This is a genomic window from Arthrobacter sp. (assembly GCF_048266065.1).
Lineage (GTDB): Bacteria > Actinomycetota > Actinomycetes > Actinomycetales > Micrococcaceae > Arthrobacter_H.
Genome location: NZ_JBLXAH010000002.1, coordinates 114,492 through 497,433, shown reverse-complemented (window position 1 = coordinate 497,433; position 382,942 = coordinate 114,492). Strand labels below are relative to the sequence as shown.

At 66.7% G+C, this 382,942-nt stretch carries 339 protein-coding genes, 5 tRNA genes and 5 pseudogenes (1 of these 349 running past the window's edge); 218 read left to right on the top strand and 131 right to left on the bottom strand.

Annotated features, from left to right (window positions below; translation table 11 throughout):
- Positions 1-649: 649 nt before the first annotated feature.
- Positions 650-2,257, top strand: a complete 1,608-nt coding sequence (locus ACN0TP_RS05430; protein ID WP_417217470.1) for an RNA-directed DNA polymerase — start codon at positions 650-652, stop codon at positions 2,255-2,257.
- Positions 2,258-2,565: 308 nt separating this feature from the next.
- On the opposite strand, the gene ACN0TP_RS05425 is transcribed toward ACN0TP_RS05430, so the two are convergent.
- Positions 2,566-3,915, bottom strand: coding sequence for an MFS transporter (locus ACN0TP_RS05425; protein WP_417217514.1), 1,350 nt, complete (start codon positions 3,913-3,915; stop codon positions 2,566-2,568).
- A 375-nt stretch (positions 3,916-4,290) separates the two neighbouring features.
- Between ACN0TP_RS05425 and ACN0TP_RS05420 the strand changes: the two genes are divergently transcribed.
- The 6 genes from ACN0TP_RS05420 (at position 4,291) to ACN0TP_RS05395 (ending at position 9,672) form a co-directional block, all read left to right on the top strand.
- Entirely contained in the window at positions 4,291-5,514 is a 1,224-nt protein-coding gene (locus ACN0TP_RS05420; protein ID WP_417217469.1) for an acetyl-CoA C-acyltransferase, read from the top strand.
- Positions 5,515-5,516: 2 nt separating this feature from the next.
- Positions 5,517-6,341: an enoyl-CoA hydratase/isomerase family protein gene (locus tag ACN0TP_RS05415; RefSeq protein ID WP_417217467.1), complete on the top strand. Its 825-nt coding sequence runs from the start codon at positions 5,517-5,519 to the stop codon at positions 6,339-6,341.
- Entirely contained in the window at positions 6,338-7,213 is an 876-nt protein-coding gene (locus ACN0TP_RS05410) for a 3-hydroxyacyl-CoA dehydrogenase family protein (protein WP_417217465.1), read from the top strand. Before ACN0TP_RS05415 ends, ACN0TP_RS05410 begins: the two co-directional genes overlap by 4 nt.
- A gap of 55 nt (positions 7,214-7,268) precedes the next feature.
- Positions 7,269-7,970 (top strand): tyrosine-protein phosphatase, encoded by a 702-nt coding sequence (locus tag ACN0TP_RS05405; protein WP_417217463.1) that lies wholly within the window; start codon positions 7,269-7,271, stop codon positions 7,968-7,970.
- 10 nt (positions 7,971-7,980) lie between these two features.
- Positions 7,981-8,571 (top strand): GNAT family N-acetyltransferase, encoded by a 591-nt coding sequence (locus ACN0TP_RS05400; protein ID WP_417217461.1) that lies wholly within the window; start codon positions 7,981-7,983, stop codon positions 8,569-8,571.
- 96 nt (positions 8,572-8,667) lie between these two features.
- Positions 8,668-9,672 carry an NAD-dependent epimerase/dehydratase family protein gene (locus ACN0TP_RS05395; protein ID WP_417217459.1) on the top strand — a complete coding sequence of 335 codons (1,005 nt, stop codon included), beginning with the start codon at positions 8,668-8,670 and terminating at the stop codon, positions 9,670-9,672.
- A 7-nt stretch (positions 9,673-9,679) separates the two neighbouring features.
- Here the strand turns inward: ACN0TP_RS05395 and ACN0TP_RS05390 are convergent, their stop codons facing one another.
- The 3 genes from ACN0TP_RS05390 to ACN0TP_RS05380 are packed head-to-tail and all read right to left on the bottom strand — an operon-like array spanning position 9,680 to position 15,017.
- Positions 9,680-12,088 carry a GNAT family N-acetyltransferase gene (locus ACN0TP_RS05390; protein WP_417217457.1) on the bottom strand — a complete coding sequence of 803 codons (2,409 nt, stop codon included), beginning with the start codon at positions 12,086-12,088 and terminating at the stop codon, positions 9,680-9,682.
- Positions 12,085-13,458 carry a lysine N(6)-hydroxylase/L-ornithine N(5)-oxygenase family protein gene (locus tag ACN0TP_RS05385; RefSeq protein WP_417217455.1) on the bottom strand — a complete coding sequence of 458 codons (1,374 nt, stop codon included), beginning with the start codon at positions 13,456-13,458 and terminating at the stop codon, positions 12,085-12,087. The genes ACN0TP_RS05390 and ACN0TP_RS05385 overlap by 4 nt, the downstream gene beginning before the upstream one ends.
- Complete coding sequence (locus tag ACN0TP_RS05380; protein WP_417217454.1) at positions 13,458-15,017, bottom strand: pyridoxal phosphate-dependent decarboxylase family protein; 1,560 nt, start codon at positions 15,015-15,017, stop codon at positions 13,458-13,460. The genes ACN0TP_RS05385 and ACN0TP_RS05380 overlap by 1 nt, the downstream gene beginning before the upstream one ends.
- Positions 15,018-15,329: 312 nt before the next feature.
- Here ACN0TP_RS05380 and ACN0TP_RS05375 point away from each other — a divergent pair, with 312 nt between their 5' ends.
- Positions 15,330-17,021 (top strand): ATP-binding cassette domain-containing protein, encoded by a 1,692-nt coding sequence (locus ACN0TP_RS05375; protein ID WP_417217452.1) that lies wholly within the window; start codon positions 15,330-15,332, stop codon positions 17,019-17,021.
- A gap of 57 nt (positions 17,022-17,078) precedes the next feature.
- Here the strand turns inward: ACN0TP_RS05375 and ACN0TP_RS05370 are convergent, their stop codons facing one another.
- Complete coding sequence (locus ACN0TP_RS05370) at positions 17,079-17,504, bottom strand: hypothetical protein (RefSeq protein ID WP_417217450.1); 426 nt, start codon at positions 17,502-17,504, stop codon at positions 17,079-17,081.
- A gap of 229 nt (positions 17,505-17,733) precedes the next feature.
- Complete coding sequence (locus ACN0TP_RS05365; protein ID WP_417217448.1) at positions 17,734-18,627, bottom strand: serine protein kinase RIO; 894 nt, start codon at positions 18,625-18,627, stop codon at positions 17,734-17,736.
- Between the two features lie 219 nt (positions 18,628-18,846).
- Between ACN0TP_RS05365 and paaZ the strand changes: the two genes are divergently transcribed.
- Positions 18,847-20,973: a phenylacetic acid degradation bifunctional protein PaaZ gene (paaZ, locus tag ACN0TP_RS05360; RefSeq protein WP_417217446.1), complete on the top strand. Its 2,127-nt coding sequence runs from the start codon at positions 18,847-18,849 to the stop codon at positions 20,971-20,973.
- A 91-nt stretch (positions 20,974-21,064) separates the two neighbouring features.
- Here the strand turns inward: paaZ and ACN0TP_RS05355 are convergent, their stop codons facing one another.
- On the bottom strand, positions 21,065-22,762 hold the full coding sequence (locus tag ACN0TP_RS05355) for a thiamine pyrophosphate-dependent enzyme (protein WP_417217445.1): 1,698 nt from the start codon (positions 22,760-22,762) through the stop codon (positions 21,065-21,067).
- 209 nt (positions 22,763-22,971) lie between these two features.
- Here ACN0TP_RS05355 and ACN0TP_RS05350 point away from each other — a divergent pair, with 209 nt between their 5' ends.
- Positions 22,972-23,391, top strand: coding sequence for a GNAT family N-acetyltransferase (locus ACN0TP_RS05350; RefSeq protein ID WP_417217443.1), 420 nt, complete (start codon positions 22,972-22,974; stop codon positions 23,389-23,391).
- A 172-nt stretch (positions 23,392-23,563) separates the two neighbouring features.
- Here ACN0TP_RS05350 and ACN0TP_RS05345 read toward each other — a convergent pair whose 3' ends face one another.
- The 11 genes from ACN0TP_RS05345 to ACN0TP_RS05295 form a co-directional block, all read right to left on the bottom strand.
- Entirely contained in the window at positions 23,564-24,172 is a 609-nt protein-coding gene (locus ACN0TP_RS05345; protein WP_417217441.1) for a GrpB family protein, read from the bottom strand.
- A 49-nt stretch (positions 24,173-24,221) separates the two neighbouring features.
- Positions 24,222-24,914: a nicotinamide mononucleotide transporter gene (locus tag ACN0TP_RS05340; RefSeq protein ID WP_417217439.1), complete on the bottom strand. Its 693-nt coding sequence runs from the start codon at positions 24,912-24,914 to the stop codon at positions 24,222-24,224.
- Between the two features lie 117 nt (positions 24,915-25,031).
- Positions 25,032-25,640: a TetR/AcrR family transcriptional regulator gene (locus ACN0TP_RS05335; RefSeq protein WP_417217437.1), complete on the bottom strand. Its 609-nt coding sequence runs from the start codon at positions 25,638-25,640 to the stop codon at positions 25,032-25,034.
- A gap of 9 nt (positions 25,641-25,649) precedes the next feature.
- Positions 25,650-26,969 (bottom strand): AMP-binding protein, encoded by a 1,320-nt coding sequence (locus ACN0TP_RS05330; protein ID WP_417217435.1) that lies wholly within the window; start codon positions 26,967-26,969, stop codon positions 25,650-25,652.
- A gap of 75 nt (positions 26,970-27,044) precedes the next feature.
- Complete coding sequence (paaI, locus tag ACN0TP_RS05325; RefSeq protein ID WP_417217433.1) at positions 27,045-27,497, bottom strand: hydroxyphenylacetyl-CoA thioesterase PaaI; 453 nt, start codon at positions 27,495-27,497, stop codon at positions 27,045-27,047.
- Positions 27,498-27,627: 130 nt separating this feature from the next.
- Positions 27,628-27,900 carry a hypothetical protein gene (locus ACN0TP_RS05320; protein ID WP_417217431.1) on the bottom strand — a complete coding sequence of 91 codons (273 nt, stop codon included), beginning with the start codon at positions 27,898-27,900 and terminating at the stop codon, positions 27,628-27,630.
- 104 nt (positions 27,901-28,004) lie between these two features.
- Entirely contained in the window at positions 28,005-28,625 is a 621-nt protein-coding gene (locus tag ACN0TP_RS05315; RefSeq protein WP_417217430.1) for a nucleotidyltransferase domain-containing protein, read from the bottom strand.
- A 99-nt stretch (positions 28,626-28,724) separates the two neighbouring features.
- A complete protein-coding gene (locus ACN0TP_RS05310) occupies positions 28,725-29,765 on the bottom strand; it encodes an adenosine deaminase (protein ID WP_417217428.1) in 1,041 nt (346 codons plus the stop codon).
- Positions 29,766-29,856: 91 nt separating this feature from the next.
- Entirely contained in the window at positions 29,857-32,019 is a 2,163-nt protein-coding gene (locus tag ACN0TP_RS05305) for a S9 family peptidase (RefSeq protein WP_417217427.1), read from the bottom strand.
- Between the two features lie 67 nt (positions 32,020-32,086).
- Positions 32,087-32,377, bottom strand: coding sequence for a hypothetical protein (locus tag ACN0TP_RS05300; RefSeq protein WP_417217426.1), 291 nt, complete (start codon positions 32,375-32,377; stop codon positions 32,087-32,089).
- Between the two features lie 58 nt (positions 32,378-32,435).
- Positions 32,436-33,218: an SDR family oxidoreductase gene (locus ACN0TP_RS05295; protein ID WP_417217425.1), complete on the bottom strand. Its 783-nt coding sequence runs from the start codon at positions 33,216-33,218 to the stop codon at positions 32,436-32,438.
- A gap of 212 nt (positions 33,219-33,430) precedes the next feature.
- Here ACN0TP_RS05295 and ACN0TP_RS05290 point away from each other — a divergent pair, with 212 nt between their 5' ends.
- Entirely contained in the window at positions 33,431-34,090 is a 660-nt protein-coding gene (locus ACN0TP_RS05290) for an HAD family hydrolase (RefSeq protein ID WP_417217423.1), read from the top strand.
- 68 nt (positions 34,091-34,158) lie between these two features.
- On the opposite strand, the gene ACN0TP_RS05285 is transcribed toward ACN0TP_RS05290, so the two are convergent.
- On the bottom strand, positions 34,159-35,790 hold the full coding sequence (locus tag ACN0TP_RS05285; RefSeq protein WP_417217421.1) for an alkaline phosphatase D family protein: 1,632 nt from the start codon (positions 35,788-35,790) through the stop codon (positions 34,159-34,161).
- 87 nt (positions 35,791-35,877) lie between these two features.
- Here ACN0TP_RS05285 and ACN0TP_RS05280 point away from each other — a divergent pair, with 87 nt between their 5' ends.
- The 3 genes from ACN0TP_RS05280 (at position 35,878) to ACN0TP_RS05270 (ending at position 39,715) form a co-directional block, all read left to right on the top strand.
- Complete coding sequence (locus ACN0TP_RS05280) at positions 35,878-37,338, top strand: serine hydrolase domain-containing protein (protein WP_417217420.1); 1,461 nt, start codon at positions 35,878-35,880, stop codon at positions 37,336-37,338.
- Positions 37,339-37,529: 191 nt separating this feature from the next.
- Positions 37,530-38,960: an amino acid ABC transporter substrate-binding protein/permease gene (locus tag ACN0TP_RS05275; RefSeq protein WP_417217418.1), complete on the top strand. Its 1,431-nt coding sequence runs from the start codon at positions 37,530-37,532 to the stop codon at positions 38,958-38,960.
- A gap of 32 nt (positions 38,961-38,992) precedes the next feature.
- The gene (locus ACN0TP_RS05270; RefSeq protein ID WP_417217512.1) at positions 38,993-39,715 is read left to right on the top strand and encodes an amino acid ABC transporter ATP-binding protein; all 723 of its coding nucleotides are present in this window, start codon (positions 38,993-38,995) and stop codon (positions 39,713-39,715) included.
- Between the two features lie 81 nt (positions 39,716-39,796).
- Here ACN0TP_RS05270 and ACN0TP_RS05265 read toward each other — a convergent pair whose 3' ends face one another.
- Positions 39,797-40,255 carry an iron chaperone gene (locus ACN0TP_RS05265; protein WP_417217417.1) on the bottom strand — a complete coding sequence of 153 codons (459 nt, stop codon included), beginning with the start codon at positions 40,253-40,255 and terminating at the stop codon, positions 39,797-39,799.
- A gap of 210 nt (positions 40,256-40,465) precedes the next feature.
- On the opposite strand from ACN0TP_RS05265, the gene ACN0TP_RS05260 reads away from it, so the two are divergent.
- The 8 genes from ACN0TP_RS05260 (at position 40,466) to ACN0TP_RS05225 (ending at position 46,995) form a co-directional block, all read left to right on the top strand.
- Entirely contained in the window at positions 40,466-40,870 is a 405-nt protein-coding gene (locus ACN0TP_RS05260) for a hypothetical protein (protein WP_417217415.1), read from the top strand.
- Positions 40,871-41,005: 135 nt separating this feature from the next.
- Positions 41,006-41,995 (top strand): 1,2-phenylacetyl-CoA epoxidase subunit PaaA, encoded by a 990-nt coding sequence (paaA, locus tag ACN0TP_RS05255; protein ID WP_417217413.1) that lies wholly within the window; start codon positions 41,006-41,008, stop codon positions 41,993-41,995.
- On the top strand, positions 41,996-42,319 hold the full coding sequence (gene paaB, locus ACN0TP_RS05250; protein WP_417217411.1) for a 1,2-phenylacetyl-CoA epoxidase subunit PaaB: 324 nt from the start codon (positions 41,996-41,998) through the stop codon (positions 42,317-42,319). It begins immediately after the preceding gene.
- A complete protein-coding gene (paaC, locus tag ACN0TP_RS05245) occupies positions 42,316-43,173 on the top strand; it encodes a 1,2-phenylacetyl-CoA epoxidase subunit PaaC (RefSeq protein WP_417217409.1) in 858 nt (285 codons plus the stop codon). Before paaB ends, paaC begins: the two co-directional genes overlap by 4 nt.
- Before the next feature lie 10 nt (positions 43,174-43,183).
- Positions 43,184-43,672: a 1,2-phenylacetyl-CoA epoxidase subunit PaaD gene (gene paaD, locus ACN0TP_RS05240; protein ID WP_417217408.1), complete on the top strand. Its 489-nt coding sequence runs from the start codon at positions 43,184-43,186 to the stop codon at positions 43,670-43,672.
- Complete coding sequence (gene paaE / locus ACN0TP_RS05235) at positions 43,669-44,856, top strand: 1,2-phenylacetyl-CoA epoxidase subunit PaaE (protein ID WP_417217406.1); 1,188 nt, start codon at positions 43,669-43,671, stop codon at positions 44,854-44,856. Before paaD ends, paaE begins: the two co-directional genes overlap by 4 nt.
- Before the next feature lie 10 nt (positions 44,857-44,866).
- Positions 44,867-45,646, top strand: a complete 780-nt coding sequence (locus ACN0TP_RS05230; RefSeq protein ID WP_417217404.1) for an enoyl-CoA hydratase/isomerase family protein — start codon at positions 44,867-44,869, stop codon at positions 45,644-45,646.
- A 320-nt stretch (positions 45,647-45,966) separates the two neighbouring features.
- Positions 45,967-46,995 (top strand): Fic family protein, encoded by a 1,029-nt coding sequence (locus tag ACN0TP_RS05225; protein ID WP_417217402.1) that lies wholly within the window; start codon positions 45,967-45,969, stop codon positions 46,993-46,995.
- Positions 46,996-47,074: 79 nt separating this feature from the next.
- Here ACN0TP_RS05225 and ACN0TP_RS05220 read toward each other — a convergent pair whose 3' ends face one another.
- On the bottom strand, positions 47,075-47,446 hold the full coding sequence (locus tag ACN0TP_RS05220; RefSeq protein ID WP_417217510.1) for a ClpX C4-type zinc finger protein: 372 nt from the start codon (positions 47,444-47,446) through the stop codon (positions 47,075-47,077).
- Between the two features lie 123 nt (positions 47,447-47,569).
- On the opposite strand from ACN0TP_RS05220, the gene ACN0TP_RS05215 reads away from it, so the two are divergent.
- Positions 47,570-48,829: an MFS transporter gene (locus ACN0TP_RS05215; protein ID WP_417217401.1), complete on the top strand. Its 1,260-nt coding sequence runs from the start codon at positions 47,570-47,572 to the stop codon at positions 48,827-48,829.
- Positions 48,830-48,858: 29 nt separating this feature from the next.
- Here ACN0TP_RS05215 and ACN0TP_RS05210 read toward each other — a convergent pair whose 3' ends face one another.
- Complete coding sequence (locus ACN0TP_RS05210) at positions 48,859-49,308, bottom strand: Lrp/AsnC family transcriptional regulator (protein ID WP_417217399.1); 450 nt, start codon at positions 49,306-49,308, stop codon at positions 48,859-48,861.
- A 221-nt stretch (positions 49,309-49,529) separates the two neighbouring features.
- Here ACN0TP_RS05210 and pdhA point away from each other — a divergent pair, with 221 nt between their 5' ends.
- Genes pdhA through ACN0TP_RS05195 form a run of 3 tightly spaced genes read left to right on the top strand, consistent with a single transcriptional unit; the run spans position 49,530 to position 53,265 of the window.
- On the top strand, positions 49,530-50,717 hold the full coding sequence (pdhA, locus tag ACN0TP_RS05205; protein ID WP_417217397.1) for a pyruvate dehydrogenase (acetyl-transferring) E1 component subunit alpha: 1,188 nt from the start codon (positions 49,530-49,532) through the stop codon (positions 50,715-50,717).
- Positions 50,714-51,829 carry an alpha-ketoacid dehydrogenase subunit beta gene (locus tag ACN0TP_RS05200; protein ID WP_417217395.1) on the top strand — a complete coding sequence of 372 codons (1,116 nt, stop codon included), beginning with the start codon at positions 50,714-50,716 and terminating at the stop codon, positions 51,827-51,829. Before pdhA ends, ACN0TP_RS05200 begins: the two co-directional genes overlap by 4 nt.
- A gap of 2 nt (positions 51,830-51,831) precedes the next feature.
- Positions 51,832-53,265, top strand: coding sequence for a dihydrolipoamide acetyltransferase family protein (locus ACN0TP_RS05195; protein ID WP_417217393.1), 1,434 nt, complete (start codon positions 51,832-51,834; stop codon positions 53,263-53,265).
- A gap of 47 nt (positions 53,266-53,312) precedes the next feature.
- Here ACN0TP_RS05195 and ACN0TP_RS05190 read toward each other — a convergent pair whose 3' ends face one another.
- Positions 53,313-54,254 (bottom strand): NAD-dependent epimerase/dehydratase family protein, encoded by a 942-nt coding sequence (locus tag ACN0TP_RS05190; protein ID WP_417217392.1) that lies wholly within the window; start codon positions 54,252-54,254, stop codon positions 53,313-53,315.
- A 133-nt stretch (positions 54,255-54,387) separates the two neighbouring features.
- Here ACN0TP_RS05190 and ACN0TP_RS05185 point away from each other — a divergent pair, with 133 nt between their 5' ends.
- From ACN0TP_RS05185 to ACN0TP_RS05175, 3 genes are all read left to right on the top strand, one after another.
- Complete coding sequence (locus tag ACN0TP_RS05185) at positions 54,388-55,128, top strand: TetR/AcrR family transcriptional regulator (RefSeq protein ID WP_417217390.1); 741 nt, start codon at positions 54,388-54,390, stop codon at positions 55,126-55,128.
- A gap of 153 nt (positions 55,129-55,281) precedes the next feature.
- Complete coding sequence (locus ACN0TP_RS05180) at positions 55,282-56,121, top strand: MBL fold metallo-hydrolase (protein ID WP_417217388.1); 840 nt, start codon at positions 55,282-55,284, stop codon at positions 56,119-56,121.
- A gap of 49 nt (positions 56,122-56,170) precedes the next feature.
- A complete protein-coding gene (locus tag ACN0TP_RS05175; RefSeq protein WP_417217386.1) occupies positions 56,171-57,394 on the top strand; it encodes an MFS transporter in 1,224 nt (407 codons plus the stop codon).
- A gap of 6 nt (positions 57,395-57,400) precedes the next feature.
- Here ACN0TP_RS05175 and ACN0TP_RS05170 read toward each other — a convergent pair whose 3' ends face one another.
- Positions 57,401-58,309, bottom strand: a complete 909-nt coding sequence (locus ACN0TP_RS05170; protein ID WP_417217384.1) for a phosphatase PAP2 family protein — start codon at positions 58,307-58,309, stop codon at positions 57,401-57,403.
- A 135-nt stretch (positions 58,310-58,444) separates the two neighbouring features.
- Here ACN0TP_RS05170 and ACN0TP_RS05165 point away from each other — a divergent pair, with 135 nt between their 5' ends.
- Together ACN0TP_RS05165 and menD are read left to right on the top strand one after the other, a co-directional pair.
- Positions 58,445-59,455 (top strand): o-succinylbenzoate synthase, encoded by a 1,011-nt coding sequence (locus ACN0TP_RS05165; RefSeq protein WP_417217508.1) that lies wholly within the window; start codon positions 58,445-58,447, stop codon positions 59,453-59,455.
- Between the two features lie 10 nt (positions 59,456-59,465).
- Positions 59,466-61,271 (top strand): 2-succinyl-5-enolpyruvyl-6-hydroxy-3-cyclohexene-1-carboxylate synthase, encoded by a 1,806-nt coding sequence (gene menD, locus ACN0TP_RS05160; protein WP_417217382.1) that lies wholly within the window; start codon positions 59,466-59,468, stop codon positions 61,269-61,271.
- A 58-nt stretch (positions 61,272-61,329) separates the two neighbouring features.
- On the opposite strand, the gene ACN0TP_RS05155 is transcribed toward menD, so the two are convergent.
- The 4 genes from ACN0TP_RS05155 to ACN0TP_RS05140 form a co-directional block, all read right to left on the bottom strand.
- Complete coding sequence (locus ACN0TP_RS05155) at positions 61,330-62,085, bottom strand: amino acid ABC transporter ATP-binding protein (protein ID WP_417217380.1); 756 nt, start codon at positions 62,083-62,085, stop codon at positions 61,330-61,332.
- Positions 62,086-62,090: 5 nt separating this feature from the next.
- Entirely contained in the window at positions 62,091-62,876 is a 786-nt protein-coding gene (locus tag ACN0TP_RS05150) for an amino acid ABC transporter permease (protein WP_417217378.1), read from the bottom strand.
- Positions 62,877-62,945: 69 nt separating this feature from the next.
- Complete coding sequence (locus tag ACN0TP_RS05145; protein WP_417217376.1) at positions 62,946-63,758, bottom strand: basic amino acid ABC transporter substrate-binding protein; 813 nt, start codon at positions 63,756-63,758, stop codon at positions 62,946-62,948.
- A gap of 140 nt (positions 63,759-63,898) precedes the next feature.
- Entirely contained in the window at positions 63,899-65,254 is a 1,356-nt protein-coding gene (locus tag ACN0TP_RS05140; protein ID WP_417217374.1) for an isochorismate synthase, read from the bottom strand.
- A 71-nt stretch (positions 65,255-65,325) separates the two neighbouring features.
- On the opposite strand from ACN0TP_RS05140, the gene ACN0TP_RS05135 reads away from it, so the two are divergent.
- The 3 genes from ACN0TP_RS05135 to ACN0TP_RS05125 are packed head-to-tail and all read left to right on the top strand — an operon-like array spanning position 65,326 to position 68,557.
- Complete coding sequence (locus ACN0TP_RS05135; protein ID WP_417217373.1) at positions 65,326-66,102, top strand: demethylmenaquinone methyltransferase; 777 nt, start codon at positions 65,326-65,328, stop codon at positions 66,100-66,102.
- Positions 66,103-66,123: 21 nt separating this feature from the next.
- Complete coding sequence (locus ACN0TP_RS05130; RefSeq protein ID WP_417217371.1) at positions 66,124-67,467, top strand: geranylgeranyl reductase family protein; 1,344 nt, start codon at positions 66,124-66,126, stop codon at positions 67,465-67,467.
- Positions 67,460-68,557: a polyprenyl synthetase family protein gene (locus tag ACN0TP_RS05125; RefSeq protein WP_417217369.1), complete on the top strand. Its 1,098-nt coding sequence runs from the start codon at positions 67,460-67,462 to the stop codon at positions 68,555-68,557. The genes ACN0TP_RS05130 and ACN0TP_RS05125 overlap by 8 nt, the downstream gene beginning before the upstream one ends.
- Before the next feature lie 15 nt (positions 68,558-68,572).
- Here ACN0TP_RS05125 and ACN0TP_RS05120 read toward each other — a convergent pair whose 3' ends face one another.
- The 3 genes from ACN0TP_RS05120 to ACN0TP_RS05110 are packed head-to-tail and all read right to left on the bottom strand — an operon-like array spanning position 68,573 to position 70,933.
- Positions 68,573-69,058, bottom strand: a complete 486-nt coding sequence (locus tag ACN0TP_RS05120) for an HIT family protein (protein WP_417217367.1) — start codon at positions 69,056-69,058, stop codon at positions 68,573-68,575.
- Between the two features lie 5 nt (positions 69,059-69,063).
- The gene (locus tag ACN0TP_RS05115) at positions 69,064-69,498 is read right to left on the bottom strand and encodes a hypothetical protein (RefSeq protein WP_417217365.1); all 435 of its coding nucleotides are present in this window, start codon (positions 69,496-69,498) and stop codon (positions 69,064-69,066) included.
- A gap of 25 nt (positions 69,499-69,523) precedes the next feature.
- Positions 69,524-70,933 carry a PucR family transcriptional regulator gene (locus ACN0TP_RS05110; protein ID WP_417217363.1) on the bottom strand — a complete coding sequence of 470 codons (1,410 nt, stop codon included), beginning with the start codon at positions 70,931-70,933 and terminating at the stop codon, positions 69,524-69,526.
- A gap of 122 nt (positions 70,934-71,055) precedes the next feature.
- Here ACN0TP_RS05110 and ACN0TP_RS05105 point away from each other — a divergent pair, with 122 nt between their 5' ends.
- The 3 genes from ACN0TP_RS05105 (at position 71,056) to gabT (ending at position 74,317) form a co-directional block, all read left to right on the top strand.
- A complete protein-coding gene (locus tag ACN0TP_RS05105) occupies positions 71,056-72,642 on the top strand; it encodes a sodium-dependent transporter (protein WP_417217361.1) in 1,587 nt (528 codons plus the stop codon).
- Complete coding sequence (locus tag ACN0TP_RS05100; protein ID WP_417217359.1) at positions 72,639-72,779, top strand: methionine/alanine import family NSS transporter small subunit; 141 nt, start codon at positions 72,639-72,641, stop codon at positions 72,777-72,779. Before ACN0TP_RS05105 ends, ACN0TP_RS05100 begins: the two co-directional genes overlap by 4 nt.
- 197 nt (positions 72,780-72,976) lie before the next feature.
- Positions 72,977-74,317 (top strand): 4-aminobutyrate--2-oxoglutarate transaminase, encoded by a 1,341-nt coding sequence (gabT, locus tag ACN0TP_RS05095; RefSeq protein ID WP_417217506.1) that lies wholly within the window; start codon positions 72,977-72,979, stop codon positions 74,315-74,317.
- Between the two features lie 75 nt (positions 74,318-74,392).
- On the opposite strand, the gene rarD is transcribed toward gabT, so the two are convergent.
- Genes rarD through ACN0TP_RS05070 form a run of 5 tightly spaced genes read right to left on the bottom strand, consistent with a single transcriptional unit; the run spans position 74,393 to position 82,163 of the window.
- The gene (gene rarD, locus ACN0TP_RS05090) at positions 74,393-75,394 is read right to left on the bottom strand and encodes an EamA family transporter RarD (protein WP_417217357.1); all 1,002 of its coding nucleotides are present in this window, start codon (positions 75,392-75,394) and stop codon (positions 74,393-74,395) included.
- 28 nt (positions 75,395-75,422) lie between these two features.
- Positions 75,423-79,406, bottom strand: coding sequence for a type VII secretion protein EccCa (gene eccCa / locus ACN0TP_RS05085; protein WP_417217355.1), 3,984 nt, complete (start codon positions 79,404-79,406; stop codon positions 75,423-75,425).
- Between the two features lie 3 nt (positions 79,407-79,409).
- Positions 79,410-80,486 carry a hypothetical protein gene (locus tag ACN0TP_RS05080; RefSeq protein WP_417217353.1) on the bottom strand — a complete coding sequence of 359 codons (1,077 nt, stop codon included), beginning with the start codon at positions 80,484-80,486 and terminating at the stop codon, positions 79,410-79,412.
- A gap of 15 nt (positions 80,487-80,501) precedes the next feature.
- Entirely contained in the window at positions 80,502-81,848 is a 1,347-nt protein-coding gene (gene eccD / locus ACN0TP_RS05075) for a type VII secretion integral membrane protein EccD (protein WP_417217351.1), read from the bottom strand.
- 6 nt (positions 81,849-81,854) lie between these two features.
- Positions 81,855-82,163 (bottom strand): hypothetical protein, encoded by a 309-nt coding sequence (locus tag ACN0TP_RS05070; protein ID WP_417217349.1) that lies wholly within the window; start codon positions 82,161-82,163, stop codon positions 81,855-81,857.
- 197 nt (positions 82,164-82,360) lie between these two features.
- On the opposite strand from ACN0TP_RS05070, the gene ACN0TP_RS05065 reads away from it, so the two are divergent.
- The 3 genes from ACN0TP_RS05065 (at position 82,361) to ACN0TP_RS05055 (ending at position 84,739) form a co-directional block, all read left to right on the top strand.
- A complete protein-coding gene (locus tag ACN0TP_RS05065) occupies positions 82,361-82,705 on the top strand; it encodes a WXG100 family type VII secretion target (RefSeq protein WP_417217347.1) in 345 nt (114 codons plus the stop codon).
- A gap of 101 nt (positions 82,706-82,806) precedes the next feature.
- Entirely contained in the window at positions 82,807-83,109 is a 303-nt protein-coding gene (locus ACN0TP_RS05060) for a hypothetical protein (protein ID WP_417217346.1), read from the top strand.
- 199 nt (positions 83,110-83,308) lie between these two features.
- Complete coding sequence (locus tag ACN0TP_RS05055) at positions 83,309-84,739, top strand: FAD-dependent oxidoreductase (protein WP_417217344.1); 1,431 nt, start codon at positions 83,309-83,311, stop codon at positions 84,737-84,739.
- A gap of 86 nt (positions 84,740-84,825) precedes the next feature.
- Here the strand turns inward: ACN0TP_RS05055 and ACN0TP_RS05050 are convergent.
- Together ACN0TP_RS05050 and ACN0TP_RS05045 are read right to left on the bottom strand one after the other, a co-directional pair.
- Positions 84,826-86,313 (bottom strand): annotated as a pseudogene (locus tag ACN0TP_RS05050) (catalase).
- A 50-nt stretch (positions 86,314-86,363) separates the two neighbouring features.
- The gene (locus tag ACN0TP_RS05045; protein ID WP_417217342.1) at positions 86,364-86,828 is read right to left on the bottom strand and encodes a Fur family transcriptional regulator; all 465 of its coding nucleotides are present in this window, start codon (positions 86,826-86,828) and stop codon (positions 86,364-86,366) included.
- A 96-nt stretch (positions 86,829-86,924) separates the two neighbouring features.
- Between ACN0TP_RS05045 and ACN0TP_RS05040 the strand changes: the two are divergent.
- The 5 genes and pseudogenes from ACN0TP_RS05040 (at position 86,925) to efeB (ending at position 92,793) form a co-directional block, all read left to right on the top strand.
- Positions 86,925-88,327, top strand: a pseudogene (locus ACN0TP_RS05040) (MFS transporter).
- A gap of 13 nt (positions 88,328-88,340) precedes the next feature.
- Positions 88,341-89,200 (top strand): annotated as a pseudogene (htpX, locus tag ACN0TP_RS05035) (zinc metalloprotease HtpX).
- 219 nt (positions 89,201-89,419) lie between these two features.
- A complete protein-coding gene (gene efeU, locus ACN0TP_RS05030) occupies positions 89,420-90,262 on the top strand; it encodes an iron uptake transporter permease EfeU (protein WP_417217340.1) in 843 nt (280 codons plus the stop codon).
- A 45-nt stretch (positions 90,263-90,307) separates the two neighbouring features.
- Positions 90,308-91,477, top strand: a complete 1,170-nt coding sequence (gene efeO, locus ACN0TP_RS05025) for an iron uptake system protein EfeO (protein ID WP_417217339.1) — start codon at positions 90,308-90,310, stop codon at positions 91,475-91,477.
- A 2-nt stretch (positions 91,478-91,479) separates the two neighbouring features.
- Entirely contained in the window at positions 91,480-92,793 is a 1,314-nt protein-coding gene (gene efeB / locus ACN0TP_RS05020) for an iron uptake transporter deferrochelatase/peroxidase subunit (protein WP_417217504.1), read from the top strand.
- A 93-nt stretch (positions 92,794-92,886) separates the two neighbouring features.
- Here efeB and ACN0TP_RS05015 read toward each other — a convergent pair whose 3' ends face one another.
- Complete coding sequence (locus tag ACN0TP_RS05015) at positions 92,887-93,375, bottom strand: YajQ family cyclic di-GMP-binding protein (protein ID WP_417217337.1); 489 nt, start codon at positions 93,373-93,375, stop codon at positions 92,887-92,889.
- Positions 93,376-93,550: 175 nt separating this feature from the next.
- Between ACN0TP_RS05015 and ACN0TP_RS05010 the strand changes: the two genes are divergently transcribed.
- A tRNA-Tyr gene (locus ACN0TP_RS05010) sits at positions 93,551-93,632 on the top strand.
- Positions 93,633-93,729: 97 nt separating this feature from the next.
- On the opposite strand, the gene ACN0TP_RS05005 is transcribed toward ACN0TP_RS05010, so the two are convergent.
- Positions 93,730-94,143, bottom strand: coding sequence for a hypothetical protein (locus tag ACN0TP_RS05005; RefSeq protein ID WP_417217335.1), 414 nt, complete (start codon positions 94,141-94,143; stop codon positions 93,730-93,732).
- 150 nt (positions 94,144-94,293) lie between these two features.
- Between ACN0TP_RS05005 and ACN0TP_RS05000 the strand changes: the two genes are divergently transcribed.
- Both ACN0TP_RS05000 and ACN0TP_RS04995 read left to right on the top strand, forming a co-directional pair.
- A complete protein-coding gene (locus ACN0TP_RS05000; protein ID WP_417217333.1) occupies positions 94,294-94,662 on the top strand; it encodes a thioredoxin family protein in 369 nt (122 codons plus the stop codon).
- A gap of 98 nt (positions 94,663-94,760) precedes the next feature.
- Positions 94,761-96,458: an AMP-binding protein gene (locus ACN0TP_RS04995; protein WP_417217331.1), complete on the top strand. Its 1,698-nt coding sequence runs from the start codon at positions 94,761-94,763 to the stop codon at positions 96,456-96,458.
- Between the two features lie 9 nt (positions 96,459-96,467).
- On the opposite strand, the gene ACN0TP_RS04990 is transcribed toward ACN0TP_RS04995, so the two are convergent.
- On the bottom strand, positions 96,468-97,499 hold the full coding sequence (locus ACN0TP_RS04990) for a DNA-3-methyladenine glycosylase family protein (RefSeq protein WP_417217329.1): 1,032 nt from the start codon (positions 97,497-97,499) through the stop codon (positions 96,468-96,470).
- A 113-nt stretch (positions 97,500-97,612) separates the two neighbouring features.
- Between ACN0TP_RS04990 and ACN0TP_RS04985 the strand changes: the two genes are divergently transcribed.
- Entirely contained in the window at positions 97,613-98,989 is a 1,377-nt protein-coding gene (locus ACN0TP_RS04985) for a cystathionine beta-synthase (protein ID WP_417217327.1), read from the top strand.
- A 49-nt stretch (positions 98,990-99,038) separates the two neighbouring features.
- A complete protein-coding gene (locus tag ACN0TP_RS04980; protein WP_417217326.1) occupies positions 99,039-100,196 on the top strand; it encodes a cystathionine gamma-synthase in 1,158 nt (385 codons plus the stop codon).
- 90 nt (positions 100,197-100,286) lie between these two features.
- Here the strand turns inward: ACN0TP_RS04980 and ACN0TP_RS04975 are convergent, their stop codons facing one another.
- The 3 genes from ACN0TP_RS04975 to ACN0TP_RS04965 all read right to left on the bottom strand — a co-directional run bounded on the left by ACN0TP_RS04975 (position 100,287) and on the right by ACN0TP_RS04965 (position 104,487).
- Positions 100,287-101,789 carry a carboxyl transferase domain-containing protein gene (locus ACN0TP_RS04975; RefSeq protein WP_417217324.1) on the bottom strand — a complete coding sequence of 501 codons (1,503 nt, stop codon included), beginning with the start codon at positions 101,787-101,789 and terminating at the stop codon, positions 100,287-100,289.
- A 2-nt stretch (positions 101,790-101,791) separates the two neighbouring features.
- Positions 101,792-103,030, bottom strand: a complete 1,239-nt coding sequence (locus tag ACN0TP_RS04970) for a CaiB/BaiF CoA transferase family protein (protein ID WP_417217323.1) — start codon at positions 103,028-103,030, stop codon at positions 101,792-101,794.
- 92 nt (positions 103,031-103,122) lie between these two features.
- Positions 103,123-104,487, bottom strand: coding sequence for an SLC13 family permease (locus tag ACN0TP_RS04965; RefSeq protein WP_417217321.1), 1,365 nt, complete (start codon positions 104,485-104,487; stop codon positions 103,123-103,125).
- Between the two features lie 139 nt (positions 104,488-104,626).
- Here ACN0TP_RS04965 and ACN0TP_RS04960 point away from each other — a divergent pair, with 139 nt between their 5' ends.
- The gene (locus tag ACN0TP_RS04960) at positions 104,627-105,325 is read left to right on the top strand and encodes a FadR/GntR family transcriptional regulator (protein WP_417217502.1); all 699 of its coding nucleotides are present in this window, start codon (positions 104,627-104,629) and stop codon (positions 105,323-105,325) included.
- Here the strand turns inward: ACN0TP_RS04960 and ACN0TP_RS04955 are convergent.
- Both ACN0TP_RS04955 and ACN0TP_RS04950 read right to left on the bottom strand, forming a co-directional pair.
- On the bottom strand, positions 105,322-106,509 hold the full coding sequence (locus ACN0TP_RS04955; RefSeq protein WP_417217319.1) for an amidohydrolase: 1,188 nt from the start codon (positions 106,507-106,509) through the stop codon (positions 105,322-105,324). The two genes, ACN0TP_RS04960 and ACN0TP_RS04955, sit on opposite strands and share 4 nt — an antisense overlap.
- A gap of 90 nt (positions 106,510-106,599) precedes the next feature.
- Positions 106,600-107,025: a hypothetical protein gene (locus ACN0TP_RS04950; RefSeq protein WP_417217317.1), complete on the bottom strand. Its 426-nt coding sequence runs from the start codon at positions 107,023-107,025 to the stop codon at positions 106,600-106,602.
- A 271-nt stretch (positions 107,026-107,296) separates the two neighbouring features.
- On the opposite strand from ACN0TP_RS04950, the gene ACN0TP_RS04945 reads away from it, so the two are divergent.
- The 10 genes from ACN0TP_RS04945 to ACN0TP_RS04900 all read left to right on the top strand — a co-directional run bounded on the left by ACN0TP_RS04945 (position 107,297) and on the right by ACN0TP_RS04900 (position 114,380).
- Positions 107,297-109,198, top strand: coding sequence for a DEAD/DEAH box helicase (locus ACN0TP_RS04945; protein ID WP_417217315.1), 1,902 nt, complete (start codon positions 107,297-107,299; stop codon positions 109,196-109,198).
- A 240-nt stretch (positions 109,199-109,438) separates the two neighbouring features.
- Positions 109,439-109,510, top strand: a tRNA-Thr gene (locus ACN0TP_RS04940).
- A gap of 71 nt (positions 109,511-109,581) precedes the next feature.
- Positions 109,582-109,655: transfer RNA gene (locus tag ACN0TP_RS04935), tRNA-Met, on the top strand.
- Positions 109,656-109,734: 79 nt separating this feature from the next.
- Positions 109,735-110,703, top strand: a complete 969-nt coding sequence (locus ACN0TP_RS04930) for a DUF2797 domain-containing protein (protein WP_417217313.1) — start codon at positions 109,735-109,737, stop codon at positions 110,701-110,703.
- 18 nt (positions 110,704-110,721) lie between these two features.
- Positions 110,722-110,979: a hypothetical protein gene (locus ACN0TP_RS04925; protein WP_417217311.1), complete on the top strand. Its 258-nt coding sequence runs from the start codon at positions 110,722-110,724 to the stop codon at positions 110,977-110,979.
- 79 nt (positions 110,980-111,058) lie between these two features.
- Positions 111,059-111,511: an FAS1-like dehydratase domain-containing protein gene (locus ACN0TP_RS04920; protein WP_417217309.1), complete on the top strand. Its 453-nt coding sequence runs from the start codon at positions 111,059-111,061 to the stop codon at positions 111,509-111,511.
- The gene (locus tag ACN0TP_RS04915) at positions 111,508-111,954 is read left to right on the top strand and encodes a MaoC family dehydratase (RefSeq protein WP_417217307.1); all 447 of its coding nucleotides are present in this window, start codon (positions 111,508-111,510) and stop codon (positions 111,952-111,954) included. The genes ACN0TP_RS04920 and ACN0TP_RS04915 overlap by 4 nt, the downstream gene beginning before the upstream one ends.
- The gene (locus tag ACN0TP_RS04910) at positions 111,951-113,021 is read left to right on the top strand and encodes a UDP-N-acetylmuramate dehydrogenase (protein WP_417217500.1); all 1,071 of its coding nucleotides are present in this window, start codon (positions 111,951-111,953) and stop codon (positions 113,019-113,021) included. The genes ACN0TP_RS04915 and ACN0TP_RS04910 overlap by 4 nt, the downstream gene beginning before the upstream one ends.
- A gap of 1 nt (position 113,022) precedes the next feature.
- Positions 113,023-114,120, top strand: coding sequence for a winged helix DNA-binding domain-containing protein (locus ACN0TP_RS04905; RefSeq protein ID WP_417217305.1), 1,098 nt, complete (start codon positions 113,023-113,025; stop codon positions 114,118-114,120).
- A 68-nt stretch (positions 114,121-114,188) separates the two neighbouring features.
- Positions 114,189-114,380, top strand: coding sequence for a hypothetical protein (locus ACN0TP_RS04900; protein WP_417217303.1), 192 nt, complete (start codon positions 114,189-114,191; stop codon positions 114,378-114,380).
- A 70-nt stretch (positions 114,381-114,450) separates the two neighbouring features.
- On the opposite strand, the gene ACN0TP_RS04895 is transcribed toward ACN0TP_RS04900, so the two are convergent.
- The 13 genes from ACN0TP_RS04895 to ACN0TP_RS04835 form a co-directional block, all read right to left on the bottom strand.
- Entirely contained in the window at positions 114,451-115,389 is a 939-nt protein-coding gene (locus ACN0TP_RS04895; RefSeq protein ID WP_417217301.1) for a class II glutamine amidotransferase, read from the bottom strand.
- A gap of 62 nt (positions 115,390-115,451) precedes the next feature.
- The gene (gene asd / locus ACN0TP_RS04890; RefSeq protein ID WP_417217299.1) at positions 115,452-116,570 is read right to left on the bottom strand and encodes an aspartate-semialdehyde dehydrogenase; all 1,119 of its coding nucleotides are present in this window, start codon (positions 116,568-116,570) and stop codon (positions 115,452-115,454) included.
- Between the two features lie 109 nt (positions 116,571-116,679).
- Entirely contained in the window at positions 116,680-116,907 is a 228-nt protein-coding gene (locus tag ACN0TP_RS04885) for an NF038396 family protein (RefSeq protein ID WP_417217297.1), read from the bottom strand.
- Positions 116,908-117,498 carry a dihydrofolate reductase gene (locus ACN0TP_RS04880; RefSeq protein ID WP_417217295.1) on the bottom strand — a complete coding sequence of 197 codons (591 nt, stop codon included), beginning with the start codon at positions 117,496-117,498 and terminating at the stop codon, positions 116,908-116,910.
- Entirely contained in the window at positions 117,495-118,298 is an 804-nt protein-coding gene (locus tag ACN0TP_RS04875; protein WP_417217293.1) for a thymidylate synthase, read from the bottom strand. Before ACN0TP_RS04875 ends, ACN0TP_RS04880 begins: the two co-directional genes overlap by 4 nt.
- Positions 118,299-118,336: 38 nt before the next feature.
- Positions 118,337-119,083, bottom strand: a complete 747-nt coding sequence (locus tag ACN0TP_RS04870; protein ID WP_417217291.1) for a DUF1648 domain-containing protein — start codon at positions 119,081-119,083, stop codon at positions 118,337-118,339.
- A 10-nt stretch (positions 119,084-119,093) separates the two neighbouring features.
- On the bottom strand, positions 119,094-119,507 hold the full coding sequence (locus ACN0TP_RS04865) for a GntR family transcriptional regulator (protein ID WP_417217289.1): 414 nt from the start codon (positions 119,505-119,507) through the stop codon (positions 119,094-119,096).
- Positions 119,504-121,342, bottom strand: coding sequence for a hypothetical protein (locus ACN0TP_RS04860; protein WP_417217287.1), 1,839 nt, complete (start codon positions 121,340-121,342; stop codon positions 119,504-119,506). The genes ACN0TP_RS04865 and ACN0TP_RS04860 overlap by 4 nt, the downstream gene beginning before the upstream one ends.
- A 106-nt stretch (positions 121,343-121,448) precedes the next feature.
- A complete protein-coding gene (locus ACN0TP_RS04855; RefSeq protein WP_417217285.1) occupies positions 121,449-121,799 on the bottom strand; it encodes a GNAT family N-acetyltransferase in 351 nt (116 codons plus the stop codon).
- Positions 121,800-121,880: 81 nt separating this feature from the next.
- Positions 121,881-122,849, bottom strand: coding sequence for an NUDIX hydrolase (locus tag ACN0TP_RS04850; protein WP_417217283.1), 969 nt, complete (start codon positions 122,847-122,849; stop codon positions 121,881-121,883).
- Positions 122,849-125,059, bottom strand: a complete 2,211-nt coding sequence (locus ACN0TP_RS04845) for an RNA degradosome polyphosphate kinase (protein ID WP_417217282.1) — start codon at positions 125,057-125,059, stop codon at positions 122,849-122,851. The genes ACN0TP_RS04850 and ACN0TP_RS04845 overlap by 1 nt, the downstream gene beginning before the upstream one ends.
- Positions 125,060-125,154: 95 nt before the next feature.
- Positions 125,155-126,138, bottom strand: a complete 984-nt coding sequence (gene mshD / locus ACN0TP_RS04840; protein WP_417217280.1) for a mycothiol synthase — start codon at positions 126,136-126,138, stop codon at positions 125,155-125,157.
- Between the two features lie 19 nt (positions 126,139-126,157).
- Positions 126,158-126,862: a winged helix-turn-helix domain-containing protein gene (locus tag ACN0TP_RS04835; RefSeq protein ID WP_417217278.1), complete on the bottom strand. Its 705-nt coding sequence runs from the start codon at positions 126,860-126,862 to the stop codon at positions 126,158-126,160.
- 124 nt (positions 126,863-126,986) lie between these two features.
- Between ACN0TP_RS04835 and ACN0TP_RS04830 the strand changes: the two genes are divergently transcribed.
- The 3 genes from ACN0TP_RS04830 (at position 126,987) to ACN0TP_RS04820 (ending at position 129,776) form a co-directional block, all read left to right on the top strand.
- Entirely contained in the window at positions 126,987-127,904 is a 918-nt protein-coding gene (locus tag ACN0TP_RS04830) for a permease (RefSeq protein WP_417217277.1), read from the top strand.
- 197 nt (positions 127,905-128,101) lie between these two features.
- A complete protein-coding gene (locus tag ACN0TP_RS04825) occupies positions 128,102-128,701 on the top strand; it encodes an FABP family protein (protein ID WP_417217275.1) in 600 nt (199 codons plus the stop codon).
- Position 128,702: 1 nt separating this feature from the next.
- Complete coding sequence (locus ACN0TP_RS04820) at positions 128,703-129,776, top strand: YgfZ/GcvT domain-containing protein (protein WP_417217273.1); 1,074 nt, start codon at positions 128,703-128,705, stop codon at positions 129,774-129,776.
- A gap of 41 nt (positions 129,777-129,817) precedes the next feature.
- On the opposite strand, the gene ACN0TP_RS04815 is transcribed toward ACN0TP_RS04820, so the two are convergent.
- From ACN0TP_RS04815 to ACN0TP_RS04795, 5 genes are all read right to left on the bottom strand, one after another.
- Entirely contained in the window at positions 129,818-130,549 is a 732-nt protein-coding gene (locus tag ACN0TP_RS04815) for a GNAT family N-acetyltransferase (RefSeq protein ID WP_417217271.1), read from the bottom strand.
- A 43-nt stretch (positions 130,550-130,592) separates the two neighbouring features.
- Positions 130,593-131,621, bottom strand: coding sequence for a 6-phosphofructokinase (locus ACN0TP_RS04810; RefSeq protein ID WP_417217269.1), 1,029 nt, complete (start codon positions 131,619-131,621; stop codon positions 130,593-130,595).
- Positions 131,622-131,791: 170 nt separating this feature from the next.
- Positions 131,792-132,043 carry a PspC domain-containing protein gene (locus tag ACN0TP_RS04805; RefSeq protein ID WP_417217267.1) on the bottom strand — a complete coding sequence of 84 codons (252 nt, stop codon included), beginning with the start codon at positions 132,041-132,043 and terminating at the stop codon, positions 131,792-131,794.
- 53 nt (positions 132,044-132,096) lie between these two features.
- Positions 132,097-132,465 (bottom strand): hypothetical protein, encoded by a 369-nt coding sequence (locus ACN0TP_RS04800; protein ID WP_417217266.1) that lies wholly within the window; start codon positions 132,463-132,465, stop codon positions 132,097-132,099.
- Positions 132,462-133,799 carry a PspC domain-containing protein gene (locus ACN0TP_RS04795; RefSeq protein ID WP_417217264.1) on the bottom strand — a complete coding sequence of 446 codons (1,338 nt, stop codon included), beginning with the start codon at positions 133,797-133,799 and terminating at the stop codon, positions 132,462-132,464. Before ACN0TP_RS04795 ends, ACN0TP_RS04800 begins: the two co-directional genes overlap by 4 nt.
- Before the next feature lie 125 nt (positions 133,800-133,924).
- Here ACN0TP_RS04795 and ACN0TP_RS04790 point away from each other — a divergent pair, with 125 nt between their 5' ends.
- Positions 133,925-135,253, top strand: a complete 1,329-nt coding sequence (locus ACN0TP_RS04790; RefSeq protein ID WP_417217262.1) for a PspC domain-containing protein — start codon at positions 133,925-133,927, stop codon at positions 135,251-135,253.
- Positions 135,250-135,924 (top strand): LuxR C-terminal-related transcriptional regulator, encoded by a 675-nt coding sequence (locus ACN0TP_RS04785; protein WP_417217261.1) that lies wholly within the window; start codon positions 135,250-135,252, stop codon positions 135,922-135,924. Before ACN0TP_RS04790 ends, ACN0TP_RS04785 begins: the two co-directional genes overlap by 4 nt.
- A gap of 78 nt (positions 135,925-136,002) precedes the next feature.
- Here the strand turns inward: ACN0TP_RS04785 and ACN0TP_RS04780 are convergent, their stop codons facing one another.
- A complete protein-coding gene (locus tag ACN0TP_RS04780) occupies positions 136,003-137,202 on the bottom strand; it encodes a pyridoxal phosphate-dependent aminotransferase (protein ID WP_417217260.1) in 1,200 nt (399 codons plus the stop codon).
- A 233-nt stretch (positions 137,203-137,435) separates the two neighbouring features.
- Between ACN0TP_RS04780 and ACN0TP_RS04775 the strand changes: the two genes are divergently transcribed.
- The 9 genes from ACN0TP_RS04775 (at position 137,436) to ACN0TP_RS04735 (ending at position 144,361) form a co-directional block, all read left to right on the top strand.
- A tRNA-Trp gene (locus tag ACN0TP_RS04775) sits at positions 137,436-137,508 on the top strand.
- 124 nt (positions 137,509-137,632) lie between these two features.
- Entirely contained in the window at positions 137,633-137,899 is a 267-nt protein-coding gene (secE, locus tag ACN0TP_RS04770; RefSeq protein WP_417217258.1) for a preprotein translocase subunit SecE, read from the top strand.
- Positions 137,900-137,988: 89 nt separating this feature from the next.
- Positions 137,989-138,849: a transcription termination/antitermination protein NusG gene (gene nusG, locus ACN0TP_RS04765; RefSeq protein ID WP_417217256.1), complete on the top strand. Its 861-nt coding sequence runs from the start codon at positions 137,989-137,991 to the stop codon at positions 138,847-138,849.
- 136 nt (positions 138,850-138,985) lie between these two features.
- Entirely contained in the window at positions 138,986-139,417 is a 432-nt protein-coding gene (gene rplK, locus ACN0TP_RS04760) for a 50S ribosomal protein L11 (RefSeq protein ID WP_343900046.1), read from the top strand.
- A gap of 149 nt (positions 139,418-139,566) precedes the next feature.
- Complete coding sequence (gene rplA / locus ACN0TP_RS04755) at positions 139,567-140,274, top strand: 50S ribosomal protein L1 (protein WP_417217254.1); 708 nt, start codon at positions 139,567-139,569, stop codon at positions 140,272-140,274.
- 209 nt (positions 140,275-140,483) lie between these two features.
- Positions 140,484-141,599, top strand: coding sequence for a GNAT family N-acetyltransferase (locus ACN0TP_RS04750; RefSeq protein ID WP_417217252.1), 1,116 nt, complete (start codon positions 140,484-140,486; stop codon positions 141,597-141,599).
- Positions 141,600-141,895: 296 nt separating this feature from the next.
- Positions 141,896-142,465 carry a 50S ribosomal protein L10 gene (gene rplJ / locus ACN0TP_RS04745; protein ID WP_417217250.1) on the top strand — a complete coding sequence of 190 codons (570 nt, stop codon included), beginning with the start codon at positions 141,896-141,898 and terminating at the stop codon, positions 142,463-142,465.
- A gap of 68 nt (positions 142,466-142,533) precedes the next feature.
- A complete protein-coding gene (gene rplL / locus ACN0TP_RS04740; protein ID WP_372697007.1) occupies positions 142,534-142,908 on the top strand; it encodes a 50S ribosomal protein L7/L12 in 375 nt (124 codons plus the stop codon).
- A 172-nt stretch (positions 142,909-143,080) separates the two neighbouring features.
- Positions 143,081-144,361, top strand: a complete 1,281-nt coding sequence (locus tag ACN0TP_RS04735) for an acyltransferase family protein (protein WP_417217248.1) — start codon at positions 143,081-143,083, stop codon at positions 144,359-144,361.
- Positions 144,362-144,375: 14 nt separating this feature from the next.
- Here ACN0TP_RS04735 and ACN0TP_RS04730 read toward each other — a convergent pair whose 3' ends face one another.
- Positions 144,376-145,569, bottom strand: a complete 1,194-nt coding sequence (locus ACN0TP_RS04730; protein WP_417217246.1) for an acetyl-CoA C-acetyltransferase — start codon at positions 145,567-145,569, stop codon at positions 144,376-144,378.
- A 368-nt stretch (positions 145,570-145,937) separates the two neighbouring features.
- Here ACN0TP_RS04730 and rpoB point away from each other — a divergent pair, with 368 nt between their 5' ends.
- The 39 genes from rpoB to glmM all read left to right on the top strand — a co-directional run bounded on the left by rpoB (position 145,938) and on the right by glmM (position 179,325).
- Positions 145,938-149,444 carry a DNA-directed RNA polymerase subunit beta gene (gene rpoB / locus ACN0TP_RS04725; protein ID WP_417217245.1) on the top strand — a complete coding sequence of 1,169 codons (3,507 nt, stop codon included), beginning with the start codon at positions 145,938-145,940 and terminating at the stop codon, positions 149,442-149,444.
- Positions 149,445-149,576: 132 nt separating this feature from the next.
- Positions 149,577-153,467, top strand: a complete 3,891-nt coding sequence (locus ACN0TP_RS04720; protein ID WP_417217243.1) for a DNA-directed RNA polymerase subunit beta' — start codon at positions 149,577-149,579, stop codon at positions 153,465-153,467.
- A 594-nt stretch (positions 153,468-154,061) separates the two neighbouring features.
- On the top strand, positions 154,062-154,436 hold the full coding sequence (gene rpsL / locus ACN0TP_RS04715; RefSeq protein WP_417217241.1) for a 30S ribosomal protein S12: 375 nt from the start codon (positions 154,062-154,064) through the stop codon (positions 154,434-154,436).
- Positions 154,436-154,906, top strand: a complete 471-nt coding sequence (gene rpsG / locus ACN0TP_RS04710) for a 30S ribosomal protein S7 (RefSeq protein WP_417217240.1) — start codon at positions 154,436-154,438, stop codon at positions 154,904-154,906. Before rpsL ends, rpsG begins: the two co-directional genes overlap by 1 nt.
- Positions 154,907-154,990: 84 nt before the next feature.
- Positions 154,991-157,105, top strand: a complete 2,115-nt coding sequence (fusA, locus tag ACN0TP_RS04705) for an elongation factor G (RefSeq protein ID WP_417217239.1) — start codon at positions 154,991-154,993, stop codon at positions 157,103-157,105.
- Between the two features lie 232 nt (positions 157,106-157,337).
- Entirely contained in the window at positions 157,338-158,528 is a 1,191-nt protein-coding gene (gene tuf, locus ACN0TP_RS04700) for an elongation factor Tu (protein ID WP_417217237.1), read from the top strand.
- 560 nt (positions 158,529-159,088) lie between these two features.
- Entirely contained in the window at positions 159,089-159,397 is a 309-nt protein-coding gene (rpsJ, locus tag ACN0TP_RS04695) for a 30S ribosomal protein S10 (protein ID WP_013349689.1), read from the top strand.
- Between the two features lie 17 nt (positions 159,398-159,414).
- On the top strand, positions 159,415-160,065 hold the full coding sequence (gene rplC, locus ACN0TP_RS04690; RefSeq protein WP_417217234.1) for a 50S ribosomal protein L3: 651 nt from the start codon (positions 159,415-159,417) through the stop codon (positions 160,063-160,065).
- 4 nt (positions 160,066-160,069) lie between these two features.
- Positions 160,070-160,675: a 50S ribosomal protein L4 gene (gene rplD / locus ACN0TP_RS04685; RefSeq protein ID WP_417217232.1), complete on the top strand. Its 606-nt coding sequence runs from the start codon at positions 160,070-160,072 to the stop codon at positions 160,673-160,675.
- Positions 160,672-160,977 (top strand): 50S ribosomal protein L23, encoded by a 306-nt coding sequence (gene rplW / locus ACN0TP_RS04680; protein ID WP_417217230.1) that lies wholly within the window; start codon positions 160,672-160,674, stop codon positions 160,975-160,977. Before rplD ends, rplW begins: the two co-directional genes overlap by 4 nt.
- A 29-nt stretch (positions 160,978-161,006) precedes the next feature.
- Positions 161,007-161,846 carry a 50S ribosomal protein L2 gene (rplB, locus tag ACN0TP_RS04675; RefSeq protein ID WP_343900022.1) on the top strand — a complete coding sequence of 280 codons (840 nt, stop codon included), beginning with the start codon at positions 161,007-161,009 and terminating at the stop codon, positions 161,844-161,846.
- A 12-nt stretch (positions 161,847-161,858) separates the two neighbouring features.
- Positions 161,859-162,140 carry a 30S ribosomal protein S19 gene (rpsS, locus tag ACN0TP_RS04670; RefSeq protein ID WP_309851676.1) on the top strand — a complete coding sequence of 94 codons (282 nt, stop codon included), beginning with the start codon at positions 161,859-161,861 and terminating at the stop codon, positions 162,138-162,140.
- Between the two features lie 56 nt (positions 162,141-162,196).
- Complete coding sequence (gene rplV / locus ACN0TP_RS04665; protein WP_343900021.1) at positions 162,197-162,562, top strand: 50S ribosomal protein L22; 366 nt, start codon at positions 162,197-162,199, stop codon at positions 162,560-162,562.
- A complete protein-coding gene (gene rpsC, locus ACN0TP_RS04660; protein ID WP_417217227.1) occupies positions 162,563-163,381 on the top strand; it encodes a 30S ribosomal protein S3 in 819 nt (272 codons plus the stop codon).
- A complete protein-coding gene (gene rplP, locus ACN0TP_RS04655; protein ID WP_372696992.1) occupies positions 163,382-163,798 on the top strand; it encodes a 50S ribosomal protein L16 in 417 nt (138 codons plus the stop codon). It begins immediately after the preceding gene.
- A 2-nt stretch (positions 163,799-163,800) separates the two neighbouring features.
- A complete protein-coding gene (gene rpmC, locus ACN0TP_RS04650) occupies positions 163,801-164,118 on the top strand; it encodes a 50S ribosomal protein L29 (protein ID WP_417217225.1) in 318 nt (105 codons plus the stop codon).
- Positions 164,118-164,408, top strand: coding sequence for a 30S ribosomal protein S17 (gene rpsQ, locus ACN0TP_RS04645; RefSeq protein ID WP_343900016.1), 291 nt, complete (start codon positions 164,118-164,120; stop codon positions 164,406-164,408). Before rpmC ends, rpsQ begins: the two co-directional genes overlap by 1 nt.
- A gap of 396 nt (positions 164,409-164,804) precedes the next feature.
- A complete protein-coding gene (gene rplN / locus ACN0TP_RS04640; RefSeq protein WP_343900014.1) occupies positions 164,805-165,173 on the top strand; it encodes a 50S ribosomal protein L14 in 369 nt (122 codons plus the stop codon).
- A 2-nt stretch (positions 165,174-165,175) separates the two neighbouring features.
- On the top strand, positions 165,176-165,538 hold the full coding sequence (rplX, locus tag ACN0TP_RS04635) for a 50S ribosomal protein L24 (RefSeq protein WP_417217222.1): 363 nt from the start codon (positions 165,176-165,178) through the stop codon (positions 165,536-165,538).
- Complete coding sequence (gene rplE, locus ACN0TP_RS04630) at positions 165,538-166,107, top strand: 50S ribosomal protein L5 (protein WP_417217220.1); 570 nt, start codon at positions 165,538-165,540, stop codon at positions 166,105-166,107. The genes rplX and rplE overlap by 1 nt, the downstream gene beginning before the upstream one ends.
- Before the next feature lie 62 nt (positions 166,108-166,169).
- Positions 166,170-166,568, top strand: coding sequence for a 30S ribosomal protein S8 (rpsH, locus tag ACN0TP_RS04625; protein WP_343900011.1), 399 nt, complete (start codon positions 166,170-166,172; stop codon positions 166,566-166,568).
- 18 nt (positions 166,569-166,586) lie between these two features.
- Positions 166,587-167,123, top strand: coding sequence for a 50S ribosomal protein L6 (gene rplF, locus ACN0TP_RS04620; protein ID WP_417217218.1), 537 nt, complete (start codon positions 166,587-166,589; stop codon positions 167,121-167,123).
- A gap of 2 nt (positions 167,124-167,125) precedes the next feature.
- Complete coding sequence (gene rplR, locus ACN0TP_RS04615; RefSeq protein ID WP_343900009.1) at positions 167,126-167,497, top strand: 50S ribosomal protein L18; 372 nt, start codon at positions 167,126-167,128, stop codon at positions 167,495-167,497.
- Positions 167,494-168,210 carry a 30S ribosomal protein S5 gene (gene rpsE, locus ACN0TP_RS04610; protein WP_417217215.1) on the top strand — a complete coding sequence of 239 codons (717 nt, stop codon included), beginning with the start codon at positions 167,494-167,496 and terminating at the stop codon, positions 168,208-168,210. Before rplR ends, rpsE begins: the two co-directional genes overlap by 4 nt.
- A 3-nt stretch (positions 168,211-168,213) precedes the next feature.
- On the top strand, positions 168,214-168,420 hold the full coding sequence (rpmD, locus tag ACN0TP_RS04605) for a 50S ribosomal protein L30 (RefSeq protein WP_417217213.1): 207 nt from the start codon (positions 168,214-168,216) through the stop codon (positions 168,418-168,420).
- A 2-nt stretch (positions 168,421-168,422) separates the two neighbouring features.
- A complete protein-coding gene (gene rplO / locus ACN0TP_RS04600) occupies positions 168,423-168,875 on the top strand; it encodes a 50S ribosomal protein L15 (protein ID WP_417217211.1) in 453 nt (150 codons plus the stop codon).
- A 236-nt stretch (positions 168,876-169,111) separates the two neighbouring features.
- The gene (gene secY, locus ACN0TP_RS04595; protein WP_417217210.1) at positions 169,112-170,416 is read left to right on the top strand and encodes a preprotein translocase subunit SecY; all 1,305 of its coding nucleotides are present in this window, start codon (positions 169,112-169,114) and stop codon (positions 170,414-170,416) included.
- The gene (locus ACN0TP_RS04590) at positions 170,413-170,988 is read left to right on the top strand and encodes an adenylate kinase (RefSeq protein WP_417217208.1); all 576 of its coding nucleotides are present in this window, start codon (positions 170,413-170,415) and stop codon (positions 170,986-170,988) included. The genes secY and ACN0TP_RS04590 overlap by 4 nt, the downstream gene beginning before the upstream one ends.
- A gap of 124 nt (positions 170,989-171,112) precedes the next feature.
- Positions 171,113-171,943 (top strand): type I methionyl aminopeptidase, encoded by an 831-nt coding sequence (map, locus tag ACN0TP_RS04585; RefSeq protein WP_417217207.1) that lies wholly within the window; start codon positions 171,113-171,115, stop codon positions 171,941-171,943.
- A gap of 207 nt (positions 171,944-172,150) precedes the next feature.
- Positions 172,151-172,372 carry a translation initiation factor IF-1 gene (infA, locus tag ACN0TP_RS04580; protein WP_068731548.1) on the top strand — a complete coding sequence of 74 codons (222 nt, stop codon included), beginning with the start codon at positions 172,151-172,153 and terminating at the stop codon, positions 172,370-172,372.
- A gap of 81 nt (positions 172,373-172,453) precedes the next feature.
- Positions 172,454-172,567, top strand: a complete 114-nt coding sequence (gene rpmJ, locus ACN0TP_RS04575; protein WP_071894985.1) for a 50S ribosomal protein L36 — start codon at positions 172,454-172,456, stop codon at positions 172,565-172,567.
- A 157-nt stretch (positions 172,568-172,724) separates the two neighbouring features.
- Positions 172,725-173,099, top strand: coding sequence for a 30S ribosomal protein S13 (gene rpsM / locus ACN0TP_RS04570; protein WP_343899998.1), 375 nt, complete (start codon positions 172,725-172,727; stop codon positions 173,097-173,099).
- A 37-nt stretch (positions 173,100-173,136) separates the two neighbouring features.
- A complete protein-coding gene (gene rpsK, locus ACN0TP_RS04565; RefSeq protein ID WP_343899997.1) occupies positions 173,137-173,538 on the top strand; it encodes a 30S ribosomal protein S11 in 402 nt (133 codons plus the stop codon).
- Between the two features lie 170 nt (positions 173,539-173,708).
- Entirely contained in the window at positions 173,709-174,719 is a 1,011-nt protein-coding gene (locus tag ACN0TP_RS04560) for a DNA-directed RNA polymerase subunit alpha (RefSeq protein WP_417217204.1), read from the top strand.
- An 86-nt stretch (positions 174,720-174,805) separates the two neighbouring features.
- Positions 174,806-175,489: a 50S ribosomal protein L17 gene (gene rplQ, locus ACN0TP_RS04555; protein ID WP_417217201.1), complete on the top strand. Its 684-nt coding sequence runs from the start codon at positions 174,806-174,808 to the stop codon at positions 175,487-175,489.
- 130 nt (positions 175,490-175,619) lie between these two features.
- On the top strand, positions 175,620-176,519 hold the full coding sequence (locus ACN0TP_RS04550; RefSeq protein WP_417217498.1) for a tRNA pseudouridine synthase A: 900 nt from the start codon (positions 175,620-175,622) through the stop codon (positions 176,517-176,519).
- A 298-nt stretch (positions 176,520-176,817) separates the two neighbouring features.
- Positions 176,818-177,261, top strand: coding sequence for a 50S ribosomal protein L13 (gene rplM / locus ACN0TP_RS04545; RefSeq protein WP_417217198.1), 444 nt, complete (start codon positions 176,818-176,820; stop codon positions 177,259-177,261).
- Positions 177,262-177,302: 41 nt separating this feature from the next.
- Positions 177,303-177,803, top strand: a complete 501-nt coding sequence (rpsI, locus tag ACN0TP_RS04540) for a 30S ribosomal protein S9 (protein WP_417217195.1) — start codon at positions 177,303-177,305, stop codon at positions 177,801-177,803.
- Positions 177,804-177,978: 175 nt separating this feature from the next.
- On the top strand, positions 177,979-179,325 hold the full coding sequence (glmM, locus tag ACN0TP_RS04535) for a phosphoglucosamine mutase (RefSeq protein WP_417217193.1): 1,347 nt from the start codon (positions 177,979-177,981) through the stop codon (positions 179,323-179,325).
- 109 nt (positions 179,326-179,434) lie between these two features.
- On the opposite strand, the gene mscL is transcribed toward glmM, so the two are convergent.
- Both mscL and coaA read right to left on the bottom strand, forming a co-directional pair.
- A complete protein-coding gene (gene mscL, locus ACN0TP_RS04530; RefSeq protein ID WP_417217190.1) occupies positions 179,435-179,824 on the bottom strand; it encodes a large conductance mechanosensitive channel protein MscL in 390 nt (129 codons plus the stop codon).
- Positions 179,825-179,914: 90 nt separating this feature from the next.
- Positions 179,915-180,874: a type I pantothenate kinase gene (coaA, locus tag ACN0TP_RS04525; RefSeq protein ID WP_417217187.1), complete on the bottom strand. Its 960-nt coding sequence runs from the start codon at positions 180,872-180,874 to the stop codon at positions 179,915-179,917.
- A 129-nt stretch (positions 180,875-181,003) separates the two neighbouring features.
- On the opposite strand from coaA, the gene glmS reads away from it, so the two are divergent.
- Positions 181,004-182,878, top strand: coding sequence for a glutamine--fructose-6-phosphate transaminase (isomerizing) (glmS, locus tag ACN0TP_RS04520; protein WP_417217184.1), 1,875 nt, complete (start codon positions 181,004-181,006; stop codon positions 182,876-182,878).
- A 59-nt stretch (positions 182,879-182,937) separates the two neighbouring features.
- Here the strand turns inward: glmS and ACN0TP_RS04515 are convergent, their stop codons facing one another.
- Complete coding sequence (locus ACN0TP_RS04515; protein ID WP_417217180.1) at positions 182,938-183,513, bottom strand: mycothiol transferase; 576 nt, start codon at positions 183,511-183,513, stop codon at positions 182,938-182,940.
- A 149-nt stretch (positions 183,514-183,662) separates the two neighbouring features.
- Between ACN0TP_RS04515 and ACN0TP_RS04510 the strand changes: the two genes are divergently transcribed.
- Both ACN0TP_RS04510 and ACN0TP_RS04505 read left to right on the top strand, forming a co-directional pair.
- Positions 183,663-184,013, top strand: a complete 351-nt coding sequence (locus tag ACN0TP_RS04510; RefSeq protein ID WP_417217178.1) for a holo-ACP synthase — start codon at positions 183,663-183,665, stop codon at positions 184,011-184,013.
- Positions 184,014-184,016: 3 nt separating this feature from the next.
- The gene (locus tag ACN0TP_RS04505) at positions 184,017-185,501 is read left to right on the top strand and encodes a bifunctional ADP-dependent NAD(P)H-hydrate dehydratase/NAD(P)H-hydrate epimerase (RefSeq protein WP_417217176.1); all 1,485 of its coding nucleotides are present in this window, start codon (positions 184,017-184,019) and stop codon (positions 185,499-185,501) included.
- On the opposite strand, the gene ACN0TP_RS04500 is transcribed toward ACN0TP_RS04505, so the two are convergent.
- The 3 genes from ACN0TP_RS04500 to rfbB all read right to left on the bottom strand — a co-directional run bounded on the left by ACN0TP_RS04500 (position 185,502) and on the right by rfbB (position 189,409).
- Complete coding sequence (locus ACN0TP_RS04500; protein ID WP_417217174.1) at positions 185,502-186,836, bottom strand: UDP-glucose dehydrogenase family protein; 1,335 nt, start codon at positions 186,834-186,836, stop codon at positions 185,502-185,504.
- Between the two features lie 126 nt (positions 186,837-186,962).
- Positions 186,963-188,408: a sugar nucleotide-binding protein gene (locus ACN0TP_RS04495; RefSeq protein WP_417217171.1), complete on the bottom strand. Its 1,446-nt coding sequence runs from the start codon at positions 188,406-188,408 to the stop codon at positions 186,963-186,965.
- A gap of 2 nt (positions 188,409-188,410) precedes the next feature.
- A complete protein-coding gene (gene rfbB / locus ACN0TP_RS04490) occupies positions 188,411-189,409 on the bottom strand; it encodes a dTDP-glucose 4,6-dehydratase (RefSeq protein WP_417217496.1) in 999 nt (332 codons plus the stop codon).
- 74 nt (positions 189,410-189,483) lie between these two features.
- Here rfbB and rfbA point away from each other — a divergent pair, with 74 nt between their 5' ends.
- The 7 genes from rfbA (at position 189,484) to rimI (ending at position 194,753) form a co-directional block, all read left to right on the top strand.
- Positions 189,484-190,368, top strand: a complete 885-nt coding sequence (gene rfbA / locus ACN0TP_RS04485; protein ID WP_417217169.1) for a glucose-1-phosphate thymidylyltransferase RfbA — start codon at positions 189,484-189,486, stop codon at positions 190,366-190,368.
- 111 nt (positions 190,369-190,479) lie between these two features.
- Positions 190,480-191,595 (top strand): alanine racemase, encoded by a 1,116-nt coding sequence (gene alr / locus ACN0TP_RS04480; RefSeq protein WP_417217494.1) that lies wholly within the window; start codon positions 190,480-190,482, stop codon positions 191,593-191,595.
- Between the two features lie 25 nt (positions 191,596-191,620).
- Positions 191,621-192,157, top strand: coding sequence for a tRNA (adenosine(37)-N6)-threonylcarbamoyltransferase complex ATPase subunit type 1 TsaE (gene tsaE / locus ACN0TP_RS04475; protein ID WP_417217167.1), 537 nt, complete (start codon positions 191,621-191,623; stop codon positions 192,155-192,157).
- A 132-nt stretch (positions 192,158-192,289) separates the two neighbouring features.
- Complete coding sequence (locus tag ACN0TP_RS04470; protein WP_417217164.1) at positions 192,290-192,799, top strand: hypothetical protein; 510 nt, start codon at positions 192,290-192,292, stop codon at positions 192,797-192,799.
- Positions 192,796-193,563: a hypothetical protein gene (locus ACN0TP_RS04465; RefSeq protein WP_417217163.1), complete on the top strand. Its 768-nt coding sequence runs from the start codon at positions 192,796-192,798 to the stop codon at positions 193,561-193,563. The genes ACN0TP_RS04470 and ACN0TP_RS04465 overlap by 4 nt, the downstream gene beginning before the upstream one ends.
- A gap of 45 nt (positions 193,564-193,608) precedes the next feature.
- Positions 193,609-194,310 carry a tRNA (adenosine(37)-N6)-threonylcarbamoyltransferase complex dimerization subunit type 1 TsaB gene (gene tsaB / locus ACN0TP_RS04460; protein ID WP_417217161.1) on the top strand — a complete coding sequence of 234 codons (702 nt, stop codon included), beginning with the start codon at positions 193,609-193,611 and terminating at the stop codon, positions 194,308-194,310.
- A gap of 11 nt (positions 194,311-194,321) precedes the next feature.
- On the top strand, positions 194,322-194,753 hold the full coding sequence (gene rimI / locus ACN0TP_RS04455; protein WP_417217493.1) for a ribosomal protein S18-alanine N-acetyltransferase: 432 nt from the start codon (positions 194,322-194,324) through the stop codon (positions 194,751-194,753).
- On the opposite strand, the gene ACN0TP_RS04450 is transcribed toward rimI, so the two are convergent.
- Entirely contained in the window at positions 194,750-195,154 is a 405-nt protein-coding gene (locus ACN0TP_RS04450; RefSeq protein ID WP_417217158.1) for a hypothetical protein, read from the bottom strand. The two genes, rimI and ACN0TP_RS04450, sit on opposite strands and share 4 nt — an antisense overlap.
- A gap of 187 nt (positions 195,155-195,341) precedes the next feature.
- Between ACN0TP_RS04450 and ACN0TP_RS04445 the strand changes: the two genes are divergently transcribed.
- From ACN0TP_RS04445 to ACN0TP_RS04405, 9 genes are all read left to right on the top strand, one after another.
- A complete protein-coding gene (locus tag ACN0TP_RS04445; RefSeq protein ID WP_417217156.1) occupies positions 195,342-195,887 on the top strand; it encodes an alternate-type signal peptide domain-containing protein in 546 nt (181 codons plus the stop codon).
- A 52-nt stretch (positions 195,888-195,939) separates the two neighbouring features.
- Entirely contained in the window at positions 195,940-196,485 is a 546-nt protein-coding gene (locus ACN0TP_RS04440; RefSeq protein ID WP_417217153.1) for a hypothetical protein, read from the top strand.
- Between the two features lie 49 nt (positions 196,486-196,534).
- Complete coding sequence (locus tag ACN0TP_RS04435; RefSeq protein WP_417217151.1) at positions 196,535-197,305, top strand: signal peptidase I; 771 nt, start codon at positions 196,535-196,537, stop codon at positions 197,303-197,305.
- The gene (locus ACN0TP_RS04430; RefSeq protein WP_417217150.1) at positions 197,302-197,829 is read left to right on the top strand and encodes a hypothetical protein; all 528 of its coding nucleotides are present in this window, start codon (positions 197,302-197,304) and stop codon (positions 197,827-197,829) included. Before ACN0TP_RS04435 ends, ACN0TP_RS04430 begins: the two co-directional genes overlap by 4 nt.
- 116 nt (positions 197,830-197,945) lie before the next feature.
- Positions 197,946-199,202 carry a response regulator transcription factor gene (locus ACN0TP_RS04425; RefSeq protein WP_417217149.1) on the top strand — a complete coding sequence of 419 codons (1,257 nt, stop codon included), beginning with the start codon at positions 197,946-197,948 and terminating at the stop codon, positions 199,200-199,202.
- Positions 199,199-200,797, top strand: coding sequence for an EAL domain-containing protein (locus tag ACN0TP_RS04420; protein WP_417217146.1), 1,599 nt, complete (start codon positions 199,199-199,201; stop codon positions 200,795-200,797). The genes ACN0TP_RS04425 and ACN0TP_RS04420 overlap by 4 nt, the downstream gene beginning before the upstream one ends.
- Complete coding sequence (gene tsaD, locus ACN0TP_RS04415) at positions 200,794-201,861, top strand: tRNA (adenosine(37)-N6)-threonylcarbamoyltransferase complex transferase subunit TsaD (RefSeq protein ID WP_417217144.1); 1,068 nt, start codon at positions 200,794-200,796, stop codon at positions 201,859-201,861. The genes ACN0TP_RS04420 and tsaD overlap by 4 nt, the downstream gene beginning before the upstream one ends.
- 171 nt (positions 201,862-202,032) lie before the next feature.
- Positions 202,033-202,155 carry a hypothetical protein gene (locus ACN0TP_RS04410; protein WP_417217141.1) on the top strand — a complete coding sequence of 41 codons (123 nt, stop codon included), beginning with the start codon at positions 202,033-202,035 and terminating at the stop codon, positions 202,153-202,155.
- Complete coding sequence (locus ACN0TP_RS04405; protein ID WP_417217138.1) at positions 202,149-203,219, top strand: hypothetical protein; 1,071 nt, start codon at positions 202,149-202,151, stop codon at positions 203,217-203,219. The genes ACN0TP_RS04410 and ACN0TP_RS04405 overlap by 7 nt, the downstream gene beginning before the upstream one ends.
- 191 nt (positions 203,220-203,410) lie before the next feature.
- Here the strand turns inward: ACN0TP_RS04405 and ACN0TP_RS04400 are convergent, their stop codons facing one another.
- From ACN0TP_RS04400 to ACN0TP_RS04390, 3 genes are all read right to left on the bottom strand, one after another.
- A complete protein-coding gene (locus ACN0TP_RS04400; protein ID WP_417217135.1) occupies positions 203,411-204,553 on the bottom strand; it encodes a glutamate--cysteine ligase in 1,143 nt (380 codons plus the stop codon).
- Positions 204,554-204,628: 75 nt separating this feature from the next.
- A complete protein-coding gene (locus ACN0TP_RS04395; RefSeq protein WP_417217132.1) occupies positions 204,629-205,873 on the bottom strand; it encodes a THUMP-like domain-containing protein in 1,245 nt (414 codons plus the stop codon).
- Positions 205,874-205,943: 70 nt separating this feature from the next.
- Complete coding sequence (locus tag ACN0TP_RS04390) at positions 205,944-207,977, bottom strand: glycosyltransferase family 2 protein (protein ID WP_417217491.1); 2,034 nt, start codon at positions 207,975-207,977, stop codon at positions 205,944-205,946.
- A gap of 588 nt (positions 207,978-208,565) precedes the next feature.
- Between ACN0TP_RS04390 and ACN0TP_RS04385 the strand changes: the two genes are divergently transcribed.
- The 19 genes from ACN0TP_RS04385 to ilvA all read left to right on the top strand — a co-directional run bounded on the left by ACN0TP_RS04385 (position 208,566) and on the right by ilvA (position 229,487).
- Positions 208,566-210,092: a chitinase gene (locus ACN0TP_RS04385; RefSeq protein WP_417217130.1), complete on the top strand. Its 1,527-nt coding sequence runs from the start codon at positions 208,566-208,568 to the stop codon at positions 210,090-210,092.
- 231 nt (positions 210,093-210,323) lie between these two features.
- Complete coding sequence (locus ACN0TP_RS04380; protein WP_417217128.1) at positions 210,324-210,728, top strand: hypothetical protein; 405 nt, start codon at positions 210,324-210,326, stop codon at positions 210,726-210,728.
- Complete coding sequence (locus ACN0TP_RS04375; protein WP_417217126.1) at positions 210,725-212,308, top strand: putative bifunctional diguanylate cyclase/phosphodiesterase; 1,584 nt, start codon at positions 210,725-210,727, stop codon at positions 212,306-212,308. Before ACN0TP_RS04380 ends, ACN0TP_RS04375 begins: the two co-directional genes overlap by 4 nt.
- Positions 212,309-212,631: 323 nt before the next feature.
- The gene (locus tag ACN0TP_RS04370) at positions 212,632-212,925 is read left to right on the top strand and encodes a hypothetical protein (RefSeq protein ID WP_417217123.1); all 294 of its coding nucleotides are present in this window, start codon (positions 212,632-212,634) and stop codon (positions 212,923-212,925) included.
- Positions 212,926-213,051: 126 nt separating this feature from the next.
- Complete coding sequence (locus ACN0TP_RS04365) at positions 213,052-213,528, top strand: hypothetical protein (protein ID WP_417217120.1); 477 nt, start codon at positions 213,052-213,054, stop codon at positions 213,526-213,528.
- 397 nt (positions 213,529-213,925) lie between these two features.
- Positions 213,926-214,387: a hypothetical protein gene (locus ACN0TP_RS04360; RefSeq protein WP_417217117.1), complete on the top strand. Its 462-nt coding sequence runs from the start codon at positions 213,926-213,928 to the stop codon at positions 214,385-214,387.
- Between the two features lie 187 nt (positions 214,388-214,574).
- Entirely contained in the window at positions 214,575-214,871 is a 297-nt protein-coding gene (gene groES / locus ACN0TP_RS04355) for a co-chaperone GroES (RefSeq protein WP_343899959.1), read from the top strand.
- Positions 214,872-214,935: 64 nt separating this feature from the next.
- Positions 214,936-216,543, top strand: a complete 1,608-nt coding sequence (groL, locus tag ACN0TP_RS04350; RefSeq protein ID WP_417217113.1) for a chaperonin GroEL — start codon at positions 214,936-214,938, stop codon at positions 216,541-216,543.
- Positions 216,544-216,683: 140 nt separating this feature from the next.
- Positions 216,684-217,076, top strand: a complete 393-nt coding sequence (locus tag ACN0TP_RS04345; RefSeq protein WP_417217111.1) for a hypothetical protein — start codon at positions 216,684-216,686, stop codon at positions 217,074-217,076.
- A complete protein-coding gene (locus tag ACN0TP_RS04340) occupies positions 217,066-217,413 on the top strand; it encodes a hypothetical protein (protein WP_417217109.1) in 348 nt (115 codons plus the stop codon). Before ACN0TP_RS04345 ends, ACN0TP_RS04340 begins: the two co-directional genes overlap by 11 nt.
- 43 nt (positions 217,414-217,456) lie before the next feature.
- Complete coding sequence (locus ACN0TP_RS04335; protein ID WP_417217106.1) at positions 217,457-218,251, top strand: phosphotransferase; 795 nt, start codon at positions 217,457-217,459, stop codon at positions 218,249-218,251.
- A 42-nt stretch (positions 218,252-218,293) separates the two neighbouring features.
- A complete protein-coding gene (locus tag ACN0TP_RS04330) occupies positions 218,294-219,916 on the top strand; it encodes a phytoene desaturase family protein (protein WP_417217104.1) in 1,623 nt (540 codons plus the stop codon).
- A gap of 97 nt (positions 219,917-220,013) precedes the next feature.
- Positions 220,014-222,128: an acyltransferase family protein gene (locus ACN0TP_RS04325; protein ID WP_417217101.1), complete on the top strand. Its 2,115-nt coding sequence runs from the start codon at positions 220,014-220,016 to the stop codon at positions 222,126-222,128.
- 111 nt (positions 222,129-222,239) lie between these two features.
- Positions 222,240-223,745, top strand: a complete 1,506-nt coding sequence (gene guaB, locus ACN0TP_RS04320; RefSeq protein WP_417217098.1) for an IMP dehydrogenase — start codon at positions 222,240-222,242, stop codon at positions 223,743-223,745.
- 5 nt (positions 223,746-223,750) lie between these two features.
- A complete protein-coding gene (locus ACN0TP_RS04315) occupies positions 223,751-225,073 on the top strand; it encodes a DUF4872 domain-containing protein (RefSeq protein WP_417217095.1) in 1,323 nt (440 codons plus the stop codon).
- Between the two features lie 65 nt (positions 225,074-225,138).
- Entirely contained in the window at positions 225,139-225,945 is an 807-nt protein-coding gene (locus ACN0TP_RS04310) for a Bax inhibitor-1/YccA family membrane protein (RefSeq protein ID WP_417217092.1), read from the top strand.
- Between the two features lie 124 nt (positions 225,946-226,069).
- Entirely contained in the window at positions 226,070-226,987 is a 918-nt protein-coding gene (locus tag ACN0TP_RS04305; protein WP_417217090.1) for an aldose 1-epimerase family protein, read from the top strand.
- On the top strand, positions 226,978-228,189 hold the full coding sequence (locus tag ACN0TP_RS04300) for an AI-2E family transporter (RefSeq protein WP_417217087.1): 1,212 nt from the start codon (positions 226,978-226,980) through the stop codon (positions 228,187-228,189). Before ACN0TP_RS04305 ends, ACN0TP_RS04300 begins: the two co-directional genes overlap by 10 nt.
- Positions 228,190-228,215: 26 nt before the next feature.
- Positions 228,216-229,487 (top strand): threonine ammonia-lyase, encoded by a 1,272-nt coding sequence (gene ilvA, locus ACN0TP_RS04295; protein ID WP_417217084.1) that lies wholly within the window; start codon positions 228,216-228,218, stop codon positions 229,485-229,487.
- Between the two features lie 74 nt (positions 229,488-229,561).
- On the opposite strand, the gene greA is transcribed toward ilvA, so the two are convergent.
- Both greA and ACN0TP_RS04285 read right to left on the bottom strand, forming a co-directional pair.
- On the bottom strand, positions 229,562-230,053 hold the full coding sequence (greA, locus tag ACN0TP_RS04290; protein WP_417217082.1) for a transcription elongation factor GreA: 492 nt from the start codon (positions 230,051-230,053) through the stop codon (positions 229,562-229,564).
- 215 nt (positions 230,054-230,268) lie between these two features.
- Positions 230,269-230,598 (bottom strand): DUF4307 domain-containing protein, encoded by a 330-nt coding sequence (locus ACN0TP_RS04285; RefSeq protein WP_417217080.1) that lies wholly within the window; start codon positions 230,596-230,598, stop codon positions 230,269-230,271.
- Between ACN0TP_RS04285 and mca the strand changes: the two genes are divergently transcribed.
- Together mca and ACN0TP_RS04275 are read left to right on the top strand one after the other, a co-directional pair.
- Positions 230,588-231,700 carry a mycothiol conjugate amidase Mca gene (mca, locus tag ACN0TP_RS04280; RefSeq protein WP_417217078.1) on the top strand — a complete coding sequence of 371 codons (1,113 nt, stop codon included), beginning with the start codon at positions 230,588-230,590 and terminating at the stop codon, positions 231,698-231,700. The two genes, ACN0TP_RS04285 and mca, sit on opposite strands and share 11 nt — an antisense overlap.
- Positions 231,701-231,775: 75 nt before the next feature.
- On the top strand, positions 231,776-232,135 hold the full coding sequence (locus ACN0TP_RS04275; RefSeq protein ID WP_417217075.1) for a hypothetical protein: 360 nt from the start codon (positions 231,776-231,778) through the stop codon (positions 232,133-232,135).
- A 201-nt stretch (positions 232,136-232,336) separates the two neighbouring features.
- Here the strand turns inward: ACN0TP_RS04275 and ACN0TP_RS04270 are convergent, their stop codons facing one another.
- Complete coding sequence (locus ACN0TP_RS04270) at positions 232,337-233,047, bottom strand: DUF2249 domain-containing protein (RefSeq protein WP_417217074.1); 711 nt, start codon at positions 233,045-233,047, stop codon at positions 232,337-232,339.
- Positions 233,048-233,191: 144 nt separating this feature from the next.
- Between ACN0TP_RS04270 and ACN0TP_RS04265 the strand changes: the two genes are divergently transcribed.
- From ACN0TP_RS04265 to ACN0TP_RS04255, 3 genes are all read left to right on the top strand, one after another.
- Positions 233,192-233,839 carry a hypothetical protein gene (locus ACN0TP_RS04265; RefSeq protein ID WP_417217071.1) on the top strand — a complete coding sequence of 216 codons (648 nt, stop codon included), beginning with the start codon at positions 233,192-233,194 and terminating at the stop codon, positions 233,837-233,839.
- A gap of 65 nt (positions 233,840-233,904) precedes the next feature.
- Positions 233,905-235,005, top strand: a complete 1,101-nt coding sequence (locus ACN0TP_RS04260) for a hypothetical protein (RefSeq protein ID WP_417217068.1) — start codon at positions 233,905-233,907, stop codon at positions 235,003-235,005.
- Entirely contained in the window at positions 235,002-237,692 is a 2,691-nt protein-coding gene (locus ACN0TP_RS04255; RefSeq protein WP_417217065.1) for a multicopper oxidase domain-containing protein, read from the top strand. Before ACN0TP_RS04260 ends, ACN0TP_RS04255 begins: the two co-directional genes overlap by 4 nt.
- A 21-nt stretch (positions 237,693-237,713) precedes the next feature.
- Here the strand turns inward: ACN0TP_RS04255 and trhA are convergent, their stop codons facing one another.
- Positions 237,714-238,370: a PAQR family membrane homeostasis protein TrhA gene (gene trhA / locus ACN0TP_RS04250; protein ID WP_417217062.1), complete on the bottom strand. Its 657-nt coding sequence runs from the start codon at positions 238,368-238,370 to the stop codon at positions 237,714-237,716.
- 155 nt (positions 238,371-238,525) lie between these two features.
- Here trhA and ACN0TP_RS04245 point away from each other — a divergent pair, with 155 nt between their 5' ends.
- Together ACN0TP_RS04245 and ACN0TP_RS04240 are read left to right on the top strand one after the other, a co-directional pair.
- Positions 238,526-239,287, top strand: a complete 762-nt coding sequence (locus tag ACN0TP_RS04245) for an isoprenyl transferase (RefSeq protein ID WP_417217059.1) — start codon at positions 238,526-238,528, stop codon at positions 239,285-239,287.
- A gap of 344 nt (positions 239,288-239,631) precedes the next feature.
- Positions 239,632-240,990 (top strand): PhoH family protein, encoded by a 1,359-nt coding sequence (locus ACN0TP_RS04240; RefSeq protein WP_417217489.1) that lies wholly within the window; start codon positions 239,632-239,634, stop codon positions 240,988-240,990.
- Here the strand turns inward: ACN0TP_RS04240 and ACN0TP_RS04235 are convergent.
- Both ACN0TP_RS04235 and ACN0TP_RS04230 read right to left on the bottom strand, forming a co-directional pair.
- Positions 240,987-241,556, bottom strand: a complete 570-nt coding sequence (locus ACN0TP_RS04235; RefSeq protein ID WP_417217057.1) for a DapH/DapD/GlmU-related protein — start codon at positions 241,554-241,556, stop codon at positions 240,987-240,989. The genes ACN0TP_RS04240 and ACN0TP_RS04235 overlap by 4 nt on opposite strands.
- A gap of 25 nt (positions 241,557-241,581) precedes the next feature.
- Positions 241,582-242,478 (bottom strand): hypothetical protein, encoded by an 897-nt coding sequence (locus ACN0TP_RS04230; RefSeq protein WP_417217054.1) that lies wholly within the window; start codon positions 242,476-242,478, stop codon positions 241,582-241,584.
- 63 nt (positions 242,479-242,541) lie between these two features.
- On the opposite strand from ACN0TP_RS04230, the gene ACN0TP_RS04225 reads away from it, so the two are divergent.
- From ACN0TP_RS04225 to ACN0TP_RS04210, 4 genes are all read left to right on the top strand, one after another.
- Positions 242,542-243,048: a prepilin peptidase gene (locus tag ACN0TP_RS04225; protein WP_417217051.1), complete on the top strand. Its 507-nt coding sequence runs from the start codon at positions 242,542-242,544 to the stop codon at positions 243,046-243,048.
- Positions 243,049-243,052: 4 nt separating this feature from the next.
- Positions 243,053-243,523 carry an NUDIX hydrolase gene (locus tag ACN0TP_RS04220; RefSeq protein WP_417217048.1) on the top strand — a complete coding sequence of 157 codons (471 nt, stop codon included), beginning with the start codon at positions 243,053-243,055 and terminating at the stop codon, positions 243,521-243,523.
- Between the two features lie 205 nt (positions 243,524-243,728).
- The gene (locus ACN0TP_RS04215) at positions 243,729-244,145 is read left to right on the top strand and encodes a hypothetical protein (protein WP_417217046.1); all 417 of its coding nucleotides are present in this window, start codon (positions 243,729-243,731) and stop codon (positions 244,143-244,145) included.
- Entirely contained in the window at positions 244,142-244,960 is an 819-nt protein-coding gene (locus ACN0TP_RS04210; protein WP_417217043.1) for a family 1 encapsulin nanocompartment shell protein, read from the top strand. Before ACN0TP_RS04215 ends, ACN0TP_RS04210 begins: the two co-directional genes overlap by 4 nt.
- Positions 244,961-245,071: 111 nt before the next feature.
- On the opposite strand, the gene ACN0TP_RS04205 is transcribed toward ACN0TP_RS04210, so the two are convergent.
- From ACN0TP_RS04205 to ACN0TP_RS04185, 5 genes are all read right to left on the bottom strand, one after another.
- Positions 245,072-246,736: an MDR family MFS transporter gene (locus ACN0TP_RS04205; RefSeq protein WP_417217041.1), complete on the bottom strand. Its 1,665-nt coding sequence runs from the start codon at positions 246,734-246,736 to the stop codon at positions 245,072-245,074.
- Between the two features lie 37 nt (positions 246,737-246,773).
- Positions 246,774-247,466, bottom strand: coding sequence for a TetR/AcrR family transcriptional regulator (locus ACN0TP_RS04200; RefSeq protein ID WP_417217038.1), 693 nt, complete (start codon positions 247,464-247,466; stop codon positions 246,774-246,776).
- 139 nt (positions 247,467-247,605) lie between these two features.
- The gene (locus ACN0TP_RS04195; RefSeq protein WP_417217036.1) at positions 247,606-249,024 is read right to left on the bottom strand and encodes a class II fumarate hydratase; all 1,419 of its coding nucleotides are present in this window, start codon (positions 249,022-249,024) and stop codon (positions 247,606-247,608) included.
- Positions 249,025-249,099: 75 nt separating this feature from the next.
- Positions 249,100-249,738 (bottom strand): carbonic anhydrase, encoded by a 639-nt coding sequence (locus ACN0TP_RS04190; protein ID WP_417217033.1) that lies wholly within the window; start codon positions 249,736-249,738, stop codon positions 249,100-249,102.
- Between the two features lie 31 nt (positions 249,739-249,769).
- Positions 249,770-250,378 (bottom strand): DUF4245 domain-containing protein, encoded by a 609-nt coding sequence (locus tag ACN0TP_RS04185; RefSeq protein ID WP_417217030.1) that lies wholly within the window; start codon positions 250,376-250,378, stop codon positions 249,770-249,772.
- 133 nt (positions 250,379-250,511) lie between these two features.
- Between ACN0TP_RS04185 and glpX the strand changes: the two genes are divergently transcribed.
- Positions 250,512-251,534 (top strand): class II fructose-bisphosphatase, encoded by a 1,023-nt coding sequence (gene glpX / locus ACN0TP_RS04180; protein WP_417217028.1) that lies wholly within the window; start codon positions 250,512-250,514, stop codon positions 251,532-251,534.
- A gap of 89 nt (positions 251,535-251,623) precedes the next feature.
- Here the strand turns inward: glpX and manA are convergent, their stop codons facing one another.
- From manA to ACN0TP_RS04160, 4 genes are all read right to left on the bottom strand, one after another.
- Entirely contained in the window at positions 251,624-252,883 is a 1,260-nt protein-coding gene (gene manA, locus ACN0TP_RS04175) for a mannose-6-phosphate isomerase, class I (RefSeq protein ID WP_417217026.1), read from the bottom strand.
- 239 nt (positions 252,884-253,122) lie between these two features.
- Positions 253,123-254,781, bottom strand: coding sequence for an LCP family protein (locus tag ACN0TP_RS04170; RefSeq protein ID WP_417217023.1), 1,659 nt, complete (start codon positions 254,779-254,781; stop codon positions 253,123-253,125).
- Between the two features lie 3 nt (positions 254,782-254,784).
- On the bottom strand, positions 254,785-255,321 hold the full coding sequence (purE, locus tag ACN0TP_RS04165; protein WP_417217021.1) for a 5-(carboxyamino)imidazole ribonucleotide mutase: 537 nt from the start codon (positions 255,319-255,321) through the stop codon (positions 254,785-254,787).
- The gene (locus ACN0TP_RS04160) at positions 255,318-256,508 is read right to left on the bottom strand and encodes a 5-(carboxyamino)imidazole ribonucleotide synthase (RefSeq protein ID WP_417217019.1); all 1,191 of its coding nucleotides are present in this window, start codon (positions 256,506-256,508) and stop codon (positions 255,318-255,320) included. The genes purE and ACN0TP_RS04160 overlap by 4 nt, the downstream gene beginning before the upstream one ends.
- A 191-nt stretch (positions 256,509-256,699) precedes the next feature.
- On the opposite strand from ACN0TP_RS04160, the gene ACN0TP_RS04155 reads away from it, so the two are divergent.
- Positions 256,700-257,263: a GtrA family protein gene (locus ACN0TP_RS04155; RefSeq protein ID WP_417217016.1), complete on the top strand. Its 564-nt coding sequence runs from the start codon at positions 256,700-256,702 to the stop codon at positions 257,261-257,263.
- Positions 257,264-257,273: 10 nt separating this feature from the next.
- Here the strand turns inward: ACN0TP_RS04155 and ACN0TP_RS04150 are convergent, their stop codons facing one another.
- On the bottom strand, positions 257,274-258,011 hold the full coding sequence (locus tag ACN0TP_RS04150; protein WP_417217014.1) for a TIGR03089 family protein: 738 nt from the start codon (positions 258,009-258,011) through the stop codon (positions 257,274-257,276).
- A 306-nt stretch (positions 258,012-258,317) separates the two neighbouring features.
- Here ACN0TP_RS04150 and ACN0TP_RS04145 point away from each other — a divergent pair, with 306 nt between their 5' ends.
- The 3 genes from ACN0TP_RS04145 to ACN0TP_RS04135 are packed head-to-tail and all read left to right on the top strand — an operon-like array spanning position 258,318 to position 263,925.
- Positions 258,318-258,863: a WhiB family transcriptional regulator gene (locus ACN0TP_RS04145; RefSeq protein WP_417217011.1), complete on the top strand. Its 546-nt coding sequence runs from the start codon at positions 258,318-258,320 to the stop codon at positions 258,861-258,863.
- Positions 258,809-262,330, top strand: coding sequence for a glycosyltransferase (locus tag ACN0TP_RS04140; protein WP_417217488.1), 3,522 nt, complete (start codon positions 258,809-258,811; stop codon positions 262,328-262,330). Before ACN0TP_RS04145 ends, ACN0TP_RS04140 begins: the two co-directional genes overlap by 55 nt.
- Positions 262,327-263,925: a DUF5719 family protein gene (locus tag ACN0TP_RS04135; protein ID WP_417217008.1), complete on the top strand. Its 1,599-nt coding sequence runs from the start codon at positions 262,327-262,329 to the stop codon at positions 263,923-263,925. Before ACN0TP_RS04140 ends, ACN0TP_RS04135 begins: the two co-directional genes overlap by 4 nt.
- Positions 263,926-263,938: 13 nt before the next feature.
- Here the strand turns inward: ACN0TP_RS04135 and ACN0TP_RS04130 are convergent, their stop codons facing one another.
- A complete protein-coding gene (locus ACN0TP_RS04130; protein WP_417217005.1) occupies positions 263,939-264,463 on the bottom strand; it encodes a metallopeptidase family protein in 525 nt (174 codons plus the stop codon).
- Between the two features lie 108 nt (positions 264,464-264,571).
- On the opposite strand from ACN0TP_RS04130, the gene ACN0TP_RS04125 reads away from it, so the two are divergent.
- From ACN0TP_RS04125 to ahcY, 3 genes are read left to right on the top strand one after another with little or no spacing between them, the layout of a single operon-like run.
- Entirely contained in the window at positions 264,572-264,988 is a 417-nt protein-coding gene (locus ACN0TP_RS04125; protein WP_417217003.1) for a DUF3499 domain-containing protein, read from the top strand.
- A 17-nt stretch (positions 264,989-265,005) separates the two neighbouring features.
- Positions 265,006-265,212 (top strand): Trm112 family protein, encoded by a 207-nt coding sequence (locus tag ACN0TP_RS04120; RefSeq protein ID WP_417217001.1) that lies wholly within the window; start codon positions 265,006-265,008, stop codon positions 265,210-265,212.
- Positions 265,209-266,696: an adenosylhomocysteinase gene (gene ahcY / locus ACN0TP_RS04115; protein WP_417216998.1), complete on the top strand. Its 1,488-nt coding sequence runs from the start codon at positions 265,209-265,211 to the stop codon at positions 266,694-266,696. Before ACN0TP_RS04120 ends, ahcY begins: the two co-directional genes overlap by 4 nt.
- A gap of 40 nt (positions 266,697-266,736) precedes the next feature.
- Here ahcY and ACN0TP_RS04110 read toward each other — a convergent pair whose 3' ends face one another.
- Positions 266,737-267,537 (bottom strand): RDD family protein, encoded by an 801-nt coding sequence (locus ACN0TP_RS04110; protein WP_417216995.1) that lies wholly within the window; start codon positions 267,535-267,537, stop codon positions 266,737-266,739.
- A 108-nt stretch (positions 267,538-267,645) separates the two neighbouring features.
- Here ACN0TP_RS04110 and ACN0TP_RS04105 point away from each other — a divergent pair, with 108 nt between their 5' ends.
- Together ACN0TP_RS04105 and ACN0TP_RS04100 are read left to right on the top strand one after the other, a co-directional pair.
- Positions 267,646-268,638, top strand: coding sequence for a stage II sporulation protein M (locus ACN0TP_RS04105; protein ID WP_417216992.1), 993 nt, complete (start codon positions 267,646-267,648; stop codon positions 268,636-268,638).
- Positions 268,639-268,671: 33 nt separating this feature from the next.
- The gene (locus tag ACN0TP_RS04100) at positions 268,672-270,198 is read left to right on the top strand and encodes a TIGR01906 family membrane protein (protein WP_417216989.1); all 1,527 of its coding nucleotides are present in this window, start codon (positions 268,672-268,674) and stop codon (positions 270,196-270,198) included.
- A gap of 88 nt (positions 270,199-270,286) precedes the next feature.
- On the opposite strand, the gene ACN0TP_RS04095 is transcribed toward ACN0TP_RS04100, so the two are convergent.
- A complete protein-coding gene (locus tag ACN0TP_RS04095) occupies positions 270,287-271,900 on the bottom strand; it encodes a dolichyl-phosphate-mannose--protein mannosyltransferase (protein ID WP_417216986.1) in 1,614 nt (537 codons plus the stop codon).
- 41 nt (positions 271,901-271,941) lie between these two features.
- Between ACN0TP_RS04095 and rsmI the strand changes: the two genes are divergently transcribed.
- Positions 271,942-272,841, top strand: coding sequence for a 16S rRNA (cytidine(1402)-2'-O)-methyltransferase (rsmI, locus tag ACN0TP_RS04090; RefSeq protein ID WP_417216983.1), 900 nt, complete (start codon positions 271,942-271,944; stop codon positions 272,839-272,841).
- Here the strand turns inward: rsmI and ACN0TP_RS04085 are convergent.
- A complete protein-coding gene (locus ACN0TP_RS04085; RefSeq protein ID WP_417216981.1) occupies positions 272,805-273,248 on the bottom strand; it encodes a hypothetical protein in 444 nt (147 codons plus the stop codon). The genes rsmI and ACN0TP_RS04085 overlap by 37 nt on opposite strands.
- A gap of 75 nt (positions 273,249-273,323) precedes the next feature.
- Positions 273,324-273,689 carry a hypothetical protein gene (locus ACN0TP_RS04080; RefSeq protein WP_417216978.1) on the bottom strand — a complete coding sequence of 122 codons (366 nt, stop codon included), beginning with the start codon at positions 273,687-273,689 and terminating at the stop codon, positions 273,324-273,326.
- Between the two features lie 172 nt (positions 273,690-273,861).
- Here ACN0TP_RS04080 and ACN0TP_RS04075 point away from each other — a divergent pair, with 172 nt between their 5' ends.
- Complete coding sequence (locus ACN0TP_RS04075; protein ID WP_417216975.1) at positions 273,862-275,343, top strand: NAD-dependent succinate-semialdehyde dehydrogenase; 1,482 nt, start codon at positions 273,862-273,864, stop codon at positions 275,341-275,343.
- A 103-nt stretch (positions 275,344-275,446) separates the two neighbouring features.
- Here the strand turns inward: ACN0TP_RS04075 and ACN0TP_RS04070 are convergent, their stop codons facing one another.
- The 3 genes from ACN0TP_RS04070 to ACN0TP_RS04060 are packed head-to-tail and all read right to left on the bottom strand — an operon-like array spanning position 275,447 to position 280,301.
- Positions 275,447-277,879 (bottom strand): transglutaminase TgpA family protein, encoded by a 2,433-nt coding sequence (locus ACN0TP_RS04070; protein WP_417216972.1) that lies wholly within the window; start codon positions 277,877-277,879, stop codon positions 275,447-275,449.
- Positions 277,876-279,297 carry a DUF58 domain-containing protein gene (locus ACN0TP_RS04065; RefSeq protein WP_417216969.1) on the bottom strand — a complete coding sequence of 474 codons (1,422 nt, stop codon included), beginning with the start codon at positions 279,295-279,297 and terminating at the stop codon, positions 277,876-277,878. The genes ACN0TP_RS04070 and ACN0TP_RS04065 overlap by 4 nt, the downstream gene beginning before the upstream one ends.
- A gap of 23 nt (positions 279,298-279,320) precedes the next feature.
- Positions 279,321-280,301, bottom strand: coding sequence for an AAA family ATPase (locus tag ACN0TP_RS04060; protein ID WP_417217486.1), 981 nt, complete (start codon positions 280,299-280,301; stop codon positions 279,321-279,323).
- A gap of 151 nt (positions 280,302-280,452) precedes the next feature.
- Between ACN0TP_RS04060 and ACN0TP_RS04055 the strand changes: the two genes are divergently transcribed.
- The 11 genes from ACN0TP_RS04055 (at position 280,453) to ACN0TP_RS04005 (ending at position 297,691) form a co-directional block, all read left to right on the top strand.
- On the top strand, positions 280,453-281,388 hold the full coding sequence (locus ACN0TP_RS04055) for a TatD family hydrolase (protein WP_417216966.1): 936 nt from the start codon (positions 280,453-280,455) through the stop codon (positions 281,386-281,388).
- Positions 281,389-281,753: 365 nt separating this feature from the next.
- A complete protein-coding gene (locus tag ACN0TP_RS04050) occupies positions 281,754-282,911 on the top strand; it encodes a transglycosylase family protein (RefSeq protein WP_417216963.1) in 1,158 nt (385 codons plus the stop codon).
- Between the two features lie 132 nt (positions 282,912-283,043).
- The gene (gene rsmA / locus ACN0TP_RS04045; protein WP_417216961.1) at positions 283,044-283,988 is read left to right on the top strand and encodes a 16S rRNA (adenine(1518)-N(6)/adenine(1519)-N(6))-dimethyltransferase RsmA; all 945 of its coding nucleotides are present in this window, start codon (positions 283,044-283,046) and stop codon (positions 283,986-283,988) included.
- The gene (locus ACN0TP_RS04040) at positions 283,985-284,905 is read left to right on the top strand and encodes a 4-(cytidine 5'-diphospho)-2-C-methyl-D-erythritol kinase (protein ID WP_417216958.1); all 921 of its coding nucleotides are present in this window, start codon (positions 283,985-283,987) and stop codon (positions 284,903-284,905) included. Before rsmA ends, ACN0TP_RS04040 begins: the two co-directional genes overlap by 4 nt.
- A gap of 41 nt (positions 284,906-284,946) precedes the next feature.
- Entirely contained in the window at positions 284,947-286,767 is a 1,821-nt protein-coding gene (locus ACN0TP_RS04035) for an ABC-F family ATP-binding cassette domain-containing protein (protein ID WP_417216955.1), read from the top strand.
- Positions 286,768-286,817: 50 nt separating this feature from the next.
- Positions 286,818-286,889, top strand: a tRNA-Gln gene (locus ACN0TP_RS04030).
- A 138-nt stretch (positions 286,890-287,027) separates the two neighbouring features.
- Entirely contained in the window at positions 287,028-289,448 is a 2,421-nt protein-coding gene (locus ACN0TP_RS04025; RefSeq protein WP_417216953.1) for a helix-turn-helix domain-containing protein, read from the top strand.
- Between the two features lie 201 nt (positions 289,449-289,649).
- On the top strand, positions 289,650-292,343 hold the full coding sequence (locus tag ACN0TP_RS04020; RefSeq protein ID WP_417216950.1) for a response regulator transcription factor: 2,694 nt from the start codon (positions 289,650-289,652) through the stop codon (positions 292,341-292,343).
- A complete protein-coding gene (locus tag ACN0TP_RS04015; protein ID WP_417216948.1) occupies positions 292,340-295,015 on the top strand; it encodes a response regulator transcription factor in 2,676 nt (891 codons plus the stop codon). Before ACN0TP_RS04020 ends, ACN0TP_RS04015 begins: the two co-directional genes overlap by 4 nt.
- Before the next feature lie 606 nt (positions 295,016-295,621).
- Positions 295,622-297,190, top strand: coding sequence for a sugar transferase (locus ACN0TP_RS04010; RefSeq protein WP_417216945.1), 1,569 nt, complete (start codon positions 295,622-295,624; stop codon positions 297,188-297,190).
- A gap of 57 nt (positions 297,191-297,247) precedes the next feature.
- Positions 297,248-297,691 (top strand): adenylyltransferase/cytidyltransferase family protein, encoded by a 444-nt coding sequence (locus ACN0TP_RS04005; protein WP_417216943.1) that lies wholly within the window; start codon positions 297,248-297,250, stop codon positions 297,689-297,691.
- Positions 297,692-298,110: 419 nt separating this feature from the next.
- Here the strand turns inward: ACN0TP_RS04005 and ACN0TP_RS04000 are convergent, their stop codons facing one another.
- On the bottom strand, positions 298,111-299,301 hold the full coding sequence (locus ACN0TP_RS04000) for a DUF1972 domain-containing protein (RefSeq protein ID WP_417216940.1): 1,191 nt from the start codon (positions 299,299-299,301) through the stop codon (positions 298,111-298,113).
- A 239-nt stretch (positions 299,302-299,540) separates the two neighbouring features.
- Here ACN0TP_RS04000 and glmU point away from each other — a divergent pair, with 239 nt between their 5' ends.
- The 6 genes from glmU (at position 299,541) to sufU (ending at position 305,627) form a co-directional block, all read left to right on the top strand.
- Positions 299,541-301,004, top strand: a complete 1,464-nt coding sequence (gene glmU, locus ACN0TP_RS03995; RefSeq protein ID WP_417216937.1) for a bifunctional UDP-N-acetylglucosamine diphosphorylase/glucosamine-1-phosphate N-acetyltransferase GlmU — start codon at positions 299,541-299,543, stop codon at positions 301,002-301,004.
- Positions 301,005-301,085: 81 nt separating this feature from the next.
- Positions 301,086-302,066, top strand: a complete 981-nt coding sequence (locus ACN0TP_RS03990) for a ribose-phosphate diphosphokinase (protein WP_417216934.1) — start codon at positions 301,086-301,088, stop codon at positions 302,064-302,066.
- 264 nt (positions 302,067-302,330) lie between these two features.
- On the top strand, positions 302,331-302,957 hold the full coding sequence (locus ACN0TP_RS03985; RefSeq protein WP_417216931.1) for a 50S ribosomal protein L25/general stress protein Ctc: 627 nt from the start codon (positions 302,331-302,333) through the stop codon (positions 302,955-302,957).
- Between the two features lie 17 nt (positions 302,958-302,974).
- The gene (gene pth / locus ACN0TP_RS03980) at positions 302,975-303,556 is read left to right on the top strand and encodes an aminoacyl-tRNA hydrolase (protein ID WP_417216928.1); all 582 of its coding nucleotides are present in this window, start codon (positions 302,975-302,977) and stop codon (positions 303,554-303,556) included.
- A 293-nt stretch (positions 303,557-303,849) separates the two neighbouring features.
- Positions 303,850-305,166 (top strand): aminotransferase class V-fold PLP-dependent enzyme, encoded by a 1,317-nt coding sequence (locus ACN0TP_RS03975; protein ID WP_417217484.1) that lies wholly within the window; start codon positions 303,850-303,852, stop codon positions 305,164-305,166.
- On the top strand, positions 305,163-305,627 hold the full coding sequence (gene sufU / locus ACN0TP_RS03970; RefSeq protein WP_417216925.1) for a Fe-S cluster assembly sulfur transfer protein SufU: 465 nt from the start codon (positions 305,163-305,165) through the stop codon (positions 305,625-305,627). The genes ACN0TP_RS03975 and sufU overlap by 4 nt, the downstream gene beginning before the upstream one ends.
- 3 nt (positions 305,628-305,630) lie before the next feature.
- Here sufU and nhaA read toward each other — a convergent pair whose 3' ends face one another.
- The 3 genes from nhaA to ACN0TP_RS03955 all read right to left on the bottom strand — a co-directional run bounded on the left by nhaA (position 305,631) and on the right by ACN0TP_RS03955 (position 308,074).
- Positions 305,631-306,962, bottom strand: a complete 1,332-nt coding sequence (gene nhaA, locus ACN0TP_RS03965) for a Na+/H+ antiporter NhaA (RefSeq protein WP_417216922.1) — start codon at positions 306,960-306,962, stop codon at positions 305,631-305,633.
- Positions 306,963-307,064: 102 nt separating this feature from the next.
- Positions 307,065-307,595, bottom strand: coding sequence for a VanZ family protein (locus ACN0TP_RS03960; RefSeq protein WP_417216921.1), 531 nt, complete (start codon positions 307,593-307,595; stop codon positions 307,065-307,067).
- Entirely contained in the window at positions 307,574-308,074 is a 501-nt protein-coding gene (locus ACN0TP_RS03955) for a DUF2505 domain-containing protein (protein WP_417216919.1), read from the bottom strand. Before ACN0TP_RS03955 ends, ACN0TP_RS03960 begins: the two co-directional genes overlap by 22 nt.
- A 136-nt stretch (positions 308,075-308,210) precedes the next feature.
- Here ACN0TP_RS03955 and mfd point away from each other — a divergent pair, with 136 nt between their 5' ends.
- Positions 308,211-311,816, top strand: a complete 3,606-nt coding sequence (mfd, locus tag ACN0TP_RS03950) for a transcription-repair coupling factor (protein WP_417216918.1) — start codon at positions 308,211-308,213, stop codon at positions 311,814-311,816.
- Between the two features lie 109 nt (positions 311,817-311,925).
- On the opposite strand, the gene ACN0TP_RS03945 is transcribed toward mfd, so the two are convergent.
- From ACN0TP_RS03945 to ACN0TP_RS03925, 5 genes are all read right to left on the bottom strand, one after another.
- Positions 311,926-312,351: a hypothetical protein gene (locus ACN0TP_RS03945; RefSeq protein WP_417216915.1), complete on the bottom strand. Its 426-nt coding sequence runs from the start codon at positions 312,349-312,351 to the stop codon at positions 311,926-311,928.
- Positions 312,352-312,537: 186 nt separating this feature from the next.
- Positions 312,538-312,798, bottom strand: a complete 261-nt coding sequence (locus tag ACN0TP_RS03940) for a hypothetical protein (RefSeq protein ID WP_417216913.1) — start codon at positions 312,796-312,798, stop codon at positions 312,538-312,540.
- Between the two features lie 50 nt (positions 312,799-312,848).
- Positions 312,849-313,535 (bottom strand): deoxyribose-phosphate aldolase, encoded by a 687-nt coding sequence (gene deoC / locus ACN0TP_RS03935; RefSeq protein WP_417216910.1) that lies wholly within the window; start codon positions 313,533-313,535, stop codon positions 312,849-312,851.
- Positions 313,536-313,564: 29 nt separating this feature from the next.
- Entirely contained in the window at positions 313,565-315,340 is a 1,776-nt protein-coding gene (locus ACN0TP_RS03930; RefSeq protein ID WP_417216907.1) for a phospho-sugar mutase, read from the bottom strand.
- Between the two features lie 44 nt (positions 315,341-315,384).
- Complete coding sequence (locus ACN0TP_RS03925) at positions 315,385-316,185, bottom strand: purine-nucleoside phosphorylase (RefSeq protein ID WP_417217482.1); 801 nt, start codon at positions 316,183-316,185, stop codon at positions 315,385-315,387.
- Positions 316,186-316,278: 93 nt separating this feature from the next.
- On the opposite strand from ACN0TP_RS03925, the gene ACN0TP_RS03920 reads away from it, so the two are divergent.
- Both ACN0TP_RS03920 and ACN0TP_RS03915 read left to right on the top strand, forming a co-directional pair.
- Entirely contained in the window at positions 316,279-317,682 is a 1,404-nt protein-coding gene (locus ACN0TP_RS03920) for an NAD(P)H-quinone dehydrogenase (RefSeq protein ID WP_417216904.1), read from the top strand.
- A gap of 159 nt (positions 317,683-317,841) precedes the next feature.
- Positions 317,842-319,239, top strand: a complete 1,398-nt coding sequence (locus ACN0TP_RS03915; RefSeq protein WP_417216901.1) for an MFS transporter — start codon at positions 317,842-317,844, stop codon at positions 319,237-319,239.
- 69 nt (positions 319,240-319,308) lie between these two features.
- Here ACN0TP_RS03915 and ACN0TP_RS03910 read toward each other — a convergent pair whose 3' ends face one another.
- From ACN0TP_RS03910 to ACN0TP_RS03890, 5 genes are all read right to left on the bottom strand, one after another.
- Entirely contained in the window at positions 319,309-321,075 is a 1,767-nt protein-coding gene (locus tag ACN0TP_RS03910) for an acetyl/propionyl/methylcrotonyl-CoA carboxylase subunit alpha (RefSeq protein ID WP_417216898.1), read from the bottom strand.
- A gap of 510 nt (positions 321,076-321,585) precedes the next feature.
- Positions 321,586-322,926: a phenylacetate--CoA ligase family protein gene (locus ACN0TP_RS03905; RefSeq protein WP_417216896.1), complete on the bottom strand. Its 1,341-nt coding sequence runs from the start codon at positions 322,924-322,926 to the stop codon at positions 321,586-321,588.
- A gap of 474 nt (positions 322,927-323,400) precedes the next feature.
- Positions 323,401-324,378, bottom strand: a complete 978-nt coding sequence (locus ACN0TP_RS03900) for an acyltransferase family protein (protein ID WP_417216893.1) — start codon at positions 324,376-324,378, stop codon at positions 323,401-323,403.
- A gap of 382 nt (positions 324,379-324,760) precedes the next feature.
- Positions 324,761-325,732 carry a glycosyltransferase family 2 protein gene (locus tag ACN0TP_RS03895; protein WP_417216891.1) on the bottom strand — a complete coding sequence of 324 codons (972 nt, stop codon included), beginning with the start codon at positions 325,730-325,732 and terminating at the stop codon, positions 324,761-324,763.
- Between the two features lie 347 nt (positions 325,733-326,079).
- Positions 326,080-327,030: a glycosyltransferase gene (locus ACN0TP_RS03890; RefSeq protein WP_417216888.1), complete on the bottom strand. Its 951-nt coding sequence runs from the start codon at positions 327,028-327,030 to the stop codon at positions 326,080-326,082.
- A gap of 324 nt (positions 327,031-327,354) precedes the next feature.
- Between ACN0TP_RS03890 and ACN0TP_RS03885 the strand changes: the two genes are divergently transcribed.
- Positions 327,355-327,987 carry a CDP-alcohol phosphatidyltransferase family protein gene (locus ACN0TP_RS03885; RefSeq protein WP_417216886.1) on the top strand — a complete coding sequence of 211 codons (633 nt, stop codon included), beginning with the start codon at positions 327,355-327,357 and terminating at the stop codon, positions 327,985-327,987.
- An 86-nt stretch (positions 327,988-328,073) separates the two neighbouring features.
- Here ACN0TP_RS03885 and ACN0TP_RS03880 read toward each other — a convergent pair whose 3' ends face one another.
- The 6 genes from ACN0TP_RS03880 to ACN0TP_RS03855 form a co-directional block, all read right to left on the bottom strand.
- Entirely contained in the window at positions 328,074-329,048 is a 975-nt protein-coding gene (locus tag ACN0TP_RS03880) for a Coenzyme F420 hydrogenase/dehydrogenase, beta subunit C-terminal domain (protein ID WP_417217480.1), read from the bottom strand.
- Between the two features lie 269 nt (positions 329,049-329,317).
- On the bottom strand, positions 329,318-330,394 hold the full coding sequence (locus ACN0TP_RS03875; protein ID WP_417216883.1) for a polysaccharide pyruvyl transferase family protein: 1,077 nt from the start codon (positions 330,392-330,394) through the stop codon (positions 329,318-329,320).
- 37 nt (positions 330,395-330,431) lie between these two features.
- A complete protein-coding gene (locus ACN0TP_RS03870) occupies positions 330,432-331,913 on the bottom strand; it encodes a lipopolysaccharide biosynthesis protein (protein ID WP_417216880.1) in 1,482 nt (493 codons plus the stop codon).
- An 883-nt stretch (positions 331,914-332,796) separates the two neighbouring features.
- Complete coding sequence (locus ACN0TP_RS03865) at positions 332,797-334,260, bottom strand: polysaccharide biosynthesis tyrosine autokinase (RefSeq protein WP_417216878.1); 1,464 nt, start codon at positions 334,258-334,260, stop codon at positions 332,797-332,799.
- On the bottom strand, positions 334,257-335,534 hold the full coding sequence (locus ACN0TP_RS03860; protein WP_417216876.1) for a hypothetical protein: 1,278 nt from the start codon (positions 335,532-335,534) through the stop codon (positions 334,257-334,259). Before ACN0TP_RS03860 ends, ACN0TP_RS03865 begins: the two co-directional genes overlap by 4 nt.
- Positions 335,535-335,644: 110 nt before the next feature.
- A complete protein-coding gene (locus ACN0TP_RS03855; RefSeq protein ID WP_417216873.1) occupies positions 335,645-336,586 on the bottom strand; it encodes a glycosyltransferase family 2 protein in 942 nt (313 codons plus the stop codon).
- A 521-nt stretch (positions 336,587-337,107) separates the two neighbouring features.
- Here ACN0TP_RS03855 and ACN0TP_RS03850 point away from each other — a divergent pair.
- The 6 genes and pseudogenes from ACN0TP_RS03850 to ACN0TP_RS03825 all read left to right on the top strand — a co-directional run bounded on the left by ACN0TP_RS03850 (position 337,108) and on the right by ACN0TP_RS03825 (position 342,743).
- Positions 337,108-337,497 (top strand): DUF4352 domain-containing protein, encoded by a 390-nt coding sequence (locus ACN0TP_RS03850; protein ID WP_417216871.1) that lies wholly within the window; start codon positions 337,108-337,110, stop codon positions 337,495-337,497.
- Positions 337,494-341,105, top strand: a complete 3,612-nt coding sequence (locus ACN0TP_RS03845; protein WP_417216869.1) for a PKD domain-containing protein — start codon at positions 337,494-337,496, stop codon at positions 341,103-341,105. The genes ACN0TP_RS03850 and ACN0TP_RS03845 overlap by 4 nt, the downstream gene beginning before the upstream one ends.
- 394 nt (positions 341,106-341,499) lie before the next feature.
- The gene (locus tag ACN0TP_RS03840) at positions 341,500-341,901 is read left to right on the top strand and encodes a hypothetical protein (protein ID WP_417216867.1); all 402 of its coding nucleotides are present in this window, start codon (positions 341,500-341,502) and stop codon (positions 341,899-341,901) included.
- 13 nt (positions 341,902-341,914) lie between these two features.
- Positions 341,915-342,040, top strand: a pseudogene (locus tag ACN0TP_RS03835) (PKD domain-containing protein); the annotation flags it as partial.
- Positions 342,041-342,138: 98 nt separating this feature from the next.
- A pseudogene (locus ACN0TP_RS03830) lies at positions 342,139-342,339 on the top strand (PKD domain-containing protein); the annotation flags it as partial.
- A complete protein-coding gene (locus ACN0TP_RS03825) occupies positions 342,336-342,743 on the top strand; it encodes a hypothetical protein (RefSeq protein WP_417216864.1) in 408 nt (135 codons plus the stop codon). The pseudogene ACN0TP_RS03830 and the gene ACN0TP_RS03825, both read left to right, overlap by 4 nt.
- Positions 342,744-342,972: 229 nt before the next feature.
- Here ACN0TP_RS03825 and ACN0TP_RS03820 read toward each other — a convergent pair whose 3' ends face one another.
- Positions 342,973-343,596, bottom strand: a complete 624-nt coding sequence (locus ACN0TP_RS03820) for a hypothetical protein (protein WP_417216861.1) — start codon at positions 343,594-343,596, stop codon at positions 342,973-342,975.
- Positions 343,597-343,733: 137 nt separating this feature from the next.
- Between ACN0TP_RS03820 and ACN0TP_RS03815 the strand changes: the two genes are divergently transcribed.
- Entirely contained in the window at positions 343,734-344,978 is a 1,245-nt protein-coding gene (locus ACN0TP_RS03815) for a glycosyltransferase family 4 protein (RefSeq protein WP_417216858.1), read from the top strand.
- A 3-nt stretch (positions 344,979-344,981) separates the two neighbouring features.
- On the opposite strand, the gene ACN0TP_RS03810 is transcribed toward ACN0TP_RS03815, so the two are convergent.
- From ACN0TP_RS03810 to ACN0TP_RS03765, 10 genes are all read right to left on the bottom strand, one after another.
- The gene (locus ACN0TP_RS03810; RefSeq protein WP_417216855.1) at positions 344,982-345,308 is read right to left on the bottom strand and encodes a winged helix-turn-helix domain-containing protein; all 327 of its coding nucleotides are present in this window, start codon (positions 345,306-345,308) and stop codon (positions 344,982-344,984) included.
- Positions 345,305-345,748 (bottom strand): hypothetical protein, encoded by a 444-nt coding sequence (locus ACN0TP_RS03805; RefSeq protein WP_417216853.1) that lies wholly within the window; start codon positions 345,746-345,748, stop codon positions 345,305-345,307. The genes ACN0TP_RS03810 and ACN0TP_RS03805 overlap by 4 nt, the downstream gene beginning before the upstream one ends.
- Before the next feature lie 2 nt (positions 345,749-345,750).
- On the bottom strand, positions 345,751-345,987 hold the full coding sequence (locus ACN0TP_RS03800; protein WP_417216852.1) for a hypothetical protein: 237 nt from the start codon (positions 345,985-345,987) through the stop codon (positions 345,751-345,753).
- A gap of 106 nt (positions 345,988-346,093) precedes the next feature.
- On the bottom strand, positions 346,094-346,798 hold the full coding sequence (locus ACN0TP_RS03795) for a Maf family protein (protein WP_417216849.1): 705 nt from the start codon (positions 346,796-346,798) through the stop codon (positions 346,094-346,096).
- Positions 346,799-346,802: 4 nt separating this feature from the next.
- Positions 346,803-350,327 (bottom strand): MMPL family transporter, encoded by a 3,525-nt coding sequence (locus tag ACN0TP_RS03790; protein ID WP_417216846.1) that lies wholly within the window; start codon positions 350,325-350,327, stop codon positions 346,803-346,805.
- A 3-nt stretch (positions 350,328-350,330) separates the two neighbouring features.
- On the bottom strand, positions 350,331-351,008 hold the full coding sequence (locus tag ACN0TP_RS03785) for a TetR/AcrR family transcriptional regulator (RefSeq protein ID WP_417216843.1): 678 nt from the start codon (positions 351,006-351,008) through the stop codon (positions 350,331-350,333).
- A 117-nt stretch (positions 351,009-351,125) separates the two neighbouring features.
- Complete coding sequence (locus ACN0TP_RS03780) at positions 351,126-352,559, bottom strand: dicarboxylate/amino acid:cation symporter (protein WP_417216841.1); 1,434 nt, start codon at positions 352,557-352,559, stop codon at positions 351,126-351,128.
- Positions 352,560-352,706: 147 nt separating this feature from the next.
- Positions 352,707-354,398, bottom strand: coding sequence for a DUF885 domain-containing protein (locus ACN0TP_RS03775; RefSeq protein WP_417216837.1), 1,692 nt, complete (start codon positions 354,396-354,398; stop codon positions 352,707-352,709).
- Between the two features lie 63 nt (positions 354,399-354,461).
- On the bottom strand, positions 354,462-354,731 hold the full coding sequence (locus tag ACN0TP_RS03770; protein ID WP_417216834.1) for an acyl-CoA carboxylase epsilon subunit: 270 nt from the start codon (positions 354,729-354,731) through the stop codon (positions 354,462-354,464).
- On the bottom strand, positions 354,728-356,341 hold the full coding sequence (locus ACN0TP_RS03765; RefSeq protein ID WP_417216831.1) for an acyl-CoA carboxylase subunit beta: 1,614 nt from the start codon (positions 356,339-356,341) through the stop codon (positions 354,728-354,730). The genes ACN0TP_RS03770 and ACN0TP_RS03765 overlap by 4 nt, the downstream gene beginning before the upstream one ends.
- A 197-nt stretch (positions 356,342-356,538) precedes the next feature.
- Between ACN0TP_RS03765 and ACN0TP_RS03760 the strand changes: the two genes are divergently transcribed.
- The 15 genes from ACN0TP_RS03760 to ACN0TP_RS03690 form a co-directional block, all read left to right on the top strand.
- Positions 356,539-357,414, top strand: coding sequence for an SDR family oxidoreductase (locus ACN0TP_RS03760; RefSeq protein ID WP_417216829.1), 876 nt, complete (start codon positions 356,539-356,541; stop codon positions 357,412-357,414).
- A gap of 74 nt (positions 357,415-357,488) precedes the next feature.
- Positions 357,489-358,268, top strand: a complete 780-nt coding sequence (locus ACN0TP_RS03755) for a class I SAM-dependent methyltransferase (RefSeq protein WP_417216826.1) — start codon at positions 357,489-357,491, stop codon at positions 358,266-358,268.
- Between the two features lie 64 nt (positions 358,269-358,332).
- Positions 358,333-358,500: a hypothetical protein gene (locus tag ACN0TP_RS03750; RefSeq protein WP_417216823.1), complete on the top strand. Its 168-nt coding sequence runs from the start codon at positions 358,333-358,335 to the stop codon at positions 358,498-358,500.
- A gap of 64 nt (positions 358,501-358,564) precedes the next feature.
- Positions 358,565-359,443, top strand: coding sequence for a biotin--[acetyl-CoA-carboxylase] ligase (locus ACN0TP_RS03745; protein ID WP_417216820.1), 879 nt, complete (start codon positions 358,565-358,567; stop codon positions 359,441-359,443).
- A 113-nt stretch (positions 359,444-359,556) separates the two neighbouring features.
- Complete coding sequence (locus ACN0TP_RS03740) at positions 359,557-360,117, top strand: PH domain-containing protein (protein ID WP_417216817.1); 561 nt, start codon at positions 359,557-359,559, stop codon at positions 360,115-360,117.
- Positions 360,098-361,408, top strand: coding sequence for an adenylate/guanylate cyclase domain-containing protein (locus tag ACN0TP_RS03735; RefSeq protein WP_417216814.1), 1,311 nt, complete (start codon positions 360,098-360,100; stop codon positions 361,406-361,408). The genes ACN0TP_RS03740 and ACN0TP_RS03735 overlap by 20 nt, the downstream gene beginning before the upstream one ends.
- Positions 361,409-361,525: 117 nt before the next feature.
- A complete protein-coding gene (locus ACN0TP_RS03730) occupies positions 361,526-367,642 on the top strand; it encodes an Ig-like domain-containing protein (RefSeq protein WP_417216811.1) in 6,117 nt (2,038 codons plus the stop codon).
- A gap of 193 nt (positions 367,643-367,835) precedes the next feature.
- The gene (locus ACN0TP_RS03725) at positions 367,836-373,937 is read left to right on the top strand and encodes an Ig-like domain-containing protein (RefSeq protein ID WP_417216808.1); all 6,102 of its coding nucleotides are present in this window, start codon (positions 367,836-367,838) and stop codon (positions 373,935-373,937) included.
- A gap of 42 nt (positions 373,938-373,979) precedes the next feature.
- Positions 373,980-374,963 (top strand): AAA family ATPase, encoded by a 984-nt coding sequence (locus ACN0TP_RS03720; protein ID WP_417216805.1) that lies wholly within the window; start codon positions 373,980-373,982, stop codon positions 374,961-374,963.
- Positions 374,964-374,990: 27 nt separating this feature from the next.
- Positions 374,991-376,394 (top strand): DUF58 domain-containing protein, encoded by a 1,404-nt coding sequence (locus ACN0TP_RS03715; RefSeq protein WP_417216802.1) that lies wholly within the window; start codon positions 374,991-374,993, stop codon positions 376,392-376,394.
- The gene (locus tag ACN0TP_RS03710) at positions 376,391-378,784 is read left to right on the top strand and encodes a transglutaminaseTgpA domain-containing protein (protein WP_417216800.1); all 2,394 of its coding nucleotides are present in this window, start codon (positions 376,391-376,393) and stop codon (positions 378,782-378,784) included. Before ACN0TP_RS03715 ends, ACN0TP_RS03710 begins: the two co-directional genes overlap by 4 nt.
- Before the next feature lie 3 nt (positions 378,785-378,787).
- Positions 378,788-379,996, top strand: a complete 1,209-nt coding sequence (locus ACN0TP_RS03705; protein WP_417216798.1) for an RDD family protein — start codon at positions 378,788-378,790, stop codon at positions 379,994-379,996.
- On the top strand, positions 379,993-380,829 hold the full coding sequence (locus tag ACN0TP_RS03700) for a PP2C family protein-serine/threonine phosphatase (RefSeq protein WP_417216795.1): 837 nt from the start codon (positions 379,993-379,995) through the stop codon (positions 380,827-380,829). Before ACN0TP_RS03705 ends, ACN0TP_RS03700 begins: the two co-directional genes overlap by 4 nt.
- Complete coding sequence (locus ACN0TP_RS03695) at positions 380,826-382,571, top strand: FHA domain-containing protein (protein WP_417216793.1); 1,746 nt, start codon at positions 380,826-380,828, stop codon at positions 382,569-382,571. Before ACN0TP_RS03700 ends, ACN0TP_RS03695 begins: the two co-directional genes overlap by 4 nt.
- A protein-coding gene (locus ACN0TP_RS03690; RefSeq protein ID WP_417216790.1) for a protein kinase domain-containing protein crosses the window boundary here: on the top strand, positions 382,568-382,942 show its start. 1,341 nt of this gene lie beyond the right edge of the window; 375 of the gene's 1,716 nt are visible here — the first part of the coding sequence; the start codon lies at positions 382,568-382,570; the stop codon falls past the right edge of the window. The genes ACN0TP_RS03695 and ACN0TP_RS03690 overlap by 4 nt, the downstream gene beginning before the upstream one ends.

The window sequence follows — 382,942 nt, the reverse complement described above, 5'->3', positions numbered from 1 at the left end:
CTGCCCACTCGGTAACTTCCGAAAAACTGCTTCCAGGCTGGGCTAGTTACCGAACCCTCCAGGAAGCTCGGTTCACTCTCCCATCTCACGACATATAGCGCCGCCAAAATGCCGCCACCTAACGCAAACATCCACACTTATGGAACTAGAGAAGAGCAAACTTACGGCCCTTCGAGCGCTCATAACGGAGTGCCTGCCGTACGAGCTCCCGCTCGAGATGGCGAGTCACTGGCTCTATGACTATCTAGAATCGATAGCTGTCGCGGTAAAACCCCGCACCTTAACGGTGCGCATCAGTCGCCAGACCGACCTACTCTTTATGGTGCTGCTGGGGGGAGTGGACCTTTCAAATCACGCGGGCGCAGCGCGCTCGCACCCAGCTATTGTCCAAATCACGTCGGTAAGCGACAAGTGGAGAGCTCCAGCCTCCATTACGGTTCGACGCGATCGGATGCGTACTCGAGACCTAGACTTGCTCTCCATCAGATCTCAATTGGACTTTGCGTACCTGTATTTTTCTCATCAGGACACAATGCTTCACTTTACAAGGCTGGACAAAAGCTCGCTTAGGCATCCGGCGCGTGTAAATACCCACGGTAAGTACCTGGCAAACAAGCCGCGGACAACTCGTAAGGCCCCGGCGGTTTCCGTGGAGACCGTAGCGCGGGCGTTGAATACATATAATTCGTACTTCGTCTACGACAAGTATGCGTTTGTAGGGCAGTTCTACGATTCAAATCGCTGGCATGCATTGGAAGCACATTGGACCTTCATGCGTCGGTTGGACGTAGCCAACTGCTTCAGAAGTATCTACACGCACTCCGTAGCTTGGAGCACCGGAACGGATTTCTTCAGCAAAGAGAACTTAGGCGAGAAGAATCCAGAAGATCTTGGGCGTCAACTGGACTCTGCGATGCAGAGGGCAAATTGGGGCGAGACCCACGGCATCTTGATTGGACCAGAAATCTCCCGGATATTCGCTGAAATTGTCTTTCAGAAAATGGCGGCGGAAATGGAAGCGCGGATCCAGCGGAATGGTATCAAACGCGGTCAGTACGAAATCCTCCGCTACGTAGACGATTATTTTGTTTTCGCATCAGACGAACAGACAATTGTGGACGTGTCGTCGGTGGTTGAATCCGTATTGTCAGAGCATCGATACTCGATGAATCCCGCCAAAACTCGAGATTACTCCACGCCGTTTACGACCAATATCTCGGTCAAGAAGGCTCACCTGAAGAGCTTTCTTCTTACAGCCCTACCGCCCGAGGGGGATCTGCCCGCTCTGGATAGCCGAAATATTGCCGTACAACTAAAGTCCCTTTTGATAGATGCCGACAATGAGTCTGCGACCGTTGGCTCGGCATTGAGCTACATAGAGCGGGAACTAGCAAGATTCGTCGTCAATCGAGGCAAGAAACCATTGACTGCGGCCAAGGCCGCGGAACTTTCGGTGTATACGTGGGACTTCATCCATAACATGCTTTTTCAGTATCTCTCACATCCATCAGTCGCTTCGGCGATGAAAGTGGTACGTGTGCTGAGAATGTACATCCGCGCACCCGAGCGGATGTCAGTGGACGACCGAACTAGGGCAGCGCTACTCTTCAGGGCCGGAGAATATGTTCACTACGCGGTGCAGAAGGCACTTGAACGCCTGGTAGAAGTAGGAAATTCCGAAATCGAGATTTGCCATTTCCTCTCGCTTGCTCGAGCTTGCGATGTGGAAATCGATAGCAAGTCGCGGCTCGCGAAGTCACTCATTAGACAAATTGAGCAGGGACTAGAGAGTGTCCCTAGTCCCAAGGGAAATCAAGCACCGGTTCTGCTGCTTCTTTCGCTCATGAAGTACTTCATGAGTTGGGATGGGTGTGACGCTGAATATCGTGCGAGATTGATCGATCTCGCGTTAGGGGTCTCGGAGGTCGTCCTTGATCCGAGTTATCTTCCCCGTTCAAACGTGAAGAGGCACGCGATTCAAGAAGTTTTTATTCTTGCCATTGCGTCTTGTCCGTTCTTGGACCCGGAAGAACGACTGAAAATTTTGGCTCAAGCGTGGCTTTTGGGGGAAATCCAACTCCTGATCTTTGCCGGTAAGGCAACGCCGAAGGCCTCCAAGCGTTTCCTCCGGCGGTGTCTGCACGAATTGACGTCTGCGAGCGGAGAGAACAGCGGGACCTGGCCCGAGATTTTTTCTTGGTCGGGATCGAATTTTGACGAGCAGCTTTTTGAAAAGCAGCCACAGTTCTTATACTGAGATCGGTTCGTTGAAATGGTTCGTCATCGAAGCATTACTGCGGCGTGGATAGTTTGTCTACGAGGAGACACCGTTCTCCTACTCACACAATGGAAAATGAAGCTGCCTCGAGCGGCCTTCGGCACCCGGATGCCCTCAGGTGAAATCGATTCGCATGAGGCTCCGGGTGCTCCGTGTACGTGTGCCAGATCACGGCGTTTTCGTCTTGTTGCTTTTGGACACGATCAATGTCGCCGTTCAGGCTGGCAACGCGGGCCCGGAACCATCGCGATGATGGTTCCGGGCCCGCGTTCGTTCAGCTGGGGACGCTAGCTGACCTCGTCCGCCAGGATCCCGGTGTCGTGGGAATCCGGGATGTCGGTGCCGCGCAGCGAGGCACCTGCGGTTTCGGTCATGAACTTCACAGCGATGACTCCGAAGACCGCGGCGATCATCATGTAGACCGCGGGGAAGAGCACGAACCCGGTGCTCTCGATGACTGCCTCGTTGACCATGGCCGCCGTGCCACCGAGCAACGCGGTGGCCACGTTGTAGGTGATCGCGAAGCCGGCGAACCGCACCTGGGAGGGAAACATGGCCGGGAAGGTGGCCGTAATGGTCGCCAGCTGCGGGATGTAGAGCAGGCCGAGCACGGCGAAGCCGACGATGGCCAGCCCGAAGTTCTGGCCCATGAGCCAGAACATCGGCAGTGCGAAGATGAACAACCCGACCACCGAGGTCAACCACATCGGCTTGCGGCCGACCTTGTCGGAGAGCCGGCCGGCAAGCGGGATGACCGCCATCATGGCCACCTCGCCGACGATGATCACGATCAGCGACAGGTTCGAATCCAGGCCGAGCTGGCTTTCCAGGTACGTGGGCATGTAGCTCAGCAGCGTGTAGTTCACCATGTTCAGGCAGGCGACCAGTCCGAACATGATGAGCATCGGGCGCCAGTACTGCGTGATCAGCGCCTTCATGCTGTTGCTTTCCTCGACCTCCCCGCGCTCCTCGAGCTCCTGGAACACCGGGGTGTCCTCCAGCTTGGACCGCAGGTAGAGGCCAACCAGGCCCATGGGCAGGGCCATCATGAACGGGACGCGCCAGCCCCAGGCGTTCATCGCTTCCTCGGGGAGCAGCAGCTGGAAGACCAGCATGACCGCGGCGCCGAGGGCGAAACCGCCCAGCGTGCCGAATTCGAGGAAGGACCCGAAGAAGCCGCGCTTCTTGTCCGGGGCGTATTCGGCCATGAACGTGGCGGCACCGCCATACTCCCCGCCGGTGGAGAAGCCCTGCACCATGCGCAGCAGCACCAGCAGGATCGGCGCGAGCAGGCCGACGCTCTGGAAGGTCGGCAGAACGCCGATGAGGAAGGTGGCGCCCGACATCATGAGGATGGTCATGGTCAGCACCGCCTTGCGCCCCATGCGGTCACCCAGCGGGCCCCAGACCAGGCCGCCGAGCGGGCGGACCACGAAGGACAGGGCCAGCGTGGCCAGGGTCAGGATGCGGCCGTATTCACCGGGGAAGAAGTGGAGGGTGATGTAGGTGACCGCCACCGAGTACACGCCGTAGTCGAACCACTCGGTCATGTTGCCCATGGCGGAGGCGGCGGTTGCCTTGCGGATCATGCTCCGGCCCTCGGGGGTCGAGGTATCCGGGCCGATGTCGTCGGTCATGTCGATGGATTCGTTGGGTTCCGCTGACGGGTTGCTGCCCGTGGGGAAACTGTTGTGCTTGCTGTCTTCCGGTGGCACTGATGCCTCCCAAGTTTCTTCAGCTTGCGTCGACCGGCCGCCGTTCCGTGCCCTGCTGGTGATCGGAACGGGTCGGTCCACGATCCGGCAAAAGCACCGGAGTCGGTCAAAGCACATTATATTACCGGCGGGTGTACTAACGGTCAATTTCGTCATGACCCCACGGCGGAGTTGACCACCGGCTGCCGGGGTGGGAATCTACTTAGTGAACGATTGGTCGGTAATTGTGTCCTGTGACGCACTTCCGAACGACGGCAACGAGGCCTGGATGACGGGTCATCCGAAGAGGAGTAGTGCATGTCCGAAGCATTCCTGGTGGGCGGAGCCCGCACCCCGGTCGGCCGCTACGGCGGGGCCCTGAGTTCCGTCCGCCCCGATGACCTGGCAGCGTTGACCGTGCAGGCCGCCGTCGAACGGGCCGGCGTCGACCCGGCACTGGTCGACGAGGTCATCTTCGGCAACGCCAACGGCGCCGGCGAGGAAAACCGCAACGTCGCCCGCATGGCCTGGCTGCTCGCCGGCTACCCCGACACCGTCCCGGGCATCACGGTCAACCGCCTCTGTGCCTCGGGCATGTCGGCCATCACCATGGCCTCGCACATGATCAAGGCCGGTGCCGCCGACATCGTCGTCGCCGGTGGCGTCGAATCCATGTCCCGTGCCCCGTGGGTCATGGAGAAGCCAACCAAGGCCTTCGCCAAGCCCGGAGCCACCTACGACACCTCGATCGGCTGGCGCTTCCCGAACCCCGCCTTCCTCTCCGGCGAACTCTCCCGCGAGGGCAAGGCCACGTTCTCCATGCCGGAAACCGCCGAGGAGGTCGCCCGGGTCTTCGGCACCTCCCGCGAGGACTGCGATGCCTTCGCCGTGCGCTCGCATGAACGCGCCCTGGCCGCGATCGCCGCCGGACGCTTCGCCGAGGAGATCGTCCCCGTCACGGTCACCGGCCGCAAGGGCGCCACCACCATCGTGGACACCGACGAGGGCCCCCGCCCGGGTACCACCCAGGAGGTCCTCTCCGGCCTGCGCCCGGTCGTCAAGGGCGGAACCGTCGTCACCGCCGGCAACGCCTCGACCCTCAACGACGGCGCCTCGGCGATCATCGTCGCCTCCGAGGCGGCCATCGAGAAGTACGGGCTGAAGCCGCGCGCCCGCATCCTTGACGGTGCCTCCGCCGGTGTCGCCCAGGAGATCATGGGCATCGGCCCGGTGCCCTCGACCCGCAAGGTCCTCGAGCGCACCGGACGCACCGTGGACGAGCTCGCCGCGGTGGAACTGAACGAGGCCTTCTCCTCGCAGTCCCTGGCCTCCATGCGCGAACTCGGCCTGGACCCTGGCATCGTGAACAACGACGGCGGGGCCATCGCCCTGGGCCACCCGCTGGGCTCCTCGGGCTCCCGGATCGTCATCACCCTGCTCGGCCGCCTCGAACGCGAGGCCGCCGCCGGCTCCAAGCTCGGGCTGGCGACCATGTGCGTCGGCGTCGGCCAGGGCGCGGCCCTGCTCGTCGAGGGCGTCTAGGCGTGGGCGCCCCCACACCAGGGCACGACGGCGGTGCCCGGCTGGATCCCGCGGCCTTCACCACGTTGCTGGTCACCGAGGCGGCGGACCGGGTGTCGGTGCGGCTGCACCGCCCCGAGGTCCGCAACGCGATCGACCAGGTCATGGTCGATGAACTCCACGTCGTCTGCACCTACCTGGAGACGACCCCGAAGATCCTCATCCTCTCCGGCACCCCCGGCGACGCGGCGACGGGAACGAAGGGGATCTTCGCCTCGGGCGCCGACATCGCCCAACTGCGGGCCCGCCGCCGCGACGATGCACTGGCCGGGATCAACTCCACCTTGTTCGACCGCATCGCGCACCTGCCGATGCCGGTGATCGCCGCCCTGGACGGCTACGCGCTCGGCGGCGGGGCGGAACTGGCCTATGCCGCGGACTTCCGCATCGGCACACAGGCCCTGCGGATGGGCAACCCGGAGACCAACCTGGGCATCATGGCAGCGGCCGGGGCGACGTGGCGGCTGAAGGAACTCGTCGGGGAACCGATGGCCAAGCACCTGCTGCTCGCCGGGAAGGTCCTGCGCGGGGAGGAATGCCTGCGGATCGGCCTGGTCACCGAACTCGTCGAACCCGCCGACCTGGACGACGCGGCGAACACCTTGGCGGATTCGATCGCCGCCCAGGACCCGCTGGCGGTGCGTGTTTCCAAGGCGGTCTTCCACACCCCCCGGGCAGCGCACCCGGTGATCGACACCCTGGCGCAGTCGATGCTGTTTGAATCCGAGGCCAAGTTCGAGCGCATGCAGGCGTTCCTGGACAAGAAGAACGACGGGAAGAAGAAATGAGCCCCCTGACCAGTACCAGCACCACGACCGGCCTGCCCTCACGTGTGGGGGTGCTCGGTGGCGGGCGCATGGGCGCCGGCATTGCCCATGCCTTCCTCATCCACGGCGCCGACGTCCAGGTCGTCGAACGCGACGAGGCCAGTGCCGAAGCGGCCCGCGAGCGGGTCGCGACGGCGGTCGGCAAGTCGATCGAGCGCGGGCTGGCCGGCACGGCGGAGGAGCACCTGGCGCGCCTGGCCGTGTCCACCGACTACTCCCGTTTCGGGGACCGGGAACTGGTGGTGGAGGCCGTCCCGGAGATCTGGGACCTGAAGGTCTCCTCCCTGCAGGCCGTGGAGGCCGAGCTGTCCGGGGATGCCGTGTTGGCGTCGAACACCTCCTCGTTGTCGATGAACGGGCTGGCCGGGCACCTGCAACGTCCCGGCTCGTTCCTGGGGCTGCATTTCTTCAACCCGGTTCCCGCCTCGACGCTGATCGAGGTCGTCATCGCCGAACAGACCCGCCCCGAACTGGTGGGTACCGCCCGTGGCTGGGTTGCGGGGTTGGGCAAGACGGCGGTGGTGGTCCATGACGCCCCGGGGTTTGCCTCGTCGAGGTTGGGGGTGGCGATCGCGTTGGAGGCGATGCGCATGCTCGAGGAGGGTGTCGCGTCCGCGGAGGACATCGACAACGCGATGGTGCTGGGCTACAAGCACCCGACGGGTCCGTTGAAGACCACCGACATTGTGGGGTTGGATGTGCGGTTGGGGATTGCCGAGTATTTGCATGAACACCTGGGGGAGCGGTTTGCGCCGCCGGAGATCCTGCGGGCGAAGGTCGCCGCGGGGGAGTTGGGCCGCAAGTCGGGGAAGGGCTTCTACGACTGGTCCTGACCCGGCAGGCGACCCGTTCCGGGACCCGTCCGCGCACCCGTGGCAGGATGGTCGGATGAACGAGGTGGACTGGGAAGGCGCGGTCAACGCCCACCACGTGGCCGGCCGGTTGTACCGGATGGGCCGCAGCGAATGGCTGACCGAACGCGGCTGGCGGCAGGCCCATGCCGACGGCATCCGCACCGTGGTGGACCTGCGCAACGCCGACGAGCGACGCCGCCGCCCCACCGACCCCGCAGTCGGTCCCGGGGCCCTGGCCGGGATCACCGTGCTGCACTGCCCCACCGAGGACCAGTCCCACGCCGGATTCATGGCGGCAGCGGCCTCGGCCGACACCCCCTACCTGAGCGACCCGCGCTACTATCCGGCGAACCTCGAGCATTTTCCAGAACTCATCGCCGGGGTGTTCCGCGCCCTGGCACATGCCCGGGGTTCCGTCGTCGTGCATTGCTCCGCAGGGCGGGACCGCACCGGGCTGATCGTGTCCCTGGCGCTGAGCCTGGCCGGGCGCCGTGAGGCGGTGGCCACCCAGTATGACGCCGGGGCCCGCGGCATCAACGAATGGCACCGGATCAGCCCGGTCAAGCACCCCTACGAACGGCACCTGGCGCCCGCTGAGCTGGAGGCGGCGCTCACCGGACGGCAGGCGGCACTGGCCGAGTTCGTCGACGGGGTCGACGTCGAGGCCTTCCTGCTCGGGCAGGGCCTGGAGCCGGGCGAGATCGACGCGGTCCGCGCGCTGCTGACCGGACCGTAGGCTGGGAACCATGAAAGCGCTCGAACCGGTCACCCTGCAGGGGGAACTCGTCACCCTCGAACCCCTGTCCGCCGACCACCACGATGGGCTGGTGGATGCGGTGCGCGACGGCGAACTCTGGAACCTCTGGTACACCGCCGTCCCGCGCCCCGAGGAGATGGCCGCGGAGATCGAGCGGCGCCTGGCCCTGCAGCGGGCCGGCAGCATGCTTCCCTTCGCCGCCCGGCGCACCTGCGACGCGGTGCTGCTGGGCATGACCACCTACATGAACATCGATGCGTCACTGCCGCGGGTGGAGATCGGATCCACCTGGAACCGCGCCTCGGCCCAGGGGACGGGAACCAATCCCGAGTCCAAGCTGCTGCTGCTCACCCACGCCTTCGAGGCGCTGGGCTGCCCCGCCGTCGAATTCAGGACGCACTGGATGAACCAGCAATCCCGCGCCGCCATCGAACGCCTCGGTGCCAAGCTCGACGGCGTCCTGCGCTCCCACACCCGCACGGCGGACGGGGCATTGCGCGACACCTGCGTCTATTCGATCACTGCAGCAGAATGGCCACAGGTCCGCTCCGGACTGCGGTTCCGCTTGTCACGGCGCTGAGGTCCCGCCGGCCACGAACCGACACGGGGGGACACGCACCAACATTTTCCCCCGGCGACTTGCCAGAACCCAGCCCGGGGGAGTTGGCTGGTTGGCATGGCAAAAATCCTCATCCTCGGTGGAACCCAGTGGCTTGGCCGGACCATCGCGCTGCAGGCCCTGGGGGAGGGGCACGAGGTCACCTGCCTGGCCCGTGGAACCACCGGCGGATTTCCGGACGGGGCCACGGCCATCACGGCGGACCGGGAGACCGACGGCGCCTACGATCTCGCAGCGGCCTCGAGCTGGGATCTGGTCGTCGAACTGACCCGCAAGCCGGCCCATGCCAAGGCAGCCGTCGAGGCGCTCTCGCCGCACGCCGGGCACTGGGTCTACGTTTCCTCCTGCTCGGCCTACGCCCTGCATTCGAAACCCGGGGCCGCCGAAGCCGCCCAGCTGCTGGCCGCCCTGGACTCCAGCGCCGAATACACCGACGAGCAGTACGGGGCCGCGAAGGCCGGCTGCGAATGGCTCACCGTCGCCTCCCGCGGAAACGCAGCCCTGCTGGTCAGGCCGGGCCTGATCGGCGGACCCGGGGATCCGAGCGGACGCACCACCTACTGGCCGCTGCGCTTTGCCGACGGGCGGGAACCGGTGCTGGTCCCGCAGGACGAGGACGATGCCCGTTACGTCCAGATCGTCGACGTGCGGGACCTGGCGGCCTTCATCCTTCGCGCCGGCCTGGACGGACGCCACGGCCCGGTGAACGCCGTCGGCGCCGAGATGCCCCTGGGCGATGTCATCGCCAGCGCCCAGAGCGCTGCCGGCTACACCGGTGAGGTGATCGCCTATCCACTGCACCGCATGCAGCAGGACGGGGTGGAACCGTGGGCGGGGCCGTGCTCGCTGCCGCTGGTGTTGCCGGCGGGGAACGATTTCGCCGGATTTGCGCGTCGTTCGGACCGCAAGGCCCTGCGGTGGGGACTGGTGCGTCGTCCGCTGGCTGAGACGTTTGCCGACATCATTGCCGCCGACGGCGCCGTGGTGGTGGCCGGCGCCGATGGCCCGCGCTCGGGATTGAGCGCGGACCACGAGGCGGAACTGATCGGCCAGCTCGCCTGAGCAGCGGCTACCTGCCGGCCCACGGGTTGGCCAGGGACCCCGCGTAGAGCAGGCCCTCGGACTGGTTGCCAATGTCGAGCATCTGCTGGTTGTTGCGCAGCTGCAGCCGGTTCAGGCAGGACAACTCGAACTCGTCCCCGAAGAGATCCAGCGCGTCGAATGACTGCGCGGTCCCGGGGTTCCGTGCGCGGTAGGCGCGCAGGCTGTTGGCCGCCGCCTCCCAGAAATCCGCCTCGGTGGCCAACGCCTCGCGCTCCAGCAGCGGGGCCAGGAACCGCAGGAAGCAGTCCACGATGTCGGTGAAGACCACCAGCCGGCGTTCGGCGTCCGGCACCTGGGCCCGGATCCTCTCGACGGCTTCGGGCAGGGCAGTGCGATCGCCCAGGACGGCGACCTCCTCGGCCAGGTCCTTCAGCAGCACCCGCTGCGGAACGCCGTCACGCAGGACCAGGATCACGTTCTCCCCATGCGGCATGAACACCAGATCGTGGGCGGCCAGGCAATGCACCAGCGGCACCAGGTAGGCGTCGAAATAGCGGCCGAGCCACTCGGTGGCCTCCAGGCCCGATGTGCGGATCATCGCCGCCGCGACGGACTTCCCCTCGGCGTCCACGTGCAGCAGGGAAGCCATCGTGGCCAGCGACTCCCCGTCCTGTAGCTTCTCCACTGGCGATTCGCGCCACAGCGCCGCCAGCATCTTGCGGTAGGGCGAATGCTGGTCGGTGGCCGCATGGAACAGCGGGTTGGCGTAGCCGACGGCAGCCACCTCTCGGATCAGCTGCGCACGGCTGCGTCCCAGTTCCGGGTCGGCGTCGAAGAGTTCCTGCAGCCATTCGTTGATGGCCGGTGTTGCCTTCATGTAGTCGGCCGAGAGTCCGCGCATGAATCCCATGTTGACCACCGACAACGCCGTCTTCACGTAGTGCCGCCGGGGCGCGCTGCGGTTGAAGAACGTGCGGATCGACTGTTGCGGTTGGTAGAGGTCCCCGGAGGATCCCAGATGCACCAGATGCCCGGTGGCGATGTCACCGGCGAAGGTGACCGACAACTTCTTCTCCCACTGCCACGGATGGACCGGCAGGTACAGGAAGTCCTCCGGATCCAATCCGGTGGACAGGCAGGCCTCGTCGAGGCGTTCGGAGAAGACGGCACGCCGACCCGGATCCAGCTCAGTGTCCAGCAGGGCATCGACGTCCAACCCGCTGATGGCCGAGAAATGCGTGCGCGTGCTGTGGGCGGCCACCCACTCGAGTTCGATCACCGCACCGGTTTCCGGTGCGTAATCGAGGTAGTCGGCGGTGCCCAGTCCGGCGCGTCCGTTGTTGGCGACGAAGCAGGGGTGCCCCTCGGTCATGGACGCCTCGATGCGTTGGAAATCGGCGACGGGATCACCGGTTCCCACCGCCAGCTCGGTGGCGGTCGCCGTGGAGTGCAGCTGCTTGAAGCAATGCCCGGCCAGCGTGCTGCCCAGCTCCTCCAGATACAGGGGCAGCTGGGCATCGGCCAGTCCCAACTCGGTGCGGAAGCGCACCACGAACTCCTGGACGTCGGGAACGCCCGCTGTGGACCCGCTGCCGTCCGGGGTGGTGGTCCGGACCTCGATCGATGCCGGGTCGACCATCCAATGCTCCAGGGCATGCACTGTGGCCGAAAACGCGTACTCGACGCCGTGGCCGCGCAACACCCATCCGCCGGTCGCCGGCTCGGGGTGGAGCAGGCGCTCATGGGCGAACTCGCCGATGGCCTTGGCCAGGACGTGGCGCTGGGCGGCGTCCCATCGTCCGGGGGAGAGGTGGGTGGCCGACGTCGACGGGGAACCGGTGGCCGCCGCGAAGGCAGCCCGGGTGCACCAGGACACCAGTGCCGTCTTGGCCGGTGCACCCGGCAGTTCCGGCAATTCGATGCGTTGGAATGGAACGAAACCCAGCCGGGAATTGAGCGAATGGACCGCGGTGTTGCGGGCATCGGGTTCGACGACGACGCGCAACACGGCAGGGTCGGCGAACAGGTGCTGCAACGACGCGCGCAACGCGTCTTCGCTGAAGCCGCTGCGGGCGACGGTGTCGTTGTCGGCCGGCGCCGGCAGCAGCAGATGCAGGCCGGCATCGCCCGGGCGCCGGGGATACGCGCCGGCTAGCTGCGAGTGTTCGGGGGCGTAGGTCTCCAGCAGGAAGACGGGTTGGCCTTCTTCCTCGGCGACCAGCGCCTGGTGATGGGGGTTCGCCGCGATGGTGCGGTGCTCCTCGCGGACCTCGTCGAGCGTGGCATCGGACATGCCCCAGAAACGGGCATGTTCGGTGGCGATCCACCGATGCAACAACGCTGCGTCGGCGGCGGGGTCGACGGGGCGGAAGGTGAACCGGGCCGGCGTGGTGTCGCGGGTACCGGTGCGGGCGCTCGGCATCTGGGCGGTCATGCGGTGGCCTCCTGCAGGGGTGTGGTGGACGGGGTGGGCGAGGGGTTTGACGGGTCCGCCGGGGTGCCGAATTCCTGGAAGGCGATGCGTCGTTCGACGGAGTAGTGCTCGACGCCGGTGATCCGGTTGATGATCACCGAGTTCCGGTAGGCACCCATCCCCAGGTCGGGGGCGGTGAATCCGTGGGTGTGCAGTTCGGCGTTCTGGACCAGGATGTCCCCGCAGACGCCGACCGAGTAGTCCCGGTCCACATCCAGGCGTCCATCGGGCAGCCGCTGCAACCGGTCGGCGATGCCCGCGAGGAAGTCCGGCTCACGGTAGGAGTATCCGGTGGCCAGGACCGCTGCGTCGACCTCGATCACCTGGGGTCCGCCGTCGTCCTGGTTGCGCAACCCCAACTGCCAGTGCCCGTCCTCCTGCTCCAGGGACTCCAGCGAGGTCGCGGCCAACAGCCGCACCGGGGGTGCCCCCTCGACGCTGCGTCGATAGAGCATCTCGTGGATCCCGTTGACCAGATCGGCGTTGATGCCCTTGAACAGCGCTTTCTGGGTGGCGTTGAGCCGGTCGCGGCGATCCTGGGGCAGGGAGTGGAAATGATCGATGTACTCCGGCGAGGTCATTTCCAGGGTGAGCTTGGTGTACTCCAGCGGGAAGAACCGTGGCGAGCGGGTGATCCACACCAGCTCCTGGTCATCACCGAGCCCGCCGAGCAGGTCGGCGAAGACCTCGGCAGCACTTTGGCCGCTGCCGACGACGGCGAGGCGGCGGCGGGAACGCAGCGCCTCGCGGTGCCCCCGGTAGGCGGAGCTGTGCACGAGCGGTGCGGTACCGGCTGCACCCTCTGCCCCCGTGGCGGCCACGGCGTGGCGGGCCGCAGCGGGGACCTCCGGGGTGGTCCCGGTGCCCAGGACCAGCCGCCGCGTGCGCACCTGGGAGGTGCCGCCGTCGTGCTCCACGTCCAGGGTGTAGACGCCTGCCTCGAAGGAGGCGCCGACCACGCGTTGGCCGAAGCGGACCGAGGCGAGCCGTTCGGCGGCCCAGCGCAGGTAGTTGTTGTATTCGGCGCGCAGCGCGTAGAAGTCCTCGCGGATGTAGAACGGGTAGATCCGACCGGATTCCTTGAGGAAATTCAGGAATGAATGCCGGTTGGCCGGGTCCGCGAGGGTGACCAGGTCGGCCATGAACGGGACCTGCAGGTGGGTGCCTTCAAGCATCATGCCGGGATGCCAGGCGAGTTCCGGCGCGGCCTCCAGGACCAGGATGTCCAGCCCGGGGACGTTGTCCGCCAAGGCTGCGAAACCCAGGTTGAAGGGGCCGGCACCGATGCCGACGGCATCCAGGATCCGGTCGGCGGTGGCTGGGGTTTGCATCAGTGGCGGCCTCCTGTGGTCATCGGGGTGGATGCGGCGGCCAGGTGGTCGCCATGGTCGCGGGCGGCGGTGATAATCGAGGCGATCTGGGCCGCGGTGGTGCGGGGATTGAGCAATGTCAGCTTCAAGTGGCGCCGCCCGTCGAGGGTGGTGGCGGCCACCATGGCCTCGCCCGAGGCATAGAAACGGGCGCGGATGGCGTCATTGAGCCGATCGGCGTCCTCCTCCGCGTGCGGGCGGCCCGGCGGTGGGATGTAGCGGAACACCACGGTGCTCAACTGCGGTTCGGCGGCCAGCAGCAATCGGGGCGTCTGGCGCACTGTGTCGGCGGCCGACCGGGCCCGGTCGAGGACTTCGTCGAACATGGCGCCCAGCGGGCCGGCGCCGATGGAGCGCAGGGTGATCCAGAGTTTGAGGGCGTCGAAGCGGCGGGTGGTCTGCATCGATTTCTCCACCTGGTTGGGGGCCTGGCCGGCCTCGCGGGCGGGGTTGAGGTATTCGGCATGGTGCGTGATGTGCCCGAAGGCCGCCCCCTCGCGCAGGAGCAAGGCGCTGGATCCGATGGGCTGGAAGAATGACTTGTGGAAGTCGACCGTCACCGAATCGGCCGATTCGATGCCCGACAGGCGATCGCGGTGTTGCGGCGAGACCAGCAGCCCGCACCCGTAGGCGGCGTCGACATGGAACCATGCCCCGTGCGATCGTGCCAGCCCGGCGACATCGCGCAGGGGATCGATCGCGCCGAAGTCGGTGGTGCCGGCGGTGGCGACGATGGCCATGGCCTGCTCGCCCGCTGACGCGCCGTGGGCCAGCAGGCGGGCCAGCTCGCGTGTGTCCATGCGGTGGTCGGCATCGACGGGAACCGATACCACCGCCTCCTCGCCGAGGCCGAGTGTGGCCGCCGCACGGCAGACGCTGAAATGGCTCTCTGCCGAGGTGTAGATCCGTAGTCCTTCGAGCCGTTGGGGCAGGCTGCCGGAGCGCCCGGCGGTGGCCCGGTTGCGGGCGATCAGCAGGGCCTGGAGATTCGACTGGGTACCCCCGGAGGTGAAAATGCCGTCTGCCGAGCCGCCCAGGCCCGCCAGCTCGCCGGTCCAGTCGATGAGGCGGCGTTCGATCAGGGTGGCTCCTGCGCTCTGGTCCCAGGTATCCATCGACGTGTTCAGGGTCGTCACCAAGGATTCGGCGGCAACGGCAGGGATGGTGACCGGGCAGTTCAAATGGGCGGCGTAGCCGGGGTGGTGGAAGTAGACGGCATCCCGGGTATACAGCTCGGCTGCTTCGGCCAGGGCGGCCTCGGTGTTGCCCAGGGGCTGTTCCAGGTCCACCGCGTCGACGGCTCCGGACAACAGGTGCGGCGAGGGGCCGGTAGTGGGTCCTGCCGCGGTGGCGATGGCCTCGGCGGCCGCCAACGTCGCAGCGTTGGACTCTCCCACGTAGCGATGGGCGGTCTCGCCGCACAACAGGGAATCGAGGCCGACGGCCAGGTCGGCCGCCGGATCGCCGGCCGGCTGCTGGAGCGTGGCGGTGGAGGCCGCGCGTGGGGTCGAAGAGTTCATGGGGTTCCTTCGAAGTCGATGATCATGCAGGGTAGCCTTACCTAATGCGGTGTCATTAAAGGCATAAAAACTCTTCTCAATACAATTTATGTAACATTCTTCACGCCATGCGGGACTTTTGGCGACATCGATCCGGCCGTCGCGAACGTCTGATTGACATCCCCCAATGAGTCATGGAATGCTGGTTTCGTTCTGTCCCCGACGTGAGGATTCCCCGGTGAACATCTCGGCTGCCTTCGCCTGATCCGGCGCCGAGACCACCCGCGACAGACAGCGGGTCCTCCTGGCGCACCAGCCCTCCAGGAGACCGAGATGCAGAACAACCACCCCATTTTTCTTGACCACGTCGCGTTCGCCTGGCCCGACGGCCGGCAGGTCTTCGAGGACCTCGGTGCCACCTTCGGCGCCGGAACCACCGGACTGATCGGCCCCAACGGCACCGGGAAATCCGCATTGCTGCGGCTGATCTCCGGGGATCTGGTCCCTGACTCCGGCACGTTGGGCGTGTCCTCGCCGCCGGCCTACCTGGACCAGAAGCCGATCCGGGATCCGGGCCAGACCGTCGCGTCGCTGCTCGGGGTGTCCGAGCGGCTCGATGCGCTGCGGCGCATCCTGGGCGGGCAGGCGGCCGGGTGGGAAGAGGACCTGGCCACCGTCGGCACCGACTGGGACCTCGAGGAGCGCTCCGTGGCGCTGCTGGCGGGTTACGGCGTGGCCGGGGCCGGCCCCGGATTCCTCGACCGGACCGCCGGGACGCTGTCCGGGGGCGAAGCGATGGTCATTGCCCTGGCCGGCATCGAATTATCCGGGCGTCCGATCACGCTGCTCGATGAACCGACCAACAACCTGGATCGGGAGGCCCGCCGCCGGTTGTATGCCGTCATCGAACGATGGCGCGGGACGTTGCTGGTCGCCACCCACGACAAGACGTTGCTGGGTCTTGTGGACGGTATCGCCGAGCTGCGTCCCATCGACGTGCGGGCAGGACGCCCCGGAGCCGTGGAGCTCCACCTGCACGGTGGAGGCTGGGACCATTACCAGGACGTCAGGACCGCGGAACGCGAGCGCGCCGAGCGCCGCGTCCGTGACGCCAGCGCCAAGAGCGCCCTGGAGCGACGGCAGCAGGTCGAAGCCGAAACGAAGCTGGCCCGGCGGGCCAAACAGGGCAGGAAGGCCGCAAGTGGACTCCCGAAGATTTTGGCCAATGAGCTGCGCAAGCGCGCCCAGGAAACCGCGGGACGCACGCGTCAAACCATGGCCGCCAGCAGCGACGCCGCTCAGGCCGAACTGGATGCCGCCCGGACAGAGCTGCCGCCGGACCTGTCGATCACCATCGACTTGCCGGACACCTGCGTTCCCGTGGGCCGGGACCTGGTGCGCCTCGTCCCGTCTGCCGAAGCACGGTATGAGGTCACCGAGGACGGCCTCGAGCTGGTGCCGGGCCCGGGACTCCTCATCCGCGGACCGGAATGGATCGCCCTCTCCGGCCGCAATGGCGCGGGCAAGACAACACTGCTGCAGGACATCGAACGGGTGGCGTCCGTGCCGGTGGGCGTGCTGCGCCAGGACCTCGCAGTGGACGGTGGGGGCTGGGAAGGAGTGGACGTTTCGGCGACGGTCCTCGAGAACGTGAAGGCCGTGGCGCCACAGGCCGCGATGGAGGAGGTCAGGGCGAGGCTGGCCCACTTCCACTTCCGCGGGGCGCGCGTCGGGCAACCCGTGGCCCAGCTCTCCGGCGGTGAGGTGTTCCGCCTGGCCCTGGCGCGCCTCCTGTTGGCCGATCCGGCACCCCAGCTACTGCTGCTGGACGAGCCGACGAACAACCTCGATGTCGAGACCACTGGCCAGTTGCTGGGGGCCTTGCGCGCCTATGCGGGTGGTCTCGTGGTGGTCAGCCATGACGAGGAGTTCCTGGGGGAACTGGGGCGGGTGGGCGGACCGTCGCCGCGGCCATGGCATGTGCGGCGCGCCGAACGCGGGGGTTCCGGAATCGTGGCTACCTGAGCCGGGGGTGCATGGGCGGGGCCGGGGCGCAGCTTCCGTCCCGGCCCCGTGGTGGTGTCAGTGCGCCGGCCTGACGCGGGCCGCCCGGGGCGCGCGTGCCGGGGCATGCGCCACCTGCCAGGCCCCCACCTCGGCCAGGACGATGATCCCGAAGGCGACCAGGCCGTGCAGGAGTCCGATCGCGGGGGCGGAAAATGCTGCAATGGCCAGGCCGATCTGGACGACGACGGCCAGTACGAGCCAAGCGGCCCACTGGATCCCGGCGTGCGCGATCAGTGCGATGACCAGCAGTGCCAGGACCAGGATCGGGATGACATACATGCCGAGGGTGCCGTGGATCATGGCGGGTAGTGGCGGTCCGGCGATTTCCGTGCCGGATTCGATGGCTCCGATGGCCATGAACGTTGTCCAGGCAATCAGGGCTGCCTGGACGACCACCGCCGCGGCGATGACGTGGGCGAGGATCTTGTAGGTTTGGCGCATGATGCGGTTCCCTCCAACGGGAAGGGGGCGGATCCGGTAGGGCCCGTCCCGATGTGGGCCGGTGGGCCCGGGTAGGTCGTCGGATGTGGGCCGACCACGAGAACGTCCCCGGCCCAGCGTGACCGGTGAGGTCACCTTAGACCCGGCGGCGCAGGCAGGCAATGGGTTGACAGGATATTTATGCGGAATTCATGTCAACTTCGTGGGGAACCAGTGGAGCCCCAGGGCGTCATGACCAGGCAGCCGCCAGGAGTTCGCCCAGCAATTCGTCGGGGTCATGGTCGATGCCCCGTCCGGCGAACCAGGTGCAGGCATTCCGGCAATCCCGAGCCAGCAGTTCGGCACCGAGTGGGTTGGCCGCCAGGTCGACCAGCTGGGGCAAGTCGATGACGACGAGCCGGGGCCCGGCTGCCAGCAGGTTGTAGGCGGAGAGGTCGCCATGGGCAAACCCGAGTCGGGCCAAGCCGCGCATTGCCTCCATGAGCTGCTCGAAATAGGACCGCAGCAATGCCGGTTCCGGGCGGGCCTGGTGGAGTCGCGGGGCTGCTGCTCCGGGGTGCTCGGGGTCCATGATGAATTCCATCAGGATCTCCGTCCCGTCGATCTGTACGGGGTAGGGAACCGGGATCCCGGCTTCGTGGGTTCGGACCAGGTAAGCCCATTCGGCGCTGGCCCATTGGGCTGCCTCCACTTGGCGGCCATAGGTGCTGCCGTTCTTCAGGGCCCGGGCGTCGCGTGTGCGGCGCACCGAACGACCTTCGGTGTAGATCGTGGAGCGGTGGAAGGAGCGCCGGTCGGGGGCTCGATAGCGTTTGGCGGCCAGGAGGGCGCGCCGGTCGCCGGTGGCCCGCTCGACCAGGAAGACGTCGGCTTCCTTGCCGGTCTTGAGGACACCGAGTTCGGTGTCGATGGCCGCGGCATCCTCGATGACGAATTCCGGGTAGGGCTGCGGGCCGCGCATCGATTTCTCGATGCTGGGCCAGGTGGACCAGCGCTGGTCCGCGGACAGGGCGTCGTCGAGGACGTTCCAGTCGGCGGGGCGTTCGGCGGCCGGCTGGGCTCGGCGCTGGCGGGATGGTGGCTGGAAGGTTTCAGGTGCGTCGTGCTCGATGCGAGACGTCATGGCGTGGGGTGCTCCCGGGATGAAGGTGGTGGATGAGCGGGGCGTGCGGTGCGGTGCGGACCGTCATGACGACCTCCCGGGAGTAGGTGATGGTGTTAGGCCTTCCCATCAAACAATAGTGATCGGCAAAAGTCAATCACTGAATCGATCCCCGCGCCGGGCCTTCATGTAAGCTGGATCCCAAATACTGACCGATCGTTCAGGAAGGACGTGTCGACGATGACAACGCAGACTGCCGAGCTCGTTCCCAGCTACATCAAGGACTCGTGGTGGACCCCCGGGAACACCGAGGGCGCCACCCGGGTACTCGATGCAAATACCGGTGAAGAGCTGGCCTTGGTCAGCGCCGATGGCCTCGACCTGGCCGCAGCCGTCGAACATGGGCGGACCGTGGGGCAGCGGGAACTCGGTCGGATGACCCTTCATGAACGCGCCCTCAAGCTCAAGGAAATGGCGCAGTACCTCAACGAACGCCGCGAGGAGCTCTATGAGATCTCCTACCGCACCGGAGCCACCAAGATCGACAACATGGTGGACATCGACGGCGGGATCGGCGTGCTGTTCACGTTCTCCTCCAAGGGTCGGCGCGAACTGCCGAATTCCAACGTCATCCAGGATGGAACCGCCGAATCGCTCTCCCGCGACGGGTCCTTCCTGGGTGGACACATCTACACCCGCATTCCCGGCGTTGCCGCCCAGATCAATGCCTTCAACTTCCCGGTGTGGGGCATGCTGGAGAAGTTCGCCCCGGCCTTCATCGCCGGGGTCCCCACCATCGCCAAGCCGGCCACCCCCACGGGCTACCTCTCGGAGGCCGTGGTGCGGATGCTGGTGGAATCGGGGCTGCTGCCGGATGGTTCACTGCAGCTCGTCTCCGGTTCGGCACGCACCCTGCTGGATGTCCTCGACTACCGTGACATGGTCTCCTTCACGGGGTCCGCCTCGACGGCCAATTCGCTGAAGTCACACCCGAACGTGATCTCCGGCGGCGTCCGCTTCACCGCCGAGACCGATTCGCTCAACGCAGCCATCCTGGGGCCCGACGCCACCCCGGGCACCCCGGAATTCGACGCCTTCATCAAGTCGGTTGCCACGGAAATGACGGTCAAGGCCGGCCAGAAGTGCACCGCCATCCGGCGGACCATCGTCCCCGCGGCGCTGCGCGACGACGTGGTGGCCGCGGTGGGGCAACGGCTCACCCAGCGGGTGGTCGTCGGTGACCCGCGGGCGGAAGGCGTGACCATGGGGGCCCTCGCGTCCCTGGAGCAACTGCGCGACGTCCGCGGTGCCGTCGAGGCCATGCTGGCCGCCGGTGGAGAACTGGCCTACGGCACCCTCGATGCGCCGGTGGTACGCACCGCAGCCGGGGAGGAACGGGAGGTCGCCGACGGCGCGTTCATGTCGCCGGTCCTGCTGACCTGGGCCGATGCGGACGCCGAATCCGTCCATTCGCTCGAGGCCTTCGGTCCGGTGACCAGCGTGCTGGGCTACACGGACCTGGACGATGCGATCCGCCTCGCGGCCCGCGGTTCCGGCTCGCTGGTGGCCACCGTGTGCACCAACGACGCGGACACGGCACGCGAGCTGACGGTCGGCATCGCCGGGCACCACGGCCGCGTGCACATCCTCAACCGGGAAACCGCCCGCACCTCCACGGGCCACGGCTCCCCGGTCCCGCACCTGGTCCACGGTGGACCGGGTCGCGCCGGTGGTGGCGAGGAGCTCGGCGGCATCCGCTCCGTCAAGCACCACATGCAGCGCACCGCCATCCAGGGCTCCCCGAACCTGCTCACCGCAGTCACCGGGATCTGGCACACCGGGGCGGACCGGGTCATCGCCGGGGCCGCCGAATTCGGTGCGGTGGACGGGGCCATCCACCCGTTCCGCAAGTCACTGGCCGAGCTGCGCATCGGCGATGCGTTCGCCTCGCCACTACGTGAGGTCACCCTGCAGGACATCACCGACTTCGCCCATACGACCGGCGACACGTTCTATGCCCACACCGATGCGGCAGCAGCGGAAGCCAATCCGTTCTTCCCGGGCATTGTCGCCCACGGGTACCTGCTGGTGTCCTGGGCCGCCGGCCTGTTCGTCGAGCCGGCTCCGGGGCCGGTCCTGGCCAACTACGGGGTGGAGAGCCTGCGGTTCATCACCCCCGTTCCGGCGGGGGACAGGATCCGGGTCACCCTGACCGCGAAGAAGATCACCCCGCGCGTGACCGACGAATACGGGGAGGTCGCCTGGGATGCCATCATCCACAACCAGGACGACGACATCGTGGCCACCTACGATGTGCTGACCCTGGTGGAGAAGGACAACGTCACCTACGGGAACTGGGCTTCGTAGCCGGGGCCCCGCGCCAACTGGAGGAGGACCCGCCCACCGGGCAGGTCCTCCTCCACGTTTACCGGGCCCCTGACGTCCGGGAACGGGGCGGTCAGTAGGCCTTCACGCGCTGCTCGACGACCAGGTGGATCAGGGCGAAGCGTCCCTCATCGTCGATGGCGGAAAGTGCCGCCTCCAGCGCAGCCGGCACCTCGGCGTCGTGCTCCACGCGGACCCCGAAGCCGCCAAAGGCCTGCGCCATGGTCGCGAAGTCGGGGTTCTTCAGCTGCGTACCTGAAATGCGCTCGGGGTAGTCCCGTTCCTGGTGGGTACGGATGGTGCCGTACTCCTGGTTGTCCATCACGATGACCAGCGGGGTCGCCCCGTATTGGGCGGCAGTGGCCAGCTCCTGGCCGTTCATGAGGAACTCGCCGTCACCGGCAATGGTCACCACGCGGCGTCCCGGGGTGGCCAGCGAGGCGGCGACAGCGGAAGGGATCGAGTAGCCCATGGAGCCGTTGCGCGCGCTGATCATCGAGGCGTAGCCGTTGGTCGGGAAGTACCGGTGGGCCCAGTTGGTGTGCTCGCCGGCGCCGAAGGTGACCATCGCGTCCTCGGGCAGCGAGGCGACGAGGTGGGCCATCAGCGTGGCCATCCTGGCCTGGCCGTCTCCGGGGGTGGCGTCGGGCAGGGCGGCGAACTTCACCTGCTCCGCGCGCATGCGGGTGGTCCATTCGCGCCAGGAGTCCTTGACCGGCAGGTCCATGCGGACCAGGTCGCGGACGAAGACGTCGGGTTTGGCGACGATCTGGTGGGACACGGGGCCCGACCGGCCGCGCAGCGAGGGGTCGATGGTGACCAGGAAGTTCTTCTTGTCCCAGTTCTGCCGGATGGCGAAGCCATCGGTGATCACGTCCCCGGGCACCGTGCCGACGAACACCAGCAGGTCGGTTTCCTCCAGCAGGTCATAGGTGGGCTTGGGCCGGCCGTAGCCGATGGGGCCGACGTACGACGGCGAATCGAACGGCACCGTGCCCTCGCAGCGCCACTCGGCCGCCGCCGGCAGATCGTGCTCTTCGAGCCAGGTGGTGAACGCCTGGGCCCCTTCGGTGCTCCAGTCATTGCCGCCGAAGATGAACAACGGCTTGTCGGCTTCCTTCAGCGCGTCGTGCAGGGACTTCCAATCGGTGACCGTCATGCCGCCGCTGGCCACCGGGATCCTGGGGTGGACCTCGGCGGGGACCTGGCGCTTGATGATGTCCTCGGGCAGGCCGACCACCACGGGACCCGGGCGTCCCGACATGGCGGCGAACATGGCCTCGGCGACGACCTCGGAGGCGCGTTCGGCGTGGTCCAGGATCATGACGCGCTTGGCATTGGTGCCGAACCAGGCCTTCGGGTCGAACTCCTGGAACGCCTCCTTTTCGCGGTGCTCGAAGGGGATCAAGCCGACGAAGAGCACCATCGGGGTGGAGTCCTGCCAGGCGGTGTGGAGGCCGACGTGGGCATTGGCCGCGCCGGGACCGCGGGTGACCATCGCGATGCCGGGCAGCTGGTTCATCTTGCCGTCGGCTTCTGCCATGTAGGCGGCGCCGCCTTCGTGGCGGCAGACCACGGTATCGATCGGGGAGTGGTGCAACCCATCGAGGACATCGAGGTAGCTCTCGCCCGGGACGACATAGGTCCGCTTCACGCCGTGGGCCACCAGGGTGTCCACGATCATGTGTCCCGCTGACTTGGTGGCCGGTGTGGCCGCGTCGCGGGCGGGGGACGGGTCCTGCCCTGCGGACTCGGTCTGGGTGGTTGTCACGGGGTGACCTCTTTCGCCGTTGAAATGGGTGTCACGGAAGGGCGCGGGGCACCCGCAAGGGGCCGCGGCGCCATTGCCTGCTGATGGCCAAATTACAGGACAGTCGACGGCGACCCCAGTACGGGGGAAACGTTGCCGTCATGTATGCGATGCGGGTCACTTTCGCTTGACCCCATCGAGTGGGTCCGCAGTCCCCTAGGCTGGAGCGCATGAGTGCCCAGCAGCAGGGCCTGGCGCCGGCACTTCCCCGCGCCCGCCTGCGTCCGTGGACCGCCGCGGATGCCGACGTGCAGGCAGTGCTCCGTGCCTTCGCCGGGCCCGGCATGGCGGGCCAGTCCCACGGGCCGATCGCCACGGAGGCCCAGGCGCGCGGCTGGATCGCACCGCTGGTGCCCGATCCACTGGGATTGCAACCTCGCACCGTGGCCTTCGCGATCGAGCTCGACGGGGAAGCCGTGGGGAACGTGATGGTCTCGGCCATCGAGCGACGGCATCTCACCTGCTGGATGTCGTACTGGGTGGCCCCCGGCGCCCGCGGGGCGGGACTGGCGGGCGCAGCGGCCACGGCGCTGGCCGGGCACTGCTTCACCGTGCTGGGCCTGGAACGCCTCGAGCTGGGCATCGGCTGAACAACCCGGCATCCGGTCGGGTCGCCGCGGCGGCAGGGTTCACGCGCGAAGGCATCGAACGGCAGAAGCTGCGCTACCGGGACGACGACGGTGCCTGGCACCGGTTCGACACGGTGCTCTGGGCGCGGCTGGCCACCGACCCGCCGCGCGGCACTGCGGCACTGGAGATCGTTCAGTCGGAGCCGGCCAGCCCTGCCGATGCGAAGGCCCGTGCGTAGATTGCGCGGATGACCCCTTCCTTGCGGGCGTTGTAGTCCATCACGGTTCCGCCCTCGTCGTTGGTCACCGCTGCTGCAGCTTCCTTCGCCGCCCGGTACAGCGCCCGATCCCCAGGATGGCCGCGCAGCCAGTCCCTGAACATCCGGTGCCTGACCGTCTCGGGGCAGTCGGGTCCGAAGACGTGGAGATTCGTCGCGGGGGCCTCGAGCCGGAAGCAACGGTGCTCGTGCCACCCGGGGTCCCGGACCACCAGGATGAACCCGGCGGCCTCCAAGGCCCCGCGGTACGCCGCTTCGTCGGAGGGATCGGCGACGGTCAGGTCGATGTCGATCACCGGTTTTGCGGCCAGCCCGGGAACCGCAGTGGACCCGACATGTTCAACGGACAGGGCACGTGGGCCCAGCACGGTGCGGATGCGCGCCGCCAGGGTGGTGAAGTGCGTGTGCCACGCGGGATCGTGCCCGACGATGGCCACCGGCCCCGGCGTGGGTCCTCCGGTGAGCCAGATGGCATCGTCTGGATCCGCGTCGTGGTGCCGGATGATGTCGTCGTCGGTGGGCATGGAGACCATGCTAGCCACTGGCCGTTCCGACCAGCGCTCGCCTGCCGGGTTACGCCTCCTGGTAGGGGCTCGGCGGGTACTCAGCCGAGTCGTCCTGGGTGGCCTCGGCGGGGAGCTGGCGCCAGGACCACCAGCCGAAGAGCGAGGCCCCGAACTGCAGGACCAGGACCGCCAGGGTGGCCAGCGCCGGCTGGTTGCCGAAGAAGACGATGACCTGGGCCACCGCAGAGGCGGCGATGACCAGCCACGGCCAGCGCAGGCCGTTGGCCACACCGACCAGACCGGCCGGGACCAGGGCCGAGAAGACGAGGGTCAGCCAGAAGCTGGCGGGGATGCTGCCCAGATCCAGTCCGCTGAAGATCGTGGGCAGGGCGGAGGCAAACGCGATCAGCACGGTGATGACGAATCCCCACACCAACGAGGAGGCGGTGAATGGCTTCACGTCGACGGAGCGGCCGAACTTCCCCCGCAGCCGGTACTTGCTGAAGCGCCACAACCCGTAGATCGGGACCAGCAGGTAGGGGACCGCCTTGAACAGGCCGTCGAACCCGAACTGCAGGGCGATCACCAGGGGGCCGGCGAAGACGGCCAGGATCTGGATCCACCAGCCCAGGTCGTTGCGGCGGGCCAGCAGCAACAGGGCGATCCCGGTCAGGAGCACACCCAGGGAATCGAGCGCCACAATGGTTGCGGTGTCGGTGCCCAGGGGCTGGTTGAACAGGGACTGGAAGAGCTGGTCCACGAAAGGCTGCCTATCGAACGGATGAGTGCATGCGCGGGCCACGGGCCACACACGGGGAACTCATCGATGGTACCGCCGGGCCGTCGTCGTGCCCGAATCCGCCCCTGGGTGGTGGGTTCAGGCGCGCAGCCCGTCCAGCATCATGGCAATCGCGTTGTCCTCCACCTGCTGCGGGGTGGAGGGCCCATCCGGGCGGTACCACTCGACAAGCGAGTTGATCGTGCCGAACATCAGGCGGGTGGTGGTCCGCGGGTCGATGTCGGCGCGCAGGGACCCCTCCTGCTGGGCGCCGACCACCAGATCGGCCAGGCGCCGGTCCACCGCACGACGGCGTTCGAGTGCACGACGTTCGATCTCCGTGTTCCCCCGCAGGCGCAGCAACAGGGTCACGTAGGGCTGGCGTTCGACCAGGACCCGGATCGTGGAGCGCAACACGAATTCCAGGCGCTCCGCCGCAGTGCCCATGGTGGCCCGGGGATCTTCCCCGAGGGCCTCCAACGGGATCAGCGCCTCATCCAGTGCCTTGTCCAGCAGGTCGCCCTTGGAGGGGACGTGGTGGTAGATCGCGGATTTGCTGATGCCCAGGTTGTCGGCCAGCGTGCCCATGGATGTCGCGTCGTAGCCGTGCTTGTTGAAGACCTGCACGGCGATGGACAGGACGGAATCCTGGTCGTGGCCGGGACGGCCGCGTTTGGCCCCGGAGGGCTTGCTGGCGATGGTGGGCATCCCCCGATCCTACTTGTCGCGCAGGTCGTAGATGCGCCGCAGCTTGCCGACCGAGCGGGGCAGCGACTCCGGATCCACCACATCGATGCGGCAGCTGGATCCCACATTGATCTTGATGGCCTTCTGCAACTCGGCGGCGGCGGCGATGGCGCGGTCGGACGTGCAATCGGCACGGCGCTCGATCTTCACCGCCAGCTCGTCCATGCGGCCCGGGCGGGTGATCTCCAGCTGGAAGTGCGGGGACAGCCCGGCGACCTTCAGCGCGAGCTCCTCGATCTGGCTGGGGAAGAGGTTCACACCGCGCAGGATGATCATGTCGTCGCTGCGCCCGGTGATGCGTCCCATGCGCCGGTGCCCGGGGCGTGCGGTGCCCGGCAGCAGCCGGGTGAGGTCATGGGTGCGGTAGCGGATGATCGGCAGCGCCTGCTTGGTCAGCGAGGTGAACACCAGCTCGCCGGGTTCCCCGTCGCCCAGCGCCTTCGAGGGGTCGAACGCGTCGATGATCTCCGGGCGGAAATGGTCCTCCCAGATGTGGCTTCCGTCCTTGGTCTGGTTCGATTCACCGGCGACTCCCGGGCCCATGACCTCGGAGAGGCCGTAGATGTCGCAGGCATCGATGTCGAACATGACCTCGAGTTCGTGGCGCATCTCCTCGGTCCACGGTTCGGCGCCGAGCACGGCCACCTTCAGCGAGGTCGAGCGCGGGTCGATGCCTTTCCGCTGCATGGCGTCGCCGATGGTCAGCAGGTAGGTGGGGGTGCACAGGATCGCGTCGGGGGCGAAGTCCTGGATGAGCGTGATCTGCTTCTCGGTCTGCCCGCCGGACATCGGGATCACCGTGGTGCCCAGGCGTTCGGCCGCGGCATGGGCACCGAGACCACCGGTGAACAGCCCGTACCCGTAGGCGTTGTGGACCTTCCAGCCCGGCTTCACCCCTGACAGGCGCAGGCAGCGTGCCCCGAGCTTGGCCCAGTCATCCAGGTCCTGCTGCGTGTAGCCCACGACCGTTGCGCGTCCCGTCGTCCCGGAGGAGGCGTGGATCCTGGCGACCTCGTGCTGCGGCACCGCGAACATGCCAAACGGGTAGGTCTTGCGCAGGTCCTCCTTCTCGGTGAAGGGGAACTTGGCCAGGTCGGCGAGCTCCTTCAGATCGGACGGGTGGACCCCGGCGGCGTCGTACTTCTCCCGGTACAACGGGACGCGGTCGTAGGCGTAGGCCACGGTCTCCTGCAGGCGGGTGAGTTGCAGCGACTCGATCTGGTCGCGGCTCATCGTCTCCTCGGGATCGAGGGGGTTGGGAAGCTCGGTTTCCGGTGCTGTCTGCGTCATGGCTGGACCTTTGGGTGATTGCTGGGGTGGGGGGAACGGGCACGACGCCGGACAACGGCTTCCGGCGCCGGATGCCTAGCGCTTGGGGACGGTGCGCGAGCGGCCGCGGAACTCGGCGACGATCTCCTCGCCGCCGTCCGGGGTGGTCTGGCGGATCTGGATGTCGTAGATGCCGCTGCGGCCCGACTGCTGTCGGCGGGTGGCCTCCGCGGTGAGGATCCGCCCGGGGATCCCCGGGCGGATGAAGTTGATGTCGACGCCGGAGGCGACGGTGATCGTGTCATCGGAGCCCTCGGCCGGGTTGCAGGCCATGGCAAATGCCGTGTCCCCGAGGGCGAAGATCATGCCGCCGTGCCCGATTCCGAAGCCGTTGAGCATCTCCGGGCGCAGGGTCATGGTGATCGTGGCCTCGCCGTCGGCCACGTGCTGGACCTCGATGCCCAGCCACTGGGAGGCGGTGTCGTTGGCCAGCACCGCGTGGCGCAGTGCGGCGTCGGTGCCCGTCGATTCGACGTCGGTGTCGGTCATGCTGGAGCTCCATTCGCGAATTACTGAACGTTCATTAGGTAATCCTGAAATGTGACTCAAGTCAAGCCATGGGCGCCCCGGGTCGGGACTGTGACGTCGCGGCGGGAATCGCCGCGACGGGCCCGGTCGATCAGGAGCGAGCGGACAGGACGAGGGCGTCCATGGCCCGGACGGCCTTTTTGAGCTGTTCCCGGGAGATCGGGGTGTAGCCGTAGCCGGCGCGGGTTTTCATGCCAAGAAGAAGGTCAAGTTGCCGGGCCGCGTTCGTATCGACCCTCTTGAGGAGTTTGACTGCGTCCCCATGGCCCTTGCCTTGGTGGAATTGTCCGAGGGAGGCGATGCAGAGCGCGTCGGAGGCAGCGATTCCGGCGTGGACCGCCAGGGTGACGACGGCGTCGGCCACGTCTTGATCCTCATCGGAGAGGTCAAGAACAACATGGGCTGCCGACTGAAACTGACGTGCCTTGTCCAGTCGCCCCTGCCGTATCTGGCCATTCGCTGCGGGAGTCATTGGGGAACCCTGCGGGTGGCGAGCCTGGCTTCGAGCCAGCGGCAAGCGGGAAGCACGGGGATTCCATCGGCGAGGACGTTCAAGAAGAGCGGATCCGCTCCCACCTCCGACTCCCGGTATACCAGCGGCCGTGTGTCATTGCCGGTCCAAGAGGCGACTTTCAAGGAGAGATCAGAGAGGTGCGACGCCGCCAGATCCTCGTCGTAGCCGTCCGGGAAGACGAAGAGGAGGTCGATGTCGCTATCGTCGCGCATCTCGCTCCGGGCAGCTGAGCCGAACAGGCGAACATCCAGTGGCTCCAGCTGCCAGTCGCGGATCTCGCCTCGTAGTTGTACGAGAAGCATGTCTTTTGCGCGGGCCATTTCCATGATGGCCGCCGCGAGAAGGTGCTGCCGATTGAGACGGTAGGAGCGCGTTTGGCCGACAACGTCCTCCAAGGCAATGCCTTGCTTAACGAGCCGGGCCAAGGCATTGCGTACACCGCTTTCAGAATTCTTGTCGGGGCTGAGCCGGTGAACGGCCGGCGCGGTGAAACCGGAGTCGGCGCGCGCCAGGACATGGAGTACCGCGGCATCGACGGTGGGCGTCAATGCTGCGATCGGGTTCTGCAGTCTCACGAATCCTCCAAGTGCAGAATTCTACATGTACATGCACTATTCTACAGGGTGCGCCGGGAATTCACCCTGGTGCTGGTGGGCACGGCGGTGGCTAGCCGGCTACGGTGCGGTTGCTGTGTGGTGTCCGTTGAGCCACGCGTCAATCTCGGCCAGGAGCTCGACTTTCCGTTGCTCCGGCAGGAAGGCGGAGCGCACCGAGTTGGCGGCCAGGTGCGCCAGCGTCGTGGCATCGAAGGCAAACGTCCCGACCACCTGGTCCAGGTTGTCATCGAGGTAGCCGCCGAAATATGACGGATCATCGGAGTGGATCGAGACGTTCAGCCCGGCCTCGAGCATCCGTGGCAGGGGATGGGACGCCAGGTTGGTCACCGCGCGCAGCCTGACATTGGAGAGCGGGCAAACGGTCATCGGGACCTGCTCTTCGACCAGGCGCCGCACGAGCGCGTCGTCCTCCATCGCCCGGATCCCATGGTCGATGCGGGACACCTTGAGCACGTCGAGGGCCTCACTGATGTAGCCGGGAGGGCCTTCTTCGCCGGCATGGGCGACGCACTCGAGCCCTGCGGCGCGGGCGCGGTCGAAGACTGCCGTGAATTTCGACGGCGGATGGCCGACCTCGGCGGAATCCAGGCCGATCCCGATGATCGGGGCCTCCATGGCGATCAGGTCCTCCAGCACGGCGAGCGCATCCTCCGCCGGCTGGTCCCGCAGGAAGGCGGCGATCAGCGACGTCGAGATCCCGAAGTCGGCGCTGCTGGTGGACAGCGCCCGGGCCACGCCGCCGATGCTCGTGGCCAGGTCCACTCCCCGGGCCAAATGGGCCTGCGGATCGATGAAGATCTCTGCGTGGCGCACCCCGGCCCCCGCGGCCCGGCGCAGGTACGCGGTGGTCATTGCCGCGAAGTCGTCCTCGGTGACCAGCACCGCCATGTTGGCGTAGTAAAGGTCAAGGAACGACTGCAGGTCGGTGAACTCGTAGCGGGCCCGCAGGTCGGCTACGTCCCGGTAGGGCAGTTCGATGCCGTTGCGGGAGGCCAGCTCGAAGATCAGCTCCGGCTCCAGGGTGCCCTCGATATGCAGATGCAGTTCCGCCACGGGCAGCGGGGAGGACGAAGGAGTCGGGACAGTTGAAGCAGACAAGGGGGATCGGCCTTTCGCGGGGAAAAAGTCCTCCCATGATGCCAGAAGCCGGCGGGGCACCACGCCCCGCCGGCTTCCCAGCGCAGAACGCCTACACTCGTTCGGTCGCCCCCAGGGCGTCCAGGGCGAAGGCGTAGTCCCAGGCCCGGTCCTTCCACGCCTCGTACCGGCCGGAGGCTCCGCCGTGGCCACCATCCATCTCGATCTTCAGCAGGATCGGCTCGGACCCGGTGGTGACCTCGCGGAGCCGCTGCACCCACTTCGCCGGCTCGACGTAGAGCACGCGGGTGTCGTTCAGCGACGTGACGGCGGCAATCCGTGGGTAGGGGACCGCCTCGATGTTCTCGTACGGGGTGTAGGACTTCATGTACTCGTACACCTCGGCGTCCGTGATCGGGTTGCCCCATTCCTCCCATTCCAGGGCCGACAGGGGCAGGTCGGGATCCAGGATGCTGGTCAGCGCGTCGACGAACGGAACCTGGGCGATGATCGCGGTGTAGAGCTTCGGCGCCAGGTTGGCGACGGCACCCATGAGCAGCCCGCCGGCCGATCCGCCCATGGCGACCACGCGCTGCGGATCCGCCCACCCGGTGGCGACCACGTGTTCGGTGGCGGAGACGAAGTCGCTGAAGGAGTTCTTCTTCGCGAGCTTCTTGCCGTCGTCGTACCAGTGGCGTCCGAGTTCGCCGCCCCCGCGTACGTGGGCGATGACGAAGACGACGCCGCGGTCCAGCAGCGATAGTCGGGGGATGGAGAACCCGGGGTCCATGCTCATCTCGTAGCTGCCGTACCCGTAGACGAGTGCCGGGTTGGTCCCGTCGCGCTCGATGCCACGGCGGCGGATGACCGAGAGCGGGATGCGGGTGCCGTCGGCGGCGGTGGCCCACTCCCGCTCGGCGAGGTAGGTGCCGGCGTCGTACCCGCCCTTGACCGGGGTCTCCTTGCGCAACGACAGCCCGCCGGTGGCCAGGGTGTAGTCGTAGACGCGCGGCGGGATGAGGAAGCTGGTGTAGGCCAGGCGGATGACGGGGGAATCGTATTCGGCGCCGGCGAGCGAGCACGTGTAGAGCTCCTCGTCGAATGCCGGCTCGACGACGGGTGACTGGGAGTCGGTGCCCAGCCCGTCGAGTGGGAGGACCTGGATGCGCTCGATGGTGTCCTGGCGGACCGAGATGACCGCGTGGGTGGCGGTGACCGCTGTGCCCTCGATCTTCACATCGTCGCGGTGGGCGAAGACCGTGGCCCAGTGCTGGTCGGCCAACGGCTTGGTGAACTCGTCGGCGCGGACCACCGAGACCATGTTGTTCACCGCGTTGCGGTTGTGCGTGAGCAGGTAGGCGCGCTCGCCGTCGACCGTCACCGGGTCCATCCCGTGCAGCAGGTGTGCCTCGCGGCCCAGCAGCAGCCGCGGTGCGGCCAGGGGATCGACGAGGTCCAGGGTGTGCGTCTCGGCGAATTCGGAGTTCCCGATGGAGATCATCAGCTCGCGGCGGTCCGGTGAGAGCTCGAAGCCCATCCACATGCCGGGATCGTCTTCCTGGAGCACGACGGTGTCCTGGGACGGGTCCTGCCCGAGGGTGTGGGACTTGATCTGATGGGGACGCCAGGAATCGTCCACGACCGTGTAGAAGATGCGGGTGCCATCGGGGGAGAAGGCCAGGCCGTAGAAGACGTTCTCGATGACGTCGGGCAGCAGCTCGCCGGTGTTGAGGTCCTTGATGCGCAGCGTGAAGCGCTCGTCTCCGGCATTGTCCACGGCGTACGCGAGCAGGTTCCCGTCCTCGGTGACTGCCATGCCGCCGACGGAGAAGAAGGGCTGGCCCTCGGCCTCGGCGTTGCCGTCCAGCAGCACCTGTTCCCCCGCAAACGGTTTCCCGGGTTCGATGACCGGGGGAGTCCAGTCGGCGACGGGATCCCCGGTGTCGGCGGCGGCGACCCGGCATTGGACCGCGTACTGCTGGCCTTCGGCGGTGCGGGCGAAGTACCACCAGCCGCGCTTGCGGGCCGGCACCGAGAGGTCGGTTTCCTCGGTGCGTTCCTTGATTTCGGCGAAGATCGCCTCCCGCAGACCCTGCTGGTCCGCGGTTACGGCCTCGGTATAGGAGTTCTCCGCTTCGAGGTGGGCGAGGACCTCGGAGCTCTCTTTGTCGCGCAGCCACTCGTAGTCATCGACGAACGTGTCGCCGTGGTGCGTGCGTTCGGTGGGGACCTTACGTGCGACTGGGGGCTGCTGAGGTGTGGGGGTTTCGCTCATGGGCACCATTCAACGCCATGCGGGCCCGCCGTCGTCGGGTGTTCGCCAGCGGCGTGTTGGCATGGAGTCAGGCGAGCGTCCGTCGAACCAGGTCGAGGAGGGTGACCAGGACGGACAATGAACCGATGGCGTAGCCGATGGACAGTGCGGCCCGGGCAAGGACCTTCCCCCGGCCGCCACGCTCACGGATTTGGCCGAGCGCGATGTGTCCGGCGCCCACGGCGAACACGGCCACGAGGGTGACGCCGGTGAAGACCAGCGCCACGAGGCAGATTGCGGCGAGGACGGCCGCGGCCACCGACCACCTGTTGACGACCGTCGTCAGCTGTGATGGTTCCTGCGAAATGTCTGCGACCACGTGAATTCCCCCCATTGTCGTCTGTTCCCCGGAGCCTAGCCGAGTCTTCCCCACCTGCCTAGGACGTCTGGAAGCCGCCGTTGCTGTGCAGGAGCTGGCCGTTGATCCAGGAGCCGGCATCCGAGAAGAGGAAGCGGACTAGGTCTGCGGTGTCCCGTGGTTGCCCCAGCCGGCCGGCCGGAGTCGCCCGGGTCAGTGACCGGCGAAGCTCGTCGTCCATCCACCCGGTGTCGATGGGTCCTGGATTGATGAGGTTGGACCGGACGCCGCGGTCTGCCAGTTCCAGGGCCGCCGCGATGACGAGGCGGTCCAGGGCCCCCTTGCTGGCACCGTAGGGAAGGTTCCCGGCCGTGTGGTCGCTCGTCAGTGCCACGATCCTGCCGGTCGCGCCATCGTCGGGTTCGGCCGGTGCGGGAAGCTGCTCGGCGAAGGCCTTGATGAGCAGCCACGATGCGCGGACGTTGACGTTGAAGTGCCGGTCCCAGCTGGTGACGTCGGTGGTGAGGATCGAACTGTCCACCGACTCGCAATGCGAGAGCACCAAGCCGTCCACTCGGCGACCTGTTGGGCGGGTAGCAATCAACTGCTCCGGAAATTCCGGGTCGCCTAGGTCGCCCGGGACGAGGGTGACTTCGGCGCCGAGGATGCGGCAGTCATCTGCGATGGAATCAGGGTCGTCTGTGCCGCGCTCGAGATCGAGTCGTTCATCGTAGGGCTGCCAGAAGTTCAACACCAGGTCCCAGCCATCCTCGGCGAGGCCACGGGCGATGGTGGCGGCGATCGACCGGCGTCTCCCGACGCCGGTGACTACAGCAAGCGGCCGCTGCTTGGAAGGTGACATGGGATCGACCTTAGCGAACCGTCGTCGCGCAGTCAGCGTCTCCCCTGGGGAACCGGTCAAGGTCAAGGCCTATCGCCGATCCGGCCCGAGCGGGGAGCACCGTCAGGAGGCGGACACCGCGCGCCGGAATGAGGCCAGGTCGCCCCATGCATCCGGTTCATCATGAGGATGCTCCTCATAGGCGATGTTGCGATGCCGGGTAGTCTTCCCCCATGATCGGACGGCTTCCGGCGGGAATTGAAGCAGTTGTCTTCGACGTTGGGGAGACGCTGATCGATGAAACCCGGGCGTGGACCGAACGCGCCCATGAGGTGGGGGTCACGCCCTTCACCTTGATGGCGACACTGGGAGACTTGATCGATCGGCGTCGTGATCATCGTGAGGTATGGCCGCTGTTGGGGGTGGATCCACCGACGAGCGGTGCGCGCTTCCGGCCGGACGACCTCTATCCCGATGCGCTGCCGTGTCTGGCCGCGGCGAAGGTGGCAGGATACGTCGTCGGCATTGCCGGCAACCAACCAGACGATGCCGAGCGGGCCTTGGCACGTCTGGGCGTGGACGTGGAATTCGTCGCGTCGTCGGCTCGATGGGGTGTGGCGAAACCATCTCCTGCCTTTTTCCAACGCGTCACCGAGGAAGCGGGAGTCACTGCAGGGTCGATCGCGTACGTCGGCGATCGGCTCGACAACGACGTGATGCCCGCGCGGGCGGCCGGGATGTTCACGGTCTTGCTGCGACGCGGCCCGTGGGGAACGCTCCACGCCGGATGGCCTGAGGCCGGGGACGCCGATCTCCGTGTTGATGGTCTGGACGAACTCGCGACGTATTTCCGGGGTGGACCCCCAAGAGTCGGGCACACCCGGGATGATTAGGGGACACCGAACTGAAACAATGACAGGGCCTCGTAGTCCGCATCAGCAGCTTACGGATCGTCACCGCCCTACCGCTGCGGCGTCAACGTCCGCGTGTACTGCACCTTTCCGTTGGCGTTGATGAGCTTGACGGTGAACTCCGATCCGTCCCCGGCGACATCCACGTGGCCGAAGTACTGGTGTTCGCCCGAGCGCGGGGAACCCAGCGGGGGTCCGGCCTGCTGGAAGTCGACCCGTGGCCCGAAGGTCAGGTCCAACTCGTTGGGCCCGAACGACCCGGCGTTGATGGGTCCGGCCACGAACTCCCAGAACGGGGTGAAGTCGCGGAAGGCGGCACGCTCGGGGGAGTAGTGGTGGGCCGCGCAGTAGTGGACGTCGCCGGTCAGGAACACGACGTTCTTGATCTTGTGCTTCTTGATCGCCGACAGCAGCCGGGCGAGTTCGAGCTCACGGCCCAGCGGCTTGCCGTGATCCGCATTGGCGATCGATTCCTGCCCCGCTCCGTCGGGCACGATGAGCCCCAACGGCAGGTCGTTGCCGATGACCTTCCACGTCGCCCGCGAGGAGCGCAGCGAGCGGATCAGCCACTGCAGCTGATCTTCGCCCAGGATGCGGGTCTGCTCCGTTTCCTGGCCGTCGGTGTTCGGCGACTTGTGCGAGCGCATGTCCAGCGCGAACAGGTCAAGGTGCGGGCCGCGCTCGACGTGCCGGTAGATCCGGGTCGGTTCGAATCCGGTGCCGGGCCGCAGGGCCCGTCGGTCCGCTATCGGCATGTATTCCTGCCAGGCCCGGCGACCGCGGGTGGCGAGGGTGTCGACGTCGCGCACCGTGTACCGCGGGTCATCGAGGATCTCGCCGGGATACCAGTTGTTGACCGTCTCGTGGTCATCCCACTGCGCGATCACCGGGACCTCGGCGTACATGGCGCGCAGGTTCGCATCCATCATGTTGTAGCGGTGGCGTCCCCGGTACTCGTTCAGGGTCTCGGCGACCTTGGAGACCTCCTCGGTCACGACATTGCGCCAGATCGCACCGTCCGGCTCCTTCATCTGCGCGGCGATCGGCCCATCGGCATAGATGGTGTCGCCCGAGTGCAGGAAGAAGTCGGGCCGCGTGGCGTGCATCGCCGCATAGCCACGCATCCCGCCGATCTCCTCGTTGATGCCATACCCCTGCCCCGCGGTGTCGGCCGTCCAGACGAAGCTCTGCGGTCCTGCTTCGTGCCACCGCCCACGGCCGTGCGCCGGAGCGGTGGAGAACGACCCGCGCCCGGTCTCACCCCGCCGTCCGTGCTCGTCCTCGAAACAGAGTTCGACGGCGAAGCGGGCTCCCGCCGGCAACCTCCTGGCGTCGATCTTGGCGGTGAAGTCCGTGGCGGCACTCGCGTACGAGCCCCGCAGGTGCAACGTGCGGCCGTGCCTGCCCCGCAGCTCCCGTCCGTCGGCGTCGAGCAGGCGCAAGGTCGCGTGCAGCCGCCCCGGCCCCGAAGCCCGCGACCAGAACACGGCAGCGTCACTGGAGACATCACCCATCGAGATCCCCGAGGGCAGCCTCAGCCGCCGCGCGGCCAACGGCACGGCGGCCGGGCGTCCCGATGCCAGGGCCGGGGGAGCCGACAGGGACGTGGCGGCCAGCGCCGAGACGGCGGCGGCCCCCTTGAGCAGGGTGCGGCGGGCGGGCTGGGTGCTGTTGGGGTCCATGGCCACCAGCCAAGCGCATCCGGACGACGAGCACGTGGCGGGCAGATGAACCGGGGCCGAACGGCGCCCGGGTGGGAGGATGAACCCATGGCCACCGATGACGCTGACTCCGCACCCGCCCGCTCCGCCAACCCCGCGATCCCCGTCTGGACATCGGTCCTCGCCTACGCCCCGCGTTTCCTGGAGCACCTGCGCGGCGTCGAACGCCAACCGGGATTCCAGCTCGCCGTTGCCGTCGACGGGACACTGATCGGTACGTGCAGCGGCGGATTCTCCGACGTCGCCGCCGGCACCCGGATGGGAGACGACCACCAGTTCCGCATCGCCTCCCATTCCAAGATGTTCACCGCCACCGCCATCCTGCAGCTGGCCGAAACCGGACGGCTGACTCTCGAAGACGCGCTCGCCGACCACCTGCCCGAACTCGCGGGAACCGACGCGGCGGACGTCACGGTGGGGGAACTGCTCTCCCATTCCTCGGGGCTGACCCGCGATGGCGGCGATTCGGACTTCTGGGTCCTGGGCCGCCCGTTCCCCGACCGCTCCGCCCTGCTGGAGACTGCGGCCTACGGACGGATCATTTCCCGGCACGAGCATTTCAAGTACACAAACATCGGATACGGCCTGCTCGGCCTGGTCATCGAGGCAGCCAGCGGGCAGGACTACCGCGACTATGCCCGGGAGCACCTGGTCCGGCCACTGGGGCTGACGGGTACCGGCCCGGATCTGGAGGCCGGCGCCGACCGGTTGGCCACCGGCTACGGTTCGCTCATGGTGGCGGGGGAACCCTACACCCTGGAACGCCGCACGGTGATCGAACACATCGACACGGCGGCATTGAGCGCGGCCACCGGCTTCTACTCCACGGCAGCCGACGTGGTCCGCTTCCTGTCGGCGCTGCTGTCCGAAACACCTGATCGTCCGGGGGACGGATCCCTGGTGGGCGAACATTCCAAACGACGCATGCAGCGCAAGGTCGAGTCCGCCGGCGTTCCCGGCCGGCACTACGGACTGGGCCTGATCTTGCAGGACGTCCACGGCCACGCCACGTTCGGCCACAGCGGCGGCTACCCCGGGCACCTCACCCGCAGCTGGGCGCTGCCCGAAACCGGAGTCGCCCTCAGCGTCCTGACCAATGCCATCGACGGGCCGGCCACGTCCTGGGGCGAGCAGCTCATCGCGTTGGCGACCCTGGCCGCCCGGGAGGCACCGGCGTCGTACTCCGGCCTGGCACCACGGGAGCTGGCACGGTACACCGGACGGTTTGCGGGACTCTGGGGTGTGCAGGACATCGTCGAGCTCGGCGGCAAGCTGTTCTGCCTGGATGTGGGCAGTGCCCCGGACCCGGCGACGACCGAGGCGTTGGAGGTCCTGGACGGCTCGCGCCTGCTCTCGAAGGACCCCAACGGTTTCGCCGGTTATGGCGAGGAACTGGTCTTCGAGTTCGACGACGCCGGGGCAGCCGCCTTCCGCGGACCGGGTGGGATGCGCATGGTGCGGCAGGCGGACTTCGCGGTGCCGGAACGGTTGGCCAACCCAGCGGGCTGATGCCGCTTGCACTCCCAGGTGTGCGGAAGTACCACGCGCCGCTGAACACTCCCTGTGAGACGGAGCACGATGCTCTATTGTCTAAGGAAGTCAAAGTCCCGTAAACACGGGCCGCACCACAAGGGAATGGGGTACCGACCTTGCGTCACCATCAGAGAACGGCCGCTCCGGGCCGTCGTCGGACGGGGGCGGTGGTCGCGGCATTCCTGGCCGTGGCCGCCCTGCTGTTCGGCGCCTCCGGAGCCACAGCCGACACCGCGACATCCAGCTCGGCCGTCGAGGGCAAGACCTTCGTCATCGGCACCGACACCACGTTCGCACCCTTCGAATTCCGTGACACCTCCGGCGAACTGACCGGCATCGACATGGACATCCTGCGGGCCATCGCCAAGGACCAGGGATTCAAGGTGGAGATCCGCTCGCTGGGCTTCAACGCAGCCCTGCAGGCCCTGACCTCCGACCAGGTGGACGGCGTCATCGCCGGCATGTCCATCACCGACGAGCGCAAGCAGGTCTACGACTTCTCCGAGCCCTACTTCGAATCCGGCGTCCAGATGGCCGTCGCCAAGGACAACGACGACATCAAGGGCTACGAGGACCTCAAGGGCAAGACGGTCACCGCCAAGACCGGTGCCGAGGGCGAGACCTTCGCCAAGTCCATCGCCAAGAAGTACGACTTCACGGTGAAGTCACTGGACCAGTCGGCCAGCATGTACGAATTGGTGAAGTCCGGCAATGCCGTGGCCGTCTTCGACGACTACCCGGTGCTGGCCTACGGCATCGCCCAGAACAACGGACTGAAGACGGTCACCGACAAGGTTCCCGGCGGTTCCTACGGCTTCGCAGTGAACAAGGGCAAGAACGCCGACCTGCTGGCCGCCTTCAACGACGGCCTGGCCAAGATCAAGGCCAACGGCGACTACGACAAGATCGTCGACGGCTACCTGGCCGATCCGACGGCCGCCCAGCCGACCACCTTCTGGCAGCTGCTCGGGCAGTCGCTGCCCGCACTGCTCAAGGGCCTGAAGAACACCCTGCTGGTCACCGGCATCTCGTTCGTCGTCGCCATGGTCATCGGCCTGGCTGCGGGCTTCATGAAGATTGCCCGCAACATCGTGGTGCGGGGCATCTCCACGACGTTCGTGAACATCTTCCGCGGCACCCCGCTGCTGCTGTGGGCTTTCATGTTCTACTTCGGCATCCCCCAACTGACGGGCGTGCCGATCAACATCTGGGTGGCAGCGGTGCTGACCCTGTCGCTGAACTCGGGGGCCTACGTCGCCGTGATCGTCCGCGGCGGCATCCAGTCGGTTGATCCCGGCCAGATGGAGGCCAGCCGGTCCCTGGGGCTGGGGTATGGCAAGTCCATGCAGAAGGTCGTCGTCCCGCAGGCGTTCAAGATCATGACGCCGTCGCTGATCAACCAGCTGATCATCATGCTCAAGGACTCCTCGCTGCTGCTGGCCATCGGCTTCGCCGAACTGCTCTACCAGGGCCAGCAGATCTACGCGGCGAACTTCCGCGTCACCGAGACGCTGTTGATCGTCGGCGTCATCTACTTCGTGGCGGTCATGCTGCTGACGAAGCTCGCCAACTTCGCTGACCGGAGGTTCAACAAGTGAGCACATCGACTACGGATACGGCCCGCAAGCCGATGATCGAGGTGAAGGGCCTGCGCAAGTCCTTCGGCTCCAACGAGGTCCTGCAGGGCATCGATGCCGAGGTCGCCGAGGGCGAAGTCGTCTGCGTCATCGGGCCCTCGGGCTCGGGCAAGTCGACCTTCCTGCGCTGCCTGAACAAGTTGGAGGACATCTCCGGCGGCACGGTGGTGGTCGACGGGTTCGACCTGACCGACCCGAAGGTGGACATCAACGAGGTCCGCCGCCACATCGGCATGGTCTTCCAGCACTTCAACCTCTTCCCCCACATGTCGGTGGTGGAGAACGTCATGCTGGCACCCGTCGAGTCGAAGAAGGCCTCCAAGGCGGAGGCCCGGAAGAAGGCCATCGAGCTGCTCACCCGCGTGGGATTGGCCGAGAAGGCCGACGCCCGCCCGGCGGCATTGTCAGGCGGGCAGAAGCAGCGGGTGGCGATCGCCCGTGCGCTGGCCATGAACCCCGGCATCATGCTCTTCGACGAGGCCACCAGCGCCCTGGACCCCGAAATGGTCGGCGAGGTCCTGCAGGTCATCCGCGACCTGGCCACCTCCGGCATGACCCTGGTGCTGGTCACCCACGAGATGGGCTTCGCCCGCGAAGTGGGGGACCGGGTGATCTTCATGGCCGACGGCGTCGTCTGTGAAGAGGGCACCCCGGACCAGCTCTTCGGCAACCCGCAGCAGGAACGCACCAAGGAATTCCTCTCCAAGGTGCTGTAGCGACGCGGGCTATCACGACGACGGGGGGAACCGGGCACAGGCCCGGTTCCCGCCGTCGTTGGTGTCGGGGACGCGTGCTCCTCAGCCGGCGGCCCGGATGATGAGTTCGCGGATCCGCTCCTCGGCCTCGGGCGTCATCTCCGACAGCGCGTAGGAGTTCGGCCACAAGGGCCCGTCGTCCAGTGCCGCCTTGTCGCTGAATCCCAGGGTGGAGTACCGGGCCTTGAACTTCCCGGCGTCCTGGAAGAAGACCACGACGTCCTTGCCCCGCGCGTAGGCGGGCATGCCGTACCAGGTCTTCGGGGCCAGCCCGGGGGCCGCTTCCCGGACGATGGCATGGATCCGCTCCGCCATGGCGCGGTCGGCATCGTCCATGGCGGCGATCTTGGCCAGCACGTCGGCCTCGCCGTCCGCCGCCTTCTTCGAGGTGCCCCGGCGGGCGTCCTTCTTCAGTTCCTGCGAGCGCTCCTTCATGGCCGCGCGCTCGTCGTCGGTGAAGGCGGGGCCGCTGGAATTCCTTGCGCTGGACTTCTGCGCCATCGTCGTGCTCCTCGTCGGTCGGTCCGGTGTGATGGATCCACCGTAGGCCCGCCGGCCCGGGTTCGGCTTCTTCGATCCTGCTCAAACGCGGCCCCTTGTCCGGGGCGACACAGCGTGCCTACGGTGATCTCGGGTCCACCCCGTCAGCCAGCGGGACGGACGACGGCGGCATCTGCCGCCGTGACCAGGCCCCGACCGAAGGAGCAGCACATGAGTTCCACTACCCCAGACCGCGACCCCGCCATGGAACCGGTGCCCGACGCCGGTTACGGGCTCGACCCCGAAGAGTCCACCGGCGATCCATTGGAACCGGTGCCGATGGACGGCCGCGACGGGCAGCCCGCCGAGGGATCCTCCGATGATGAAGTGACCATGGCCGAAGACGACCCGCTCCGTGCGCCGGCGTATGTCGAGGAGGAGGATCCCGCGTACGTCGACGACGAGGCGGACCTCCTCGAGGACGACGGCACGTTGGAGGATCCGGAGGCCGACGAACTGGCCAATGAATCCCTCCGCGGGGACGGCAGCAGCGGGCTGGACCAGCAGCTGGACGAGGACCTGGACGAGGACCTGGCCGAGGAGCTGGGCGACGACCCCGACTCCGCGTCGAACTGATCCGACGGGCCCGTCCCTCCAGGGGGCGGGCCCGCGGTCTGTTCCCCGACGCGGCAATTGACGAATGGGTGACGGACCACATATCCTGACCGAACGGTCAGTAATTAGATTCTTGTCACAGTGAGGTGAGCCCCCATGGCTGCACAGAACGACCCGAAAGGCCCCCTGTCCACGGTGCTGACGCCCGGGGAAGAGGCGGCACAGGAGCATTTCGACGCGGTCATCGCCGACGACTCGCGCATCGAGCCGCGAGACTGGATGCCGGAGGGGTACCGCAAGACGCTCACCCGCCAGATCTCCCAGCACGCGCACTCCGAGATCATCGGCATGCAGCCGGAGGCCAACTGGATCACCCGCGCCCCGAGCCTGAAGCGCAAGTCGATCCTCATGGCCAAGGTCCAGGACGAGGCGGGCCACGGCCTCTACCTCTACTCCGCGGCCGAGACCCTGGGCACCCCGCGCCACGTGCTCAACGACCAGCTGCTCACCGGCAAGGCCAAATACTCCTCGATCTTCAACTACCCGGCCCGCTCCTGGGCCGACATGGGCGCGATCGGCTGGCTGGTCGACGGCGCGGCGATCGTGAACCAGGTCCCGCTCTGCCGCGCCTCGTTCGGCCCCTACGGCCGTGCCATGGTGCGGGTGTGCAAGGAGGAGTCCTTCCACCAGCGCCAAGGCTTCGAGATCCTCATGGAACTCGCAGCCGGCACCGAGGCCCAGAAGAAGATGGCCCAGGACGCCATCAACCGGTTCTACGAGCCCTCGCTGATGATGTTCGGCCCGCCGGACGGCGATTCGCCCAACTCCCAGCAGTCCATGAAGTGGAAGATCAAGCGCTTCTCCAACGACGATCTGCGCCAGCGCTTCGTTGGCATGATCGCCGAACAGGTCAAGGTCCTGGGCCTGACCCTGCCCGACCCGGAGCTGCGCTTCGACGAGGAGACCGGGAAGTGGCTCCACAAGGACCTGAACTGGGACGAGTTCAAGGCAGTGATCTCCGGCAACGGACCCTGCAACTCCCAGCGCCTGCAGCGCCGCCGCGACGCCCACGCCGAGGGCGCATGGGTCCGCGAAGCCGCAGCGGCCTACGCCGAGAAGATGGAACAGAAAGCCGAGGTGGCCTAGGTGGCCCAGGAAAACAACCAGCACGACGCCGGTACCCCCTCCACGCGCGAATGGCCCCTCTGGGAGGTCTTCGTCCGTTCCTCCCGTGGGCTCTCCCACGTGCACGCCGGATCCCTGCACGCACCCGACGCCGAGATGGCGGTGCGCAACGCCCGCGACCTCTACACCCGCCGCAACGAGGGCGTATCCCTGTGGGTCGTGGCGTCGGAGGACATCGTCGCCTCCGATCCGGACTCCAAGGGCCAGTTCTTCGAGTCCCCGCAGGGCAAGGACTACCGCCACGCGACGTACTACAAGAAGAGCGAAGGCGTGAAGCACCTGTGAGCCACACCGAGACCCACGAGGCCGACAGCTACGGCGACTCCACCGCCTCGGCCACGCGCATCACCCCCGGCAACGCCCTGCGTCCGGAGGACATCCAGTTGCAGAAGGATGCCCCGTCCGAGCCGGTCGCCCAGTATGCGCTGCGCCTGGGCGACGACGCCCTGATCCTGGCCCAGCGGCTGTCCCATTGGATTTCCCGCGGACCGGAGATCGAGGAGGACATCGCCCTGGGCAACATCGCCCTGGACGAGCTCGGCCACGCCCGCTCCTTCCTCTCCTACGCCGGCCTGGCGTGGGGCAAGAGCGAGGACGACCTGGCCTACTGGCGCGAGGAGTCCGAGTTCCGGTCGCTGCACCTCTTCGAACAGCCCAACGGCGACTTCGGCGTCACGATCGTGCGCCAGCTGGCCGTGGCGATCTACCAGCACCTGCTCTACACGGCACTGCTGGACTCCTCCGATCCGACGATCGCGGCGATCAGCGCCAAGGCCGTCAAGGAGGTCGACTACCACCGCGACCACGCCATCATGTGGACGCGCCGGCTGGGCATCGGCACCGACGAATCGGCGGCCCGGATGCGCCACGCCCTGGAGGTCATCTGGCCCTATGTCGACGAGCTGTTCGGCGACGAGGACCTGCACGACGAACTCGGCGACGCCGGCGTCCGCCCCTCCACCCTGCGCGAGCCGTGGCTGGCCGAATTCACGGCAGTCCTGGAATCCGCAGGGCTCGAGGTCCCGACCGTGCCGTTCGCGATGTGCAACGGCCGGCGCGGCGAACATTCGGAGCACCTGGGCTACGTGCTGGCGGAGATGCAGGTGTTGGCCCGCCAACATCCCGGCGCCAGCTGGTAAGGAGCACCCCATGAGCAGCACCATGACCGATCTGCAGGCCATTGCCGCCCGCGTGACCGACCCGGAAATCCCGGTGTTGACCATCGAGGACCTGGGCATCCTGCGCGGTGTCCACCTCGAGGACGACGGCGGGGTGCGGGTGGTCATCACCCCCACCTATTCGGGTTGCCCGGCCATGGATGCCATCCGTGAGGACCTCCAGACGGCCTTCCGTGCCGAGGGCTACCAGGACGTCTCAGTCGATCTGGTGCTCTCACCGGCCTGGAGCACCGACTGGATGACCGAATCCGGCAAGGCCAAGCTCGAGGAGTACGGGATCGCCCCGCCCACCGGCACCGGCCACCGTGGCCCGGTGACGTTGGGGATGGCGGTCAAGTGCCCGCGCTGCCACAGCCTGAAAACCAAGGAACTCTCCCGCTTCGGGTCCACCTCCTGCAAGGCGCTGTACCAGTGCCGGGAGTGCCTGGAACCCTTCGACTACTTCAAGGTGCTTTCATGACAGAGACGACCCAGACCCCCGACAGCGACGCCGCGGGAGTTGCGCCCCGCCGTCGTGCCTCCTTCCACACGCTCACCGTCGGGGAGGTCCGCCGCCTGACCGCCGCGGCCATCGAGGTCACCTTCGAGGTGCCCGACGAACTGGTCGAGGACTACGACTACCTGCCCGGCCAGTACGTGGCCCTGCGCAAGGAGCTGGAGGACGCCGACGGCCACGTGGCCGAGGTGCGGCGCAGCTACTCGATTTGTGCCGAACCGAAACCCGGCGAGATCCGGGTGGCCATCAAGCGCGACCTCGGTGGGCTGTTCTCCACGTGGGCCAACGAATCGCTGCGGGCCGGGGACACCATGGACGTGATGAGCCCCTCCGGTGCCTTCATCTCCAAGCACAAGATGACCGGGTTGAACGACCCGGAATCGATCGACACCAGCACCAGCCACAACTTCGTCGCCGTCGCCGCCGGATCGGGCATCACCCCGGTCATGGCGATCGCCCGGACCGTGCTGGCTGCCAACGACAACGTGCACTTCGACCTGGTCTACGCCAACCGTGCGGCCATGGACGTGATGTTCCTCGAGGAACTGGCCGACCTCAAGGACCGCTACCCCTCACGCTTCGCGCTGCACCACGTGCTCTCGCGCGAACAGCGGATCTCGCCGCTGCTCTCGGGACGGATCGACGCCGAGAAGCTCACCACCCTGCTCGGCTCGGTGATCCGCACCGACCAGATCGACGAATGGTTCCTCTGCGGGCCGTTCGAGCTGGTCCAGCTGGTCCGCGACAACCTCTCCGAGCAGGGCGTCCCGGCAGAGAAGGTCAGATACGAGCTCTTCACCACCGGGACGCCGACCCGCCCCGAGGGCCACAGCGGCCGCCCGGTCGTCGAGGATGAGTCCGGGGAGAACTACGAGATCGAGTTCAAGCTCGACGGACTCCAGGGGCAGGTCAAGTCCCCGATGTCCGCACGCGAGACCATCCTGAACGCCGCACTGCGCGTGCGCCCCGACGTCCCCTTCGCCTGCGCCGGCGGCGTGTGCGGCACCTGCCGGGCCAAGCTGGTGACCGGTACGGTTCAGATGGAGGAGAACTACGCGCTGGAGCCCGAGGAGATCGAGGCCGGCTACGTGCTGACCTGCCAATCACACCCGACCTCGGACGCCGTGTCCGTGGACTTCGACGCCTAGGAGCGCCCGCATGATCGAGTTGACCATCGCCGACGGCATCGCCGAAGTCGTCCTCAACGCCCCGCAGAAGATGAACGCGCTGGACGCCGACGCCCTGCGCGAGCTGTCCCGGGTCTACGAGAACGCGGCACTCGCAGTCTCCACCGGCGAGGTCCGTGCCCTGCTGTTGCGCGGGGAGGGGCGGGGCTTCTGCGCCGGCCGCGACATCTCCGGGGTGGTCCCCGCCGACGACGACGTCCAGGGGTATCTCGGCGGGTTGGTCGAACCGCTGATGCGCCAGATGGCCGATTTCCCGGCGCCCACCTTCGCCGCCGTGCAGGGCGCGTGCCTGGGCGTCGGCCTGGGCCTGGCGATTGCCACCGATGTGGTCTACGTGGCGGAGAACGCCAAGATCGGTTCCCCCTTCGCCAACCTGGGGGCCACCCTGGATTCGGGAGGGCACTGGTTGTTCACCGAACGCCTCGGCGCGCACCGCACCCTGGACATGGTCTACACCGCCGAACTGATCTCCGGTGCCGAGGCGGTGCGCTCGGGGCTGTTCAGCCGCGCCATGCCCGCCGATGAGCTGCTGGAAACCACCCGGGGCATTGTCGGCAAGGTAGCCCGCGGGGCCACCCAGGCGTTCGTTGCCTCCAAGCAACTGGTCGCCGAGGTCCGCGACCAGCGATTGGGGCTCTGGGAGTCCATGGCCAACGAGAACCGCGCGCAGGACGCGCTGTGTGCCACGGACGACTACGCCGAGGGATTCAAGGCCTTCCAGGAGAAGCGCACACCCGAATTCAAGGGCTGAAGCGCGAGGCAGTCACCCACCGGCCTGTCCCCGTGCGGGGTATGCGCCTCCCCGCCGGAGCCGTGGGGGTTGTTACTCATAAGATCCCATGTGAAGATTATGAGTAACTCCTTATGTCATAATTCCGGAATGGGTGCTTTATGGGTAACGAATCGTCCCGTGCGCACGGTGCAGGCCGGTGGCCCGGCATTGCCTGGGAACCACAAACGTGGGTGCCTGCCGCTGCCGGATTTGGAGGCCAGTCTGCGTCCCGGGCTGGGCGCTATGAGTCGGCACTCCCTGCGCGTATTGCCGAGCAATTTCCGGATCCAGGCGGCGAAGTGCTTCAACTGGCCCATGAAGCCTCAAGCGAGCTCACCAGGCTCGATGCTGAGATCGGGCACAAAGTCGCACAATTTGCGCCAGTACTGCTTCGGGCCGAATCTGCCTCTTCGTCGCAGATTGAGAACCTGACGGCTAGCGCCCGGGCCATCTTCAGCGCCGAACTGGGTGTCAAGAAGAGCCGGAATGCCCTGTTGGTTGCGGCGAACACGCGGGCAATGTCGGCGGCCTTGCGGCTAGCGGAGAACATTTCGGCCACGGCGATTCTGGAGATGCACCAGGTGCTCATGGCTGGACAACACATTCATCCCGCAGGTCAGTGGCGCGATGAGCCGGTCTGGATCGGTACGCGTGGTGATACTCCCCTTGGCGCCGACTATGTAGCACCGCACCACGAACGGGTTCCGGCCTTGGTCGATGACGTAGCCACCTTCTCCATGCGTCTCGACATCCCACCACTCGTCTCGGTCGCTGTGAGCCATGCCCAGTTCGAGACAATTCACCCATTCGCCGACGGCAACGGCAGAACGGGGCGGGCTCTGGCCCAGTCGATCCTTCGGTTCCGCGGTGTGACGAGGAATGTGGCTGTTCCCGTCTCCGCGGGACTGCTGGCCGACATCGACGGTTACCACCAGGCGCTCACCGCCTACCGCGCCGGAGACATCACGCCCATCATCAGGGCATTCGCCAACGCCGCCTTGAGGGCGGCGGCGAACACGCGTCAACTGGTCGATGAAATCGAAGACATCCAGGAATCGTGGACGGAGCGCCTTCGTGTCCGCAAGAGCAGCAATGCGTGGCGGCTTCTGGATCTCGTGGCCCGACGACCGGTGATCGACTCGGCTACGGCGGCAGCCGAACTCGGCGCGAAGCAACCAAATGTTTATCCCCCGTTGAAAGCCCTGGTTGAAGCAGGCATCTTGCAGTCAAAGGCGGAACACCGGCTCGGGCCGTTCTGGCGTAGCGATGAGATCCTGGATGCCATCGATCGTTTTGCCCAACGTGCAGGCCGCCGACAGAAGACCTAGGCGGGCATCCATCCCGATCGCCAGGTGGCCTGCACTGCTGTGAAGGCCCGCGGTAGGCCAGCCAGACTGGTCGGAGCGGCTACCGTGGGGACTTTTCGGGGCCGCCCCTTCTCGCGGATGTCTCCCTGAATCGTTCCCACGCCGACTGGCGTGACATGCCGAGCGCTTCTCCTATCGCCGCCCAGCTGATACCCCGCCGTCGCGCGGCATGCACCCACGTGCGCAGGTGGTGTTCGACGTCGTCGCGCGCGTGGGCGACGCGGGGCAGCTGTGCCAGCAACTCGAGTTCGTTGAGCCGATCCCAGGGAGCCCCGTGGAAGTCCGCGGGCTCCGTGGGCGCCGACCGGAGCAGTTCGAGGGCGGACTCCGAGCATGAACGGCAAATGGAGGCGGTAGGCGCTCCCACCAGCCAGCCGGTCTCCTCGCGTGGGCGGAGGCAAAAGGAGCACATGAAGGGGTGGTCGCTATCGGCCGCGTCTTCAATCTGCATGTTTCCGCCTTTCCATGAAGCCAGCCTACGTTCTCTTGCCATGTCAGGCTAAACCTGACAATCTGTCAGGAACAACCTGACGCGATGGAGAGGATGATGATGACCGCCAACGATTTGGCCGCCCGACGGACTACCTGCGGCAAGTCCTCTGCCTTTCGCCATCTTCTGGCAACAGGGGCCGCCGAAGACTTTGGTGACACCCTGACCCGCACCGTCCTGCCCATCCTCGCGGTCGCGGTTCTGGGCGCCGGGGCCGGTTTCGTCGGCGTGCTCAACGCCATCGGCCTGGGCGCCTTCCTCCTGTTGGGCATGCCGATCGGACGATTTGTCGATTCCCGTCGGGATCGGCGCGCGGTCATGGCCTGGGCGACGTCGGCCCGTTGTTGCACGCTGGCGGCATTGGCCCTGGCATATATCGGCGGTTGGATCTCGACGCCGGTGCTCGCAGGAGGGGCGGTACTCGTCGGTATCGCCGACGTCGTCTTCACCACAGCGCATGGCACGGTGGTCCCCGCACTGGTCCACCCCGAGGGACTCAAGGGCGCCTACTCGCGGTTGGCCGTCGTCGGACAAAGCGCATCCATTGCAGCGGTGGTGGCTGGAAGTGCTCTCTTGGCATCGCCCGGGATCCTGGTTGTCCTGGTCGTGGCGGCAAGTGCCTACGCGGCATCGGTCCTCCTGCAGCGTGGGATTGCGATGGCTCCGGTCGCCGTCGCCCCGCGTGGCGCAGGGCGGCGGCCAGCGCATCTGCTGGACGGCTTCCGTACACTGCGTCGCCGACCGGCATTGTGGAGGCTGACGCTTTCCGGAAGCCTGACCAATGCAGGAGCGATGGTCGGCAACACGGTCATGCCGGTCTTTGTGATGCGGGATTTGTCCATCGCCCCGGCGGTGTTCGCCGCGTTGGGGCTGGTTGCGGCCGTCGGGGCGATTCTCGGGGCGGCGGCTGGACCATGGCTCACGAAGAAGTTGGGCCTGCGCCGGCTGCGGATGGGGACCGCCGCGTTGTCGATGCCCGTGGTTGTCCTGGCCATTTTCTGGCATCAGCTCCCCGGCCCGGATCTGCTCTGGCTGGCTGTCGAATCCTGGGGCTGGGCGTTCCTGGTATCCGCGGCGGCTGTCGCCGGAGCCGAGGTCCTTCCGCGCAGCGTTGATCCATCCGAGCTGGCCTCGGTGGGGTCGGCCCAGCGCACGGTGACCCTCGGCGTCATGCCGGTCTCAGCGTTGGCAGGCGGCGCGGTGGCGACCCTGGTGGGAAGCATCCCGGTGCTCTGCCTCTGGGTTCTCCTGGCGGGTGCCGCTGCGGTTCCCCTGCTGCGACGAGACTCCCTGGCTTCCTTCTGAGGATTCCCGCGCCGGTCCGCCTGCCGGCGTCAGCGGGTGTCGACATCCTCGAAGATCAGGAACGTCTGCGTGTCCAAAACTCCGGGCATCGATTGGATGTTCTCGAACACCACGCGTCGCAGGTCCACGTTGTCCTTGGCCCGCACCAGCAGGATGACATCGAAGTTCCCGCCGACGAGTCCGATGTGGTGGACCTCGGGCAGGGCGGCCAGGCGTTCGCGGAGTTCCCTCCACGAGTGCTGGCGCAGTTTCAAGGTCACGTAGGCCGAGGAGCGCAGGCCGGCCTTCACGGGATCGACCACCGCCATGTAGCGGGTGATGACCCCCTCGTCCTGCAAGCGGTTGATCCGTGAATAGGCATGGGCGCGGGAGACATGGACATTCTGCGCCACCGTCGTCACGGACTGCCGGCCGTCACGCGTCAGCTCCGCCAGGATGCGGTGGTCGACATCGTCGAGCCGCACGGGGATCGAGTCCATGGGTCCTCCCAGATCCGGGCGTCCACAGATCTTCGTGTAACGCCACTCACATTGACAATATGTCTTTGAGAATACGCTCTTTGTTCGCAATATTCCAAGCATTTTTGAACAAGTGGATACGATCCGTTCGCAGTTCGCATACTTGAGTCACGAAGTGCTTTCGACGATGCACGCCTTCATGCGGTTCGTCGGGCGTCCGGGAGACTACAAAGGAGTACATCATGAGCGCCGAGCCAGGTGGGCATCACGCCGCCGAAGCTGCCGACCTCGACACCGTTTGCCGCCACTTCGGCATCTCCGTCGAGGACTACCTGCTGCCGTCCCGCGGCCAGATCCAGATCGTCGACGAGACCGGCAAACTGCGTCCCGCGGAGGACCAGGGGACCGAGCCCGGGCATGAGTACCCGCTGCCCGATGACGAAACCCTGATGAACGCCTACGAACAGCTGGTCATCGGCCGGCGCGCGAACGACCAGAACTCGGCATTGGTGCGCCAGGGCCGCATGGCCGTCTACCCCTCCAGCCACGGCCAGGAAGCCTGCCAGGTGGCAGCCGCCCTCTGCCTGGGCGCCGATGACTGGATGTTCCCCACCTACCGCGACTCGGTGGCCGTGATGGCCAAGGGCGTCGATCCGCTGGAGACGATGATCCTCTTCCGCGGCGACTGGCACGGAGGCTATGACCCGCGCCAGTACAAGGTCGGCATCCAGTCCACCCCGTTGACCACCCAGCTGCTCCACGCCGTCGGCGTCGCCCACGCGGCCAAGCTGCGCGGGGAGGGCACCGTGGTGTTGGCCATGTGCGGCGACGGCGCCACCAGCGAGGGCGACTTCCACGAGGCGCTGAACTTCGCCGCGGTGTTCAACCTGCCGGTGATCTTCTTCGTGCAGAACAACCAGTACGCCATTTCCGTCCCGCTGGCCCAGCAGTCGGTGGCCCCATCGCTGGCCCACAAGGCCGTTGGCTACGGCATGGCCGGCGAGCGGGTGGACGGCAACGACCTGGTGGCCCTCATGGCGGTCTTGGGGCGCGCCGTCGAGCTGGCGCGCACCGGCTCCGGCCCGCTGCTGGTGGAGGCCCACACGTACCGCATGCAGGCCCACACCAACGCAGACGATGCCACCCGGTACCGGCAGGACGCCGAGGTCCAGGCCTGGCAGGCCAAGGACCCGCTGAACCGCATGACCGCCTACCTGCAGGGCAAGGGCCTGCTCGACGATGCCGCTTCCGAGCGGATCGCCGCCCACGCCGAGGAGACCGCCAAGGCCCTGCGCGACGGGCTGAACCAGGACCCCGAGGTCGATCCGCTGGAATTGTTCGCCCACGTCTACGCCCACCAGACCCCGCAGCTGGCCGAACAGGAAGCCCTGCTGGCCGATGAACTCTCCCGGGAAGGGGACGCCAAGTGAGCCCGCATATCACCACCTCCTCCGAGGCCAACGGCAACGTCAGCGCCGCCACGGCCCAGGCCACCGTCCGCGCCGCAGAACGCGCCGAGGCCTCCGGACCGAAGCCCGTCACGTTTGCCAAGGCCCTGAATGCAGCACTGGCCGATGCCATGGAAGCCGACACCGCCGTCGTGCTCTTCGGCGAGGACATCGGAACGCTCGGTGGCGTCTTCCGCATCACCGACGGGCTGACCGCCCGCTTCGGCGAGCAGCGCTGCTTCGACACCCCGCTGGCCGAATCCGGCATCGCGGGCATGGCCATCGGCATGGCCATCAACGGCATGCGCCCGGTGATCGAGATGCAGTTCGATGCGTTCGCCTACCCGGCGTTCGAGCAGATCGCCTCGCACCTGGCCAAGATGCGCAACCGCACCCGCGGCGCCCTGGACATGCCGGTGGTCATCCGCATCCCCTACGCCGGTGGCATCGGCGGGGTCGAGCACCACTGCGACTCCTCCGAGGCGTACTACGCGCACACCCCGGGGCTGAAGGTCATGACCCCGTCCACGGTGGCCGACGCCTACACGATGATGCGCGAGGCCATCGACTCCGATGACCCCGTGGTGTTCCTGGAACCGAAGAAGCTCTACTTCTCCAAGGACCCGGTGGACCTGGACGCGCTGCGCACCGCGTACGACGCCGCTGCCTCGGCAGGGGAGCACCCCACCGAGGGCCGTGCCGCCATCGCCCGCCCCGGCACCGACGCGACGCTGATCGCCTACGGCCCGTCGGTGTCCACCGCCCTGGCCGCGGCCGAGGCGGCCGCGCAGGAGGGCCGTTCACTGGAGGTCATCGACGTGCGTTCCATCGTCCCCTTCGACGACGAGACAGTCTGCGCCTCGGTCCGCAAGACCGGCCGCGCCGTGGTCATCGCCGAGGCGCCCGGGTTCGCCTCGGTGGCCTCGGAGATCACCGCCCGCGTGCAGGAACGCTGCTTCCATTCGCTGGCGGCCCCGGTGCTGCGCGTGACCGGGTTCGATGTCCCGTTCCCCTCGCCGAAGCTGGAGCACTACTTCCTGCCCAGCGTGGACCGCATCCTGGACACCGTCGACCTGTTGCAGTGGGAGGACTAGACATGGCCATCAAGGTATTCCTGCTGCCCGACCTGGGCGAGGGCCTGACCGAGGCCGACCTGGTCAACTGGCTGGTGGCCGAGGGCGACTCCGTGGCCGTCGACCAGCCGATCGCCGAGGTCGAGACCGCCAAATCGCTCGTCGAGGTGCCCAGTCCGTTCGCCGGCACCGTGCACCAGCTCCACGGAGCACCCGGTGACACGATGGATGTGGGCAAGCCGCTGGTATCCGTGGAGGACGGCGCCGCCGCTGCCGCCGAATCCGCAGCGCCGGCACCCGCGGCTCCCGCCGCGGGTGACGAGCGGGCCCAGTCCTACCGCGAGGAGGAAAAGGCCGGGGCCTCCGAGGGGTCGGGCAATGTCCTGATCGGCTACGGGACCCCCGGCGGTGCCGGAGCCACCCGGCGTTCCCGCGCGCCCCGGGGCGCGACGACGCCGCAGGCCGCGACGCCCGCAGCGGTCCTGCCCGCGGACACCGCAGCGCCGCAGGCCCCTCTCCGCGCCGTGGCGCCCACTGTCATTTCGCCGCTGGTCCGCAAACTGGCCCGCGACAACGGCATCGATGTGGCCACGCTGACCGGCAGCGGGACGCAGGGGCTGGTTCTGCGCGCTGATGTGCAGACGGCCATCGACTCGGGAGCGGGCACGTCGGACGCGAGCCCGGAGACTGCCCCGGCAGTGCCCCTGCGGACGGCAGCGTCCGTGGACGACGCGGACGCGCGCTCCGGTCTGGGGATTGCTGCACGGACACCGCTGAAGGGCGTCCGGAAGTCGATCGCCCAGGCCATGAGCACGTCGCGTCGGGAAATTCCCGAGGCCACCGTGTGGGTGGACGTCGATGCCACCGAACTGGTGCGGATGCGCTCCAAGCTCAAGACGGCCGATCCCCACAACACCCCCGGGCTGCTGGCCTTCATCGCCCGGTTCACCCTCGCCGGACTGGACCGGTACCCCGAGCTGAACACCCGGGTCCAGGAAACCGGGGACGGCGGCCAGGAGATCATTTCGTTCTCCGGCGTCAACCTGGGCATTGCGGCGCAGACCGACCGCGGGCTGATGGTGCCGAGCATCGCCAACGCGCAGCAGATGAGTGCCCGGCAGCTCGACGCCGAGGTCCGGCGGCTGGCAGCCGTCGCGCGTGAGGGCAAGTGCACGCCGGCCGAGCTCACCCGTGGCACGTTCACCCTGAACAACTACGGGGTCTTCGGCGTCGACGGTTCCGCGGCGATCATCAACTATCCCGAGGTGGCCATCCTCGGGGTGGGCCGGATCATCGACCGCCCGTGGGTCGTCGACGGGGAGTTGCAGGTCCGCAAGGTCACCGAACTGACCCTGACGTTCGACCACCGGGTCTGCGACGGTGGCACGGCCGGGGGCTTCCTGCGCTACGTCGCCGACGCCATCGAAAACCCGGGATCGGTCCTCGCCGACCTGTGAACCCGACGGGGCCCGGACCGTTGTCACGACGACGGCCCGGGCCCTCGTCAGGCTTGCTGCAGCGCACGCTGCCTCGTCCACCAGGCCACGGTGGAAGCGGCACCTTCCTCCAGTGGCGTCGGCAGCAGTCCGAGCACTGCCTCGCTGTCGCTGGAATCCATGACGAAGGGCTTGTCGAACTGATAGGCCATTTCTGCCAGCTCCCGGCTGCCGGAGTGGACCAGTCCGAGCGCGCGTAGCAGCGGTGAGGGGATGCCGGTGATTTTCGGTGCCTGCAGGCCTGCGGCCCGGGCGTAGGCGGCGGCCATGCCTTCCTGCGTGCTGGGCGGAGCCGTGGGGGCGTGGAGGACACGGTTCCATGTTTCGGGCAGGTCGGCGGCGCGGATCATCGCTGCGGCGAGGTCGGGGGCGTAGGTGAATGAGTGCGGCAAGCGGGGGTTGCCGAAGGCGTAGAGGCGCCGTCCGGCGAATACCGCCTCGAGCATCCTGGAACCGGCATGGGCAGTTTCAGCGTGGGGCCCATAAAAGTCAGACGCGACCATGCTGACGGTCGGGGTGGATGATGCTGCGCGGGCAGCCAGCAGTTCGGCCCGAATGCCGCGCTTCCCGCCGGCCGCCGTCCGCGGGGAACCTTCGTGCATGATCTGGTCCGGTCGGGAGTAGGAATAGAGGCTTTCGGGGAAAACAACGGGAATGCCCTGGACGCCCGCGGCGGCCAACACCACCTCTTCGGCCCGGGGGAGCGTGGCGCGCCACGCCTGGACGGTGTAGGCGGCGTGGATGCAGTGGAAGACCGCTGACGCACCGAAGATCGCGGATTGGACCGCTGCGGGATCGGTGGCGTCCAGGCGGACGCGGGTGATGAGCGGATGGGTGGGCCCTGAACCGGAGCGCGTGGCCAGGGTGACCTGGTGGCCGTCGCCGGCCAATTGAAGCGCGATCGTGGTGCCGACCGGGCCCGACCCGGTGACGAGGTACTGCTGTGCCATGGTGTACTCCAACGTAGATTCAAAAAGGAAGAGCGGTGCTCTCGCTTTTGAGGTTAAGCTTGTGTCGTCATCGCGTCAAGAGCAGTGCTCTCTAAAGTTGACGGCGCTCACGCTGATGACCTTTGATGGGTTCATGAGCGAGACGAAGACACCGCGCCAGCGGGCCCGCGAACAGACCATGGCAGACATCCTGCGCATCGGCAGGGAACACCTGACGAGCCAGGGAGCCGCCGCCCTGTCGCTCCGTGCCGTTGCCCGTGACCTCGGTGTGGTCTCCTCCGCCGTCTACCGTTACGTGTCCAGCCGCGACGAATTGCTCACCTTGCTGATCGTCGACGCCTACAACGACCTCGGGAACCGGGTTGATGCCGACATTGCCGAGGCCTCCGCGGATCCCTTGGCCCGGTTTTTCGCGTTGGCGGGCGCGGTCCGCAGCTGGGCGCTGGGGGAACCGGCACGCTACGCGCTGCTGTTCGGCACGCCCGTGCCCGGCTACCAGGCTCCCGCCGAGCGGACGAACGACGCCGGAACCCGCGTCGTGGTGGCCCTGATCGCGATCATCGAGGATGCGTGGCAGGCCGGCGACCTCCACTGGCCGCCCGCCCAGGGAAACAGGACTGTGGACCTGCCATCCCCGCTGGCCACCGACCTGGAAACGCTCAGGAACGAGTACGGGCTCACCGTGCCGGTCGAACTCATCGCCCGGGGCATGAGTTGCTGGTCCGGGCTTTTCGGCGCCGTGAATTTCGAGGTCTTCGGACATTTCGGGGATTCGACCTTCACCGACGCCGGCGAGATGTTCCACCAGACGATCCGGCTGCTGGCCCTCCAACTGGGCCTGGCTCCGGAGGCTGATCCGCGGGAAGCACCCTAGCCACGCACAAGATTTCAGTGGTTTACGCGGCCCCGCCCTCCGGGACCCCGCTGACGGGCCCGGGGGGATTAGAGTCGGAACAACACTGCCGACACGATGCGGGCGCAGCCGTCTCCTCCAGGGGCTCGGCCGACGCCGGGACAGGGATGGGCCATGCCAGAAGAGGAAACCCCGGGACGTTGGACCCAGGCGGGGGAGCGCACGTGGTTCCTGCGGCTCGACGCGTTCGGCGTCAACGCCGGACTGGTGATCGGCGACGACCGGGCCGCCGTCATCGATTCCGGGGCCGGACCCACGGAAGCCGCACAACTGCATGCAGCGGTCCGCGAACTCACCGACCTGCCCCTGGTGCTGGTCAACACCCACGCCCACGGCGACCACTTCTTCGGCAATGCGTACTTCGCTGCCCACGGGGTCGAGGAGATCTGGGCCCATGCCCGCGCGGTGGACACCATGGCGGCCACGGGGGCGGAACAACGCGGGCTCGTGGAAACCGCGGATCCGGCGATGGCAGCCGGCGAGGGCGAGCATACCGCCGTCGTGCTGCCCAGCCACCGCGTGGAGGCACAACCGGTCGACCTGGACCTGGGCGGGCATTCCATCACCTTGTTCCACCTGGGCCGCGGACACACCGACGGCGACCTGCTGGTCGGTTCCGGCACCGTCCTGTTCGCCGGGGACCTCGTAGAGGAGGGGGCAGACCCCTCGTTTTCCGACTCGTTTCCCCGCCAATGGGGCCAGACCCTGGGCAAGATCATCGCCATCGACGAGCTCTACCCCGCGATCGTGCCGGGTCATGGCCGGATGGTCGACATGGACTTCGTGCGCACCCAGCTGGCCCAGCTGCGCCAGGGCATCAGGATGTGCGCCTCGGCGATCAGCGAATCCTCGGCCGACGCGACGAAGGCGATCCCGATCCTGCCGTACACCCCGCTGCAGTCCCGCTACCTCGTCGAGCGGATGAGGGACACCGCCGGCGTCCAGGGGGCGTAGGGGCATCGCCGCCGCAACATCCCCGGAGGGCAGGGGCCGCCTGGGGTCCATGGTGTTCCGCGTCTACGCGCCGTCGCTGCTCTACGCCGTCGGACAGGGATGCATCCTGCCGGTGATCGCCCTCAGCGCCCGCGACCTGGGCGCCAGCGTCGCGCAGGCGGCACTGGTCATCACGTTGATCGGCATCGGGTCGCTGGTGACCAACGTCCCCGCCTCCCTGCTGGTGGCCCGGCTGGGGGAACGCGTCGCGATGATCGGTGCGGCAAGCTGGGCCACCGTCGGGATGGCCGCCTGCCTCGCCGCCGGGAACCTCCTGGTCTTCGCCGCCGGCGTGCTGATGATCGGAATGGCCGGTTCGGTCTTCAACCTGGCCCGGCAGAGCTACCTGACCGATGCGGTGCCGCTGAGCCACCGGGCCCGCGCCATGTCCGGGCTGGGCGGGACCCTGCGCATCGGCCTGTTCATCGGGCCCTTTGCCGGGGCGGCGGCCATGCACTTCCTCGGGCTGTCCGGCGCGTACTGGACCGGGCTGGGCGCCATGGTCGCCGCCACCCTGGTGTCCATCCAGATCCCCGAGCTCGAAGGGCACGACACCGCCGGTCGGCAGGGCGCAGCCACGGGGGAGCCCGGGCGGGACCAGCACGACGCCGGCTCCGTCACCTTGCGCGGGATCGTCGCCGCCCACTGGCGCATCTACGCCACCGTGGGCCTGGGCGTTGTGATGATCTCCGCCGTCCGCGCCACCCGGCAGGCAGTCATCCCGCTCTGGGCCGAGCAGCTGGGGATGGATGCCTCGTCCACCTCGCTGGTCTACGGAGTCTCCGGGGCCATCGACATGCTGGTGTTCTACCCGGCCGGCAAGGTGATGGACCGCAAGGGCAGGACCTGGGTCGCTGTGCCGTGCATGCTGGTCATGGGCATCGCCCTGGCGCTGATGCCGCTGACCGGCGGGCCGTGGACCCTGCTGCTGGTCGCCATGCTGCTGGGATTCGGCAACGGCATCGGTTCCGGCATCGTCATGACGCTGGGGGCGGACCACTCGCCGGCGGTGGGTCGACCCCAGTTCCTGGGGTTCTGGCGGTTGATTTCCGACGCGGGCGTCATGGGTGGGCCGGTGCTGCTCTCGGCCGTCACGGCGGCAGCGACCCTGGGGGCCGGGGTGGTGGCCGTCGCCGTCGTCTCCCTCGCCGGGGCCGGGCTCTTCGCCTATTTCATCCCCCGGGCAGCGCCGCCGGGAAGCCTCGACGAACGCAGACCCCGACGGGCCGGATAACGGCGCTCAGCGCCAGCGGCCGCGCCGCCGCGTCTGGTGGGAGAAGACGCCGCAGAGCAACCCGAACAGGCACCCCGCCGCACCGATGACCAACAGCGCGCCGGAGACCAGGAACCAGTTCTGTTCGGTGGTCCCTGCCGTCGGCCCCAGCTGGGAGACGAAGAAGTAGACGCCCACGGCACCGATGAATCCCACAACCCCGGGGAACCACAACAGGGTCGGCCAGGTTCCCGAAGAGGCCCAGAACGCGTCGGGTCCATCCCAGCAGTTCCAGGACGGCTGCCGGCGCAGGATGACCAACCCGGCCAGCAGGCCCCAGAAACCGGCCACCAGGTAGGCCGCCACGATGTCAGAGGGGCGGTGCCAGCCCAGCGCGAACGTCGAGATGCCGGTGACCGCGGCGTAGAGTCCCCCGCAGGTGGCGATCAGCGGCCGCCACCGCGGGGACGTTACCAGGAAGACGGCGATCAACGCCGAGGTCGCCACCGTGGTGTGGCCGGAGGGGAACGAATTCATCGTCGCCTCCGAGATGCCCATGTCGGGGCGGGTGAGCACCAGGTGCTTGAGCAGCTGGGTGCTGCCCGCTGCCGCACCGAACGCCAGGGCGGCAACGAGCGGGGCATACAGGCTGCGCCGCACGATCGCCGCGGTCAGCAGGGCCAGCAAGGCGATGCCTCCCGAGACCAGGGGAAGCTCATTCAGGAAGGACACCGCCGCCGAGCGCGTCCGGCCCTCGTTGACGAAGGAGATGGCCCCGCGCAGGGCATTGTCGTCGGCCTGCTGGCCGGTGGGCGTGAGCACGAACGCCCAGTAGGCCACGCCGAACAACCCGGCCAACACCAGCATCGCCAGGATCCAGAGCCCCGGGTTGCGGGCAGCCCGATGGGAACCGCCTCCCACAACCGGTATTTCCATGGTGTCGTTCATTTGCCTATAGCGTCCCACAACCGGCCCTCTCTGCGGCGGAGCCGACGCCGATACGATGTGTTCATGGTCATCCCGCACAACGCATCCGCCGCCGACGCAGTTCCCGAACGGAACCGCGCCGAGATGAAGACCACGTCGGCGCCCGGTCCCAGCGTCGCCGAACTGGTCGCCGCGGCCCACGTGGTGTCGCTGCCCATGCGGGTGCGCTTCCGCGGGGTCACCCACCGGGAGGTGCTGCTGTTGGACGGCCCCGCCGGTTGGTCCGAGTTCTCCCCGTTCCCCGAATACGACGACCACGAATCGGCGCCCTGGCTGCGCTGCGCCATCGAAGCCGGCTGGCAGGGATTCCCCGCCCCGGTCCGCACCACCGTGCCGGTCAACGCCACCGTCCCCGCAGTGTCCGCCGCGCAGGTCGAATCCGTGCTGTCCACCTTCGACGCCGCTCACACCGTGAAGATCAAGGTCGCCGAAAAAGGCCAGACACTGCACGACGACGTGGCCCGGGTTGCCGAGGTCCGCCGCCTCCTGCCCGGCGCCGCACTGCGGGTGGACGCCAACGCCGGCTGGACGCATGAGCAGGCCCTGGCCGGGCTGGAGGCACTCGCGGGCTTCGAGCTGCAGTACGCCGAACAACCGGTCGCCGGCATCGAGGGGTTGGGCCGGCTGCGCGCCGAGGTCATCCGCCGCGGCCTGGGGATCCGGATCGCCGCCGACGAATCGGTGCGCAAGGAATCCGACCCGCTGGCCGTCGCCCGCGCCGGCGCCGCCGACCTGATCATCGTCAAGGCCCAACCGCTCGGCGGCATCCGCCGCGCCCTGGACCTGGTCGCCGAGGCCGGGCTCCCCGCCGTCGTCTCCTCGGCACTGGACTCCTCAGTGGGCATCCGCGCCGGCGTGGCCCTGGCCGCAGCACTGCCCGAACTGCCCCATGCCTGTGGGCTGGGCACCGTGTCCCTCCTCGAAGCCGACGTCAGCGTCGAGCGCTACGAAGCCCGTGATGGCGTCCTGGACCTGCGCGATGTGCAGGCGGACCCCGACCTGTTGCGCCGCCACGCAGCCCCGGCCGACCGCCGGCAGTGGTGGATCGACCGGCTGCGCCGTTGCGCCCGGCTGCTGGGAGCCGAGCCGTCCTAGGATGGTTCCCATGACCTCGCCCGATGCACAGCTGACCTCGTTCGACGCCGCCCGCTCGGCGGTGCGGACCCTGTCGCATGAGGGCGTCCGCGACGTCGTGTTGTGTCCCGGGTCCCGCAGTGCGCCGCTGGCCTACGCGCTCGCCGAGGCCGAACGACGCACCGTGCTGAGGGTCCATGTGCGCATCGATGAACGCGACGCCGGATTCACCGCGCTGGGGTTGTCCCTGGCCACCAGCCGTCCGGTCGCCATCGTCACCACCTCCGGCACGGCAGTGGGCGAACTGCTGCCCGCCGTCATGGAGGCCAACCACGCAGCCGTCCCGCTGGTGGTCGTCTCCGCGGACCGTCCCGCCGAACTGCGCGGCACCGGTGCGAACCAGACCACCCGGCAGGCGGGGCTCTACGGCACCCACGTGCGCTGCAGCGTCGACGTCGAGGCCGGCCTGGACCCGGCAGCCGACATCCGCAGGGCCCTGCTGGCCAGCGAGGGCATGACGCTCACCGGCGGCGACGCCGACCTGAACCCCCTCGCCGCGGGCACCAACACCCCGCCGCCGGCGACGCAGCACACCCATGTCCAGCAGTCGGTCCGCGGGCCGGTGCAGGTCAACCTCGCCTTCCGCGACCCGCTGGTTCCCGGGGACGATGACGCTGCCCCGGATGCGGGGGATGCCCCCGGCCTCCCCGCCCCGACCCCCACGGGCGCCGGCGCACCAGACGGTGAAACCAGCCTGATGGACCTGGTCCGCGAGGCCGACCTGCCCGAACGCCGCACCGTGGTGGTGGCCGGCCACGACGCGACAGCCCTGGCCGAGCGCTTCGCCCGGGCGCTGGACCTGCCCCTGCTGGCCGAACCGAGTTCCAACGCGCGCTTCGGCCCGCAGGCCATCGGCCCCTACCGCGTCCTGCTGCGGGAGTTCGATGACCGGATCGAACGCGTGGTCGTCTTCGGCCGCCCGACCCTCAGCCGACCGGTCGCCCGGCTGCTGGACCGGCATGCGCACCCCTCGGCGCTCTACGTTCCGGAACCGGTTGCCTGGTTCGAGCCCGGGCGCCGCGATGACCGGGTCATCACCGAACTGACGGAACTTGCGGCGTTCGCCGGCCGGGCACCCGCGGCATGGCTGGATGCATGGCAGCGTGCCGCGGCGCGGGCCGCCGGCATCATCGACACGGCGATCGCCGGGGAGGCCCCGACCGGACTGGAACTGGCGCGGCTGGTGTGGGACGCCGACGCCGGGCCCCTGGTCCTGGGCTCCTCCAACGCGATCCGTGACGCCGATCTGGCGGCGGCCCCCGGGGCAACGGGGCGCCCCGTCTATGCCAACCGCGGTCTCGCCGGGATCGACGGGACCCTGGCCACCGCCACGGGAATCGCCCTGGGCTCACCGGACCACACGGGGGAGCGCACCACCGTCCTGGTGGGCGACGTGACGTTCCTGCACGATGTCGGCGGCCTGTTCATCGGGGTCGGCGAAGACGTCCCACCCATGGACCTGGTGGTCCTGAACGACGCCGGGGGCGCCATCTTCTCCACGCTCGAACACGGTGCCTTGGCCGAACGGCCGGCGTATGCGGGGACCGTCGAACGCTACTTCGCCACCCCGCAGGCCGTTGACCTGCGGGCGCTGGCCGCGGCCTACGGGTTGGACTACGTCCGGGTTGAGGAACACCGGGCGCTGGGGCCCGTGCTGGCCGCCGGGCCCACGGCCACCTCACCGGTGCGTCGGCGCATCGTGGACGTGCGGATCGACCGCGGCGGCATCCGCGCCCTTCACCAGGGCATCATCGAACGGGTCGCCGCGACTGCATGAAGAAGGCGTGGCCCCCGCCAGAGCGGGGACCACGCCGTCGTGCTGTCGTTTTCCGGACTCAGAGGACCTTGGAGAGGAACAACTGGGTGCGTTCGTGCTGCGGGTTGCCCAGCACATCGTCCGGCTTGCCCTGCTCCACGACGACTCCGCCGTCCATGAACACCACGCGGTCACCCACCTCGCGGGCGAAGCCCATCTCGTGGGTCACGACCATCATGGTCATGCCCTCGTCGGCCAGCTGGCGCATGACGGCCAGGACGTCGCCGACGAGTTCGGGGTCCAGCGCGGAGGTCGGCTCGTCGAAGAGCATCATGTCCGGATCCATCGACAGCGCGCGGGCGATGGCCACCCGCTGCTGCTGCCCGCCGGAGAGCTGCGAGGGATAGGCGTCACCGCGGTCGCCCAGCCCGACCTTGTCCAGGTTCCCCTGGGCGATCTTGCGGGCCTCGGCCTTCCCGCGCTTCTTGGCGCGGCGCTGGGCCAGCACCAGGTTGTCCAGCACGTCCAGGTGCGGGAAGAGGTTGAACTGCTGGAACACCATGCCGATCCGCATGCGGACCTTGTCCAGATCCGTTTCCGGGTCGGTGATGTCGATGCCCTCGACCAGGATCGTGCCCTGGGTGGGCTCCTCGAGCCGATTGACACAGCGCAGCAACGTCGACTTGCCCGAGCCGGAGGGGCCGATCACGCAGACCACTTCGCCCTGGCCGACGTGGAAGTCGATGCCGGTGAGGACCTCCTTCTCGCCGAAGCTCTTGTGCAGGCCACGGACCTCGATGGCCGGGCGGTTCTGATCGGGAATTTCCGTACTCATGATCGTTACCGTCCTCTGTTTTGGTGGCGTTCGAGCTTGGCCACCAGCTGGGTCAAGGGCAGCGTGACGACCAGGTACATCAGGCCCGCGACAATCAACGGGGTCGAGTTCGCGGTCTGCGATGACATGTCCCGGGCAAAGGTCGTGAGGTCCTTGTCGCCCATGGCCATGCCGGCGATGAACAGCAAGGAGGTGTCCTTGATGATGATGACCAGCTCATTGGTCAGGGGAGGCGTGATGATCCGGAACGCCTGCGGCAGGACCACCGACACCATGGTCCAGGCCGGGGCCATGCCCAACGAGCGGGCCGCCTCGGTCTGGCCCGGAGGGACCGCCTGGATGCCCGCACGGATCGTCTCCGCGATGTAGGCGCCGGACACCAGGATCAAACCGAGTAGACCCGCCCCGACGCCGCCGCCGGGAGGACGCCAGGAAAAGGCCAGCGGCACGGCGAAGGCCATGCCGAAGATGACCAACAGGGCCGGCAGGCCACGGAAGAGCTCGATGTAGGCGGTGGCGATCCACCGGTAGGGGCCGATCGGTGCGAGCTTCATCAACGCCAGGATCAGGCCCAGGATGAGGCCTCCGACGAAGGCGATGGCCGTGAAGATGACGGTGTTTTTCGCGGCGGTGGTGATGATCGCCGGGAATTGTTCCTTGGCGACCTCGAGGTCGAGGAAGTTGAACTTGATGGCCTTCCAGTCCGCGACGAACAGGAGGGCGGCCACGGCGACGAGGAGGATGACATAGAGGCTGCCCCGGAAGAGGCGCCTACGGGTGGAGGGTTTCAACGGTCTGGCCTTCCAGCTGGTGTCAGGGGTTCGCCCCGGGGAACGAACCCCGGGGCGAACCCATCTGGACTACTTCGTGGAGAAGTACTTGTCGTAGATTTCCTGGTACTGGCCGTTGTCCTTGAGCCCGGCGAGCTTGGCGTCGAGCTCCTTCAGCAGCGCCTCGGTGCCGTCCTTCTTCACCGCGAAGCCGTACTGTTCATCCGTCTTGTACTTCGCGACGATCTTGAACTTGCCGTCCTGGGTGTGTTCCAGGTTGACCGGCAGGTCCTGCAACACGGCGTCCACGCCCTTGGACTGCAGCGCCGGGAAGAGCTCGGCATCCGAGGGGTAGTCCTGGATCTTGGTGTCGGAGGGCACGTGTTCCGTGGCGTACTTCTTGCCCGTGGTGCCCTGCTGAACGCCGACGGTCTTGCCCGCCAGGTCATCGATCGACTTGATGTCCGAGTCCTTCGGGACCAGGAGCGACTGCTCGGAGTCGTAGTAGCCGTCGGTGAAGCCCAGGTGCTTCTTGCGGTCGTCGGTGATGGTCATGGCACTGGCCCCCATGTCGCACTGGCCCGAAGCGAGCACGACGCCGGACTGCAGGCCATCAAAGCCCACGTCCTTGACTTCCAGTTTCAGATCCATGGCCTTGGCGATCGCGCCGACCAGGTCCATGTCGAAACCAACGTATTTCCCATTCTCTTCGTATTCGAAGGGCTTGTAGGGGATGTCGGAGCAGACGGTCAGCGTGCCGGCCTGGACCAGGCCCAGGTCGCTGCCGGCACCGGTTGCCGCCGGAGCGTCGGCTCCGCCGTCGGAGCCGCCGCAGGCGGTCAGGGACATCAGGGCGACGGCCGAAACGGCCAGGGCCTTGGTGAAGGTGGAGTGAATCCGCATGTGTAAATTCCTTCTCGAGTGACCCGACGGGCATCCACGCCGGAAATGACATCATAGACCGGAAAATCGCCGGATGAGATGTTCATCACAAGCTACAGGAGTGTCTTGCAAGTAAACAAGTGGTTCGGGTGACAAAAAATTTACAAGTTGAGGGCCTCCCGCATCGGGCGCATCTTGGCCCACGACTCGGCCAGTTCGGCGGCCGGATCGGAGGCCGCGACGATGCCGCAGCCGGCATACAGGCGGACCCGGGTGGGGGATTCGACCACGCCGCCACGCAGGGCGATGCCGAATTCACCGTTGCCTGAGGTGTCGACCCACCCGACGGGTCCGGCGTAAGGGCCGCGGTCCATGCCCTCCAACCGGAGGATGAGCTCGTCGGCCACGGCGGTCGGTGTTCCGCACACGGCCGCGGTGGGGTGCAGGACCTCGGCGAGATCCAGTGCCGACGGCGAGGTGCCGTCGTCGTGCACCCGCAGTTGTGCCTCGACATCGGAGGCCAGATGCCAGACATTGGGCAGCTCCAGGACGAACGGCTCGTCGGGGGACGCCATGCCGGTGACCAGTGGCCCCAACTCAGCGGTGAGCGAATCGATGGCGAGCCGGTGTTCGTGGCGCTGCTTTTCGCTGCCCGAGAGCATCCGTGCGGCGTAGCCATCGTCCCCGGCGGGGGCCGTGGCGCGATCCAGGGTCCCGGCCAGGACGCGGGCCCGCGCCGTGTCGCCGGTGACCTTGACGAGCATTTCGGGCGTGGAGCCGATGAGCCCGTCGACCGAATAGGTCCAGCAGTCCGCATAGCGCAATGCCAGCTCGCGGAGCACCTGGGACACGGCAATATCCGCCCCCAGCTCGGCCACGGCGTCGCGGGCGAGGACGAGTTTTGTCAGGTCGCCGGAGTCGATGGCCCGGACTCCGGCGCGGACCGACTCCTCATATTGTGTTTCGGAGACCTGTCCGGGAACCAGCCGGTCCTCACCGGGGGCCAGGTCGCGTTCGGGGGAGCGGTCATCGAGGAGGTCGGCCAGCAGCTGTTCGGCGGCTGCCGCGCTGAGCTCGGCCTCCGGGTCAGCGGTGGTCAGGGTGATCCACCCGGTGTCACCGCTGCGGCCGACCACCAGGCGGGGGACCACCAGGCGCGAGGCGTAGGGGCTGGCGGCCGAGAACGCTATCGCGGAGAAGGCAACGGGGCCGGTGCCCGGGAGGCCGACGGCATCCTCCACCGAGGCCGCGGCGGAGATGTCGGACCACCAGCGGCGCAGGGTGGCAAATCGATTGGGCCCGGTGGCGGTGAACCGTGCCACTTCGCCGAACCCCACCAGGCCCTCGCCGCGACGGCCCCACACCAGGGCGTCGTCCCGGACCAGCAGGTCCAGGAAGCCGTTGTCCTGCACTGCGGCCCGGGGGAAGGTGATGCTCCGCAGGACGGGCAGGGGGGAGTCCGCCGCCGGCGGCGCGCCGGTTTTCGGCACGGTGGAGCCGGGAAATTCACTGTTCATGATGGCACCAGCCTACCTGCGGCCACGCACCGGTTTTTCGCGACTGCGTCGAACTTTGAGACACTGGGTAGGTGAGCCGTGCATCGCTGGAAAAGCGTCCCGAAGAAGTCCAAGCCATGTTTGACGACGTCGCGCCCCGGTACGACCTGGTCAACGACATCCTCTCGATGGGCCAGACGCGTCTGTGGCGCAAGGTCGTGGTTGACGCCGTGGGCGCCGAGCCCGGACAGCGGGTCCTCGATCTGGCGGCCGGCACCGGCACCTCATCGGAGCCCTACGCCGATGCCGGCATCGAGGTCGTGGCCTGCGACTTCTCGCTGGGCATGCTCCGGGTGGGCAAGCGCCGCCGCCCCGACATCGACTTCGTGGCCGGTGACGCCACCAACCTGCCCTTCGCCGACGAGAGCTTCGACGCCACCACCATCAGCTTCGGGCTGCGCAACGTGGGGGATCCCCAGAAGGGGCTCGCCGAGATGCTGCGGGTGACCAAACCGGGAGGCACACTGGTGGTCTGCGAGTTCTCCCACCCCACGTTCGCCCCCTGGCGCACCGTCTACACCGAATACCTGATGCGGGCACTGCCGCCCATCGCCCGCAAGGTCGCCTCCAATCCGGACGCCTATGTCTACCTGGCCGAGTCCATCCGGGCCTGGCCGAACCAGGACGGGCTGGCCTCCTGGATCGCCGACGCCGGCTGGGAATCGTGCAGGTACCGCAACCTCTCGGGCGGCATCGTCGCCGTCCACCGGGCCACCAAGCCGCTGGACGCCGATGCCGCCACGGCCGCCGAACGCCAGGCCAAGGCCTCCCAGTACCTGCGTCACCGGGCCTCCCGGTCGACGCTCTAGCCGCCCCGGACAAGGAACGACGTGTCTGTACTGATCGTGGGGGCCGGTCCTGCCGGTTCGACCGCCGCCAGCTACCTGGCCCGCGCCGGGGTGGAGGTCACCGTCCTGGAAAAAACCTCCTTTCCCCGGGAGAAGGTCTGCGGTGATGCCCTGACCCCGCGCGCCGTCCGCGAACTGGCGCGTCTGGGCGTGGACCATGCCGACACCGGCATTTGGCGCAGGAACCAGGGTCTGCGGTTGGTCGCCGGCGGCCGATCGATGGAGATTCCGTGGCCCGAGCTCGGGGACTTCCCGGACTACGGGCTGATCCGCACCCGGCACGGTTTCGACGAGGCCCTGGCCCGTCACGCCCAGGCCGACGGCGCCCGGCTGCTCGAAAACCATGCGGTCACCGACGTCATCCGCGACACCACCGGCCGGGTGGTCGGCGCCGTCGCGAACATCCTGGATGAACGCGGCCGCAAGACGGGGGAGACCCGCGAATTCCGTGCCGACGTCGTCCTCGCCGCCGACGGGAACTCGACGCGTACCGCGGTCAGTGCCGGATTGCACAAGCGCGATGACCGCCCGTTGGGGGTGGCCTACCGGACCTATTTCACCTCGCCGCGGCACGACGACGACTGGATGGAAGGCTGGCTGGAGCTCCCCGACAAGGCGGGTCGTCCCCTGCCCGGCTACGGCTGGGTCTTCGGAGTCGGCGATGGCACCTCCAACGTCGGGCTGGGCATCCTGAACTCCACCCGCGAGTTCGGCAAGCTCGACTACCGCCAGGTCCTGCGCGACTGGACCGCCGCCATGCCCGGCGAATGGGGCTTCAGCGAGGAGAACCAGGTCGGACCCATCCGGGGGGCAGCCCTGCCCATGGGCTTCAACCGCACCCCGCACTACACCCCGGGGCTCTTGCTGCTCGGTGACGCCGGCGGCATGGTCTCGCCGTTCAACGGCGAAGGCATCAGCTATGCCATGGAATCCGCCCGCATGGCGGCCGAGCTCATCCTCGACGCGTGCTCCGGCCTGCACGGCACAACACCGGGGTCCCGTGACGCGGTGTTGGCCTCCTATGCGGAGGTGGTCCGCCAGGCATGGGGCAGCCACTTCACGCTCGGGCGCGTCTTTGCGCGGTTGATCGGCAACCCCCAGGTGATGAAACTGGCGCTGCGCACCGGCATGAGCACCCCCGTCCTGATGCGATTCGTCGTGCGGATGCTCGCGAACCTCACCGACGACGGCGGCAAGGGGTTTGAGGATAGAGTGATCCATGTGCTGGAACGGCTGGCCCCGCCCACGGGGAACAGCCAACCACAACGGGCGCGGCCCGAGAAACGATCCACCCCGACGACAAGCAGGTCCCAGAACCGTGAATGATTCCCCGACCAACTGGACGACCGCCGGCCACGGCGTGCCGGACTCCGTTGACCTGTTCGCGGAAACCTCGGCGCTCGCCGCGGGCATCAACCTGCCTCCCGGTTTCCGGGCCGTGGCCGAGGACCCCGATTTCGGTCCCGCCATCTCCCAGGGCATGGCCAAGGTCGAAAAGGTGCTGCGGGCCGCCGTGGCCAATTCCGACCCGCTCATCGATGCCACCAGCCGCCACCTCATGGAAGCCGGAGGCAAGCGCGTCCGCCCCCTGCTGGTCATCCTCACCGCCCTGCTGGCCGACGGCGTGACCCCCGAGGTCATCAAGGCCGCTGCCATCGTCGAGCTGACCCATTTGGCCACGCTCTACCACGACGACGTCATGGATTCCGCGCCCTACCGGCGCGGAGCGCCCACGGCGCACGAAGTCTGGGGGAACTCCACGGCGATCCTCACCGGGGACCTGATCTTCGCGCGGGCATCCGTTCTCGGCTCCGAGCTCGGGGCCGAGGCCGTCCAATTGCAGGCCCGCACCTTCGAGCGCCTGTGCCTGGGGCAACTGCACGAAACCGTTGGACCCCGGGACGGGGAAGACCCGGTAGCGCACTACCTGGACGTGATCGCCGACAAGACCGCCTCGTTGATCTCCACCGCCGGAGTCTTCGGTGCCCTGTTCGGCGGCGCGACGGAACACGTCGAGGTGATGCGCGACTACGGGGAAAAGGTAGGAGTGGCCTTCCAGCTGGCCGACGACGTCATCGACGTCACCGGTGCCCAGGCCAACTCGGGCAAGACGCCCGGAACCGACCTCCGCGAAGGTGTGCCGACCCTGCCGGTGTTGTTGCTGCGCCAGGCGTCGGCTTCCGGCGATGACTCGGCCACCGAGCTGCTGGGACTGGTGGACGGCGACTTGTCCTCCGACGAGGATCTGGCCCGCACCGTCTCGGCCCTCGCCGCGCACCCGGTGACGCAACGGTCATGGGAAGTGGCCCACCAGTGGTCCGCCGACGCGATCGAGGCCCTGGTTCCCCTGCCGGAAGGCCCCGTGAAGGCTTCGCTGGCTGCATTTGCCCACGCCGTCGTCACGCGAGAGAACTAGCCGGGGGGGAGCGCGTCAGCCCAGCTGTTCCAGGGCCACAGCCAACTCGCGGGACTTCCGGGCCCGGACCTCGACCGGCACGCGATGCCGCAGCTGGCGATACAGGTCGTCGTCGGCGTACCGCGGAAAAACGTGCTGGTGGTAGTGCCACACGTGCTGGTTGCCGGCCGGCTCGTTGTGTTGGCGGGTCGAGGTGCCCTCCGGATTCCACGCCAGCTTCATGGCCAGGGCGATCCTGCGGGTCATGATCATGATCGAGGCGGCGACGTCGTCATCCAGATCGTAGAGCGATTCCAGATGGGCCGTGGGGATCACCATGGCGTGCCCACCGTAGTTGCCGAACCCGTCGCACGCCATGATCACCGCCACCTGCCGGTCCCGGTATACCAGGTCCGATGGCACGCAGAGGTTGTCCTCGGACAACGGCCCTCCTGCCAGGAGCTCGCAGAACGGGCACACATAGCCCGGCGGCTGGTGGTGGCCAAAGAGGCGGGCCGGCATCTCGGCTAGTTCTCCAGTTCGGGTTCCAGTTCCTCGAAGACCCACTCGAACATGTCGAGCACGTATTCGCTGAAGGTGCCTTCTTCGCTTTCCCAGGTCCCGCGGTCGTTGCGGCGCCGGTGGACGATGGGGTCGGGGATGTCCAGCTGGTCCTCGCGGATGCCCCAGACGTACTGCTCGTCCTCATCTTCCATGAACAGCAGGTAGCCGTCCTCGACCTCCAGCTCGTCGGGGTCGAAGAAATAGTAGTACGCCTCCATGAGGTCATCACAAGCGCCGACGGCCAGGTAGAACTCCCCGAGGACCTGCGGGATGTCGACCCGTGCATCCTCAAGCTGTTCGCGGAGCTCCTGCGGGGTCAGGCCATCCTCGGATACCCACTGGTCATCGAGGTATTTGGGGACCAGGGAACGGAACTTCTCAACGAACATTTCAGCCATGCCTAAATACTATCCGCCCCCGGGCTCAGCGAACGTCGTGGGCGGACAACGCCAGCCACAACTGGACCCGGTCGGGGGTGTTGGAGGGGTCGTACCCGCTCAGGTCTGCGATCTGCTGCAGCCGGTAGCGCACCGTGTTGCGGTGCAGTCCCAGATCCTCGGCGACCGTTCCCACGCTGCCGTTGAGTTCCAGGAAGCGCCGCAACGTGACCAGGAGGTCGGCACCGTGCGCCGCATCGAAGTCCGCGAGCGGCTCCAGGGCCTCGGCGGCCAGGGCCTGCAGGGGAACGTCGTGGGCCGCCAACAGCAGCGACGTCAGGGAGATCCTCGAGGGATGGTTGACCAGGCCTCCGTGGCGCAATGCCTCGACGGCCTCGAAGTAGCTCCAGCGCAGCCCGGTGACCTGGGCGTACGAGCCGCCATAGGACACCCGGGCCGGGACTCCTGCCCCCGTGAGGTACGCGGCGAATTCCGTGGCGGCCGCCTCGCCGTCGCCGGCATCCAGCACCACGGCCAGGCGGTCCTCGACCATGGCCGAGACCCATTTCTCCCGGCCCGGCGGCAGCGGCAACGAGGGGATGGTCCGTGAGGTGGGCCCCACGGGCTCGACCAGCAGGATCGTGTGGGCCGCGTTCGGGGCGATCCCCACCGATTGAAGCCGCAGCGCAGCGTCCTGGCCCTCGATGACGCCCCGGGTCAGATCGGTGAGGACCTGGCCACTGACCGTCCGCCGTGATTCACGCAGTCGTGCCCGGTTGGCCAGTTCGACGCTGATCAGGGACTGGGCGTACTCGATCAGCCCGCCCCCGGTTCCCAATCCCTCCAGGAAAAGGGTGCACCGGTCCTGCAACCCGGTGGGGATGGGCACCGTGAGCCAACCGTCGGCGGCCGGGGCGGGACCGTGGATCCGGGCTCCGTATTGGCTCAGCGACACCGTCCGCTGCAACTGGGCGCCGAGCTCGCGAAGCAGCCCATGAAGGCCGCCTCCGCCCAGAAGCGCCGCCGCCAGCCGCTGGTGGCCCTTGAGCAGGCGCTCCATCCGGGCCACATTGTCAGCGGCCAGTTCTTCGGCCACGATGCGGGTAATGGCCACGAACGGTGTCTGGTAGGGGACTTCGAAGAGGGGGAGCCCGACTTCCTCGGCTCGGCGGACGACGGCGGCCGGCACCTTGGCATGCGTCAGCCCCGTTCCGTAGCCCAGCGCCACCACTCCGGCACGGATGGCGTGGTCCACGAACTCCGCTTGCGCTGCCAGGGTCTTCTGACGCACCCCCGTGGTGAGCAGCACTTCGCCACCTGCGAGAAAAGGCGTGGGATCGGCCAGCTCGGTGACTGCCGCCCACGAAATCGGGGTATCCGCAGCGTTGTCGGGCTCCGTGAGGGCCCTCAAGTGCAAGGTCGGGGAAGCCAGCAGGCCGGAGAGCGTCATTGCCATGCTGGTCATTCTACCCGCGGGCTGTGCATCGGCCTCAAGAAAGTACGCGGCATTGGATGAAATGACGAACGCGCCATCAACGGTCTTTGTGACGTGTTCAACAGCCGTCTACGGTATAGGGCATGACCACTCCATCGAAGGGCGGGGCCGCGACAGCCCCGACCCTTAAACGAGAAACCTTTTCATCCCGAAAACTGTTCATCCTCTCCGCGATCGGTTCCGCCGTCGGCCTGGGAAACATCTGGCGTTTCCCCTATGTTGCCTACGACAACGGCGGCGGCGCCTTCCTGATCCCCTACCTGTGTGCGTTGCTGACCGCTGGCATCCCGCTGCTGTTCCTGGACTACTCCATCGGCCACAAGTTCCGTGGTTCGGCGCCACTGGCCTATCGCCGCATGCACCGTGCCGCCGAGCCGCTGGGCTGGTGGCAGGTCCTGGTCTGCTTCATCATCGCCATCTACTATGCGGTGATCATCGCCTGGGCCGGGATGTACACCTTCTTCTCGGTCACCAAGGCCTGGGGGGACAACGCCGGGGACTTCCTGATGGGCGACTTCCTGCAGGTCGCCGAAACCCCCACCCTGGGCTTCGACTACGTGCCGGGCGTCTTCTGGCCCCTGCTCGTGACCTGGATTGTCGTCATCGGCATCATGATCGCCGGCGTGAACAAGGGCATCTCCCGCGCCAACGCAGTGTTCCTGCCGTTGCTCATCGTCATGTTCATCCTGCTCGTGGTCGCCTCCCTGTTCCTGCCGGGCGCAGCCGACGGGCTCAATGCCTTCTTCACCCCCAACTGGGAGGCGCTGGGCGATCCCGGAGTGTGGGCCGCAGCCTACGGCCACATCTTCTTCTCCCTGTCCGTCGCCTTCGGCATCATGATCACCTACTCCTCCTATCTCAAGCGCAAGACCGACCTGACCGGTTCCGGCATGGTCGTCGGCTTCGCGAACTCCGCCTTCGAGATCCTCGCCGGCATCGGCGTCTTCGCGGCCCTGGGCTTCATGGCCCAGGCCTCCGGAGGCGACATCACCGAGGTGGTGGATGCGGGCATCGGCTTGGCCTTCGTGGCGTTCCCGACCATCGTCTCCCAGGCTCCCGTCGGGGCCCTGCTCGGCGTGCTGTTCTTCGGCTCGCTGGTCTTCGCGGGCATCACCTCGCTGATCTCCATCCTCGAGGTGATCGTCGCAGCGATCCAGGACAAGATGGGCTGGCCGCGCGTGAAATCCGCGCTGGCCGTCTCGATCCCCGTCGGACTGATCTCCATCGTCCTCTTCCCGACCACCACCGGCCTGTACCTGCTGGACACCTTCGATGCCTTCGTGAACAGCTTCGGCATCATGCTCGGCGCCCTGGTCGCGGTCATCGTCGTGGCCTGGTTCCTGCGCAAGCTGCCGCTGCTCTCACGCCACCTGAACCGGTTTGCCAGCATCAAGATGAAGAGCGTCTGGATGCTCCTGGTTGCCGTGGTGGCCCCGGTGGCCCTGGGGTACATGCTCATCAACGAATTCATCACCAAGATCCAGACGCCCTACGAGGACTACCCCATCTGGTTCCTGGGTGTCTTCGGATGGGGGATGGCCGGGGCGCTGGTCGTGGTGGCCATCATCCTCACGTTCATCCCGTGGAGCCGCAACTCCAAGGCCAACCACGATCCCGAGTACGACGCCGTCAAGGCCGAAGAAGATGCAGAAGAAGGGGCACTCCGATGACACCCATCGCGATCACCATGATGATCATCGCCATCCTGACCGTTTGGGGCGGCCTGGGCCTGTCCCTGGTCAACCTGTCACGCCATCCCGAGGAACCGGAGGGTGACCTGGAAAATTTCGTCCCCCAGGACTCCTGACCTCGGATTTCCCTGTCAGCGCGTGGCGGTCCCATCTCCGGGTGGGGCCGCCACTGTGCTGTGCGGATGCATAACGGCCGGCGAATTGGCCTGTGCCAAGCACCCTAGCGTCGGTGGGGAGTCGAACCGTAGGCTCGGTGTCGACGCAGGGCGCCCCCAGCCAGTGGCGCCAGGACACCGATAGGAAGGAAGCCGTCGTGGAGATCCAGTACCGGCTCGAACAGAAGCGCAACATCACCGGGGCCTTCCCCGGGCCTCACTCCCGGGCCCTGGCCGAACGACGCTCCGCAGCGGTGGCCGCCGGTGTTGCCTCGTCGGTTCCCGTTTTTGCCGCCGATGCCGACGGCGGTGTCATCCTCGACGTCGACGGGAACTCGTTCATCGATCTTGGATCCGGGATCGCCGTGACGACCGTGGGTGCCTCCAACGCGAAGGTCTCCGCTGCCGTCGCCGAACAGAGCGCACGTTTCAACCACACCTGCTTCATGGTCACCCCCTATGAGGGGTATGTGGAGCTCGCCGAGAAACTGGCAGAGCTCACCCCCGGTGAGCACGCCAAGAAGAGCGTCTTCTTCAACTCCGGTGCCGAAGCCGTGGAAAACGCGGTCAAGGTGGCCCGCGTGGCGACCGGCCGCAGCGCAGTGGTCGCGTTCGACCACGCCTACCACGGACGCACCAACCTCACCATGGGGCTGACGGCCAAGGCCGCACCCTACAAGCGCGGATTCGGCCCCCTGGCTTCGGAAATCTACCGGATGCCCATGAGCTACCCGTTCCGTGAGGAAAACCCCAACATTTCCGGCAAGGAAGCCGCCGAGCGCGCCATCCTGGCCATGGAGAAGCAGGTGGGGGGCGACCAGATCGCAGCGATCATCATCGAACCCATCCAGGGCGAGGGCGGGTTCATCGTCCCAGCCGACGGCTTCCTGCCGCGCATCGCAGAATGGGCGAAGGAACAGGGCATCGTCTTCATCGCCGATGAGGTCCAGTCCGGATTCTGCCGCACCGGTGACTGGTTCGCGGTGAACCACGAAGGCGTTGTCCCGGACATCATCACGCTGGCCAAGGGCATCGCCGGCGGGCTGCCGCTCTCCGGCATCATCGGCCGCGCAGAACTTCTCGACGCGGTCCACCCCGGCGGACTCGGCGGAACGTATGGGGGAAACCCCGTAGCGGTTGCCGCGGGGCTGGCCGCCGTGGAGTACATGGCCGAAGCTGACCTCAATTCCCGGGCCAAGGCCATCGAGGAGGCGTTCTATGCGCGCCTGCGGCCGCTGCAGAAGGAGGTCCCGGCCATCGGCGACCTGCGTGGACGCGGGGCCATGTTGGCCATCGAGTTCGTCAAGGCGGGAGGCAGGGAACCGGATGCGGACCTGACGAAGAAGATCGCCGCAGACTGCCTGGCCGCCGGTGTCATCATCCTGACCTGCGGAACCTACGGCAACGTCGTTCGACTGCTGCCGCCGCTGGTCATTTCCGATGAGCTGCTGGCCGATGCCTTCGATATCCTCGAGGAAGCCATCCGCAAGAACGCCTGATGGGCACTTCGCCTGCGGTGGTGCGTCGGTCCCTCGGGGCCGCTGCACCGCCGCAGGCGTTTCCGGGCCGTGCGGCTAAGCCGTCGGTTCCGAGGCTGCGGTCTGGGCGGTCGACGAGGCCGTTCCTGCCGGGACAGTGGCCCGGACACGAGGGCGCCTGAGCATGTCGATGGCCAGCAGGATGATGGCCACCCAGACCAGGGCGAATCCGGCCAACCTCTCGATGGGCATGTCCTCGTGGAAGATCGCCACCGCGATGATGAACTGCATCACCGGGGTCAGGAATTGCAAGGTGCCGACCGTGCTCAGCGGCAACCGGCGCGCTGCACCGGCAAAGAGCAGCAAGGGAACTGCTGTGACGACGCCGCTCGCGGCCATGAGCCAGAAGTGCCCGGCACCGTTGGTGAAGACCGTGGCCTGGCCGTGGAACATCAGCCACGCCATGTACGCCAACGCGGGCAACGTCAGGAAGGCCGTTTCGACGGTGAGGCTCGTTGCGGCGGTCGCCGTGCGTCCGACCCGGTTCTTCACGAAGCCGTACAGCCCGAACGAGAAGGCCAGTGTCAGGGCGATCACCGGGATCGAACCGTAGGCGAACGTGAGCACCGCGACGGCAGCCAGCCCGAACCCCAAGGCGGTCCACTGGAGCCGCGACAGCTTCTCCTTCAGGAACACCACACCCAACGCCGCAGACACCAGCGGGTTGATGAAATAGCCCAGGGAAGCTTCCACCGTGTGGCCGTGCAACACCGCGTAGGCATACGTCACCCAGTTCACGGTGATCAAGACCGCGGCGACCGCCAGGCGCCTCATCGCTCCATGATCGCGGATCAGGGTACGGAGTTCGCCCCACGACCGGGTGGCGGCGATGAGGATGATGCAGAAGACCAGGCTGAACACGATGCGGTTGGCCACGATCTCGGTCGCGGAGGCGATCGAGATGGTCATGAAGTACAACGGCAGCACGCCCCAGAGCACATAGGCACCGAGGCCCTGCATCAGCCCGGCACGACTCGGCGCCGCGGCACCGGTTGTGGGCTGCCGTGTGGTGGGCGGGGTGGGGGCATGACGGGGCATAACCTTGACAACCCGCTTGGTGGCCGGGCTATTCCGAGTCGGCGTTCAGATACGTTTGGATCGTCTGCAGCGGCCGCCCGGTTTGCACCAGCTGGCCACGGCCCGGCGGGAGCGGCCTGGCCCGGATGTTGTTGATCAAGCCGCCCTCCGAGCGGTCCCCGCTCATGATCAATGCCGCGGTGCCGGCATCGCGCAACGTGGAGAAGAACGACTCGTACATGCCGCGGCTGGCGCTGCGGACCTTGCGCGTGAGGATGACGTGCAGGTCCAGCTCATCTGCCATCGGCAGGTAATTGGTGAGGCGCCCCAGCGGTGAGGAACCGCTGGCCGTCAACACGTCATAGTCGTCGGCGATGACGACGAGCTTGGCCTTGCTTGGCTGGTGTTCCTCATCGCCGCCCGTGGTGCGCAGCTGCAACTCGGAAGCCAGGGCGCCCGAGAGCTGTTCGCCCACGATCGCACTGCCGGCGTACCCCCCGAGGTAGTCGTCGGGGACGACGTCGTCGAGTCCCTTGCGCGGGTCGTACACGCCGAAGAGCAACTCGTCCGGGGTGTGCTGGGAGACCAGGGTGGCAATGAGGTTGCGCAGGATATTCGACTTTCCACACTCCTCATCGCCCAACACGATCAGGTGGCGGTCCTTCGCCTGCAGGTCAAGCACATGATCGCCCAGATCGGTTTCGCGCAGGCCCAGCGGGAAGTGCCCGGGGCTCGAGGGCTTCGGGGCATGGTCCCAGCCGATGGCGCCCGGCAGGACCCTGACCTTCATGGCGGTCTCGTTCGTGTGCTCGGCGACCTGCGCGACGAGATCGCGGAGGCCATCGGACATGTCCTCGGCGTCGTCGACGCCGTCGATCCGCGGAAGTGCCACATGGCCGATGAGTTTGCGGTCCGACAGGGCCCGGCCGGGAGCCTCCGGGTTGACCCCGGGGGCGATCTTCCGGTCGATCTGCGAATCCGTCGGTTCCGCCAGCGCGGTCTCGATCTTGTTGCCGAAGAATCCCTGTTGCGCCATGCGCAGTTCGGCATTGCGGTTCAGGGTGGTCACGACGTGCATGCCGTAGCCGCCGCCGCGCATGATCAGCGCATTGACGCTCTCACGGATCTCCTCGAAATCGTCGGCGATCTGCCCGTAGCCATCGATCACCAGGAAGATGTCGGCGCTGGGCAGCTCCGGCAGCTGGCCCTGGGCGTGCATGCGCCGCATGGTGGCCTGGGAATCGATCTGGTGGTTCTCGAACGCCCGCTCGCGGATCAGGAGCATGCCCATGAGCTCCTCCACGGTGCGCCGGACGACCTCGCGGTTGGTGCGGATGGCGGTCCCGCCCACATGGGGCAGCCCATTGAGCGGCAGCAGGGCCGAACCGAGCAGGTCGATGCAGTAGATGCCGACCTCCTTCGGGGAATGAGTCAGCGCCATCGAGGCGACCACAGTGCGCAGCAGGGTGCTTTTGCCCGATTGCGGCCCGCCCGTGATCATGAGGTTTCCGCCGCCTGCTGTGAAATCGATCTCCCAGAGGCCCTGCCATTGCTTGGCCGGATCATCGAGCAAACCGATCGGCACGCGCAGCTTGCCCCCGGCTCCCAGGGCCAAGCCGTGCTCGGCCGGATGGACCCCGCCGGTGGCCGCGTCCAGGGAGATGGCCGCCGGCAACGGGGGCAACCAGATCTCCTGGACCGAGCGGGGGAAGGAACGCAGGGTGTCCATGAGCGTGGACATCACGGTGGGTCCCGTGGTGCGTTTCGCGGCTTCGTCCTTGGCAGCAGCCGCCGCCCCGTCGTCGTTCCCGGCGGTGGATTCCCCGGCATAGCGGGGGATCGGAAGGACATCGGAGACCTCCTGGATGGGCTGGTCCTCGGGATTGTCCTCCTGGACGTCTTCCAGCGGACCCGAGACGTAGCCTGCCTTGAATCGGGTGTACACGGTGGTGTCGACCTTGAGGTAGCCATAGCCGGGGACCGGTGGCAGGTGGAAGGCATCCGGGGTATCCAGGACGGTGCGTGATTCGGATTCCGAGAGGGTGCGCAGGCCGAGCCGGTAGGACAGGTAGGTTTCCAGGCCCTTGAGCTTTCCCGACTCGACACGCTGGCTGCTCAACAGCAGGTGCACGCCGATGGACCGGCCGATGCGCCCGATCGACAGGAACAGGTCGATGAAGTCGGGGCGGGCCGTGAGCAGCTCGCCGAACTCGTCGATGATCACCACGAGGTGCGGCAGTGGTGCCATGTCCTCGCCGCGGGCCAGACGCTCGTTGCGGTGCACCTGGTAGTCGGTGATGTTCGCGATGTTGCCGGCGGCCTTGAGCACTTCCTGGCGGCGCAGGATTTCGCCGTTGAGGCTGGCATAGACGCGTTCGACCAGCGAGAGGTCGTCGGAGAGGTTCGTGATGATGCCCGTGACCTGGGGGGCGCCCTCGAACGGGGCAAACGTGGCGCCGCCCTTGAAGTCGACCAGCACCATGGCCAGCATGTCGGGGGAGTGGGTGGCGAGCAGGCCGAAGACGAGCGAGCGCAGCATTTCGGACTTGCCGGAGCCGGTGGCCCCCACACACAGGCCATGGGGGCCCATGCCGAACTGCGCCGATTCCTTCAGGTCCAGGACCGTCGGGCGGCCGGAGTCGTCGGGCCCCAGGGGGATGCGCAGGAACTCGGCGTCACCGCGTGGCCTCCACGTTCGTTCGATGTCGGCGCGGCTGAGCTCCGGGGAGAGCCCGAGCATGCCCAGGAAGCTCTGGGCCCCCTCACTGGAGCCGCCGTGCTCCAAGGAATCCGAGGAGAGCCGCAGCGGGGCCAACTCATGGGCCAGGGCATCCGCCGTCGCCACCGACAGCGGATCAAGCGTTCCGCTGGACACGACAGGGTGCACGGCGTCGGAACGGTAGTCCTGGACCTGGAATCCGTCAGCGGTTTGGGTGATGCGCACGGAGACGTCGCTGGGTTCCTCGCTGCGGTCGTGGACCAGGTGCAGGACGGTCAACCCCACGTCGGCCGGGGACAGGAACCGGTCGGACAGGGGCAGTTCCTGGGACTGGGAGCCGTGGGTGTCGGAGACGACCACCAACCGGGCCAGCGGCTGTCCGGTGTCCAACCCGACCTTCTTGGCCTCCACGGCGATCTTGGCCCGGCGCTGCAGGTCCCCGCTCATCGCTTCCGTCAGGGACGCGAGATCGGGGGCGATGCGTCGAGTCAATTCGACGCCCGAGGTCTGGGACTGGTCCGCCAGGTGGGGCAGCCACGTCGCCCATTGCCAGTCATCCCGGAAATGCTCGGGAGTGCCGATGCCCAGGCCCAGGTCCTCGGGGGAGTGAAACGCACAGGCCGAGACGATCAGGTTCCGTGTGGCGGCCAGGACAAAGTCCCGGTCGCCGATGATGCTGACATTGCCCACGGAGTCCAACGGGATGGTCACGGGCATGTCGGGGCTGGTGGAGAAACGACGTTTGAGGATCTCTGCTTCGGCCGCCATGAAGGTGTCGGTCTGCTGCGTGGCCCCGGCGAAGTCGCTAACGGCGATGTCGCGGCAGGGCCGCTCGCCGGATCCCAGACGCACGTCGAGGAAGTCCTGGTTTCCGCGCCGGCGCTCCCAGAGGCGCATGGGCGTGCGGACGATGTCGAAGAGCGCTTCGGGCGGTGGCGCGCTTTCACGGGCCACCGCCAGTGCCTCGAGCTCATCGGAGCGCATCTTCACCCGGGACCGCTCCAGGTAGCGCATGTAGTTGTCCCGGGCCACCGTCCGGGTCCGGACCGCCTTGCCGCGGTTGGAGAACATCATGAAGATGCCGATCACCACGGTCAGGATCATCATCATGGCGCCAATGGCGGCAAACGGCGAGTTGCGGAACATCATCATGGCCGTCATGGAGACGGCGCCGCCGAGCATCGGGACGATCGTCATCAGGTTCAGGCCGGGAGCCTCGCCGTCGACCGGAGGAGGCCCATCGAGGTGGAAGGGACGGAAGTCCCGCAGCGGTGTCGAGGTCCGCGCGGGGCGGTGGATGATTCGCTGGGACATCGGCTACCGGACCTCGTTGGCGCGGGAGAGGATGCGCCCGGCCAGGGCGATCGCTGCCTCACGGTGGGCGGGCAGCAGCAAGGACGGCGAGATCGCGGCGCCGGCTGCCAGATGGCGGTCGTAGCCGATGGCGTGCGCGTCGAACCCGAGCCGGGACAACCGACCCGCCTGGTCCAACGCGTCCAGGGCCGATGAACGGTCCTGTTGCATGACCAGCACCGTGAGGGGGATGGCGGCAACTGCCGGCCACGTCTGCCACGTGGCCAGGGCCGCGAGGGCATTGTCCATGCCCGAGAGGTTCGCGGGGACGATGAAGACGGCACCGTGGCAGTCGGCCAGTGCGGCCTGGGTGTCTGCCTGGTCCAGGCCGGTGGGGCAGTCAAGCAGCGTGATCGGGAAATAGCGGGAGATGGTCGACGTGGCTTGACGCAATTCGGCGCCGGAGGATCGTGTGGGGGCCGCAGCCCGGGCGCCGGTGGCATACAGGCCGTCGGAGGCCTGCGCGAGCATTTCCGCGAGGTGGGAAGCTCCCGGCTGGGCGCCGCCTGTCAGTTCGGGCACGATGGCGTCGAGGGCGGGCGCGTTCTCCAGTCCCAGGCGCAGTGCGAGGCTTCCGTGCCCGGGGTCCATGTCAAGGACGCAGGTGCTGTCAGGTCGCAGCGCGGAATAGACACCCGCCAAGAGGGCGGCAGCGGTGCTCTTGCCCGCGCCACCGCGGGTGGAAACTACGGCGATACGGCGTCCCGTCGTCACCGGGATCTGGACGCTGGCCGCCTGCTCGCCGGCGATCGTGGCGGGATGCCGGCCGCCGAAGAGCGCAGCGAGCGTGCGCGTCACGGAGCCTCCGGTGGCCTTGACGCGTGAGAGCCGGCGGCGGTCGTGTTCCAGCGGTGATCCGAGGGAGCCGGTGGCGGCGCCCGGGGCCGGGGAGGTGCCGGGCCGGGACCCGGTGTCCGGAGTCTGGCGGTGCCGGTCACGGCGGGACGGAGGGGGCGTTCCCCACGGGTCGTTGACGGGCTGTCCCCAGGGATCGAGATTCTGGCCCTCGACCGTCGGGCCCTGGTTGTGTGATGCACTCATGGGAGGTCCTCCGGGCTAGAACGTGGCCAGCATTTGGGTGTACACGCCGAAATACCCGACAAGCAGCGGGAGCGTGGCGAGAATGGCCAGCATTTCGAGTCGTTCGCAGATCTGGCGGATCCGCGCTTCAACGTGGTCCGGCAGGTCGACGGCCAGACCCAGTCCTGTCAGGATGGCGACGACGAAGATGGCCAGGCCCACGACCCATACCGTGTCCGGATTCAGCCGGGCCAGCGCGTTGGCGCCGGCCACCACGCCGACGGCAGTCGCCGCATACAGTGCGTACCTTTCGATGGCCAACGGAAAGGCGCGGGAGCGCAGCAACGTCGCCAACGCCAGCGCCAACAACAGGGGAAGCGTCCATTTTGGGCTCCGGTCGTCGGAGGCGACGAGCCAGAGGCCAACGGCTGTGGAGGCGGCGGCAGCCACCGTGGCCAGCGTCAAACCCGAATGTGCCGATCGAATGGCGGCCAGGGCATCGCGCCTCCAGATCGAGGATCCGTTGGCCCGTCGATCATCCAGGGCCGCCAATCCCGACAACGACAGGGCCAACGAGGGCAGCATGCCCAAGGCAAGAATCGAACAGATGCTGGCGATGGCACCGGCCCCGACGACCAGATCGGCGTCGGCAACCCCCGCAGCCCACCGGGCCAGGGGCACCGAGCCGGCCCAGACGCCGGTCAGCACTGCCAGCACGCCGGAACCGAGCAGCACGGCGCGCGGATACCGCAGGACGGTGGCCAGGCAGGCCACGAACACCGCAGTTCCCGCCGCAGCCAGCAGCAGCCTCAAGGGTGCATCGGCCGGCCAATGGATCAGGCCGATCATCCCGGCGCCCCACCCGGCGCCCATCAGGGCGGAGGCCACCGGACGCGAACCGGCGGATACTGCAGCACCCAGCGCCAGGAGCCCGGCGCCCACGGCGAGCAGGATCCACCAGCGGGCATCCGGCAGGTAGCGACCGAGGACCAGATCCAGTGACAGCCAGAGGCCCATCGCTGCGAAGATGCCCGACGCGGTGACCAGGTGGGTCCGGTTCCAGGATCCACCCACCTCGCGGGTCTGCTCCACGACGGTGTCCGAGATGTCATAGACGACTGCCGGAGGGGGAGCCTCGCTGTTGCTGACCAGGGTCAGTCGGGCGCCGTCGTGGATTTGTGCCTGGGCCAGTGAATCCTGGGACGCAATCGGTTCGCCGGAGGCGGTCAGCAGGACCTTGGCGGAGACACCGTCGCCTGGGGCATCCCCGAGCAGGTCAAGGATCTGGGGCATCAGTGTGCCCACCGCCTCGGAGGCAGGCAGGAGCAGGTCGGCGTTACGGCGGTCTCCGACGAGGGTGACGCGGGTGTAGGGCTGTGCCATGGTGGGCTAGTTCCCCATCCTTCCGGGGGTCGGGACGCTGTCAGGCAACACGAGGGCATGGACGGAGCGCTTCTGGAGCTGTTCCTGCTGTTGCCGTTTTTGCTCTGCCTGTTTGGCAATCATGTTGGAAACGAACGAAACCCCGATGCAGATCGCCGTGATCATGGCGGCGGCGACGAGGCTGAACAGGAACTGCTTCGTCGTGGCCTTCCACCGGCGTTCGGTGGGGTTGTCCCCATAGAGCAGCGCATCCGTCACCCGGTTTCGGCGGACGGCGACCGACTCGATGAGTTGGCTGTCGAATTCTGTCGCCACGTGGTCCTCCCAGTCGGCTGCATGGCTGTTGTGAGTCCATCATGTCAGGTCGATGGATGAAAAGTCGTCGAATCGGCCGGGGATGGGGAGTTCTCCCCATGCAGGACGCTTGACCGCGTTTGTTGCGGTGGCGTTAGCTGGTTATCAGCAAGGGGGATACGGGGCAACGGATCCCACATCGACGAAAGGAAGAGCACATGGGCTTCAAGGGAAAGATGGACACCAACGCCATTGGAAACGCGGCGGAGCAGGCGAGCGGTTCGGGTGACGAACTGGTGCGTCTGGTCGAGGAACTGGTCGACGGGGTGGAAGACCTGCGCACGACCTTCACCGGCGACGGCGGCGTCTCCTACCAGAACTTCATGGTGGAATCCCAGCGCGTCCAGAACGACCTGATTACCGCGCTGAGCGGCATCTCGCAGGGCCAGGCCCAGTCGGCGAAGGAATACATCACCATGGACGACACCATGGCATCGGGTGGCAAGAAGGCCGAGGGCGTCGCAGCGGGCGCCAAGGGTTCGGGTTTCAAGTTCGGCGTCTAGCCGGCAGGCCACGTCGGGGACCTCTTCACTGAGGCGTCCCCATCGCGCGGAGCGCACCACACCACGACCGGCCACTGGGGCCACCACGGAAGGATTTGAACATGGGAAAAAACGACGACGTCATTGGATTCGACAGCGACCACGCCTCGCGCATCGAGGGTGACATCATCCGTATCGCGGGACGCATCGAGAGCATCATCGGCGATCGTGAAACCCAGGTGAAGTTCGTCAAGGACAACTGGGATGACAACAACGCGGGCGATACCTACTCCTCCGTGGAGCAGGACTGGAAGGACGCCGCCGACGAGACGCTGCAGCTCGTGCACGATGCACGTCGGCTCCTGGGCGAGAACTCCGTCACCGCCACCGATGCCAGCGGCAAGGTCGTCGGCATCTGGTCCTGATCACCTGATCCGGCGCCGCGGCTGAACCGGCGCGCGCAACCACTGCAAGGGGCGGATGGCCACCATGGCCATCCGCCCCTTCATGTGTGCGCTCCCACAGGAATACGCGGTGTGCTCTGCGTGCAATTAGACTAGGTGGCTGTGCGTTAATTCCCGTTCGGGTGGCGCACCTCGAGGAGTACCGCCGAAAGGAATACCAGTGTCCAACCCAGCTGCAGACCGACCGCTGCGCGTCGCCATCATCGGGGCCGGCCCGGCGGGCGTGTACGCCGCGGACATCCTGACCAAGGCCGAGCGCGAGTTCGAGGTCAGTATCGACCTGTTCGACGGCTACCCGGCGCCCTATGGGTTGATCCGCTACGGGGTTGCTCCGGACCACCCGCGCATCAAGGGGATCGTCAAGGCACTGCACAAGGTCCTGGACCGCGGTGACATCCGCTTCCTGGGCAATGTCACCTATGGGCGCGACATCACCCTGGCCGACATCCGGGACATGTATGACGCGGTCATCTTCGCCACCGGCGCCATCAAGGACGCCGACCTGGCCATCCCGGGCATGGACCTGGAGGGCTCCTACGGTGCCGCCGACTTCGTCTCGTGGTACGACGGGCACCCCGACGTGCCCAGGGAGTGGCCGCTGGAAGCGAAGGAGATCGCGGTCATCGGCAATGGCAACGTGGCACTGGATGTCGCCCGGGTGCTGTCCAAGCATGCCGAGGACCTCCTGGTCACCGAAATCCCGGACAACGTCTACGCGGGGCTCGCCGCCTCGCCGGTCACCGACGTGCACATCTTCGGCCGCCGCGGCCCGGCCCAGGTGAAGTTCACCCCCCTGGAACTGCGTGAACTCAGCCACTCCCGCGACGTGGACATCGTGCTCTATCCGGAGGACTTCGAGTTCGACGAGGCCTCGGACGAGATGATCAAGACCAACAACCAGGCCAAGACCATGGTCAACACCCTGACGAACTGGCTCGTGGAGCAGGAGGACCGGGAGGAGCAGGAAGAGGCCGGAAAGCGGGTCCCGGCTTCCCGGCGCCTGCACCTGCACTTCCTGCATACCCCGGTGGAGATCACCGGTGCCGACGGGAAAGTGCAGGGAATCCGTTTCGAACGCCAGGAACTGGACGGCACGGGAAACGTGCGCGGAACCGGTGAACTGGTGGACTACCCGGTGCAGGCTGTCTACCGGGCCATTGGCTATTTCGGGTCAGAACTCGTCGAGGTCGGCTTTGATCCGCGCCGCGGGGTGATCCCCAACGACGGCGGCCGCGTGCTCGACGATGACGGCCAGCATGTAAAGGGCTTGTACGCCACCGGGTGGATCAAGCGCGGCCCCGTGGGCCTGATCGGACACACCAAGGGCGATGCCCTGGAGACGATCGGGAACCTGCTCGAAGACCGGTTGGAACTCCCAGCCGCCGTCCACCCCGATGAACAGGCCATCATCGACCTGCTGGACGAACGCGGGATCGCCTACACGACGTGGGAGGGCTGGATCGCCCTGGACGCCCACGAACACCGTCTCGGCGAGGCCGCAGGAACCATCCGGACAGCTGCCGGCGAGATCACGCGCGAACGCATCAAGGTCGTCGAGCGCGACGAGATGGTGCGCATTTCGCAGCAGTAGCCCCCGCAAACGCCAGCGGCCCGGCTCCCCCGTGTGGGGAAGCCGGCCCGCTGTGCTTTCACCGGCACCAGCCGTCGGGCCAGGGGCTAGGCCTTGCCGGCCATCTCGGAGGCTCCGTCGGTGGTTCCCTGGGCGTTGGCGGCGTAGCCATCACGCAGGATCTTGCCGAGGTTCTCGTCGACGTTCGTCCAGTACTGGAAGAAGCGCTCGCGGATGTCATCGCGGGTGATGCCCCGACCTGACCGAGCAGGTTCTGGTGGAACCGTTCCTTGGACTCGGCGGTGAAGACGTCGCGGTACAGCGTTCCGGCCTGGCCGAAGTCGCTGTCCTCGCTGCGCAGGGTCTGCGCGGCGCGAACCAGCTCGCCGTCGGTCTCCCAGCTGCCCTCGCCGGCACGGGCCGGCTCGGCTGCGGGCCCGCCGAAGGAGTTCGGGGCGTAGACCCGTGCATCGGCGTCGTTGAGTGGTACTGCATGCTGCCCTCGTGCATGTAGGTCGTCACGTGGGAGGCATGCGGCTGGTTGACCGGCAACTGGTTGTAGTTGGTGCCGATGCGGTTGCGCTGGGCATCCGGGTAGGAGAACACGCGGGCCATCAGCATCTTATCGGGGCTGATGTCGATGCCCGGGACCAGGTTCGACGGCGAGAAGGCAGCCTGCTCGATCTCCGCGAAGAAGTTCTTCGGGTTGCGGTTCAGCGTGAAGTGGCCGACCGGGATCAGCGGGTAGTCCGCGTGCGGCCAGACCTTGGTGATGTCGAACGGGTTGAACCGGTAGGTCTTGGCGTCCTCGTACGGCATGACCTGGACGAACACATCCCAGGTCGGGAAGTTCCCGGCCTCGATGTTCTCGTAGAGGTCGCGACGGTAGTAGTCGGCGTCGGAGCCCGCGAGCTTCTCGGCCTCGTCGTTGTCCATGCTGTGCACGCCCTGGCGGGACTTGAAGTGGTACTGCACCCAGAAGCGCTCGCCCTCGGCATTGATCCACTGGTAGGTGTGCGAGCCGTAGCCGTTCATCTCACGCCACGAGGTGGGCAGCCCGCGGTCGCCCATGACGTAGGTGACCTGGTGTGCGGACTCGGGGAGAGGGTCCAGAAGTCCCACTGCATGTCGGCGTCGCGCAGGGCCGATCCGCCCAGGCGCTTCTGCGAGTGGATGAAGTCCGGGAACGATGCCATCGCGGATGAAGAAGACCGGGGTGTTGTTGCCGACGATGTCGTAGTTGCCCTCGGTGGTGTAGAAACGCAGTGCGAAACCGCGCACGTCACGCCAGGTGTCGGGGAGCCCTGCTCGCCGGCGACGGAGGAGAAGCGCAGCAGCGTCTCGGAGGTGGCGCCGGGCTGGAAGACCGCGGCCCGGGTGTACTTCGAGACGTCTTCGGTGACGGTGAATTCGCCGAAGGCTCCGCCGCCCTTGGCGTGGGGGTTGCGCTCCGGGACGCGTTCGCGGTTGAACGAAGCGAGCTTTCGACCAGGTAGCGGTCATGCAGCGCGGTGATGCCGTCCGGTCCGGTGGTCAGCAGTGGGCGTCGCTGGCGACGGGGCACCGCTTTGCGTGGTGGTGAAGTTCTCAGACACGAGGTTCTCCTTCGGGATGGGGGTTTGCTGGTTCGGTGGCTGGGTGGCTCTCAGGCAACGCGCCCGTGGGATAGCCCCCGGGGTGCGGAGGCCTCGGCGGCCTGCGCCGCCTCGCGGCATGTGGCGCACACCCCCTGGTAGACCACGTCGGCAACCTGGATGCTCATGCCGTGCGAGTCGGAAGGAGTCAGGCAGGGTGCGTGTCCAACCGCGCACTCCACGTCCTCGATCCGGCCGCATGACATGCACACCGCATGGTGATGGTTGTCGTCCACGCGCGTCTCGTGCAGAGCCGCGGAGCCGGGCGGGGTGAACCGCCGGAGCATCCCCAGCGCCGTGAGGTCGTTGAGCACGTTGTAGACGGATTGCATGGACAAGTCCGGCAACTCATCGCGCACTCCGGACACGACGGTGTCGGCAGAGGAGTGCGGATGCGCCTCCAGGAAGCGCAACACTGCCAGGCGCTGGCGTGTCACACGCAGCCCGTGGTCGTGTAGTTGCCTCGTGTAGTCCATATCCCCATTCAACGCCTTATTTTGATGAAGTCAAGATAGGGAGGCTAAGTTCTGGGGCAGCAGCCGCCCCCATGCCGGAGCGGCACCCTCCCGGCTATGATCGGGCAGTGGCCCGACTCTTCGCCGATCTCACCGTTGCGCGTCAGCCCCGCGTTCCGTCGGCTCTGGCTCGGGAACGCGCTGTCCGCCGTGGGCAGCCAACTGACCCTCATCGCCGTGAGCCTGGAGGTCTACCAGCTGACCTCCTCGAGTTTCCATGTCGGCCTGCTCGGGCTCTTCGCCCTGGTTCCCCTGGTGCTGACCGGCCTCTACGGAGGCGCGATCGCCGATGCGCATGACCGCCGCAAGGTGGCCTTGGGGTCCGCGATGGTGTTGTGGTGCACGACGGCGGCCATCGCCGCCCAGGCCTGGCTCCACGTCGACAACGTGTGGCTGCTCTATGCACTGATTGCCGTGCACTCCGGTGCGACGGGCATCAACCAGCCGACCCGCGGCGCCATCATCCCGGCCTGGTGGGGATCCGGCTGCTGCCGTCGGCGAACTCGCTGAACATGGTCACCTTCGGGATTGCGATGATGGTCGGGCCACTGCTCGGCGGTGTCCTGGTCGCGCAGGTCGGTTATGCGTGGACCTACACCATCGACGTCGTCACCTACCTGGCGGCGGTGGTCTCCGTCTACCTGTTGCCCCCGCTGCCACCGCAGGCCGTCGCCGGGCGGGTTTCCGCTCGGTCGTCGAGGCTTCGGCTTCCTGGCCGCCAGTCGAACCTGCGCATGACGTTCCTGATCGACCTGACGGCAATGATCCTCGCCGCACCGCGCGCTGCTGCCGGCCATTGGTGCAGTGCTGATCGGCGGCGGAGCCACCACCGTCGGGGTCCTGCTGGGCGCCACGGCCCTGGGGCGTTCCTCACCGGGCTGTTCTCCGCCGCTGGGATCCATCCATCGCCAGGGCGTGGCGGTGTACTGGTCAGGTCACCGCGTGGGGATCAGCATCGCGGCCTTCGGCGCCGTCGTCCTCGGCGCGGTCCGGGCGGGACCGGCCCCGCCGACGGCGGTGCATCGGTTTGGCTCTGGGCAGCAGCTGGCTGCATGGCCGCCGCCGGCATTTCGGACGCCATCAGTTCCGTCTTCCGCACCACGATCCTGCAGACGGCGACGCCGGACCACCTGCGGGGACGGCTGCAGGGGGTGTTCATCGTGGTCGTTGCCGGCGGACCCGCGTGGGGAGCTGTTTTCCGGAACGCTGGCCGGTGGAGTGGGCGAAGGGTGGACGCTGTTGGCCGGGGCCTGGCCTGCGTGATGGTCGCCGCCTTGCTGATGCGCCTGACCCCGGGTTCCTGCGCTACGACGCGCGGAACCCGGTGCCCTGAACTGCAGGGATGCGTGCCGCCGCCCTGCCGGCGCGGGTGTGATCCGCGGCGCATCCGGAACACCATGCACGTGCGGGACGTTATGCAGACAACCACCGATAACGACGGCGGGCCGGAGCACTACTAAGGAGCGAAACCCGGTGCACAACCATTTCAACGGTCTCAAGACGGCTGCCCTGCTCGGCGGCATGTTCGCCCTGCTGCTGGTCATCGGATCGCTGATCGCCTCCGGAACCGGAAACTCGGCCTTCATCTGGATCTTCGCGCTGATCGGCCTGGGCACGACGGCGTACGGCTACTGGAACAGCGACAAGATCGCCATCAGGTCCATGCAGGCCTACCCCGTCTCCGAACAGGAGCAGCCGGCCATGTACCGCATCGTCGGACAGCTCTCCTCAGCGCCGCCAGCCGATGCCGCGACTCTATGTCTCTCCGACGGCGGCCCCCAATGCCTTCGCCACCGGCCGGAATCCGCAAAACGCGGCAGTGTGCTGCACGGAGGGCATCCTGAACCTGCTGGACGAACGTGAACTGCGCGGCGTGCTGGGCCACGAGCTCATGCACGTCTACAACCGCGACATCCTGACCTCCTCGGTCGCCGCCGCCGTCGCCGGAGTGGTGACCTCGGTGGCCCAGTTCATGCTCTTCTTCGGCGGTGGGGATCGCCGCAACGCCAACCCTTGGCGATGATTGCCACCGCGCTGCTGGCCCGCTGGCGTCGTTGATCCAGATGGCCATCAGCCGCACACGCGAGTACGACGCAGATGAGGACGGTGCCACCCTGACCAACGACCCCTTGGCGTTGGCTTCGGCCCTGCGCAAACTGGAAACCGGCGTCCAACGGGCGCCGCTGCCGGAGGACCAGCGGCTGCTCAACACCTCCCACCTGATGATCGCCAACCCCTTCCTGGGCGGTGCGAAGAAGCTCTTCGCCACCCACCCGCCGATGGCCGACCGCATCGCCCGGCTCGAAAAGATGGCGGGCCGGCCCCTGGGCTGACCCCGGCCACACGTCGGCTGGGCAGGGCCGGTCCCTGGTGTTGCCACCCCTCGGGTGGAACACCTGGTGGACCGGCCCTTTTTCGTTTCCGAAAGCGACCGGGGTCCGGGCCATGACGCCCGCGGACATCCATTTGGTGATTGCGTCAGATCGGCGTAACCTCAGCAAGCAAGGTAAGCCTTGCTTACCTCCCCGTTTGGACCACCCGGAAGCCCACTGATGATCGCGAATTTCCTGATTGGCCTGCGTGAAGGACTTGAAGCCGTCCTCATAGTGGTCCTGCTCTTGGCCTATCTGCGCAAGACCAACCGCCAACACCTGGTCCCCCGGATCATGGTGGGCGTCGCCGTTGCCGTGGTTGTGTCCTTGGCATTCGGCGCGTTGCTGACCTTCGGGCCACGGGGTTTGACCTTCGAAGCACAGGAAGCCATCGGGGGATCGTTGTCGATCATCGCCGTCGGGTTCGTCACCTGGATGATCTTCTGGATGGCGCGCACCTCCCGGTCGCTGGCCAGCAACCTCCATCACCAGGTGGATGCCGCGGCCGACGGCAGCGCCTGGGTGCTGGTTGTCGTCGCCGCGCTGTCGGTCGGACGCGAAGGCCTGGAAACCGCGCTGTTCATCTGGGCCGCGGCACGGGCCACGGGGGAAACCTGGCAGCCCATCGTCGGTGCCGCCGCCGGGTTGGTCATCGCCGTCGTCGTGGGGACCCTGATCCACCGCGGCGCACTGCGCGTGAACCTCTCGGTCTTCTTCACCTGGACCGCCGCCGCACTGATCATCGTCGCCGCCGGAGTCCTGGCCTACGGAATCCACGACCTCCAGGAGGCCCGTTTCCTTCCCGGCCTGAACAACCTGGCCTTCGACGTTTCGGCCTCCATCCCACCGTCCAGCTGGTACGGCACACTGCTCAAGGGCATCTTCAACTTCTCCCCGGCAACCACCTGGCTCCAGGCCATTGCCTGGGTCGCGTACGTGGTCCCCGTGTCGTTCCTGTACGTCAGGGGCCTGCGCGGGCGTTCGCGTTCGACCGGCAGCGTGAAGACCGCCGCCCACGCCTGAACCGGCCCCATTCATCCAACGCTCCACCACCACCGAGGAACCCCCATGACCCGATACCGATCGCTGACCACCCTGGCGGCCCTGGCCGTGGCGTCGTTGGCTCTGGCCGGCTGCACCGACAATACGAATGCCGATGCGGCATCGGGCGGCGACGGCACCATCGCCGTCACGAGCACCGCAGACGCCTGCACCACCAGCACCGACAGCGCACCGGGGGGCGCGCTGAAGTTCTCGGTCAAGAACGAGGGCAACCAGGTCACCGAGTTCTACCTGCTCGCCGAAGACGGACTGCGCATCGTGGGCGAAGTGGAGAACATCGGCCCCGGGCTCAGCCGGGACCTCGTCGTCTCGGCTCCCGAGGGGAAGTACATCACCGCCTGCAAGCCCGGCATGGTCGGGGACGGAATCCGTGCGGACTTCACCGTCAGTGCGCCCCCTGCCGGCCAGTCGGTGAGTGCGGATCGTGCCGCCCTGCAGAAGACCGCCACCACCCAATACGCCAGCTATGTGAAGGACCAGACGGAACAGCTGGTTGCGGGGACCCGGGAATTCGCTGATGCGTTCTCCGCCGGCGACACAGCCCGCGCGAAGGAGCTGTATGCGAACGTGCGCATGCACTGGGAACGCATCGAGCCCGTGGCCGAGTCCTTTGGGGACCTCGATCCCCGCTTGGACCTGCGTGAAGCGGACCTGGAAAAGGGCCAGGAATGGACCGGATGGCACCGTGCCGAAAAGGACCTGTGGCCGCCGAAGACCGGTTACACGGCCATGACCACCGCCGAACGCACCAAGATCGCCGACCAGATGGTCGCCGACACGGATGACCTGAACACGCGCACCCGGGAACTCGGATACACGCCCGACAAGCTCGCCAACGGGGCCAAGGAACTGCTCGATGAGGTCGCGACCGGCAAGGTCACCGGCGAGGAGGAAGCCTGGTCCCATACCGACCTGTGGGATTTCCAAGCCAACGTCGACGGGGCCCGTATCGCCTACGAGGACCTCAAGCCTCTGCTGGCCGAAAACGACAAGGACCTCGACCAGAGCCTTGCCAAGAACTTCGCCGACGTGCAGTCGCTGCTGGACCAGTACAAGAAGGGCAACGGTTTCGCCTACTACACCGAGCTGACCCAGAGCCAGGTCAAGGAACTGGGCGCCGCGGTGGACGCGTTGGCCGAGCCGCTCTCGAAGCTGACCGCAGCGGTCGTCAACTAATGATGGAACCCCGGCATGACGGTGAAACGACCCCCGCGGGATCGACCCCGGCCCGCCAGCGGCTGAGCCGCAGGTCGCTGTTTGCCGCGGCCGGGATCGGCGGGGTGGTGGGCCTTGCCGCCGGCGCTGGAGGTGCCCAGGCACTGGAGCGGCGGGGCACGGAAAAGCCGGTCAACGACGTCGTGCCCTTCCGCGCCGAACACCAGGCAGGCATCGACACCGCGGCGCAGGACAGGATGCATACCGCCGCTTTCGACGTCACCGGCACGGACCGCGCATCGCTGATCTCGCTGCTGAAGGACTGGACGGAGGCCATCGAGCAGATGACCGCCGGCCAGCCGGTGGGAGGGCCCGACGGTGCCACCGGCGGGGTGTACGAGGCGCCGCCGGAGGACACGGGCGAGGCCCTGGGGCTCTCGGCCAGCCACCTGACGGTCACCGTCGGCTTCGGCAGGACACTGTTCACCCGGGACGGCAAGGACAGGTTCGGGATCGCCGACCGCCTGCCCGAGGCCCTCATCGAGCTGCCGCACTTCCCCGCCGACGCGTTGGAGGAGGCCCGCAGCGGTGGGGACCTGATCGTTCAGTCCTGCGCCGATGACCCGCAGGTCGCCGTCCATGCCATCCGCAACCTGGCCCGGATCGCGTTCGGGCGCGCCACGGTCAGGTGGAGCCAGATCGGGTTCGGGCGCACCTCGTCCACCACCCGCGACCAGGCCACCCCGCGCAACCTGTTCGGCTTCAAGGACGGAACCGCGAACATCAAGTCAGAGGACTCCGACGTGCTCGCCCAGCATGTCTGGGTTTCCGGTGCGACCGGCAGTGAATCGTGGATGAACGCCGGGACCTACATGGTCGTCCGCAGGATCCGGATGCACATCGAGACCTGGGACCGCACCTCATTGCGCGAACAGGAACAGGACATCGGGCGGACCAAGCGTGATGGTGCACCGCTGTCTGGCGGCAGCGAATTCACCGAACCCGATCTGGCCATGCGCGGCACCGCCGGACCACTGATTCCCGCCGATTCGCACGTCGCGCTGGCCCACCCGACCCGCAACAAGGGGGTCCAGATGCTCCGCCGGGGCTTCAACTACACGGACGGATCCGATGGGCTGGGCCGGCTGGATGCCGGGCTGTTCTTCATCGCGTTCGTCGTGGACCCCCGCACGCACTATGTGCCCATGCAGACGGCGATGGCCAAGCACGATCTGCTCGCCGAATACCTCAGGCACACCGGCTCCGGATTGTTCGCCGTACCACCGGGCCTGCCCGGCTCCGGCGGGTACCTGGGCCAGGCCCTCTTCGAGGCCTGAGTCCGCCGACCCATGCCGGGAAGCCACTGCCGGACGCGAGAACGCCGCGCCCCCGAGGGGAGCGCGGCGTTCCGGCATCCGAGGATCGGCCGATCAGCGCATGTTCACGAACTGCAGGTCCGCTTCGTCGAACTTGCGCAGCAGCTCCATGGTGGCCTGCAGGTCATCGCGTGACTTGGAGGAAACACGCAACTCGTCGCCCTGGATCGTGGACTTCACTCCCTTGGGGGCCTCATCCCGGATGAGCTTGTTGATCTTCTTCGCCACGTCCTGCGCGATGCCTTCCTTGATGGAGGCCTCGATGCGGTACTCCTTGCCGGAGGCGAACGGCTCGCCGGCGTCCAGGGACTTCAGGGAGATATTGCGCTTGACCAGCTTGGACTGGAAGATGTCCAGGACCGCTTTCACGCGTTCCTCCGAGTTGGCCTTCATCAGGATCTTGTCGCCGCTGAAGTCGATTTCGGCGCCAACTCCCTTGAAGTCGTACCGCTGGGCGACTTCCTTCTGGGCCTGGTTCAAGGCGTTCGAGACTTCCTGGCTGTCGACCTTGCTCACGACGTCGAATGTGGATTCGCTGGCCATGGGTCCTCCTCGGTAGGTTGCTGTTTGCCCATCAGCCTATCTGTCCCACCGCGCGCCGGCACGTCAGGGGTCCCGGGGACGGCGCCCGGGGCCAACCGGCGGGACCGGCAAACCGCCGATTCGATTCCTGGCCAAAACTTCGGTAAAGTTTCTACTCGTTCCACGCGGAACGTTCGGCAGATTACCCGAGCGGCCAAAGGGGGCTGACTGTAAATCAGCTGGCATTGCCTTCACTGGTTCGAATCCAGTATCTGCCACATCCGGTCCCGGCCAGGACCGACAAGAACCCCGGACCCACCAGTCCGGGGTTCTTGCTTGCCCACAGGGCCCCGATTGCGACCGCGGCACCGGCATTCAGGCGGCCAGGTCGTTGCCGATCTGGCGGACATACACGTCCCACAGGATCAGGTGCGCGTCCCGCGACGCCGACATGACGGCGTCGTAATGGGCCCACTGCCAGGCGGTCGCCCCATTGGAATCCGGGGGAGCAGGAGGGCAATCGCCGGGAGTCCGCCACCCGCCCTCGGACCAGATGGCCTGGATCTGGCCCGCACTCGTGGCCGCGGAGGAAACATCGTCCAGCGGATGGGGCAGCCGCATGCGGCGTTGGATGCGAGGTGCCTCGCCCACGGCAAACAGCTCCGAGGCGGACACTTCCATCACGTGCGGCAACAGGCGTTGGTAGGCGTCCGCCAGGTCCAGGCTCATCCGGATGGATTCGCGCAGGAGCTCGCCCTCGATGACGAACAACAACGTGCAGCGCGGCATGGTGGTCCTCCTTGGAGCCATCGGTGGTGCATGGCCCGAGCGTAGGCCCGCGCCGGCCCCGGGGAACAGGCCCCACCGCAACCTGTGGATATCGCCGGAAGCCGCTGGCCGCAGGAGACAGAGGACCGGTGGGGCGGCTACCGTGGGGGCATGGCTACCATCGACATCACCGAAGACCAGTTCCAGCAGACCATCGAAGGCAACGACATCGTCTTCGTCGATTTCTGGGCCTCCTGGTGCGGCCCGTGCCGGCAGTTTGCCCCCGTCTTCTCCGCGGCATCGGAAAAGCACGAGGACATTGCCTTTGCCAAGGTCGACACCGAGGCGGAGCAGGGCCTGGCGGCGGCCGCGGGAATCACCTCCATTCCCACCCTGATGGCCTTCCGCGACCGCGTTCTGGTGTTCTCACAGCCCGGTGCCATCGGTGCCGCGCAATTCGATGACCTCATCGAGGCGGTCAAGGGCATCGACATGCAGGAAGTGCACGCACAGCTGTCCGAGCAGTCAGCGGGCCAGTAGGCACATCGCCCGACTGCCCCGGGAGGGGTACCCCGGGACAAACCGGCTGGTATGTTGTGGATCACCTACTTGGGCTACAGCAGTGAAAGGTGCCGTCGATGACCCCGTCAGAGCCTCCAGCCAGCAGCGATTCATACACCCACGGGGGCACGGAACCCGCGGTCCTGCTGGAGACCATCGGGACGAACTTCCGGAACACCGCCGCCCGTTTTCCGCACAGTGAGGCCCTCATCGAGGCGTCGACGGGCCGTGCCTGGACCTACGCCGAGATGGAGCAGGTCACCGACGAGTTGGCCAGGGCACTGATCGGTGCCGGGATCACACCCGGCGAACGGGTGGGGGTCTGGAGCCCGAACTGCGCCGAGTGGACCTTCCTGCAGTACGCCACCGCCAAGGCCGGGATCATCCTGGTCAACGTGAACCCGGCTTACCGCCTCGAGGAGCTCTCCTTCGTCGCCGCCCAATGCGGCATGCGGGCCCTGGCGGTGGCCCCCTCCGACACGCAAAGCGACTTCACGGCCATGGCGCGGACCGTTGCCGCCCAGGACAACGACCTGCGCGAGCTGATCCACCTGCCGGCCGCCGGGGGACCGGTGGCCGAGGCGGCCGGGGAGCCGGCGGATGGGATCCGCGAATTCGACTGGGCCACCCTGCTGGAACTGGCCTCCGATGTGCCACCATCCAAGCTGGCCGAGGTGATGGAATCGCTGGACCCCCACGACGCCATCAACCTGCAGTACACCTCTGGCACCACGGGATTCCCCAAGGGTGCCACGCTGAGCCACCACAACATCCTGAACAACGGCTTCCACATCGCCGAGATGCTTTCCTACACCGAACGGGACCGCGTGGTGCTGCCCGTGCCGTTCTTCCACTGCTTCGGGATGGTCATCGGCAACCTTGCGGCGCTCTCCCACGGGGCGGCGACCATCCTGCCGGGACGCTCGTTCAAACCCGCCGATACCCTCCAAGCGGTGCAGGAGCACCGCGGCACCAGCCTGTACGGGGTGCCCACGATGTTCATCGCCGAGCTGGCCCTGCCCGACTTCGGCGACTACGACCTCTCCACCCTGCGCACCGGGGTGATGGCCGGATCGACCTGCCCGGTGGAGGTGATGGAGCGGGTGATCTCCGAAATGAACATGGGCGAGGTGGCCATCTGCTACGGCATGACCGAAACCTCACCCGTGTCGACCATGACCAGGACCGACGACTCCCTCGAGCGCCGCACCCAGACGGTGGGCCGGACCATGCCCCAGCTGGAATCCAAGATCGTGGACCCCGTCAGCGGCGACATCGTGGCCCGCGGTGCCACCGGGGAGCTGTGCACGCGCGGATACGCGGTGATGAAGGGGTACTGGAACGAGCCCGACAAGACGGCAGCCGCCATCGACGCCGACGGGTGGATGCACACCGGCGACCTGGCCTCGATGGACGCGGACGGCTACGTCCGGGTCGAGGGCCGGATCAAGGACCTGATCATCCGCGGTGGGGAAAACGTCTCGCCGCGGGAGATCGAGGAGTTCCTCTACCGCCACCCCGACATCCAGGACGTGCAGGTCATCGGTGTCCCCGACGAGAAGTACGGCGAGGAGATCATGGCGTGCATCATCCTCACCGAGGGCGCCGCCGCGATGACCCTGGAGACCGTGAGGGAATTCTGCACCGGCCGGATCGCCCACTACAAGATCCCCCGCTACGTGCAGATCCGCACCAGCTTCCCGATGACGATTTCCGGCAAGATCCGCAAGGTCGAGATGCGTGAGGAAGCCGCCCGGCTGGTCGAGGGCAACTGACCCTGCCAATCACCGCCCGCGGTGGTCCAGCGGCGCCAGCCGCGGGCCGAAGGCCGGTTTGCGGAACCCGGTGAGGCCCAGCAGCCGAACCACGCGTTGGCGGTGCCCGGCATAGGGGGCCAACAGCTCGAGCATGCCCGCGTCGTCGGTGGCGCGGCCGGTGAGCGCATGGCCGATGTAGGACGCCAGATGGAAGTCCCCGACGGACACGGCATCCGGGTGGCCGTGCGTGCGCTGCAGGGTTTCCGCAGCGGTCCACGGGCCGATCCCGGGGATCGACTGGAGCTTGCGTCCGGGATCCTCGCCCAGGGCCAACGCCCCGAGGCGGTTGATGCCGGAGGCCGCCTCGGCGGCACGCAGGATGGTACGACGGCGGGAGTCATCCACGCGTGCACCGTGCCAGTCCCAGCCGCCAATGCGCCGCAGCCGGTGCGGGCCCGGGGCAATGGCCATCCGCGCCGGTGCCGGCCCGGGGGCGGGTTCGCCAAACCGGGAGGCCAGATACCGCCAGGCATGACGGGCCTCGATCGTGGTCACCTTCTGCTCGAGGACGACCGGGACCAGCGCGTCGAAGACCCTCCCCGTGGAGGGCAAGCGGAGCCCCGGATGCCGCCGTCGTGCCTCGGCGATCCACCCGGGCAGCAGGGCCCGCGGACCGGCGTCGAACCCCGACCAGTCGTCTCCGGCACCCAGGAGGGCGGGACCCGTGGCGATCGCCGATGCGGCCCCCGGGCCCCAGGCCCGCAAGCGGATGACGGGGCCAGCGGCCGGGTGGTCGGCTGCTTCCGCGGCCGGTGGCAGGTCGGCGGTGGCCAGCAGCGTGGCCGGGCCGTCCGCCGTGGCAAAGCACAGCCACGCCCGGTCGGCCCCGACCCGGGTGCAGGGGTCATGGGTGCCGCGCTGCAGCACGCCCAGGGTCGAACGCAGCTCGAACCCCGGCGGCGCGGACCAGGAGCCCTCGGCATCCGGGGCGTCCACGGGCCCGGTGGGCACCAGCAGGTCTGCACCCGCCAGGGAGGCGCGGCGCGTGGAGGAGGTCATCCCCCGATGATCCCACCTGGCACCGACACCGTGCACACCCGGGCGCCACCGACGATGACCTGAGGTTGCGCCAGACCGGGACCAGCCGGTTCCGCGGCGGTAGAGTCGACCCCATGAAATACGCTGAATCCGTCCTGGAGCTCATCGGCAACACCCCGCTGGTGAAGCTCACGAAGGTCACCGAAGGCATCCGGGCCACCATCCTCGTCAAGCTCGAATACCTCAACCCCGGCGGGTCCATCAAGGACCGCATCGCGTTGAGGATGATCGAGGAGGCCGAGAAGTCAGGGGACCTGCAGCCCGGGGGAACCGTCGTGGAGCCGACGTCGGGCAACACCGGGGTGGGCCTGGCCCTGGTGGCCCAGGCCAAGGGGTACAAGACCATCTTCGTGACCCCGGACAAGGTCGGCGAGGAAAAGCGCGACGTGCTGCGCGCCTACGGTGCCGAGGTCGTGGTCACGGCGACGTCGGTTGCCCCCGATTCCCCCGACTCCTACTACGGGGTCTCGGACCGGCTGGTCCGCGAGATCCCCGGCGCCTACAAGCCCGACCAGTTCAACAACCCGGCGGCCCCGGACAGCCACTACGGCTCCACCGGCCCGGAGATCTGGACCGACACGGACGGCCGGCTGACCCATGTGGTCATCGGCGCCGGCACCGGAGGGACCATCACGGGGACCGGCCGGTACCTCAAGGACGTCTCGGCCGACCGCGCCTCGGGGCCGGTGAAGGTCATCGGCGCGGACCCCGACGGTTCCGTCTACTCCGGCGGCACCGGGCGCCCGTACTTCGTCGAGGGCGTGGGCGAGGACATGTGGCCGGGCAACTACGACCCCTCGGTCCCCGATGAGGTCATCGCCGTCACCGACGCCGAATCGTTCGCCATGACGCGCCGGCTCGCCCGCGAGGAGGGCCTGCTGGTCGGCGGGTCCTCCGGCATGGCGGTGGTCGCCGCGCTGCGCGCCGCCCAGGACCTGGGCGAGGACGACGTCGTCGTCGTCATCCTGCCCGACGGCGGCCGGGGCTACCTGGCCAAGATCTTCAACGACCCCTGGATGAAGGCCAACGGCTTCCTGCCCGACGGGGAGTCCGGCACCGTCGCCGACGTGCTGGCCGCAAAGCCCGCCGGGCTGCCGGAGCTGGTCCACACGCATCCGGGCGAATCGGTGCGCGAGGTCATCGACATCATGAACGAATACGGGGTCTCCGCGCTCCCGGTGCTCTCCGCCGAGCCGCCGGTGCGCCTGGGCGAGGTCGTCGGCGCCGTCGACGAACGCACCCTGGCCTCCAGCCTGTTCGCCGGGCAGGCCAGCCCCACCGACACCGTGGAGGACCACGTCGGGGAGGCGCTGCCGCTGATCGGCGCCCAGGAGTCCATCGCCGCGGCGCGCACCAAATTGCAGCACGCCGACGCCCTGCTGGTCACCCGCGACGGCGCCCCCGTCGGCGTGCTGACCCGTCACGACCTGCTGAACCACCTCACCCACTGACACCGACGCGCACCACCACCGACGCACCACCCAGCGAAAGGCAGACCCCATGAGCACCCCGGGAAACGGCTTCAACACCCGCGCCATCCACGCCGGACAGGCCTTCGAACCGAACACCGGCGCCGTCGTGCCGCCCGTGCACTTCTCCACCACCTACGCCCAGGACGGGATCGGCGGGTTGCGCAACGGCTACGAATACGGCCGCGGCACCAACCCGACCCGCGACTCGCTGCAGGAACAGCTCGCAGCGGTGGAAAACGGCACCCACGCCTTCACCTTTGCCTCCGGCCTGGCCGCCGAGGACTCGCTGATCCGCGCGCTGATGCGCCCGGGCGAGAACATCGTGCTCGGCAACGACGCCTACGGTGGCACCTACCGCCTCATCTCGCGGATCTTCGGCGACTGGGGCATCGGCAACACCCCGGTGGACATGGCCGACCCGGACGCGCTCGCCGCCGCGATCGCAGCGCAGCAGACCCGCCTGGTCTGGCTGGAGACCCCCTCGAACCCGATGATGAAGATCACCGACATCGCCGCCGTCGCGCAGGCAACGCACGACGCCGGTGCCCTCCTGGTCGTGGACAACACCTTCGCCACCCCCTACCTCCAGCAACCGCTGGACCTGGGGGCGGACATCGTGGTCCACTCCACCACCAAGTACATCGGCGGGCACTCGGACGTCGTCGGCGGCGCAGTCATCGTCAAGGACGCCGGGCTGGCGGAGAAGATCGGGTTCCTGCAATTCGCCGCCGGCGCCGTCAACGGGCCCATGGACGCGTTCCTGACCACCCGCGGGCTGAAGACCCTGGGCGTGCGCATGGACCGGCACTCCGAGAACGCCCAGCAGGTGGCCGAGTGGTTGCAGCGCCGCCCCGAGGTGGAGAAGGTCCTCTACCCGGGCCTGCCCGACCACCCGGGACACGACCTGGCGAAGCGCCAGATGAAGCGCTTCGGCGGCATGGTCTCCGTCCAGTTCACCGGCGGCGAGGCGGCGGCCCGCACCATCGCCGAATCCACCCGGGTCTTCACCCTGGCCGAATCCCTCGGCGGCATCGAGTCGCTGATGAACTACCCCTCGGAGATGACGCACGCCTCGGTGAAGGGCACCGAGCTGGCCGTCCCCGAGAACCTGCTGCGCCTGTCCTGCGGCATCGAGGACGCCGCGGACCTGATCGCGGACCTGGACCAGGCCTTCACCCAGCTGTAGGCGACACCCCGGGGCCACCCGGCAGCACGACGAAGGACCCCGGTCCGCGCCCCGGCAAGCGCGGATCGGGGTCCTTCCTCGATGTGGTGGCTACAGGCCCAAGGTGGCGAACTTGGCGGCCCTCCGCTGCCGCCGTTCCCCGGAGGGCACCGCGGCGGCGACGGAGAGCTCGTACTCGATGGCCACGGCCAGGTCGGCGCAGAACCCCCGCGGATCCACCGCCGCCTCGCGCTCCTCCGGGACGATGTGGTCCACCAGCCCGATCCGGTGCAGCGACGCCACGTTGACCCCCTGTTCGGCGGCCAGCTGCGGGGCGTGGGCGGCATCCCGGTACACGATGGCGCTGGCTCCCTCGGGCGGCAGCGGGGACAGCCAGGCGTTCTCCGCGGCGAGCACCCGGTCGGCGGGCAGCAGGGCCAACGCGCCGCCGCCGGAGCCCTGGCCCAGCAGCACGGCGACGCTGGGCGCCGCCAACCCGATGAGGCTGTTCAGCGAGCGGGCGATCTCCCCGGCCAATCCGCCCTCCTCGGCCTCGGGGGAGAGGTCTGCACCTGCGGTGTCGATCACTGTCAGCAACGGCAGCTGCAGTTCCTCGGCCAGTTGCATGCCCCGGCGTGCCTCGCGCAGCGAACCGGGCCCCATCTCGCGGCCGCCATGGCGGGGCCGCTGGTGGCCCAAAACGATGCACGACTGGGTGCCGAACCGGGCCAGGGCCAACCCCAGGCCCGGATCGTTCTCGCCCTGGCCGGTGCCGTTCAGGGGCAGGGCGTCATCCGCCCCGGCGGCCAGCAGCCACCGCAGGTCGGGGCGGCGGGGGTGCCGGGAGATCCCGATGGACTCCCAGGCATCCCGCGTCCCGGGAACCGCGTCCACGCTGGCCGGAACCGCAAGGTTTCCCGCCGGTTGGGTGGGCAGCAGGATCCGCAGGGCACGGTCGATGATGTCCGGGAGGTCCTGAGGGGGTACCACCGCGTCGATGAGCCCACAGCGGTAGAGGTTCTCGGCGGTCTGGACCCCCTCCGGGAAGGGGCGGTCGTACAGGATCTCGTAGACCCGCGGGCCCAGGAAGCCGAGCAGGGCCCCGGGTTCGGCGACTGTCATGTGCCCCAGCGAACCCCAGGAGGCCATCACCCCTCCGGTGGTCGGGTGGCGCAGGTACACCAGGTACGGCAGGCCCTTTTCCTTGTGCCGTCGCACCGCATCGGTGATCGCCACCATCGACAGGAACGCCAGCGTGCCCTCCTGCATGCGGGTGCCGCCGGAGGCGGGGCCGGCCAGCAGGGGCAGCCCCTCGGCGGTGGCCCGCTCGATGGCCTCGGTGATCCTTTGGGCGGCGGCGCGGCCGATCGAACCGGCCAGGAAGGTGAACTCGGAGACGATGACGGCCACCCGGCGGCCGCGGATCCTGCCCTCCCCGGTGAGCACCGACTCGTCGTGGCCGCTCTTGTCGCGGGCGGCCTCGAGTTCCGCCGAGTACTTGATCCCGGCCGGTGGCTGTTCGGCGGGGGCGTCCCAGCTGCGGAACGAGTCCTCGTCCAGGACGATGTTCAGCAGGGCGGTGGCCGTCAACCGCCGCGACGTCGTCGAGGCCATGCTCAGGCCCCGGTTCCCGTGCTGCTGCCGTGGCCGGCCGCCAGCCAGGACCTGATGGAGGCTGCGTCGGCGTCGAGCCCAGGTGGGGCGGTGTGCGCGGTGCGGGTGCGCTCCTCGGCGGTGGCGGCGTCGAAGAAGCGCAGCGGCGGGCCGGGCAGGGTGATGTTGCCGAGCACCGGATGCTCCACCTCCAGCAGCAGTCCCTGGGATTTGACCTGGTCCCAGGCGTAGACCTCGTCCAGCGTGCGGACCTTGCCGGCGGGCACCCCCGCCTCGTTGAGCTTGTCCAGCAAGGAGGCGGGATCGTAGGCGCTGAAGGCATCCTCGATGACGCCGATGAGCTTGTCCCGGTGCGCGACGCGGTCGGCGTTGGTGGCGAAATCGGGATCGGTGGCATCGATGCCGAAGGCGTCGGTCAGCGCCCTCCAGAGCTTGTCGCTGCCCACGCTGATCTGCACGTTGCCACCCCGGCAGGCGAACAGCCCGTACGGGGCGATCGAGGGGTGGTGGTTTCCCTGGGCGCGGGGGACTTCCCCGGCGACGGTGGCGCGGGTGCCCTGGAACGCGTGGACGCCGACCACTGAGGCCAGCAGCGAGGTGCGCACCACCTGGCCGCGTCCCGTCCTTTCGCGTTCGAGCAGGGCGGCCAGCACGCCATACGCCCCGTACATGCCGGAGAGCAGGTCGGAGATGGGCACGCCGACGCGCTGCGGGTCATCGGGTCCGGAGCCGGTCAACGACATCAGGCCGGCCTCGCCCTGGACGATCTGGTCGTAGCCGCTGCGGGTGGCCTCGGGACCGTCGTGGCCGAACCCGGTGATGGAGAGGATGACCAGCCGGGGGTTGATCCGCTGCAGCTCCTCCATCGAGAAGCCCAGCCGGTCCAGGACCCCGGTCCTGAAGTTCTCCAGCAGTGCATCGGAGCGTTCGATGAGCGAGGTGAGCGTGGCACGCCCGTCATCGGACTTCAGGTCCAGGGCGATGGATTCCTTGTTGCGGTTGCACGAGAGGTAGTAGGTGGCCTGCCGGTCATCCTCGGGCCCCACGAAGGGCGGGCCCCAGCTGCGGGTGTCGTCACCGGTGCCGGGGGTCTCCACCTTGATGACGCGTGCGCCCAGGTCGCCGAGCATCATGCCGGCGTGCGGGCCGGCCAGTGCGCGGGTCAGGTCCAGGACGGTGTAGCCGGTCAGGGGACCGGTGGAGCCGGACGGGGCCGGGGTCGATGCAGTCGTGGGGTTCACGAGGGCTCCTTTCGGGGCGGGGTAGAACGGGGGGAACAGGCCCGGGAGCGCCCGCAGGTGGGCGCTCCCGGGCAGCGAATCGTGGCGGCGGGTCAGAGCCAGCCGGGCACGACGAGCGTCAGCCAGGCCAGGACCGGTCCGACGACGACCACGATGCCGCCATACGCCAGGATCTGCTTGTAGAACCTGTCGGCGTCGATGCCCTCGGGGGCGTTGGCCAGCACCAGTGCGCCGTTGGTGGAGAAGGGCGAGACATCCACGATCGTGGAGGCGATCGCCAGGGCGCACACCACGCCGACGGCACTGACGGCACCCGAATCCAGGAACGGGATGGCCAACGGGATCAAGGCGGCCAGGATCGCCGTGGAGGAGGCGAAGGCCGAGACGACGGCACCGATGTAGCAGATCATCAACGCGGCCAGCAGTGGCATGCCCATCTGGGCGACGCCATCGGAGACGTAGGTGATGGTGCCCGCCTCCTCCAGCACGCCGACGAAGGTCAGCATGCCGCAGATCAGCAGCACGGTGGACCAGCTGATCTTGTTCACTGCGCCCTTCTGCGCCTGCGGGGAGACCAGGGCCAGGACGACGGCGATGGTGATGGAGACGAATCCGACGTCGACGCCGAAGCCCAGGGCGACGACGGCCAGGACGATCAGGCCGATGATCGTGGCGACCTGCGGGAAGGTGACCCGGCTGGCCACGGCGCTGGAGGGGCCGTCGCCTGCGGGATCGCGGGGGCCGTAGGTGCCGCTGCCGGCGCCCTTGTAGTCGACGCCGGCGGCACGGGAACCCACGGAGGCACCCATGCGGGCCTCGGAGACGGTTTCGGCGAAGTGCGCCACACGGCTCCCGGCCAGTGCTTTGCCGCCCAGGACGAAGAAGAGCACGACGGCGATGACCGTGTTGAAGATGAAGGAGCTCAGGAACAGTGCTGTGGGGCTGAAATCGAAGCCGGTGTCGGCGATGAGCCCGTTGACGATCACGCCGTAGACGGCGATGGGGGAGAAGCCGCCGGCCTGGGCGCCGTGGACGATGAGCATGCCCATCATCAGCGGGTTGATCTTGTACTTCGCGGCGAAGCCCAGGCCGATGGGGGCCATGATCGCCACGGCTGCAGGGCCCAGGGCGCCGACCGCGGTGATGACCGCGGTGATCGCGAACATCACCCACGGGATCAGGGCGATCCGGTTGTCCACGAGCTTCACCGCCTTGCGGATCAACAGGTCGATGGTCCCGTTCCCCTGGGCGATGGCGAACAGGTACGTCACCCCGACCAGGGTGAGGAACAGCCCGCCCGGGAACTGGGCGAGGATGTCCTTGGTGTCCATCCCCAGGAAGAGCGCGCCGAGGACGAAGGCGCCGACGAAGGCGAGCGCACCCATGTTGATGGGCAGGACCGTGGCCAGCAGGAACATCACCGCCAACACGATGATGGAAAGTATCGGAGCAGACATGTGGGGGTTCCTCCAGGAGTCGATGCGATGGGCGATGTGTGTTGTGTGTCACTCTCAGTGGCCTAGCCTCCTAGACCCTCTGTCACTTTGTCAATAGGATGACGTGTGTAGGCTGGGGGGAACGAAGGGCAGGTGCATGATGCGGGACGCAGGAAAGACGATGTTGGGCAAGGTGGCGCGTCCGCGGCTCTATGAACAGCTGATGGAGCAGATCCTCGGCTATGTCGAGGCCGAGCAGCTCGGTCCCGGGGACCGGCTTCCAGCCGAACGCGATCTGGCCGACCAGCTTGGCGTCTCGCGGGCCACCCTCGCCCAGGCGCTCGTGGCCCTCGAGGTCCTGGGCGTCATCGACGTCCAGCATGGCACCGGCGCCGTGTTGGTCTACCGGCCCAGCATGGCCACCCTGCTGCGCAAGCTCCGCGACCACCAGAACCGCCTGCCGGAAATCGTCGAGGCGCGCAGCACCCTGGAGGTCAAGCTGGCGGCCCTGGCCGCGGAACGGCGGACGGATGAGGACCTGGCGGCGATCGACGCGGCCTTGGACGAGATGGCCGCCGAAATCGCTGCGGGGGACCGCGGGGTCCACGGCGACGAGCTCTTCCACCAGGCCATCACGGCGGCGGCCCACTCGGCGGTGCTGGCCCAGATGATGGGATTCATCGGCGAGATGATCCTGGAGACCCGCATCGAATCCCTCGGCCAGCCGGGGCGTCCCGAGGTCTCGCTGGCGGCGCACCGCGGCATCACCGAGGCCATCCGTGCCGGGGATCCCGACGCCGCGGCCGCGGCCATGGGCCGGCACATCGACGTCGTCTCCGACGTCCCCCTGCTGCGCTAGGCGACCGGCAGCTTGCGGTCCACGACGACCGGAACCCGGGTTTCGGCGTCGTACTCCATGACCTGGCGGCCGCCGATGAACACGCGCAGCGCGCGCTGCATGACGTCGAGGGGATCGCCTGACCACAACACCAGGTCCGCGTCCTTGCCCGGTTCGATGGACCCGATGCGGTCGGCGAGCCCGAGCACGCGGGCGGGGTTGATGGTGATCGAGCGCAGGGCGGCCACCGGGTCCAGCCCCTCCTTGATGGCCAGGGTGCACTGGTGGACCAGGAAATTGATCGGGATGACCGGGTGGTCGGTGATGATGGAGATCTCCACCCCGGCGTCGTGCAGCTTGCCCGGGTTGGCCAGCGAGCGGCCGCGCAACTCGACCTTGGACTTGGTGGTGAACAGCGGCCCGATCAGCACCGGGATGTTGCGTTCGGCGATGACGTCGGCGATCACGTGCGCCTCGGTGCCGTGGTCCAGGACCAGGTCGTAGCTGAACTCCTCGGCCAGGCGCAGGGCGGTGGCGACGTCGTCGGTGCGGTGGCAGTGCTGGCGCCAGGGGATCTCGCGGCGCAGCACCATCGCCAACGCCTCCATCTTCGGGTCGATGGCCTCCGGGTCGGCCTTGGCCATGTAGTTCCTGGCCTCGATGAAGGCCTCGCGGATGACCATCGCGGTGCCCAGGCGGGTGGACGGGGTCTGCTTCTTTTCGCCGTAGACCCGCTTGGGGTTCTCGCCCAGGGCCGACTTCAGGCCGCTGGGGGAGCGCAGCACCATCTCGTCGATGTAGCGCCCGTGGGTGTGGATGGCGACGGCGAGGCCGCCCACCGGATTGCCCGACCCCGGATTGACGTTGACCGTGGTCACGCCCCCGGCCAGGGCCTCGTCGAAGCCGGGATCGAACGGGTCCACGGCGTCGATCGCCCGGACTGCGGCCATGATGGGGTTGGTCATCTCGTTCACGTCGGCGGTCGAGCCGACCTCGCCCTCGGGGTGCATGCCCAGGTGCACGTGCGCATCGACGAAACCGGGCAGCAGCCACTGGCCCCCGCCGTCGAGGACCTCGGCGCCATCGGGCACCTGGAGGTCCGGCCCGCAGGCCTCGATCCTGCCGTCGCGGATGACGACTGAGCCGTCGAAGGGCTCGGACTCGATGGGGACGACGTGGACGTTGGTGATGGCCAGCAGACTCATGGTGGGAGCCCTTTCGGAAGATCCAATGGGTTCTCCGAGCCTATCGCCGTCCGGTGACCCATCCCACATCGGGCGGGGCGCAGGCCTTGCCTAGCGCCGCGGAAGCCCCTTCACCCTGCGGCGCTCCGCCTGGCGGGCCGCACGTGCCGCCCGCGCCTGCTCCTTGAAGTAGGCCAGGCTCGGGGGCAGCCACAGCAGCACGACGCCGATGAGCAGCGTCGCGCCCAGGATCCCCAGGCGCGGTCCGCGCAACACCAGGGGGACACCGCCGATCAGCCCCATGGTCGTCAACCAGGCCCGGCCGGCCAGCTGGCCGCGCAGCAGCCGCCAGGCGCCGTACCCCACGCCCACCGCCAGCAGGGCCAGCAGCAGCGCCAGGGCGATCAGCCCGGACCGGCTGCCGCCGGCGAGCAGCCGGGAATTGCCCCACGAGGCGATGCCGAAACCGAGCAGGGCCAGGGCCACTACGGCCCACGAGATGACGGCCACGCGCAGGGTGACGGGAAGCTTTTTCACAGCAGCCAGCCTACCGGGTGTGCCCAACCGCACAGGCCCGCGCATCGTCGTCGTGCCCGCTCCTCCTGTAGACTGGAACCTCACCGATATCCGGCTTCCCTCGCATCCTGCCCAATTCTTGAGGCAGGAGCTCATCGTGTGTGAGTCCGCAGCGTGCGGGCAGTTTCTTCATAGGGGAGCGGCCGGACTGGTGTTTGAGTCCGAATGTGCCGCGGATCCCGCCTCTTGATGAGTGCCGGGCGCTCCGCCCCTATGAACGAGGTAATTCACTATGTCTTCCGACATGTCCACCAACGCGCCCGAAACCGCCGCCGAAGAGAACCCGGTCAAGTTCACCGACCTGGGCATCGACCCCCGGGTCCTGGCCGCCGTCGAGGACCTCGGCTACGAGAAGCCGTCCCCGATCCAGGCAGCCACCATCCCGCTGCTGCTCGAGGGCCGCGACGTCGTGGGCCTGGCCCAGACCGGCACCGGCAAGACCGCTGCCTTCGCGATCCCTGCCCTGTCCAAGATGGCCGAACTGGCGGACCTGCACGGCACCGCCCACCACACGCAGGTCCTGGTGCTCGCCCCGACCCGCGAGCTCGCACTCCAGGTCGCCGAGGCCTTCACCTCCTACGCCAAGCACATGGGCGACTTCACCGTCCTGCCCGTCTACGGCGGCTCCCCGTACGGCCCGCAGCTTTCCGGGCTGCGCCGTGGCGCGCAGGTCGTCGTCGGCACCCCCGGCCGCGTCATCGACCACATCAACAAGGGCTCGCTGGACCTGTCCAACCTGCAGTACGTCGTGCTCGACGAGGCCGACGAGATGCTGCGCATGGGCTTCGCCGAAGAGGTCGACAAGATCCTCGAGGCCACCCCGGAGGAGAAGCAGGTCGCCCTCTTCTCCGCCACGATGCCCGGCTCCATCCGCCGCATCTCCAAGCAGTACCTGCGCAACCCGCAGGAGGTGTCGGTGAAGTCCTCCACCACCACCGGCAAGAACACGCGCCAGCGCTACGTCCAGGTCATGGGGGCCCACAAGCTCGACGCCATGACCCGCATCCTCGAATCCGAGGAGCACGACGGCGTCATCGCGTTCGTGCGGACCAAGATGGCCACCGAGGACCTCGCCGAGAAGCTGAAGGCGCGCGGGTTCACCGCGGCGGCCATCAACGGCGACATCCCGCAGCAGCAGCGCGAGCGCACCGTGGAGAACCTGCGCAGCGGCAAGATCGACATCCTGGTTGCCACCGACGTCGCGGCCCGCGGCCTCGACGTGGAGCGCATCAGCCACGTCATCAACTTCGACATCCCCCACGACACCGAGTCCTACGTCCACCGCATCGGCCGCACCGGCCGCGCCGGACGCAGCGGCGATGCGATCCTGTTCATCACCCCGCGCGAGAAGTACCTGCTGCGCGCCATCGAGAAGGCCACCCGCCAGCCGGTCGAGGCCATGAACCTGCCCAGCGTGGACATCGTCAACGACAAGCGCCTGGAGAAGTTCGCCGGCCAGATCTCCGAGACCCTGGCGGCGGAGGACCTGACGGTCTTCCGCAACCTGGTCGAGAAGTTCGAGGCCGAGCACGACGTGACGGCAGTGGAGATCGCCGCAGCACTGGCACACATGGCCCAGGGCGGCCGACCGCTGCTGATGGAGGAACTGCCCACCCCGCCGGCCAAGCAGGCCCGCATGTCCAAGGGGGCCAAGGACGGCTTCGGCTCCCGCGGCCCCTCGCGCGCCCTGACCGAGGGAAATGCCACCTACCGCATCGCCGTCGGCCGCCGCCAGCGCGTCATGCCCGGCTCCATCGTCGGTGCCCTCGCGAACGAGGGCGGCTTCAACTCCGGCCAGATCGGCGGCATCGACATCCGCGCCGACCACACCCTGGTGGAACTGCCCGCCGAACTCTCCAAGGACCAGTGGAGCGCCCTGTCCCGCACCCGGATCGGTGGCGAACTGATCCGCTTGGAACTGGACACCGGCCGTGCCCCGCGCCGCGAGCGCGAAGGCGGCGGCCAGGGTGGCTACCGCAAGGACCGCGGCAGCTTCGATGGCAACCGCGGCGGGGACCGCGGCGATCGTGGCGGTTACCGCGGCGACCGGGGTGACCGGGGCGGCTTCGGCGGCTCGCGCAAGCCGCGTACCTCCTCGCGCAACTTCGAGGGCGGGCGCGGGCGGAGCTTCTAGCACCCCTGGGCCCCCCTCGCGGGGGCCGCGTCGACACCACCCGGACGGCCGGGCCATTCCCCCCGGGGAGCGGCCCGGCCGTCCGGCGTTGGGGCGCCGTCTTCCGGCTCCGGCCGGGCGCGGAGGCCGGGTGCCAGGGGGCGTTTCGACGCCGCCGGCGGGACGGCGATGTGGCGTCCAGCACAGGGGGCCACCTCGATTTCATGCGGGCGCAAATTGCTGGTAAAGTTTTTTTCCGTTGCCCCCCTAGCTCAGTGGTAGAGCGCGTTCTTGGTAAGAACGAGGTCACCGGATCGATTCCGGTGGGGGGCTCTGAGTAGGAAAGCCCGCGTCCGTGTCGACTCGCGAGAGAAACCGACGCAGACGCGGGCATTCCCATTCGTGGCGGTGTAGCTCAGCTGGTTAGAGCGCACGACTCATAATCGTGAGGTCCCGGGATCGAGTCCCGGCACCGCTACCCACAGGAATCCGTCCCGCACCGCGGGGCGGATTCCGTCATTTCCGCAGGGTTCCGGGGGCCCGCCTATGCTGGGTGGATGACCTCCGCGGCCCCCTTCCTGCTCAGTGCGGGCATCGACTGGCCCGCCGACCAATCCACGCCGCGCTGGAGCCTGCGGGCCGACGACGGCACCCGAGCCGACCAGCTGCTCGAGCCAGGAACCCGTTGCTCCTTTACCGTGCAGCCCGGCCGCTGGTGCCTGGGACACACACGCGTCGCCGACGCCACCGTCTGGTCCCACATCGGGTGCCCCGACGGCGCCCCGGCCGAACGCGGCACCCAATGCGGGTCATGCTTCGCCCGGGACGACGCCCGCCACATGCACGACTTCCACCGTTCCGGCATCGCCCCGGCCGGCTTGCGCGCCTACCTCGCTAAACCGCAGTGGCTCTACGTCGCCACCTTCGCCCAGGGCGCCTCGAAGATCGGCACAGCGGGCGAGGGCAACAAATGGCGTCGACTGGCCCAGCAGGGGGCTGTCATCGCCACCTACGTGGCGCTGGCCGCCGACGGGCGCGTCGTCAGGGTCCTCGAGGACCTGGTCACCGAACGGCTCGGGTTGGGCCAGGCGGTGCGCGCCTCGGCGAAGACAGTGGGACTCACCGATCCCGGACAGGGCGGGCCGTCCCCGTCAGGGGTGTACGACGCCGGATCCCTGGCCACCATGCACCGGACCCAAGTGGAGCGGGTGCACGCGTTGCTCGCCGAGGACCCCGCCGCCACCGGGCTGGACGTGGAGCCGGTGGACGAGGACTTCACCCCGTCGGCGCTGGCCGGACCGCTGCTGAAGGCCTGGAACGACGGGGACCTGCACCCCTACCCGGGCTGGCTGAGCGCCAGCAGCCACGGGTTCACCGTCGAGGCGGTCCTGGGACAGACGCTGGGCGTGCGGTTGGACGGTTCCGAGCGGCTCTACGCAGCGGACGCCTCGGTCCTGAAGGGCCGCAGGGTGGTGCCCGGCGAGCACTCCACAGCGGTCCCCGTGGCGCAGGACTCCCTGTTCTGAACCGATAGACTGGTCAGCATGATCAGCACACCCTGGGAATCGGCGTCGGGCCTCTACAAGGTCCTGGTCATCGTCTCCATGGCCGTCTCCGGGCTCGGGATCATCCTGGCGCTCGTCGGAGCCAACACCGGCAACCGGCCGCTGATGTACACGGCGGTGGGGATCATCCTCGTCGGCCTGCTCACGCACGTCGCCGGACTCATGGTCCGCGGGCGCGACGTCAAGGCGTACCGCAAGCAGAACCCGCCCGTGCCGAAACAGCGGCAGGGCCGCTAGAACCGACCGAAACTGGCGTAGCCTAGGCTCGGACACCGGGCCGCCAACGGCCACCCACCCGCCCCACAGCGAGGACAGCATGAGCATCAACCCGGCCCTGGAAGGGCGCAGCTACCCGGCGGGGGAGGCCTACGTGGTCTCCCGCGAGAAGATCCGCGAATTCGCAGCGGCCACGAAGGCCACCCACCGCTCCCACTACGACCTCGAAGCAGCGGCCGGCCTGGGCCACGCGGACCTCGTGGCACCCCCCACCTTTGCGATCATCGTCGCCCAGCGGGCCGACGCCCAGCTGATCGCCGACCCCGCCTCGGGCATCGACTTCTCCCGGGTCGTGCACGCCGACCAGCGGTTCACCCTGCACCGCCCCATCGTCGCCGGCGATGAGCTCGTCGCCGAACTGCATGTGGACAAGGTCCGCGGCATGGGCGGCGGCGCCATGATCACCACCCGGTCCGAGATCAGCACCACCGACGGGGCTGCCGTCGCCACCACCACCTCGTCGATCCTCGTCCGCGGGGAGGAAGCAGCATGAACCCCATCGAATTCTCCACGCTCGAAAAGGGCCAGGACATCGGCAGCACGACGCTGCACGTGAACCGCGCCGACCTGGTCAGGTATGCCGGGGCCAGCGGGGACTTCAACCCGATCCACTGGAACGAACGCTTCGCCACCGACGTCGGCCTGCCCGGTGTCATCGCCCACGGCATGTTCACCATGGGGGCAGCGATCACCCTCGTCGAGGACTGGACCGGGGACCCCGGCGCCATCGTCGACTACCAGACCCGCTTCACCAAGCCGGTCGTCGTACAGGACCCCGACGGCACCAACCCCTCCGACGCCCCCGGCACCGCGCTGGAGGTCAGCGGTGTCATCGGCGCGCTCGACGAGGTGGCGCGGACGGCCCGCGTGGACCTGACAGTGGTCGCCGACGGCCAGAAGGTGCTCGTCAAGGCCCAGGCCCTGGTCCAGTTCTGATGCCCCAGTTGCTGTCCGGGCTGACCACCACCGGCGTCGGAGGCCCCGCCGCCCAGGTCATCGAGGCGGGGACCGAAGCGGAGATCCTCTCGGCAGTGCGTGCAGCGGACGATGCCGGAACCCGCCTGCTGATCGTCGGCGGCGGATCCAACCTGGTCATCTCCGACGACGGGTACGACGGCACGGTCCTGCGCATCACCACCCGCGGCGTTGGGATCACCCCCACGGCCGACGGCACGCATTCACGGGTGAGCGTGGCCGCCGGACACCCCTGGGACGACGTCGTGCGCACCACCCTGGAGGCCGGGCTCTCCGGGCTCGAGGCGCTCTCCGGGATTCCCGGCTCAGCCGGGGCAACCCCCGTGCAGAACGTCGGGGCCTATGGTGCCGACGTCTCCAAGACCCTCGAATCGGTCAGGGCATGGGACCGCCAGGAGTCCCGGCTGGCCGACTTCACCGCCACCGACCTGGACTTCGGCTACCGCGATTCGCTGCTCAAGCGCACCACGGTCCAGGGCTCCCCACGCTACGTCGTCCTCGACGTCGTCTTCGTCCTGGAATCCTCGCCGCTGGGCGCACCCATCGCCTACGCCGAACTGGCACGCACCCTCGGCGTCACCGCCGGGGAGCGGGCCACTGCCACCGCGGTCCGCTCCACCGTGCTGCGCCTGCGCGCCGGCAAGGGCATGGTCCTTGACCCGGAGGACCGCGACACCTACAGCACCGGGTCGTTCTTCACGAACCCCGTCGTGGATGCGGCGTCGGCGGCGTCGCTGCCCGAGGACGCTCCGCGATTCCCTGCGGCGGGCGGGACCAAGCTCTCCGCGGCGTGGCTGATCGACCGCTCCGGGTTCCCCAAGGGATATGGGCTGGCCGGCACCGAAGGCGCTGGCCTCGCCGACGGCCGCGCCGCCCTGTCGACCAAGCACACCCTGGCGATCACCAATCGCGGTGGGGCCACGGCCGCGGACATCCTCGCCATCGCCCGCACCGTCCGCGACGGGGTCAGGGAACGCTTCGGCATCACCTTGCACAACGAACCGCTGCTGATCGGCATCGAGCTCTGAGATGAGCGCCGCGCCCACTTCATCCACGGTCGTGAAGCGGGCGCGGCTGACCGCCCAGGGCCTGCTCGTCGTTCCCGGGCAGAAGCCCACGCCAGGCTCCGTCGTCCGAAACCTGGGCCTCGTCCAGGCCCAGGACCTGCGCCAGGCCCTCTGGGCCCTGGGCGCGCGCGCCCCCGGCAGCACCGCCTCGCAGGTCCGCGCCGCCTTCGACGCCGGCACCATCGTGCGCACCTGGGCGGCCCGCGGGACGCTGATGCTGGTGTCCCCGGAGCTGGTCGACGACGTCCTCACCATCACCGCGCCCCGCATGCAGACCCAGGCGGCCACCGGGTTCCGTGACGCGGGCATCGGCCCCGAGGTCGTCGCCTCCCTGGGACCCGCCGTCCGCGAGCGCTGCACCGGTGGCGCCACGCGGGGCGAGCTGCTCGAGGCCATCCGCGCCGCCGGACAGGACACCTCGGGCCAACGGGGCTACCACCCGCTGATGGCCCTCTCGCTGGCCCGCACGATCGTCCAGGGGCCCATGGACGACTCCGGGGGAGTGCGGCAGCTCTTCGTCCCGTATCGGGAATGGATCGGCGGGACCGGACACGACGACGGCGACCGGCAGGCGGTCCTGGAACGGCTGGCGCTGGGCTACTACGCCGGCCACGGGCCGGCCACCGACGCCGACTTCGCCTGGTGGCTCGGCCTGCCCCTGACACCCGCCCGTGGGGCCCTGGCCCGGCTGGAACAGGACGGGCACATGGCCTCCCGGCGGCTCGGGACCACCACCTATTGGATGTCCCCGGAGACCGCAGTGGACCTCGACGGCGGCGGGCAGCCACCCGGCGCCCGGTCCGTGCTCGCGCTGCCCGGCTTCGACGAGTTCCTCCTCGGGTACCGCGACCGCTCCGCCAGCCTCGCGCCGGAGCACGCCTCCCGGGTCGTGCCCGGCGGAAACGGGGGCTTCCGCCGGACCATCGTGCGGGCCGGTGCGATCGTTGGCACGTGGGATCCACCGGAAACCACCGAATACTTCGGCCCGGCCCCCGGGGCAGCGGGAGAACGGGCCCTCGCGGCCCGGCTGCTGCGGTATCGGGACTTTTGGGCACGGTGAGGTCACAATTGCGCCCCCGTGCAGGTCACCGTGGACTTTTGCCGGGCCCCTGACGCACTATTGGAGGCATGGAACACGAGACAAGCCTGGAACACGCGATGGATCTGGCCGAAGGCAACATGAAGGAAGCCAAGCGCCTGCTCGACCAGGGCAAGGCAGCGCACGCTGCTGGGGAAATCACCGACGAGCGGATGGCAGCCCTGCAGCGCCTCTACGACACGGCCAACGAGGACGTGGGGCGCGTCCGGCACGAGAACTAGGATCCGGGCCAGCGGCCCGTACATCCGCCACACCAGGGGTGCCACCGGCTTCGGCCGGGGTGCCCCTGGCTCATGTGGCGGGCCGCTGGCCCGGCTCGCCGGCCGGGGTGTACCCGGTGGTATCCAGCGGGGTGAACACCGGTTCCTGGCCGCGGGTGAAGACGCCGATCGTCGCCGGCGGGATGTGTACCCAGTGGCGTTTGCTCCAATGCAGCTCCAGCGGCTCCGAGGCCACCAGCTGGGTGTCCGGTGGCAGTTCCTCCGAAGCCCCCGTTCCCGGCCCGAAGCCCTTCCCGACATGCAGGCTCACGCGTCCGAAGGAGTGGAACAACGACGGCGCCACCGCCCCCGGGACGTCGGGGCTGACCCAACGCAGGACGACGAGCTGGTTGCCGTCGGAGGCGGCGACGGTAGCGCGGAACGGTTCAACCTGGCCGTGCTCCCGGCGTGCCCGTTCGACGCGGGAGACCATCCGCGTCAGGGCACCCAGCGGATCGTTGGCCAACCCGTAGGTCAACGCCAGGAAGAAGCAGACCTCGGTGTCGGTGTTGCCCTGCAGGAAGGGGTAGAGCGCTGGATCGACGTCAAGGGTCAACTCGCGCTTCAGGTCGGGAAACCCGTTGATCTCGCCGTTGTGCTGGAACATCCAGCCGCCATGGACGAACGGGTGGCAATTCTCCTGCGAGATCGTTCCCCCGGGGGCCGCGCGGACGTGGGCCAGAAAGCATCCAGACTCGATCTGGGCCGCAAGATGCCGCAGGTTCTGGCTATCCCAGGCCGGCGTGATCTCGCGGTATTGCCCCAGCTGGCTGCGGAGCCCGGACCAGGCCAGGCCGAATCCGTCGCCGTTGGTGGGGAAGGCCCGGTGGCGGAATTGGGAGCTGATCTCCCGGCGTGGCAGGTAGAGGTCCCGGGCCAGCAGGCTCTGGTCCAGCAGCGAGTGGTTGGGCCGGGTCAGCACCGTCTCCAGCGTGATCGGTGACCCCAGGTAGGCAAGCCAACGGCACATGGTCCCCTCCGGAGCTGGATGTTCGGTTCTGTCTCGACCCTAGCGCCGCGGGGCCAAGCGTCCTAGAGGCGGCCGAGGGCGATGGCGAGCATGCGCCGCAAGGGCTCCGCGGCACCCCACAGCAGCTGGTCGCCGACCGTGAAGGCCGAGAGGTACTGCGGGCCCATTTCCAGCTTGCGCAGCCGCCCCACCGGGATGTCCAGGGTGCCCGACGCGGCGACAGGGGTCAGCTGCTTCATCGTGGCATCCTTCGAGTTCGGCACGACGGTGGCCCACTCGTTGTCCGCGTCGATCAACCGCTCGATCTCGTCCAGGTCCAGGTCCTCGGTCAGCTTCAGCGTCAGGGCCTGGGAGTGGGAGCGCATGGCGCCGATCCGCACGCACAATCCGTCGAGCATGACGTGGTTGTCGGCTCCGGTGCCCAGGATCTTGTTCGTCTCGAGCCCTGCCTTCCACTCCTCCTTGGACTGCCCGTTGCCCAGGTCCGCGTCGATCCAGGGGATCAGTGATCCGGCGAGCGGGACGCCGAACTCCGTGGAGTCCAGGCCGCCACGCTGGGTCGTGAGCACCTTGCGGTCGATGTCCAGGATCGCGGAGGCCGGGTCCGCCAGCTCATCGGCGACCGAGTAGTTGATGTCGCCGAACTGGTTGATGAGTTCGCGCATGTGCCGGGCGCCGCCGCCGGAGGCCGCCTGGTAGGTCATCGCGGTGCCCCACTCGACCAGGCCGTTGCGGAACAGCCCACCCAGGCCCATGAGCATGCAGGAGACGGTGCAGTTGCCGCCGACGAAGTCCAGGGTCCCGGCGGCCAGTCCGGCGTCGATGACGTTGCGGTTGACGGGGTCCAGCACGATGATCGAATCGTCGTTCATGCGCAGCGTCGAGGCTGCGTCGATCCACAGGCCCTTCCAGCCGCGGGCCCGCAGCTCGGGGTGCACCCGCTGCGTGTAGTCACCGCCCTGGGCGGTGACCAGGATGGGCAGCTTCGCGAGTTCGTCGAGGTCATGCGCGTCCTGCAGCACTCCCGCGCCGGAGGCGAAGGCCGGTGCCGGCCCGCCGGGGTTGGAGGTCGAGAAGAAGACCGGGTCGATGCCCTCGAAGTCGCCCTCGTCGAGCATGCGTTGCATGAGCACGGAGCCAACCATGCCGCGGTAGCCAATGAATCCAACGGAAGAAGTCATTCATCCATCGTAAGGCGACGACGGGGTCGAACCCCAGCCGGGTTACGCGCCGCGGGGCACGGCTGCCGGGGATCGGGGGTCGTGGAGGAACTGACGGGGAGGTGGTGCCCTACTGGTCGGCGAGGATCCTGGCGCGGCGGTTGATCGCCCAGAACGCGCCGAAGGCGAAGACCTGGGTGATGGTGAACAACACGATGATCCCGCCGATGACGGTGCCGGTGATGATCATCCACAGACCCAGCGCCGCGCAGATCAGCCCCAGGAGGGGGAAGAGCATGAAACCGAGGGCGAAGAGCGGTTCTGGCTTGGACGTCAGTTCCCTGAAGGCTTCCTTCACCTAGCTGCGCTCCCAGAGTTCGTGGCGGTATTCGCTGCCGTTGGCTGCGGTGAGCCAGCCCTCAGCGGGCTCACTGAGCACGAGTTTCCAGGACTCCGGCAGCCGGGGCGCGCGGGTGTCGCCCTCCGCGTCGATGTTGATGACCGTAACCATCGCGGTATCGGCGTACGGCTCGTAGGCCTCATAGACCTGTCCGCCGCCGCAGATCCAGATCTCGTCGGCCCCCTCGGCGCCCGCAGCCGTTTCGAGTCCCTCCTGGGGGGAATGCACGACGGCGGCGCCGACGCTGGTTGCCTCGGCCGCGGTGGCGGCATCGGAGGTCAGCACGATGTTGGTGCGTCCGCCGAAGGGGCGGAACCTGGCGGGGATCGAATCCCAGGTGCGTCGACCCATGATGACCGGGTGGCCCCAGGTGGTGTTCTTGAAGTGGGCCATGTCCTCGGGCAGATGCCAGGGCATGGATCCCTCGTTGCCGATGATCCCGCCGGAGGTCTGGGCCCAGATCATCCCCACGCGCGCCGTCCCGGGGGACCGCTCGCCGCGGTGTCCCGGCTCGGCCGACGGCGCGGCAACTGCTGCGTGGCGACTCATACGGCCACCGGCGCCTTGATGGTGGGGTGGTGTTGGTAGCCGACGACCTCGAAATCCTCCAGGGCGTAGTCCAGGATGCTCTGCGGTGTTCTGGCCAGACGCAGTTGCGGGTAGTCGTAGGGCTCGCGTCCGAGTTGTTCGTTGACCTGGTCCAGGTGGTTGTCGTAGATGTGCACGTCCCCGCCGGTCCAAATGAATTCGCCGACCTCGAGGCCGACCTGCTGGGCGACCATGTGGGTCAGCAGGGCGTAGGAGGCAATGTTGAAGGGAACGCCGAGGAACATGTCGGCGCTGCGCTGGTAGAGCTGGCAGGACAGCTTGCCGTTGGCGACATGGAATTGGAAGAACACGTGGCACGGTGGCAACGCCATGTTCTCCAGCTCGGAGACATTCCAGGCGGAGACCAGGTGGCGACGCGAATCCGGGTTGGTCTTCAGCGCTTCGACCACCTGGGTGATCTGGTCGATATGCCCACCGTTGGCCGTCGGCCAGGACCGCCACTGGACCCCGTAGACCGGGCCGAGTTCGCCGTTCTCGTCGGCCCACTCGTTCCAGATCCGCACGCCCTGTTCCTGCAGCCATGACACGTTGGATTCCCCGCGCAGGAACCACAACAGCTCGGCGGCCACCGACTTGAAGTGGACACGTTTGGTGGTGATCAACGGGAAACCCGCGCCCAGGTCGAACCGGATCTGCCGGCCGAACACGCTGCGTGTCCCGGTGCCCGTCCGATCGGATTTGGGGGTGCCGTTCTCCAGCACATCGCGCAGCAGGTCCTCGTACGGGGTAGGAATAGTCACGCCCGACAGTCTACCGGCCTGGTGCAACCCATACTTGGCTACGTCCCCAGCATCAAGCCGGCGGGTAGTCCGACGAGGAGCAACAGGAAGACCGCCACCGCCCACTTCCCGCCCCGGCTCCCGACATTGACGGTCAAACCGGTTCCGGTGCCTTCGCGTTTGGCCACCATGATCTGGGGATCTGCGGGGTTGTTGTAGAAGATCCCTCCCCAGAGCCACAGGCGATCCTCGGCTGCCTCATCGGCGTCGGGACGGATCCCGGCCGTTTCGGCCCGCTGCGCGGCCCACCGGGATCCACGCCAGAACGCCCAGGCGATGGCCACCAGGATGATCGCGGCAAACAGCACGGCAAACCAGCCGCCCATGTACTCGGGACGCAGCCAGCTCTCGATGGCCAGGCTGGAAAAGAGGGCGGCCAGCAGGACAGTGGTGATTCCCAAGCCGCCCATGGTTCCGCGGATCATGCCCTCGCGCTGGATCCTGCGATACTGCGAGGGCTCGGCCCGGGCCGGCGATAAGGCGGGGATGATGGCGGCAAGGAAGGCCATGAGTGCCGTCATTCCGAGGCCGATCCACAACATGCCGAAGACGGTGGCGGGGGACTTGGCATCAAAGGCATCCGGGGCACCGGAGGGCCCCCAGTGCGTGGGAATGGTATCGGGCAGGCCCGCGTACAGGGACAGGCCATAGAGGTGGGTGCCCAGCAGGATGACAGCGGCCAGCGGGAAGGCCACCCACAGGTGCCAGCGTCTGCGGGTGAGTTCCTGCTCGGTGACGGTCCCCATGCCGTCGAGTCTACGGTGTCTGGGCGGTCCGTCCGGATTGCGCGAGACTGCCCCGAACCAGGTCGACGACGGTTTCGTCGTCCACTGCGGACCGTCGGGCAGCGTCGATGAGGGCGCGGATGGCCGTTTCCAGCTCCGCGTTGCCGCCGTCGGCTGGAGCTGCTGTTGGGGTCCGTGGCTGCCGGGGCGCAACGGTGGTGCCGAGGCGACGTCGCGACTGCAGGACCCCGGAGCCCTCCAGCTCCTTGTAGGCGCGGCTCACCGTCCCGACGGCAACCCCCAGGTCGGCTGCCAATGCGCGGACCGTCGGCAACCGGTCTCCGGGAGCGAGTTCACCAATGGCGATGAGGGAGGCGATCTGCCGGCGGATTTGTTCGAAAGGAGGGACGGCCCCTTCCAGGTCGACGGTGATCGAGGTGGTCATCGCTTCAGTCCGTTCCCCGGCTGGGGGAGGTTGCCCTCGGTCCGGCCTGTGCCCGGCTCCGGACCGGAGGAATCCTGCGCCGTCCGGGAGAACTCCGCGGAGGGCAGGAACATCGTCAGCGCCGCCACGGTGAACAGCAGGGAGCTGCCAGTCCAGCGGATGGCCTGCCACGTCAGCGGGCCGCCGTCGTTTCCGAGCATGGCGGCGCCATGGAACCAGGATGCCGAATCCATCAGCACGATCATTCCGGTGGCCATGAACAGGTTTGCCGCGCCCAGTCGGAGGATTCGATGCCGGCTGAGGCCCCGCAGCCGGAGGTCTTCGTGGGTGCTCGCACGGCCCAGGGGCGGGCGGTTCCGCACCATCAGCCACCAGCCCGCCGCGGGGAGCGATGAGACCACCAGGCCCACGGACAGCGAGACGACAAGTGACCGGTCCCCGTGGGGCGTGAGCACTGAGAGGACGAGCGCCACGGTGTACGCGATGACGCCCACGCGCCACGCCCAGGCCGGAAGACGTGTCGGCGGAAATTTCGACGTCGCCGGGCGCGCGCCGCGTGGCGGGCAGTGGCCGCGACGCAGCAGCGCCTCGACACCCGACATGCAGAGGAAATAGAAGGCAAAGGGAAGGCTCGCGAAGACCAGGGGACCTTCGATCCCGGACAAGGCGGGAGCCGGGAAGCGCATGACGGGATCGACGAAGCCGGGAAGGGCCAGCAGCGCGCCGGCCAGGGGGATGGTGGCAAGTGCCACCGCGAAGACGTGGGTCCTGGTGAGCAGCTGGAGCCCGGCGGTGAAACTTCCCGGGAGGTGCGCGGTTCCCAGGGTGCCCACGGGTTCGTCAGCCGCCCGGAGCCGTGGCGGGGCCGCGGCAGCCATGGCGACCAGGACCGCGTACTGGCCGATGGCCAGTACCGTGACCAGCCACCCCCAGGGCTTGTCCGCGCCCGACGCCGCGGCACCGACCATCAGGCCGCCGCGGTTGCTCCAGGCTTCGGTGTCCAGCGCAGCATATTGGGCAGCTGCCATGGCTGAACCGGCAGCCGTGACCATGATGCCTCCCACCACGAGGATGGCAGTCCGCAACAGGCGGTTGAGCCCGATAAGGCGGAGAGTGTGGTTGCCGTTGCCGGAGAGGCCGGACAGCGGGCGCCGCTTGACGATCACCAGGGCGGCGATCCCGGTGGCGGCGACGGCCAGGAGAAGCGCCGACAACAGCCAGGGGCCGGACTCTGTCCCCGGGCGGAGGCCGTCGATGGCCCGCACCGATGTGGAGACGACCGTGCCGCCGTCGGCACCGTCTTGGGTCACCTCACGTCCCGGAATCGGCGGAACGGCCGGGCTGGCCCAGGCCCAGGCGACGGCTCCGAGGCCCAGGAGGGAGAAGGAGGCGAAGATCCCCGTCAAGACGGGAGGCAGATGGTCCCGCAGTGTCCTGGCTTCCAGCGTTGCGGTCCGCACGCGCGTGTGGGGCCGCGGCCAGGTGAACTGGGCCAGGATGTACACGAGGCCGAGCCAGAGCCCGGGGGAGGCGGCGATCCATGCCAGGCCCAGGGTCGTGTGGCCCGCGGGGTCGATGGAGGTCCAATAGGTGCCGTGGCCGTCGGTGCCCTGGGTCGGCGCGGGGACCCGCACCAGTGCTGTCAACGCCGAGGTGCTGGAGGCGAAGAACGCAATGATGGCGGTCCACAAAGCGTGGGTCCGGGCCGATCTGCGGGGATCGCCGGAGACCGGGGTCCGGGCCTGGAGCCGGAGGAACCCGTACAGCAGTACGGCACCGACGGCGATCATGAGGGCAATGGCGGGTGCCTGGCCCGTGGTGGCCCATTCGTTCATGGCTCAGCCCTTCCCAACGTTTGTATCAATGTATTGAATCATTGACACAAACGTTGTGCAAGGGGAGAGCTGGGTTGTATCGGCGGGGGACCGCCGTCGTGCCCTGCTATTCGGCGACCATGTCCTGGTATTCGGGGTAGCGGTCCAGATAGTCCTGCACGTAGCTGCACTCCGGGATGATCCTGGTCCCGGCCGCCCGCAACTCGTCCAGCACCATCGTGACCAGGGCGCGGGCATAGCCGCGGCGGCCGTGGGCCTCGTCGATGATGGTGTGCTGCAGGGTCACGATGCCGGTGGCCGGGTCGGTGCTGTAGCCGAGGATCCCGATGAAGACATCGCGGTGCCATAGTGCGTAGCGTCCGCGGTCGGCGTCGTGCTCCATGCGCAGGGCCTCATGGACGATCTTTTCCGGGCGCTGGCCCGGTACGGCCGGCTGACCTGGGTGGTCGGCGTTCACGTTACCTCCTGGGGGCGGATACCTGGTCCCCCGAGCCTACTCGGCGCCGCGGCCGGGGGACCAGAGCAGGCCGGTGGCGGATCAGTCCTCGAAGGTCTCGAAGACCTCCACGGACACCGGTTTGCGCAGCTTCTGAACCGGCTGGTGGATGACCACCAGCGCGCCGGGGCGCAGGTACGGGTCGATGGACGGCAGGATCCTGGCCAGTTGGCCGGGAAGCCGCTCGGCCAGGGCAGCGAAGACGATCGGCAGCACGGGCCGGTGGGTGCACAGGGCCTGGGCGATTCCCTTGTTCATCAGCTTGCGCACCGCCTTGCGCACGTTCTCCGGCTTGCGCAGTGCCTCGTGTTCGGTCAGGGCCGTCACCAGCTTGACGCCCAGGTCGTTGCGCTTGAGGTAGGGGGAGACCGTTTGGATGCAGCGCGTCCAGGGGCTGCTGGCGACGCGGCGCGGTTTCCAGGCGGACAAGAGGGCGTCGACCTCCAGGGCCTGGCGTTTGCCGGTGGCCGCGAGCGGGCGCTTGCCCTCTTCCTGCGTCCAGCTGGCCCGCGGCTTGGCCTTGGCATGGCGGATGACGATGAAGGGAACCGTCGCCAGCCGGCCGGCGATGTAGGCGGCCTCCAGCGCGTCCAGCGGGTCGATGTCCGAGGGGTTCGCCAGCCAGCGGCGGGCCTCCGCCGGAGACACCCAGCGGCACGAGTCGACTTCGTGGCCGTCGGGGACGGCCACCAGCCCCGTCGCGTCGGCCGCCCAGTAGTAGACGACCTTCTGGCCCGAGGCCACCGGGTAGCGGATGGCCGGCAGGGGAATGCCGAGGGCGATCTCCAGGCCGACCTCCTCGCGGACCTCGCGGACCGCGCACTGCGGGATGGTCTCGCCGTTATCGAGCTTGCCCTTGGGCCAGGACCAGTCGTCGTACTTGTCACGGTGGATCATCAGGACCTGGAGGCCCCCGTCACCGACACGCCACGGCACGGCCCCGGCAGCGAACACCTTCACGGCGCCCCCGGTGACGATCGGGTCATCGGAGGATCGCAGGACGAGCGGCATCAGCGGCGCGCCGCCCACCGCTGGCGCGATTCGAGCAGCCAGGACTGGACATCGGAGAGCGGCTCGCCATCGGGGCCGACATGGTGGCGGGTCCAGGCGCCGTCGGCATCCAGGTGCCAGCTGGCGGTGCGCTCGTCGAGGTACCGGTCCAGGATGCGCATCAGTTCGGCGATGTCGTCCTTGTTGGACAACCGGACCAGGGCCTCGACCCGGCGGTCCAGGTTGCGGTGCATCATGTCAGCCGAACCGATGTAGACGACCTGTTCGCCGCCGTTGTGGAAGGCGAACACCCGGGAGTGCTCCAGGAAGCGGCCCAGGATGGAGCGGACCCTGATGTTCTCGCTCAGCCCCGGGACGCCGGGGCGCAGGGAGCAGATGCCGCGGACGACCACGTCGACCTGGACGCCGGCCTGGCTGGCCCGGTAGAGGGAGTCGATGATGGCCTCGTCGACCATGGAGTTGACCTTGATCACCACACGGGCGTCATGGCCTGCTTCACGCTGCTGGATTTCCTGTTCGATCCGGTCCAGCAGGCCCGAGCGCAGCGACCGCGGTGCCACGAGCAGGCGCTTGAAGGTGGAACGTGGCGCGTAGCCGGAGAGCTGGTTGAACAGCCGGGACAGGTCCTCGCCGACCTGCTCATCGGTGGTCAGCAAGCCCAGGTCCTCGTAGTACCTGGCCGTGCGGGGGTGGTAGTTTCCGGTGCCGATGTGGCAGTAGCGGCGCAGCCGGTCCCCTTCCCGGCGGATCACCAACGAGAGTTTCGAGTGGGTCTTCAACCCGACGATGCCGTAGACCACGTGGACGCCGGCTTCCTCGAGCTTGCGTGCCCAGGAGATGTTCGCCTGTTCATCGAAACGGGCCTTGATCTCCACCAGGGCCAGCACCTGCTTGCCGGCTTCCGCCGCGTCGATCAGGGCATCGACGATGGGGGAATCGCCGGAGGTGCGGTACAGGGTCTGCTTGATCGCCTGCACCTTCGGGTCGGCGGCCGCCTGTTCCAGGAACGCCTGGACGGAGGTGGAGAATGAATCGTAGGGGTGGTGCAGCAGGATGTCGCGCCGCCGCATGGCGGCGAAGACGTTGGCCGCCTTGGAGGTCTCTGATTCGTTGAGGAACCGGCTGGTGTGGGCCAGCTGCTTCGGGTAGTGCAGGTCCGAACGGTCGATCCCGGCGATGACCGAGAGCCCGCGCAGGTCAAGCGGCGCGGGCAGTTCGAACACCTCGTCCTCCTCGACGCCGAGTTCGCGCACCAGCAGGTCACGGATGGTCGGGTTGATGTCGCTGGCGACCTCCAGGCGCACCGGAGGGCCGAAACGGCGGCGAAGCAGCTCCTTTTCGAGCGCCTGCAGCAGGTTTTCGGCGTCGTCCTCCTCGACCTCGAGGTCCTCGTTGCGGGTGACGCGGAACGTGTGGTGTTCGACGACCTCCATGCCCGGGAAGAGGTACTCAAGGTGCTGGGAGATGACGTCCTCGAGCGGGATGAACCGTGCCAGGCGGCCCGCCGAGTTCCCGGCGCGGGGACCATCGACGGAGATCAACCGGGGCAGCACGCCCGGGACCTTGAGCCGGGCGAAGAGCTCCTTGCCGCTGACCGGGTTGCGGACGATGACCGCAAGGTTCAGGGACAGGCCGGAGATGTAGGGGAAGGGGTGGGCCGGGTCGACAGCCAGCGGGGTGAGGACGGGGAAGACCTGGGCGACGAACCAGCGGCTGATCTCCTCCTGGGCTGCCTGGTCCAGCTGGTGCCAGCGCGTGATCTGCAGCTGTTCGGCGGCCAGCGCCGGGCGCAGTTCCTCGGCAAACACGCGGGCATGGCGCAGCTGCAGGTCCTTGGCGCGTTCCAGGATCTCCTGGAGCTGGTCGATCGGGCTCACCCCGGCGGCGGACGGCACCGCCAGACCGGTGGCGATGCGCCGCTTGAGGCCTGCCACGCGCACCATGAAGAACTCGTCAAGGTTCGAGGCAAAGATCGACAGGAAGTTGATCCGCTCCAGCAGGTACAGGTCGGGGTCCTCGGCCAGTTCGAGCACCCGGGCATTGAAGTCCAGCCAGCTGGTCTCCCGATCCAGGAAACGGTCGAGCGTGAAGTTGCCCTCCGGGGCCAGCGGCGGATCGAATTCGGGGAGCTCGATGCGGTCCTGGGTAGCCCGGGCCGAGGGCATGTCGCCGTCGCCGAAACTCGCGGCCGTAACGGGGGTGGTGTCCATCGGGTCCGTCCTCACGTGCACATCGTCTGGGGGAGTAGCAGCAATCGTCGTGCCCACACCACCGGCGCAGGCGCGCCTATGCGTACGCAAATACCTTACCCGGCGGTGGGGGTCCCCTGCGCGTACATCACGTCGACGTCCCAGCGGGTGAAACCGAGCTGGCGGTAGAGGCCGACGGCCGCCGTGTTGTCGGCATCCACGTAGAGCATCACCGCTGACAGCCCCCGGGAGCGCAGATGTTCGATGCCGGCAATGGTCAGGGCGCGACCGAGCCCCGTGCCCTGGGCGGAGGGCACGACGCCGACGACGTAGACCTCCCCGACCGCCTGGTGCTCCCCGGTGGTGGGGCTCTTCATGGCCGGGTGGACCTTGGTCCAGTGGAACCCGGCAATCGAGCCGTCGGCGGCCTCGGCGAGCAGGAAGCCCTCCGGATCGAACCAGTCCTCCTCCATGCGGGCCCGCAGGTCACCGGCGGTCATCGCCCCCTGTTCGGCATGGTGGGCAAAGGCAGCGGCGTTGGCGTCCAACCAGGGTTGCTCGTCCTGGCCGGGAACGAAGGTGCGCAACCGGTATCCGTCGGGCATCCTCGCAGCCGGCAGGCCGGCGTCGTGCATCAGGCGCATCTTCCACAGCTCGCGCACCGGGGCGTACCCGTGGTGCTGGGCCAGCCGGGCCGCTGCCTCGTGGTTGCCGTGGGACCAGGCCTGCAGCTGCCCGGCGGGCTTCTGCGCGGCGAGGGTGGCCAGCAGGGCGGCGCCGATGCCGTCGTTGCGGTATTCGGGGTGGACGACGATCTCCAGGGTGCCCGGCTCCCCGCCGGAGGAGACGACGGCGACGGCCACGCCGATGAGTTCGCCGGAGGGCTGGCCCTCGTCATCGGCCAGCCAGGCGGCAACGAGCAGCAGGCCGCCGTCGGCCTCGCACGTGCGCAGGTCCACCAGCGTCTGTTCGCTCAGCGGTGGGTTGCCGTCGGTGTCCTCGGCGTCGGCGGCCAGCGTGGCGATCCGCCGCAGCAGCCCGCCATCGGGGCGGCCGGTCGCGGTGGTGATGGTCCAATCGGTGCTCTGGGTCGCGCTCATGGAACCAACATAGCCGCGCTCAGCCCTCTTGTGCAGCCGGGGCCTCGTCCTCGGTGCGTGCCGGGGCGAACCGGTAGCCGACGTTGCGCACCGTGCCGATGAGCTGCTCGTGGTCGGCGCCGAGCTTGGCGCGCAGCCGGCGCACATGCACATCGACGGTGCGGGTGCCTCCGTAATAGTCGTAACCCCACACCTCATGCAGCAGCTGGTCGCGGCTGAACACGATCCCCGGATGCAACGCGAGATGCTTGAGCAGCTCGAATTCCTTGTAGGTCAGGTTCAACGGCGCCCCGTGTACGCGGGCGGTGTAGCTGGCCTCGTTGATGACGACGCCGCCGGCCCTGATCTCGGCGGCCTCCTGGTTGGCGGTCGCCGCCGACAGGGAGGTCACCAGGCGCAACCTGGCCTCGACCTCGGCCGGACCCGCCGTCTCCAGGACCACGTCGTTGGCCTGCCACAGGGCCGAGACGGCCGCCATGCCGCCCTCGGTCAGGATCAGGATGACAGGGGTCTCCACGCCGGTGCTGCGCGCCAGCTGGCACAGGGAGCGTGCGGTGGCGAGGTCCTTGCGGGCGTCGAGCATGATGATGTCGACCACGGGCAGCTGCAACAGGGTCGCCGAGGCGGCCGGCAGGATCTTCACCTCGTGCGAGAGCAGCTCCAAGGCTGGCAGCACGCCCACTGATGAGCCGGGCGCGTTCGTGAGCAACAGGATGCTGGCCATGCGGTGACGTCCTTTCCCACGCCTTACGGACCGATGCGCGACGTTGGGACCGGAAGTTGTTGACAGTATATGTGGGGTGCCCCGCCGCCCCACAGCCAGCGGCCGATGAGGCAGGATGTATGACGTGAGAACCAAAACCTTTGCCGCCGCGTCACTGCTGTCGATCGCCGCCCTCGTTGCCTCAAGTTATGCCGGTCCGGTGGCCGGCAGCTGGGCCATGTGGGCCGTGCTGTGTGTCTGCGTCGCGGTCTTCGCCCTGGGCTTTCCCCGGCTGATCGGGCTGCCGGCCCCGCTGCCGCTGGGACTCGTCATAGCGCTCGCCGGCATCGGGTCGGCGACGACTGCGGCATTGGCCGCCTCCTTGTCGCCGCTGCAATGGATGGGGTCCTTCTGCGCCGTGGGGGTGGTCCTGGTCTTTCTCACGCAGCTGTTGCGCGGCACCGGTGAGAGCCGGCGGCTCGAATCGACGCTGGGCGGGTGCGTGGGGGTTCTCATCGCTGTCTTCGGCAGCGGCTGGGTCGGGGCCGACCGGTTGGCCCCCAACGCCGCGGATGGCTCGATGATGCTCCTGTCGGGGTTCAGCCTGGCCGCAGCGGTGCTGGTCTGCTCCCTGAACTGGCCGGCCCGCATCACTGCACCGTTGGGACTGCTGGCAGCGGTCCTGGTCGGCGGCATCTCCAGCGGCCTCTCCGCCGACGTCAGCGTGCTGCCCGGTGCGGTCGTCGGCGCGGTGGTGGGCGCCGTCGTCGTGTGCCTGCGTGTGATGCTCGTCTCCGAGGCCTCGGTGCTGCGCGGCAGCACGATCGCCCCGGCCGCCCCCGGAGTCCCCGGGGCACCCACTGAACCGGTGGTCCCAGCCGACACCGAACCGGGGGACGAGGACGACGCCGCCGCGGGATCGCCGGTACCGGCCGCCACCGCCGCGAACGCCGGCCCGGCCACCGCCGTCCTTGACCCCTGGGGGGCGATTGCCGGTGGCATCGCGGCAGTGATCGCCTCCGGAGCGCTGGTCTACTACACGGAGCGGCTGCTGCTGCACTGACCCCGGTGTCCACGGTCCGTCACCGAATCCATTTCCCCTCGGCACGGCGTTAGGATGGTGGCATGGAATCGAATTACATGGCTCTCGAGATCTTCTTCATCACCCTCCTGGTGCTCGCCGGACTGGGCATGGCCGGGTTCGCGGGCCTGGTCGTCACCCGCCTGTTCAAGGGCCAGAAGTAACCAGGCCGATACTGCATGCCCATTGAGATCCCCACAGATCTGACCCCCGAGCTCGTCCCGCTCTCCTGGCTCATCGGGACCTGGGAAGGTGCCGGCCGGCTGGGCGAAGGCGAGGGCGAGGACGCCCACTTCGTCCAGCACGTCGAATTCATCGACGACGGCTCGCCGTACCTGACCTACCGGGCCGCCAGCTGGCTCAGCGACGAGCAGGGGAACAAGCTGCGCCCATTGGCGACCGAACAGGGATATTGGTCCCTGGACCGTCCCCTGCAGGATGCCGACGGCGGACCGGGCATGGTTCCCGGGGAGATCGTCCCGGCGCTGCGCTCGGCCGACGACGTCGAGGCGTTGCGGGCCCCCGAAGGCGGCTTCAACATCGTGGTGAACATCGCCCACCCGCGCGGGGTGTGCGAGCTGTACTACGGCAACATCAACGGGCCACGGATCGAATTGGCCACCGACATGGTCGTCCGCGGACCGAACTCGCGCGACTTCACCTCCGCCACTCGCATGTACGGTCTGGTCAATGGCCAGCTGTTCTGGCGCTGGGACGTCGCAGCCGGCGGCGAACCGCTGGCCGCCCATGCCTCGGCGGCCCTGGCGAAGCAGGCCTGAGATGACCTGGCGTTCACCCCTGTTGGACCGGCCCGGGGCCGTGGAGGGCACCGGCAGTGATGCCGGCGTCGCGTTGCATTACGGCGAACCGCTGCCGGAACAGCGGCGGTTGGACCGCGGGGAGGCCGTCGCGGACCTGTCCCACCGTGGTGTCGTCACCGTCACCGGCCCCGACCGCCTGTCGTGGCTGAACAACCTGTCCAGCCAGTTGCTGCTGGGCCTGGAGCCGGGACAGGGCACCGAGGCACTGTTCCTGACCCTGCAGGGACGGGTCGAGTACGACTGCCGGGTCGTGGACGACGGCGACAGCACCTGGCTGCTGGTCGAGGGCGCTGAGGCGGCCCCGCTGGCCGCCTGGCTGGATTCCATGCGCTTCATGCTCCGCGTCGAGATCCACGACGTCACGGACGACTGGGCGGTGATCGGCGCCGGGGCCCCCATTGCCTCGCTGGCCCCGCGCCTGTCCTGGCGGGATCCCTGGCCCGGAGTGAGCCGCGGCGGGTATGCCTACTCGGCGCCCGGGCACCCGGCCACCGGACGGGTCTGGATCGAATACCTGGTCCCGCGTGCGGAACTGGAGACCGCCGTCGGTGACCTGCGGCTCGCCGGGACCATGGCGGTTGAGGCCCTGCGCATCGCGGCCTGGCGGCCGCGCGTGAGCACTGACGCCGACGAGAAGTCGATTCCCCATGAGCTGGACCTTCTGCGCACCGCAGTGCACCTGGAGAAGGGGTGCTACAAGGGCCAGGAGACCATCGCCCGCGTGCACAACCTCGGGCATCCGCCGCGTCGGATCGTGTTCCTGCACCTGGATGGCAGCGTGCATACCCATCCCGCCGTTGGCAGCGAGGTGCGGCTGGGGGAGAAGGTCGTCGGCAAGGTCACCTCGGTGGCATTGCACTATGAGGCGGGCCCCATTGCGCTGGCCACCATCCGGCGCAACACCGATCCCACAGCGACACTGACCGTGCGCGACGGCGACGAGGACTACCCGGCCAACCAGGAGACCATCGTGGCCACCGATGCCGGACAGGTCGTCGGACGGGCCACAGGCTTCCTCCGCCCACCCCGGTAGGCACAGCCGGGGGCGAAGGTGCCGTGTCGGCGTCGTGCCCTCTATTGGCTGCCCAACCCGACGCGCGTGAGCGATCCGGCCAGCGCGAATCCGAGCGCATCGGCCATCAGCTGGGCTGCCTTGTTGTTGATGTCCGCCCGGAACTGCGCCACGAACCCCTCCGCCAGTGCATCGTCGGCGGCGATGGCTGCGATGTAGGTGCCCAGTCCGTGCCGACGCAACGACGGTGCCGTGAGCACCGCCAGGTCGGCGATGAGCCCCTCCCACACCGTGTAGCCGCCCCCGGAGAGGGGCGCATTCCCGTCTTCGGCGACCAGGGTGAAGGTCTTGGCCTGCTCGGAGAGGTGGACGCCGGCCAGGTCATCGCGCGGGCACAGGGCCTCGAGCTCGACGGCGGTGCCCGGCTCCTGCGAGACGAGCGTCGAGGTCGACTCCTCCACGGCGGGCGGCTGGTCCGAGTAGTACAGCAGGGATTCGCCCAGCCCGCGGGCCGCCATGTCCCCGTGGGAGCGGATCAGCCCCAGCAGCACCGACTCGGCGGCCAGTTCCTCGTCGTGGATGCCGGCGGCGGCCCGGAGCAGCCACTGCGGCCCGGCCAGCACCGAACCGCCCATGAAGCGCACGAAGGTGACAGCCGTGGCGTGCTCGTCACGGTGGTTGATGCGCACGTCCTCGGTGCCCAGGGCCACGGTGGCCAGTGCGGAGTCGGCCATGTGCAGGCGCCGAGCCCAGGCCAGGGCGATGATGGCACGCGTGCCGGTCTCCAATTCCATGCCTCCCAGCCTACTGACCTGCCCGGGAGGGGGCGGGCAGCGGCTATCCGAAGAGGACGGCTGCCTCGTCGTAGCGGTGCTGGGGGACACGTTTGAGGTTGTTCAGGGCCGCCTGGAAGGGGACACGGTGGATGTTGGTTCCGCGCAGGGCGACCATGTTCCCCCACGCCGAATCGTGGACTGCATCGACGGAGGCCATGCCCAGGCGGGTCGCCAGGACCCGGTCAAACGCGCTGGGGACGCCGCCGCGCTGGATGTGTCCGAGCACCGTGGCCCGTGATTCGATGCCCGTCTCCGCCTCGATCCTGAACGCCAGCTGCTCGCCGATCCCCCCGAGCCGGGGGCGTCCGAAGGCGTCCAGGCCGCGATCGGAGTAGGCCTCATCCGCACCCTCGGGGACGAAGCCCTCGGCGACCACGACCAGCGGTGCTCGCCCGCGGTCCAGTGCCTCACGGACCCATTCGTTGATCTGGTCCATGCTGATCCCCTGCTCGGGGATCAGGATTGCGTGGGCCCCGGCGGCCATGCCGCAGTGCAGGGCGATCCAGCCGACGTGGCGGCCCATGACCTCGGCGACCATGCACCGGTGGTGGGATTCGCCGGTGGTGCGCAGCCGGTCGATGGCCTCGGTGGCGATGGCGACCGCGGTGTCGAAGCCGAAGGTGTAGTCGGTGGCGTCCAGGTCGTTGTCGATGGTCTTGGGGACGCCGACGATCTTCAGGCCCGCGTCGGTCAGGCGCTTCGCGGCGGCCAGGGTCCCTTCCCCGCCGATGGCGACCAGGGCGTCGACGCCAAGCCGGTCCAGGGTCGCGGAGATCCGTTCGGGGCCACCGTTCTCGCCCTCGAACGGGTTGGTGCGGGAGGTGCCCAGGATCGTTCCACCCTGTTTGGAGATGCCACGGACCCGTTCGCGGGGCAGATCCACGGTGTCGCCCTCCACGACACCGCGCCAGCCGTCCAGGAACCCCACGAATTCGTGGTCGTAGCTCTTGATGCCATTCAGGACAGCCCCACGGATGACGGCGTTGAGGCCGGGGCAGTCGCCGCCGCTGGTCAGGATTCCGATGCGCATGATGATGGTGTGCTTTCGTCAGGTTCACGTCCCGGCTTCGGGACCTTGCTCGGAGCGCGACACTGAGCTCATCACCGTTGATGCTAGCAACTGGGCGGTGAGACGGCCACCACACCTGCGGCGGCGGCCGTCACATGCCGGGCCGCGGCCCGGCGGAGGGGGCGCTGGCCCTACCGGCGGGACTGGCCGCCGATGATGCGCTCCAACGGGATGGAGTCGTCGTGGAAGGGCAGCACCAGCCACAGCACCAGGTACAGCGGCAGGCCGATGAAGGGCAGCAGGAAGCTGAGCAGGATGGCGATGCGCACGATCGTCACGTCCCAGCCGGTGGCGCGGGCGATGCCGCCGCCGATGCCGGCGACCACGCGCTGGGGGCCACGGCGGAACGAGATGGAGCGGAGGGTTCGGTAGACGGATTCCATGGGGAAGTCCTTTCGGTGGGGTGCAACGGCGGTGTCAGGGGAGGACGAGGGTATCAGGAGCCGGATCCGCCGGTGCCGGCGGATCGGCGGGCGGCAATGATCCCGCCGATGATCAGGACCAGGCCCGCGCCGAGGAACAAGGCGATGGCCACTGCACTGCCGCTGAGGGTGATGTCGTAGAAGACGGACACCAGGATGAGCAGCCCCAGGGCCACGACGACAAGTCCGAAGACCAGCGTCCCCAGGGGGACGCCGCTGGGTTCGGGCGTCGGGGTGTCCCATGCGGCCGGTGCCGTCGAGGTGGCGGTGTTCTCCGTGTCGATGGGTTCGGTGGGTTGGGTGGGGTTCGCGGTTTCCGCGGGGGCCGGCTCGGGGCCGTCCTGGTCGCCGTGGGGTGCCGGGTGGGCTGTGGGGTCGCTCATGGTGTGGCCTCCTCGGAGGTGATGGTGATGGAGTTGAAGGCGCCCTCGATGTCCAGCCGCAGGACCGGGCCGGTGGCATCGGGGTTGATGTCCAGTGAGTCGTCACGGGCGATCCCCGAGTACTTCTGGACCCCGTCATTGGTGTGGACTTCCAGCGAGTAGAACGCCGAATCGCCGGTGACCTGGATGGGGACGTCGTTGGGGACGGTGATGTCGAGGCTGCTGAACACGTTGGTGACCGATAGCGTCGTGTCCTGGACCAGGTCCTGCGAATAGTGGGTCAGGTCGAGGTTGCCCTTGTTGAAGACGTAGGTGTAGTCGTTGCCGGAGCGTTCAGCCACCGGTCCGGGCCAGCCGCGGTCCGCCGAGCCGGTGAACCCCAGGCCACCGACGAGGATGGTCGGCACCAGCAAGGCGATGGTGAATCCGGTCAGGGCGCCACCGCGCAACCGGCGGATCGAGGCCCCGATGAGGCCCGCACCCAGGACCGTGGCGGCGGCTGCCAGGGCCACCGTGACCTCGCGGTCCCTGTAGTCCAGCACCGAGTTCATCGACGTCAGGATGACGGCGCCGGCGACCAGCACCGCCACGCCCAGGACGATGGCAACGGTGGGTCCCGACAGGGCGGGGCGGGGTGGCGTGTGTGGCCGGCGCGGTGCCGGCCGTTGGATGGGGGCACGCTCCGTCACCGGTGAGGCACCGGGGGCAGACGGCGCGTACGGCCAGGTGCCCCTGCCGGGTTCCGTCGGGTCGGTGGCGGGTTCGGTGCCCGGCGTGGTGGCGTCCCAGCCGGCGGGGTCCCAGGCGGCGGTCTGTGGATCGGCACCGGGTGCCGGGGCAGCCGGGGAAGCCGGGGCAGAACCGGGGGCACCGCCGTCGTTCCCTGGGTGGGAGACGCCGCGCCGGGACTGCCGCGAGGAGACGAACCAGATGACGGCGCCGACGACCAGGACGGTCCAGACGAGTTCGCCCCACCAGGAATCGCCGTCGTTGAAGCGCCAGCCGCCGAGCACCAGGGGCCCGTTGAGCAGGCCGACTGCAGCGAAGACCACGGCGCCTGTCATGCCGGAGCTCCAGTGTCCGCGCCCCGCCTCCTGGGCGTGGATGCGGCCGTCGGGACCGGGCAACAGGGCCCAGGCCGCGCCGTAGAGCAGCAGCCCGACGCCCGAGAAGATGACGATGAGCAGGACGAGCCCCCGGGACAAGGCGGTGTCGAGGCCGAAGCGCCGGCCGAGCCCGGAGGAGACGCCGCCGATCCAGGAGCGTTCGCCGCGGTGGACGCCCAGCCCCCGGATCCAGCGGAAGAAGGGACTTTCTGCAGGTGCGTGGTTCATGTCTTCCATCCTTCCGTGCGTTCGGAGCCTCCACCATCGGGGTCTGCCCTGAACGGCCCCTGATCCTGGGCGGGGGAACCCCCGGTTCCGGGCCCCGCGGTGGTGCGGCGTGCTTGGATGGACCCATGACCGAATTTCCCCCCGTCAGGCCCCCGCTGGTCCGCGCGGAACCGCGCGTGCTGGGCGGGGTATGCGCCGGGCTCGCGCTGCACCTGGGCCAGCCAGTGCGCACCATCCGGATCGGGATGGCGCTGCTGACCCTGGTCGCCGGGGCGGGAATCGTGCTCTACGCCTGGTTGTGGATCATGGTCCCGTCCCGGGAGGACGCACTGCACGACGCCGAACGCTCCCGGGCCGGCCGGCCCGTCTCCCTGGCCCGCGAGGACGGGGTCCACGGCCCGGCGGCGTCGCCGGAACCGGGATCGCCGACCGGGGCAGGGACCGGGAACAACGCCCGGGCCTGGCCGGGCGTGCGCTTCGGCGGACTGGCCGGGCGCGAGATCCTCGCCGGCGCCGGCCTGCTGCTGGTCGGGGCGCTGATCTTCGCGCAGATGCAGGGCCTGCCGGTGGCCTGGGGGTTGATCTGGCCGGCGGTGCTGATCATCGCCGGGGCCGTGCTGGCCTGGCTGCAGCTCGACGCGGGCAGCCGCAGGGGACTGCGCAAGGCCGCCGGGGCGGATCGCGCCGTCGGGGTGGTGCGGCTGGTCGGTGGCCTGGCGCTGGTGGTCCTGGGGCTGATCTTCCTGGTGTCCGGGGCGGTGAGCCTGGAGGCCCTCTGGAACGGGGCCTTCGTCGCGCTCGTGGTGCTGGCCGGCATCGTGCTGGTCCTGGCCCCGTGGGGACTGCGGTTCTGGAGGGACTATGAATCCGAACGCGCCAGCCGGATCAGGGTCGGCGAACGGGCGGAAATCGCCGCCCACCTGCACGATTCGGTCCTGCAGACGCTGGCCCTGATCCAGAAGCGCGCTGGCGACGAGGCCCAGGTCCTGCGGCTGGCCAGGGCCCAGGAGCGCGAACTGCGCCAATGGCTCTACCGCGAGTCGCCGGTGGCCGAGGGCGGCATCTGCGAGGCCATCCGCGCCGAGGCCGTCCAGCTTGAGGAATCGCATGCCGCGGTGATCGACGTCGTGGCGGTCGGTGAGCTGGAGGGCCTCGAGGGCCACGACGCAGTGGTCCAGGCGGCCCGCGAAGCCATGCTCAACGCGGCCAAACATGCTGGAGGCACCGTGTCCGTCTACGTGGAGGCCTCCGCCGGGGGAGTCGACGTGTTCGTGCGCGACCGCGGTGCGGGATTCGACCCGGAGGCGCTGCCCGGGGACCGTCTCGGAGTCAGGGAATCCATCGTCGGACGCATGCAGCGCAACGGCGGGAACGCCTCGATCACCAGCAACGCCGGCGGAACCGAAGTCCACCTGGCCATGAAACACGAGGCACCTGAGGAGCAGAACCGATGAACAGCGGCGAAACCCAACCGGCAGACCGGCAGATACGCGTCGTGGTCGTCGATGACCACGCGATCTTCCGCTCGGGGCTGAAATCCGACCTGGACTCCCGCCTGCTGGTGGTGGGGGAGGCGGCAACGGTGGAGGGGGCCATCCGTGCCGTGACCGAATTGCGGCCCGACGTCGTCCTGCTCGACGTCCACCTGCCCGGCGGACGGGGCGGGGGCGGCGCCGAGGTCGTGGCCGGCTGCGCGGGGATGCTCGGCGACGTGCGCTTCCTGGCCCTGAGCGTCTCGGACGCCGCCGAGGACGTCGTGACGGTCATCCGCTCCGGGGCGCGCGGATACGTGACCAAATCGATCTCGGGGCGGGACATCTCCGACGCCGTGGTCCGGGTGGCCGCTGGCGACGCCGTCTTCTCGCCCCGGCTGGCAGGATTCGTGCTCGATGCCTTCGGCACACAGGCCGCCGTGGGTGCCGACGACGAACTGGACCTGCTCTCGGCCCGTGAGCTGGAGGTCATGCGCCTGATCGCCCGTGGCTACACCTACAAGGAGGTCGCCAAAGACCTGTTCATTTCCGTCAAGACCGTCGAAACCCACGTCTCCAAGGTGCTGCGCAAGCTGCAGCTCTCGAACCGACACGAGCTCACCCGATGGGCGGTGGACCGCCGCATCCTCTAGGCAGCGAAATGCCCTGCGGCCACCACCACCGGTTCGATGGCGTGGCCGCAGGGCAGCGGCGTCACAGCAGAGGCGGGGTTACCGGGCCCGGCCCAGCAGGTCGGCGATGCGGGCGACGCCCTCCGCCAGGTCGTCGTCCCCCAGCGCATAGGACAAGCGCAGGTATCCCGACGGGCCGAAGGCCTCACCCGGAACGACCGCCACTTCGGCCTTCTCCAGGATCAGTGCGGCCAGGTCGGCCGAGGTGGCCGGGCGCGTTCCATCGATGTCCCGTCCCAACAGCCCCCTGACATCGGCGTAGACGTAGAACGCGCCCTTCGGGGTCGGGCAATCCACCCCGTCGATGGCATCGAGGGCAGCGACGATGGCCTGGCGCCGGCGGTCGAACGCGGTGCGCATCTCATGGACGGCGTCCAGTGGCCCGGAAACTGCGGCGAGGGCTGCCATTTGCGAGACGTTGGCGACGTTGGAGGTGGAGTGCGATTGCAGGTTCGTGGCTGCCTTGATGACATCGGTGGGACCGATCATCCAGCCCACCCGCCAACCGGTCATCGCGTAGGTCTTGGCCACGCCATTGAGGATGACCACCCGGTCGCCGAGTTCGGGGGCGGCCGTCGCGATCGAGGTGAAGACCGCGTCGTCGTAGGTCAGGTGCTCGTAGATCTCGTCGGTGACGACCCAGAGGCCCCGGGCCGCCGCCCACTTGCCGATGTCGGCCACCATCTCCGGCGGGTAGACGGCTCCGGTGGGGTTGGACGGGGAGACGAAGACCAGGACCTTGGTCCGGTCGGTAACGGCTGCCTCGAGCTGCTCGATGGTGACCAGATAGCCCTGTTCGGGGCCGGCGAAGACCTCGACCGGCACGCCCCCGGCCAGTCGGATGGCCTCCGGGTAGGTCGTCCAGAAGGGGGCGGGGACGAGGACCTCGTCGCCCGGATCCAACAAGGTGGCGAACGTGTTGTAGACAGCCTGCTTGCCGCCGTTGGTGACCAGCACCTGGGACGGGTCGACGGTGTACCCCGAATCGCGTTGGGTCTTCGCCGCGATGGCCGCCTTAAGCTCCGGCAGCCCGGCGGCGGGGGAGTAGCGGTGGAACCGCGGATCGCGGGCCGCCGCGACGGCGGCCTCCACCACGTAGTCGGGGGTCGGGAAATCCGGTTCGCCGGCACCGAATCCGATCACCGGCCGCCCGGCGGCCTTCAGCGCCTTGGCCTTGGCATCCACGGCGAGCGTGGCTGATTCGGCGATCGATCCGATGCGTCGGGAGATGCGTGACATGGGGTCGCTTCCTGGGGTCGGGGAGGGGGGCCTAACAGCTTCCAGCTTAGCGGCGTCGCGGCACGCGGCCCAGAATGAGTCCCGGCCCGGACCCGGGCGGGTCCGCCCCTGTCGGAAGCGTTCGGTTCGACTTGTGGGGGGTCGAGTGCGTAGACTAATTCCTCGGTGTTGGAATACGCCTCGATGCGGTGTGCTTGAAGGCAAGCTGCGGCGGGGAGGACCACCAATCCCAAAGGGTAGTGGCGCAATTGGTAGCGCAGCGGTCTCCAAAACCGCAGGTTGCAGGTTCGAGTCCTGTCTGCCCTGCGCAGTGGCAACCCACGCAACAGGTGTGGGGGCTCGGCGAAATCCACGTCACGGTGTGTTGTGGCCGACAGGCTGCGGTGCACCGTGATTGTTTCAAGAAGCGATGAACGCGAATCGAGGCACAGTGACCGAAGCAACAGCGGGAAGCTCCAAGGGCTCTCCCCGCGGCGGCAAGCCGGCCAAGGCCGGCGTCTTCGCGCGTCTCGCCTTGTTCTTCCGCCAGGTCATTTCCGAGCTCAAGAAGGTCGTCACCCCGACCCGCAGCGAGTTGGTGAACTACACGCTGACCGTTCTGGGGTTCGTGATCCTGGTGATGCTCATCGTCAGCGGGTTGGACCTGCTGTTCGGCAACGGCGCGATCCTCGTGTTCACGAATCCGCCGGAGCAGTAGGAACGCCCACGTCCCCGGGCGTCCGGTGGCCCGAGGCCACGCCACGAAGAAATGTTCTGGTTTACCAGTCAAAGAAAGCAGGAACCGCAGTGTCCGAGCAGGAACTCGAACCGCAGGCCAACGACGAGACCGTTGAGCAGGCAAGCGAGGCCGACGCCGTAGAGGTGTCGGCCGATTCCGTCGTTTCGGAAGAGGCATCGGCCGCCGAGGCGTCCGAGGACACCGCAGGCGACGACGTGGCGCCCGCCGCGGACGACGAGCCCGCCGACGCCCCGGCGTCCGACGTTGAAGCCGCCGAAGACGGTGCCCCGGAGCTCTCCCCCGAGGAGGCCGTCGCCGCCGCCAAGGAGGAATTCCGCACGCAGCTGCGTCGCCAGCCCGGCGACTGGTATGTCATCCACTCCTACGCCGGCTATGAGAACCGCGTGAAGGTGAACCTCGAGACCCGCGCCCAGACGCTGGGCATGGAGGAGTTCATCTACGAGATCCAGGTCCCCATGGAAGAAGTCGTGGAGATCAAGAACACCACCCGCAAGATCGTCCGCCGCGTGCGCATCCCCGGCTACGTGCTGGTGCGCATGGAACTGACCGACGCCTCCTGGGGCACCGTGCGGCACACGCCGGGCGTGACCGGCTTCGTCGGCAACGCCCACGATCCGGTGCCGCTGAGCCTGGACGAGGTGTACTCGATGCTCGAGCACACCATCGTGACGGAGGAGCCGGCACAGGCCGGTGGCTCGTCCAAGCCGGGCCGCCTGCCGATCTCGGAGGTCAACGTCGACTTCACCGTCGGCGAGTCGGTGACCGTCAACGACGGCCCGTTCGAGACCCTGCCGGCGACGATCAGCGAGATCAAGCTCGAATCGCAGCAGCTCGTGGTGCTCGTGTCGATCTTCGAACGCGAGACCCCGGTGACCCTGTCGTTCAGCCAGGTCACCAAGATCCAGTAGGGATCACCGAAGACTTCGTCTCCCGCGCGGCCGCTTTCCGCCGCGGGAAACGATCCGGCCGCCGCGCCACGGCGGCCACCAGCCCCGGACACGCTCCTGTGTTCCGTGGGAAACGCAATGAGTAGAAGGACCCGAAATGGCCCCCAAGAAAAAGGTCACCGGCCTCATCAAGCTGCAGATCCAGGCAGGTGCCGCCAACCCGGCCCCGCCGATCGGTCCCGCACTTGGTCAGCACGGTGTCAACATCATGGAGTTCTGCAAGGCGTACAACGCCGCAACGGAATCCCAGCGCGGCAACGTCGTGCCGGTGGAGATCACGGTCTACGAGGACCGCTCCTTCACCTTCATCACCAAGACCCCGCCGGCAGCCGAGCTGATCAAGAAGGCTGCGGGCGTCGCCAAGGGTTCGGCCACCCCGCACACCGACAAGGTCGCGAAGCTGAGCCAGGCCCAGGTCGAGGAGATCGCCAACACCAAGATGGAGGACCTGAACGCCAACGACATCCAGGCCGCCGCCAAGATCATCGCTGGCACCGCCCGTTCCATGGGCATCACCGTCGAGGGCTAAGACACCCCACCGTTTCCGCCACCGGCGGGAACACCCACAACATCAGAGAACGACGACGGAACCTCCATCCGGGGGATGCCACCGGCGTCGTAGTGGCAGGGTCCAGCGCGACCCACGAATGACCACGACTGCATAAGGAGAACAAGCAGATGGCAAAGCGCAGCAAAGCATTCAAGGCAGCTGTCGCCAAGATTGATGGCGACAAGCTGTACTCCCCGACCGAGGCCATTGCCCTGGCCAAGGAGACGGGTTCGGCCAAGACCGACTCGACAGTTGAGGTGGCCTTCCGCCTCGGCGTGGACCCCCGCAAGGCCGACCAGATGGTCCGCGGCACCGTGAACCTGCCGCACGGCACCGGCAAGACCGCCCGCGTGCTGGTCTTCGCCAACGGCGACAAGGCAGAAGCGGCCATCGCCGCCGGCGCCGACTTCGTGGGCTCCGACGACCTGATCGCCAAGATCTCGGACGGCTGGACCGACTTCGACGCCGCCGTCGCCACCCCTGACCTCATGGGCAAGGTCGGCCGTCTGGGCAAGGTCCTCGGACCGCGCAACCTGATGCCGAACCCGAAGACCGGCACGGTGACCATGGACGTCGCCAAGGCAGTCAACGACATCAAGGGCGGCAAGATCGACTTCCGCGTCGACAAGCACTCCAACCTCCACTTCATCATCGGCAAGGTGTCCTTCGACGCCGAGAAGCTGGCGGAGAACTACGCGGCAGCCCTCGACGAGGTCCTGCGCCTGAAGCCTTCGGCTTCGAAGGGCCGCTACATCTCCAAGGCCACCGTCGCCACCACCTTCGGCCCCGGCATCCCCGTGGACCCGAACGTGACCAAGGTCGTCACCGGCGCCTAGCGGCGGCATCGTCCGGATACCGGACGGCCTGAAGATCCCCGTCTCCTGCTCCTGCAGGAGGCGGGGATCTTCTGTTGTACCCAGCGGGTGGCGAAGTGGACCCGCCGGGCCTCTTTACGCGGCGGGACGAGGAACGTAAGCTAATGATTGACACTTCTCAATCAGTGATGCGACCCCGGTCGCTTCCCGGACCTCCCGCGGAGGAGATCATGACCAGCCAACTCACGATCGAGGACCTGCCGGTCCCCGCCACGCTCGACGCGCCAGGGGGACGGCAGTTCTTGGCCGTCCAGCAGTTGTTCCGCGATGCCGCCATCGAGGAACTGGGGCACGACGACCTGGTTTCGCCCGATGCCGTGCAGCTGGCCCGGCTCCAGCCGAGCCCCTACGGGCGCTATTTCCTGCTGGTGGCACGTTCGGGAACGGAACCGGCGGCGGCGGTCATTGCCGCCGTACTGGTCTTCCTGCCGTTGGCCGAGAACCTGAATGCCGCCGACATCGAGCTTGTTGTTGCGCCACGGTGGCGTCGGCAGGGGGTCGGGTCGCGGCTGTTGGAGCGGGCCGCGGAACGGTGCGCCCAGCAGGGGCGCACCATCCTGAACGGGTACGCCGGGTTGTCCTTGTCCAGTGGGGACTCCGTGGGGACTCCCGGGGCGGGGGTCGCGCCCGCGTCTCCGCAGTCGGGGGCGGGCTGGGTGGACGCGCACGCGCCATCGACGGCCTTCGCCATCACCCATGGCTTCACCTTGGGCCAGATCGATCGTGGCAGCCGCGTGGATGTGGGGGAGGGCGATGCCCCGAGGCTGCGGGCGCTCGAGCGCGACGCGGAGAGCGTCTCGGGGGACTACGACACCGAATCCTGGACCGGCCCCGTCCCCGAGTGGGCCGTGGAGGACTACTGCCGCATCATCGAACGGATGGACACCGATCCGCCCATGGGCGGGCTCGAGTTCGAACCGTCCCGGTGGGATGCGGCCCGGCTGCGCACCATGGAGGCCCGGCGCCGGAGGCAGGGGACGACCTCTGTCGTGACGGTGGCCCGGCATCGGGCCAGCGGTACCTTGGTGGCCTACACGGAACTGGTGGTCTTTGCCGGGAACGAAGCGGTGGCCTTCCAGGAAGGGACCCTCGTCCTGCCCGAGCACCGTGGCCACCGTCTGGGGCAGCTGGTGAAAGCCAGGAACCACCTGGGGTTGGGCCGCCTGCAGCCATCGGTGGAACGCATCTACACCTGGAACGCCGCCGAAAATGCGTACATGCTGCGCATCAACGAGGCGCTGGGGTTCACCGCCTGCCTCGTCGAGGCGGGCTGGATCCGCAAGTAGCCCCTGTCGCCGACGGGATCCGGACTCCGCGATTTTGCGGGGCCGGACCCGTCGGGCTATACTGGACGAACCAAAGACCGTCGGTCGGTGGTGCCCCATGCCAGCATGGGGAATCATCCGAAAGTCCCAGCTACTGGGCGGCCTACGCAGGTGAACGAAGTTTTCCTCCCCCTGGTGGTTCATGCCGCCCGGGATTGAGAAGCCCCGTGCATCTGCGCGGGGCGTTTTTTATGCCAGCCCTCCGGGGTTCGGGGACCGGATAGATCGACTCAGAGACAATCCCCGGAAGGAGGGTTATGGCAACGCAGATTAAGATTTCCGCAGTTGAGGAAATCACCAACGACTTCAAGGAGTCGGGCGCCGCTGTCCTGACCGAATACCGTGGGCTCACCGTTGCACAGCTCAAGGAGTTGCGCCGTTCGCTTGGTAAGGACACCAAGTTCGCGGTCGTGAAGAACACTCTGACGGGCATCGCAGCCAAGGAAGCCGGCATCGAGGCATTCGATGGCCAGCTTGCCGGCCCGACCGCCATCGCCTTCATCAAGGGCGATGCAGTGGCCGCAGCCAAGAGCCTCACGGATTTTGCCAAGTCCAACGACAAGCTGGTCATCAAGACCGGTTACTTCGAGGGCAAGGCCATGGACGCATCCGAGGTGGCCGCTTTGGCCGCACTCGAGTCCCGCGAGCACCAGTTGGCCCGCGTGGCCGGCGTCCTCCAGGCCCCGGCTTCCGCCGCGGTCCGGATCATCGACGCCCTGCGTGCAAAGCGTGAAGAAGAGGGTGGTGCAGCAGCGGCTCCGGCCGAAGCTCCCGCCGCCGAGGCCGAGGAAGCACCTGCTGCCGACGCTGCCACCGAAGAAGCCTAAGGGCCCTTCACACCACCAAACATCTCGCGGCACCCCAGCGTGCCGCCCCATGGAAAGGACGCCACATCATGGCGAAGCTCACCACCGAAGAGCTCCTTGAGGCCTTCAAGGAAATGACCATCGTCGAGCTCTCCGAGTTCGTTAAGACCTTCGAGGAGACCTTCGAGGTCACCGCCGCTGCTGTCGCCGTTGCCGGCCCCGCCGCCGGTGGCGCCGAGGCTGCCGAGGAGCAGACCGAATTCGACGTCATCCTCGAAGCCGCTGGCGACAAGAAGATCGCAGTGATCAAGGAAGTCCGCGCCCTGACGTCCCTCGGACTGAAGGAAGCCAAGGACCTCGTCGACGGCGCCCCCAAGGCCGTGCTGGAAGGCGCTGCCAAGGACGCTGCAGAGAAGGCCAAGGAGGCCCTCGAGGCCGCCGGCGCGACCGTCACGGTCAAGTAGCCTCAACGCAATTCCCGGGGAACCCCGCACACCCATCCGGTGTGCGGGGTTCCCTGTTTAAGTCCCCCCACTGGTGTCGCAGGCGTCACACTCCGCCGGGACGGCGGCCCATATTTGTTATCGTGGTAGATAACGACTTGGTAACGCACGGTGAGGTAGGGAGGTGGTGGGCATGGCCAGCGCGACGGCAACGGAGACACGCCCCACGGCCGAGGGCGCGGTCAGCAGCGCGGCGCCAACCGCCCAGAGCAGTCCGGCGCCGGCCGCCGACAGCCCTCGGCGGGGGACCCGCCTGGCACTGTTGGACGGCGTCCGTCTGCTGGCCGCGATCGGTGTCATCCTCTACCACTACACCGCTTGGCACCACGGCTACTGGGGTGTCGAGCCGGCAAAAGCGGCGTGGCCCTACCTGTCCCGGGTCACGGTATTCGGCAACATGGGTGTGCAGCTGTTCTTCGTGATCAGCGGTTTCGTCATCCTGCTCTCGGCCTACGGGAAGCGTCCGTCCCAATTCATCGGATCGCGGGTGGGGCGCCTGTTCCCCGCCTATTGGGTGGCAGTGCTGGCCACCGGAGTGCTGATCTTCTTCATTTGGCCCTCGATGGGCGAACATCTGTCCTTCGCCGACTGGGCAGTGAACCTGACCATGATGCAGAACGGCTTTGGAGTCCCCCATGTCGACGGGGTGTATTGGACCTTGTGGGCAGAGATGCGCTTCTACGGGATCGTCCTGGTCCTGATGATGCTCGGATGGGTGACCCGCAAGCGCATCCTGGCCTTCGCAGCCATCTGGCCACTCGTGGGATTCCTGGCTCCCCTGATTTCGAGCAACTTCGTCCGCCAGGCACTGATTCCGCAGCACGCTGCACTTTTCGCCGGGGGGATGTGCCTGTTCCTCATCTACCGTTTCGGCCATACCCCGCTGCGGTGGGCGGTGCTGGCTCTCAATGTCGTCCAGGCCGCCTGGCTGACAGGACGTACCGGAAGTTCGGAAGCGCTGGACCTGGTGGGCTATGCCATTCCCGAACAGGTGTATTGGGGGATCGTCGTGGGGATTTTCGCCCTGGTGGCCGCCTTGGTGTTGTCACCGCTGCGCCGGGTGAATCTCCCTGGACTGGCACTGGCAGGGGCACTGACCTACCCGATCTACCTGCTGCATGAAATCTGGGGCTGGTGGATCATCGACCAGCTCAGCGGACTGCTCCCGCGCCCTGTCGTTTTGGGCATCGCCATGGCGATCTCCGGAACGGCCGCCTACCTGGTCTACCGGTTGGTCGAGCAAAAGTTCGGACGTCGTCTGGGCAAAGCAGTCACCGCCGGGGTCGACGCCCTGGTAGCCCTCCGCGAACCGGCCCGTGAATTTGCCCATCGTGCCCGGAGGGTCGAGGACGACGGCAAACCAACCACCCGGGTGATACCGCATAACCAGGGCGGAATCACCCGGGGGCTGTAGCCGCTATTGCGGGCCTATGAGTCGCGGGACAGCAGCAGTGCCTCGCCCTGTCCGCCGCCGCCGCACAAGCTCACCGCCGCCTTGCCGCCGCCGCGGCGTTGCAACTCCAGCGCGGCGTGTAGCGCCAAACGGGCCCCCGAGGCTCCGATGGGATGCCCCAAGGCGATGGCACCGCCATGGATGTTCGTCCGTTCCAACGGGTAGTCCAGATCCTTCAGGGATTGGCAGGCGACGGCGCCGAAGGCCTCATTGATCTCGATGAAGTCCAGGTCGGAGACCGACCATCCGGCAGTGCCGAGGGCCGCGTTGATGGCGTTGGACGGCTGCGAGTGCAATGAGGTGTCCGGGCCGGCCACCTGGCCGGGAGCACCGATGACTGCGAGGATGTCCAGTCCCTTGCGGTCAGCATATTCACGGGAGGCGACGACGACGGCAGCTGCCCCATCCGAGAGGGGGGAGGAGTTCCCGGCGGTGATCGTGCCGTCCTGGGCGAAGGCAGGACGCAAGCCGCCCAGCGTGTCGGTGGTGGTCTCGGGGCGGATGCCCTCGTCCGTATCCACGATCACCGGATCGCCCTTGCGCTGGGGGACGGAGAGGGCGACGATCTCGTCGCCGAACACCCCGGATTCCCGGGCTGCGGCGGCCCGCTGATGCGAGGCCGCGGCCACCTCGTCCTGGGGGAGTCGTTCGATGCCCAGCTCGCCGTTCTTGGCTTCGGTGCTCACCCCCATGGACTGTCCGTCGAAGGCGTCGGTGAGCCCGTCATGGTCAACGGAATCGATGGCCGTGAAGCTGCCGTAGTTCCATCCCTTGCGGCTCCCGGGCAGGATGTGCGGGGCGTTGGTCATGGACTCCTGGCCGCCGGCGACGACGACGTCGGCCTCGCCAAGCCGGATGAGACGGGCGGCATCGGTGATCGCGGCCAGGCCCGAGAGGCAGACCTTGTTGATGGTCACCGTGGGCACGTTCCATCCAATGCCGGCCTTGACGGCCGACTGCCGGGCAGGATTCTGCCCGCACCCGGCCTGGACGACGTGGCCCATGATGACGGCCTGGACGTCCTCCGCCGGGACGCCGGCCTTGTCCAGGGCGCCCGTGATGGCGGCGGCACCCAGTTCCACTGCGGTGAAACCAGCCAACTGGCCCTTGAGCCGGCCGAAGGGGGTACGGGACCCGGAGATGAGGACTGCGTCGCGGGGATCGGACATGATGCGCTCACTTTCGTCGAAAGAACTCTTCCTTCCCCCAATTATCGTGACGTGGACCATAAAGACCAAAGCGCGGCAGCGGGCGAGGGGAACGCGGTGAACCGCCGGGGGAGTGTCGGCACGGAAGTGCGGAATCCCGCGGTGAACCATGGGGCGGGCAAAGTTTTTTGGCCGCGATGCGGGTCTTTTTCGACAACATCTAGTATGGTGGACAGATTCGCCCGGGTCGTGTAATGTGGATCCTTGCGTCTTCCCTCTTTCCAGTCGGCCTTCATATAGCGGTGGGCCCGATGTTTGGTGGTGTTCCGGGTTCCTCATCCCGGGCGGGGATGGCGTCGGAAACCTGACGGTCTGTGGAAGGATCCATCTTGGTCGCCTCGAGCACCTCAAATCATCAAACCGCTAGTTCGGCCCGCACCGCGGAAGCGGCAGGCCGAATCACATTCGCAAAGATCCACGAACCCCTCGACGTGCCCAATCTGCTGGCACTTCAGGTCGAGAGCTTCGACTGGCTTGTCGGCAACGAGAACTGGAAGTCCCGGCTGGAGAAGGCCCGTGCCGAGGGCGTCGCCGGCGTCGCCGACACGTCGGGCCTGGCCGAGATCTTCGAGGAGATCTCCCCGATCGAGGACTTCCAGGGCACCATGTCCCTGAGCTTCTCGGAGCCCGAGTTCGCGGACCCGAAGTACACCGAGGCCGAGTGCAAGGACCGCGACGCGACCTATGCGGCCCCGCTGTACGTCAAGGCCGAGTTCATGAACAACAACACGGGCGAGATCAAGCAGCAGACCGTGTTCATGGGCGACTTCCCGCTGATGACGGGCAAGGGCACGTTCATCATCAACGGCACCGAGCGTGTCGTGGTTTCCCAGCTCGTGCGCTCCCCGGGCGCCTACTTCGAGCGCACGCCGGACAAGACCAGCGACAAGGACATCTTCACCGCGAAGATCATCCCCTCGCGTGGTGCCTGGTTCGAGCTCGAAATCGACAAGCGCGACCAGGTCGGCGTTCGCCTCGACCGCAAGCGCAAGCAGTCCGTCACCGTGCTGCTCAAGGCCCTCGGCTGGACCGAAGGACGCATCCTCGAGGAGTTCGGCCAGTACGACTCCATCCGCGCCACCCTGGAAAAGGATGCGACGGAAACGAAGGAAGAGGCGCTGCTCGATATCTACCGCAAGCTGCGTCCGGGCGAGCCGCCGACGGTCGATGCCGCCCAGGCCCTGCTCGACAACCTCTACTTCAACGCCAAGCGCTACGATCTGGCCAAGGTCGGCCGCTACAAGATCAACCGCAAGCTCGGCGTCGAGACCCCGCTGGATTCGCCGGACGCCTCGGTGCTGAACATCGACGACATCGTCGCCATGATCAAGTTCCTGGTGGCCCTGCACGCCGGTGAAGCCACCGTGCCCGGTGTCCGCAAGGGCGAAAAGGTCGACATCCGCGTCGAGGTCGACGACATCGACCACTTCGGCAACCGCCGCATCCGCGCCGTGGGCGAGCTCATCGAGAACCAGGTCCGCACGGGCCTGTCCCGCATGGAGCGTGTGGTCCGCGAACGCATGACCACCCAGGACGTCGAGGCGATCACGCCGCAGACCCTGATCAACATCCGTCCCGTCGTGGCCGCGATCAAGGAGTTCTTCGGAACGTCCCAGCTCTCGCAGTTCATGGACCAGAACAACCCGCTCGCCGGACTGACGCACAAGCGCCGCCTGTCCGCGCTGGGCCCGGGTGGCCTGTCCCGTGACCGCGCCGGCATGGAAGTCCGAGACGTGCACCCCTCGCACTACGGACGCATGTGCCCCATCGAGACCCCCGAAGGCCCGAACATCGGCCTGATCGGTTCGCTGGCAACCTACGCCCGGATCAACAACTTCGGATTCATCGAGTCCCCCTACCGCAAGGTCGTCAACGGCAAGGTCACCGACCAGGTCGACTACCTCACCGCGGACGAGGAGCTCGAGGCGATCATCGCCCAGGCCAACGCCCCGATGACCGAAGACCTGCACTTCGTCGAGGACCTGGTCCTCTGCCGTGAGCGTGGCGGCGGCGGCGAGCCCGTGCTCGTCGAGCCGGCCGAAATCGACTACATGGACGTTTCCCCGCGACAGATGGTCTCCGCGGCCACCGCGTTGATCCCGTTCCTGGAGCACGACGACGCCAACCGCGCCCTCATGGGTGCGAACATGCAGCGCCAGGCCGTGCCGCTACTGGCCTCCGAGGCGCCCCTGGTCGGCACCGGCATGGAGAAGTACGTCGCGGTCGACGCCGGTGATTCCATCACCGCGGCCAAGCCCGGCGTGGTCACCGAGGTCTCCGCCGACCTGGTCACCGTCATGAACGACGACGGCACCGAGTCCGCGTACCCGATCATGAAGTTCGCGCGCTCGAACCACGGCAACGCCTACAACCAGCGTGTCCGTGTCGCCGAGGGGGATCGCCTGGAGTACCAGTCGATCATCGCCGACGGCCCGTCCACCGACAACGGTGAGCTGGCCCTTGGCAAGAACCTGCTCGTGGCCTTCATGTCCTGGGAAGGCCACAACTTCGAGGACGCGATCATCCTCTCCCAGCGCATGGTCTCCGACGATGTGCTGACCTCGATCCACATCGAGGAGCACGAGGTCGACGCACGCGACACCAAGCTCGGCGCCGAGGAGATCACCCGGGACATCCCGAACGTCTCCGAAGAGGTCCTGGGCCAGCTCGACGAGCGCGGCATCATCCACATCGGTGCCGAGGTCGAGGCCGGGGACATCCTGGTCGGCCGTGTCACCCCGAAGGGCGAAACGGAACTGACCCCGGAAGAGCGCCTGCTGCGCGCGATCTTCGGCGAGAAGTCCCGCGAGGTCCGCGACACCTCCCTGAAGGTGCCGCACGGCGAGTCCGGAACCGTCATCGGCGTGCGCATCTTCGAACGCGACAACGACGACGAGCTGCCCCCGGGCGTGAACCAGCTGGTTCGCGTCTACGTGGCGCAGAAGCGCAAGATCACGGACGGCGACAAGCTCGCCGGACGCCACGGCAACAAGGGCGTCATCTCCAAGATCCTGCCGATCGAGGACATGCCGTTCATGGAGGACGGCACCCCGGTCGACGTCGTCCTGAACCCGTTGGGTGTTCCTGGCCGCATGAACGTCGGCCAGGTGCTGGAGATCCACCTCGGGTGGGCCGCCAAGCAGGGCTGGAAGATCGAAGGCGAGCCGGACTGGGTCAAGGACCTGCCGAACCTGCCGCGCGAATCCGGTCCGACCACCGTCTCCACTCCGGTGTTCGACGGCGCACACGAGGACGAGATCCGCGGACTGCTGGACCACACCAACGTCACCCGTGACGGTGAGCGCCTGATCGGCAACTCCGGAAAGGCCCGCCTGTTTGACGGCCGCTCCGGCCAGCCGTTCCCGGACGAGGTGTCCGTGGGCTACATGTACATCCTGAAGCTCCACCACCTGGTGGACGACAAGATCCACGCCCGCTCCACCGGCCCGTACTCGATGATCACCCAGCAGCCGCTGGGTGGTAAGGCACAGTTCGGTGGCCAGCGCTTCGGTGAGATGGAAGTCTGGGCCCTCGAGGCCTACGGCGCCGCCTACACGCTGCAGGAACTGCTGACGATCAAGTCCGATGACATCCATGGCCGCGTGAAGGTCTACGAGGCCATCGTGAAGGGCGAGAACATCCCGGAACCGGGCGTTCCGGAGTCCTTCAAGGTGCTCATCAAGGAAATGCAGTCGCTGTGCCTGAACGTGGAGGTCCTCTCCACCGACGGCAATCCCATCGAGATGCGGGACTCGGACGAAGAAGTGTTCCGGGCTGCGGAAGAGCTGGGCATCGATCTCTCCCGTTCGGAGCCGAGCTCCGTCGACGAGGTTTAGCACGACGGGCGGTGGCCCGGCATCCCTGCCGGGCACCCGCCGTCGTACCCCTTCCTTTTCCCCTCCCCGGCAGGTCAAGCACCTGCCGATGAACACCAGACTTCTTCAGAACAAGAGAGAGACAGGGACCATATGTCCAGCGAATCCTCATTCGGCACCATGCGCATTGGCCTGGCCACCGCGGAAGAGATCCGCGATTGGAGCTTCGGCGAGGTCAAGAAGCCGGAGACCATCAACTACCGCACCCTGAAGCCCGAGAAGGACGGTCTTTTCTGCGAAAAGATCTTCGGTCCTTCCCGTGACTGGGAATGCTACTGCGGCAAGTACAAGCGCGTGCGCTTCAAGGGCATCATCTGTGAGCGCTGCGGCGTCGAGGTGACCCGTGCCAAGGTGCGTCGCGAGCGGATGGGCCACATCGAGCTCGCCGCTCCCGTGACCCACATCTGGTACTTCAAGGGCGTTCCCTCGCGCTTGGGCTACCTCCTGGATCTGGCACCGAAGGACCTTGAAAAGGTCATCTACTTCGCCGCCTACATGATCACCTCGGTTGACGAGGAGCGCCGCCATGCGGAGCTTCCGAACCTGCAGGCCCAGCACGACGTCGAGCGCAAGCAGCTCGTCGACAACCGCGACTCCGACATCGCGGCCATCGCCCGCGACCTGGAGAACGACCTCGCCAAGCTCGAGGCCGAGGGCGCCAAGGCGGCCGAGAAGAAGAAGGCCCGCGACCTCGCCGACAAGACGATGGCCCAGGTGCGCAAGCGTGCCGACGCCGAGATCGAGCGCCTCGAGCAGGTCTGGGACCGCTTCAAGAACCTCAAGGTCGCCGACCTCGAGGGCGATGAGGGCCTGTTCCGCGTCCTGCGCGAGAAGTACGGCCTGTTCTTCGAAGGCTGCATGGGTGCCGAGGCAATCCAGAAGCGCCTGGAGACCTTCGACATGGCTGCCGAGGCGGAGCTGCTGCGCGACATCATCAAGAACGGCAAGGGACAGCGCAAGACGCGTGCCCTGAAGCGCCTGAAGGTCGTCAACGCGTTCCTGACCACGTCCAACAGCCCCATGGGCATGGTGCTGGACGCCGTCCCGGTGATCCCGCCGGAACTGCGCCCGATGGTCCAGCTCGACGGTGGACGCTTCGCGACCTCCGACCTGAACGACCTGTACCGCCGCGTGATCAACCGCAACAACCGCCTGAAGCGCCTGCTGGATCTCGGGGCCCCCGAGATCATCGTGAACAACGAAAAGCGCATGCTCCAGGAAGCCGTTGACTCCCTGTTCGACAACGGTCGTCGTGGCCGTCCGGTCACCGGACCGGGCAACCGCCCGCTGAAGTCGCTCTCTGACATGCTCAAGGGCAAGCAGGGACGGTTCCGCCAGAACCTGCTCGGCAAGCGCGTTGACTACTCCGGCCGTTCGGTCATCGTGGTCGGCCCGCAGCTGAAGCTGCACCAGTGTGGCCTGCCCAAGCAGATGGCACTCGAGCTCTTCAAGCCGTTCGTGATGAAGCGCCTGGTCGACCTGAACCACGCACAGAACATCAAGAGCGCCAAGCGGATGGTCGAGCGTTACCGCCCGCAGGTCTGGGACGTGCTCGAGGAGATCATCACCGAACACCCGGTGCTGCTCAACCGTGCACCCACCCTGCACCGTCTGGGCATCCAGGCCTTCGAGCCGCAACTGGTCGAAGGCAAGGCCCTCCAGCTCCACCCGCTCGTGTGTGCGGCATTCAACGCCGACTTCGATGGTGACCAGATGGCAGTCCACCTGCCGCTGAGCCCGGAGGCCCAGGCAGAAGCACGCATCCTTATGCTCTCGAGCCACAACATCCTCAAGCCCTCCGACGGTCGCCCCGTGGCGCTGCCGTCGCAGGACATGATCATCGGCCTGCACCACCTGACCACCAAGCGTCCGGGTGAAGCAGGAGAAGGCCGCGCCTTCAGCTCCGTGTCCGAGGCCCTGATGGCCCTGGACCGCGGGGATCTGCACCTGAACGCACCGGTGAAGATCCGGGTGGAGGGCTTCGTGCCGTCCGCCGAGCAGGAGGCACCGGAGGGCTGGCAGGAAGGCACTCCGGCGCTGATCGAGACCTCCCTCGGGCAGGTCCTGTTCAACGAGACGCTGCCCGCGGACTACCCCTGGGTCGCCCGTGTTGCAGGCAAGGACGCCCTGTCCGACATCGTCAACGACCTGGCCGAGCGGTACCCGAAGGTTGTCGCGGCGGCGACGCTGGATAACCTGAAGGACGCCGGTTTCAAGTGGGCGACCCGCTCGGGCATCACCGTGGCCATCTCGGACATCACCTCGAACATGGACAAGACCGCCATCCTGGCCCCCTACGAGGAGCAGGCGCTGAAGGTCCAGTCGCAGTTCGACAAGGGCCTGATCGCCGATGACGAGCGTCGTTCGGAACTGATCGACATCTGGACCAAGGCAACCGACGAGGTCGCCGAGGCCATGCGTGCCGGCATGGAAGAGCTGAACACGATCAACCGCATGGTGACGTCGAAGGCCCGTGGCAACTGGCTGCAGTTGCGCCAGATTGCCGGTATCCGTGGTCTGGTGTCCAACCCGAAGGGCGAGATCATCCCGCGTCCGATCAAGTCCTCCTACCGTGAGGGCCTGTCCGTTCTCGAGTACTTCATCGCCACCCACGGCGCCCGCAAGGGCCTGGCGGACACCGCGCTGAAGACTGCCAACTCGGGTTACCTGACCCGTCGTCTGGTGGACGTCTCGCAGGACGTCATCGTTCGCGAAGCCGATTGCGGCACCGAGCGCGGCCTGACCGTGCCGATTGCCTACGTCGACGAGATCGGTACCGTGCGCATGCACGAGACCGTCGAGAACTCCGCGTACACCCGCACCCTGGCAGTCGACGTCGTCGACGAGTCCGGGAAGGTGCTGGCCGAGGCCGGCTCCGACGTGGGAGATGTGGTCATCGACGAGCTCTTCGCCGCGGGCGTCCAGGAGATCAAGGTCCGCTCCGTGCTGACCTGCGAATCTGCCGTCGGGACGTGTGCGCTGTGCTACGGCCGTTCGCTGGCTACCGGCAAGACGGTGGACATCGGAGAGGCCGTGGGCATCATTGCCGCACAGTCCATCGGTGAGCCGGGAACCCAGCTGACCATGCGTACCTTCCACACCGGTGGTGTCGCCTCCGCGGAGGACATCACCCAGGGTCTGCCCCGTATCCAGGAGCTCTTCGAAGCGCGTACCCCCAAGGGTGTCGCTCCGATCTCCGAGGTTGCAGGACGCGTCACGATCGAAGACGCCGAAAAGCAGCTCCGGATCGTCATCACCCCCGATGACGGCTCCGAGGAAATCGCCTACCCCGTGCTGCGCCGTGCGCGCATGCTCGTGGCAGACGGCGACTCGGTGGCGGTGGGCCAGCAGCTCGTGGCTGGCGCCATCGACCCGAAGCAGGTGCTGCGTGTTCTCGGACCGCGTGAGGCCCAGAAGTTCCTGGTCCGCGAAGTCCAGGAGGTCTACCAGTCCCAGGGCGTGGGCATCCACGACAAGCACGTGGAGGTCATCGTCCGTCAGATGCTTCGCCGCATCACGGTCATCGAATCCGGCGAGACGGGCCTTCTGCCCGGCGAGCTGGCCGATCGCAGCCGTTTCACCAGCGAAAACCGCAAGGCGGTTTCCGAGGGCAAGACTCCGGCATCGGGTCGTGACGAGCTCATGGGCATCACCAAGGCCTCGCTCGCCACGGATTCCTGGCTCTCCGCAGCGTCCTTCCAGGAGACCACGCGTGTCCTGACGCAGGCCGCGATGGAAGGCAAGTCGGATCCGTTGCTGGGCCTGAAGGAGAACGTGATCATCGGCAAGCTGATCCCGGCCGGCACCGGCCTGGACCGCTACACGCAGGTCACTGTCGAGCCGACGGAGGAAGCCAAGGCGAACCTCTTCACCGGTCCGAGCGCCTTCACGGGCTTCGACTACGAAGGAGTCGAGCCGGGCATGAGCCCCGAATTCCACGCCATCCCGATGGATGACTACGATCTCGGGAACGACTTCCGGTAATTCCGGCAGTCCTGTCCAGGCAATGGCCGGCATCCCCTCGGGGTGCCGGCCATTGCCATGTCCGGAGCTTGGCGTCACGTACTTTAGGCGACTAATCCACTGGTAGATTAATCAACTAGATCGTCGCGGCGGGACATGACCGACGCCGGTGCGGTGCGTCTGGGGGAGGGCCGCCGTGCCGTATTCAGGGGTTCGGGCCCGCGCAGCTCCGGGCGAAACGGCTGCGGCTGGGGGCCTGGGGTCGACCGGACCCCGGCCCCGGTTCCGGGCTGGCCAACGCAGCGGGGCCTGCGGGGAGGAGGTCGGCGGAACGAAGGCCGTGCTCCCGGCCAACGGGGTGCCAGCGGGCGCGGACGGGCGTCGTTGGTTCGGTTACCGAACCCCTTCGCCGACATGTTAGGATATGGGTAATTGTTTTTATGTGTGGCAAATGGACACGGTCCGGGTTGCGGGGAACTTGCGCAACAAATGCCACACTTTTGCACGCCTACGGTCGACTCCGCAAGCGCTGCGATGAAACGACCAAAAGCGCAGTGTCCGGTAGCCGCATGTGGGCCCGGGCGCAGCAGAACCAAGAAACCGGAGGACACGAAAGTGCCTACTATTCAGCAGCTGGTCCGCAAGGGCCGCTCGCCGAAGGTCAACAAGACCAAGGCCCCTGCCCTGAAGGGCAACCCGATGCGTCGTGGCGTGTGCACCCGCGTGTACACCACCACCCCGAAGAAGCCGAACTCCGCACTGCGTAAGGTCGCCCGCGTGCGCCTGGCCGGCGGCGTCGAGGTCACCGCATACATTCCCGGCGTCGGCCACAACCTGCAGGAGCACTCCATCGTGCTCGTTCGCGGCGGCCGCGTGAAGGACCTCCCGGGTGTCCGTTACAAGATCGTCCGCGGTGCACTCGATACGCAGGGTGTGAAGAACCGTAAGCAGGCTCGCTCCCGCTACGGCGCCAAGAAGGAGAGTAAGTAATGCCACGTAAGGGTCCGGCGCCCAAGCGCCCCCTCGTTTCCGATCCGGTCTACGGTGCACCCCTGGTGACCCAGCTGATCAACAAGGTCCTGGTCGACGGCAAGAAGTCCACCGCCGAGCGCATCGTCTACGGTGCCCTCGAAGGCGTCCAGGCGAAGACCAACTCCGATCCGGTCGTCACCCTCAAGAAGGCCATGGACAACGTCCGCCCGGCCATCGAGGTCAAGTCACGCCGCGTCGGTGGCGCCACCTACCAGGTGCCGATCGAGGTCAAGCCGGGCCGTGCAACCGCCCTGGCACTGCGCTGGCTCGTGGGCTACTCCAAGGCCCGCCGCGAGAAGACGATGATCGAGCGTCTCATGAACGAGATCCTCGACGCGTCGAACGGTCTGGGTGCCGCTGTGAAGCGTCGCGAAGACACCCACAAGATGGCCGAGTCCAACAAGGCATTCGCCCACTACCGCTGGTAACCGGCCTCATGCACGACGGCGGGGCGGGGCACCCCAGGTGCTTCCCCGCCGTTGTGCAGGAATCCACAGAAAAAGGGAGACAACGTGGCACAGGACGTGCTCACCGACCTCACGAAGGTCCGCAACATCGGCATCATGGCGCACATCGATGCCGGTAAGACCACTACTACGGAACGCATCCTCTTCTACACGGGTGTGAACCACAAGATCGGCGAAACGCACGACGGCGCATCGACGACCGACTGGATGGAACAGGAAAAGGAACGCGGCATCACGATCACGTCTGCCGCCGTGACCTCGTTCTGGGACAACAACCAGATCAACATCATCGATACCCCGGGCCACGTTGACTTCACGGTCGAGGTCGAGCGCGCGCTGCGCGTGCTCGATGGCGCCGTTGCCGTCTTCGATGGCAAGGAAGGCGTCGAGCCCCAGTCCGAGACCGTCTGGCGCCAGGCCGACAAGTACGATGTTCCGCGCATCTGCTTCGTCAACAAGATGGACAAGCTGGGCGCCGACTTCTACTACACGGTTGACACCATCGTGAAGCGCCTCGGCGCCAAGCCGCTGGTCATGCAGCTGCCGATCGGCGCCGAGAACGACTTCATCGGCGTCGTCGACCTCGTCAAGATGAAGGCCCTCGTGTGGCCCGGCGATGCCAAGGGCGACGTGACCATGGGTGCCGCGTACGAGACCCGCGAGATCCCCGAGGATCTCCAGGCCAAGGCCGAGGAATACCGTGCCAAGCTGATCGAGGACGTTTCCGAGTCCTCCGACGAGCTCATGGAGAAGTACCTCGAGGGTGAGGAAATCACCAACGAGGAACTGGTCGCCGGCATCCGCAAGATGACCGTCAATTCCGAGGCCTACCCGGTCTTCTGTGGTTCGGCCTTCAAGAACCGCGGCGTGCAGCCCATGCTCGACGCAGTCGTGTCGTACCTGCCCTCGCCGCTCGACGTCCCCCCGATGATCGGGCATGACCCGCGCAACGAGGACATCGAAATGACGCGTAAGCCCAGCGAGGACGAGCCGTTCTCCGCATTGGCGTTCAAGATCGCTGCCCACCCGTTCTTCGGACAGCTGACCTTCATCCGCGTCTACTCCGGCAAGGCATCCTCCGGCCTCCAGGTGATGAACACCACCAAGGGCAAGAAGGAACGCATCGGAAAGCTCTTCCAGATGCACGCCAACAAGGAGAACCCGGTGGAGGAAGCACACGCCGGTCACATCTACGCAGCGATCGGCCTGAAGGACACCACCACCGGTGACACCCTCGCCGCCATCGACGCGCCGATCGTGCTCGAGTCGATGTCCTTCCCCGAGCCGGTGATCTTCGTGGCCATCGAACCGAAGACCAAGGGTGACCAGGAGAAGCTCTCCACGGCCATCCAGAAGCTTTCGGCCGAGGACCCCACGTTCACCGTTTCGCTGAACGAGGACACCGGACAGACCGAAATCGGCGGCATGGGCGAGCTCCACCTGGATATCCTGGTGGACCGCATGAAGCGCGAATTCCGCGTCGAGGCCAACGTGGGCAAGCCCCAGGTCGCCTACCGCGAGACGATCAAGAAGGCCGTCGACAAGGTCGATTTCACCCACAAGAAGCAGACGGGTGGCTCCGGCCAGTTCGCCAAGGTCCAGATGGCTTTCGAGCCGCTGGACACCAGCGATGGCGTGTTCTACGAGTTCAAGAACGCCGTCACCGGTGGACGCATCCCGCGCGAGTACATTCCTTCGGTGGACGCCGGTATCCAGGACGCCATGCAGTTCGGCGTCTTGGCCGGTTACCCGATGGTGGGCGTGAAGGCGACGCTGCTTGATGGCGCCTACCACGACGTCGACTCGTCCGAAATGGCGTTCAAGATCGCCGGTTCACAGGTGTTCAAGGAAGGCGCACGCCGCGCCAACCCGATCATCCTCGAACCGCTGATGGCCGTTGAGGTCCGTACCCCGGAAGAGTACATGGGCGACGTCATTGGCGACCTGAACTCACGCCGTGGTTCCATCCAGTCCATGGAGGATGCCGCTGGCGTGAAGGTCATCAAGGCGAGCGTTCCGCTCTCGGAGATGTTCGGCTACATTGGCGACCTGCGGTCCAAGACCCAGGGCCGTGCCGTGTACTCGATGGCCTTCGACAGCTACGCCGAGGTCCCCAAGGCAGTTGCCGAGGAGATCATCCAGAAGTCCCGCGGCGAATAATCGCCACGGGGATCTAGACTGGTCGCTGACCGCAAGGTGAGTGGCTCCGGGTTTGCCGGCCGGGCAGGGATGTCCGGCCGGCCTCCCCAAGGCGAACGAAGGGTTCCCTAGCGGAGCCGGACGGAAACCGCAATTTCAAAAAGTAAACAAGCCCACAGTAGACTTTATTAAGTTTCGCCTGCGAACCGCGCAGGCGGGGTAAGTCTTCTGAAAAACGTTCTAGGAGGAACCTGTGGCGAAGGCAAAGTTCGAGCGGACTAAGCCGCACGTTAACATCGGCACCATTGGTCACGTTGACCACGGTAAGACGACGTTGACGGCTGCCATTTCGAAGGTGCTTGCTGACAAGTACCCCGATCTCAACGAGCAGCGTGATTTCTCGGCGATTGACTCCGCCCCGGAAGAGCGCCAGCGCGGCATCACGATCAACATCTCCCACATCGAGTACCAGACGGAAAAGCGCCACTACGCGCACGTCGACGCTCCGGGTCACGCTGACTACATCAAGAACATGATCACCGGTGCCGCCCAGATGGACGGTGCGATCCTGGTGGTTGCAGCAACCGATGGCCCGATGGCCCAGACCCGCGAGCACGTTCTGCTGGCCCGCCAGGTTGGCGTTCCGACGCTGCTGGTGGCCCTGAACAAGTCCGACATGGTCGACGACGAAGAGCTCCTCGACCTCGTGGAGATGGAAGTTCGCGAACTTCTGTCCTCGCAGGAATTCGACGGCGACAACGCCCCCGTGATCCGCGTTTCGGGCCTGAAGGCCCTGGAAGGCGATCCGAAGTGGGTCAAGTCCGTTGAGGACCTGATGGAAGCTGTCGACGAGTTCATCCCGGACCCGGTCCGCGACAAGGACAAGCCGTTCCTGATGCCGATCGAGGACGTCTTCACGATCACAGGTCGTGGCACCGTCGTCACCGGCCGCGCCGAGCGTGGCACCCTGGGTATCAACTCCGAGGTCGAGATCGTCGGCATCCGCCCGGTCCAGAAGACCACGGTGACCGGTATCGAGATGTTCCACAAGCAGCTCGACGAGGCATGGGCCGGCGAGAACTGTGGCCTGCTGCTCCGCGGCATCAAGCGCGAAGATGTCGAGCGCGGCCAGGTCGTCGTGAAGCCGGGCTCGATCACCCCGCACACCGAGTTCGAGGCCAACGTCTACATCCTGTCCAAGGATGAAGGCGGACGTCACAACCCGTTCTACTCGAACTACCGTCCGCAGTTCTACTTCCGCACCACGGACGTCACCGGTGTCATCACCCTGCCCGAGGGCACGGAAATGGTCATGCCTGGCGACAACACCGAAATGAGCGTTGTGCTGATCCAGCCCATCGCCATGGAAGAGGGCCTCGGCTTCGCCATCCGCGAAGGCGGCCGCACCGTTGGCTCGGGACGCGTCACCAAGATCACCAAGTAGTCACTACCTGATGGTCTGACCAGCAATGGTCGACAAGGGCCCCGTCGCATTTGCGGCGGGGCCCTTTTCCATGCCCGTCGGATGGCCAGGTCCCTGATATCGGCGCGGATCCTGGTGCAGTGGACGCGCCGGCAAACACGGAGGCGGGCAGGACCGGGCACACCGAGCCGGGCATCGGGGGCCGATTGGCAAATCCGGGCCCAACATGACACACTGGATAAGTTGTTCAAGCGCCTCTTTGTGCCTTGTGCTCGCCGATCGGTTCGCCGATACCGGAGCCGGGGCCCGTTTCGACTGAGATTGCGTCCCGCCCGGGATAATGCCCGGGGCAGGGGCGGATACGACGGAAACACCGAGGCCCAAATATGACCCGCCCCCCATTCTTGAGGGTCGTGTGGCCGGAACAAGGCGACACGCCCGACTACGGGGGTCGGAGCTTCGGCGGAGTGAGGAACCCGGGAATGCCCGGATTCAGTTCGTGCGAAGTGTGCCGGTCCGCAAGGGCCCGTTAGTGCACAGTAACTGTACAGAGAGTGCTACTTAGAAAGAGGCATGACGCCATGGCGGGACAAAAAATCCGCATCCGGCTGAAGTCGTATGACCACGAGGTCATTGACGTTTCTGCCCGGAAGATCGTTGAGACGGTCACGCGCGCAGGCGCAACCGTAGTCGGCCCCGTGCCGCTGCCGACGGAGAAGAACGTGTACTGCGTGATCCGTTCGCCCCACAAGTACAAGGACAGCCGTGAGCACTTCGAAATGCGCACGCACAAGCGTCTGATCGACATCGTCGATCCGACCCCGAAGGCTGTTGATTCGCTGATGCGTCTCGACCTGCCGGCGGACGTCAACATCGAAATCAAGCTTTAGGGAGGTGCTGAGAAACTATGACCGCAACCCGTAATGTGAAGGGCCTGCTGGGCACGAAGCTCGGCATGACCCAGGTCTGGGACGAGAACCACAACCTCATCCCCGTCACTGTCGTGCAGGTAGATTCCAACGTTGTGACCCAGCTCCGCAATGCGGACCGGGACGGCTACGCAGCCGTGCAGATCGGCTACGGCCAGATCGACCCGCGCAAGGTCACCAAGCCGCTGGCCGGCCACTTCGAGGCAGCAGGGGTCACCCCGCGTCGCCACGTGGTCGAGCTGCGCACCGCGGACGCCGAGACGTACAACCTGGGCCAGGAACTGTCAGTGGATGTCTTCGAAGCCGGCCAGAAGGTCGACGTCGTGGGCAAGTCCAAGGGCAAGGGATTCGCCGGTGTCATGAAGCGTCACGGCTTCTCCGGTGTCGGAGCCTCGCACGGTGCCCACAAGAACCACCGCAAGCCCGGTTCCATCGGCGGAGCCTCCACCCCCGGACGCGTTTTCCAGGGCCAGCGCATGGCTGGCCGCATGGGCGCCGAGCGTGTGACCACCATGAACCTCACGGTCCATGCAGTGGACGCCGAGAAGAACCTCCTGCTGATCAAGGGTGCCGTTCCCGGCGCCCGCGGCCGTGTCGTCCTCGTACGCACTGCCGTGAAGGGAGCATAAGCAAATGGCTAACACCGCACTGAAGGTCGAGCTTCCCGCATCGATCTTCGATGTCCAGACCAACGTTCCGCTGCTGCACCAGGTCGTCGTGGGCCAGCTTGCTGCCGCCCGTCAGGGTACGCACAAGACGAAGACCCGCGCCGAGGTTTCCGGTGCAGGCCGCAAGCCGTTCAAGCAGAAGGGCACCGGCCGAGCCCGTCAGGGTTCCATCCGCGCTCCTCATATGACCGGTGGTGGCGTGGTCCATGGACCGACGCCCCGCGACTACTCGCAGCGCACTCCCAAGAAGATGAAGGCTGCCGCCCTGCGCGGAGCCCTCTCTGATCGCGCCCGCCACGATCGCGTCCACGTGATCGAAAACCTGGTTGCCGGCACCGCGCCGTCCACGAAGGAAGCGCTGGCCACCCTGCGCGCTCTCACCGAGCGCAAGAACCTGCTCGTAGTCATCGACCGCGCCAACGATGTTGCAGCACTTTCCGTGCGCAACCTCGTGAACGTCCACGCTCTCTACGTCGACCAGCTGAACACCTACGATGTTCTGGTCGCCGACGACGTGGTCTTCACCAAGGCCGCATTCGATGCCCTGGTCAACAAGGAGGACGCCAAGTGAGCGCCACCTTCTCCAAGTCCCCGCACGACGTCATCCTGGCGCCGGTCGTTTCGGAAAAGAGCTACGGCCTGATCGACGAAGGAAAGTACACCTTCCTGGTCGACCCGCGCTCGAACAAGACGGAAATCAAGCTGGCGGTGGAGAGCATCTTCTCCGTCAAGGTTGACTCCGTCAACACACTCAACCGTGCCGGTAAGCGCAAGCGCACCCGCTTCGGATGGGGAACGCGCAAGGCTACCAAGCGTGCGATCGTCTCCCTTAAAGAAGGCACGATCGACATCTTCGGCGGTCCGCTTTCCTAAGCGGAGACCACTTTAACGAGGAATAAAACATGGCAATCCGCAAATACAAGCCGACTACCCCGGGCCTGCGTGGCTCGAGCGTAGCCGACTTCGCAGAAATTACCCGGACTACCCCGGAAAAGTCGCTGCTTCGCCCGCTCACCAAGACCGGCGGCCGCAACAACTCCGGAAAGATCACCACGCGCCACAAGGGTGGTGGACACAAGCGCCAGTACCGTCTGATCGACTTCCGTCGTCATGACAAGGACGGGGTTCCGGCAAAGGTCGCTCACATCGAGTACGACCCGAACCGCACCGCCCGCATTGCGCTGCTCCACTACATTGATGGCACCAAGCGCTACATCATCGCCCCGAACAAGCTCTCCCAGGGCGATGCTGTTGAGGCCGGCCCCAACGCCGACATCAAGCCCGGCAACAACCTGCCGCTGCGCAACATCCCGGTCGGTACCGTGATCCACGCAGTGGAGCTGCGTCCCGGCGGCGGGGCCAAGATGGCCCGCTCCGCAGGCGCCTCGGTCCAGCTGGTCGCTCGTGAGGGCCGCTTCGCGCAGCTCCGCCTGCCGTCCGGCGAGATCCGCAACGTTGATGTGCGCTGCCGCGCCACGATCGGCGAGGTCGGCAATGCCGAGCAGTCGAACATCAACTGGGGCAAGGCCGGCCGCATGCGCTGGAAGGGCGTCCGCCCGACCGTGCGTGGTGTCGTCATGAACCCCGTCGACCACCCGCACGGTGGTGGCGAGGGCAAGACCAGTGGCGGTCGCCACCCGGTCAACCCGAACGGCAAACCGGAAGGCCGTACCCGCCGTCCGAACAAGGAAAGCGACAAGCTCATTGTGCGTCGCCGTCGTACCGGCAAGAACAAGCGATAGGAGCCTGGAAACATGCCACGCAGCCTGAAGAAAGGCCCCTTCGTCGATCAGCACCTGTATGTCAAGGTGGCTGCTGAGAACGAAAAGGGCACCAAGAACGTCATCAAGACGTGGTCCCGCCGTTCGATGATCGTCCCCGACATGCTCGGGCACACGATCGCCGTGCACGACGGACGCAAGCACATTCCGGTGTTTGTCACCGAGTCGATGGTCGGGCACAAGCTCGGCGAATTCGCTCCCACGCGGACTTTCCGCGGCCACGTGAAGGACGACAAGAAGGGCAAGCGCCGCTAACCCGCAAGGGTTAACGAGTGCTTAGCACTTCTTCGATAGACGAGAGAAGGAAAGCAATGGAAGCCAAGGCAATTGCGCGCCATATCCGCGTAACGCCTATGAAGGCCCGGCGCGTCGTCGACCTTGTTCGTGGCAAGCAGGCGAATGAGGCTCTGGCGATTCTGAAGTTTGCCCAACAGGCAGCTTCGGAGCCGGTATTCAAGGTAGTAGCGTCGGCCGTGGCAAACGCCCGGGTCGCCGCAGATCGTGACGGCGTTGGATTCAACGAGGACGAGCTGTTCATCAGCGAAGCCTTCGTCGACGAAGGTGCAACGATGAAGCGGTTCCAGCCGCGTGCCCAAGGTCGCGCTTACCGCATCAATAAGCGCACCAGCCACATCACCGTGGTTGTTTCAACCCCGGAGAAGGGTGGGGAAAAGTAAATGGGACAGAAGATCAACCCGAATGGGTTCCGACTGGGCATCACCACGGATCACATTTCGCACTGGTACGCCGATAGCAACAAGCCCGGTCAGCGCTACAAGGATTTCGTCCGCGAGGACATCAAGATCCGCGAGCTGATGACCACCGGCATGGAACGCGCCGGCATCGCCAAGGTCGAGATCGAACGCACCCGTGACCGTGTCCGCGTGGACATCCACACCGCCCGTCCGGGCATCGTCATCGGTCGCCGCGGCGCCGAAGCCGATCGCATCCGTGGCGAGCTGGAGAAGCTCACGTCCAAGCAGGTGCAGCTGAACATCCTCGAGGTCAAGAACCCCGAGATCGAAGCGCAGCTGGTTGCCCAGGGCATTGCCGAGCAGCTTGCTTCCCGCGTGGCCTTCCGCCGCGCCATGAAGAAGGCCATGCAGTCGGCCATGCGCGCCGGAGCCAAGGGCATCCGTGTCCAGTGCGCCGGTCGTCTGGGCGGGGCCGAAATGTCCCGCAAGGAGTTCTACCGCGAAGGTCGTGTGCCGCTGCACACCCTCCGCGCGAACATCGACTACGGCAAGTTCGAGGCCAAGACCACCTTCGGCCGCATTGGCGTGAAGGTCTGGATCTACAAGGGCGACCTGACCAGCAAGGAACTTGCTGCGCAGAACGCCGCTGCCCCGGCACGTGGCCGTGGCGACCGCCCGGGTGGCCGTCCGGCCGCCGGTGGCGACCGCCGCCGTCGCAACGACCGCAATACCGGTGCTCCGGCAACCGGGGCTGCTCCGGCAGCCCAGGCTCCGGCGGCCGCAGAAGGAGGACAGGCTTAAATGCTTATCCCACGCCGAGTGAAGTTCCGCAAGCAGCACCACCCGTCCCGCACGGGCGCTGCAAGCGGCGGCACCACGGTCTCCTTCGGTGACTACGGAATCCAGGCCCTTACCCCGGCCTACGTGACCAACCGTCAGATCGAAGCAGCCCGTATCGCCATGACCCGCCACATCAAGCGTGGCGGCAAGGTCTGGATCAACATTTATCCGGACCGCCCGCTGACCAAGAAGCCTGCCGAAACCCGCATGGGTTCCGGTAAGGGTTCGCCGGAGTGGTGGGTTGCAAACGTCAAGCCGGGCCGGGTTCTGTTCGAACTCTCCGGTGTTACCGATGAGGTAGCTCGCGAGGCCCTGCGCCTGGCGATCCACAAGCTGCCGCTGAAGGCACGCATCGTGCGTCGTGAGGGTGGTGAATAGGAATGGCAATTGGATCCAAGGATCTCGCCACCGAACAGCTGGACGGTTTGGATAACGCCCGCCTGGTCGAAGAGCTGAAGAAGGCCAAGGAAGAGCTGTTCAACCTGCGCTTCCAGTCCGCCACCGGACAGCTCGAGTCGCACGGCCGCCTGAAGTCGGTCAAGCGTGACATCGCCCGCATCTACACGGTGCTGCGTGAGCGTGAACTGGGCATTCGCCCGGAAGCCACCGCCCCGGTCGAAGACGTCAAGGCCGAGAAGAAGGCCAAGAAGTCCTCGAAGAAGTCCGAGACGGACGAAGCACCTGAGGAAGCCAAGTAATGAGCGAGAAGGAGAACGCAGTGGCTGAAGCAGCAGAAGCTCGCGGTTACCGCAAAACCCTTCGCGGGTACGTGGTTTCCGACAAGATGGAAAAGACCATCGTCGTTGACGTCGAGGACCGTGTGAAGCACGCCCTCTACGGCAAGGTCATGCGTCGCAACAAGAAGATCAAGGCCCACGACGAGACCAACACCGCCGGCATCGGCGACCTGGTCATCATCGCGGAGACCCGTCCCTTGTCCAAGGACAAGAACTGGCGCCTCGTTGAGATCGTGGAAAAGGCCAAGTAGCCACCCACGATCCCGCGTGGATCTCGGCACGACGCCGGTGTGCACCCCCTCGGGGGAGCGCGCCGGCGTCGTGCTTTTTGCATTCCACGGCACGTGCGGGTCCCATATCATGCGATTGGCCCCCAGCGCATTCCTGCCGTAGACTTATGTTTCTGTGCGCTCTGCGGCGGGGACTATCCACCTTCGCTGCAGGCATTCGTGCGCGGCCCGGTGTGATCCGGAGCCGGCGTGCGGCACGGCTCTGCGGCATAACGCCTCGGCCCTGTCTCCCCAGCAGCATGCGGATTCCTGGTGAATCCCTCCTGTTTGGAGATGGGGGTAAGCGAGCGTCGCAGATGGACCATATCCGTTCCGCAAGGCTCCCTGGGAGAACCGGCGAGACGACAGGAGTTGAAAGTGATTCAGCAGGAGTCGCGACTCAAGGTGGCTGACAACACCGGTGCTAAGGAAATCCTTACCATCCGTGTTCTCGGTGGATCCGGACGTCGCTACGCAGGCATCGGCGACGTCATCGTCGCCACCGTCAAGGATGCAATCCCTGGCGGCAACGTCAAGAAGGGCGATGTGGTCAAGGCCGTCATCGTCCGCACCAAGAAGGAACGTCGCCGCGTCGACGGTTCCTACATCAAGTTCGACGAGAACGCAGCGGTCCTCCTCAAGGCGGACACCGAGCCGCGTGGAACCCGTATCTTCGGTCCCGTCGGTCGTGAACTTCGCGACAAGAAGTTCATGAAGATCGTTTCGCTGGCTCCGGAGGTGCTGTAACCATGGGCGCAAAGATCAAGAAGGGTGACCTGGTTCAGGTCATCACCGGTGCCAAGGCCGAACGCGGTGGAGACCGCGGGAAGCAGGGCAAGGTCCTGAAGGTATTCCCGGACTCGAACCGCGTGCTCGTCGAGGGCATCAACCGCGTCACCAAGCACACCCGTGCCGGCCAGACCGAAAGTGGCGCCTCAACCGGCGGCATCCAGGTCGTCGAGGCTCCCATCCACGTGTCGAATGTCGCGGTCCTTGACCCCGAATCGAAGAAGCCGACCCGCGTTGGCTTCCGCGAAGAGACCGTGGAAAAGAACGGCGTGAAGAAGACTGTGCGTGTTCGCTACGCCAAGGCTTCCGGAAAGGCACTCTAATGACTGAAGCAGCAGTAAAGGTTCAGCCGCGCCTGAAGGCCAAGTACGCCTCCGAGATCCGCGAAGCCCTGCAGGCCGAGTTCAAGTACACGAACGTCATGCAGGTTCCCAGCCTGGTCAAGGTCGTCGTGAACATGGGTGTTGGTGAAGCTGCCAAGGATTCCAAGCTCATCGAAGGCGCCGTGCGCGACCTGACGGCCATCACCGGCCAGAAGCCGCTCGTGACCAAGGCGCGCAAGTCGATCGCCCAGTTCAAGCTGCGCGAGGGAATGCCGATTGGCACCCACGCAACGCTGCGCAACGATCGCATGTGGGAATTCGTTGACCGCCTGGTGACCCTGGCCCTGCCCCGTATCCGCGACTTCCGCGGTCTGAGCGGCAAGCAGTTCGATGGCAACGGCAACTACACCTTCGGCCTCACGGAACAGGCAATGTTCCACGAGATCGACCAGGACAAGATTGACCGTGTCCGCGGCATGGACATCACTGTGGTGACCACTGCCAAGACCGACGAAGAAGGCCGCGCGCTGCTTAAGGCGCTGGGCTTCCCGTTCAAGACCGACAACTAGATCAACTACGTTACAGGTCCGCGTTTGAGCGGAAACCGTAGCGAGGAAGGGCCTTAGCCCAAATGACAATGACAGATCCTGTCGCAGACATGCTGACTCGTCTGCGCAACGCGAACTCGGCATACCACGACACCGTGTCCATGCCTTCTTCCAAGCTGAAGGTGCGCGTTGCCCAGATCCTCAAGGCGGAAGGCTACATCGGCGATTTCGTCGAGGAAGCTGCCGAGGTAGGCAAGAAGCTGACCATCAACCTGAAGTTCGGTCCGAGCCGTGAGCGTTCCATCGCTGGCGTCCGCCGCATTTCCAAGCCGGGCCTGCGCGTTTACGCGAAGTCCACCAACTTGCCGCACGTCCTTGGTGGACTCGGCATTGCCATCCTGTCCACGTCCTCGGGTCTTCTGACGGACCGCCAGGCAGCCAAGAAGGGTGTAGGTGGGGAAGTCCTCGCCTACGTCTGGTAACGGGAAGGGAGAAGAACCATGTCACGTATTGGACGTCTTCCAATCACTATCCCTGCCGGCGTTGACCTGAAGGTCGACGGTTCCGAGGTCTCCGTGAAGGGCGCCAAGGGCGAGCTCAGCCTCACCGTTGCGTCCCCGATCACGGTCGCCCTCGAGGAGAACACCCTCACGGTGTCCCGTCCGAACGACGAACGCGAATCGCGTTCGCTGCACGGCCTGACCCGCACCCTGATCTCCAACCTGATCACGGGCGTCACCGAGGGCTACTCCAAGCGACTGGAAATCCACGGCACCGGTTACCGCGTGCTGGCCAAGGGCGCCAACCTGGAGTTCGCTCTGGGCTACTCCCACCCGGTCCTCGTCGAGGCTCCGGAGGGCATCACCCTCGCTGCCGAGGGCAACACCAAGGTGGTTGTCTCCGGTATCAACAAGCAGCAGGTTGGCGAAGTTGCAGCCAACATCCGCAAGCTCCGTCGGCCGGATCCCTATAAGGGCAAGGGCATCCGCTATGAAGGCGAAGTTATCCGCCGCAAGGTCGGAAAGGCTGGTAAGTAAACATGGCTCTTTCAATCAAGGGTAAGAGCAAGGCCGCAGCGCGCGGTCGCCGCCACCTGCGTGTACGCAAGCGCATCACGGGCACGGGTGTCCGCCCGCGTCTGGTCGTCAACCGCTCGGCACGCCACATCTTCGTCCAGGTTGTCGATGACAGCCAGGGTGTCACCGTGGCGTCCGGCTCCACGATGGAAGCCGACCTGCGCTCCTTCGACGGTGACAAGACCGCCAAGGCCAAGCGCGTTGGCGAACTCGTTGCCGAGCGCGCCAAGGCCGCCGGCATCGAGTCCGTGGTCTTCGACCGCGGCGGCAACAGGTACCACGGCCGTGTGGCCGCGGTCGCCGATGGTGCACGGGAAGGTGGGCTGGCACTGTGAGCGAAGCTACTAACGAGAAGGAAACTCAGGTGTCTGAAGCCACTGAGGCAGCTGCGACGACCACGACGACGGAGAACACCTCCGGCGCCCGTCGCAACGAGAACCGCGGCGACAACCGCGGTCGCGGCGAAGGCCGTGGCCGGGGCGAGGGACGTGGCCGTGGCCGCGACTCCAAGGACAGCCGCAACGACGACAAGGACAAGTTCCTTGAGCGCGTCGTGGCCATCAACCGCGTGTCCAAGGTCGTCAAGGGCGGCCGTCGCTTCAGCTTCACCGCACTTGTGGTGGTCGGAGACGGCAACGGCATGGTCGGCGTCGGCTACGGCAAGGCCAAGGAAGTTCCCGCGGCCATCGCCAAGGGCGTCGAGGAAGCGAAGAAGTCGTTCTTCCGCGTTCCCCGCGTCGGCTCCACCATCCCGCACCTGGTGCAGGGTGAGGCAGCCGCTGGCGTCGTGCTCCTGCGTCCGGCTTCCCCGGGTACCGGCGTTATCGCCGGCGGTCCGGTTCGCGCCGTCCTCGAGTGCGCCGGAATCCACGACGTTCTCTCGAAGTCCATGGGCTCCACCAACCAGATCAACATCGTCCACGGAACCGTGGCCGCGTTGAAGGCACTGGAAGAGCCGGCAGCCGTGGCAGCACGCCGTGGTCTGCCGATGGATGAAGTCGTGCCGGCCCAGATGCTGCGTACGATCAACCAGAAGGCAGGTGCGTAAGCAATGGCGAAGAACATCGTCCCGAGCGACGCAAAGCTGACGATCACCCAGACCAAGTCCACCATTGGTGGCAAGCAGAACCAGCGCGACACCCTGCGTTCACTGGGATTGAAGCGGATCGGCCACACCGTGGTCCGCGACGCCGATCCCGTGACCGTGGGCATGGTCAACACGGTTCCGCACCTCGTGAAGGTTGAGGAGGCGAAGTAATCATGGCCAATGAAAAGGCACTCAAGGTCCACCACCTGCGTCCTGCCGAAGGTTCCAAGACCGCAAAGACCCGTGTGGGTCGCGGTGAGGCATCCAAGGGCAAGACCGCTGGCCGTGGCACCAAGGGCACGAAGGCCCGCTACCAGGTCAAGGCCGGCTTCGCGGGTGGGCAGCTTCCGCTGCACATGCGCCTGCCGAAGCTGCGTGGCTTCAAGAACCCGTTCCGCGTCGAGTACCAGGTCGTGAACCTGGACAAGATCTCGGAACTGTTCCCCGATGGCGGCGACATCACCGTCGAGAACCTGGTCGAGAAGGGCGCCGTTCGCAAGAACCAGCCCGTCAAGGTCCTCGGTTCCGGCGACATCACCGTCAAGGTCAACGTGAAGGCCAACGCCTTCTCGTCGTCCGCCGCGGAAAAGATCGCCGCTGCCGGCGGTTCGGTGACCTCGCTTTAAGGTCCCCGTGACAGCACGGCATAGCTGAAAGGTCCCCACCTCCCGGGCACAGCCCGGAGAAGTGGGGACCTTTCGCGTCCCCGATCACCTGCGGTATTCCACCGCCGTCTGCCCCGGGCCTTGGCCCAACGGATCGGCACCAGACCGCTTCACTGCTTCGAAGAGCACCGACAACCGGTAGACTCTCAGAAGTCCATTCCGGCATCAGGCCGAAACCACACCTTTCAGGAGGACGCTTGCTCCGCGCCATTGCCCGGGTATTCCGGACGCCTGACCTGCGACGTAAGTTGTTGTTCACGCTCGGCATCATCGCCATCTACCGTCTTGGCGTCTACACTCCGGCACCCGGAGTCGACTACGGCAACGTTCAACAGTGCCTGGAAATGGGCAACACGTCGGGCGGCCTCTACCAGTTCGTCAACCTGTTCAGCGGAGGCGCACTGCTGCAGGTGTCGATCTTCGCGTTGGGCATCATGCCCTACATCACCGCCTCGATCATCGTGCAGCTGCTCCGCGTCGTCATCCCCCGCTTCGAGGAGCTGCACAAGGAGGGCGCCTCCGGGCAGTCGACCCTGACGCAGTACACGCGGTACCTGACCATCGCCCTGGGTCTGCTGCAGGCAACCACACTGGTTTCGCTGGCCCGCAGTGGCAACCTCTTCCAGGGCTGCGCGCTGCCGATCGTGCCGGACCAGAGCATCATCCACATCCTGCTCATGGTCATCGTCCTGACGGCCGGAACCGGCCTCATCATGTGGATGGGCGAACTGGTCACGGAAAAGGGTGTCGGAAACGGCATGTCCATCCTGATCTTCGTGTCCATCGCCTCGGGCTTCCCGTCCTCCATGGGGACCATCGCCCGCACCCAGGGATGGGGCGTCTTCACCGGCGTCATCCTGATCGGGCTGTGCGTGGTGGCGCTCGTGGTCTTCGTGGAGCTCTCGCAGCGCCGGGTGCCCGTGCAGTACGCCAAGCGGATGGTTGGACGCCGGACGGTCGGAGGCAGCTCCACCTACATCCCGATCAAGGTCAACATGGCCGGCGTGATCCCCGTGATCTTCTCCTCCTCCATGCTTGCCCTGCCGCAGATGCTGGTGCAGTTCAACATGCGCCCCGACGGATCCCTCCCGGGATGGGCCGTCTGGATCCAGGCCAACTTCAACGGCAGCAGCCCCCTCTACATGGCTGTCTACCTGGTCCTGACCATCTTCTTCACCTACTTCTACGTGGCGATCACCTTCAACCCGACCGAGGTCGCCGACAACATGAAGAAGTACGGTGGCTTCATTCCGGGGATCCGAGCCGGCCGCCCCACCGCGGACTACCTGTCCTACGTGCTGAGCCGTATCACGTTCCCGGGAGCCATCTACCTTGGCTTCATCGCCCTGACGCCACTGATCGCCTTCGTCCTGATCAAGGCCGACCAGAACTTCCCGTTCGGTGGCGTCTCGGTCCTCATCATGGTTGGTGTGGGCCTCGAGACGGTCAAGCAAATCAATGCCCAGATGCAACAGCGACACTACGAAGGACTTCTGCGATGACAAGACTCTTGATCATTGGCCCGCCCGGTTCGGGCAAGGGAACCCAGGCCGTTCGCATCACGGACCGCCTGGGTATCGTGGCCATTTCCACCGGTGACATCTTCCGGGCCAACGTCAAGGGCGGAACGCCACTCGGTCTTGAAGCCAAGAAGTACATGGACGCGGGGGACTACGTCCCCGACTCGGTCACCAACCGCATGGTGCGTGACCGGCTCCAGCAGGATGACGTGGCCAACGGATTCCTGCTCGACGGCTACCCCCGGACCTCCGCGCAGGTCGACGAGCTCGACGACATCCTCAAGGAAGCGGGCGTCGAACTGGACGTGGTGCTGCAACTGACCGCGGATTCCGACGAGCTCGTGGCCCGCTTGCTCAAGCGCGCAGAGATCGAAGGGCGGGCTGACGACACCGAGGACGTGATCCGGCACCGCCTCGATGTCTACGAGAAGCAGACCCAGGTCGTGGTGGACCGGTACCTGGAGCGCGGCATCGTCCGCCACGTCGACGGACTCGGCGACATCGACGAGGTCACCGCCCGCGTGCTGACCGTCCTGGACGTGGACCCCGCCTAGGTGCATTCCCCTGGGGGAGAGACGGCCGTCACCGCACCCAGTGCGCACGTGGCGGCCGTCTTGGCTTCCCCGACCAGCGGCCGCAGCGCCGCCCATCGCTTGACCACCGAACCGGAGGAACCACATGGCATTCGGCCAGCCCAAGATCGAGTACAAGTCCAACGACCAGATCCTCACCATGCGCAAGGCGGGACTGGTCCTGGCCGAAGCGCTGGACACCGCGGTAGCCGCCGCCCAGGCCGGCACCACCACAGCCGAGCTCGACCGGGTGTTCGAGGCAGTGCTCGACAAGCATGGGGCCACCTCCAACTTCAAGGGCTATTACGGGTTCCCCGCGACCATTTGCGCCTCGGTCAATGACCAGGTCGTCCATGGATTCCCCTCGGACTACGTGCTCGCCGATGGCGACGTACTCAAGATCGACGGCGGGGCGATCATCGAGGGGTGGCACGCCGATTCCGCCCGGACGGTGATCGTCGGAACGGCCGCTCCGGAGGACCAGCGCCTCTCGGACATCACGGAAGAGGCCATGTGGCGAGGGATCGCAGCACTGGCAAATGCCCGCTTCGTCGGCGAGATCGGTGAGGCCATCGACGACTTCGTCTCCTCCCGCGACGGGGCGCCACTGGGAATCCTGGAAGACTATGTCGGCCACGGGATCGGTACCGAAATGCACCAGGCCCCGGACGTGCTGAACTACCGTTCCGGGCATCGTGGCCCACGCGTTAAGCCGGGCATGTGCCTGGCCATCGAGCCGATGCTGGTGCGCGGGGGCATCGAAACGCGGGTACTCGATGACGACTGGACGGTCGTGACCACCGATGGTTCGCGTGCCTCGCAATGGGAGCACACCGTGGCTGTGCACTTGGGGGGCATCTGGGTCCTCACGGCGCACGACGGCGGTGCCGCCGGCCTGGCGCCCTTCGGCATCACCCCCTCGCCACTGCAGGGATAGCTCCACCCCACGGCACAGGGGAGTGGCGGAGCCCGATGCAGGATTTCGCAAAATCGGATCAGCCGCGTAGGATTGTTTGTTGGTTGTCTCTACGTTTGTGCCCAAAAGAACTCCCGGTTAAACACCGGCTGCCGGGCACGGGCGCTCGTCAGCCAAGAACATACACGCCGGAAGCACCAGCGACCGGCACAAACGTTAGCGGAGGATATGGCCAAGAAAGAGGGTGTCATCGAGGTAGAAGGCACCGTATCGGAAGCACTTCCCAACGCGATGTTCCGCGTTGAGCTGCCGAACGGACACGTGGTACTTGCCACTATCTCGGGAAAGATGCGTCAGCACTACATTCGAATCCTTCCGGAGGACCGTGTAGTGGTGGAACTCAGCCCGTACGACCTCAATCGTGGACGCATCGTCTACCGCTACAAGTAAGGACTTCCGCGTCCCCGGTCCGCCAGGGACGCGAAGGTAGTTACAGTTCCACTGAAACAGCAACCGCAAAGGACCCAAACCGTGAAGGTTAACCCTAGCGTGAAGCCGATCTGCGACAAGTGCAAGGTGATCCGCCGTAACGGGCGGGTCATGGTGATCTGCGAAAACCCACGCCATAAACAGCGTCAGGGCTAAGTCTCCTTCGGGAACCTGAACCTGCGCGTAGTAATCGAATATCGGCAGTACAGCGTCCATTACGCGGGACGCACACCCCCGGCACGGAGGCCGGGGACCTGGAAACAGGGTGTGTACTGCTCCACACCTCCGCGAAACATGTGAGGAAGACACCAATATGGCTCGTCTCGCAGGCGTAGACATCCCGCGCGAAAAGCGCGTTGTCATTGCGCTGACATACATCTACGGCGTGGGCAAGACCCGTGCAGAACAAACCATTGCCGAGACCGGGATCACCCCGGAAACTCGTGTCAAGGACCTCAGTGACGAGCAGCTGGTCCAGCTGCGTGACTACGTCGAGGGAAACTTCAAGGTTGAGGGTGACCTCCGCCGCGAAGTAGCAGCCGACATCCGCCGCAAGGTCGAGATCGGATCCTACGAGGGCATTCGCCACCGCAAGGGCCTGCCGGTCCGCGGACAGCGCACCAAGACCAACGCTCGTACCCGCAAGGGCCCGAAGCGCACCGTCGCCGGTAAGAAGAAGACCCGCTAAACAGCGGTCCCAGCCAAACATCTCGTAGGAGTTAGCAATGCCCCCAAAGACTCGTGGAGCGGTCCGCAAGCCGCGTCGCAAGGACAAGAAGAACATCGCGCTGGGTCAGGCGCACATCAAGAGCACCTTCAACAACACCATCGTGTCCATCACGGACCCGACCGGTGCCGTCATCTCGTGGGCCTCGGCCGGCGAGGTTGGCTTCAAGGGCTCCCGCAAGTCGACCCCGTACGCCGCGCAGATGGCAGCCGAGTCGGCAGCCAAGCGCGCCCAGGAACACGGCATGAAGAAGGTCGACGTGTTCGTGAAGGGACCGGGCTCCGGTCGCGAAACCGCCATCCGCTCGCTGCAGGCCGCCGGCCTCGAGGTGGGGTCCATCCAGGACGTCTCCCCGAGCGCCCACAACGGTTGCCGCCCGTCGAAGCGTCGCCGCGTCTAGTTTGACCCGATGCCGGAGTGTGCCGCCGTCGTCCCCTCGAACAGGGGACGACGGCGGCGCGCGCCACATGCGGTTCACTCGCCCGATCTAGACGGACGCCAGACGGCAGACGTCGTTTCCACCCACATGTGATGCGTCATATAGCGGATGCACGCTGAAAGGAAATGTAAGTGCTTATTGCACAGCGCCCCACCCTCACCGAAGAAGTAGTAGCACCGAACCGTTCGCGGTTCACCATTGAGCCCTTGGAGCCGGGTTTCGGCTACACCCTGGGCAACTCGCTGCGCCGCACCCTGCTGTCCTCGATCCCTGGTGCAGCTGTCACCAGTGTTCGCATTGATGGCGTGCTGCACGAGTTCACGACCGTCCAGGGTGTGACCGAAGACGTCACCGAGCTGATCCTGAACATCAAGAACCTCGCTGTGTCCTCCGAGCACGACGAACCCGTCGTCGCCTACCTGCGCAAGCAGGGCCCCGGCGTCGTCACGGCCGCGGACATCACCCCGCCGGCCGGCGTCGAGTTCCACAACCCGGATCTGCACATCGCGACATTGAATGCGAAGGGCAAGTTCGACATGGAGCTGACCATCGAGCGTGGCCGCGGCTACGTCTCGGCGGCACAGAACAAGAGCCTCGAGGCAGAGATCGGCCGCATCCCGGTCGACTCCATCTACTCACCCGTTCTGAAGGTGACCTTCCGTGTGGAGGCCACCCGTGTCGAGCAGCGCACCGACTTCGACAAGCTCATCGTGGACGTCGAGACCAAGGATTCCATCCTGCCGCGCGACGCCGTCGCCTCGGCCGGTACGACCCTGGTCGAGCTGTTCGGGCTGGCCCGTGAACTGAACTCTGCAGCAGAAGGCATCGAGATCGGCCCGTCACCGACGGACGCCGCACTCGCCGCCGACATGGCGCTGCCGATCGAGGATCTCGAGCTGACCGTTCGTTCGTACAACTGCCTCAAGCGCGAGGGCATCCACACGGTGGGCGAGCTCGTGGCCCGTTCCGAGGCCGACCTCATGGACATCCGCAACTTCGGTGCCAAGTCCATCGACGAGGTCAAGGCGAAGCTCATTGAACTGGGTCTGTCCCTGAAGGATTCCCCTCCCGGGTTTGACCTGGCCGCTCGTGCTGCCGCCATCGACGAGGACGACGCCGAATACGGTGACGAAGAGGCCTAAGGCCGCCTTCAAAGTAATGTACTTTGCCCGAGGGACCCGCGCGGTGACGCGCTGGCCGGCGGGCTCCATTTGAGGAGAAAACAACAATGCCTACCCCAACCAAGGGAAAGCGACTCGGAGGCGGAGCATCCCACGAGCGCCTCATGCTGGCGAACCTGTCCGCCCAGCTCTTTGAGCACAAGTCGATCACGACGACGGTGACGAAGGCCAAGCGCCTTCGCCCGTACGCCGAGCGTCTGATCACGTTCGCCAAGCGCGGGGACCTGTCCTCACGCCGCCGCGTCCAGGCAGCCATCGCCTCGCGCAGCCGGACCAACAAGTCCGTCGTGCACGAGCTGTTCACCAACATCGCCCCGGCCATGGCCGAGCGCGAAGGTGGCTACACCCGCATCACCAAGATCGGCAACCGCAAGGGCGACAACGCCCCCATGGCCGTCATCGAATTGGTGCTGGAGCCGGTATCCCCGAAGCAGGCCGTGGTGAAGGAAGCCGAAAAGGCTGCCGAGACGTCCGCTCCGGTCGAGGCCGAGGCCACCGACCACGCGGCAACCGCCGCCAAGTTCGAGGGTGCCGTTGCAGCCACCGAGAGCGGCGACGCTCCCGAGGGCGCAGACATCAAGGGCAACGTGGACTCGATGAAGTACCACGTTCCCGGCTCGCGCTGGTATGACGCGACCGTTGCCGAGGTGTGGTTTGCCACCGCCGAGGCAGCCAAGGCCGCGGGCTTCGAGCCCGCCGGTGGCGACGAGGCACAGCAGATCGCCGAGTAGCACCCTGTCGGCGTTCGCGCCGTAGCGAAAGGACCCCCACCCTTCGGGATGGGGGTCCTTTCGCGTCACCAACCGGCGGCATCCTATGATGAAGGCCATGCCACCTACATCCGCAGTACACACCGACGCCATGGCCGCCACGAGCGCCATCGACGCCTCGACCAGCGAGCCCGCCACGGTGCGGATCCGTTTGCGGCTGGCCTACGACGGTTCGGCCTTCTCGGGGTGGGCAGTGCAACCCGGGCGCCGGACCGTGCAGGGCAGTCTTGAAGACGTCCTCGCCCTGCTCTTCCGCCGCCCCGTGCGCACCACGGTGGCTGGACGAACCGACGCCGGGGTCCACGCTCGCGGTCAGGTGGCCCACTTCGACCTCACCGAGGCGGAATACCGTGCACTGCCCCGGGGCAAGGACCTCACCGAGGACGAGGCACTGCTGCGCAGGGTCCGTGGAGTGAGCACCCGGATTGGCGGCGACGTCTTCGTGCACGAGGCCCAAGCCGCCGCGCCCGGGTTCGACGCCCGTTTCTCCGCGCTGTGGCGGCGCTACACCTATCGCATCGCTGATGGGCCCGCGCTGTGGGATCCGCTGACGCGCGCCACGACACTCTGGCACCCGAACGCCCTGGATCCTCTACAGCTCAATGCCGAAGCCCAGGCGGCGATCGGACGTCACGACTTCCTGTCCTACTGCCGTCCCAAGGATTTCGCCACCACCATCCGCACACTGGAGGAGTTCTCCTTCGCCCGTCATGACGACGGGATCCTCGTGGCCAATCTCCGCGCCGACGCCTTCTGCCACAACATGGTCAGGACCCTCATCGGCGCCGTCCTGCGGGTGGGGGACGGCCAGGAACAACCCGGATGGATCGGGCATCGACTGGCGGCTCCGCTTCGGGACCACAGGACGCGCATGGCCGCCCCCCATCCGCTGGTCCTGGAGGAAGTCGCCTACCCCCCGGACCACCAGCTGGCCGAGCGTGCGGAGTCGACCCGCGCCCGGCGTCGGCCGGAGGACATCGGGCGCCCTTGACGGCCGCCCCGGGGGTGAAGCCGTCTCCTGGCTTTTGGAGCGTGGGCGCGGATGCGGTAAAGTTGGCAGCTGTTGTGCGTGTCCTATGCCTGACACAACTTTCTCCGCGTGACGGCCCAGTTGCAGGGCCCTGGTCTGAGGAGACTGCAGGCAGCTCATGGATGGCCGGTTGAATTCAGACCTCACCTGAAGAACTGGTACAGCGCATCGAAAACACAGTGTTCTTCTTGCCGGTGGATCTCACAGCCACCGCGGGCGGAACGCTTGACCAGTATCCAAGGAAACGAAGGCAATAACCGTGCGTACGTACTCTCCGAAAGCCGGCGACGCAGTTCGCCAGTGGCACGTCATTGACGCCACTGACGTCGTTCTGGGCCGTCTCGCCAGCCAGACCGCAACTCTGCTGCGTGGCAAGCACAAGGCAACATTCGCCCCCCACATGGACATGGGCGACTTTGTCATCATCATCAACGCCGAGAAGGTCGCCCTCACCGGTGCCAAGCTCGAAAAGAAGCGCGCGTACCGCCACTCCGGTTTCCCGGGTGGCCTGAAGTCCGTGAGCTACGCCGAACTGCTCGAGAAGAACCCGGTTCAGGCTGTGGAGAAGGCCGTTCGCGGCATGCTCCCGAAGAACTCGATTGCTGCAGAGCAGCTGTCCAAGCTGAAGGTCTACCGCGGTGCCGAGCACCCGCACGCTGCCCAGCAGCCCAAGACCTTCGAAATCACCCAGGTCGCGCAGTAGCGCTGGGCCCCGAAACAAGAGACTAGTTTTCAAGGAGAATCGTGGCTCAGAACACTGAAGAGCTGAATGAATTTGAGGGTGCGGCTCCGACCGCTTACACCTCCGAGTCGTCCGCGGCCGAAGAGACCGTCGTCAAGGAGCGCCCGGCGCTGACCGTTGGCGGTTCGGCCGTCGGCCGCCGCAAGCAGGCCATCGCCCGCGTGCGCCTCGTGCCGGGAACCGGTAGCTGGGTCGTCAACGGGCGCACGCTCGAGGACTACTTCCCCAACAAGCTGCACCAGCAGGAAGTCAACGAACCGTTCAAGCTCCTCGAGCTCGACGGCGCGTACGACGTCATCGCCCGCATCCACGGCGGTGGCCCCTCGGGCCAGGCCGGTGCGCTGCGCCTGGGCGTTGCCCGCTCGCTGAACGAAATCGACCGCGAGAACAACCGCCCGTCGCTGAAGAAGGCCGGCTTCCTGACTCGTGACGCCCGCGTCATCGAGCGCAAGAAGGCAGGCCTCAAGAAGGCACGCAAGGCCTCGCAGTACTCCAAGCGCTAAGCCGCTTCGGCGGAACCACACCGTTCCGCGCCAAGGACCCCAGGGCAATGCCCCGGGGTCCTTGGTCTTTAACTGCTGTGTACCACCACACGGCCGCCCACGGCGCGTGGGAAGTGTGTCCGGATCGTAGCTGGAACACGCATCATTCGATCCAACGGACGATAAGATGGGCGGGATGGCTACATTATTTGGCACCGATGGCGTGCGCGGAAAAGCAAATGTCCTGATCACCCCGGCGCTGGCCATGAACCTGGCAGAAGCCGCCGCAGTGGTGCTCGGGCTGCAAAACGTGCCCGAGGGCAAGCGGCCGCTGGCGGTCGTCGCGCGGGACCCCCGGATCAGCGGCGACTTCATCGCCTCGGCGATTGAGGCAGGGTTCGCCTCGGTGGGCGTCGACGTGTTCGACGCCGGCATCCTCCCCACACCTGCCGCGGCGTACCTCATCGCCGACATGGAAGCTGATTTCGGCGTCGTCATCTCGGCATCGCACAACCCGGCGCCCGACAACGGCATCAAGTTCCTGGCCCGCGGCGGACAGAAGCTCTCGGACGCCCAGGAAGACGCGATCGAGGCCCAGCTCCAGGAGGAGTCGCCGCGTCCTGTCGGAGCCGATGTGGGGCGCATCAAGCGTTTTGCCGACGCCGAGGACCGCTACGTCGTGCACCTGCTCAAGACCCTGCCGCATCGCCTCGATGGCCTCAAGGTCGTCTTGGACTGCGCGCACGGTGCGGCCAGCGGATGCTCGCCGGAGGCGTTTGCCGCAGCAGGCGCCGAGGTCGTCGTCATCGGGGCCAGCCCGGACGGGAACAACATCAACGAGGGCTATGGCTCCACCCATCTGGAGAAGCTCCAGGAGCGGGTCGTGGCCGAAGGCGCCGATCTGGGGATCGCCCACGACGGCGACGCCGACCGCTGCCTGGCGGTCGACCATGAGGGAACCGTGGTGGACGGCGACCAGATCATGGCCATCATGGCCCTCGCGCTCAAGGAGGCCGGGGAACTCAAGGACGACACCCTGGTTGCCACGGTCATGAGCAATCTGGGGCTGAAGATCGCCATGGAGAACGCCGGCATCCACGTCGCCGAAACGGGAGTGGGGGACCGATACGTCCTGGAGGAGATGCGCTCGGGCAACTACACGCTGGGCGGCGAGCAGTCCGGCCACGTCATTTTCTCGGACTTCGCGACCACCGGTGACGGGGTGTTGACCGGACTCCAGCTCGCTTCCCGCGTGGCGGCCACCGGAAAGTCCCTCAAGGACCTGGCATCGGTCATGACCGTCCTGCCGCAGGTCCTCATCAACGTCAAGGGCGTCAACAAGTACGGCGCCCACACCAACACGGTGGTCTCCGAGGCCGTGCAGGGTGCCGAAGCCGAACTGGGTGGCTCCGGCCGGGTACTGTTGCGTCCCTCGGGCACCGAGCCCGTGGTGCGTGTCATGGTCGAGGCGACCGACCATGCGGTGGCAGGGGACGTGGCGAACCGGCTGGCCGACGTCGTCCTGGCCGAACTGGCGCTCTAGGACTTTGGCCGCCGACGATCCGGCCCGGACATGAAGGTGGGCCCCATCCGTTGGATGGGGCCCACGAGGTCGGGCCGGATCGCTGCTGCGACCGGTGGTTCTTCGGTGGTTAGCCGCGTGTCTTGAGTGAATCGCGGATTTCGGTCAGCAGCAGTACCTGCGGGTCGACTTCTTCCTCCTCCGGGGTAATGCCCATGCGGGCGTTGCGGCGCTCGATGATCTTGTTCATCGGCATCACCACCACGAAATAGATCGCCGCGGCAACCAGCAGGAAATTGACGACGGCGGTGAGGAGGACACCGATCTTGATCGCATGTTCCGGGCCGACGGCCAGGAAGTTGTCAAAGTTCGGCGTACCCACGAGCACGGAGATCAGCGGCATGAGCACGCTGTTCACGAGTGCATCGACGACGGTGGCGAAAGCTCCACCAATCACAACAGCGACGGCAAGGTCTACGACGTTGCCCTTCATGATGAATTCCTTGAATCCCTGTAACATGCGGATCACTCTACCCAGACCGACCGGTGATTGTAGGGAAATTGGACGAAATTCGGCATGAACTTTTCCCGGGAAGTGGATTTTGTCGGATCAGATCTTCCGGAGCAGCATGCGTCGGATGGAATGGTCGCTGTCCTTCGTGAGCACCAACTGGGCCCGGCCGCGCGTCGGGAGCACGTTTTCGCGCAGGTTGGGTTCATTGATCCGACGCCAGATTCCCAGGGCGGTCTCCTGGGCTTCCGAATCGGTCAGGCTGGCGTACCGGTGGAAATAGGATGCCGGGTCGGCGAAGGCGCCGCTGCGCAGTTTCATGAAACGCTTCACGTACCAGTTCTCGATGGCCTGCGTCCGGGCATCGACGTACACGGAGAAATCGAAGAAGTCGCTGAGCGCCAGTCCCGCCGTGCCGTCCGACCTGACCTGTGCGGGGGCCAGGACGTTGAGGCCCTCGACGATGAGCACGTCGGGCCGATGCACCACGACCTCCTTGCCCGGGACGATGTCATAGGTCAGGTGTGAGTACCAGGGGGCACGGACCTCTTCGGCCCCGGACTTGACCGTCGAGACGAAGCGCAACAGGGCGCGGCGGTCGTAGGACTCGGGAAAGCCCTTGCGGTGCATCAGCCCACGTCGTTCCAGGACGTCGTTCGGGTAGAGGAACCCGTCGGTGGTCACCAGCTCGACGTTGGGGGTGTCCGGCCAACGACGCAGCATTTCCTGGAGCACCCTGGCGGTGGTGGACTTGCCGACGGCCACCGATCCCGCGACACCGATGACGAAGGGGGTCCGGCGCGTGGACTCCCCGAGGAAGGTGTTGGTCGCCTGGTGCAGCCGGCCAGCGGCCTGGACGTACAGATTCAACAGGCGTGACAACGGAAGATAGACGTCGCGGATTTCCGTCAGGTCCAGCTTTTCGCCGAGCCCGCTGAGGCGGATCAGATCGCCTTCGTCCAGGGGCTGGGTGATCTCGTTGGACAGCCGGGCCCACGTCTGGCGGTCCAACTCCACATAGGGGGAGACGCCGGCGTCATTGTCACGGGGTGAGGTCACCCATGAATTGTGCCAAGGGCTGTGTGTTATTCCCAAACCGGAGGCGGCGATGGCCGCACGCCAATGGGCCGGGCCGGGCGATGCCGTGGGTGACCGTGGGAGGGCCCCGGGCACGGTATTCTTGGATCCATGTGTGGAATTGTTGGCTACGTAGGCCGCCCAGAAAAGACGACCGGTGACCACGGCGCCCTCGACGTGGTGCTCGAAGGCTTGCGGCGGTTGGAATACCGTGGCTACGACTCCGCCGGAGTCGCGGTACTCGGAGAAACCGGTGTGGAGTCCCGCAAAAAGGCGGGCAAGCTCGTCAACCTCATCGACGAACTCGAGGCCAACCCGCTCCCGGCCTCGTTGACCGGCATCGGCCACACGCGCTGGGCCACCCACGGCGGGCCATCGGACAGCAACGCCCACCCGCATCTGGCCGACGGCGGCAAGCTGGCCATGATCCACAACGGCATCATCGAGAACTTCGCGGACCTGCGCCAGGAACTGCTCGCTGCCGGATACCACTTCGAATCCGAAACCGACACCGAGGTCGCCGCCGTACTGCTCGGCGACATCTACACCCACGCCGGTGGGCGGGATCTGGCCACGTCGATGCAATTGGCCTGCCAACGCCTGGAAGGCGCCTTCACGCTGCTTGCCATCCACGAGGACCAGCCCGGCGTCGTCGTGGCCGCCCGACGCAATTCCCCGCTCGTCGTGGGGCTCGGCGACGGGGAGAACTTCCTGGGATCCGACGTCTCCGGGTTCATCGACTTCACCCGGCGTGCTGTCGAACTGGGGCAGGACCAGATCGTGACGATCACCCCGGACGACCACACCATCACGGACTTCCACGGCAACCCCGCAGAGGGCACCGAGTTCCACGTGGACTGGGACGCGGCAGCCGCGGAAAAGGGCGGCTTCGATTCCTTCATGGAGAAGGAGATCTTCGACCAGCCCGCGGCCGTCGCCGATACGCTGCTGGGCCGCTACGACGCCGACGGGAAGATGACGCTGGACGAATTGCGCATCGACGCCTCGGAACTGGCAGGCATCTCCAAGATCATCGTGCTGGCCTGTGGCACGTCAGCGTACGCGGGCTCCGTGGCCAAGTACGCGATCGAGCACTGGTGCCGGATTCCGGTTGAGGTCGAGCTCAGCCACGAGTTCCGCTACCGCGACCCGATCCTTGACGCGAAAACGCTGATCGTGTCGATTTCACAATCCGGTGAAACCATGGACACCCTCATGGCGGTCCGGTACGCCAAGGAGCAGGGCGCCAAGACGCTCTCCATCTGCAACACCAACGGGTCAACGATCCCGCGCGAATCCGACGCCGTGCTCTACACGCACGCCGGACCGGAAATCGCAGTGGCCTCCACGAAGGCCTTCCTCGCCCAGATCACCGCCACCTACATCCTCGGCTTGTACCTGGCCCAGCTGCGCGGCAACCTGTTCACCGGACAGATCAAGGACATCCTGTCCGACCTGCAGGACATCCCGGCGAAGATCCAGGACGTCCTGGACCGGGCCGACGTCATCAAGGAACTGGCCCGCTCGATGTCCGGTGCCAGCTCGGTGCTGTTCCTGGGCCGACACGTCGGGTACCCGGTGGCCATGGAGGGTGCTCTCAAGCTCAAGGAGATCGCCTACATCCACGCCGAGGGCTTTGCGGCCGGGGAGCTGAAGCACGGGCCGATCGCGCTGATCGACGACGGCCAGCCGGTCTTCGTCGTCGTGCCCTCCCCCCGGGGACGGCACTCGTTGCACGCCAAGGTGGTCTCGAACATCCAGGAGGTCAGGGCCCGCGGAGCCAAGACCCTGGTGATCGCCGAAGCCGGCGACGAGGCGGTGCGCGATTACGCGGAGTTCGTCTTCCACGTCCCGGAGACACCGACGCTGCTGATGCCGTTGCTGGCCACCGTTCCCTTGCAGCTCTTCGCCTGCGAATTGGCCAGTGCCAAGGGATTCGATGTCGACCAGCCGCGGAACTTGGCGAAGTCGGTCACGGTCGAGTAGTCCCGGCCAGCAAGCGCTGCAACGCCCCGGTACCCTTCGGTCCCGGGGCGTTCGCCCGTCTACCCGTGGGACCGTTCGGCCAGGCCCGCGACATAGGCGGCCTGTCCGGCGTGCTGGGTCGTGTCGTTCAGGACGCTGACCAGCCGGGACGCGGCGGTCACCTCCGGCTGCCAGTGTCGATCCACGACGCGGGTGAAGTCGGGTTCCGTCAACGATCCGACAATTTCCAGCGTGGCCTCGTGCACTGCAGCGTGGTAACCGGCCAACAGTTCTCCGTCGGTGGCCGAAAAGGCAGCAACGTCGCCGGACGCATGGCCATACCCCGTGTCGTGTGGACCGTAGGGGAGGCCGAACCGGGCGGCCCAACCACCCTGCTGCCACAGTTGTCCCTCGGGGATCCGGTGTTCGCCGGCTTCGGCAGGATCTGCCCGTCCGGCGAGCACCGCCGCGAGGTCGGCCAGGTGGTCATCCTGCACCCGGCTGAGATGCCACACCAGCCAGGCCACGGAGTTCGAGGCCTCATCCGGCCGGTACGACAACACCCGGGAACTGGCGCCGGTGACGAGCGTGGTGACGGTTTCGGCAACGCGTCCGAAGCCATCGGTGAGCAGGGCCAGGGCTGCTGGAGAGGACATGTGGGCTCCTTGGTCGTGGGGAAACCGAGGCTACTCCTGCACCTCCGGTGGCCCAACTTCCCGCCGTCGCGTTCTCCCTCGCTGTACCGGGAGCACGGGGCTGAAGGGTCGCGACAGTTCGCACCGGCAACACCGGATAAGCTGGTGGCATGATTGTCGGCATTGGCGTTGATGTAGTGCAGGTTTCCCGGTTCCGAGCCCAACTCGAACGCACCCCAGCCCTGCGCGAACGGTTGTTTGTCCCGGCCGAACGCGAATTGAACATGCGTTCGCTGGCAGCACGGTTTGCCGCCAAGGAGGCCATTGCCAAGGCCCTGGGCGCCCCGGTCGGGATGAATTGGCAGCACTGCCAGGTGGTCGTCGACGCCGCCGGGGATCCCCAGGTGCAGGTGGACGGCACGGTGGCCGAGGCCGCGGTGGCCAAGGACGTCCAATACTGGCACCTCTCCCTCAGCCACGATGGGGACCTGGCCACCGCCATGGTCGTTGCGGAGCGCTAGACGATGCTGAACGCCTACACGGGAACACAGATCCGTGCCGCCGAAGCCGGCCTCCTCGAATCCGGGGACGGCGATGCGCTCATGCGCACTGCGGCCCACGGACTCGCACACCACGTCATGGCCCTGCTCCGCGCCCGCTATGGTGCCGTCTACGGGGCCCGGGTCGCAGCACTGATCGGCACCGGCAACAACGGAGGCGACGGACTCTATGCCCTGGCCCGCTTGGCAGGCCGCGGTGTGGCCTGCACCGCGATCCTGCTGGGGGACCGGGCCCACCCGGAGGCCCTGGCCGCCTTCCGCCGCACCGGCGGACGCGTGATCGATGGCGGAGTACCCGCCTCGGGGGCGCGGGGCAAGAGCCGCCGATTCCGGGCCGCCACCGAGGCGCTGCGCGGCGTCGACCTGGTGATCGACGCGGTGCTGGGTACCGGTGCGCAGGGGCGCCTGTCCCGGCCCGAGGTGCCCGATGACCTGCCGGTGGTTGCCTGCGACCTTCCCTCCGGGGTGGACGCCGACACGGGGGCCGCCCTGGGCAATGTCCTGCCAGCTGACCTGACAGTGACGTTCGGGGCGCTGAAGACCGGGCTGTGTGTCGGGGCCGGGCGGCTGTTGGCCGGCCGCGTCGAGATCGTTGACATCGGCCTGGAGGCGGTGCTCGGCCAACCGGACCTGAGGGTCACCACCCGTGCCGATGTCGAGTCCGCCACGCCCCGGCCCACCGGAAGCCAGCACAAGTATTCCCGCGGGGTCCTCGGCCTGGTCGCCGGTTCGGACACCTATCCCGGCGCCGCAGTATTGGCGGCAACTGCGGCGGTGAACACCTCGGTCGGCATGCTGCGCACCCTGGCCCCTGAGCGCCCCGCCGCACTGATCGCCGCGGCGGTCCCCGAAGCCGTTCCCGCCGCCGGGCCCGACGTGCGCGTCGACGCCTGGGCCATGGGCCCGGGCATCGCGGAGGACGCGGCGCAATTGGCGGCCGTCGAACAAGTCCTGGGGTCCGGCCAACGGGCCGTCGTCGATGCCAGCGCGCTGCGTGCCCTGCAGCCATCGCAAGGGCACTCGCGGCTCATCCTGACCCCCCATGCCGGTGAACTCGAGGACCTGCTGGGCCGGGCCGGAGTGAGGGTCACGGCCGCCGACATCGAGGCCGATCCGGTGCGGTGGGCCCGGTGGGCCTCCGTCGGCTATTCGTCGGTGGTCCTGCTGAAGGGCCACTCAACGATCGTCGTGGCTCCCGACGGCTACACGGTGGTCAGCCTCAACGGACCGGCCCAGCTGGCGACGGCCGGTAGCGGGGACGTGCTGACCGGGATGCTCGGGGCCATGCTGGCCACCTCCGCCGCGGGGGACCACTCGACCCACGGCCTCGTCGAACTGGCCGCCGCCGCAGCCTACCGGCAGGGCGATGCCGCCCGGGTGGCCGGCCGCGATGGCGGCTTCGGGGCCGGACGGCTGGCCCAGGCGGCCGGACGGGACGACCTGGCGTAGTCAGCCCGCCGGGTCGAACCTGCGCCCCAGTGCCGCGATGGTCCAGCCGGCCTGCTCCCACTGGGCGTGGTCCAGCACGTTGCGTCCGTCGACGAGCCGGGTGCCCCGGACCTGCGGGGCCAGGTCGGCGGGTGTCAGCGCCTTGAATTCGTTCCACTCCGTGAGCAACAGGACCAGGTCGGCGTCGCGGGCGGCGTCGGCCACGGAGTCCACATAGCCCAGGCGCGGGAACCGGCGTCGTGCATTGTCATTTCCCTCCGGGTCGTAGACGGTCACCTCGGCACCGTCGTTGTAGAGCCGCCCGGCCACGTCGAGGGCCGGGGAGTCGCGGACATCGTCGCTGTCCGGCTTGAAAGCGACGCCGAGCACCGCGATGCGGCGGCCGGCCACCGAGTTGTCCAGCATCTGGTGCGCCAGGGAGACCACCCGGTCCCGTCGGCGCAGGTTGATGTCGTCCACATTGTGCAGGAAGTCCATCGTGTGGTTCAGCCCGAGCTCGCTGACCCGTGTCTGCAGGGCCCGGATGTCCTTGGGCAGGCAGCCGCCGCCGAAACCGATCCCGGCGTTGAGGAACTTGCGGCCGATGCGTGCGTCAAATCCCAGCGCATCGGCCAGGGTACGGATGTCGCCGCCCACGGTCTCGGTGACCTCCGAGAAGGCGTTGATGAAGGAGATCTTGGTGGCCAGGAAGGCGTTGGCCGCGACCTTGACCAGTTCCGCCGTCTCGAAATCGGTGACGACCAGCGGGGTGTCCTGGCCCAGGGCCCGGGCGTAGACCTCCCGCAACCGGGCCTCGGCCGCGCCGGAGTCGACGCCGAACACGAGCCGGTCGGGGGACACCGTGTCCTTGACCGCGAAGCCCTCGCGCAGGAATTCCGGATTCCAGGCCAGCTCCACGTTGACGTCGGGCCGTGACTCGGCGGCGAGGACACCTGCGAGGCGACGCGCTGTGCCGACCGGGACCGTTGACTTGCCCACCACGAGGGCATCGCGGGTGATGTGCCGGGCGAGCGACTGGATGGAGGCGTCGACATAGCGCAGGTCGGCACCGCGGTCCGCTGCCCGTTCCGGGGTTCCCACACCGATGAAGTGGATGTCGGCCCACCCGCCGACCTCTGCGTAGTCCGTGGTGAAACGCAGGCGCCCCGAGCGCACGTGCTTGACCAGCAGTTCCGGCAGGCCGGGTTCGTGGAAGGGCAGGTCGCCCTGGGACAAGCGGTTGATCTTGTCCTGGTCGACGTCCACGCCGATGACCTCGAACCCGAGCTCGGCCATGCAGGCAGCATGGGTGGCGCCGAGGTATCCGGTGCCGATCACTGAAATCCTGAGCGTCATGTGGACCTAACTATGCGGTGGTGGGCGGTGGACTTCGACCATGCTAACCGTGGCCGGTGGGTGGTGCGTGGCCATCCGGTGAATGCGCGCCGTCGACCGGTGGAAGACCGGGCGTGGTGGCCGGACTCAGGTGGGGGAGGGCCCTCCGGGGGACCTGGAAGCCAGGTAGGCGTGCAGTGCCTCGTGCTGGTCCCGTGGTGCGAAGCCTGCGGCATGGATCCGGTTCAGGTCCAGGACCGAGTTCAACGGCCGGGGGGCTGCCTGCTTGCCGGCGAAGTACTCGGCGGTGCTGATCCCGGTGACATCGGCCCGGTCCCGGCCGGCGGCGGCGAAGGCCTCCGCGGCGATGTCGGCCCAGCTGGCCGGTTCCCCGGCGTTGGTCAGGTTGTAGGTCCCGTATGGGGCGCCGGTGGCCAGCAGGTGGGCGATTCCTGCGGCGATCGTGTCGGTGAAGGACAGGCGCCCGAATTGGTCGTTGACGACCGAGGGGCTGATCCCGCGTTCGGCCAGGGAGAGCATGGTGGCCACGAAGTTGTTGCCGTCCCCGATGACCCAGCTGGTGCGGATCAGGTAGTGCCGCGGCACGGTTCCCACGGCCAGGTCCCCGGCGGCCTTGGATTGGCCGTAGACGCCCAGCGGGGACAGCTCGGCGTCCTCGGGGTAGGGGGACGGTGAGGTCCCGTCGAAGACGTAGTCGCTGGAGACATGGACCAGGGTGAGGTTCCTCGCGGCGCAGATCCTGGCCAGGGCGGCGACACCAGTGGCGTTCGCGGCCCAGGCCGCGGTGCGCCCGTCGGGGGTCTCGGCGTCGTCGACGCGGGTGTAGGCGCCGGCGTTGATGATGGTGGAGTAGCCGGAGAAGTCGCGGGCCGCCAACCCCGCGGCGTCCGTGAGGTCCGCCTCGGCGCGGGTGGCGTAGTCGACGTCGGCGCGGTCGGCGAAGTGCCGGCGCAGTGCGGTTCCGAGTTGGCCGCCGGCACCCAGGACCAGGGTGCGCAACGGCTGCACGGGTTCGACGTCGGCCAGCGCCGGATGGGCACGGTCCTTGGCGGAGAGCTCGGCCCGCTCCAGGGGGATGGGCCAGTCGATGGCCGCGCTCTGATCGGCCAGGTTCACGAATGCATAGTTGTCGGTGGCTTCTGCGGACCAGTGGTCGTTGACCAGGTAGGTGTAGGCGGTGTCCTCGGCGAGGGTCTGGAAGGCGTTGCCGACCCCGCGCGGGACGAACACCGCGGTGTCGGGGCCGAGTTCGGTGGTGAAGACCTCCCCGAAGGAGTCCCCGGCGCGCAGGTCGACCCAGGCGCCGAAGATCCGCCCGGTGGCGACGGAGACGTACTTGTCCCAGGGTTCGGCGTGGATGCCGCGGGTGGTGCCGATGGCTGCGTTGAAGGAGATGTTGTTCTGCACCGGCCCGAAGTCGGGCAGGCCCAGGGCCGTCATCTTCGCGCGCTGCCAGTTCTCCTTGAACCAGCCGCGGTTGTCCCCGGGCACGGGAAGGGTGAGCACGAGCATCCCGGGGATGTTCGCCACCGGTGTCACGGCCAGGGGTGCCGGGGGTGGGTTCTGGGCCATGTTCAGTGTCCTGCCTGCTGGTACTTCGCCTCGGTGGCCGCCTTCTGCGGGCGCCACCAGGCCTCGTTCTGGCGGTACCAGGCGACGGTGTCGGCCAGGCCGGCGGCGAAGTCCGCGCGGGCCGGGGCCCAGCCGAGTTCGGTGCGCAGCTTGGTCGAGTCGATCGCGTAGCGCAGGTCGTGGCCTGCCCGGTCGGTGACGTGGTCGAACGCGTCGGGATCGTGGCCGAAGACCTCCAGCAGGGCGCGCACGACGTCGAGGTTGTTGCGTTCGCCGTCGGCGCCGATCAGGTAGGTTTCCCCGATGCGTCCGTGCTGCAGGATGGTCCAGACGGCGCTGGAGTGGTCATCGGCGTGGATCCAGTCGCGCACGTTGGCCCCGCTGCCGTACAGGCGGGGGCGCACGCCGTCGATCAGGTTGGTGATCTGGCGGGGGATGAACTTCTCCACGTGCTGGTAGGGACCGTAGTTGTTCGAGCAGTTGCTGATCGTGGCCCGCACTCCGAAGGAGCGGACCCAGGCCCGCACCAGCAGGTCCGAGCCGGCCTTGGTGGAGGAATACGGGCTGGAGGGGTTGTAGGGGGTGTGCTCGGTGAAACGCTGGGGGTCATCGAGTTCCAGGTCCCCGTAGACCTCGTCGGTGGAGATGTGGTGGTACCGGGTGCCGTGCCGGCGGGCCGCCTCGAGCAGGGTGAAGGTGCCGGTGATGTTCGTGTCCAGGAACGGGCGGGGATCGTGCAGGGAGTTGTCGTTGTGGGACTCGGCGGCATAATGCACGACGGCGTCTGCCTCACCGACGAGGCTGTCCACCAGGGTTGCGTCGCAGATGTCGCCCTCGACCAGGCGGAACCGTTCCGGGTCCAGGCCGGCCAGGGAGGCGGTGTTCCCCGCGTAGGTCAGCTTGTCCAGGACGGTGACCCGGGCATCGGTGTGCTCCAGGACGTAGTGCACGAAATTCGAACCGATGAAGCCGGCACCGCCGGTGACCACGAGGTTGTCCATGACCATGACATTACCCGGTGGGGAGGCCGTCATGCCCTACCGTTCCGCGCACGTGACACAGTACGGTGGGGCCCATGAGGGGAATCATTCTTGCCGGGGGAACCGGCTCGCGGTTGCATCCGATCACCCAGGGCATCAGCAAGCAGCTCGTCCCGGTCTACGACAAGCCGATGATCTACTATCCGCTGGCCACGCTCATGTTGGCCGGCATCCGGGAGATCCTGCTCATCACCACCCCGCACGACGCCGACCAGTTCCACCGGCTGCTCGGTGACGGGTCGCAGTGGGGCCTGGATTTGACGTATGCGGTGCAGGAATCCCCGGATGGCCTGGCCCAGGCGTTCTTGATCGGCGAGGAGCACATCGGCGACGGCAAGGTCGCCCTGGTGCTCGGGGACAACATCTTCTACGGGTCCGGGTTGGGGACCCAGCTGCAGAAGCTGGCCGATCTGGAGGGCGCGGCGGTCTTCGGGTACCACGTGGCGGATCCGCAGGCTTACGGCGTCGTGGAGTTCGATGCGGCAGGCAACGCGGTGTCCCTGGAGGAGAAGCCCGAGCACCCGCGGAGCAACTATGCGGTCCCGGGCCTGTATTTCTATGACAACCAGGTCGTGGAGATCGCCCGCGCGTTGAAGCCCTCACCGCGGGGGGAGCTGGAGATCACCGATGTGAACCGCCGCTACCTGGAAGCAGGTGAACTGAAGGTTTCGGTGCTGCCCCGGGGGACCGCCTGGTTGGACACCGGGACGTTCGAGTCCCTGAATGACGCCTCGAACTACATCCGCACCATCGATGCCCGGCAGGGCCTGAAACTCAGTGCCCCGGAGGAGATCGCCTGGCGGCAGGGCTTCATCACCGATGGCGAGCTCGATGCCCTGGCCCGGCCGCTGGTCAAGAGCGGCTACGGGCGGTACCTGCTGAACCTGCTGGAGCCGGCCAACCAGCGCGTGGGCAGCTGATGCGAGAATGATGGAGTGACTTCGCAAACTGAGCGCCGGGGAGAACACGGCGACACCACGCCCACGGCCCACGGATTCGCTCCCGGCCCCGAGTACGAACGACGGGCGGAAATCGACCTCTCGGCGATCCGGGACAACGTCAAGCGGGTGATCGAGCTCGCCGCGCCGGCCACCGTCATGGCCGTGCTCAAGGCCGATGCCTACGGGCACGGTGTCCTGCCGGTCGCGGCCGCGGCGTTGCAGGCCGGTGCCGGTTGGCTCGGGTTCGCCCACATCAGCGAGGCGCTCGTGGTCCGTGACGCAGGCATCACGGCGCCGACGCTGGCCTGGCTGCACACCACCGATGCCCCGTTTGCCGAGGCCATTGCCCGCAACGTCGACCTCGGGGTCTCCGGCTGGGAACTCGACTACATTGCAGCAGCCGCAAAGCAGGCCGAACGCCCGGCACGGGTCCACTTGAAGATCGACACGGGTCTGGGGCGCAACGGCTGCCCGCCGGCCCAGTGGGAACGGCTGCTCGGAGCCGCCGCTGAATACCAGGAAGCTGGGCTGCTGCGGGTGGTCGGGGTCTTCACCCACCTGGCAGTGGCCGATGAACCGGATCGGGGCGAGACCGACGCCCAACTGGAATTGTTCCGCGAGGCCGTGAGTCTCGCCGAAGATGCAGGGTTCGACCTGGAAGTACGCCATGCGGCCAATACCCCGGCGATCCTCTCCCGTCCTGATGCACACTTCGACCTGGTCCGGCTGGGTCTGGGCATGTACGGGCTGAGTCCCTTCGCGGACCAGACGTCCCGCCAGTTGGGGCTGCGCCCGGCGATGCGCCTGGTGGCACGGGTCGCCAACGTCAAGGAAGTCCCCGCCGGACAGGGTGTCTCCTACGGGTTGACCTACCGGACCGCCGAAGCCACCACGTTGGCCCTCATCCCGATGGGGTACGGCGACGGGGTGCCCCGGTCCGCCGTGGAGGGCCCCGTGCTCATCGGCGGGCGCAAGTTGCCCAGCCGGGGGCGAATCGCCATGGACCAGTTCGTCGTCGACCTCGGGGACGTTCCCGATCCCGCGGCACTGGTGGGTACCGAGGCCGTGTTGTTCGGCGGTGAGGGGCCCTCGGCCGACGAGTGGGCGGCCGCGGCCGGCACCATCAACTACGAAATCGTCACGCGGATCTCCCCGCGCGTGCCCCGACTGTATGTCGAGGGGTCCTGGGGGCCCAAGGATGTCTGATGCCACGGCAGGCGCGCCCCGGGGCGTGCAGCCACCCGAACCGCTGTGGAGTGCCGAGCTGAACACCTGCGGCCCGGAGTCCACGCAGGAACTCGCGGCCCGCATCGGCTCCTCGCTGCGGGCCGGTGACCTGCTGCTGCTCACCGGCGAACTCGGGGCCGGCAAGACCACTTTCACCCAGGGCCTGGGAGCCGGGCTCGGGGTGCGGGAGGGCATCATCTCCCCGACCTTCGTCCTGTCGAGGATCCACCCGTCGCTGACCGGAGGGCCCGACCTGGTCCACGTGGACGCCTATCGGCTCTCCGGCATCGATGAGCTCGAGGACCTCGACCTGGAACAGGGCATGGACCGTTCGGTCACCGTCATCGAATGGGGTGCTGGCAAAGCCGAGCAGTTGAGCGACTCGCGGCTGGAGGTCACCCTGACCCGTGAGAGCGGTTCGACCATGTCCGGCAGCGGGGAACCCCTGCAACTCGATTTTTCGGAGAGCGAGGACGACGAGCCCCGCACGATCACGGTGGCGGCCTTTGGTCCCGCCTGGATGGATCGCCGCCTCTTCTGACGCGCGGGATGCCAAGCATGATCCATCCCGGGGCTTCGTCACCGGTCCTCGGGCGCGTCGATGGGGAGTTCTCCCCATCGCGGTGACGCCGTGCCCGTCCTAGGCTGGTCCGGATGGAGAGGCGGGCAGGCTGTGAGATTGGTTGAGGTGGAGTTGCCCGTGGGCTGGAAGCGGCTGGAGGCCGAGGGGTGCAACTACCTGGCCTATCGTGCCGGGGATGGCGGAACGGGCCGGCCGGGTACGGCAGGCGATGCAAACGACCTGACCGGCGACGCCGTTCCGGTGACCGTCCAGGGACTGGACATCCTCTCCCAACCGGTGGACATCCGTGCTGCAGGTCTTCCCCGGGGTCTTGTCCCGGCGAGCAGCATCATCGCCGTCGAGTACACGTCCGGCAATGTCATGCAGGGAATCGGCGGGCTCTACGTGGTCGATGTCAGCAAGGGCCATCTTGCCGGGTTCCCGGCCAGCCGCATGGATCTGACGCACCGGAGGAGCGGGGTGGCACTGTTCACCCGACGTTGGGTGCTGGGCCAGGGAGAACGTACGCTGGAGATCGCGGCGACCTGCCCCCTGGACCATTTCCGCCGCCATATTCAGGACTTCGACGAACTTGAAGACAGGATCCATCTGGCAGCATGAATGCCCCATCGAACGGCGCCCACCAGGCCGCCGATGCCGCCTGGCCGAGCGGACCGCTGGTCCGCCCGACCGCCTGGGAATTGATGGTCCAGGCGTGGCCCCGTCAGCGGTTGCGTCGCTCCACCGTGCGCCGGCATCGGTCGATGATCGCGGAGCTGGCCACGCAGGGATGGGTCGACGACGCCGGCCGGTTCGGTGAACAGGCACTGGACTTGGTTCCGGCAGCTGCCGAAGCCACCTCCAGGTGGCATGCGACCGGTCGGCACCAGGGGCTGACCTCCGAAGTGCTCATCTACGCAGGCGGGCAGGAGTGCATCCTGAGTGTCGGGCCGGACGCGGCGACGTTGCGGTCCGCCTCGGGGGAGCATGCGCCGGTGCAGGGGGCCGAGTTGCCCGTGGCCATCAGGAAACTGCACGCCACCGAGATCCCCACCATGCTCTGCGCCTGGGCGGGCGTCCGCCCCGGGACCACGCCGGAGGGGCGAACGTTGGAGCTGCCGGTTCCCGTGTTCACCGCACGCGCCCACGGGACGGCGGGTGCCCCGCCCCACGAATTCGGCGATGCCCAAGCCCTGTGGAGGGACGACTGGTTCGTCTGGGACGTGGTGACCCCCACGGGGGCGGAACACGGCTTCATCGGGACCGCCGAACACGGCCACTACGCCTTCGGTCAGGTCTCCTCGGCCGCCGGACCCGTGATCCACCTGGTGCCGATCCGCAGTGGCGAGATCTGGCGGATCCTCGAGGCAGCCCAGGGCACGTGAGGTCGCGCGGCTGACAGGGGTCCGTGGCACGCATACGATGGAGCGGTGCTTATTCTGGCCATTGACACCTCCGCCACCGCTTCCGCCGCCCTGTTGGAGAGCCGCCCCCCGGGGGGCGCGCCCCACCTGCTGGCCTCCTTCCAGACGGACGAGACAACCACACATGCCGAGGTCCTCGCCCCCGGCATCCGGGACCTGCTCGCCGAAGCCGGCACCACCGGAGCCGACCTGGATGCCCTGGTGGTCGGAGTGGGCCCGGGGCCGTTCACCGGGCTCCGCGTAGGCATCGCCACTGCACGGGCCCTGGGGTTCACGTGGGGTGTCCCCGTCCACGGTGTCATGAGCCTGGACGCCCTGGCCCACGACGTCATGGGTGAATCGGCCCCTGGTGGATTTCTCGACCAGGGCTTCACGGTGGCCATCGACGCCCGCCGCAAGGAGCTCTACTGGGCGCGGTACGCCGCCGACGGGACCCTGCGCGATGGACCCCACGTCGGCGGCGCCGAAACGCTGCCGGCGGTTCCCGTACACGGTGCCGGTGCCGGGATCCAGGCCGAACGGCTGGCCGCGGCGGGGGTGCCGGTGGTGGAGTCGTTCGCCGACCGCCAGCCAACTGCCGCCTCGTTGGGCACCCGGGCCCTGGGGGTCCTCGGTGCCGGCGGTGAGCTGCTGCCCACGACGCCGCTGTACCTGCGTGAATCAGATGCCAAGGTCCCGGCGCAGATGAAGGGCCAGCCGACGTCGTGATCTATCGCGAGATGACCACGGCCGACATCCCCGCCGTGTGGGAACTTGAGCTGCGGCTCTTCCCCGAGGACGCCTGGCCGCTGGAGATGTTCCATGACGAGCTGCGGCAGACGGCCACGCGCAGGTACTGGGTAGCCGAGGAGCAGGAGCGGATCGTCGCGTATTGCGGGATGATGTGCGTGCTCCCGCTGGCCGACGTGCAGACCATTGCCGTCCTCCCGGAATTCGAAGGCCAGGGCATCGGGTCCACCCTTTTGCGCCAGCTCATCGACGAGGCCCGCGACCGGGGGGCCGAGGACGTCCTGCTGGAGGTCCGCGCCGACAACCCCCGCGCCCAGGGCCTCTACACGCGGTTCGGGTTCGAACACATCCACACCCGCCGCGGCTACTATCCCGGCGGTGTTGACGCGTTGATCATGCGCCGGCACCTCACACGGGCCTAGCCGCCCGGACAGATCTCCCGTGCCAGGCGGGCCACCTCCGCCACCGACAGCCCGCCGAGCCGGTCCAGCTCATCGATGAGCTCCGCCGCCCGGGACCAATCCGCGGGCCGGGCGGTGGCCGGCATGCGGGCATGCAGCAGGGAACCCAACTCTGCCAGCCGGTGTGCTCCGGCCAGGGTGGCGCTGGAGACCAGTGACAGGGCGGCGTCCCGGCCGTCAGCGCCATCGCACCGCTCCACCGCCAGGTGCAGGCGAGCGCACCTCACCGGCCAGAGCCGGACGAACCGCCCGGCGAAGTCAGACGCCGCCGTGGTGCCCACCTGTTCCACCAGCGACCGCAGCCCGGACGGGCACACGAAGGCACCGGCGGTGGGGGCGTCCTCTGCTGCGGTGTGCGTCATGGATCCATGGTTGCCCGCGGACCAGCCGGAAGTGCTCAAACGATGCTCAAGATCGGCTCAAGATCTTCGGGACGACCTTGTGTGGAAATTTTGTCAATCCCGGGGTGCTTCTTGATGTGCGACGGAGATGCTGTCTCCAACAGCCGGTGAAGCAGATCTCCGGCACTCACTTCCAAGGGGACACAGCATGAACAAGATGACCAAGGGCGCATTGGCCACCGGACTCGGCGTCGCACTGCTGATCGGCGGCGGCGGATCGCTGGCCGTGTGGAACACCAGCGCCCAGGCCAACGCCGGAACCATCGTCGCCGGCGACCTGGGGCTGGAAGCCGGCGCCGGGACGTGGAGGAACTCGGCAGGCACCGACGTGACCGAGAAGGTGCAGGGCGGGAAGTACAAGATCGTCCCCGGCGACTCGCTGACCTTCACGCAGCCGGTCACCGTGGAGCTCTCGGGCGAGATGATGAAGGCCAAGCTGTCCGTCACCGGAGCCCCGCAGGGCACCTTCACGCAGGGGAACTACGACATCAGCGGCGACGTGGTCGATGCGAACGGGAACACGGTCTTCGACCAGATCCTGACGAAGTCCGGCTCCTACACCGCCTCGGCTACCTTCACCTTCAAGGAAGGCACCACGGGCGTGCAGGACACCGGGGCCTCCTACGACTTCAGCAACATCGCCTACAAGCTGGACCAGGTGGCCTCCTCCAGCAACCCCACCACCGCCCCGTAGCAGCGGCACGAACGCACGGTAGACAGCATCACCATCACCCCGGGAGGCAGGCATGAGGACGACGACGGCGCTGAAGACAGCTGCGGTGCTCGCAGCCGCCGTCGTGCTCGGGTTGGGCACGGTCCAGGGCAGTCTCGCCGTGTGGAACGCCACCACCGCCTCGGCCGCGGGAACGGTCAGGGCCGCGGACTTCGACGTGGTCCTGACCCCCGCGGCCGGCACGCCACAACGCCTGAGCGCCAACGGCCGGCCTGCCACCGTGGCCCTGCCGGCCATCACTTCCCTCCAACCGGGACAGGCGCGGACCATCCCGGTCACCATCACCAACGCGACAGACGCCGGCAGCGGAAACTTCACCATCCAGGTCAACACCGCCGCTCCGACGGCGACCGGTGAGGCGGCCGGCTACCTGAAGGCCACCGCCGGGCTGACGGGCTCGCGCAGCTGCGCTGGCTCGGGAGTCCACCCGTCGGCACGGCTGGCCCAGGGCGCCTCGGCCACCCTGTGCGTCACCGTCGAACTGGACGCGCACGCTCCGGCAACGGCCGGCGGCCGGGACGGATCGATCGCCGTGAAGCTCGCAGCCACACAGCTCTGATCCCCGCACCCGCACCCACACACCACACCGGCTTCCACGAAAGGACATCATGGCCCAGCACCTCGCATCGCAGACCCGGCCCCGGCGCCGCGTGCCCGCCGTGGTGGGAAGCGTCCTGGGCCTGGTGGCACTGGTGCTGGCCGTCTTCGCCGCGCTGGTGCTGATCATCGTGCCGGTGGCCACCGGATCCCAGACCTATTCGGTGCTGACCAATTCCATGCGACCCCACCTGCCTCCGGGAACGCTGGTCGTCTCCCGGCCCATCGCCTTCCAGGACCTGGAGGTCGGCGATGTGATCACGTACCAGCTCGAATCGGGACGGGCCGACGTCATCACCCACCGCATCGTCTCCACTACCGCCGACCAGAACGGCAAGACCCTGCTCATCACGCAGGGGGACAACAACGACCTGGCCGACGACGCGCCGGTGCGCGAGGTCCAGGTCCGCGGCAAGCTCTTCTACGCCGTGCCGTACGCCGGGTTCCTGGCCAACTGGCTCGGCAACCAGGACCGCGGGATGGGGGCCCAGATCGCCGCCGTCGTGCTCATCGGCTATGGGGCCTGGAACGTGGCCTCGGGGATCCTTGCCCGCCGGAAGCCCTCGCCCGGGTCCGCCGATGCCCCCGCGGCGCAGGAGGCAACGGCACCGGCCGGCCCGGACACCACGCGGGAGGCACCCCGGGATGTGTGGGCCAACGACGAGAAGCGCATGCCGTCCGCCTTCGGGCCCCGCTCGTTTCCGGCCCGCCCGGCTTCCCGCCATGCGCACGAGACCCCACGGCGTTCCACACGCCAACACCACGAAAGGAATCCCCGGTGAACCACCACGGCCTGCCAGCCGGTGCCCCGGCCGAAGCCGGCACCTCCCCGCGCCGCCCGATGCGCTGGCGCCTGTCTGCGGTCGTGTATGCCGTCGTGGTCATCCTGGGACTGGCCGGCACCGGAGCACACGCGCAGTGGAGCCAGAGCGGGACGGCCGCGGCCAGCGTCTCCACCGGCCAGTGGGGGCCAATGGGGAACCTGGCCTGGACGGGATGCTCGGCGCGCAAGGATGGACGGCTGGGCACCGACCACCTCGTCATCTCCTTCACGGCCCCCGCCGACGCCGATCACCTCCGCGCCGACCTCACCGGTGACATCACCGCCCGGGCCACCAAGGACCTGCCGGTGGGGACGCCGCGCGCCTCCAGCGTCGAATTCACGGTGAAGAGCCAGTGGCTCTCCCGCCACGACTACGAGGTGACCTTGACCCCCGCCTACGCGGGCATCCCCGGCCAGCCGGTCAAGCGCACGGTCACCCTGCGCATGGGCTTCTTCGGCAACGTCGAAGCCTCCTGCGGCTAGGCGCGCTGCCCCGGCTCGGGTCCCGTGCGCCGACGTGGTGGGGTGTCCGCCCGGGGTATCTCCATCGATTCCGCCCGCCCCGCTACACTGGCGACGAGGCCGAACAATCTGGGGAGATGACAGTGCAGGAACGTCGAGTGGCAGTCGTCGTCGAAGATGACGAGGACATCAGGGGCCTGCTGGAGGCCGTCCTGCTGCAGTCAGGGTTCGAGGTCCACCAGACCGGAAGTGGGGTGGCGGCCGTCGAATTGGTGGCCCAGCAGGACCCGGAACTGGTGACCCTGGACCTCGGCCTGCCCGACATCGACGGTTTCGAGGTCGCCCGGCGGATCCGCAGGGACTCCGATGCCCACATCGTCATGCTGACGGCGCGAACCGACGAGATCGACACCGTCCTGGGCCTGGAGACCGGGGCCGATGACTTCCTCACCAAGCCCTTCAGCCCGCGTGAATTGCGCGCCCGGATCGAAGCCATCATGCGTCGTCGTGCCCGGGACCGCGCCGCCTTCCAGACGGCCGCGGCCCATCCCGCGGCCGAAGCAGCCTCGCCCGGGTTCCACGCGGCGGCGGCAGGCAACGCCTCGGGGCCAGGCCCCGACCGGAACCACGACGCGGGGGGCAGCCTGCGCCTGAACGGGCTGGTCCTTGATGCGCCCACGTATTCGGTGACGGTCGATGGACGCGATACCGCTGTGACCCCGACCGAATTCACCCTGTTGCACGCGATCCTCGCCGGCGGCCGCACCGTCAGGACGAAGACCTCGCTGGTCCGCCGGCTGCGCGACGAGGAGGCGGACTCCGGAACCTTCGTCTCGGACGCCGACGAGCGCAGCATCGAAGTCCACGTGGGGAACCTGCGGCGGAAACTCGGCGACGACGCCAAGGCACCACGCTGGATCGAGACGGTCCGCGGCGTCGGGTATCGCGCAGCCCCCGAACGGGCCGCGCCGCAGCCTGCCCGCTCCGGGACCGGCCTTCCCCCGGCCGTCGGTGCGCCGGCCACCCGGCAGGAACCGGCGGCCGATGATGCCGGACCCGCCGGCCTGTCGATGCGCACCTGCCCCGATCACCTGGAGGTGTCGTTCTCCGAGGGGACCCGACTGGACGAACACCACTTGAAGGCGATCAGCAACGGGCTGGTGGAGTGCGGATCCAGGTCCCTGGTGGTGGTGTGCACCGGATTGTCCTCGATGGGGACGTCGGTGGCGGCCTGGGATCTGCACGGCCGCAACATCAGGGCGGCCTTCGTCGGGGCGGGGCCCACTGATCGGCTGCTGGTGCACCTGTTCAACCGCTCGGATGCCGAGTCCTACACCTGGGAGTACTTCGAGGACCTCGACCAGGCCCGCTCATGGTCGGTCGGCCCGCGGTGAACGGGAAACCCGACCGCAGCTGGGGCGGTCGCATCAACCAGATCTTCGACGGCCTGCTGCGGATCGCCAACGAGGATTTCAGCCAGCCGCTCCAGCCCAGCGACCAACGGGACGAACTCGATGCCATCATCATCGGGATCAACGCCATGGCGGAGGACTTGTCGACCAATCTCCAGGTGCTGGACCGCCGGGTCGCCGAACGGACCCGGGACCTGAAATCCGCCACCGACGCACTGCGACAGTTGACCATCACCGATCATCTGACCGGCGTGGGGAACCGCAAGGCCATGGAACTGGCGCTGGAACACCGTCTCGTGGAGTACCGGCGCGGTGAAGCCCCACCGGTGGTGGTTTCGTTGGACCTGGACCACTTCAAGGAGGTCAACGACCACCTGGGACACCACATGGGCGACCTGGCGCTGCGTGGCGTGGCCGACCTCCTGACCCGATGCATGCGCGAGAACGACGGCGCCTACCGGCTCGGCGGTGACGAGTTCGCTGTGCTGTTGGCAGGAGATGCCGACGTGGAGGGGGCCGAGGCGCTCTGTCGACGGTTGATGCGGGCCATCGAGGCGACCCCGGTGGTCCCCGACGCCCAGGCCAGGCGGATCGGCTTCAGCTGTGGAATCTCCATCGCCCGCCCCGACTCGACCCAGGAGAGCCTGATGCTCGAGGCCGATACCGCCATGTACGTCTCCAAACGCTCCCGCGGAACCAAGATCCACGTCTTCGAGGACTCGATGTTGTGGGCCCGACGCAGGGCCGCCGAATTGACCAACCAACTACGTGGTGGCCTGGCCACCGAACGCATCGTCGTGCCCTACTACCAGCCCATCGTCGACTTGGCGTCCGGCCAGACGGCAGCCGCCGAGGCACTGATGCGTTGGGACCACCCGGTGTACGGGCTCATCAGCCCCGATGAGGTCCTTCCGCTGGCCCGCCAGGCGGACCTGATGAAACCCCTGACCGAATCCATGGTCAGACAGGTCCTCGACGACGTGTCCGAGTGGAAAAACGACGGACTGGTCGGCGACGGTTTCCGCGTCAGCGTCAACGTCGAGGCCGACGAACTGAAGAGCTTGTGCTTCGTGGACTTCATCACCGGCGAACTGCGCGCCCGCGACCTGCCCGGCGACGTCCTGGTCCTGGAGATCACCGAGAACCTGGAGCTCCACGGCGCCGCCGAGGAGCTGTTCGCCATGGAGAGCCTGCGCCGACTCGGAGTCAGGCTGTCCATTGACGACTTCGGGACCGGATATTCGGCGATTGCCTACCTGCGCTGCCTGCCGGCCAAATCGGCCAAGGTCGATCGATCGCTCATCGCGGGAATCGACACCGATGAACGCCAACGCGGGATCGCCGCGGCAGTGCTCCAGCTGATCCAGGTCAGTGGGCTGCTCAGCGTCGCGGAGGGGATCGAAACCGAGGCCCTGGCGGCCGAAGCCGGCCGGCTCGGATTCACCTTGGGCCAGGGCTACCATTTTGGCCGCCCGATGCCCGCGGTGGCGTTTCGTGGCGTCCTCCGTGTGGGAGGGCAGACGTCGGGCTGGCCGGCCGCCGGCCAGGGCTTGGACACCACTAAACTGGGATCATGACATCCCCCGCACCGCTGGTCCTCGGCATCGAATCCTCCTGCGACGAAACCGGAGTCGGGATCGTCCGGGGTACCGAACTGCTGGCCAACACGGTGTCCTCCTCGATGGAAGAACACGTCAGGTTCGGCGGCGTGATCCCCGAGATCGCCTCGCGCGCGCATCTGGACGCCTTCGTCCCCACCCTCCAGGAGGCGCTCACGACTGCCGGTGTCACCCTGCAGGACGTCGACGCGCTCGCCGTGACCTCCGGTCCCGGACTCTCCGGAGCACTGATGGTCGGGGTCGCCGCGGCCAAGGCGGTCGCCTTGGCCGCGGGGAAACCGCTCTATGCGATCAACCACCTGGTGGCCCACGTGGGCGTGGGAGTGCTCGACGGCGGCAAGTTGCCTTCCAGCCTCGGCGCACTGCTGGTCTCCGGCGGGCACACAGAGATCCTGCGCGTGAACTCCCTGAGCTCGGACATCGAACTCCTCGGGGCAACCATCGACGACGCCGCAGGGGAGGCCTATGACAAGGTGGCGCGGCTCCTGGGACTCGGCTATCCAGGGGGACCGGTCATCGACAAGCTCGCCCGGGAGGGGGACCCGAAGGCCATCCGCTTCCCGCGTGGACTCACACTGCCGAAGTTCCTGGGAACCGCCGAAGCCCCGGGAAGGCACCGCTACGATTTTTCCTTCTCCGGGCTGAAAACAGCAGTGGCCCGATGCGTGGAGCAGTACCAGGCACGCGGGGAAGAGGTCCCGGTCGCCGACATCGCCGCATCGTTCCAGGAGGCAGTCGTGGACGTGGTGACGAAGAAGGCGGTCATGGCCTGCACCGAGAATGGTCTGGAGAACCTCCTGCTCGGCGGGGGAGTGGCAGCCAACTCACGGCTTCGTGAACTCCTGGCGGCCCGCTGTGCATCGGCCGGCATCACCTTGCGGGTCCCCCCAATCGGCCTGTGTACCGATAACGGGGCCATGGTTGCGGCCCTGGCCGCGCAATTGGTGCTCAACGGAGTCCGGCCCACGGGCATCGACTTCTCCGCCGACTCGGGTCAGCCGGTGTCGCAGATCAGCCTGTAGGCGCGAAGGGTAGTTCTCCCCATCGCGTGCGAAACCGCAATGCCTTAGCGTGGGGTGAAGCCGGACGGGATTTCCTGTCGATACGCGCCTCCGCACGACAAGATGGGGTTGTTCATGGGTCTCGAGGGATGCCAAATTTCCGTCAAGGCATTCAGAAATGTCCTCGAATTCATGGCATTGCATGCCTCACGTCGTCGTGGGGGACGATTCGAGCCCTGGATGGAGCTGTTGCGCGCCTACGGCGAGGTCCTGACCGGGCGATCGAACCCCGCACGTGCCCAGGGCGAATGGTGAGGGCTCTGGGACCCGAGGGAGCCGAGTTCGCCTCCAACGCCTCCGCGGCGACAGGAACCGTAGGGGCCGGCGTCATCCTGGTCGTCTTGGGGGCACTACTCGTCTACCTCGGAGTTCGAGCCTATCGGGGCACCTTTCGCCGCTGGCGAGGACGGACCGCCTACGCCGGATACCTCGGGCCAGGACTGCTGTACCTCGGAGCGGCGCTCGCCCTCCTGGGGCTCGTGCTCTTCATCCCTGGTGGTGACGAAGTCCGCAACGGAGCGCTGGGCGTCATTGCCGCAGTCCTCTTCGGGGCGGCGTTCATCGGAGGGTTGGCCGGCGGCACCTTTGCTTTCGTGTGGATGCCTCGATTCCTCCGACCGCGCTGGGTCAGACAAGTGGAAGGCGACGCCACGGAAGGCGTTTCGCCCGGAGCCCCCTTGCCGGAATGGACCTGGGCCATCAGGCGCGAATCTGTGGCGCAGGATCCCCGGGACGGCGGGAGGGCCGATGCCGTGGAACCGGGAGTGGAGCTGTCGGCCAGCCGCGGGCCACGCCTGGAACGCCGCGGCCTGGACTACCTCGATCGAATTTCGTTCCACGACCGCCGGGCCTGGGCGCGGGCCGGCGCCTCCTGTGGTCAACTGGTCGACGCGGGCCTGGCGGAACCGGATGGCGCCCCCACACCCGCTGGGCTTGCCCTGACCCAGCCACGGCGTGCTGGCGCACCGATCCTGCGTGTGACCACGGACCACGCCGGCGAACCGCTGGAACTCTCGCTTTTTCGGGCTCCCAAGTTCTCCTATGCCATCTGGGTGGAGGCCGGTACCTACCGGGTTGACGCGCTGGACCACCGGGATGTTCCGGGAGCGGTGATCTCCTGGCTGCACTCCCACCGGGAAAGCTCAGGCTGGAACTTCATCCGCGGTACGCACGAGCTACTCGGATCGTTCGCCATGGTCGACGGTGTGGTCCACGACGTGACGGCGATGCCGGAGGGAACGGCAGTCCGTGAGGGACAGGCGCTGGACGACGGGGATCTGTTTCGCCGTGTCAGCGAGATGACGTCCACCAACGGCTAGGAGGCTGCTGGAGACTTTCGCAGGCCATCGGGGTGTCGCCAGGGCCAGCGAGCCCAACCGGCTGATGGTTCGTGGCTGAAAGAGCCACGGTGTATTTCGACGTCCACTGCCACGACGACGGGATCCGGGGGAACAAGGAGGGAGATGACCCACCTCCGGTGGGTGTCCAGGAGGACTGGCGTCTTGCGCCGTTAGGCGATGTGCATCCGCGCGATGTTGTCCTGGACGACGGCGCGCAGGTCCCCGCCGTTGGCCGCGGCGACCTTGCGCTGCCATTGATAGCCTGCCCCGCCGCGGATGATCCGTTCGACGTCGCCGAGCTCGTCGCTGCAGCCGAGCTTGCGGGCCACGGATTCGAGTCGGTTCAACTCCCGCATCAGGTGGTCGGTCACCAGCATCTCGTCGCCGGCTGCGTTGAGGATGATGATCGCCTCCATGCCGTAGCGTGCAGCACGCCATTTGTTCTCGGTGCGGTGCCACGGCGGCATGACGTCGATGGTCCCGCCGTTGTCCAGGGTGCTGGACATGTCATCGACCAGGCACTGGGTCAGCGCGGCGATGGCCCCGATGTCCTGCAGGGAGGACAAACCGTCGGCGATGCGCATCTCCACCGTGCCAAAGCGGGGGACCGGGCGGACGTCCCAGCGGATTTCCGAGATGTCGTCGATGACCCCGGTGTGCACCATGTCCCCGACGTAGCCCTCGAACCCCGACCAGTCATCGAAATGGTACGGCAGGCCTGCGGTGGGCAGCTGCTGGAACATCAGCGCCCGGTGCGAGGCATATCCGGTGTCCTCGCCGCCCCAGAACGGGCTGGATGCCGAAATCGCCTGGAAATGCGGTTGGTAGTTCACCAGTCCGTCGACCACCGGCAGGGCCTTCTCCCGGCGGTCCAGCCCGACGTGGACGTGCACCCCGTAGATGACCATCTGCTGGCCCCACCACTGCGTGCGGTCGATGAGGCGGGCGTAGCGTTCCTTGTCCGTGACCGGCTGCAGCTTCGGGGTGGCAAACGGGTGGGACCCCGCGGAGTAGAGGTCGATGCCCATCGGATCGGTGACCTGGCGGATGACGCCCAGATTTTCGTGCAGCTGGTTCTTGGCCTGATCCACGGTGTCGCAGACCCCGGTGACGATCTCCACCGTATTGAGCAGTAGTTCCTGCTTGATGTGCGGGTGCTCCGCGTCCGGGGCCAGCCCGCCATGGGCTGCGTGGACGCCCTCGAGCACCTGCTGCGCCACCGATCGCAGGTCGCCCGTGGTGTGGTCAACGAGCGCGACTTCCCATTCGACGCCGAGGGTGGATTGCCGGGAGTCGGCGAAATCGATCTGCATCCGCATTCCTGACGTCTGGGGGAAAAGTACCGGACCAGTCTATCCGGGTGCCGCGGACATCCCTGCTCTCTCGGATCAGACGGGGTCGACCTCGATGGCCACACGCCGGTCGCCGATCCGGGTCAGGACCAGCGTTGCCCGCCGTTTGGACTTCTTCCCGGCGCCGGCCAGCAGGAGCCTGCGCAGCTCCTCGGGTGCCACATCGAGTCCGCGCTTCTTGATGTCCAGCACGCCGATGCCCGCCGACTTCACCCACATGCGCAATGCCTTCACGTTGTAGGGGTGCACGCGCAGCACCTTGTAGGCCCGGGCGAACGGGGTGTCCAACAACTCGGGCGCGCAGAAGTAGGCGATATGCGGGTCCACCAGGTGTCCGCCCACCTGCTCCAGTGCCTCGGCCACCAGACCGGCACGGATCACCGCACCATCGGGCTCGTACAGGTATCCCTCGATATCTCCCACCGGCACCTCGCCGCGGAGGGCTGCCCCGGGATCGAAGTCGTCGGAAGCGGTGAGTTCGTGCGACCCGCCCCCGGACAACACCAGCGCCGCCCGGCGTACCTCCGGTCGGGCCAGCGGGCCGAACCAGAGTGCAGCCTCGGTGACGTCCCCGTTGACCGAGACCCATTGGGCCTCGCACTTCGCGGGAACGGATTCGTGCGGGATGCCTGGACCGAGCTTCACCCCCACCGGAAGACCGCGGTCGGCCAGCGATTCGACATAGGACAACGGCGGGCTGAAGGCCTCGGGGTCGAACAGGCGGGAGGTCCCCGAGGTGGAGGTGGTGCGCCGGGCCGGATCGAGCCAGACGGCGTCGAACCCCTCCAGGTCGAACCCGGTGGCGTCGGCGTTGACCACGCGGGCGTTGGGCCAGGGCATAAGGTTCACGGTGGCCGCCGCGGCGGTGGTCTCATCCAGTTCGACCGCGGTCACGTCCAGCTCCAGCGAAGCCATGGCCATCGCATCGGCTCCCAGGCCACACCCGAGGTCGGCAACTTTCGCCAGGCCGGCGTTGACGAAGCGCCGGGCGTGCAGCGCGGCAACATTCAGGCGGGTCGCCTGCTCCAACCCGGCACGGGTGAACACCATGTGGGAGGCAAAAGGGCCGAGCTTCAGGGCGCCCTGGGCGCGGAGCCGCGCCTGGTGCACGACGGCGGTGACGAGCTCTGCAGCCTGCCCCTCCTTGCGCAGGCGCAGGTTCAGCTCAAGTGCTGCCTGGTCGCTGGCCGCAGCATCTGGCGGCAGGGAATTGAGCAGACCGAAGCCTTCGGGGGAGAGGACAGCTGCAAGATCTTCCGTGGCGGGTGCGGGGGAGGGCATGGGAACAACCCTAGCTGCCAACGGGAGTTCCATCCCCGGCTTTGGAAGGAGCCGCAGGCGCGATGAGAACCTATTTCACGCCGATCCGGCGCCGCCGATCGCCCGTGCCACGTAGATCCCGGTTCAGCCGGCGATCCCCTTGATAGAGGATCGTGGACCAGTCGGTCGTCTCGGGCGTCGCGACGGGTCGCTCGGTGGCCTGCTGCTTCGGCTTTTTCGGGGCGACGAAAAGCCAGTCCACGAAACCGAGTGCGACGTCCACGATCGAGTTCCGCACCCCGATGTAGGAGTGGATGGCATAGGTGGCCAGCACCGCGTTGACGGCGGCGAAGGCCGCATTGCCCCAGTTCTGGTCCATGAAATCGCGCCACAAGGTCAGCAGGGAGAACGCGACGATCAAATACGGGACGACGACGTAGAGGGCGGGTGCGGCGGTGCGGCCCTTGACCTTGGGGGTGCGCGCGAAGGGGATCTTCTCGCCGCTGAAGGCCTGTTGGATGGATTTGAGCACACCTGCCACGTTGACGGGGAGCAGCACCAGGTTGAAGCCGTAGATCCGCAGTATGTCGAGGTAGCGGTGTCCGCTGTCCTTGAGGTCCATGCTTTGGCAGATGAAGTAGGGCAGGGCAGCGATCAGGATCAGCGGGCTCAGCAGCCGGCTGTCGTACGGGTAGGCGAGCAGGAAGATCAACCCGAAACTGGCCCAGGCGATGGATGACATGTAGTTCACGCGCAGCAGCAGCTCGCGAAACGGGACCGGCTCGTGGCGGAATCGACGCTCACGGATCTGCTTCCAGAGTTTGGGGAGGATGAGCAGCCCGCCGTTCGCCCACCGACGGCGCTGGACCACCAGGGACCCGAAGTCCGGCGGCGTGGCGCTGTAGCTCAAGCGTTCGGGGTAGTTGGACAGGACCCAACCGTGTGTTCCCAGGTCGACGCTGGACTCGGTGTCCTCGATCACGGTCCGATCCTGGATATAGGTCCGGATCTCGTAGCCGCCGACGGTGTTGACCTCTTGGATGTCCAGCAGGGCCCGCTTGCGGATGACGGCATTGGCTCCCACCCAGAAAGTCGCCCCGTACCGTGTCATGCCCTGGTGCTGGATGTGTTGGATGTCGGTGGTGGCACCGGCAACCCGTTCGATGCGCGTCGGTGCGCCGCGGAACGAGGAATAGGGGGTCTGGGTGACGGCGACATGCGAGTTTTCGCTGGATTCGAGGAAATACACCAGACGTAGGCAGTAATCGCGCAAGAGCAGCGAATCGGCGTCCAGGGTCAACAGGTATTCGCTGTCCGGGATGTGCAGGACGGCGCGTCCCTCTTCGGTCACCGGGCCGGCGGTGGCATCCGGTCGCAGGACCAGCGCATCGCCGCGCTGGTCGGGCAGCCAACTGCCGCCCATGAGCGAAATGTAGGAATTCAGGTTCATGGCCTTGTTGGCCTCCTGCGAGAGGCTCGCATACCTTTTGCGCTCGAAGTAGGCCATCTCCGCCCCGAAGATGCGGACCAGGCGCAGGTGCAACTCGTCCATGCGATCGAAGGCCGGGGCAGCGTTCTGTGCCGCTGCCGCGGTCAGGGCGAGCAGGGTGAGCCTGAGTTCGCGGGCGAGCCCCATGAGCACCGAATCGACGAAGAACTCATCCACGTGGTCGTTGACCTGCTCGCGTGCTGCCATGTCCTCCAGCCACTCGGCCGCTTCGGTATAGCTGCGGGAAAGGGAGGCCAGCAGATCGGTTGGCTCGTCCCCGGCGGCAGCGTGCCGGCGGAAGTCCTCGAGCGCGGCCGTGGCACGTTCACAGGGTTCGAGGAGGGCCGTGTGGATTTCGCCGGCCAACGCCCGGGTCGCATCGAGTTTGGCCGCGACGGAAGGATCGGACGGTTCCGGATCGTCGTCGATCAGGAGCACGACGCGGACGCTGGGGAATTCCTGGAGGGCAGCGGACCACAGTGTTTGGCGAACGACGCCGGGTTCCTCCGCATAGCTGGGCACCAGGACCGTGATGGAGTGCTCGTAGTCGTGGAAATGGCGGTCAAGTTCCCCGCGGGGAGCGCGGCTGTGTTCCGCGAAGCGGTGGAGGGCGCCCTGGCGTGCGGTGAGGTACATCAACGCGGAAAATGTCAGGAAGGTGACGACCATCAGATACATCACGGCTTCGAATTGGAAGCGGAAACCTGCGTTCGGGTTGTTGGCCAGCTGACGCAGGATCGTCGAGACGACGTAGGCGATCCAGGCAACCACCGTGACGGTGATCGCGACACGTCCGCCGGCGATCTTCCGCTTCGAGGGTGCCGGGTGGATGATCGACAACGGCTCGGATCGCTTTTCCGATCCCCACTGCCTGCGCCGGGTGTCCGGCTCTTCACTGGGCGTCGTCGGGTTGGCCGATGCAGCGTCGATCGTACGATTGTTCAAGAGTGTGCCCCCACCTCACAACCTGCCGGCCAGATCCGGCAGGAACAGCGTGTCTATACAACGATTTGACACGGATTAGTCTGAGTGTAATACAAAGTCGTATGATTCAGCCCATGCGCTTCTAAAGCGCGTCAGGACTCCGGCCCAGGGGGGAACGCCGTAGTCCGCTGGTCAGTCAGCCATCCCCCACCATCATGTCCAGGGCCATGTGGCTTTTTCAGGGGGAGATCAATGCAACGGTTCGAGGGAAGACGGCTTTCCTGGCCACGGGTGGTCATCGTGGTGATCGTGATTGCCGTCGTGGTGGCGGGCAGCCTGCTCATGTGGGGCCGCCAGCAGGACAGTGCCAAGGCCAGTGCCACCGGACGGTGGTTCGGCGCCTACATCGACGCGACGTCAACGCCGTTCTATCCGATCGGCGACGACGTAGGAAGCGGCGAACGCGTTGTCCTGGGCTTTGCCGTTGCCGACCCGGAACAGCCCTGCACACCGTCCTGGGGGACGTTCTACACCATGGATGGTGCAGCCGAAACGTTCGACCTGGACCGGCGCACTGCCCGGGTGCGCGAGAGCGGTGGGGAAGTCGTCGTATCCACCGGCGGATTCCTCAATGATGAACTGGCCACCGCCTGCACCGACCCCGCCGCCCTGGAGGCCGCCTATGCGGATCTGCTGGATCGGTATGAGTCCCACACCCTGGACCTGGACGTCGAAGGCGATGACCTGACATCGGCCCAGGGTGGAGAGCGCCGGGCTGCAGCCATGAAGTCACTCCAGGCCGAGCGGGCAACACAGGACGAGCCGCTGGAAGTCTGGTTGACGCTCCCCGTGGCCACCGGCGGATTGACTGCCGACGGGCTCGCGGAAGTCAGGCGGATGCTGGAAGCGGATGTCGACGTCTCGGTGAACTTGATGACCATGAACTTCGGGCAGACCCGCGGCGCCGGGCAGTCGATGGCAGATGCGTCCATCCAGGCGGCCCGGAGCACCCACGCCCAGCTGGCGTCGCTGTACAGCGACGTGGGCAGGGGCATCGGCGAACAAACGTTGTGGAGCCACATGGGGATCACCCCCATGATCGGCCAAAACGATCTCGTGGGCGAGCGGTTCACCCTTGACGATGCCGCGGAGGTCAATCGCTTCGCCGTTGAGACCGGGCTGGGACGGGTCTCCATGTGGTCGGCCAACCGGGACGACAACTGCGGAGCCAACTTCCCGGATCTGACCCGCGTGTCCAACAACTGCAGTGGTGTCAAGCAGGACCCGGGGGCCTTTGCTTCCGCGCTGGCTGCCGATATTGGATCTGCGTCGCCGTCCAGTGAAGCGGCCCGCCCCAGCGAGGTGGAGGCGGCGCAGGCCACGGCCATCGTCGATGACCCCGCGACGAGCCCCTATCCCATCTGGAACGAGGAAGCTGCCTACACCAAGGGCGACCGTTCCGTCTGGAGAGGCAATGTCTACGAGGCCAAATGGTGGAACCAGGACGAGGTCCCGGATGCGCCAGTGGGTGATTCCGGAACGGCCCCGTGGTCGTTGGTTGGTCCGGTCCTGCCCGGAGACCGGCCGGAGCCGAAGGCCTCCGTACCTGCGGGGCTCTACCCGAAGTGGTCGGCCAAGACCGTTTACACCAAGGGGGACCGGGTGCTCTTCGATGGGCGGATCCTGGAAGCCAAGTGGTGGAACCAGGCAGCGAGCCCTGAAGCAGTCCTGCAGGGTTCCCCGGAATCCCCGTGGAAGACGTTCACCAATGCCGAAACGCGGTCAATCGTCGAACGCGCTGCCCAGGCCAAGAACCCAGGCAAGTAGGACTTCGCCGATCCAACAGGGAGAGCCCGGACCGGCGCGGATCGCCACCAGCGGCCGGCGTTGCCGCTACTCGATGAAGGCACGCGACACACGTGCATTCTTGCCGCGATCCCGGGGTTAGACTCCCATGAGTAGCGACGGAGTGGCCCACATGTGCGGGCTGTTGGGGGGAACCGGAGTGGGGGGACAAACATGACAGTGGTATGCAGTGAACCGTCCGAGGAAGAACGCATGGAGCCGGCGGAGTCTTCCGGCCATGCCCACCGGGTGGCCGGGGAACTGATCGAGACGGGCAACCGCGAGGTGGTGGTGCGGCGCCTGCCGAAGTACTACGACGTGTCCTTTGCGCAGGACGTCAGGGTCACCGTGGACCACGTTCTCGATATCTCCCGTGCGCTCCCGCCCGATCGGACTGCCAATTTCCTGATCCGCTGCATGGGGCTCACCGCTGTTGCCTCGACCGCGGTCGACAGCTATTCACGATTCACGCAGATCGGGCGGGTTGCCTTCCTGGGAGCCGGGCACGCGGACCGCATCCTCGAACGGTTCTTCACGCGGTCGGTGGTATCGACCCACGAATCGGAGTATTTCGAGGATGAGCAGCAAGCCCGCGCATGGCTGGAGGGGCGGGCGTGACGGAACCTTCGGCGTCTGCGGATGACCGGATCGGCAGCATCATCGAGGCGCTGATCCATATTGCCGACGGCCAATTCGTCAAGCCCCTGGAGCCCAGCGCTTCCCGTGATGACGTCGACGCCGTGATGATCGGCATCAACGCCATGGCCGAGGAACTCGGCGCCACCTACGAGCAGCTGGAATGCCGGGTCAGACTGCGCACCCAGGAACTTGCCGAGGCACGCGATTCCATGATCGAGCTGGCCATGACGGACCATCTCACAGGTCTGGCCAACCGGCTCCAGCTCGAACGCGAACTCGAGCGCAGACTGGAAGCTCTCCCTACCGGTGGGGCACTTCCATGTGTCATCGCCATGGATCTTGACCACTTCAAGGAAATCAACGACACGCTGGGCCATCAAGCAGGTGACGTCGTGTTGAAGGTCGTTGCCCAGCGGCTGAGGGCCTCCATCCGGTCGGCCGACCTGATCGCCCGCCTGGGCGGGGACGAATTCGCCGTATTGCTTGCAGACGGTGCGGGGATCGAAGACGCCGAGGCCTTATGCAAACGTGTCCTGGCCACGCTGGATACGGAATTCCCCGTCGACCAGCTCACGGTGCGCCCGGGCATGAGCTTCGGAATCGCCCTGGGGCGCCCGGACTCAACGGTGGGCGAGCTCATGTTGGAAGCCGACACGGCCATGTACCAATCCAAGGGCAGCGCGACGAGCAAGGTCCACGTCTTCCGAGACCACATGCTGTGGGCACGACGCCGAGCCGCCGAGCTGATCGAGGAACTGCGGACCGAGCTTGAGCACGGCTCGGATGTCGTGGCGTATTACCAACCGATCATCGACCTGAAAACGGGCGAATGCGCCGCTGCCGAGGCCCTGGTGCGATGGGAGCACAAGACCCGCGGAACCATCATGCCCGCGGAGCTGCTGCCCTTGGCCCATCAGGCGCAGCAGTTCATGCGGCTGACTGAAGTGATGTTGTCCCACGCACTGTCGGACGTGGCGTCATGGCGGGCCAAGGGCCTGGTCGACGATGAGTTCCGCGTCAGCGTGAACGTCGACGCCGAAGCGCTGGCAGATCTGCGGTTCGTTGAGTCGCTGGCCGGCATGCTCCGTCGCGAAGGTGTGCCCGGCACCTGCCTGTCCTTGGAGATCACCGAGGACCTGGCGCTGTCGCGGGCTGCCGAGGAACGTTACGCGCTCAAGTACCTGCGCAAATTGGGTGTACGGCTGTCCATCGACGATTTTGGAACGGGATACTCGTCCATCGGATACCTCGATACGCTGCCGGCAAATTCGGCGAAAGTCGACAGGTCGCTCATCCAGGGCATCGAGTTGGACTCCCGCAAAGCGGGAATCACCGCGTCGGTCCTGCAACTGATCGCCGTCAGCGGACTCGACAGCGTCGCCGAGGGGCTGGAGACGGCCGAACAAGTTGATGCGGTCACGTCCATGGGCTTCGATTACGGGCAGGGTTTCCACTTCGGCCGGCCCTCGCCGGCTGCAGAATTCGAAGCCCACTTGGAGCAACAGTCGGCCGCAGGGACCCCTGCCGGCCGAGGCAATGCCCGGTCCGGGGTGCTCTAGAACGGTCCGGGCCCGGGTAGTTGCCCTCCGAGGCCGCGACGTTCAGCCGGGTGGCCTGCTGCAGTCGGTGGGGGCGAACAGGTGAGGGCAAAATGGCCGAGCTTCAGGGCGCCTTGTGCCCGGAGCCGGGCGTGGGGAACGACGGCGGGGACCAGCTTTTCCTCGTGCCCTTCCTTTTACAGGCGCGAGTTCAATTCCAGGACTGCTCGGTCGGTCGCTGCGGCGCCGCCATGGGGAGTTCTCGCCATGGCTGACCGCGAGACACGTGGTTAGGGTTGGCAATGGCCCTAGTCGGTCGAGTCTGGATCAGCCGTTGGCTGACCATGCGCAAGAAGGGGCAGGTTGCTCGAGTGGGCGGCATAAAAAGTTACGACGTCAATCCGGTCCGGCCGGCACTGAAAAATGTAACGACCGAACGTGAGGACATAGCGCCCAAACGCGAGGCCATGTTCCAGAACATGGAAGACCTGATGGAGGCCGCCAAGATGCGTGCCGTCACCACAGCGTTGTCCTCCGTGTGGAACGACCTGATCGCCATGCAACGGGGTTCAATGATTGGGTCAAGGACACTGCCCAAGGCGTGTGGGATTGGGGTTCTGAAATGGCCGAGCCGATGACAGATGCCATGGGGGCGGCTTGGAATTGGGCATACGGCTAGTGCGGGGCGCTGCTGGTCTGTCGTGGGCTCCTGTTCCACGGCATCGGTCCACGTTTCGAATTCCGCAACGACAAGGAGGCCATTCATGACGGTCGAACAATGGGGGCCATGGGCGGCGGCAGCCCTTGGCCTGGTGAACCTCGTCGCCGGAATCCAGGCCTATCGTGGCCGCTACCGTGCTTGGCTGGTTCTCAAGGGGTCCATCGCGCCCGGATGGCCAGGACTGGCCTCCCTCTATCTGGGCGTATTTTTCGTGCTGATAAGTATTTCAGGGTGGATCCTGGAACGAGGGGCGGCTGTCCTGGATTTCATGGTCTTCGTCTTCGCAGTTCCGTCACTGGTTGTGGGAATCATCGCCATGTTCTGGCTGCCATCATTCATGTTGCCGACATGGGTCAAGGAGACGCGTCGGAAGATCCGATCGGGCGAGGATCGGCTTTCCCGGGACTTGGCACCGGGAGGAGCGCTGTACGGGCGACTTGGGGTAGATACGGAGGACCAGCCGCGGACCCCTCCGGACGGGGAGGCTGCCGACGAAGATGGGAAGGGTCAACGGCGCTGATGGCCGAATTTGATGCCCGAGAGTGGGCCCGGGATGGAGAGGTCATGGCTGAACGCCGGGGCGGTGCGGCCACTTTGCCATTGGCCGCACCGCCCGGGCAACCATGATGGTCCAAGCCACTCCTTCAGCCCTTGTCTGGAAGACGCTGAGCCAGGAGATCGGTTTGGCCCTGCAACTTCATGAGGCCGACGTCGAACCCACAGCGGCTTCGACCGGTGCCACTGTCTCACCGGGCAGAGACAAGAGATCCTTGGCCGCGTCGGCCTCCCATCGGATGGTCCGGTGGGCATCACCTCCTGAAGGCGGTCCAGGCTTGGCCGGGAGCCAACCGGCCCGGGCCGTTCACGCGTCGATCCAACACCATGGCATGACGCGTTCTGGAAGGTACCGTTGGGGCATGCGTTCCCACCACGAGACCCCCGGCTTCCCGACAGCGACGCCTGCGGTGGCGGGAGCAGCCGAGGGAAGGGGAGAACCCACCCTGCCCGGGGATGACGACGGATTCCTGGGCCGCTTCCCCGAAGCGGTGGCTGCCGATGCGCTCGCCGATGGATCCCCGGGGCGTCAAGGTGGCCTGGTCTTCCACATCATGCTCTACGTGGCGTTGGCCGTGGGCGCCGTGACCGGGCTGGCGCTGATCGCCGCGTGGGTCCTCCAAGCCGTCCTGGCGGGTTCCTACATCCGCGCCGGGGGCGATTACCTCGGCACCGGCATCGAGGCCACGGCGGCCCGGGAGCTGCTCTCCGTGCCGGTCGGCGGTTTCGTGGCGGTCCTGCTGCTGTGCCTGGTGGGGATGTGCGTGGGCGCCTGGGGCATCCAGCGGGGCAGGGCACGGGCCGCGGCGCAGCCCGGCAGGTGACGAACCGCCGTCGTGCATTTTGGCACTCGCCTTGACCGAGTGCCAACGACCTCATAGAGTCAGTGTTAGCACTCGAACCCATCGGGTGCTAATAGCCTGAGGTACTTGCCAGCTGGCACCGCGACGACGGTTGGTACACCCCAACGGCCCCGTAACCATTGGTAACTCACGCAAAGGAGAGATCCGCATGTCGGTCTCCATTAAGCCTCTCGAGGATCGCATCGTTGTTCAGCCGCTCGAGGCCGAGCAGACCACGGCTTCCGGCCTGGTCATCCCTGACACCGCCAAGGAGAAGCCCCAGGAGGGCAAGGTCGTGGCAGTGGGCCCGGGTCGCGTTGACGACAACGGCAACCGCGTTCCCGTCGATGTCGCCGAGGGCGACGTCGTCATCTACTCGAAGTACGGCGGCACCGAGGTCAAGGTCGGCGGCGAGGAGTACCTGGTGCTCTCCGCCCGCGACGTGCTGGCCATCGTCGTCAAGTAGTTCCCCAGTGTGAAGCCCCGGCCGCCCAGGTCGGGGCTTCACTCGGTTACCAAGGAGTAGCAGCATGGCTAAACAGCTTTCATTCAACGACGACGCCCGCAAGGCGCTCGAGGCCGGCATCAACAAGCTGGCCGACACCGTCAAGGTCACCCTCGGCCCGCGCGGGCGCAACGTGGTCCTGGACAAGAAGTGGGGCGCCCCCACGATCACCAACGACGGCGTGACGATCGCCCGCGAGATCGAGCTCGACGACGCCTACGAGAACCTCGGCGCCCAGCTCGCCAAGGAGGTCGCCACCAAGACCAACGACGTCGCCGGCGACGGAACCACCACCGCCACCGTGCTCGCCCAGGCCCTGGTCACGGAAGGCCTGCGCAACGTCGCGGCCGGCGCCGCACCGGGTGAGATCAAGCGCGGCATCGAGGCCTCCGTCGAGGCGGTCGCCGCCCGCCTGGCCGAGAACGCCCGCCCCGTCGAGGGCCAGGACGTGGCCAACGTGGCAGCCATCTCCGCCCAGAACGACGAGATCGGCGAACTGCTGGCCAAGGCCTTCGGCACCGTCGGCGCCGAGGGTGTCATCACGATCGAGGAATCGAACACCACCTCGACCGAGCTGGCCATCACCGAGGGCATGCAGTTCGACAAGGGCTACCTGTCCCCGCACTTCGTCACCGACGCCGAGCGCCAGGAGGCAGTCCTCGAGGACGCGCTGATCCTGGTCAACTCCGGCAAGATCTCCTCCGTGCAGGACTTCCTGCCGCTGCTGGAAAAGGTCCTGCAGGCCAACAAGCCGCTGTTCATCATCGCCGAGGACGTCGAGGGCGAAGCCCTTTCCACCCTGGTCGTGAACAAGCTGCGTGGCACGCTGAACGTCGTGGCCATCAAGGCCCCCGGCTTTGGGGACCGCCGCAAGGCCATGATGCAGGACATCGCCATCCTCACCGGCGCCCAGGTGGTCTCCCCGGACCTCGGACTGAAGCTGGACCAGGTCGGCACCGAGGTCCTCGGTTCCGCCCGCCGCATCACGGTCACCAAGGACAACACCACCATCGTCGACGGCAACGGCGCCACCGCCGATGTCGACGACCGCGTGGCACAGCTCAAGGCCGAGATCGAGCGCACCGACTCCGACTGGGACAAGGAGAAGCTCCAGGAACGCCTGGCCAAGCTCTCCGGTGGTGTCGGCGTGATCCGCGTCGGCGCGGCCACCGAGGTCGAGCTCAAGGAACGCAAGCACCGCATCGAGGACGCAGTCTCCGCAACGCGTGCCGCGATCCAGGAAGGCATCGTCGCCGGCGGCGGCACCGCCCTGGTCGACGCGCTCTCCGTGCTCGACACCGACCCGACGGTCACCGCCCTCGAGGGCGACGCCGCCGCTGCCGTGGGCATCGTGCGCCGCGCCCTGGTCCAGCCGCTGCGCTGGATCGCGCAGAACGCCGGTTTCGACGGCTACGTCGTGGCCAACCGCGTGTCCGAGTCCGCCGTGAACTCCGGCTTCAACGCCAAGTCCGGGGAGTACGAGGACCTGCTGGCCGCCGGCGTCATCGACCCGGTGAAGGTCACGCGCTCGGCACTGCGCAACGCCGCTTCCATCGCCGCCCTGGTGCTCACCACCGAGACCCTGGTCGCCGACAAGCCGGAAGACGACGAGAACGACGGCCACAACCACTAAGGCCGAAGCACGACGCCGGCCCCTCCTTCCGGGGTCACTCTAGGAGCCCTCCCACCACATGGATCATGTGGTGGGAGGGCTTTCCGTCTGTCCCCAACCACCCCCTATCCACGCTTCGGGGCGCGGGTTAGGGTTCATTTATGGATCTTGCGGGGGTAGCCACGGCACCAGTGCCGCTGTCTGTTCATTGGTGGGAAATTGCCGCCGGGTTATCTCCCATTGCCGTTTTGGTGGCCGCTCTTTTGGCGACCTATGTCGCTATCAAGACACTCAAGCAGCGCAGGGTGTCCGACGACAGTTCGGAATGGTGGCGGCGGACCCAGTGGGCGCTCGACAAAGCCGTCGCAGGTGACGGGTACGAGAAATTGCTGGGACTGGACACACTGAATGTCCTTTCCACGAGTGAGCTGGCCAGGGAAGAAGAATGGCTGCTGATCGACACCGCCTGGGAGTCGGTCTTGCCTGACGAGCTCGTTCCCGAGGATACTGGGAGAAAAGGAGGCGACGGGGCAACCCCACACCATGAGCATTAATGGCGATACCGGTCAGGACAAGGACCGCCGCAAGTCCCGTGTCCGGAACAACCGGGCCAGATACCTTCGGGGCCGTCGCGGTGGCACTCTCCGTGCTGCCAGGATCGAGTACCGCTTGCCCGGAGGGGCGACGGTGCTGAAACGAATGGGCCCAGAAGACGTCAAGGTGATTGAAACAGCAGTGGAACCTGCCGGGCAGCCCGTGCAGACCGCCGAAGATCGTGTGCTCGAACAACGTATTGAACGTTCCGCCGCCCGCCTGCGCATCACTCTCGATGGCAAATTGGGCCGGCCGACACCGGACAGCGTCAAGAAGCTTGCCCGCGGTACCGCCTGACCTACCGTCGCGATGGCAAAGCCTTGCGGCGTCGCTTCGCCCCATGGACCAGCACGAACATCCCCTCGAGGGCGGGAACGTCTCAGTGGGCGTGGTGCGCGTGGCCGGAACCGTGCGCAAGCGCGCCACCGACGCGACGCCTGCCGTCGGTGACCTGCTCCGCCACCTCGAAGCGGCGGGATTCGCGGGAGCTCCACGCTTCCACGGCGTGGACGGGCGGGGACGGCAAATCCTGGATTACGTGGACGGTCCGCTCGCCGACACCCTGGCCCCGATGTCCTTGCAGGAACTGGCCCGGGTGGGTCGGTTGATCCGGGACCTGCACGACGCGACGTCGACGTACGTTCCGGCCGGGGATGCCATGTGGTCGGTCGCGATCGCCCCGGACCGGGAAGAGATCATCTGCCACCACGACCTGGCCCCCTGGAACCTGGTGTGCGGTGAGGCCGGATGGGTCTTCATTGATTGGGATGGCGCCGGGCCCGGGTCGAGGCTGTGGGACCTGGGCTACGCGGCCCACGGGTTCGTTCCCCTGCGCGCCGGCGGCGACCCGGGCGTGGACGGGATGCGATTGCGCGCCCTGGTGGAAGGATATGGCCTGGCCGCCCCGGACCGCAGGCAGTTGCCCTGGCTCATCGAACGACACGTCCGCGGCATGCATGACCTGCTCCTCGACGGCCACCGTACCGGCCGCCAGCCCTGGGCGCGGCTGTACGCCGAAGGGCACGCCGACCATTGGCTGGGTGCCGCTGACTACATCGCAGCGCATCTCCACCTCTGGCGCGAGGCGCTCGCCGAAGACCCGGAGCCCGAACCCGACGGAGCCAACGGCCGGTAGCATGGCGTGCGTCACGGTTTCCCGGCCCCGGAAGGTTTCCCGATGAGCATGCCCGACTCCCGCTTCGGCGTCGTCATCGTCGGCGGCGGACACAACGGCCTCACCGCCGCCGGCTACCTGGCCCGGGCCGGGAAATCGGTGCTGGTGCTGGAGAAGCTGGACCAGGTCGGCGGCGCAGCGGTGTCGGCCCGCGCCTTTCCCGGCATCGACGCCAACCTCTCGCGCTATTCGTACCTGGTGAGCCTGTTGCCCCAACAGATCGTCGATGACCTGGGCCTGGAGGTCTCCTTCGTCGGGCGCCGCTACTCCTCCTACACACCGGATCCTGCCAACCCCGCCACCGGTCTGCTCATCGACGAAGGCTCCCCGGATGCCACGGCGGCGTCGTTCGCCTCCATTGGAGCGCCCCACGACGAGGCAGGGGCCTTTGCGGCGTTTTACCAGGACTGCCACCGGCTGACCCGCGCCCTGTGGCCGACCATGACCGATCCGCTGGTCACCCGCTCCCAGGCCCGTGCCATCGCCACCCGGGCCGGCGCCGGTGACGTCTGGGACCGGCTCATCGAACACCCGCTCGGTGAGGCGATCACCGGGGCACTCCACAGCGACCTGGCCCGGGGTGTGGTGCTCACCGACGGCCTCATCGGGACCTTCGCCCAGGCGCACGACGCGGACCTGCAGCAGAACATCTGCTTCCTCTACCACCTCATCGGCGGCGGAACAGGGGAGTGGAGGGTTCCCCGCGGCGGCATGGGTGTTGTCTCGGCGGAACTGGAGCGTGCCGCGCGTTCCGCGGGAGCCGTCATCGCCACCGGCGCCCAGGTCCTGGCCGTCGCCTCCCACCGAACCCACCAGACGGTGACCTACCGCCAGGAGGGTTCAGAGCACCTGGTCACCGCCGGCATCGTGCTGGCCAACGTGGCCCCGGACGTGCTGGACCGCTTGAGCGGAGACCAACCCCCGGCCGCCCCGAAACGCCCGAACCACCAGCGCGAGGGCGCCCAGGTCAAGGTGAACCTGCTGCTCAGGCGCCTCCCACGCCTGCTGGATGAAACGGTCACCCCCGAAGCCGCCTTCGGGGGCACCTTCCACGTCAACGAAACCTATGGGCAGTTGCAACACGCCTACGAGCAGGCCGCGGCCGGCCGGGTGCCGGACCCGCTGCCGTGTGAGATCTACTGCCACTCCCTGGCCGACCCCAGCATCCTCTCGCCCGCGTTGCGGGACGCCGGTGCCCACACCCTCACCGTCTTCGGCCTGCACGTACCCGACCGGCTGGTCACCGAGGACAACAACGAAGCCCGGCGCAACGAACTCCAGGCAGCGGTCTTCGCCTCCATCAATTCGGTGCTCGCCGAGCCCCTTCAGGACCTGCTGATGCCCGACGCCGAGGGGAACCCCTGCGTGGAAACCAAGACCACCCTGGACATCCAACGGGCGCTGGGCATGCCGCGCGGCAACATCTTCCATGGCGGCCTCGACTGGCCGTTCGTCGAGGACGACGCCCCACTGGATACCCCGGCACAGCGGTGGGGCGTGGCCACCGGGGATCCACGGATCCTGATCTGCGGTTCCGGAGCCCGGCGCGGGGGAGCGGTCAGCGGGCTCGGCGGACACCATGCGGCGATGGCCGTCCTGGAGATGGCGGAAGCCACCCAACTGTAACGTTCCGATAACGCAGCCCTGCTAACATGGATGGCCGCGGGCGGCCCGACGCCCGCCCGGGGGATGACCAGACCAGCCAGCAGGAAGGCAGCTCGCCATGGCCAATCCACGCCACGCGTCGCGGCGCCCGGCGGCCGTCACCGATCGGCCCATCCCCCCGAAACCGCACCACCGCCCCGAGGTCCAGGGGCTGCGTGCCTTCGCCGTGCTCATGGTGGTCACCTACCATGTGTGGCTGGGGCGGGTCTCCGGTGGCGTCGACGTCTTCCTGCTCATCTCCGCGTTCCTGCTGACCTCATCCTTCGCCTACAAGGTGTCCTCGGGCCGGCCGCTCGGCCTGCTCGCCTACTGGCTCCACCGGTTCAAGTCGCTGCTCCCGGCAGCCGTCGTCGTGCTCCTGACGGTGCTGGTGGCCACCGCATCGCTGCTTCCCCGCACCCGCTGGGCCGAGGTCTTCGAACAGAGCTGGTCGACGTTGTTCTACGTCCAGAACTGGACCCTGGCCCGCGAAGCGGTGGACTACTACGCCGAGAACCACGGGGCAACCAGCCCATTGCAGCACTTCTGGTCACTGTCGATCCAGGGCCAGGTGTTCATCCTCTGGCCCCTGCTGATCGGCGCGGCGGCACTGGCGTGGAGGGCCCTGCGCAGGGTGCGCCCCACGCTGGGGTTCGGCACCGTCCTGGCTGTGGTCTTCGGGCTCGTCTTCGCCGGCTCCCTGGCCTACTCGGTCCACCTCACCGCCACCAGCCAGGCATGGGCCTACTTCGATACCGGTGCCCGGCTCTGGGAATTCGCCCTCGGATCGCTGCTGGCCGTGCTGATCCCGCGGGCCGGCCGGCTCCCGCTGGCGGTGCGGATCCCGCTGGGGTGGGTGGGGTTGGCGGCCATGCTCTCCTGCGGGATCCTGCTGCAGGTCCAACAGCAGTTCCCCGGGTACATCGCCCTGTGGCCGACCCTGGCCGCCGCCGCGATCATCATTGCCGGCCGCACCGGCCACCCGCTGGGCGTCGACCGGATCCTCGCCGCAAAGCCGCTCACCCGGCTGGGCGACATCTCCTACGCCCTCTACCTGTGGCACTGGCCGATCCTGGTGGTCTTCCTGTCGACCCGCGACCTCGAGAAACCGGGCTTCCTCGGCGGTCTCGGCGTCATCGCACTGTCCCTGGCCCTGGCGTGGGCCACCACCAAGGTCATCGAGACACCGTTCCACGCGTGGTCCTGGCCGACGGCCCACCGGCACCGGCTCGGGCTGGTGGTGGGCCTGCTCATCGGCGTCGTGGCCGTGCCCCTGGGTGGCTGGCAGGCCCGCGTGGCCGCGTTCGAAACCAGCGCAGCCTCCCAACCGGCGGCGGACAACCCCGGTGCCGCCGCACTGGAGGCCGGCTTCACGTTCACGGGAGACCCCGACGCCGCAGTGCTGCCGCTGGACAGCCAGCTGGACCAGGAATGGTCCAACTACGGAGGCGAGTGCACCCACGGGTACGAGCTGACCGACCCGGCCATGGAGTACTGCCAAATGGCGGGGGCCCCGGCGACCGCGCAGAAGACCATCATCGTGGTGGGCGATTCCCACGCCCAGCACTGGACCGCCGCGCTGGACGCAGTGGCCGACCGGAACGACTGGGCCTGGGTGCTGCTCACCCGCCCCGCCTGCCGGTTCGGCGCCGAGAGCGTCGAACGCGATGCCGACTGCAACGCCTTCAACGCCGCGGCCTCCCGGTACGTGCTGGAGCACGACGCCGATGCCGTCCTCACGCTGGGAACGCAGACCTCGTTCTACCCGGCCACGGAGGGCGGGACGCCGGCCGAGGCCGAAAAGCCCGTCCCCGGGTACGCGGAAGGAATCCGCCCGTTCCTGGCCCAGGGCAAGCAGGTGGTCGCCATGCGTGACACCCCGCGCTTCACCTACAGCGTCCCGGAATGCGTCGACCTCCACGGCGCGGATTCACCCACATGCCAGGCACCCGCCGATGAACAGGTGGCCGCCCACTCGCCTTTGGCTGATCTGCGCCGGGAGAACGCGGACGGACGCCTCCCCGGGAAACTGGGGTACCTGGACATGACGGAGGCACTCTGCCCGGAGGGCATGTGCCGGCCCGTGGTGGGCAACGTGCTGGTCTACATGGACGAATCGCACCTGACCAAGACGTATGCGCGCAGCACCGCTGACATTTTCGAACGCAGATTCCGGGCGGCGCTTCGCTGGTGAAACCCGGCGGAAACGTTGCGTTGCACACACTGCCGGACACGGGGCATACCGGCGGGGCGCGGAAGGTTCTAGGATGTAATGAATCCCCCGCTGGCTCGCGAAAGGTTCCACGTGTCCGAGTTCAATCCCTTTGCCCTTGAAGGCCTCACCTACGACGACGTGCTCCTGCTGCCCGGCCCGACGGACGTGATCCCCTCCGAAGCCGACACCTCCACGCGGTTGACCAAGCGGATCAACATCAACATCCCGCTGCTCTCCGCCGCCATGGACACCGTCACCGAGGCGCCGATGGCCATTTCGCTGGCCCGGCAGGGCGGCATCGGCATCATCCACCGCAACCTCTCCATCGATGACCAGGCCCGCCAGGTGGACCAGGTCAAGCGCAGTGAATCCGGCATGATCACCGACCCGGTGACCATCAGCCCGGACGCGACCCTGCACGAGCTCGACGACCTGTGCGGCCACTACCGGGTCTCCGGGCTGCCCGTCGTCGACGAGAACAAGAAGCTGCTGGGCATCATCACCAACCGCGACACCCGGTTCATCCCCCGCGAGCAGTTCATGACCACGCGCGTCTACGAGGCCATGACGGCCATGCCGCTGATCACCGCGAAGGTCGGAGTGCCCCGCCAGGAGGTCATCGACCTGCTGAGCAAGCACCGCATCGAGAAGCTCCCGCTGGTCAACGATGCAGGCATCCTGCAGGGCCTGATCACCGTGAAGGACTTCGACAAGGCCGAGCAGTACCCGATGGCCACCAAGGACGACGAGGGCCGGCTGCGCGTCGGTGCGGCCGTCGGCTTCTTCGGCGAGGGCTACGACCGCGCCATGACCCTGGTCGACGCCGGGGTGGACGTGCTGGTCGTCGACACCGCCAACGGCCACAGCCAGGGCGTGCTGGACATGATCGCGCGCCTGAAGAAGGATCCCGCGGCAGCACATGTGGACGTCATCGGCGGGCAGGCGGCCACCCGTGAGGGCGCCCAGGCCATCATCGATGCGGGAGCGGACGCCATCAAGGTCGGCGTCGGTCCCGGATCCATCTGCACCACCCGCATCGTCGCCGGCGTCGGCGTCCCGCAGATCACCGCCATCTACGAATCCGCGAAGGCCGCCATCCCCGCCGGTGTGCCGCTGATCGCCGACGGCGGCCTGCAGCACTCGGGCGACATCGGCAAGGCGCTGGTCGCCGGAGCCGACTCCGTGATGCTCGGCTCCCTGCTCGCCGGCACCGCCGAATCCCCGGGCGACCTGGTCTTCATGAACGGCAAGCAGTTCAAGGCCTACCGCGGCATGGGCTCCCTCGGCGCCATGCAGACCCGCGGCAAGAACACCTCCTACTCCAAGGACCGCTACTTCCAGGCCGACGTCCCCTCCGACGAGAAGCTGATCCCCGAGGGCATCGAGGGCCAGGTGCCCTACCGGGGCCCGGTCTCCGCCGTCGCCCACCAGCTGGTCGGCGGGCTGCACCAGACCATGTTCTACGTGGGCGGGCGCACCATCCCCGACCTGAAGGAACGCGGGAAGTTCGTGCGCATTACAGCGGCGGGCCTGAAGGAATCGCACCCGCACGACATCATGATGACCGTCGAAGCCCCGAACTACCGGTCGCGGTAGGACCGGTGGCCCCCTCGCCCGTCCAGCTCAAGAAGCTCGCCCGCGCCCGCATGGAGCGCACCGGCGAAAGCTACACGACGGCCCGCAAGGCCATCCTCGATGGCCGGCCCGAACGGCCCTCGGCGCGCCCGGTGCCTGCAGGACAGGCGGCCTCCGGCGGGAGGAAGGGCAACGGCGGTGGCCGTCCCGTGGTGGCGGCCCCGGCCGCACCGGAGCCGCAGGACCTGCCCGAATACCCGGCACCGGGCGACGTCACCCAATACGACGCAGGACTGTGGCAGCGGGTCCTCACCCAGGCCGGCGTCACCGACCCGTCGACCGGGGAACCCTTCAGCGAGGCCATGCTGGCCGGGCTGGCCGGCGGCATTGGCTTCATGGTCTTCGTCTTCGAGTACGAGCAGACCACCACCGCCAGCGTCGTCACCCGGGCCCATCCCGAGCCCTACACCGAGAACCTGTTGGCCCGCTGCGGCGCCGCCGTGCGCGAGCAGAAGACCGGCAGCGCCCGCCTGGCGGCCCAGTACCTCGACGAGGGACTGGACGCAGGGCGCGCCGTGGTGGTCCGCGTGAGCCGGGCCGCCCTTCCCTGGGTTCACGGTGGCATCGCCGACGCCGATGAACCCGTCGATGTCGCGGTGCTCGGGGAGCACGACGACGGGAACCTGCTCATCGACGACGGTTCCGGCGGGCTGCAACTCATCTCACCCGAAGACCTGTCGGCGGCCCGCGGCCAACGCAAGGCCGGCAAGAACTGGCAGGCCTGGATCCCCGCCTCCACGGGGCCCGATGTGCAGACGCTCTCCGCGAACGTGCTCGCGGCCATCGGGGAAACCACCGGGCGGCTGCTGGGCACCCGTGAACTGGACGGCATCCCCGCCCACTTCGCCAAGAACTTCGGCGTCGCCGGACTGCGCACCTGGGCCGGACGGCTGCTGGACACCACGACGGCGGCCGGCTGGACGCGGATCTTCTCGGCACCCGGACGGCTGGCCCACGGGTTGGAAATGGTTGCGCTGTTCCTCACCGACGGCCGCTACGGTGGGCCCGGGGGACTGCGCGGCCTCTACGCCGACTTCCTGGACGAGGCCGCCGCGTTGCCCGGCCTGGCGGCGCTGGGCGAGTGCTCGGCCGCCTACCGCGGGTTGGCGGAACGCTGGGACGCGCTGGCCGAACTGGTCGACCCCGATGTGGACCCCGAACTGCGCAGCAGCCACTTCGCCGACATCGCGCATGCGGCGACCCGGATCGCCGACGCCGAGGAGGCCGCCGCCCGGCGGCTCGCCGACGTGCTGGCAGGGCTGGAAAACTCCTCGTCACCCCGGGGATAGTTTTTCCCCGCCCGTGCGTTGTACCCAGTAGGCTTATCCAAACGAACCTATAGAGGAGACCAGTTATGGCCACCGGGGGCAATCCGATGTTCCAGTCCAAGGCGTTCCGCGAACAGATGCGGCCCGCCGGGGACTCCACAGCCAACGCCCGCACCGCGGAGCCGATGAGCGCGCAGTCCCTGCAGGACCTGTACAACTCGCCGTCGGCGGGCCCGGCCCAGACCGGCCGGCTGACCTACAACGACGTCGTCTCCAAGACCGTGTTGATGTTCGGTGCGCTGGTCATCACCGCAGTCATCGGCTGGCAGATCCCCGCGTTGATGCTGCCCGGTGTCATCGTCGGCTTGGTGCTGGGGCTGGTCAACAGCTTCAAGCGCGAACCCTCGCCGGTGCTCATCATGCTCTACGCCGCCGCCGAGGGCCTGTTCCTGGGCGGCCTGTCACAGGTCATCGACGCCCTCTACCCCGGGGCCGCCCTGCAGGCGGTCGTTGCGACCTTCTCCGTCTTCGCCGTGACCCTGGCGCTGTACCGCTCCGGCAAGTACCGGGCGACCCCGAAGATGACCCGCATGTTCTTCATCGCCATGGGCGCCTACCTGGTCTTCAGCCTGGTCAACCTGGGGTTGATGCTCTTCGGCGTCACCGACTCCATGTTCGGTCTGCGCACGGGCTGGCTGGGCCTGGCCATCGGTGCCCTCGCCGTTCTGTTGGCCACCTACTCGCTGGTGTTGGACTTCACCCAGATCCAGCGCGGCGTCGAGCAGGGCGCCCCGGCGAAGTTCGCCTGGACCGCTGCGTTCGGCCTCACCGTGACCATGGTGTGGCTCTACGTGGAGATCCTGCGCATCATTGCGATTCTGCGCGAGAATTAGCAGCATCACCACCCAGGACGACGGCGGCGCCCGAGGCGGGCACCGCCGTCGTCGTCATGTATTGAACCCCCGATCCGCCACGGCGCTACCGTAGGGGGATGTCCAAGCAGGAAGGGACCATCGCATGAGTGCACCCACGTCAGCGCCCACGGGACGGCAGTTCACGATCAGCCGTGGAGGCGCCACCGCGGTCGTCACGGAGCTGGCCGCAGCGCTGCGCAGCTACCAGCGCGACGGGATCGACCTGGCCGAGCCCTTCGGCGAGGACACGTTGCCGCCGGCCGGCTCGGGCATCCTGTTGGCCCCGTGGGGGAACAGGATCCGCGACGGCCGCTGGGAGCTGGACGGCGCCACCCAGCAGCTGGACATCACCGAGGTGCCAAACAACAACGCCACCCACGGCCTGCTGCGCAACACCGGCTACCGGGTCGAGGCCTGGGGTGATTCCTCCATCTGCCTCGCCGGGGAGATCTTCCCCCAACACGGCTTCCCCTTCCGCATGACCCACACGGCCACCTACGCCCTGGATGCCGAGGGTGGGCTCTCGGTCACCCAGGACCTGGTCAACCACAGTGACCGGCCCGCCCCCGCGGCGCTCGGCGCCCACCCGTACCTGCGCGTGGGCGACGTCCCCACAGAGGACCTGGTCCTGACCATCGATGCCGACACCGAGCTGCTGGTCGATGACCGCCTCATCCCCACCGGCACCGCACCGGTCTCGGGGGACCACGACTTCCGCACCGGGCGGCGCGTCGGGGACATCCGCGTGGACGTCGGCCTCACCGGCCTGACCCTGCACGACGACGTGGTGCACCGGCACCGGCTGATGGCCCCGGACGGGCGCGGGGTCGGCATCTGGGCCGATGCCACCTTCGGGTACGCGCAGGTCTTCGTGACCGGGAAGCGGGCCGGAACCGCCCTGGCGGTGGCCATCGAACCCATGAGCGCCCCGGCCAACGCGTTCAACTCGGGCCACGGCCTGGTCTGGCTGGCACCGAACGAGCACCTCATCGGACGCTGGGGCATCGAGTCATGGCTCTAGCCACCGACCCGCAGCGACGCGACGTCACCGGGGACATCCCCTACGGTGTGCGGATGGCCGCTGCCTGGAGCTGGCGGATCGCCATCATCATCGGCTGCACCGGCCTGCTGCTGTGGCTGCTCAGCCACGTGTCCCTGCTGGTCATCCCGTTGATGATCGCCGCCCTCCTGGCCGGGTTGCTGATGCCGGTGGTCCGGCTGCTGCGGCGCTGGCGGGTGCCCAATGGGCTCGCCACCGGGCTGACCATGGTCGCGTTCCTGGCGGTCATCACCGGCCTGCTGCTGCTGGTCGGGCGGACCATGGCAGCGGGCATGATGAGCCTCTGGCAGCAGGCTCTGACCGGCATCTCCCAGGTCCAGCACTGGCTCTCCACCGGGCCGCTGCACCTGACCAACCAGGACGTGGACCGCTACGTCGACGGCGCGTTGAAGCAACTGCAATCCAACAGCGACACCATCCTCAGCGGAGCCGTCTCCTGGGGCAGCACGCTCGGCCACTTTGCCGCCGGCCTGCTGCTGGCCTTGTTCTCGCTCGTCTTCTTCCTGCTCGAGGGAGAACGCATCTGGACCTTCATCGTGCGGCTCATGCCCCGCAAGGCCCGGGCAGCCACCGACGGTGCCGGACGCAAGGGCTGGGTCAGTCTGGTCAACTACGTGCGCGTTCAGCTCTTCGTGGCGTTCATCGACGCCGTCGGCATCGGCGTGGGCGCCGCCATTCTGGGCGTGCCGCTGGCCCTGCCGCTGGGCGGGCTGGTCTTCGTCGGTTCCTTCATCCCGGTCATCGGCGCCCTGGTGACCGGTGCCCTCGCCGTGTTGCTGGCCCTGGTCGCCAACGGCTGGGTCAACGCGCTGATCATGCTCGGCGTGGTCCTGCTGGTCCAGCAGGCCGAATCCCACATCCTGCAGCCACTCGTGATGGGCCGGGCGGTGAGCCTGCACCCGCTGGCCGTCGTCCTGGCCGTCGCCGGTGGCTCGCTCATTGCCGGCATCGCCGGGGCACTGTTCGCGGTGCCCGTCCTGGCGGTGCTGAACACCATGGTCCGCTACATCTCGGCACGCGGCTGGGAGACCCCCGGCTCCGACGCCACCGATGGCGACCCGCCGCCCGGACCCGCTACAGCGCTCACGGCACCGGCAGACCTCGACGGCGAATCCGAAGCCGTCCCGCCGCAACGCCCCCGCACCGGAGAGCCACCCCGGTGACCCCCACCCTTCACGAAAGCGCCACCATGCAGCAGCCCCTGGAAACCACAGCACCCGATACCCTGCCCGTCAGCCTGGCCGACATCGAAGCCGCGGCCGAGCTCCTGGAAGGCGTCATCGCCCACACGCCCGTCGAGCACTCGCGTGCCCTGGGCGTCTTGACGGGCAGCGATGTCCACCTCAAATGCGAGAACCTCCAGCGGGCCGGGTCCTTCAAGGTCAGGGGCGCCTATGTGCGCATGGCCCGGCTGACCGAGGAGGAAAAGGCCCGCGGCGTCGTGGCCGCATCCGCCGGCAACCACGCCCAGGGCGTGGCGGTGGCAGCGGACCGCCTGGGCATCAAAGCGCGCATCTACATGCCCCTGGGCGTCGCCCTGCCCAAGCTGACGGCGACGAAGGACCACGGAGCCGAGGTCGTGCTGCACGGGCACAACGTCGATGAGGCCCTGGCGGAGGCACAACGCTTCGCCGATGCCACCGGCGCGGTGTTCGTGCACCCCTTCGACAACGCCGACATCATTGCAGGGCAGGGGACCATCGGGTTGGAACTGCTCGAGCAGCTGCCCGACGTGGACACCGTGCTCATGGGCGTTGGCGGCGGCGGGCTGCTGGCCGGGGTTGCGACCGCGGTGAAGGCCAAGGCCGCCGAACAGGGCCGGGAGATCCGGGTGATCGGCGTCCAGGCCGAGAACGCAGCGGCCTACCCGCCCTCGCTGGCTGCCGATGCGCTGGTCCCGCTGGAGAAGGTCTCCACCATCGCAGACGGCATCGCCGTGGGCCGTCCGGGCCAGTTGCCCTTCCAGATCATCCGCGAACTCGTCGACGACGTCGTCACGGTCAGCGAGGACGCTCTGGCGCGGGCCCTGGTGTTCCTGCTGGAGCGCTCCAAACTCGTCGTCGAGCCCGCCGGAGCGGTCGGGGTTGCGGCCCTGTTGGAGGGCAAGCTGGCCGAACTGGGCATCGACTCCAAACGCACCGCCGTCGTGCTCTCCGGAGGCAACATCGACCCGTTGCTGATGCTCAAGGTCATCCAGCGGGGCCTCGCCGTCGCCGGACGCTACCTGACCGTGAGGATGATGCTCGATGACCGGGCCGGCGAACTGGCCACCATCTCCCGGGTCATCGCCGAATCCGACGCCAATGTCACCGGTGTGGACCACACCCGCATCGGTGGTTCCCTGTCGATGGGGGATGTGGCCATCACCATCGACATGGAGACCAAGGGCCACCTGCACTCCGAACAGGTATTGGACAACCTGCGGGCCGAGGGCTTCCAGCCGGTTGTCATCACCACGTAGGCAACGGGTCCCAAACGCCTGCGGGCCGCATCTCCGTGACGGAGATGCGACCCGCAATGGCGTGTGGCGTGCCCTTAGCCCGTGTAGGGCTTGGCGGCCAGGATCTCCACGGCGATCGACTTGCCGTTCGGAGCGGTGTAGCTGAGCTTGTCGCCCACCTTCTTGCCGTGCACGGCGGCGCCGATCGGGGACTTCTCGCTGTAGACCTCCAGGCCCGAATCGCCGGCGACTTCGCGGCTGCCGAACAGGAACGTGGTCTTGTCCCCGGCGATGGTGGCATCGACCAGCATGCCCGGTTCGACGATGCCGTCGTCCGCGGGGGCGTCGCCCACTTCGGCCTTCTGCAGGAAGTCCTTGAGGTAGGTGATACGGGCTTCCGCCTTGCCCTGCTCTTCCTTGGCTGCGTGGTAGCCGCCGTTCTCCTTCAGGTCGCCCTCGGAGCGTGCCTGTTCGATGCGGTCGACGATTTCGGCACGTCCGGGACCCTGCAGGTGCTCGAGCTCAGCGGACAAGCGGTCGTAGGCCTCCTGGGTGAGCCAGAGAGCCGGTTCATGGTTGGTGGTCACGGTTACTTCTCCTTGTAGTAAGGGCCGGTCAGGTGACCGGCCGCCGAACTGCAGTGTTTGCCACGTCAGCGACGATGCAAGCAAAGACCCCGCCATGCGTGGTGAAGAACCGCGGTCCGTCACCAAGTCAAGGCGGGGTGGATCGTATTAGATCGATTTTACCCATTATGCGGCCAAAACCCCAAGTAGGGACTACCTGGCGGGTCATGAGTGGCTTATCCGGCCACCCAGCAGGTCGTTGCGCCGCCGGTCACACCCAGGGATTCGGTGCGCACGTCGAAGTCCTGGATGATGCTCTGGCGCCCGGTTCCCTGCGTCGCGTCGAAGGTGACTGTCTTCCAGCCGACGATTGCGTAGGACTCGTTCATGACCTGCAGGTTGCAGGAAACCTTGTCCTGGCGCTTCTTCTCCAGCTGGATGGTGACGTTCGCCGTGGTGTCGGAGGTGATGTCGAAGGCGACATCCTTGCTCGTATACGGCTTGAAGTTCCACCATGCCATGAGGCCGGCCACGGAGATCCCGAAGACCAGTGCGATGCAGATCACGATGATTCTGCGCCGGGCGTTGACCGGGCGCTTGGGTGTGCCATACCGATTGGCTACGCTGGAGGGTGGCGCAGCGTCCCATGGGGGAGTCGGCGCCGGCTGTTGGGTGTTCATCCCCTCCAGTCTAGGTCTTTTCGCAGGGCGGCCGATCGCCTTCCCTGCCGGCATCGAGGAGCAGGTCATCGTGGAAGAAGCCCGGGTCGTTCCCGTCACGCCGTCGGAAGGGTTCCGGCTCCTTGCGGTCCATGCACATCCGGACGACGAATCCAGCAAGGGTGCCGCCACGATGGCCGCCTATGCCGCAGCGGGAGCCCGGGTCATGGTCGCGTCCTGCACCGGCGGCGAGCGGGGCGACATCCTCAACGCCAAGGCCGGGGAACTGGCCCATGCCCACCGTGACCTGGCCGGCCTGCGCCGCAAGGAAATGGCGGAGGCCGCAGCGGCGCTGGGCATTGAGCACCGGTGGCTCGGATTCGTGGATTCCGGGCTGCCCGAGGGGGACCCGCTGCCACCCTTGCCGCATGCCTCGTTCGCGACCCAACCGGTGGAACGTGCGGCAGTCCCACTGGTGAAGCTGCTGCGTGAATTCCGTCCGCAGGTCGTCACGACCTATGACGAGAACGGTGGCTACCCGCACCCCGACCACATCATGACCCACAAGGTCACGATGGAGGCCGTCGAGGCCGCCGCGGATCCGGACCGCTATCCGGAACTGGGCGCCGCCTGGCAGGTCTCCAAGGTCTACTACGACAGGGCCTTCAGCCCCGATCGCTTCCGCACCCTGCACTACGCCATGCAGGAGAACGGGATCGAGTCCCCCTACGAGGAGCGGATCAAGGCGTTTGAAGAGCATCCCGATGAGGAGATGTTCCGGTGGGTCAAGCACCATGAGACGACAACACAGATCGCCTGCGCCGACTTCTTCGACGCCCGCGACCGCGCGTTGCTGGCACACCGGACGCAGATCGATCCCGACGGCTTCTTCTTCGCCGTGCCCACTGACATCTACCGGAAGTCCTGGCCGTGGGAGGACTTCGTTTTGGTCTCCTCCCGGGTGGAGACGCAGATCCCGGAATCCGACCTCTTCGCCGGTCTGCGCTAGACCCCGACTCCACGCCGGCGCGGGTAGACTGGATGGGCCGGTCGACGCCGGTCTCCGTCAAGAAAGAGCGTGTTCGTGAACCTGTTGTCCTCGCTGGTGGTCGCCGCCAGTTCCGCCCCGGCCGTCCCGACCGGAGACGCCGCGCGTGAGATCGGCCCCGGTTTCGCCGGCTTCGTCGCGACGGCGGCCATGGTCATCGTGGTCATCTTCCTGATCCGCGACATGTCCCGTAGGATCCGCCGCGTCCGGTACGCGGGAACTGCAGAGGAGCGCCAGGCCGAACTCGTCGAACGCGGACGCGAACGCCACGCACAGACCGAGGAATTCCCGCCGCGTGGCAACCCCGGCCCGGATGGCGTCATCGGCTCGGGATCCAACAATGCGCAGGACGACGACGGCGAAGGCCCGGACGCGGGGCACGGCCAGGACCGCTAGCCTCTGCCCCCAGGGCAGCCGGGTCCGTTGCGCTGTTCTGGCGGGTCGGCGGCCTCGACGGACTCCGACTTTGCGTCAGTCGGGTCTGGATGCCAGGCGTCGTGGCGCAACGACCACCCGCTCCCCGTCAGGGACCGGATCCATCCGGCGTGTGCGGCCACCCGGTGGTGGCCGCACACGCCGGATTTTTCGTCTCCGCAGCTAGTTGCGGATCATCGACAGGCGGAAGGTCTCGGGCCCTTCCTCGAGGTATTCCACGGTGAATTTCCCGGCAGCGCGCTGCTCGAGCTGGGCCAGGAGCGGTAGCGGATTGTGGTTCGCAATCAACAGGATCCCGCGCCCCGGGGCCAACCCGTCCAGGGCGCCAAAGATCGTGGCGTGCCGGATGGCGTGGGGGATGACCCGGGTATCGAGTTCGGCCAGCCCCTCCTCGTCGTGGCCGCCACAGGCGCAGCCACCAGCGGCAGGTGCCGCCGACCCCGCCTCACGTGACGTCCCAGCAGCCTCCAGCGTGGCCAGCAAACGGCCCAGGTCGGCGGTGGGGGCGGCCGCCAGTACGGGCAGGACCTCGGCATTGGCGATCTCCAGTGCCGTTCCGGCCGCCTGGGCGGCGGCCGCGGAGCCGGCCTCGCCGTGTTCAGTGGACAACCGGGTGCCGGCAGCGCTGGCGGCCGCGGTGAGATGGTCGAAGATCCGCGCCAGCAGGGCTGTCTGGGCGGTATTGCCGGCAGCCGCCAGCTCACGGGCCAAGGTGTCCAGCCCCGGCAGGACGGTGGACTGGAGGGTTCCTTGAAGTGCCGCGGCGTCAGGGGCCTGCATGGCGACTTTGGCGGTCCATTCGCTCAACAGCGAGCTGGTGGATTCGAGCGCGGCGGCCGATTCGCGCGATGAGGCCAGGGTGAGGTTTTCCACGGTGTTCTCCTGGGTTGGTGGGGCGGATGGTGTCCCGGCTCGAACTTTACTACAATAAATTCCGTGGTAAATAGAGATGCCGGTCCTTCAGGACGGTCCGCAGGCCGGGGCCCCCTGCCAGTGCCCACCGGTGAGCCCCCGGCGATGTCCCGAGCGCGCCGGGACCTGTTGGCCCGGCTGCGGGCACTCGATGAGGCGACCACCGTCGAGACGCTCGCCCGGATCAGCCGGCAGCACCCCAATACCGTGCGCGAGCACCTGGAAGCACTCGTTGACTCCGGGGAAGTACAGCGCGTCGCCGCTGCCGCGCCAGCCGGGCGAGGCCGCCCCGCACGGCTCTACCTGGCCGCCGACCGGCCGGTGGCACCGGCGGCCGCCGCCACCCTGGCGTCGGTGCTCGCCGCCCAGCTCTCCACCCGCCCCGATGCCCGGTCGGAGGGCATCTTGGCAGGGAAGGCCTGGGCCGGGGTACTGCGTGGCGGCGGTGGCCACCCCGCTCCGGAAGATCCCCAGCCCACGCCAGCTGCCGTCCGTGGGCGCATCGCCTCGACCCTCACCCGGACCGGCTTCGCCACCGAGGAGGATGCCGCCGACCCCACGATGTTGCGCCTCACGCGTTGTCCCTTGCTGGAGGCGGCCCGCGACAACCCCGACGTGGTGTGCTCGGTCCACCTCGGACTGATCCAGGGACTGCTGGAAGACGCCGGAGACACCACGACCTCCGTCCGCCTGTTGCCCTTTGCCGCGGACAATGCCTGCCTGTTGCACCTGGGCGCCGGGGCAGAGCGGTGAATGCCGCTGGCCCAGCCAATGCACCCGCGAACGCCGACCGGCGAGCACCCCGCCGGAAGACCCCCGTGGTGCGCCGCACCGGCATCCGACTGCTGTTCCTGATCCCCGGTGGACTGGGAATGCTGATGGGCCTGAATGCCGCCCTGGTCCTGCTGGGACTTCCCCACGCCCCGATCGGGGATCACCTCGCGGCCAGCCATGGCATGCTGATGGTGTTTGGCTTCATCGGCACCGTCATCGCGCTGGAACGTGCAGTGGCCCTGGGGGTCGTCGCTGGATTCGCCGCTCCCGTCTTGATGGGATGGGGTGGCCTGGTGTTGGTCTCTCCGCTGCCGCAACGGGTGGGCCAGCTCGTGCTGTTGGGCGGATGCCTGGCCATGACCGGGGTCTACATCCCCCTGTGGAAACGCCAGCGTGAAGTCGCCGTGCTGATCCAGATACTGGGCGCCGTGGCGGGGATCTGCGCCACCGTGCTGTGGCTGCGCATTCCCGACACCGCACCGCTGATCCCGCTGCTGGTCGTCTTCGTGGTGTTGACCATCGCCGGTGAACGGCTGGAATTGGCCCGCATCCACATCCACTCCCGAATTGCCGAACCACTGCTGACCTGGGCCTCGACCGTGTTGCTCGCCGCTGGTGTGGCGACGCTGCTGTGGCCACGCACGGGTTTGGTGCTTTTCGGTGTGGTCTTGGGCCTGATTGTGGTGTGGCTGGCCGTCTACGACGTGGCCCGGCAAACGATCCGCTCCACCGGATTGCCCCGATACATCGCCGGGTGCCTGCTGGCTGGCTATGGCTGGCTCGCGGTGGCAGCCGTGGTCTTCATCGCAGCCGGCCTGCGCGGGGGCGGGCTGTCCGGCAGCGCCTACGATGCCCTCACCCATGCCGTGTTCCTGGGGTTCACCCTGTCCATGATCATGGCCCACGCGCCGGTGATCCTGCCCGCGGTGTTGCGCCATCCACTGCCCTACCACCCCGTTCTGGTCCTTCCGGCGGTCCTGCTGCATGTCTCGTTGGCCCTGCGCGTCTTTGCCGCTGACGTCCTCGACGATGCGCCGACCCGGCAATTCGCCGGGGTGCTGAACATCGTGGCGCTTCTGCTGTTCGCGGGGCTGGCCGTGGGTCTGGCGAAGACCGCACCACGAACGAAGGCCGGGCCACGATGAAGATTTCAGCACCCGGATCCGGAGCGCCGGTCAACGGGCCGGATCCGGCACGGTTTTCGCGCGCCGGGTGGCACCTGCGTGCCAACGCCGCCATGTTCTTCTGGCTGGTGGCGTTGGCTGCCGCCGTGGTGTTCCATCGCGTCCTGCCGATGCCCACCTGGCTGATGGTGCACCTGCTGCTGTTGGGGGCGATCGGCAACGCCATCATGGTGTGGAGTGCACATTTCACCGAGGCACTGCTGAGGGGACCCAACCCGGGGCGCACGGCGCTGGCATGGCGCCTGGTCGCCCTGAACGCCGGAGTCGTGGCGGTCGTGGTCGGCATGCTCACCACGACCTGGCCGGTGGTGCTGGGCGGAAGCCTGGTCGTGGGCGGTGTCTACGCATTCCACGGCTCCTCCTTCGCACTCCGCGCCGCCAAGGCGCTGCCGTCGCGGTTTGGGGCGACAGTGCGGTACTACATCTGCGCGTCCTGGTTGTTGCCCGTTGGTGCACTGCTGGGATGCCTGCTGGCGGTCGGATTCGCCGGTGAGCTGGGGGACCGCCTGCTCGTTGCCCATGCGGTGGTCAACGTCCTGGGGTTCATCGGGTTGACAGTGATCGGGACGCTGGGCACCTTGCTGCCGACGATGCTGCGCACCCGGGTGGCCGAGGGAGCCGAAGGCGTGGTGCGCAACGGCTGGGTGCCGCTGCTGGGCGGCGTCGCCCTCGCCGCCGGCGGGGCGGGCCTGGGGTGGATGTGGTTGCTGGCAGCAGGCCTGGTGGCCTATGCGGGCGGCATAGCCTATGCCGCTGTCCCGCTGTTCCGGGCCCTGGTCGCCAAACCGCCCATGGACCACGCGCCGCTGTCCGTGGGCGCCGCGGTGCTGTGGTTTGCCGGTTCGATCCTCACGCTGGCCGTCATGGCAGGCCGCGGAGGATCCTGGGCACAATTGCACGCCGGCATCCAGCTGGTGGTTCCCGCGCTCGCCGTCGGCTTCGCCGCCCAGGTCCTCCTGGGCGCCCTGGGATACCTGATTCCCGTGGTGCTCGGCGGCGGCCCGGCTACCTCCAAGGCGCGCACCGCCGTCTTGAATTCCGGGGCAGGGGCCCGGTGGGTGATGCTCAACGGCGGGCTGGCCCTGGCGCTGCTGCCCGTCCCGAGCTGGATCAAGGTGAGCACCTCGCTGCTGGTCCTGCTGGCCGGGATATGGTTTCTGGTCCTGGTGGGCGTGGCCCTGCGGACGGGTCCCCAGGCGGCGACGGCTTCGGCGGCCCCGACCTCCGGGCAGCAGGGAGTGCGGCTGATGATGAGTGGCGTTGCCGGTGTCGTGGCCCTCGTCCTGGCGGTCGTCCTCGGCGTGGCAGCGGACCCGTCAGCCGCCGGGGTCGGCCCCGGAGCCGGCATCGGTGCCGGGGCGGCGGATCCGGGGACCGGGCCAGTGGCTGCCGACGCGACAGGACATACGACCCGGGTGGCCCTGTCCATGAAGGACATGCGTTTTACCCCCGACGCCATCCACGTTCCGGTCGGCGACCGGCTGGTCATCACCGTGTCCAACGACGATGACCGGGTACACGACCTGGTGACGGCAAACGGTGCAGCATCGGGCCGCCTGGCGCCGGGGGAGCACACCGAAGTCGATGTCGGAGTCATCCGGGGTGACCTGGAGGGCTGGTGTTCGCTGGCCGGACACCGACAGATGGGGATGGTGTTCCACATCGTCGCCGACGGGGCGGCCGCCACTGCCGGCGGCGACGACGCGTCGGCACACGAGGGCATGGCCGGCATGCCGGGCATGGAAGCGGATGCCGATTCCGCTGCCACGGCCACGGGATTCGATCCCCTGCGCACACCGGACCGCGGATTCACGGCCCGCGATGCCCGGCTCCCCGCAGCCCCGCAGGGAACTGTGCACCGCTACACCCTGACGGCACGCGACGCGCTCCAGGAGGTGGGAGCCGGTTATGCGCAGACGCTGTGGACCTACAACGGCAAGGCCCCGGGCCCGACCCTGCGCGGCAAGGTCGGCGACACCTTCGTGATCACCCTGCGCAACGACGGGACAACCGGGCACTCGATCGACTTCCACGCCGGAGCGCTGGCACCGGATCGGCCGATGCGCACGATCGAGCCCGGGCAGGAGTTGACCTACACGTTCACTGCAACGCGCGCCGGGGCCTGGCTGTACCACTGCTCGACGATGCCGATGTCGTTGCATATCGCCAACGGCATGTTCGGGGCCGTCATCATCGACCCGCCGGATCTGGCCCCCGTGGATCGTGAATTCATCCTCGTCCAAAGCGAGCTGTACCTGGGCAAGGACGGCGGCAGGGCCAGCCAGGCCAAGATCGACGCGGAACGGCCCGACGGTGTGGCCTTCAACGGCTATGCCTCGCAGTATGCCTTTGCCCCCTTGAAGGCCAAGGCAGGAGAGCGCGTGCGCTTTTGGGTGGTGGCCGCCGGACCAAATCGGGGCTCCGCCTTCCACGTCATCGGAGGCCAATTCGACACCACCTACAAGGAAGGCCGCTATCTGCTGGACGGATCGGATCCTGCAGCCGGCTCGCAGACCCTGGATCTGGGGGTGGCGCAGGGCGGCTTCGCCGAACTGGAGTTCACCCAGCCGGGCACCTACCCGTTCGTCTCGCATTCGATGGTCGACGCCGAACGCGGAGCCCGCGGGCTCATCAAGGTCACCCGGTAGCCCGGCACGGCACCGGGACGGTCAGCGCACGGCCAGCATGGCCAGCATGATCGCTATGTAGTGGCAGGTGAACCCGCCGACGGTGAAGGCATGGAAGAGCTCATGGAACCCGAACCACTCGACGTGGATGTTCGGCCGTTTGAGGGCATAGAAGACGGCACCGGCGATGTAGAACGCCCCTCCGGCGCACAGCAGCACGGCAGCCGGGACGCTGGCTGCAAAGAAATCACCGATGAAGATCAGGCAGGCCAACCCCAGGGCCACATACACCGGTGTATACAGCCACCGGGGCGCATCGGTCCAGAACAGGCGGAAGGCCACGCCCAGGATGGCACCGATCCAGACCAGCCACAGCAGGAACTCGGCCTTGCCCTGCGGGAGCAGGGCCCAGGCCAAGGGGGTGTAGGAGCCGGCGATCACCAGCATGATGTTCGTGTGGTCCAACCGTTTGAGGACCCGCTTGACCTGTGGCGTCCAATTTCCGCGGTGGTACACCGCCGAGATCGTGAACAACAGCAACCCGGTGAACGCATACACGGCCGAGGCGATCTTGCCTGCAGGGCCAGGGGCCAGGACCACCAGCACGACGCCGGCTGCCAGGGCCAACGGGGCGGTTCCGGCATGGATCCAGCCGCGAAGATGCGGTTTGGTCTCCTCGAGCGGGGGATGAGGCGTCATGAGCCGATCCTAACGGAGGGCAACCACCGGCCGGACGGGTTGGAGGGGCCCACAGGCGTGCCGTAGGCCACGCCGGTCCGGCCACCCGGTAACCTAGAGACGCGGCAACCGCTCGGTGGTGGTCCGCGTCGGCCGAATGACTGGAAGGGGACAACGTGCGGTTGCCCGAGGTCCTCTATCGCCTCTACGCCAAGGTACTCACCAAGGACATCCCGGCCGAGAAGCTGCCCGGGCACATCGGCATGGTCGTGGACGGGAACCGCCGCTGGGCCAAGCTCGCCGGTGCCCCCACCGCCCACGGCCACCAGGCCGGAGCCGACAACATCGTGGAGTTCCTGGGCTGGTGCAAGGAACTGGATATCGGCACGGTCACCCTGTACATGCTCTCGACCGACAACATGTCGAGGTCCAATGACGAGCTGGACGCGCTGATGGGGATCATCGCCAACATGCTGGACCGGCTCGCCGAACAACGTGATCTCTGCATCCAGCCGATGGGCGCCTACGACGAGCTGCCCGACTACCTCTCCGACAAGCTCCACGCATTGGGCGAGTCCTCCAAGGACGCGGCGGGACTGCACGTGAACATCGCCATCGGCTATGGCGGGCGCCGTGAGATCGTCGATGCCGTCAAGGAACTGCTGCTCGACGCCGACGCTTCGGGCCGGACGTTGACCGACGTGGCCCGCGACCTGGAGATCGAGGACATCTCCCGGTTCCTCTACACCCGTGGCCAACCAGATCCCGACCTGGTCATCCGCACCTCGGGTGAACAGCGGCTCTCCGGGTTCCTCACCTGGCAGAGCGCCTACAGCGAGTTCTACTTCTGCGAGGCGCTCTGGCCTGACTTCCGCAAGGTCGACTTCCTGCGCGCCCTGCGTGACTTCACCGATCGCCAGCGTCGTTTCGGCAGCTGAGGCAGGGCACCGGCGTCGTTCATCGCCGCGTTACCGCAAATCCATGCCCGCCGGGTGTGTCGGGTCCCGGGATTTAACCTTTCGGGGCTAGCTTGAAGGCATTGGAGGGCACACCCGCCCACCAATGCGGAAAGGCCACCGAACGTTGAGACGTGCTGTCAACGCGGGGAGGCCGGTCCCGGCCCCGTGGCCCGACCGGATCACCCGCAGAACGGTTACCTAGGGGCGCAACGCCCCTGTTGGGAGTCATCGTGGCAGTAGAAACCCAGTCCAAGAACGGTGCGGAAATCGCGGTCTTCGAATCCGAAGCCGCCGCGGAGACCACTGCGGGAAAGGCGGGGCACCTGTCCACCGCCGCTCCCGACCGGGCCGTCCCGGATGCCGCCCACGGGGCAGGACAACGGCAAAGCGTCGGGACGAAATCCTACGTCCTGGACACCTCGGTCCTCATCGCCGATCCGCGGGCCGTCCTGCGTTTCGCCGAGCACGAGGTGATCGTCCCCATCGTGGTCATCAGCGAGCTGGAGAAGAAGCGCCACGACCCCGAGGTCGGCTACTTTGCCCGCAAGGCACTGCGGCTGCTCGACGAACTGCGGATCGAACACGGGGGCCTGGACAAGGCCCTGCCCATCGGGGACGACGGCGGGTCGCTGCGGATCGAGCTGAATCACATTTCCACCGAGGTGCTGCCGGTGGGCTTCCGCGGCGCGGACAACGATTCACGGATCCTCGCGGTGGCGAAGAACTTCTTCGACGAGGGCCGCGACGTCACCGTGGTCTCCAAGGACCTGCCCATGCGGGTGAAGGCCTCGGCCATGGGCCTGCAGGCGGACGAATACCGCAACGGCCTCGTCGCCGACTCCGGGTGGACGGGCACCGCAGAACTCGATGTCGCGGACGCCGACGTGGAGGAGCTGTACAACAACGAGCCGGTCCTGGTGGAGGCGGCGGCCGAGATGCCGGTCAACACGGGGCTGGTCCTGCTTTCCAACCGCGGCTCGGCCCTGGGCCGGGTCGGCTCGGACGGATTCGTCCGGCTCGTCAAGGGTGACCGCGACGTGTTCGGGCTCCATGGGCGTTCGGCCGAGCAGCGGCTGGCCATCGACCTGCTCATGGACCGCGATGTCGGGATCGTCTCGCTCGGCGGGCGGGCCGGAACCGGCAAGTCCGCGCTGGCCCTGTGCGCCGGCCTGGAAGCGGTCCTGGAGCGCGGGGAACACAAGAAGGTCGTGGTTTTCCGGCCGCTGTATGCGGTCGGCGGGCAGGAGCTGGGGTTCCTCCCCGGATCCGAGGACGACAAGATGAACCCCTGGGCGCAGGCGGTCTTCGACACCCTGGGTGCGCTGGTGTCCAAGAACGTCATGGACGAGGTCATCGACCGCGGCATGCTCGAGGTCCTGCCGCTGACCCATATCCGCGGCCGGTCGCTGCACGATTCCTTCGTGATCGTCGACGAGGCCCAGTCGCTGGAGAAGAACGTGCTGCTGACGGTGATGAGCCGGATCGGGCAGAACTCAAAGATCGTCCTGACCCACGACGTCGCCCAACGCGACAACCTGCGGGTGGGACGCCATGACGGCGTGGCCGCCGTGGTCGAAACGCTCAAGGGGCATCCGCTCTTCGGCCACATCACCCTGACCCGGTCCGAGCGCTCGCCGATCGCCGCCCTGGTGACCGACATGCTCGAGGAGTCGGGGGCCTAGTCGTCCACGGAGCGAACCACCCGGGCGGGGGAGCCCACGACGACGGATCTGGCCGGCACGTCGCGGGTGACGACGGCAGCGGCGGCCACGACGGCGTCGTCGCCGATCGTCACCCCCGGCAGGATGGTGGCGTTGGCGCCGATCCATACGTTGCGGCCGATCCACACGGGTGCCGGGTGCATGTCCGCCCGCCGGCCAGGGGCCACGTCGTGGTTGAGCGTGGCGATGACCACGTTGTGCCCGATCAGGCAGTCATCGCCGATGGTGATCCCGCCCTGGTCCTGGAACTTGCATCCGGCGTTGATGAAGACGCGGCATCCGATGCGGGTGTTCTTGCCGAAGTCGGAGGAGAAGGGCGGGAAGAGCGTGACGGATTCGTCGATGGGCGTGCCCGTCAGTTCGGAGAGCAGTTTGCGTACGCGTTGCGGCTCCTGGTAGCCGCCGTTCAGTTCGCCGGTGATGCGCAACGCCTCCTGGCTGGTCCGGTGCATGAGGAGATGCCAGGGTGAATCGCCGGGGATCGCCTGGCCGGCATTGAGCGCTTGCAGGAGGTCGTCGAGTTCCATGGTGTCCTTGCGGTGTCGCGGATGGCTAGCCGCGGTTGCGGCCGCGGATGATCCAAGGGATGTGGTCCCGCACATCGGTCAGGTGCATGGATTGCTCGACGAAGAGGTCATCCAGCATGTACTCGTCCACCGCGTGGATGGTGAGCTGGTGCCCGTTGCCGCGGGCGGGGCCGTCCAGCGCCTCGCTGAAGACGCAGACTGCCGTCTCGAGATCGAGCCGCAGACGTGTCCTGCCGGCTTCCAGCAGGGGAAAGCCCTCGGCCTGCGCCACGTAGGTGACGTTGGGGGAGACCACTGCCTCCACCACCGGGCGTCCGGCCTGCACCGTGTGGACCAGCTCGTGGATCTCGACACGGTTGGAGAGCGGGAATTCCAGCGGGACCGGGGAGTCTCCGCCCAGTTCCACCGGGTCGAGCATCGCGGCCCAGCGGGCATCGCCGAACACCGGGTCGCCGTAGTCGGCCTCCGGCCGGCGGGTGATCAGCCCGTCGTCGTCGTAGACAGGGGCCACCAGCCGGGGAGGCAGCAGCCAGGAGGCGCGGCTCCCCGAGACGTAGAAGGCGTCACGCGAGGCATTGATCGACGTGGTGCTGAACAGCAGGTGCCCCTCGGGGTCCTCGATGCGCAGGGCATCCGGCCGGCGCAACCAGGCGCTGACCCGGGGGATGGCTTCGGGTGTCTCGGGCTCGTCCCGATGGACCGTTGCCGGGGCGGAGAGTGCGTCCAGCGGGGTGTGTTCGTCCTGGAGCCGGACGGGTTCCTCCGGGGTGGACGGTACCCGGGCGGAGCCGGTGAACCACTTGGCGTCGAACCGCAGGGTGGTCCAGCGCCAGGGAGAGGATCTGCACAGGCGGCGGAACGCTGCGGCGTCCTCGCGGGAGACCGCAGTCGGGCCCCGGGGGGCCGGGGACGTCGAGGACATGTCCATATCCACAGTCTAGACGCCGCCCCCGGTTCCCCGCCCGGGATGGGCTAGCGTGAGGGGATGATCGCGGAGATGCAGGCACTGCGGGATGCCGCGCCGGCGGCCCTGGTCACGTTGGTCTTGGCGTGTGTCCTGTTCCTGGTCAACGGTGCCCGCCTGGCCTGGATCGATGCCCGCACCCATGTGCTGCCCAACCGGATCATCCTGCCGTGGTACCCGTTCGCGGGCGTGCTCTTGCTGGCCACCGCCGCTCTGGCAGGCGATGGGGCGGGACTGGGGCGTGTCCTGCTCGCAGGTCTCGCGCTCTTCGGCTTCTACCTGCTCCTGCATCTGATCCAACCGCGGGGCATGGGGATGGGCGATGTGAAACTGGCTGGCATCCTGGGGCTTTACCTGGGATACCTGGGGTGGCCGCACGTGCTGCTGGGAACCCTGCTGGCGTTCCTGCTGGGTTCAGTGGTGGCGCTGGTGCTCATCATCCTGCGCCGGGCGGGGTTGAAGACCTCCCTGGCCTTCGGGCCCTACATGATTGCCGGAACCGCCACTGCACTTCTCGTGGCAGGGTAGTGACATGCCCACACCCGAATTCATCCTGTCCCTGCGCGAGAAGATCGGCAATGACCCGCTCTGGCTGCCCGGTGTGAAGGCAGTGGTCCACCGTGATGACGGTGCCCTGCTGCTCGTCAAGCGTGCCGACAACGGCCAGTGGACGTTGCCGGCGGGCATCATCGAGCCCGGGGAGGAGCCGGCGGCCACCGCAGTGCGGGAGGTGCTGGAGGAGACAGGGGTCGACGTCGCCGTCGACCGCCTGGCGGGGATCGGCACCACCGACCCGGTGACCTACCCCAACGGGGATCACGCCCAGTACCTGGACCTGGTGTTCGCCTGCCGCTACCTCCGCGGAACGGCCCGGGTGAACGACGACGAGAACACCAAGGTCGAATGGTTCACCGACGACGAACGCCCCGTCCTGCCACCCAAGCACGCCAGGGCCGTCGACTGGGCGCGTTCGGCGGAGTCGGCCGCGCACTTCGTGCGCTGACCGCCGCCATCGGTCCCGCCGCGCGGTTCCGCGCCCGTCTGATCCGAGGGCCTTGGCGTCACGGGCCACCCTTTCGGCCGCCTGGCCGGAAACTGATCCCGGCCATGGTCATGGCCAGCGCACGGGTCTAGGCTGGCGTCACGGAAGCCGCCACAGGTCGCCACCGGTGCAGCAGCTCCGGTCGGCGCGATCGGAAGGGGAAACCATGGGATTCGAGCAGTACCACGAACCACCCGCCGAACTGTCCGAGGAGACCCGGACCTTCGCGCGCATGTGCGCCAACCTGACCGAGGAAGCCGAGGCCATCGGCTGGTACGAGCAGCGGATCTCGCTCGAGACGGACCCTGTCGCCCGCGCCATCATGGAGGACTCCTTGGGCGAGGAGTTCAAGCACTTCTGCATGGAATTGGAATACCTGTTCCGGACCAAACCCAAGTGGGGCCAGACGGCCCGGGGGACCCTGTTCCGCGGCGGCGACATCGTTGAAAACGGCACGGCCGCCGAGGAGGCCGCCGGATCCGGCGGATCGCCGGATGGTGCGACCACCCCGCAGGACGCCCCGGCTTCCCCGCCAGGCGGCGGATCCCTCGGAATCGGCTCGTTGAAAGGAAGTGCGTCATGACCACCAACCACCTGCACCGCGAGCTGGCCCCCATCACCGAGGCCGGCTGGAAGCTGCTCGACGACGAGGCCAGGGACCGGCTCACCACCACCCTGGGAGCACGCAAGCTCATCGACTTCACCGGACCCCTGGGATGGGACCATTCATCGACCAACCTCGGCCGGACCGAACGGCTGCCCGGCCCCGACGACGAGGGCATTGTCGCGCGGCGACGCAGAGTCCTGCCGCTGACCGAGATGCGCGTGGACTTCACGGTGTCCCGGGAGGAACTGCTCGACGGCGAACGCGGGGCAGCCGACGTGGATTTGGCCAATCTCGACATGGCCGCCGTGCAGATCGCCAGCGCCGAGAACCGCACGGTGTTCCATGGGTGGCGCCAGGCCAACATCACCGGCATCACGCAGGCGACCTCGCTGCCCACCGTTCCACGGGTGGAGCACTTTTCGGACTACCCGCAACGCGTGGCCCGCGCGGTGGACCTGCTCCTGGAGGAAGGAATCTCCGGGCCCTTCGGCCTGGCCCTGGGCCCGGGGCACTACACCGCAGTCGTCCAGGCGACCGAACGCGGCGGATACCTGCTCTCCGAACACCTCCGCCGGATCCTGGAGGGCCCGATCGTGTGGGCTCCCGGAGTGCGTGGCGCGGTGGTGATGAGCCTGCGGGGCGGGGATTTCCTGTTCGAGTCCGGGCAGGATCTCTCCATTGGCTACAGCCACCACGACGCCGATGACGTGCACCTGTATCTGGAGCAGAGCTTCAGTTTCCGGGTCGCGACCCCGGAAGCAGCCGTGCACCTGACCTCGGGTGGGGACTGAGCCGCGGGGCACCGTTCCCGCAGGTCGCCCCAATGCGCCTGCGTCGCACCCTCCGGACTGGAGGAGCGACGCCGGCGCACTGGCGGGCACCCGTGTCCGGGTGCCGCGGGACTAGCCGTCCTGCTCCGGGGACCGGGGGGACTCCGGGGTAGTGGAGGACGTGGAGAGCCGGGCAGCACGTTGTTCGGCCTCGAGCTTCAGGGCCTCGTCTCCGGAGACTGCCTCGCCGCGGGCGACCATGCCCGAGGTGTGTGACAGGGGGATCTGCTTCAGGAGCAGTGCCAGCACGAACGCGATGAGGATGAACGGGATCAGGTACCAGAACACCGGCGCCAGCGAATCCGCGTAGGCGGTGACGATGCCGTCCTTCAACGCCGGGGGGAGCTTGTCCATCACCGAGGGATCCAGGGTCGCCGTCGCTTGCCCGGCGTCCGCGGGGGAGGCCCCGGCGCCGGTGAACACGGCGGTGAGCTTCTCCGAGAGGTTGTTGGTGAAGATGGCGCCGAAGATCGCCACACCCAGCGAGGCACCGACCTCGCGGAAGTAGTTGTTCGTGCTGGTCGCGGTTCCCACCATCTCGGCACCCACTGCGTTCTGCACGACCAGGACGACGACCTGCATGATCAGGCCCAACCCGGCACCGAAGAAGAACAGGAACACGCAGATCAGCCACAGCGCAGTGTCGGCGCTCAGCGTGGTCATCGCCAGCATCGCGGCTGCGGTGAGCAGGGTTCCGGCAATCGGGTAGGCCTTGTACTTGCCGGAGTTGGAGATCGCGATGCCCGACCAGATGGACGTTCCCATCATGCCGGCCATCATCGGCAGCATCAGCAGCCCCGACACCGCAGCGGAGGTGCCCGAGGACATCTGCAGGAACGTGGGGACAAACGCGATGGCAGCGAACATGCCCAGCCCCAGCGTGAAGCCGATGGCGGTGGCCGTGACGAACACCCGGTTGCGGAACAGCGACAACGGGATGATCGGGTCATCGGCGCGCAGCTCGGCGACGATGAACGCCGCGGCGGCGACCAGCAGGCCGGCCCCCCACATCCAGGTCGAGGTGGCTGCCCAGCCGTGGTCGGCGCTGCCGCCGAAGTCGGTGAAGAAGATCAGGCAGGTGGTGGCGATGGACAGGAACACGACGCCGGCGATGTCGATGCGGCGGGTGGCCTTCTTGTTCGGCAGGGTCAACGCGAACCAGGCGATGGCGAAGGCCGCGATGCCGATGGGGATGTTGATGTAGAACGCCCACTGCCAGGTCAGGTGGTCCACGAAGAACCCGCCGAGCAGGGGACCCGCAACGGCCGAGAGGCCGAAGATGCCGCCGAGCGGTCCCATGTACTTTCCGCGCTCGGAGGCGGGGATGATGTCGGCGATGATGGCCTGTGAGAGGATCATCAGCCCGCCGCCGCCCAGCCCCTGCAGGGCACGGAAGAACACGAAGACCCAGAAGGTGCCGGCGAACGCGGCGCCGACCGATGCCAGGGTGAACATGCCGATCGCGATGAGAAAGAGGTTGCGCCGGCCGAGCACGTCGCCGAATTTGCCGTAGATGGGCATGACGATGGTGGTGGCCAGCAGGTAGGCGGTGGTGATCCAGGCCTGGTGTTCGACGCCGCCGAGTTCGCCGACGATGGTGGGCATCGCGGTGGAGACGATGGTCTGGTCGAGGCTGGAGAGCAGCATCCCGGCGATCAGCGACGAGAAGATGATCCAGATGCGCCGCTGGGTCAGCGCGAGCGGCCCGGAAGGCTGCGGGGGAGCGATAGTGCTCATGGGGTTCCTTGGTTCTGTGGTGTGATCCGTCGGCGGTTCAGGCCCCGAAGAGCCGTGACGCGTGGGAGAAGTTCGAGGTGAGGATGGCGGCCAGCCGGGTGCGGGCCTCATCGTCCGATTCGCTGGCCTCGGGGCCGGGATCGGCGGAGCAGAAGCCATCGTGTCCGATGAACTGCTGGAAGCTGGCCATGCCCAGATGCGAGACGAGCAGGGCGACCAGTTCGCCGTAGGGATCGTCGGCTTCCAGGCCCTCCCGCTGGCAGATCAACTCGGCCAGCGCCCGTTGGCGGTGCCTCGCCGAGTCGGCCATGCGCCGCATCAGCGCGGGTTCCGCGTGCATGGCCCGCATGAAATCGTGGACGTCGGCACGGGGGATGTCCAGGGTGGCGAAGGCCTCGATGAACAGTTCCAGCAGGGCGTCCTTCAGGGCCACCGGGGGGACCGACCCCGAGCCGTCGACCGCGGCTGCCGGCCCGGAGGCCAGGAATCCCGCGGCAAACGGCTCGATCGGGTCGGCGCTCTTCGCCCCGAGGACTGCGTCCTCCTTGGTGGCGAAGTAGTTGAAGAAGGTGCGCCGGGAGACCCCGACCTCCTCACACAGTTCCTCGATCGTGAATCCGTTCAGTCCACGGTCGGCGGTCAACGTGCGGGCGTGCGTCGTCAGCGCGGCATAGGTTTCACGCCGACGTCGTTCGCGGGACCCGAGGTCTCCCGTTGCACTTTCGTTCATACAGTGCATTTTTGCACCATTCGATATCGAGTGCATAATTTTTGGCGTGTGGCCTTGGCCACAGCTGCCGATGCCGGGAATGGCGGAAGGCGGCCCCCGTTCCGGGAACCGCCTTCCGCCGTCGTGCTGGTGGGTGCCGCTACTTGCCCGAGGGCGAGGTCATCGTGGTGACGTCCAAGGCGGTGTCCAGCTGCTCCTCGGTGAGTTCGCCACGTTCGACGTAGCCCAGGGCCACCGTCGCCTCGCGGACCGTCAGGCCCTCCGCGACGGCCTTCTTGGCGATCTTGGCGGCGTTTTCGTAGCCGATGAACTTGTTCAGCGGGGTGACGATCGAGGGGGAGGCCTCGGCCAGGAAGCGGGCGCGCTCCACGTTGGCGGTGATGCCGTCGACCATCTTGTCCGCCATGACGCGGCAGGTGTTGGTCAGCAGGCGGATGGATTCGAGCAGGTTCGCGGCCATCACCGGGATGCCGACATTGAGCTCGAACGCGCCATTGGTGGAGGACAGGGACACGGTGGTGTCATTGCCGATGACCTGGGCGGCGACCTGGATGGCTGCCTCGCTGATGACCGGGTTGACCTTGCCGGGCATGATCGAGGAGCCGGGCTGCAGGTCGGGGATGGCGATCTCGCCCAGGCCGGTGTTGGGGCCCGAACCCATCCACCGCAGGTCGTTGTTGATCTTCATGATCGAGTACGCGATGTTGCGCAACTGGCCGGAGGCCTCCACGAGCCCGTCGCGGTTGGCCTGGGCCTCGAAGTGGTTGCGGGCCTCCGTCAGCGGCAGCCCGGTGTCCTCGGCCAGCAGGGCAATGACCCGCTGCGGGAAGCCAGCCGGGGTGTTGATGCCGGTGCCGACGGCCGTGCCGCCCAGGGGAACCTCTGCCACGCGGGGCAGGGAGGCCTCGATGCGCTCGACGCCGTAGCGCATCTGTGCGGCATAGCCGCCGAACTCCTGGCCCAGGGTCACCGGGGTGGCGTCCATGAGGTGCGTGCGCCCTGACTTCACGACGTCGGCGAACTCCTGCGCCTCGCGGCCCAGGCTGTCGGCCAGGTGCCCCAGGGCGGGGACCAGGTCGTTGAGCAGGGCATCGGTGACGGCGACGTGGACCGAGGTGGGGAAGACGTCGTTGGAGGACTGCGAGGCGTTGACGTGGTCGTTCGGGTGGACCCGGGTCCCGCTGCCGGCGGCCTCGAGCGACTGGTTGGCCAGGGCGGCGAGGACCTCGTTGGTGTTCATGTTCGATGACGTGCCGGAACCGGTCTGGAAGACGTCGATGGGGAACTGGTCGTCGTACTCGCCGCCGGCGACGTGCTCGGCGGCGGAGACGATCGCCTGCGCGACCTCCTCGTCGAGCACCCCGAGCTCGGAGTTCGCCAGTGCGGCGGCGCGCTTCACCCGGGCCAGGGCCTGGATGTGGCGGCGCTCGAGCGTCTTGCCGGAGATCGGGAAGTTCTCCACGGCGCGCTGCGTCTGGGCGCTGTAGAGGGCGTCGGCCGGAACCCGGACCTCGCCCATCGTGTCGTGTTCAATGCGGAAGTCATCCTTGCTAGCCATGACTTCACCTTACGCCGCCGCAGCCGCCGGAGGGGGCGGCGGCGGCGTCAGATGGGCCACACCGCCGCCCGGGGGTCAGAGGTTGCCGAACCCCGAGACGACCTCGGCCTTGCCCTCTTCCAGGCGGTAGGTCACGCCGATGACCGCGGTCTCGCCCGCGTCGACGGCGTCGGAGATGATCTTCGAGCTGTCCACGAGCCGGTGCGTGGACTGCTTGACGTGTTCCTCGACCGTGGTGTTCACGTCGGTGATGCCGGCCCGCTGGGCGGTGATGACCGACGGGGTGATGCGCTCGACCAGGTCGCGGATGAATCCCGGGGGCATCGTCCCGGATTCGAAGGACTCCATCGTGGCCGTCACGGCGCCGCAGCTGTCATGGCCCAGGACCACGATCAGCGGAACATGCAGCAGGGCGACGCTGTATTCCAGCGAGCCCAGGGCCGCATCGTCGGGGACATGGCCGGCGGTGCGCACGACGAAGACGTCGCCGAGGCCCACATCGAAGATGATCTCGGCCGCCAGACGAGAATCGGAGCAGCCGAAGATCACGGCGAACGGGTGCTGGGTGTTGACCAGCGCCGACCGGCGCTCGGCATCCTGGTTCGGGTGGTTGGTGGTTCCTGAGATGAAACGTTCGTTGCCCTCGCGCAGCTTGCGCCACGCTTCAGCGGGGGTCAGGGTGGCGGGTGTGGATTCGATCGGTTCGTTAGGCATGGAATGAGACTACTCCTGCGGCCGCCGGCTCCTACTTTTTCGTTGCGCCGTCCAGCTCCTGCATGACGGCCCGTGCGCTCTGACGCAGCACTTCGGTACCGGAGTCGGACGTGAGCAGGATCGTGGAGTCCTTGTCCTCGTGGACCCAGGTCACCTGGGAGTCCTTCGCCAGGGCCTTCCAGGAGGTCCCGTCCACGTCGACGGTGCCCGCGGACGTGGCGTCCCCTGTCATCTGGGCGATCCATCCGGGGGTCGCGTCGCCGGTTTGACGGACCTCGACGAAGCCCTCCTCGTCGGTGACATAGCCGAAGTCCCAGTAGTCGATCATGTCCGCGGTGCCGGCGGTCCACCGGGCGAAGTTCGGGTACCAGCCCTCGGGCATGGTGGGGGAGACGGGAGTGAAGTCGGCCGTCTGGCCCGCCTGCGAGGCCACCGCCGAGACGTTCACGTCGGGTTTGAACTGTTCGGCGTTGCTGGGGGGATTCAGCAAGACGACGGGCACGGCGACCGCGACGGTGAGCAGCACGGAAATGACCATGCCCTTCAGCGATTGGTTGGCTCGCTTGGCCTGGGCAGGCGTCAGCACCGGTGTCACCGGCGCCTCGTCGGTCTCTGGATCCTTCTGGGGTGCTTCACTCACCCCTCCATTGTCCCCGATTTTCCTCCAGTGCCGTGACGGGGTGTCGGTCATCACCCCGCCATGGAGCGATCCACCCGATAAGGTGGGAGGTGTTGCCCCTGGCATCCACACCCACTCGACGACGAGGAAAACCGTGACAGAAGCCACTAATTTTGCCCACCTGTCCCCCCGACTGTCCGTTGGCGACGCCGAACCGGACCGCAACCTGGCGCTGGAACTGGTGCGCGTGACGGAAGCTGCGGCCATCGCCGCCAGCCCCTGGGTTGGATTCGGCGACAAGAACTCGGCCGACGGCGCAGCCGTCGACGCCATGCGTTCGCTGCTCTCCACGGTGTCCGTCAGCGGCACCGTCGTCATCGGCGAGGGCGAGAAGGACGAGGCGCCGATGCTCTTCAACGGCGAGCAGGTCGGTGACGGCACCGGTCCCGAGGTCGACGTCGCCGTCGACCCGATCGACGGCACCCGGCTGACAGCGCTGGGCATCAACAACTCGGTCGCCGTGCTGGCCATGGCGGAACGCGGATCCATGTTCGACCCCTCGGCGGTGTTCTACATGGAGAAGCTCGTCACCGGACCGGAGGCCGCCGAACTGGTGGACCTGCGCCTGCCCGTGAAGCAGAACCTGTACCTGATCGCCAAGGCGAAGAACAAGCCGATCAACCAGATCACCGTCTGCGTGCTCGACCGCGAGCGGCACACGAAGCTGGTCCAGGAGATCCGCGAGGCCGGTGCGCGCACCAAGTTCATCATGGACGGCGACGTCGCAGGCGCCATCGCCGCAACCCGCGAGGGATCCGGAGTGGACGCGCTCATGGGCATCGGCGGCACCCCCGAGGGCATCGTCACCGCCTGCGCCATCCGCGCGTTGGGTGGGGTCATCCAGGGCCGGTTGTGGCCCACCGATGACGCCGAGAAGCAGAAGGCGCTCGACGCCGGACACGACCTGGACCGGGTGTTGACCACCAACGACCTGGTCACCAGCGACAACTGCTACTTCGCGATGACGGCCATCACCGACGGCGACCTGCTGCGCGGCGTGCGCTACAAGAACGACAAGATCTACACGCACTCCATCGTCATGCGCTCGAAGTCCGGCACCATCCGCACGGTCGAGGGCGAGCACCAGTCACGCAAGTGGGAGCCCTACACCCGCTGATCCGTACCAGAATCACTAGTGCACGACGACGGCGCCTCCCCTCGGGGAGGCGCCGTTGCCGTTGGCTCGGGGCCGGGGGATCGGCGGCCCTAGCTGCGCTCTGACGTGGTGACGGCGAAGGCCAGGACGGGGGCACCGCCCTGATGCCGGGCGATCACCGGTGCCTCGTTGGCCGGGATGAACACCGAGTCCCCGCGCGCCAGCAGCAGGTCCCCCTGGGGCGAATCCAGCAGCACTTCACCGGCAACACAGACCACGGTCACCGGCCCCTGCTGCGACACCGCGACATCGTCGTCGGCCATGGTCTTCTCGCCCGGGAAGGCGATGCGCTGGAGCTGGAACTCGTCGAAGGGCGGCCGGTAGAGTTCCTGGCCCAGCGGACCCTCCTCGGGCTCGAGGTAGGGAACCCCGAGACTGGTGAAGTCGACGGTGTCCATGAGTTCGGGAAGATCGATGTGCTTGCCGGTCAGCCCGCCGCGCAACACGTTGTCCGAACTGGCCATCACCTCCACGCCAAGCCCGCGCAGGTACGCGTGGATGTTCCCCGCGGGCAGGTAGACCGCCTGTCCCGGTTGCAGGGTCAGGTGGTTGAGCATGAGGGAGACCAGGACGCCCGGGTCGCCGGGATGAAACCCCGCCAGGGAGGCAAGTTCGGCGAGGCCCGGGTCCTGGACCGCGTGTCGGCCGCAGGACACGGCTTCGGCGGCCAGGGCGACCAGCTGGACGACGGCGGTCCCGCCGGAGAGCAGGTCGGTGAAGGCCCCGCGCAGGTCGTCCTGGGCCAGCGTGGCCGCCGTGCGCCGGGCGGCGGCGGCCGCCTGCCCGCCCTCATCCGACAGGTCGGGGTCGGACTCGATCGTGTCGGCCAGCCAGCCAAACAGCGCCGCGGTCGCGGAGGCCTCGCGGAACCCGCACAGGGCGGAGAACTCGGTGAGCGGAAAGATGATTTCCGGTTTGTGGTTGTCGTCCTTGTAGTTGCGGTGCGGTGCGGAACGATCGACCCCTGCGGACTCCTCGGCGGCAAACCCATTGCGTGCCTGGTCCAGTGTGGGGTGCACTTGCAGCGACAGCGGCTGGTCGGCTGCGAGGATCTTCGTCAGGAACGGCAGCCGGCCGTAGCGCCCGGCGGTGTCCTGCCCGAGGAAGCGGGCAGGATCGGAGGCCACGAGCGCATCGAGGGGGGTCGTCCCGGGCTGGTCGGGGTGGCTGGCCTCCGAGGGGGAATCGGGGTGCGCGCCAATCCACATCTCGGCGGCCGGTCCGCCGGTGGCCGCCAGGCCGAGGAGCTCGGGTATCGCGGTTCTCGACCCCCACGGATAGTCCCTCACGGTGTTGCTCAGGCGGTACATGCGGCTCCTTCGGGTCTGCGTGGTTGCGGGCGCTACCCCCAATCTAGGCCAGAGGACGTCGGCCCGCAGCGGCCGCCGGATGGCCGGCGCGTGCCTGGGGCCACGGACGGGGAACGGGGGAGCGTCCGCCGAGCGTGGCACGGGCCGGCGTCCGGAAGGTTAACCCCGCTGTCCCTGTCGGGAAACGATGGGTGCCGGCCGTCAACGCGCGTCGCGTCCGCCGGCACCGCGTGCGCCCCCTACGGTGCCTGGCACTCGTTGTTGTTCGCCGCGATCTCCGAGATCAGGGTCCGCTGTCCGTTGAGCTCGAGCTGGACCAGGTACTTCTCCGTGATCGGGGAACCGTCAGGTTGCGTGACGGGCACCGAGTTCGGGTTGGACCCGGGCTCGATCTCCTCCTGGGTCATCGATCCGGCATCCGTGGCGGACTTCGTGGCAGCGTTGGTCGGGTCCGATCCCTGGGAGGAGTCCCCGGCGGACTTTTTGGCCGCCGCCTTGGAGGCCGCGGCTGCCTTCTTCGACTTCTCAGCGGCCGCGGCGCCTTCTTTCGTGGCCTCCTGCAGCAAGGCATCGACGCGTGTGCGGATCAGGCCGAAGTCGGGGAACGTGGAGAACTTCGTGCTGAAGTCCGGAGCCCCCAGCGTCAGCCGCTTGAACGGGGTCTTGCGCGCCTTGTTGGCCAGGTTGATGAAGCTGCCGAGCTGGGCTTGCGGGATGTCGGTCTCCACGAGGTCCTCGCCCGCCGACATGATGCCGGAGAACTTGGTCAGCACCGTCGATGGCTTGAACTGGTTGATCATGGCCTGCTGCAGGCACTGCTGCCGGCGAATGCGGTGGTAGTCGGTGGTGAAGTCCCGCGAGCGGGCGAACCAGAGGGCCTGCTTGCCGGTGAACTGGTGTTCCCCGGGGGAGAACCAGTGGGTCCGGATATCGGTTCCCGGCCACTTCTTGGCGTTGTAGGGAACCCAGCCGCCCGAATCGACGGTCACCCCGCCCATGGCGTCGATGAAGGAGGAGAACCCTCCCATGTCCACGACGACGTAGGACTGCACCTTCACCCCGGTGATCCCGGTGACGGCGTCCATCATGGCCTCGGCTCCGGGGTTCTTCTTGCCCGGATACAAGTCGGCGTATTTCTCCTCCACCACCGGGTACAGCGAGTTGATGATGCATTCGTCTCCGCAGTTGTAGCCGGCGGGGAAGACCTTGCGCAGCGGGGAGTCAGCGGGGAAGGGGGCGTTTTGCAGGTTGCGGGGGATGGAGATCAGCGCGGTGCGTCCGGATTTGGCGTCGATGCTCACCAGCGTCATCGAGTCGGGGCGCAGGCCCACCCGGTCGGCCCCGGCGTCGCCGCCCATCAGCAGGATGTTGTAGCGGCCATCCACCGGGTCCATCGAGGGGCCGGAGGCGAAGACGTTCTGGATGGTGTCGCGCCCGGTGTTCAACACGAACGAGCCGTACCCCAGGGCACCACCGGTGATGACCATCAGCACAACGGTGCAGGCGGCGACGATGCCCCGCATGCCCGGTGCCAGCAGGCCGGGCCTGATGATGACCAGCGTGTTGATGAACATCAGGACCCACCCGATGGCCAGGACGGCCAGGACGATGGCCAGGACCAGTTGGACGATCGGGCGCGCCAGCACCTCGATGACCAGGCCCTGGTTGACCAGGGCGACCACGAGGGCGACCACCAGAACCGCCCAACAGGTCAGGGTGACCGCCAGGACGCGCCGGCCCAGGGTGCGGTTTCCGGCGACGACCTGGGCGCCGCCGGGGATGAAAACGGTCAGCGCCAGCAGGAAGAAGGCGCGCTTGGTGCGGGTCTTCGCTGAGGCCTGTTCCGGATCGCGGACGGGGTTGTGCCTGCGGGCATCTGTGAGGTTGTGTTCGGCCATGGATCAGGAACCCTGGCCCAACTCGTCGGCAACGCGTTGGCGCAGCCGGGCGCCCTTGTCCGAGGCCTGGTGGCGCAGGTCGGCAGCGAAATCGACGAGCCCGGACCGCAGTCGGCGGGCCAATTCGTCGGTGCCGCTGGCCAGGGTGCGGACGGCCAGCAGGCCGGCATTGCGGGCGCCGCCGATCGAGACCGTGGCCACCGGAACCCCGGCGGGCATCTGCACGATCGAAAGCAGCGAATCCATGCCGTCGAGGGTCTTCAACGGGACGGGCACCCCGATCACCGGCAGGGGGGTGACGGCCGCGAGCATGCCGGGCAGGTGGGCCGCGCCGCCGGCTCCGGCGATGATGACGCGGATCCCGCGTTCATGGGCCTCCTTGCCGTAGGCGATCATGTCCTCGGGCATGCGGTGGGCGGAGACGACGTCGGCTTCGAAGGGGATGTCGAATTCGGCCAGTGCCTCTGCGGCCAGGCGCATCACGGGCCAGTCGGAATCGGATCCCATGACGACGCCGACCAGGGGCTGCGGGGTGCTCATCGGGGCGGGGCTCCTTTGCTGGCTGCGTCCGGCGTGGCGCCGTCGCGGATGATGGTCGCCGCCTGCGAGGCTGCATGGCGGACGTCGTCCACTGTCTGGCCGGGGGTGCCCAGGACATTGACGTGCCCGATCTTCCGACCCGGGCGCACCGACTTTCCGTAGGCATGGACCTTGGCGCGGGGCTGCGCGGCCAGGGCAGCGGGGAAGGCGGAATAGAGGTCGGCGTTGGCGCCTCCGAGGAAGTTCTTCATCACGGTGACCTCCGCGAGTGCCGAGGTATCACCCAACGGCAGATCCAGGACGGCGCGCAGATGTTGTTCGAACTGGCTGGTCACCGAACCATTCATGGTCCAGTGGCCCGTGTTGTGTGGCCGCATGGCCAATTCGTTGATGACGAAGCCCGGGCCGCGCCCCGGGGTCTCGAAGAGTTCCGCGGCCATGACCCCGGTCACCGCGAATTCGGTGGCGATGTGCTGGGCGGCGTCGGCGGCGGCCTGTGCGGCCAAGGGATCGAGCCCGGGGGCCGGGGCAATGACCTCGTCGCAGACACCATCGACCTGGATGGTGTGGACCACCGGCCAGCTGCGCGTCTGCCCGGAGGGGGTGCGTGCGACCAGGGCCGAGAGCTCACGGCTGAAGTCGACCTTCTCCTCGGCCAGCAGGGTGCTCCCGTCGGCGAACCAGTCGGCGCAGTTCCGGGCGTCGTCGGCGGTATCGAGCATGCGCACTCCCTTGCCGTCGTATCCACCACGGGGTGTCTTCAGGACCACCGGCCAGCCGATGGAGTGGCCGAAGGCGATGAGTTCGTCCACCGAGGCCACGCCGGCCCAGGAGGGGTTGGGGAGCCCGAGCCGTTCGATGGCCGCGCGCATGACCAGCTTGTCCTGGGCATGGATCAGCGCCGCCGGCCGCGGCTGGACATTGACGCCCTCCTCGATGAGCACCTGCAGATGCTCGTTGGGGACGTGCTCATGGTCGAAGGTCAGCACGTCGACCCCTGCAGCGAACTGGCGCAGCGTGGCCAGATCGCGGTAGTCACCGACGGGGGCTTCGGACACGGCTGCCACGGCCGAGACGTCCGCGGCCTCGGCCAGGACGCGCAGGTGGAAGCCGAGATTCGTTGCCTCGGGGGCCATCATTCGGGCAAGTTGGCCGCCGCCGACCACGCCAATCACAGGAAAATTCACCCCTTCAGGGTACCGAACCAGGGGCCGTCGCCCGGGCGCGACGGGGCCCGAGCCGGGCATTTGTCAGGAAACTTTGAGGCGCTGGCGATAGAATGAAGGGCTGGCTGCGTCGTGTGGCATACCGCGCCGGCACCTGCGGGGCCCTGTCGTCCAGGGTTTTTGCCCGCCCCAAACACTGTCAGTGGAGGAACATGCTCAACGCGATTGCGGAAAAATGCCGCGGCCTATTCACCATGCTGTGGCGGGAGGTCATGAAGTTCGGCGTCGTCGGTGGTGTCGCCTTCATCATCGACACCGCAATCTTCCTCTGGATGATGAACGGCCCGATGCACGGCTCGGAGGTCAAGGCGAAGATCGTCGCCGGCATGGTCGCGACGATGTTCTCCTGGGTGGCCAACCGCTATTGGACGTTCCGCCATCGCCGTCGTGCCTCCGTGGTGCGGGAGCTGATCCTGTTCATCATCATGAACGGCATCGGCCTGTTCATCGCCGCCGCCTGTGTGTGGGTGACCAAATACTGGATCGGGTTGACCGATTCAACGAGCCTGTTCATCGCCGGATCCGTCGTCGGCCTGGTGTTGGGCACGATCTTCCGCTTCTTCGCCTACCGGTTCTGGGTGTTCACCGAAGAGCTTGACGCCGAGCCCGGCTTCGACCACGACCATGAGCTGCTCGGCCCGGGTGCCCCGCACGCCACCCCGGTTCCCGGAACCGGCGACCAGGACGGGGACCCGGCAGGCACCGGGCGCCCGTAACGGCGGGGCCTCAGGGCCGCCGGAGGACGCGTTCGTCGTCGAGGATCCGCTGCGTCGCGGTGGCGCCGGCGCCCAGCAGGACCAGGGGAGACGTTCCGTTCCACTGCTGGATGGCAACGCGTAGCGCCACCGAATAGTCGGCGCCCGGGCCCAGCAGGGCGGTTCCCTCGGCGGCATCAACGCCGAAGAGCCCGGAGTAGTCCAGCGCCTCGGATCCGTCCACCACGGTCAGGGCCGGTGCCGTCGACGGCACGGGATCGGCGAGGAAATAGTCACCGAATCCGCGGACCTCGCTGGCGTAGTCCAGCGCGCCGGAGGGCAGCGCCCCGGGGAACGAAAGCGCCAGGGCCCCCAGTGCCACCGCCATGATCTCGGCCTGCGGATGGGCCTCGGCGGCAGCCAGCGGATCATCGGTGACCACCAGATCAGGTTCACCCGCGGAACCCGCGGAACCCGCCGGGGCGGTGGAGGGCACCAGGATCTCGGCCCCGGTGGCCAGCACGGCGAAGCCGATGGCCAGTGACTTCCAATGTGCCGGGACGTCGACGAGGACCCGGGTGCCGGGGCCGGCGTCGTACTCCTCGCTGAGCAGGTTGGCTGACTTGGCCACCCAGTTGTCGAACACGTGGCCGCTCAGCTCCACACGTTCGCCGGGATCGCCGTACCAGGTCAGCAGGGGAGCGGCCGAGCCGCGGTGCCGGGCGAGCAGCCGTTCCGTAAAATCTAACGAATCGGTATCGGTGGCCATGGGTGGGTTCCTCTCGAAACTGTGAAAACGCTGATAATCCGCGGGAGTGCCGGACACGCCCGTCGGGGCCGATGCCAGCCGGGCGTGTTGCGGCATGAAATGGGTCGCATCCGTGGCTAGAATCCCCCACTCCACTTGACTGGCGTGAGTTACACCATTGTAATTAGATGGCGAAGCGGCTTTTTCCAGACTACGGATGAAGTCGTGGCCCACACGACCAGGTGACGGACCGACGGACACAACACGTCCCGAGGAACGGTGTGGGGCTGCCACGAGACACAGTCAACCAGCGGAAGGGCTCACATCATGGGGAACGCAGAGCGCATTCACGATCCCAGCCACGCCGAACAGGCCTCCACCCGGTACGGCTCCCGCGGAGTCCCCGCCGATTGGTTCCTTGACCCTGCAGACGACGCGGCGGCCGAGAACTACCGCGCCAGCGGGCTGGACCTGGAGGACCGGGCCACCGCCTTCCTCGCGGCGCATGCCACCGGTGCCGACGCGCCCACCGCCCTGCTGGCCCCCGTTCCGGACCTTCCCGTGGAACGCCCGGCCCAGGCGCCCGCCGAAGTGGACCCGCAGCAGCAGCTGTGGCTCGGCATGCCCGGATTCCCCGGTGCCGAGGACGAAGGCGAACTCGGATGGCAGACCGAGGCCCTGTGCGCCCAGACCGATCCCGAGGCCTTCTTCCCGGAAAAGGGAGGATCCACCCGCGACGCCAAAAAGGTCTGCGGCGCCTGCAACGTCCGTTCCGAATGTCTGGAATACGCACTGTCCAATGACGAGCGCTTCGGCATCTGGGGCGGGCTCTCCGAGCGCGAGCGCCGCCGGCTGAGGAAGCGAGCGGTCTGATTCACTCGCAAGTACGCGTCACGGCCGTCCTCGTCGCCCACGATGGGGAACGCTTTCTTCCGGCGACCCTGCAGGCACTGGCGAACCAGACCCGGCCGGTGGACCACTTCATCGGCGTTGACGCGGGTTCCCAGGACGACTCCGCCCGGATCCTCGCCGAGGCACTCCCCGCCGGCAGCCCCCTGGTCAAGGCCCGCCCACGCGGCTTTGGCGCATCCGTGCGCGCCGGGCTCACCGGTGCCGATGCGCTGCCACGCCGGGCTGGGGACCGCACGACGACGGAGAACCTCCCGCAGGTCCAGGCGGAGATCCAGGACTGGATCTGGCTGATCCACGACGACTCGGCACCCGATGCCGGGGCGTTGGCTGCCCTCCTGGAAGCCGTCGAAACGGCGCCAGCCGTCACCATTGCCGGCTGCAAGCAACTCGACCGCGACAGTCCACGACGCCTGGTCGATGTCGGCCTGGGCGTCAGCCGGTGGGGCGAACGCCTGACGATGATCGACGTCGACGAACTCGACCAGGGCCAGTACGACTCCCGCTCGGACCGGTTCGCCGTCAATTCCGCCGGCCTGCTGGTGCGGCGCGACGTCTGGGAGGAGCTCGGTGGCTTCGACCCCGCGCTGCCCGGACTCGGCGACGACCTGGATTTGTGCTGGCGCAACCGCCTCGCGGGGAACCGCGTGGTCGTCGTTCCCGCAGCGAAGATGTACCACGCGGCCGACACCGTCCGCTCCGTGGCCGGCCCGCTGGCCGGCCGCCGGGCCGAGGTCTACCTCCGGCTGAAGCACACCGCCGCCTGGAAGGTCCCCTTCGTCGCCATCGGCGCCATTTTCGGTGCCCTCCTCCGGCTCATCGGCTCCCTGCTGGCCAAGGACCCCGCCTTCGGGTTCGGCCAGCTCAGCAGCACGCTGGCCGCCGTGTTCTCCCCGGTGGCCCTGCGCGCCTCCCGACGCGGCGCCCGGCGCACCCGTACCGTCTCCCGGTCGATCGTGCGGCCATTGATGGTGCCACGACGTGAAGTCTGGGCCCATCGGCGCAACCTGCTCCAGGCCACGGGCACCAGCAGCGTGCACGGCGACGGGTCCGGTGGCGTCTCCGAGGCGTCCAACCCCTCCGGGGACAACTCGGATGACTTCGCAGCCATCGCCGCCCCGAACCGCACCAGCGCCTCCGTCAGCGCCGTCATCGCCATTCTGGTCGCCGCCGTCCTGGCCCTGCTGGGGCTGCGCACCCTCTTCGGAGCCGGGGCGCTGGCCGGTGGCTCGATGCTCCCGGTCTCGGACACCCTGGGGGGCATCTGGGGACATGCCACCGGCTGGTGGCAGGACGTCGGCACCGGATGGCCCGGCCACGGCGACCCGTTCGATGCCGTCCTGGGCCTGTTGGCCCTGCTGGGCTTCGGGGCACCAAACACCGCGATGGTCGTGCTGTACCTGGCCGCCATGCCATTGGCCGCCCTCTTCGCCTGGTGCGCGGTGGGCACCATCACCGCCAGCCGGACGGCACGGATGCTCGGCGCCATCATCTGGTCCCTGGCACCTGCCCTTCAGGTCGCCCTCGGATCAGGCCGGCCCGGTGCCATCGTGGTGCACGTGCTGCTCCCTTTGGTCGCCCTGGGCATGATCCGTGCCGTCGGCGGCGGACGACCGCGTGCCGAACAGCATGCCGTCCCCACTCCGGATGCCGCCTCATCGAAGGCGGGATTGCACGGCGTCCCCTCCTGGACCGCTGCCGCCGGTGCCTCGCTGGCCCTGGCCGCCGTGACAGCTGCCGCCCCGGTCCTGCTGGTGCCCGCCGTGCTGGTGGTCATCGTCTTCGCCGTTCCGCTGCGCGCCCGGGCCCGCACGCTGTGGTGGACACCCGTTCCCGCGCTGGTCCTGGCCCTGGGTTCGGTGCCGGCCGCGCTGGTGAATCCGCGCGTGCTGCTGGCCGACCCCGGGGTCCTGCAGCCCTTCGAAGCGGCCCCGCTGTGGCAGCAGGCCCTGGGCTTCCCGGTGGCCTTCGACCCGCTGGCCGGAGCCAACGGCCTGGGATGGGCCGGGGACCTGCTGCCCGGCCCGTGGGCCCTGGTGGCGGCCCTGGTCGTCGGCGCCCCCGTGCTGCTGCTGGCCCTGGTCGGGCTCCTGCGGCGTGGGCGACGCGGCTCGATCATCCGGGCGGCCTGGATCGCCGGCCTGCTGGCCCTGGCGGCCGGCTTTGCCGTGCAGGCCATCCCGTTCGGGCTGGCCGCCGGTGAACCCGTCACCCCCTTCACCGGCCCCTTCGTCTCGGTCTTCGCCCTGGCCGTCCTGCTGGCTGCCGTCGGCGGTCTCGACTGGATGCGCAGCATCCGCCACGCGGGTTCGACCCGCCTGCGCGCCGTGGTCGCACCTGCCTTTGCCGCGTCCGTCGTCCTGGTCCTGGCGTCGGCCACCGTCGCCGGGACGCTCTGGCTCGTCCCGCGCACCGTCGACGCGGGCCAGGAAGCCGACGCCGGCCGCACCGACTTCGGCCTCGGCCAGAGCGTGGTCCCCGCCCCGGCGCGGACCCTGCCGGCCACTGCCGCGGACCGCGGAACGTCCCCGTTGCAGGACCGCACCCTGGTGCTGGCCCCGGAGGGCGAAACCGGCGGCATGAGCGCCACCCTGATGACCGGCGCCGGCATGGGCCTGGACCAGCTCTCGGCCGTCTCGGCCGCCTCGCGACTCGGCGGCAGCCTCACGGATCCGCAGGTCACCGGGGACGGGGAGGCCGCCACGGCACTGCGCCGCGTCGTGGCGATCCTGGCCAGTGGCCAGTCCATCGACCCGCGCGAGGACCTCGCCCGCTTCGGCGTCAGCTTCGTGGTCCTGCAGGCACCGCGTGAATCCACCGTCGCGGCGGGCCGGCTCGACGGCGTCCCGGGCCTGGCCCCCGTCGGATACACCGATTCCGGCTGGTTGTGGCGGGTGGCCCCCGCGGAAAAGATCGCGTCGGCCGACAACCCCACTGACTCCACCGCACGGGTCCGCCTGCTGGACAAGTCGGGCACGACGACGGCGCTCTTCGGCTCCTCCGCCGGCCAGGTCACCCGGGAAAAGGTTCCCAACGGAGCCCCGGGCCGCACCGTGGTGGTGGCCGCCCAGGCCGATCCAGGCTGGCACGCCACCTACGACGGCAAGGCCCTGAAGGCCACCACCAACGGCTGGGCGCAGGCCTTCGAGCTCCCCGCCGCCGCCGGCGACCTGAGCATCCGCTACACCAGCCCGTATGCGCTGCCCCTGCGGATCCTGGTCATCCTGGTCTTCGCGATCGCGGTGCTGCTGGTCATCCCCATCCCCGCCAGCCGCCGGTTCGCGACCCGACGCGTCGAGGAGTTCAGGACCACCGGCAGCGCCGAATCGGTGCGCGACATCGACGAGACCAACAACGAGTACCTGGACGATGAGGACGACGGCGACGCCGTCCCCCGGCGCGGTCCGGAACCCGAGGAGCAGCGACCATGACCCGTCCCCGTCCCGCCCGCCGCGGCCGCGCCGCCGCCGTATCCCTGGGTGCCCTCCTGATCGTGGCGACCGGCGGCGGCATCGCCGCTGGATCGCTCAACGGTTCCCCGACCGGACCGGACGCGGTGGCGGTGCCCCAGGTCGGCGTCCCGGCCAGCGACTTCATCGCCCAGTGCCCGGCCACGGCCCGCCTCGTCGAAGGCGCCGCGGACCAGGGCACCGACCCCGCTTTTGCCCCCGACTCGGAATCGGCGTCCACCACGATCCGCGCCGCCATCCTGGGCGACGCCGCCAAGCGTCTGCCCGGTGCCCGGCTGCAGCAGCTGGACGGATCCACGGTGCGCACCCTGGCCGACCGGTTGCCCACGGAAGCCGCCGAGCAGGAGAAATCCACCAATGACAACGGCTTCACCGGACGCGAGGCCCGCACCGCCTCGGGCGTCCGGGAGACCGGAGCCACCGTCTTGCGCGTCCAGCCGCTGGGTGGGCAGCAGTCCACCGCCGGCGCCGTGCGCAGCTACGTCGCGGCAGATGGCGACCTGGCCGGCCTGGCGGCGGCCACCTGCCAGGCGCCGTCCAGCGAGCAGTGGCTGACCGGCGCCTCCACGACGGTCGGCAGCACCGCCCTGCTGACCCTGGCCAACCCGTCGGCAACGCCCTCCACCGTGGATCTGGACCTCTTCGGGGCCAAGGGCCGCATCGAGGCCGGAAACACGCGCGGCATCGTCATTGCCCCGGGCCAATCCACCTCGATCGTCCTGGCTGGCCTGGCCGCGGGGGAGAAGTCACTGTCCGTCAAGGCGACCTCCACGGGCGCCCCGGTCACCGCGGTCATCCAGCAAAGCGTGTTGCGGGGCCTGACGCCCGGGGGAGTGGACTACATCGGTCCGGCAGCCGCTCCCGGCGAACGCCAGGTCGTCCCGGGCGTAGACATCCAGGCTCCAAAGACCCAGAAGGACATCACCTCGCAGAAGGGCTATGGGGATGCTGCCCCGACGTTGTCGCTGACCGTCCCCGGGACGGCCGACCAGCGGGTCAAGGTCCGCCTCGTCGGCCCGAAGGGCGAGGTGCCGTTGCCCAGCGACGGGCAGTACACCGCTGCCGCCGGGGCCACGACCTCCGTCGCGCTGACCGGCGTCCCCGCGGGAACCTACACGGCAGTCGTCGACTCGGAGGAACCCGTCGCCGCCTCCGTGAAGGTGACCCGGGGGACCAAGGCCAAGGAACGCACCGATGCTGCCTGGACCGGCGCCGCACGGCGGCTGGGCGGGGAACACCTCGTGGCCCTGCCCCAGGGTGCCGCATCGAACCTGGTGCTCTCGGCGCCCGACGGGCAGGCCAGCGTCGAACTGCGCCCCATCGATTCCCACGGTGTGGTGGGCAAGCCGACCACCGTGAAGGTCTCGGCCGGCACCACTGCGGTGCGCAAGCTCGACTCGCTGGGCGATGACGTCGTCGCGCTGACCCTCAGCGCCAGTGGGGATCCCGTCTACGGCAGCCTCCTGGCCACCCGGGGCTCCACCGACATCTCGTCGCTGGCACTGCCGCCGGCCACGCAGGGCCCGCGCGCCGTGCCCGTGGACCTGCGCTACTGAGCGGGCCGGTGTCCTACCGGTCCTCGTCCCAGGGCCGGTAGTCCGGGTCGATTTCCTCCGGGGTGCGGGCCAGCAGCTCGGCCACTTGCTCGACCACCGCCAGGTGCACCAGTTCGGGGAGCATCACCTCGGGGCCCGCCAGCTGTTCGACGACCCGGCGGTAGATGACCACCCGGGCCGGGCGGTGCGGTGTCGCCCCCAGTGATCGTCCCAGTGGGATCGGCGTGCCGGCGCCCTCGGCCGTGTCCAGCGACCGGGTGCTGGGCAACAACTCCACGGTGAACAGCATGGCCGCGATGGGTTGGCCCCACAACACCTCGATCCGCTCGGCCGACTCGGCGACCAGGTCCTCGAAGCGTTCGGCGCGGGTGCGTGAGCCGGGGAGCCCCGGGGGCATCACGTCCCCGCGCAGGCCACGACCGTGGCGGTTGCGCCGTCGCCGGGCGAAGGGACGGCCGCGCCCGGCTGCGCCGCTCCGGACAGCGGTCCGGGGCGGGACGGGGGACCCGTCGAACCCCATGCTGAAACCTTCGGCCATGGAGCCGAGCCTACCGAAGTCCGGGCCCCGTGGCCGACGGGAAACGATTCCCGCCATGCCCGCCCGCCTGGGCCGTCGCCGGCACCCCGAGGGGTAAGCTGTTTTCTCGTGGGATCCCTTCGACTTTGTTCACGCTCCGCCTGCCGCCAGTCGGCCATCGCGACGCTGACGTATGTCTATGCCGACTCCACCGCAGTGCTGGGACCGCTGGCAACCTACCCGGAACCGCATTGTTACGACTTGTGTGGCGAACACGCCCAGCGCCTGACGGTGCCGCGTGGGTGGCAGGTGCTCCGCCTCGAGCTGCCGGATTCACCCCGCTTGGCACCGGACGAACTCTCGGCCCTGGCCGACGCCGTCGCCGAACCGCGCGGCGCCGCCCAGCACCGGGCCGAGACCACCGTGGAACCGGAGGCCGGCAGTTCGCCGTCGTCCTCTGCCCGGAATGCACCCCAGCCCATGGCACCTCCGGCTGACGCCGAGGGCGGGCGCGGATCGCTGCGCATTCTGCGCGAGCCCCGCTGAGCCCATAAACTGGGCGCATGGCCCATATTTCACCTGAACTACTCGGGATCCTGCGCTGCCCGGTGACCGGATCGACGCTTGAATTGGACGGCGACGAACTCGTCGCGACCACCCCCGACGCCACCGGCACCGCCCCGCGCTACAGCCTGACCGAAGGCATCCCCGTCATGCTGCGTCCCGCCGACGTCGCCACCGCCCCAGCACAGGAGACCCCCACAGCATGAGCTTCGACTACAAGATCGCCGACATCTCCCTCCACGAGGCCGGCCGCCACCAGATCCGCCTGGCCGAGCACGAGATGCCCGGCCTGATGTCACTGCGCGCCGAATTCGGCGACTCCCAGCCGCTCGCCGGCGCCCGCATCGCCGGCTCCCTGCACATGACGGTGCAGACTGCGGTGCTCATCGAGACGCTGACCGCCCTGGGCGCCGAGGTCCGCTGGGCCTCCTGCAACATCTTCTCCACCCAGGACGAGGCAGCAGCGGCCATCGTGGTCGGCACCGGCACCCCCGAGGCCCCGGCCGGTGTTCCCGTGTTCGCGTGGAAGAACGAGTCGCTCGAGGACTACTGGTGGACCGCCGAGCAGATCCTCACCTGGCCCGGCGCCGACGCCAACCCGGAGCTGGGCCCGAACATGATCCTGGACGACGGCGGGGATGCCACCATGCTGGTGCACCTCGGCGTGGACTTCGAGGCCGCAGGCGCGGTCCCGGACGCCACGGACGAGGACAGCCACGAGTACACGATCGTGCTGCAGACCCTGCGCAACGCCCTGGGACGAGACCCGCAGAAGTTCACCCGGATCGCCGCCGGCATCCGCGGGGTCACCGAGGAGACCACCACGGGCGTGCACCGCCTGTACCAGCTGGCCGAGGCCGGTACGTTGCTCTTCCCGGCCATCAACGTCAACGACTCGGTCACCAAGTCCAAGTTCGACAACAAGTACGGCATCCGCCACTCCCTGCCCGATGGCATCAACCGCGCCACCGACGTGCTCATCGGCGGCAAGGTCGCCGTGGTCTGCGGCTACGGCGACGTGGGCAAGGGCGCCGCCGAGGCGCTGCGCGGCCAGGGCGCCCGCGTGATCGTCACCGAGATCGACCCGATCTGCGCGCTGCAGGCTGCCATGGACGGCTACCAGGTCGCCCGGCTCGAATCGGTCATTGGCCAGGGCGACATCTTCATCACCACCACCGGCGGGCAGGGCATCATCATGGCTCACCACATGGAGGCGATGAAGGACAAGGCGATCGTGGGCAACGTCGGGCACTTCGACGACGAGATCGACATGGCGGGCCTCGCCGCCGTGCCGGGCATCGAAAAGGTCGAGATCAAGCCGCAGGTCCACGAATGGGTCTTCGACGCCGGCACCGACGCGGCACACTCGATCATCGTGCTCTCCGAGGGCCGCCTGCTTAACCTGGGCAACGCCACCGGGCACCCCAGCTTCGTCATGTCCAACTCGTTCGCCAACCAGACCATCGGGCAGATCGAGCTGTTCACCAAACACGGGAAGCAGAACGACGCCGGCACGGGCCCCGCGTACGAGAAGCAGGTCTATGTCCTGCCCAAGATCCTCGATGAGAAGGTCGCCCGGCTGCACCTGGACGCCCTGGGCATCGAACTCACCGAACTGAGCCGGTCACAGGCGGACTACCTCGGACTGGATCCGGCCGGCCCGTACAAGCCGGACCACTACCGGTACTAGGCGGCACGTCGGCCGGCACCGTGCCGGCCGACGGTCCGTGTCAGCCCTCGTAAGGCAGGCGGTGGATGCGTTCGCGCACCTGCTGCTGGCGGGTCGCGGTGGCGCTGAGCCGGCGGTAGTCCCGCTCCCGCCGTTCGGCGACGACGGCCAGCAGGAACTGTTCGGGCGGGCAGCCCGGCGGTGGGGCGGGGGAGACCAGCGGGAGCAGGTCGTTGGCCAGCTCGATCGCGACGCGTTCACGCGAGGCGGGGGCCATCGACGGGGCCTGGCGGATGTACCGTGCCGCCCGGCCCGCCAACACGTCGGGGATCCGCCCCACATCGGCCAGTTCCGCCCAGGGCCGCAGCTGCGTCGGCAGCGGAACGGCCAGCGGCGTGACCTTGCCCCGGCGTTCGCGCATCGAATAGGTGCCGGCCAGCATGTCGCCGAGCCGTTTGCCGCGTTCGTTCGAGAAGGAGACGATCAGCGCCAGCGAACCGAAGAGCGAGAGGATCTCCAGCAGGGCGAGCATCGTGCGGATGAAGGCATGGCGGAAGCGGATGGAGCCGCCGTCGTCGCGCACGATCCGCAACCCCATGACCAGCCGGCCCAGCGACTTGCCATGGGCCAGGGTCTCGACGGCTGTCGGGATGGCCACCAGCCACAACACGACGACCCCGATGACCAGGGCCCGCGCCGCGGCGGCGTCGAAGCCGGACAGCAGCCGGTCCAGCAGGATGAGCGAGCCGATCAGGCCGATCGCGTACACGGTGTAGTCGATGATGCAGCCCACGGCGCGCAGCACGAAGCTTGCAGGACGCAGATGCAGCACCACTGCCTCGCCGGTGATGATCGTGCTCACGGTGTCCCTCCGACGCGGCTGGGTGGCTGGCGGCCGGTTCCCGGGCTGACCCGGCGCAACGCGGCCGTCCTCCCAATCTAGCCGACACCGCCGGGATAGGCTGGGACGGTGGATCTCGACGCGTTTGTTGCCGTGCATCGGCAGGAGTGGGATCGCCTCGACGTCCTCTCCGGCCGCCGTCGGTTGACCGGGGCGGAATCCGATGAATTCCTCGGCTTGTACGAGCGCGTCTCGACCCACCTGTCGATGGTCAGCTCGATCGAACCCGATGCGATCGTCTCGGCGGACCTCTCCGCCAGGATCTCCAGGGCCCGCACCCGTTTCACCGGCGCACGGACCTCGCTGCCGGAGGAGATCGCCACGTTCTTCGTCTACTCCCTGCCCGCAGCGTTCTACAGGATCCGCGTCCTGACAGTGGTGCTGGGCCTGGTGTTCTGCGTGGTGGGGCTGGCCGCCGGGCTCTGGGCGGCGAATTTGCCGGGAGTGCTCAAGGCCATGGGCTCGGATGCGGACCTGCAGCAATACGTCCACCACGACTTCGTCGACTACTACTCGGAAAACCCGGCTGCCTCGTTCGCCGGTGCCGTGTGGACCAACAACGCTCTGATCGCCGGCCTGTGCGTCGCCTTCGGGATTTCGGGGCTCTACGTCCCGTACGTGCTCTACCAGAATGCCGTGTCGGTGGGCATGGCCGGCGGGTTGATGTCGGCGCTGGGTGAGCTGGATACCTTCTTCCTCTACATCCTGCCGCACGGGTTCATGGAACTGACGGCGATCTTCATCGCCGGGGCCGCCGGACTGCGGATCTTCTGGGCCTGGGTCGCCCCCGGGGCCCGGACGCGGATCCAGGCGCTGGCCGTGGAGGGCCGCTCGTTGATGACGGTGGCACTGGGCCTGGTGCTGGTGCTCTTCGTCTCGGGACTGGTCGAGGGGTTCGTGACCCCCAGCGCCCTGCCGGCCTGGTCACGGTTGGGCATCGGCCTGCTGGTGCTGGCCGGCTACTGGACCTACACGCTGGTGCTGGGACGGCGGGCCGTGCGGGCCGGATTCACCGGGGATCTGGGCAAGTACGACGCCGGTGCCACCACGGCCATCAACTAGTGACTTTGAAAGCCAACAGGGAAGGACACACCCATGGAGAACAAGAACGCCGTGCCCGAGGGGCACGATCCGGCAGCCGGGGACGGCGAACCGCCCGTGCGCCCGGCACCGGCGACACCCGATTCCGAGATCCCCGAATTCCTGAAGGGCCCGGATCCTGACGAGCCGCAGGACGCCGCGGGAGCGCCGGCGGCCGAAACCGCGGCATCCCGCGAGGAGCATGAGGCACCCCGGGGCCAGGAGGCCCCGGATGCACCGGCGGCACCCGCGCAGGAGCCCGCCATGGACCGCGACGCCTGGGAATCGGAGTTCTCCTCGGCTTCCGCCGACGATTCCACCGCCGATTCGGCCGTCGACTCCACCGCCGATTCGGCCAACGAGCCCGTCGACGCTTCATCGCGCGCTGACGCCCGTGAGGACGCCACGGCCGCCGTGGGGCACGACTCCTCCACCGACACGACCGCCTACCCGGCCACCGACCCGGAGGCGTCGAACACGCGGGCCCTGCCGGCCTGGGACCAGCACACCACCGCCGCCGGTGAACGCCCGGCCGACACGGAACGTGGCCATGCGCCCCTCGGCGCCACAGCGGCCGGAGCAGGTGCCGGTGCCGGGGCCGGCGCCCTGGCCGCGGACGGCGGTCCCGAGGCCACCACCTCCGAGGCCACCACCACGGCCACCGATACAGTCGACGCCGAGCCCGGATCCGAGCCCGTGGACGCCGAGACGTCGCAGCGCAACGACGCGGTGCTGGCGGCCAAGCGCCGCGGCGGTGCCCCCCGCCAGCCCGGCGAGCCCGACGATCCAGACGCCCAGCGCCGGCACCACGCCCGGGAAGCCGCCCTGACGGCCAAGCCGTTGTTCGCGCGCATCGTGCAGACGGTGCTGGCCATCTTCTTCCCGTTCCTGCTGGTCATCGGCGCGATCCGCACCGTCGCCAGCTCCTGGTTCCTGTGGCTGGAATACCACCGCCCCGGATTCCCGATCGACGCCTACGGCTTCAGCCCGGCCGAGCGGCTGACCTACGGCAACTACGGCGTGGACTACATCAACAACTCGGCACCATCGGCCTACCTGGGCAACCTGGTTGACGGGAAGGGGGATCCGCTGTTCCTGGGCACCGAGGTCTCCCACATGGCCGACGTCAAGGCGGTCATCGGCATCACGTACGCCGCGGGAATCGTCATGGCAGTGCTGGCCGTGATCATCTGCCTGTACCTGGGCCGCCGCTACGCCGGGGGGATCCGCCGCGCGTTCTTTGCCGGCTCCGTCATCACCCTGGTCGCGATGATCGCGTTGACCGTCCTGGCGGTGCTGAACTTCGAGACGTTCTTCACCGACTTCCACGAACTGTTCTTCGCCCAGGGCAATTGGACCTTCCACGCCAACGACACCCTCATCCGGCTCTACCCGACCCAGTTCTGGATGGACGCCGGCATCGTCATCGCGGGCCTGGTCCTGCTCGTGTCGCTGGTCTTCCTCATCACCAACTGGCCGACCCGCAAGCGCCGCGAGCGCGCACGCCTGCGCCAGTCCAACCGTGACCTGGGGCTTGACTGACACCAGCACGCCAGCCGACGGCGGGCCGTGGCACCGGGGTTTCCCCGGCGCCACGGCCCGCCGTTTTTATCCCCCGGGATCCGGGGCCTCAGCCCCAGCTGGGCATCCACAGCCGCAGCCGCCACCCCTCGTAGGGGATCGTCTGCCCGGTCCAGACCGGCCAGAAGAACGCAGAAACCAGCACCACCAGGGCCAGGAACGCCGTCACGCCGATCAGCCCGGCTCGGCGCCGGGCCACCGAGGCGCCCACCCCGCCGATCGCCAACGCGAGCACGAACACCAGGGCCAGGACCATGAACGGCTCGAACGTGATCGTGTAGAAGAAGAACATGGTCCGCTGCGAGTACATGAACCATGGGCCGAACCCGGCGAGCATGCCGGCCAGGATGGCCCCGGTCCGCCAGTCGCGGCGGCCCGCCCACCAGAGCAGGACCACCAGCAGGGCCAGGGTCGCGCCCCACCAGAGGATCGGGTTCGGCAGGTCGGTGACCACCGTGGCACAGGAACCCGTCGGGCACCCCGGTGCCCCGGCGTCGGTGCCCTCGTAGTAGAACAGCACAGGTCGCCCGGCGAACAACCAGGTCCACGGGCCGGACTCCCAGGAATGCGGCGAACTGAGCCCCTGGTGGAACTCGTAGGCACTGCGGTGGTACTCCCAGAGCGAGCGCAGCGGCGCCGGCAGCCAACCCACGCCCTCGCCGGGATGCTCCGCCGCCCAGTTCCTGTCGTAGCCTCCAGAGGTGGCGAACCAGCCCCACCAGGTGGACAGGTAGGTGAGCACGGTCAGCGGGATGACCAGGAAGAACGCCGGGACGCCGTCGCGCAGGACGCCTGCGGTGAACCAGTGGCGCACGCCCACCACGCGCCGGGCCTGCAGGTCCCACAGCACGCTGAGCAGGCAGAACACCGCGATGAAGGAGAGCATCGACCACTTCACGCCCAGGCCGCCGCCGAGGGCCAGGGCGAAGACCAGCCGCCACGGCCGCCAGGCCATCCACGGCCCGTGGTCCAGGAACCCGGGCGGCGGGGCACCGGTGGCCGGATCCACCGCAGCGGCGACCTTGCGGGCCAGCAGCCGCCGCCCGTGCGTGCGGTCCAGCAGCAGCGCGTAGAAGGCGGCGACGATGAAGAACATCTGGAAGATATCCAGCAGGGAGGTCCGCGAGAGCACCAGCTGGTGCCCGTCCACCGCGCTGAGCCCGCCGGCCACCGCACCGAGGGTGACGGAGTTGAACAGCCGCTGGCCGATCAGCGTGACCAGCAGGACCGACAGGGTCCCGACCACCGCAGCGGAGAATCTCCAGCCCAGCCCGTTGTCGGTGCCGAAGAGCAGCATGCCCACGGCGATCATCCACTTGCCCAATGGCGGGTGCACCACGTACTCGGCGCTGTCCAGCGGTGCCGGCTTTCCGGCCACGAACGCCGGGTTCGGGTCATCCGGCCATTCCATCGGATGCCCGTGGGAGATCATCGTGTACGCGTCCTTGACGTAGTACGTCTCGTCGAACGTCAACGCGTGCGGTTGGTCCAGGTTGACCAGGCGCATGGCCCCGGCGATGACGGTGATGACCAGCGGAATGAGCCAGGCCAGGTACGACGCCGGTGCCGCCGCCACCTGCAACCTCGCCGCGAGTGCCTCGTAGGTGAACGCCGAACGGGGGGTCTGGACCCAGCGGGGGAGGGACGTTGTCAGGGCGCTCACGCCACAACTCTACCGGCGGGCGCGACGGTAGAGTTGGCGGCGTGAACAATGATCCAGGAACCGCCGAGCCCGCCGCCCCCGAACCCGCTGCGGCCGGTGGAACGGCAGGGCAGATCGTCCTGGCCGCCACACCGATCGGCAACCTCGGGGACGCCTCTCCGCGCCTGGTGGAACTGATGACCAGCGCGGACATCGTGGCCGCCGAGGACACCCGCAGGTTCCACCACCTCGCCCAGGCGCTCGGACTGAAGATCCCGGGTCGCGTCGTGAGCTACCACGAGCACAACGAGGAGGCCAAGACCTCCGAGCTGCTGGACGAAGTCAGGGCGGGCAAGACCCTTCTGATGGTTTCGGATGCCGGGATGCCCGCCGTCTCCGACCCCGGTTTCCGCCTGGTGGAGGCAGCCGTGGCCGAGGACCTCGTGGTCACCGCGGCCCCCGGCCCCTCGGCGGTGCTGACCGCCCTGGCACTGTCGGGCCTGCCGACCGACCGGTTCACGTTCGAGGGGTTCCTGCCGCGCAAGCCGGGGGAGCGGGCCTCCCGGCTGGCCGAACTGGAGAAGGAGAGGCGCACCATGGTCTTCTTCGAGGCCCCGCACCGGTTGGAACCGATGCTCCGCGCCCTCGCCGACGCGTTCGGGCAGGACCGCCGGGCCGCCGTTGCCCGGGAGCTGACCAAGCTGCACGAGGAGGTCCGCCGCGGCACCCTACTGGAACTGCTCGAATGGGCCGAGGGCCAGATGCGCGGTGAGATCGCAGTCGTCGTCGGCGGTGCCGCCGAGGATGCCCCAGCCCGGGCCGTGGACCACGTCGCCGCGGTGCAGGAGCTCGAGCGGGGCGGCCTGCGGCTCAAGGACGCCGTCGCCGCGATCGCCGAACGGGAGCGCCTGCCCAAGCGCGAGCTCTACGCAGCAGTCCTGGAGGCCCGCCGGGAGCAGTAGATGCCGATGGCGACGTGGGCCAGTGCCGCCGGGATGGCCCACGGCCAGTAGTGCCAGTAGAACTCCGCAACCACTGGGCCGCCCGTCGTCGGATCCAGGCGGGCAAGGGCAAATTCGTACCAGTTCGCCAGCGGAGCTGTGAGCAGCCAGGCGGTGCCGACGCACACCAGCCACGTGGTGGCACCGGTCCGCCCGGCGGCAGCCAGCGTGACGGACAGCGCGGTCATGATGATGCTGTAGGGAAAACCTGCCATGAACAGGAAGACGCCGCCCCACGGATTGACGGCGAAGACGATGACGGCGAGCAGCACCCAGAGGCCGAACGCGACGGCGAGGCGGAACAAGATGGTGGCCACGCGTAGGGTGGCCGCGTCACGGCGGACCCTGCAAACGGTCAGGCTGGACATGTTTCCCCATTTCCCCTGGTGCTCGGAGTCTAGCCTGCAGGCTATCGAACGCACCCGATTCTCCCGGCCGTAGGGCTACCCCCAAGGAGCCTGCGAAAAATACCTCGCGTTCTCTACGGCGTCGACGCCGAGCACCCGGCAGAGTACGAAGGCGGCGAGGGCGAGTGCCAGGACCCCCGCAGCTGTGAAGGTCTGAATCCACCGGCGGTGGCGTGTGGCGATCGCCGCCACAGCGGTCAACGCCGCGACTGCAGGCACGGCCAGGGACACCGCCATCACGCGTTGCCGGTAGGGGATCTGCTCCTGGTAGTAGGACGACGGGAAGTCGTTCGCGTCGAAGTCGAAGCCCACTGCTCCGATCATGAACGTCGAGAAGACGGTCAGGAATGTGAAACCGAGGCTGATCACCAGCCACGTCGCACCCGACACCCGTTTCCGCATGGATGCCATCCAACCACAAGAGTTGGATCGTGAACCGCCAGGCCCCCGGGCGGATGCACAACGAACCCTGGACGTCATGATGCAACCCTGCATTTACACCCAGTCGTCCGTCTCGCTAACGTGACCAATGAGAGAACGCCATCCAGACATAGACATGTGGGAGAGAACAACGATGACCATCACCCCCGAGCGCGAAGCCGAACTGCTCGCCTCAGTGCCCACCGGCCTGCTGATCAATGGCGAATGGCGCGACGCCTCCGATGGCGGCACCTTCGACGTTCACGATCCGGCCACCGGCAAGGTGCTCGCCACACTGGCCTCCGCCACCAGCGAGGACGCCATGGCGGCCCTCGACGCAGCCGACGCCGCCCAGGCCTCCTGGGCCCGTACCGCACCGCGCGAACGCGCCGAGATCCTGCGCCGCGCCTTCGACCTGGTCCAGGAACGTGCCGAGGACTTCGCCCTGCTGATGACCCTGGAGATGGGCAAGCCGCTGGCCGAATCGCGCGGCGAGGTCACCTATGGCTCCGAATTCCTGCGCTGGTTCTCCGAGGAGGCCGTCCGCGACTACGGCCGCTACCTGACCACCCCCGAGGGCAAGAACAAGATCCTCGTCCAGCGCAAGCCGGTCGGCCCCTGCCTGCTGATCACCCCGTGGAACTTCCCGCTGGCCATGGCCACCCGCAAGGTCGGCCCCGCGGTCGCCGCCGGCTGCACCATGGTCCTCAAGCCCGCGAAGCTGACCCCGCTGACCAGCCAGCTCTTCGCCGCCACGATGATGGAGGCCGGCCTGCCCGCCGGCGTGCTGAACGTGACCTCATCGAAGTCCGCCTCGAAGATCTCCGGTCCGATCATGCAGGACCCGCGCCTGCGCAAGGTCTCGTTCACCGGTTCCACCCCGGTCGGCAAGCAGCTGCTCAAGGACGCCGCCGACAACGTGCTGCGCACCTCCATGGAACTGGGCGGCAACGCCCCGTTCCTGGTCTTCGCCGACGCCGACCTGGACAAGGCAGTCGAGGGTGCGATGGCAGCGAAGATGCGCAACATGGGCGAGGCCTGCACCGCCGCCAACCGCTTCCTGGTCGAGAAGTCGGTCGCCGCCGACTTCACCGCCAAGTTCGCCCAGGCGATGGGCGCCCTCACGCTGGGCCGCGGCACCGAGGACTCCTCGACGGTGGGCCCGCTGATCGACGGAGGGGCCCGCGACGACGTCCACTCGCTGGTCACCGCTGCCGTCGAGGCCGGCGCGGAGGCCGTCACCGGTGGCGCCCCGCGCGAGGGTGACGGCTACTTCTACCAGCCGACCGTCCTGGCCAACGTCCCCAACGACGCCGAGATCCTGCGCAGCGAGATCTTCGGCCCGGTCGCCCCCGTGACCACGTTCGAGACCGAAGAGGAAGCCATCAAGCTGGCCAACGCCAGCGAATACGGCCTGGCCTCCTACCTCTACACCGCCGACTACAACCGCATGTTCCGGGTCTCCGAGCAGCTGGAGTTCGGCATGGTCGGCTTCAACGCCGGCGTCATCTCCAACGCCGCCGCCCCCTTCGGCGGCGTCAAGCAGTCGGGCCTGGGCCGCGAGGGCGGCTCCGAGGGCATCGCCGAATACACCACCGCCCAGTACATCGGCATCGCCGACCCGTACGCGGTGTAGCACCACACGGCGCCACACGGCACGACGGGGGATGGCCGGGGCAATCGCCCCGGCCATCCGCCGTCGTCCGGGGCCGGTTGGCCGCGGGGGTTCCGCCGACGTCTCAGCCGCGGAACAGGGAAGCGGGCCAGGCCCGGGCCAGGAACTGCCGGCCCGGCGTCGCAGCGTCGGAGAACGCCTGTTCGATCTCGGACAGCGCCGCAGCGAGCGCCTCGTCTAACGGGATCTCGCGGGTGGCACGCGGGCGGTGGATGCCCGCCGACGGACCCCGCGGGATGAGCTGGGGCAGTGGCCCGGCGTCGCGCGAATAGGTGGCCCGTTCGAAGGCCTCGCGGACCCGGTCCAGCGCGGGGGCGGCATCGGGCAGGTGCCCCGCCAACCGTGCTGCGTACCCGGCGTCGGTTTCGCTGGGCCGTTGGGCCCACCCGTAGTCACGCCCCAGGGCCAACAGCTCCGTCCAGGCGGCCCGGGGGCCTTCGCGCCAGTCGCCGGAGCCGTGGATGCGCCGCAGCCGGCGGGCCCTCGCCCCACGCCGGAGCCCCAGGGGGCCGAAGAGTGCCGCCACGACCAGGGCCACCGTGATGAGGACCGGCACCAGGGGGTTGCCCGCGTCGTTCGTGGCGGTGCCCGGCGCTGCCACGGCGGACGGGGAGGCGCTCTCGCTGGGGGTGGTGGCCTCGGGGCGGGTGGTGCGGTTGGGCTCGTCGTTGGAGGACGGGGTCGCCGCCGGACCCCCGACCGGGCTGTCGCTGGCGTAGGCGGGGGTGGTCCCGCGGCCCGGGGTGGGTTCGAAGGGCACCCAGCCGAGCCCGGGGAAGAACAGCTCCGGCCACGCGTGGGCGCTGCGTGCGCTGAGCTCGTACCCGCTCCACTGCTTCCCGTCGGTCCCCAGTGCGGTGGCGCCGTTGGTCCGGCCGGGGGCATAGCCGACGACGATGCGGCTGGGGATGCCCAGCGAACGGGCCATCAGGGCCATGGCCGAGGAGAAATGGGTGCAGTAGCCGCTCTTCTTCTGCAGGAACGCCTCGACGACGCCGATCCCGTTGCCGTCATACCCCTGTTGCAGCGGGGTCTGCTCGGAGTACGAATAGTCCGGGCTGCGCAGCTCCTCCTGCAGGGCGACGGCCTCCTCGTAGGCGGTGGTGGCGCCCGCGCTCCGGGTGATCTTCCGGGCGGTGTCCTCGATGATGGCCGGCAGCTGGCTGGGCAGGTCGGTATAGGCGGAGGGCAGGTTGATGGCTCCGAGGCCGTTGGCCAGGGCCCTCGAGCTGGCCTCCAGCGCCGCGGCGTCGATGACCGGAACCTGGGAGGTCACGGTGTAGTCCAGGTCCATGCTGGCGGCTTTTTCGTCGGAGAACATCGTCTGCGTTCCGCCGTAGTAGCCCCACGTCTCGGCGAGCCCCGACACCGAAGTGGCGTCCCGGGGCATGGGCAGCCACGGGCTCTGGTAGTTGCCGGTCACCACCCGGGTGTGCACCAGCCTTTTCGTGGCGGCGTCCGGCAGCAGCCCCGCCAGCCGTTCGCGTTCGGTTGGTGCCAGGACGCCGGTGCTGGTGTCACGGGGGACGGTGACGTCGGTGGGTTCCCACCGGTCGGCCGTCAGGTCGGAGATCACTGCGGTGCGCAGGTACAGCGGATCGGGGGAATCGGTGTAGTAGGTGACGGTGGTCAGCCCCAACCGGTCGCGCAGGTTCACTCCCAGGTTCAACACCGGGTTCACTCCGCTGGGCTTGCCGAAGAGGTAGAGCCGCTGGCCCTGCGGCATCAGGCCCTGGGTGAAGCCGGGAACCGCCAGCGGGACCAGGAGCATCAGGGCCAGGGCCCCGGCGGCGATGGCCGCGCCCTGGCGGGCCACCCCGGTGCGCACTGCGGCCGCCGGGGCGGTGGAGCGCAACGCGATCCGGGAAGCGGCGAGCACCAGCAGGAATCCTGCGGCCGTCAGGCCCACGTGCAGCAGCCCCGCCCCGTCGGTCTTGACCACCGAGGAGGTGATCAGGAAGACCGACAGCGGGATGGCCGTCAACGCCGGGGCGCGCAACCCGAGCACCACGATCTGCGCCATGAGCCCGGTGAGCCCGGCCGCCAGGGCGGTGAAGAAGACGATCGGGGCCTCGGCCAGGACCGGCTGGGATTGGGAGAGGATCGCCTCCTGGGCCTGCGGGTAGAAGGCCAGGGCCCGCCGCAGCGTCTCGGCGGTGGGGAGGACCCCGAGCACCGCGGTGCTCGGCAGGAACTGCAGCGTCAGCATCACGGCCAGTCCGGCGGCCGAGGCGGTGAGCACCAGGGCGTAGGAGCGGCCCAGCACGCGCACGATCGTCCCGGCGGCCAGCATCCCGGCCACGGTGACTGCGGAGTTCTCGAACCAGCGCCGCCCCTCGATGACGTCCCACAGCCCGCTGACCGGGGCCATGACCGCCACCAGCAGGGCAGCGAAGAGCAGCCACTCGCCACCGGGGCGCCGGCGTCGTCGGGCAGCAGGTGGGCCGGGAGCCGTCGGCGGAGCTGCGGATGCGTGGGTGTCGGTTGCAGTGCTCATGGCCGGGCCCGCGTGCCGGTGCGCCGCTCCTGGGCGGCCAGTTCCAGCCAGGCGTCCGCCACTGCGGTGCCGGGATCCACCGGAAGCGCCGTCCAGCCGGAGCTGCGGAAGATCCGGGTGGCGGCCACCGTGCCGGCCGGCCGGCTGGCGACCACGAAGGCCACGACGTTGCGGTGGGTGCCGACGCGGTGCACCCAGGCCGCAGCCTGGTCCGCGTCGAGGTCCCCGGTGAAGAGCAGCAGCGGGCCGTGGCCGGTGCCGAACCCCGCGCCGGCCGGGAGGCCCGCCTCGGGGCTGCCGGGGGTGGCTTCGGTCTTCAGGGACACCGGGGCCAGCGTCAGCTGCAGGTCCACTGCGGCATCGGGGCCGGCATACCGTCCGGCGGCGGCGCCGGGGGCCGGCGCTGCGTTGTCCGCGAGGGGCCCGCCCGTCTCGTCGAGCACTTCGAGCTCATACCCCTGCCCGGCCAGGTGGGCTCCCATGGAGACGACGGCGGTGATGATCCAGTCGAAGCAGCCGGTGGTGGATCCCGCGGGGCCCAGGAAGTTCGGGATCTCCTCCGGAGCGTCGAAGCCGATGTAGCTGCCCTGGTAGGGGCCCGGTCGGGTGTCGACGACCACGGTGGCCCGCGGGGTCCGCTGGAATTCCTCCTGCCGGACCATCAGCGTCTGGTGCCGGGCGGTGGCGGGCCAGTGCACCCGGCGCAGCGAGTCCCCGTCGCGGTACTCGCGGGTCATCACGTCGTCGTTCTCCGGGGTGGCCTGGTGGTGGGCGGTGGCCGTGCCGTGCGTGCCGGTGCTGCCCAGCACGCCGGTGACCGGCAGGTTCAGCACCGGGGGGACCACTGTCAGCGGTGAGGGCCGGTCCACCGCGATGGGGCGGACCGCCAGGCCGAAGGGGTCGGTCAGCCGGGCGTGCAGCGGGCCCACCGGATACACGCCGCGGTGCGTGGGGCGCAGGCGGTAGCGGTAGATCGTGGCCGAACCGTCCCCGCCCGCCGAACCGGCAGTGCTGCCGGGGCGCCCGGGGTCGTCGGGGTCGTCGGAGGCGAAGGTGGGGGAGTTGCCGAAGTCGGGGGGCAGCTGTTCGTCCAGGACGGTCCCGGCGGGCAGCGGGGTGGCATGGTGCAGGGTGAGCGTGACCTCGGTGGGGGATCCGACGACCACCGGGTCGGGGGTGAAGCCGCGCCGCACGTGCAGCCGGCTGCGGCCGAGCCCGACGACTGCAGCGGAGAGCAGCGGGGTGGCCAGCAGGAAGATGGAGATGTTCACCAGTTCGCGCCGGCCCAGGAACCAGGCCAGCAGCAGTGCAGCGACACCGCAGCTGAACAGGGCCCAGCCGCGGGTGGTGAGGAAGGCCAGATGCAGCCTGGCCCGCAACGGCACCCGGGCATCGCCGTCGTGCCCTGGTGGTGGCACCCCGTGCACGGCAGGCCCGCCCGTCAGCGCAGGGCCGTGGTGCGCACGGGCACCTGGGCCAGCAGCGACTCGACGATGTCCTGCACTGTGGTGCCGGCCACCTCGGCCCGGCGATGCAGGACCAGCCGGTGGGCCAGCACGGAGGGGCAGTTGGCCACCACGTCGTCCGGGAGCACGAAGTCGCGTCCGTTCAGCGCCGCCTCGGCCTTGGCAGCGCGCAGCAGCTGCAGCAGGGCCCGCGGGCTGGCGCCGAGGCGGACATCGGGGTGGGTACGGGTTCCCTGGCCCAGCGCCACGACGTATTCCTTCACCGCGGTGGAGACATGCACCGCCTGCACCGAGCCGATCAGGCGCAGCAGCAGGTCGGTGTCGACCACCGGCCGCACCCGCTCCAATGGGGAGGCCGACTGGTGGGTCTGCAGCATGGCCAGTTCGGCGGCGGTGTCCGGGTAGCCCATGGACACCCGGGCCATGAACCTGTCACGTTGGGCCTCGGGCAGCGGGAAAGTGCCCTCGAGCTCGATGGGGTTCTGCGTTGCGATGACCATGAACGGTTCGGCCAGGGTGTGGGTGGCGCCGTCGACGGTGACCTGGTGTTCCTCCATGCACTCCAACAGGGCCGACTGCGTCTTGGCGGAGGCCCGGTTGATCTCGTCGCCGATCACCAGGTTCGCGAACACCGGTCCGCGGCGGAACTCGAAGCCGTGGGTGTCCTGGTTGTAGATGGACACGCCAGTGACATCGGAGGGCAGCAGGTCGGGGGTGAACTGGATGCGGTTCACGCTGGCATCCACGCAGCGGGCCAGCGTCTTGGCCAACAGGGTCTTGCCCACGCCGGGGACGTCCTCCAGCAGCAGGTGGCCCTGCGCGAGCAGCACCCGCAAGGCGGTGCGGGCGACGTCGGCCTTGCCGTCGATCACGGTGGCCATGGCCTGGAGGATCCGGGCGGTGACGGCGCCGAACTCCTCGGCGGAGGGCAACGCGAGTTCCGTGGCTGTCGACACTGCTGGTGCTCCCTCGGTGGCTGCTGCGGGTTCCTGCTGCACAGCCTACCCATCAATGCGGTGACGTGGGACACCCTCGCCGGGACCGGTGCCCTCCGGAGGTAGCCTAGGCACGACGCCGATGCCCCCCCCTCTGGCAGGAGAGACCCCCATGTGCCCCACCCCCCACGCGAACCAGGACCCGGCGGCGACGCCGGGGGAAACCCCGCCGGCCTACCGGGTGGATGCCCCTCAGGCACAGGGAGGGAAACGGGACACCAGCTATCCGCCGGCCCCGGAACCGCTGGCCGTCCCGGTGGTGGACAACCACACCCACCTGGACTTCGGTGGCGTCGACGTCGCGGTGGGCGTGGGGCCGGCGCTGGACGCGGCAGGCGCCGTCGGGGTCGACGGCATCATCCAGGTCGGCTGCGACGTGGAATCATCGCGCTTCGCGGTCGCGGCTGCAGCAGCCGATCCGCGGGTCCTGGCCGCGGTGGCCATCCACCCCAACGATGCTGCGGTCCTCGCGGCGGAGGGCGGCCTCGAGGCGGCGCTCGCCGAGATCGAGGCGCTCGCCGGGCATCCGCGGGTGCGGGCCGTGGGGGAGACCGGCCTGGACTACTTCCGTACCGGGGAGCCGGGCCGCCCCGCCCAGCAGGAGTCCTTCCGGGCCCACCTGGAAATCGCCAGGGCCCACGGCACGGCGGTGCAGATCCACGACCGTGATGCGCACGAGGACGTCGTGCGGATCCTGGGGGAGTCCGCGGTGCCGGACGTCGTGGTCTTCCACTGCTTCTCCGGTGACGCTGAGCTGGCGCGGATCTGCAACGCGAACGGCTGGTACCTCTCCTTCTCCGGCACCGTGTCCTTCAAGAACTCCCACGCGTTGCGCGAGGCACTGGTGGTCGCCGACCCCTCGCTGGTCCTGGTGGAAACCGATGCCCCGTTCCTGACCCCGCACCCGTACCGGGGCCGCCCGAACGCCAGCTACCTCATCCCCTATACGGTCCGCTCCATGGCAGCGACGCTGGACACCGGGGTGGATCGGTTGTGCGCGCGGATCGCCGCGAACACCACTGCGGCGTACGGGGATTTCGCCGATTAGCCGGGCCCAGCCCGCCGGCTCGGGAAGGTCACGGTACTGTCACCGTGGTGTGGAATTCATCACGAAACGCACCGATGTCATCGGCAGGGATCCGGCCGATCCGCGCCAATGCCGTGTGAAAGCTTGTCACAAAATAACGAATCGGTTACGGTAGATCCAGAGTAGCCGGGATCGGGGAAGGTCTTCGGGGCTCGACCACAGGTAGTCAACCACCGCTTGGACGTTCCGTTCGTACGCCCAATCGGCACCTGCCTGCGCGCGAACCACTGCAAGAACGCCGGGACCCGGCCCTCCGTGTGAATCGGGAGGCCCACCGATCCCGGCTATCTCCCCCGTGCCCGGAGCATCCCACAGACTGGAAATCCGTGCAGAAAGCCTTCAAGAACCGCTGGGTCAAGACCGGCGCCCAGGCGGTTGCCTTGACCGCATTGATCTTTGGCCTCGTCTCCTTCGTCGGCGCCAACAAGACGGTCGCCGTGACCGTCGACGGCCAGACCCGCAGCGTGCAGGCCTACGGCAAGACCGTCGCCGAAATGCTCGCCTCAGCTGACATCGAGGTCGCCGCAGGGGACCGGGTCTCCCCGGCCCTGGACGCCGCCGTGGACGACGGCTCCACCATCACCCTGAACCGCAACAAGAGCGTGGACGTCTCCATCGACGGCATCGACCGGGTGGTCCACACCACCGGACTCACCGTCGCCGACGTGCTGAACCAGCTCGACGTCGGTGACTCGGCCGACGTCTCCACCGGCCCCCAGCTCGAACTGGCGGCGCTGAAGAGCCCGCTGGAGATCTCCACGCAGAAGACCCTCCAGCTGACAGTGGACGGCAAGACCCGCCGGTTGACCACCACCGAACCCACGGTCGGCCAGGCCCTGGAGGACGCCGGGGTGGACCTCGGCTCCGACGACGAGCTCTCCGTCGCCCCCGACACCGAGGTGAAGGACGGCCACGAGGTCGTCATCGTCCGGGTCAAGACGACCACGAAGACCGTCACCGAGACCGTGGACCACGGCGTCGAGAAGACCTCCGACAACGACCTGGAACGGGGCAAGACCAAGACCGTCACCGCCGGCAAGGACGGCGTGCGGACGCTGACCTACCGAATCACCACCCACGACGGCCACGAGGTGTCCCGCAAGCTGGTCGAGAAGAAGGTCACCACCGATCCGGTCGACGCCGAGATCGCCGTCGGCACGAAGAAGCCCGAAAAGAAGGAAGAGCCGAAGAAGGCCCAGGAGTCCACCGGCGGAACCACTGCCTCGGCCGGCGGGGTCTCCGCCACCTGGAAGGCCCTCGCCCAGTGCGAGTCGGGCGGCAACTGGTCCATCAACACCGGCAACGGCTACTACGGCGGACTGCAGTTCAGCCAGAGCAGCTGGCTCGGCGCCGGCGGCGGCAAGTACGCCTCGCTGCCCAACCAGGCCAGCCCCGCCGAACAGGTGGCGGTCGCCGAGAAGCTGCGCGCCAGCGGCGGCTGGGGCCATTGGCCCGCCTGCTCGTCCAAGCTCGGACTGCGCTAAGGCGAGAGCCAACCGGCCCGGCGGGCCGCAGGCCACCGGAGGGTTCCGCAGCATGCGGAGCCCTCCGCTGTCATGGAGCCCGGGTGTGGACGCGGGATCGCGGCCGGCCCGACCTCAACTAGGATTGGACCCGTGACCGACGACTCCCAGACCCAGCAGCCCACCCCCGGACGGGCCACCGACGCGTCCGGCGCGCCGGAGGCTGCCGGCCACCGGCTCCTGGGCGCGACCGACGTCCGGCGCCTCGCCACCGAACTGGACGTCCGCCCGACCAAGACGTTGGGACAGAACTTCGTCATCGACGGCAACACCATCCGGCGCATCGTCGCCGCGGCACACCTGGACCCGGAGGAGACGGTCCTGGAAGTCGGCCCCGGCCTGGGCTCGCTGACCCTGGGCCTGCTCGACGCCGCGGCACGGGTCGTCGCCGTGGAGATCGATGCGAAGCTGGCGGCCCGGCTGCCCCGAACCGTCGCCGAGTTCCGCCCCGCCCGGGCCGGCAACCTCGACGTCGTCACTGCCGATGCCATGCGCGTCACCGAACTGCCGCACGCCCCGACGGCCCTGGTCGCCAACCTTCCCTACAATGTCGCGGTCCCCGTCGTGCTGCACCTCTTCGAACACTTCCCGACCCTGCGCCACGGCCTGGTCATGGTCCAGGACGAGGTGGCGGACCGGCTCTGCGCCGGACCCGGCACCAAGACCTACGGCATCCCCAGCCTCAAGGCCGCCTGGTACGCGCGGATGCGCAAGGCGGGGGTCATCGGCATGAACGTCTTCTGGCCGGCGCCGAAGATCCACTCGGGTCTGGTCGGATTCGAACGCCAGGACGCCCCGGTGACCACTGCCAGCCGCGCCCAGGTCTTCGCCGTGATCGATGCCGCCTTCGCCCAGCGGCGCAAGACCCTGCGGGCCGCACTGGCCGGCTGGGCCGGGGGAGCCGACGCCGCCGAACGCGCCCTGCGCGCCGCCGGGGTGGACCCGCAGGCCAGGGGGGAGCGGCTGGTCATCGAGGATTTCGCACGCATCGCCGCGGCGCACCATGCGGGGGCCGACGGGGCCGGGGCCGCCGGATGAACCAGCCGGTCATCGCCCGGGCACCGGGCAAGATCAACGTCTACTTCCGGGTCGGCCCCCCGCGGCCCGACGGCTACCACCCGGTCGCCAGCCTGTACCTGGCCGTCTCGCTGTTCGAGGACGTCGCGGCCACCGCCCGCGACGACGCGGAGATCACCGTCTCCCTCAGCGCCGACTCCACGGCGGTCCAGGATCCCGAGGACTTCCCGCTGGGCGAGGACAACCTCGTGGTGCGGGCCGCCCGCCTACTGGCCGAACACACGGGACACGCGGCGGGCGTGGACCTGAAGATCACCAAGCGGGTGCCCATTGCCGGCGGCATGGGCGGCGGCTCCGCCGATGCGGCGGCCACCCTGGTGGCGTGCAACAGCCTGTGGGGTACCGGACTGACCCGCGAGGAACTCGGGCGCCTGGGAGCCCGGCTCGGCGCCGACGTTCCCTTCGCGCTCTCCGGGGGAGCCGCCGTCGGACTCGGTGTTGGAGACCAGCTCTCCCCGCTGTTGCTGCGCAGCCGCACCGACTGGGTCCTGGCGCTGGCCAGCTACGGGCTCTCCACCCCTGCGGTCTACCAGCAGCTCGACGCGCTGCGGGACGGGGCGGACGTCGAGATCCCGCACGACGTCGACCCCGACCTGCTGCACGCGCTGGTGGACCACGACCTGGTCATGCTCCCCGGCCTGCTGGCCAACGACCTCACAGCGGCAGCGGTGCACCTGGCCCCCGAGCTGCAGGCCGTGCTGGACATGGGCAGCACCGCGGGGGCGCTGACCGCGCTGGTTTCCGGATCCGGCCCCACGGTCGCCCTGCTGGCCGAGGACCCCGGCCACGCACGCCAACTGGCCACACAACTCATCGACGAGGCAGGAGTCGACACCCGTGTCGTCCACGGCCCCGTCCCCGGGGCACGGCTGATCTGAGCCCCACGCACACCCGACACCACCCACGAAGGACACATACCTTGGCACACCTGCTCGGCGCGGAAAACGTCTCCGTCGCCTTCGCCACCCGCACCATCCTGGACGGGGTCACCCTCGGCCTGGAGGAGGGTGACCGCATCGGCATGGTGGGGCGCAACGGCGACGGCAAGTCAACGCTCATGCGCCTGCTGGCCCAACGCCAGCACGCCGACTCCGGCCGGGTGACCAAACGCAAGGACGCCACCGTCGGCTACCTGGACCAGCAGGACGTGCTGGACGGGGACCTGGACGTCGGGCAGGCGATCGTCGGGGACGCCGCCGACCACGAATGGGCGGCCAACCCCAAGATCCGCGACGTCATGGGCGGACTCGTCGGCGAGGTCGACTGGCACGCGCAGGTCTCCAGCCTCTCCGGCGGCCAGCGCCGACGCGTCGCACTGGCGAAGCTGCTCATCGGCGACGACGACGTCATCATGCTCGACGAGCCCACCAACCACCTCGACGTCGAGGGCGTCGCGTGGCTGGCCCGCCACCTCAAGCGCCGCTGGCGCACCAACGAGGGCGCACTGCTGGTCGTCACCCACGACCGCTGGTTCCTCGACGAGATCAGCACCCGCACCTGGGAGGTCCACGACGGCATCGTCGAGCCCTTCGACGGCGGATATGCCGCCTACGTCCTCGCCCGCGCCGAACGCGACCGCAACGCCGCGGTCGTGGAGAACAAGCGCCAGCAGCTGGTCAAGAAGGAACTCGCCTGGCTGCGGCGCGGCGCCCCGGCGCGGACCGCGAAGCCGAAGTTCAGGATCGAGGCCGCCAACGACCTCATCGCCGACGTCCCCCAGCCGCGCGACACCGTCGCCCTGTCGAAGATGGCCACGGCCCGGCTGGGCAAGGACGTGCTGGACCTCGAACATGTCTCCCTCGCGTACGACGGCGCCGCCCCCCTGTTCAAGAACGTCACCTTGCGCCTGGCACCGGGGGAGCGGCTGGGCATCGTGGGCGTCAATGGTGCCGGCAAATCCACCCTGCTGCGCCTGCTCAACGGGCAGGTCGAACCCACCGAGGGCCGGATCAAGCGCGGCAAGACTGTCCAGACAGCTGTGCTGACGCAGGAGGTCACCGAGCTCGACGAGTTGGCCGACCGCCGCGTCATCGAGGTCATCCAGGAGGAGAAGAACGTCTTCCAGATCGGCGGCAAGGAGGTCTCCGCCGGACAGCTGATCGAACAGCTCGGTTTCACCCAGGAGAAGCAGTGGACCCCCGTCCGCGACCTCTCCGGCGGGGAACGCCGCCGCCTGCAGCTGCTGCGCCTGCTGGTGGGCGAACCCAATGTGCTGATGCTCGATGAGCCGACCAACGACCTGGACACCGACACGCTGGCCGCCGTCGAGGACCTGCTGGACTCCTGGCCCGGAACCCTCGTCGTCGTCAGCCACGACAGGTACCTGCTCGAACGGGTCACCGACCACCAGGTGGCCTTGCTCGGCGACGCCAAGCTGCGCGACCTGCCCGGCGGCGTCGAGCAGTACCTGCACTTGCGTGAGCAGGCGGCAACGGGTGGTTCCGGAGCCACCACCGGCCCGGCCGCCCCCGATGCAGCGCGGCAGGGCGGCGCAGCGGCGGACTCCGGCCCCTCGGAGGCCCAAAAGCGCGAGGCCCGCAAGGAACTGAACAGGGTCGAACGCCAATTGGCCAAGCTCGGCGCGCAGGAGGACAAGCTGCACGCCAAGATGGCGGCGGCCTCGGACAACGGGGACTTTGAGGAGCTGGCCACGTTGAATGCCGAACTCAAGCGGATGCAGGCCGAGCACGAGGCACTCGAGGAAGCCTGGCTCGAGGCGGCGGAAGCCGCCGGGCAGTAGCGTCCCGTGTTTATGGCAGAATAGATAACCGTGTTCCCCCGGGAGCACGATCCGCCCTGGTGTAATGGCAGCACCCCAGCCTTTGGAGCTGTGGAGTATAGGTTCGAATCCTATGGGCGGAACCTCCTACTTGCCGTTTCGGGACATTTGCCGCCATGTAGAGCACGCCATTGACGTCATGGGTTCGATCACCACTTCAGCCGCACTATGATGTGGCGCATAGCTCCACATCTTTTGCGGAGCCGGGGAGGTGGGAATCGATGTCGGCGAACCTTGATCCTGCGAAGCTCGATTCCCATGACTGGTCAGTGGGAACTGACGCCGATCGGATCACTGAAATCGTTCGCTCCGTCTCGGGCGGACCGGGTGTGCTTCTCTTTGGTGAACCTGGTGCCGGACAAGTTGATTTTGCCGCTGAGACTGCTCGCAGGCTCGGGAAAAGATCGGCCGTGGTGGAAGTTTCGTGTCCGCCCGACCACGGCACATCATCGGAGTTGGACAGCCTCCTGGAGCACCCGCCGGCCGCCGGATTGGTGCTGCACATCCCGGACATCAATTCCTTCGCGGGCCCTGACGTCGAGAAAGCCTCCCGGCTGGTCTTGCTTCATGGCGCGGTTGTCATTGCCGCGAGCTCTGATCCCCTGGGTAGCCCTGATGCGGCGCTGACCCGGCACCTTAAGCTGGAGCGACGTCGGGTCCGGGACCTGTCACTGAAATCCGCGGGTGAGTTCTTGGAACGGGGACTCGGATCGCCGTTGAGCGGGCGGTCCATCCACGCGGTCTGGAACAGCGGTGCCGGCAATCGCATGATGATGCGAATGATCGTGTCGGACTGGATTGACCTGGACTTCCTGGTGCGGATTGACGGGGTCTGGGCCATTCGCGGCCTGATTTCACCGCCTGGCTCTCGATTGATCCGGCACTGGAAGCAACGTCTTGCGGGTGTCGAGCCGGGCGTGCGCCGGGTATTCGAACTGTTGGCCTTGTCGGGGGAATTGCCGCTGGGGGCGGTTCTCGACATTGGAGGCGCAGACTCCGTCGACGTGGTCCACGAGTTGGGCTATTTGCATTTACGGGACAATACAGGGCGTGAGGCCAGCCTTCGAGGCGCCATCAACGCCAGTGCCATTGCCGGCCAGGTCCCGCCCGGTCGCAGTCGGACATTACTGGAGATCGTGACGGAGTACGTTGATTCGAGGGGAATGCATCGCCCTCCCGGGCTCGTCCACTGGCGTCTACGCTGTGGGCTTCCAGTCTCACCATCGAGAATCATTGAAGGTGCGGAACATCTGCTCCAACTCGCAGCTCCTGTGGAGGCCGTTAAGCTCCTGAATCGTCTTGATCCCGCGGATGTGTCGAGTACGTCGAACGGCTTGCGCATCGGCGCGCTGTTGGCTTCGGGGCAATTCGTGAATGCCTGGTCGCACGTAGGGAATCTGAGGATGACCGGACTCGGCCAAAAGACAGGTCGAGGCGAGGAATCTACGACGCCTTCCAAATCTGCGGCGGAGGTCATCCAAGCGACGTGGCTCGGTGATTTCAGGGACCTGTTGCGTGCTGGAACGTTTCAACCGGAACTGCCTACGCGGGCTGTTTGGCTGTGGAATCAACTGGTGATTGAAGGACAAGTGATCACCGGTGATGTGCGTGGAGGTCTGCAGCGTGGGCGGGAGCTATTGCATCTCCTGGAGCAAACAGACGTTGAAACGAATCTCATTCAACGATGTCGCATCGGGTTGTTTGACTTGGAGGTACTAGCCGGCGAGTGGGCACGAGCTGACGGTACCTTGTCGAATGGAGACGCCGATGCTGACTCCCAAGGGCGCGAGCATGGCGGTTCTTTGTACACCGCTATCGCCGAAGTTCTTTCCGGGCGGTATGGCGATGCAGTAGCTCGACTTCAGACCGAGATACCGCAACTTCGAGCACTGGGCAGGCACGACCTACTGCCTCTGGCCCACTCCGTCCGCGCCCTTGGCTTAGCCGCATCGGGGCACTTGTCAGAAGCTTGCATAGCACTCTCGGCCGTTGACCAAGCACCACTAGATTCGCGCTCCGGCCAATGGAGAATTCGGTGGGGAACGAACTACCTGTGGGCCCAAGCCATGGGCCTGGTGGGACGGTCGAGTGACGCGGTTACCCGCCTGCTGGAGTACGCACAGCGCGATCATGACTTGGGCAATGTCTCACAAGAGCTCATGAGTCTCTCAGCCGCACTTCAATTGGGGCATGCGCCGGCCCTCGACTTGTTGGCGGAAGCATCAGGGCACGCAGATGGCCGCTTTGCGGAAGCATGTACTTGGGTCGTCCGGGGCCTGACAGAGCGGGACCCACATGAACTCGAGTATGCGTCGCTGCTATTGCGTGCCATGGGGCAAAACTTTTTCGCTGATTACGTACAAAAGCAGCTGGAGCTCATCAACGGTCCATGCGCGGCTGCAGCCGAACCCGCCGCCTCATTGGCGAGCAAGAGCGGAACCATGGGGGGGCGAGCGGCTTTCGCCCAGTTGACAAGCCGTCAGCGTCTGGTGGTCGACCTCATCATGAAAAATCATACGAACCTCGAGATTTCACGTATGGCCGGCATTTCGGTACGCACGGTTGAGAGCCACCTGTACCAGGTCTATGCAAAGCTCAATGTCGCAAGTCGAGGGGAGCTCCGGGAAATACTTGCTGAATAGCCGCGTGTTTCTCTGGCCAATTTGAACTACTTAAGTAGGAATTCATAAAAGCGAGTGATGGACCCCTGATTCTACTGGTGATTGTTCGGCAGGTTCGTCCTACGCTGATCGTCAGAGGCCCGGCCTACTACGACGTACTTTGGGGAGCAGGAGGCTGACCTCGATTTATTGGCCGAACTGGGGACGGTAGGGGAGCAAATCTTGCTGAAGTCGAATAGCAAAAATGTGGGTATCGCCAAGTCACATGAGGTGGCGCCAGGCGGAATTCGCCAGACCTCTCACGGGCCGCGGCCGGCACTAGCCTTGGTCAGTGCGATGCAGGACGCTCGAACCGACGGCGTCGTACTCATGGGCGCGGCAGGTAGTGGGCGACGTGCGGCCTTCGAGGAAGCCATCTCTCTCTTGGCCGCCCGGCCGCAGATCATGCATCTCACGGGCAGCAAATACGCGGCAAGCATGCAATATGGGGTGCTGTCATTCATGCTGGCCCAGCTTGACGATGGACAGGCATCCACGCGTCACGAATTGGTTCACGGGCTTGCGGATCTGCTGTGTCGAGATGGCCAACGCACCATCGTCACCCTGGGCGCGCCAGACTTGGTCGATGCTGATTCCGCAGCGATATTGGGCCAGCTTGCTGCGATGGAAAAGATATTCCTGGTTGCTGTCTGCGAAAAACTCGCTGATTTGCCGACCGATTTGTTGGCGCTATATCGCGCGGGTCGCTTGACCAGCATTGCGGTGCACAGGATGGCATTCAGCGAAACGCGCGCGTACTTGGAAACCGAATTGGGCGGCCCTATTTCGACATTTGCCGCGGCCGGCCTGTGGCACCTGACCCGCAGCAATCGGGACCTATTGCACCAACTGGTTCGTGACCTGGTGGCTAGCGGGAAACTCGCCCTAAAAGATGAGTGCTGGGTGTTTGTTCCAGGCGGACTACGGGTTGGGCCTGCGACCAGGGCCCATGTCACACGAACCATCGCGGCGCTGGATACGAGCGAATTGGAATTGATTGAGTTGCTGGCATCTGGTGGACCGATCGAAACAGCGCGCCTTCGCGGTTCGGAGTGGGAGCCGCCGGTCAGCGGGTTACGGTCACGCGGATTGGTTGATGTTGGTGAAATGCCCCGCGGCACAGTGAGGCTGCGGGTCCCATTGTTGGGACATCTGCTTCGGGATCGAATGGAACTCCAACAGGATCCGAAGATGGACAGGCTGCTGTCCAAGGTTTATGCCGATCCCCGTGCGGCTCGAGTTTTGGCGGAAGTCAATTCGATGCTGGAATTGGGAAATCTTGAGGCTCTGGTTGCCGTAGTGGAGGAATACGCACTCAATGGCGGCTATGCGCCGGAGGTTTGGAACAGTAGTCCCAAGTGGCAGATGACCATCCTCCAAGCGGAAATCGATGCGCTCATGACTCTCGGACGACACGGACGAGCAAGCGCCTCCATTTCACGTGCCGCCGAAACCCTGTCTGTTTCGTTGGAACAAAACCCCGAAGACGTAAGCCTTTACGAAATGTTCCAGAGCCTGCAGGTCATCAAAGCCCGGATGTCGATTGCCGATGGATCTCCGGCGGCTGTCGAGAGAATTCTCCAGGTGGCGGTCACTGGAGGCGAAAAGGCCGAGCTTAACGCCAAGAAAAATTCCGCCTTGGACGACAGCGCAGTCTTGGAGGCCGTTGAATCCAGTGTGTGGGCGTCCGAGGAGGTCCACTTCCGTGCCATGGCAGTCCAAGCCGAAGCCTGGGCACTCTCCGATCGGCCGCAGGAGGCATTGACGCTTGTTGCGCGCATAGATGGAGACCTTGATGGCCTCCGCATGACTGGGGTGCTTGATCAGGTGATGTCAGACCAGCAATGCGCAGACATCGAATGTGCCATGTTGCGTGTGCAGTTGGTGACCGGTGCGTGGCGAGAAGCGGGGAATCGTGCACGCAGCCTGGCAAGTGGCTTATACTCTGATCCACGGTCCATCAATTTCGGGGCGACTATGGTTGGCATCCTGGGGGCGCTCTCGGGAACCGCGGATGCAGCGCTCGGAACCCTGCTCCCAGCTTTGGCTCAATTGAATGTCACGTCCGGGCCCGCGCAGCGGAATCTGGTTGAAGCGGCAGTTGCCTATTGTTTCTCGGATCAGGAGCGCAACTCGGAAGCTGCAGAATTGCTCTTGGGCAACCGTCCGGTGCTCGAACGAGAATTTCCCCTGGGGTTTTCGAATTGGGCCGCTGAAGTGTTGTCGTCTTTGAGCATCGCCAACCTCAACGGCTCTGCCACTGCCATGAATCGTTTGAACGTTCTCGCTGGGCAGGCACGGAGCGCGAACTGCGTGATGTTGGAACTCGGCACGCTGGCGACTGCACTTCGGTTGGGACAGAAGGAAGCGGCTCGCCGGATTCTCGAAGTTGTAGACGCCAAATTCGGAACCGTGGCCCAAGGATACTTGGACATGGCACAGAGCGTCCTGACGGACGACGGTCCGGCGCTCGGCTCGGCCATAGAACACCTAGCCGAAATGGGGCACTCTCTTTATGCTGTCGAATCAGGCAATGAGATGTGGTCAATCCTCGGTAACAAGGAACGACGACGGGTGGTGGCGGCAGGAAATCGAAGCCGTCAAATTGACGAAGCTGGGGTGCCCAACCAGCCAGACGAAAACGGAATCGAGCGCGAAAACCCTGCTTGGATTCGTGAACTCACGAAGCGAGAAGCACAAATTGCATTGCGAGTGATCGAAGGGATGTCGAACGCGGCCATAGCGCGGCTGAGCGGCGTGTCCGTGCGGACAGTCGAAGGGCACCTTTATCAGGTGTACTCCAAGCTCCAAGTAAGAAACCGACAGGAATTGGCGGATCTTGACCAGGCCAACCACCAGACGGTGCTGGCCCCATGAGCCCGAAGTCACCCCATATTGTGGAGCGATCTGCGGAGTATCAGGAATTGGTCAAGATCCTCACGTCGAGTAGTCCGGGCGGCGCAGTAATAATTGGCGGGGCAGGCATGGGTAAAACAACAATGGTGGAATCCGTTCTGGCCCGACCGGATGTTCCCGAACCCGTCATGCGCCTGCACTGCAGCCCCACGCTTGCGGACATTCCATATGGTCCTTTGTCGCCGTACCTCAGCGCTTTGGACCGAACGGATGACCCCGTGAAAGTGCTTCGGGAACTCCAAGTCATCATTGGCGCGGCACACACCGGCGCAGCCCGGCCCGTAATTGTGGTGGAGGACGCGCCATTTCTCGATGCGGAATCCTGTTTTGCCCTATCCATGCTTGTCGAAAATGCGGCGGTGAAGCTCGTGGCCCTGGGATCGGGTCGCGTCGAGGGTGAGTCCACACTATTCTCCCTCACTGAAGCGGGACTGCTGACAACGCTTGTCATGCGGCCTTTGGACGTCCGCGGCGTAGTAGAGCTTTCCCGCAACTTGCTGGAAGGCCAGCTGTCGCGCGGGACTGCAGAAGTCGTCCATTCACTGACCGGTGGAAACCCAAGCTTTGTCACGGAGTTCGTCAGATCGAGTCTCGCCCAAGGAATTCTCATATCTGATCCGGTGGCCTTGGGATCGGCGACGGATTCCGACCGGGAATGGATAATCGCGCGGCTGGCTCCGGAACCCGATGATGGCCTTACTGAACTGGTACGTGAAATGCACTCTGCATTGACTCCGGGTCAGCAGCAAACCATGGAAATCCTGGCGCTAGCCGGGCCACAGCCCAAAGCCCTTTTGGCGATCGCTGGTGCCGGGGAATACAGGCACCTGCTAGAAGCCGGAACTCTTGTGACGGACCGAAACGGGATGGTAGCCATCCGAGCAGAGATTCAAGCGAGCGTCCTGAGGCACACGATAGCGCCGGGCCGTAGCCTCGCACTGCATACCATGTGGTCAGATAAGCAGCGGTCCCTCGGACTGGAACTAAATCCGATCCAAGTTCTCTGGAGTTTGGAAGTATCGTCGGATGTACCGGCGTCGATCGCCAGAGACGCTGCCGCACGGGCAAACGATGACATGGACTACCAGCTCGCGTGGAAGATATGCGCAGTGGCAGGAATTTCAGAGTCATCGGAACAGGGAACGCTCATCGAGGCCCAAACGCTCGTCGGTCTCGGGCGTCACTACTCAGCCCGTGCACTTCTGATGCGGCAGGCCGAAAATACTTCCGATCCCCGCGTCTTGCAATCGACCCTTAATCTCCTCGCTTGCATCCGTTACAGAGCCGAGAATGGCGGCCGTGAACTCGAGGGTCTAGACGACGTGTGGCGCAATTTGCCGCGGCCAACAGGTTCGGAAACGAGGTTCTTCGAGCTAGACCGAGAGCACACGCGCACGTCGGAACTCTATGAATTATGGCAGCGCGTCAACACTTCCGAATCTGGACAAGCCGAGCTCAACGCGATTGAAGCCTTGGTTGACGACCAAGACCTTTCGAAGGAATCGCGGATCGTGGCGCTTTTGCTACTGGCCGACTTGCATTCAGTTGAAGGGCGTACGGAGACTGCATTGGATATGGCCCGACAGGCAATGTCGATGACTGACCAAACGTCGCATGGTGCACGCAGTTTTCATCTGGCAGTAGTTTTCCGGATCTGCTGGAACCTTCTTTTCTCCGGTCGTTATGCCGAAGCGGAGGAGTTCCTGTCGGCTAGAAGCGGGAGTTCTGTGCGACGACTACTTCATGAACATGGCATGACGGTCTTATTGCAGGGCCTTGGCCACATGTTGCAGGGCCAATCTGACATGGCCCGGCGCATACTCTCGACTGCTATCGCCGAGCTGTCACTTCGTGATCCCTTGATGCTCCTACCTCTGGCGCAATCTCTCGGTGAGTACGTGACCGAACATGCGCATCCTCAGGCAGCACCTTTCGATACACTTTCCCGGGGGCCAAGGGCCGGGCGGATTGGGGCGTCATCCCTTGAGGGGCCGCAGCGGCACCTCCTGGCCCGCGCTGTAGCGGCCGGGCGGAGCGACCCTCACATGGGAGAACTCAGCCGGTACCCCCTAATCCAAAGAGAGACCCTCGCTTACCAGCATGAGCAGCACCTTTTCGAGGTGGAGAATTTTCAGGTGACGAACCGGGAACTGTTCCATTCAGCTGGCAAATCCGAAGGATCACGCGCTGGGTTCCTCGCCAGGCTTGCAGATCCATCGGTGCAAACGGTGCCCTCAGGATTACAGGACCTCGCGGCGGATGCCGCGGAGGCCCGAGAGTTCAGGGTTGCGGCCGAGGCCCTGGCCAGATCCGCGCAGCTCTATGCCGCGGGAGGCGATACTCGGCGTTGTGGCGCCGTGTTGCGCGAACTCATGACCTTGGTGCGTGACCAGGAGCTGACTCCAGCGCCGATAGTTGCCCAAGCCTTGTCCATTGCAGAACTGACGAATCGAGAAGAGGAGATTGTTGAATTGGCTCGGCTCGGCAAGAACAACGCACAGATTGCCAAGACATTGACCGTCTCGCAACGGACAGTGGAAGGGCACCTGTACCGGGTCTATTCGAAGCTCGGGATTTCGGACAGGGCTGAACTATTTGAACTTCGAACACCCGCAGGTACGAACCGTGGCTAAACACCGTAGTCCGCACCCCGACATGGGGTAGAGGCCACGCGTGTGAGCCGGTCGGCCGGTCCCTAAGCTACGAACATGGAACCGCACGAGACCGCACTGTGGTCAAGGGCCTGTTCCAGACACTGCGCCGGGGAATCGAATCATGTTGGTGAAACCGGCGCTCTCTCGATCGGAGTCGGCGGTTAGTGGGTCCTCCGGGGCCCAGCCCCCCAGCGGCCGCCGACTCCTTTGAAGATGGCCCCGCGCTTGCCCGGAACTACGGTAAAGCGCGGGGCTTTTTCATGTTTGCGCAGAGCCCGTACCGGGACCCCAGCTTCGCGGGACGAGACCAAACTTCGGTGATGCCCTCGGGTCTGCGTAGGTAGCGAGTACGCAAGAGGAACGGAAGCGATGCCGGCTCTCCAACTCGAGTATCTATTCACTCGTGCCCGTCCTCCCACTGCAATTTAGGCTCAACCGCAGCGAGCCCCAAACGGGGGCCCGCCGGCCTTATCGAGGCTGGCGAAATGCTTGGAATTGTTGGGGGGAATCCAATGGACGCGTATGCATCCTGCGCTCCGGCTTCGGGGCTGGAAACCACGACTTTGCTCGACTCCGGGAGTAGCAATGTCGCAAATCAGTGAGCACCTGACGAACTCAGCCGTTGAAGGCCTGGGGGCGTTGAGGCGAACCCGCTTCAGGGCTCCAGAAAAGCCGTCAGCTGTCCATTGGCGTAAGTTGTACCGGCGCAAGTTACTAGTCACTGATGCCGTGCTGGTTCTTGTCGCGGTGGCCATTCCCGGATTGGTTGCCGTGAGCGGAATTCAGCAAGCCGGCCCTGTCGGGAGTTACCTTTCGCGTGCCAATGGCTCGGCCCCCGCGCCGGAAGTAGCTACTGTTCGGGACGTGTTGATGCCGATCGGCATCGCAATCTGCTGGCTAATCTTCCTGCACCTCTTCCAGAGTCGCTCCGCGGGGCGAATCGCAATTGGGGCTTTTGAATACAAGGCGGTCGTGGATGCCACGTGTGCGCTCACAGGATTCATCGCACTCGTAGCAGTTCTCGGTACCAATACCGGCATGCGGAGTTTCGTCGTTTTGGCCATGCCCACGGGTCTCTTGGCTTTGCTGGTGGGGCGCTGGGGCTGGCGTCGATGGCTGCAGGGTCAGCGTGCGCTGGGGCGTGCTCTCAGCGACGTACTTGTATATGGCCAGGCGAAAGATGCGCCGTATGTGGTCCGCCAACTCTCCAAGAAGACGGGCGCGGCTTACAGAGTGGTCGGTGTGGTCCTCGATGGAGAGCCCGACGCCGACGCTGAAAACCTCATCAAAGCCGTTGATCCTAGGCTGCCCATGATTCGAGGGGGGACCACGATTGAACGTGAAGCCAGCCGCTTGGGCGCGGACGCCGTGGTTGTAGCTGGCGCACTTCTGGGGGGACGACGTGCAATCCAGGATCTGGGATGGAGACTCGAGCGAACGCGGACTGAGGTGATCTTGGTTTCCTCGTTGACCAATGTAGCCGGGCCGAGAATCAGCATGCGCCCAGTCGAGGGACTGCCGTTGATGCACGTCGAGTTGCCCACTTTCACTGGAATTCGTCATGTCATCAAGCGAGCCATGGACATAGTCCTGTCCTTTACCGCATTGGTGGTTTTGGCACCTCTGTTTCTCGTTATCAGCCTCATTGTCGCGCGAGACAGCAAGGGAGGGGTCTTCTTCAAGCAAGAACGCACTGGGCGGCGAGGACAACCGTTCGTGATGTACAAGTTCCGGTCCATGGTGGAATCTGCTGAGAAAGACCTCGATGACCTGGCCAGCCTCAATGAGGGTGCCGGTCCGCTTTTCAAGCTGAAAAATGATCCGCGAGTCACCCGGTCGGGTGCCTGGTTGCGCAAGTTTTCTTTGGATGAGCTGCCGCAGTTCTACAACGTGCTGAAAGGTGACATGTCTGTCGTGGGACCCAGGCCGCCGCTACCGGCAGAAGTTGCAGCCTACGAGGGCCACACTCATCGACGCCTGTATATCAAGCCTGGGGTTACTGGACTATGGCAGGTGAATGGCCGCTCGGATCTGGATTGGGAAGAAAGCGTTCGGCTGGATCTCTACTACGTCGAGAACTGGTCTGTCACCGGTGACCTCATGATCATGTGGCGCACGTTCAAAGTCATGATCGCCCCAACCGGCGCCTACTGACGGCACCGGCAATCACTAAATCCAACCTTCACTCCTATTCGAAAGGACCAATTCAGAATGAGAATTGGATACGCAGCTGGTGCCTTCGACTTGTTCCACGTCGGTCATCTAAATATCCTGCGGATGGCCCGTGAACGTTGCGACTATCTCATTGCCGGAGTCGTGTCTGATGAGCTGTGCCTGAGCACCAAAGGCGTAGAACCCGTGGTGCCGCTACATGAACGACTGGAGATCGTGGGAAGCCTCGATTGTGTCGACAGAGCGGTAGCCGAAACGGCATCGGACCGCCTCGATACCTGGAAGGATGTCGGTTTCGATATCTTTTTCAAAGGCGATGACTGGCGGGGTACAGCCAAGGGGCTCGACTTGGAACGGCGCTTCGCCGAAGTTGGCGTCCAAGTCCAGTACTTCCCCTACACAGTCCATACGTCTTCGACAAAACTTCGAGAGGCACTCCAAGCGTTGAGCGCAGCTCCGCTTGCAGGACTCGTCGGAACTTGAGGCAAAGCACCAGGGACGTTCCGGCCGGGAGTCTTCAGGGAGACAGCGCCACCGTCAGTGGACGCATTCGGAGGCCAAGGCGCCCGGAAGGGTTCTTACCCCGCCGAGTGGCAATTCCGTTGGTTCGGTTCCCATTGACTTGATTGTTCCCACGGTCCGCGCAGGCACGCGTCACTGTCGTGTTCCAGGGGGGAGCCAGTGAAACGTCAGGTGAGGGGAATGGTCGAGGCCCTGCTCGTCGAACGGTCATTTTCTGGTTGAGGCCGGGATGCGCTGGGTGAAAGCTTGCATCAAGCCAGGACACACGAACGTGTCCGCCAATCGTGCCGAGGCAGCTGTGGCCGGAGCCGAGCTTTTCGTCGTTTGCCCCCGGCCCCGGGCACCATATCTGTAGGAGAGCTCTGCTCGGCGGCGAGTACTCACCGCGTGGGGATGGGCTCCGCCGAACGTGAGATTCGCCGACCGCCGCCAATTCGCCGATGGCCACGATCTCGGAGCTCATAACAGAGCTTTTCATAGTCATCAGCAACTATGTCCCAGTCATATCTCAGGGCTTCAGTTCGAGACTGGGCTGCTCTCGCAGCCAATGCTGGGCGATCGTCCTCAGCAGCTTGGACCAAGGCGGGGATATCGTTAGCTTCCTTGAAGTACTCGCCGGCACCGCGTAGGACCTCACGGTTAAAACCGACGTCCAAGGCGTTGACGGCGGTTCCCGCCCCCAAAGCCCGCAACAAGGATGGGTTGGTGCCGCCGACCGAATGCCCATGCCAGTACACGGCCGCATTCGCGTACAACTGGTCGAGTTGTTCCTGGTCCCACACGCCTCCGAGGAATCGGACGCGCCCATCGGCCAGTGACCGGACCTTGCGTGTGTATTCGTCGCTGTAGGGAGCGGAGCCAACCACTACCAGAGGAAGCCGCGACGAGCTTCGTGAGTAGCCATCGACGATGACATCCACGTGATTCTCGGGCTCGAATCGTGCCACCACCAGATGGTAGGCCCCACTTTGCAGCCCCAATTCTGGGAGACGATGGGAATGACCCGGTTCAAGAAGGGGAGCTCCATAGGTAATCAAGCTGGTGGGTGCACCAAATTCCTCCGAATAGTAGTCGGCGATACCCTCGGCATCAGCGATGAGCGCATCAGACCAACGGACGGCCATGGCCTCACAGGCTCTGTAATAACGGCTCCCGACTGGCCCCCACTTGGCTCTCTGCCATTCCAAGCCGTCTACGTGTGTTGCCACGGGAATTCGGGCGACACGCAGAAGGGGGAGCCACGGTGCGTTTGCTGCGTTGAATACAAGTGCTGCGTCTGTCTTGTGTGCCAGCAGGTGAGCGGCGGATAGTCCGGTATGGCTCAAAGTTTCCAAAGTGCGGCGCCGCATGGCCGGAAGATGTACCAACTTCATGCCGAGGTACTCTGAGGGGCGATCCGAGCCGCCGTCAGGTTGTCGGCAGTAGACGACTACTTGATGACCTCGGTCGGACAGACGTCGGCCTACTTCTTCGATCGCGGTCTCGAATCCGCCATAGCGGGCGGGCACACCGCGGGTACCCAGCAGCGCGACAGACAGCGGATCCGTGGAGCGGACATTGAGCGGCGACATTGATCTCCCCCAGTTGATCTCGGACAGGCGCAGTGTGCGCCTGTGCCTGAGGGTATGCAGCGATTCTGCAACTGATAGCCGTAACCGCTACTCGAAAGCGGACTCTTGCTACTTGTCCTGAGTGGCGCCACCATCATCAGTCCAGCCCAGTGGGTCGTTGACCGAACCCAACGCGGTAGACTGGCGTGGCCCGGCCATGCGCCGGGACCGAACCACCAACACCGCAGGGAGTTCAAAACTTGAGCGTGGAAGCCACCACACCGGCCGCCGTCATCGTCCTCGCAGCAGGGGCCGGAACCCGGATGAAATCGGCGAAGCCGAAGATCCTCCACGAGATCGGTGGCCGCTCCATGGTCGGCCACGCGATCGGGGCTGCCAAGGGTTTGGACCCCGAGCGACTCGTGGCAGTGGTCCGCTTTGAACGCGACATCGTGGTCAAACACCTGATGGAGATCGAACCGGGCATCACCATTGCGGACCAGGATGAGATTCCCGGCACCGGACGTGCCGTGCAGGTCGGGCTCGAGCAGCTCCCCGCCGACCTGGAAGGCACCGTCGTCGTGACCTACGGCGATGTGCCGCTGCTGACCACTGAGCTCATCGGCGAACTCGTGACGGCACACGAATCCGAGGGCAACGCCGTCACCGTCCTCAGCGCCGAACTCTCCGACCCGACCGGCTACGGACGCATCGTCCGCGCCGCCGATGGCACCGTCGAGGGCATCATCGAGCACAAGGACGCCACCGCCGACCAGCGGGCCATCAACGAGGTCAACTCCGGAATCTACGCCTTCGACGCCGAGGTCCTGCGCAATGCGCTGGCCAGCGTCACCACCGACAACGCCCAGGGCGAGATGTACCTGACCGACGTGCTGGGCATCGCCCGGAACGGCGGCGGACGTGTCGCCGCGGTGGTCACCACCGACCGCTGGCAGGTCGAGGGCGCCAACGACAGGGTTCAGCTCTCGGCCCTGGGCAAGGAGATGAACCGCCGCATCCTCGAGAAGTGGATGCGGTCCGGCGTCACCGTCATCGATCCGGACACCACCTGGATCGATGCCTCCGTCGCGTTGTCCCCGGACGTCACCCTGAAGCCCGGCACCCAGCTGCACGGCTCGACCGCCATCGGCACGGGGGCCGTCATCGGGCCCGACACCACGCTCGTCGACACCCACGTCGGCCAGAACGCCGAGGTCAAGCGCAGCGATGTCACCTCCTCGGACATCGGCGCCGGTGCCTCCGTCGGCCCATTCGCCTACCTGCGCCCGAAGACCCGCCTCGGCGACGCCGGCAAGATCGGAGCCTTCTACGAGACGAAGAACGTCACCGTCGGACGCGGTTCCAAGCTCTCCCACCTCGGCTATGCCGGTGACGCCGAAATCGGCGAATACACCAACATCGGCTGCGGCAACATCACCGCCAACTACGACGGCGTCAATAAGCACCGCACGACGATCGGTTCGCACGTACGTACCAGCTCCAACACGGTGTTCATCGCCCCGGTCACCGTCGGCGACGGCGCCTACACCGCCGCCGGAGCCATCGTGCGCAAGGATGTCCCCGCAGGTGCCCTCGCCCTGTCCGTGGCGCCCCAGGCCAACAAGGAAGGCTGGACCGCGACCAAGCGGCCCGGCAGCCCTGCCGCCGAGGCGGCCGCCGCGGCACAGCGGAACGGCGCGGGCCCGGCCTCCAGCGACGGCTAGCCCGCACGTCTACAGGCACCACCTAATGCCCCTCACCCCGACCAGACCGCACGAATCCCTCACAAGTGAGAAAGTGAACACATGAGCGAACTGAGCCACAACGTCGACAAGAAGCTGGTGTTGGCATCCGGCCGCGCACACCCGGAGCTGGCGGAGGAGATCGCGGCGGCACTCGACACCGAGTTGCTGCCCATGTCTGCCTACGACTTCGCGAACGGGGAGATCTACGTCCGCTCGGGGGAGAGCGTGCGCGGCAAGGACGTCTTCATCATCCAGGCGCACCCGGCACCGTTGAACAACTGGCTGATGGAACAGCTGATCATGATCGATTCGATGAAGCGGGCCTCCGCGCGCCGCATCACTGTGGTCTCGCCGTTCTACCCGTACGCCCGCCAGGACAAGAAGGGTCGTGGCCGCGAACCCATCTCCGCCCGGCTGGTCGCGGACCTGTACAAGACCGCCGGTGCCGACCGAGTGATGAGCGTTGACCTGCACACCGCACAGATCCAGGGCTTCTTCGACGGGCCCGTCGACCACCTGTTCGCCATCCCGCTGCTGGCCGACTACATCCGCACCCGCGTCGAGGCCGACAACGTCACCGTCGTCTCCCCGGACACCGGACGGGTCCGGGTTGCCGAGCAGTGGGCCGAGCGCCTCGGTGGTGCCCCGTTGGCGTTCGTGCACAAGTCGCGTGACCTCACCGTCCCGAACCAGGCCATCTCCAAGACCGTTGTCGGCCAGATCAAGGGACGTACCTGCGTCCTCATCGACGACATGATCGACACCGGCGGCACCATCTCCGGCGCCGTGCGCGTGCTGATGGACGCCGGCGCGAAGGATGTCATCATCGCCGCCACCCACGCGGTGTTCTCGGACCCCGCGGCACAGCGTCTCTCCGAGTCCGGTGCCCGCGAAGTCGTCGTGACCGACACGCTGCCGATCCCGAACGCCAAGCGCTTCAAGCAGCTCACCGTCCTGTCGATCGCCCCGTTGATCGCCCGCGCGATCAAGGAGGTCTTCGAGGATGGCTCCGTCACGAGCCTCTTCGACGGCAACGCCTAGGAAAAACAGCATGACGACGGATTGCGGCCTCCGTCCCCACGCACGGGGCGGGGGCCGCCCCGTCCCTGGACGGCAGCGGGTCAGCGGGCTGCTAAACTAGGGCGCAGTGCCCAGGCGAGGGAACTGCCGGACGCCAGTCCGCAGGTTCCGTGATCGACAAGGCCCAACGCCACGGCGTCCATCCTGCGGGATCGGCTTCGTACGGTGTCCGGACCTCGATCTGTCCGGGCAGACCGCAACAGCCACACCACCCAGGAGATACCCATGACGCACGACAAGGTCACCCTGCCCGCAGAGGTCCGCACGGACTTCGGCAAGGGCGCAGCCCGCACCGCCCGCCGCGAATTCAAGATCCCCGCGGTCATCTACGGCCACGGTGCCGAGCCGATGCACATCCTGCTTCCGGCCCAGGAGACCACGCTGGCAGTCCGCGTGTCCAACGCCCTGCTGACCATCGACATCGAAGGCGAAACCCACCTCGCCCTGGTCAAGGACATCCAGCGCCACGCCCTGCGCCAGACCGTCGACCACATCGACCTGCTGACCGTGAAGAAGGGCGAGAAGGTCACCGTTGACGTGTCAGTGCACATCGAGGGTGAAGTCGCCCCCGGCGCCGTCCTGGAGGTGGACCACTACACGGTTTCCGTGGAAGCCGACGCCACCAACCTGCCCGAGCAGGTCACCGTGAACGTCGACGGCCGCGAAGTCGGAAACCACGTGCTGGCCTCCGACCTCGTCCTGCCGAAGGGCACCGCCCTGCTCATCGAGGCCGACACCGTCATCGCCACCGTCGACGAGCCGAAGGTCCAGGACCTGGGCAGCGACGAGGACTCCGCCGAGACCGCAACCGCCGAGGGCGAAAAGCCCGCCGAAGCCACCTCCGCAGAGTAGGGAAACCTCCTGCCCTGATGGCAAGCAACACCTGGCTCGTAGCCGGACTCGGGAACCCCGGGTCCGGCTACGCCCATAACCGACACAATGTGGGCCAGATGGTCCTCGACGAACTCGCACAACGCGTGGGAGGATCGTTCAAATCACACAAGGCCAATGCCCAGATCCTCGAAGCGCGTCTGGGGATCGGCGGCCCGCGGCTCGTCCTGGCCAAGCCGATGACCTACATGAACGTTTCGGGCGGACCGGTCGCCGGACTGGCGCGCTTCTTCGACGTCGACCCGCTGCACATTGTTGCGATTCATGACGAAATCGATATTCCGTTCAACACCATCAAGCTGAAGCTCGGCGGGGGAGAGGGCGGACACAACGGGCTGCGGGACATCTCCAAGGCCCTCTCGACCAAGGACTACCACCGTGTCAGGGTAGGTGTCGGGCGTCCTCCGGGCCGGATGGATACCGCGGATTTCGTGCTGCGTGATTTCGGAACGGCCGAACGCAAGGATCTGCCGTTCCTCCTCGACGACGCCGCTGATGCCGCGGAACTGCTGATCCGCGAGGGTCTGCAGGCAGCGCAGCTGAAGTTCCACGGGGCGTAATCCACGGCACGGCACCGACGATTTTTATTTGACAAGAATTTCACATATTATCGTTCCATGCCTTTCGGCTCCCTTATGCGGGGCCGGTAGCGGGCGGCCTCTGAGACTGGGCCACCCCCATCCCGCTACCGGTCCCTTTTTTCATGCCCGGTTTCAGACGCCGGTTAGGCGTGACTCACATGAAACACCCCCGGCGGGCGTGCCATGATTAGGTCATGGATTCGTTGCGGAATCCACGGGGCGAGTGTCCCGACGACCATTCCCGATGCAAGGACTCGACGTACGTGGATACCATGACCGGCCCCCGCGGGGCGGCTGAAGCAGATCCGACCTCTACCCCGTTGGATGACACGGAAGTGCGCCGCCTGCGCGCAGACTTCACCCTGCTGGAGCGCACCGTCAACGCCATGCCCCTGGTCTACCTCGACTCGGGGGCCACGTCGCAGAAACCGCAGTCCGTGTTGGATACCGAGCAGCATTTCTACGAGAACTTCAATGCGGCAGTCCACCGTGGCGCGCACACACTGGCTGTCGAGGCAACTGACATCTACGAGGAAGCCCGCGAGAAGGCAGCACGCTTCATCGGCGCCGGAGCCGACGAAGTCGTGTGGACCTCCAACGCCACCGAGGCACTGAACCTGCTGACCTACTCGTTCTCCAACGCCAGCGCCGGCCGGGGCGGGGAAGCCGCCCGCCGCTTCGCGTTGGGACCAGGCGACGAGATCCTCGTGACCGAACTCGAACACCATGCCAATCTCATCCCCTGGCAGGAACTGGCCTTCCGCACCGGCGCGAGCCTGAAGTACATCCCGGTCGACGGTGACGGCGCCCTGCGCATGGACCGTGCGGCCGAACTTGTCGGCCCACGGACCCGCATCGTCGCCTTCACCCATGTCTCCAACGTGCTGGGCACCGTGGTCGACGTCGCAGCACTGGTTGAGCTGGCCCGTGGCGTCGGCGCACTCACGGTGCTGGACGGCTGCCAGTCGGTCCCGCACCTGCCCGTGGACGTGAAGGCCCTGGACGTGGATTTCATGGCCTTCTCCGGCCACAAGATGCTCGGCCCCACCGGGATCGGCGCCCTCTATGGACGGCGGGAACTGCTCGACGCGATGCCACCGTTCCTCACCGGTGGTTCCATGATCACCACCGTGACGATGGAACGCGCGGAATTCCTCGAGGCGCCCACCCGCTTTGAAGCCGGCACGCAGCGCATCTCCCAGGCCGTCGCCCTGGCTGCCGCCATCGACTACCTCGACGAGGTCGGCATGGATCGCATCGCCGCCTGGGAGGAACACCTGGGCCGGCGTCTGGCCGCCGGCCTTGCCTCGATTCCCGGTGTGCGCCAACTCGGCCCGGCCGGGGCGGCCCAGATCGGCACCGCCACCATTGACATCCCCGGTGTCCACCCGCACGACGTCGGCCAGTTCCTGGACAGCCGCGGGGTTGCGGTACGCGTCGGACACCACTGCGCCCAACCGCTGCACCGGGCCCTGGGCGTGACAGCCAGCACGCGCGCCAGCACCTACCTCTACAACACCGACGACGACGTCGACGCCTTCCTGGGTGCCGTCGCCGATGTGCGCGGGTTCTTCGGGGTGGGCGCATGAGCGACCTCGAACAGCTCTACCAGCAGATCATCCTGGACCACTCCAAACGCCGTAACGGCGAAGGACTCATCGACCCCGAACCGGGGCATGCCTGGGGCGAAACCCACCAGCACAACCCCGTCTGCGGGGACCAGATCCGGTTGCGGGTCGAGACAGCAGGGGAGTCCATCACCAGGATCAGCTGGGAAGGGGACGGTTGCTCGATCTCGATGGCCTCCGCCTCCGTGCTGGTCGATCTCGCCACCGGGGAGAACCGCGGGGAACTGCTGGGCCTGGCCGAACAATTCCGCACTGTCATGCGCTCCCGCGGTGCCGTGGAGGCCGACGAGGAGGTCCTGGGCGATGCGGCGGCCTTCGCCGGTGTCTCCCGGTTCCCCGCCCGCGTCAAATGCGCGATGCTCGCCTGGGTGGCCGCCGAACAGGCCCTGGCCGCCGCCGACACGGCAGCCGGCCAAGGCTAGGTCCTAATCCGGTTGGTAGACGTCGGGGATCCCGTCCCCGTCGTCGTCCCGGCGCTCCTGCTCGGCGAGTTGCCGGTAGTACTTGTTGCGCGGGGCCAGCCAGATGGCGCCGAGGACCGCTGCCAGCAGCGACCCGGTGAGGATGGCGACCTTGGCGTGCTCGTAGTGCGGTGATTCCAGCCCGAAGCTGAGCTCGGAGACCAGCAATGACACGGTGAAGCCGATGCCGGCCACCAGGGTCATGCCCAGGAGATCTCCCCAGCGCACCGAAGGGTCGAGATTGGCGTGGCGGGTCCGCGTCAGCAGCCACGTCGACCCCATGATGCCGATCGGCTTGCCCAGGACCAGCCCGATGACGATGCCCCAGACCACTGGATCCTGCAGCGCCTTCCCGATGCCTGCGGCTCCGCCGAGGGCGACGCCGGCGGAGAAGAAGGCGAAGAGCGGCACGCAGATTCCCGAGGACAGGGGGCGGAAGCGGTGCTCCATGCGTTCGGAGAGGCCGGTTCCCTCTGCCTTGTCGCGACGGAGCACCGGGACGGCAAATCCCAGCAGGACCCCGGCGATGGTCGCGTGGACCCCTGATTCATGCAGCAGCGTCCAGGAGACGAGTCCCAACGGCAGCAGGATCACCCAGGCAGCCCAGCTGCGGGTCGCGAAGAGTTTCTGGAACCGCTGGGCCACGAAGAAGAAGACCAGCAGCGGTATGAGGAACAGCCCCAGGAACACCGGCTTCAGGTCATCGGTGTAGACGAAGGCGATGATGACGATCGCGATGAGGTCATCGACCACTGCCAACGTCAGCAGGAACAACCGCAGCGGAGCCGGCAGGCTCGAACCGATGACCGCGAGGACCGCCACGGCAAAGGCGATGTCGGTCGCCGTGGGGATTGCCCAGCCGTGCAGGGTCGATCCGCCCGTGCCGATGTTCAGCGCGACATAGATCAGCGCAGGGACCACGACGCCACCGAAGGCCGCGGTGACCGGGACGATCGCGCGGCTGAAGTCCTTCAGGTCGCCGATGACGAATTCCTTCTTCAGCTCCAGCCCGGTGAGGAAGAAGAACACGGCCAGCAATCCGTCCGAAGCCCAATGCCCGACGCTCAGGTCCAGGTCAAGACCGGGCAGGGGGATCGCCAGGTGGAAGTCACGCAGTGCGAAGTATCCGCTGCCCCAGGGGCTGTTCGCCCAGATGATCGCCGCGGCGGCCGCGACGATGAGGATGAGTCCACCGATGGTTTCCTTGCGCAGGATCTCGCCGATGCGCAATGATTCGCCATAGCTGCCGCGGCCCAGGATGGTGCCGCGCGGTGGGGTGGGTTCGGGTGTGGTCATCGGACAACCTCGATTTCGAGTGGGCACAACTTTGTCATTGCCGACCAGACTTCCCGGCTCACCGTCTTCGAGCCTACCGTGCGGCGTGGTGCCGGACACAAATCATGACGACAGCGGTGGCACGCTGGATCCATAATGCCGTCGAGCGGAGGCAACGACCGCCGGAAAGGTCACTGCGCAGAACAGCACACCCAGGACCGCGCCGAGCGTGTTGGCTGCGACGTCGGCGGGGGAGGCAAAGCGGGCGTCCACCAGGAGAAGCTGTGCCGTCTCGATGACCGAACTGGCCAGCATCCCGGCGACGGCGACCAGCCACCACCGGCGCGGTGCCGACACGACGGCCCCGAAAGCGCCCCACGGGACGAACATGACCACGTTGGCCAGCCATTCGACCAGACCGTAGTCGAACCACCCGGGCACCCCATGGCCGTGCAGCCATGACAGGACCTGGTCCAGGTTGCCCTGGACCGGCCGGTCGACGGGGACCGGCCAGAACACGATGAACAACACCGCGGCCAGATAGAGGCCCGCGGGGATCATCACATAGACGATGCGCTGGCGCAGCGGCAGCAGGGCCGCCAGCGGCACCCCGGTGCGCAGCGCGCCGTACCCTAGGCCGGCTGGTCGAGCCACTTCTTGGCCTCGGAGGCCTGGAGGTTCAGGGCCTTGGCCAGATACGGCTCGGCAGTTGCCGCGATCTTCCCTCCCAGGAACGGGATGGAGGAGGAGACATCGCCGGTAAGCTCGATCGTCGTGGATCCGGACGCGGCCACCAGCTTCTGCACTGCTTTCACCTTCACGGGGGCTCCGGCGACGTCAACTGAAACGTCAACGGTGCGGCTGCCGTCGGCGGCCGGGGCCGACCAGGTCTCGTGCTGGGTGACGTTCAGCGTCTGGCCGACGAACTTCTTGACCATGTCGGGGAAGCGGTCGGTCGGCAGCGAGCGAGCCGTGGTGGTGGTGAAGGCACCGCTGACCGGCCCGGAGACCGTGAACTCGGTCAGCGTGGCACCGGCGCGCTGGCTGACATGCTCGACGAAGTCTCGGCGGGTCAGCACGTCGACGACGGCTTCGACGGGGTGGGGCAACGTGGTGGAGGCGTTCAGGGCCACAGGGTCTCCTCGGACATCGGGGTGGTGGTATCGGTCTCCATGCTACGGGGTGGTGCAGCGAATCGCGGTAGGCTGGGATCCACCCCGGCCTCCTTGTGGACGCCGGGCTTTTGTGCTGTTTCCCGGAAGGAATCCCATGGCCCTCACTGGCCTTCGCGCGGCATTGGCCGCCGATCCGTCCTACGCGCGTGTGCGCAGCTACGCGTCGAAGGACTTCGGCGCACGGAGCCAGGACCTGGAAGTGGCGGCTCCCGCCGGTCTGCGGGCGGCCCTCGTCACCGAGGTCGTCGACGGGCTGGCGGCCGGCGACGGGATCGTCCTGGCCGTCACCGCGACCGGCCGCGAAGCCGAGGAACTGGTCGGGGCGTTGCGCGCCTACCTGCCCGACGGGGCGGTCGAGGAGTTCCCCAGCTGGGAGACCCTCCCGCACGAACGGCTTTCCCCGCGCTCGGACACGGTGGGCCGCCGGCTGAACGTGCTGCGCCGGCTCGCGCACCCCGGACAGCACCCGGAACCGTTGAAGGTCGTCGTCGCCCCGATCCGCGCCGTCGTGCAGCCGCTGGTGAAGGGGCTGGGGGAGTTGTCTCCCGTGCGGCTGGCCACGGGGGAGGAGAAGCCGTTCGACGACGTCGTACAGGAGCTCGCGGATGCGGCCTACGCCCGCGTGGACATGGTCACCCACCGCGGCGAGTTCGCCGTGCGTGGCGGCATCCTCGATGTCTTCCCGCCCATCGAGGACCACCCGATCCGCATCGACTTCTTCGGCGACGAGGTCGAGTCGATGCGCTGGTTCTCCGTGGCGGACCAGCGCTCGTTCTCCAAGGCCGACAAGGCAGAAGGCGGGATCGCCGACCCCGCGGTGCTCTATGCCCCTCCGTGCCGGGAACTGCTGATCACCCCGGCCGTCATGTCCCGTGCGGCCAGGCTCAAGGCCTCGATGCCGGCGGCTGCCGACATGCTGGAGAAGATCGCCGGGGGCATCGCCGTCGAGGGGATGGAATCCCTGGCCCCGCTGCTGGTCGACGCCATGGTCCCCTTCCTCGGGGAGCTGCCGGCCGATTCCATTGCCGTCGTGATGGAACCCGAGCGGGTGCGGGCCAGGGCCCACGACCTCGCCGAGACGAACGCCGAATTCCTCGCGGCCGCCTGGTCCACCGCCTCCGACGGCGGCGCGGCACCGGTGGACCTGATGCAGGCCGAGGACCCCGGCACCGCACTGGACGCCGGGAACTTCTCCACGCTGGCTGACACGCGCGCCACCGCCCTGGCTTCACGGGTCAGCTGGTGGTCCATCACCTCGCTGGCCCGCGACGGCGAGGTGGAACTGGACATCGATTCGCTCAACGTCGCGGCCCGCGAACCCCGCGGCTACCAGGGCGAGGTGGCCGAGATGATGGACTTCATCGGCTCCCGCGTCCGCGATGACTGGCGCGTGGTCGTGGCGACCGACGGCCCCGGCCCGGCCCAGCGTCTGGCCGAGCTCTTCCACGACGCGGGCATCCCGTGCCACCGCGTCGAGTCCGTCGACGGGGAGCCGACCGCCGGGCTGATCGAGATCACGACGGCGGTGGCGGGGCGCGGATTCGTGTTCGACTCCCTGAAACTCGGGTTGCTCACCGAGGCCGACCTGCTGGGCCGCTCCAGCGCCTACTCTGCCAAATCCAGCCGCAAGCTCGCCGCCCGACGCCGCAACGCGGTGGATCCGCTGCAGCTGAGCGAAGGCGACTTCGTCGTCCATGAACAGCACGGTATCGCCCGGTTCGTGGAGTTGATCCAGCGCAAGGTCGGCGGCACCTCGGGGGCCATGCGCGAATACCTGGTCCTCGAATATGCGCCCTCCAAGCGCGGGGCGCCGGGGGACCGGCTCTTCGTCCCCACCGACCAGCTGGATCAGGTCACCCGCTACGTCGGCGGTGAGACGCCATCGCTGTCCAAGATGGGCGGCAGCGACTGGTCGAACACCAAGTCCAAGGCCCGGCGTGCGGTCAAGGAGATCGCCGCTGACCTCATCCGCCTCTACTCGGCACGGATGGCCTCGCGCGGGCACTCGTTCGCGAAGGACACCCCGTGGCAGTCCGAGCTGGAGGAGGCCTTCCCGTTCGTGGAGACCCCGGACCAGCTGACCACCATCAACGAGGTCAAGGCCGACATGGAGCGGGAAATCCCCATGGACCGTTTGATCTCCGGCGACGTCGGCTTCGGCAAGACCGAGATCGCCGTCCGTGCCGCGTTCAAGGCAGTGCAGGACGGCAAGCAGGTGGCCGTGCTGGTGCCCACCACCCTGCTGGCCCGCCAACACGTGGAGACCTTCTCCGACAGGTTCTCCGGCTTCCCCGTCCGCGTCGCCTCGCTCTCGCGCTTCCAGACCGCCAAGGAGGCCAAGGACGCCGTCGAGGGGCTCAAGAACGGATCCATCGACGTGGTCGTGGGCACGCACCGGCTGTTGTCCAAGGAGGTGGAGTTCAAGGACCTGGGCCTGGTGATCGTCGACGAGGAGCAGCGCTTCGGCGTCGAGCACAAGGAGGCGCTGAAGCAGATGCGCACCAACGTCGACGTGCTGGCCATGTCGGCCACCCCGATCCCGCGCACCCTGGAGATGTCGCTGACCGGCATCCGTGAAACGTCCACGCTGGCGACCCCGCCGGAGGAACGCCACCCGGTGCTGACCTATGTCGGGCCCCATACCGACAAGCAGGTGTCGGCGGCGATCCGGCGCGAGCTGATGCGCGAAGGCCAGGTCTTCTTCGTGCACAACCGGGTGTCCTCGATCGACTCGGTGGCCGCGAAACTGCGTGAACTCGTCCCGGAGGCACGGGTGGAGGTCGCACACGGGAAGATGAGCGAATCCCGGCTCGAACAGATCATCGTGGACTTCTGGGACAAGAAGTTCGACGTGCTGGTCTCCACCACGATCATCGAAACCGGCCTGGACATCTCCAACGCCAACACGCTGATCGTGGACCGGGCGAACAATTACGGGCTGAGCCAGCTGCACCAGCTGCGCGGACGCGTGGGCCGCGGCCGCGACCGGGCCTATGCCTACTTCCTCTGGAATGCCGAGAAGCCGCTCGGGGAGGTGGCGTTGGAACGCTTGAAGGCAGTGGCCGCGCACAACGAACTGGGTTCGGGATTCCAGCTGGCCATGAAGGACCTGGAGATCCGTGGCGCGGGCAACCTGCTCGGTGGCGAGCAGTCCGGACACATCGCCGGCGTCGGATTCGACCTGTACATCCGCCTCGTGGGAGAGGCAGTCGCGAACTTCAAGGGAGAGACCGAGGAAAAGGTCGCCGACATGAAGATCGAGCTCCCGGTCAATGCCCACCTGCCACACGATTACGTGCCGGGGGAGCGGTTAAGGCTGGAGGCCTACCGCAAGCTCGCCGCCGCCACCGACCCGGAGGGCATCGACGCGGTGGTCGCCGAACTCATCGACCGCTACGGCGAACCGCCGGCACCGGTGGCCAACCTGGTGGAGGTTGCCCGGTTCCGGGTCAGGGCCCGTGCGGCCGGGCTGAGCGATGTGGCGATGCAGGGCAACTTCATCAAGTTCGCACCGGCGCAGCTGCCCGAATCGAAGCTGCTGCGGATGAACCGGATGTACAAGGGTGCACAGAACAAACAGGCGCTGGACGCCGTGCTGATCCCCAAGCCCAAGACGGCGCCGATCGGGGGTCGGGACCTGGCTGATGCCGAGATCCTCGCCTGGGCCTCCGGCGTGCTGGAGGCGCTGTTCGAGGGCTGAGGCCTTCCGGCCGGGGACCGGACACGGTTCAGGCCCTGCGTGGCGGGACACGCAAAACGGCGGGGACCGGCTGTGCGCCGTCCCCCGCCGTGATGCGGGCCGGTGGGGCCTACGAGTGGCCGGTGGCCGGGCCGGTCGGCGTGGCGCCGCCCTCGGCGGCCCATTCGGTGCCGTCGTCGCCGCCGTCCTCGGGGCGTGCCGCCGATCCGAGTGCCGGGTCGGAGACGTGGTCCGCGGCGTGGGACGGGGTACCGGAAGCCGTGCCGGAGTCATGGTCCTTGGCGCGGTGCATGGCGTTGGCTGCGGTGTCCTTCACCTTCCCGGCCACGGTGCCGGCGGCCGAGGCGGCCGCCGAACCGACGTCGGGGGCCTTGTCCTTGATGGCGGCTTCGACGTTGTGCACCTTTTCCTGGGTGCGGGGGTCCTGCCATAGGTCCTGGGCCTTGTCGCGGAGCTGGTCGTACTTTTCGCGGCCCGCGCGGGCGCCCAGGACGTATCCCACAGCTGCTCCGGCCAGAAATGTAAAGATGCGCATTGCATTCCTCCTCTGCTCAAGCGTGGGATCCGGTTCGGAACCCGGATCCCACACTAACGCGTTCGACCCCGGCACGCAGCGCAGGGCGTCGTCGACCGCATCCGCGCGGCTGCCGACGGGACCGCAGACGACGACGGGCGCCCGCCGGCATGGCCGGTGGGCGCCCGTGGTGGCGGTGCGGTGCTGCTACTTCTTGACGACCTCTGCGGCCGGGATGCGCTCGGACTGGTGCGAGTTGGAGTGGCCGAGGATGGTCTGCGGGATGCCGAAGGCAAGCAGCGCCAGCACGAAGCAGGCGATGCCCGGCAGCCAGGCGTTCTCCAGCGTCCAGAAGCTCAGCGCGTACAGGGCGCCCAGGAACAGGATGAAGAACACCGCGAAGGCCAGGAAGTTTCCCGCGAAGTTGCCCTGGCCAGAATAGGCCTTGCTCTTGCCGTCTGAGTACACTGCGATTCTCCTTGTTGTCCTGCGCCGGCTGGCGGTGGTGCGCGCTCGCGCTAGTAGCCGGCGGTGCCCTGCTCACCCTCTACAATAGCAACTCCCGAGCTGGCCCCGAGCCGGGTGGCCCCGGCCGCGATCATCGACTGGGCATCGGCCAGGGAACGGACCCCGCCGGAGGCCTTGACCCCCATCTCCGGGCCGACCGTGCGGCGCATCAGCTCGATGTCCTCCACCGTTGCCCCGCCGCCGGCGAAACCGGTGGAGGTCTTCACGAAATCGGCTCCTGCCTCGACGGCCGCCTCGCAGGCGAGGACCTTGGCGTCCTGGTCCAGCAGCGAGGTCTCGATGATCACCTTGAGGATGGCGCCGCCCTCGTGGACCGTGCCCGCAACACCTCCGATGTCGGCGACCAGGGCGTCACGATCACCGCGACGGGCCGCCGCGATGTCGATGACCATGTCGATCTCGCTGGCCCCGTCCGCGATGGCACCGGCCGCCTCGAACGACTTCGCCGCGGTGGTGGTCGCCCCGAAGGGGAAGCCGATCACCGAGCAGGTCAACACCCCCGAATCCTGCAGGGCCTCGGCGACGGTTGCGACCCAGAGCGGGTTCACGCAGACGGATTTGAAGTGGTACTTCGCCGCCTCGGCGGCGACCGCGAGGATGTCCTCACGGGAGGCGTCGGGCTTGAGCAGCGTGTGGTCGATGTAGGAGGCGATGGTGGCTGCCGTGGGCTGGGTCATGGTTCCCTCTCAGGTGTGGGTCGGGTGGTTCAGAGGCCGAGTGCGGTGGCGGTGTCGGCCCGGACCCGGGCCAACCGGTCACGGGCGCGGTCCCGTGCCGCGGGCAGGTCGTCGGCGGAGGCCACCGGCTCGATGACCTCCAGGTAGCACTTGAGCTTCGGTTCGGTGCCGCTGGGCCGCACGATCACCCGGCTGGCGTCGGTGGTGGTGAACAGCAGGGCGTCGGTCGGCGGGAGCTGGGCGCTGCCGGACGCCAGGTCGTCGGCGACGTCGATGGGCGACCCGGCGAACGACGCCGGTGCCTGGGACCGCAGGCGGGTCATCAGTGTTGCCAACTCGTCCAGGGAGGCAACACGGACCGACAGCTGGTCGGTGGCATGCAGGCCATGGGCCAGGGCCAGCCGATCGAGTTCGTCGAGCAACGTGCGCCCCGAGGCCTTCAGGTCGGCGGCGAACCCGGCCAGCAGCAGGGCCGCCGACATGCCGTCCTTGTCGCGTACCAGGTCCGGGGCCACGCAGTAGCCCAGGGCCTCCTCGTAGCCGAAGGACAACCCAGGGACCCGGGCGATCCACTTGAAGCCGGTCAATGTGCTCTCATGCGTGATCCCCGCGGCTGCGGCGATGCGGGCCAGCAGACGGGAGGAGACGATGGAGTTCGCGAAGACCGGCGGCGCCGATGCCTCGGTGCCCTCGTTGCCGGTGCCCCGGTCGCCGGCGGCCAGCCGGGCGGCGACGTGGACGCCCAGCAGGGCCCCGACCTCGTCACCGGTGAGCATCCGCCATCCGGCGGCCGGGTCGTCGACGGCGGCGGCACAACGGTCGGCGTCCGGGTCGTTGGCGATGACCAGGTCGGCGTCCGTGGTCCGCGCGAGGTCCAGGGCCAGGTCGATGGCACCGGGTTCCTCGGGATTGGGGAAGGCAACGGTGGGGAAGTCGGGGTCGGGTTCGGCCTGTTCGGCGACGAGGCGGACCTGGGTGAACCCGGTGCTGGCCAGCGCGCGGGACATCGTGTCCCCGCCGACACCGTGCATCGGCGTCAGCACGATCCGCAGGTCGGCACGACGCCCCATCCCGGACGCATCGGCCGGGACCAGTGCGGTGATGGCCTCCAGGTAGCGGGCCTGCACATCTCCAGGTTCACCGGCGGCCGGCAGCACGGTCCACCCTCCTGCGGCCAGTTCGATGTCCTCCAGCGGTCCGGAGGCGGCGATGCGTTCGGCGATTCCTGCATCCATCGGAGCGACGATCTGCGCGCCTTGGCCGAAATCGGAGACGGCGCGTCCACCCAGGTAGACCTTGTAGCCGTTGTCCTGCGGCGGGTTGTGGCTGGCGGTCACCATGACCCCCGCTTCGCAGTCCAGGGCGCGTACGGCCCAGGCCAGCACCGGGGTGGGCAACTGCGTGGGCATCAGGAACGTCTCGATCCCGGCGGCGGTGAAGATGGCTGCCGTCTCCTCGGCGAAGACATCCGAATTGTGGCGGGCGTCGAACCCGACGACGGCCCGCGGCTGATAGGTCCCGGCCGCGGCATCGAGCAGGTACCGGGCCACACCGGCGGCCGTATGGCGCACCACGACCCGGTTCATCCGGTTCGGCCCGGCGCCCAGGGCCGCCCGCAGCCCGGCGGTGCCGAAGGAGAGCGTTCCGGAGAAGCGGTCGGCCAGCTCAGCGCGTGCGTCGTCGTCAGCGTGTGCCCTCTGGAGCAGGTCCAGCAGTTCGGCGGCGGTGGCCGGGTCCGGGTCGGCGGCGGCCCAGGCTTCGGCCCGGGCTGACAAGTCCTCTGGGGGGTGGGGGGCGGTCATCATGCTCCTGGGGTGGTGCGGTGGCTGGTGGGTGGGGACGAACCGGATCAGATCCGCCCGACGATGTCCGCCAACAACTTCGAGATGCGTGGCCCGGCCGCTTGTCCGGCCTCGATGACCTCGGCATGGCTCAGCGGGGTATCGCTGATGCCGGCGGCGAGGTTGGTCACCAGGGAGACGCCGAAGACCTCCATGCCGGTGTGGCGGGCGGCGATGGCCTCCAGGGCGGTCGACATGCCCACCAGGTCCGCACCGATGGTCCGGGCGTACCTGACCTCGGCGGGGGTCTCGTAGTGCGGGCCGGTGAATTGGGCGTACACGCCCTCGTCGAGGGCCGGGTCCACCTCGCGGGCGATCGCGCGCAGCCGGGGGGAGTAGAGGTCGGTCAGGTCCACGAACGTTGCACCCTCCAACGGGGAGGTGGCGGTGAGGTTGAGGTGGTCGCTGATCAGCACCGGGGTGCCCGGCGCCCAATCGGGGTTCAAGCCACCACATCCATTGGTCAGCACCATCGTGGTGCAGCCGGCGGCGGCGGCGGTGCGTACGCCGTGGACGACGGCGCGCACGCCCTTGCCCTCGTAGTAGTGGGTCCGGGCGCCGAGTACCAGTACCCGCTGGCCCGTGGGGGTGAGGACGGAGCGGATGGTGCCGGTGTGCCCGACGACTGCGGGGGAGTGGAATCCCGGCAGGGAAGCCGCATCCAGGGTGTGGGTGGTCTCGCCGATCAGCTCGGCTGCCTCGCCCCAGCCGGAGCCCAGGACCAGGGCGATGTCGTGGGAGGCGACACCGGTCTGCTCGGCCAGCGCCGCCGCCGCGTCGTCGGCCAATTGGAAGGGATCTACGTTGATTTCGTTCACGGCACTAACCTACCGTCGGTTGGCCCGGGCCCGGTACCTGCCCCGGCGTGCAAGTTACGGGCAGGTAGTGGAGAATGGTCTGACGTGAGCGTAGAACAGAGCAAAACGTCCCAGCGGTTGATCATCCTCGGCGGCGGACCGGGCGGCTATGAGGCCGCCATCGTGGCTGCACAGCTCGGTGCCGACGTGACCATCGTCGAGCGGCAGGGCATGGGTGGATCGGCCGTGCTGACCGATGTCGTCCCGTCCAAGACCTTGATTGCCACGGCCGACGCCATGCGCCGGGTCAGCGGCGCCCAATCCTTCGGCGTGACCGTAGAGGGCAAGGCGGATGCCAGCGCAGACCTCAGCGTCGTCAATGCCCGCCTGATGGAACTGGCCCGCGAACAGTCCTCCGACATCCGCGTTGGCCTCGAGCGTGCCGGAGTCCGCGTGGTCCTGGGCGAGGGGCGTTTGCTGGACAACCGCCACATCGCGGTGACCGGCAACGACGGCAGCAAGGAAACCCTCGAAGCCGACGCCATCCTCCTCGCCATGGGCGCCCATGCCCGCGAGCTGCCCACCGCGAAGCCCGATGGGGAGCGCATCTTCTCCTGGACCCAGGTCTACAACCTCCAGGAGATCCCCGAACACCTCATCGTCATCGGTTCCGGTGTCACCGGTGCCGAGTTCGCCTCGGCCTACAACATGCTGGGGACCCGGGTGACGCTGGTGTCCTCGCGTGACCGGGTCCTCCCGGGAGAGGACGCGGACGCCGCCGCAGTGCTGGAGGACGCGTTCGAGTCCAACGGCCTGGAAGTCGTGGCCAAGTCGAGGGCCGAATCCGTGGACAGGACCGCGGACGGCGTACGGGTCACCCTGTCCGACGGGCGGACCCTGGACGGCAGCCACTGCCTGGTGGCCGTCGGCGGCATCCCGAACACCGCGGGCATCGGTCTGGAAGAGGCCGGCATCGAACTGTCCGATTCCGGCCACGTCAAGGTCGATGGGGTCTCCCGTACCACGGCCCCCAACGTCTACGCCGCAGGGGACTGCACCGGCGTCTTCGCCCTGGCCTCCGTCGCGGCCATGCAGGGCCGCATCGCCATCGCCCACCTCATGGGAGACGGCGTGCGGCCGTTGAAGACCCACGAGGTCTCCTCGAACATCTTCACCAGCCCCGAGATTGCCACCGTCGGCGTGACCGAAGCACAGGTCAAGGAGGGCAAATACCAGGGTGACATCATCAAGCTCGATCTGGCCACGAATGCCCGCGCCAAGATGATGAACGTCAAGGAAGGCTTCGTGAAGATCATCGCGCGCAGCGGCTCCGGCACGGTCATCGGCGGGGTCGTGGTCGCACCGCGCGCCTCCGAGCTGATCTATCCGATCGCCCTGGCCGTGCAGAACCGCCTGCACGTGGATGACATGGCCCAGACCTTCACGGTGTACCCCTCGCTGTCGGGCTCGGTGTCCGAGGCGGCACGCCGCCTCCACAAGCACCTGTAGCCGTTCAACGCGTGGGGCCGACCGGGCCCCACGCGGCGAACATGACACCTTTGTGACGGCTAGAGGTGTCCAACATGTGGACACGTTGAATGATGAGTGGTCAAAAGTTCTAGTATTGCTCGAAGTATTGATCACACGTGCACAAGAGGTGTCCCCATAGTGTCCAATTTGCCCACCACCGCCGCTCCGGAGGCGAACACGCGAGGTCGCGTGATCTTCTCCAGCATGATCGGCACCACCGTGGAGTTCTACGACTTCTACGCCTACGCCACGGCTTCGGTCCTGGTCTTCCCGGCGTTGTTCTTCCCGAACGCCACCAACATCAACGCCATTCTCAGCTCGTTTGCGATCTTCGGCGTCGCCTTCGTCGCCCGCCCCCTGGGCTCGGTGATCTTCGGCCACTTCGGCGACAAGATCGGCCGGAAGGGAACACTCGTGGCGTCACTGATGACCATGGGCATTGCGACGTTCCTCATCGGCTTTTTGCCGGCCGCCAGCGGCGGGTTCGTCGTCCTGGCACCGCTGCTGCTGGTGCTCCTGCGCTTTGCGCAGGGTCTGGCCCTCGGCGGGGAATGGTCCGGCGCGGCCCTGCTGGCCACCGAGAATGCCCCACCCAACAAGCGGGCCATCTACGGCACGTTCCCGCAGCTGGGCGCCCCCATCGGCTTCATCATCGCCAACCTCGTGTTCGTTGGCCTGCAGCTGGGCCTGAGTGCCGAGCAGTTCCAGGCGTGGGGCTGGCGCGTGCCGTTCATCCTCTCTGCCGTGCTGGTCGCCGTGGGCATCTACGTCCGTCTGAAGCTCGTCGAATCCGTTTCCTTCCAGAACGTGATCAAGCAGGAGAAGGTCGTGAAGTCCCCGGTCAAGCAGACCTTCCGCTTCCACTGGCGTCCCGTGCTGGCCGGCACGATCATCATGTTCGCCACCTACGTGCTGTTCTACCTGATGACGTCCTTCACGCTGACGTACGGAACCTCTCCGGCCACCGTTGACCAGGCACGTGCCGCAGCCGAAGCCAAGGGCAAGGTCTTTGACGCAGCCGCCGAGGCGGCGTTCGTTCCCGGACTGGGCGTGCCGCGTACCGAGTTCCTGTGGATGCTGATCCTGGGAGTCGTGTTCTTCGGCATCTTCACTGTCATCTCCGGCCCGCTGGCCGAGAAGTTCGGCCGGCGCAAGTTCCTGCTGGGCGTCTCCGTGTTGATCCTGCTCTTCGGCGCGACCTGGACGTTGATGTTCGGACCCGGCACGGGCGCGGCCATGGTCGGGTTGATCATCGGCCTGTCGTTGATGGGATTGACCTTCGGCCCCATGGCCGCTTACCTGCCGGAACTGTTCCCGGCCAACGTGCGCTACACCGGCTCGGCGGTCGCCTACAACCTCTCCTCGGTGATTGGTGCGGCCCCGGCGTCCTTCGTCGCCATTGCCCTGTGGCAGGCCGGCGGGGGAAGCACGATGTGGGTCGGCATCTACCTGGCAGCTGCCGCCGCGTTGACCATCATCGCGTTGGTGATGACCGGCGAAACGCGTGACCGCGACTTCGAGAACAACGTGGGTTAGCAACCCGCTCGGACGATCATGGCCTGCCACCCCCTCAGGGGTGGCAGGCCATGATCGGTTTCGCGGCGGTCAGTCCTGGATGCTGGCGAGGACCGCTCCGGCCGAAACGGTGTCCCCGGCGACGGCTGTGAGGCCGGTGATGGTCCCGGCCCGGTGCGCGGTGAGCGGCTGTTCCATCTTCATGGCTTCCAACACGACCACCAGGTCCCCTTCGGAGACCGTGTCCCCATCGGCGACGGCGACCTTGACGATGGTGCCCTGCATCGGTGACGTCAGGCTGTCACCGGTGGCGGCGGTGCCGGCGCTCGAGCGGTTGGAGCGTTTGCGCTTGGCCTTGCCGTTGGCCTTGCCGCCAGTGGATGAGGCACCGAGCCCCGCGGGCAAGACGACCTCGAGACGCTTGCCGCCGACCTCGACGGTCACCGTCTGGCGATCGTCGGAGGATTCTGGCAGGGCCCCGGTGGGGGTCCAGGGCTCGATCGTGTTCTCGAATTCCGTCTCGATCCACCGGGTGTGGACGCTGAAGGGACCCGAGGCCGGCACGAAAGCCGGATCGGCCATGACGGCGCGGTGGAAGGGGATGACCGTGGGCATGCCCTCGATGACCATTTCGCCCAATGCGCGGCGTGCCCTGGCCGCCGCCTGGTCGCGGGTCGCGCCGGTGACGATCAGCTTGGCGATCATCGAGTCGAAGTTCCCGGAGACCGATTCGCCTTGCTCCACACCGGAATCGACGCGGACGCCGGGACCGGTGGGCAGCTTCAGGGTGGTGATGGTGCCGGGGGCCGGCATGAAACCACGGCCGGCATCCTCGCCGTTGATGCGGAACTCGAAGGAGTGCCCGCGCAGCTCCGGATCGCCGTAACCGAGCTCCTCACCGCGGGCCAGGCGGAACTGCTCCCGGACCAGATCGATGCCGGAGATCTCCTCCGAGACGGTGTGTTCGACCTGCAGCCGGGTGTTCACCTCGAGGAAGGAGATGATGCCATCCGTGCCCACCAAAAACTCGCAGGTTCCGGCGCCGACGTACCGTGCTTCGCGCAGGATGGCCTTCGACGACTCATACAGCCGACGCAGCTGGTCCTCGGAGAGGAACGGGGCCGGAGCCTCCTCGACCAGCTTCTGGTTGCGCCGCTGCAGCGAGCAGTCACGGGTGGAGATGATGGAGACATTGCCGTGGACGTCGGCTAGGCACTGGGTCTCGACGTGGCGGGGGGAATCCAGGAAGCGCTCGATGAAGCATTCGCCGCGCCCGAAGGCGGCGGTGGCCTCGCGGACCGCTGATTCGTAGGCCTCCGGGATCTCGTCGCGGGAACGGACGACCTTGATGCCACGGCCACCGCCGCCATAGGCGGCCTTGATGGCCAGGGGCAGGCCGTGGTGGTCGGCGAACTCCAGGACCTCTTGGGTTGAGCGCACCGGCTCCTGCGTGCCGGGAACCAGCGGGGCTCCGACCTTGGTGGCGATATGCCGGGCCTGGACCTTGTCGCCGAGCTGGGCGATCGCACTGGGCGGCGGCCCGATCCACGTCAGGCCGGCGTCGATGACGCGCTGGGCGAAGTCGGCGTTCTCGGATAGGAAGCCGTACCCGGGATGGATGGCGTCGGCGCCGGAAGCGGCGGCAGCCTCGAGGATCTTGTCCGTGACCAGATAGGACTCCGCGGCGCTCTGGCCGCCGAGCGCGAACGCCTCGTCGGCCAGGCGGACGTGCAGCGCCTCGCGGTCGGGTTCGGCATAGACGGCGACGGAGGCGATGCCCTCGTCACGGGCCGCGCGGATGACGCGGACGGCGATCTCGCCACGGTTGGCGATGAGGACCTTGGTCAGCTGGGGCATGGCAGATGGAACTCCTTCACTTTGCTGTTTGGAGCCTACCTGCGCTTGTGGGGTGTCCACGTAAACACACGCCAATCCCCGGGAGTTGGTCGGGGAAATTTGTAGGGGTTCTACAAAAAGTGCGGAATCGGGGCTAACCTGCGTACTTTTCGTAGGTGGCGCTCAGCAGAGAAGCGTTCTGTCGCCGATCTCCAGACGTTGTGATGATGCTCTTGGGATCGTGATAGGTGTTCGCAATCAGGTGCCTGCCCCTTGAGGTAGACCGCCAGAGCACGCACGGACGAACCCAACGGCGATTGAACCAGACGGCGGGTCTGGGCGGCCGAAGGCCTGGAAAGTCATCACTATCCGGGCGACCAGCGGAATGACTGAAATTCCAGCTTGTTTGGCGATGCTGCTGCGCCTGGTACGTCTAAAGCACCAGAATGGTCGTTCGAGCCATGCTGCCCACAACCACGACGAGACTTACTGAGTGGGCATAAGTGGCGTTTGATTCGACGCAAGTTATTCTCACCGGCCGGGCGCAGTTATGTCAGAAGTCATATAGCGAATCTTCCCGCCGTCGTGAGCAATTTCGTCTTGAACTCTAAGTGACACCGGCACTTCGAAGTTGACCATTTCGCGAAGCTCCTGAGCGATATTCTCGCCGATATCGGAGGTGGACTTCATGACTAGCCGCAGTTCAATAGACATGTCTGCGTTTTGATGAATTTGGAACTGCTTGACGTCGTCGATGTATTCGTCGCACAGATTAGTCAGGTTGACTGTGGCGACCAGTGCTCCGCTTGGCAGCGTCAATTCGTCGCTCGTTCGGCCCGCAACGGACGCAATCCGTGGAGTCATCATGCCGCATGGGCATGTGCCATCCAATTTTCGACTCAGGTCGCCCATTCGATAGCGAATAAGTGGGAATACTCGATTCTCCAGGTCACTCACGACCGTCTCGCCGGTCTCACCGTTCGAGAGGACTCTCGACTGGCGATCTACGATTTCGATTCGACGGAGCGGTTCGAACACGTGCAATCCATTCTGATGCGCGCATTCACCGGCCATCCACGGGATTTCAGCGCATCGGTAATGGTCGTAGACGGGCGCACCGAAGATACGCGAGATTTCACTTCTAATGGCCTTGGTCAGTGGTGCTGCCGTTGTTCCGATGGCAATCGGCGCAGGGAGTTGTTGGCCGAGCGATTCCATCCGACGGGCGACTTCGTATATTCCCCCTACGTAGCCCACGATGACATCAGGCGACATTCGCCTCCACTGGTCCGCGAGTTCAGCCATGGCGTTGTCGTCGAAGTAATACGCGTTGTGCTGGTAGCGTCGGGTCGGCCACCACAAGAGATCGTGCCGTTTTGAAGTGTTGATCTTTGTGGTTTCGCGCCTGATGTCAAGGAAGTTTCCATGAATAGGCACACCCCACCAGCGCAATAGTTGCCATTCCAGTACTCGCGCTGGGAAGCGAAGGTCCCGCAGAATTCGGAGGGGCTCTCCTGTGCTACCCCCGGTGCGCGACTCCACACTGTTTCGGTCCGTTTTCTCCGTGGAGATGAACATCTCTCGGTGCTCGCGAACGTGGTGTTTTTCGACGATCGGTAATTCAGTGAAGGCCGCAGGATCGTCTAGGTCCTTCAGCGAGAAGCCTGCATCGCGATAGTAATCGCGGTAAAATTCTGTGTTCGTCATGGCGAAACGGGCCTGACGCGTACTGGCTTCGGCTGTCACCCGAGCCAACTGCTCTGCTGGAAGGCGCTCCCAGCGCTGCATTTTATTGTCCAGCCGTGTGCTGGAGGCAAATACCGTATTCTTCCGAACAAAATGTACGGCTGAACGAACGTCGGCAGGACTCATCTCTTCCCCCCAATAAATTCATGCAATCAGTTAGATTGAGCAAAGAGTAGTCTGCAGCGGCGCAGTTGCCAATAGGTGATTTCACTCATTGAAGGTGATGGAGGAGACGCAATCCCGCGTTGAGAGATGCTCGACATTCCCCCGGTTGGCAGCTTCCGGCCCCCTCCCAAAGTCAACGGTCGGCTGCTATGACGAGTGCTTCGAGAATCGCCCTGAGGATTCGTGTAATTTCGAATGATCGATCGCCCCGTTGTATGAAGGGATTTCAGCCATGCCCCATTCGTGCGCGTATTCACGTCGCTGGTCGGCTGCTCGTGGAATCCGAGGGGCGTCCGTGGCTCGGTTCGTGCTCATGTACGCATACGCCATCGGAAGGCCAACGGGCTCAGCGACTGCATAGCACTGTCGGGCCTGCCTCAGGTATTGATGTAACTCTCCGGATGATTGCTAGCGGTGCCAGCCACGGAGGAATGATTATGGTGTAGACGTGTCCGTGTGTCGATGGAGACGGGAATCTGAGGCACGGAGATGACGCCGAAGGACCAAAAACCCGGGCATCTGGTAAAGCCAAACCAGAGGTCGTCGGGAACTGAACCGGGCGAGCAGGGCACAAGCGATGAAGGCGGTCACGAGACCTACTGCCGCGACGGTGGCAGAAGACTCCACTCCGGCTGACAGTAGCGCTACCGTCGTAACGATGACGATCGGAAAGTGCGACACGTAGTAGACGATCGACTTCCGGCCGATGGCCTCCACTGCCCTGACAAGCCTTGAATCGGGCAGTGCTTTAGCTGCCGCCATGGCCACCATGATTCCGGCGAGGCTTCCCGGCGCTGTTATGGCCTCGTACTTTGATTCGACTCCGTTGATGGACGACCAGACTCCGACCGCAATGGCAACACCGGCACATGCCGCCAGTGGCCAGCCCCGACCGAGGTGACCGAACAAAGCTTGCCTCTGTGTATAAAAGTGGCCCGCGTAGAAGAAGCCAAGGAAGTAGAAGAAGCCCTTGACGAGTTCCCCGTCGAAGGGAACGGACGCCGCGAATGAGGCGACCGAAACAAGCCAAGCGGGAAGGCGGCGGATGAACGGGGCCACGCAGTAGTAAGTGCCGATGAAGAAGAGGAACCACAAGTACCCGGTGGCGACCCACGACCATGGAGAAGTGAGGAGATAGTTACTCGGCCCTTGAACGATGTGCAGCGCTGCCCACACCAAGTAGGGCCACCCGATCAAAGCGAACTTGCCTAGGAGGTACTCGGGTAAGGGACGCTTTATGGAATGGCTTAGCAGGGAACCAGAAAGGAACATCAGCATTGGCATGCGGAACGGCAGGAAGAAGTTATTCAGCGTCCGAACCCATTCGGGCATCTCGAGCCCGTACAGAACCGGAATGGCGGGGGCATGCCAAACAAGCACCATAACGATGGCAGTCCCTCGTAGTAGATCCATCCACCTGAAACGGGTTGTCGCCACATTCCCACCCCTGACCGTCGCCAACTCACAAAAGTCTAGCCGCCGGATTTATATAGCGCACTACTTCGGCCCGATGATTCGAGAGGCGGATGGGCGGTGCTTGGGCCAGTGCAACCAAAAGTATCAAGCGGAACCGAAGCCACGTAAAGATGGGGCAGTCGGTGAGCCCGGCGATGCCTTGTCTTAGCTTCACCAAAGACGGTGTCATCGGTGCTGCGAAGAATCGCAAGAAAATTTTGAACGCACCGTTGTTAGCAGTAAACGAACTCGCTACTACACAAAAAACTCGTCATTTTACCGGCCCTGGGTACCGAATCATTCGAGTTGCATGAACACGATTCGGTTTTGTAGGAGTGAGTCAGCCAAAAAAGTCGAGAGGGACGCGGCGGATACCTCTTTTTCCTCGGCCATATTCAAAATATGTTAGACCAAGGGATCCAATGATATAACCGCCCCCACGGAAAACGGTTCGAGCTCCGCGGGACTCGTGATCGAGATTGGAAGTTAGCTTCCCTAGAACATTCCTTATCCCGCCAAAGACAACTCTGCCGACACCGTTGATGAAACACCAGGCGCGTTTTCTTAGACGATCGCGTTCGCTTGCGAGAAACAGAGTAATAAGCGCTTCCGAGCTTCCGATACGAAATTCCCTCCGACGAACCCATCCACGAGTTGCTCGGTCATTCGGAACCGGGTCCTGTGAGCGTGCTTCGTTGCACCACCGGATGCTGCCGCCATGCCTGATCATTTCCTTCGAGAAAAGTGAATCCTCGCCGCCAATCAGTCCCAACGATTCGTTGAAGCGTAATTTGTGTTTTCGGACGAAAGGGAGAAAAAGGAGCAAATTATGACTAGCAGCTGCCGACAGTTCCGTCCCAGTGGCGTGTTGTTGGCGCATGAAAAAACGCCCGGAAACCAACCAAGGATCTGGGTCCCTCTCAAAGGTTGAAACGACGTATCCGACGACAGCTTCGCAGTTGAATCTTTTCCAAGTCAGCAGCATCTGTTCGAGCCACCCTGAAAGCGGGACGATGTCGTCATCGACAAATATCAATAGGGCCGAGTCCGGTGACTCATCGACAGCCCGGTTTCGGGCGGCGGAAATTCCGGGACGTGGTTCATGCTGGTAGTCAATTGTTCCAGGTCTGAGGGCAACGATCTCGCTGGCCTCAGAGACGGGCGCGTTGTCCACAATGAGTACACGGCAGTCGAATTCCATTTGAACTTCAGTTGGCAGCGAATCGATTTGCTGAAGCAGGGATTCGACTGTTCGGGGAAGCCGATCAAGACGGTGATAGGTGAGTACGGCGATGGTAAGTGAAGTATTCAACTTAGTGGCTCTTAATGTCGGTTGGAGTTCCGTCGTATTGAAATCGAGAATGGGCGATCGGGTTGCTGTTACCTGATTCTCCCGCACCCATGAAGGACCGTGGCAAGTCCTTTTTCATCAGTTCGGCATCTCGTTGCCGTATGGCGATTCAAGCGGTCAAGCAGAAGTAACGCCAATGCACCCATTGACCACGCAGGTGTGCTAAAACGAGGTCACCAGTTGTGCGCGTTGGCTGTTAGTAACTATACAAAACTCAAAATCCAGGGCATGTAGTCCGTCGCCTCACATAGAGAAGTTTGGTTCGCTGTCCTTGTGAAGCTGGATTAGATGGATAGGCCGCTTACGAGCTATTTTTGAGTCTTTATCAATTGCGCCTCGCGAAAAGCGTAGCGATGCTGTACACCGGCAGTGCCCCAACCACGAGCTGAGAGATCGGGGGCTTTTGTAGGTGTACGGCGACGCAAGTCTGCCAAAGTCGACGTTAGATCCTGGGCTGACAATTGCCCTTCGTATAGGTAGACCCAGCCGGCCCCAACCTCGAGAGATAAAAGCTCGTTGGTCTCATTGCGCGGGATCAAGACGGGACGCTGAACAGACAGAGCAGCCAGTGCGCTCCCTGAGTTATGCATGTGCTGGTAGGGGAGGACCACCAACTCTGCTTCCGTGATCGCCGCAACGAGGCTTTCTTCAGCCACGTACCCGAAGGAAAAACGAATTCGGTTGTCTGTGGCAGCCGCGTTCCGGACAACGTTTTCGAGGTCCTGGGATGAGGGCTTGCCGGTGACGGACAGACTTAGATCAGGGTGGCCGCCAGCTGTGTGCATAAAGCAGTCGAGGAGGTTTTCCACGCCCTTGTATCGTCGGATTAGACCGGTGAAGGCAATTCGGCCTCGTACTTGTTCACTTCGAGGCACGTCGGCGAACCAGTCACGGTAGTGGCCGTGAGGGATGAGTCGTTGGGGGAGGTCGGGTTTGTGAGGTGTTGTGGGGTTGATCGAAATTTGCAGCGTCGTCATGTCGTCGCACTTGGTGATGAGTTGCTTCCGGACGAACGACAGTCCCTGCGGAAGATCTAGATTGTGAACTGTTCGAACCACCGCGATTCGCTTGAGTCGAATCCGTAGGAGGAGTAGCGCGAATGCCAGTTCTTTTCCCCGTCTCCTAAACCAGGTACTACCATCGAGCAGGGCTTCCGGCCAGTGAAAATGGATTACGTCGTAGGTCTCAACAAAGGCGGTCTTCCACGAGAAGCGCAGGAGATCGAGCCCCGGGGTGGTTTCCAGACTCTGGCCAAGCATAGTTATGTAAGGATTTGTTGTGGGGCGTGAGTTCCCAAACGATTCCAATACTCGAATGTGATCCACTTTTCCCCACAATCTGGCATTCCAATGGTGGCACGAGAGAGGCCATTTATCAGGAAATAATTTGATGCTCAACCCATAATCTACACTAATGATAAAAGCGCCAGGTACGGCTATTAACCTTGGGTTCGGCGCGAGTATTTGGGCCCGTTCACGTTGGCGAGAGGCACACAAATGGGGACGACTTTTTCTGAGGCTCTGAGGGAATTGAGGAACGCTCAGAAGGGGCGTGCCAAGGGAGCCCCCGGATACTCGATATACGTGAATCGCAAGATTGGTAGATTACTTGCGGCGTTTGCCCACATGTTGAGGATGACTCCCAATCAGGTCACGCTAGTGAGCGCACTATTCACTTTTACTGGGATTGCTCTTCTGGCGACATTGCCGCCAACGTGGTACTTAGGAATTATCATCTGGCTCTTGTTGGCATTGGGGTACGCGTGGGATTCTGCTGACGGCCAGGTTGCGCGATTGCGTGGCGGCGGATCTGTCGCGGGGGAGTGGCTGGACCACTTTGTCGATGCATTGAAGATTTCGTGTTTGCACCTGGCAGTTCTCATCGGGTGGTTCAGATACTTTCCGCTTGGGAACGAATTGTGGCTGTTGATACCCATCGGGTTCGCAATTGTAGGGGCGGTGACATTTTTCGCCATGATCCTCAATGACCTATTGAAGGACTCGAGAGGGGTCGCTAAAGCCATCGAGCAGGGGGGGAGCTCTCCCTTGAGATCTGTCCTGCTGCTACCGACCGATTACGGAATTCTCTGTTTGTCGTTCGCCCTCTGGGGAAGTCCAGTCGTTTTTACGGGTGTGTATTCACTGCTGTTTTTAGCGTGTGCCATGTTTTTGGTGCTGGCAGCATCCAAGTGGTTCAGAGATATGAAAAAGCTGTGAGCCTTCTTCCCCACAGATGGTGAAACACAATCAGTATAAGTAGTTCAGAACTTCGCCCGGTATCGATCTCGCTCTTTGCAGGAGGCTTAGCTGCCTGCCGAACGGACTCGTTGATACGTCCCGCGAGCGATGCGGAGGAAGAGCCGCGGCTGTCGGCGAGCAATTTTGGCCAAGCTGAAACCGGTGAATAGGGGAATTCGGCGTCCTGCGAGGAGCGAACCGGTTAGCCGCGCAAGGAGTCCAGTGCGTCGCTGCACCTGTAACGGCTGGACTGCAGCCAACGAGTTGATATCAATTGGTTCTAGGTCGATGATCCCTTCGCTGACAGCTTCCAGTAGTAGGTCTCTGCCACGAATTGTCCGTGCTATGACTGCGCTCGATCCGTCGGTCTCTACGAAAATCGGGTAGCCGGAATCGTCGGACTGCCAGAAATCCGCGACTGCGATATCGGCGCTTTCGCCGACACCGTCGGGGCAGACTTTACAGCGCCATTGAGTTGCTGGACCGAGGACTTTTCCCCAAGATTCGTCATAGGAAACGCTTCGAGTAATGTCGCGTAGTTGGACTGTGAATCGCCCTGGCCATCCACGACCCCGATACCAGAGAGAATCTGGGACCGTACTTTTTGCGATTCCTAATGACTCGATAAGTCGTTGCGTGGCATGTGCGCTCGGTGTACCTGCGCAGAAGAATGAAAGCAATATTGGAGTGGACGGCCGATTTCCGTTGGCCTTAGCGTTGATCACGTACGACTTGAGGGCAGAAATTTCACATGGTTTCCCCACTACAGCCGTTCCTGGAAGTTGGATATCGGGGTTCGACAATGTAGCAGTCGGGGCGTAACGAGATCCGGCGCTCGCAAGTGCCTCTTCCTTTGTAGTGATTGATACCGGGACGGTTCGCCGTGGGTCGCGATCTGCACCTGCCCCTGCAACGCGGGTAGCTTTCCCACTTTCTAGAAGCCAGGTGGTTAATGCCGTCAGGACGCCTGCACTGCTGCCCCGGTGTCTGGTTTCAGGGTCGACTGCGTGCCCTTTCCAGACGCCAACAAAAGATCCCATAGTCTCGTGCCTCTCTAGTCTGGGATCGTTGTTGGAGCGAACGATCATTCCCGGACAGGAGCGCTTGAACACGTGGGTGGCATTCGTAGGCGTCTGACCTAGAGAGGATCTCTGTGGGCGCATAAACCCGTTTCCATCGAGCGTCATGTCCAGGCCAGGGTCGACTATCGTACAAAGGCCGCAGCCGGAGCAGGCATCGGATGAAAGGACTTTCGAGATCTGTCGATCAAGTCTCTTGGCTGCAGTGTCGGATGAGGGCTGTGGATCGCTCATAGGATCTTATCCAGTTTCTCCGCTACAGCAGATAGCGAGTTCCTTCCAGCTTGTTGCGCAAGTTTCGCTTCACCGATGAGCTGATCGTTGCCCGAAAGGTTGCGGATTTCGTCTGCCACGTGTTGGCTGGTGCGCAGGTCGATGGCGTGCCTCCATCCGAGGCTTTTCATTAGGGGGGAGAACTTTCGAGAGTAGGCTAAGGGAATGGCTGGAATGCCGAGGGAAAGAGCGTTCAAGCTTGCGTGCATCCGGGCTGCGATCACTAGTTTTGACGAGGCGATGGCTTCACGAACCGAATCAAGAGACGTCGGCACTATGAGCTCTGGATCAAAACTAAGTTGATCGGCTAGTTCGGTGATAGCGGGGACGTCGTTATCGGGGTTGGGTGAATCCAGGACATGAGCCAAAAGTGCTACATTCCGCCCTTGCGCGTGCAGCATTTCTGCCGAGCGGAGCATTGATTCCTGGTATCTCGTTGAGTTGACATGGGGATTCGCGTTCCAAAGCAGTCCGGATACATTTAACAAGACATCACGAGTTGTAGGCACTGTGATGTTGTCTATTCCAAAAACCATGTCTGAACTCAGCGCATCGGGCGTCCGGCCGAGTCGTTCAGCACGAGTGTAGCTTGCAGGGTCACGGCTGAAGACGGCCGCAGAACGGTTGAGGTTCCTCCTCGCAATCCATGTGGCTCTGCGGGAATTGAACGGGCCAACGGTTTGAGGCGCCATGACCCCTATCGCACCCGCTTGCACAGCAAACTCGTATACGAGACCCATCGTCAAATGTCGATCGAAGCCATAAATGTCTGAGAAGCTATCGCCAGAGCGTGTATCCCAGACCAAATCGAATTGCTTGAAGTAGCTCTGCATGCCGAAACGCGGAAGTATTCGTTCCCTGATGAGTGAGCGAGGTCTTCCCCAGGGTACAGACTCTGGGCGAGCTCCATAGTTGACGAATTCGACTTCGGCATTGGGCCAGACTCGTTTCAATAGGTCACCAGAGCCGCGAGCAAGGGCAGCCACGCCGAGGTTTGCTGAAGACTCGTGAGCCCAAAGGACTAAAATACGCATTGGCTTCTTTCTGGTATTTCTAGTTTCCAAAATTTCTCTAACGTTTAAAGTAGTGACGCAACGACCACAGGTTGCGGACGTCACGCCGGACAGACGGAATGGCCAAGGATGCTGCATATACTGTGAGGGCCCCAGCGAAGCCGGCTCCCGAGCTGGCCCAGGGGCCGGCCTGCGCCGTGAGTTCGGAGAGGGCGAAGGCGGCACCGGCACCCACAGCTCCAAGGGTCGCCATTCGAATGAAGTTCAATGCCAATTGTCTAATTGGGACCCCCGCAATCGACTTGTGTATCCAGATAAGCGAAAGCGGCCATGCGATCGCTGTCGCGATTAGGTAGCCGGCCGCGACACCGGAAACTCCCCAATGGGCACCGACAAGAAGGCAGATGATCTTGATCGAGACGCTGAGCAGATTGTATTTGAAGAGTGCAGCGGTGATTCCTTTGGAAACGTACACCCAGTACCCAAAGTAGCCAAGCGTTTGGAGAGCCGCAGCCGCAGATAAAAGGCTCATGACGGGAGCAGCGTCCAGCCATTGCGATCCGAGAAGCAGGAGCGTCAGAGGCTTGGCCGCCCCAACCGCAAAACCAAAAGCGGCCACGATTGAATATCCGAGCGCGGTTTGCCCAATACGGGTAAATTCCCAGTAGCGATGGGGAGAATCTTGCAATCGGGACAGGACGGGAATGGCGACATTTGTAATTGGCGCGCGTAGCTGGTTGGCGATGTTCATAACTAACTGATACGGGCGTGTATAGAGGCCGAGCGGTGAAGCGCCGAGAAAGAGCCCGATGATAACTCTGTCGGCATTGCCGCCGATGTAGGTGACTACTTGTGTTCCCACCATGTGCGTTCCGAAGCGGAGGAATGAGCGAACGGGGGTACTTCTGCGGGGGAGCCCTGGCAACCACCGGCTGTAGGCAACTGAAGCTAGGAGTACGACGAAGGACTGAACAAGGACCTGAATAACGAGTGCCCAAACTCCGAATCCGCACACTGCCAGTGCAACCGCGACTAGGAAACCCAATAGTGTCGAGCCGAAGTCCAGTACAGCGAGGGCCCGAAATCGAAGATCTCGGTTCAACCCCGCACGAAACTGCGTTGAGAGTCCGTTGAGCAAGAACACGCCGGAGACGCCTTGCGCCAGTGGGATCAAATCCGGGTGTCTATAAAAGGCGGCAATTGCACTCGCTCCGAAGAAGACCACACAGGACAGGAGAAGCCCGATAAGAGAGTTCACCCAGAAGAGAGAATTTCGTTGTTCTTTCGTGAACGTCCGAGCCTGGACCACGGCTTGAGTAAGGCCGAAATCGCGGAATACTTCAGCAATGCCGGCAACAGACATGACCATCGCAAACAGGCCGTAGTCATTTGGACTTAAGAGGCGGGCCAGCAGGACAACCGACACGAGCTGTACGGCGATCCTGCCGCCTTGCCCGAATACTGTTGCTGTGACTCCGCCAGCGGCCTGCCGTCCCAGTCCTATATGACGCGTTTCCTCTCCGTCGGCTAGCCCTGCCATGGACTCGAGAATCTCTCATGTGGCTTCAGTGGGTCTATCGGAGACGTTAGCCCCGTTCCGCGACGGAGCATAGTGTTCGGATGGGTCATCGAAGTTTCAAGAGTTAGGGCTGGTCCGGCAAGAGACTGGGCCAGTTCAGGAAAACTGGAGTAGTACGGTCCGATCAGGTGACTCGAGCTCGCCAGCATGTAGAGGTCAAGGACCGAACCAGTTAAGGCGGACGCGCTGTTATACGTACCCTTTTCTTCCAGCCCGAAGCACCCCTCGAATTTGTTGCTTACAGTGCGGAAGGCTTCCGGGGTATCCGCTGAAATATAGAAGAGGATCTCCGGATACAGATTGCGGATATTGGCCATTCGGGCTAGGAACCAGGCAAGCGGTGAATGCTTGAGCGTTTCAGCGTGTGCTACTGGATTCGTTCTGATCATGATGCCGACATACGGTTTTCCAGCGAAGTGTTGATCGTAGAACTTGGAGATGTCAGTTCGGATGGCCGCGACTGGTTGAAGGGAGCGGAGTTGCTCGGCCCAGGGGGTGGACCCTGAAGGCAAAATGAGGGCATGCGCAGTCCTGATCTGCCAGATTCTTTGCCGGCTTGCAGGGGACTGGCGCCATTGGAGGGTGTGGTCCCGCCAAGGGTACAAAGGCCTGAGGACTGAAGGTAATGCCGTAGGTGCAGCCGGAGCGTCGAACTCCCAAAGATCATGAAAGTGCGCACCAAACTCTTTTCCTACGGGCCAGGTGTAAGCGAATCTTCGTTTGTCGAATTGAGCAAGTGAGTATGCGCCTAAGACAGCTCGCAGACGATTGCCCAAACCGTGGTACTTTCCGGTGACGGAGATAATGGACGGCCCTCGCAATATTGGGACTAGCCCCCGATCGTTCATCGGCTCGCCCTCGCCTTCCGCGCCAGTGCGCGTGAATTTGGTTCGTTGTTTCGGGGCTGGCCCCTGTAAGAGGGCCCCCGGAGAGCTGAATCATCGGCTTCTGCATAGTACCCACCCTTCTTGGCCGCGACTTTGACCTTGTTCAGAACCAACCCCGAGATATGTACGCCGGCCGCTTCTAACAGATCTGTAGTTTGTTCCAATTGCGCGAAGCGAATCCGCGTGGAGTCGATCACCACAACGGTAGAGTCGACTCGTTGAGCGACGATGGCCGCATCCGAAACGCTGAGCACAGGGGCGGTATCGAGTATGACGACGTCGTAGGATTCCTTGGCTTGATTGAGTAGGCGCTGCATGGCCTGTGAATCAAGCAGCTCAGAAGGATTCGGCGGAATGTCACCAGATGTAAGGACATCCAGGCGCGTATTGGAGAACCGTTGCACGGCGTCCGTAAGAGCCAGACCGCCGACTATGACCGTTGTCAATCCAACAGCTGGCTCGAGTCCAAGGTAGTGCGCGACGCGGGGACGCCGGAGATCTGCATCGATTAGCAGGATGCGTTCGGCTCCTTCTGCCATCGTGAGAGCCAGATTCAGCGCAGTAACGCTCTTACCTTCGCCTGGAATCGAAGAAGTGATAGCAATTGTGCTGAGCTCGTGGGAAACGGAAGTGAAACGTAATGAAGCCCTGAGTTGTCGGTACCTTTCGGTGGCAGAACTATGAGGCGCGCGTATGGCAATAGGGCGGACGTCTGAACTTTTCAGCGTTCTCTCAGCGACTCCCAGAACTGGGTGATCTGTCACCGACTTCAGGGCTTTGATGGAGCGGATTTTGGTATCGAAAATTACGATCAGGAAGGCGACGACGAGCGCAATTCCCCCGCCAGCGAACGCACCCAATAGAGCGTTTTTAGATTTATTGGGAGAACTTTGGATAGTTGCCGGTTGTGCCGGCTGAATGACCCGGGCAGTGACGGTTGGCTTTCCCGATGCGTCTGTGGGCGCAACCTCGGAGACAACGTCTTTGAGACTTTCTGCGACGCCGTTGGCGATATCAGCTGATAGTTGTGGGTCGGTCGTTGTGGATTGGATTTTTAGAATGACCGTGTTTTGAGGCGTGGTGACAGTCACCGCGCGTTGCAACGCCTTTTGTGGCAACACAGTATCAAGGGTTTCTGCGGCCCTATCCAGTACCGTGGCTGTGGTGGCCAACTCGGCATAGGACAGCATCTGATTCTGCGTATAGGTAAGACCCTGGTTGATGTCTGTCCCGCTGTCGCCATCCCTCAGCGAAAAAAATAGCGATGCCTCGGATCTATACGTTGGCGCTATTTGAGTGGATACGGCAAACGCTGCGGTTCCAGCCAGAAAAGCGGAAAGAACCACTACGTACCAGCGTTTCTTGAGGACTCCAAACATCCTTTCGGCCGGTGTGGAGCCTGCGGTCGTCTTGGTGTTCATATTGTCCTCCTCCGAATGGCAACTTCGAAATTGCTAGAGCTCGATCGCGTTTGTTGGGCGACTGTGCTTGCTGAATAAGTAGCGACGGCGAGGCCTCCGACGAACCAGATGAAATTCGCATATTGGGTGATTAGGGCTACGGTCGCGAAAGATGGAATTTGGGCTGCGAGGGCGATTGAAGCTGGGCTGGCCTTGCCACGTGCTATCGAAATTACGGTGGAAAGCAACATGCCTAGCAGCATCAAAAGGGGTACAAAACCAAACCTCAGTGCAGTGAGGACCAGCTCACTGTCAATTGATTGAAACTGACCGTAGTAACTCTCTCCATTTGGAAGAACGGTCCAGCTTTGGCTGGTCCCTACGGCGGAGAAGGCAGGGATTAGAGAATATAGATTTCCACGGTACGCGGCACTGCCGGCCGCTTCATCTCCTGCTTCGCCAAACACTTGTACCAACTGGGGAATTCCAATTATCGCTAACGACGAAAAGCAAATAATGACCAAGACACGGAATTGGCTAGTTATATATCTTCGTAGGAAAACAATCGATCCAATTACCGTAAGTCCAAGGCTAATAATGCCAATGCGACTGAACGTCAAACCAACCGCTACGGAAACCACCGCCAAGCAACTCAGTTTTAGCCACGCGGGCCAACGAGTGACGAGGATGAACGCTGAGCACATAGAAAGGGAGGCGCCAAAAGCAATGGAATGCCCGAATGCGCCTTCAGTTCGAAGTAGCCCCCCGCGATATTGCAGCGATCCCCACGTGGAATGCAATCCGGTACCGGGCCCCAAGTGAATGAATAGATTGTGCCCTGTCAGGAATTCGACGATGCCCATTAGGGCGGCCAAGGAGGCGCCACCTGCGAGGCATGTGTAGATCCATTTGGGGTCAACTTGAGTTCGAATCAAGCGTCCGGCTACGTAAGGGATAATCCACCCTGTAAAAACTGCCAAAGATTGATTTGGGGAGAGCCATTCGAGCGCCGTTCCCCAGCCGAGTATGGCAGCGAAAGCAATGACCAGCACGTCAACATGAGAAAGTTCGAGACCGGACCAACTGGCACCAACAATAATGAGCAATGTAACCAAGATGAACGCAGGAAAGTAGGTCCCCAGCGAAACGCCTACCCAAATAGGTAAAAAGAAGTACACGCTGACGAAGATGACTGTCAGTGATTTTGGTGACCAGCGCGCCAACACGACTGCCGCGACAGTAGCGACCCCGACAACGGCGAGCATGAGCACTTTACTGAGCATTACTGCGGTCATCGGACTCCTTCTATCCTGGTTGAGGTGAGATCAGATTCCTCGACAGTCGGGAGTCCTTCTCGATGGGCGATTAGGTACCTCGTTCGCGTAGGCAGGGCTCGTGATGCGATTCAGTGTCGGTGAGGTTGCTCTGCCCGGAGACGGACGATCTTGCCAGCACCAGAAACTAGGCCGGTAACGTATGCGCGCCACGGGGCGATGGACCGAAGCAAGTGTCGACGCCCCCCAGCGCGCAGGATCTGGTATGAAACTGAGGGTGCATTCAACAACCATCTGTTCGCCAATCGGCTGTCCAAATGCTTGGCCGCAAAATAGAGCCGGTTTCTGATGTTGTAGTAGTAGTAGTTTTCAGACTTCCCAGTGGATCCGCTGCCGATCCCTTGCGTTCCCCCTTCGTCGTGGGTGGCAACCAAATGTCGGTTCACTTTGAGGCGCCCCCCGGCAGCGACAAATCGAACTGAAAGGTCAACGTCTTCCCAATAGAGGAAGTACTCTTCGTCAAAGCCTTGAAGCTCTTCCCACATTTCTCGAGAGACTGCGAAGCAGGCCCCGGTGATCCACGGGACGCTCGTTCCACGAGGGCGCCGTTTTCGTCGTTCGCTGAAGACACGTCCCGACGCCAGGTGCAAGTCCATGCCGTCAAACCAGACTCTGCCCGTGCTTGTTCGAATCTCGGGCGCGACCATGAGCTTCGGATCGACCGTTACGGAAGTTGTTAGCGCGCGTAGCACACTGGGTGCCAACGTAGCATCTGGATTTAGGGCTATTAGGACCTCAGCTCCAAGTTCGATTGCTCGCTTGGCGCCGGCATTCATGCCCCCGCCGAATCCCCGGTTTTCATCTAAAGGGACGGGCACCCAGTCATACTTTGCAGCGAGCTGAGAAACGCGAGTGCGCTCGGAGACCGACGTGAAATTGTCGACTACGACCACGACCCCTCCCACGCTATCCACGTCGATGGTAGCCAGGTTCTCTTCCAGGAGTTGGCTAGATCCATAGTTGACTACGAGGAGCGCGAAAAGGGGCGCGGCGACGTTAGATTTAGCGTTCACTTGACTCCCCTCAGCTTTCGTCAGTGTGTGCTATATGGGGTGAAATCTAGCACAGCCGAATGGGAGCGGAGCCGGAAAATTGCTGGCACGAGTGGCATTAATCTCCCGGATTGAGATTAAAACGAGAACGTACACCGTAACTACTGGGATCATCGCGTGGAATCGCGTACGCAGTACGCGTGCCGTGCGTAGGCGGGATCAGATAGTTTTCAGCCAGCTGGGTATTGATCCCAGGTTTAAGGTGGGGGAACTTGAAGACAAGAGACAGTCGTAGCGACTTCGGACGACGGGCTTTAGTTGGGGGGCTATCGGCACTTCTCGCCGTTTCGCTGGTCGCCTGTGGAGCGCCGGATCGAGAATCGCCTTCAGACCAGCCTGCCGCCGTTTCTGTAACCACACCGACACCAGGCACTACGGCAACTGACTCGAAGCGTAGGGAAACCCCTGGCCGGACGAAGGCCGTACCTGCCCCCACTCCGGGAACCATAAAAGACGTAGTTAAGGCCGAAAAGCGCGGGAAAGTGAAACGCGCAGAATTGCGAAGCGAAGTTACGCTTCCAACCGGTGTTCGTGTCAAAGCGACCGCCATTAGGAGTATTCAAGTCACAGCACAGACTCCGGGAGAGATGGCCGGTGCGGCGTTGGCGATTACTTTGAGGTTGAAGAACAGCTCCGAAAAACCCATAAACATTGACTCGGCCGTAATCGGGCTTTCAGACGCTATGGGAAATCCGGCGCAACCAACAACATCGGACCCCTTCAAGCCATTTCAAGGAGAAGTTGCCCCGGGGGCTACGAGTTTGGGGACATACGTTTTCTTGATCCCTAAACAAGACAGAAATGATCTGGTCCTGACAGTTGAATATTTGGCGGGACAGCCAATTGCCGACTTTGTGGGCGATGCATCGTGAGACTCAAGACCAGTAAGCAGGACGATTCGATGAACTTGCGTACGAACTACTTAACAGCGTTCATTGCTGGCATCGCAGTGATGGTGCTTACCTTCACCACTTTTGTGGTGGGAAATGTAAGCGCCCGTGCAGCAGATGAAATTTTGCCCGGGCCGGCACCTGTGCAGCAGCGTGCTTCAACGGATATGACTGCGGATTCACTTCCAACCGCTCAGATTGATTCGGGCGTTGTATGGACCCAGGTTATGTCGGGGAACATTGTCTATGCCGGAGGTTCGTTCAGTAATGCTCGTCCTCCCGGCGCAGCGCCAGGAACGAATCTCGTTCCTCGAAGCAATATTCTTGCCTATGACATCACAACGGGTGAACTGACGTCATTCGCCCCCAAAATTAATGGAACGGTTAAATCCCTGGCTGTTTCCCCGGACCGGAAACGACTCTATGTGGGGGGAACATTCAATAACGCCGACGGACAAACCAGATGGAACCTGGCGGCCTTCGATATTCCGTCGGGAAACCTCGTGAGTGGATTTCGGGGCTCTGTAGGTGGCTCATATGTCAACGCCATAGCTGTCACGGATTCGGCGGTCTATGTAGGTGGACTAATCGGCGCGGGAAATGGGGTAGCACGGCGAGGTTTTGCTGCGTTTAACGTCAACGGCGATTTGCTCGGCTGGGCACCGACAGCCGATTTACAAATAGATGCCATGACGCTGACGCCCAATAAGGACAAGCTCATCGTCGCTGGGCGGTTTTCGACGGTTAACGACGTGAGCCAGCGTGGCCTCGCTGCACTGGATCTAACCACTGGAGCGCTTCTACCTTGGGAAGCTCCTAACGTTGTCAAGAACGGCTGGAATAGCGGCAACAACGCTGGAAAGGCAGGTATTTGGGGTCTAGCGGTTGACGAGAATGCGGTCTATGGAACGGGGTGGGTCTTTGCTGACGTGGCTACCGGCAATCTCGAAGGCACCTTCTCCGCGGATCCAAGTAGTGGTGATATTCGCTGGATCGCTGACTGCCACGGCGATCACTACGGCGTCTATTCCGACGGTAAAACCGTTTACACCACTAGCCACGAGCATGCTTGCGAGTCCGTCGGTGGAGTAGTTGAAAAACAACCCGTCAATATGCGGAATGCCTCTGCGATGACAGCAGCCCCGAAAGGCACGTTGAGTCGCAGCCCGCACGTGAGCAGCATCTATAAGGATTGGAGCGGATGGCCGGCCCCGGCATTCGTCGGGTGGTGGCCCGACTGGTACACCGGGAATGTGATGGGCCAGGCGGGTTATTCCATCGTTGGTAATGGCTCCTTTATGTCCGTGGGCGGAGAATTTGTAGGAGTAAATGGCGGACGACAGGATGGGCTCGCACGTTTTTCGTCCAACCCAGCAGGAGGTGCAAAGCAGGCCCCGAGATTATCGGGAACAAACTGGGCTCCTACGGCAAAATCGAACGCAAGCGGAACTGTGCGCGTCTCAATACCGTCGAATTGGGATAGGGACGACATTGATCTCACGTATAGGCTTATACGTGTTGGTGAAGCGACCGCGGTCGACACCAAAAAGGGAACTTCGACTTTCTGGGACCTTCCAACGATTTCATTGACAGACAGCGGCCTGACGGCCGGGTCCAGCCAAAGGTATTACGTTACAGCTACCGACGGGGACGGGAACAACGTTTCCAGTTCCCAGGTCTCAGTACAAGTCAGCAATGCAGCTCCTTCTGAATACCGTTCCGCGGTACTTGACGACGGCGCAACTCTCTTCTGGCCACTTGGCGGAGACGCCGCTACAGCTGCGGAGGATTGGGCAGGGGATAACCGCGGAACAGTTGGGTCAGGAGTGGGTTCAGTCACCCCGGGAGGGATAACTGATGCAAATTCCTCAGCATCGACTTTCAACGGCTCGTCGTCGGGAATTGTTGCAACGTCCCGTCCTTCGCCGGTTGGTCCGGCGTTCACTACAGAGCTTTGGTTTAAATCGGATACAAGGCGTGGCGGAAAACTCCTTGGGTATGGATCCAGCCAGACCGGCTTGTCTTCGAACTACGACCGGCACGTCTACATGCGCAATGACGGATACATCGTGTTTGGCACGTACCCGGGCAGCAGCAAAATTGTGACCAGCGCACTTCCCTACAACGACGGTGATTGGCATTACCTTGCGGCGGCACAGGGAGCCAACGGTATGCGGCTCTACGTCGATGGGAAGGAAGTAGCGGCCGACGCCGGTACCGTCTCGGCCCAGTCTTACAGCGGCTATTGGAGGTTGGGAGGAGACAACCTCAACGGATGGCCCAATGCTCCATCCAGCAACTACTTCGATGGCGACCTCGATGAATTCGCGGTATACGATCGAGCCTTGACCCAGGCAGAAGTGGCAACGCACTATGCTCTCGGAGCTGGGATCGAAGCGCCTACCGCCGCCTTCGAAACACAGGTATCCGACCTCGAGGCAACATTCGATGCTTCGGCCTCCACTGCAGGAAATGGTGGGACCATTTCTGGCTACAACTGGAATTTTGGCGATGGTTCAGAGAATGCATCAGGTCTGACCACTTCTCATGCCTATGCAGCTCCAGGTACCTACGAAGTTGAGCTCTCCGTGACTAACGAGCACGGATTGAGCGGTAGCACGACCAAATCTATTACTGTGAACGCCCCGCATGCGGTGCCGGTTGCTGAGATTGGTCATGAGGCGTCTGGTTTGTCTGTGGCTTTTGATGGGACGGGTTCGTCTGCTGCCGATGGTGCGACGGTGACGGGGTATGCCTGGGAATTTGGGGATGGCGGGACGTCGTCGGAAGCCAAGCCAGTGCATGTCTACGGTGAAGCCGGTTCATATCCGGTCAAGTTGGTGGTGACGGATTCAACTGGTGCCAAGAGCGATGAGGGCAGCTGCGACGGTGGAGGTTTCCATGCGAAACCTGTGGGAGCGTTTAGCGTTCAGCGATCTGAACTGTCAGTGACGGTCGATGCGGGTGCTTCGAAGGCTTCGGATGGAGCGACGATGTCCTATGCCTGGGATTGGGGCGACGGATCTTCGGCGGGATCTGGGGTTGAAGCCGAACATGCGTATGCGGTTGCGGGGTCCTACGAAGTTGTTCTAACGGTGACGGATAGCTTGGGAGCGACGGCGGTCACCAAGACAGTCGATGTGGCTGCGCATGCGGTGCCGGTTGCTGAGATTGGTCATGAGGCGTCTGGTTTGTCTGTGGCTTTTGATGGGACGGGTTCGTCTGCTGCCGATGGTGCGACGGTGACGGGGTATGCCTGGGAATTTGGGGATGGCGGGACGTCGTCGGAAGCGAAGCCAGTGCATGTCTACGGTGAAGCCGGTTCATATCCGGTCAAGTTGGTGGTGACGGATTCAACTGGTGCCAAGAGCGATGAGGCAGCTGCGACAGTGGAGGTTTCCCGGAAACCTGTGGGAGCGTTTAGCGTTCAGCGATCTGAACTGTCGGTGACGGTCGATGCGGGTGCTTCGAAGGCTTCGGATGGAGCGACGATGTCCTATGCCTGGGATTGGGGCGACGGATCTTCGGCGGGATCTGGGGTTGAAGCCGAACATGCGTATGCGGTTGCGGGGTCTACGAAGTTGTTCTAACGGTGACGGATAGCTTGGGAGCGACTGACACAGGTCACAAGACAGTCGAGTCAGCACAACTCCCGCCGATGCTCGTGGCGAAGCGATGACTTCGGCAAGACGTATCAACTGGCTGGGGTACTGCCGACGAAGGCGGTCAATGGAGCAGTAAGGCTGGGTTCTCGGTTGAAGACGGTGAGGAAAGATGGAACTCACTCCGTCTCGTACCCTGACGACTTCGTTGTCGGGGTGAACGCCGCAGGTCTGGATGCCAGCTTTGTTGTCGGCACGGACAAGGTCGCTGATGCGACACTGCACTTCAATGCTGGTCTGCAGAGTACCCAGGCGGGCGAATACCGGGTCAAGCTGCGGTTCATGTCGAACGGATCAATTACAGGTCGGCCTGGCCAAGGTGGTGGGCAATGCCGAGACATTGGTGGCCAACAAGGCGTTGGCAGGATATACGCAGGAGGCCGGTCAGCGCCTGAACGTGCGTATCCAAACCGAGTCCAATGACGGATCCGACCTGGCGTGCCAAGGTGTGGACGTCGGTACGACCGAACCAGCCGATTGGTTCGTAAGCGCTACGGATGATGACTCGACTTTGCAAGGGCCGGGAACGCTGTCGGTGTCTGGTTACCTCGCAGGGTCGACCACGAATGGGCCGGTTACGGTTAGCCTCGACGACCTCAAAGTCACAGCAACCGATGTGGCTGCGCATGCGGTGCCGGTTGCTGAGATTGGTCATGAGGCGTCTGGTTTTCATCTGTGGCTTTTGATGGGACGGGTTCGTCTGCTGCCGATGGTGCGACGGTGACGGGTATGCCTGGGAATTTGGGGATGGCGGGACGTCGTCGGAAGCCAAGCCAGTGCATGTCTACGGTGAAGCCGGTTCATATCCGGTCAAGTTGGTGGTGACGGATTCAACTGGTGCCAAGAGCGATGAGGCAGCTGCGACGGTGGAGGTTTCCCATGCGAAACCTGTGGGAGCGTTTAGCGTTCAGCGATCTGAACTGTCAGTGACGGTCGATGCGGGTGCTTCCGAAGGCTTCCGGATGGAGCGACGATGTCCTATGCCTGGGATTGGGGCGACGGATCTTCGGCGGGATCTGGGGTTGAAGCCGAACATGCGTATGCGGTTGCGGGGTCCTACGAAGTTGTTCTAACGGTGACGGATAGCTTGGGAGCGACGAGCACGGTCACCAAGACAGTCGAGGTCAGCACAACTCCGCCGATGCTCCGTGGCAAGCGATGACTTCGGCCAAGACGTATCAACTGGCTGGGGTACTGCCGACGAAGGCGGTCAATGGAGCGGTAAGGCTGGGTTCTCGGTTGAAGACGGTGAGGGAAAGATGGAACTCACTCCGTCTCGTACCTGACGACTTCGTTGTCGGGGTGAACGCCGCAGGTCTGGATGCCAGCTTTGTTGTCGGCACGGACAAGGTCGCTGATGCGACACTGCACTTCAATGCTGGTCTGCAGAGTACCCAGGCGGGCGAATACCGGGTCAAGCTGCGGTTCATGTCGAACGGATCAGTGCAGGTCGGCCTGGCCAAGGTGGTGGGCAATGCCGAGACATTGGTGGCCAACAAGGCGTTGGCAGGATATACGCAGGAGGCGGGTCAGCGCCTGAACGTGCGTATCAAACCGAGTCAATGACGGATCCACGACCTGGCGTGCCAAGGTGTGGACGATCGACGACCGAACCAGCCGATTGGTTCGTAAGCGCTACGGATGATGACTCGACTTTGCAAGGGCCGGGAACGCTGTCGGTGTCTGGTTACCTCGCAGGGTCGACCACGAATGGGCCGGTTACGGTTAGCCTCGACGACCTCAAAGTCACAGCAACCGAATAGTCGTCGATTCACCGGAGGGCTGCTTGCGGCAGTTAGCCGACGGCGGTCCTCCACCGCGTTAGTGCACAGCTGATGTCAGAACCAGCCGACACGGACTTTTCAATGGCTCCCCTATGGCGACGACGGCTACGGGCACCATGGAAGTCGACAATGTCGAGTGGAGAGATATCGTTCTTGTGAAATTTGGTGGGTTTCGTGGACATGATGGGCTGCGAACCCCGTCTTTGGGTTATGACCGGGCCGGGTCCCGCCTCATTGAAGAGGAACTGCTCTTCGACTGAGAGAGCTTCCGCCGTCAGTTCTCTGGCTTCGGCCAATGTGAACATTCGATTTCTAAGATCAGATCGCTCGTGCAGCATGTCACTTCGGATGGAAACGGTCGCCGTCAGAATCAACTCGAACTTCGCCCAATCAATTGAATTCAACGGGCGGGAGGCAAACTGATCGACGTAGGAACTACCGCCGGGTTGTGTCCGAATGTATTCGGCTGCTTCAGAACAGATTTGCATTCCGTCTGAAGCAACAAGTCCTGCACTTTGCACTTCTAGTTCGTCGGATTGAGCAAGGGCGAACTCCGAAGCGGGAGAACGACAAACATTGGCATTGCAAACGACCAGAATTGGAATTGGCGATTGACTGAAATCGTGTGCGCCCATGGGGAATCGCCTTCCGCTCATAAGCCCCCCGAACTGTATGTGTTAACTGCCCAGACTACGCCGGCAGCCTCCGCAAGGCGAGCCGTGGTTTGTTGTCCGCCGGAAGCTCCAGACAACCATAGGGTAGGGGGAATGGTATGGAAAAGATGTTCTACAGCGCCTGCTTGCACCAATTCAAGTCTTTGATGAGGATGCGACCAGCGAATGCGGAGGGATTTCGAATGAAGTTGGGAAAGAACCCAGGCGGTACTCATCTAGTGGTGCATCCTGGCGCCGAACTCTACGGGTCCGATCGAGTTGTCCTTGAAAGCGTGATCGCCCTCCGAGAAGGCGGAGCAACGGTTGTCGTTTACCTCCCGGCTCGAGGACCGCTAGTCGAATTGCTTCAGGCTCATGGCGCGGTAGTTGCCTTCGGCCCCTCGCTAGTGCTGCGCAAGAGTCTGTTGCACCTGGTCAAATGGCCAAAATTGGCTCGTGACGTAGCTCTGGGATTGATCGGCGGAGCGCGGGTGATGGTTCGATATCGACCGGCGGTGGTTCTGGTCAATACAGTTACCTTGCCGCTATGGCCCTTGCTTTCTCAGATTTTTCGAGTTCCCTCGGTGAGCCATGTCCACGAAGCTGAGGCTTCAGCAAACCATCTGGTTCGGAGGGCACTTTACGCCCCACATCTACTGTCGGCAGCCGTTGTGCTCAACAGTGACTTCAGCACTAGGGTGCTATCCGACAGTTTCCCGGGGCTTGCGGCAAGAAGTACCGTCGTTTACAACGGGGTGCCGGGGCCGGCAGAGCGATCCGCTCCGCGTCAAGATTTGGACGGTGAGATTCGGGTGTTGTTCCTCGGCCGCCTGTCGGAACGGAAGGGGCCGCAGGTGGCGATCCGGGCCATTCGTGAACTCAAGCAGCGAGGCATTCGCGCACGCCTGGCGATTGCCGGTGCCGCTTTTGAGGGCAAAGAGCAATTTGCTGACGAATTACGCGGCCTGGTTATTTCCTTGGGCGTACAGAATGAAGTTGCTTTTACGGGGTTTACACCTGACATTTGGCCGCTATTGGACGACGCTGATGTTCTCGTCGTACCTTCGACTGTGGACGAACCCTTTGGCAATACCGCTGTCGAAGGAATCCTTGCGGGTCGCCCGGTCGTCGTCAGCAACACGAGTGGTCTCCGGGAAGCCGCTCGTGGGTATGAGTCTGCAATCTACGTCGAGCCCAACGATGCGCAGGGCATTGCCGATGCCCTGGAGAGGATCTACCGGGACTGGGGATACTTCTCGACGCATGCGGCCACTGACGCGGTTGCCGCCGAAGAGAAACACTCGCTGGTGAACTACCGGAAGAAGATCGCGGATATTGTTCTCAACGCCGCGGATCGGCGGTAAGGGTCAGCTTCCGGCAATATCCCGCAAGGCCGCCAGATGCCGTTCCCAGACCCCTCGGCCGTCGGCGGTCAGGGAGAACCAGGTCCGCGGGCGTTTGCCCACGAAACCCTTGCGGATCCTCACGATGCCGGCCTCCTCCAGCTGGGACGCCTGGCGGCTCAGTACCGAATCGCTGACCTGCAGGTGGTCGCGGACCACGGCGAATTCCGATTCATCCGTCCCGGCAATGGCCGCGACCAGCGAGAAGCGGACCGGGTGGGCGAGCTGGTCCGAGAGCTTCAGCCGGGGGTGCCCGTCCTCGCCGGCCGGTGTGCGGTTGGAGGCGCTCATGCGCGGGCCTCCAGCCAGGCACCCACGACGGAGTTCACCGTGAGGGCGGCGGCGATCAGCACGGCGAACCAGAGCCGGCCGCTCAGGAGGGTGCTGGCGAGCAGCACCCCCACGATCCAGAGAACCGCCCAGATCATCATGAACGTCATCCAGCGCCGGCCGAATCCGCGTTTGGTGGACCGGCCGAAGACGAGCATGAAGACCATGAAGATCCCGAGCCAGGCCAGCATGGAGATCATGGGCAGGGCGACGAGCGACTCGTCGAACTTGCCGACGAACCACAGCGAGAGGGTGCCCAGTGAGGTGATGGCACCGAGGCCGAGCAGCATGGCGATGTGCGGCCAGCTGGCGCCGGTGCGCGACGCCGATTCGAGGCGGCCTGCTTCGTTCAGCAGGTCCCGGGCGGCTTGGGCGGAGGGGCGGGGCTGTTCGGTGGCCATGATCAGGCCCCGAGGTGTCCGTGGGTCCGGCGGGCGTTCGCTGCCCGTGCGGCGGCGGTGGTGGAGGCCCAGAGCGCGCCGAGCATCGCGGCCAAGCTGCAGGCCATGACCATCATCTGCGCGGTGCCGGTGACCAGACCGGCGATGAACAGGGCCGCCATGCAGGCGATGCCCATGGCGTAGCCGATCCAGGCGTATTGCTGTCCGTTGGCGAGGGTGGAAGTCCGGGTCTTGTGCATGAAGCGTCCTTTGCCGGGGGTGGCGTGCCGATGGTCCGGCACCTGTCACTCCAGCATAGAAAGTAGTTTCCAATCTGGCAAGTACTTTCTGGAAACATTGTTGGTGTCAGGCCCACACATCCATGATCGACAGGTTGGCGGAGGCCAGCAGGGAGCGCAGGGTGCTGACCGAGAGGCCCACGACCGTGTGCGGATCGCCCTCAATGCCGGTGATGAACGCCGACCCGCGCCCGTCGATGGTGAAGCCCCCGGCGCAGGGCAGGGGCTCGCCGGTGGCGACGTAGGCACCGATTTCCGCGTCGGTGACGTCCGCGAAGGTGACCGAGGCAGAAGCCACGGTGCCCAGCGTGGCGCCGGTTCCGCCGTCGTCCTCCTCCGTGCTGCGGTTGTCCACCAGCCAATGCCCGGTGTGCAGGATGCCGGTCCGCCCGCGCATGGCCCGCCAGCGTTCGGCGGCGACCTCGGGGGTGTGGGGCTTGCCGTAGGGCACGCCGTCGAGTTCGAAGACCGAGTCGCAGCCGAGCACCACGGCACCGTCGGCTGCCTCCACGGCGGCCACGGCTTCGGCCTTGGTCCGGGCCAGCAGCAGGGCCATGGCCAGCGGGTCCAGTGCGCCGCCGAGGCGGGCGGTGGCCTCGGCGACGGCAGCGTCCTCGTCGACGTCCGAGACGATGGCCTCGAAGCCGATCCCCGCGTCGACGAGGATCCGGGCCCGCCCCGGTGACTGGGAGGCCAGCACCAGCAGCGGCAGGTCCTGCGTGCCGGTGGTCCCGGTAGCGGCGGATGCGGGGGAGGGGGCGTCGGTGGTCATGGAACTACCGTAGTGCGTCCTGTCGCTCGTCCGGGTCGTGGGCCTCGCCGAACGGGAACCAGGCGTTGGAGTCCTCCGCCGCGGGATCTGCCGGGGCGACGGGTTCCACCGGGCCCCCGGGGCCGCCGTCGGGCCCCTCCGGGCCACCGGCCTCCGGGTCGGCACCCCCGCCGGTGCCACCGGTGGAGCCCGCAGACAGGGCGGCGATCTTCGATCCCTCGACGTCGACATCGGGCAGGAGCCGGTCCAGCCACTTCGGGATGTACCAGGCATGGCGGCCCAGCAGGTGCATGATCGCCGGGGTGATCGTCATGCGGACCACGAAGGCGTCCAGGAGCACGCCAATGGCCAGCGAGAAGCCGATCGCCCGGATCATCGTCAGGTGGGAGAAGATGAAGCCGGCGAACACGCTGGTCATGATCAGCGCCGCGGCCGTCACCACGGGGGCCGAATGGGCGAACCCGGAGCGGACCGCCGAACGGGCCTTTTCCCCGTGGGCAAACGATTCACGCATGCCCGAGACGAGGAACACCTGGTAGTCCATCGCCAGGCCGAACAGGATGCCGGTGAGCAGGATGGGCAGGAAGCTCATGATCGGGCCGGGCGTCTCGACGCCGAACAGGCCCGAGAGCCACCCCCACTGGTAGACGGCGACGGTGGCGCCGAAGGATGCGACGAGCGAGAGCAGGAACCCCGCGGTGGCCAGCAGCGGTACCACCACCGACCGGAAGACCAGCAGCAACAGGATGAGGGAGAGCCCGACGACGATGCCCAGGTAGAGCGGCACCACTTGCGAAATGCGCTCGGAGACATCGATCTGTGCGGTCACCTGCCCGGTCAGTGCCAGATGCGAGCCGGTCTCGGATTCGATCTGCAACGCCGCGTTGCGGATGTCGGTGACCACCTGTTCGGTCGCCTGGCTCGCCGGGCCGTCCTGGGGCACGATCTGCAGGACGCCCAGGGTGTGCGCCTCATTGTTTCCCACCGGGACCGCAGCGACCACGCCGTTGATGCCGCGCAGCTGGTCCGCGATGTCCAGCGTCTTGGCTTCGGCCTGTTCGGCGGTGAGCCCCTGGGGCAGGTCGGCCACCGCGATGATGGGCCCGTTGTAGCCGGCGCCGAACTTTTCGCTGAGCAGGTCATAGGCCTGGTGGGCGCTGGAGTCGACCGGTTCGGCGCTGCCATCGGGCAGGGCGGTGCGCAATTGCAGGGCCGGCAGGGCCATGATGCCCAGCAGCAGGATGCCGACCACGCCCATCAGGACGGGACGCCTCGTCACGAAGGCGCCCCAGCCACGGTTGCCGGCGGCGTTGGGGTGCGCCGCGGAATCGGTGCTGGCCGACACGGGTGAAGCGTGGGCCCCGGCGGCGGAGGCATCCGTCGCCGTGTTCGCCGCTGCCTTGCGCCAGGCCCGCTTGCTGACCAGCTTGGTCCCGATGATGCCCAGCAGGGCCGGGGTCAGGGTGATGGCGATCAGCACGGCCATGGCGACCGTGAAGGCGGCGGAGAACCCGAGGATCGAGAGGAAGGGCAGGCCCGGGACGGCCAACGCCGAGAGGGCGATGATGACGGTCAGGCCGGCGAAGACCACTGCGTTGCCGCTGGTCCCGGTGGCCCGGCCGATGGATTCCTCCATGTCCATGCCGTCCAGCAGCTGGCGGCGGTGCCGGTGCACGATGAACAGCGAGTAGTCGATGCCCACTGCCAGGCCCAGCATCAGGGCCAGTGCCGGGGTGATCGAGGCCATCTCGATCACGCTGGACAGGGCCAGGGTGCCGCCCACGCCGGCGCCGACGCCCAGCACTGCCATCACCAGGGGCAGGCCGGCGGCGACCAGGGTGCCGAGCATGACCATGAGCACGACGGCGGCAATCACCAGGCCGATGATCTCGGCCGAGCCGAAGACCGAGGAGATGTCCTGGACGATGTCCTTGGAGTAGTCGACCTCCAGGCCGGTGGACGTGGCGGCGCCGGCGATGTCCTGGATCTTCTCGCGGACCTCGGGCGTCAGGGCATCGGCTGAACCGACGAAGCTGACATTGACGGCGGCGGTGGTCCCGTCCTGGGAGACGAAGCGCATGCCCTCGGTCGACTTCGCCTTGCGCGCACCCAGGGCCAGGTCCTTCTGCCCGTCCTCGAGCTTCTGCTCCGCGTCCTTGAGCTTCTGCTCCGACGCCGGCAGCTTGGCCTTGGCGTCCTTGAGCTTCTTTTCCCCGGCATCGAGCTTGGCCCGGTTCTGGTCGATCTTCTGCTGGCCGGCATCGAGCTTGGCCTCGTTGGCGGCGATTTCGCGCGCCCCGGAGTCGATCTTTGCCTGCCCGGCGGCGAGTTCCGCCGCCCCGGCGTTGAGCTTCTTCTCGTTGGCCGCGATTTGGGCGCGACCTGAGTCGAGCTGCTTCTTGGAGGTGGCCAGCTTCTTTTCGCCCGCCGCGAGCTCCTGCTTCTTGGCGGCGAGGGTCTTCTTGCCCTGGGCCAGTTGGGCGGCCCCGGAGTCGAGCTGCATCTTGGAGGCGTTGAGCTTCTGGACCCCGGCCGAAGCCTGGTCGAGTCCGGCCTGGCCCTTCTTCAGCTCGGCGCGCTGCGCGTCAACCTGCTGCTGGGTCAGCGGTGCCGGGAGTCCTGCATCGAGGAGCTTCTGCACGCCATCGAGCTGCTCGTTGCCCTGGTCGATGTCCTTCTGCTGGGAGGAGATTGCCGCGGGCACCTGGGAGAGCGAGGAGACGCCGAACTGTTGGGCCAGCTGGGCGGCGCCGGCCTTGTATTGCTGCTGGCCCGCGGCGATCTTCTGCTCGTTGGCCTGCAGGTCCTTCTCGCCCTGGGCGAGCTGGGACTTGCCGTCAGCCATCTTGGCCGCGCCGGCGTCGTACTGTTGTTGCCCGGCGGCCAGCTGGTTCTTGGCGGCCTGGAGCTTCTGGCGGCCATCGGCGATCTGTGCGCTCGGCGCGGCCAGCTTCTGCCGGCCGGCGGCGAGCTGGGCCTTGGCGTCGGCCAGCTGCTTCCTGCCGTCGTCGATCTTGGCCTGGGCCTTCTTCAGCTCGGCGCGCCCGTCGGCGATCTTCTGCTCGTTGGCGGCGATCTGCTTCTTGCCGTCTGCCAGCTTCTGCTTGCCGTCTTCGAGCTGGCGGCGGCCATCGGCGAGTTTCTCGTCCGCCTTCCTGACCTGGACGGAGGCGTCGTCGAGCTGCTCCTGCGTGGTGAAGGGGTTCGAGGCAGTCCGCACGTCCTTCAGGCCCTCCAGCTCCTCGAGCGAGGAACCGATCGCCTTCTTCTGGGCGCTGGTGAAACGCGTGCCGTCGGCCGTCTGGTAGACGATCGAGCCGCTGCCCCCGGAGAACTCCGGCATCTCGGCCTTCAGCTTGTCCAGGGCACGTTGGGTTTCGGTGCCGGGGATGGAGAAGCTGTTGGTCAGCGTGCCCATGAAGGCCCCGGCGGAGGCGCCGATGGCGAGCAGGGCGACGAGCCACGCGGAAACGAAGACCCAGCGGCGGCGGTAGGCCAGCCGGCCGAGCTTGTAGAGGAAGGTGGCCATGGATCAGGCCTCTCGGGTCGTGGCCGGTGCGGCCGGGACGTTCAGGGTGGGGAAGCCGTCGCGTAGCTGGGCCAGCGCGGTGGTGAGGTGGTCCTGCAAACGGGCCAGTGATGCGTCGGAGAGGTCGCCGTTCGCCGTCTGGATCCAGTGTTCGAAGGCGGCGCGTCCTGCCCCGATGATCGAATTGGCGAAGACGGAGACGGTGAGGGGGGCGGTGCCGGGAAGCCGGGAGGTGATCGCGTCGACCAGCCGGGCGGCGCAGTCGTTCCATGATTCGAGCTGCAACCGGTCCAGTTGGGGGCTGGTGTGGGCCGCAGCGACGAGTTCGGCAACGGGGGCCAGCAGGCTGCGATCGGCCAGCGCGTTGAGGGCGTTGACCGCAGCGGACATGATGGGCAGATCCCGCGGTTGTGTCTCGAAGATCTGCAACACGTGCTCGACGAACGCCTCGGTGGGGCCGTTCAGCGCGGACTCGAGCGTGGAGAAGTAGTTGAAGAACGTGCGGCGCGAGACCCCCGCAGCTTCGGCCACGCGGTCGGCGGTGACCGCTTCCAGGCCCTCGGCGCGCAGCAGTGCCAGCGCAGCGTCGACGATGGCCTGGCGCGTGGCCGTCTTGTTGATTTCACGGCGTGAGGGAGGGGCGGCCTCGGTGCCGGCCGTGTCCGGGGAGGGGGAAGTCACGTCAATTACACTACGTGCAAGTTTGCACGCAGTGCAAATTGGTTCGCGGGGTGGAAAACCACGGGCCCTCCACCGCGCGCTGCGGTGGAGGGCCCGATGGGTGCGTCGGCGTTGGGCCTAGACGCGCGCCGGGGTGTCCTCGACGGCGGGGGATTCCGCCTCCAGGCCGGCCTCATCCTGGGCGGCGGCGAACTCGTCGGCGAACGGGTTGCCGTTGCGCGGTGCGTTGTAGAGCTCCAGGTCCAGGATGCCCTCGCGTTTTGCGACGATCACCGGAACCAGTGCCTGGCCGGCGACGTTGACCGCGGTGCGGCCCATGTCGATGATCGGGTCAACGGCCAGCAGCAGGCCGACGCCCGCCAGGGGCAGGCCCAGCGTGGACAGCGTCAGGGTGAGCATCACGACGGCGCCCGTGGTGCCGGCCGTGGCCGCCGAACCCAGCACCGAGACGATCGCGATGAGGACGTATTGGGTGACATCGAGCTGGATGCCGAAGAACTGGGCGACGAAGATCGCTGCCACCGCAGGGTAGATGGCGGCGCAGCCGTCCATCTTGGTGGTCGCCCCCAGCGGCACGGCGAAGGAGGCGTAGCCGCGGGGCACCCCGAGGTTGCGTTCGGTCACGCGCTGGGTCAGCGGCAGCGTGCCGATGGAGGAGCGGGAGACGAAGCCCAGCTGCACCGCCGGCCAGACGCCGGAGAAGTAGGAGCGCACGTTCAGCCCGTGGGCGCGCACCAGGATCGGGTACACCACGAACAGCACCAAGGCGAGCCCCACGTAGATCGCCACGACGAACTTGCCCAGCGCCCCCATGGTGTCCCACCCGTAGGAGGCCGTCGCGTTGCCGATCAGCCCCACGGTGCCCAGTGGGGCCAGGCGGATGATCCACCACAGGATCTTCTGGATGATCGAGAGCAGCGAGGCGCTCAAATCAAGGAACGGCTTGGCGGCGGCCCCGACCTTCAGCGCCGCAACGCCGACGGCCACGGCAATGACCAGGATCTGCAGGACGTTGAAGCTGACGCTGGTGTCCGCCACGCCGTCGGCCATCTTGGTGCTGGCCCCCAGGCCCAGGAAGTTCTGCGGGATCAGCCCGGTGAGGAAGGCCCACCAGTCGCCGGTCTTGCCGGTGTAATCGGCGGGGGCCTGCTGGCCGGTGTTGGCCCCGGGCTGGAAGATGGTGCCCAGGCCCATGCCGATCAGTACGGCGATCAGGGCGGTGATGCCGAACCAGAGGATGGTCCGCCAGGCCAGCCGGGCCGCGTTGGTCACCTGGGCGAGGTTCGCGATGGAGGCGACCACCGCGAAGAAGATCAGCGGGATGACCGCGGCGCGCAGCAGCGAGACGTAGCTGGAGCCGATGGTGTCCAGGGTGGCGCCGAGTGCGTTCGGGGCGTCCTCGGTGCTTCCGGTGTACTTGGCGACCAGGCCCAGGACCACGCCGAGGATGAGCCCGGCGACGATCTGCGGCCCGAAGGCCGTGGCCCAGCGGGGGAGTTTGCGGTGGGGTGCGGTTGATGTGCTCACCGGACGACGGTAGGGCGGAAACATACACCGGCGGGAGTCGTTGTTGCGCTTTATGACGCGCCGGTGGTGCGGCCCCGGCGGCTGCCCTGCCGCGCATCCCGTGCGCCGCAAGGCATCCGCCGGGGCATTCCCGAATCCGGTGTGGTGAATCCCACCCCGCCGGTGACGTGCTCAGGCGGTGGGCAGCAGCGCCCGACGCAGCGTATCGAGACCGACCGAGCCCATGTTCAGCGCCTGGGTGTGGAAGGCGCGCAGGTCGAAGGCGTCCCCTTCGGCCTCGCGGCGGGCGTCGCGGATCTGCTCCCAGAGGCGCTGGCCGACCTTGTAGGACGGGGCCTGGCCCGGCCAGCCCAGGTAGCGGGTGAACTCGAACTTGCGCTGGCCCTCGGAGATGTCCAGGTGCTTCGAGAGGAAGTCGTATCCCTTCTCCGGGGTCCACGGGCCCGAACCCCAGCGTTCGGGCATGTCCAGTTCCAGGTGCACGCCGATGTCGAACACCACGCGGGCGGCGCGCATGCGCTGCATGTCCAGCATCCCCATGTGGTCGCCGGGATCGGCCAGGTAGCCCAGATCCAGCATCAGGCGTTCGGCGTAGAGCGCCCAGCCCTCGCCGTGGCCGGACACCCAGCAGGCGTTGCGGCGCCAGTTGTTCAGCGTGTCCTTGCGGTAGGTGGCCGTGCCGACCTGCAGGTGGTGGCCCGGTACGCCCTCGTGGTAGACCGTGGTGGTCTCGGCCCAGGTGGTGAATTCGTCCTCGCCGGCCGGAACCGACCACCACATGCGTCCGGGACGGCTGAAGTCATCCGAGGGGCCGGTGTAGTAGATCCCGCCCTCCTGGGTGGGGGCGATCATGCATTCGAGCCGACGCATGGTGTCGGGGATGTCGAAGTGCACCCCGGCCAGGTCGGCGACGGCGCGGTCTGCCTTCTCCTGCATCCAGGCCTTCAGGGCATCGGTGCCCTTGAGCTGGCGGGCGGTGTCGGCGTTGAGGATCTCCTTGGCCTCGGCGATCGAGGCGCCCGGCTTGACCTTCTCGGCGACCTGTTCCTGTTCGGCGATCAGCCGGTCCAGTTCGGCCACGCCCCACGCGTAGGTCTCGTCCAGGTCGACGGCTGCACCGATGAAGCGACGCGAGCACAGCGAGTAGTACTCCCGTCCCACGGCGTCCTTCTCCGGAGCGGCAGGCAGCAGCCCGGTCTCCAGGAAGTCGGCCAGCCGCGTATAGGCGTCCGCGGCGTCGGCGGCATTCCTGGCCAGCCCGGAGCGCAGGGATTCCTCCAGCGCGCCCTCGGTGGGCCGGGCGTCGGCTGCGAGGGTGGTGAAGAAGCCACCGTCCTTGGCGTAGTCGCGGGCCTGCTCGATGACGATCTTGACCTGGCGCTGCGCTGCAACGTGGCCCGCATCCCGGCTCTTGCCCAGCGAGGCGATGTATCCGTCGATGGCGGCGCCGACGTTGGCCAGCCGACCGGCGATATGGCCCCACTGTTCGGCGGTGTCGGTGGGCATCAGGTCGAAGATCGCACGGATGTCCTGCGCCGGGCAGGCGATGTTGTTCAGCTCCGTGATGCCTGTCGCATGCAGCTCCAGGTCCAGCCCGAGGCGTTCGCGCATGGCATCGAGGGTGACGGCGTCGACGTCGTCGACCGGCTCCAGTCCCTCGAGCGCCCCAAGGGTTTCGCGGACGGCGGCCGCGTAGGCCTCCTGCCCGGCGGGGGAGTAGTCGGAGTACCCGGTCTCGTGGCCGGGGATGCCCAGCGACGTGGCGAAGTCCGGGGCGAGTTCGAGCAGGCGGTCGAAGAAGCGGTCGGCGACGGCGTCGATCTCGCTCGGGGTGCGGGTGGCGGCAGGTGTGGCGTTGGTCATAGTGACCAGCCTAGTTGCTTGTGAAGTCCTTGTTGAAGGGTTTCCGGTGGGTGTTTCCGGCGCCTAGAACCGCCCGCTGCGCCAGGCGCCCGGGTGGCCGGAGAGTTGGCGGCGGCGACGGAACTGGGACCGCAGCGCCTCCCGGCGTGCGCCGGGGCCGTCGGCTGCCGGTTCGTCGGTGCCGGGCGTGACGCCGGACAGCGCCGCGAGGACGGCCGTGAGCGCGGCGATCTGCTCGGCGTCGGGGTTGCCCTTGACCACCCTGAACAGCGCCGGCGAGGCGTCCGGGGAGGAGGCACCGTCGTCGTGCCGGGTTTCTTCGGTCCCGGTCACAGCGGGATGTTCCCGTGCTTCTTGGCCGGCAGCGAGGCGTGCTTGTCCCGCAGGGCGCGCAGGCCGCGGACGATCTGCGTGCGGGTGTCCGCCGGGGCGATGACCGCGTCGATGTAGCCGAGTTCGGCGGCCTGGTAGGGGTTGAGCAGCTCTGCCTCGTAGCCCTCGATGATCTCGGTGCGGCGGGCCTCGACGTCCCCGCCGGCCTCGGCGATGGCCGCCAGGTCGCGGCGGTAGAGGATGTTGACGGCGCCCTGGGCGCCCATGACGCCGATCTGGGCGGTGGGCCAGGCGAGGTTCAGGTCGGCCCCGAGCTTCTTGGAGCCCATGACGATGTAGGCGCCGCCGTAGGCCTTGCGGGTGATGACGGTCAGCTTGGGCACAGTGGCCTCGGCGTAGGCGAAGAGCAGCTTGGCGCCGCGGCGGATGATGCCCTGGAACTCCTGGTCCTTGCCGGGCAGGAACCCGGGGACGTCGACGAGGGTGAGGATCGGGAGGCCGAACGCGTCGCAGTGGCGCACGAAGCGTGCCGCCTTCTCCGAGGCGGCGATGTCCAGGGTGCCGGCGAATTGCATCGGCTGGTTCGCCACGATGCCGACGCTGCGGCCCTCGACGCGGGCGTAGCCGATCATCACGTTGGGGGCGTAGAGCGCCTGCATCTCCAGGAACGCGCCGTCGTCGACGATGTGCTCGATGACGGTGCGCATGTCATAGGGCTGGTTGGCCGAGTCCGGGATCAGGGCGTCGAGCTCGAGGTCGGCCGCCGTGACGTCGAGTTCCTCCTCGAACTCGGTCGCGGGGGCCTCGGTGAGGTTGTTGGAGGGCAGGTAGTCCAGCAGTTCCTTCACGAAGTCGATCGCGTCCGACTCGTCGGAGGCCAGGTAGGTGGCGGTGCCCGTGTTGGCGTTGTGCTGCCGCGCGCCGCCGAGGGTCTCCATGTCCACTTCCTCGCCGGTGACGGCCTTGATGACGTCGGGGCCGGTGATGAACATGTGGCTGGTCTTGTCCACCATGATCACGTAGTCGGTCAGCGCGGGGGAGTAGGCGGCACCGCCGGCGCAGGGGCCCAGGATGATGGAGATCTGCGGGACGACCCCGGAGGCGTGGACGTTGTTGCGGAAGATGTCGGCGAACATGGCCAGCGAGGCGACGCCCTCCTGGATGCGGGCGCCGCCGCCGTCGTTGATGCCCACGACCGGGCAGCCGTTGCGCAGCGCGAACTCCTGGACCTTGACGATCTTCTCGCCGTTGACCTTGCTCAGCGAGCCGCCGTAGACGGTGAAGTCCTGCGAGTACACGGCCACGAGGCGGCCGTCGACGGTGCCGTGGCCGGAGACGACGCCGTCGCCGAGGGGATGCTTGGCGTCCATGCCGAAGGCGGTGGTGCGGTGCACTGCCAGGGCATCGAACTCGACGAACGAGCCCTCATCCAGCAGCAGCTCGATGCGCTCGCGGGCCGTGTTCTTGCCGCGCGCGTGCTGCTTCTCGATGGCCGCCTCGCCCGAGGGGGCCTGCGACAGCGACTGCCGGCGCCGGAAGTCGGCGATCTTGCCTGCGGTGGTGGACACGTCGATCTGTTCGTCCACGTTCTGGAGGCCGGTCTCGCTCATGCGGGAGACTCCCGTCTGCTTGAAAATAGTAGGAATGGCACAACCAACGTGCCCGCATGGCCAGTCTAGTGACGCCGCGCGCGGGGTTGGCTGTAGGAACCCTACAAAGTCGACGCGTGGCGCTCGGTCGATGAGGGGTCCAAATCTCTTGTTACCGGTGGGTAACATTTGCTGGATTCTTCCCGTAGGCTGGTGCCATGAGCGAGTCCACAGCACCCCAGAACCCCGTCGGCGACGCCGGCGAAACCTCCCGCCGCTTCGCCGGACGCACCGTGTTGATGAGCGGTGGCAGCCGCGGCATCGGCCTGGCCATCGCCCTGCAGCTGGCCGCCGGCGGCGCCAACATCGCCCTGCTGGCCAAGACCGCCACGGCCCACCCCTCGTTGGAGGGAACCGTCTACACCGCGGCCGAGCAGATCCGCGCGGCGGGGGCCAAGGCGCTGCCCATCGTCGGGGACGTGCGCAACGACGAGGACGTCCAGGGAGCCGTGGACGCAACCGTCGCCGAGTTCGGCGGGATCGACATCGTCGTCAACAACGCCTCCGCCATCGACCTGTCCACCACGGATGCCGTGTCCATGAAACGCTACGACCTGATGCAGGACATCAACGCCCGCGGGACCTTCCTGCTCTCCAAGCTGAGCCTGGACGCTTTGCGCGCCTCCGACAACGCCCACATCCTCACCCTGTCCCCGCCGCTGAACCTGGACCCGCAGTGGGCCGGGGCCAACCTGGCCTACACGATGGCCAAATACGGGATGTCCCTGACCACGTTGGGCCTGGCCGAGGAACTGCGCGGGGACGGCATCGCCGTGAATTCGCTGTGGCCGGCGACGATCATCAACACGGCCGCCATCCGCAACCTGCCCGGCGGCGAGAAGATCATCGCCGGTGCGCGCCAGGACACGATCGTCTCCGACGCCGCGGCCGCCATCCTGGCCCGCCCGGCCGCCGAGTGCACCGGCAACTTCTTCATCGACGAGGACGTCCTGCGTGAAGAGGGGATCAGCGACTTCACCGGGTACAGCATGGGCGCGCCCGAGGACCGCCTGGTCCCCGACATGTTCCTCTGAGGCGCAAGGCCCGGGGTTGGGGGCCGAGGGGCGGGGTGCTTGCCGCGTCCCCACCGCCCCGCGATGATGGGACGGTGGACAGGACCCCCGGGACCGAGGCCGCCGACTTCTACGGTGGGCTGGTGGCCGACGCCTACGCACTGCTGAAATCCGAGACGTTCGACGCCGAGCGCTACGTCGCATTCGTTGACACCTTTGGCGAGCCCGGGCTCGAGATCGGTTGCGGGGATGGGCACCCGCTGTTGACCCTGGTGGCAGCCACCCTGGACGTGGAGGGAGTCGACTCCTCGCCCGACATGCTGGCCCGGGCGGCGGACGCGGCCGACGCGGCGGGCCTGGAGGTGGAACTGCATCAGGCGCGGATGGAGGACCTGGACCTGCGGCGGAGCTACCGGACCATCTACCTGGCCGGGCCCACCTTCGAGCTGCTGCCCGACGACGAGCACGCCCTGGCCGCGCTGCACGCCATGCGCCGGCACCTGCGCCCCGACGGCACCGTGATGATCCCGCTGTGGACTCCCACGCCCACCGATCCTGCGGTGCTCGGAGTCGCCCGGGAGGCCTTCGACGGGGCAGGGGCGTTGCTGAGGTACACGCCCCTGGCCGAGCACTACGACGTGGCGACCCGCACGCGCACCACCCGGGTGCTCTATGAACGGATCCACCCCAACGGCCGGGGCGAACGGGTCGAACGCGACTGGATCATCCACTGGCAGACGCCCCGGACGCTGGCCGGGTTGGCGCAGGACGCCGGGCTGGCCATCCTGATGGTCCACCCGGAGGAGGACCTCCTGGAAGGGACACCCGGCGAGGAGTCGACGGTCTACCTGCAGCACGCCCCATCGACGCCATGACACACAGTGCGTACGGTGGACGGGAAGGCCAACGGCCGATGCACGGGCGTAGGGAGGGGCAAGGATGTTTGGATCCATCGGACAACCGGCATCGGGAGCCAGGAACGATCAGAGCGCCCGCCTCTTCCTGAAGTACCTGCGCAGCGAAGCGGACCGTCCCGGCGCGAGCCGGGACCTGGAGCGGCGTAGCGCACGCTGGCGCACCATCAAGCGGTGGTTCACCCGCCGCTGAACGGCGGCGATCGGCCAGGTACCTCCCGGAAGCGTCGAACGGCAACCCGGATAAGCTGGACACCATGAACGACTCCGCCTCCTTGCGCGCCCCGCTGGACGCCGCGACCCTGCGTCGCGACCTCGTCGGTGCGGGGCTGATCCGCCGGCTGGACGTGGTCGAGTCCACTGGCTCGACCAACACCGACCTCGCTGCAGCCTTCGCCAAGGCACCGGACACGTGGCCGGAGATCAGCGTGCTGGCCACCGATTTCCAATCGGCGGGCCGGGGCCGGCTGGAGCGCAGCTGGCAGGCCCCTCCGCGCAGCTCGCTGGCGGTCAGCATCCTGCTGCGCCCGGCACCCGGCGGTGCCACGCCCCCGGAGGAGGCCTACGGCTGGCTGTCCATGCTGTGTGCCAGCGCGTTGGCCGCCGCCCTGCGCGAGACGGCTGGGGTGCCGGCGGAACTGAAGTGGCCCAACGACGTCATCATCGCCGGGCGCAAGGTCGCCGGGGTCCTGGCGCAACTCGTTCCCGCCCCCCACGGTGCGCCCGCCGTCGTCGTCGGCTCCGGGGTCAACGTCAGCCTCGACCGGGGGGAACTACCCGTCCCCACGGCCACCTCGCTGCTGCTCGAGGACGCCAGCACCGTGGACACCACCGAGTTGCTGACCGCCTACGTGCGCCAGATGTCGCGGCTCTATTCGGGCTTCCTGCGCACCGGCTGCCGGGCCGTGGAACCGATCGACCAGGGTGGATCGCTGCTCGAACGCGTTTCCGCGAACATGGCCACCCTCGGGGCCCCGGTGCGGGCCGAGCTGCCCGGCGGCGGCACGGTGGAGGGCATCGCCGTGGGACTGGAAGCCGACGGCGGCCTCGGAATGCGGGCCGATGACGGAAGCACCAGCGTGGTCCGCGCGGGCGACGTGGTCCACCTGCGGCGCACCGACGGCCGCTACGCCTGAGCCGGGCCGGCGCGGCACCCCGGACGGCAGGGGACACCGGGCGGGTAACAACTGGGCGGGCGGCCGCCGGGCGGGCACGCCTAGAATTGATGGACACAGGATGGAAGGACACGATGAGGCTGCGGCTCGCGGAGGACGAATGGGTGATCGTCAAGACCCGTGCGCACCGCCGTGTCCTGAACCGCCCCGCCGTCGTGTTCATCGTCATCGCGGCGCTGACGGCCTTCGCGCTGGGGACGCTCACCCGGCAGGACCTGCCCCAGGCGGTGCTGGACACCGTTCCCCTGCTGCAGGTGGTGGTCCCGATCGTCGCCGCGGTGCTGGTGCTGGCCTGGTGTGTGATCCCCCTGCTGAGATGGCGCCGCACCGTGGTCTTCCTGACCAGCCAGCGCATCGTCGTCCGCCGCGGCGTCACCGCCAAGAACCAGTGGGAGCTGCCGTTGGCGTTCGTGCGGACCCTGCGGATCAGCCAGAAACTGCTGGAACGCGGCAGCGGCTCCGGGGCGCTGGTGCTGGAGACCGCCAACGGGCCGGTGCGGTTGCCGCATCTGCCCCGGGTGGACCGGGTGAGGGCGCTGGTGGTGACGGCGATTGAGCATTTACCCAGATCCATGGGGTTCGATGGTGTAGATATTGGTACGGAGGAACACGTGGATGGGATCGGACATGGATGATGGGCACGACGCCGGTGGACAGGAAGCGGGCTACCCCGCACCCACCGGTGGGGAGCCCGCACCACGGACCGCACCACTGCCCATCGTGAACGCCGCGCCGCCTGCGGACGACGCCGGGGCGGACGCCGCCGACCGGGCCCGCCTGGCCGATCCCGAACCGCCGCGCACCAGCACCGGATCGCTGCCGAGCCTCAGCCCGGACGCCGGCCCGGAAACCCGCGCCCTGCCGCTGGTCCAGGCGCTTGAACGCGAAAAGGTCAAGGAATCGGCCCAGGGCCTGGAGATGATGCTGCTCGGGTCCAAACGCACCATGCGCCGCCGCGACGTTGCAGCCGCCGCCGGGATCTCGCTGCTCAGTGCCCGCAAGCTCTGGCGCGCCCTCGGATTCCCCAACCTGGGCGATGACGACGTCGCCTTCACCGAGAACGACCTCGACGCGCTGCAGACCATCCTGGGCAACGTGCGCTCCTCCAACCTGACCGAGGAGGCCGCCGTCTCGATCACCCGGTCCATCGGGCAGATGACCGACCGCATGGTCGTCTGGCAGATCGAGGCCCTCGTGGAGGACATGGTCCAGAACCAGGGCATCAGCGACCCCGAGGCCCGCCGCCGGCTGGTGGACCGGCTGCCGGACCTGATCGACCCGCTGGAGAAGCTGCTGGTGTACTCGTGGCGCCGCCAGCTCAACGCGGCGGTCCACCGGCTCGGAGTCCGCGCCGAATCCGGCCTGGCCTCCAGCGAGGTCGGACGCGACGGCAGCGAGGACGACGCCCCGTTGCCCCTGGCCCGCGCCGTCGGATTCGCCGACCTGGTCTCCTACACCTCCCTGTCCCGCCGGATGAACGAACGCACGCTGGCGCAGATGGTGCAGCGCTTCGAGAACAAGTGCGCCGAAATCATCTCCGTCGGCGGCGGACGCCTGGTCAAGACCATCGGAGACGAGGTCCTGTTCATCGCCGAAACCCCGCAGGCCGGCGCGCAGATCTCCCTGGCACTGGCCACCGAGTTCGCGAACGACGATTTCCTGCCCAAATGCCGTGTCTCGGTGGTCTGGGGACGCATCCTCTCCCGGCTGGGCGACGTGTACGGCCCCACCGTCAACCTCGCGTCCCGGCTCACCGCGCTCGCCGACCCCGGAACCGTCTGGACCGACTCGGTCACCGCCGGCACCCTCGAGGGCGACAAGCGCTTTGTGCTCAGCCCCCAGCCCACCACACAGGTGCGTGGATTCGGGGACATCAACCCCGTGGTGCTCTCCATGGGGGAGGGCGAAGGCCTGATTCTCGACTAGCCCCTGCACGCCGGCGGCCCGTTCCCGGCGTTTCATCCATCCTCTAGACTGGTTGTTGGCCCAATTTCGCGTCCTTTGGGGGGCACGGAATCAGACAGTGGATGAGGACCATAGAACATGTCCCGATGGGGAACGCGCCCAGGCAAGAGCACGGGCTTCAGGGCGGCCGCGGTGTCGGTGGTCTCGGCATTGGCCATCACCGGGGCGATCATCTACCCCGGATTCAAGACCGCCGACGTCGATCTGAACGACGGCGGCGTGTGGGTGGTCAACAAGACGCTGAACAAGGTGGGCCACCTCAACTACCAGTCCAAGGTGCTCGACGGCGGGATCCTCACCCCCCTTCCGGACTACGACCTCGAGCAGAACGCCAACCAGGTCTTCGTGCGCAACCTGGAACAGGGCGCCCTGACGACGATCGATCCGGCCATGGTCCAGTTCGCCGACGACAACGCCCTGCCGGCCAACTCTTCCTTCTCGCACGGGACAGGAGTCGTCTCCGTAGCCGATGCCGATCACGGCATCGTCTACGCCACCGGGACCGACGAGCTTGGAAGCTTTGCCTCCCAGGACACCCCGCCCCTGATCGACGCCCAGGGCAAGGTCCTCACGGCCGTGGGCGAGGACGACCGGGTGTGGGCCGTGGACGTCGATGCGCAGGACTTCATCAGCTGGACCCGGCAGCCTGACGGATCGTTCCGCGAGGAATCGAAGAAGCATGTCGACGCGATCCCCGGAGGGGCCAAACTCCAGCTCACCGTGGTCGGTGACACGGCAGTCCTCTTTGACGAGGGCACCGGCACGGTGTTCACCTCGACGGGAAAGACGTCCACGGTCGTGGACCCCGTCGGCGGGAAGCTGCAGGCCCCTGGGCCGGACGCCGGCCACGCGGCTATCGCACTGGGCAACAAGCTGGCCAACGTTCCCCTGGGCGGCGGCGAACCGGAGTACCAGCCGTTGAAGTCTGGCGGGACACCCATCCAGCCGGTTCGGGTCGGTGACTGCACCTACGCCGCCTGGCAGGGGAGCGGGGAGTACCTGCGTGATTGCGAAGACGACGGACAGGACGTCTCCCAGACAGTTCCGGAAATGCCCAGCACCGCTGAATTGAAATTCCGGGTCAACCGCGACGTCGTCGTGCTCAATGACGTGGCGTCCGGCCAGGTGTGGCTGGTCAACGAAGGCATGCAGATCGTCAGCAACTGGAGCGACCTGGAACCGCCGAAGGGCAAGGGCGAGGCGAAGAAGGAGGACTCCAAGGAGGTCACCGACGCCATCGAGTTGCCCAACCGCACCAAGGACAACAAGAAACCCATCACCAAACCCGATGACTTCGGTGTCCGGGCCGGGCGCACCACCGCATTGCCGGTCCTGTTCAACGACGTGGATCCCGACGGCGACCTCCTCACGGCGGGCCTGCAGGGAAAACAACCGTCTGTCGGGACGCTGCAGCAGATCCATGACGGCACGGGCTTCCAGCTCGTCGTGCCCGCGGACGCCTCCGGCCGCACCTCGTTCACCTATGAAGCGAACGATGGTCGTGGCGGCCGGGCGACGGGCACCGCCGGCATCCGGGTGGTTCCGGAGGGTGAAAACCAGAAGCCCACCCAGGATCGCGTGACGACCCTGCGCGTCCAGCAGGGCGAATCCGTCACCCAGGATGTGTTGAGCGATTGGAAGGACCCGGACGGTGATGACCTCCAGCTCCTCGGCGCCTCCAGCGAGGACCAGGACGTCGTCCGCGTCCGGCCCGACGGGGCGCTGACGTTCCAGGACAACGGCAAGAAGGTCGGCCGCAAGGAGATCACCGTCCAGGTCTCCGACGGACGCGAGGGGGCCCAAGGTCGCATCGTGGTGGAGACGCTGGCCAAATCCGCCACGCCTCCGGTGACCGCTACGGACCATGTGACCGCGAACGTCGGGGAGGAAGTGACCTTCTCGCCGTTGGAGAACGATGCCGATCCCAGCGGGACGGAATTGCGGTTGGCCAACGTCGAATCGGTGAACGGAGTGGAGCTGAAGAGCAACTCGGATACCGGCACCGTCACCATCCGTGGCCAACGGGCCGGGACGTTCTACGCGAAATACGTCGCCACCAACGGGCCAGCCAGTGCCCCGGGGCTGATCCGCATCGACGTGAAGGACCCCGAGCAGAATTCGGGCAACCCCGTCGCAGTCCGCGACGTTGCCTTGCTTCCCGCCGGCCAGGACGTCCTGGTCAATGTCCTGGGCAACGACTCCGACCCGGCAGGCGGGGTCCTGGTCCTCATCGGTGCCGACGTCCCCGACGATGCCCCATTCACCGTCTCGGTGGAACGCAACAGCTTTGTCCGCGTCACCGACGTGCGCGGACTGACCGAACCAACCAAGGTGAAGTACACGGTCTCCAACGGCAACGGCGCCTCCACCGGTGAGATCAATGTGATCCCCGTCCCGGCGCCACCGAAGCTGGATCCACCGCGGCCCAACCCGGATGACGTCGTCGTCCGGGCCGGAGACGTCGCCAGGGTCGACGTGCTGGAGAACGACATCCACCCCAACGGTGCCGAGTTGACCCTGCGGCCGGGTCTGAAGGAAGCGGACAGCCTGGGCGAGGGGTCGCTGGTCAGCGTCGCCGACGACACCGTGCGCTTCCGCTCCGGCGAATTCGACGGCAAACCACGGACGGTATCGGCCGTCTACACGGTCGCCGGCCCCGACGGGCAGGAGGCCAACGCGCGGATCAACTTCCACGTCCAACCGGTGGATCTGGAATCGAATGCGCCGCCGTCGCCCGAACAGGTGACGGGCCGGGTCTTCGCCGGCGGCACCACCGCCATCCAGATCCCGCTGGGCGGCATCGACCCGGACGGGGACTCCGTCACCCTGGTGCAATTGGGTGAGGCTCCGAAGCTGGGTTCGGTCAAGGTCAAGGGTTCCTCGATCGAGTACACGGCGAGCAACACGGCCTCGGGAACCGATGTGTTCTCCTACGTCGTCGAGGACCGGCTGGGCGCCCGCGCCACCGGGACGGTGATGGTCGGCATTGCCCCGCTGTCGTCGGAGAACAACCCGCCGACCGCGGTCAACGACTCCATCACCGTGCGCCCCGACCGCCCGGTTGCGGTTGATGTGATGTCCAATGACTCCGATCCGGACGGAGACCGCACCACGCTCGTCGACGATCTCCGTGCCTCCGATGGCGTCGATGCCAAGGTCGTCAACGGACGCATCCAGGTGACCTCGCCCAAGCAAAAGGGCTCGTTGTCGATCCGCTACAACATCGGTGATGGCCGGGGCGGAACGGCTAGTGCCACGTTGACCGTCGAGGCGGACCCTGAGGCGAAGCTGTTGGCACCGATCGCCCGCGACGACCGCGCCTCCCTGCAGGAGACGGTCGGCAAGGACGAGGTCACCCTTCCGATCCTGGAGAACGACGAGGACCCGGATGGGCGCGTCGACGCTCTCAAGGTGTCCCTGCCGGATCAACCGGGCTCGGCCAGCATCACCGGTGACAACCAGCTCAAGGTCAAGGTGGGGGACAAGTCCCAGGTCATCGCCTACACGATCACCGACCAGGACGAGCTGGAATCCACGGCGTTCGCCATCGTTCCCGGTGCCGGCGGGGCGCGTCCGGTGCTGCGCAGCGACAAACCCCAGGAGATCATGGCGGGGGAGACCCTCAAGCTGGACCTCGGCGACATCGTCCAGGTCCGCGAGGGACACAAGCCGCGGCTCACCGAGGAAGACAAGGTCACCTCCGTGCCGGAGAACGACGGCGAACTGGTCAAATCGGCCACGGCCCTGACTTTCACGGCAGACAAGGAATACTCGGGACCGGCCTCCGTCACGGTCGAGGTCACGGACGGGTCCGGCCCGGACGATCGGGATGGACTCACCAGCGTGCTTTCCATCCCGATCAAGGTGCTGCCGCGCCCGGAGGACAACAAGCCCCCGACGATCCAATCCAACTCCCTGGACGTGGCCCAAGGCGAAGACCCGGCACGACTGGACCTGCGCCAGATCGCCAGCGACCCGGACCCCGACGACGCGGGGAGACTCGCGTTCTCCGTGGGCGAGTCGAGCATCGATGGGGTGGACGTGAAGCTGGTGGATGGCCACATCCTGACGGCCGAAGCCGATGCCAAGACCCCGAAGGGGACCCAGGGAGCCGTCAGGGTATCCGTGACCGACGGAGAGAACGACCCGGTCTCGGCCAATATCGCGATCAATGTCCTGGCTTCCACCCGCGAGAAGCCCGTCGCCAATGATGACACCGTCGACGAGGCCCAGCAGGGCCGCACGGAAGTCATCGATGTGCTGGCCAACGACCACAACCCGTACGCCGATGAAGGGCCCCTGGAGCTCATCGGTGTCACCGGGCAGCAGGGGGAGGGCGGCGCCGAGATCCGCGGTGGAAAGGTAGCCGTCACCCCCGCGAAGAACTTCGTCGGGACGCTGACCGTCCAGTACACGATCGGCGATGTGACCGAGGATCCCGACCGGCGGGCCACCGGCAACGTCACCCTCAACGTCAAGGGCAAGCCGGATGCCCCCGGCCTGCCGCTGGTGGAATCGACCGGTGACGGGAAGGTGGTCCTGAGCTGGGATGCGCCGTCGAACAACGGCGCCCCCGTCGAGTCCTACACCGTGGCCGGGGACGGCGTGGAGCAGACCTGCCAAACAACCACCTGCACGATCGCTGGCCTGAAGAACGACCACGTCTACAACTTCACCGTCACCGCCACCAATGCCGTGGGTGAATCCGAGGCGTCTGCGGCATCCGCCGATGCCCGGCCCGATGTTGAACCGGAACAGCCGGGGGCGCCGACGACGATATCGGGTGACGAGCAGGCGACCGTCACGTGGAGGGCCCCGGAGAGCCGTGGTTCCGCGGTGACCGGATACTCGCTCGAAATCTCTCCGGCACCGGCAACGGGCGTCAGCCAGGTGGCTGGCATTTCCGGAACCAGCCACACGTGGAAGGGGCTGAAGAACGGGGTGTCCTACCAATTCCGCGTCCAGGCAGTGAACAAGGCGGACCGTCCCTCGCAATGGAGCACCTACTCCGCGTCGGTGATCCCGGCCGGCAAGCCGTTCAAGCCGACGGCGCCCGTCGCCGTCCGCTCCCAGTCCAACGTCAATGGCGGGGTCGTCAACGTGGACTGGAAGGCACCGAACAACAATGGTGCGGCCATCCAGGGCTACACGCTCAAGGTCCATGAGGGGGGATCCGTGGTGCGGACCGTCTCTTCCACCGCGACGCAGCAGGCAGTCACCGGGCTGAAGACCACCGGCTCCTACACCTTCTCCGTCGTGGCGAAGAACAAAGTGGGCACTTCCCCCGAGAGCGGCCGGTCGACGGCAGTCACCCCCTACGGCCGACCCAAGGCGATCGGCAAGCCGACGGCGGCCGCCACGGGCGCGAACAACCAGGTCAAGTTGTCCTTCCAAAAACCTGCTGCCAACGGCTCGGCGATCACCGGATATCAGTACTCCACTGACGGCGGGGCCTGGAAGTCCATTGGTGGGTCCGGGTCGGTCATCGCCACGGACAGGAACGGATCGCCACACTCGTGGCGGGTGCGTGCCCTCAACGCGGCAGGGGCCGGTGATCCCAGCCGCGCCTCCAACTCCACGAGCTCCTATGGCCCGCTACGCGATGGAGGGGGCAGGAAGTCCTCCAGCACCACCAAGTCCGTCACCTTCAATTGGAACGGCAACGTGGGCGCCTATGACAACGGGCGCAAGACCACGCTCAAGGCGTCCATCAACGGCGGGGTGGGATCGGTCAATGCCTCGAAGGGCAGCTACACTGCCGGCAGTCTGGATCCCGACCGGGAGCAAAAGCTGACCCTGACCATCACGGCAACGGATGCTGCTGGACAGAAGCAAAGCTGGTCGGTTGCCGGGACGTCGAAAAAGCAGACACCCGCGCCGAACCCGCGCACCAAGATCGTCGCCGGAAAACCGGCGTCGGGTTGCGGAACGGAATGCACGCAGATCGACGTAGACGTGCACGGCTACACCAGGAACTATGCCGGGACGTGGACGGCCACGTGCTATGGGGATGGCGGACGCCGCAAGATCAACGAGAACACCACCCTGGTGGAAATCGATGGCAGCGGGAAGAAGCGGGCCCCGCTGAATTGCAAGAACGCGAAGAATGAAAACCTTCCCCTGAGCATCAAAATGACCAAGGGAAGTCTCACCGAGTGGTCCAACGAGGATTGGACCTGGCCGTACGCTGACTAGGTACGGGCACCTCCGAGATTCACTGGGCGGTCGATTATCTGGGGGGAACCTGTGTGTTTGCTGGTATGAGACTCGGCGGATGGGGAGTTCTCCCCATATCGCCGATTTCATCCATCCTTTAGAATCGACGGTGGCCGGTTCTGCGTCCCGTTGGGGGGCACGGAAGAACGACGTTGGATGAGGAAGCCAGAACATGTCCCGATGGGGAACGAGCCCGGGCAAAAGCACCGGATTCAAGGCAGCCGCCGTCTCCGTGGTCTCCGCACTGGCCGTCACCGGGGCGATCATCTACCCGGGTTTCAAGACAGCCGACGTCGATCTGAACGACGGCGGTGTGTGGGTCGTCAACAAGACCCTGAACAAGGTCGGGCACCTCAACTACCAGTCCAAGGTCCTCGATGGGGGAGTCCTCACCCCGCTGCCGAACTACGACCTGGAACAGAACGCCGACAGCGTCTTCGTGCGCAACAAGGAACAGGGCGCGCTGACCACGATCGACCCGGCCATGGTCCAGTTCGCCGACGACAACGCCCTGCCAGCCAACTCCTCCTTCTCCTACGGCACCGATGTGGTCTCCGTGGCCGACGCGGAGCACGGCATCGTCTACGCAACCGCCACCGAGGACCTGGGCAGCTTCGCCTCCCAGGACACCCCGCCCCTGATCGATGCCCAGGGCAAGGTCCTCACCGCCGTCGGGCAGGATGACCGGGTCTGGGCCGTGGACGTCGACGCGTGGAAGTTCATCAGCTGGACCCGCCAACCCGATGGGACGTTCTCCCAGGAGTCCGAAAAGCAGGTCGACGGCATCGCCAGCGGGTCCAAGTACCAGCTCACCGTCGTCGGTGACACCGCCGTGCTCTTCGATGAGACCTCGGGAACCGTCCTGACCTCCGACGGGAAGGAATCCACCGTCGTGGATCCGTCGGGCGGCCAGCTCCAGGCCCCGGGCCCCGACGCCGACCACGTCGCCATTGCGCTGGGCAACAAGCTGGCCAACGTGCCGACGCGCGGCGGCGAAGCGGCCTACCAGCCGCTGGAATCCAGCGGCACCCCGATCCAGCCGGTCCGCGTCGGGGAGTGCACCTACGCTGCCTGGCAGGGCAACGCCGAATACATCCGCGACTGCGAGGACGACGGCCAGGACGTGGCACAGAAGGTCCCGGAGATGCCCAGCACCGCTGAGCTGAAGTTCCGGGTCAACCGCGATGTGGTGGTCCTCAACGACGTCACCTCGGGCCAGGTGTGGTTGGTCAACGACGGCATGCAGATCGTCAGCAACTGGAGCGACCTGGAACCGCCCAAGGGCAAGGGCGAGGCGAAGAAGGAGGACTCCAAGGAGATCACCGACGCCATCGAACTGCCGAACCGGACCAAGGACAACAAGAAGCCCATCACCAAGCCGGATGACTTCGGCGTTCGGGCCGGCCGGACCACTGCCCTGCCCGTGCTCTTCAACGACGTGGACCCCGACGGCGACCTGCTGACCGCCTCGCTGGAAGGCAAGCAGCCCTCCATCGGCACCCTGCAGCAGATCCACGACAACACAGGTTTCCAGGTGGTCGTCCCCGACGACGCGAAGGGTCGCACCTCCTTCACCTACAAGGCCGACGACGGACGCGGCGGCCAGGCCACCGGAACCGCCACCGTCCATGTGGTCCCGGAGGGCGAGAACCACAAGCCCACCCAGGAACGCATCACCACCCTGCGCGTGCAGCAGGGCGAATCCATCACCCAGGACATCCTCAGCGACTGGAAGGACCCCGACGGGGACGACCTCCAGCTCCTGGGCGGCTCCAGCGAGGACAAGGACATCGTCCGGGTCCGCCCCGACGGCGCCTTGACGTTCCAGGACAACGGCAAGAAGGTCGGCCGCAAGGAAATCACCGTCCAGGTCTCCGACGGACGCGAGGGCGCGCAGGGCCGGGTCATCGTCGAGGTCCTGCCCAAATCCGCGACGCCCCCGGTGACCGCCACCGACCACGTCACCGCCAACGTCGGCGAGGAGGTCACCTTCTCGCCACTGGAGAACGACACCGACCCCAGCGGCACCGAACTGCGCCTGGCCAACGTCGAAACGGTCAACGGCCTGGACCTGAAGAGCAACTCCGACACCGGGACTGTCACCATCCGCGGACAGCGCACCGGAACCTTCTACGCGAAGTATGTCGCCACCAACGGCCCCGCCAGTGCCCCGGGCCTGATCCGCATCGACGTCAAGGATCCCGAGCAGAACTCCGGCAACCCCGTCGCAGTGCGTGACGTCGCCCTGCTCCCGGCGGGCCAGGACGTGCTGGTCAACGTCCTGGGCAACGACTCCGATCCGGCCGGCGGAGTCCTGGTCCTCACCGGCGCCGAGGTCCCCGACGACGCACCGTTCACTGTCTCCGTGGAACGCAACAGCTTTGTCCGCGTCACCGACGTGCGCGGCCTGACCGAGCCGACCAAGGTCAAGTACACGGTCTCCAACGGCAATGGCGTCTCCACCGGTGAGATCAACGTGATCCCCGTGCCCGCCCCGCCGAAACTCGATCCACCGCGCCCGAACCCGGATGACGTCGTCGTGCGCGCCGGTGACGTGGCGACCGTGGACGTGCTGGAAAACGACGTGCACCCCAATGGTGCAGAACTCACGTTGCGGCCCGGATTGAAGGAAGCCGACAACCTCGGCGACGGTTCGCTGATCAGCGTCGCCGATGACACCGTGCGCTTCCGCGCCGGGGAATTCGACGGCAAACCGCATACCGTCTCCGCCGTCTACACGGTCGCCGGCCCCGATGGGCAGGAGGCCAACGCCCGGGTGAACTTCCACGTCCAACCCGTCGACCTGGCCACCAACGCGCCACCGTCACCGGAACAGGTGACCGGACGGGTGTTCGCCGGAGGCACCACTGCCATCCAGGTCCCGCTGGGCGGCATCGACCCCGATGGCGATTCGGTGACGCTCGTGCAGTTGGGCTCGGCACCGAAACTGGGCTCGGCGAAGGTCAAGGGATCCTCGATCGAATACACGGCGAGCAAGTCCGCCTCCGGCACCGACGTCTTCTCCTACGTCGTCGAGGACCGCCTCGGCGCGCGGGCCACCGGAACCGTGATGGTCGGCGTGGCCCCGTTGTCCTCGACGAACAATCCGCCGGTGGCAGTCAACGACTCCATCACGGTCCGCCCGGACCGTCCGGTCTCCGTGGACGTCATGTCCAACGACACCGACCCCGACGGCGACCGCACCACGCTGGTCGATGACCTCCGCGCCTCCGACGGCGTCGATGCGAAGGTCGTCAACGGCCGCATCCAGGTCACCTCGCCGAAGGAAAAGGGATCCCTGTCCATCCGGTACAACATCTCCGATGGACGCGGCGGGACCGCCAGCGCCACCCTCACCGTCCAGGCCGACCCGGAAGCCAAGCTCCTGGCACCGATTGCCCGCGATGACCGGGCCACGCTGCAGGAAATCGCCGGCAAGGACGACATCACGCTGCCCATCCTCGAAAACGACGAGGACCCCGATGGCCGGGTCGATGACCTGAAGATCACGCTGCCGGACAAGCCCGGTACGGCCAGCGTCACCGGTGACAACCGGCTCAAGGTCAAGATCGGGGACAAGTCCCAGGTCATCGCCTACACGATCACCGACCAGGACGACCTGAAGTCCACTGCCTTCGCCCTCGTCCCCGGCGCCGGCGGCGCCCGCCCGGTGCTGCGCAGCGACAAGGCCCACGAAATCATGGCGGGGGAGACCCTGAAGCTCGACCTCAATGAGCTGGTCCAGGTCCGCGACGGCCACAAGCCGCGCCTGACGGACGAGAACAAGGTCAAGTCGGTCCCCGAGAACGACGGCCCCCTGGTCAAGTCCGCCACGGAACTGACCTTCAAGGCCGACAAGAAGTACTCGGGCCCGGCCTCCGTCACCGTCGAGGTCACCGACGGCTCCGGACCGGATGACCGCGATGGGCTCACCAGCGTGCTCTCCATCCCGATCAAGGTGCTGCCCCGTCCCGAGGAAAACAAGCCGCCGACGATCCAGTCCAACTCGCTGGACGTCGCCCAAGGCGAGGACGCGGCCCGGCTTGACCTGCGGCAAATCGCCAGCGACCCCGACAAGGACGACGTCGGCAAGCTCAAGTTCTCCGTCGGCGAATCGAACATCGCAGGCGTCAAGGTGGGCCTGGCCGACGGACACATCCTCACCGCGGAAGCCGACGCCAAGACCCCCAAGGGCACGAAGGGCTCGGTCAAGGTCTCCGTCTCCGATGGGCACAACGACCCCGTCTCGGCCAACATCACCGTGAACGTGCTCGCCTCGACGCGGGAGAAGCCCGTCGCCAACGACGACACAGTTGCGGACGCCCACCAGGGCCGGACCGAAGTCGTCGACGTGCTGGCCAACGACCACAACCCGTACGCGGACAAGGGACCGCTGAAGATCGTCGATGCCTATACGGGCACTGGTGGAACAAACGGAGACGGCGCAGTGGCCATTGCCGGCGACAAGTTGAAAATCACGCCAAACGACAACTTCGTCGGCACCATGACCGTCCAGTACAAGATCGGCGACGTGACCGAGGACACGGATCGTCAGGCGGTCGGTACGGTGACCCTGAACGTGAAGGGCAAGCCGGACGCGCCGGGGCTGCCCCTGGTCGAGTCGACGGGCGACTCCAAGGCTGTGATCAGCTGGGATGCACCGTCGAACAACGGCGCCCCGATCGAGTCCTACACGGTCTCCGGCGATGGCGTGAAGCAGACCTGCCAGACGACCACGTGCACGATCACCGGGTTGAAGAACGACCACGTCTACAACTTCACCGTCACCGCGACGAACGCGGTGGGCGAGTCGGAGGCCTCGGCGGCATCGGCCGATGCCCGTCCCGACGTCGAGCCGGAACAGCCGGGGGCACCGGCCAGCACCTCGGGGGACGAACAGGTTTCCGTGAAGTGGAACAAGCCGGTCAGCCGCGGATCGGCGGTCACCAGTTACAACCTGGAGATCTCTCCCGCGCCGGCATCCGGCGTCAGCCAGGTCTCCGGGGTGACCGGGACCAGCCACACCTGGAAGGGACTGAAGAACGGGGTCTCCTACCAGTTCCGGGTCCAGGCAGTGAACAAGGCAGACAAGCCGTCCCAGTGGAGCACGTATTCCGCGTCGGTGATTCCTGCCGGCAAGCCATTCCAGCCGGCCGCCCCCACTGCGGTGCGGTCACAGTCCAACGTCAATGGCGGTGTGGTGAACGTGAATTGGAACGCTCCGGGTGACAATGGTGCCCCGATCCAGGGCTACACGTTGAAGGTCCACCAAGGCGGCTCAACGGTCCGCTCGATCAGCGTTGGGTCCGGCAGCACCGAACAAACAGTCACGGGGTTGAAGACCACTGCCTCGTATTCGTTCACGGTCACCGCAAAGAACCGTGTTGGAACCTCGCCGTCGAGCGGCAACTCAACGGCAGTGACTCCGTATGGGCGGCCCAAGACGATCGGCAAGCCCAGTGCCAAGGCCACCGGGGCGAACAACAAGGTCCAGTTGAATTTCTCCAAGCCGGCGGCCAACGGTTCGGCGATCACCGGGTACCAGTACTCCACCGACGGCGGGGCCTGGCAGTCGCTTTCGGGCCCCGGCGCGGTCATCACCACGAACGCCAACGGCGCCTCCCACTCGTGGCGGGTCCGTGCTCTCAACGCCGCAGGAGCCGGCAATCCGAGTAGCGCGTCGAATGCCACCAGTTCCTACGGACCATTGCGCGATGGTGGTGGACGGTCGGCATCCCATGGTGACGACTGGATCAAGTTCGGTTGGAATTCCTCGGCGGCTTCATACGCCAACGGGCGCAAGGTCACTCTGAGGGCTTCCATCAGCGGTACAACGACGAAGAACGATGGCACCGAAAAAGTAAACGTCGGGTGGGACACCACGAAGAAGCTGACGATCACGGCCACGGACGAGGCAGGTCAAAAAGCGAGCTGGTCGATCGAAGAGAAATCGAATCCCAAACCACCACCGCCGGCTCCCAAGAAGCAGGTCGTCCTCACTCGTGGCGACAAAGTGAATGCTGGAGACTGCCAGGGGTCGCGAAACTGCTACAAGTACCACGTGAAGGCGTCCGGGTTCGATGCTGCAACTGAGTACTCAGCGAACTGCATGGCCCAGCATAATAACCAAATTGGTTCCACCAAGACCGTAAAGACAACCGCGGCCGGTACCTACGATAAAGATCTATCCTGCTGGGTCACCCCGGGTGCGATCAACGGTGCGCCGTTCTATGCAATCTTCGGCGGGGTGAAATCCAATGAAGTCAACTTCTAGGCACTACCCACGTCCCAGCTACAGTTCTCCGAGGGGAAACGCATGACAACGACGATGACCAACGACCAGGCCGAATGGTTTGCCGGCACGTTTGAGAAGCTGGTGGCCAACGTCGGCCAGGCGGTGCTCGGCAAGGCCGACGTGATCAAGCTGATCCTCACGGCCATGCTCTCCGAGGGACATGTGCTGCTCGAGGATGCACCGGGGACGGGCAAGACCATGCTGGCCCGGTCGCTCTCGGCCACCGTGCAGGGCTCGAACTCGCGCATCCAGTTCACCCCCGACCTGCTGCCCTCCGACGTCACCGGCATCACCATCTACGACCAGAAGACCCAGCTCTTCGAGTTCCACCAGGGCCCGATCTTCGCCAACATCGTCCTGGCCGATGAGATCAACCGTGCCTCGCCGAAGACCCAGTCGGCGTTGCTGGAGGTCATGGAGGAGGCCCGGGTCAGCGTCGACGGCAAGACCTACACGCAGGACCGCCCGTTCATGGTCATCGCCACCCAGAACCCCATCGAGCAGGCGGGCACCTACCGCCTGCCCGAGGCGCAGCTGGACCGCTTCCTGATCAAGACCTCCATCGGCTACCCGGACCGCGAATCCACGGTGAACCTGCTCTCCGGTGCCTCGACCCGTGACCGCTCGCTGGCCCTGAAGCCCATCATCACCACCGGCGCCATCGCCGACATGGCCGACCTGGCCACCACCACGCACGTGGACGATTCGGTGCTGCACTACATCGCCGAGCTCACCGAACAGACCCGTGAGGCCCCGGAGACCCGCCTGGGGGTGTCGGTCCGTGGCGCCCTGGCGATGGTCCGCGCCGCCAAGGTGTGGGCTGCCTCCGAGGGACGCAACTACGTGCTGCCCGACGACGTGAAGGAACTCGCCCCCTACGTGTGGACCCACCGGTTCGTCATGGACCCGGAGGCCGAGTTCGCCGGGGCCACTGCCGACTCGGTGCTCTCCCGCGTCCTGGTGGAGACCGCTGCACCCCAGCAGCGCTCCGGCGCCAACGCCTAGGCACGGCCGGAAGGTATCCACCCCAGCATGAGCACCCCCACGCAGGAGAGCGGCCGGCGTTCGGCCACGGCCCGGGCCACGCCCCGGCGACGCTCCGCAGCACCACGCGGCACCAACACGGCGCCCTGGTGGAAGCGGGCCACCCGCAGGAAGCCGTCGTCGACCCCGCGTTCGCGCCTGCATCCGTCGTCGCTGACCGCCGAGATCGTGAAGCTCATCCGCCTGGAGGTCCAGCCCGCGTGGCAGCGGGCCTCCGGCTGGGTGGCCACCCGGCTGGAGCCGGCCACCGAGGTCGTCAGCCCGCTGGGCTGGCTGCTGGCCGGCGTCGTGATCGTGTTGGCCGTGCTCGGGGGGATCTTCGGCTGGCAGGAGACGAAGATCGCAGCCCTGCTCGGCGCCCTGCTGTTGTTGCTGGCCATCGCGTTCATCCTGGGCCGCTCGGTGTACCGGGTCACCCTGGACCTGAACCGCACCCGGGTGGCCGTCGGGGACCGTGCAGTGGGCGGGATGGAAGTGCAGAACGCCTCGCCCAAGTCGCTGCTGCCGGTGTCCATGGAACTGCCGGTCGGCGCGTCCACCGCCTTCTTCAGGATCCCGCGCCTGGCCCCGCAGGCCACCCACGACGAGCTCTTCACCATCCCCACCCACCGCCGCGCGGTGATCCAGGTCGGCCCGGTGCGCTCCATCCGCCAGGACCCCTTCGGCCTGCTGCGCCGGCAGGTGAAGTGGACCGAGGCCCAGGACCTGTTCGTCCACCCGCGCACCACCGCCCTGGGCGGGACCAGCTCCGGGTTCATCCGCGACCTCGAAGGCCAGCCCACCCGCGACCTGTCCTCCTCCGACGTCTCCTTCCACGCCCTGCGCGACTACGTCCCGGGGGACGACCGCCGGCACATCCACTGGAAGACCACGGCGCGCACCGGTGAGCTGATGGTCCGCCAGTTCGAGGAGACCCGCCGCTCCCACCTGGCCATCGCCCTGTCCACGAACACCGGCGAATACTCTTCCGAGGACGACTTCGAACTCGCTGTCTCGGCGGCGGCGTCGATCGGACTGCAGGCGGTGCGCGAACAACGCAACCTCTCGGTGCTCACCCAGGCCGGACCCGTCCGCACCGAAACCGGTCGGAACCTGCTCGATGACCTCACCCGCGTGCAGGGCAAGGCCCGGCGCAGCGACCTGGTGGACCTCTCGCGCGTCACCGCCGACTCGGTGCCCAACGCCTCCGTCTTCTTCCTGGTCACCGGTCCGGTGGCCACCCCCTCGGAGCTGCGCCGTGCCAGCACCCACGTGCCCGTCGGCGTCCGCGCCTTCGCCGTGCGCTGCGGCACCGGGCTGGCCCCGGCCCGGGCGACCATCGGGGACCTGACGGTGCTCACGATCGGGGACCTGTCAGAACTTCCGCTCATCCTGCACCAGGTGGCCTCGTGAACCAGCCGACCCGGAGCCTGCGCTCCCACCTGCCCACCGCCCGACGCGCCATCGACGCCGGGGTCCTGCTGCTGTGCCTCACCCTCGGGGTGCTCGGGTTGCACGCGGCCTTCGGCGGCAACGCCCGCTACCTCTATGCAGGCATCGGCGGCGCCGTGCTGGGGCTGGCGCTGGCGTACTGCATCGTGCGCTACCGGCTCGCGTTCCTGCCGGCCGCGGGAATCGGCATCGGGATCTACCTGCTGATGGGCACCATCCTGGCCACCCCCGCCGAGGCCTTCGCCGGGGTGCTGCCCACGCTGGAATCACTGCGGACCCTGCTCGCCGGCGTCGTGCTGTCCTGGAAGGACGTCCTCACCGTCGCCCCGCCGGTGGGCATCCGTTCGGGCATGCTCGTGGTGCCCTTCCTCAGCGCCTACGTCACCGCGCTGGTCGCCGGGCTGCTCGCCTGGCGGCTGCGTTCACCGTTCTTCAGCACCATCCCGGTCATCGCGATGTTCGTCGTGGGGATCATCTTCGGCACCCGTGAGGTCCCGCTGCCGTTGGTGCGCGGGCTGGTGCTGGTCATGGCACTGGTCTGCTGGCTGGCCTGGAGGCGCCAGGTCGACCGCGCCGTGGGACCCGAAATGCAGTCATTGCACGACGCCGGTGCCTCCACCCTGGCGCGGGCGGGGCTGCTGCGCCGGGTCGGGATGGAGGCGATCGTGCTGCTGGTCGCCGGTGGCCTCACCGCCATCGCCGCCCCCACGCTGCAGTCGGGGGAGCAGCGACAGGTGCTGCGCGACGCCGTCGTGCCCCCGATCGACCTCTACGACTACCCGAGCCCGCTGATGCGCTTCCGCACCTACGTCAAGGACAAGACCGAGGAACCGCTGCTCTCGGTGACCGGGCTGCCGGAGGGCCAGCGCGTCAGGCTCGCCGCCCTGGACACCTACGACGGGCTGGTCTACAACGTGGACCCGCGCTCCGGCGGGAACTTCACCCCCGTCGGCGACGCCTCCCAGGTCAACGACGCGGGCTCCCGGGACGCACGGCGCTCCCGCGGCACCCTGGGCATCACCATCGAGGGCTACGACGGCGTCTGGGTTCCCGGGGGCGGGAAGCTGCTGGGACTCGATGTCACCGGCGGCAACGCCGACCTGTCCCGCTCGCTGTTCTACAACGACGACGCCGAAACCGCGCTGTCCACCACCGGGTTGCACCGCGGCGACTCCTACACAGCCGACGTGGAGTTCCCGGTGCAGATCGACCGCAAGAAGCTGCAGGCCTTCGGCCTGTCCGACATCACCATGCCCCGGCTCTCCAACGTCCCGCAGGTCGTCTCCGGCAAGGCTGCAGACATGGCAGGGGACGGGGACACCGGGGTGGAACGGGCCGCGGCGATGGAGGGCATCCTGCACGAGACCGGGTACTTCTCCAACGGCAAGGAGAACGAGGTCCCGAGCCTGTCAGGGCACGGTGCAGCCCGGATCGCCGCCCTGCTGGATGCCGACGCGATGATCGGCGACGACGAGCAGTACGCGGTCGCGATGGCGCTGATGGCCCGCGACCAGGGCATGCCGGCCCGCGTGGTGATGGGCTTCTACCCGGAGAAGTACGACCCTGCGGGCACCGTGCAGCTCACGGGTGCCGACGTGCACGCCTGGGTGGAGATCAACTTCGAGAACGTCGGCTGGGTGGCCTTCACCCCGACGCCTGACAAGGACAAGGAACCGACGCCACCGCAGCAGGAACCGCAGTCGGTGCCGCAGCCCCAGGTGCTGCAGCCCCCGCCGCCGCCGCAGGACGATGCCAAGCTCCCGCCGGAGACCGCACCGGATCCGCAGGATGCCGACGACACCGATGACGGCTTCTGGGCCTTCTGGGGTCCGATCCTGCAGGTCATCGGCTACATCGCGATCCCCGTGGCGATCCTGTTGCTGCCGCTGCTGGTCATCGCGCTGCTGAAGCTGCGCCGGCGCAAGCGCCGCCGGCAGGCAGCACGTCCGGGGGACCGGGTCAGCGGAGGGTGGAACGAGGTCATCGCCCTGGCCACGGACCTGGGGTCCCGCCCGGACCCGAAGGGCACCCGCCGGGAGAACGCGAAGTCCCTGGTCGGGGACTTCCCCGACACCGCGGGCACCAGCGTCCTGCTGGCCCGGCGGGCCGACGCCGCGGTCTTCGGCGACGTGGAACCGACCGATGCGCAGGTGGCCGATTACTGGCAGCACGTGGACGAACACCTTGTGGGGATGAGTTCATCGGTAGGATTCTGGGGGCGCCTGCGCGGAAAGTACTCGCCACGGTCGCTGGTGCTGGACGCCAACGCCCGGATCACCGCCCGGCGCGCGCACCGGGGGGAGAAGCGCGGAGCAGTCCGTAGAGTAGATACCAACGAGGATAAGGAGTAGCCGGTGGCCCAGAACCTGAACCTGGTCAACGCCGTGGCCGCAAAGCGACTGGTGGCCGGACTACTGGACATCGTGCCGGTGGTCATCGCCTGGATGATCTTCTACGGCATCAACCTCGCGACGCTGCAGTCCAGCTCCTACCTGAGCAGTTCCGACCTGATCTCCGAGATGGCGACCTCCTCCATGGTGGTCTCGGTCTTCGTGCTCGCCTACGCCGTGGCCATCTGGGGCTGGGAGGCCTCCACGGGCAAGACGCCCGGGAACCTGGCGTTGGGCCTGCGCACCAGCGACGAGGACGGGTTCGCCCCCGGCTGGGGCAAGGTCTTCATCCGCCGGCTGCTGGTGTGGGTCTCGGGGATCGTGCCGATCGTCGGACCCGTCATCATGCTGCTCTCCAACCTGTGGGACCCGAACCACCAGCGCCAGGGGTGGCACGACAAGGCAGCGCGCACCCTGGTGGTCGACGTGAACCAGGGCCGCAACCCGATCACCACCGGTGGCCTGTTCGGCCCCTCGGCCTTTGCCCCCGGCGGCATGACGGCCCCCGGCCAGCCCGGGCACCCCGGCAACCTCTCCACCGAACGCCAGTGGCCGGCACTGAACCCGGACCTGGCCGCGGGCCCGATCACCGGCATCCCGGGCAGGACCCCGACGAACGCCACGGACGCCGGGACCGCTGCAGCTGCCGAGGCTCCGGTGGCGCCCGCTGCCGAGCCGACCCCCGCCGCCGGAACCGCGCCGGAGCAGCCGGCCGTCGGTGCCCCTGCCGGTGCCCCCGCCGCGTCGTCTTCCGCCGCGCCGGTCCTCGACGAGGCCGCGGCCGCCGCGGAGGACGAGGCCGGCCATACGCAGCTGCGCACCGCCGCCAGCGCCCCCGCGGCCACCGGGGCACGCCTGCGCTGTGATGATGGACAGGTCCTGGCCCTGGCGACGACGGCACTGCTGGGGCGCAACCCCGCGGCACAGGACGGTGAGGAGGTCGCAGACCTCTTCAACATCGCCGACATGGGCCGTTCGGTGTCCAAGACCCACCTGCACCTTGCAGCCGACAGCTCCGGCGTCTGGGTGACCGATCGCAATTCGACCAACGGCTCCGGGATCACCGGATCCGACGGAACGCGGCGCCCGTTGGCCGCCGGGCAGGCCCAGCACGCCGGACATGGCGACACAGTGCACTTCGGGGACCGCTCCTTCGTCGTGGGTCCGGCATGAGTGCCTCCGGAGCCGGGCCGGCAGGGGACCAGATCTCGCTGGACTTCGGGTTCGCCACGGACAGGGGGTTGCGCCGCCCGTTGAACGAGGACGCCCTGATCGCCGAACGGCACCTGTTCGCCGTCGCCGACGGCATGGGAGGACACGAGGCCGGCGAGGTCGCCAGCAGCATCTGCGTGGCAACGTTCGCCCGCGGCCAGGAGGCGGCCGGCGAATGGCTGAGCCCCGATGACCTGCAGGAATTCATGGTCGACGCCGACCGGGCCATCCGCGAAGCGGCCGGCTCACGGGCCGGCACCACCGTCTCGGGTGCGGCCCTGGTCCGCCAGGGCGATGCCCCGTACTGGCTGGTGTTCAACGTCGGGGATTCACGCACCTACCTGCTCTCCGAGGACGAGTTCCGGCAGGTCACCGTGGACCACTCCGAGGTCCAGGAAATGGTCGACAACGGCGAGATCACCGCCGAACAGGCCCTGACCCATCCCCGGCGCAACGTCATCACCCGCGCCCTGGGCACCGGGGAAGACAGCGACGCAGACTTCTGGATGCTGCCGGCACGGCCGGGGGACCGGCTGCTGGTCTGCTCCGATGGGCTCACCAACGAGGTCTCCGACAGTGCGATCCGCGACGTGGTCATGTCCCGCACACCACCGCAGATCGCCGTCGATGACCTGTTGCAGGCCGCCCTGCGGTCGGGCGGACGGGACAACATCACCCTGGTCATCGTCGACGTCAAGCTCGAACATGACGACGACCAGTTCACCGACACCGCCCCCCGTGAGCTGATCGAAGACGGCATGACCAAACCACGTCCTGAGGGGAGTGCGGAATGAGTGCACGGATCACCTACCTGCCGGGACCGTGGCTGGCGCTGGTGCGCCACGGCCACCTGGTCCTGCTGCCCGAATCGACCAACCCGGAACACGTTGACGCGCTGTGGGCCGCCCTGGATGGTTCCACGGGCGTTGAAAAGCTTCTCTCAGCGGTGCTCTCCGCCCGCGGCCTGGCGCTGACCGGGATGGATCCGTTCGGCATTGTCAGCCTCGAGGCCGATGTGCACACCATCCTGCGCGGCCCGCTCTCCCTCGCCGCCGAAGGCCGCGAAATGAGCACCCACGTCAACGGTCACGGCGTCACCACCTGGATGGAACGGCGCATCCCGCGCCAGGAACGGCTCGAGATCGCCCTGGACGACGTGCTGCGCAAGCACGACGGCGGTGACCCGCACTGGCTGCCGATCACCGAGGGCATCGTGGCGTTCGGCCGGTTGCAGGTCGACCTGCCCCAAGAGGCCTCCGGGGAGATCGAACCGCTCTCCGCGCCGCAGCCCATCATCCAGCCGGCCGCCACCACCGCAGAGGATGCGGCCGCCGTTGGCGCCGCCGGGGTGCCCGCTGCCCCGGCCGAGGACGCGTCGGAGCCCGAGCCGGAGCCGGTCGCCGAGGCGCAGCCCGAGCCGGAGCCAGTCGCCGAGGCGCAGCCCGAGCCGGAACCCGAGCCGGAACCCGAAACTGAGGAGCAGGCCGAGGCCGAGGAAGAGGCCGTCCCAGAGCCAGAGCCCGAGTCGGAACACGAGGCTGAGGAAGAAGCTGCACCGGAAGCGGAGCCTGCGCCAGAGCCCGAAGCGGAGCCAGAGCCGGAGCCGGAACCCGCGCCCGAGCCCGAGGAGGAACCGGCCCCCGAGGACTCCGAGGCCGTTTCCGCTGACGAGGCCGACGACGCGAACACCATCATGACCGCCACGGGCCAGGAGGACTCCCCGTCGATGCCGGATGCGCCGGAGGAAGCCGCCTCCGACGACACCATCGCCGGTCCCCACGCCGAGGAGGAGGAACCGCCCGACCCCGAGGACCTCATCGACGCCGTTCCCTGGCTGGCCGCGGCCCGCGCCAAGTCGCGGGCCGAGGCGGCACCGGAACCGGCCGCCGACGCCACAGCCGCAGGTGCCCCGGACGTCGATGACCTGCCGACCATCTCGTCGGCACCGCGGGCCCCCGCGACGGCCGACGCCGCCGATCTGGGAGACCACGACGGGGACACGGTGATGCGGGGGGACCTGCCGACACAGGTGCTGCCGATGACCCCCTCGGCCAACACCTCCGCGGAACCGTCCACCGGCCCCCAGGTGCTGGGCCGGTTGTGCCCACAAGGCCATGCCAACCCGCCGACGTCGTCCTCGTGTGCCCAGTGCGGCCAGGAGCTGAACGAGGACCCGCGGGAGGTGCCCCGCCCGTCCCTGGGGCGGATGGTCATTTCCGGCGGGGAAGCCGTGGAATTGGACCGCCCCGCCGTCGTCGGCCGCCAGCCGTCGGTCAGCCGTTCAGCGAGCGGTTCGATGCCGCGCGTCGTCCAGGTCAAGAGCCCCAGTGGGGACATTTCCCGCTCCCATCTGGAGGTCCAGCTCGAGGGCTGGCACGTCATGCTGCTGGATCTGAAGGCCACGAACGGGACCATGCTCGTGCGTTCCGGCATGCCGCCGCGCCGGTTGGGGCAGGGGGAGAAGCTGATGCTGCTCGACGGCGACATCGCCGATCTGGGTGACGGTGTCTCGTTGAAGTTCGAGGGGCTTCTGTGAGCGGTAAGCGCCCGCCGGCACCACCGCCGTCGATCGAGGGGTACGACTACCTGAGCCTGCTCGGCTCCGGTGGCTTTTCCGACGTCTACCTCTACCAGCAGGACCGGCCCCGCCGGAAGGTCGCCGTGAAGGTACTGCTCTCGGACCTGAAGACCGAGAGCGCCCGCAAGCGGTTCGAGTCAGAGGCCAACCTGATGGCCCAGCTGTCCTCGCACCCCTACATCGTGACGATCTTCGAGGCGGACATCACCGCCGAGGGGCACTCCTATCTGGCCATGGAGTACTGCTCGCGGCCCAGCCTGGACGTGCGGTACCGCCGCTCGCGGCTGGGGGTCGACGAGGTCCTCAGCGTGGGAATCCAGGTTGCCTCG

What these genes read in the sequence shown, in the direction of transcription:
- ACN0TP_RS04720 (WP_417217243.1), top strand. Translation starts at nt 149,577, where the DNA reads ATGTCCAGCGAATCCTCATTCGGCACCATGCGCATTGGCCTGGCCACC.
- ACN0TP_RS04920 (WP_417217309.1), top strand. Translation starts at nt 111,059, where the DNA reads ATGAGCATCAACCCGGCCCTGGAAGGGCGCAGCTACCCGGCGGGGGAG.
- ACN0TP_RS03745 (WP_417216820.1), top strand. Translation starts at nt 358,565, where the DNA reads ATGAACGACTCCGCCTCCTTGCGCGCCCCGCTGGACGCCGCGACCCTG.
- ACN0TP_RS04965 (WP_417217321.1), bottom strand. Translation starts at nt 104,487, where the DNA reads ATGTCTGCTCCGATACTTTCCATCATCGTGTTGGCGGTGATGTTCCTG.
- ACN0TP_RS05375 (WP_417217452.1), top strand. Translation starts at nt 15,330, where the DNA reads ATGCAGAACAACCACCCCATTTTTCTTGACCACGTCGCGTTCGCCTGG.
- ACN0TP_RS04190 (WP_417217033.1), bottom strand. Translation starts at nt 249,738, where the DNA reads ATGCCTAACGAACCGATCGAATCCACACCCGCCACCCTGACCCCCGCT.
- mca (WP_417217078.1), top strand. Translation starts at nt 230,588, where the DNA reads ATGCAGATCACGATGATTCTGCGCCGGGCGTTGACCGGGCGCTTGGGT.
- ACN0TP_RS03780 (WP_417216841.1), bottom strand. Translation starts at nt 352,559, where the DNA reads ATGTTTCCGCCCTACCGTCGTCCGGTGAGCACATCAACCGCACCCCAC.
- ACN0TP_RS04220 (WP_417217048.1), top strand. Translation starts at nt 243,053, where the DNA reads ATGCCCACACCCGAATTCATCCTGTCCCTGCGCGAGAAGATCGGCAAT.
- ACN0TP_RS04835 (WP_417217278.1), bottom strand. Translation starts at nt 126,862, where the DNA reads ATGGCCAGCATCCTGTTGCTCACGAACGCGCCCGGCTCATCAGTGGGC.
- ACN0TP_RS03810 (WP_417216855.1), bottom strand. Translation starts at nt 345,308, where the DNA reads ATGAGCGCCTCCAACCGCACACCGGCCGGCGAGGACGGGCACCCCCGG.
- rplK (WP_343900046.1), top strand. Translation starts at nt 138,986, where the DNA reads ATGGCCCCCAAGAAAAAGGTCACCGGCCTCATCAAGCTGCAGATCCAG.
- ahcY (WP_417216998.1), top strand. Translation starts at nt 265,209, where the DNA reads ATGAGCTTCGACTACAAGATCGCCGACATCTCCCTCCACGAGGCCGGC.
- ACN0TP_RS03800 (WP_417216852.1), bottom strand. Translation starts at nt 345,987, where the DNA reads ATGCACAAGACCCGGACTTCCACCCTCGCCAACGGACAGCAATACGCC.
- ACN0TP_RS03910 (WP_417216898.1), bottom strand. Translation starts at nt 321,075, where the DNA reads ATGCCCCAGCTGACCAAGGTCCTCATCGCCAACCGTGGCGAGATCGCC.
- rarD (WP_417217357.1), bottom strand. Translation starts at nt 75,394, where the DNA reads ATGCCCCGTCATGCCCCCACCCCGCCCACCACACGGCAGCCCACAACC.
- ACN0TP_RS03985 (WP_417216931.1), top strand. Translation starts at nt 302,331, where the DNA reads ATGACGCACGACAAGGTCACCCTGCCCGCAGAGGTCCGCACGGACTTC.
- ACN0TP_RS05110 (WP_417217363.1), bottom strand. Translation starts at nt 70,933, where the DNA reads ATGGCAATGACGCTCTCCGGCCTGCTGGCTTCCCCGACCTTGCACTTG.
- rplO (WP_417217211.1), top strand. Translation starts at nt 168,423, where the DNA reads ATGGCCAATGAAAAGGCACTCAAGGTCCACCACCTGCGTCCTGCCGAA.
- ACN0TP_RS04425 (WP_417217149.1), top strand. Translation starts at nt 197,946, where the DNA reads ATGACAGTGCAGGAACGTCGAGTGGCAGTCGTCGTCGAAGATGACGAG.
- ACN0TP_RS04590 (WP_417217208.1), top strand. Translation starts at nt 170,413, where the DNA reads ATGACAAGACTCTTGATCATTGGCCCGCCCGGTTCGGGCAAGGGAACC.
- ACN0TP_RS04780 (WP_417217260.1), bottom strand. Translation starts at nt 137,202, where the DNA reads ATGTCACGCATCTCCCGACGCATCGGATCGATCGCCGAATCAGCCACG.
- infA (WP_068731548.1), top strand. Translation starts at nt 172,151, where the DNA reads ATGGCCAAGAAAGAGGGTGTCATCGAGGTAGAAGGCACCGTATCGGAA.
- ACN0TP_RS05120 (WP_417217367.1), bottom strand. Translation starts at nt 69,058, where the DNA reads ATGCCGGCCCGCCTCTTTGGCCACCACCAGCCGCCGGGCTATGTGTGC.
- ACN0TP_RS04010 (WP_417216945.1), top strand. Translation starts at nt 295,622, where the DNA reads ATGTCGCAAATCAGTGAGCACCTGACGAACTCAGCCGTTGAAGGCCTG.
- ACN0TP_RS04205 (WP_417217041.1), bottom strand. Translation starts at nt 246,736, where the DNA reads ATGAGCACTATCGCTCCCCCGCAGCCTTCCGGGCCGCTCGCGCTGACC.
- ACN0TP_RS04815 (WP_417217271.1), bottom strand. Translation starts at nt 130,549, where the DNA reads ATGGAATTGGAGACCGGCACGCGTGCCATCATCGCCCTGGCCTGGGCT.
- ACN0TP_RS05390 (WP_417217457.1), bottom strand. Translation starts at nt 12,088, where the DNA reads ATGACCGCCCAGATGCCGAGCGCCCGCACCGGTACCCGCGACACCACG.
- paaA (WP_417217413.1), top strand. Translation starts at nt 41,006, where the DNA reads ATGGCTGCACAGAACGACCCGAAAGGCCCCCTGTCCACGGTGCTGACG.
- eccCa (WP_417217355.1), bottom strand. Translation starts at nt 79,406, where the DNA reads ATGTCCCAGCGAATCATCCACCGCCCCGCGCGGACCTCGACACCGCTG.
- efeO (WP_417217339.1), top strand. Translation starts at nt 90,308, where the DNA reads ATGACCCGATACCGATCGCTGACCACCCTGGCGGCCCTGGCCGTGGCG.
- paaI (WP_417217433.1), bottom strand. Translation starts at nt 27,497, where the DNA reads ATGACCGACACCGACGTCGAATCGACGGGCACCGACGCCGCACTGCGC.
- ACN0TP_RS04005 (WP_417216943.1), top strand. Translation starts at nt 297,248, where the DNA reads ATGAGAATTGGATACGCAGCTGGTGCCTTCGACTTGTTCCACGTCGGT.
- ACN0TP_RS04365 (WP_417217120.1), top strand. Translation starts at nt 213,052, where the DNA reads ATGACGGTCGAACAATGGGGGCCATGGGCGGCGGCAGCCCTTGGCCTG.
- mfd (WP_417216918.1), top strand. Translation starts at nt 308,211, where the DNA reads ATGGCCCTCACTGGCCTTCGCGCGGCATTGGCCGCCGATCCGTCCTAC.
- ACN0TP_RS04515 (WP_417217180.1), bottom strand. Translation starts at nt 183,513, where the DNA reads ATGTCCTCTCCAGCAGCCCTGGCCCTGCTCACCGATGGCTTCGGACGC.
- ACN0TP_RS04400 (WP_417217135.1), bottom strand. Translation starts at nt 204,553, where the DNA reads ATGCAGATCGATTTCGCCGACTCCCGGCAATCCACCCTCGGCGTCGAA.
- ACN0TP_RS03900 (WP_417216893.1), bottom strand. Translation starts at nt 324,378, where the DNA reads ATGGATCTACTACGAGGGACTGCCATCGTTATGGTGCTTGTTTGGCAT.
- ACN0TP_RS04820 (WP_417217273.1), top strand. Translation starts at nt 128,703, where the DNA reads ATGACCTGGCGTTCACCCCTGTTGGACCGGCCCGGGGCCGTGGAGGGC.
- ACN0TP_RS04130 (WP_417217005.1), bottom strand. Translation starts at nt 264,463, where the DNA reads ATGGCCGAAGGTTTCAGCATGGGGTTCGACGGGTCCCCCGTCCCGCCC.
- rpsH (WP_343900011.1), top strand. Translation starts at nt 166,170, where the DNA reads ATGACAATGACAGATCCTGTCGCAGACATGCTGACTCGTCTGCGCAAC.
- ACN0TP_RS05155 (WP_417217380.1), bottom strand. Translation starts at nt 62,085, where the DNA reads ATGAGTACGGAAATTCCCGATCAGAACCGCCCGGCCATCGAGGTCCGT.
- tsaD (WP_417217144.1), top strand. Translation starts at nt 200,794, where the DNA reads ATGACATCCCCCGCACCGCTGGTCCTCGGCATCGAATCCTCCTGCGAC.
- ACN0TP_RS05170 (WP_417217384.1), bottom strand. Translation starts at nt 58,309, where the DNA reads ATGGAAATACCGGTTGTGGGAGGCGGTTCCCATCGGGCTGCCCGCAAC.
- ACN0TP_RS03975 (WP_417217484.1), top strand. Translation starts at nt 303,850, where the DNA reads ATGACCGGCCCCCGCGGGGCGGCTGAAGCAGATCCGACCTCTACCCCG.
- ACN0TP_RS03725 (WP_417216808.1), top strand. Translation starts at nt 367,836, where the DNA reads ATGTCCCGATGGGGAACGAGCCCGGGCAAAAGCACCGGATTCAAGGCA.
- rpmD (WP_417217213.1), top strand. Translation starts at nt 168,214, where the DNA reads ATGGCGAAGAACATCGTCCCGAGCGACGCAAAGCTGACGATCACCCAG.
- mscL (WP_417217190.1), bottom strand. Translation starts at nt 179,824, where the DNA reads ATGTTACAGGGATTCAAGGAATTCATCATGAAGGGCAACGTCGTAGAC.
- ACN0TP_RS04230 (WP_417217054.1), bottom strand. Translation starts at nt 242,478, where the DNA reads ATGTCCTCGACGTCCCCGGCCCCCCGGGGCCCGACTGCGGTCTCCCGC.
- ACN0TP_RS04805 (WP_417217267.1), bottom strand. Translation starts at nt 132,043, where the DNA reads ATGGAATCCGTCTACCGAACCCTCCGCTCCATCTCGTTCCGCCGTGGC.
- ACN0TP_RS04990 (WP_417217329.1), bottom strand. Translation starts at nt 97,499, where the DNA reads ATGACCTCCTCCACGCGCCGCGCCTCCCTGGCGGGTGCAGACCTGCTG.
- ACN0TP_RS04860 (WP_417217287.1), bottom strand. Translation starts at nt 121,342, where the DNA reads ATGAACGAATGGGCCACCACGGGCCAGGCACCCGCCATTGCCCTCATG.
- ACN0TP_RS03930 (WP_417216907.1), bottom strand. Translation starts at nt 315,340, where the DNA reads ATGATGACCGCCCCCCACCCCCCAGAGGACTTGTCAGCCCGGGCCGAA.
- rpsM (WP_343899998.1), top strand. Translation starts at nt 172,725, where the DNA reads ATGGCTCGTCTCGCAGGCGTAGACATCCCGCGCGAAAAGCGCGTTGTC.
- ACN0TP_RS05115 (WP_417217365.1), bottom strand. Translation starts at nt 69,498, where the DNA reads ATGGCTGAAATGTTCGTTGAGAAGTTCCGTTCCCTGGTCCCCAAATAC.
- paaZ (WP_417217446.1), top strand. Translation starts at nt 18,847, where the DNA reads ATGACAACGCAGACTGCCGAGCTCGTTCCCAGCTACATCAAGGACTCG.
- ACN0TP_RS04235 (WP_417217057.1), bottom strand. Translation starts at nt 241,556, where the DNA reads ATGGAACTCGACGACCTCCTGCAAGCGCTCAATGCCGGCCAGGCGATC.
- efeU (WP_417217340.1), top strand. Translation starts at nt 89,420, where the DNA reads ATGATCGCGAATTTCCTGATTGGCCTGCGTGAAGGACTTGAAGCCGTC.
- ACN0TP_RS04985 (WP_417217327.1), top strand. Translation starts at nt 97,613, where the DNA reads ATGAAATACGCTGAATCCGTCCTGGAGCTCATCGGCAACACCCCGCTG.
- rpsK (WP_343899997.1), top strand. Translation starts at nt 173,137, where the DNA reads ATGCCCCCAAAGACTCGTGGAGCGGTCCGCAAGCCGCGTCGCAAGGAC.
- ACN0TP_RS03750 (WP_417216823.1), top strand. Translation starts at nt 358,333, where the DNA reads ATGTTTGGATCCATCGGACAACCGGCATCGGGAGCCAGGAACGATCAG.
- ACN0TP_RS03905 (WP_417216896.1), bottom strand. Translation starts at nt 322,926, where the DNA reads ATGAGTCCTGCCGACGTTCGTTCAGCCGTACATTTTGTTCGGAAGAAT.
- ACN0TP_RS05210 (WP_417217399.1), bottom strand. Translation starts at nt 49,308, where the DNA reads ATGGACTCGATCCCCGTGCGGCTCGACGATGTCGACCACCGCATCCTG.
- ACN0TP_RS04015 (WP_417216948.1), top strand. Translation starts at nt 292,340, where the DNA reads ATGAGCCCGAAGTCACCCCATATTGTGGAGCGATCTGCGGAGTATCAG.
- ACN0TP_RS04925 (WP_417217311.1), top strand. Translation starts at nt 110,722, where the DNA reads ATGATCAGCACACCCTGGGAATCGGCGTCGGGCCTCTACAAGGTCCTG.
- ACN0TP_RS04960 (WP_417217502.1), top strand. Translation starts at nt 104,627, where the DNA reads ATGCGGGACGCAGGAAAGACGATGTTGGGCAAGGTGGCGCGTCCGCGG.
- ACN0TP_RS03990 (WP_417216934.1), top strand. Translation starts at nt 301,086, where the DNA reads ATGAGCGAACTGAGCCACAACGTCGACAAGAAGCTGGTGTTGGCATCC.
- ACN0TP_RS04195 (WP_417217036.1), bottom strand. Translation starts at nt 249,024, where the DNA reads ATGGCTAGCAAGGATGACTTCCGCATTGAACACGACACGATGGGCGAG.
- glmM (WP_417217193.1), top strand. Translation starts at nt 177,979, where the DNA reads ATGGCTACATTATTTGGCACCGATGGCGTGCGCGGAAAAGCAAATGTC.
- ACN0TP_RS04310 (WP_417217092.1), top strand. Translation starts at nt 225,139, where the DNA reads ATGGCCACCGGGGGCAATCCGATGTTCCAGTCCAAGGCGTTCCGCGAA.
- ACN0TP_RS04360 (WP_417217117.1), top strand. Translation starts at nt 213,926, where the DNA reads ATGCGTTCCCACCACGAGACCCCCGGCTTCCCGACAGCGACGCCTGCG.
- ACN0TP_RS04440 (WP_417217153.1), top strand. Translation starts at nt 195,940, where the DNA reads ATGAGGACGACGACGGCGCTGAAGACAGCTGCGGTGCTCGCAGCCGCC.
- rplD (WP_417217232.1), top strand. Translation starts at nt 160,070, where the DNA reads ATGGCTAACACCGCACTGAAGGTCGAGCTTCCCGCATCGATCTTCGAT.
- ACN0TP_RS05140 (WP_417217374.1), bottom strand. Translation starts at nt 65,254, where the DNA reads ATGAACAGTGAATTTCCCGGCTCCACCGTGCCGAAAACCGGCGCGCCG.
- ACN0TP_RS04505 (WP_417217176.1), top strand. Translation starts at nt 184,017, where the DNA reads ATGCTGAACGCCTACACGGGAACACAGATCCGTGCCGCCGAAGCCGGC.
- ACN0TP_RS03740 (WP_417216817.1), top strand. Translation starts at nt 359,557, where the DNA reads ATGAGGCTGCGGCTCGCGGAGGACGAATGGGTGATCGTCAAGACCCGT.
- ACN0TP_RS03795 (WP_417216849.1), bottom strand. Translation starts at nt 346,798, where the DNA reads ATGACCACCGACGCCCCCTCCCCCGCATCCGCCGCTACCGGGACCACC.
- ACN0TP_RS04895 (WP_417217301.1), bottom strand. Translation starts at nt 115,389, where the DNA reads ATGTGCCGTTGGCTTGCCTACCTGGGGTCACCGATCACGCTGGAGACG.
- ACN0TP_RS04945 (WP_417217315.1), top strand. Translation starts at nt 107,297, where the DNA reads ATGTCTTCCGACATGTCCACCAACGCGCCCGAAACCGCCGCCGAAGAG.
- ACN0TP_RS04085 (WP_417216981.1), bottom strand. Translation starts at nt 273,248, where the DNA reads ATGTCCAGCCTGACCGTTTGCAGGGTCCGCCGTGACGCGGCCACCCTA.
- ACN0TP_RS03860 (WP_417216876.1), bottom strand. Translation starts at nt 335,534, where the DNA reads ATGACCGCAGTAATGCTCAGTAAAGTGCTCATGCTCGCCGTTGTCGGG.
- ACN0TP_RS05280 (WP_417217420.1), top strand. Translation starts at nt 35,878, where the DNA reads ATGGCCACCGATGACGCTGACTCCGCACCCGCCCGCTCCGCCAACCCC.
- ACN0TP_RS03815 (WP_417216858.1), top strand. Translation starts at nt 343,734, where the DNA reads ATGGAAAAGATGTTCTACAGCGCCTGCTTGCACCAATTCAAGTCTTTG.
- ACN0TP_RS04325 (WP_417217101.1), top strand. Translation starts at nt 220,014, where the DNA reads ATGGCCAATCCACGCCACGCGTCGCGGCGCCCGGCGGCCGTCACCGAT.
- ACN0TP_RS04450 (WP_417217158.1), bottom strand. Translation starts at nt 195,154, where the DNA reads ATGACGCACACCGCAGCAGAGGACGCCCCCACCGCCGGTGCCTTCGTG.
- ACN0TP_RS04880 (WP_417217295.1), bottom strand. Translation starts at nt 117,498, where the DNA reads ATGAGTCGCCACGCAGCAGTTGCCGCGCCGTCGGCCGAGCCGGGACAC.
- rplA (WP_417217254.1), top strand. Translation starts at nt 139,567, where the DNA reads ATGGCAAAGCGCAGCAAAGCATTCAAGGCAGCTGTCGCCAAGATTGAT.
- ACN0TP_RS03820 (WP_417216861.1), bottom strand. Translation starts at nt 343,596, where the DNA reads ATGGGCGCACACGATTTCAGTCAATCGCCAATTCCAATTCTGGTCGTT.
- rimI (WP_417217493.1), top strand. Translation starts at nt 194,322, where the DNA reads ATGACCACGGCCGACATCCCCGCCGTGTGGGAACTTGAGCTGCGGCTC.
- ACN0TP_RS04975 (WP_417217324.1), bottom strand. Translation starts at nt 101,789, where the DNA reads ATGGCCTCGACGACGTCGCGGCGGTTGACGGCCACCGCCCTGCTGAAC.
- ACN0TP_RS05180 (WP_417217388.1), top strand. Translation starts at nt 55,282, where the DNA reads ATGCCAGAAGAGGAAACCCCGGGACGTTGGACCCAGGCGGGGGAGCGC.
- ACN0TP_RS05410 (WP_417217465.1), top strand. Translation starts at nt 6,338, where the DNA reads ATGAGCCCCCTGACCAGTACCAGCACCACGACCGGCCTGCCCTCACGT.
- rpsQ (WP_343900016.1), top strand. Translation starts at nt 164,118, where the DNA reads ATGAGCGAGAAGGAGAACGCAGTGGCTGAAGCAGCAGAAGCTCGCGGT.
- ACN0TP_RS04750 (WP_417217252.1), top strand. Translation starts at nt 140,484, where the DNA reads ATGACCAGCCAACTCACGATCGAGGACCTGCCGGTCCCCGCCACGCTC.
- ACN0TP_RS04410 (WP_417217141.1), top strand. Translation starts at nt 202,033, where the DNA reads ATGGCATTGCATGCCTCACGTCGTCGTGGGGGACGATTCGAGCCCTGG.
- ACN0TP_RS04395 (WP_417217132.1), bottom strand. Translation starts at nt 205,873, where the DNA reads ATGCCCTCCCCCGCACCCGCCACGGAAGATCTTGCAGCTGTCCTCTCC.
- ACN0TP_RS05105 (WP_417217361.1), top strand. Translation starts at nt 71,056, where the DNA reads ATGACCACTCCATCGAAGGGCGGGGCCGCGACAGCCCCGACCCTTAAA.
- ACN0TP_RS04435 (WP_417217151.1), top strand. Translation starts at nt 196,535, where the DNA reads ATGGCCCAGCACCTCGCATCGCAGACCCGGCCCCGGCGCCGCGTGCCC.
- ACN0TP_RS04800 (WP_417217266.1), bottom strand. Translation starts at nt 132,465, where the DNA reads ATGAGCGACCCCACAGCCCACCCGGCACCCCACGGCGACCAGGACGGC.
- ACN0TP_RS05290 (WP_417217423.1), top strand. Translation starts at nt 33,431, where the DNA reads ATGATCGGACGGCTTCCGGCGGGAATTGAAGCAGTTGTCTTCGACGTT.
- rplF (WP_417217218.1), top strand. Translation starts at nt 166,587, where the DNA reads ATGTCACGTATTGGACGTCTTCCAATCACTATCCCTGCCGGCGTTGAC.
- ACN0TP_RS05220 (WP_417217510.1), bottom strand. Translation starts at nt 47,446, where the DNA reads ATGTGCTCCTTTTGCCTCCGCCCACGCGAGGAGACCGGCTGGCTGGTG.
- ACN0TP_RS04825 (WP_417217275.1), top strand. Translation starts at nt 128,102, where the DNA reads ATGCCCATTGAGATCCCCACAGATCTGACCCCCGAGCTCGTCCCGCTC.
- efeB (WP_417217504.1), top strand. Translation starts at nt 91,480, where the DNA reads ATGGAACCCCGGCATGACGGTGAAACGACCCCCGCGGGATCGACCCCG.
- ACN0TP_RS03805 (WP_417216853.1), bottom strand. Translation starts at nt 345,748, where the DNA reads ATGGCCACCGAACAGCCCCGCCCCTCCGCCCAAGCCGCCCGGGACCTG.
- ACN0TP_RS04340 (WP_417217109.1), top strand. Translation starts at nt 217,066, where the DNA reads ATGAGCATTAATGGCGATACCGGTCAGGACAAGGACCGCCGCAAGTCC.
- ACN0TP_RS04150 (WP_417217014.1), bottom strand. Translation starts at nt 258,011, where the DNA reads ATGGCCACCGATACCGATTCGTTAGATTTTACGGAACGGCTGCTCGCC.
- ACN0TP_RS03735 (WP_417216814.1), top strand. Translation starts at nt 360,098, where the DNA reads ATGGGATCGGACATGGATGATGGGCACGACGCCGGTGGACAGGAAGCG.
- ACN0TP_RS04370 (WP_417217123.1), top strand. Translation starts at nt 212,632, where the DNA reads ATGCGCAAGAAGGGGCAGGTTGCTCGAGTGGGCGGCATAAAAAGTTAC.
- ACN0TP_RS03865 (WP_417216878.1), bottom strand. Translation starts at nt 334,260, where the DNA reads ATGAACACCAAGACGACCGCAGGCTCCACACCGGCCGAAAGGATGTTT.
- ACN0TP_RS05365 (WP_417217448.1), bottom strand. Translation starts at nt 18,627, where the DNA reads ATGACGTCTCGCATCGAGCACGACGCACCTGAAACCTTCCAGCCACCA.
- ACN0TP_RS04905 (WP_417217305.1), top strand. Translation starts at nt 113,023, where the DNA reads ATGAGCGCCGCGCCCACTTCATCCACGGTCGTGAAGCGGGCGCGGCTG.
- ACN0TP_RS04810 (WP_417217269.1), bottom strand. Translation starts at nt 131,621, where the DNA reads ATGCGCATCGGAATCCTGACCAGCGGCGGCGACTGCCCCGGCCTCAAC.
- ACN0TP_RS03730 (WP_417216811.1), top strand. Translation starts at nt 361,526, where the DNA reads ATGTCCCGATGGGGAACGCGCCCAGGCAAGAGCACGGGCTTCAGGGCG.
- ACN0TP_RS04265 (WP_417217071.1), top strand. Translation starts at nt 233,192, where the DNA reads ATGTCCCGAGCGCGCCGGGACCTGTTGGCCCGGCTGCGGGCACTCGAT.
- ACN0TP_RS05330 (WP_417217435.1), bottom strand. Translation starts at nt 26,969, where the DNA reads ATGACGCAGACAGCACCGGAAACCGAGCTTCCCAACCCCCTCGATCCC.
- ACN0TP_RS03765 (WP_417216831.1), bottom strand. Translation starts at nt 356,341, where the DNA reads ATGAGCGAGACCGGCCTCCAGAACGTGGACGAACAGATCGACGTGTCC.
- ACN0TP_RS05370 (WP_417217450.1), bottom strand. Translation starts at nt 17,504, where the DNA reads ATGCGCCAAACCTACAAGATCCTCGCCCACGTCATCGCCGCGGCGGTG.
- ACN0TP_RS04335 (WP_417217106.1), top strand. Translation starts at nt 217,457, where the DNA reads ATGGACCAGCACGAACATCCCCTCGAGGGCGGGAACGTCTCAGTGGGC.
- ACN0TP_RS04070 (WP_417216972.1), bottom strand. Translation starts at nt 277,879, where the DNA reads ATGAGCACTGCAACCGACACCCACGCATCCGCAGCTCCGCCGACGGCT.
- rpsG (WP_417217240.1), top strand. Translation starts at nt 154,436, where the DNA reads ATGCCACGTAAGGGTCCGGCGCCCAAGCGCCCCCTCGTTTCCGATCCG.
- ACN0TP_RS04495 (WP_417217171.1), bottom strand. Translation starts at nt 188,408, where the DNA reads ATGGCCCAGAACCCACCCCCGGCACCCCTGGCCGTGACACCGGTGGCG.
- deoC (WP_417216910.1), bottom strand. Translation starts at nt 313,535, where the DNA reads ATGACCCAGCCCACGGCAGCCACCATCGCCTCCTACATCGACCACACG.
- ACN0TP_RS04300 (WP_417217087.1), top strand. Translation starts at nt 226,978, where the DNA reads ATGGCTCTAGCCACCGACCCGCAGCGACGCGACGTCACCGGGGACATC.
- ACN0TP_RS04850 (WP_417217283.1), bottom strand. Translation starts at nt 122,849, where the DNA reads ATGCCGCTCGTCCTGCGATCCTCCGATGACCCGATCGTCACCGGGGGC.
- groES (WP_343899959.1), top strand. Translation starts at nt 214,575, where the DNA reads ATGTCGGTCTCCATTAAGCCTCTCGAGGATCGCATCGTTGTTCAGCCG.
- ACN0TP_RS04120 (WP_417217001.1), top strand. Translation starts at nt 265,006, where the DNA reads ATGGCCCATATTTCACCTGAACTACTCGGGATCCTGCGCTGCCCGGTG.
- ACN0TP_RS05285 (WP_417217421.1), bottom strand. Translation starts at nt 35,790, where the DNA reads ATGGACCCCAACAGCACCCAGCCCGCCCGCCGCACCCTGCTCAAGGGG.
- ACN0TP_RS03715 (WP_417216802.1), top strand. Translation starts at nt 374,991, where the DNA reads ATGAGCACCCCCACGCAGGAGAGCGGCCGGCGTTCGGCCACGGCCCGG.
- rplJ (WP_417217250.1), top strand. Translation starts at nt 141,896, where the DNA reads ATGGCAACGCAGATTAAGATTTCCGCAGTTGAGGAAATCACCAACGAC.
- ACN0TP_RS04040 (WP_417216958.1), top strand. Translation starts at nt 283,985, where the DNA reads ATGAACCAGCCGGTCATCGCCCGGGCACCGGGCAAGATCAACGTCTAC.
- ACN0TP_RS04330 (WP_417217104.1), top strand. Translation starts at nt 218,294, where the DNA reads ATGAGCATGCCCGACTCCCGCTTCGGCGTCGTCATCGTCGGCGGCGGA.
- ACN0TP_RS04135 (WP_417217008.1), top strand. Translation starts at nt 262,327, where the DNA reads ATGACCCGTCCCCGTCCCGCCCGCCGCGGCCGCGCCGCCGCCGTATCC.
- rplQ (WP_417217201.1), top strand. Translation starts at nt 174,806, where the DNA reads ATGCCTACCCCAACCAAGGGAAAGCGACTCGGAGGCGGAGCATCCCAC.
- mshD (WP_417217280.1), bottom strand. Translation starts at nt 126,138, where the DNA reads ATGAGCGCGACCCAGAGCACCGATTGGACCATCACCACCGCGACCGGC.
- ACN0TP_RS04155 (WP_417217016.1), top strand. Translation starts at nt 256,700, where the DNA reads ATGCTCAACGCGATTGCGGAAAAATGCCGCGGCCTATTCACCATGCTG.
- ACN0TP_RS04795 (WP_417217264.1), bottom strand. Translation starts at nt 133,799, where the DNA reads ATGAACCACGCACCTGCAGAAAGTCCCTTCTTCCGCTGGATCCGGGGG.
- ACN0TP_RS05265 (WP_417217417.1), bottom strand. Translation starts at nt 40,255, where the DNA reads ATGGCGCAGAAGTCCAGCGCAAGGAATTCCAGCGGCCCCGCCTTCACC.
- ACN0TP_RS05295 (WP_417217425.1), bottom strand. Translation starts at nt 33,218, where the DNA reads ATGTCACCTTCCAAGCAGCGGCCGCTTGCTGTAGTCACCGGCGTCGGG.
- ACN0TP_RS05080 (WP_417217353.1), bottom strand. Translation starts at nt 80,486, where the DNA reads ATGAGTGCATCACACAACCAGGGCCCGACGGTCGAGGGCCAGAATCTC.
- rplR (WP_343900009.1), top strand. Translation starts at nt 167,126, where the DNA reads ATGGCTCTTTCAATCAAGGGTAAGAGCAAGGCCGCAGCGCGCGGTCGC.
- ACN0TP_RS04210 (WP_417217043.1), top strand. Translation starts at nt 244,142, where the DNA reads ATGACCACCAACCACCTGCACCGCGAGCTGGCCCCCATCACCGAGGCC.
- ACN0TP_RS05045 (WP_417217342.1), bottom strand. Translation starts at nt 86,828, where the DNA reads ATGGACTACACGAGGCAACTACACGACCACGGGCTGCGTGTGACACGC.
- ACN0TP_RS05260 (WP_417217415.1), top strand. Translation starts at nt 40,466, where the DNA reads ATGAGTTCCACTACCCCAGACCGCGACCCCGCCATGGAACCGGTGCCC.
- ACN0TP_RS04100 (WP_417216989.1), top strand. Translation starts at nt 268,672, where the DNA reads ATGGAGAACAAGAACGCCGTGCCCGAGGGGCACGATCCGGCAGCCGGG.
- ACN0TP_RS04445 (WP_417217156.1), top strand. Translation starts at nt 195,342, where the DNA reads ATGAACAAGATGACCAAGGGCGCATTGGCCACCGGACTCGGCGTCGCA.
- pth (WP_417216928.1), top strand. Translation starts at nt 302,975, where the DNA reads ATGGCAAGCAACACCTGGCTCGTAGCCGGACTCGGGAACCCCGGGTCC.
- sufU (WP_417216925.1), top strand. Translation starts at nt 305,163, where the DNA reads ATGAGCGACCTCGAACAGCTCTACCAGCAGATCATCCTGGACCACTCC.
- manA (WP_417217026.1), bottom strand. Translation starts at nt 252,883, where the DNA reads ATGTACCGCCTGAGCAACACCGTGAGGGACTATCCGTGGGGGTCGAGA.
- rpmC (WP_417217225.1), top strand. Translation starts at nt 163,801, where the DNA reads ATGGCAATTGGATCCAAGGATCTCGCCACCGAACAGCTGGACGGTTTG.
- rpsJ (WP_013349689.1), top strand. Translation starts at nt 159,089, where the DNA reads ATGGCGGGACAAAAAATCCGCATCCGGCTGAAGTCGTATGACCACGAG.
- ilvA (WP_417217084.1), top strand. Translation starts at nt 228,216, where the DNA reads ATGCAGCAGCCCCTGGAAACCACAGCACCCGATACCCTGCCCGTCAGC.
- rpsS (WP_309851676.1), top strand. Translation starts at nt 161,859, where the DNA reads ATGCCACGCAGCCTGAAGAAAGGCCCCTTCGTCGATCAGCACCTGTAT.
- ACN0TP_RS04025 (WP_417216953.1), top strand. Translation starts at nt 287,028, where the DNA reads ATGTCGGCGAACCTTGATCCTGCGAAGCTCGATTCCCATGACTGGTCA.
- ACN0TP_RS05380 (WP_417217454.1), bottom strand. Translation starts at nt 15,017, where the DNA reads ATGAACTCTTCGACCCCACGCGCGGCCTCCACCGCCACGCTCCAGCAG.
- ACN0TP_RS03875 (WP_417216883.1), bottom strand. Translation starts at nt 330,394, where the DNA reads ATGCGTATTTTAGTCCTTTGGGCTCACGAGTCTTCAGCAAACCTCGGC.
- ACN0TP_RS03880 (WP_417217480.1), bottom strand. Translation starts at nt 329,048, where the DNA reads ATGGGATCTTTTGTTGGCGTCTGGAAAGGGCACGCAGTCGACCCTGAA.
- ACN0TP_RS03870 (WP_417216880.1), bottom strand. Translation starts at nt 331,913, where the DNA reads ATGGCAGGGCTAGCCGACGGAGAGGAAACGCGTCATATAGGACTGGGA.
- rplP (WP_372696992.1), top strand. Translation starts at nt 163,382, where the DNA reads ATGCTTATCCCACGCCGAGTGAAGTTCCGCAAGCAGCACCACCCGTCC.
- ACN0TP_RS05015 (WP_417217337.1), bottom strand. Translation starts at nt 93,375, where the DNA reads ATGGCCAGCGAATCCACATTCGACGTCGTGAGCAAGGTCGACAGCCAG.
- rplE (WP_417217220.1), top strand. Translation starts at nt 165,538, where the DNA reads ATGACTGAAGCAGCAGTAAAGGTTCAGCCGCGCCTGAAGGCCAAGTAC.
- ACN0TP_RS03825 (WP_417216864.1), top strand. Translation starts at nt 342,336, where the DNA reads ATGACTTCGGCCAAGACGTATCAACTGGCTGGGGTACTGCCGACGAAG.
- ACN0TP_RS03890 (WP_417216888.1), bottom strand. Translation starts at nt 327,030, where the DNA reads ATGCTTGGCCAGAGTCTGGAAACCACCCCGGGGCTCGATCTCCTGCGC.
- ACN0TP_RS05060 (WP_417217346.1), top strand. Translation starts at nt 82,807, where the DNA reads ATGGGAAAAAACGACGACGTCATTGGATTCGACAGCGACCACGCCTCG.
- pdhA (WP_417217397.1), top strand. Translation starts at nt 49,530, where the DNA reads ATGAGCGCCGAGCCAGGTGGGCATCACGCCGCCGAAGCTGCCGACCTC.
- ACN0TP_RS04995 (WP_417217331.1), top strand. Translation starts at nt 94,761, where the DNA reads ATGACCCCGTCAGAGCCTCCAGCCAGCAGCGATTCATACACCCACGGG.
- rplC (WP_417217234.1), top strand. Translation starts at nt 159,415, where the DNA reads ATGACCGCAACCCGTAATGTGAAGGGCCTGCTGGGCACGAAGCTCGGC.
- ACN0TP_RS03695 (WP_417216793.1), top strand. Translation starts at nt 380,826, where the DNA reads ATGAGTGCACGGATCACCTACCTGCCGGGACCGTGGCTGGCGCTGGTG.
- ACN0TP_RS05065 (WP_417217347.1), top strand. Translation starts at nt 82,361, where the DNA reads ATGGGCTTCAAGGGAAAGATGGACACCAACGCCATTGGAAACGCGGCG.
- ACN0TP_RS05335 (WP_417217437.1), bottom strand. Translation starts at nt 25,640, where the DNA reads ATGCCCACCATCGCCAGCAAGCCCTCCGGGGCCAAACGCGGCCGTCCC.
- ACN0TP_RS05345 (WP_417217441.1), bottom strand. Translation starts at nt 24,172, where the DNA reads ATGCCCACCGACGACGACATCATCCGGCACCACGACGCGGATCCAGAC.
- ACN0TP_RS04500 (WP_417217174.1), bottom strand. Translation starts at nt 186,836, where the DNA reads ATGACGCTCAGGATTTCAGTGATCGGCACCGGATACCTCGGCGCCACC.
- ACN0TP_RS04000 (WP_417216940.1), bottom strand. Translation starts at nt 299,301, where the DNA reads ATGTCGCCGCTCAATGTCCGCTCCACGGATCCGCTGTCTGTCGCGCTG.
- ACN0TP_RS04730 (WP_417217246.1), bottom strand. Translation starts at nt 145,569, where the DNA reads ATGTCCGATCCCCGCGACGCAGTCCTCATCTCCGGGTCCCGTACCCCC.
- ACN0TP_RS05100 (WP_417217359.1), top strand. Translation starts at nt 72,639, where the DNA reads ATGACACCCATCGCGATCACCATGATGATCATCGCCATCCTGACCGTT.
- ACN0TP_RS04345 (WP_417217111.1), top strand. Translation starts at nt 216,684, where the DNA reads ATGGATCTTGCGGGGGTAGCCACGGCACCAGTGCCGCTGTCTGTTCAT.
- groL (WP_417217113.1), top strand. Translation starts at nt 214,936, where the DNA reads ATGGCTAAACAGCTTTCATTCAACGACGACGCCCGCAAGGCGCTCGAG.
- ACN0TP_RS04170 (WP_417217023.1), bottom strand. Translation starts at nt 254,781, where the DNA reads ATGGCCGAACACAACCTCACAGATGCCCGCAGGCACAACCCCGTCCGC.
- ACN0TP_RS04305 (WP_417217090.1), top strand. Translation starts at nt 226,070, where the DNA reads ATGAGTGCACCCACGTCAGCGCCCACGGGACGGCAGTTCACGATCAGC.
- ACN0TP_RS03720 (WP_417216805.1), top strand. Translation starts at nt 373,980, where the DNA reads ATGACAACGACGATGACCAACGACCAGGCCGAATGGTTTGCCGGCACG.
- ACN0TP_RS04075 (WP_417216975.1), top strand. Translation starts at nt 273,862, where the DNA reads ATGACCATCACCCCCGAGCGCGAAGCCGAACTGCTCGCCTCAGTGCCC.
- ACN0TP_RS05005 (WP_417217335.1), bottom strand. Translation starts at nt 94,143, where the DNA reads ATGCCGCGCTGCACGTTGTTGTTCGTCATCGAGGGCGAGCTCCTGCGC.
- rfbB (WP_417217496.1), bottom strand. Translation starts at nt 189,409, where the DNA reads ATGGACAACCTCGTGGTCACCGGCGGTGCCGGCTTCATCGGTTCGAAT.
- ACN0TP_RS04380 (WP_417217128.1), top strand. Translation starts at nt 210,324, where the DNA reads ATGGAGCCGGCGGAGTCTTCCGGCCATGCCCACCGGGTGGCCGGGGAA.
- rplL (WP_372697007.1), top strand. Translation starts at nt 142,534, where the DNA reads ATGGCGAAGCTCACCACCGAAGAGCTCCTTGAGGCCTTCAAGGAAATG.
- ACN0TP_RS04225 (WP_417217051.1), top strand. Translation starts at nt 242,542, where the DNA reads ATGATCGCGGAGATGCAGGCACTGCGGGATGCCGCGCCGGCGGCCCTG.
- menD (WP_417217382.1), top strand. Translation starts at nt 59,466, where the DNA reads ATGACCTCGCCCGATGCACAGCTGACCTCGTTCGACGCCGCCCGCTCG.
- paaD (WP_417217408.1), top strand. Translation starts at nt 43,184, where the DNA reads ATGAGCAGCACCATGACCGATCTGCAGGCCATTGCCGCCCGCGTGACC.
- trhA (WP_417217062.1), bottom strand. Translation starts at nt 238,370, where the DNA reads ATGACGCCTCATCCCCCGCTCGAGGAGACCAAACCGCATCTTCGCGGC.
- ACN0TP_RS04255 (WP_417217065.1), top strand. Translation starts at nt 235,002, where the DNA reads ATGAAGATTTCAGCACCCGGATCCGGAGCGCCGGTCAACGGGCCGGAT.
- rpsC (WP_417217227.1), top strand. Translation starts at nt 162,563, where the DNA reads ATGGGACAGAAGATCAACCCGAATGGGTTCCGACTGGGCATCACCACG.
- ACN0TP_RS05175 (WP_417217386.1), top strand. Translation starts at nt 56,171, where the DNA reads ATGGTGTTCCGCGTCTACGCGCCGTCGCTGCTCTACGCCGTCGGACAG.
- ACN0TP_RS05270 (WP_417217512.1), top strand. Translation starts at nt 38,993, where the DNA reads ATGATCGAGGTGAAGGGCCTGCGCAAGTCCTTCGGCTCCAACGAGGTC.
- ACN0TP_RS04735 (WP_417217248.1), top strand. Translation starts at nt 143,081, where the DNA reads ATGGCCAGCGCGACGGCAACGGAGACACGCCCCACGGCCGAGGGCGCG.
- ACN0TP_RS05145 (WP_417217376.1), bottom strand. Translation starts at nt 63,758, where the DNA reads ATGCGGATTCACTCCACCTTCACCAAGGCCCTGGCCGTTTCGGCCGTC.
- ACN0TP_RS03790 (WP_417216846.1), bottom strand. Translation starts at nt 350,327, where the DNA reads ATGGCCACCTTCCTCTACAAGCTCGGCCGGCTGGCCTACCGCCGCCGC.
- ACN0TP_RS05405 (WP_417217463.1), top strand. Translation starts at nt 7,269, where the DNA reads ATGAACGAGGTGGACTGGGAAGGCGCGGTCAACGCCCACCACGTGGCC.
- ACN0TP_RS04915 (WP_417217307.1), top strand. Translation starts at nt 111,508, where the DNA reads ATGAACCCCATCGAATTCTCCACGCTCGAAAAGGGCCAGGACATCGGC.
- ACN0TP_RS05165 (WP_417217508.1), top strand. Translation starts at nt 58,445, where the DNA reads ATGAAGACCACGTCGGCGCCCGGTCCCAGCGTCGCCGAACTGGTCGCC.
- ACN0TP_RS04980 (WP_417217326.1), top strand. Translation starts at nt 99,039, where the DNA reads ATGAGCACCCCGGGAAACGGCTTCAACACCCGCGCCATCCACGCCGGA.
- map (WP_417217207.1), top strand. Translation starts at nt 171,113, where the DNA reads ATGGCATTCGGCCAGCCCAAGATCGAGTACAAGTCCAACGACCAGATC.
- ACN0TP_RS04200 (WP_417217038.1), bottom strand. Translation starts at nt 247,466, where the DNA reads ATGAACGAAAGTGCAACGGGAGACCTCGGGTCCCGCGAACGACGTCGG.
- ACN0TP_RS05425 (WP_417217514.1), bottom strand. Translation starts at nt 3,915, where the DNA reads ATGACCGACGACATCGGCCCGGATACCTCGACCCCCGAGGGCCGGAGC.
- ACN0TP_RS04930 (WP_417217313.1), top strand. Translation starts at nt 109,735, where the DNA reads ATGACCTCCGCGGCCCCCTTCCTGCTCAGTGCGGGCATCGACTGGCCC.
- ACN0TP_RS04215 (WP_417217046.1), top strand. Translation starts at nt 243,729, where the DNA reads ATGGGATTCGAGCAGTACCACGAACCACCCGCCGAACTGTCCGAGGAG.
- ACN0TP_RS04550 (WP_417217498.1), top strand. Translation starts at nt 175,620, where the DNA reads ATGGCCGCCACGAGCGCCATCGACGCCTCGACCAGCGAGCCCGCCACG.
- ACN0TP_RS03945 (WP_417216915.1), bottom strand. Translation starts at nt 312,351, where the DNA reads ATGCGCATCTTTACATTTCTGGCCGGAGCAGCTGTGGGATACGTCCTG.
- paaE (WP_417217406.1), top strand. Translation starts at nt 43,669, where the DNA reads ATGACAGAGACGACCCAGACCCCCGACAGCGACGCCGCGGGAGTTGCG.
- ACN0TP_RS04785 (WP_417217261.1), top strand. Translation starts at nt 135,250, where the DNA reads ATGAACAGCGGCGAAACCCAACCGGCAGACCGGCAGATACGCGTCGTG.
- glmS (WP_417217184.1), top strand. Translation starts at nt 181,004, where the DNA reads ATGTGTGGAATTGTTGGCTACGTAGGCCGCCCAGAAAAGACGACCGGT.
- ACN0TP_RS05350 (WP_417217443.1), top strand. Translation starts at nt 22,972, where the DNA reads ATGAGTGCCCAGCAGCAGGGCCTGGCGCCGGCACTTCCCCGCGCCCGC.
- ACN0TP_RS04955 (WP_417217319.1), bottom strand. Translation starts at nt 106,509, where the DNA reads ATGAGTCTGCTGGCCATCACCAACGTCCACGTCGTCCCCATCGAGTCC.
- ACN0TP_RS04405 (WP_417217138.1), top strand. Translation starts at nt 202,149, where the DNA reads ATGGTGAGGGCTCTGGGACCCGAGGGAGCCGAGTTCGCCTCCAACGCC.
- ACN0TP_RS04865 (WP_417217289.1), bottom strand. Translation starts at nt 119,507, where the DNA reads ATGACCACCTCGATCACCGTCGACCTGGAAGGGGCCGTCCCTCCTTTC.
- ACN0TP_RS05395 (WP_417217459.1), top strand. Translation starts at nt 8,668, where the DNA reads ATGGCAAAAATCCTCATCCTCGGTGGAACCCAGTGGCTTGGCCGGACC.
- purE (WP_417217021.1), bottom strand. Translation starts at nt 255,321, where the DNA reads ATGAGCACCCCGCAGCCCCTGGTCGGCGTCGTCATGGGATCCGATTCC.
- ACN0TP_RS05000 (WP_417217333.1), top strand. Translation starts at nt 94,294, where the DNA reads ATGGCTACCATCGACATCACCGAAGACCAGTTCCAGCAGACCATCGAA.
- ACN0TP_RS05230 (WP_417217404.1), top strand. Translation starts at nt 44,867, where the DNA reads ATGATCGAGTTGACCATCGCCGACGGCATCGCCGAAGTCGTCCTCAAC.
- ACN0TP_RS04145 (WP_417217011.1), top strand. Translation starts at nt 258,318, where the DNA reads ATGGGGAACGCAGAGCGCATTCACGATCCCAGCCACGCCGAACAGGCC.
- ACN0TP_RS05190 (WP_417217392.1), bottom strand. Translation starts at nt 54,254, where the DNA reads ATGGCACAGCAGTACCTCGTCACCGGGTCGGGCCCGGTCGGCACCACG.
- rplB (WP_343900022.1), top strand. Translation starts at nt 161,007, where the DNA reads ATGGCAATCCGCAAATACAAGCCGACTACCCCGGGCCTGCGTGGCTCG.
- ACN0TP_RS05215 (WP_417217401.1), top strand. Translation starts at nt 47,570, where the DNA reads ATGGAGAGGATGATGATGACCGCCAACGATTTGGCCGCCCGACGGACT.
- ACN0TP_RS04055 (WP_417216966.1), top strand. Translation starts at nt 280,453, where the DNA reads ATGTGCCCCACCCCCCACGCGAACCAGGACCCGGCGGCGACGCCGGGG.
- ACN0TP_RS04900 (WP_417217303.1), top strand. Translation starts at nt 114,189, where the DNA reads ATGGAACACGAGACAAGCCTGGAACACGCGATGGATCTGGCCGAAGGC.
- ACN0TP_RS04870 (WP_417217291.1), bottom strand. Translation starts at nt 119,083, where the DNA reads ATGGGGACCGTCACCGAGCAGGAACTCACCCGCAGACGCTGGCACCTG.
- ACN0TP_RS04790 (WP_417217262.1), top strand. Translation starts at nt 133,925, where the DNA reads ATGACCGAATTTCCCCCCGTCAGGCCCCCGCTGGTCCGCGCGGAACCG.
- ACN0TP_RS05400 (WP_417217461.1), top strand. Translation starts at nt 7,981, where the DNA reads ATGAAAGCGCTCGAACCGGTCACCCTGCAGGGGGAACTCGTCACCCTC.
- ACN0TP_RS04390 (WP_417217491.1), bottom strand. Translation starts at nt 207,977, where the DNA reads ATGTACCTCACCGCACGCCAGGGCGCCCTCCACCGCTTCGCGGAACAC.
- rplV (WP_343900021.1), top strand. Translation starts at nt 162,197, where the DNA reads ATGGAAGCCAAGGCAATTGCGCGCCATATCCGCGTAACGCCTATGAAG.
- rfbA (WP_417217169.1), top strand. Translation starts at nt 189,484, where the DNA reads ATGAGGGGAATCATTCTTGCCGGGGGAACCGGCTCGCGGTTGCATCCG.
- ACN0TP_RS03775 (WP_417216837.1), bottom strand. Translation starts at nt 354,398, where the DNA reads ATGACCAACGCCACACCTGCCGCCACCCGCACCCCGAGCGAGATCGAC.
- ACN0TP_RS04080 (WP_417216978.1), bottom strand. Translation starts at nt 273,689, where the DNA reads ATGCGGAAACGGGTGTCGGGTGCGACGTGGCTGGTGATCAGCCTCGGT.
- ACN0TP_RS05420 (WP_417217469.1), top strand. Translation starts at nt 4,291, where the DNA reads ATGTCCGAAGCATTCCTGGTGGGCGGAGCCCGCACCCCGGTCGGCCGC.
- rplX (WP_417217222.1), top strand. Translation starts at nt 165,176, where the DNA reads ATGGGCGCAAAGATCAAGAAGGGTGACCTGGTTCAGGTCATCACCGGT.
- ACN0TP_RS05385 (WP_417217455.1), bottom strand. Translation starts at nt 13,458, where the DNA reads ATGCAAACCCCAGCCACCGCCGACCGGATCCTGGATGCCGTCGGCATC.
- ACN0TP_RS03760 (WP_417216829.1), top strand. Translation starts at nt 356,539, where the DNA reads ATGAGCGAGTCCACAGCACCCCAGAACCCCGTCGGCGACGCCGGCGAA.
- ACN0TP_RS04845 (WP_417217282.1), bottom strand. Translation starts at nt 125,059, where the DNA reads ATGGACACCACCCCCGTTACGGCCGCGAGTTTCGGCGACGGCGACATG.
- ACN0TP_RS03700 (WP_417216795.1), top strand. Translation starts at nt 379,993, where the DNA reads ATGAGTGCCTCCGGAGCCGGGCCGGCAGGGGACCAGATCTCGCTGGAC.
- ACN0TP_RS04510 (WP_417217178.1), top strand. Translation starts at nt 183,663, where the DNA reads ATGATTGTCGGCATTGGCGTTGATGTAGTGCAGGTTTCCCGGTTCCGA.
- ACN0TP_RS04465 (WP_417217163.1), top strand. Translation starts at nt 192,796, where the DNA reads ATGAATGCCCCATCGAACGGCGCCCACCAGGCCGCCGATGCCGCCTGG.
- nhaA (WP_417216922.1), bottom strand. Translation starts at nt 306,962, where the DNA reads ATGACCACACCCGAACCCACCCCACCGCGCGGCACCATCCTGGGCCGC.
- ACN0TP_RS05195 (WP_417217393.1), top strand. Translation starts at nt 51,832, where the DNA reads ATGGCCATCAAGGTATTCCTGCTGCCCGACCTGGGCGAGGGCCTGACC.
- eccD (WP_417217351.1), bottom strand. Translation starts at nt 81,848, where the DNA reads ATGGCACAGCCCTACACCCGCGTCACCCTCGTCGGAGACCGCCGTAAC.
- ACN0TP_RS05305 (WP_417217427.1), bottom strand. Translation starts at nt 32,019, where the DNA reads ATGAGCGAAACCCCCACACCTCAGCAGCCCCCAGTCGCACGTAAGGTC.
- asd (WP_417217299.1), bottom strand. Translation starts at nt 116,570, where the DNA reads ATGACTTCTTCCGTTGGATTCATTGGCTACCGCGGCATGGTTGGCTCC.
- ACN0TP_RS05185 (WP_417217390.1), top strand. Translation starts at nt 54,388, where the DNA reads ATGAGCGAGACGAAGACACCGCGCCAGCGGGCCCGCGAACAGACCATG.